Origin of the sequence: Bacillus sp. SRB_8 (assembly GCF_003264205.1) — a bacterium.
Lineage (GTDB): Bacteria > Bacillota > Bacilli > Bacillales > Bacillaceae_G > Bacillus_A > Bacillus_A mycoides.
In genome coordinates, this window is record NZ_NADT01000003.1 from 57,358 (window position 1) to 398,738 (window position 341,381).

Here is a 341,381-nt window from a genome sequence, read left to right on the forward strand (position 1 = left end):
TAGAGTTACAGTACTATGCCCATTCTCGTTTATTAGAAGCAAATATTCAGTTAGACGGTTCCTCCTATAAAGAGTTACTTCAGGAGTTCCAGGAGTACGAAAGAAAATCAATGAACTTTTGGAGAGCAATACATAAACGTTTAGCTGTGCCATGGGCATGGGTACTACGTATTGATGTTGCGAACGGTCCTATATATGTAAGCAATGGGAGTTCGTATTATGAAGAAGTCGATGATGAAGAAGACTATGAATAGATAAGTAAGGAAGCAGCTTTAGTTGCTTCCTTTTTTTATTTACAATAAGTGAATGGCTTCAATGATAGCATCTGGACGATCGTTTTCTATCCCGTGACTAGCATGTTCAGCCAAAATGTATTGGCTGTTTATTGAGAGATTTAATTGTTCACGAATAAGTTCTTGCCACATATCTTCAAGTTGTGTAGCTTCTTCTTTTGGCATACCGCCCTCAATCAATTGAGCAATAGAATATTGAGGATCTCTACCGATAACGATTAATGGTATTTCTAATGTTTTATGTTGTTTTTTTATTGAGCGAGCACAATTTTTCCACTCGGACAGTTCAGAAGCTGTCGCTTTATATAAGGAAGGAGGTGTAGAAAATTTGATATGCTGTTTTGTTGTATTGACGAGCATAGATTTTAGTTCATTATAAAGTACTTCTGCATCCATGTTGGAGTAGGTATGATATTTTTGTAGCCACATATCATCAGAATCAGTTTGATCAGAAAGCGGTAAATGCAGTTCATCTAATCGGTGTAAGTTCATGGAAGTAGAATCAACTAAAAGAAGTGCTTGCGGCCTATCTTCATGTAACATTGCAAAATGTTGTGCACATAACCCTCCATAGGAATGGCCGATTAGAATGATTGGCTCGTGAATATGGAGTTTGTTTAGTAACATATGTAGTTCCTTTGTAACTTGCCTTGCTGTACGTGGAGTATTTCCTAGCTCACTTTTTCCGTAACCTGGGCGATGGTATGAAACAACTGTAAAGTGTTGTGAAAGCTCTTCTATAATAGGGAGCCAATCATAAAATGAGCAAATCATTCCTGTTTGAATGACTACAGTTTGTTTACTGTTACCTCTTATATATACTTCTACAGTTTGTCCAAATATCTCTACTGATCTATTAATAGTAATTCCCCCTAAGCTTGAAATACTTTTTGGCAAGTAAAGACGATACACCAGGCACATATGCCGAAGAGTATAGATGTACTAAGTGAAAAGGAGTTCTTTAAACCGATATAAACAATAAATAATAGTAGTGCGGATGCAGGAAATCCATATAATACACCTAAAGCGAATTGACTTAATTCTTGTTTACTCCCACCTTCGAAAGAAATCCAAAATAGGCTTAGTAAACTAACGAGTGGAAGGGCAGCAATAAAGCCGCCTATCGTACTATAATGTTTAGCGACTTCAGTAATAACGCCGATAATAAGTGCCGAAACGATTACTTTAACGAGGAAATGCATATTTTGCCTCCTTCGCTAATAACGAAAAGGCTTTTTCAATTAATTGTTGTTCTTCTTTTGATAACTGTGATTCTAATATTTTTATCTTTTCTTTATCTAGTAAAGTATGTTTTTCTAATACTTCAATGCCTTCTTTCGTTAAAGTAAGGTTTACAACCCTTTCATCGTGTTTGTTTCTTTCTTTTATAATAAATCCTTTTTGAATAAGGCGCTTTACGTGTTCAGATGCTGTGTTATGAGAGAGACTAAGCTCAGTAGCAACTTTTCCAATTGTTATATCTTTCTCACGAGAAACGATTTGTAAAATACGAATAGCTTGGTGAGAAAGGTTGTCTTCATATTCATAGCGTAAGTGATAGTATATTGTCTCCCAATGTGGATTAATGTCTTTCATATTATAATTCCCCCTAATTTTTATATCGTATCATAAGATATATTCGCTTGATAAGAATTAAAATCCTGTTATTTTCATAATAAATGTTGAAAAAGTTTATTTTTATTGAAATATAAGGTAATCTATGTGTAAAGGTATACATTTAGCAAGAGAGAGGATGATAGCTGTGAATACATTTAAATGGATTAGTCATGAAAAGATGTATGTAGATCAAATACATGTTGAAAAATGTGGTCCTCTTTCAGTCGGCGTATATGGAGGAAATCAAGAGAGTGATGCATATGAAAGAGGAGATGCAGTGCTAGCTTGGTGGGATCCGAAATTAGAATTTGAATTTGTTATGATTTTTGATACACATCATAAAACGAAAAATATACATTATATAATAGAAGCGATTTCAGAAAGAGAAGAAAAACTAAAAGAGTTATTTTCATACCCAATCCATTTAGCTTTTCATCATACACATATGTATTTATTAGCGTTATTTACAGATGAGCTATTTATCGAGAAATGTGACCAAGATGATGAGGAACTTGCATGTTTAATTTGTTTACGAAAAGGCGAGTTCTTATATTGGCTATCAGTTGGTGATTGCTTTGCGTATTTATTCCATTCAGAGCAAACGAAAAATGGAAAAGGTAGGCTAAATAAGCGTAAGAACTATGAGTATATAGGAAGAAAAAATGTTTTTGCAGCGAATACACCTTGTTTTACATCAGGGGTAAGGGGATTAGAAAAAGGTCAGAATCACATTGTAATGGCAACGGATGGTATTTTAGAGTGTGATAAACTAAAGTTTGATGATGATCAATCTTTAGTAGAAATATTACACGACGGATCTTGTTTACAGATTGAGCCTGTATTAACAAATGTACTTCAGTGGAAAGGTAGAGATTGTGCCACTATTATTGGATGGTCCATCGATACTGAAAATAGACAATGTGCCAATTAATAAATGAAAGAGAGTTCAAGGGTTTTTGTCCTTGAACTCTTTTTTGTTAAGCAATATGAATATGATACGTTTTTAACCATTCATTTACTTGTAGCATATACTCCATAGCACTTCTTGCTTCAAAATTGGTAATCTCTTTGTTACTTTGATCAGCAATTGCAAGTAATATGGAATGGTTAATGAGTGAGAAAACAGGATTATTTTTATTGCTGCACATATCAAGCGTTAAATTGCGGATTGTTTGTAAATAGTGTGGATCCTGTGAAGTAGGATAAGCGCTTTTTCTTCTATTTCGCACATCATCAGGTAAAGCCGGTTTCAGTGCTCTACGTAAAATACCTTTTTCAATATTATCAATACTTTTGACGTTAAAAGGTACGTTCCATAAATATTCAACTAATCTATAATCACAAAACGGTACACGAACTTCAAATCCGACAGCCATACTCATACGGTCTTTACGGTCGAGTAAGAACGGAAGGAATCGTGTTAAAAATAAATAAAACATTTGACGCTGTTTCGCTTCTTTTTTGTTTTCGCCTTCAAGAGTAGGTACTTCAAGAGCAGCCTCATGGAATCGTTTATTAATATAATGCTCAGGATTACATTGATTTGTTACTTCGCTTAATAATAGAGAAGATGTGTTTTTCCAGTTTGTTAACCACGGAAACTTATCTACATATAATAGTTCTTCTTGATGAAACCAAGGATATCCCCCGAATACTTCATCAGCAGATTCTCCAGATAAAGCTACGGTTGCATCTTTTTTCATTTCGCAAAATAGTAAATAAAGTGAAGTTTCCATTTCACCAGCACTGGGTAAATCTTTCGCGTGAAGGGGAACGAATAAGTGATTTGCTAACTCTTCAGCATTCACAATAATGTCATGATGCGATGTCCCTACATGTTCAGAAACACGTTTTACCCAAGGAGCATCTAGACCAGTTCGAGCAAATGTCAGCTCGAAATCTTTTGCGCTGTTTACAAAATCAATTGAATACGTGTGAAGTGTTTTGTTTTCCTCTGCAAATTCTTTACCCGCAAGTGCAGTAATACCGCTAGAGTCTAATCCGCCTGATAACATACAGACGAGAGGAACATCGGCAATTAATTGTCTTTTTACTGTATCTTGTAAAATAGATAAAATATGAGAAGATGTGTCTTGGGTAGAGTCTGTATGGATCTTACTTTCTAAATTCCAATACTTCTTAACCACTTTTTTATCACGTGTGAATGTTATAGAATGTCCAGCACGAACTTCTTGAATATGTTTAAAGACGCCACATCCTGGAGTTCGAAATAAGCCTAATCCAAATATTTCATTTATTCCATCCGCATCAATTTCAGCAGGAACAGATGGATGAGCTAATAATGCTTTTATTTCAGATCCGAAAATAATACTGTCATTTCTTTCTGTATAAAAGAGTGGCTTTACGCCTAAATGATCACGTGCTAAAAACAGTTGTTGCTTCTGATCATCCCATAAGGCGAAAGCGAAAATTCCGTTTAAATGTTGTACGCAGTCTTCTTTCCATTCTAAATAAGCATGTAGTAATACTTCTGTATCTGAATGCGTTTCAAATGCATGACCACATTTTCGTAGTTGCTCTCTCAGTTCACGAAAATTATAAATTTCTCCATTATAAGTAAGAGCATACGTATAATCACCAGCACGAAATGTCTTCGGCTGCGTCCCGCCTTCTGGGTCAATAACAATTAAACGTCGGTGTGCAAAAGCTGCATGAGGTGAAAACCAAAATCCTTCAGCATCAGGACCGCGATGCTGAATACTATTCGCCATCTTTTCTAAAATAACATGTTTATTTGAAAGATCTTTCTTCCAATCTACCCAACCTGTAATTCCACACATACAAATTTCATCTCCTAATTTAAAATTATAAAAGTAGATTAATTAAATGAAATGTACACTAGGTTAAAGAGTGTCTGCATAAATAGTGTACTACACTAATTGAATTACAGACTTGAGAAAATTTTCTTCAAGCTTATATTTATATGAGACAATGGCTAAGGAAAAGTATTCCATTACATACAAAAAATAAAAAAAGATGCGAGAAAAAAATTTCCAAAACGTTATATAGGGTGTAAAAGCGTTTATAAAAAAATAAGGGGAATCGCTACATGAAATCAAATGAGAAAAATTTTATAAAAAGATTACAACGGCAAAAAGAAGATGCGCTAGAATTCGTTGTCGATACATACTTACCACTCATAAAAGGAATCACGCACAAAGTTCTTCTTCCAGTTCAAAATGATGGACTCATAGAGGAATGTGTAAACGATATATTTCTTTCCATTTGGAATAACGCAAATAAATTTCATGGAGAGCCAAATGATTTTAAAAAATGGATTGCGGCAATTGCGAAGTTTAAAGCGATTGATTATTACCGGAAAGCGACTAGGAAAGTAGAAATTATTTCAGATGAGTTTCATATTAGTACAGAAAAGTCAGCGGAAGACGAATTAATCGTTATGGAAGATAGGGAAGAATTATTGAAGCTTATTAATCAATTAGAACCGCTAGATCAAAAAGTGTTCATTATGAAATATCTTCTCGGTATGAAGACAGAGGAAATAGGTGACAAATTAGGATTAACCAGGGCAGCGATAGATAATCGTGTGTACCGGGGAAAAAAGAAACTACAACAAAATGCTACGAATATTAGTTTTGGAGGTAGTGCAATATGAAAGACATTTATGAACTATTAAATGATATTGATATAGATGAAAAAGAACTTGAGGAAATTGAGGCTTCTGAAATTGAAAAAGAAAAAGTAAAACGCAATGTAAAACAATCGATACGTACGAAGAAAAAGATGAAAAGTTGGAAAAAAGGTGTTGCTGCAGCATCTATTTTAGTAGGGTTATCAGTTGCAACGCTTGGTATTGGGTTTCCTACATATGCTGGAGGATTGCCAATTGTAGGTGACATATTCCGATTTTTAGATAATGGTAGAACAGGGTTATATGAAAATTATAAAGAGTTTTCGACTGAATTGAATATGACGAGGGAGAGTAATGGGGTTAAGGTTACAATTAATGATGCTGTGTTCGATGGTAGAACAATTACAATCACATATTCTATTGAAAGCGAAAAAGATTTAGGAGAGAAACCGTTCCCATTTGGAAGTCCGCAAGTGATGGGCTTTAATGGTGGAGGAGGTAGTTCGGACGTGACAAAAGTTGGAGAGGGAAAATATGTAGGTATGACTACGATGAGTGGTCATGGTAGTGAAAGGTTAGATGTTGCAAATGTTTGGTGGGATATAGAGGCAATAAATATGTATGAGGAAAAGAAATCTATAAAAGGGAATTGGAATTTTGCCCTTACTGTTAAGGGAATGGATAGTAAAGAAATTAAGCTTCAAGGAATTTCTGAAAAAGAAGGAATAAAAGTAAACATAGATAAAATGGAAGTAACCCCGATGTCCTTTATCGTTTTTTACAATCAGGAAGAATCTAAGGCATTACGAAGTATATGGGATAGCGCTGATGTGGAATTAGAAATAAAAGATGATTTAGGAAATAAATATGCAGGTGAAGGAAATGGCGGAACTAGTACAGTAGCAGAGCCACATAAAAGTAGTTGGAGTGCTACATTCCAAAAGTTAAACGAAAATGCAACAAAGCTTATCGTTACACCTCGTGTGCACTTGCGAGTTCATACACCTGAAAATCATGGTGGAGTGGAGTATGTGAATGGAAAAGAGAAGAAAATTGAAGTGCCGAAAAAAGAAGCGAAGAGTAAAGATATTGTTCTAGATGATATCGTAATTGATTTAAAGAAATAAAAGAGAGACTGCCTAAAGCCATTAGGCAGTCTTTTTTCGTTAAGAACAAGTAACGAGCAATGCATGTGGATGCTGCGTTTTATATTCATCTTTCCACGGAATGTTTAGTTGTTCCCACGTTTCACCGCTATCATTGGATTGAAATACGCCATTGTTATTTAAAGTGTAAAACGTATGTGGTTCTGCTTGGTTTGTCGCAAACATTGAAATGACTGTACCAATTGCAGAGGGTAGACCTTGCTGCACTTGCTCGAACGGAGTATCTTTCGTTTTTCGATAAATATAAGATTCATAAGGAATACGGTGATGAGCAAGGTCGGCACTTGGTGCGGCAGAAACGAGAATTGTATCGCAATCAGCCGGATCGATAGCCATACTGTATAAATAATGATGTTCAAGTCCTTCACTGCATGAGATCCAGCTGTTTCCGCTATTATAACTTTCAAGGTATGCGCGATCAGGTCCGCCCATAAATCCGTCACCGCATGATGCATAAAGGCGATTAGGGGCTTCAGGGTGCATAAGCAGTTGATGAGCATCAATAGGAGCACCGAATTTTTTATCAATCCATGTATGCCCTCTATCATTACTTTGAATAACAGCACCAGCTTCAATTGAAACATGGATTGTATTTGGAGTGTTTGGATCAACTGTAATCCAGCGAACGTGATGGGTGAAAGGTCTAGGCGGAAAAGCCCACGTATAAGAAGATAATAATGATTTCATATTTTTAAGTTCAGTCCACGTTTCACCACCATTTTCTGAACGGAATAAAGCACTAGGTTCTGTACCTACATAAACGACGCCGTAGCCGTTAACTTGTTCATTTGAGCTTATCGTTATAGAAGTAATAGAAGAGTGTAAAATACCATCCTCTTTAGGGAAATCAAAGTAACGATATGAATCTCCAATTGGTCTCCACGAATCCCCGCCATCGTCACTTAGCCATAAACCTCGTCCAAATGTGCCGCAATAAACACGATTTGTTTGGAATGGATCAACCACAATACAGGTAGGTTGCATATTTTGTAAATGATATGTGGTTTCATAGTTACCATATTGTTCTTTTACTACAACAAGTTCACGCTCCATGCAGAGAAATAGTCGTTTCAATTTTGTAACCCCCTTAAAAATTCTTTCATTAGTAAACAATATGAAAATAAAAAAGAAGTAGTCTTGTTTTTAGTTGAGAAAAAGGACTTGTTTGAAAAGTAGCGAAGTTTGTATACAGAGGAAGCGGGATAAAGTGAAACTTTAATCAGTGGGGTATTGTTCATCTTCTACTGATTAGTAGCATTCACTATCGGGCGTTAATGGGGGATAAAGATAGGGAATGTGTTTCATACTAACATACAGATATTGCACTTAAAGGAGCATTTGTATGGGGCACTCACATGATCACGGTCATTCAAAAAATAAAAAAGCGTTATTAATTGCCTTCTTATTAACAACAAGCTTTATGATTGCTGAAGTTATTGGCGGATTTGTAACAAATAGCTTAGCACTATTGTCTGACGCAGGGCATATGTTAAGTGATGCAGTATCCTTAGCTTTAAGTTTACTTGCGTTCAAGCTTGGGGAAAAAACGGCAACGGCCGCGAAAACATATGGGTATAAGCGAGTCGAAATGTTAGCGGCATTATGTAATGGTGTCGTTCTTATTGTCATTTCAGTATATATTTTTATTGAAGCAATTCGTCGTTTTAAGGAACCAGTTGAAATCGCTAGTAATGGAATGCTCATTATTGCTGTGCTTGGTCTGCTTATTAATATTGTATCAGCTTGGATATTAATGAGAGGCGGAGATGTGAAAGGTAATTTAAATTTAAGAAGTGCGTTCTTACATGTACTAGGCGATTTATTAGGTTCAGTTGGAGCGATTATTGCTGCGTTACTTATTAAATTTTTTGGATGGACTGCTGCAGATGCGGTTGCTAGTATTCTTGTGTCTATTTTAGTCATTATAAGTGGATGGCGTGTAACACGTGATACAGTTCATATATTAATGGAAGGTGCACCGCAGCACATAGATGCTGAAGAGGTGAAAAATACATTATTAAATATTACTATTGTAAAAGAAGTTCATGATTTACATATATGGTCTGTAACATCAGATTTTCAAGTATTAACTTGCCATCTTATTATCGAAGGTAATGAAACGCAAAGCGTATTGAAAGAAGCAACGGATGTATTAAAGGGGAAATTTCATGTAGAACATGTCACCATTCAAGTTGAAATAGAAGGTGAATTTAACCATAATGAGACAACTTGCAAAGTATGAAAGAAAAAGGGTATGAAAAAATGTCATAACATTTTTCGCGTGGCATACATATATATAATGTGGCCACAAATACTTTGTAAGGTAAATATTTCATAAGATTACTTTACTTATTAAGAATCATCTTTTATAATCAAAAGTGGTAATTGATAAAGATTATCATTTTCAATGATCGTAGAAAGGAGTTTTTTAAAAGATGAGTAGTCAACTCCGTTTTGCTGTTGAAAATCGTAAGAGACATTTAATTGATGAGTTAATTGGAGCAGGGGTGTTTAAGATTCGCGACCGACAATTATACGAGCTGTCTTTAGAGGAATTGGAAAAAGAGTACGAGCATATTGAAGATTACGCAAATATTCAGGCATAGCACATAGATTATTAAAGAAGGAGCTGGTTACACTTTTGTGTAACCAGCTTTATTATTTCATAGAAATTATTTTTTGTATTTCTTTCATTGGACGGAGCCAGTTTTGAGACATCATTTGTTCCATTCGTTTTTCATCCTGTTTTTGTAGTGCTTGAATTATAGAGTGATGTTCTTTAATAGATTGACTTGCAGGCACGAAGTTTTGGAAAAATAAATATTCAAGGCGTAAAATGTGAAGTTGCATATTTTCTAGAAAAGGTTCAATATATCGGTTTTTAGCAATAGAAGTAATTGTATTGTGAAATCGTATATCTAGTTCTAAAGCTTTTTTTGAATCTTTTTCATGTATAGATTGTTGAAAAGCATCATTTATCTCGGAAAGTAGTTTAATATCAGCGTCTGTAACTTTTTGAAGTGCTTGCTTTCCTATAATTGAGTGAAGACCAGCTATCGTCTCATAAATGATAGATACGTCGTCTAACTTAATAGGCGCGATTTTCGTTTTTTGCCCAGGTACCATTTCAACTAATCCAGAAAGCTCTAAAATTTGTAAAGCTTCTCTAACAGGTGTTCTGCTTACTCCTAGTGCTTCTGCCAATTCCCCATCATTTATTTTCTCATCAGGTCGTAAAACACCTTCTATAATCCAATCTTGCAGTTGATTTAAAACGAGTGACTTTGCTGAAACTCTTCCTGGTTTTTTATAATTTTGAGGGACAGGCATAGTGAATTCAATCCTTTCATTGTATATGTTTCTTTTTCGTATTAACAAGCTTTAATTTTGGTTTTCCTTTATCCGGTTTTTGGCTTAATATGAGCACCATTACAATTACACAAAAAGCACCTAATAACTGAAAAGATTGAAACGGTACGTGCAAAATAAGCACAGAAGAAATAATAGCTGCGAGTGGTTCTGTACAGCCAAATAATGTTGTTTCTTTAGGCGTAAGGTATCTTATGCTATCTAAGTATAAATAAAATGCGATGAGTGTCCCGAAAATGACGACAAATGTAATGAGCGGGAGGGTACTTAGTTTTACATATTTCATAGTTGATAATAAAATGAATTCGTTTGTGGAAATAAAGTGTAAAATCGTTACGCCAATCCCCCCAATGATCATCCCCCATCCAACGATAACGGATGAAGACCACTTTTCTAACAATTCTTTTGAATACAAACTATAAAATGCAAGAGATAGTCCAGATAAAATGCCCCAAATGATAGCAGGTGTAGATACAGCTAAGTTATGAACAGAACCGTTTGTTAATAGGAGAAAAGTCCCTACTAATGAGAGGGTAATTGAAATATAATCAATTTTTGATGGACGAACGCTCCATTTGAAAAGTAAGTATACAGTGATAAATATAGGGGCTAAATATTGTAACAAAGTTGCAACAGCAGCGTTTCCTTCTTTAATAGAAGCGAAGTACGTGTACTGTACAGCAAGCATGCCTAAAAGACCGAACAAAATTATCTTATTTGCATCAGACTTTTGTTTCCAAATTCCAAATATTTCTTTTTTGTTCGCTCCGAATGATGACATAATGAGCAAAATAGCACCGGATATAAGCAAACGGATTGTAACTAACCATTCAGTGGAAACGTTTTCGAATTGAAAAAGTTGTTGCGCAGCTGTTCCGGATAAGCCCCATAAACAAGCACCGATTATGACCATTATAATTCCTTTTAATCGATTTGGATCCATAAAATATATAGTCCTCCTTTCAAAAAAATATATATTAGATACAATATGCAATATATCACTAAATGGAGTATTAATAAACTGAAATTTCTAATTAAAAATAAAATTGTTTAGTAAGAACGATCATCTTTTTTGTGTATAGTAAAATATCGTAGGGGAGAGTTATATGCTAGCAGGATTTTTGGTTTGTTTATTTGTTGGATTACTTATCATTTTTTTAGGCTATCAAATACATGTGAAAAAGAGATTGTTTTTGTTGGCAGGCTATCAGGAAGAAACGTTTGTTGGAGATAAAAATAAATTAGCGAAGCTTTCAGGTGTGTTTTCCTATATAGTCGGAGTTGCTACTATACTATTACCGTTTGGCTTAGAAAAAATAGGTGATGTAGTTGGTATCGTATATGCTATCTTAATTGTTTTAGGTACAATTGTGTTTCTTATTAAAGCAAATATGTTAAATAAGAGTACTACAAAGTGAAAAAGGCTCCATGCTACGGAAGCCTTTTTATTATGAAGTGAAAGTAAAAGCGGGAATAGGATCAACAAATGTATTTCAATCTTGTTTCATTTCTTTTTCTGTTAATAGAACGATTCATATCGATGCCGATAAATACAAGTTCAGTTATTTGATCTCCATATCGTTCATCCAAGTTTTTCAATGCTTCTGGTTCTAAGGAATGCTATTTCCACTTGTGAAAATAAGTAAAGTAGAGAAGATTAAGAAGCCAGCAAATCCATATGTATATGATGCTTTACCCCAATAAGAATGGGTAATTCTTCATCTTTTTATGAAATATAATCATAATCGCGGCGCCAAAAAAATAAAGATAAGAGTAATTTGGTTTGTTAAAAATATGTGTATAAGGAGATACGCGATGAACTGGGTTACTCATAAACCATCGTTTGAATTTGAAAAATTTAGTCCTATTATTCGGTCACAATCTGCGTGGAGTGGGCATTTAGATTTCGCATATGATTTAGTAAGATTTGAAGAACCAGCAACTTTAGTTGAGTTAGGTACGCATTTAGGTGCTTCCTTTTTTAGTTTTTGCCAGGGGGTAAAAGATGGTGGGTTAGCCACAAAATGTTTTGCTGTAGATACTTGGGCTGGAGATGGGCATACAGGTCCATATGGAGAAGGGGTTTTTCAAATAGTAGAAAAAGTGGTGAGGGATAACTACCTGAATATAGGGAATTTAATTCGGTCTACTTTTGATGATGCTCTGGATGAGTTTCAAGATGAAACGATAAATCTTTTGCATATTGATGGCTATCATACGTATGAAGCTGTTTCTCATGATTATAAAACATGGTTACCTAAAGTTGCTAAAAACGGTATTGTATTATTTCATGATATTGAAGTTAAAAACGGTGATTTCGGTGTGTATAAGTTTTGGGATGAGGTCAAGGTGAAATACCCTCATTTTCAGTTTGGGCATTCATATGGACTCGGAGTTTTATTTCCGAAAGGTTGTAGCGATAAGTTTTCGGAAATACTTAAAAATAAAGAAGAGATACAAAATATGTATAAATAAAAGAGGGGCATGCATCGATTAAATGATGTGTGCTCTTTTTTTATGTGGAAATATATTATTACATATGAGGTGAAAGCGGTAGTAAAAAGTTTTGTTGAGGCAAATATTAAAAAGGTTATTATGGGTTAATAATTAGTGGGGATGGATAAAACCCTCATTGATTAAAGTTTTATTTCATTAGGTGTTTTTATCTAAATAAATAAAAATACAACATTTTTTATATTTTTCATTGCGAAAAGCGCAATCTACTTTTACAATAGAAAGGGTTGTGAATATATTATACTGAAAAAATAAATCGAAATAATATGAAAATTTTGTTTTGTCTTCGCTAATTGTATACTACATACACGTAAGACTACATACATCATGTTATCGACTTGTAAGGAGAGAAAAAAATGAAAAGTGTAAGATTACCATCGATGCTAGAAATTATTATTCTTTTATGCCTATTTCTTGCTGTCGTCTTTTCCTTCCAAACGATTTTTGATCTCCCAATTCAATTAGCGCTATTTATTTCATGGTTTTTAGTTATTGCGCTTGGATTAAGATTAGGATTTCGTTATCAAGAATTGCAAGATGCAATTACGAAAGGGATTTCTAATGGATTAGAAGCAATTCTTATTTTAGTTGCAGTTGGGGCTTTAATTGGAACGTGGATTGCTGGTGGGGTTGTACCTACATTAATTTATTATGGATTAGAATTCATTCACCCTAGCATATTCTTATTGGCAACTTTAATTATTTGTTCAATCACTTCTATCGCGACAGGAACATCATGGGGAACAGTTGGAACTGCAGGTATTGCTATGATGGCGATAGGTGAAGGGCTTGGATTACCACTTCCGCTTGTTGCGGGTGCAGTCCTTTCAGGAGCTTATTTCGGAGACAAATTATCACCACTTTCTGATAGCACAGTTCTTGCAGCTTCTATGGCGAAAGTAGATGTTATCGCTCACGTTCGAGCTATGCTCGTATTAGACGTTCCAGCTTATATTATTACCAGCATTATGTTTACTGTTGCTGGATGGATGTATGGCGGGGATAATGTAGATTTAAATAGAGTTGAGTTTTTAAAAGAATCTTTATTAAAGCACTTTGATATTAAAATATGGATGCTTGTTCCAGCGGTAATTGTTATTGTGCTATTGGCGATGAAGAAACCATCTATGCCAACAATTGCTATGGGAGCTTTAATTGGTGCAATTTGGGCAACACTTTTCCAAGGAATGAACTTTGGAGAGGCAATTGGAACAGCATATAACGGATTCTCAATTCAATCTGGTGTCGAGTTTGTCGATAAGTTATTAAACCGTGGTGGAATTAATGGTATGCTTGGTTCAGTAGCTGTTATTATTTTCGGATTAGGTTTTGGTGGATTACTTGAAAAGTTAGGTGTTCTAAAGGTAATCGTATCGAAATTTGAGAAGAAATTAAATTCTGCAGGTAATGTAACATTGTCTACATTAATCGTTGCATTTTTAGCTAACATATTTGGTTGTGCGATGTACGTATCACTTATTTTAACACCAAAAATTATGGAAGATAGCTATGATAAATTAAAAATAGATCGCCGCGTATTAGCACGTAACTCAGAAGTAGGTGGAACTTTGACCTCTGGTATGGTTCCATGGTCTGATAATGGTATTTTTATGGCTGGTATTTTAGGTGTATCAACATTATCATACGTTCCATTTATGTGGCTAAGCTTCGTATCACTCATTTTAGCAGTTATTTATGGATATACAGGCAAGTTCATTTGGTATGTAGATGATGCGGATAAAGGAAAGCAAGCATCATAAAAAAATTACCTTCTGCGGTGGCGGAAGGTAATTTTTTTTATATGTATCAATGAGAATTCTTATCATTTGATGGAAAGTCTGTTAAAATAAAAGATGTAGGTATTTTATTTTCAAGGGGATGAAAAAATGGAGTACAGAATTGAAAGAGATACATTAGGAGAAATGAAAGTTCCAGCTGATAAATTATGGGCAGCACAAACGCAGCGTAGTAAGGAAAATTTTCCGATTGGAACAGAGCATATGCCGCTTGAAATTGTAAAAGCATTTGCGATTTTAAAGAAGAGTGCAGCGCTTAGTAATCAAAAATTAGGAAAGCTATCAGAAGAGAAGACGCAAGCAATTGTGGAAGCTGCTGATGAAGTTATCGCAGAAAAATGGAATGAACATTTTCCACTTGTCGTATGGCAAACGGGTAGTGGTACACAATCGAATATGAATGTAAATGAAGTAATTGCAAACCGCGGTAATCAAATTTTGAAAGAAAAGGGATCTGACGTACATATTCATCCGAATGATGACGTGAACATGTCTCAAAGTTCAAATGATACGTTCCCAACAGCACTTCATGTAGCGTGTGTAATTGCGGTAGAAAACCATGTATTGCCAGCTATTACGAAATTAAAAGAAACATTAGCAGAAAAAGTAACTGCATTTGAACATATTATTAAAATCGGTCGTACGCATTTACAAGATGCAACACCTTTAACGTTAGGACAAGAAATTAGCGGATGGCACCGTATGCTTGAAAAAACAGAGCGTATGATTGCAGATAGCAATACATATATGAAAGAATTAGCAATTGGTGGTACTGCGGTTGGAACTGGAATTAATGCGCACCCTAAATTTGGTGAGATGGTAGCAGAAGAAATTAGTCTGTTTACAGGTAAACAATTTGTTTCTGCACCAAATAAATTCCATGCGTTAACGAGCCATGATGAAGTTGTATTTGCACATGGAGCATTAAAAGCATTAGCTGCTGATTTAATGAAGATAGCTAACGATGTGCGCTGGCTTGCAAGTGGTCCACGAAGTGGTCTTGGGGAAATTATTATCCCTGCAAATGAACCAGGAAGCTCTATTATGCCAGGTAAAGTAAATCCAACGCAAAGTGAAGCATTAACAATGGTTGTAGCACAAGTTATGGGGAATGACACAACAATCGGATTTGCTGCGAGCCAAGGTAATTTTGAGCTAAACGTATTCAAACCAGTTATTGCTTACAACTTCCTGCAATCTGCTCACTTATTAGCTGATGCAACCGTTTCGTTTAATGATAAATGTGCAGTTGGTATTGAAGCAGATGAAGAAGTAATTAATGAAAATGTAAATCGTTCATTAATGCTTGTAACAGCGCTAAACCCACATATCGGGTATGAAAATGCCGCGAAAATTGCAAAGCATGCCCATAAAGAAGGGTTAACTTTAAAAGAAGCAGCATTGCAATCTGGACTACTAACAGAAGAGCAATTTGATGAGATTGTAGATCCGAAAAAAATGATTGCTCCGAAAGAATAATAGAAGAGGCCAAGATTCTTAATTTAGAATCTTGGCTTTTTTATCCCGCTATTTGCCGGGCAGTAAAACTCCTACCTCAAAATTCGGCTGAAGCAAAGAAGTTAGGTGGGAGCCCTGCTGCCCATAAACGCCCGATTGGTGAAGGCTAATAATCAGTGGGGGATGAACAAAACCTCCACTGATTAAAGTTTCACTTTATCGCATATTAATTTTTAATTCCTTGCGGAAAAGTAAATACACATAAAGGGTCATATTTTTTACTGATTTTTCTTAATTTGTTCGCATGTGTCCCGTAATAAGCGTTCATATAATCTTTCAAATCGCTGTATGGGAAATTGATGAATGAGCTTTCTGTTATAGATTCTATATAGTCAAATCGGCTTTCTAACCATTGGGAATTATCCTTTTTAACAATCGGATCTTCCCATATAGTTTGGATTCCTAGAATATAATGTGCATCACGGTAATAAAAAGCGCTCGCATCTTTACCTACATCTTGAATTTTTCCTCCAAGGGGGTAGAGACTTATAGCTGCAAAAATACTGCCGGAAGCTCTATCTTTAATAAGACTAATAATTGTTTCGATTTCTTCCTCGTTATATTGTTTATGAACGAACCGGCCTGTAGATTTAAATTGTTCAGACGGTGGATATGAAGATTCTACAATGGCCATTGCTTCAAGAAAACTGATATATTGTAAATTCATCTTCACCCCGTTTATATTGAGTAAATCTTGTAGAATGAACGCTGCATCTTCTGGGGTACCGTAATATAAACCTCGTCCATATATTGCAAGTCCTTCCACAGCAGAGTTGTATATGCTCGCACCGATTGTCATCTTACTATTTAAATTTACTAGCCAGCTTTGCCATGTGTGAAGAAATTCCTTTTGGATGTCTACTGAAGCGTTAGGCCAATATAGTTCAACGAAAGTAACTTTATCAACTATTGGAGGGAGCTTAAAAGTTAGCGAAACAACGATGCCAAAATTTCCGCCACCTGCCCCGCGACAAGCCCAAAATAAGTCTTTATGGCAAGTTTCATTAGCTGTAATTACTTTACCTTTATAGTCAATTAATTCTAACTCTATTAAATTGTCACAACCAAGGCCGAAATACCTACTAGAATAGCCCCAACCTCCACCTAAAGTGTATCCACTTACTCCAACAGTTGGACAAGTTCCTCCTGGAAATGGATAACCTTTTGAAGAGATAAAGTCATAGACTTGTTTATTTTGAGCACCACCTTGAATGACTAATGTATTTTTATGTTCATTAAGCTGCATACAGTTCATTTTACTTATATCAATTACGAGGACATTGTTTCCGATAGAATATCCTTCGTAATGGTGTCCACCAGAACGAATGCGAATAGCGATTTCATTTTTTCTCGCCCAAATAATCGCATTACTAACACCCCATTTCGTAAAACAATAAATGATAGCTAAAGGAAACTTTTGAATAGCTCGATTCCATTCTTGTCTAGCTTCTTCGTACTCACAATCATATCTTGTAATAATTTCACCTGTTAATCCTTCATAACTTAGCTCATACATAATAAGCACCTTTCATTCATTTTGTGTAGTAGTTTGTTTTTCTAGAAATAGTGTATGTTCGTATCGTTTGTTTGTGATGAAGGCGTAGTATCTTTATGTAATAAAAAATAGACTAACTATTGGAGAGTTAGCCTGAGGGGAGAATAAATATGTAAACGGCGGTTTTACTTGGGGAGGATATTCAATTCTTATATAGTTATCCTAATAGTATTGAACTGTCTCAAACAAAATTATTCATTTGAGGTACTATTGATTATTTTCACATTTGGCCAGTTTTCTTTTAAGAGTGAAATGAATTTCTCCTCTTCTTGTGGTACGAAAGATGTTACTGAGTCGAATAAATTATAATGAATTTCTATTTGTTGTCTTGTCCAATTTTCTGAACGAAGCTTTTTACCAGAGTATTTAATGTGGCGTATATTTTCAAATGGAATTTCAGTACGGAGTATGAAACCATGTTTAACAATAAGGGCAGATTCCGTTATTTTGTAATGAGAAAAATAGAAAGAAGAGAGATTCACGATATTTAAGAGCATCATGAGAGTGAAAAAAATAGAATTCTCATTTTGAAAGAATAGAGAAATGAAAAAAACGACTAAAAACAATGAGATTAAAATGATATGAAATGGATTTTTTTTCGCTTTAAATTTCAAGTAAATCACCTCGGTATACCAGTCATTAAAATAATTAAATCACAATATTGTAATGAAACGTAAAAATATGCAATATTACATATTCTTACGTTTCATTATTCGTGTAAACTTTTTTTGATGGGGTAAATTTGAATGGAGTTTTCAAAAGTGGAGTTGCATAAAATGATTTGCAGAAAAAGTATTAAAGTAATAGTCATAATTAGTTGTATGATGATTAGTGGTTGTTCAAATAGATTCGTTGAGGATGGAAATCGAAAACATGTATTTGTAAAAGCAAGTAAAGTTTTAGTAGAGGTTGTTTATAAAATATATAAAAGGTAAAAGGTGTTTTCGTATATGGAAACACCTTTTTTGTAGTTTAAATTGAATGCTGAAGTTTTGGAATGTGTGAATGCCGGTTCCATGTTGAATTAGGTTTGTAGCACTTAAATATTGAACAGCATATTTCACATCTTAATAATAAGTGGTTTCTAAAAACACATTCGCTGTTTGTTGGGATAAGTCCTTTTTATAACGTATAAATAGATATTTTTATAAAAGTTTGTAAAATAGGTAAACGAAATATTGAATTGTTTGCTTTTGGTATGGTAAGATGATGGAGTGGTAATAAACGGTATCGTAATTTGTTTATGGTTTTAATAAACCTTTTGGAGGAATGTTTAGTATGAGTGATATTTCAGAGAAGTTTTGGGATGCGTCGATAGAGGAATTGAAGAAAGGGTATGTATTTGACGAGGAAGCAGAGGAGTATGTTTGTTTAGCTTGTGGAGAAACGTTTATTAAAGGGGTTATTTATCAAGAAAATCAAGTTTTGTATGAAGCAGAGAAGTTTGTACAGTTGCATATTCAAAATGAGCATACATCTATGTTTGAATATTTATTAAATCTTGATAAAAAGTTTACAGGCTTAACTGATTTGCAAAAGAAAATGGTTCAGTTTTTCCATATGGGACTTAACGATAAAGAGATTGTAAAAGAAATGGATGGCGGGAGCACATCGACGATTCGCAATCATCGATTTACATTGCGCGAGAAAATGAAGCAAGCGAAAGTATTTTTAGCGTTAATGGAATTGTCAGAAGAAAAATCAAAAGTTCAAACTAAATTTGTACCGATTCATAGAACAGCTACGATGGTGGATGATAGATACAATATTACAGAGGAAGAAAATGCTGAAGTTTTAACAGTGCATTTTACAGAAGGTTTGGATGGACCGCTTTCTAAATTTCCGAAAAAGCAAAAGCGTAAATTGATTATATTACGTCATTTAGTGAAGAAATTCGATAGTAATAAAAAGTATACTGAAAAAGAAGTAAATACAGTTTTAGAAAATATATATCCGGATTTTGTAACTTTGAGAAGATATTTAATCGAATATGGTTTTTTAGATAGAACAGCTGATGGAAGCCAATATTGGGTGAAGTTATAAGAATGAAGAGAAGAAAATGAATAGATGCACATAATAAAAACAACTATACAAAGAGATAGAGGATTACAGATACGAAAAATATGTTAAAGTTCTATGATGAATTTGAAAATAGTGAGTGGAAGAGGCAATTACTTTGACGAGCAAACAGTATAGAAATGGTTGGAGTAATTACAACTATTTGAGCACCGATTTAACCGTGCAGATTTTAAATAAAAGGAGAAATGAAATTTGAAACCACCTACAGATAACAATAAAGAAGGTGTAGAGTCACAGAAGTCAGAAACGGAACATAAGCCGATATGGAAATCGATGTCCATGTTTTTAGTGCCGTTACTTTTAAGTAATGTATTACAGTCAGTTGGACAGTTATTTGGAATGGTAGTAGTAGGAAGATGGCTTGGCGTAAATGATCTAGCAGCTATATCGGCATTTTTCCCGTTATTTTTCCTACTCGTTTCATTTGTAATTGGAATTGGTTCTGGTAGTTCAATTTTAATTGGTCAGGCATTTGGTGCTAAAAATGAGGAGCGCTTAAAAGCTATCGTTGGTACGACGCTTACGTTTACTTTTATTATCGGAGTCGTGTTGGCGATAATAGGTAGTATTTTTGCGATGGATATTATGCGTCTTATGGGAACGCCAGAAAATATTATTGAAATAAGTGTGCATTACGCAAGAATTTTATTTATATCTATGCCAGTATTATTCTTATATTTTGCATATACAACATTTATGAGAGGTACAGGAGATTCAAAAACGCCATTTTACTTTTTAATCGTAAGTACAGCGCTAAATATGATTTTATTACCAATTCTTATTTTTGGCTGGTTAGGAGCTCCGAAATTAGATGTTTATGGAGCAGCCTATGCTTCAGTTATATCTACAGTTATTACGTTTATTGTCATGCTAGTGTATTTAAAGAAGAAAAATCATCCACTACAATTAGACGGGACAGTAAGAAAATATCTTCGTATGGACTGGGAGTTATTAAAATTATTGTTACGCCTCGGTATTCCAGCGAGTATTAATATGATATTAGTTTCATTATCAGAGATCGCGGTAATCGCATTTGTAAATCGGTACGGTTCAGATGCAACAGCGGCGTATGGTGTTGTGAACCAAGTTGCAAGTTATGTACAAATGCCAGCGGTTAGCCTCGGCATTACCGTATCAATTTTTGCAGCGCAATCAATTGGTGCGAACCAATTTGATCGATTACAGAAAGTTGTTAAGGCCGGAATTATTATGAATTATATCATTGGTGGTGTATTAATATCTCTTATTTACTTGTTCTCAAGAGATATTTTAGCACTATTTTTAACAAGTCAAAATACAATTGACATTGCTCATAGTCTAATCATGATTACATTATGGAGCTACTTAATTTTCGGTCATGCACAAATTATTAGTGCGACAATGCGAGCAAGTGGTACTGTACTATGGCCAACTGTAATCAGTGTTGTATCAATTTGGCTTGTTGAAGTACCTGTGGCGTATTATCTTTCTTACCATACGAGCCTTGGAATAGAAGGGATATGGATTGGGTATCCAGCTGCATTCATCGTCAGCTTAATATTACAGTATGCATATTATAAGCTTTCATGGCAGAAGAAACGAATTACACGATTAGTGAGTTAAAAGATGAAAATGTCCCTAAGTCATTATACTTAGGGACATTTTTTTATGAATGCTTATAAATAACTTTTTAAAGTTATGTCAAAATGTTGTCTAATGAGTTCTCCATTATTCATATAAAACTCCCAAGCTGTATCTGGCTCACCGATAATTTCAAATGAACCTTCTGTAATATATAAAGCGCAATTATCTTCTAATGCAATACCTTCTATATTACCTTGGTGAGTTTGTAAAAACGTATGGAAGGCATTCATTCTATTTAATTGATTGTAATGGGGACAAAATCTTTTGTTAACAATACCCCAGCCACTACTTTCTATATAACCGGAACCTTCATAATCTGAACGAATGCTAGATGTGAACCAGCACATAGCACCGGCACTATATCCTGCAATAAGTGTTCCACGTTTTAAAGCAAATAGTAACTTTTCATCTAGTTTATGTTCTTTCCATTGTTCAAGCATGTGAACGTAATTTCCACCGCCAAGGTAAATTAAATCGGCAGAATGAATCATCTCATCTATTTCATATTTAGTAGGTGTTTCGGTTGAAATGCGTAAAATTTGAACCTCACAATGTAATTGCTTTTCAAATGTTGCTAAAAATAACTTTATATATCCTTCATCATCACGACTAGCTGTAGGAATGAATAATACTTTTGGGTATTGTTTATTCGTTAATTCTATAAGTCGTTCATTAATATGCAAGTGATTTGGATCTTGTAAATCACCGCCACCAATGACAGCTAATTTCATAGTAAAGCACCACCTAATAATATTTGTTATGTAAAAATTCGATAGTGGGGAGTTACATTCCTTCTGTGATTTAATGAATAAGGGGAAATAAAGTGAACAATATATTGAAATAGCATAAGGAGTCGATAGCTGTGGATAGAAAGGAATTAGAAGCAGTTTATCCCGCTATTTGCGGGCAGTAAACTCCCGCCTCAAAATTCGATTGGAGCAAAGCAGTTAGGTGGGAGCCCTGCTGCCCGTAAACGCCCGATTGGTGTGGGCTAATAATCAATGGGGGATGAACAAAATCCCCATTGATTAAAGTTTCACTTTATTGATATATAATACTGGAAAATATTGTTTCAAAATATGGGGACAATATGTTTAAATGAATATAACGACGTACTAATGAATGTTGTAAGAGTATTTATATTTAAAAAGTACAGGGAATACCAAAAGTTTTACAAAAGTGTTTTTTACTTTTTATAGGAACTTATTTTATAATATAGTTAAATTATATTAATATATTTATTAGCGTAGACTAAAGAGAGGGAGCGTGAAAGAGTGGATTTTCGATTTGAGTTCGCAGCGAAGGTGAAAGAATATTTAGATGATGAAAAAGATGAAAAAATAATAAAAGATGGACACAGAGATATAATTTATAAATATTTATATCCGTTAGAGAGTGAAATTGGAATTTTTAAAAACCCTAACTTTACTTTTTTTGCATCAGGAAGACGTTCACATATAGTATTAGAAAATATTGAATTTAAAACAGAAGTAAACGTAGAAAGTAATATAATTGAAATTACAAAAATAGTGGATAATGTGGTGATTCCATTAGATACTATCGTAGCTAAAGATCGGGAATTATTTGCACTTGGGCGTAATGAGAAATTTAGTGTGCAAATATTAGAATATTATCTCTATGATACATTTGGAGAGAAGTTAGGTTTACAATGAATCGAACGTGGTACAGATAACTAATTAGTGGAGATTAGGATTCATTTAAGTATCAGTTAATATCATTTATGTTTGACCTTCTATATATTTTATACTACAATCTGTAGTGTGAAAGGGGCCATACGATGTTTACTCAAAACTATAAGTTAAATGAGCAAGGGTTAAATCACTTTTTCGGACCGCTTGAAGCGAAAATAATGGAAATTGTTTGGGCTACTGAGGTTATTACCATTAAAGATGTGCAACAGAGATTAAGTGAAGAATCCCCGGTGAATTTTAATACTGTAATGACAGTTATGAACAGATTAGTAGAGAAAGCACATTTAGAAAAGCATATTGTGAAAAGAAGTGGTATGTATCGTACTACACAAACGAAGGAAGAATTTTTATCTAATCAAACGAAGAAAATGACACAGGAATTAATGGGTGAATTTGGAGATCTTGTTGTGAACCATATGATAGATGAGTTAGAACAAGCTGATCCATCTTTAATAAAAAAATTAGAAGAGAAATTAAGTCGGCTAAAAAAAGAGGACCGATAAAATGAAGTGGCAAATGCGTAAAATCGTTTTGTTAGCAGTGACTATTAGTGTGCTTTTTTTAAGCATGTTAGTATACTACGTTACATACCCATTTCTTTTTCAAAATAAAGCATTTTTCCTTTCTCAATTTTGTTTATTTGAATTACAAAAACATATGAGGGAACTATCAATACTTCGTATAATGATAGCCGGATTACTGTTATTTACTGTAATCATTATGAGTAAAAGAATTTGGAAGCAATTTTTTTATAGTAAAAGATTGAAAAGAAATCTCGTGTCTATTACTAGAAAAGGAAAGCAAGTGTACGTATTATCAACGTTACAGATTACGGCATTTACAATTGGATTATTTCGACCGAAAATTGTCATTTCAGAAGGAATGTTTCAGGCATTTTCTGAGGAAGAAATTGATGCGATTGTATTACATGAGGAATATCATCAAAAAAATCGAGATCCATTAAAGTTATTTTTCTTTACATTGTTAGCTGAGGGAATGATGTATATTCCTATATTAAAAGGGATGTTGCAGCGTTATCATGTATATCAAGAGCTATCAGCAGATAAATATGCGATGCAAAAAATGAAATCTTCATTTGAGCTAGGTAGTGCATTATTAAAGTTAATTAAAATAAAGACGATGGAAAATCAATGTATTACAGCGTCGTTTGCGAAAACCGCAATTAATTTACGAATTGAGCAAGTGTTGAATGAGCAAGTTGTTAAGCTGAATATGCCATTACATACGAATTCAGTATATGTAACGTTAGGGCTATTTTGTATGTCGATCGTACTTATTGTCGGAGAGTGCATATAGCCTCTTTTTTTAATAATTAACACTACGCATTGTAGTGTATTTAGGAGGGATAAAATGAATGCGGCGGATTTAACAATTTGGCTAGTAGTAGGGGCTGGGATACTTTCATTTATATCACCATGTTCTTTACCGCTATATCCATCTTATTTATCATATATTACAGGTGTGTCTATTCAAGATTTAAAAGAAAATCGTGGGATTATGCAAAAGTCAGCGATTATACATACAGTATTTTTTATGATCGGTTTCTCGGTTATATTTTATGCGTTAGGTTTATCGGTGAGTTGGATTGGGATTACTTTTTCATCTAATCAAAGATTGATTCAGCAAATTGGTGGGGTTTTTATTGTTTTGATCGGGTTATTTATGACTGGATTGTTTCAGCCTAAGTGGCTTATGGCAGAGAAAAAAGTGCAGTATAGAAGTAAATCGACAGGATATATTCGCTCAGTTTTGGTCGGCATGACATATGCAGCAGGATGGACACCGTGTGTTGGTCCGATATTTTCTGCAGTGCTTATGCTCGGGGCGACCAATCCTGAAAGTGCGCTTCTTTATATTACGGCATATACTCTTGGCTTTGCAGTTCCATTTTTCGTGATGGCATTTTTTATTGGAAAGGTAAAATGGATTGTTACTTATGCCAATGTCATGATGAAAATCGGCGGTGGAATGATGATTTTAACAGGGGTTTTATTATATACAAATCAAATGACGAAAATTACAGCGTTCTTTATTCGTCTATTCGGCGGATTTACGGGATTTTAGAAATGAGGAGGAAGAAAAGTGAAGAAACTAATTGCTATTATACTAGCTGGGGCACTAATTTGGGCAGGAGTTAACTTTTATAATACTAAGAAAGAAGAAAAAGAAAGAAAAGCGAAACAAGCGGAGTTACAAGAGAAGGAAGTATTACCACAAGTGGGATTTAAAGCGCCGAACATAACATTAAAAGGATTAGATGGGAAGCTTTATTCGTTAAATGATGCAAAGGGAAAACCATATGTTATTAATTTTTGGGCATCATGGTGTGGTCCATGTGAAATGGAGGCTCCTGATCTAGTTCGATTGTATGATAAATATAAGGAGGATGTTGAAATCTTTGCGGTAAATGCAACAATCGGGGATCCAGTACAAGAAGCGAGCGCATTTGCAGATCGTCACGGATTTAAATTTCCTGTTTTATTAGATATGGACGGAGTAGCTGGAATAGATTATAAAGTATTTTCTTTACCAACGACATTTTTTGTTAATAAAGATGGAATTATTGTAGATCATGCACGAGGTGTATTACCTCCAGATCAATTAGAAGAGAAGTTTAAGAAAATAATTGAGAATTAAGAGGGGATTTCAAAGTGATGGAGTGGATGGAGAGGTTACAACCCGTTTCTCTTATAATAGGAAGTTTATTTGGATTTACTCTAATGAAACTAAGGATGAAAAAGCAAAATATTAAATATGAAAAAATGATGGATGCAGTAACGAATGGCTTTCTTATCATTGTATTAGTATGGAAATTCGCACCGGCAACTTTAAATCCGGTATGGGCCATTGGGGCGCCAATGCCAGCATTATTAGCTGTAGGAAGTATTCAGCATATTATAGTAGGATGCGTAATTGCGAGTATATATATTGTTTGGAAAAGTAAAAAAGAGCAATTTTCTCTTCGGATTTTACTTGATACATTACCTTTTGGATTTTGCGTGAGTATAATCTTTTATTTTATATTCCATCAAGAAGTAGGTGCACAAACGACACTGCCGTGGGGGATGAAAATATATGAATCAAAATTTTTGTATCATCCTATTTTCATGTATGAGATTATACTCGCACTCGGTATAATTGGCTCGTTATGGATTAAAAATGAAAGATTAGGAAATGGAAAGAATATAAGCTTTTTTCTAATTTGCGAGGGAATTGCTCATATCATTATTTCACTTATTAGTGAACAAAATTCAGTTCTATTTGGTCTTTCAATACAGCAAATACTGAGCTTCTTTGTTATTAGTTTAGGGATTTTGTTAGTACCAAAAAAGTAAAAGTAGCCATGCGCGGAGAGCATGGCTACTTTTGTATCATCATATGAATTAAAAAATCGGCGGAGTAACAGAAAATAAAACAATCGCATTTTTCTCGAATTGATTTACCCATTTATGTTTTAAATAAGCTGGTATTTTTACGCTATCACCAGTTTCTAATGTGTATTCTTCTTCATTTAAGTGCAATGTGATTTTTCCGTCTAATACAAATGCTAATTCTTCACCTTTATGTTCTAGAACATTTTCTGATGAAGCAGTATTTGGTGGGATAGTCATAATTGCTGTTGCTAAATTTCCTGTGAAATCAGGTGATAACAATTCATATGATAAATTATCGATAATCATTTTTTTTCTTTTATGAGAACGTACAATTAAATCGTCTGTATTATTTTCTTCAAGTAAAAAACTAAATGTTGGAACATCAAGAGCTTTTGCAAGTACCTTTAATGTTTGAATAGAAGGGTTAGCAGAACCACGTTCAATTTGACTAAGCATTGATGGTGTGATTTCGGCCATCTTTGCTAATTCTTTACTAGTTAATCCTTTTTCTTTTCTTTGTTTTTCAATCTTTTTACCAATATCTATATTTTCCATAATAAATGCTCCTTAATAATTATTAAATTATATTTAAATAAATTAAATTAAAATTAACTAAAATGAATTATTTATGTTAAACTATATTAAAATTAATTTAATTATAATTTATTATATGGCTATCTACAAGGATATGAGGAGGAAGAGGAATGAAGGAGATAGAGGCATTAAAAGAGCAATATCCACTAGTAAATAACTTAATCGCAACAGAAGAAGTATTTTGGGTAAACCCGAATATGGAAAAGTATGAAACAGCAATAAAAAATTCGCCACTTAATGAAGAACATGTAAAAGACGCGGAAGAGAGATTAAAGCGTTTTGCACCATATATTGCGAAAGTATTTCCTGAAACGAAAGAAACAGGCGGTATTATAGAATCACCTTTAGTGAAAATCTCTTCTATGAAACAATCTTTAGAGAAAAATTACGAGCAGCCTATTTTAGGAGAATTATTATTAAAGTGTGATAGTCATCTTCCGATATCAGGATCAATAAAGGCAAGAGGCGGCATTTATGAAGTGTTGAAACATGCAGAGCAATTAGCATTGCAGCATGGAATGTTAACAGAGAAAGATGATTATTCAATTTTAGATAGTGATAGATTTAGAGGTTTCTTTGCGAAGTATTCAATTGCAGTAGGTTCTACTGGGAATTTAGGGCTTAGCATCGGTATTATGAGTGCGAAATTAGGTTTCAATGTGACAGTCCATATGTCAGCAGACGCAAAACAATGGAAAAAAGATTTATTAAGAAGTAAAGGTGTAAACGTTATTGAATATGAAGCTGATTATAGTAAAGCAGTAGAAGAAGGAAGACTGCAAGCAGATGCAGATCCTAGCTGTTATTTTGTTGATGATGAAAACTCACATGATTTATTTTTAGGATACGCAGTAGCAGCGTCACGTTTACAAAAACAATTAGAAGAGTTAGAAATTGTAGTAGATGAAGAGCACCCTTTATTCGTTTATCTTCCGTGCGGGGTAGGTGGCGGGCCTGGCGGAGTAGCATTTGGTTTAAAGTTATTGTACAAAGACAATGTGCACTGTTTCTTTGCGGAGCCTACGCACTCTCCGTGTATGTTACTCGGTTTAATGACAGGGCTTCACGATAAAATTGCCGTTCAAGATATCGGGATTGACAATGTAACTGATGCGGATGGGCTTGCAGTAGGAAGACCATCTGGATTTGTCGGTAAAACGATGGAACCATTTTTGAGTGGAAATTATACAGTAAGTGATGAAGAGTTATATAGATTATTAAAAGAACTGGCTGATACTGAAAATATTTATTTAGAGCCTTCTGCATTAGCGGGTATGATAGGGCCGTTGAATGTATGTAAAGCTGAAAATGAGTATTTACAAAAACAACAGTTAACAGAGAAGGTGAAGAAAGGTACTCATATTGTGTGGGGAACTGGTGGGAGTATGGTTCCGGAAGACGTGATGAATGGGTATTATAAGAAAGGTTTGGAATTAACGTGTAAATAAAAATGAGGCTATTTACAGCCTCATTTTTTTCATGTACATAAAATTCTTTGTTATTTTCGCACTAGTTCTTTATAGTATAGATATAAAGGATTGCTAATATCGAATAAAAATAACAAAAAGCTTTATTTTACATAATAAGAGGATGTGTATACGATGTCATTACAGACTAAATATATAGCGGGTATTTCGCTTGGGGTTATGGGCGTAGGTTTTGCGGCTTCCATCCCTTTTCAAGGAACGGTAGCTGGGGAGATTATTCAAGGGGGATTTGAAGCTGGGTTAGTTGGTGGACTTGCGGATTGGTTTGCGGTTACAGCTTTATTCCGTCATCCGTTGGGAATTCCAATTCCACATACAGCATTATTACCGAAAAATCGTAAGCGGGTAACAAAGGGTCTCGTTTCTACGTTAGAAAATGAATGGCTGACGAAAGAAAGTATTACAAGTAAAGTAAAAGAAATGCAGCTAGCACAAACGGTACTGCAAATTGCTGAGAAAGAGTTACAGTCTGACGCTGTGAAAAAAGGGATTGTAACAATTGCTGAGAAAGCGATTCTTCAAATAGATACGGAAAAATTAGCAGTTATTATTGAAAAAGAATTAAAAACGTATTTGCATACAATTAATACAAGTAACATATTACAAGTTCTCGTGGATCAATTAGTAGTGCAAGAATATGATGAAAAAACACTTGATTACATATTAGTAAAAGTGAAAGATTGGACAGCTCAAGATGAAGCACGTTATCAGCTCGGAAGCTTAGGCATGAAGGCGATGGAAAACATAAAAGTAGATGGATTCCTACAGTTTACTTTGAGATCGTTTATGAATATTGTTGATGAGGATAAAATCGGCGGCATTTTGCAGAAGTTTATCATTAGCAATATTAACAGCTTACAAGATGCAGATAATAGCACAAGGCAACTTATATTAGCGAAAATTCGTCAAGAGATTATAAATGTAAAAGAAAATGAATCTTTATTACAGGAATTAGAGAAGTGGAAAGAAAAATGGATTGCAAATTGGGATGCTACTGACAAAATAAAAGAGATGCTAGAGCAAGTACAGAGTAGGGCAGTTACTTTTGTGAAGAATGAAGAATTTGCTGATAAATATGTTGTTCCATTCTTACAAACACAAATGAATAAAATAAAAGAAGACGAATTGACTGTTCAAAAAATAGAAGATTGGTTACAAAAACAAGTTGTTACTATTGTTGAAAAGAATCATTCGAAAATTGGAAAGCTTGTGCAAGAAAACCTTGATAAGTTAGATGATAAAACATTAATCGAAATGATTGAAAATAATGTCGGTAAAGATTTGCAGTGGATTCGTGTGAACGGGGCTGTTTGTGGTTTTATGATTGGATTAATTTTAGAAGGAATAAAAGCGATTATATGAGAAAAACCTTCCACAATTGTGGAAGGTTTCTTATTTTTCGATAACGCTCATATTTAAATTATAAGCTTTCTCAATATTTAATTTGTACGTTCCATTTCCTGTTTTTATCGAGTTTTTATACCAATGTTCTTGCCCATTTAATTCTGGATTTTCTTCTGAAGAATTATTTTCTTTTTTCGCTAAATCTTCTACTTGTTCCCAAGGTGTGTTTCCGTGAGTTTCTTTTTGATTTGTTACGGCTGTTAAAGAAACATCACTTTCTTTAGTTAAATGAACAGATACGTTTGAACTGTTTTGTACAAACCAATTATTTTGTAATTGACCTGGATAAAGAGATAGTTCGTTATTCGAAGCGCGGATCTCTACATTTTTATTTTGCGGAAGAACGAGTGTTTGTTTCACCTGTGGTGCGAAGTTAAAAAACGTATGCTGAACCGGTAATGGTTTTAACGTTATATACATCGTTTCTCCAGCCGTTTGAACTGAAAGGAAATCCTCTTGTTTTAAATTAGGTTTTTCATTTGCCTTTGTCGTCATTTCATATGTTCCAAAAAGATGAATTTGATTTGTATTATTTCCCTCTATCGTTAGAGGGTGATGCCCCGCATCCACTACGATTTTTTTGATAGATTCAGGTATATCAAGTTGTCCGTCTGGAATATTACTCGTTTGCCTAGTTGTGTTAATAGAATGACGAACTTCTTCTAGTAATCCAGTTGATAATAAACAGTAAAAAGCAATTCCAACGCTTCCTAAAACTCCAATAAAGAAAATACTAAAAATATCATATTTAATAAATGATTGTTCCTTCTTAGAAAATAGAAGGTATAGTAAAATTTCAGCGCCAAGTATAATAAGTAAAACAGGCCACCATGCTGTTAATGTATCCAATACTTGAGTGCCTTTCATAACTGAAAATAGTAAGAAACAACCTAATGTAATAATGGAAAGCCCCATTGAGAATGTTCCAACGCGCCATGTTCTCATTCGTTTGTACCACCTTTGTTTTCTTTATTTCCAAGTAACAATTTAAAGCCACCACCAATTAAAAGGAGAGCAACGATAGATGTTTGGAAATAGCGATAATATAGTTCGCTAAGATGAATATTAAATATAGTTACAAAATAATCATTCAAAATAGGAAGGACTGTTTGATCTAATAAATAATAACCACCGAGTGTAATTAAACCGATACCGATCCATCTTTGATGATTTATAAAATAGTCGATGATAGGTTCGTCATGTACGCGTTCTTTTCCGTATTTGGCTGTTTGCTGTAATGTGTCAAAAAAGCTATAAAACCAAATGATTGGTACTAAAAATAAAAACGCAGAGAGTCTTAATAAATCGAGTAAATAAATGGATAGTAAAAAGGCTGCCATAAGCTGAAGACCACGGCGTTGTAAGCCTAAATACATATGTCCTGCTCCAGGGAACATCGCTAAAATAGAAGCAAATGTTTTACTTTTCTTTCCTTGTTCTCGGTGCTCTTCAAAGTCTTCAAAAATAGTACGATCAACTAATTGCTCGCCACGTTCTTTTTTCTGTAGTTGCTGAACAACATCGAAGAAATTATAAATCCATAAAACAGGTAACGTAATAAGGAAGATAAGGAAACTTCCTTGAGATGTTAAGAGTGCAACGAATATAATCATACTTCCGATTCCTGTGCAAGCGACTAAAAATGTAAGTCCGCGTTGCATAAGTCCTAATTGAAAATGACCAAGCCCAGGAATGATTGATAGAAGAATGATATAAAATCGTTCGCTTTCTTTAGAGGACTCTGTAAATTCTCCGGCTGCTTGTTTTTTCGATTGATTAATAATAGTGATAACTAAATCTAATAAATTGATCGCCCATAACACGACTAGTAAAAATAGAGAAAGAAAAGCAATATCACGCGCTCCTAATGCTATTGTACAAAATGCTGCAAAGATAAATAGAAATAAAGCCCCTCCGCTATATAAAATAAATCGTCCGAATTTCTTTAAATATAAATGTCCAAGCCCAGGAATTAGCCCTAATACAAGTGCTAAAAAGGGATTTTTATTCATGCTTTGAACCTCCGTCCTTTTTTGATGTGTCTACCGATTTGTTTACAATTTGTTGTGAGATAGAAGACTCGTTATGTTTTGAAGATTTCTCGAAATTTGATGTCGCTGTGAAAATATACTGGAATAAACCACTTACCATAAAAATAATTGTAGCCGCAGTCGCAATTATGTAGTGAATAATTGTGCGCTTTAGTGAGTTTGTTTTTATATTTTCATTAGGCTGTAACGTTTCAAAATTAATTTGCGTCATAAATTCGTTCGTAAATGAATCATCATTTATCATTGGAAGGTTTTCGTGTTGTTCATCAATACTTTCCATATAAAGTGCTAAACAATGATCACATTCATAAAGATGTTCTTCCATAGATTCACGTTCATTGTTTGATATAACATCTAATGTATAATTGCGCCAATCTTCTTTTGAATAATGCATCATAGAAACTCTTCCTCCTTCCAATGTTTTTTAATCCATTTTCTTGCCCGATACAGTTTCATTTCGACTGTTTTCACTTCAATATTTTCTTGCAAAGCAATTTCTTGATAACTTTTTTCTTCTAAGTAATGTGCGAGAACGACGTCACGGTAATTGTCGGGAAGTTCTCGCAGTTTTTGAGCAATGAGTAATTTTTGCTCTTTCGTCAATAATAAAGCCTCGATATTATGAGAGGCTTTATTATTTTCCGCAGTTTCTTTACATAAGGAGAGTTCTTCGTTTTCTCTAGCTTTTTTTCTCTTATAATCAATAGCGTGATTGGTGGCAATACGTGCCATCCACGTTTTTAATCCGCGAAATTGATAATTTTGGAGAGAGGCGTGAATTTTTACGAATACTTCTTGTGTAACATCTTTAGCATCTTCTTCATGTCTTAAAATAGAAAAGATAACTTGAAAAATATAATGACGATATGTTTGTACAAGGATACGAAAAGCATGTTCGCTTCCTTGTTGTGCTTTTTCAACTAATTGTTTTTCCTCAATCGGTCTCTCCCTCCTTTTTGACGCATTCTATTATATAGACGTAAGAAATGATAAGTCACCCTACACATGTTATAAAAAAAGAATAATATATTTTTAGCAGGAGGGCTATATGAAAAAGGTGTGAAAAAATGGTAAAGAGAAGTATATAATGAGCAAAGAGGAAATGCTACATGGAGAAAGGATGTGAATGTTAGTAGGATAAGGTCCATACTAACAAACATGAAAATTAAAATATTAATAGCGGACGATAATTCTTTTATTAGAGAAGGTATGAAAATTATTTTAAATACATACGAAGAGTTTGAAGTGTTAGATACTGTAAATGATGGAAAAGAGGCTGTAGCGTATTGTAAAAAGTATGAAGTTGATATCGCGCTTTTAGATGTTCGTATGCCAAACATGAACGGGGTAGAGGCGACGAAAATAATTTGTGAAGAGACAAAAACGAAGCCTCTCATTTTAACGACGTTTGATGATGATGAATATATTTTGGATGCAGTAAAAAACGGAGCGAAAGGTTATTTGTTAAAAAATAACGATCCAGAGCGTATCCGTGATGCAATAAAAGGAGTATATAACGGTCAAACTGTTATGCAAGATGTAGTGCTTGATAAAATTAAGTCTAATTTAATGGAAAGTAAAGAGGAAGAATCTAAAATTGATAAGAGCCTTTTCACAGAAAGAGAGCTTAGTATTATCGCATTAATTGCGAAAGGTTTCTCAAATAAAGAAATTTCGAAGCAACTTTTCATATCTGAAGGAACGATTGCAAATTATATTACATCAGTTTTAGGGAAAACTGGACTAGAACATCGCACACAAATTGCGATTTATTACTTAACAGGGAAAGTAGATTAATGTTATGGAATTTTGGTTAACTGTAAGTAAACTTATTGTCTTTTTATATATAGTGTTTAGCTACATTCATTTAAATGTTACGAACTTACCGTGGATTATACTTACTTTGCTTTTATATCTTTCTGTCAATGTGTTGATCTCTATATTTAAAAAAGATACGTACAAAAACATATTAACTTGTGTGTCAATTGGCGTAGTTATGTTATTTACATGGAAGGTTCATCCGTTTTTTATTTTGTTTTTACCTTTGAACTTATATGAAATTGCAAATTATTACATAAAAAAGAAATGGTTAATCTTTTTCATTATGATTCTTCCTATTATTTTTATAGGTGAAGGTATTCAAATGACGTATGGACTTATTAGTGCATTTTGTTTTTTTTCCTTAACGATAGCTCATCGCTATATAGCACGATTATTAAAACTAGAAATGCAAAATGATAAAATGAGAAAAGACATACAAAGACTTACGAAAAGCTTAAATGAAAATAAAGATTACATAAGGCAATCTGAATACACATTTAAATTAGAGGAAAGAAATCGACTATCTCAAGAAATTCATGATAAAATCGGTCACTCAATGACAGGTGCACTAATTCAAATGGAAGCAGCAAAGAGATTAATGGAAATAGATAAAGAAAAATCTGCGGAGTTATTACAAAATGCCATTCATATTTCAAAAGATGGAATTGAAAGCATTCGGATTACATTAAAAAATATGAAGCCATCAACTGAGCAAATTGGCATTCATCGTATGAAATTATTCATAGAGGAATTTGCCGGTAAGCATGATATGAATATTCCTTTCGTTTATAAAGGTAACTTAGATATGATTTCTCCCATTCAGTGGAAAATTATCGGTGAAAACGTTACAGAGGCGTTAACAAATGCGATGAAATATGCTGATGCGACAGTCATTTCAATCGATATTCATGTACTGAACAAGATGGTGAAAGTACAAGTGAAGGATAATGGTAAAGGTGCAGCTCTTGTTAAGAAAGGCCTCGGTATTATGGGGATGGAGGAGCGAACAGCATCAGTAAACGGAAAAATTATTGTAGATGGAACAAGTGGTTTTTCAGTAACGATGTTGTTGCCGATATGAGGGATGAATCATCTCATATGAAAAAAGTGAATAATCTCATGTGAAAAGGGTGAACTTCTGCACTGAGCAGGTTCATTCTTTTTGTTTATAATAAAAGCAGAGAAACCGAAATAGGGGTGAAATAATGAACACATTGGAAATTAAAAATTTAACGAAAAAATTTGGTGATTTCATCGCGGTAGATAATATGTCTTTATCTATTAAAGAAGGAGAAATATTTGGCTTTTTAGGTTCGAATGGTGCTGGTAAGAGTACAACGATTAATATGATTGCTGGTTTGTTAAGAAGTAATGAAGGTGAAATTAGCATACTAGGAAAAAATATAAAGAAACATAATCGATTTGCGAAAATGAATATTGGTATCGTTCCGCAAGATATTGCGATTTATGAAGAGTTAACTGCCTATGAAAATGTGAAATTCTTTGCTGGATTGTATGGATTACGAGGAGCCGAGCTAAAAGCGAGAGTAGAGGAAGCACTTCAATTTGTAGGCCTTAGTGATAAACATAAAAGTTATCCGAAAAACTTTTCTGGCGGGATGAAACGAAGACTGAATATCGCTTGTGCAATCGCTCATAGACCGAAGTTAATTATTATGGATGAACCGACAGTTGGAATTGATCCGCAGTCAAGGAACTACATTCTTCAGTCTGTCCGAAAATTAAATGAAATGGGAAGTACGATTATTTATACGAGTCACTACATGGAAGAAGTAGAAGAGATTTGTACGAAAATAGCAATTGTCGATCACGGTAAAGTAATTGCAGAAGGAACGAAAGAACAGTTAAAAGCGATTATTACAGATACGAAAGATATTTGGATTGAAGTAAAGTCAGTAGAAAATTTAGATGTAGAAAATTTAAAAGAGATAAATGGTGTGAAAGCTGTTCAAATTGAAGAGAACGTAATCAAGGTAAACTCGGATGCAGGATTAAATAATTTAAATAAAATTATTCAGCATTTCATTAATCATGACATTGAAATTCGTTCGTTAGAGGAGCAGGCTCCAAACTTAGAAACAGTATTTCTTACGTTAACTGGAAGAAACTTACGAGATAAATAACGGTAAATGAAGAAAAGGTAAAGGGAGGTTCATCAATTGAACATCTTTAACATTGCAGTGATGCACATTAAAAGAGATTTCAGGGACGTAAGAACTTTAGTTTTTATGTTAGCATTTCCAATTGTACTTATGCTTGTGTTAGGAACAGCGTTAACGAATGCATTTAATAGCGATAGTCAATCGTTTAAGGATATACAAGTGCTATATAAAGATGAAGCAAGTAGCACGTTTTCTCAATCATTTGAAGCATTTACAAAAGAAGTTGATAAATCAGGTATTCATTTTAAAAAAGCTTCCGAAGGTATAGATGGGAAAGAAGAAGTGAAGCAAAATAAATATGCTGCTTATGTAGAGTTAAATAAAGATGGTGCAAAATTTTATGGAAGTGACAAAAGTAGTATTGAGGGAAGTATTGTGGAAGGCATGCTTACAACATTTGTTGATAAGTACAACGTAGTGGCCGAAGTTGCAAAAGTAGATCCGAGTAAGGTTAGCGCAGTTATTTCAAACGGAAATCATAATGATTATATTAAAGAAACATCTTTACAAGCTGCTAAAAAACCAGGTTCTATGGATTACTATGCGGTTGTAATGACGACGATGATTGCACTGTACGCTGCAATGGGGGCGAGTTTTTTAATTCGAGGAGAACGAACACGTAAAACAGGAGATCGTTTAATTGCAGCACCTATAAGTAAGGCTGAAATTTTCATTGGGAAAGTGCTCGGTAGTCTTGTAGCGAATGCACTTTGTCTATTACTTGTCGTTTTATTTAGTAAATTTGTTTTTCAAGCGAATTGGGGCGACCATATTGGAATCATATTTATTATTTTACTAACAGAAGTCTTTTTAGCAATTAGCTTCGGTTTAGGAATCGGATATATTACAAAAACAGGTGAGGCATCTAGAGCGATTATTATGGTTGTTGTGCAATTAGCGTCTATTTTTGGTGGTGCGTATTTCGTAGTGGAAGAAAATTCCGTTACGAATTTATCACCATTAACGTGGGCAAACACAGCTATTATGAAAATTATTTATGCAAATGATGTAGGAGCGGCACTGCCGGTAATATCTTTAAATCTTGGGATTTCAGCAATCTTCTTATTAATTGCGATTATTGCATTACGTAGACGGGAGGGGCTATAGTATGAAAGATATTTTATGGCTCATACAAAAAACGTTATCTGTGCTTCTGAAAAATAAAAAGGGGTTACTCATTATTATTAGCTTGCCGATAATAGGAACGCTCATTTCCTTTTCGATATATGGGAATGTAGGGCAAGGAACGTTAAATATTGGGGTTATAAATAAAGAAAATCAACCTATCGCAAATGATACAGTGAAATTTTTAGAAGGACTCAATCATGTAAATGTTAGTAAAATTAAGGAATCTGAAGTGGAAGATAAACTCACTTCAAAAAAACTTGATGGTATTATTACATTACAGTCTGGTTTTTCTGAAAGTGTTCGAGAAGGGAAACCGAGTCATATTGAGATTTCATCGATTAAAGGCGATCAAGTAACAGGATTTATAAAATCGTATTTATATAACTATGTTGATAACATCGCTGCGATTAGTAAAGTGGCAGGGGCCGATCAAAGTACGTTTAATAGTATGTACGCGGGTTATCAAAAAAGTTCATTTAAAGTAAAGTCTGAGACACTTGAAGATACTTCAAAAAATAAAGATATGACAAATCAAACGATGGGTTATCTTATTATGTTTATGTTATTTTCAGCAGTGAACTTATCAGGATTTATTTTAAAAGAAAAAGAGAACAGAACGTATTTTAGATTATTATCAACGCCGATTGACGGAAAGAAATTTATATTATCTAATGTCGCAGTAAATATGATGATATTAACAGTACAAATTGTAATTGCAGTATTCTTTATGACGAATGTTTTTCACACAACTATAAATATGCCTTTCATAGTTATGATTGGTGTGCTTATGATATTCGCTTTAATTGCAATTGGTTTATCATTAGTCATTGTGTCTTTTTCAAAAAGTTCAACTGCTTCAAATGCAATGCAAAATATAGTAATAGTACCAACATGTTTACTTGCTGGATGTTATTTCCCGTACGACATTATGCCGAAAGCAGTACAAAAAGTAGCTGATTTCCTTCCGCAGCGTTGGTTACTAGATACGATTTCAAAACTACAGCAAGGCATTCCATTTTCTGAGTTGTATTTAAATATTTTAATTTTATTCGCTTTCGCGATAGCATTCTTCTTAATTGCTATTTATAAGTTTGGAAGAAATAATGATGCGAGGAACTTTGTTTAATGAAAAAGGGTGTGGCGTAAATGCCACGCCTTTTTTGTTCGTAATTAAAAGTAAGGAATACATTTCGTATGAAAAAGTAATTTAATGAAACACTACGAAATAGTAAGTAATATGATCGGAAGGAAATCCAAATGATTAAAAAGATATTGCGAGTTACTTCTATTATTATTGCTATTTTCGTTGTTATTTTAATTTGGATGCATATTGACGTTACGCTCGGAAGGAAAATGGAAGCCGGGAAAAACATGCCGACAGAGTATGCGCCTCATTATAGTGACTTTCAATTATATGTGGAAGGGAAGTCGTTTTATAAACAGTTATTTACTGATATAAGTGAAGCGAAGCGATCTATTTACACTTATTTTTATATTTTATCGGATGATAAAAGTAGCCATACTTTTTTAAACTTATTAAAGGAGAAGGCGAAAGAAGGAGTAAACGTATATTTATCGGTTGATCGCATTAATGATTTATCATTTGAAAGAAAGATGAAAAATGAATTGCGGGAAAGTGGTGTACATTTTACATATAGTAGAAAACCTGAATTGCCATTCGGATTTTATTCACTTCACCATCGTAATCATCGTCGTATTACGACAATTGATGGGGAGATTGGTTATACGGGTGGCTTTAATATGGGGGATGAGTACTTAGGGAAAGATAAGCGATTTGGATATTGGCGTGACTATCATGTGCGGCTTAGAGGAGAAGGAGCAAAAGATTTAGAAGAGCAATTCGCTTTAGATTGGAAACGAGATACGAAAGAACATATAAAAAGAAGTACGAATAAAGCGAGTAAAGGGAATACATTACATACGATGGTTAGCTACAATGGACATCACGTCGCTGAAAAATATATAAAGTTAATAAAACAAGCGAAGCATTCGATTGTAATTACAACGCCTTATTTTATAGCGAAAAATAAAGAATTAATGAATGCTTTAATTGGGGCGCAAAAGCGTGGTGTTACAGTGAAAATACTTTGGTCATATAAACCAGATATTCCTCTCATTAAAGAGGCGGCGTATCCTTACATACGTCAAGCTGTTAAAAGTGGGATTACTGTATATGGCTATAAAAAAGGGATGTTTCATGGGAAGTTAATGCTGATTGATAATGAATTAACCGTTATTGGTACAACAAACTTTACTGCGCGTAGCTTCTATATAAATGATGAGATGAATTTGTATATTCATGGTGGTCCTATCGTAGCGCAAGTAAATAAGGCGTTAATAGAGGATTTTAATGATTCGAAAGAAATGACGAAAGAGTTTTTTGATAACTTATCTTTTTGGGAGCGTTGTAAGGAGAAGTTGGCGGGATTAGTTGATTTTTATTTATAATAATTAAGGAAGAAAGGGTGTCTATAAAGGACACCCTTTTTTGATGGGAATAACTATTATTCATGCACAAGCATCGAAACATCATCATTAATCAACGTCCCAACATGTTCACCTAAACAAATTCTTTTCATAACGCCAGGCTCATCAAAGTTAAAGACGTGTGCCGGTAAATTATAATCTCGAGCAAGCAATAAAGCTGCTTGATCCATTACTTGTATGTTTTGCCTAACAATATCGTTATAGTTCAGTTTACTGTACATTTTCGCTGATTTATTATGTTTTGGATCACTTGTAAAGACACCGTCTACCCCTTGTTTTGCGACTAAAATGGCGTCGCTATTCATTTCAATGGCTCTTTGTACACTTGGGTAATCTGTTGTAACGAATGGTTGCCCGTTACCACCACCGAATATGACAACATAACCGTTATCTAAATGATGTACTGCACGTAGGCGAATATATGGCTCAGCTACTGCATTAAAAGGGATGGAAGTCATAACGCGTACTTCTCTATCTGTTTTACTTGTTAAAACGCCGCGAAGCATTAAGCTGTTAATAATCGTACCTAGCGTACCGATATTATCAGCTTCTACACGATCAATTCCCCATTCTTCAGCTAGATGACCTCTGAAAATGTTACCGCCGCCGATGACAATGGATACTTCGATATCTAGGTCAATAATGGATATTATTTCGTTTGCGATATGTTCTAATCGTTTGGAGTTAAAGCTATTTCCAGATTGATCAGCAAGTGCGCCGCCACTTAGTTTAATTAAGACGCGTTTATATGGTTTCATAACAATTCCCCCTATATAGATTGCAATAAAAAAGGAACAAAGGCGAATGCCTTTGTTCCTTCGTAAGAAAATGAAATAGAAAAGAAATAGATATGATGAACTTCTTCACGTGATTTTTCATAACATCCACTCCTTTTCATCCCCATTTATTTAGAATACGTATATCTTTTAGATTATACGAAATAATCTGATGTTTTATCAAGGTTATTTTATTTCTTTTTTATAAAAAAGTGTCAATGAATATTATAAGAAAAAAATTTGAATTTTTTGTGACGAACTTGTAGGTTTTTGTATGATTTTGTAGGTTCGCCTATATGATGTGTGAGTAAGCTTTTATAAATACGAAATGAAAGCGTTCGCATAAAGGGGATGAACATAAATGAAAAAATTCGGATTGGCAACACAAATTTTTGTCGCGCTTGTTTTAGGGATTGTAGTAGGGGCAGTCTTTTATGGCAATAAAACGGCGATTTCTTATATCACACCAATTGGGGATATATTTATTCACTTAATTAAGATGATTGTAGTACCAATTGTTATTTCAGCATTAATTGTTGCGGTAGCTGGTGTAGGGGATATGAAAAAGCTTGGGAAACTGGGTGGTAAGACGATTCTTTATTTCGAAATTATTACGACGATTGCTATTTTAATGGGATTACTTGCAGCAAATATATTCCAACCAGGTACTGGCGTTGATATGAGTAATTTACAGCAAAGTGATATTTCTTCTTATAAACAAACAGCAGATGCAACAGAGAAGAAAGGCTTTGCAGAAACGATTGTTCATATTGTACCGAAAAATATATTTGAGTCTATTACACAAGGTGACTTATTACCGATTATATTCTTCTCAGTACTATTCGGTTTAGGAGTTGCAGCAATCGGAGAAAAAGGAAAGCCTGTTTTTAACTTTTTTGAAGGTGTGCTCGAAGCGATGTTCTGGGTTACAAATCAAGTGATGAAATTCGCACCATTTGGTGTATTCGCATTAATTGCTGTTACGGTTGCAAAATTTGGTGTAGCAACACTACTTCCTTTAGGAAAACTAGTGCTAGCTGTATACGTAACTGTTATACTATTCGTTGTGATTGTATTAGGTATTAATGCGCGAATGGTTGGAGTAAATATTTTTACATTAATGAAAATTTTAAAAGAAGAACTTATTCTTTCATTTACGACAGCAAGTTCAGAAGCTGTTTTACCTAATATAATGAGAAAAATGGAAGAGTTCGGTTGTCCAAAGGCAGTTGCCTCTTTCGTAATTCCGACAGGTTATACATTTAACTTGACTGGATCGGCTATTTATCAAGCGTTAGCGGCATTGTTTGTTGCACAAATGTACGGTGTACACATGTCACTGACGGAGCAAATAACGCTATTATTCGTTCTCATGTTAACATCCAAAGGTATGGCGGGAGTTCCGGGTGCATCATTCGTTGTTGTATTAGCGACGTTAGGATCAATGGGCTTACCGCTAGAAGGCATCGCATTAATTGCGGGAATTGACCGCATTTTAGATATGATTCGCTCAGCTGTCAATGTATTAGGAAATGCATTAGCTGCCATTGTTATGTCGAAGTGGGAAGGCGAATTCGATGATGAGAAAGCAAAACAATATGTAGAAACGGTCAAACAAACAAAAGCAGCGTAAGAGATTGTTAAGGAGTGAGTAATCATGGCAACATTAACTGAAGTTAAAAATGGAGTACGAATTGAAAAAGATTTTTTAGGTGAAAAAGAAGTACCAAATTACGCGTACTACGGTGTACAAACAATGCGTGCAGTGGAGAATTTCCCGATTACAGGATACAAAGTCCATGAAGGTTTAATTAAAGCGTTAGCAATTGTAAAAAAAGCGGCAGCACTTGCTAATGCAGATGTAGGAAGATTGGAATTGAAAAAGGGTGGTGCTATCGCAGAAGCATCACAAGAAATCCTTGAGGGGAAATGGCATGATCATTTCATCGTTGATCCAATTCAAGGTGGTGCAGGAACTTCAATGAATATGAACGCAAATGAAGTCATTGCCAATCGTGCCCTTGAATTATTAGGAATGGAAAAGGGAGACTATGATTATATTAGTCCAAACAGTCATGTAAATATGGCACAATCAACAAACGATGCATTCCCAACAGCGATTCATATTGCAACATTAAATGCATTAGAAGGCTTATTACAAACAATGGGTTATATGCATGATGTATTTGAATTAAAAGCAGAACAGTTCGATCATGTTATTAAAATGGGTCGTACACATTTACAAGATGCTGTGCCAATTCGTCTTGGACAAGAATTTAAAGCATACTCCCGTGTACTTGAACGTGACATGAAACGTATCAAGCAATCACGTCAACATTTATATGAAGTAAATATGGGAGCAACTGCAGTTGGTACAGGCTTAAATGCAGATCCAGAATATATTGAAGCAGTTGTAAAACATTTAGCTACAATTAGTGAACTACCACTTGTTGGTGCAGAAGATTTAGTAGATGCAACTCAAAATACGGATGCGTACACTGAAGTATCTGCAGCACTTAAAGTATGTATGATGAACATGTCTAAAATTGCGAACGACCTTCGTCTAATGGCATCAGGTCCACGCGTTGGATTAGCGGAAATTATGCTACCAGCTCGTCAACCAGGTTCATCTATTATGCCAGGGAAAGTAAACCCTGTTATGCCAGAAGTAATTAATCAAATTGCGTTCCAAGTAATTGGTAACGACCATACAATTTGCCTTGCTTCAGAAGCAGGACAATTAGAATTAAATGTTATGGAACCAGTACTTGTTTTCAACTTACTTCAATCTATTAGCATTATGAATAACGGTTTCCGTGCCTTTACAGATAATTGCTTAAAAGGAATTGAAGCGAATGAAGATCGCTTAAAAGAGTACGTTGAGAAGAGTGTAGGAATTATTACAGCCGTGAACCCTCATATCGGCTATGAAGCAGCAGCTCGCGTTGCGAAAGAAGCAATTGCGACAGGGCAATCCGTTCGAGAACTATGTGTGAAAAATGGTGTATTGTCACAAGAAGAATTAGAGTTAATTCTAGATCCATTCGAAATGACACACCCAGGGATTGCAGGAGCAACTCTTTTAAAGAAAAATTAAAAGAAGAGGGGGACAATCCCCTCTTTTTTGTTTACAATATAGAAATGCTATATATGAATAGAGGTAGGGATGTTATGAGTAAGTTTACAGTGGCTTCTAATGGTGCATTAGAAACAACATTAAGAGGAGCAGAAGTATTATCAACACCACTTTTAAATAAAGGGGTAGCTTTCACACAAGAGGAAAGAGAAGAGTTAGGTTTAAAAGGGTTATTACCGCCAGCGGTTTTAACGTTAGAAGAACAAGCACGCCGAGCGTATGAACAATTTAGTTCTCAGCCGGATGATTTATTAAAGAATGTATACTTAACAGCGTTACATGATCGAAATGAAGTGTTATTTTATCGTATTTTAACAGAGCATTTACGTGAAATGTTACCGATTGTATATACACCAACTGTAGGTGTAGCAATTCAAAGATATAGTCATGAATACCGTAAACCACGTGGCATTTATTTATCAATTAACGATCCATCAGGTATTGAAGATGCATTTGCAAATATCGGTGCAACAGCTGAAAACATTGATTTAGTCGTTGTAACGGATGGAGAAGGTATATTAGGAATTGGTGATTGGGGTGTTGGTGGAATTAACATCGCAATCGGGAAATTGGCTGTATATACGGCCGCAGTTGGAATCGATCCTAGCCGTGTATTACCGGTAATTTTAGATGTAGGTACAAATCGTGAGGAATTATTAAACAATCCATTTTATATTGGAAATCGTCACCCTCGTATAACAGGTGAAGCTTACGATGAATTTATTGATACGTTTGTTCAAGCGGTAAATAAACAATTCCCGAAAGCACTTCTACATTGGGAAGACTTCAGTTCTCGAAATGCACGAAAAATTTTAGATAAATATCGTCATGACGTTTGTACATTTAATGATGATATTCAAGGTACAGGGGCAGTTTCACTTGCTGCTGTATTATCGGCAGTAAAAGCTTCTGGTGTACCGTTAAGTGAACACCGTGTAGTTGTGTTTGGTGCTGGTACGGCTGGAATCGGTATCGCAGATCAAGTAAGAGATGCAATGGTTCGTGTCGGCTTATCAGACGAAGAATCACATAATCGTTTCTGGTGTATTGACCGTAATGGGTTGGTTACAGATAATATGGAAGATCTTCTTGATTTCCAAATTCCATATGCAAGAAAAGAAGCTGAAGTAAGTGATTGGAAACAAAATGATGCTATCGGACTTGCTGAAGTTGTGAAACATGTAAAACCGACAATTTTAATTGGTACATCTACTGTTGCAGGCGCATTTAAAGAGGAAATTATTAAAGAAATGGCTTCTCACGTAGAAAGACCAATCATTTTACCAATGTCGAATCCAACGCCACTTGCTGAAGCGAAACCAGCAGATTTAATCGAGTGGACAGAAGGAAAAGCATTAGTTGCAACAGGAAGTCCGTTTGAACCGGTTACATATAACGGTGTAACGTATGTGATTGGACAGTCAAATAACGCACTTATTTTCCCAGGACTAGGTCTTGGTACAATTGTTGTTCGTGCAAGCATCATGACGGATGGAATGTTCGCAGCAGCAGCAGAAGCAGTTGCAAGTATGGTAGATACAAGTCAGCCAGGAGCGCCTATTTTGCCAGAAGTTGAAGAGTTACGTAATATCTCTGAACTGGTTGCGATTGAAGTAGCGAAAGTTGCAGTTGCAGAAGGTGTTGCTAGAGAGAACTTAAGTGATGACGATATTAAGATTGCAGTAAAAGAAGCAATATGGGAACCGGAGTATCGCCAAATAAAAGCGGTAGAAAAGGTTAGAATATAGAAATAAAGCCCGTTTATAATTATAAGCGGGCTTTCACTTTTACAATTGAAAAAAAGCATAGGAAGTGGCACCTTTGAATTGGAATCAATTATGGAAGAAAGATATGTATCTTTTAATTATATTAATGGTTGTTGTTCCGATTGCTGGAGAGCTGAATTTTCATCCTTTTAATGATATGTTTCGTGTTAGTTTCGGGACACCGCTTTTCTTCTTTTTATTACTATTTTTAAGAAGAGTGCCAGCAGCAGCTGCAGGTATTCTTGTAGGTATATCTGTAGTCTTATTTCGTGTATGTCTTGACTGGGTATTGCAAGGTTCATTCCATATGACAGAATCATTTTATTTGCGTTATCCTGTGTTCTTTTATTATTTTATTTATGGAAGTCTTTTTTCGCTTTGTAGGGTGAATAAGTTTCATCAGAAGCCAATTGTGATAGGATGTCTTGGAATTACAATTGAAATTATCGCAAGTATGTCTGAACTTGCGTTTTATCATATGTTAGTGCTGGGGACAACGATAACAGTTTCTGAAGTGAATAAACTAATTATTATTGCTATTTTCCGTAGTTTCTTTGCACTTGGTTTTTTAAATATGATGAACTTATATGAAACGAAGTTAAAAGAATCACAAGTTCGAAAAGAAAATGAAAATATGTTAATGTACCTCTCTAATTTATATGTGGAATCTGTCCATTTGAAAAAAACGTTACAAAATGCTGAGTTAATTACACAAGAAGCATATCAACTATATCGAAACTTCCAAGCGAACGATGATTTAAATAGCAAAACAGCATTAAAAATAGCAGGAGAAGTGCACGAAATCAAAAAGGATAATCAAAGAATTTTTGCAGGACTATCTAAACTGTTATTAGATAAAAATGTGGCTGAGTATGTAGAAGGACATGAATTAGCGGAAATGATTGTAAGAATTAATGAGAAATATGCTGAAATGTTAGAAAAAGATATACGTTTTTCGGAACATATAGAAGGTGAGCATGCAGAATATCATGTGTACACGGTCTTATCCATTTTTAATAACTTAGTTGCAAATGCAGTTGAAGCAATTGAGGGTAGAGGTCTCATTATTATTAAGCTATATAAACGAGATAAACATATATTCTTCGAAGTAATTGACGATGGTCCTGGTATTGCACAGAAGTATAAGAAATTAGTATTTAAGCCAGGATTTACTTCAAAGTATGATCAAACGGGAACACCTTCAACAGGTATTGGACTTTCTTACATAAATGAAATGGTAACAGAGCTAGGTGGAGAAGTGAGATTAGAAGACCGAGAAACTGGCGGAGGGTGTAAGTTTATCGTTTGTTTACCGGAGTGCAGTTTAAAGCGGGAAGGAGAATAAAGTTGTTTTATTATATCGTAGATGATGATGAAGTTTTCCGCTCCATGCTTTCACAAATTATTGAAGATGGCGATCTTGGGGAAGTAATTGGAGAGTCGGAAGATGGAGCTTTTATTGAAGCGGATCAACTAAATTTTAAAAAAGTAGATATTTTATTTATTGATTTATTAATGCCAATGCGAGATGGGATTGAAACAGTTCGCCATATTGCATCCTCTTTTACAGGGAAAATCATTATGATTTCTCAAGTTGAATCGAAACAGCTTATTGGTGAGGCGTATACACTTGGTGTTGAATATTATATTACAAAACCATTAAATAAAATTGAGGTTATGTCTGTTGTACGTAAAGTAATGGAACGTATTCGTTTAGAGCGCTCTATACATGATATTCAAAAATCATTGAATAACGTTTTTAAGTGGGAACAGCCGCAAGTTCGAAATGAGCCAATGCAAGAAGGAAAAAGAATAGCAGATTCAGGGCGCTATTTATTATCAGAACTCGGTATTGCAGGAGAGAATGGAAGTAAAGATTTACTTAGTATGTTGGAATATTTATATGGACAAGAAAAAGCACAAACATTTGAATTTGGATTTCCAGCGTTAAAAGATATCTTTCACCATATAACTATAAGAAAATTAGAGAATATAGCTTCAGATGCAGATATAGATAAGGAGAGAAAAGCATCTGAACAAAGGGTACGTAGAGCGATTTATCAATCGTTAAATCACTTAGCTTCCCTTGGATTAACAGACTTTTCAAATCCGAAATTTGAAAGCTATGCTCCGAAATTTTTTGATTTCACTGTAGTTAGAAAACGGATGACAGAAATGAAAAAAGAAGAAGTAGCAACTTCTGGCCATATACGAATTAATACGAAGAAATTTATTCAAGTGTTGTATTTTGAGGCGAAAAGGTTGATGGAGATAGAGTGAAAAAAGGTGCTTATATACAAGCATCTTTTTTTATTAAATCTACATTTTATATTTTCTCTTGGAGCATGTAAAATGTTAGTTAAGAGAAACTGGTTTTAAAGTAAGGAAGTGTCAAAACAATGGGTTTTACATTAAATAAATCGATTATTAAAGAAGTATGCGGAGAAACCTCATATAAAAGAGGCGAAGCTTATTATAAATCAAATAAAGTAATAATAAATCATTATGATGAAAATAAAGAAATTTGCGAGGCAACGGTAAAAGGGAATGAAGATTTTCATGTTACAGTAGAAAAAGCTAAAAAAGGTGATGTTGTTGCGAAATGTAGTTGTCCTTCGTTAGCGTCTTTTCAAACATACTGTCAACATGTTGCGGCAGTATTGATACAAATAAATTATAATCAGCAAACCGGTGGAATGGTGCCTATTAGTAGCGGGAATATGAGTGGAAATGATCAATTAACAAGCGGGATGTTTCATTTATTTGCAGAAAAACCATTAAGACCAAAAAGTAAACAACACCGTTTTGATACACGTGAAATACTTCATGTTGAATTTATATGTACGCCAGTAGTTACGAAAAATGGTGGGGCACTGCTAGGTATTCAGTTTAAACTCGCCAAGATGTATTTTGTAAATCATATTAGAGAATTTCTTTCCAATGTGGAGAAAAGAGAGTCCTATAATTGTTCGAATGAATTTACATATACACCAGATGTACATAGCTTTAAGCAAGAAACGGATGCGATTATTCAGCAGCTCATTAAAATTTATCATAATGAAAAAATGTATGAGGATACACTGGAAGTACATGCAAAACAAGATGATAGTATGATTTTAATACCGCCAGCTTCATGGAAGGATATGCTTTCTTTACTTTCTAAAGTTGAGTTTGTGGGACTTAATCAAGATGGAAAATCTTTTCACGGTTTACAAATTTCAAAAGGGCTACTTCCTTTACATTTTGAGTTTAATAAAGGGAGTAACGGTGGGTTTACACTTTATATTGACGGCTTACAACAAGTAGAAGTAATGGATACGTATAGTTATGCTCTATTTGGAGGGAAACTGTATCAGTTGAACGCTGAGGATTGTAAGCGGCTTATCGAATTACAAAAAATGATGAATCGTTCTAGTAGTAACCAATTGTATATTCCAGCAGATAAGATGGAGCACTTTGTAGCAAAAGTTGTACCAGGGTTAATGAAGCTAGGAACTGTGCGAATAGATGAGGTAGTATCAGATTGTGTGGAAACGCCTTCGCTAAAAGCAAAATTGTATTTAGATCGAGTGAAAAATCGTTTGTTAGCAGGTCTCGAATTTCATTATGGAAACGTCGTGATTAATCCGTTAGAAGAGGATGGGCAGCCATCTGTTTTTAATCGTGATGAGAAAAAGGAAAAAGAGATTTTAGAAATTATGAGTGAAAGTGCCTTTGCGAAAACGGAAGGCGGTTATTTTATGCATAATGAAGAAGCTGAGTATAACTTTTTATATCATGCTGTTCCAACGTTAAAAGGTTTAGTTGATATTTATGCGACGTCAGCAATCAAATTACGAATTCATAAGGGAGACACAGCTCCTCTTATAAGAGTTAGAAGGAAAGAGAGAATTGATTGGTTATCATTCCGCTTTGATATAAAAGGTATTCCAGAGGCAGAAATTAAAGGGGTATTAGTGGCACTTGAAGAGAAACGAAAATATTATCGTTTAGCAAGTGGTGCTCTACTATCACTTGAGAGTAAAGAGTTTAATGATATTAATGAGTTTATAAAAGAATCTAGTATTCGAAAAGAATTTTTAAAGGGCGAAGAAATAGATGTCCCTCTTATTCGTAGTGTGAAATGGATGAATTCACTGCAAGAAGGAAACGTATTAAGTTTAGATGAGTCTGTTCAAGAATTGGTAGAGAACATTCAAAACCCTAAAAAGCTGAAGTTTGCGGTGCCAAGTGGCTTAGATGCGATAATGAGAGAGTATCAAACATACGGATTCCAGTGGATGAAAACACTTGCCTATTATCGTTTTGGCGGCATTTTAGCTGATGATATGGGACTGGGGAAAACGTTGCAAAGTATTGCTTTTATAGACTCTGTTTTGCCGGAAATTCGAGAGAAGAAACTGCCTATATTAGTTGTTTCTCCGTCGTCCCTCGTTTACAACTGGCTTAGCGAGTTGAAAAAATTCGCTCCACATATTAGAGCAGTTATTGCCGATGGAAATCAAGCAGAGCGCCGAAAAATTTTAAAAGATATAACGAAATTTGATGTTGTCATTACGTCATATCCTCTACTGAGAAGAGATATAAGGTTATATGAGCAGCCATTTCATACGCTATTTCTTGATGAAGCACAAGCGTTTAAAAATCATACGACGCAAACTGCAAGAGCGGTAAAAACAGTGCAGGCGGAGTACCGTTTTGGATTAACAGGAACACCTGTAGAAAATTCATTAGAAGAGCTATGGTCTATCTTCCACGTCGTCTTCCCAGAATTATTACCGGGAAGAAAAGAGTTCGGTGATTTAAGACGTGAAGATATTGCGAAGCGGGTAAAACCTTTCGTGTTAAGAAGGTTAAAGGGTGATGTATTACACGAACTCCCAGAAAAAATTGAGCACTTGCAATCATCAGAACTTTTACCAGATCAAAAGAGGCTTTACGCAGCTTATTTAGCAAAGTTAAGAGAAGAAACTTTAAAACATTTGGATAAAGATACGTTACGTAAAAATAAAATTCGGGTTTTAGCTGGTTTAACGAGACTACGGCAAATTTGTTGTCATCCTGCTTTGTTTGTTGATGACTATAAAGGTAGTTCAGCTAAATTTGATCAGCTGCTAGAAATTTTGGAGGAATGCAGAAGTACAGGGAAGAGAATTCTTATCTTTTCCCAATTTACGAAGATGCTTTCGATAATCGGACGTGAATTAAATCGTCAAGCAGTTCCATACTTTTATTTAGACGGGAGTACACCAGCGCAAGAACGTGTAGAGCTATGCAATCGGTTTAACGAAGGAGAAGGGGATCTATTTCTTATTTCGTTAAAAGCTGGTGGCACAGGACTAAATTTAACAGGTGCAGATACAGTTATATTGTACGACTTGTGGTGGAATCCAGCTGTTGAACAACAAGCTGCGGATAGAGCGTATCGAATGGGACAAAAAAATACAGTGCAAGTGATTAAGTTAGTAGCACATGGAACAATTGAAGAAAAAATGCACGAGTTACAAGAGAGTAAGAAAAATTTAATCGCTGAAATTATCGAGCCGGGAGAAGAGAAGTTATCTTCTATTACGGAGGAAGAAATCCGCGATATTCTTATGATTTAATATGGAAAAAGCTATGCTTTCATAGAGATGAAAGCATAGCTTTTTTGTTGTAATAATTATATTTTGTTTTGTACAAAGTAAAGAGATAAAGTGAAACTTTAAATAGTGGGAGTTGTTCGTCTCCCACTATTTATTTTATTTCTTTGTACCTTTACTTTTGTATGGTTTTGCAGCTTTCTTTTTCGCACTTGATTGCCAACGGTTCCATCCTTTACTTCCTGTACCTTGTCCTACACCTTTTTTCGGTTTTGCTTTCGTTTTACTCATATGATCACTCCGTTATATAAAAAATCTGATTTGATAATAGCCAATGTTTTAGAAAAATACTATCGATAAATGACTATGCTTGCTTTAAATAAAAACAAACTGCTTGAATGCTATAGTATATCATGAAATTGCGAGTAAACTGAAAGGAATTATAAAGAAAATGAAAATAATAAGAAATACTGCGGATTCTATATTTCGAACAATCACACTAGTTGTTGTATATATGTTAGTTTCAATTAGTGAAATGTTTTTTGGATTGAAGAGACAAAGGAAATAAAAATGTTATATTAAGAACAATCGGTAAAGGCATAAAATAAAGAATTGAAAAATATTTTAAAACTTTTTGTTGACTTTATCTATTTTTTGTATAGAATAATCATTAATAAAATGTTTCAGAGATGTGACAATAAAACGACTATGAAAGGACGAGTAGTAGTAGGATGTAGTTTAAGCGAGTCAGGGACGGTGTGAGCCTGATACGAAGCCTATTATGAAGAACCTCCTGGAGTCGCTAACCGAAATCCTTTATAGGAAAGTAGACTTAGCCGGGAACTTCGCCGTTACAAGAAGAACAGTATCGAGATTTTTTAATCTCCGTACTGTATAAGTGAGCAACCTCTGTTGCTAATTTGGGTGGTACCGCGGAACCAAAGTCTTTCGTCCCAGTTTTTTGGGAAAGAAGGGCTTTTTTTGTTGGCTTCTTTTCACAACATCCAAACATTTTAGGAGGAAACCACCATGTATCAATCATTAATGACAGTAAGAGAGACTCAAATCGCAATTAAGGAAGTTAAAACATTTTTCGAGGATCAATTAGCAAAACGTCTTGAACTATTCCGCGTATCTGCACCATTATTCGTAACGAAAAAATCAGGATTAAACGATCACTTAAACGGTGTAGAACGTCCAATTGAATTTGATATGTTACATTCAGGAGAAGAATTAGAAATTGTACATTCACTAGCGAAGTGGAAAAGATTCGCATTACATGAATACGGATATGAAGCTGGTGAAGGTTTATATACAAACATGAACGCGATTCGTCGTGATGAAGAACTTGATGCAACGCATTCCATTTATGTTGACCAATGGGATTGGGAAAAAATCGTTCAAAAAGAATGGCGTACTATCGATTACTTACAAAAAACAGTACAAACAATTTATGGAATATTCAAAGAATTGGAAGATCACTTATTTGAAAAGTATCCGTTCCTTGGAAAGTATTTACCAGAAGAAATTGTTTTCATTACTTCTCAAGAACTGGAAGATAAATATCCAGAATTAACACCGAAAGATCGTGAACATGCAATTGCGAAAGAACACGGTGCAGTCTTTATTATTGGAATTGGTGATGCACTCCGTTCAGGTGAAAAGCACGATGGACGCGCGTCCGATTATGATGATTGGAAATTAAACGGTGACATTTTATTCTGGCACCCAGTACTACAAGCTTCGTTCGAATTATCATCAATGGGAATTCGTGTTGATAGTAAAGCACTTGATGAGCAATTAACGAAAACTGGTGAAGACTTCAAACGTGAGTATGATTTCCATAAAGGTATTTTAGAAGACGTACTACCATTAACAATTGGTGGTGGTATCGGCCAATCAAGAATGTGTATGTACTTCTTACGTAAAGCACATATCGGTGAAGTTCAATCTTCTGTATGGCCTGATGATTTACGTGAAGCTTGTAAGAAAGAAAACATTCATTTGTTTTAATATAAGTGAGAGGGAGAGTGGCTCGAAAATAGAGTTACTCTCCCTTTTTTATTGTGTAAACTGGTGGTTTACAGTGAGTGTTACTAATAGTTTCTTTCTTTTTTATCTCCTTTTATGTAATAATTTGTTAAAGGAGGGGACGTTATGAACTTAGGAGCACAGCTAAAAAAACTACGAGAGTCAAAGGGTTTTTCGCAAGAGGATGTTGCAAAGAAAATCGGTGTAACTAGGCAAGCGGTGTATAAAGTGAAACTTTAATCAGTAAAGCGATTTATCGCACTGATTATTAGTTGAACCAATCGGGCTTTTATAGGCAGTTAATCCCATCTGGCTTCCTTGATGTATTTAAAAGCTATGATGGGATTTAGTGCCTGTTAAAGCGGGGTAAGTGGGAAAATGATAAAAGTTACCCTGACATTGATAATTTAATTTTATTGAGCGAAATGTACAACGTTACGCTCGATGAATTAATAAAAGGGAATCAAAACTTTAAAGAGAAAATACATATTGATGAAGAAGATGAGGATTTTGAGAAAGAGAATGAGTTTGGTTTTTATATTGGATTTGGTTTGCTAATTATGAGTGCTTTCATTGATTACGAAGGAATTCAAGAGATTTTATTAGGGGCTGCGCTATTCATGATGGTCTTTTATTCCGACGTGAAGAAAGTTATTTTGAATGAATTTCGCTCGTTATTTAAAGGGAAAGATATATATGATAAGAAGTGAGAAGAGTCCGTTATATTTCCTAGGAAAAGGTATTGCGAACAATATAATTGTTTTATAACGATTTTTAGATATAGGTAATATGTTAAAAAGCTGTTTGTATAGATTCTTGAAATCTATGTGTAAAATGATAATAAAGTTATTTAATTTTAAAAGCTCAAACGAGTACAGCCCCGTTCTAAAGTTAGGACGGGGCTGAAAATTTAAGTTTTATGGAGTAAGAATGTGCTTCAAATATTTTTAATTCAGTAAAGGCTTTTTATAAAACATCACTTACTTATTTGTTATCGATTTCTTCCGCCAAACCGATTAAAATTCCTTCGGTTCCACGAATGTAGCAGAGTCGATACGAGTTCTCATACTGAACTACTTCTCCAACGAGCTGAGCACCATGCTTAGTAAGTCTGGATACCATTTCGTCAATGTCCTCGACGGTGAACATGACGCGCAGATAACCGAGGGCGTTTACAGGAGCTGTCCGGTGATCTGCTATAGTAGGTGGGGTGAGAAATCGCGAAAGTTCAATTCGGCTGTGACCATCTGGCGTAACCATCATAGCAATCTCTACGCACTGAGAACCGAGTCCAGTTACGCGACCAGCCCATTCACCTTCGACAGTAGCTCGCCCTTCGAGTTTTAATCCAATCTCCTTGAAGAAAGAGATTGCGTTATCAAGAGATTCTACAACGATGCTGACATTGTCCATTCTTAGTAATCTGTTGTTTGCCATAGTCTTTATCTCCTTATGTGTAAAAATTTATCCCGCTATTTGCAGGCAATAAGACTCCCACCTCAAAATTCGGCGAATGCGAGGAAGTTAGGTGGGAGATAACTGCCCGATTGTTGAATAGAATGACTTGCTTCCGTTTTTTAACAATTTTATTGTTCTTCAAACGACTTGATTTTAAACTAAATAACCTTTTTCTCACTTTCCACTATGCAAACAGCTTTCTATTTATATAGGAAGGAAATAGATTCATATAATTTGTTGTAAGTTTTACTGGTGGAAATTAAATCATTTGCACTAAAGGTTCAATTTTCGCCATAAATGATTGATGAAGTGCTTCAACACCCGTTACTAAATGAAGACGGTCAATAACGACAGATACTTTAATTTCTGATGTACTTACCATTTTAATATGAATATCTTCTTCTTTTAAAGTAGTGAACATATTCGCAGCAACTCCTGGGTTAGATACCATACCAGATCCTACAATTGATACTTTTGCTAAATGATTTTCATGTTCTACAGATTCGTAGTGAAGTGCTTCTTGATTTTGTTCCAATACTTCTAATGTTTCTCTTAAATCATTAGAATGGATTGAGAAGGAGAGGTGAACAGTTCCTTCATTTGTAATACTTTGAATAATAATATCTACATTAATATGTGCTGCTGCTAATGTAGAGAAAACTGTTGAAAGTGCACCTTGTTCTAATCCTTTAATTGTGACGCGTGTAATATTATCCTCAAATGCAATACCTTTAACGATTGATTGTTGTTCCATGTTACATTCTCCCCTTACAATTGTTCCGTTTTCTTGTTCCATACTTGAGCGAACTTCTAAAATTACATTATGATTTTTAGCAAATTCAACAGCGCGTGGGTGTAATACGCCAGCACCGAGGTTGGCAAGCTCTAACATTTCGTCATAAGAAATTTCATCTAATTTATAAGCATCTTGTACAACTCGTGGATCAGTCGTATATACGCCGGTCACATCCGTATAAATATCACATTTTTTTGCTTTTAGTGCAGCAGCTAATGCGACAGCAGTCGTATCGGAGCCACCGCGACCAAGTGTGGTAATTTCATTTTCTTCACTTATTCCTTGGAAACCAGCTACTATAACAATCGTGCCTTCAGTAAGGTGAGACTGAATACGAGTGGTGTTAATGTCAGTAATCCGTGCACTACTATGTACAGATTCTGTCGTAATACCAGCTTGCCATCCTGTTAATGAAATTGCGTTATAACCTTTTGTTTGTAGTGCTATTGTTAATAATGAAATAGTTACTTGTTCTCCTGTAGATAGGAGCATATCCATTTCACGTTTACTTGGATTTTCAGTAATAGCGTTAGCAAGTGCTACAAGTTTATCCGTACTTTTTCCCATTGCTGAAACGACAGAGACAATACTATGTCCTCGTTCATATTCTTCAATAATTAAATTTGCTACATGTTGAATGCGTTCGACGCTTCCGACAGAAGTACCGCCAAATTTTTGTACAATCGTTTCCATTACGAATTCCTTCTTTCGTCCATTTTTAAGAATAGGTTAGGACATATACAAATCCCAATATTCCTGTAGTTACCAGAGAGAAAAACAAAAAACACCATCTCAAATAAGTGAGGATGGTGCTGTTACAGGAAAAGGGAAACAGAAAACGGAGCTAATAAAAAAAACGCCAAAAAAGGAATATCATAAAAATGATATCTCTTTTTTGTAGATAGCTCTTCATACGTACACGTCTGTACATATGACAGTTCTGTTTCTATTCGAAAACAGCCCCAATTGATAAATGCAGAGAAATTTATCAATTTCGGCAACACTTCCTTTCCTCTAAAATCATAGACATCTCTGTGTCTCCTTTAGAATACTTATAAGCGTTGCAACCTCTATCTCACGTTTTAGGCGAGAGTGTATGATTTATGAAGTTGTTGGTAACATTTGTTTTATAATAATTTAAATTTTTCAGGGAATCAAGTGTTTTTTGTATTTTTTTGAAATTCTATCTTTTTATTAAATTAGTTTGTGAAAAATGTAGCAAAATCGATTCATTGCATGTACATTGAAAATATAGCGCATGGGAGGTGGAAGGATGGGGAAGAAAAAGCCTATTTATGTAGCCACAGAAATGAACACAACAATGGAGAAACTATGGGCATATACACAAGAGCCTGATATACATACAGAGTGGGATGCTCGTTTTACTGAGATTTCGTATTTAGAAAAAAAAGAGGGAGAACCACAGAAGTTTTTATATAAAACAAAGATCGGATTTGGACTTGAAATAGCCGGAGAAGGGGAATCGATAGGTGAAATAAGAAAAGAAACTGGAGAACGCATTTCCTCTTTAAAATTTTGGACAGACAATCAATTATCACTTATACAAATAGGGCGTGGTTATTGGAAGTATACACCGAATGAAGAACATATTCATTTTGAAACGCAATATGATTATGATACGAGATTTGGTCGTATAGGAAATGTGATAGATTTATATGTTTTTCGTCCACTATTAGGTTGGGCGACAGCATGGAGTTTTGATGTTTTAAAATTATGGTTAGAAAAGGGACTTCATCCTAAGTTGCTAATTAGAAGAACGATGACGTATTGGCTAGTTTGCTTTTTATTTGCTTTCGTATGGTTATATCAAGGGATTGTACCGAAATTGATGTTTACTCATTCAGAAGAAGTAAAGATGCTTTCTGCACTAATCGGATCGAATGAAAGTAGTATTTTTATACTTAAAATAGTTGGATTTTTAGAAATAATATGGGGTGTTATGTGGCTATTGCCACTTCAAAAGCGAAAACTATTTATATTGCATATTATATTGTTGATAGTTTTAACATTAGCGGCAGGATCGACGAATATCGCTAGTTTTACGCAACCGTTTAATCCGATTACATTAAATTTTCTTCTAATAGGGTTATCGATTGTCGGTTATATAAATAGCACTAATTTGCCAAGCGCAAAAAATTGCAAGAGGACGAGAAAGGGATAAGTATATGGTTAATATTTATGAAAGATTATTAGGGGATTCTTATAAAAGGCTTCATCCAAAATTGCAGGAACGATATGCGATAACAAAGGAAAATAGCTTTATTGGCAAAGGGGAAATGGATGAAATTTATGGAGGATCTTTTTTCGTTAAATTAATATTAAAAATTACATCGAAGTTTCGAATGTTTTTCTCTGAGCGAGGGCAAAAAGTTCCGTTTGTGATACATAATACCGCTGAGCGAGATGAACATGGAAATGAGTTTGTACGGTGGAATCGTACTTTTTATTTTCATAATAAGAAAAGATATTTTAACGCTGTTATGCAGTTGGATGAAGAGAATAATGAAATTGTAGATTATTTTGGTGAGCCACATTTACTCGTTTCTACATTGAATTTTTATATTGATGAAAAAGGCGGGATGCATATTTCTTCAAAGAAACAATGGTTTTTTATGTTTGGAAGAAAAATCCCGTTACCAAAATTTTTATATGGAGAGGCAAAAATTGTTGAAAGTTATGATGATGCACTGCAATGTTTTCGAATTCATGTACAAGTACGGAATCCGTTAATTGGTTCGTTATTTTCATATAAGGGAACATTTGTGGAAAGGGAATAAACGATATGAAAAATATACTATTTGGGCTTGCTTGCTATATTATTTTTCTAATATGTGAGTGGTCAAATGTAAACCCAGTTGAAGCAATTATTTTATTATCTATTTTGTTATTTATCCCGATGTCTTTTTGTATTATTGACAAGAAAAAAAGAAATGGATCGTATGTATTATTTTATAAATTTGTATCGTTTTTATATCCAATCGCAGCAATCAGTGCGATGCTAGCTTTCGTAACAAATCACTATTTCTTTGCGCTACTTTGGTTTGCATATACAGGAATCGTTGCGTTATTTGGTGTAAGTAGATTGTTAGAAAGAGGATGGAAACCGATAGAAGAGACGGCTATCGATAGTGCGTTTATTTATTTGTTTTTAGGTGGTTTTTGGTTTTTTGCTTCAGTAGCAAAGGTTTCAATTATGCACTTTAGTTCTGACATTGTTTTACTTACAGCGGCACACTTTCATTACTCGGCATTTCTATTGCCGTTATCAGCTGGTTTACTTGGAAGGAAAAGAGAGCGGGGAAGTAAGTTATATGACGCTATTATGTTTATCATCGTCATTTCTCCAATGACAGTTGCGATAGGAATTACATACTCAAGGATATTTGAATTTTTTGCAGTGTTCATATATTTATGTGCGATTTATGGATATGGGATTTATGTTTGGCGCACGAAATTTAATGCTATCAGTGCAAAGGTTCTCCTGATCATATCGTCTAGCACACTCATGGTAACAATTATGTTTTCACTTATATATTCATATGGGAATTTGAAACATGTAATGACGATTACAATTGCTCAAATGGTTTGGATTCACGGTGTTGTCAATGGAATTGGAGTAGCGTTACCAGCATTTGTCGGCTGGATGATTGAAAAGAGTACTCCGAACTATAAATATTACGGGAAACGAATGAGCGGGTTAAGAGGAAATGCGATAGTTGGTGAAGCATTTTTACATAATAGAAATTTAATAGATAGCAAGGAATACAAAGGTTTAGTTGATAAAATGAATGATTTTCATAGTGAGGCATTTGACGTGACGAAGATTCCTTTAAGTATTACTCGTTTCTATGAAAATACAAAAGAGTATGAGTTACAATCGCATATAAAATGGAATCGTTGGTTCCGCCCGCTTGCATTTTGCTATGAGAAAATGAGTAAGCGTGTAGGACAAATACATTTAGGAATGGGCGGTAAGTGGGAAACGATGCATGGCTCTATCATTGGGGTAATAGATGAGAAGGATGGAGGAGAGAATGTAAGGGCTTGGCTAAGAAAAAATGAAGCAGGAGAGACAATTTTTGTAGCTCTTTATTCAAAGCATACATACAAGAAAGATAAATATATGAATATCGCATTACCGTTACCATATTCAAATATGACTGGTATTTTGAAGTTATGCAATGATGATAATGCTTTAATCATTACAAGTAAGTTAAGAGAGAATGGCAGGGGAGATGAGGGGATTTATTTACATACTCGTTTCTTTACAATACGTTTACCATTAGCAGAGACTTTTATTATTAAAGAGAGCAAGGATCAAATATTAGAAGCTAATCATAGAATGTGGATATTTGGAGTTAAGTTTTTAGAAATTGATTATGAGATTAAGAAAATAGAGGGAAAGTAAGAAAAGCTTGGAGAGATTCCAAGCTTTTTTATGTATGGGTAATTGTCATAGCAACTTGTTTATCCAAGTCTCGGTCCCAAACACGCTGAATTTCAAACGTACCTTTTTCAAAAAATAATGGGAATCTTTCTTTAAACCACTCTTGCATGGGAAGCTGTAACGCAGAGTCAATTGGAACCCATACTAATTCTCCTTCTGGAGGGTGAGGGAGAAGGTTACCTTCAAATGAATTTGTCCAATAATTGAAAACCATATAGCGAACCTGTTCTTTTGGATTTACATATTCGTCTAATCCTTTAAAGATTAAATTAGAAACAAGTAATCCAGTTTCTTCTTTTACTTCTCTTATAGCGGCTTGAACGATACTTTCTGGGAAATCTACTTTTCCGCCCGGAGCGATGTAACCAGGGAAGCCTAGATGATCCGGCCGTTGTATTAGTAATACTTCATTATTATGCTGAATCATACACATTGTATAAATGCGGTGTTCGATACTTTTCCAATGCTTGCTCATACGAATCTCCCCTCTTATAGTTTAACTATAGTTATTTGTTCCAAAAAATACAATAATAAGACAAAATTATACAAAATGCAATTGACTAGTACTAATTTTCAGAACTATAATTACTCTGTTATATAAAAAATTGTACTTGAGAGGGGAATATATTCTATGAAAAATAGAATAATTGCAGCAGGAATAATCGCAGCTAGTATATTATCTTATTCATCTAGTAGTTTCGCACAAATAAAAACGTTTCCAGATGTCCAAGCAGGGCACTGGGCAGAAGATTCTATTAACTACTTAGCAGAAAAAGGCGCAGTTACAGGTAACGAGAAAGGAATGTTCGAGCCTGGAAAAGAGATCACTCGTGCAGAAGCAGCTACAATGATGGCTAAAATCTTAAACTTACCATTCGATAAAGATGCTAAACCATCTTTTGGTGACTCTCAAAACGGATGGTATACCCCATACATCGCAGCTGTAGAAAAAGCTGGTGTTGTTAAAGGGAAAGGCCCAGGCGTATTTGATCCAACTGGGAAAATTGACCGAGTTTCAATGGCCTCTCTTATTGTAGAAGCTTACAAATTAGATTCTAAAGTAAATGGTACTCAAGCAACTAAATTCAGTGATTTAGAAAAAAGCTGGGGTAAAGCAAAAGCTAACATCCTAGTTGAATTAGGGATTTCTGTTGGTACTGGTGATAAATGGGAGCCTGAAAAAATTCTAACTAAAGCAGAGGCAGCTCAATTTATTAAAAAGGCAGATTCTCTTAAAATAGGTAACCCTTTAGTAGAAAAGGTAGTTATTATTGATCCTGGTCATGGAGGATTTGATCCAGGGAATCCAGGGCAAGGTGTAGAGGAAAGTGAAATTGTATTTGATATATCTTTAAGATTACAGCAATTGTTAGAAAAAAATACACCTTTAAAAGCTTTGTTAACACGTGAAGAGAACGGAAATCCAGGAAGTAACAAGAATGAGTCTCTTGTGAATCGAGTGAAATTTGGTCAAGAGAACAATGCAGATATATTTGTAAGCATTCATGCAAACTCTTCTCAAAATCATGATGGTTATGGAACGGAAACATATTATTATAAAAAATCCAAGCGTGGAGAAGAGACACAGATTGAAAAGGATAGCGAAGTATTAGCGAAAAAAATTCAAAAGCGAGTAGTAGAGGCACTACATACAAGAGATAGAGATATAAAAGATGATCATTCATTTTATGTAGTAAATAAAAATACAGTACCAGCAGTTTTAACAGAGCTTGCCTTTATTGATAATAATATAGATAATGGCAAATTAGCTACTGAATCAGGAAGACAAATTGCTGCAGAGGCAGTTTATGCTGGGATTTTAGATTATTATGAGTGGAAAGGTTTCGATGTTTCAAAATATCGTTTAGCTAAATAAAAAATATTAATTGTTAAGTCCATCATCTATATAGAGATGATGGACTTTTTATATGAGTTTATATAATTTTGTATCAAAATAAAAAGATATATCGTATTATGCTGATTACAAATAAAATAATGGTAGATTAGTTTATTTGTATCACGTATACTTTTACTGTTGACTAATTAAGAGTTTGTTAGTTTAATAGGGAAAATTTTATTGAAAAGGGAGGCAAGTTAACACGGGACAAGCATATACATAACGTGTTAAAAAAATATGAAAAAAGTTATTTCTAATGTGTTAGCAGTGACAGTCGCACTTCAAGTAGTGATGGCTCCGGCAACTTCATTTGCAGCTGAAAAGGAATTTCCAGACGTTCCGAAAGATCATTGGTCGTATAAAGCAATTACTAATTTAACATCAAAAGAAATTATTGCAGGATATGATAATGGTAAGTTTGGATTCGGGGATGTTGTAAATCGTGAGCAAGTAGCCGCATTAATATATCGTGCATTAAAACCAGAAGCGAAAAGCGAATATAAAAATCCATACTCTGATATTAGCGAAGGAACGACAATGTTCCAAAATGAAATTTTAACTTTAACAGATATGGGGATTTTCGTAGGTGATGGTAAAGGAACATTTAGACCGAAAGAATCTTTAACTCGTGCTGAAATGGCTGTGATTTTACAGAAAGCCTTTAAACTAAAAGTAAAAGCTAATCATACATTTAATGATGTTCCGAAAGATCATTGGGCAAATGAAGCGATTAGTGCATTAGAGTCTAACGGTGTTGCTGCAGGTAATGGAGCAGGTGCATTTAATCCAACAGGTGTTTTAACACGTGAAGAATATGCACAATTTTTATATAACGCTATGGCATCGTATATCGATTTAGATGTAACATTACCTTCTAATGTAACAGCTCAAGAGATTGATAATTATATTAAAAGATATCATCCCGATAGTCCGCTTGTTGGAGTTGGACAAGACTTTATTAAAGCGCAAAACGAGTATGGCGTGAACTCTTTATATTTAGCAGCACATGCAATCTTAGAGTCTGGATACGGGAAATCAGAAATTGCATATCGTAAACATAATTTATTTGGACTACGAGCGTATGATTGGGACCCATTCGCACATGCAAAATATTTACCATCTTATGGATTAAGTATTTCATACAATGCTGATTATGTGAGAAAGAATTACTTAGAACAAGGTGCTAAGTATTTCAAAGGTTACACATTACCTGCGATGAATGTAATGTATTCAACTGATAAAGAATGGGCTGGCAAAATTGCTAATATTATGGAACGTATTAAGCCTTTCAATAACAAAGATTATCAAAATGTAAACCGATTGCCGAAAAACCCTAATACATTAAATGTAGAGGCATTAGGCGAAACAATTCCATATAAAGATTATGTAAAAGATGCGAAAGCTACTGTTCAAACTGTAGGATCTTACTATCAAGTTCCATTCCCGTTTAACAATCCAATAAAGAGTGTACCAAACGTTACACAAAATGAAGTTGGAAAATTAGAGAATGGTACAAAAGTAAATGTATATCGTGAAGATCCAAATGGCTGGGTAGAATTCTCATTTGAAAATGCTCCAGAAAAATATTGGACATTGAAGAAGAACTTAAAATTATAAATAAAAAAGGTGTTTTCATATATGAAAACACCTTTTTTATTTATATTCAACACGTAATATTTGTAGATTCATTATGATTTTCTTTTTTATATTTCTACCAATAATTTAACAGTTTCATATATAATTAAAGTTATTAAAGATTGAATTTTCTGTGTTTATCTTCGGGTATTAACTTAATTTGAAAAGAGGAGAGAGATATGCAAGGAGAAATACCAACAGAGAAAAATTTAGGTTATGTCGGTAAATTGTTATTGCCAGTTAAAGTGTCACCGCACTTTAAGTTTTTATGGATTGGGCAATTACTTTCGACTTTAGGTAGTTCGATAACGATGGTTATTCTGCCAGTCGTTGTGTATTCATTAACTGGTTCAACAGTTGTAATGGGAATGACTATGGCAATATACATGCTTCCTAATATTCTTGCGTTACCGTTTGCTGGATTAGTCGTGGATCGAATTGACCGGGTGAAATTGATGTTATTTACAGATATAATTCGCTGTATATTAATGCTCTTATTTGCAACACTTATATTTATGGACATTTTAACAATTCCACTTTTATATGTACTTGTTGCATTATATGGACTTATGGAAGGGATATTTCAGCCGGCATATTCAGCTGTAAGAGCGAAAGTATTTGTACCGGAAATTCGAAATGCAGCTAATGCATTAACGCAAATGAGTAATCAAGGAATACGATTAATTGGCCCAGCACTTGGTGGGTTAATAGTATCAGTTACATCTGCAGGGATAGGCTTCGGACTAGATGCAGCAACGTATTTGTTATCATTTTTATGTTTATTATTTTTAAAAGAAATTAAGTTTAAAAAAGTAAAACCCATTGAAAAGAGTAAGATCGATTACAAACAAGAGTTTATGGAAGGTATTTTAGTTTTAAAAAGTCATCCGTGGTTGTGGATTACCATTCTAGTCTTTTCTTTCGTTAATATTTGTTATGCAGGCGTTATCGTTGTATTAATTCCATGGTTGTTTAATGTTCATCATCATTTTGAAGCTTACGTGTATGGCTTAGGTATGGCTGCTTCTGGTGCTGGAGCTGTAATTGCAGCACTAATTTTTGGTGGGAGGCAGCGGTGGCATAAGAGAGGGTTACTTGCGTATGGTGGTGTTTTAATTAGTGGAATGGCGTTATTAATTATGCCTTTCGTTTCTTGGGCACCCGCCTTAATTGGATTAATGGCAATTGAAGGATTCGGTATTATGATATTTGGGCTTATTTGGGAAACAAGTTTACAAGAGCTTGTACCAGAAGAAGCTTTTGGAAGAGTGGCAAGTCTTGATATGTTAGGCTCATTTGCTTTATTACCATTAGGGTATGTGGTGGTAGGCTGGTTAGCTACTGTAATAGGTGGAAAGATAACAATTATAATGCTAGCTATTTTAGTACTCATAACAATTGGAATGGCATTGTCTGTACCAAGTATTCGGCGGTTCGATTGATTATGTAGGCAAAAAGGGGGGATGGTATATGACTATAGAAAACCTACATGATTTAGTAGTACATGAGTTAGGATGTAAATACGTTTTGGGAGAAAAGGTATTTGAAGCAAGGAATTTCACGGTGTATATTGCTACTCCTATAGAAAAAAATGATATATAATCGATTCATCTTAATTAAGCATTTGTCTAATGAAGAGCCTTCAGTACATGTTTGGGACAAAAAAATCTGTGTAGACGCTACAAAAATACATATTGCAAAAGAAGTGACAGAAGCAATTCAATCGGGTTTTGTAAATAAAGAGTAAGCCCTAATCAAATTAGGACTTACTCTTCATTAAACACAAATGTTTGCTTCATTTTTTTACTCTCATGTACTGGATGACCGTTGTAAGAGAAATTCTTTTCTTCCCAAGTAATGACAACTTTAAAATTATGGCTATTAAAGTCTAATGGGAATACCATGTAGTCAAAGCTTGTATGACTTTTTGAAACGTTGTTATTAGATGAAGTAGGATTAAAGGTAGCTTTAGATGTAGGTGTGTTATCAAGTATTTCCACCGATACATTTACAACATCATTACCAATATTTTTTAAGAGTAAACTATACGTATCATATACACCTTGTTTTGGCTGCACGGCTTGCTTGTTTGAGTTATGAGATTTGTCAATTTCGATATACCACTGTTTAGACTTTGACGCAATTGGTAGTGATTGAAATGTGTATGCACTAGCTTGTATTGGTAGTGCTAAGCATATAAGCGTAAAGAGAGTTATTATTTTTCGTTTCATTTTGAAAAACCCCCATTCTTTAACAAAGTTATTTGTTATTATTCGCTCTGTTTGAGAAAATATACCATATAATGTAAGGGGGTAGGGGATGAGTCTCGGCTTAGGAATCATTATAGTATTCGCTACGGTTATATTTGGCACGTTTGCTTAATAGCTGGTATATACGCGATCCATATGCTGGCTGATACACACCAAATTCAGTCAGAGTGAATTGTAAGGGAGAACATTATATTGAAAGTACTAGTGAGCACGGGGAGTAGTATTTTTCTACAATTTTTATTTTTGTATATATTTATTTCGGGTATTTTATTGGAAGTTAACCCTTGGTATGCGGTAGTTTTATATACAAGCATTGCGATGCTAAGTCTATTTCTTGCGATATATTCAATTATTAGCTCTATAAGGAAGAGTTCGACTGCTATCTTTCTTACAATACTGGTTGGAGTTGAAACGTCGTTATTTGCAATATTAATTATCGGCTTTACAGTGTTTGCTTATTTTTTACCGGAAGCCGGTATTCCACCGGTAATTAGTTTGTAGTATAAGTGGATGTGTCAAAAGATAAATGACATTAAAGTGATATATTAAGGGGAATTAGATAAGGAAGCTGTGTAGAGATTTTTCTACACAGCATTTTTTGTGTCTAGCGTTCAATTACATATGTTTGTTGGTATGTATATATCGCCTGTGTATCAATTTATTTGAAGATGGAGAGTTCCACGTATGAATCAAAAGAATGTTAATATGAAAAAATTACCAATAAATATGTTAAAATAACATTGTCATATAACAAGGGGGATTCGTTTGATGGAAAAAGAGCATCTTGCTAAAGTAGATTTAACGAAAAGAATTGAATCAAAATCTAAGTACAATAAGAAACTTGAAAAATATCAAATGCGCTTATTGGCACTACAGCAAATATTAAAAGAAGAGAAAATAGCCGTTATGATGGTTATGGAAGGTTGGGATGCGGCAGGTAAAGGCGGAGCAATTAAGCGAGTGACTGAACATCTTGATCCACGCGGATTCCAAGTAAATCCAATTGGAGCGCCTGCTCCTCATGAAAAACGGTATCATTATTTGCAACGTTTTTGGCGGAAACTGCCTCAGTACGGGCAAATTACTATATTCGACCGTTCATGGTATGGGCGTGTATTAGTTGAACGTGTTGAAGGCTTTGCTACAAACGAAGAGTGGACGAGAGCGTATGATGAAATTAATGATTTCGAAAAACTATTAACAGATGATCATTACATAATAGGAAAGTTTTTCTATCATATTAGTAAAGATGAGCAGTTAAAGAGATTTACAGAAAGAGAGAACAACCCTCTTAAAAGGTGGAAAATTACAGATGAAGACTGGCGAAATCGTGAAAAATGGGATGAGTATGTCGAAGCAATAGAAGACATGTTTGAAAATACAAATAAGCCGAATGCAAAATGGCATATTATCGCGAGTAATGATAAATTATACGCCCGTTTGAAAACATTGAAAGTAATTATTTCATTAATTGAGGATTATTTCTTAGAGCATAATATAGAATTACCTTCTTATTATAATGAAATAAAAGAAGGAAAGAAAAAGAAAATTGAATCTGTGCAAGATGCAGGAGTCAAATAGTAAAAAGGTTTGTATAGGAAATATGAAGGGAAGCTGTCTTGTAATTTGGTAAACCCAAATTACAAGACAGCTTTTTAGTTGGAAGTATTTTATATATTTATATAAAGCGAGTGTACCAATTATTTTAGTTTGTGCTGTAGTAAGTTTGTTGTTTTAGGAAGGGGAAGCTTTAAGAAAGAGTAGTAGGGGAATAGGCTAAATATGAATCGCATTTTAATTATGGAACGTTAGCTGTCAAAAAAATTTATAGAGTTATTTTGGGAACTCCTCGGTAATGGGCGAAACGTAAACCGTGGAGTTCTTTATTTTGTGATTATAGGCATATGTATCACTGTCATTAAGTATTTGCTTTCATTCATTATCCGTCAAGATCAAGTTTTTGAAGTTTAGAAAGGTAAACTGAATAATATTAATAAGTTGTATAATTGTTTTTTACATGTCATGAATGGGCACGTATCAAGTTCAAATAACGGATGCATAATATTATTTTCATAGGATTTTAAATATATTTTTCAAAGGGGTGTTCTTTAAATGTTTATAAAACCTATAAATTTAGCGATTCGATTTTTTCTAGAATTATGTGCTCTTGCATCACTATGTTACTGGGGCTTTCAATTTTGGGAAAGTGTATATGTGAAATTTATTTTTGGCATTGGCTCACCACTACTTTTTGCGACAATATGGGGGATTTTCATTGCACCTAAAGCATCATTAAAGCTGCCAGAACCATATAGGTTTATGTTGGAAATCATATTGTTTGGAGTTACCTCAGTTGCTCTATATGTTGTTGATCAAATAACCTTAGCTATTATTCTTGGGATGGTATTTATAATAAATCGCACTATAATCATTATTTGGAAACAATAATTTTTTTGCTAAGTTTCTTCACGAAAGGAACTTAGCATTATTTAAGGTGTAGGAGTAACGAAATATGGATAAATTTAAGCGCTTTAAATTTTGGGATTTTGTTGTTTTATAGTACATTAACAAGAGATATTAGTTTCATAGGGAGGGTGAGGAAATGATAGATACAGCAGATGCTTTAATAAGTAAGCGTATGTATACAGAAGAAGAGCAACAAAAATTATATAAACGAACGTTAATAATCGTAAGTATTTCACAAATGTTTGGCGGAGCGGGATTAGCTGCTGGAATTACAGTAGGTGCACTTCTTGCACAGCAAATGCTTGGGACGGATGCGTATGCAGGATTACCGGCTGCTATGTTTACAATGGGATCTGCGGTAGCGGCTTTCTTTGTTGGGAAGTTATCGCAAAAATATGGTCGCCGAATAGGACTTGCAACAGGGTTTATAGTAGGGGGACTAGGGGCTATTGGAGTTGTATTGGCTGCGTTAACAAATAGTATTATTCTTTTACTAGTTTCTTTACTCATATACGGTGCAGGTACAGCGACGAATCTACAAGCTCGTTATGCTGGTACCGATTTAGCAGATAAGAAGCAGCGAGCAACTGCTATTAGTATTACGATGGTTATGACGACTTTTGGTGCGGTGGCTGGTCCGAATTTAGTAGGTGTAATGGGGGATTTTGCTGATTCAATTGGAATTCCTAACCTTGCTGGTCCGTTCATATTATCAGCAGCGGCATTTATACTTGCGGGTCTTGTTCTTTTTGTTATGCTTCGTCCAGATCCGTTAATTATTGCTAACATAATAGAAAGATATAAACAGGAACATACATATAAAGGGCAACCAGTAACAGAAGAAATAATAGAGAATAAGCGTGGTGTTACCGTTGGAGCAATCGTTATGATACTTACTCAAATAGTGATGGTTGCGATTATGACGATGACGCCAGTTCATATGGGACACCATGGTCATGGTTTAAGTGCAATAGGGCTTGTAATTGGTTTTCATGTAGGTGCAATGTACCTTCCATCGCTTGTTACAGGAATGTTAATTGATAAAATTGGCCGTACTACGATGAGTATAGCTGGTGGGATGATTTTACTTGCAGCGGGTGTCATAGCTGCGATAGCACCGAGTGATTCTTTATTATTATTAATTGTTGCTCTTTCTTTACTTGGATTAGGATGGAATCTCGGATTGATTTGTGGTACAGCACAAATCGTTGACTCCACAACTCCTTCTACACGTGCTAAAACACAAGGGAAAATAGATGTTTTTATTGCGTTAGCCGGAGCTTCAGGTGGAGCGATGTCAGGAATGGTAGTAGCTAATTCCAGTTATGCGGCATTATCATTAGTGGGAGGGGCTGTAGCCCTACTGCTTATTCCAGTTGTGATATGGTCTCGGATAGGTAAATAAATTTCATGAAATTAAAAAGAGGTTCTAGTTATTCCCTAGAACTTCTTTTTAATGTATTTAACTTAAATCCCATGCCACAATAAGCCCTAAATGCGTAAGCCCACCACCAAATCCGTATAGCAAAAGTGTGTCTCCGTTATTTAATCTTCCTTTTTTTCTAGCTAAATCTAAAGCGAGTGGAATAGAGACGGAAGATGTATTCCCCATATCTTCCACACTCGTTAATGTTTTTTGAATAGATATTTTTGATTTTTCGCAAATAGATTCAATCATTCTTAAGTTAGCACTATGTGGTATGAACCAGTCTATATCATCTATTTGCAAATTTGCAGTATGTAATAGTTCTTTTATGCTGTATGGTACTGTTCGTACAGCCCATTTATATACTTCTCTTCCATTTTGAACAATTTTTTCACTTGTTTGTAGTGGTGTGCCATTCATAGTAGTAGATAAGTTTGTTCTGTATAGATGAATGCCACCGTCACCGTTTGTTCCCATGTGAGCAGCGATAAAGCTTGGTTTGTTTTCATCTCTTTCTAATAAAATAGCTCCAGCGCCATCACCGAACAAAATACAGGACGTTCTATCGGTGTAATCAGTAACTTTAGATAATGTCTCTGTCGCTATGACGAGTACTTTTTGATGTGATCCAGAAGTGATTAAGCTATTACCGACATGCAGTCCGTATGTGAAACCAGCGCAAGTCGCATTTAAATCAAAAGCTAGTGTATGAGGTATGTTGAAGTATTGTTGTATTTGGCAAGCAACACTAGGGAAAACATAGTCAGCAGTAGTTGTAGCGACGATGATACAGTCAATATCCTCTAAGTTTTTCTTATATGTTGTACACAAATTTTCGATTGCTTTAATGGCTAAGTGTGAGGAGTATTCGTCTTCGTTAGCAATTCTTCTTTCTTTCATGCCTGTTCTTTGTACAATCCATTCATCATTCGTATGGACCATCTTTTCTAAATCGTTATTAGACAATACTTGATCTGGAACATAAGTACCAATTGCGGTAATACGAGATTTAGAATTCATAGGAACATCTCCTAACTTATTTTTATAACCTGATACTAATATCAGGTTATAAAAATGTCAATAAAGATTTTCTGTTTAATAAAATTAATATATTTTAATAAATAGAAAGGGATTTGAGGAGTGATGTCCAAATAATATACGGAAAGCTTCTAAAATTGATACTTTGAAGGGGTCTGAGATTCTTGAAAAGAATCATTTATTTGTTGTCTCTTGTTTTAATTTGTAGCTTTACTTTTTTTATTTTGCCAGAGAAATCTTATGCTTGTGACTGTATTAATGTATCACCAGAAGATGCATTTCAAAAAAATGATGTGGTGTTTGAAGGTAAGGTGTTAGAAGTTCAAGAGAAAGGTGAAGGCGGAATTAAAACATTATTTGAAGTGAAGAAAATTTGGAAAGGGACAAGTTCTTCGCGAATTATTATATATACAAGTGTAAGTAGCTGTGCATTTCGTTTTGCAGAGGGAGGAGAGTACTTAGTCTTTTCTTCTTATAGAGGAGAGGAAAAGTTAGAGACATCTATCTGCAGTGGAACGAAGAGATTAGATGAGGCAGAGATTGAGAAAAATGCTTTAAGTCATATTGCAAAAGAGTCTGTTCCGACGAAGAAAGTGGATTTAAAAGATGAAATGGTAAGCGGTTTAAGTTGGTGGCAAGTAACTATCATTTCTATAGGTGTGTTATTGTTAATTGCTGTTGTTATTTTTATTGTGAGAAGAACTCGCAAAAAATGACGATTAAAGTAAAAATATAAAGATTTTCTTTCTGTTTCTATAGGTGGTTTAATCTTGTGAAAGCGAATTACTTATGCTACACTTTATGTAACTTAAAATGAACGGAGGGGCTTCCTTTGATCTTAATCAGATTACGTCTCAATACTTTGTGCCAATAATTGAATAGCGCTCAAAGGCTCTGTCTGTGTACAGAGTGAACGGGATTGGTCTGCCTATTTTAAAGGAACCCTTTATTAAGCTTATATGTGAAAAAGAGGGAGGGACGAATACGCCCTCTTTTTGTTTTGCCTTTATAAATAGAATGGGATAGTATAGGTGAACACTTGTTGGATACGTATACTATCTTGGGACTTTTTGACCATGTATAGGACGAAAGCACTGCTTTCTTCTATTTCTTTGGTGAACCCTTATCCGTTTACGAAAACACAGGCAGTGACCTGTGTTTTTTATTTTGCGTAATCGAAATGGAGGAATAAATATATGGAAGAATTATTACAAAGAGCAATATTAGTTGGAGTGAATTTAGGTAAGGAAGCTGATTTTGCATATTCGATGGAAGAGTTAGCAAATCTTACGGAAGCTTGTGATGTGGAAGTAATCGGTCAAGTGACGCAAAATTTACAACGAGTAAATCCGTCGCATTATATTGGAAAAGGGAAGATTGAAGAAGTAGCAGCGTATGTGAAAGAAGCAGATGCAAATATGGTCATCTTTAATGACGAATTATCTCCTTCACAAATTCGAAATTTAGAAGAGGATTTAGATTGTAAAGTAATTGATCGTACCATTTTAATTTTAGATATCTTTGCGCAACGTGCGAAAACGAAAGAAGCGCAGTTGCAAGTAGAAGTGGCCCATCTTCAGTACATGATGCCTCGTTTAATCGGTCTTCGTGAATCTTTAGGAAGACAAAGCGGGGGAGTAGGCACGAAAAATAAAGGTGTCGGTGAGAAGAAGTTGGAATTAGATCGTCGTAAAATTGAAGAACAAATTGCGGCTCTAAATAAAGAATTAGAAGCACTTGTTGCACAGCGCCAAACGCAGCGTAAACAACGTAAGAAAAATGAAATTCCAGTTGTGTCGTTAGTAGGATATACGAATGCAGGTAAATCAACGATAATGAATACAATGCTTGAAATTTTTAATGGTACTGTAGAGAAACAAGTATTTGAAAAAGATATGTTATTTGCGACGTTAGAGACATCTGTACGAAATATTGATTTGCCGGATAATAAATCATTTTTATTAACGGATACTGTTGGATTTGTAAGTAAGTTACCGCATCATCTTGTGAAAGCATTCCGTTCAACGCTAGAGGAAGTGGCGGAAGCAGATTTACTTATTCACGTTGTAGATTACTCAAATCCCAATTATGAGCAATTAATTGATATTACAAATGAAACGTTAAAGAAAATTGGCGTGGAAAATATCCCGACGATATATGCATATAACAAATCAGATTTGGTAGATGTTGAAATTCCGAAAGTGCAAGAAGATCGCGTTTATCTATCTGCGAAGAAACATGTTGGAATTAAAGAGCTTGTAGAAGTAGTTCGTTCACACATTTATAAAGAGTATACGAAGTGTGAAATGTTAATTCCGTATGATCAAGGGCAGGTAGTTTCGTATTTCAACAATCATGCACACGTTTTATCTACGAGTTATGAAAACGAAGGTACGAAAATGGCACTAGAATGTAAGACGAGTGATTATGAGAAATATAAGCGTTTTTCTATTTAATAAAAAAAGGCGATCCTAATATGTTTTAGGATCGTCTTTTCTTCATAGTTGCAAGCCTTCCTTTCGTCCTGCCTTAGTATAAAAGAAAATACAAAGAGTTCATATAAATAAATCCGACAAAGCAGATAGAAAAAACATATTTTTTTAGAAGTTGAATTTCTGGAAAAAGAAATGAAACCAGTATAGAATAGAAATGTTTCAAAACTCAGAATTTATTCTGATTAAAGTCTAAATTTATTACACTAACTGTAATAAATATATATTTTGTACAGGAAGGAGAAATACACATATGCAGGCAGTTTCACAAAAAAATACAGTAGAAACACCGACAATATATCGAATATTATTTGCGATTAGTTTCGGACATTTTTTGAATGATTCGATGCAAGCGGTTGTGCCCGCGTTGTTTCCTATTTTGGAAAAAACGATGAATTTATCCTATATGCAAGTAGGGTGGATTGCGTTTGCGTTAAATATGACGTCATCGATTATGCAGCCGGTTTTTGGGATGTATTCAGATAAGAAGCCGTCACCATTTTTATTACCGCTCGGTATGTTTTCGAGTATGCTTGGGATGATTGGACTCGCATTTGCACCGAACTTTATAGTTGTTATTATTTCTGTTTTATTTATTGGATTAGGTTCCGCGGTCTTTCATCCAGAGGGCGCTCGTGTTGCTTATATGGCAGCCGGTGCAAAACGAGGTTTAGCGCAAGCGATTTATCAAGTTGGAGGAAATACAGGGAATTCTCTAGCACCTATTTTTACAGCATTAATTTTCGTTCCGCTCGGTCAAATTGGTTCTTTAGGCTTTACAGCCTTTGCAGCAGTAGGAATTGTATTGTTAATTTCTGTGTCTAATTGGTATAAAAATGAATTAGCAACTGGTGCTGTAAGAAGGAAAAAGAGGGCTGCGCTTGAGGCGGAAAATGCAATTGTAAGTACGCACATTAAATTCGTTATTATACTTCTTGTTTTTCTTACTTTTGTACGTTCTTGGTACGGTGCTGGTATCGGGAATTTCTATCAATTTTACTTAATTGAGCATTACGGTTTATCTATAAAAAATGCGCAATATTTTGTATTCGCATTTATGATTGCTGGTGTATTAGGTACTTTCTTTGGTGGTCCGTTAGCAGATAAATTCGGTAAGAAAAAGATTATTGTCTTTTCGACGCTCGGTTCAGCGCCGCTTGCACTATTGTTACCTCACGTTTCTCTTATGTGGGTTGTACCGTTATTTTTATGCATTGGATTTATTAGCTCTAGTAGTTTTAGTGTAATCGTTGTATATGCACAAGAACTTGTTCCAGGGAAAGTTGGAATGGTGTCAGGATTAATTGTCGGTCTTGCGTTTGGTCTTGGAGCATTAGGTGCTGTAGTCCTTGGGAAATTAGCTGATATGTATAGTCTTCAATTTATTATGCTATTATGTAGTGGTTTACCATTAATTGGACTTACTTCATTGTTACTGCCAAATGATAAGAAAACGATAGAATAGGGGATGCGCTATGAAATTATGTGAAAACGTTACAGAATTAATAGGAGATACACCTGTTGTCCGATTATCTAAATTTATTCCAGAGGACGCAGCGGATGTGTATGTAAAACTGGAAATGTTTAATCCGTCACGCAGTGTGAAAGATCGCGCTGCCTATAACTTAATTCATATTGCCGAGGAACATGGTCTCATTAAGCCAGGTGATACAATTATTGAACCGACAAGTGGAAATACAGGAATTGGCTTAGCGATGAATGCAGCTGCTAAAGGGTATAAAGCTATTTTAATTATGCCAGATAATATGTCCAAAGAGCGTATTAATTTATTGAAAGCATACGGCGCAGAAGTAATTTTAACACCAGCAGAACAAAGAATGCCAGGAGCAATTGCGAAGGCGGTAGCGTTACAAAAAGAAATTCCAAATAGTTTTATTCCGCAGCAATTTGAAAACCCAGCAAATCCGAATATTCATCGTTATACGACTGCACTTGAAATTTATGAACAAATGGATGGAGAACTTGATGCATTTGTAGCAACCGCAGGAACAGGTGGAACAATTACAGGGACCGGTGAAACGTTAAAAGAGAAACTACCAAACTTATATATTGCCGTAGTAGAACCGAAAGGATCACCAGTGTTATCTGGTGGTGTTCCAGGCCCTCATAAACTAGTCGGAACAAGCCCAGGGTTTATTCCAAAAAACTTAAATACAGAAGTGTATAACGAAATTATTCAAATTGCGGATGAAGAAGCATTAACTACAATGAGAAACTTAGCAAGACAAGAAGGCTTATTAGTAGGACCATCTTCAGGAGCTTCTGTGTACGCTGCAATTATGATTGCAAAACGCTTAGGTGCTGGTAAAAAGGTTTTATGTATTGCACCTGATACAGGGGAGCGCTATTTAAGTATGGGGCTATTTGAATAAAAGTGATAGAAGCCCTTAATAGTAAGGATGAAAATCCCCTATTAAGGTGTTTCTTTTAGAAAAATAGATAATGGGTGAGTGGGGAGAATGACAATGAAGCTATTGAAACCAACATACGAATATAGCGAACAAATTATGGAGTATAGGCAGGCATTTTTACATTCAGGAGAAGAACCGCACGGTAGTTGTTCTTTACAAAATTTCGATTCTATTGGTGAATGGTTTGAAAAAGTAAGTACACAAGAAGAAGGAAAAAATTTACCATCTAATCGAGTACCATCTAGTCAGTTTGTTAGTGTTGAGAATGGAAAAATAATAGGTTTTGTGAATATTCGACACCGGTTAAATCCAGAGTTATTGTGGGAAAGCGGTCATATCGGTTATAGTGTTCATCCGAATAAACGTCACCAAGGTTATGCAACTGAGCAACTGCAACTTTCATTGGCTGAGGCGCAAAAATTCGGGTTGAAGAAAGTGCTAATAACTTGTGATAAAGCTAATGTTGGTTCGGCTAAAACGATTCAAAAGGTAATATAATGTTTAATATCGAAATAGATAAATGAAAAGTAAGGGGAGTACTGCAGTTTTAGGGGGAAATGCAATGGGATTAAAAGAGAAAGCGATAGAGGTGTCGGAGATTTATAGGCAAAACCAGAAAGTCGAAGCTATTATTTTAGCAGGATCTGTAGCGAGAAAGTTAGAAGATGAACATTCAGATATTGAATTACATATTTTATGGTCAGAACCACCAGAGGATGAAGAGCGTCTAGGTCCAATTAATAATATTGGTGGAACGATTTTGTCATATCATCCTTACGAGGACGAAGAATGGTCGGAAACGTATTTGACGAAAGAAGGAATTAAACTAGAGATTAGTAACTTTTTAACATTGACAGTAGAAAAAATTATTTCAGAAGTTATAGAGCAGTATGATATAAATTATGAGAAACAATGTATTGTATCATCGGTTCATGATGGTGTGAGTTTGTATGGAGAAGTAAAAGTACATGCTCTAAAAGAAAGAGTTGAAGCATTTCCAGAAGAACTGGCGAAAAGGATGATTTCAGAAAACCTTTGGTTAAGCAATCGTTGGCATAATCGAGAGGCGCTTTTAAAACGAAAAGACTGGCTTATGCTTTATGATGTTATTTGTGAAGTACAAAGGGATTTATTCGGTGTTTTATTCGGTTTGAATAGAATGTACGTGCACCATCCTGCATTTAAATGGATGGCTTATAATGTAGAGCGTATGAATATTAAACCTGAAAATCTATATGAGCGTATGGCGGATACGCTGATAGGGGAACCAGAGTATAGTGTACAGGAGTTAGAAGTGTTGATCGAAGAGGTATTACATTTAGTAGAACAATATGCTCCAGAATTAAATATTGCTGAACAACAAAAGCGCATTCAATATGCGAAGTAAAAAAACAAGAGATGTAACAACGCGTTACATCTCTTGTTTTTTTATTTTACTAACTTTCCTAATACAGGTAATCGTCGAATCCTATCACCGAGAATATGCGAAGCAAGTCCACTCGTTAATACGAATAAAAGATAAACAAGTCCTCCTGCTGATGCGCATATAAATACAATAATCAGTGATTCTACATAAGATTGGCCAGGAATAATCCAGCTTATAAATGCTCTTAATACGATCACAACAGCAGACATTGCTGCGGAGTAAATCGTAATAAGAAATACTGTTTTTGCTGTTTCGCCAATTTTAAATTTCGCAAACTTAACGATGCAGTACAACATAATAATATTTGAAACGAGATATCCGAGAATTGTTCCAAGTACAGCACCATGTCCACCGAATAAATGTAAGAGCGGTGTGTTCACCACAATTTTAACGAGAATACCGGCTGAGAATGCAATCATTGTTTTTCTTTGATAATCAATTCCTTGTAATATAGCAGCTGAAACTGTGAAAATTGCACTTAATACAGCAGAAGGTGCAAATGAAATTAAATATTGTGATCCACCAAGTGCAATTTCAGGATTTACATAAACCATGCGGAATGCATCGTAAGCGATACTAGCAAGACCGAATGCGGCTGGGATAGTGAAGAATAATAATACTTGAAATATCTTTGAAATTTGTCCTTGTAATTCATCTAGCTTCCCGCTTGTAAATGATTTCGTTATAGCCGGAATAATTGTTAATGAGAATCCAGTTGCAAGTGAAGCCGGAATCATAATTAACTTTTGGGCATAGTTCGTTATATAAGCGAAAACTGCATTCGCGGTTTCTAAAGGTTCTCCCATTGCTCTAAGGACATCAGCTACGGTATATTGATCTACTAACGTATAGAGCGGGATTGCAATGCCTACAAATACAATTGGAATTGCATAACGTAGTAATTCCATATAAATACTTCTTAACGGAATGTTTGATGATCTCGTTTTCAGCTCACCTTCAGGAGGTTTTAATCCATTATATTTTTTCCAGTACATCATTAAAATAGAGACGCTTGCAAGTGCCCCGATAACAGCACCAAATGTAGCAACTGCAACAGAAGAAGCTACTGAACCTCCTAATAGTTTTGAGACGATAAAACTACCAACTAAAATGAAAACGACACGTGCGATTTGTTCTACGACTTGAGAAACAGCACTTGGTTTCATATGTTGAAAACCTTGGAAATAACCACGTGTAACACTCATAGCTGGTACGATAATAAGCGCGAAGCTTAATGCTCGCATTGTAAGTGTTACGTCTGCGATAAATTGTGGATCTGGTGTTTTCGAGCGAATAATAAATTGTGATATGTACGGTGCTCCAATAAATAAAGTTAAAAATCCTAAAAAGCCCATAAACATCATTAATTTTACGCTCGAGTTATACAATTTTTTACTTGTACTATAATCACCAAGTGCATTATGTTTTGCAACAAATTTTGAGACGGCAATAGGAATACCAGCTGTTGAAAAGCTTAATAAAATACCGTACCAAGAGTATGCGTATCCATATAAAGCGACCCCTTGCGTTCCAACTAATAATTGAAAGGGGAAAAAGTATATAAAACCTAAAATTCGTGAAATCATTGTTGCACCACTTAATAAAGCGGTACCTTTTAAAACTTTTGAAGTAGACAAAATTCTTTCCTCCTACTCGTGCTGTCTTGCATTTATCGTATACTACTATAAACCTGCTAGAGAAGTTAATACAGTATAAACCATAAATGTTCTAATACTATTCATACAAAAGTCATATTTTGAATCTTTAAATAGAATGTAATGCATAAAAATTCAAAATATAAGTTGACACTATTTTTAATATATGATAAAAATGATAGTAATCAATTCGGAAAATAATATTTGGGCAATGAAAGGGTATAGTAGTGAATATCTCCCTATTTCAGAGAGCTGATGGTTGGTGTGAATCAGTATATAGATTATTCATGAAGTTCGTCCTGGAGCATCTTTCATAAATCTCACATTATGAGGAAATGAAAGACGGTAGTTTATACCGTTATCAAATAAAGTGGTGAAGATTGTTTCACAACTAGGGTGGTACCGCGATATTTATCGTCCCTACGTATTTACGTAGGGACGTTTTTTATTTAGGTCCTAATTTTGGTGTGGCTTCATAACTAGGGTGGTACCGCGATATTTTATCGTCCCTACGTATTTGCGTAGGGACGTTTTTTATTTAGGTCCTAACTTTGGTGTATCTTCACAACTAGGGTGGTACCGCGATATTTTTGTCGTCCCTACGTATTTACGTAGGGACGTTTTTTATTAGGGAGGAAGTGAACGTATTAGAAAAGAGTATGGATAGAACAATATAAATACCGGATTGTAAAACAGAAAAAGATAAAGAGAGGAGATTAACAAATGAATTCACAGCAATGGACATCGAAATTAGGTTTCGTATTAGCTGCAGCAGGTTCAGCAATTGGTCTAGGGGCGATTTGGAAGTTCCCGTATATGGCCGGAATTGGAGGGGGCGGCGCGTTCTTCCTTATTTTCATCGGTTTCACATTATTAATTGGTTTACCGCTATTATTAGCTGAATTCGTTATCGGAAGAAGTACACAAAAAGAGGCTGTTGATGCGTATAGCGAAATCGCACCAAAAACACTATGGCCTTGGTTAGGTAAATTAGGGATTGTAACTTGTTTCATACTACTTTCTTTCTACAGTGTTGTAGGGGGATGGATTTTACTCTATTTATGGAATGCAATTACAGGTAGACTATGGGAAGGAAATGGGGCATACGAAGCTACGTTTGGTGAAATCATTTCCAATCCATATTTAGCAGTTGGATCACAGCTATTATTCATCCTTATTACTATTTTTATCGTAAGTAAAGGTGTACAAAATGGTGTTGAAAAAGTAAATAAATATTTCATGCCAGCATTATTCGTATTATTCTTTGTACTAATTGTTCGTGCACTTACTTTAGACGGTGCTGGAGAAGGAGTTCGATTCTTCTTACAACCTGATTTCTCAAACGTAACGTCAGAAATCATTTTATATGCAATGGGGCAATCGTTCTTCTCACTATCTGTTGGTGTAGCCGTTATGGTAACGTATAGCTCGTACTTACCGAAAGAAGAAAGTTTACCGCGTTCAGCATTTTCTATCGTAGCTTTAACGCTTGTGATTACATTACTTGCAGGACTAGCAATTTTCCCAGTTGTATTCGCATTTGGAATGGAACCATCTCAAGGACCGGGGCTATTGTTTATCGTACTGCCAGCTATTTTCAGTAAAATGGCGTTCGGAAAATTATTCTTCATTGTTTTCTTATTACTATTCTTCTTTGCTACTATTACATCAGCAATTTCGATGTTAGAAATTAGTGTTGCGTCTTTAACAACTAAAGGTAAAAGTAAAGGGAAACGTGAAAAAATGGCATTAATTGTTGGCTTGTTAATCTTTGTTGTAGGGGTTCCATCAGCCTTATCGTTTGGTTTGTTAAGTGATGTGAAACCATTTGGGAAAACAATTTTTGATTTAGCAGACTATGCGGTTAGTAACATACTAATGCCACTTGGTGTTTTATTAGTTTCCATCTTTGTCCCTTTAAAAATGAAGAAAGATGTATTAATGAAAGAGCTTGGTGTAAGTAAAAATAAAGGCTATAAACTATTCGTATTATGGTTATTCTTACTTCGCTATATTGCACCAATTGCGATTATTATCGTATTCCTAAATGTGCTTGGAATTATATAAAAGAAAGGTAGCGTATCGAGATATGATACGCTACCTTTTTATTTTGCTTTTTTTTGCAATTCGTTTACTGTCACGAATTGATAGCCCTTTTTAGATAAAGAGTCTAAAATACCTTCAATAGTTTGCAGATTTTCATTAGATTCATCGTACATAGGGTGCAATAAAATGATAGAACCTGGTTTTACATTTTTACTAACATATTCAATTTTATCAGCTGTAGATGTATAAAAAGTATCAGGTTCAAGGTCCCATGTGATTGTTTCGATATTATTTTTATTTAAATAATAGGGCAGACCAATTAGCTTTTTACCGTTAGGTGGTCTAAAATCAATTTCGCCTGTAAATCCTGTTTGGCGGATTAATGAATTCGTTTTTTCTATTTCTTCTTTAATAAAAGAAGGTGTTTTAAAAACCATTCTGTTATGAGAATATGTATGATTTCCAAGTTGGTGTCCAGAGTGTACGATAGCTTCTCCTAACGATAGGTTTTTCTCTAATTCATTTCCGATTAAAAAGAAAGTAGCTTTTGCATTGTATCGATCTAGTAGCGGTAATATTTGTTTAACATTGTTAGTAGGACCATCATCAAAAGTTAAAGCAATCACTTTTTCATTTGTTTCTACTCGGTTTGTTAAACCTCCAAACAATTGAAAACTTCTTGCGTTCATCAATTTGTATGTTCCGAATAATGCTACAGTAATAATGAATAATGTAACGATTGTAATGATTATATTCTTTTTCATAACGCAACCTCACTATACTTTTGGATTGGACTAAAAAGTATTATATCAAACTAAGTAACTTCGTGCTTTAAAAAGGATGTGGATGCAAGGGGAAGAAATTTATCATATAATAAAATGCAAAAGGTATATTAGGAGGTATTGATATGGCGATTACAATTCAATTGCCAGACACTGCAGCGTCTCATGCAAAGCCAAGTATGGAAATGGCGATACTTTGCGTGGGGTAGACAAGTAATATACAATCGCCTAAATGAGCTCGTATCATTTTTTATATTTGGCTTTGCACCTTATTGAAATGAACCATAAAAAATAAGGGGCGAGCAGAAATGAAATATGTTAAAGCTGCGACGGTTTTACCAGAAAGTTTAATTGCTGAAATTCAAAAGTATATACAAGGTGAAACAATTTACATTCCAAAACAAGAAACAAAACATTATAAATGGGGTACACAATCTGGAGGAAGAAAACAACTAGATGAAAGAAACAAAGCTATTAAAGAAGCGTTTAAAAGTGGAATTTCCATTCATCAACTTGCGGAGGAGCATTTTCTTTCCGGAGAAACGATTAAAAAGATTGTGTATTCTAAATGAAAATAAAAGAGTCTAGTTCAATTATTAAATTGAACTAGACTCTTTTTGTTTTGTATCTATTGGATATGAATGGGCAAGATAATAGAAAAAATGTGCCGGCTTTTTACTAAATAGAATATAGAGCATTTGAGTGAAAAGCAGAAAGGTGAGCATATATGAATCATCTAGGACAAATAACGATAGAACTATTTTTTGGTTTTTTTGTGCTATTGATTGCTACTAAAATATTAGGGAAGACACAAATATCTCAGTTAACGCCATTTGATTTTATTTCTGCCATAGTTCTCGGAGAATTAGTAGGAAATACTATATATGATCCGGAAATAAAAGTATGGTCTATTTTATATGCAGTACTTGTATGGGTAGTGTTAATTTATACAATAGAAGTGATAACGCAAAAATTTAGAGGGACGAGAAGTTTTTTTGAAGGCTCTCCGTCAATCATTATCCGTAATGGATATATTGACCGGGAACAACTAAGTTCAAATCATTTGGATATTAATCAACTACAACAAATGCTAAGACAACAAAAAGATATATTTTCAATCCGAGAAGTTGAATATATGATTTTGGAACCTAATGGAAACATAAGTGTTCTGAAGAAAAGCAAATATGAATCTCCTACTATAAATGATTTAAGTTTAAAACATAAACCTGTATACTTACCGATTTCATTAATTAGTGATGGAAAAGTAGTGAAAGATAATTTGAGGGAAGCAGGTTTTGATGAAGGATGGCTTTATAAACAAATAAAGCAAAAAGGGATTACTAAATTTGAAGATGTATTATATGCAGAATGGAAAACAGATGATGGTTTCTTTTGTCAGGAAATGCCTCGGTAGAACATAGTCAGAGTATGTAATGTTCATTTCTAAGTTATCTTTTACATATCAAAAAGCTGAATCATTGTATACAATAAGACTAGATCAACAATTTGTATGGAGTGATAAAGATGGAAGCTTTTATTAGAAGTGATCAATACAATTTTATAAAGTCACAAGCTTATATTTTAGCAAATGGGCATGCAACGGCAAATGATAGAGGTGTAATTCAAGCGTTAAAATCACTTGCGATTGAAAAGATAATACATGTATTTGAGAATTTAACGGATGAACAGAAAGAGTTAATTGATACGGTATTAACAGTTCAAAATAGAGAAGATGCAGAATCGTTTTTAATGAAAATAAATCCGTATGTCATTCCGTTTCAGGAAGTTACAGCACAAACATTAAAAAAATTATTTCCTAAAGCGAAAAAATTAAAACTTCCTGATATGGAAGAACTGGACATGAAAGAATTATCTTATTTAAGCTGGATTGATAAAGGGTCAAGCAAGAAATTTATTATAGCGAAAAATGATAAAAATAAGTTTGTTGGTCTGCAAGGAACGTTCCAAAGTTTAAATAAAAAGAGCATTTGTTCATTATGTCATGGACATGAAGAAGTAGGAATGTTTTTAGTTGAAATTAAAGGTGATATACCAGGAACTTTCGTTAAAAAGGGAAACTATATTTGCAAAGATGGTGTAGCTTGTAATCAGAATATGAAATCACTTGATAAATTACAGGATTTTATTGAGCGATTAAAGAAATAAAGAAAAAACCTCTAGTATTTAAACTGGAGGTTTTTATTTTTTTAAAGAAGTAATAGTAGTCTTTTTCGTAGATGTAGATTTATAAAAAGTCAGATCATTTATAATAAAATTTGATGAAAATATTTATTTTGATATGGTTGCTTATATACAAGGAGGTAAAACATGAATTACATTTCACCGAAAGAAGAGATATTAAAAATGAAACGGTGGCCTAAAGATACGATAGCGGCAGGGCGTGGTCATACTGTTGCTCTAAAATCGGATGGTACGGTGGTAGCAGTGGGGCGAAATAAAGAAGGTGAATGCAATGTAAGCGGCTGGCGTGATATTGAAGCGGTCGCGGTGGGGAATGTTCATATGGCGACGAACACAGGTAATGCTCATACAATAGGTCTTACCACTGACAGTACTGTGGTAGCAGTGGGGTGGAATAAGCATGACCAATGCGATGTAAATGATTGGCGCGATATTGTAGCGATAGCGGCGGGGTGGCGTCGTACCATTGGCCTTAAACCGGATGGCACGGTAATAGCGGTGGGGCGAAATAAAGAAGAAGAATGCAATATAAGCGGCTGGAGAGATATTGTGGCGGCCGCGCTAGGTGACTGGCATACAGTCGGTCTTAAATTGGACGGAACTGTGACGACTGTGGGTAATAATCGATATGGCCAATGCAATGTAAGTGGATGGCGTGGTATGGTGGAGTTGGCGGCAGGTTATCTTCATACTGTTGGTTTGAAATCGGATGGCAAAGTGATGGCAGTGGGTAATAATAAACTTGGTCAATGCGATGTAGGCAGCTGGAAAGATATTATGGCAATAGCAGCTGGTACGAATCATACAATCGGACTTAAATCAGACGGTACCGTGGTGGCAGTCGGGTGGAATGAGTATGGTCAATGTAATGTAAGCGATTGGCGTGATATTGTAGCGATAGCGGCGGGTTGTGCCCATACGGTCGGTCTGAAATTAGATGGCACGGTGGTAGCAGTAGGTGATAATACATACGGTCAATGCGATGTAGGTAGTTGGCGCAGTATCCGATTGCCCGGTAAATAGTTTTTAATAACTATTTGTTGATAGATAATTTACAATAAATCACTAGTAATATTATTCTGTTTTAGGAGTAATTATGGAATAGGATATGTAGATAAGAATCCCTTTTTAAAAGAGGTTCTTATTCTTTTTTCGCAAAATAAGGGTCTAAATGGAATTTTTGAACAAACTTTATTTCAAAGCTACAGTAGAAAGTATAAATTACAAATAAAGCATAGGAGAGCTGAGGAAATGCTTAAAAAGTTTTTGCTTTCTTTACCGGATGTTTTACTTGTATGCATTGTTATCTACATAACATACACAACTACTCTTAGTTTTGTACAGATGTTAGTAATTTCAATTGCAATCGGAATCGTCGGTGGTTTTGTTATAAGAATTTGTAAGGATGTATTCACGTATATAAGGTGGACAATTAAACAGAGGAAATCTTGAATACGTTGTATTGCTATTAGGAGGAGAGGAAATGACTAAGAAAAAGAGTAGAGTGAAAAATGAAATAGCACTTTGGACATTAACAGCGGTTGTTCTCATCATTGTATGGTACTTTTTTCAAAGATAAAAATGCATCGTACTTAAAAGGTACGATGCATTTTTATTATTATTTTTGCCAATTTTCTTTTATAAAGTCTTCACGACCAGATTCTTTTTGCTCGGTAGCATATTTCTCTGGATTCTTTTTATAGAAATGCTGGTGGTATTCCTCTGCTTCATAAAAAGGTGCAGCTGAGCGAATTTCAGTCACAATAGGACCTTTAAACATACCGCTTTCTGCAAGAGCTTGTTTTGATTTTTCAGCAAGCTCTTTTTGCGTTTCGTTATGATAAAAAATTGCTGTGCGGTAAGATGGACCACGATCGAAAAATTGTCCGCCGTCATCAGTTGGATCAATTTGTGGCCAATATAAATCTAGTAATTTTTGATAAGGAAAAATAGAAGGATCGAATGTGATTTGTACAACTTCTAAATGTCCAGATGTTCCAGTCTTTACTTGTTCGTATGTTGGGTTTTCTACATGACCACCTGCATAGCCGGAAAGTACTTTTTGAATACCGGGAAGCTCATCAAATGGTTTTACCATGCACCAAAAACAACCGCCTGCGAAGGTTGCGAGTTCGTATGTTTTTTCAGACATTGCTGTAATCCTCCTAAATATATATGTTTTATACAGTATTATATAAAATGTTTTATTGCGCAATAAAAAAGATTTAGAAGTGAATAAAAATTGAAATATATTTCTTTATAAAGTCTTTAAAATTCCTTCAAAGTTTCTTTTTTTCTGAGTGTTATGATGTAAATCGAAGTGAATATGTGAGGTGATAGGCAATGAATCCACGTATGAAAATTAATAGTTTACAACAAAAAATGAAAGAGAGACTAATATGAAAAAGGAATTTATACAAAGTGATTTAAGAAATATATTGATTGCGGCGTGCTTACTATTAGGGTTAGTTATTTTCGGATATTTTTTAATTAATAATTACCCAGGTACAAATGAAAAAAAGAAGTTAAGAGACGTAACATCTACTTCAGAATCAATTACATCTCTTACGAATTCAAATGCAGAAAATCGGGTTATAAAAACTTTTAATATTACGGCGAAAGTAGCAAGTGTAGATTTGGGAAATGGGAAAAAGGTAGATGCATGGACCTTTGATGGAACATCACCGGGTACTCAAATTCGAGTTAAACAAGGTGAACGTATTGTTGTAAATTTGAAAAATGAATTACCAGAACCGGTTACAATCCATTGGCACGGATTAGATGTTCCTGCGGCGGTAGATGGTGTTCCAGGTGTTACGCAAAATGCTATAAAACCAGGTGAAACATATACATACGCATTTAATGCTGATCAGGTAGGAACATATTGGTATCATTCACATCAAAAAAGTGCAATACAAACGGAACGGGGACTATTTGGAACCATTGTTATTGAACCGAATAAACCAGCTGTAAAATATGAAAAAGATTATACAGTGGCGATCCATGAATGGAAAACAGGAGCCATAAAAACCCGTAAGCATAATGGCGAACAAGATAAAGATTGGGATAGCTATCCTAGTAATCATATTCGAAATGAAAAGGCGCAAACTTTAGAAGGACCGTTAATGATGCCAAGTAATGATCAACTCAAAGATTTATCTGATGGAGATGATTACGATGTATTTACATTAAATGATACAAGTGAGGGACTACGATTGGATGCAAAACCAGGTGAAACAGTACGCCTTCGCTTAATTAATGCTGGGAATAATACGCATTTAATGACATTAGTTGGGGCGCCATTTCAAATTATTGCATTAGATGGTCGTGACATAAAAGGTGGGGACGAGCTAGATAAAGCAATTCTTCCGATGGGAGCTGCACAACGTTATGACCTTGTTTTTAAAATGCCAGAAACAACGAGTGTAAAACTTATTAATGTTGATCCATCTAAGAAAATGAATCGAATGTTAACGACGACTATTGGGAACGGTTCTTTGCCGAAAAAACCTGTTGATATAAAGAGTTATCCATGGTTTGACTTTACGAAATATGGAGAAAAAGAAGTTGGCAAGTTTACGATAGATTCAAAGTTTACAAAAGTCTATAATATGGATTTGGCAGAAGGTGTGAAAGATGTAAATGGACAAGAAAAATGGGTGTATACGATTAATGGAAAGACATCACCTGACATTCCACCAATTAAAGTAGAGAAAGGGGATAAAGTTAAGATTCGATTTAAAAATAAGGGGGAAGAAATTCATCCAATGCATTTGCATGGACATACATTCCAGGTTATTTCTAAAAATGGTAAACCAATGGAGGGAAGTCCGATTTACTTAGATACAGTTAATGTTTTTCCGGGAGAAGAATATGAAATTGCTCTAGAGGCAAATAATAGTGGACTATGGATGGTTCATTGTCATCATCTCGTTCATGCGGAAAAAGGAATGCATACGATGATGAATTATGAGGGGGTAACTACTCCGTTTTCTACAGGAGATCACGCGGGTAATCATCCAGAATAATAATACGGAGGTTTTCATGCTTTATAGAATGATAGTATTTATTGTAATAAGTACAAGTATATTTTTATTTTCTCATAGTAGTGTATTTGCTCATACAAGTGTTGTAGGAGCCACCCCTAAAGAGGGTGAGGTTCTTACAGTACAACCGGAACAGATTATTCTTGAATTTAGTGAACCAGTTGCGGGAAATGTAGTTAATATTGAATTGCTAGATGCAAGTGCAAAGAGAGTGCAAGTATCAAAGGTTGAAATATTAGATAACCCAACAAAATTAAAAGTGAAATTACCAAACTTAAATAATGGTACTTACACAGTAAGGTGGTCTATGATTTCTGCAGACGGACATCCGAGTGAGGGAGGCTATCCCTTTTCAATTGGAGAAGAAGTACAAACTAATGTAGTGGTAGAGGGAAATGCGAGTGGGAGTGGCTCAGTATTTTCAGATGCTATGATAGTAACACTACGCTATATTGTAGAGGGAATGATTTTAATTGGAGCAGGAGTAAAGTGGCTCGATATGTTTGTAAAACGTTATAGCTTACCTCCCATATTGCAAAGAATGAAGAATATGAAAAAGATTTTCTTCTCTATACTTGTAGTAGGATTAATAGCCGAATTAATAGTATATAAGTCAGTTATTCCGAAGGGAAGTTTACTTATTCATTCGCCATTTTCAGTTATTATTATGATTCAACTGCTATTATTAGTTCTTATGTCTTTGCGGCATATGGGGAACGAATGGTATGCGCTAATTTGGGGATTTCTTGTTGCGAGTTTTTCTTTCACAGGTCATGTATGGATTACTAATCCAAATTGGGCAGCAGTTATAATTAGAATGGTCCACGTTATGAGTATTGCAGTGTGGCTAGGAGCACTTATTTATTTAGCTCTTGTTATAGCGTGGACAACATTATACAAAATTACATTTGATCAAAAGAGTTTCCGTAAGCATTTTAGCATTATTGCTGGTATTTCATTTATTCTAGCATTTCTTTCTGGGGAATTAATTGTGTTTTTACAGACAAGGAATTGGGTACTTTTTAATTTTAATTCAATATGGACGAACCTTTTAAATATAAAGATTCTTACTGTATGTATAATTACAATTGTAGCATGGAGACAAACGAAAACATGGGGTAACGATATCGGAACAGTTAATCGCCGTTTATTGCTCTTAGAAATTGTTCTAGCTATACTCGTATTATTAGCTGGTATTTGGATGAGTCAAGTTTCGTTTCCGGTGAATTCTGTAACAAGCTAAAATTATAATGTTCATAGGAGTTCTGTAATGTCAATCCGTATTAGATTGCTGTTGTCGTATGTTGCGATGGTAATTATTCCAATCGTTTTTTGCGGTATAGCAGTTATGTTAATTAGTGTTACTTTATTTGGTGATATTCGTATTGCAAAAGCAATCATTGGTCTTAATCAAAATAGTCATTCTCTCATTGATAAAGAGCAGGAGGGAGCTATTCGTACAAAAGAAGATGAAGATGATATTTTTAGTAGGTTGAAAATTCTTTCATCGTATGCTCCAGATAAATTGGAGGATATAAATTTTTTAAAGGAAACTGATAAAGAATTAAACGATAATCAAGCAGGATTACTAATTCGAAAAAATGATGAGCTTAAATATTCATCCCCATATTTTAAAATCTCTTCGTTTGATAAATACCTACCCGCATTTGAAACGGAAGGACAAAGAAAGGGAATGGATGTGAAAATAGAGGGTAATTCTTTTTACTATAAGCAATTTGATTACTACGATGAAGAGAAGGATAAGGTTAGTATTTTTGTATTTGAGTATGTAAATCCTTTAGAAGAAATGATTAGAGAATTTTTCCCGTATTTCGTATGCTCTTTAATACTTGGGTTAATTATTACGAATGGAATATTAACATATTTTATATCACGGAGTATTATTAAACCATTGCATTCATTAAAGCAGGCAACGGAAAGAATTCAAAAGGGTGATTTAGATTTTCAAGTAAAGCCACTTGCGAAAGATGAAATAGGTGAATTAAGTTTATCGTTTGAAGAGATGCGTGGCAGGTTGAAGGAATCTGTCGAGTTGCAAATGCAATATGAAAAAAATCGTAAAGAGTTGCTTTCAAATATTTCTCATGATTTACGGACGCCAATAACGGCTATTAAAGGTTATGTACAAGGAATTAAAGAAGGTATCGCTCGAACTCCAGAACAATTAGATAAATATTTAACGATTATTTATTATAAAGTGTTTGATATGGATCAATTAATTGACGAGCTTTTTCTCTTTTCAAAACTTGATTTAAAAGAGGAACCGTTTCAATTTGAAGAGGTTGAAATTAATCAATACTTATCTGATTGTATAGAAGAACTACAGCTTGAATTACAAGATAAGGGAATTGCAGTGAGATGGGATGCTCAAAAGGATACTTCTATTTTGGTAAAAGGTGATCGTGAAAAATTACGTCGTGTTATTACAAATATCATTTGGAATAGTGTGAAGTATATGGATAAAGAAGAAGGATATATAGGAATTCGCATGACCGAATCTATTGATTATGTAACGATTTACATAAAAGATAATGGGGTAGGAATAGAAGAGAAGGCGTTGCCTCATATATTTGAAAGGTTTTATCGTGCAGATCATTCTAGAAATTCTAAAACAGGTGGAAGCGGACTTGGTTTGTCAATTGCACATCAGATTATCACACAACATGGTGGTGATATTTGGGTAGAAAGCAAAAAAGGTAAAGGAACGACGCTGGCATTTACATTACAAAAAATCAATTAGAAAAAGGAGAGCATCTTGAAAAGAATTTTAATTATTGAAGATGAAGCTATTATAGCAGAGTTAGAAAAGGATTATTTAGAGGTTGCTGGGTATACAGTAGATATTGATTACTCTGGTGAAAAAGGTTTACAAAGAGTTCTTCTGGAGGATTATGACTTGTTAATTTTAGACATAATGTTACCGGGAATAGATGGATATGAAATTTGTAAACAAGTTCGATTGAAAAAGGACATACCAATACTTATGGTGTCCGCAAAACAAGAGGAAATCGATAAAATTAAAGGGTTAGGTTTTGGAGCAGATGATTATATTATAAAACCATTTAGCCCAAGTGAAATGGTGGCGCGTGTAAACGCTCATCTAGCCCGTTATGATCGTTTAACAGGAAAGCGAGAACAAATAAAAGATGAAATTCGTATTCGAGGATTGCTTATTGATAAATCGGCACGACGTGTATTTATAAATGGAACTGAGGTCATGTTAACAGGAAAAGAATTTGATTTATTAACTTGTATGGCGGAACATCCAAACCAAGTATTTAGTAAAGATCGTCTCTTTGAAACTGTCTGGGGGATGGATGTAATTGGTGATGCAGCAACGGTTGCTGTACATGTGAAAAATATTCGTCAAAAAATTGAACTCGATCCATTTGATAAATCATACATTGAAACAATTTGGGGAGTAGGATATCGTTTTACACACTAATAAAAAAGCCAGCATTTTTGCTGGCTTTTTATTGTAAATGAATTTACAAACAAGATCCTCCGCTAACATCAATCAATTGTCCAGTAACCCAGCGACTATCAGGAGAAGCGAGAAATGCAGCAGTGTCGGCAATGTCTTCTACTTCACCTAATCGATTGAAAGCTGAAATGTTAGTAGCGTACTGTTTCATCATTGGATCGCTCAAGAGTTCCGCATTCATATCTGTTTGAATGAAGCCTGGAAGTATTGCATTTACAGTAATACCTCGTGCGCCAAGTTGTTTTGCTAGAGTGAAAGTCATTGTGTTAATTGCACCTTTCGTCATACTATATGCAACGAAATCAGGTAAAGAAATGCGAGTTGCGGCTGATGAGATATTAACAATCCGGCTATTGTCACGTAAACGCGGTAGAGCTTGTTGGATGATGAAGAATGGTGCTTTTGCATTTACTGAAACGATTCTATCAAAAAATTGTTCAGTCGTTTCTTCAATAAAAGCACCAGGTCCAATTCCAGCGTTGTTTATTAAAATATCAAATTTTGTTCCACCAGTTCGCTTTTGCAATTCAGTATCTAAAGAATTATATAGGTTTTCTACACCGTGTAAAGATTCAAGATTTGCACCGATAGAAAAAGCTGATCCGCCATTTGATTGAATTTCATGAACAGTTTCTTCAGCATCTTCTTTTCGATTACCATAATGAACAGCAACTAATGCACCATCGTTTGCTAAACGTTTTGCGATAGCACGTCCAATTCCTCGGCTTGCGCCAGTAACTAATGCTATTTTACCTTTTAACATAGTTCTCTCATCTCCTCATAAATTTTTTATATGTTTTTAAGTTGTTTTTCTTTATGTAGAAAAGCAACCATACTTAAGTAATATATGAGTACGTGTAAGAAGTTCATTCCGATTTTGTTTTGAGAAAAATAAACAACCTTTTAGTGTATGAATTGAACTTTAAAAATGAATTTTCAAAAAAATGTTGACAATGAAAAGAACAAAGTCCTATAATACGTTTAACAAATAAAAGTCAATTATGAATTTTCAGACTTTATATTATGTATATGCAAAGAAGAGGAAAGTAGATGATTATGATCGTTTCAGAGAGCTACTCCAAGGCTGCGAGAGTAGTAAGCATCGAATCATTGAATATCACCTCGGAGCATCGCTTGCGAAAGGGAAACTGAGTAGAGGGCGGCGGTATCGTCTCCGGTAAAAGGACGGGGGTCTGGTTGGACCTACAAAGCTTATATTTCGTGAGAAGTGTAAGGAAGCTGAGTGGTAACGCGAAACTCTCGCCTCAGCAATCAAAGCTACTATTAAGTAGTAGTTGATTGCTGAGGTGAGAGTTTTTATTTTAAAAATAGATTAAGTAAGAGAAAAAATGTGTAAGAAGGGATTTGACAAGATGAGAAGTGACATGATTAAAAAAGGTTTTGATAAAGCTCCGCATCGTAGTTTATTAAAAGCAACTGGTTTAAAAGATGAAGATTTTGATAAACCATTCATAGCAATTTGTAATTCTTTTATTGAAATTATTCCAGGTCATAAGCACTTAAATGAGTTTGGGAACCTTGTTAAAGAAGCAGTACGTGCAGCAGGCATGGTTCCATTTGAATTTAATACAATTGGAGTAGATGACGGTATTGCGATGGGTCATATCGGTATGCGTTATTCGCTTCCGAGTCGTGAAATCATTGCAGATTCAGTAGAAACGGTTGTAAATGCACACTGGTTTGACGGAATGATTTGTATTCCAAACTGTGACAAAATTACACCAGGTATGATGATGGCTGCACTTCGAATAAACATTCCAACTGTTTTCGTTTCAGGTGGTCCGATGGCAGCGGGGAAAACATCTAAAGGGGAAGTTGTCGATTTAAGTTCTGTTTTTGAAGGGGTAGGAGCCTATCAATCTGGGAAAATTTCAGAAGAAGAATTAAAGGATATTGAAGATCATGGCTGTCCATCTTGTGGTTCTTGTTCCGGTATGTTTACAGCGAACTCTATGAACTGTTTATGTGAAGTGTTAGGTTTAGCTCTTCCTGGTAACGGGAGTATTTTAGCGATTGATCCAAGACGTGAGGAGTTAATTAAACAAGCAGCAGAAAAATTAAAAATTTTAATTGAAAGAGATATTAAACCACGCGACATTGTAACAGAAGAAGCAATTGATGATGCGTTTGCACTTGATATGGCGATGGGTGGATCAACGAATACAGTATTACACACGTTAGCACTCGCACAAGAGGCGGGGTTAGATTACGATATGAACCGCATTGATGCAGTTTCAAGACGTGTACCGCATTTATGTAAAGTAAGTCCAGCTTCTAATTGGCATATGGAAGATATCGATCGCGCAGGCGGGATTAGTGCAATTTTGAAAGAGATGAGCCGAAAAGAAGGGGTACTTCACCTTGATCGTATAACTGCTACTGGGCAAACATTAAGAGAAAATATTGCTCATGCAGAGATTCAAGATAAGGAAGTTATTCATTCTCTAGAAAATCCTCATAGTGAAGAAGGAGGATTACGTATATTAAAAGGAAACCTTGCGAAAGACGGAGCGGTTATTAAAAGCGGAGCAACAGAAGTAAAACGATTTGAAGGACCTTGCGTTATTTTTAATTCACAAGATGAGGCGCTTGCCGGCATTATGCTTGGGAAAGTTAAGAAAGGAGATGTAGTTGTTATTCGCTATGAAGGACCAAGAGGCGGACCTGGTATGCCGGAAATGTTAGCACCAACATCAGCAATTGCTGGTATGGGATTAGGAGCAGATGTTGCACTTTTAACTGATGGTCGCTTCTCTGGTGCTTCACGTGGTATTTCGGTAGGGCATATTTCACCAGAAGCAGCAGCTGGCGGAACGATTGCACTTCTTGAACAAGGAGATATTGTATGTATTGATGTTGAGGAACGCTTGTTAGAAGTGAGAGTTAGTGATGAGGAATTAGAGAAGCGTAAAAAAGGGTGGAAACGACCAGAACCAAAAGTGAAAACTGGGTGGCTTGGACGTTATGCACAAATGGTAACATCGGCGAATACAGGTGCAGTTCTGAAAATCCCGAATTTTGATTGAGCCAATATAAAAAGAGATAAGGATGATATAAAATGGTGCAAAATGTAAAGGAGAGAGTGAAAATTGAAGATATCTTAATGGCTCATAATTGCATGAAAGATATCGTTATTAAAACACCGTTACAACGAGATTCAGTTTTATCTGAGAAATATGAATGTGACGTATATGTTAAGCGAGAAGATTTACAAGTTATTCGTTCTTTCAAAATTCGTGGTGCGTATAATTTAATTCAAAGTTTACCGAAAGAAAAGTTACAAAATGGTGTTGTTTGTGCAAGTGCTGGTAATCATGCACAAGGAGTTGCTTATACGTGTAATTTATTGAAGATTCCGTCAAAAATTTTCATGCCGACAACGACACCTAAGCAAAAAGTATCACAAGTTGAATTTTTCGGTGGTGATTTCGCAGACATTGTATTAGTTGGTGATACATTTGATAGTTCTTTCCAAGAGGCGCAGCGCTATTGTGTAGAAAATAGGATGACATTTGTACATCCGTTTGATGATCCGTATGTCGTTGCTGGTCAAGGAACAGTCGCTGTTGAAATTATGCATGATATGGAGAAACCAGTTGATTATATATTTACAGCAATTGGCGGTGGTGGATTAGCATCTGGTATTGGTACATATGTAAAGGGGGTTAGTCCTACTACAAAGGTAATCGGTGTAGAACCGATGGGAGCTGCATCTATGAAAGAAGCTTTTCTTCAAAATGAAAATGTTGCATTAGAAAAGATTGATAGTTTTGTTGATGGAGCAGCTGTTAAGAAGGTAGGAAAGTTAACTTTTGAAACATGTAAAGATGTAATTGATGATATTGTTTTAGTACCGGAGGGAAAGGTTTGTACAACGATTTTAGAACTGTATAAGAAAAATGCGATTGTAGCAGAGCCAGCTGGTGCGCTTTCTATTGCGGCACTTGATCTATACAGAGATGAAATAAAGGGAAAAACAGTTGTATGCACGTTAAGTGGTGGAAATAATGATATTGATAGAATGCAAGAAATGAAAGAACGATCCCTTATTCATGAAGGATTAAAGCACTATTTCATCATTGAATTTCCGCAACGTTCAGGAGCACTACGAGAGTTTCTTGATAAAGGATTAGGACCGGAAGATGATATTACTCGCTTTGAGTATATTAAGAAACATAATAAAGAAAATGGTCCAGCTTTAGTGGGGGTAGAATTAAAGCATAAGGAAGACTATGAAGCTTTAATTACTCGTTTTCAAGAAAATAACATTCAATTCGTGGAGCTTAATAAAAATCCTGTGCTGTTTGATTTACTTATTTAATAAAAGAAAAGAGTTAACATACAATTCTACTTGAAATAAAAAAGGTAGATACAAGCGGAGGGAAATCCTGCTTGTTCTATCTTTTTTATTCTTTGAAAGTTAAACGAAATACGCTACATATTCAAGAAGGATAAAGCTAGTTAACCAAAAAAGTATTGCAATACGAATGATTACATACATTGTAAATTCAAAGGGAGTAAGTTTTCTCTCTCGCTTTATTTTTCTTAGAAGTCTAACAGAAAAAAATGAACATAAAAGCAGGATCGCTATAGATATTTTATACACGTTTTCTAACAGACTTATATTTTCTAATAAGTTTTTCAGCATATTCATCACCTATCCCGTAATGTATGTTACAGAGAAATGAATCTCGTGCTGTTTAGTTGCGTTTGTTTATTATTTTCCCAGTGTCATCAATTTCTACATCAGTTGAAACCGTTTGTAAATATTGCAGTGCTTTTTTCTTTTCTTCTTCATTTACAGGAGAAACTTGGTTGTTGCGAATGATGTAAGGATTGAATGACATTTGGACATCCTTACCTTTAAAGGTTAAAGTTAATACGCCTGTTTCGGCACTCTTTCCATTTACATAATTCGGGAATAAAAAGTTTCCTAACGAGTATGCGATAGGAACTTTATTGTAATACTCAAATCCTTGTAACCAATGCGGGTGACTTCCAACGATTGCATCAGCACCCGCCTCTACCATTTTCGGAACATATTGTTTCTGGTATTCTATTGGGCGATTAGATTTTTCGACGCCCCAATGCATATAGACGATTACATAATCAGCATCTTTCTTTTGCTCTTGAATCGTTTTTGTTACAAGATCTAGGTCATATCCGTTTGCAACGCCGGGTTTATTGTCACCAGCTACCCAATTAAAGTTGGGCATAAAGCGTACAAAGGAAAGAAATTTAAACTTTTTTCCTTTTACAGTTAGTTCACGAGCAGTATAAGCATCTTCAGCATTTTTTCCGGCTCCAGTGTAAGGTAGTTTTAATTTTTCGACGTGAGAAATGGTGTCTAGTAGTCCATCTTGCCCATAATCAAGCGTATGGTTATTGCCAATGTTCACGATGTCATATCCGGTGTTTTTAATGGCTTGTAGTGTGGATGGATCACTTTTAATCCAAAATTGTTGCCCAGGTACTTTTTTTTCTCTCGTTGTAAATGCTGACTCTAAATTAACAAAAGAAATATCAGCTTTCGTTATTTCTTCTTTTACGTGTTGGAATGGATAATCAGCCCCATTTTTTTCGATTACGGGACGTAATTGCCAATCGAACATTGTATCACCAGAGAAGGTGAGTGTGATTTCAGGGTCTTCGGTTTTCTTTTCGCTTTTTGAAGCTGTTTTACTAGATTTGTTTTGCATATCAGGTTTGTCTTTCGCTTTTGAAATAAAAGAGTAGTTGATTAATAAAACAATTGGTGTAATGAAAAAGGCTATTAACAGAAATCGTTTTAGTAAAGTTTTCATAAATACCTTCCCTTTTGAGTTTATCCCGCAATTAGATTAACAATGAATCTACTAAAGGCAATCGGTCTTTGTATAGTTACAAAAAAATAGCGGGTTATGTAGTGAAAAACGTTTGTTGATATTCACAATATTACGTTAACATATAGGTAACCTGTAAATCAATGTATAAACCAAAATATAGAAATAAAGAATTCGAAGGGTGAAGAATGAGAAATGGTTATATTAGGAGCAGTTGTAAATGGGATTTGTATTATATTTGGTACTTTACTTGGTAAATTATTTAGTGCGATTCCAGAAAGTATGAAGGGAACAATTATGCATGCAATTGGTTTAGCGGTTACTGTACTTGGACTTCAAATGGCATTAAAAAGTGAAAATTTTCTTGTTGTCATACTAAGTTTAGTTATTGGTACGGTAATCGGAGAATGGCTACAATTAGAAGAAAGGTTAAAACTGTTAGGGGATTGGCTAGAAAATAAAGTTGGATCGAAAGGGAAAGGGAGCATATCAGAAGGCTTTGTAACAGCCACGCTTATTTTTGCAATCGGAGCGATGGGGATACTTGGTGCATTGGACAGTGGGATTCGCGGAAATCATGATATTTTATTTACAAAGGCGATTATCGATGGATTCATTTCTATTATATTAACGACAACTCTAGGAATTGGCGTAGTATTTTCAGCGATTCCAGTGATTTTATATGAGGGAGGTATTGCAGTTTTTGCAACACAAATTAATAGTTTTGTTCCAAAAGAATTAATGAATCAATTTATAGTGGAAATGACGGCTACTGGCGGTATTATGATATTCGCAATCGGATTAAACTTACTTGGATTTATTAAAATTAAAGTGGCAAATTTACTTCCAGGCATATTAATGGTTGGAGTAATTGTTTCTATTATATACGGTTATGGTTTGATAATAAGTCATTAGGGGAAGGGATATAGATGATGGAATTCCAATTTACAAAACGTGCATATAAAATATTGGAGATTGCAGCAGAAGAGGCTGAGTGTAGTAAAGGTATTATCCATCCAGTTCATCTATTTATAGGAGCTTGTAAGGAAGGTACTGGAGTTTGCGCGGAGTTACATATGTATTTATTTCACACGGTGGGTATGGATTTTTTAGCAAAGATATCGTTACTCCAACAATATTATGCAAGTGAAATAGAATACATAAATGTTGGGGAGTTTAAAGTTTCAAATAAGACGATAGAAGTTTTAAAAGTAGCGAAGAAACGGATGGAACGTTTTCAGCAAGTATTAATAAATGAAGGGCATGTTTTATATGCACTGTTTCAAGTTGATACAGTTATTGAAAAGGTTATAAGTAAAAACGTGCAAAAAGAGCTGTTGAGTATTACATCTGAGTCAAGAGACTTAACCGTTGATTTAAAAAGATTTAATCCTATTTATAATAATTTTAATTTTAATGTTAGAAGAGCTGTCTTTTCTGATTTTGAAAAGTTGGCACGTTTTGTTAAGGATGAATTTGGTGAACGTTGGTTAAAATCTTTAGATTATGGATTTCGGACATATAAAGAGGAGTTACCTATTTTTATTGCTGAGCAGGAAGGAGCAATCATTGGTTTCGCTTGTTACGATGTTGTGAGAGGAAAAAAAGGGTTGTTTGGCCCGATGGGTACAGCGAAACATAATCGTGTGAACGGTGTTGGGAAGACGTTATTGAATCATTGTTTATATAACATGAAGAAAAGCGGATATGAGTATGCAATTATAGGACAAGCAGGTCCGATTGAGTTTTATGAGAGGTGCTGCAATGCACGTTTAATACCCATAGGAGATAATTAACTCTATCCCTTTGCAAAGAATGCAAAGGGATAGAGTTTTATTATGTATAAATCAAATTACTAAACTTTTTCCAGGAAACGGTGTAGAATGGGTATCTAATGAAAGAAGGTGTGAAAATGGCCAGCTGGAAACGAAATTTAATGATTTGTTGGCTAGGTTGTTTTACCACTGCAGCCGGTATGAGTTTAGTAATTCCTTTTTTATCTTTTTATATTGAGGAATTAGGGGTGACCGGCACTTCTAGTATTGCACAGTGGTCGGGACTTGCATTTGGTGTAACATTTTTAATGGGTGCGATTGTATCACCGATATGGGGAAAGCTCGGTGATATACATGGACGGAAATTGATGCTTATACGTGCTAGCCTTGGTATGGCGATAATTATGACGCTTATGGGGTTTGTGACAGATGTGTATCAATTAGTCGCACTTCGGTTTTTAATGGGATCGGTATCAGGTTTCCTTTCTACAGCGATGACACTTATTGCTGCAGAAACTCCGCAAGAACATTCAGGTTGGGCAATTTCTACAATCTCAACTGGAGGCGTGAGCGGTTCATTACTTGGGCCGATACTCGGAGGTTATTTGTCAGAGTTAATCGGAATGCGCCATGTTTTTCTAGTTACAGGAGCTTTCTTATTCCTGTCCTTTCTTATCGTCTTTTTCTTCTTACATGAGGAGAAACATTCTGCTAAAGAAAAAAAGGCACAGCCGAAAAAAGTATGGACGATGGTCCCTGCAAAACATTTAATAATAAGTTTATTTGTAGCAACGTTTATTATTCAGCTTGCAAATATGTCGATTCAACCTATTATTACGTTGTACGTAAAGTATTTGGCAGGACCAGGAACAGATCATATTGAAATGCTTGCAGGTGCAGTCATGTCTGCGACAGGATTAGCAGTAATTTTAGCAGCTCCTAAGCTAGGAAGATTATCAGATCATATTGGACCTCAAAAAACGTTAGTTGTAGCGTTGTTTGCTGCAGGAATTATTTTTATTCCGCAAGCATTTGTAACCTCAGCTTGGCAACTATTAATTCTTCGCTTTTTATTAGGTATTGCACAAGCAGGACTATTACCTTCCGTACAAACTCTACTAAAACAACATACGCCAACCCATGTAACGGGACGAATATTTGGATATAATCAATCGTTTCAGTTTTTAGGAAATATGATTGGGCCAGTACTTGGTGGACAAATTGCAGCTCATGCAGGCTTCCAATATGTTTTCTTCTCTACATCATCACTATTATTTATTGCGTGCATTTGGGTTTATTTTCATAGTAAGAACGAAGAGGTATCAGAGAAACGACATTTGGAAGTTAGTTAACTATGTGAATGAAAAACAGAAAAAGGATGAAGCAATATTGCTTCATCCTTTTTCATTAAAATTGAAGGCAAAGATAACTTAATGTACCAAGCTCGTAGCTACGGTGAATGACCGTACCGTCGTTCTCACCACTACCCATCGCGATAAATAGAGGAACAAAATGTTCCGCTCTTGGTACAGCTAATTGTGCATGAGGAGCATTTCTTTCCCAGTTAAACAATGCATCTTTATCGCTAGTATGCATATGATTTATAATCCAATCATCAAATTCAATCGCCCATTGTTCCGGAGTTGTTTCATTCCATTTTAATGCTCGTAAATTATGAACAGTAACTCCGCTGCCGATTACTAAAATATCTTCTTGTCCAAGTCCTTTTAGTGCTTCTCCAATTTCAAATTGTTCTTTTGCAGGAAGGAATGGATTTACTGATATTTGTACGACAGGAATATTGGCTTCTGGGTACATACGATGCAGGAGTGTCCATGAACCATGATCTAAACCTCTCGTCATATTATGATGGACTGGAATGCCTTTGTTTTTAAATTTTGTTTCTAGCATAGACGCAATGCTAGAAGAGCCTTTCGCATGATATTTGATTTCGTATAACTCAGGAGGAAAACCTCCAAAGTCATAAATTGTTTCATATACTTCATCTGAAGAGGAGATCGTTAATACTTCACTTTCCCAGTGAGCGGTAAAAATAACAATAGCTTTCGGTTTATATGTTTCTCCAAGTGTCTTTAAAAAGCGTGTATAGTCTGTATCTTGAATAGCAAGCATAGGTGATCCATGTGCTAAAAATAGTGAGGGCATCATGATTAAAACCTCCTAAAAATATATTAATTACTTTATGTAAGTAACTATATAATTTTATTTTAAATTCGTCAAGATAATAGTTTAATATGTAATCGGAAAAATAGATCATTTGTCATAATGAAAGCAATTGCATATAATACATAATAAGAATAATGAATGTTTATTCATTATAAAAAAAGATATACATAATAGATTTGGAGGCTGTCGGAATGAGCATACAGGAAAATTTCGTTACGGCATTGGATAAATCGGAAATTTACTTGCGTAAATGGTTACCAGAAGGAAATCCGCGGGGAATTGTTCAAATTGCACATGGTATGACAGAACATGCAGGTGTTTATACAGAATTTATTGATGCTTTATTAGAAGCAGGATATGGTGTTTATGCTCATGATCATAAAGGGCATGGAAAAACAGTGAAAAGGGAAGAAGACTATGGTCATTTTGAACCAAATGTAGGTTGGAATCAGGCTGTGTCTGATGTTATCTTTGTTTCGGAAATGATAAAAGAAGAGCAGACATGCCCGTTATTTTTACTTGGACATAGTATGGGTTCTTTTTTATCAAGACGTGCTGTACAACTTAAAGGTGAATTATATGATGGATTCCTTATTTCAGGAACTGGTGGAAATCCAGGGCTTTTAGGAAGTATCGGTCATAAAGTAGCGACAATTGAGATGAAACTTCGCGGAAAGAAAAGGAAAAGTCCGATGCTGAACTTCTTATCTTTCGGAAACTTCAACTCACACTTTAAGCCAAATCGTACGAAATTTGATTGGTTATCTTCAGATATTCATCAAGTTGATAATTATATTGCGGATCCGTTATGTGGATTCATTTGCACGACTAGTTTTTACCGAGAATTGTTTCATGGAGTTCTAGAAGTAAATAAAATAGAAGAATACAAGAAGACACCAAAAAATCTTCCAATACATATATTCTCTGGTGATCGTGATCCTGTTGGGGATATGGGGAAAGGTGTAAAAGAAGTATACGAAAACTATAAAAAATGTGGTGTGAAAGATGTAACACTTCGTTTATATGAAAATGGTAGACATGAAATGTTCCATGAAGTGAATAGAGAAGATGTATTTCAAGATTTGATTTCATGGTTAGATGAGCATATTGTATAAGAAGAAACCTCACTTCATGCTGAAGTGAGGTTTTTTGAAAAATTGGAGGATTGATTATGAGTGAATTTGTAAATAAAGAATATGTAGAAATAGATTTTCAAGATGTCTGGATAAAAGAAGAGGAATTGAAAAATTGTACCTTCATAAAATGCCGTTTTAGAGGGATAGATGCATCAGAAGTTTTTACTAAAAATTGTAATTTCATAGAATGTGATTTTACTGGTACTCTTTTTAATGCTTCTATCCATCAAGGAACTACGTTTGCTAATTGTAGGTTTTTTGGTGCGAATTTATTTGTATCTAAGTTTGAAGAATGTAAAATGACTGGTTCGGATTTCGAAGAGGCGAATTTAGACGGAATAACAATTATATCAGGCGATTGGTCATATACGAATTTAAGGTTTGCAAACTTAAGTAAACAAATGTTAAAGGGTATTCGTTTAATTGAAGCTGACCTATATGAATGTAATTTAGAAAAAGCAGATTTGCGTGAAGCGGATTTAACGGGCGCACAATTAGGTAAGGTGAAACTTAGTGGGGCGGATTTAAGAGGAGCTGTAGTTGATAGAGTTGATTTTAAAGCTTTTGATTTAAAAAACGTGAAATTAGATATAGCGCAGGCGGTTGCAGTTGCGAGATGTTATGGAGCAAAGGTGAATTAAATCATTTGTAACACCGTTCAATATATTGAACGGTGTTACAAATAGTAATGATTTTTAAAAATTGCCTTTTACCGCTTTTATAATATGATGTGTGAAATTGCTAATGTCAGGAGATGCTGAATATGGATAGCATAAAGATTAAACAACTATATGAAGCATTAAGAAAATCTTGGTCAATAGAAACGAGTTCTAAGTGGACGAGCGAAAGCCCAGCAAAGGGACAATGTGGTGTAACGGCCCTTATTGTCCAAGAATTGTGCGGGGGAGAGATAATAAAGACGAAGATAGGTGAAGTATGGCATTTCTACAATAAAGTAGATGGGAAAAGGTATGATTTTACTAGGACCCAATTTCATGAAACATTAAACTATATGGACATGAAGTCGAGCCGTGAAGAAGCATTTGCAGATACAAATGAAAAACAATATAGCATTTTGAAGGAAAAGACAACGAAAGAATTAAAATTATCTTTTGACTCTTAATCTTCAATAAGTTACTATAATGGTGGTAACTAATTAAAGGGAACTTCATAGAGTTGAAAGGGGAAATACTTTTGAAAACAACTTATGTAAACGCTACAATTGCAACGATGAATGAACAAAATGAAGTGATAGAAAATGGATATATCATTGTAGAAAATGATCAAATTATAGATGTAAATAGCGGAGAATTCGCTAACGATTTTGAAGTAGATGAAGTAATTGACATGAAAGGAAAGTGGGTTTTACCAGGGCTTGTCAATACACATACACATGTTGTTATGAGCCTTTTGAGAGGTATCGGAGATGATATGTTATTGCAGCCATGGCTTGAGACGAGAATTTGGCCACTTGAAAGTCAGTTTACGCCAGAGCTTGCGGTCGCTAGCACGGAATTAGGATTACTTGAAATGGTGAAAAGTGGTACAACATCATTCTCTGATATGTTTAATCCTATTGGAGTAGACCAAGATGCAATTATGGAAACGGTATCAAGGAGTGGAATGCGTGCTGCTGTTTCAAGAACTTTATTTAGCTTCGGAACGAAAGACGATGAAAAGAAAGCAATTGAAGAAGCTGAGAAATATGTGAAGCGTTACTATAACGAAAGTGGTATGTTAACTACGATGGTTGCACCGCATAGTCCATATACATGTTCCACAGAACTGTTAGAAGAGTGTGCTCGTATTGCAGTAGAAAATCAAACGATGGTTCATATTCATCTTTCTGAAACAGAGCGTGAAGTACGTGATATTGAAGCACAGTATGGGAAGCGTCCAGTAGAATATGCAGCAAGTTGCGGATTGTTTAAACGCCCAACAGTTATTGCGCACGGTGTAGTATTAAATGAAAATGAGCGTGCATTTTTAGCAGAACATGATGTTCGAGTAGCTCATAACCCAAATAGTAATTTAAAACTAGGTTCTGGTATAGCGAATGTAAAAGCGATGCTAGAAGCAGGAATAAAAGTAGGAATTGCAACAGATAGTGTGGCGTCTAACAACAATTTAGATATGTTTGAAGAAATGCGTATAGCGACTTTATTACAAAAAGGTATTCATCAAGATGCAACAGCATTACCAGTTGAAACAGCTCTTTCTCTTGCGACAAAAGGAGCTGCGGAAGTAATTGGTATGAAACAAACGGGATCACTTGAGGTTGGTAAGTGTGCTGATTTTATTACGATTGATCCATCTAATAAGCCACATTTACAACCGGCAGATGAAGTGTTATCACATCTTGTGTATGCAGCTAGTGGAAAAGATATAAGCGATGTAATTATTAATGGTAAACGTGTCGTTTGGAATGGTGAATGTAAAACATTAGATGAAGAGCGTATTATATTTGAAGCAAGTCGTTATAAACGAGGTTTACAAAGATAGGTATTTCAGGCTGTGGAGAAAGTCTTCTCCACAGTCTATTTTTGTGCCTTTCCCTTTTTTTCGTCAGTGTTGACACATAAAAAGAAGTTGTTTCGTGGTTGTAATGAAAATGGGCAAAGAATAGGTATAAGTACCCCCCTTTTTTTATATTACGTGGTAAATTAATCGAAATAAGGTTAATTAAGGAGAATGATGAAATGATGATTTTTGCTCCGATTGGATTGGGTGTATTTGTAGGTGCAATTGTAATATTGTTAACTGTTTTTTTTAGAAAACAGACAGATTCTAGGGTAATAAAAAATGTTCCAGGTATTGTAGGGACATTCGCTGCATTGTATCTGTTTTATAAAGGTTTTTTTGAAGTGAGAGGGTTTGAAGGTGCAGCTTATGGTGTTATCTCCATAACGCTAATTATATTTTCCTTAATTTCAATAACAATAGCGAATAAGGGGAAAGGCGCAGTAAGTTAAATATGAAGATACCTGCCTTTTTATACCATTCAACATCATTTTTGTGGTCAGGAAGATATTCAACATAATAAATAAACATAAGGATGTCCTGTTTTTTTTGTAATTTAGTCGGAATTTCAAAGACAAATTAATATTTTAGTAACGATTTCTTCTGAACTTCTTTTCATGTGTTAACACTGATAAAAAAAGAGAGATTTCTTAGGATGGTGCTTTAAAAATCATTGTGACGAACGTGTATCTGTTTCTGTAGAAGAGTTAGTTCCGAAAGAACATTTCCTTCATACAATTGAGGCAACAATTAGTTTTGATTTTATTAAGGAAAAGCTATCCTTTTTTAAAAGGATAGCTTTTTTTCTTGAACGAATAAATATTCAAAAGAATGTCGCATCTTTCTATTGGTATTTCTGCTGCAATATGGGCTGCATTAGGAGATAGTATTACATCACTAAATTATACAGACATTCCTTATTGGAAAGTGATTAGTAATGCTAATAATATAATTACTATGGTATTTCGGGGTTTCGTATAGCAGTGTGAGAAGGACACGACCGGCCAATGTGTACAAGATATGCAAACATGACCGATGACGCAGATATCATTACTGTTTTCGGAGGTACAAATGATTACGGGAATACGGTTACACTGGGAACAATAAACAGTGTAGATACAGGTGCTTTTTACGGAGCATTGAACGTCCTGTGTGCAGGTTAAAAAGTAAAGTTGGCTTCAAAGGCATCGCCAAAAAGGTGGTGCTTTTTCTTTTGAGTGGAGTGGAAACCCAATTAGGTACAGCACTTGGAGGTAATAGTGCTATTCGTGAAGCGACAATTTTTTATCGGAAATGAGTTGCTTTCACTTTTAGAAAACGCTGGTCGTATGGGAATTCCGCTACCTTCAGCACTAACGAATGCAGTTGAAATTTTAGGTGGCAAGAGCAATAAGACAAGTTCTGAATATGATAATAAGAAAGGAGATGTTGAATAATGACACGTTATAGTTTACACGGAGGGCACAACAGTATTGTACAAGGGGCTAATTCCGGAAATCGAAAAGAGCCATATTATGGACCGTCAGGTGAAAGATGCGGTGGCAGCTAAGTTAAGAGCTTTAGGACACACAGTCTATGATGATACAGACGAAGTAGGAAGCACTCAAGCGCAAAATTTAAATAATATCGTTCGTAATAGTAATTCCCATAATGTGGATTTGGTTGTTTCTTTTCATCTTAATTCAAGTGATGGGAATGGGCAGGGTGTAGAAGTTCTGTATTATGATCAGAAGGAGCTGGCGGCTAAAATCTCAGCTCAACTAGCAAAAGATATTGGATGGCGTGATCGTGGTGCGAAACAACGTACTGATTTAGCCGTATTGAATGGAACTAAAGCACCAGCTATTCTTATCGAATTAGGATTCATCGATAACGAATCCGACATGGCTAAATGGAATGTTGATAAAATCGCAAATTCTATCGTATATGCTCTAACGGGACAAACTGTTGGGGATGGTGGAGGAAACGGCGGTTCTAATGGTGGATATCAATATGTTAAGTCTGGTGAATTCGGGACAAACTATCTAAATGAAGCGATTCAAGCTATGGTTGAACGAGGAACAAAGGGAAAAGTTGTTGTTAATCCATTAACAGGTCTTGCTTATATCCAAACTGAGGTATTGCCTAATTCAGAACTAGATAAAATCACTTGGTGGATGGATACTCGACCAGGTGGTAAGTGGTGGTATGAATATATTAAAGTGAATTAATAATTTTTTAACAAAAGAATAGTTTGGTGACAAAAAATAAAAGCCGTTAATTACGGCTTTTATTTTTATTTTTGAGGAAGAGCTATCTCCATTCTCTTTTATTCTTTTTTCGTGTTCTTTCTTTATTTCATCTGGAATGATGATTTCAATGTTACCCCATATTTTTTTATATTCCTGATGTGAAATTTCGTGACGAAGAAGGGATACTTCATGGAGTCGAAGTAGATCGGTCACAGAAAATGAAAGTGAATGAAGAGAAGTTAAAAAAGTATGAAGAGTTCACACAAATATATAAGCAGAAATATAACGGGAAGATGCCAGTCATTCATTTCTTTACAGTTACCAGCTAAGTATGATGTGTTTGTGAAATTGTATGTAATAGAAGAAATATAAAAAGTGCTAACAAATTTGCAAACGAACTTGCTAACACCTATACGAAATAGACATAAAATATCGCTGATATGTCGCTAAATAAAATGAGAATAATTAACCACTAATAATGAATAATGGTTTATTATAATGGGAGTAACAAAATATAACGTTTTATAATATTTTATACTTAAGGAGAACAACTCATGAAGCGAAAAAAGAGCCATTTAATGGTAATGGCACTTGTTACAACTTTATTATTAACAGCTTGTAATAATAAAGCGAATAAAAGTGACATAGAGGCAAAAAAACAAGTATTAAATGTAACGGTATCAGAAGAAATTCCTTCTCTTGATACTGCGAAAACGATGGATGGTACGTCAGCGCACGTTATGCAAAACATATTTGAAGGGTTGTATGTATTAGATGATCAAGATCAGCCTATTCCAGCGGTAGCAAAATCGTTTAAAAGAAGTGAAGATGGTAAAAAATATACATTTGATTTGCGTAAAGATGCAAAATGGTCAAATGGAGACAGTGTGACAGCAAATGATTTTATGTTTGCATGGAAACGTGCAATTAATTCTGAAACAGCGTCTCAATATGCGTATATGCTCTTTTACGTGAAAAATGCGAAAGAGATAAATAAGGGAACAATGCCTCTTGATGAACTTGGGGTTAAAGTTATAAATGATTATAAGTTAGAAGTGGAACTAGAACAGCCAATTCCTTATTTTTTACAGTTGTTAGCATTACCTATATACTTACCACAGCACGAATCATTTTTAAAAGAACAAGGAAAGAATTATGCATTGGAACCTAGTAATCTTATATATAACGGTCCATTTGTATTAGAGAAGTGGAAGCATGAACAAGAGTTTCAATTAAAGAAGAATGCTACATATTGGGATCAAAAGAAAGTGAAATTAGACGAGATAAACTTTCAAATTGTAAAGGATACAATGACAGTTGTTAACTTATACCAAGCTGGTGATTTGGATCGAGTGCCTATTAATTCTCAATTTGTAGACAAGTATAAAGGGAATAAAGAATTACATATGTCGAGCGATCCTGGGATTGCTATGCTACGTTTTAATGAAAAAAATAATGCGTTAGCAAATAAGAAAGTACGTCAATCTATTTCATTAGCGTTAAATAAGAAGGATTTTGTTGCTCACTTTATTAATAACGGGGCAAAACCTGCAAGTGGACTTGTACCAGTTGGTCATGTAAATGAAGAGACTGGTAAAGATTTTAGAAAAGAAAACGGAGATCTTTCTCCATATGATTTGCAAAATGCGAAAAAGATTTGGGAAGAAGCGAAAAAAGAACTTGGAGTAGAACAAATAAAACTCGAGTTTTTAACGTTTGAACAAGATAACGCAAAACGTATGGCGGAATATATAAAAGGTGACTTAGAGAAGAATTTGCAAGGACTCACGATACAAATTAAACAACAGCCATTTAAGCAAAAATTACAATTAGAACAAACAGGTGATTACGATATATCTATGGTAAATTGGGGACCAGATTATAAAGATCCAATTAGTTATTTAGAACTATTTACGACGGGTAATCCGAATAATAAAATGAATTACTCTAATTCTCGTTACGATGAATTAATAAAGAAAGCGAAAAATGATTTTGTACTAGATCCGGAGAAACGATGGGAAGCGTTGGTAGAAGCTGAGCAGGTCTTATTAGAAGACGCTGCTGTGGCACCGCTGTATCATATTGGCTCAGCTTATGTACAAAAGGATTATGTAAAAGGAATTGAAAAACATCAATTTGGTGGTGTTTATACTTATAAGAATGCTTATATCGCTAATGAATAAATACAAAAAACCTTACTTTTTAAAAGTAAGGTTTTTTTAGAGAGGGCAGGGAAATCCTTTGGTGGTGTTCCCAGCATATAAAGAAGATAAATGCAAAATTGTAGTTACGCATTCATAAGAAGTTGCAAAAAATCAAAAACAAAAACGGAAAGTTTTTTCGATTTGTTTAAAAATTGAATGTAGTTTCTATTCTTTGTAGGGGTGTAATATCGGAAAAAGAAGAATAGAAATATAGCATACATGGAATAAGAGAATGCAGTACAGATCAGCATACAAGCATTCTCTTTCTGTAACTACGTTTATTTTTAATTATATGAAAAAAATATTAGATTATATATTTTGTCCTTGGTATACTTAAAAGGTAATTTGGGGTATTAAGATGAATTGATAGAGGTGTTTGTGTGGAATTATTTGAGTATTATAAAAAAAGGGGACGGTTTAAGTGTTTAATTGGGACAGGGATTTTTCTCTTTGGATTATATTGTCTGTATAATAGTTGGGGTGATGTTAATTGGGGAGAAATAATATTTATGGTTATAGCTTCGTTTGTTTTTGGGGGAATTGGATTTTGGCAATTAAGAAAAGGGAACTTATTAAAAGAGAATATAGCTAAAAATGATTTGAAGTTTTGGGATATTGATACTTATGTTTTACTAGAATTACCTCAAAATAATAAACATTACGGTTTATATACTCCCGATGGGGCCTATATAGTAGGAACAACTATGATTTCAACTGATATAATTTCTTCAAAATTACCTTTTTAAAAAAACAAGCAAGTTATTGGGTTGGAAGCAAGGGATGGGGAAATTCTTGCATATTTTCATAGTGAAGTTGAAAACTATGATTGGGCTATTTATGACTCAAATTATAATTGTGTAGGTATGTTTAAAGAAAATATGATACAAGGATTTGGAATGGTACGTGGTTCTTTAATGAATGAAAAAGAGATAAAACTTTCTGAAGTAGAAGTTGAATTTGATTTTTTCGAAACTTCTTTTCGTACAATGGATAATCGGATATTAATAAACTGTAAAAGAGGATATATGCCTTTGGAATGGAGCGAAAGATTCGGATTAAATGTACCTATTATTAAATTAGGTAATAATGTTTCTAATGCTGAAAAGATATTTGGTTTAGGGGTTCTTTTCTACATTTTAGAAACAATTAAAGTAAGAAAAAGTAGGGTTTTTAATGATTAGGATTAAAAATTTGTGTTATGAAATTTTTTGAATGCGTTATTGGGATAGGGGGATATTCATGGGGAATATACAAGTTAGACCGGAAGAATTGAGGAGAATTGCAAAGAATTTTAAATATGCTAGTAATATAGAATCAGATCGTCATTTGAAAATTCAAGGGGAATTATTAAATCTTCAAATGAGATGGATTGGTGCTTCGAGTTTAAGTTTTTATAATGATCTACCTAGAATGAATAAAGCACATGAATCTTTTCTTAATATTATAAAGCAAATAGAAGATGAATTACTTCGTATAGCAGAGAAATTTGAAAAAGCTGATATGGAATACTCGTCTAAAAACTCTAAAAATGATTCGCTTTTGATGAATTCAAAGTCAGCAGTTGAAGCGGGAGCTGGAGTAGTTGTAAAAGGAATTGGTTATGTAATTAATGGTGAAAAATATGAAAAATCACTTGTAGATGAAAAGGGAACTGGTGGTCTATTTATTAAGGGGCTTACAGTTGAAGCTGAGCCATTTGTAAGTTCTCGTACTTATGATAAATTTGATGTGAAAGATAAAAACAAGAGGGAACAAACTTTTGGACCTATGGCTGGTTTTACGGTAGCTCAAGCTGGAATAGAACTAGAGAATATTAAAGGATCTAATGTGGGAGCTGAAGCTAAAGTAGCACTTGCTACTGCAGAGTTAGGTGCTCATGTAGAAAATGGGAATTTACATATAGGAGCTGAAGCTACTCTAGTAAAATATGAGAGTGCTATAAAAATCCCACTGCCATTTTCTGATAAAAAATTACAAATTGGAGGATCGGCGTCACTTGGGACAGTCGGGGGATCTTTAGAAGCTGGAAAAAGCGGAGTGAAATTCCATGTACCAGTTGGTCCTGGTGTAGGTTTATGGGGATTTGGTGGAGAATTTGCTATTAAAGAATAAAGGGGAAAATTAGTATGAATAAGAAAGTGAAAATTTTAAAATATTTTATGGTTATATTAGCTTGCATTGCAATTTTTGGGACAGTTTTACCTAATGCATTAGATCCAAATGAATCATTAGCAGGGAAAATTTCAATTGCAACTTTCGGTACAATTGGAGCTTGTTTACTATTCTCTATTATGTATTTTATTGTAAAAAAAGCTATTTTAAGAGGTGGGAAATAAGATGGGACAAAATTTAGAGTTAGAATTACTTCCAATAGGTTCTGTTGTAATGTTTAAAGATTGGGAACATCCATTAATGGTTTATGGAAGAAGACAGATGGATTCTGAAACAAAAAAAACATGGGATTATGTATGTTGTTATTTCCCTCATGGTAATATTTCTTCGGAGTATAATTTCTTTTTGAATCATGAAGATATCTCTAGTGTGTTACATCTTGGTTTTATTAATGAAACAGAATTAGAGTTTCAAAAATTATTTAAAAAAGAAATTGAAGAAAAGCAGTGATTCTTTTAAGGTGTTGGTGTTTTTGAAATAGTTAAAGAATGAATCTTAATTCATATACATAAAAAAGGAGGATTTCTATGAAATCATTACGTTTATTTATGATTCTCACTCTTGTCGTATTGTTAAGCGCGTGCAATACAGCAACACAAGTTACAAAGGTTCAAAAAAATGGCGAAACGACTTTAAAAATTGGTTCCCTGCAAGGGTATTACGATGTGCAAACGCTTAAAGCTGAAAAAGGAAATGTGGAAATTCCTTATGAAGCAGCCGTTGAAGAAGGTACGATTTTATTGCAAGTTACAAAAGATGATAAGGTTATTTATGAAGAAGAAGTCACTTCTCAAAAGGAAGGTTTGCTTTCTTTTGAAGCGCCAAAATCCGGATCATATGATTTAATTGTACGCGTGAAGGGTGAAAAAGAGAAAGCAAAAGAAATTCAAATACATACTAAGCTATGAAAAAACGGCAAGTGGAGTGCACCCGCTTGCCGTTTCCATTTTCAGTTGATTCTGTTACAACATATGTTTATGAAGTGATCCGCTGAGTCCTGATGTTTATTCCGCCGAAATTCCTGATGAAGTTAAAATAAGAGATGAACAAAAGAATGTGTTACAAACTTGGCATGTTAGTAACGAAATTGATAACTCTCTTTTACATGATAAAAAGACTGGGTTTGATACATTTGTATTTGAAAGAGATGTAGATGGTAAAAAGCAAGTAGTAGCACTCAGGGGGACATAAGGTGATGATCTTTTTGGAGAAGGTGTTCCAGACCTTACTACAGATATTGATTATATATGGGGGTAAATAAGTTGAAAAACATTGAAGTTCTAAATAAATACATTGAAGGGTTTTCTGATGATCTCCCTACGTGGTTAAAGCATCTAATCGAGGCAGAGGAGATACATCAAAACTATGAGAATGTACAAGTACTTGGTGAATTAAAAACAGATGCGGTGTTGTACTATGTACACCGTACGCTGCAAGTGTTAGATGGATTGTCTTTAGATGAAGAAGCGTATCGCATTATTGAAAAAGTACTAACGTATAGTGAGCTTGCAAAGGTAGGCTCTTTAAAACAGCGAGAGAAATGGAAGAAGAACGGAATCAATCTATTGGTACATAACGAGGGTTCTGCTGATATCTTTAGTGATATTCAGTTTATCGAACATATAGAGACAAACTTAAACTCTACTGAGTATTTGTTTGTTCGAGATTTAATTAGAACACATGGATTAATCGGGCAGTATATCCGCGGAGAGGCTCGTTTGAACTCTCATATTGATTTAATTGACACATATAAAGAAGAATACGGAGACGTTAGGTTAAAGGAGATTCTATACTATCTTAATCAATGTATTATTGAAGGTGTATCAAAATCTTTGTGGAGCGAAGTAAAGAACGATGTGAAGATTACAATTGATGGGCTATTTGATGGTTATGTGGAGCCATTTACTTCTCGTGTACATAGACTCACGCCAAAACATAAGGAGTCAGTATTTGAAAAAGATATAATTATGGGGAGCGAGAAGAGAGACGTTCAAACATTTTTATCTGATAAGGATTTGTGGTATGTAGAACCGTCTATGCATGCCCTTAGCTTCGAGGATATTTGGACAGTTTTTGTTATGTTAAAGAACGAGATAGGCACTAGAAAGGTTCAGCATATCCATTTCGAGAAATTGATGCAGCAGTTGCACTATGATTTCAAAGGCGAGAAGAAGGACAACGTGTATCGTAAGCGGGTTATTGAGAAGTATCTACGGGAGTACCGTGAGAACGAGAAGCCGAATACAACACATGTTTCTTTTGAGGTTAAAGTCGATGAAGATATGAAGACTGCGTATGTGTCGTTTCAGTTTTCTGCTGTAGGTGAAGCGTTAATCATCTTCTGTGTAGAGGCAGAAAAGATAGATATGATGCATGCTCGGGCAAATGTACTGCTCTTTGATTTCTTCGGGTTACGAAAGGATGCATATGATAGATTCCATAACGAAGAAGTGTATTTGGAGCATATGAATAGTTCGGCTGATGATAAACGAATTATTCTTGATTATATAAAGGGAGATACGATTGTAGATGTCGGATCCGGTGGTGGTGTTATGCTAGACATGATTGAAGAAGAGACCGAGGATAAACGAATCTACGGTATCGATATTTCCGAAAATGTGATTGATACGTTGAAAAAGAAGAAACAGGACGAAAGTCGTTCTTGGGACGTCATTAAAGGGGATGCTATCAACTTAGGTAGCTCGTTTGATAAAGAATCGGTTGATACGATTGTGTATTCTTCTATCCTTCATGAGCTGTTCTCTTATATTGAGTATGAAGGTAAGAAATTCAATCATGAAGTAATCAAAAAGGGGTTACAGAGTGCTTACGAGGTGATAAAGCCAGGAGGTCGTATTATCATTCGTGATGGCATCATGACTGAAGATAAAATGTTAATGCGTGTGATTCATTTTAAAGATGCAGGTGGAATGAAGTTCTTAGAGCAGTATGTCCGTGAATTTAAGGGGCGTATAATCCAGTATGAGGTACTTGCAGACAATACAGTCAAAATGCCTGTTAACGATGCGATGGAGTTCTTATATACGTATACATGGGGTGAGGATTCCTTCGTTCACGAGGTGCAAGAGCAGTTTGGAATCTTTACGCCAAACGACTATCAGGATTTCGTAAAGGGTATCTTTGGAGATAAAGTAAACATCGTTCAAGCTATGAACTATTTACAGGATGGATATACACAACATCTTAGCGAGAAAATCGATTTTAAAGATGAGTCTGGGAATGCGGTTGTGCTACCGGATAGTACGTTCTTTATGGTTTTAGAAAAGAGGTAATGATATTGAAAACTTATAAAAAGTTTAGTTTGTGGGTTTCGATATGTTTGTGGAGGATCTTGTTCTAAAGCATATGCAATGACGGGAGATTACATGGAAAGCGAACCTTTCTGTGTATACATTCCAAAAGCATTGCGAAAACAGAAAAAGAACGTAAAAAAGGGACATGAGTAAGAATATGCTCATGCCCTTTGTTTAGATTATATAATTTATTGTACTTCGCATCAGTCGTATGATGATCTAAGAAATGAAAAACGCTCGGTTTCCCATCTTTCGTTAAAAATCCACTATCTTGATTCATTATGCTGAAACGAGTTTTTACGTATAATTTCTATTAAACTCATTTTAATAAAGAATAATAATTCGTATCATATGGGATATCATCTTGATACATATAATTTTTTAGAACGCCTTCTTTTTCAAATCCTAATTTTAATAGCACTTTATTGGAAGCTTCATTTTCAAGAAAGACAATTGCTCCGATACGTTTTAAATGAAGTGTGTGGAAACCGTATGATATAACTTCAGAAACCGCTTCAGTCGCATATCCATTTCCCCAGTGTTCAGGCAAAAAGGCATAACTTATATTTGCTCGTTTATGTTCGGAAGACCAATCATGAAAACCAATTGTTCCAATGAGCCCTTTCTTGTCTTTTAATTCGATTCCCCATTTAATGCCGCTTCTTGCGTTGTACCCCAACTTAAAATTAGTAAGGATTTGTTTTACTTGATCCAAATTTTGCAATGGTTTTTGGCCATAATGGCGCAGGACATCAGTATTAGAAAAGCATTGTAGTATACTCGGTGCATCTTCTTCGGTAAGTTCTCGTAAAATGAGTCGGTTGGTTTTTAATATAGGAAACATATTTTCACTCCATTTCTTCTGAAACTAGAATGTGTTGTTATTATATAATCTAATCTGAAAATAAAGATTATTCAAGGGGTAAGGATGATTTTGAATCTATGGCTGTTAATCATATTGATTTACGACTAGATGAATCGGGGGTATTTTTGTTTCTTGCCCAAGTCGGTAACTCAGGAAGTTCAAGTGAACCACATTTACATATCCATCATCAAAGGCAGGATCCATCCAAGGTGAGTATGTTTTTCACGGAAGGCTTGCCACTTTATTTTCGAACTGAAAAAGGTGCGATAATGCCGGAAAGAGGGACATACATAAGTGGTAAGTAGAAGGAAATGATTTCATACAAAAAGGGTATTCCAAATCAAATTTGGAATACCCTTTTTTATTAACCTACAAATGTTTGATACAGTAAGAAAATATTTAAAACGATAATAAGTGCAGCGATTAACCACGCGATAAATGTTGTAATGCGATGGTTGACGAGTGCGCCCATAACCTTCTTATTACTTGTAAACATAATAAGTGGTACTAATGCAAAGGCAATACCGAAAGATAAGACAACTTGACTCATAACGAGAGCGTAAGTTGGATTTACACCTAAAGCGATAATAACGAGAGGCGGAATCATTGTTATAAATCGGCGTAAGTATAACGGAATATGCATTCGAATGAATCCTTGCATAATAATATCACCAGACATCGTACCAACAGAAGAACTAGATAAACCTGCTGATAAAAGTCCAATCCCAAATAATGCAGCCGATACAGGACCGACTAAATTACTGAACTGGTTAAAAGCAACATCAAGGTCTTCAACGTGCAAGCCGTTTTTAAAGAATAGTGCAGCTGCTACAATTAACATACTTGCATTAATTGCTCCAGCGATAACCATTGCAATAATAATATCGATGAATTCGAAGCGGAAAATCTTTTTCTTTTGTTCATCATTTGTTCCGACTACACGGCGCTGCGTTAAGGCCGAATGTAAATATATCGCGTGTGGCATTACTGTCGCACCTAAAATTCCAGCTGCTAAAAGGATGCTATCTACACCTTGGAATTTTGGAGTGAAAAGTCCGGAGAGTAGAGGGCTTAATTCCGGTTTTGCGTAAAAGACTTGGATACCAAAAGCGATAACAACGATAAAAATCATACCTGTTATGATAGCTTCTAATGGACGAAAGCCTCTGCGTTGAAATTCAAGAATAATAAATGATCCAACTGCTGTAATTAAAGCAGCTGGTAACATCGGAATTCCAAATAGTAAGTATAAGCCAAGTGCTGCCCCGATAAATTCAGCTAAATCTGTAGCCATAATAACGAGTTCCCCTTGTATCCATAAACCGATGGAAACTGGTTTGGGGAAGTTTTCGCGAGCTACTTCAGGAAGATTTCTCCCAGTAGCGATTCCTAATTTAGCTGATAAAGTTTGAATTAATACAGCCATTAAATTAGAAGCGAGTATTACCCAAAGCAATAAATACCCATATTGTGATCCAGCTGCGATATTTGTAGCGAAGTTCCCAGGATCAATATAAGCAACTGATGCGATAAAAGCAGGTCCTAAGAATGGTAACAGTCTTTTAAAGCCTTTTGTTTGTCCACTTAACGCTAAATGGGCTGATTGAACTGTTGTACTTTGAGAAGGGACTTGTTCATTTTTTGTTATATCTTTATTCATAGTAGTATTCCCCTTTGAAATCTTAACTTGATTAAAGTTTCACTTTATTCTTACTCGTTATTTCAATACGTTTAGATATATGATGTGGCAATTTCATTTGAACATAAAAGTTTCCTTAATGCAAATTATATGACTGTGTGCAATGAATGGTGTGACGATGCAAAAATATTTTGGGAGTTTATGGTTGCTGACTAAGGGAGAAGATAATAAATTATAGGGTTGTTTTTGAAATTTATGTGAACATACAGCCTATATTACAGCATATTAATTGATGGAAATGAAATTGTATGATATATAATATATTGGGATTACAACCTAACCGTAGTGTTTTGTTCTGTAATCTTGTTTTTATTTCTGTTAACTTATAGAAAAAATTGTAAATAGAAGAAAATAGGCTAAGTACAACTTAGTATGTATTTTCTTATTATATATGTTTTGATATGAACGTTAACTTATACATGATTTTAAAATTTAGATAGGTGGTAGAAATACATTGGCAACTACAAAACCATATAGAGTATTACTGTATTACATGTACACAACAATTGAAAATCCAGAAGAATTTGCTGAACAGCATTTAGAATTTTGTAAATCACTTGAGTTAAAAGGAAGAATTCTTGTAGCGACAGAAGGAATTAACGGAACTTGTTCTGGAACTGTTGAACAAACAGAAAAATACGTGGAAGCGATGAATAATGATCCACGTTTTGCTGGAATCGTATTTAAAATTGATGAGGCAGATGAACATGCATTCAAGAAAATGCACGTACGTCCTCGTTCAGAGTTAGTTACACTTCGTCTAGAAGACGACATTAACCCGAAAGAAATTACTGGGAAGTATTTAGAACCAAAAGATTTTTATGAGGCAATGAAACAAGAAGATACAGTTATCATTGATGCACGAAATGATTATGAATTTGATTTAGGACACTTCAAAGGTGCGATTAAACCAGATATTGAATCATTCCGTGAATTACCAGATTGGATTAGAGAAAATAAAGAAACACTTGAGGGTAAAAAGATTTTAACGTACTGTACAGGTGGAATTCGTTGTGAGAAATTCTCAGGTTGGTTAGTTCGTGAAGGTTATGAAGATGTAAGCCAGCTTCATGGCGGAATTGTAACGTACGGAAAAGATCCAGAAGTACAAGGTGAACTTTGGGATGGTCAATGTTACGTATTTGATGAGCGTATCGCTGTACCAGTAAACCAAAAAGAACATGTTATCGTTGGTAAAGATCACTTTACAGGTGAACCTTGTGAGCGCTATGTAAACTGTGCAAACCCTGAATGTAACAAGAAAATTTTATGTTCTGAAGAAAGTGAAGCAAAACATTTACGTGCATGTTCTCATGAATGTCGTGTACACCCACGTAATCGTTATATCGTGCAACACGAATTAACAGAAGAGCAAGTAGCTGCTACATTAGAAAAAATCGAAGCAGGTAAGTAAGCATAATAGAAAACAGATGGTAGCATCGTGCTGCCATCTGTTTTTTAGTTACTTTGTACTATCCTTCTCTTTCACAGCAGATAATACAGTTTGTTTTACCCATGCTTTTCTTCTTTTATGTTGTACACTCCATTGGTATAAACTTTGTATACCTAAAATAAGTGAAATGACTATACCGCTAATCGCTATTAATAGAGCGAAAAATTCAAAAGGCGATGATATTTTGTTTGAATCGGTGTTTCTTAAAAGGTCAATCATAGTAAACCCTAACATTTGGCCTACAACAGAATAGAGCGTTAAAATTAATAATAAGAGGCTATCTTTTTTTGAAGCAACATTTTCTTGATATTTAAATAAACTATCGAGATTTTGTTTCGCGTTCGTGTACAGTACTTCAATGTTAAAAAGTTTTCTTAGACGAAAGAAAATATCTTCACTTTGTGATTGGGATACTAATTCTAAAGAAAAATAATTAGCTGTAAACGAATTTATTGAATAAATTAATTTCTCTATCTCATTTGTATCTTGTTCAATATTTAGTTCAGCATAAGCGTTTGCCATCTTTAATAAAACAACTTTATGAAATAAATTTAATAATAAAGCGTAATAAAACTCCCCGTACATTTGACTAGCAAGTTTAGTGACTGCTTGTTCACCTTCATTTGTAATACATGTGAAAATATGTTCTTCCATAATAAAGTAACGGTTAGGAGCCCATCTTTGATAAGAATGTTTTGTTAAATAATCGTGAATATAAGGAACATTATTTGCACTAATATATGGCTTACCATCATCTGATAATCCGGAAAGACTGGAAGTTCGATATACATCGATTATATGAAGGTCTGACTCTTTGTTTATGGATAATAGAGTTTGTACATACATTCGCTGGTCTTCAAAGAAAGGGAATGTTTGAAAATAAGAACTACGCAATCTCTTGTTCTCAAAGAAGTCTGTTAAACCATGAAATAAATCACCGAATATAAGTTTTTCTACTTGTGAATATTTTTTTCCATCACATTCAATACAAATAGTCTCAGTCGTATCACTTTTAGTTTCAAGTACACGGAAGCGAGCCGCGAATTCAATTGCTTCTGATAATGTCATGTTAGGAGCGGTTTTTATTTCTGTCCGAATTGTTAAGAACCCAAGCTCATAAGGACAAAGTGTTACATCAATAGAATGTATCTTGAATGGAACGGAAATAAGGTTAGTTGTTAAATGTCCATTTAAATTAAGGTCTTTAGAATAGCGCTGTAATCCTTTTTGATGTTCTGAATGAGGAAAGAGAATTTTATTTGTAAAGGAAAGATAGTATGCTTCCATATTTTGATGTGAAACTTGAAATTTCCCGTAATATGTATTTTCATCTTCAAGATGATCGAGTCGAAAAGGTCGAAAATCATTTTTTTGTAAGAAAGGGAACATATTTTGTTCATATCCAGTTTTAAACGAAAACGGGAATATAAATTGAAATATAGCTGTTGTTACATCTTTTTCCTCGATTGTTTGTATTGCCTCCATTTACATTGTTTCCTTTCCGTATAAGCTATAGAAACAACATGCCCAATTTTTCTTGAAAATAACCTCTCTTGTTCATTAGATTAAGAATGAAAATTCAGCTTATTTAACAAGGGACATGTATAATGTTATGTATACTAAAATTAGTATAATTGTGTTAGAAAAAGGGGGATGTTGTATGCGTATTTTAGTATTAGGAGCTGGGGGCGTTGGCGGATTTTTCGGTGGCCGATTAGTAGAAAAGGGAGAAGATGTTACATTTCTCGTTCGCAGCAAAAGAAAACAGCAATTAGAAGAAAAAGGTCTTGTTATCCGAAGTATTAACGGCGATTTTTCATTTCAACCGAAATTAATAACGAAAGAAGATATTACCACTCCATTTGATGTGATTTTATTCTCAACAAAAGCGTATCACCTAAACGAGGCAATAACAGATTTGAAACCATTTGTAGGAGAGAATACAGTAATAATTCCAGTGTTAAATGGTATCGCTCATTTAACACTATTACAAAAGGAATTCGGTGAGGAAAAAGTAATTGGCGGTTTATGCTTTATCGAGACGACGTTAAACGATCAAGGAGAAATTGTACAAACTAGTGTTGCCAACAGACTTGTATTTGGGGAAATTAAGCCTCAAGATTCAGAGAGAATAAAGCTTATTTCTAAAACATTTGCAGATACAAAAGCTAGTTTTGTTTTAAGTGAAAATATTGTGCAAGATATGTGGCATAAATATTTATTTATCACTGTAATGTCAGGTGTGACAACATTAATGCGTGCGCCGATAGGACCGATTCGTGAGAGTGATGGAGGCCGAGAATTTATTAGGACCTTATTTGAAGAATCAGTGCAAATCATGAAATCTATGGGGGCTCCAGTTAAGGACAATATCGCCCAGGAACATATGAAAACGATTGATAAAATTTCGTATGATATGAAGTCATCGATGCAACGGGATATGGAAAAAGGTTCGCTCATTGAAGGGAAGCATTTACAAGGATACTTATTGAAATTAGCAGAGGAAATGTCTATAGATGTGCCTTTATTAAGTGTTGTGTATCAAAATTTAAAGGTATATGAAAAAATGATTTTTACTAAAGAAATGGTATGAAAAAGAGTAAAGGATAGCAAAATATAAATGTTGCTATCCTTTTTTTGTTTCTTTTTGACAATTTATTCGTTTCTTTTCGGTTTATCTGTCGTATTTCGTTCTCTTTCACGTTTACCATATAGCTGATTAATTTCATTTGCTACTGCATCTAAATAGGAATCGGAAAAAAGTGGCTTCTTTTCTTTAGACATACGGGTCTCCTTTGTGGATTTTTAGTATTCATTATGTATATTTTTCGGTGGATTATGCGCAATCGTTTTAATTTTTTTCTTTTTTAAAATTTTTGTTTACTTTTTGAAAATAAAGGAGTATTATAATCCACAGTTTCAATTTTCTAAATCGCTGAAGCCGCATGGTGCGGGGGACCCGTTCTTATGGATTAGTACATAATCCAATGGGGTGAATCCTTGAAAAAGGTAGGGCTACTCATAGGCCCGAATCCGACAGCTAACCTCGTAAGCGTTATATTGAGAAGGAAGGTGGAGCTTGTGCGACAAAAAAAATAATGTCTACAAGTCTATTTCGTTATGGCTTGTAGACATTTTTGTTTTCTGAAGAAATAGTTTATCGCTGTAACTAGCAGAATCGTTCGTACAAAATTATTGGAGAGTGGACAGCATTGGTTTCATCTATTAAAAGATTTTTAATTGGAAGACCGTTAAAATCAACTGAGTTAGGAGAGCAAAAGCTTAATAAAACGAAGGCACTAGCCATTTTATCTTCTGACGCATTGTCATCGGTTGCATACGGACCAGAGCAAATATTAATTGCACTAGCAGGTCTTGGAGCAATAGCTTATTGGTATTCCATTCCGATAGCTGTTGGGGTATTAGTATTATTGACAGCTCTTATTTTATCTTATCGACAAATTATTTTTGCTTACCCTCATGGCGGCGGAGCATATGTTGTATCAAAAGAAAATTTAGGGATGAATCCGGGATTAATTGCTGGAGGATCTTTATTAGTCGATTACATTTTAACTGTTGCAGTAAGTGTGTCCGCAGGTACAGATGCGCTCACATCAGCTTTTCCTAGCTTACATGCACATAATGTAATCATTGCGATTATATTTGTCATATTGATTACCATCTTAAATTTAAGAGGCGTAACGGAATCAGCTTCCGTTTTAGCATATCCGGTTTATTTATTCGTTGTAGCATTATTTATATTAATTGGTGTAGGAATATATAATATTTTGACTGGTCACGTTTCACCCACGCTACATTCGCCAATTGGAACACCAGTTGCGGGAATTAGTTTGTTCTTACTGTTACGAGCATTTGCTTCAGGAAGCTCTGCTTTAACGGGTGTTGAGGCGATATCTAACGCAATTCCAAACTTTAAAGATCCTGCACCTAACAATGCAGCGAAAACATTGCTTGCAATGGGTGCATTACTTGCAGTTTTATTTTCTGGAATTGTCTTTTTAGCTTATTATTACGGAATTAATCCAAGTAAGGAAGTAACAGTCGTTTCACAAATTGCTGAACAAACTTTTGGACGTAATTTCATGTACTATTTCATACAAGGTACAACAGCTTTAATATTAATTCTTGCGGCTAACACAGGTTATTCTGCATTTCCACTATTAGCGGTTAATCTTGCAAAAGATAAGTTCATACCGAGAATGTTTACGATTAGAGGAGACCGTCTAGGTTATTCAAACGGTATTATTATACTTGGGATTTCTTCGATTATTTTAATTGTAGCTTTTCAGGGGAAAACAGAACACTTGATTCCGCTATATGCAGTAGGGGTATTTATTCCGTTTACACTTTCTCAAACTGGAATGGTACTAAAATGGCTTCGTGAAAAGCCTGAAGGATGGGCTTTAAGATTAACGGTTAATTTAATTGGTGCAGTCATTAGTTTTATCGTTATGAGCATGTTCTTTTTAACTAAGTTCGCACAAGTTTGGTCAATCCTTATTTTCTTACCTTTCATTATCTTCTTGTTCCATCGAATTAAGAAGCATTATGATGCAGTGGGCGATCAATTAAGTTTAAAAACTTGTGAACCACTTGTTCCGATTGAAGGGAATGTAATTGTCGTTCCTGTAGCTGGTATGACTCATGTAGTAGAAAATTCATTGAACTATGCTAAGGCTCTTTCTGCAGATCAAGTTATCGCTGTATATGTTGCTTTTGACAGAGAAGAGGAAAAGAAATTTGAAGAGAAATGGGAGAAGTGGCAACCTGAAGTAAGGCTTGTTACATTACATTCTCATTATAGAAGCATTATTCAGCCGCTTACAAAATTTATTGACACAGTGCAATATAAAGCGAGTGAATCAAATTACCGAGTTACGGTCGTTATACCACAGTTTATTCCGAAAAAAGGTTGGCATAACATTCTTCATAATCAGTCTAGTTTACTCATTCGTGCGTATTTACTCTATAAAAGAAATGTTGTTATTACGACAGTACCGTATCATTTGAAAAAGTAAGGGGATTTTTTAAGGATAACTTCACGAAAGTGAAGTTATCCTTTTTGTGTATATGCTATGCATAATTGCATATGGATTTAAAAAATATATTAGTATAATTTTAATGGTTATGAATATGTAGTGTTTCCTGTTGTGGTATATAGATAGTTTAATCGAGAAAGTGAATTGAATTTTATTTTGGGATAAGGACATGAGAGCTTGAAAATAAAGGGAATTAAAATACTTCTTTACGTTATATAAATAGCTGTGTTTAAATGACCTTACAGTACAAAACTTACATGAAAACAAAACGAAATTTCATACTTTCACACGTTAATTAGTTTAAAATGAATAATATTTTCATGTAATATATTCACTGTGTGAATGTGGAAATCGCAATAAAATAGAAAATTTATACAGTTTTATTCATACTAAGCACATATGAAAAGTTATGAAGTGTTTTATAACAATAAGTAAGTACTGTAGAAATAAAGTTTGAGAGAGGTGGTTCGTACATGACTCACGGTGAGAACGTTCTCTATTTTTAACCATCTCAAATCATTTGCAAGAAAATAGAATACTAAAATGCGATAGTAATAGTTGCTAATACATAGGAGGAGTTAAAGTGAAAAAGACTTTAATTACAGGGTTATTGGTTACAGCAGTATCTACGAGTTGCTTCGTTCCTGTAAGCGCTTACGCTAAGGAGGGGCAAACAGAAGTGAAAACAGTATATGCGCAAAATGTAATTGCTCCAAATACATTATCCAATTCAATTAGAATGTTAGGATCACAGTCACCGCTTATACAAGCATACGGATTAGTTATTTTGCAACAGCCAGACATTAAGGTAAACGCTATGAGTAGTTTAACGAATCATCAAAAATTTGCAAAAACGAATGTACGAGAGTGGATTGATGAATATAATCCGAAGCTAATCGACTTAAATCAAGAGATGATGAGATACAGCACTAGATTTAATAGCTATTATAGTAAGCTCTATGAACTAGCAGGAAAAGTAAATGAAGATGAACAGGCAAAAGTAGATTTTACAAACGCATATGGAAAATTACAATTGCAGGTCCAAAGCATTCAAGAGAGTATGGAGCAAGATTTATTAGAGTTAAATCGATTTAAAACGGTATTAGACAAAGATAGTAATAACTTATCAATTAAAGCTGATGAAGCAATAAAAACACTGCAAGGATCAAGTGGAGATATTGTGAAATTAAGAGAAGACATAAAAAGAATTCAAGGGGAAATTCAAGCTGAACTAACTACTATTTTGAATAGACCACAAGAAATTATTAAAGGTTCTATTAATATCGGTAAACAAGTATTTACAATCACAAATCAAACTGCACAAACGAAAACAATCGATTTTGTTTCTATCGGTACGTTAAGTAATGAAATTGTAAATGCAGCAGATAGTCAAACGAGGGAAGCAGCTCTTCGTATTCAACAAAAGCAAAAAGAGTTATTACCGCTTATTCAGAAGTTATCACAAACTGAATTAGAGGCGACTCAAATTACATTTGTTGAAGATCAAGTAAGTAGCTTTACAGAACTAATTGATCGCCAAATTACAACTTTAGAAACGTTATTAACGGATTGGAAAGTTTTAAATAATAATATGATCCAAATTCAAACAAATATTGAAGAAGGCACGTATACAGACAGTAGTTTACTTCAAAAACATTTCAATCAACTTAAAAAAGTAAGTGATGAAATGAATAAGCAAACAAATCAATTTGAAGATTACGTTACAAACGTTGAAGTACATTAAACAGAAAAATAATTAGCGATATAGGGAGAGAAGAAAAATGACAAAAAAACCTTATAAAGTAATGGCTCTATCAGCACTTATGGCAGTATTTGCAGCAGGGAATATTATGCCGGCCCATACGTATGCAGCTGAAAGTACAGTGAAACAAGCTCCAGTTCATGCTGTAGCAAAAGCTTATAATGACTACGAAGAATATTCATTAGGACCAGAAGGCTTAAAAGATGCAATGGAAAGAACAGGTTCAAACGCTTTAGTAATGGATCTGTACGCTTTAACAATTATTAAACAAGGTAATGTTAACTTTGGTAATGTATCGTCTGTTGATGCGGCTTTAAAAGGGAAAGTGATTCAGCACCAGGATACAGCTAGAGGAAATGCGAAGCAATGGTTAGATGTATTAAAACCACAGCTTATTTCAACGAATCAAAATATTATTAATTACAATACGAAATTCCAAAACTATTATGATACTTTAGTCGCTGCGGTTGATGCAAAGGATAAAGCGACTCTTACGAAAGGTTTAACTAGATTATCAAGTAGTATTAATGAAAATAAAGCGCAAGTAGATCAGTTAGTAGAAGACTTGAAAAAATTCCGAAACAAAATGACGTCCGATACGCAAAACTTCAAAGGTGATGCAAATCAAATTACATCTATATTAGCTAGTCAAGATGCAGGAATCCCGCTTCTGCAAAATCAAATTACAACGTACAATGAAGCGATTAGTAAATATAATGCAATTATTATCGGTTCATCAGTTGCGACAGCTCTAGGGCCAATTGCAATTATCGGTGGTGCAGTAGTTATTGCTACAGGTGCAGGAACGCCGCTAGGAGTCGCGTTAATTGCAGGTGGTGCAGCAGCTGTAGGTGGTGGAACAGCTGGAATCGTATTAGCGAAGAAAGAACTTGATAATGCACAAGCTGAAATTCAAAAAATAACAGGACAAGTTACAACTGCGCAATTAGAAGTGGCAGGACTAACGAACATTAAAACACAAACTGAATATTTAACAAACACAATTGATACAGCAATTACAGCGTTGCAAAATATTTCAAACCAATGGTATACAATGGGATCGAAATATAATTCATTACTTCAAAATGTAGACTCTATTAGTCCAAACGACCTTGTTTTCATTAAGGAAGACTTGAATATAGCTAAAGATAGCTGGAAAAACATTAAAGACTATGCAGAAAAGATTTATGCTGAAGATATTAAAGTAGTAGATACGAAAAAAGCATAATTGAATAAGAATCGTAAGAGCGTTAAGTATTAATGAATGAGTTGAAGCTCCTGTTCAGTTGTGAGCAGGAGCTTTTGATATCCTTATAAAGAGAATAGGTGAAAAGTATGGAGAAAAGATTTTATAAGAAATGCCTTTTAACGATAATGATTGCTGGAGTGGCAACGAGTAATGCATTTCCTTTACATCCTTTCGCAGCAGAACAAAACATAAAAACATTACAAGAGAGTGCAAAAAATTATTCTCTCGGACCAGCAGGGCTCCAAGATGTAATGGCGCAAACGACATCGAGCATATTCGCAATGGATTCATATGCAAAATTAATTCAAAATCAACAAGAGACTGATTTGAGTAAAATAAGTTCAATTAATGGTAATTTAAGAGGGAATATGATTCAGCATCAAAAAGATGCAAAAATTAATGCGGCGTATTGGTTAAATAATATGAAGCCTCAAATTATGAAAACGGATCAAAATATTATTGATTACAACAATACTTTTCAAGCGTACTATAGTGACATGCTATTAGCGATTGATCAAAAAGATAGCGTAAAGTTAAAAGCAGATTTAGAAAAGTTGTATGCGGACATTTTAAAGAATCAAAATGAGGTAGATGTATTATTAGGGAATTTGAAAGCTTTTCGCGATAGAATGGCGAAAGACACAAATAGTTTTAAAGAGGATACAAATCAATTAACAGCGATTTTGGCAAGTACGAATGCTGGTATTCCAGCATTAGAGCAACAAATAAATACATATAATGATTCGATTAAAAAGAGTAATGATATGGTTATCGCTGGTGGTGTACTTTGCGTAGCGCTAATAACATGTCTTGCTGGCGGACCGATGATTGCGATTGCGAAAAAAGATATTGCAAATGCAGAACGAGAAATAGCCAGTTTAAAGAATAGAATTTCAGGAGCACAAGCAGAAGTGGCAATTTTGACAGATGTGAAAAATAAAACGACTAATATGACAGAAACAATTGATGCAGCAATTACAGCACTGCAAAACATATCAAATCAGTGGTATACGGTAGGTGCGAAATATAATAATTTACTACAAAACGTAAAAGGAATCAGTCCTGAAGAATTTACCTTTATAAAAGAAGATTTAAATACAGCGAAAGATAGCTGGAAGGATGTAAAAGATTATACAGAAAAATTACATGAAGGCGTGGCGAAATAAACAGCGGAGTAGTTCCACTGTTTATTTTTTTATCCCGTTTTTTGTGAGAGCCGATCTTGTAATTTTACCCATAAGTTTGCCGTGCATTTTATCAATGTAACTTTAGGATAATGTTTGGTCAAATTGATACTAATAAACTCGATAAACTCCTGATCACGCTTTTTATATTTAATATTTTAAGTAAAAAAGCTATACTATAGGCAAAACTAAAAATTGGAAAGGAAATACTAGAACATGGAAAATTATTTGTTATTTATCCTTACAGCAATCCTAATCATAATAATGCCTGGTCCCGGTTTTGCCTTAGTTACAAAAAACACTATCTCGCATGGTAAAAATGGTGGGATAAAGACCGTCTTAGGAACGGTATCTGGAATGATGATTCATACAATAATGGCTACACTAGGACTTTCTGCTATCCTAATGAAATTTGCTATGCTATTTACATTAATAAAATATGCTGGGGCTTTTTATTTAATTTACTTAGCTGTAAAGTCAATTAAAAGTGCCTTTTCTAAAAAAGAAGATATGTCAGTTTCAGTGGGAATGAACTCTAAGGATATTGGAACGATTAAAAGTTTTAGACAAGGATTTACCACGGCAATCTTAAATCCAAAAACTGCTGTATTTTTCCTTAGTTTTCTACCCCAATTTATTGTGAACAATCAAAGTCATCTCTTCCAATTTCTTTTGTTAGGACTCACATTTACGACTTTGACAGCAATATGGTATTTACTTTATATCTCACTAATACGTCAATTAAGAACTTTTTTAAGAAAAGAAAAAGTGAACCGTACAATAGAAGGTATTACTGGCGCAGTATTGTTAGTATTTGGAGTTAGGTTATTTTTCCAAAAATAAATATGTATATGAAAAGAGAAATAATCAATGGTGGTTATTTCTCTTATTCACTTATTCTAAAACTATCATTATAGATTTCTAGAGGTGAGATGATTTTTTGTTGGGTATTTATGTTACTATCACTGTAAAAATTGTGAAGAAATGTACTTAAACTAACGGGGCAGGATAGTTGAATAAGAATAAAAATATTTTTATAAGTTAAATTTATTGAATATCATAAAATATAACACATCAAGGTGGATGGAGAGCTACTATCGAAGGAGTGAGAACATCTGCTTCTGTAAGAGGAAAGGGTGTAGGTACTGAACTTATAAAATGGGCAATTCAACGTGCAGAAGAACGTGGTTGTCATTTGGTACAACTGACAACTGATAAAAAAAGACCAGATGCGTTAAGGCTTTATGAACGGTTAGGTTTTAAAGCAACGCACGAAGGTTTAAAGCTAAAGATTTAAAATAATCATAATCAATCTTTTTTATAAAAAACAGTTATTAAAAATAAAAGAAAGCTGTCATTTTGATCAATCTTTATTCAAAACGACAGCTTTTTATATACAGTAAAATCAAGGGTTTCGAGTAATTTATAATCAAACTTTTTTCTAAACCAACACTCGATGGCGATGTGGTGTTACCTCAAATATAATTATTTTATTTGAAGGTCTCATTTTAATTTTTTCAAATCTTTTCATAGGTTGATATACAAAGACGTGTAGTGATAAGCCTATAACTGCAGTAATGTTTAAAATAATACTTATAAGCATTAAAGACCATTCTATAACTGGAGAAAAGTATCCGTTCGTACTTAATGTAGAAGAACTTACATCTAGTATTAAAATAACTATTAGTAAAGGTAAGTTTTTAACCAATTTGAATCTCCTCTTTTAAGTGTAATATCTTTATATTATTATATTGCAAAATAAATTATATAATTAATTATAAGATAGTTATCTATGAGAATTTAACTTGTTTTTTCGTTTTGGGGTGTTAAAAAATTCTTAAGTTGATGGGCATGGGATAGCACAACATGCCTATGAACTTAAGAACAGAAACTTACGCTTGAACATAATATCAAATTTAGATGAGCAAAGCTATTTCAAGTGAATAGAATCCACTCTTTAAGAATACATAAAATATATACATACAAGCTTAGCCTGATCACTACATCATTAGTGAAAGTAGGATTCTATAGATTTTGGAGGAAGAGATATGAAAAAAAAGGTTCTCCTGTTTACAGATTTGGGGATTGATGATGCGTTTGCTATACTGTACACCTTTTTTCGTAAAGACATTCAACTTGTAGGAATTGTAGCCGATTATGGAAATGTATCCAGAGAAAATGTAATAAGAAATATTAACTATTTGAAGTACATTGCGGGAAAAGAAGAGATACCTGTATTCCTTGGTGCTTCTGTACCGCTGACAGGTATATTGATTCAGTATTTCCCTGAGGTACATGGAAAAGTCGGATTAGGACCTATCATTCCCCCTGAAATTTCATATCCAGTGTATCCTTTAAATGATATTTATCAAATTATAGAATCAAATTTAGAAGATCTTACAATTATCAATTTAGGAAGACTTTCTTCGCTAGCTACGACTTTTGTGTTGAATTTAGAAACAATGCGAAACGTAAGAGAATGTATTTGCATGGGGGGAGCTTTTTTCTATCCAGGTAACGTAACTGCTGTGGCTGAAGCTAACTTTTACTCAGACCCTTATGCAGCAAACTTAATTCTGCAGCATGCAAAGAACTTGACAATTATTCCTTTAAATGTGACTCAACATGCGATTGTTACACCCGAAATGGTCCAGCAAATCGATGCATTTCATCGGAATACACAGGATCTTGCAGGACTCATCATCAAACCTATGTTAGACTATTATTATAAATTCTACTCTAAGTCTAATCCTGGTATAAGTGGAAGCCCTATGCATGATTTTGTAACAGTGTGGTATTTGCTGAATCAAGAGGCTGTTGGCCTTTCAAGAGTACCCATTAAAGTAATTCCTGATCAAGGAGAAGGATTTGGTCAAAGTATTGCAGACTTTCGTTTTGCTACTAATCCAGGCTATAAAACGCATAATGTAGCTTTTCAGCTTGATTATAAAAGATTCAAGAAGGATATTATGGAAACGTTTTTAAAGAAGAGAGTGTAACAGACTTTATTAACTTCAGATAATAGGGATTATGTGAATGAAATGCCACTTCACTTAACGTACAGGAATTCGACTTTTTTAGGTTAAAATTCGCTTAGCATATAAAACTTCCAAAATGTTGGCTGTATCCCATCACTATCAAGCTAACAAAACAAAATCCCCCTAAAATGAAAAAATCCGCTGACTTCTCAAAGTAATTAACTGTAGTGAAAGAAAATTTTTATTTTGGGGGTACATTAAAACTTTAGCTTGACGGGCAGGGGGTCTCGTCACATGCCTATCAAGCTAAGAAATTAGTTGTTCTCCAAAACGAAAAAATTAACTAAATCCCCATAAATAACTATAGGAAGATAAAAACACTGTAGCTTTCGAATAAAGTTTGATCAAAATTATGTAGTTGTTTGGTGATAATAAAATTGTTTCATTTATAATAAAATCATTTAAAAATTAATAGAGTTATTCAATTTATTCTGACGGTAATAATAAAGTAATTAAAAAGTGAAAATATTTGTTTGGAAAATACGGTTACTCATTTGCGATATTTACGTACCATGAAACAACTAATTACACTGTCTATAACTGAAATTCTCTTTGATTTCGAATGCTTTACAAACAAAAAAATAGCACGAATGTTCGTATTAAGGTATAATTATAAGTATCTTAAAATCAAAGGAGGTCTTGCCTTATGAGTCAAAGAATTTCCTACTATGATGTTGCACCTGATGGCATGAAAATTATGATGGATATGGAGAAGTACACTAAGAAATCTACAATTAATCGAATTACTAGAGAACTTATAAAGATTAGAGTCTCTCAAATTAACGGTTGTGCTTTCTGCATGGATATGCATACATCAGATGCCCGTAAGATAGGTGAAACCGAACAACGAATTTATTGCTTGAATGCTTGGAATGAATGTGATTTTTATACACCTGAAGAGAAAGTTGCTCTTGAACTATCTGAGCATATTACTCTAATTCCCACTAAAAGAGTTCCTGAAGACCTATATAAGCGAGTACGTGAACACTATGACGAGAAACAATATGTTGACCTTGTTCTGGTAATTAATCAAATCAACAGTTGGAATAGAATTTCTATTGCAATGGGAAATACAGCAACTAAAAAATAATTGCTCTCAACGAACGGTAAATAAGAATAAAATTAAAGATGTTTAAAAATCACAATACAATTGTTTCATTTTTCTTTATTACGCAGTTATCATAAACTGTAACATAACCAAATTTTTGAAATTTATTGGTTCATCCTTTATAGCTTTTATAATAATATTATCTTGAAACACGAAGGGACTGAACTATGCGCAGATATCAATATCTTGACCCCAAAATAAAAACATAATGGAGGTAAAAATATTGATTACAGAACTACAAACCGAAAGATTAGTTTTAAGAAAAATGAAAGTATCAGACTCAGCTAGCATGTTTACAATTTGGGCGGATCCAGAAGTTACAAAATTTATGAATATCAATAGTTTTACTGATGAAAGCCAAGCGGTAGATATGATTGAAATGCTTGATAAGTTATCTCGGGAAAACAGAGCTATTCGTTATTCAATAATTGAATTAGAATCAAATGAAATTATCGGTTCTTGTGGTTATAATTCATTTGATTTCAAAAACGCCAAAGCAGAAATTGGTTACGATATTAGTAAAGCTTTTTGGGGTAAGGGGTATGCGCCAGAAGCCATTCTCTCTTTAATGGATTATGCGTTTAGTACTTTAGAATTCAATAGAATAGAAGCAAAAGTTGAATCTGAAAACATCAATTCAATAAAAGTCTTACAAAAGTTAAACTTTACATTCGAAGGGACAATGAGAAAGTGTGAAAAATCTAATGAAAAGTTTATTGATCTAAGTGTTTATTCAAAATTAATAACAGATTAACTTATATTACTTAGCCTACATTCCTTAAAATGTAGACTATTAAATACCCTCGAAGCATCCTTAATTGCTATTAATTGAAAGTGAGGGCTACGGCTCTCTTTTTTAATTCACAATTTCTAGTACAATTGAAATAATTAAGAAACGTATAGAGTAATCCGTCCGATCTTAACCACTGAAGAAAAATTAACAGAGGAAGAGATCATGAACTTTGCTGTTGAAATGAGGGAAAAGAAATAGAAGGACACAACTATATAATAAGAAAAATCTAGAAGATACGTAATATTTAAAAATGAACCGTCTCATAAAGAACATGTAGTAATTTCTACGTGTTCTTTTTTAATAAAAATGAAAGTAAACTGTTAAATAAAAATTTACTTTCAATGTCATATAAGAAGAACAAAAAATAAGTCGTCTTTTGCTCTTAACAGGGTCTTACCAGCAGCATCCGTTACTTTAGAAACACTCCTATGAGATATAATTATTGATGGTACTTTTTAGGTGATATACTGGAGGTAGATTACTCATCTAATGATGAAGGGAGGTTTACGCGTATGGAAGTAACATTTACAGTAAGTAAATGGGATGAAAAGCCAGTCAATGACACTAGAAAAGATTTCCCTATTAATATTGCCCATGTCGAATATGATATTGACGGTGAATTAAAAGGAAAAGCTTTTGTTGAATATTTATTATATTATTTAGAATCAACTATAGATGATGGTCACTTGGCTACTGCTAAAATTTCTGGATTTTTACATTTCGAAGGAATTTATAAGGGAAAACGAGGGACATTTATAGCTATAGAGCAAGGGATATTTGATAAAGGAAATCTAGATTCCCCTGCAACAATCATCAAAGCTACTGGTGAATTAGAAAGCCTGAAAGGGTCCTATAATTATAAGTTTACAGGTCAAACCAGTAAAATGATTCTAGACTTTGAATTCTAACAAAATATCTTATAATTTAGCAAAAAGGGCATCCACTGTAATACCAGGAATGTCCTTTTTTAAACTAAATTATACCGAAAAACAAGACTCGAAATTTTCAATGGGAGGAAATGATATGAGGATCACGATACAAGAATATGTGGTCAATGAAATAGATTCAGGACCATATGGAATAACCGTAGGAAAAGACGGAGCATTGTGGTTTACGGAACAGAAAGGGAATCGAATTGGTAGAATAAATGCTACTGGTGAAATAAATTCTTTTCCCATTCCGACAGCAAATGCAGGAGCTATGTCAATTATCTCGGACCAGACCGGTGACTTATGGTTTACGGAATATAACTCAAGCAAGATCGGTAAAATGTCGATGAACGGTCTTTTTGAAGAATATGTACTCCCTACAACGAACGCTGCACCTTTTGGCATAACGGAAGGCCCAGATGGAGCAATATGGTTTACAGAAATGAATAATGGTAGGATCGGAAGAATAACAAAGTCAGGGGAAATCACCGAGTTTGAATTGCCTAACTCCAAATCATTTCCCTCTTTTATTACTCTGGGATCAGACGGTGCATTATGGTTTACACAGAATCAGAACAATAGGATTGGGAGAATAACCACTAAAGGTGAGGTCAAAGAATATCCAATCCCAACACCCAACTCCGGGCCAGTTGGAATTGCGAGCGGCCCAGATGGAGCAATATGGTTTGTGCAAATCATAGGCAATAAAATTGGTAGAATTACGTTCGAAGGTGAGATCAAAGAATTTGTTATACCGACGCCGAACGCTCGTCCTCATGCCATAATACCTGGGAAGAACAGAGATCTTTGGTTCACAGAATGGGGAGGTAACCAAATCAGCCGTATTACAGTTGAAGGAGTTATTACGGAATATACGATACCTACAAATAATGCAGAGCCACATGGTATCACGTTTTGTCCGGATGGCGATCTTTGGTTCGCTGAAGAGTGTAATCAAATTGGACGTCTAACAATCATTACGTAATAGGGATATCATCCATCGCTATCAAGCTCAGAAAAGTAAATATTCCATCACCATCAAGTTAAGAATTTGGTTGCTCCCCAAAACGAAAAAATGTGCTTTTTTGTTACAAGTAGCACAAAATTTCGTTCTGGGGGTACTATAAAATTTTAGCTTGATGGCGATGGGGTCTCGCCATCAAAACGTGAATTTCGCACGCTAAGGAATTTCTATGTTAAAAAACTTGGCTTTACCGTACGTTAAGGAAGTTCCATAAACGATATTTAATGTTTGTTATTGTTACTACAGAAAGAACAAAAAGAATGAATTAAATATGAATCGATTTATCCCGCTATTTGCGGGCAGTAAGACTCCCACCTCAAAATTCGGCGAATACGAGGGAGTTAGGTGGGAGTCGGACTGCCCGTAAAAGCCCGATTGGTGAGGGCTAATAATCAGTGGGGGATGAACAAAACCCCCACTGATTAAAGTTTCACTTTATCTGATTGAAGATCATTTGTATCGAGTGTATGAAGCTAAAAAATAAAAGTTTCATTGTAAATCCTAAGTGGAGTAGAAGTTTAGGTTGATAAATAAGGGAGTCGAATTTTTTTGCATAAAGCTGTATAATGCTTGTAACGAAAGGGAAATACAGGAAAGGGTTTGTAATGAGTTACTATGGATAAGGATAAACAACAATTAAGCGTTGAAGTTGCAAGATTATATTATCAATCAGATTATAGTCAGCAAGAAATTGCTAACAAATTAAATATCTCAAGACCGACAATCTCTAGATTATTAAAGTACGCGAAAGAAAAAGGATTTGTTCAAATTAGTATAGCGGATCCATTTGCTGATTTAGATAACGTCGGGAACTTACTTAAAGAAAAGTACAACTTGTTAGAGGCGCATGTTGTATTTTCTCCAGTGCCAGAATATGCAACGATTACGGAGTATATTAGTAAATATGCAGCTGAGTATATGGAAAAGACAGTGAAAACTGGTGATATCGTTGGTGTAAGCTGGGGAATGACGATGTATGAAATCGCTAGAAAAATCGTACCGCAACATGTGAAAGGTGTAGAGGTTGTCCAGTTAAAAGGTGGCATTAGTCACTCAAGTGTAAATACATATGCGAATGAAACGATCGCGTTATTTGCAGATGCTTTTCAAACGACGCCAAGAAATCTACCTCTTCCAGTTATATTTGATAATGCGGTGACAAAAGAATTAGTGGAGCAGGATCGACATATTCATCACATTATTGAAATGGGAAAACAAGCGAATATTGCAATTTTTACTGTCGGAACAGTGCGTGATGAAGCGTTATTATTCCGATTAGGATATTTAGATAAGGATGAAACGAACATTTTGAAAGAACAAGCTGTCGGTGACATTTGTTCACGTTTCTTTGATGGAGACGGAAATATTAGTAGCGAAGAAATTAATAAGCGTACAATTGGAATTGAGTTAGAAGAGTTAAAGTTAAAGAAACGTTCTATTTTAGTTGCAGGTGGTAATAGAAAAATAAAAGCAATTGACGGTGCGTTACGTGGCGGGTATGCAAATGTACTAATTATAGATCAGCATACAGCGAAAGAATTGTTACATTATCAAAAAGGTTAGAAATAAAAGGCTTTCTCAAAATATTAATTTTGAGAAAGCCTTTTATTTTTAGTATGAGTAAATCAATGTGTAGTACCTTGTAAAGTATTTGTAAGGAACGCTCTTTGATTGATCTCCTTTTTCAAAAATTAGTGAGTTAGCCATAATATCTCTATCTACAAAACTCCAGCCATCTTGCTCCATCATATCGATAAAAGGTTCCATTTTTCCGCGCTTTACTAAGTAGGGGTATTGATTATCTATCGGTTCTACTTCCACCATTTCTTTATCTTGAATAACCATCTTAGACATAGCTAAAGCAAATGGAACTGGGTTTCCTTCTTGGAAAATAACATCCCTTTTATAAAAAATAAATATGGATAGTGAGGTGCATACTAGCAATGTGAATATAAAGAATTTTGACTTAAACAAGTGTTTCACATCCTTTATTTACAAGCTTATACTACTTTCAATGTATTACTAGAAATTCCCTTCTAAAAAAGAATGAACAAAAGTTCAAAAGTGTATTTACATTTGTTCAACTAAGGGTTAGAATGAAGTTGTTAAAAGATATGAGGAGTGAAGATAATGAACATTGCAAAGTTAATTGATCATACAATTTTAAAACCAAATTCTACAAAAGAAGATGTTATGAAAGTAATCGAAGAGGCAAAGCAATACAAATTTGCTTCAGTTTGTATTAATCCTACATGGGTAAAGCTAGCTGCTGAAGAATTAGCTGGACATGATGTAGACGTTTGTACTGTAATCGGTTTCCCATTAGGAGCAAGCACTACTGAAACAAAAGCATTCGAAACAAAAGATGCTATCGCAAAAGGTGCAACTGAAGTTGATATGGTAATCAACGTAGGTGCTTTAAAAGATGGCGACAATGAGTTCGTTGAAAAAGACATTTATGAAGTAGTACAAGCAGCAAAAGGAAAAGCTCTTGTAAAAGTAATCATTGAAACTTGCCTTCTAACAGATGAAGAAAAAGTTCGTGCTTGTGAATTATCAGTAAAAGCTGGCGCTGATTTCGTAAAAACTTCAACTGGATTCTCAACTGGCGGAGCAACTGCAGAAGATATCGCATTAATGCGTAAAACAGTTGGACCAAACGTTGGCGTGAAAGCATCTGGCGGCGTTCGTACACGTGAAGATGCAGACAAAATGGTAGAGGCTGGAGCTTCTCGCGTTGGAGCAAGTGCTAGTGTTGCAATCGTATTAAATGATGCAAAAGGTGCTACAGATAATTACTAATTAATAAAGTGTGAAAAGCAATAGATACACGTTTAAAGTAAAGTGTATCTATTGCTTTAACAATTGAAAAGAATGTAAGCGGATACGAATGGGAGGAGACGGCTTATGAAATACTTAATCGGTGTTTTAGGCCTCGTATTGATTTTAGGTATCGCTTGGCTTGCTAGTAATGATAGAAAGAAAGTCAAATATCGCCCAATCATAACGATGGTTATATTACAATTCATTTTGGGGTTTTTATTATTAAATACAAGCGTAGGGAATATATTAATTAGCGGAATAGCAGATGGTTTTGGAGAATTATTAAAATATGCCGCTGATGGTGTGAATTTCGTATTTGGTGGATTAGTAAATCAAAAAGAGTTTTCATTCTTTTTAAGTGTATTAATGCCAATCGTATTTATATCAGCTTTAATAGGTATTTTGCAACACATTAAAGTATTACCTATTATTGTGAAATCTATCGGTCTAGTATTAAGTAAAGTAAATGGGATGGGGAAACTCGAATCATATAACGCGGTAGCTTCTGCGATTTTAGGACAATCTGAAGTGTTTATTTCAGTTAAGAAACAACTAGGATTATTGCCAGAGAAAAGAATGTATACATTATGTGCATCTGCAATGTCTACAGTATCTATGTCTATCGTTGGATCATATATGGTGTTATTAAAACCGCAATATGTTGTAACCGCTTTAGTGCTTAACTTATTCGGTGGCTTCATTATTGCTTCTATCATTAACCCGTATGAAGTTACTGAAGAAGAAGATATGTTAGAAGTACAAGAAGAAGAGAAAAAGACATTCTTTGAAGTATTAGGGGAATACATTATAGATGGATTTAAAGTTGCGATTACAGTGGCAGCTATGTTAATTGGTTTCGTTGCTCTTATCGCATTCATTAATGCAGTATTTAAAGGTGTAATCGGTATCTCATTCCAAGAAATTCTTGGTTATGTATTTGCACCATTTGCATTTATTATGGGTGTTCCATGGCATGAAGCAGTTAACGCAGGGAATATTATGGCGACAAAACTTGTATCAAATGAATTTGTTGCGATGACAGATTTAGCACAAGGAAACTTTAATTTCTCAGATAGAACGACAGCGATTATATCTGTATTCTTAGTTTCATTTGCAAACTTCTCTTCAATCGGGATTATTGCAGGGGCAGTTAAGAGCTTAAATGAAAAACAAGGGAATGTAGTCGCAAGATTCGGTTTGAAATTACTTTTCGGTGCAACATTAGTAAGTTTCTTATCAGCAACAATCGTTGGCTTATTATTTTAACAGATTCATATAATATAAAAAGGAATGGTGATTGTAATGAGAATGGTAGATATTATTGCGAAAAAACGTGATGGAAAAGAATTAACAACTGAAGAAATTAATTTCTTTATTAACGGTTATACAGACGGAAGTATTCCTGACTATCAAGCGAGTGCACTTGCAATGGCAATTTTCTTTAAAGATATGACGGATCGTGAACGTGCAGATTTAACGATGGCAATGGTTGAGTCTGGAGAAACAATTGACTTATCAGCAATTGAAGGCATTAAAGTAGATAAGCATTCAACTGGCGGTGTTGGTGATACAACAACATTAGTATTAGGACCATTAGTCGCTGCTTTAGATGTACCAGTAGCAAAAATGTCTGGTCGTGGTTTAGGACATACGGGCGGGACAATTGATAAATTAGAAGCGGTAGAAGGATTCCACGTTGAAATTACGAAAGAACAGTTCATTGATATTGTAAACCGTGACAAAGTGGCTGTTATCGGACAGACAGGAAACTTAACACCTGCTGATAAAAAGATTTATGCATTACGTGATGTAACAGGAACAGTAAATTCAATTCCTCTAATTGCAAGTTCAATTATGAGTAAAAAAATTGCAGCTGGTGCTGATGCAATCGTACTTGATGTAAAAACAGGTGCTGGTGCATTTATGAAAACCGAAGAAGATGCAAAAGAATTAGCTCATGCAATGGTACGTATCGGAAATAATGTTGGACGTCAAACGATGGCAGTAATTTCAGATATGTCACAACCTCTTGGTTTTGCGATTGGTAACGCTCTAGAAGTGAAGGAAGCAATTGATACTTTAAAAGGCGAAGGTCCAGAAGATTTAACAGAATTAGTACTTGTATTAGGAAGCCAAATGGTCGTACTTGCGAAAAAAGCAAATACATTAGAAGAAGCTCGTGAAATGCTAATTGAAGTGATGAAAAATGGAAAAGCAACTGAGAAATTTAAAGAGTTCTTAAGCAACCAAGGCGGAGACAGCTCGATTGTAGACAATCCAGAAAAAATGCCACAAGCGAAGTATGTAATTGATGTACCTGCAAAAACTTCAGGTGTGATTTCAAACATTGTTGCAGATGAAATCGGTATCGCAGCTATGTTATTAGGTGCAGGTCGTGCGACAAAAGAAGATGAAATCGATTTAGCGGTAGGATTAATGTTACGTAAAAAAGTTGGCGATGCAGTAAAAGAAGGCGAGCCGTTCGTAACGATCTATGCAAATCGCGAAAATGTAGAAGATGTAAAAGCAAAAATCTATGAGAACATTTCTATCGCTGAAACAGCAGTGGCTCCTAAATTAGTTCATACAGTTATTACTGACTAATCATAATTACATTTACTTTGAGGAGGAAATAATATGGATAAGAAAAAATATATCGAAGAAGCAAATAAGATGTTATCGAAAGCGTATATTCCGTATTCTAAATTTCCTGTTGGTGCAGCGCTAGTTACGAAAGAAGGTAAAATTTATACTGGTTGTAATATAGAAAATGCTTCTTACGGTTTATGTAACTGTGCAGAAAGAACAGCGATCTTTAAAGCAGTATCAGAAGGTGAGCGCGATTTTAGTTACTTAGTCATTACAGGCGAAACAGACGGACCGATTTCACCATGTGGTGCATGTAGACAAGTTATTGCTGAATTTTGTGATCCGAAAATGCCTGTATTACTAACGAATGTAAAAGGTGATGAAAAAGAAGTGACTGTGGAACAGTTACTGCCAGGTGCTTTCTCAATTGAAGATTTAAAATAAGTTAAAAGGCCATTCCACAATTAATAGTTGTGGAATGGCCTTTTTTATTTTCAATAATAGAATGTAATAATCTGTTCATATTCCGTTCATAAACTTTGCGTAAAATGATTGCAGTGAATATGGAAAGTGACGATATAAATTGTCGTTCTACAGCAGGAGGAATATGATGAAGAAATTATATAATGCAGCATTCATTTACTTAATTATTGGTTTATTATCAGGTGTATTTGCAAGAGAGTATACGAAAGCGCAAGGCATTAAAGGATCCACTATGTTGCAATTAGTGCATACACACGTATTAGTGCTCGGCTTTGTATTCTTTTTGGTCGCTTTAGCTCTATTTAAAGTATTTAATGTCCGTGAAACAAAAAGTTTTCGTGCGTGGTTTGTTGTTTATAATGTAGGATTAATTTTTACTATTGCTACAATGGTATTTAGAGGTATTCTACAAGTAAATGGAACTGACTTTAATGGTTTAAGCCATATGGCTGGTTTAGGTCATGTCATTATAAGTGTTGGGCTCGTTTGGTTTATGATTTTGCTCAAAAAATCTTTTAAATAGATAGGAGTGGAGAGTATGAGTTTAGCACTTTTATCAAGTATAGTAGCGGTTTGTATGGCCGTTGGAGTTATGTTTCTTCGCTTTAAGTCAGCGAAAAAACCGGTAACGAAAAAGAAAATTATATTACCGCCAATTTTTATGAGCACTGGTGCAATGATGTACTTCTTACCAGAGTTTCGATTAACGTCTTTAGAAATAGTAGAGGCAATTAGCGTAGGACTTATTTTCTCTATATTTCTTATTAAAACATCTAAGTTCGAAATAAGAGGCGAAGACATATATATGAAACCATCAAAAGCGTTCATATTTATTTTAGTTGGTTTATTAGCTATTCGGGTAGCATTGAAATCATATTTAAGTCAGTCGATTGATTTAACCCAATTAAGTGGAATGTTTTTCTTACTCGCTTTTGCGATGATTGTATCGTGGAGAATTGCGATGTATCGCTCGTTTACTAAATTAGAAAAGACAATAAAAAGAGCTGGAATTTCTATATAGGAATTTTAGCTCTTTTTATGTTTTATACGATTGTTTTTTTAGCTTTGATTTCATTTGCTTAATTTTAAACGGATTTGAGCATCTTGTAATGCAACTGGTGTAACGTTAAGACCATTTTGATCAACGATTTTTGTGTTTAATAAAATGGAATCTAAGCTCCCGCGAAATGTTTTTGTATAGTTTTGACGCAACATTTGTTGTTCTTGTTTTTCATCAACTGTTAATCCAGATGTTCTTTCTTTTTTTGATAATTCGTTAATACGGAATAAAATGTTATTCATTTGTTTTCACCTCTAGTTAGATTTAATTACATTAGTTACTTACTAATGTATAGTTATTGTAACGTATCTTTTAATAAGTGTCAATGCCTGTAAACATGCCTTGTTTTGTAAGTGTATGTGGTGATAAAGAATGAAAAAACTACAAATACTTGAAATAGAAAAGATGTTAATATACAATACCTAAGTAGGGTATATAGGGTATTGTTTTACTTTATGAGAGTAATAAGCAAAAAGGAGTATGTAATAATGAATTCAGTAATTTCAAGGAAAGAAACAATCATATCATATAGCATTGCAATTCTATTTATATTAGCGATGGTTACAGCTGGTGTACTATTAGATGATCCAGAAGTAATTTTGCCGGAAATAGCTGCGATGGCAATAGCTTTATGGGTATATCGTGAGCCGGGATGGCTAAGACAACCAGAAAAAATCTTTATTGCGCCGTCAATAACAGCTGTTATTGGTTTTGCAGTGAATCAAATGGATATTTCCTATATAGGAAAAGTTAGCTTAACACTTATATTAATGATGTTGTTTTTACGTGTTATTCAATCCAATTTAGCACCATCTATTGCGACAGGTTTATTACCATTAGTAACAAATGCGACGGAATGGTCATTTGTTATCTCAGTCTTCGTTTTGACATTTATTTTAATGATTGGTGTTCTTATTTTTAAATTGAATAACGGTATTGAGAGAAAAGTTAAAATCCAATATAAATATATGGTTGTATTTCTATTTTTAAATTTTGTATGGATCAGTTTATGTTGGATAACTGGTTATGAACAATTAGCGGTTATTCCGCCAATTCTAGTCGTTGTGTATGAATCACTTCAAAAACCGATGTACAATGAAAAAATGGCATTTAAACAAATACTAGTATTAACTACATCAGCAACTGTTGGAACGTTATTGTACTTTGCGATTGATTCATGGATTGTAGTTACTTTATTAAATATGATATTAATGCTAATTTTATTAAAAATCGTTGGAGTACGTATTCCAGCAGCTTATGCATTTCCATTACTTCCGCTCGTATTTCCTGATGAAATGATAAAAATGTTACCTGTAGGCTCATTCATTGCGGGGGTATTCTTATTTGGGGCAGTACTACTGTATAAAAAGTGGGAGATGAAGAAAAAGGGAACGCAAATGTAGAGAAGAAAATACAATCCCTAGTTAGCATAATAAATAGACACCCGCGGGTGTCTATTTTCATTAAATGAAATTTAGCTTAACTCATTTAAGCAATTCACAAGTTCTGTTGTTTTAGAAAAGAATGGTGAATGATCAGCTTCCAAAGTAATTATTTTTGTGCAAGTAGTTTCTGTATGCATTCGGCGCTGAAAATCAATCGGAATCGCTCTATCTAGAGTTGTTTCGATATAAATACGATTTACAGTTCCAAAGTTCTCTTCTGATATTTTCAGCTCTTTTTGGAACGGTCCTAGTGGTTGAGGACGCATTTGATTAAAAGATGCTCCTTTAATAGAACCGTCTTCTGTAGCATTTAAAAATGTTTGTTCAATCAACTCTGGTATAAGTTCTGCGGTCATGTCATTCTCATTTATAGAGAATTGTGGGCCAGCTTCTCCGTCTAACTTACTACCAAGACTTTCTCCATTTTGTGGCAAGAATGCACAAAGATATACTAATTTATCGATTTTATTTGGTATAAGCTCAGCGGTTTGAGTGATCACAATTCCCCCCATACTATGTCCAACAAGAATAACTTTTTCATTTTGTTGATTTATAATAGTTGTTACTGCATTAACATAGGAATCTAATGTTATATTTTGTGATGGAGTTGTATCTTTCCCACTTCCAGGTAAGTCTAGTGTAATAACTGTATGTCCGAAAGCCTCTAGTTGAGGTTTTACTAAATCCCATGCCCATTCACCTTGCCATGCTCCATGTACTAAAACGTAAGTACTCATTTAATCAACACTCCTCTAATGTTTATATGTTTATTTTTTCGTAATATTGATGATGTATAATTAGTGTATATGAAGTGGGTTGATAAATATAATGAAGCTTATTTATAGATGATATAAATAACTTTTATATAAGGAGAACAGAATGAACGTTTTTGATTTTAAAGTTTTTAAATACGTGGCTCGTTTGAACAGCATTAGTTTAGCAGCTAAGGAGTTACATATGACACAGCCGGCTATAACTCATATCGTAAACAAATTAGAGAAACGATATGCTATAACATTATTTGATCGCTCTAGACAAGGAACTGTTTTAACTGAAAATGGAAAAGAATTTTTAGTTTGTGTAGATCGACTTCTAATGGAGTATGAAAACCTTGAAGAAACAGCTTTACAATTAAAAAATAATAACTTGTATAAGATTGTATTAGCTACATATCCTTCAGTTACTGTATATTGTTTGGCGGAGTGTATCGAACTAGGTAATTTTGATCAAAGTCAGTATGTGCTTGCAGTTCGAGAAGGAAGCTATCAAGAAGTGTTAGATTGGCTGTCTTCTGGAAGTGCAGATTTTTCTATTTCTATAAAAGAAAATTTAATACCAGGATTTCATTATGATGTAATTGGTGAAGATCCGTATGTTGTGGTTTCTTCTAAGTCAGTTCCATCTGGTCTTACAATGAAAGAGTTGAAAAATTATCCTTTTATAATGCCGCTCTCTGGTTGTAAAGAAGTACTTGAACCATATTTGACGAAAAATGAAATAGTAGTTAATAAAGTGATGGAATCAGAGACCATTAGTTCAGCATTAGCACTTGCCTTACAGGTTAACGGTATAACAATTGTTCCAGTATCAGGACTACATAAGCAAATTATTCATGAATTCATTGTGCAACCGATAGAAATTAAAATCGCACGACAACTTATTATGCAATGGTCACCTAAAAAAGAAAATGACTCACTGTTTCTGGCGTTTGTTACGAATTTACTAAGCCAACTACAACAAAAGAAAAAATGAATAAAATGATACAAAAGGTAAGCTCATTTCACTGAAGCTTACCTTTTGTGTGTATTACCAATATAGGACAGTATCATAAAGCCCGATTAATATAAGGAGAACACCGGCTATACGCTGAATGTTTTTTCCTATTTTTCGGCTCTTTTTCAGTAAAGTCCCATTTAATCCAAGGTAGGAGATGATGAACATAAGTACAACGATAGGTAGAGCAGTTTCTATCGAAAAGAATGTCGGAAACAAGTATCCATAATTAGATGAGAAAGATAAAGGGATTAACGTTCCGAAAAATAGAACGAACATAGTCGGACAGAAGGCTAAGGAAAAAAAGAATCCAAGTAAAAATGAGCCAACCTCATTTTGTTTTCGTATAAATTTGATTGAGAAGAAACTTCTTCCTTTTATAATACCTGCCAACATTAGCCCCATTAAAATTAATAAAGGTCCAATTATTTTTCGTAACCATGGGAAATACAAAGTTAATATTTGCTGAATCTCTTTTCCTAAGAACCATACTAATAGTCCAAGTGTCGTAAAAGCTATTATTTTTCCTAAAATGAATAACAATATATGTTTCCATGCATGTCCCTTTTGTAAAGATTGATTGCCATAAAGTGAAACTTTAATCAGTGGGGGTTTTGTTCATCCCCCACTGATTATTAGTTGAACCAATCGGGCATTTACGGGCAGTTGATATCCCACCTAACTTCTTTGTACTATCCGAATTTTGAGGTGGGAGTTTTACTGCCCGTTAATGCGGGATAAAGTGTAATAGCGCTAATGTTTCCTGTTAATTGGCAAGGAGCAAGGGTACCTACAATGCCTAATAAAAACGCAAATAAAAGAGGAATTGATTTCGTAGCATTCGCGATATCCATTAAAGGAGACATGAGTTGATAACTCCACTCGCTAACTGTTGAAAACACGTTATATTCACCTTTCTAACTAGTTATATTGTAATGTTCCATTTTTAGTAATCTGCTTCCACGTTTTACCGTCATCCATAGAAAGAAAGACATTTGCTTTCATTGTAGCAAAAACTATTTCAGCTGAATTTTGAGAATTTTGCGATATGTACATAATTGTATCTTTAGAATCTAAAGATGGAATCTGTAAGTTTGTTTCTTCATTTGTAGCAATTGATTTCTTCGTAATCAGTTGCTCAGTTTGCTTATTAATAGAGGCATAGATAATGTCTTCATTACTTAATGTAACTGCGGTCGATTCAACTGGTTTAGAAAATAGTTCAAATGTATTTCCATAATCTGTAGACAAATATACACCGTCTTTAGCACTTACCGCGACTACACTAGATTGATCTGGATGTGCTGAAAAGGAATGGATTGTACTTGAAAGACCGTTTAATTTACTATTTTTCCAATCTTGTCCGTTGTTCGTACTGAAATAAAAACCTTGTTGTAATTTAGAATTTGGACGCTCATTGTATAAATAAATTGCTTCCGTATTATATCCGACAGCAAGGTTATGAAAATCAGATTCTCCATAAAACGCTAGCTTTTCAAGGGTATTACCGCCATCAGAACTTTTCATTAGCCCTAAAGGATTTTTTAAATTTGCACCTGGTTCAGGATGACCGCTGGCAACGAATCCATTCTTTGTTGCCTGAAATCCCATGTAATCATGTAGCTCAGTCGTAGTTTCAAACCATTTACCATCTTGATAAACTTTTATACCACTGTGAGTTGCGATAGAAACCCCAGGCATATTTCCCGCGTAGCCAATTCCATGAATGTGCTCGATTTTTCCAGAGGTAATTTCTTTATAGAAGTTTTGCGGAATCGTATTTGCTGTTTCTTTATTTTTGGGCTGAGATTGCACCGTTTCTTTTTTAGCTGGTGCTGTTTCAGCATTGCTAGAACATCCTGTAATTATTAATAAAGAAGTAATTGCTAACCCTGTTGCTACATAATGTTTCACTTTTGTAGACTCCTTTCCATATATATGAGATTTTAAGTATATGAAATAAATGTCAATAAATTGTGGAGTGGTATGCATAATTTAGAGTGGAAGGGGCCCTAGTAATGAAGATTTTCTTTTCTCTATGAGCACTATTAATTGACGAAAAATTATAACAATAATAGAATGAATTATATTGGATAATCAGTTTCAAAATTATACATAGAACGCTAGGGGGATTATTATGAAATCAACATTTTTTGCTCAAAATAGAGAACGATTAGTAAACACATTACCGGATGAATCTATTACTATTTTATTTGCTGGGCAAGCACCTCATATGTCAGCCGATGCACATTATAAATTTGTGCCGAATCGAAATTTTTACTATTTAACGGGAATCGATGAGCCAAATGTTATTTTCATGTTGAAAAAGTTTGGAAATAGTGTGGAAGAAACTCTTTTCATTGAAAAATCAGATCCAGTAATGGAAAAATGGGACGGTAAAACAGTTTCTAAAGAAGATGCAGAACAAATTTCAGGCATAAAAAAAGTTGTATATATAGAAAGCTTTGAGAAGACAATGGCAAATACACTTTTCACAGAAAATGTGAAGCATCTGTATTTAGATTTAGAGCGTCGTGAGTGGAAGGGTACTGAGACGAAAACGTTAGCGTTTGCTAAATATGTAAGAGAACAGTATCCACACGTTTTAATTGGTAATGTATATCCGCATATTTGTGAATTACGAGTGTTTAAAACGGAAGAAGAAATTGAAATCATTAAAGAAGCGATTGCTGTAACTAAAGAGGGTATTTATAACGTGCTGAAGCATGCAAAAGCAGATGTGATGGAATATGAATTAGAAGCTCATTTTGATTTTACGCTTAAATCATCTGGAATTAAACATCATGCATTCAATACAATTTTGGCGAGTGGTAAAAATGCTACAGTCCTTCATTATGAAGATAATGATGCACAAATTCAAAATGGTGATTTAGTGCTGCTCGATTTAGGTGCTCAAAAAGATTACTACAACGCTGATATTAGTTACACATTCCCAGCTAGTGGAACATTCTCTAGTCGCCAAAAACAAATATATAATATAGTGTTAAAAGCATTGAAAGAAACAACTGAGCTTATTAAGCCAGGATTAAAGTTTACTGCATTAAATGAGCATACAAAAAAGGTACTGGCAGAAGAGTGTAAAGCAATTGGTTTAATTCAAGAAGATGAAGAGTTATCAAAATACTATTATCATGGCGTCAGCCATTTCCTTGGTTTAGATACTCACGATGTAGGAACATACAAAGATAGAGTGTTAGAAGAAGGTATGGTTATAACAATCGAACCTGGTCTTTATATTGAAGAAGAATCAATTGGAATTCGTATTGAGGATGATATCCTTGTAACAAAAGATGGGTATGAAAACTTGTCAAAAGATATCATTAGAGAAGTTGAAGAGATTGAAGAGTTTATGAGTGAAAATAATGTGAATGTAAAAGAAGATGAAGTTGTTACGAAATAATTATTAGAAGAGGCGCTCAATTTTGGGCGTCTTTTTATTTGGGCCATTTTAAACCTCCATATTTTCTTGAAAATTGTCTTCTATAATAATCTTGAAAAAGAAAAAGGAGGGATTTTCATTGAAGAGATTTATATTAACAGCAGTTACAGTCTCCGTAATATCTTTAATTGCTGCATGTTCCGCGACCACGAATACAACAAATGATCATAAAAATATGGACGATAAAAAAACAACACAGACTGAAACGGCTACAAAACCATTGAAAGTTGTAAAAGGGCCAGAAGTTACTTTAGTAGCGAAAGAAGAAAAGCAAAAGCTAAGTAACGGTGTTATTGTTCCAGTCTGGACATTTAATGGCTCATCCCCAGGTCCAGAAATCAGAGTGAAAAAAGGTGAAAAGGTTAAAGTGACATTAAAAAATGAATTATCTGCACCAGTATCTATTCATTGGCATGGGTATCCTGTCCCAAATAACATGGATGGAATTCCAGGTGTGACGCAAGATGCGGTTGAACCTGGAAAGAGTTTCACCTATGAATTTGAAGCGAACGTACCAGGAACATATTGGTATCATTCGCATCAAGATTCTGTGAATCAACTAGATAGAGGTTTATATGGTGCTCTCATTGTAGAAGATACTAATGAAAAATATGATAAAGATTACACATTAATGTTGGATGAATGGGTTACAGATAAAGAAGAAATTAATAAGCAGTTAAAAGAAATGACAAAAGGGCCAACAGGTAATAAATCTAAGGGTAATGAAAATACGAAAAAGAATGATGATATGAAAGGAATGGACCATGGAAATATGAAGATGGAAGGTCATGATATGAGTATGTATGACTTATTCACAATCAATGGTAAAAGCGGAGATTTAGTAGAGCCATTAAAAGTGAATAAGGGTGATAAAGTTCGTCTTCGACTCGTTAATGCGGGTTATCTATCACATGATATACACGTTCACGGTCATGATTTAAAAGTAATTGCAACAGATGGTCAACCAATTAATGATCCAAAAGTTATAAAAGACAAAGTAATTTCAATCGCACCGGGTGAACGTTATGATATTGAATTTACAGCTAACAATCCTGGGAAATGGTACGTTGAAGACCATTCAGAAAGTAAAGGTGCAAAAGGAATGAAAGCTGTTATTGAATATGATGGCAGCAAAGAGATGAAAGACAAAGCAGATGAAAAAGAAAAATTACCGAAATTAGATATGACGAAATATGGTGCTAAAAAACTAGGTAGTTTCACGTTAAATCAACAATATATTGCCACATATAATATGGACTTGAATACGCAAATGAATGGAAATGAAATGGTATATACAATTAACGGAAAGGTATTCCCAGATATTGACCCAATTTCAGTGAAAAAGGGTGACTTAGTAAAAGTAAAATTAGTAAATCGCTCTAAAGCGGACGATCATCCGATGCATTTACACGGTCATTTCTTCCAGGTGTTAAGTAAAGACGGAAAACCGGTAGAAGGTTCTCCAATTGTTAAAGACACTTTGAACTTAAAACCAGGAGAAGAATATGAAGTAGCCTTTGCAGCAGACAATCCGGGTGAATGGATGTTCCACTGTCATGATTTACACCATGCTTCAGCGGGGATGGTAACAGAAGTGAAATATACAGATTATAAATCTGATTATGTTCCAAACCCTAACATTCCTAATAAGCCAGAATAATATGAAGCAGTTATCCTATGGATAGCTGCTTATTTATTTTCGTTGCAAGTGTTAATGCATATGTTGATCGTGCCCGGATGAAGATGGGGGAGTATGATCGGGGAATGTCACGAACACGGCAACGATAATTACCACACTAATTGAAAGTAATAATAAAAAACGCCGTTGGATAAAAGTAGAAAAGGTTTCTGATAAAAGTTGAATTATACATGACATAGTTATTGTTATAGTAAGTAAAAGACTAATGAACAGTATACTGTGGGCTTGTTGAGCGTTTAACATTTCTGTAATCATAGCTCCCATCATACTTGCCATTAATCCAGAGAACAGTCCTTCTAAAGCAGTATATAGGTGAAAACGTAGACCGACTAAAAAACCGATAAACCCACTAATCAAAATAGCAAGCAAAGTAGAATATAGTAATTCTCCTTTGAAGAGAATCCCTAAATAAAAACCTATACTTAAACCGATACACATACTAAAAGACATAATAAATACCATATACTCCATTAGGGTACCCTTACGTTTAGAAATATATGATGTAATAATAATCGAGATACAACAAAGTGTTAAGGCAGTTAACGTATAAGCGAACATCATGATACCTCCCTGTCCTATTATTCACTTCATCATATGTTCAAATGGAGAGTACTTATGCTAATATATATCTGCAAATTATCTGCACAATTTAAAAAAGGTAAGTTCAATATAATTTTCAAATAATGATGGTTCTCTTAGTGGACGATGCTTCATAAAGAATTGTTGTATTTTTATTTTGAAAGAATATATGTAAGCAAGTAGTAGTGAATGGAAAAGATGTTCGATTTTTGAGCGTCTTTTTTGTCTATAAGCATGAGAAAGAAAGTGTTATATAATGAGTTTCTATTGTGAAGCTATAAAGAATAAGCGTATAATATTATAGGTCTCCCATTTGTGAGGCAAACCGCGAATGATAAATAAGATGGTTGTTTTATCATCGCTTCTAAACAGATAGACAATGAAAGTAACACTGGAATACAGATAGGGAGTTAGAAGATGAAATTAATTATTGCCGAGAAACCAGATCAAGGTTTGGCTCTTGTTTCACAGTTTAAATATCGCCGGAAAGATGGGTATTTAGAAGTAGAAGCAAATGAGTTATTTCCAAATGGAGCGTACTGTACATGGGCAATTGGTCATTTGACGCAGTTATGTAATCCAGAACATTATCACGCTGAGTGGAAGAAATGGTCACTTAATACATTGCCGATGATTCCAGAGCGTTTTCAATTTGAGGTAACAAAGTCAAAGTATAAGCAATTTAACGTTGTGAAACAGCAGTTACATAATCCACAGGTAACAGAAATTATTCACGCGGGCGATGCTGGGCGTGAAGGGGAACTGATTGTAAGAAATATTATTAATCTTTGCAACGTGCAAAAGCCAATGAAGCGTCTTTGGATTTCATCTTTAACGAAGCAAGCTATTTATCAAGGATTTAAAAACTTACTAGATGAAGCAGATACGATTAATACGTATTACGAAGCATATACAAGATCTTGCGCTGACTGGGTCGTTGGTATGAATGCATCGCGTGTCTTTAGTATTTTGCTAAAGAAAAAAGGAATGAATGATGTGTTTTCCGCTGGTCGTGTACAAACACCAACATTAGCACTCATTGTAAAGCGTGAAAAAGAAATAGAGAACTTTAAGTCAGAGCCGTTTTGGGAAGTGTTCGCAACCTTTAATATAGAAGGAAAGAAATATGAGGGGAAATGGGAGAAAGATAATGAGTCCCGCTTAAATGACCCTGATTTGGCAAATAAAATTGCAGCGTTTTGTCAAAACAAACCGGCTGTAGTAAAAGAAATGAAAACGGAGCGTAAAGAGTTTCAGCCGCCGTTTTTATTTAATTTATCAGCACTGCAAGCGACAGCGAATAAAGCCTTTAAATTTTCACCAAAAAAGACACTTGATATAACGCAAGCACTATATCAAAAAGGGATTGTCTCTTACCCTCGTTCGGATTCTAACTATGTTACACAAGGAGAGGCAGCGACGTTCCCTGATATTTTACAGAAGTTAAGTCAGTTTGATGAATATAAAGGTTTATTGCCAGCACCAATTGAATCGATTATGAATAATAAGCGTTATGTGAATGAAAAGAAAGTTACAGATCACTACGCAATTATACCGACAGAGCAAGTTACAAATCCAAGCAAACTATCAGGTGATGAAAAGAAAATTTACGATATGATCGTAAGAAGGCTGATTGCGGCGCATTATGAAGTAGCAATCTTTGATTACACAACGATTACAACTCTTGTAGACGAACGTGCTGCGTTCATTTCGAAAGGAAAACAGCAAATTCAAGAAGGTTGGCGTAAAGTTATTTTCCAAGACGATAAAGATGACGAAACGATTCTTCCAATTGTAGCTGAAGGTGAACAAGGAAAAGTTGTAAAGGTGAAAGTGAAAGAAGGAAAAACACAGCCACCGAAACGTTATACAGAAGGACAACTCATTACGTTAATGAAAACGGCCGGTAAGTATTTAGAAAATGAAGAGCTTGAGAAAGTATTGAAGAAAACAGAAGGTTTAGGTACTGAGGCCACTCGTGCTGGTATTATTACAATGCTGAAAGACCGTAAATATATAGATGTACAGAAAAACCAAGTGTACGCAACCGATAAAGGGAAAGTATTAATTACAGCAATCGGTGATAAAATACTAGCTTCACCAGAAATGACAGCAAAATGGGAGCAACGCCTTGCGGAAATTGGAGAAGGTACAGCTTCACCAGCGACATTTATGGAGCAAACGAAAAAGCTATCAGCTAAAATTATTGAAGATGCGGTAGAAATGTCGGAGAAATGGGATTTCACCGGATTACATGTTGAATCGATTGAACGAAAAGGATCGAAATTTACAACAGGTAAAAAGGTCGGGAACTGTAAAAAATGCGATGGCGATGTTATTGATAAGTCGACGTTTTACGGTTGTTCTAACTACAATACAACACAATGTGACTTTACCATCTCGAAGAAGATTTTAAGCAAAGCTATTTCGCAAAAAAACATGACGAAACTATTAAAAGGTGAGAAGACCGATTTAATTAAAGGCTTTAAAAAAGGCGAGAAAACGTTTGATGCGAAGTTAGAGTGGAAAGATAATAAGATTAATTTTGTGTTTGAGAATTAAGTGGTTTCAACAAATGAAAAAGCTCTTTCTCGAGTAAAATGTGCTGTATTAGGTTTGAAAATATAGATAGAAAAGAAAAAGCATGACAATTTTATGTCATGCTTTTTTATTTTATAATTACAGAGTTTTGTATACTAGCACTAAAATTTATTTGAAATAATTGTTTGAAAAGATGGTATGAAATAGTGTTAAGTAGCAATAAAGTCTTTTAAAATATAAAAAAGTTGTTTAAAGATCCTTCTTTAACTAAACGGCAGGTTAGTTTTAATACAATATTTGTTTTATCATTTAACCAAAGTGATAGAAGGTCAAAGAAAAGGCAGTAATAAAGAAGGGCCATTCCTAATGTGGACTGGCACTTGGTAAGGTGTAAAATTCATTATTTGATTTCGGCTGAGGAATTTGATTCATCTATTTTTCCTGTACTTTATTATGATTCCTTAGACAGCCTTTTCTGTTTTAAATACCCATTGTTGGAGAGGTGGTTGATAATACGGTATCATCCACCCTAAAATTTTGCCGATAAAATAGGCGGCAATTAGTGTGCCGATTCCGATTGAGCCTAATGATTGAATGAAAACTATACAGATTGCACCAGCCACACAAATGTTTATTAAATCGCTCAAAATTTTTGCTTTACCGAATTTTAAATTAAATTTTTCACTAATTGCATAAGTTAACGCATCATACGGCATTAATGGCAGTTTCGCTGTTGTATAGCCCATTAAACCGACCGCTATAACAAATAAACTAACAATCAAATATACACTTCGAGCAAGGAGAGTTTCAGGTGCAGGGAAAAGTTGTACAAGGAAGAGCGTTGCATCCATGAAAAAACCAAATAAAAACGAAATAATGAATTGACTCACAAATTCATTTAACTCCATTCGTTTACTTAATATCACTTGAATAATAATGTATAAAACATTTGCAAGCGCCATTGTCACACCAACCGATAAACCAATCGTTAGCGTACTTGCATATGCTAATGATGACACAGGCGATACACCAAATCCTGCTTGAATCGACATGCTAATGCCAATCGACATAAAAAATAACCCGAGCACGTATAAGATGATGCGCTTCAAGGTTCTACTCCAATGATTCATAGTATCTCTCACTTTCTAGTTAATATTATCAATATAAAGACTATAGCTATAGAATTAAATATAACGCTAAATTCGACATATGAAAAATATATATATGATAAACTAATTATATCAAAAAACATATGACGGAGAGATACAATGGATTTCAGGCAATTATATTACTTTAAAGAAATTGTGAAACAAGGAAGCATTTCTAAGGCAGCAGAAGTGCTCCATATCGCGCAGCCCCCACTTAGCCAATTATTAAAAAAGCTTGAAACTGATCTTGGCACAACTTTAATTCATCGATATCGTCAAAAATGGGAGCTTACAGCAACAGGTGAAATACTATACCAATATGCCAATCAAATGTTAATGCAAATTCAAGATGTAAAGCAGCAAATTCAAGAAATTGAACAAGGTATAGGCGGAACAGTAAGTATCGGTGTATCGTCTACATGTTCGAATATGCTCATTGACTATGTTAGTACGTTTAGAACACAATACCCTAATGTCAAAATAAAAATAGTAACTGGAAATTCAGAAGAATTATTAAAAAGACTAGAACAAAGAGAAATTGATGTTGCCTTACTTTTACGATTGGGCAATAGTGAACAATATGAGATGAAAATATTAAAAAAACAACCAACCGCTGTGATTATTCCATCAAGTTGGGCAACATCGTTTTCATCACAGCATGTGACGATTGAACAGATTGCCCAGTTTCCATTCATTATGCTAGGAGCAATGGAAGGACTCTCCTTCAATGAAGACCTTTTCAAAGTATTTGATGAACATCAAGTCAAGCCAAATATCATTATCGAGTGTAAAGATATAAGGATGGTTGTAGCACTTGTTAGTAGAGGACTAGGATTATCCGTTATTCCAAGAATGGATTACACATCATCATTTTTAGAACATACAACGCTTTTTGAATTGAAACAATTTGATTTTCAGTTAGAGCCTGTAATAGTAAAATTAAAAGACCAAAGAATTTCCAAAGTAGCATCTCAATTTTGGGAAATGGTTGATTAGGAGATATGAACAAAGCAAAAATAGCCTTCAATTAAGTAATAAAGACATCTTACGAAAAATTGAGCCGGGATAAAAAGTTCTTTACTTGAGGAAGTTTAAAAACGGACTGTAGCTATATAAATAAAAGGTAAAAAGTTCTTTACTAATTTGAAAAACGCAGTAATTAGATTACTTATTAGTAAAGAACTTTTTATACAAGGACATAAGTGGTTTCAACAAATGAAAAAGCTCTTTCCCGAGTAAAATGTGCTGTATTAGGTTTGAAAATATAGATAGAAAAGAAAAAGCATGACAATTTTATGTCATGCTTTTTTATTTTATAATTACAGAGTTTTGTATACTAGCACTAAAATTTATTTGAAATAATTGTTTGGAAAGGTGTTATTAAATTGGGCGTTTATATCATTTTGATCATTTCTTTTATATAAAGGAAAAATAAGGAATTAGAAAATAAAAACAAGCAATGAAGAGAACAGCTGAAAGTAGCTTACACCGATGTTTATAAAAAGTTATAGAGCATTTCTTTGAATGAGGAATGCTTTTTGTTTTTGCTTGGAATAAAAATATACAACAAAAATACTATCTAAAATAATAAAAATTTATTGCGAAACGATAAAATTTATATTAAAATCAAAATCAGAATAAATAAGTGTGGTGCTTTTTATGGAAAAGGTAACAACGTTATTTTTAAAATTAGAGGAGGTATAAATATGGAGGTTAACAATGTGATAATTGAAAATATGGATAACCCTCATGAGTTGGAGAGAATGTATAGAAAAGACCCGAAAGCTTTTAAAAAGTCATTCTCACAAGCATGGGATGAAAACCCTGATTCTCAGGTTCTTGGTGCTTGGTATGAAAGATTGCATTTCAAGGAGACGGCAAATACAGAAAAACCTTCATTGTTTCAAAAAGGTTTCTTATTCATGGGCATTTTAGCTATTCTGGCAGGGCTAAGCACCAGGGTAATCTTCCATTTTGTCGAGCAGGAAGCAATTGCTCCAATTAACTTGGCTTTTGGTGTAATTCCCTTTATTGCTGCTTATTTTATTTACAATAATACTCCGAAAAAAAGTATTATTTATTTCCTTGCAGCATTGTTCCTAATTGCCGGGGTGTATCTTAATATGTTGCCATTAAATTATAAAGACAGCAGTATCCTTGCGTATTTACATCTTCCTATATTCTTATGGGTCTTAGTAGGGCTTGCGTTTACAGGAAATGAATATTCAAAAGGAAGTACGAGATTAGCTTATATTAAATTTAATTTGGAATATTGTATTCTCTACGCCAGCATGGCAGTGAGCGGAATGGTACTAGCAGCATTAACCATGCAGTTATTTAGGTTTGTTGACTTGAATATAGAAGACTTCTATTTTAGTAATGTTATTTTATTTGGTGCTGCCGCTCTCGCTATTGTGGCTGCATACTTGGCATCAATGAATCTTAAACTTGCTAAGAATATTACACCATACATATCTAAAATTTTTAGTCCTCTCGTCTTGATCACATTGTTGATTTATCTTATAACGGTTATATGGGTCGGGAAAAATCCGTTCTTGGACCGCAATTTCCTAATGGCCTTCAACGGAATACTCCTTGGTGTATTGGCTGTTACCATATTTTCCATTGTTGAGAGTGAATCAGACGAGAAAAAGAACATTTCAGATTATATCAATTTTGCCTTAATTGTTCTTGCGCTTATTATTGACACTGTAGCTTTGTCAGCCATCGTATTCAGACTTTCTTCTTACGGGATTACACCTAATAGACTTGCTGTCTTAGGAGTAAACATACTGATCTGGGCAAATCTAATTTGGATTATGTTTTCCTATATGCGTTTTCTACAAAACAAATCAGGACCGACAGCTATCCAAGATGCCGTTACGAAGTATTTGCCAATTTACGGACTTTGGGCAGCTTTCGTTATATTTACTTTCCCTATAATTTTTAATTAGAAAGACTTTGTTAACGTAACGACAAGCTAATTTTCTATAACGTATAAAATCCTTAGAGCCGATAAGTATCGTTACTTCTATACTTTCTCGACAATAAAAAAACGTCCCAAAGTAGGACGTTTTTTTTATGTGTATTGCTGTTTTTTCTTAATAAGTAATAACACTTGTGACACACACGCTAGTACTGGTAGTTCTATTAACGGTCCAATCACTAATGCAAGCGGGATAAGAGGCTCGTCTGGAAAAGCAGTCACAGCAATTGCGAGTGCAACAGGCGAGTTTCTCGCTAATGTTGTTAAGCTTAGGCTTACAGTGTCTTCATAGGATAAATGCATCATACGTCCTACAAACTGTCCTAGTATAAAGTTAATTATGAAGAACAGTAATACTGGTATAAGTAACAATAAAACAACATTCATATTTTGTAATAAGTACTTACCTTGTGAGGCAAACATCGCTACTATTGCTAAACTTAAAAATACAATTTGAGCAGAGCTGAAAAACGGAATGAGTTTATTCTCAAGTGTTTCAGCTTTTTTCATTTTATGCATAATGAATTTTGTAGCGTGCGCAAGTAAAAATGGTAAGACGATTACGATAACAATACTTTCTACTAAAATAGAAACCGCTACAGTCTTCATTACACCAGCAAATAAAAATAAATAAATTGGAAGAAGTAGTACTTGCAAAATTAAATTTACAGGCAAAATTGCAGTAGAAAGTGCTACATTTCCTTTCGCTATTTCAGTAAAGATTAAGTACCAATCTGTACACGGAGTAACCATTAACATAATAAAGCCGACCCAAAGTGCTGGGTGATCTGAAAGAAATAACGCGCCTAATCCCCAAGCAAGAAAAGGTGTCCATATAAAGTTAATACCTAGGCTTGTTCCAGCGAATTTTAAGTTACGGAAGCCATTTTTTATATCATTTAATGGGATGCTGAGGAATAATCCGTAAAGCATTAAAAATAAGAAGGGGACAATAAATTTTTCTGAATGCATATGTATCATATTAAATTGTCCTAATATAACCCCGAATATAACAGCTGCAAGAATGATAAAGGTTTGAATCTTTTCTAAAGTACTCATTAATAAATCCTCTCTATAGATGAATTTCTCTCTCTAGTTGTATTATACAAGGGATTTCACTTATGTGTTTTCGAATTTATCATTTCGAATGAGGAAATATATTTCTTTGTTATTTTTAATCCGAGACATTTTTCTTTTTGAGAAGTTACTTGACTAAAGTAAGTAGGTGTATTACAATCACTTACATAAGGTAATTAAATAACAAAAAGTTTTGATTTACTTAGGTTAAGGTATCAATTGGAACTTTTTATTAGAATAAGAATTTTTATGATGATGAATAATGAATATGATAAGAAAGTTTAGGTGAAGAAAATGGGATTATTTAGCTCATTGTTTGGTAAAAAAGAAGAAAATACAAAAGTAGAGGGGAATAAAACAATGTCAAAAGTATTATTTGTAAAAGCAAACGATCGTCCAGCGGAGCAAGCAATTAGTTCAAAAATGTATGAAACATTTGTAAGTGCTTATAAGGAAGCAAATCCGAATACAGAAATTACGGAGTTAGATTTATTCGCATTAGATCTTCCGTATTACGGAAATATTGCTATTTCAGGTGGATATAAACGTAGTCAAGGAATGGAGATAACAGCTGAAGAAGAGAAGGCAGTTGCTACAGTGGATAAGTACTTAAACCAGTTTTTAGAAGCTGAAAAAGTAGTATTTGCATTCCCATTATGGAACTTTACAGTACCAGCACCATTAATCACGTATATTTCATATCTTTCTCAAGCGGGAAAAACGTTTAAATATACAGCGAACGGTCCAGAAGGTTTAGTTGGTGATAAGAAAGTAGTTGTTTTAGGTGCTCGTGGTTCAGATTACTCTTCTGAACAAATGGCTCCTATGGAAATGGCTGTTAATTACGTTACAAACGTACTTGGGTTCTGGGGAATTGCAAATCCAGAGACAGTTGTAATTGAAGGACACAATCAATATCCAGATCGTTCACAGCAAATTGTTGAAGAAGGTTTAGATAACGTTAAGAAAGTAGCGGCGAAATTTTAATTAATGATAGTAAATGTAAAACCAACATGGATGACCATGTTGGTTTTTTAGTCTAATTTCCATGTTAAAAAATGTATATTCATAAAATGAATGAAAAGTTTGAAAATAGTATTGCAAAATATTATATAACAAACTATAATGAGTTCAAGAATAGTTGATACTTAAATTAAATATTCAGAAAATTCAATTAGTTAAAATTGGAAAATGAAATAAGGAAATTTGAATGGGGGTTATATTATGGCGAATAAAGTACCGTTTTCGTTCATAGTAGTTATCGGATTAATGTTATTTGCACTATTTTTTGGAGCAGGAAATTTAATATTCCCAGCGATGCTTGGTCAATCGGCAGGAGAGAATGTATGGATTGCTAACGCTGGATTTTTAGTAACAGGAGTAGGTTTACCATTACTAGGTGTATTAGCATTTGGTTTTTCAGGTAAAGATGATTTACAGTCATTAGCAAGTCGTGCTCACCCAGTGTTTGGGATTGTATTTACAACAGTTTTATACTTAGCAATCGGTCCGTTATTTGCAATACCAAGAACGGGAAATGTTTCTTATGAAATTGGTCTTAAGCCGTTTATGCCAGAGGGATTAGGTTCTACACCGTTAATTCTTTTTACAATTATATTCTTTAGTATTACTTGTTTTTTTTCGCTAAATCCTGCGAAAATTGTCGATATTGTTGGAAAAATCTTAACCCCAATTAAATTAACATTCATCGGTATTTTAGTAATTGTTGCTTTTATTCATCCGATTGGAGAAATGCAAGCACCAGTTGAAGGGTATACATCACATGCATTTTTCAAAGGATTCCAAGAAGGATACTTAACAATGGACACGCTTGCATCGTTCGTATTTGGGATCATCATTATTAATGCAATTAAAGAAAAAGGTGCGAAAACGAAAACACAAATTATGGTTGTTTGTGCAAAAGCAACACTGATTGCTGCATCTATTTTAGCAATTATTTATACAGCTCTTTCTTATATGGGAGCTTCAAGCGTTGCGAAGCTTGGACATTTAGAAAACGGCGGAGAAGTATTAGCAAAAGTTTCTAACTACTATTTCGGATCATATGGCGGGGTATTATTAGGGTTAATGATTACAGTTGCTTGTTTAACAACAAGTGTGGGACTTGTATCAGCGTGTTCTTCATTTTTCCATAAGTTATTCCCAAATGTTCCTTACAAAGCAATCGCAATCACGCTATGTGTATTTAGTGCAATTGTTGCAAATGTTGGATTAACGCAATTAATTGCAGTTTCTGTGCCAGTATTAACAGCAATTTATCCACTAGCAATCGTGCTGATTTTCTTAACATTCTTCCACTCGTTATTCAAAGGTAGAGCTGAAGTTTATCAAGTGAGCTTAATCGTAACATTTATCATCAGCTTATTCGATGGATTAAGTGCAGCTGGAGTTAACATTGAAGTAGTAAGCCAAGTGTTCACTAAATTCCTTCCGATGCAGGAAGTAGGATTAGGCTGGATCTTCCCAGCGATTATCGGTGGATTTATCGGCTATGGTATTAGCGTTGTAAAAACGAAAAATGGAGTTCGCCCAGCAGCTAGTGCGAATAAGAAAATAAGTTAAATGAAAAAAGTTATAGAATTTGATTCTATAACTTTTTTTGTTACTATTGATAAGAATAGAAAAAATAAAGTAATAGGGGAAATAAAATGAAAAAAACAATTGACCATATCGGGATCGCAGTTCGTGATATAGATAGTACGATACAGTTTTATGAAAAGGTTTTATCAGGAACTTTAATAGATCGATACGTAAGTGAAGCACCTGGTGTTGAAAGCGAAGTAGCTATTCTTGAAGTTGATGGTGATAGAATCGAATTACTTGCGCCAACGAATAATACGACTTCTCCAATAGCACGATTTATAAAGCAAAAAGGGAAAGGTGTCCATCATGTTGCGTATCGTGTAGACGATTTAGATGTAGCTTTAGAAGAATTAAAGGAACAAGGGATTCGAACGTTAGAACATACGCTTCGAATTAATAAACATGGTAGACGATTAATTTATCTTAACCCAGCGGATACAGAGGGAACAATCATTGAGTACTGTGATTATCCGGAAGAGAAGTAAAGGAAGTTTATCCTTGAGAAAAGGTGTTACGTAATAACGTAACACCTTTATAATGTGAGCTTTTAATTTTTAGTTTTTTAATCATCCCCTTTGTAGAGGAAGAGTGCAGCAGCGAAAAGATCCGCCAGATTTTATAATTTCTCCAAAGTCGATTTCAATAACCTCATAACCTCTAAGTCTCAGCTCTTTATTTGTTGTAGTATTAATGGGTAAACTAATCATCTTTTTATTGCCTAAAGATAATACATTGGTGGCTAAAGTAAATTGCTCTTTTTTAGATACTTCTATTAAATTATAACGATCTGATAACATTTTTAATGTACTATTACTAAATGCATGTGGATATATTAAGGCTTCTTCCTTTGAAATGATATTAAAAACACAATCTAAATGTAAAAAATCTTTGGAAAAAGGAACAGGAATTATTTTATAGTGTGTGAGAAACTGTTGAAGTTTTTTTACAGAGTTAAATAACGTTCGATTGCTCACGCCAATATATACAATATCTTGATCGATAATGACGTCACCACCTTCTATATGACTATTAATACAATCTATATAAGCAATATCTTGTTCTGACAATATTTTTTTGAAAATTCGCTCTTCCCCTTTACGAACTTCATTTTTCATGTTAGAAATAAAAACTGTTTCTCCTATGGTAAAGCCGACATCCCTTGTGAAAACTTGTTCGGGAAAGCGGACTTTAGGAGGTAGCATTAGAGTGTGTATTCTATTTTCTTTAAGTATATCAATAAATTTTGAATATTGTTCTCTTGCCAGATTTACATTAAAGCCTAAATTGATAAAATATTTTTGGGTCTTGTTTATACCACTAGAAATATTCATATATAATGGTTCACATAGTATAACTTTTTTTAACGTACTATATTCACTTGAGCAATATGACTTTAATATACTCATTCTTATAATCCTCCAATATAGGTGATTTTTAAATTGTTATACAATGATTGAAGCTTAAAATATTTTTGAATGCAGAAGATAAAACGTAATAATATAGGAACTTAAAAAAGATTGAGTTTATAATAATTACAGTGATTATTTTCTGTTTTTTCAGTCATTTTAAATGTTGGATGTATTTTTTCTCTAAAAAACGTAAAATAATTATAGGAACTCAGAACAGTCTAGTATCTTTATAGACGAATTGTTTATCTGTTCCCAATCTGTATAACAAACCGCGATAGTGTAATTTTGCTCTAACCGATTTAGGCAGAAATAGAATTGACTAAAATCGGAATTAGTGTTCCGTAAGGTTATTTTATTTTGGGACCAATCGTCCATATTGAAGCCAAAACTATCTAATGGATATAGAAGTCCTTTTCCAATTGCTTTAACAAATGATTCTTTTAGAGTCCAAATATCAAAGAAAAACGATAACTGTCTATCGTGAGGAATATACTGAAAATAGTCAATTTCTTCTTGAGTAAAGCATAGTTCGGTTACGGAAAGATCTATAGGTTGAATTTTTTCAATGTCTACACCAATTCGTCCAGTTGAAGCAAGTCCACATATAATCCATTCTTCAGAATGAGATAAATTAAAATCCCCCTTCCAACCATGATATTTATTTAAAAAAGGGCGGCCTGTTCGATCTCTTTTAATAGAGATAGTATCTGCAGGTATGAGCAATAATCTTTGCAAACGTTTTCTGATGCATAGATGAGCTAATAATGTTCTTTGTTGATCTTCTAATTTATGAAATCTTAAAATTCTTTCCCTTTCATTTTTAGGTAATTCTGTGAGTTTCAGCTCTATGTCTTTGTAGGGTAGTAAAATTCCTAATTTAACTGCAATAATTTCTAAGTAACTATCAATTTTTTTCATAATGACCTCACTAACAATATAAATAATAGTCTCAAGAGAATTTAAATGTATAATTAATTTTATTATTTATCAACTACCATTAAGTTATAGAGAGCGATATAAGATTTATTGAGAAATCATGTGAATTATATTAAGTGTTATTGTATAGCTATTTTGAAGAAATGAACAAACTTATGTTTTATTTTTTTTTTGAAGTCAATTCAATTATTAAAAAAGTTTCTCAAGTTTTGTTATGTATTTTAGATTGCTTTGAAAATTAAATGAAGTTACAATTAACCCTGTTTAATAGTTGGAAAAATCAGAAAAATAAAAGGGGATTGGGTAAGTGATAATTTCTGGAGAAATAAAAGAATTTATAAAGAATTATGATGATAAATTACCATTCTCAGGTGCGATTTTAATTCAAAATAAAAAAAAGATCTTTGAAGATGGATTTGGATATGCGAATAGAAGTGAACAAATTTTTAATACATCACGTACTCGGTTTGGTATGGCTTCTGGGTGTAAAATTTTTACTGCAGTTGCAATATGTCAATTAGTTGAAAAGGGTGTTTTAACTTTTGATACTTGTTTGAAAGAGTGTTTAGAAGACTCATTCCCAAATTTTTATGAAGGTATTACAATTCATCATTTATTAACTCATACTTCGGGCATACCAGATTATTTTGATGAAGAAGAAATGGATGATTTTGAAGATTTATGGAAGGATACCCCAATGTATTCTATTAAATCTCCTGCAGATTTTCTGCCTATGTTTCAAAATTATCATATGAAGTTTAATCCTGGAAGTAAATTTTCTTATAGTAATGCAGGTTATATTTTACTTGGGTTGATTGTAGAAAAATTGACAGGGATGAAGTTTGCAGAATATGTAAAAGAGAATATATTTCAGGTTTGCGGCATGTCAGATTCAGGATATTTCCGGATGGATCAACTGCCGGAACGAACTGCACTTGGATATATAGATAATAAAGATGATAACACTTGGAGAACTAATATCTATTCGGTCCCTATAGTTGGTGGGCCAGATGGAGGGGCTTTTACAACAGTTTTAGATTTAGGAGAATTTTGGAATGGATTATTTAATGGGAAACTCCTAAATAAAGAGTACACTAATCAGTTGTTAACTCCTTATGTGAAAAATAATAGTTTACATTATGGATATGGTGTTTGGATTTCAATGGAAAATGATGAGATTCTCAAATATTTTGTATTTGGATTTGATCCAGGTGTGAGGGTTCATTCATCTGTAAATGCAAAGTCTAAGATGCAATTCCATATTATGTCTAATGTGGAACGAAATGTAGTTCCTATTAAAAGTGGGATTGATAAATTAATTTCTGAAAAAAAGATTTAGTTTTTGAGATTCATGGATGTTTTTTGATACCTACAAAATAAAAAAGGATATGAATATTTAACTAAGAGTTAATATGCTTATAAAAACTGTTGGATTGTTCGCTTTAAATGATTAATTAGAGTATAAATTTTGAGAGCCTAAGGGTGTTTGTTAAGGATTTAAATGAAGGATTCCTGATATAAATCAACAGCATTAATTTCTATATAAAGGAGTTAATAATATGATTAGAGGAACTACCGATTTAGGGGAAAGTCAAAAGAAAGAGTTAGAGAAGCATCGTTTTTCGAAAGAAATCAACTTGGAAATTCGCGAATTACAAAAAACCAACAATTGGTATAATTTTTTTGCCATAGGATTGGATTGGGGTATTGTGTCCTTAGTAATTGCATTGAATTATTTTATCCCTACTATGTGGATGTATTTGATTAGTATTGTTATCATTGGTAGCCGTATGCGTGGCCTTGATATTATGATGCATGAGTCAAGTCATCGTATGCTTTTTAAAAATCGTAAATTAAATAAGTGGGTTGCATGTTTCTTTGCTGCTTATCCGATAATGATTTCTTATAAAGCATATTGTAAGAGTCACATGAATCACCACAGGTATTTATGGAGTGAGATAGACCCTGATAAGCAAAGGTATCAAATTGTTGGGTTAGATAAACCGACTAAAAATAAAATGAAATTTTTTATTCAGCATTGCTTAAAGCCTTTGTTCTTAGTACATGTGCCGAATTATTTGATTGGAATGATCAAAGTAACAGCATATGCAAAAGAGGAACCTAGATTTGATCAAATAATCAGGACTCTATATTGGGGCGCTATCATTATTTGTTCGATTGTTTTCGGTTTCTGGCAAGAGTTGATTTTATTTTGGGTAGTTCCGTTTTTAACAACTTTTCAAATGTTAAAATATTGGGCTGAAATGGCCGAACATGCAGGACTAGAATCGGAAAATGAGATATTTGCATCAAGAAATTCTTTTGGGAATTGGTTTGAGCGCTTTCTCATTCATCCTCATAGAAACTCATACCATTTGGTACATCACTTGTTCCCTGCTGTTCCACACTTTAACATAAAGAAGGCTCATCTTATTTTAATGAAAGATGAAGAATATCAAAAAGCGCATCATTGTACAGGGTTCTTTTTTTCCACTGCACCAGGATTCTCTTCTGTAATAGATGATATACAAGGACGGATACCATTTTGGAATAAAGTGAAAGGGAAATAGATCATTATACGTGTTGTGCTACATAGGCTGTATGGAAATTTAATGGTTTACCAAAGATAATTCCTGATTGCACCCTAAAATATAAATGGGAGCTAGATTAATAAAAAAATTGGGAGATGTTAGGTGGCTAATTAAGTTCTATAGAGCCTTTTAAAATTTAGTAAATAATTTTGATTCATAGGAAAGGAGAGTATATGAATAACACGATGCTTTTTTGTTTTCCTTATGCTGGTGGATCCGGTTCGATATATAGTAAGTGGAAAAATTACTTACATCCTAGTATTGAATTGAAACCAATTCAATACGCAGGAAGGGGTAAAAGATTTCAAGAAGATTGTTATGATGATATGAATCACGCGGTTAATGATATATTCGAATGTATATATAGAGTTGTAGGTAATTGCGATTACGCGTTTTTTGGTCACAGTATGGGCGGGCTTATCGCTTATGAACTTTGTAAGGAAATAGAAAGTAGAAATCTTAATGCTCCTGTGCATATTTTTCTATCAGGTGTAAAGCCCCCAAATTTTATTAGAGAACAAAAAGTGTCTAACTTACCAGAAAAAGAATTTAAAGATGTGATATTAAATTTAAATGGTACTCCAAAAGAAATTCTTAATAATCAGCAGTTAATGGATATATTTATCCCAATTTTAAGATCTGACTTTAAATTGATAGAAGAATATAAATTCAGTAATGAATTGTACAAGTTAAATACGTGTATTACTGCAATGTACGGTAAGCTGGATGATGTTACTGAGGAATACATGAAAAAATGGTGTGAGTTTACTTCGAGAGATACTGTTGTTTATGGCTATCCAGGAGATCACTTTTTTATTAATGAAAATTACATTGATATTATAAATCTTATTAATTCAACATTGGTTGGGAGAGGAGATTATTATGAGCAATGATGTTTATAATGCAGATTTGTTAACTAAAGAGGAGAAGTTTTGGTTGGATCAACTATCAACGGATTTAGAAATGAGTAGTTTTGTAAATTTTAATAAAAAAGTTGGTGTGAAAAATCAGGAAGAAAAAATATTTACATATAGATTATCAGAAAACATATCACATAAAATTAGTGAAATAAGTAATCATTCTGAATATGGAATGTTTATCATTTTGATTGCTAGTGTGAAATATTTGCTCTCAATATACACGGATAGTAAAGATATTTCTATTGGAACGCCAGTAATTCAATCAAAATCTGGCACAGCATATTATGATCATCTTTTGATTATAAGAAGTAATGTCCATAGTAATATGACATTTAAAGAGCTTCTATTAAAAGTACAACAAAACATTACAGAGGCAAATAAAAATCAGAAAGTATCGCATAAGCGATTAGCAAAACTTTTAGGAGATGAGAATGCAAATTCTAATAAACTGAATCCTCGTACAGTCATACAGTTTGAAAATATTCAACATAATATTTCTAATCATTATACAAATGCAGATACCGTCTTTAATTTTAAATGGCATGGAGATAAAATAGAGTGTTGTATCACTTGTAAAGAAAGTGTAGGAGACTTGATTGAAAGAGTTATAAATCAATTGACTCATTTGTTAAAAGCAGTAGTAGCTAATCCGAGTATAAGGCTCTCTGAAATTGATATTTTATCCAATGAGAGAAATCGTATTCTAAATGAGTTTAACAACACAAAAACAGGTTTTCCTAAGGATCAATCTGTGGTTGACTTGTTTGAATTTCAAGTAGCTAAAAGTCCCCATAAGCTAGCAGTCTTTTACCAAAATCAAAATTTAACTTACGAGGAATTAAATATAAGAGCAAATCATATAGCACATAAATTAGTTGAATTAGGAGCTAAAAAAGATTCTGTAATAGGGATTATGTTAGATAGATCGCTCGAACTTCCAATTGGTATATTAGGTGTTTTAAAGGCAGGAGCTGCATATTTACCCATTGATCCAAACTATCCAAATGAACGAATTAATTATCTCTTAAGTAATTCTAATGTAGATATCATTTTGAAGTGCAGCAATAATGAATTTAATTTTATAATTGAAAACACTAGATTTGTTGATATAGATACAACTTTGGGAGACGGTACACCTATAGAAATGAGTGGTAATTTAGAATTGAAAATTCCATTAGAGAGCTTAATGTATGTTCTTTATACATCTGGGAGCACTGGTGACCCTAAAGGAGTTATGGTGAAAAGAAATTCATTTATGAATTTGCTCAACTGGTATACCAATGAATTTGATATGAATCCAACCGATAATGTATTATTAATTGCCCCAATTAGTTTCGATACAGCGCATAAAAATTTATTTGCTCCATTGATAAAAGGGGGGCGATTGCACCTTTTTGAGTCAGGTATGTATGATTACAATAAAATGTCTGATTATATAAATATTCATAAAATCACGAGCATTAATTGTACCCCAAGTGGTTTTTATCCATTGGTTGATTATAATGAGAGAACTAATTTTAGTAGGTTAATCACGTTGAAGCGTATTTTTTTAGGTGGTGAATCGATAAATTGTAAAAAACTCAAACCTTTAGTTAAATCAATAAATTTCAAGAGCGAAATTATAAATACGTATGGTCCCACGGAATGCACGGATTTAGCCTCTTTCTATAGAATTAGTAATCAAGAGATAGAAGAATTGAAGGTGATTCCAATCGGAAAGCCTCTTAATAATGTCGAAATATACATTGTTGATCAAGAGATGAATCTTGTACCTATTGGTATAACAGGAGAACTGTGTATTGCTGGGGTTGGATTGGCACGTGGGTATTATAATGCTCCAGATTTAACGAGAGAAAAATTTGTAGAGTTTCCGAAAATTACCGAAAAAAAAGTTTATAAAACAGGAGATATGGCAAGGTGGATGCCTGATGGGAATATTGAATTTATTGGAAGGAAAGATAATCTTACGAAAATAAGGGGGTTTCGGGTAGAAGTTGGGGAGATAGAGACTGGTCTTATGAAGCATCCAGATGTAGATGAGGTTGTTGTTGTTGCAATCGAAGATACTTTCGGTACGAAAGTATTAAGTGCTTATTTTGTTGCCAATGTGAATATAACAAACTCAGAATTAAGAAATTTCCTTATTAAAAGTTTGCCGAATTTCATGGTGCCAACCTACTTCACTCAACTGAAAAAAATGCCACTCAATCAAAACGGGAAAATTGATCGTAAAGCATTGCCAGTGTCCAACTTGGATCCAGTATCAGACTTCGACTATGTTGCACCAGAAGGCGAATTGGAAAAAAAGGTTGCACATATATGGAGAGATGTTCTTAATATTCAAAAGATAGGAGTGTATGATAATTTTTTTGAGTTAGGTGGGCATTCTTTAAATGCTGCTTCGATTATATTGAAAGTTAACCAAGAATTTGACGTGAATATACACTTAAGTGAAATGTTTAAAAAGCCAACTATAAAAGAATTTACAACTCTAATACTGGATGGGGAACAACATAAAAGTTCAATTATATTACCTGTTGAAGCAAGAGAATACTATCCTGTTTCATCACAGCAAAAAAGGCTATTTATTATGTGGCAACTTAATCGTGATTCAGTAGCTTATAATTTACCGTCGGGGACAATCATAGAGGGTGATCTCGAATATGATATGTTGGTGAGAGCTTTCCAACATCTTGTTGATCGTCATGAATCTTTACGTACATCGTTTTCATTCATCAATGGACAAGTGGTGCAGTATGTACATCCTAAATTAAAGGTTATTGTTGATATCGTTGAAGCATCGGAAGAAGAATTAATGGAGTATGTACATGGGTTTGCTACACCTTTTAATCTGGGACAACCTCCTCTATTTAGAATCAAAGTTATTAAAATCAGAGAAAATAAGCATTTGCTGTTAACTGATGCTCACCATATTGTCTTTGATGGTATATCGATGGACATAATTATGGAGGAATTTTATGATAGTTATTTAAATAAAGATTTGCCTCCGATTAAATTACAATATAGAGACTATGCAGTATGGCAGGCAGAATTTTTTCAGACTGATGATTTTAAGAGTAAAGAAAAGTATTGGCTAAACATATTTAAAGATGAACCTCCATTACTGGAGTTAAATACAGATTATCCACGACACCCGGTGCAACTTTATGATAGTGATTATGTACCAATTATGGCGGGATACGATTTGACAAAGCGTTTGAAAAAGATAGCGAAGGAGAATGGGACAACCCTATATACGGTGCTACTTGCTGCTTTAAATGTATTGTTTTTAAAATATACGGGTCAAGAAGATATTACGATTGGTACCCCTACAGCTGGCCGATCTCGTCCAGGTTTGGAACGGACTATTGGTATGTTTGTGAATACGGTAGTAATAAGAAATTTCCCATGTCGCAAAAAAACATTTCTGAATTTTCTGGATGAAGTGAAGGATAATACAATAAAAGCCATTGATCATGAGGAATATCCGTTTGAATTGTTAGTAAATCAAGTAGATGCTTATCGAAATACAGGGAGAAATCCAATATTTGATATTATGTTTTCTTTGGATAATGATGAGTATTTCTTTAAGGATAAAGGGGAATTAACTTTCCGAAAATTCCCATTTGAAAGTAGTATGACTCAATTTGATATGTTCATTCATGTATTAGAAATTAATGAAGATATGCATTTTAAGTGGAAGTATCGTAAGGATATATTCAAGAAGGATACAGTACAAAGATTAGCAGAACATTTTATTTATCTACTTGATGAGATTACCGAAAAGATGGATATACCATTACAAGATATCCAGATGATGTCTGAATCAGAGATGAAAACCGTTCTTTATGAATTTAATAATACGACGGATGAATATTTGTATCAAATGACGGTGCATGAGATATTTGAGCAGAAAGTGAAAGAAGGTCCATCAGAAAATGCCATCGTATATAAAGAAATGACACTAACGTACTCTGAGCTGGATGCAAGGGCAAATCAACTGGCCCGCACTTTAAGAAAAAAGGGAGTGCAAAGAAATAGCGTTGTTGGACTTATTGCAGAGCCTTCCTTAGAAATGGTCATAGGAGTTCTCAGTGTGCTAAAAGCAGGAGGGGCATTTTTACCGATTGATCCCACTCTTCCAATAAGCAGGATAAAATATTTTTTGAGAGACAGTGATTGTCAGTTGGTTCTGGCCCGAAATAATATGAAGGAACGCTTTACTTTTGAACAGGAAGTAATTAGGTTGGATGATGAAATAAACTGTAAAGAAGATGGTTGTTATCTTGAAAACATAAACCAGCCCGACGATTTGGCATATGTAATTTATACCTCTGGAACAACCGGTAACCCTAAAGGGGTTATGGTCGAACACAAGAATATTGTGAATCAGTTGATAGGACTCATTCGGAAATTAAAATTTAATCAAGAAATGAATCATTTATTGCTAGCAAAAATCACATTCGATGTTTCTGTTCAACAAATCCTTCTCCCGATTCTCTCTGGGGGTAGGTTATATATTCCTGAGGAAGAGCTAATCGCTGAGCCAAGAAATATGTGGAACTTTATTGAGAAAAACAAAATTAATGTCTTGGGCGCTGTACCTACCCATTTGAAAGTTTTAATAGATAATATTGTCATAAGTCAACCTCTTAACTATGTTCTTGTAGCCGGTGAGGTCTTTACAAAGAGTCTTTATGATCAATTAAAGAGTACTGTTAATGCTGAGATGATTATTAATCTGTATGGTCCAACCGAGACGACGATTTTTTCAACATACTATATTTGTCGTGAAAATGAAGAGGGTTCGAGCATACCAATAGGTAAGCCTCTAAGTAACTATAGGGCATATATTTTAAATCAAGATTATTATCCTGTACCTATTGGTGTGACTGGGGAGTTATATATTGCTGGGGCAGGTGTAGGAAGGGGATATATCAATAAGTCAGATTTGACAGATGAAAAATTTATGTCCAATCCATTTATTCCAGGTGAGAAAATGTATAAAACGGGAGACCTTACAAGGTGGCTCCCTAATGGGGACATTGAGTATCTTGGAAGGATTGACCATCAGGTAAAGGTTAAGGGAGTCCGAGTAGAGCCAGATGAAATAAAAAACCACATTTTAAATCATAAATATATTGATAATGCAATTGTTGTTGCGAAACAAAATCAAAGTAATGAAAGCTATTTGTGTGCGTATCTAATTACAAACCAAGAGGTTACCAGTACAGAATTAAGGGAGTATTTGAGGAATAAGTTACCTGAATATATGATTCCGTCACATTTTGTGCAATTAGAGAGTATGCCTGTAACGAATAACGACAAAGTCGACGTAAGAGCCTTGCAAGAAAGGGATGATGAGAATTATATATCGTTAGGTACTACTTATATAGCACCTGGAACGAATCTAGAAAAAATGATAGCGGAGATCTGGAAACAGGTACTTGGGGTAAATCAGGTCGGTATTTATGATCATTTCTTCGAACTTGGTGGGAATTCACTGAATATTATTCAAATAAATGAACGGTTGAAAAATGATTTGAACATCGACATAACTGTAATGATGCTATTTAGATATCCTACAATTTATTCTCTATCCCAGCAATTAAAGATGACTGCTGAGAGCAGGGTACAGGAAAAAATGAATTCAAATAGAGTTCAGGTAATAAAGGAATCGAAAAATAGGTTAAAACAAAGACGTCAAAGAAAGAGGGATTCGAATGAATGATAGTGCACAGGAACCGATAAGAAATGGTATAGAGATTGCTATTATTGGAATGTCTTGCAGATTTCCTGGTGGAGATACTATAAATGAATTCTGGGAAAATTTGAAGAATGGTGTAGAATCGGTAACTTTCTTCACAGATAAGGAGTTACAGAAAGGAGGAATTGATCTAGAAACGATCCAGAATCCCAATTATATAAAGGCTGGTGGGGCTATTACAGGAACAGAATGGTTCGACAATAAATTATTTAATTACTCACCTAGGGAATTAGAGGTAATGGATCCACAGCTGAAAATTTTGCACGAGTGTGCTTGGGAAGCATTAGAGAGTAGTGCTTACTTTTCGGATACCTTTAATGGTTTAATTGGTACTTATATTGGAGCATCTACAAACTTATATTGGTTAGAAGCGGTATATGATGGAGCGAAAGATTTTATAAAAGAAGCAGAATTTTTAAATGGTTCTCAATTTTTCGGCACCAGATTATCACATAAATTAAATTTGAAAGGTCCTAGTTATACAGTTCAAACTGCATGTTCCTCTTCATTGGTTGCTGTGCACTTGGCATGTCAAGCTCTATTAAGTGGAGATTGTGACATTGCTTTGGCTGGAGGGGTTTCACTTACATTACCTGAGAAAAGAGGGTATTTATACAAGGATGGCATGATTCTTTCACCAGATGGACACTGTAGACCTTTTGATGATAATGCTAGGGGAACGGTCAATGGAAATGGAGCGGGAATTGTTGTTTTGAAGCGTATGGAGGATGCGATTGCTGATGGAGATTTCATCCATGCTGTTGTGAAAGGATCCGCAATAAATAATGATGGCGCTGATAAGGTTAGTTTTAATGCGCCAAGTGTAGAAGGACAAGCTGCTGTTATTAGAGCAGCTCATCACATGGCCGAGGTAGAATCTGAAAGTATATCATATGTAGAGGCTCATGGTACTGGAACAATGCTAGGTGACCCGATTGAGGTTGAAGCCTTGAAGTTGGCATTTAATACAGAGAAGAATAATTTTTGTGGTATTGGATCGGTTAAAGGGAATATTGGTCATCTTGATAACGCTGCAGGTATAGCAGGTTTGATAAAAACTGTAGTTGCTTTGGAGAATCGCATGATTCCACCAAGCATTAACTACGAGAAAGCAAATGAAAAAATTAATTTTGGTAATAGTCCATTTTATGTACAGGATACATTGGCAGAATGGAAGAACCAAGAGTTTCCTTTAAGAGCAGGAGTAAGTTCATTTGGTATGGGAGGAACAAATGCCCATGTTGTACTTGAGGAACCTCCCCAAAGAGAAGCTTCTGAGCGGAGTAGGAGATATCAATTACTTTCTTTTTCTGCACAAACGAAAAAATCTCTTGAAGAGCAAACTAAAAAGTTAGCTGAATATTTAAATCATAACAATAATGTGAATTTGGCTGATGTAGCTTATACACTTTTAAATGGAAGGAAAAATTTAAAATATCGAAGAGCATTAGTGGTTTCGGATATAGAGGAAGCGAAGCGAGAATTTTTTATTCAAAATTCTGGTAAGGTTCAAACTAACATTTGTGATGGCGGTAGTAAGCAAATAATTTTCATGTTTCCCGGGCAGGGTGCGCAATATGTAAATATGGGATTGGATTTATATAAAGAAGAGAAGAGATTTCGAGATGAAGTGAATCTTTGTTGTGAGATTTTAGAAGAGATTAGTGGGATTGATTGGAAGGAAGTCTTATATCCAAAGGACCTGGAAGCTAGAATGAGAGATGATATAAATCAAACATCTAATACACAGCCTGCAATATTTATTTTTGAATATTCATTAGCAAAAACATTAATGGAATGGGGCGTCTATCCGGACGGCATGATTGGACATAGTATAGGGGAATATGTGGCGGCTTGTTTGGCGGGAGTGTTCTCATTAAAGCAAGCGCTACAGTTGGTGTATGAGCGGGCGACCTTAATGCAGCAATTACCTAAAGGAAGCATGATAAGTGTAATGGCTTCGAAAAATGAAATTTTACCACTAATGAATCAAGATGTATCTATTGCCGCGGTGAATAGTCCAATATCATGCGTAATCTCAGGTTCTGATGAGGCAATCTATACTTTTGAGGGGGAATTGATTAGGAAAGGTTTTCAGTTTAAAAAACTTACAACTTCCCATGCCTTTCATTCATCCATGATGGACTCAATTTTAGATACCTATGGAAAGAGGTTAAAAGAAATTAATTTCCAGGATATTAAAATACCATTTGTATCCAATTTGACAGGAGAATGGATTACGGAAGAACAAGCAAAAAGTGCAGATTATTGGGTGAATCATCTGCGACATGTAGTGGAATTTTCTGAGGGCATTAAGCATCTACTATCGGGTACGGAAAGTATTTTTGTGGAGGTTGGACCAGGTAGAACATTAAGTAGTTTTGTTAGACAACATACTCAAGGAGAATCAAAATGCCCAATTATTAATACTGTAAGGCATCCTAAAGAAAAAATTTTTGATGACAATTACTTGCTTCAAAATATTGGTAAGTTGCATATTCATGGCGTGAAGATTAACTGGTCCAAGTATTTTTCGCAAGAAAGAAGATATCGTGTTCCACTCCCTACGTATCCTTTTGAACGGCAGTTCTTTAGCCTTTCTAAGGATATTGAAATGGAAGAGAGTTCCCCTTTATCGCAAAGTGACTATGTAGAAGAGCTAAAGAGGAATGTTGTTCCGAAAGATGATAAACAGCGGAAAATTATAGAATCATATAAGAGAGTTACGGGAGTAAAACAAGTTAGTATCCATGATGATTTCTTTGAATTAGGAGGTAGCTCACTAACGGCTATCAATGTTGTTTCGAGCTTACAGAAGGATTTTGATATTTCTATTAATCATTTATTTGAATACCCTAGAGTCTCTGATCTAGCGCAGCATATGACATATAAAAAGGAGAAGACCATTCCAGATGCATTAGCAACTTATCTGATTGCTAGAGGAGAAAGGCATCGGTTGATGGAGGAGAAGATAAGAGGAGACATAGCGATACGAAGTTTATATGATGATAGAAACAAAAAGTATTACGAAATCAACCTTTCTTGCCAAACCGGTTATAAGGAAGTTCTATTGACAGGAAGCACGGGATATTTGGGCGTTTACTTATTACATGATTTATTAACTGAATTAGATTGCAATGTACATTTGATTGTAAGAAGTGACAATTGTATAAAAGCAGAAAATCGCATTAAAGAAAAAGTTTGCTCTTATTTTGGAACATCTTTTTATGATAAGTATAAGAAAAGAATTTTTGTATATAGTGGCGACCTGACAAAAAAATATATGGGCTTAGATTTGCCGAACTATCAATATTTGAGTGAAACAATCCAATGTATTATACATTCAGCAGGCAGTGTTAGTCATTATGGGAAATATGAAAAATCCTATGAAGCAAACGTTCTAGCTACGAGAAATGTAATTGATTTTTCGCTTAAGGGAGTAAAGAAAGATGTGAATCATATTTCTACATTGGCTGTAGCTTCTGGTGTAGTAAAGAATAACGAAGATATATTGTATACGGAGTATGATAATGATTTAGGGCAAATTATTGAAAATCCTTATCCAAAGACAAAGTTAGAAGCTGAAAAGATTGTACTGGAAACGAGGGATAAGGGAATAAATGTAAATGTTTTTCGAGTGGGAAACATTGGTTTTGATTCTAAAACAGGAAGGTTTCAAGAAAACATAGAGCAGAATGCATTATACTCAATGATGAAATCATATATAAGAATTGGATTGGTTCCAGAAATGGAAAGAGATATAGATTTTGCATGTGTGAATGATGTTAGTCAGGCAATTATTAAGTTGTTTAATAAAAAAGAATTAATGAATGAGACTCATCACATTTTCAATCCTAACTATGTAAGCTTATCAGCTCTTTTAACAACGTATGGATTAGACATAGATGTAAAAGAAACTTCAATTGATAAATTTATAGATTATATCTTTGATGAAAAGCAATTTAATCAATATGCATCAGATATATATAATTTACAGCTGCATTGTATAGGAGATGAATTGAAAACATTTAATGATGTCGAACAAACATTGTTCCATATAATGGGAGATAAAACGAATATGCTGTTAAGAAAAACGGGTTTTGTATGGAATAATATTACGGATGAAATGACGAAAAAAATGATTAGATATGGTCAAAAAGTTAATTATTTCGAAAAACATTAAATATAAAGTGGTGATAATTTGAAGTATAGAGAATATTTTTCACTAACTCATCCTCAACAAAGGATTTGGTATATGGAGAAAATTAATCCTCATCAGCCATTGCATAATATTGGGGGAACAGTAAAGATACAAGGAGAAGTGGATTTTGATTGTCTTGAGAAAGCAATTAATTATTTTATAAAAAAAAATGATGGAATCAGGCATCGATTTGTAGAATCGGATGAGAAGGTTCATCAATATGTGGAGAAATATCATAAATATCAAGTTCGATATACTATTTTTAATAGTCAGAAGGATTTAGATGCCTGGGTTCAGCAGGAAGCTTCAAAACCTTTCGATATCAATGAACAAGACTTATTTGATTTTGCTTTGTTCAAGTTACAAGATACTAAAGAAGGGGGATATTTCGTTAAGGTCCATCATATAATTTCTGATGGTTGGTCTATGAATCTTTTAACTGAACAGATTTGTAATGCATACACTCAAATTTTGAAAGGTGAAAAAATAACAGATCAGCTTAATAGTACCTATATGTATTGCCTTGAGAAGGAAGAATCCTATTTAACTTCAAAAAGATTTATGAAGGATAAAAATTTTTGGAATGAGAAGTTTAGTAAGCTCCCAATTGTGAAGCGGAAGAACGAAGTAGATTGTGCAAAGGCAAATAGAAAAACATATTCTTTAACAAATAATCAATCGGATGAAATTAAACAATTTGCTACTGACATAAATGTTTCTGTGTACGCATTCTTTGTTGCCCTATATTATATTTACTTAAATAAAGTAAATGGGCAGGATGATTTAATTATTGGAATGCCTGTACTTAATCGAGCGGGGAAAAATGAAAAAAATATTGTGGGGATGTTAACAAGTACTATGCCATTTCGTCATACTGTTGATAGTGAAATGACAGTCTTAGATTTTATAAAAGGCATTAATCGTGAATTGGTTCGCTGTTATTATCATCAAAAATATCCATATGATGTATTGGTGAAAGATTTGGAATTAAAGAAAAAGGGATACGGTGATTTATTTGATACATGTATTAACTATTACAATACAAAACTTCCTACTGAAATTAATGGTACACCAATAGAAAATGAAGAATTTTACAATAGGAATCAGATTTATTCAATTCAATTGATTATTCGAGAATGGTCTAGATTAGGAGGATTTAATCTAGATATAGATTATAAGGATCATATGTATACAGAAAAGCAAATTGAACAAATGTATCTTGGAATCAGTCATTTACTGAATCAGATGTTGGAGTCGCCTAATAAAAAGTTGATGGAATTAGAAATTTTACCAGAAGATATGTGGAATAAATTGATATATGAATTTAATGCAACGAATAGGGAGTATCCAAAGGACAAGACAATCCATCAGCTTTTTGAAGAACAAGTAGAAAGGACACCAGATAGAGTTGCGATTTGCCTGGAAGATAAGGAACTTACGTATCGTGAATTGAATGATAGATCTAATCAATTAGCGAGGTATATATTAAAGAAAAATGTAACAAAAGGTACAGTAATAGGAATATCAACTACGCATTCTCTAGAAACAATTATTGGAATTTTAGGAATTTTAAAAGCAGGAGCGGTATATTTACCTATTGATCCACAATATCCATCTGAACGGGTCAATTATATGCTGCAAGATTCAGATATCAATATTCTGTTCACTAATTTTGATATTTCGCATCAATGGGATCTTTCTTTGTATGCGGTTGAGGTTATCCATATAAATGCAGCTCATATTTATATGGGAGATACTTCTAATATTAAAAATAGAAGTGAGCCGACTGACCTTGCTTACATCATATATACATCGGGTTCTACGGGAAACCCTAAAGGTACAATGATTGAACAGAAAGGATTGGTTAATTATATTTCCTGGGCAAATCAAGTATATGTAGGCGCAAGTGAAAATGAAGTTTTCCCATTGTATTCATCTCTTGCTTTTGATCTTACTGTTACAACTTTATTTACCCCATTAATTAGTGGTAATCAGATTATTATTTATCCTGCTGATGCAAACGAATATGTATTATATAGGATATTTAAAGAAAAAAAAGCAAGTATTATTAAATTAACTCCATCTCACCTGTTTTTATTGAAAGATTCAGACTTTGCTGGGTGTTCAATTAAAAAAATTATTGTTGGTGGAGAAAATTTAACAGTAGACCTTGCCGCAAACATACAGAAAAAATTAGGTAGAGAAACAAAAATATATAATGAATATGGGCCCACAGAAACAGTTGTAGGATGTATGATTCATCAATTCGATATTGAAAAAGATAAAGGGGTATCTGTTCCTATTGGTGTACCTGCACAAAATATGAAAATATATGTGTTGGACTCCGATCTTCGCCCAGTACCAATGGGAGTTGTTGGAGAAATTTATATTTCTGGGGAAGGTGTTGCAAGAGGATATTTTAACAATCAGGATTTAACAAGAGAGAGATTTATTGTAAATCCATATTCGGAAAAAGAGCAGATGTATAAATCGGGTGATTTAGCTAGATTTATTGAAGGAGATAAGATTGAGTATTTGGGAAGGAAAGATGATCAAGTAAAAGTTCGTGGGTTCCGCATAGAACTAAAAGAAATCGAAATAAACTTGCAAAAATATCCGAGCATTAAGGAAGTGGTAGTGATTGATCAAGAGGATTATGATGGAAACCGCTATCTTTGTGCCTACTATACTGAGAATGCTAAGGTGAAGACATCCGAACTATTTAGATTCTTAAAAGAGATCTTACCAGTTTATATGATTCCTTCGTATTTTATTGTGTTGAAAGAAATACCGTTGACGTTTAACGGAAAGCTGGATAGAGAGGCCTTGCCGAAACCTGAAGTTAAAATAGAGAAAAAAACTGAAGGTGAGATAGAAAGTGATTTAGTAGGTATTATACGTGAAGTATTAAATGTTGAAAAAGTAAGTATAAGAGACAACTTCTATCATCTAGGCGGGGATTCCATTAAAGCAATTCAAATTTCTTCTAAGATACGTGAGAAAGGGATTAAAATAAAAACAAAGGATATTTTGGCTAATCCAGTTATTGAAGATATGATTTTATATTTAGAAATGACTAGCACAAAAGAGCAGAAGAGTAATCAACAATGTGTTGGTAGTATTGAAACGATACCATCTATCTCATGGTTTTTTTCGCAAGATTTGAACAATATAAACCATTATACACAGTCAGTGTTAGTCAAAGTAAAGGATGACGTTGAGGTTGGGATACTTGAATCGGCATTTAGCTCATTAGTTTGTCATCACGACGCTTTTCGCTTGAATTACCGGATGGAAACGAAGGAATTATTTTATAATCAAAATAATTACAATAAAAAAATAAAAATAGAATCATTAGATTTATCTGAATTATCAAAAACAGAGCAAAGTATTCGTATTGCTAGTATTGGAGAAATATTGAAATCGAGCTTTAATATTGAAAATGAAATTCTTCTTAAAGTTTGTATATTTGATTTGGGCGATTTTGGTAAAAGACTATTAATGACAGCTCATCATTTAGCTGTTGATGGTATATCTTGGCGAATTATTTTTGAAGATATAAATCAATTATATAAACAGATAGAAAATAAGCAGAAAACTTCTTTGCCGCCAAAAGATAATTCGGTACAGGATTGGGCAATTGAGTTAAAGAGAATGAGTAAAAAAATTCCAGAATCAGAAAAGCGATACTGGGAGCATGTATATCAATATGAAGAGAATTCATTTAATGATTTTGATTTAGGATTGGATCGTATGGAATTTTGCGAGAAAATGATTAAGAAGTTAACAGAAGAAGAAACTATGCAGCTGTTACAAAAAGCAAATGAAGCTTATCGAACAAAAGGTAATGAACTAATGATTATAGCGCTATCATTGGTAATGGCTAAGTATATTAAAACAAATGATGTGATTATTGAAATTGAAGGGCATGGGCGTGAAGAATTAAATGATGAAATTGATGTATCGCGAACTATTGGATGGTTTACGAGCCTATTTCCAATTCGGTTACAATTTGAGGATGTAGATATATCACAACAAATTAAACAATTAAAAGAGCAATTGCGTAGCGTTCCAAGTAAAGGTCTAAATTATGGAGTTTTAAAGTATATTTCGAAGGAATTAAGTTCCGAATCTCGAAAGTATGTTCGTTTTAACTATTTAGGTGATTTTAATGCTACATTTTCCAATGGAATTTTTGAATTTGCGTATGAAAATTCCGGTCAAGATAACAGCAATAAAAATGAGATGGATTGTTTGCTAGATATCGTTGCGTATACAGTAGATAAAAAGTTGAATTTGTCGATTACGTATAGCAAAAACAAATTTAAACAAGAAACAATATCGCAATTTTTCATGGAGTATATGAATCAATTGAGAGATTTGATTCAACATTGTTGTCAGAGAAAACATGCTGAATTCACCCCATCTGATTTTGAAACGGCAAACCTCTCGAGTGAAGATCTTGAAAATATATTTAATATATGATATTAGAGAGGAGTCATTCAATCATGATGAGAGTAAAAATTGTTTTGATTACCCTTGTAATATTATTAAATGTACAGATGCTATTTGGGATTCAAATAGCAAATGCAGAGAATGATAGAATGTTTACGGAAAACGATAAAGAACAACTAGACTCGCTTATAAAAAAACAAATGCAAGAAGCCAAAATTCCTGGAATGTCAGTGATAGTAGTCAAAGGTGATCAAGCTGTATATAAAAAAAGTTTTGGCTATTCAAATCTTGAGACAAAGCAACGTGTAACGGAAAAAACATTATTTGAAATCGGTTCGAATAGTAAGGCGTTTACAGCTCTCGCAATATATCAACTTGTTCAAAAGGGGTTAATTGATTTAAAGGACCCTGTTAGCAAATATTTGCAGTGGTTTCAAATGATATATGAAGGTAATTATAAAGGACAACAACTTAATAAAAATGTTGAAATAACTCTTGAACAGCTTTTATATCATACGAGTGGGATCCCTTTTCATACCATTGGGGACATACCTATCTCAAATGACAATGATGCGTTGGAAAATACAGTTAGAGAAATATTAAATCAAAAATTGGAGACATATCCAGGAGAGCAATTCAATTATGCCAGTATTAACTACGATATTCTAGGATTAGTTATACAAAAAGTTACCAATCAATCTTTTGAACAATACGTTCAGAATAATATATTAAACCAATTTAATATGGGTAATACTTTTTTGTTTAGAAAAGATGTCGCTAAATATGATATGTCAAAGGGATATAAAATAGGTTTTTTAAAGCCTATAGAGTTTAATGCACCTATTTATCGAGGAAATACACCCGCAGGTTATTTTATCTCAAATAATGAAGACATGGAAAAGTGGCTTCGTATGCAGCTTGGGATATATGGACTAAGTGATGATCACCAAAAGGCAATTTATAGTACACATATACCAAACAGATCAGTTCCACCATCTGAGGATGGCTCTTCTTATGCCGGAGGGTGGCAAGTTTTTCAAAATGGTCCTGGTGAAATATCACATGCAGGAAGTAATCCGAATTTCTCCTCTTTCGTTGTATTTCATCCTCAAGAGAAGTTAGGAGTTGCGGTGATGGCTAACATGAACTCCGATTACACTCAAAATATTGGCCAGGCTATTATGGACACACTTGTGGGGGAGAGTGTGGTGACAAACGGTAAAGATACGTATAAGAGTATTGATGCCTTTTCTGTTACTGTACTTTTGTTTATGGTTCCTTTTTCAATTATTACTCTATACTTCATTTTCATAGTTATGATTCAGGTGTATAAGAAAAAAAGGAAGTTGGAAAAAAATAAATTTAAAAGTATTTGTATTCCCTTTATAACGTTTCTGTTTGCGTTCTTAGCTGGGTATGCCCTTTATAAAATTCCATTTGTATTTTTCGGGAGACTTTCTTGGGATTTTGTTAATGTTTGGTTACCTATCAGTATGAGTTTTGCGGTATGGGCTACTTTAATTAGTATTGTACTGTTCTGCCTATATTTATCTTTAATAACTGTTTTTCCTTTGCATAATAAGAAAAATTTTTTTCCGATTTTTGTGTTGAGTGTAACCAGTGGTTTTGGAAATGCGATGATTATTTTTATTATTAATGAAGCTTTAACTAGAAGTAATTATTCAAGCAACAATAGTTTGTTTTTATATTTTTTGCTAGGAATTATTACTTATGTATTAGCGCAAAAATTGGTACGGACGCAGTTGATTACCATTACGAATAATCTGATTTATGAAAAAAGGATCCAGTTAATTAACGATATATTAAAAAATCCTTATGAAAAAATTGAAAAAATAGAGTCAGAAAGAATTCAAACCACCTTAAATAATGATACAGAAGCTATCAGTAATTATGCTGCCACCATAATTACTGGTTTGACTGATTCAATTACACTTTTATGTTGTTTGGTTTATTTGGGAGTAATTAATGTTTATGGACTGCTTGTTTCTATTGCAGTTATTTTGGTTGCAGCAGGTATGTATTATGTAGCTGGAAAATCAGCTAATAATCTTTGGGAACAAACAAGAAACATCCAAAACACTTTTTTTAGATATATAAACGATCTCATTGGCGGTTATAAAGAGTTAAGCATAGGAAAGTCAAAACGAGAAGAGTTTGGACAAGGGATGCAAGAGAGCTGTGAGGATTATAAGGATAAGCGGATTCAAGGTGGTCTTAAGTTTGCTAATGTTTTTATTATTGGTGAATTGCTGTTTGTTATGGTAATTGGGGCTGTTACATTTTTATTTCCGCTTTTATTTAAAGGGGTACAGAGTGAGTTTTTAAGAAGCTATGTTTTTGTTTTTCTTTATATGACAGGACCTCTACATAGTATACTCAATACTATCCCTAATGCGATTCAAATGAAAATTAGTTGGAAGAGAATAAATGATTTTTCAAGGTATTTAAAAACCGAAACTAATAAGACAGACGTAAACAGTACTTTGATACCTCAAAGTAAAATAAACATGGAGATTAAAGAGGTAGTATATCAATACGAAAGTGAACATGGAGAACCTTTTCAAGTTGGGCCAATTAATTTTGAACTTAAATCAGGAGAGGTTGTATTTATAACCGGTGGCAATGGTAGTGGTAAATCAACTCTTGCTAAACTAATTACAGGTTTGTATTCTGCAAATAGCGGAAACATATTTGTTAACAATCAAGAAATAAATCAGGAACAGTTAAGAGAGCTATATTCCGCAATATTTAGTGATTTTTATTTGTTTACAAAAGTCTATGGTATTGACTATAGCTCAAAGGAAGAAGAAATAAAAAAATATTTGAAAATATTACGTATCGATGAAAAAGTACAAATTCAAAATGGAGAATTTAGTACAACTAAACTTTCAACAGGACAACGAAAAAGACTAGCACTATTAATTAGCTATTTAGAGGATAAATCTATTTATCTATTTGATGAATGGGCGGCAGATCAAGACCCTGAATTTAGACATTTTTTCTATACAGAACTATTGGCTGAATTAAAGGAAAAAGGAAAAGCTATCATTGCTATTACTCATGATGATAGGTACTTTCATATCGCGGATAAAGTTATCAAGATGGAAAGAGGAGAAATTATAGAAAATATGAAGAAGCATAATTATTTAGATTCATTTGATTGTCTCAAGGAGGAGCTCAATGATGATAAAATTGGATAAACAAAATTTGGAAGATATTCTTGGTTTAACACCAATACAGGAAGGGTTGTTATTTCACTACTTAAAAAATCCTCAAAGTGATGAGTATTTTGAACAGATATGTTTGGGGATTTTAGGTAGAGTTGATGCAGGATTGTTTACGAAAGCTTGGGACGCGGTTGTCCAAACAAATGAGCAGTTACGTACACTATTTCGTTGGGAAAAAGTGAAAACTCCTGTTCAAATAGTATTGAAAGAACATACCCCTCATATTAAAATAATTGATCTTACACACAAGAGTCAAAGTGAAAAAAATATTTTACTAGAAGAGATAAAAGTTAAAGATCGTGAAAAAAAGTTTAATCTTCGAGAAATACCATTCAGGGTTACTTTGTGCATATTAGCAGAAGAAAGACATGAAATGATTATAAGTAATCATCATATTATATATGATGGCTGGAGTAATGGAATTATTTTAAAAGAATTCCTAAACGCATATCGATGCCTTAGTGAATCAGAAACTTACAATCTGCCTACTAAAAAAAAATATAAAGATTTTATTAAATATATTCAAAAACAGGATAAAGAAGGGCAGAAAGTATTTTGGCAAGAGTATTTAAAAGGATTTAACTCGCAAAATAGATTGGAAGTAACAAAAAAGAAACATAAATCAATTCGAAAAGATCATCAGTATCGTATTCAATTTTCAAGGGATAAGTTGGAAGGATTTGCGAAGGGAAATGAAGTTACTCTTGCCGCCCTTGTTTATAGTTTATGGGGAATTGTGCTACAAAAGAATCATAATATCGATGACATTATTTTTGGCGCAACTATTTCGGGTAGAGCAGGAACATTTAATGGGATTGAAGAAATGGTAGGCCTATTTATAAATACAGTTCCATTAAGAGTTAAAAAGGATTCTGGCGAAACATCTATAGAACTTATCAAAAAGTTAAATAAGACATTGCAGGATTGGGAATTGTATGGGACATCATCTTTAGTAGATATAAAAAAATATAGTGAATTGGATACGGAAATCGACCTTTTTGATACTATTGTTGTTTTTGAAAACTACCCTTTAGATCAGACGATACTGACAAACAAAAATAGAATCGCTTTGAACTCATATTCCACCTTTGAAATGACTAATTATGGCTTATCTATTAGTATAAGTTTGCACAAAGATATTGAGATATGTTTCAGTTACAACGAACAATTATATGAATCATCTAAAATTGAGCGTTTAGCTCAGCATTTTACTATAATTGCAGAAGCAATCATAAAAAATCCTCATAAAAAAATAGAAGAGATTGATATCGTATCTATTGAAGAGAAAAAACAAATCCTTTTGGAATTTAATAATACTCGTAAAACATATTCACATCAGTTGACGATTAGTCAGTTGTTTGAGCAACAAGCGATGAAAACCCCGGATAATGTTGCGATTGTATATAAAAATAGGACTATGACTTATGAAGAATTAAATGACATATCCAATAACTTATCAAATGAACTGCTTAGAAAAGGAGTGAAAAAGGGTGAGATTATTGGAATCATGACGGATCCATCAATTGAAATGCTAATAGGGATAATTGCTATTTTAAAAGTCGGAGCTGCATACTTGCCAATTGATCCAGAATATCCAGAGTCAAGGAAAATGTATATGATACAGGATAGTCAAACAAAGTTCATATTGACCAGTAAGGATGTAATTAATAAAAACGACTATGTAATTGGAAAATTCAACAATGATTGTATTTTTATATTGGATAATAGTAGAAAAATTTCGGGTGAGACTCTTCTACCAAAAGTAAACCTTAGTCCGAATGATTTATTTACGGTTTTGTATACTTCAGGTACTACAGGAAAACCTAAAGGTGTAATGATAGAAAATCGAAATGTTGTTAATCTTGTTCAGTGGTTTGGAAAAACATTTAATATAACGGAAAAAACAAATCTATTACAACTAACAAATTATGTGTTTGATCCGAGTATTGAGGATTTTTTCGGTACATTACTTTATGGAGCGACATTACATATAGCCGAAAAGAATTTAATTTTAAATAAGGAGCATTTTTGTGATTATGTTGATCAACATGAAATTCATATTATTAATTTCATACCGACTGTATTAAAAGAATTATTATGTCATGATCGCAAATTGCAGAGTTTACACACAGTTATTTCAGGTGGAGAAAGACTAGAAGAATCATTAAAAGATGCACTGATTGATAGAGGATATAAATTATATAATAATTATGGTCCAGCAGAAACGACAGTGGATGCTTTAAGTGTTGAATGTTCAGAAAATACCGTCTCTTTAGGACGGCCGATTTCAAATGTTAGATGTTATATATTAGATAAAGATAAAAATATTAGTCCAATAGGTGTTCCTGGTGAGTTGTATATTGCTGGAGACGGTGTAGGAAGAGGGTATTTGAATCTACCAGAATTTACAAATGAAAAGTTTATGAATGATCCCTTTAATCCAAATGATCGTATGTATAAAACAGGGGACTTAGGAAGATGGCTTCCAAACGGAGAAATCGAGTTTCTTGGAAGAGAGGATCATCAGGTGAAAATCAGAGGGTATCGGATTGAACTTTCAGAAATTCATAATTTAATATTAAAAAGGAACTACATTGAAGATGTTGCTGTAATTGATTGGGAAATTAATAATGGGAAAAAAGTTATCTGTGCATATATCGTTTCCCATGTTCAGGTTAACATGGAGGAACTTAAGGGATTTTTAGCAAAAGAATTACCAGATTATATGCTTCCGTCATACTATATTCAGCTAGAGAGTCTGCCCTTAACTTCCATAGGAAAGCTTGATCGAAGGAACTTACCGGCTCCTCAAATTCATACTTATAAAGGTTACGTTGCTCCAAAAAATAAAGTTCAAGAAGAACTAGTAGAGGTATGGTCTGCAGTATTGGGTCTACATCAGGGGGAGATTGGTATACATGATAACTTCTTCGAGTTGGGAGGAGACTCAATTTTAAGTATTCAAATAGTAGGTAAAGCGCTTCAAAAGGGTATAGAGATTACCGTGAGTCAGATGTTTGAGAACCAAACGATAGCAGAACTGGCGGATTGTATTGCAGATATTAAAGAAAGCTATAGTGAAGATCAAATAGAAGAACCTGAGACTGGAGAAGTGCTTCTTACACCGATTCAAAAGTGGTTTTTTGAGCAAGATTTGGAAAATTATCATCATTGGAATCAATCTGTGCTATTGGAAACACGAGCAGGTATAAATCCGAATTTGTTGCATGAAAGTTTTCGTATACTTACAAATTATCATGATAGTTTTAGGCTCCGTTATTATCAAAGGGCTGGAGAATGGATTCAAGTTTATTCAGAGTCCGATGAGAATGTGTTATTTGAATTACATGATTTTAATAATAGTCATATGCATGAAATTTTATCAAAATTGCAGTATGAATTAAACATTACAGATGGGCCATTAATTAAAGTTGCATATTTTGATTCTGGGGATCAGGAAAAAGGAAGGTTGTTTATAACAGTACATCATCTTGTAATAGACGGATATTCATGGCGACTTATGCTGGACACTCTACAGATGATATATGAACAGCTTACAAATAGTGGCTCTGTTCAACTTCCAGTGAAAGGCCTCTCTTTTAAAAAATGGTCTGAGCATCTCTATGAATATGCTTATTCCAATCAATTAAAAGATGAACTTGCTTTTTGGAAGAACAATGTCCCTTCTTCTGTAAATACTATACCTATTGACATGGAAGGGGGGAGAAATGATGAAAACTCTGCTCGTACACTTTCTTTTATGTTGACGGAGAAAGAAACAAAGTATTTACTGCATGACACGTATCAATTATTTAAAATGAGAATTGATGATATTCTGCTTTCCGCACTTTCTAGTACATTAGCAAATTGGAGTGGTGAAACACTAGTTGATTTGGAGGGCCATGGTAGGAATCCTTTGTTAAAAGAGTACGACACTTCAAGAACTGTAGGATGGTTTACTTGTGTATATCCTATTGTTATGGGCGACATTGAAAAAGAGAAGGGCATAGCAGAAATATTGAAGCAAGTAAAAGAGCGGTATCGTGCTATACCAAATGGTGGAATTGGTTATGAAATTTTATATTACTTAGCAGAGAAAGAGATGCGAGGGCAAATTTCGTCTAGGAAAAGGGGACAAATAAGCTTTAATTATTTAGGACAGTTCGAACAAGCAATTAAAAAACAGCAGTTATTTAATATATCGGATGTGAATACAGGACCAACCCGTGATTTGAATGGAATTAGAAGTCACTTGCTTGAAATTGAATGTATGATCGTTGATAAAAAATTATGTGTAGAATGGAAATATAGTGCGAATAGTCATTTGGTTGAAACCATTCAAGGCTTGGTAAAGGACTTTGTCAACAATTTGAAGAATATAATTGACCACTGTCAAACAAAAGAAGGTACATATTTGACGCCTTCAGATTTCCCACTTGTCTCCATAGATCAAAAGAAAATTGATGAATGGATTGAGGTATATAAAAATATAGAAGATATATACATGCTTTCACCTGTACAACAAAGTATGGTTTTTCATCATATCTATTCACCAAAATCGTCAGTAACTGTGGAGCAAACAATATTTTCAATAAAATCAAAACTAGATATTGAGATATTTGAAAAGGCTTGGCAAAAACTTTTAGATAGACATGAAAGTTTAAGAACATCATATCATTGGGAAGGGCTAGAAGAACCTGTACAGATTGTTCATAAATATCTAAAAATTCCTTTTCAAGTTTTAGATTGGACAAATTTTTCGAAATCTGAAGGATTGCAAAAGTTAGAACAACTTATTGAGGAAGATCGTAAGAAGGGATTCGACCTTTCAAAACCACCACTTATGAGAATTTTGGTCATTAAGCAAGAAGAGTATGCCTATGATGTAGTATGGACGCATCATCACCTTCAGTTAGATGGTTGGTGTAATAGCATCCTCTTTAAGGAACTGGGTCAGTGTTATGAAGCATTATGTGTTGACGAAAAGATAACATTTGGACATGTATATTCATTTAAAGATTATATCGACTGGTTACGTAGGCAAGACAAGAAGAAAGCGGAACAATTTTGGAGAACCGAGTTAGATGGATTTAAAACACCTATACGATTCAATAATATTTTTCCTGCAAAAAATTCAAATCAGTTATCTGCTTTTGGAGATGTAGTATACGAAGTATCTGAAGACAAACAGCAGATAATTCAAGACTTTACTAGAAAGAATCGGATTACACTAAATACTATGATTCAGGGGGCTTGGGCAATTCTTTTAAATCGCTACTCCCAAGAAACAGATATTATTTTTGGGGTAACTTCATCAGGGCGTCCGGCTGAGTTAGAAGGTTCGGATTCAATAATTGGTTGCTTTATGAATACTCTTCCTTTTAGGGTAAAGATAAATAAAAATGTAAATTTGATTAAATGGCTTAAAGATGTACAACTGAAGCAGGTTGAAATGCGTCAATATGAATATACCTCACTCGTTGATATAAGAAGTTGGATTGATATGCCAAGAAGCTCTGCCTTATATGATTTGTATGAGAGTATTGTAATTGTTGAAAACTATCCATTCGATGTGAAATTGAAAGACGGAATTGGTTCATTACAAGTGAAATCAGTACGTATAGATGAACAAATGGATTATCCTTTGGTTGTTTATTGTAATCTACAACCAAAGCTTCAATTGAAGCTACTATTCAATAGTTCCTTTTTAAATGAAACAGAAGCAAATCAGATACTTTCACATTTAATCAATATTTTGTGGGAAATGCTTGTTAGCGAAGATGGTAAGTTAGAGAATATCTCAATGATTTCCGAAAAAGAACTTACACATATTTTAAGTGATAATAATTCTACTTCATTGGATTATCCTAAGAATCAATGTTTTCAGGATTTATTTACTGATCAAGTAAAATTAAATTTAAACAAACCTGCTGTTATACAGGGGAATGAAAGTTTATCTTACACAGAATTAGATATACTTTCAAACCAGTTAGCGCATAAGCTCATTAAATTAGGGGTAGGGCCTGAAATACCTGTGGGAGTGTATGTTGAACGTTCACCTAAAATGATTGTAGGAATTTTAGCTGTTTTAAAAGCTGGTGGAGCTTTTCTACCTATAGATATGGATTATCCTGGCGAAAGAATAAATTTGATGTTGAAAGATGCCCAAGTACCTATATTACTCACCCAAAATAATTTACAGTCGAAGATTAGAGATTATCAGGGGCATACCGTTTGTCTTGATATAGAATGGGATTCAGTGCTCGAAGAACCAAAAAACCAACCGAGTGTTAGAATTGAACCCCAGAATTTGGCATATATCATCTATACTTCGGGTTCTACTGGTCGACCAAAAGGTGTAATGATGTCTCATGAAGCAGTTGTAAGCCACTCCATTGATATTTGCAAACGTTATGAGCTGACACCGGAGGATCGTGTTCTTCAGTTTTCTTCGATAAGTTTTGATATTTCACTTGAACAGATTTTTACAACACTAGCTGCAGGAAGTTCTCTTGTTTTGCGTGATAAGAATATATGGACTCCTTATCAGTTTTCTCAGAAATGTGTTGAACTTGGACTCTCAGTTGTTAATCTGCCTACAAATTATTGGGGCGAAATTGTACAAGAATGGTATACAAGACCAGAAATAATTCCAGATAGTAACCTCAGACTCGTCATAGTTGGTGGGGAACAAATGCCAGCGGAGAAAGTAGGGATGTGGGAACAGTTACCTTTAGAAGATATTATTTTGTTAAATGCATATGGACCTGCTGAAACGGCGATGACAAGTACTTTATATGAAGTGTCTGGAAAAAGAACTAAAAGTGCCGACTTAAAAGTTATTCCCGTGGGAAAACCACTTGCTAACAGGCGCATTTATATCCTTGATGAGAACATGCACCCTTTGCCGATTGGAGTGAAGGGGGAAATATTCATAGGTGGCATACCTTTAGCTAGAGGTTATATTAACAATTCTAAGTTGACGAAGGATAAGTTTATTCGAGATCCGTATTATCATAATTATGGAAAAATGCTTTATAAAACAGGAGATATGGGGAAATTACTTTGCGATGGTAACATTGAGGTTCTGGGGCGGAAGGATGACCAAACAAAAATACGAGGGCATCGAATTGATATAGGAGAAATTGAAGTTGTTTTAAACAAATGTGATAACATAAAAAACTCTATAGTTGCCGTGAAGAATGGAGTAGCAAATGATAAGTATCTTGTTGCATTCTATGATTCCCCCTCACATGGTACAAATAATCAATGCAGTATAAGGGGTTTTTTGCGGAAGAAACTTCCTGAATATATGATTCCTTCTTATTTTATTCAACTAGGAAGCCTTCCGCTCAGTCCGAATGGAAAAATTGATCGGAAGTCCCTAGAAAATATGGAGATTAAAGTAGAGTTTGATGAAGAGTATCAAAAACCTTATAATACGATACAACAAAAACTTGTAAGTATTTGGAGAAAGATACTGGGAACTGATGGTGTAGGCATTAATCATCATTTCTTTGAAATTGGGGGACAATCATTAAAAGCAATAACACTTGTTTCTGAAATTCATAGGGAATTTGAAGTTGAACTTCCACTAGGAAATATATTTACATTTCCTACTATTAAGGAATTGGCTGTAATCATTGAAGAAATGATGGGGAAAAAAGAAACATATGAAGCGATTCGTCTAGCACCACCACAGGAGTATTATGAAGTCTCTCCAGCACAAAAAAGTATGTATATTGTTAGTCAATTGAATGGTGCATCTACAAACTATAATATTACCGGAGCAGTATTTCTTGAAGGGGAAGTTAATATAGTACAGATAGAAAAGGCATTGCAAGCTTTAATTAATCGCCATGAAAGCTTGCGAACATCATTTAAACAAGTACAAGGGAAAATAGTTCAAAAAATCCAACAGAATCCTGAATGGAATCTGCAACACTTGTATGCAGATGAACAAAATTTTGAGAGTGTTGTTGAAACATTTATTAGACCATTTGATTTAGAGAAAGGGCCCTTGTTCAGAGCAGCAATTGTGGAGGTGCTACCATCATCGAAATATTTGCTTGTTTATGATATGCACCATATTATATCCGATGGTTTATCAATGGGAATTTTAATTAGAGAGTTTGCATCTCTTTATCAAAAAAATAATTTGCCAGACGTAAGAATTCAATACAAAGATTTTTCAAACTGGCAAAACAAAATGATAGAATCCGGGAACTGGAAACTAAAAGAACTGTACTGGCTTGAAATATTTTCAAAAGAAATACCATTACTCAATTTACCAACTGATTATCCAAGATTAGATGAGCCAATGTTTGAAGGTGATGTAGTTCAATTTAATTTGGATGCATATTATACATCTAAATTAAATGAAATCTCAAGCCAAAAAGGAGCTACTCTGTACTCATTATTACTTTCGGCATTCAATATACTATTGTTTAAATATAGCGGACAAGAAGACATTATAATTGGAAGCCCGGTAGCAGGAAGACTGAATTCTGAATTAGAAAATGTGGTAGGTATGTTTGTTAATACACTTGCGCTCAGAAATTATCCTACTTCAGAGAAACGGTTTGAGGATTTTTTGAAAGAAGTTGCAAGCCACACACTTCAAGCTCTCGAACATCAGGAATATTCATTTGAGATGCTCGTTGATAAGCTACAATTGCGAAAAAATGTGAATCGTCATCCTCTGTTTGATGTGATGTTTGCTTTTGAAAATGTTGATGCAGTAAGGGCGGAAATAGGTGATTTTGAAATTAAACCGTACGAGTATACGAATCGTACATCTAAATTTGATTTAGAGCTGAAAGTAACTGAGCAGGATGGACAACTTCGTTTTATATTTGAATATAGTACAGGTTTGTTCCGTAAAGAGACGATAGAACGAATGGTGGAACATTTCGTTAAAATTATTGATACTATCATAGAGGACATTACTATTCCAATTGAGGAAATTGATCTAGTAACCATGAAAGAAAAAAATAGAATAGGTGTTTTTAATAATACTGATACTTTGTATCCAGAAGAAAAAACGATTAAACGTATATTTGAAGAACTGGTGGAAAAACATCCGAATCGTACTGCTGTAGTGTTTGGACAGAGAACAATAACTTATAAGGAATTAAATGATAAAGCAAATCAATTAGCTAAACACTTGATTAAGAAGGGGGCAGGAAGTGATACAGTAATCGCTTTATTAGCTGAGCCTTCTATTGAAATGATCATTGGACTATGGAGTATTATTAAAAGCGGGGCAATTTATTTACCTCTTGATCCGGAGTTTCCATTAGAACGAATAAATAGCATGATTGAAGACAGTGATACAATTCTTCTTTTGACCCAGTCTCACTTAGTAACTTCTAATGATTTTACTTGTGAGGTTATGGAATTGGAAGATAAGAGCTTATTTTTTGAATGTCCTTCAAATATAGAGGAAAGAAGTACAGTTGATAATCCAATATATATTATTTATACATCTGGTACCACTGGGCTCCCAAAAGGGGTACCGATTAAGAATCAAAGCTTGGTAAATTATATTTCATGGTTCACACGAGAAGCAAGTATAACGTATAGGGATAAAACACTACTATTATCTTCCTTTGCATTTGATTTAGGATATACAAGTTTGTATACAGCTTTATTAAATGGGGGTGAGTTACATTTAGTTCCAAAAGAACATTATATGCTCCCAGAAACCCTTATCACATATTTGAAAGAGAAAAAGATAAGTTATATAAAACTGACTCCTTCACTATTTAATTATTTAGTTAACCATCGTATGGTTGAAGATTATGAGAATTGCATGGCGCTAAGGTTAATCGTATTGGGCGGTGAAGAAGTGAAGTCAGCTGATATTAGTAAGTTTAATAGGGTGTATCCGCAAACTGTAATTATGAATCACTATGGACCTACAGAAACTACTATTGGCGCTCTATTTCACAAATTTAATGCTACTGATTTTGACCTTGTATCCAAGGGAACGGTTATTGGAAAACCAGTAGATAACACGAAAATATTCATTTTGGATAGAGGTCAAAAACTTGTTCCACTTGGAATGGCTGGTGAAATTTGTATTGGGGGAGTAGGAGTGACAGAAGGTTATTTGAATCAAATTGATTTAAATAGCGAAAAGTTTATTACGGTTTCACCTTTGGGACATGAAAAAATCAAACTCTATAGAACGGGAGACTTAGGGAGGCTCACATGCCATCAAGAAGTAGAATTTCTCGGAAGAATTGACAATCAATTAAAAATTCGAGGATATAGAGTGGAGTTAGAAGAAATAAATTCAGTACTGTTGCAACACGATATGATACTTGATGCAATCGTTGTTCCAAAAAAAGATAAAGAAAATAATAATATACTATGTGCTTATATTGTGTTGAAAGAGAATGAGAATGGGTGGGGAATAAGGGAATACCTTTCAAGTAAGATTCCTTACTACATGATGCCCTCTATCTTTATTAAGTTAGATAGAATTCCTTTGACTCCAAATGGTAAGCTAAATGTTAAAGCACTCCCAGAAATTAAGGATGAATTATTGATAAAAACTAATTATGAACTGCCTGAGGATCCAATTGAAAAAACTGTTGCACAAATGTGGGAAGAAACTCTTAATGTTAAGCAAATTAGTATGAATGACTCGTTTTTTGAAATGGGTGGAAACTCATTGTCGTTAATGCTTTTAATGGCAGAAATTCACAAAAAGTTTAGTGTAGATATATCGTTAAGAGAAGCGTTTAAAGCACCAACAGTAAGAGGTATAAGTAAGCATATAAAGAAAAGATCTGAAAGTAAGTATGTGTCATTACAACCTGTGGAAAAGTGCGAATATTACGACCTTTCTTCAGCTCAGAAAAGGATATATACACTACAACAGATGGAAGGGATTGGAACTAGTTACAATATGCCAAGAGCAACCTTACTAGAAGGTGAAATCAATCTGGATAAATTGGAAAAAGCTTTTTGTGAGATTGTAAAGAGACATGAGGCATTTCAAACATCTATTGAAGTAGTAGATGGTGTGCCCAAACAACGAATTCAGGGAGAAGTGGATATAGAAATTAGTTATTCTGTTTTAGATGAACATTTATGTTCTAATCCATCAAGTAAGCTGAATGTCGAACTGGAAAATATAATTGATGAATTTATTGAACCTTTTGACTTAAGTAAAGCCCCTTTAGTAAGAGTTAAGATCATTCGCTTAAGTAGCCATAAACATGTGCTCTTAACAGATATGCACCATTTGATTTCAGATGGATATTCAGTCAATATTTTACTGCAGGAGTTATCAGAATTATATCAAGGAAAACTGTTACAGGAAAACCCTATTCAATATAAAGAATTCGTTTATTGGCAGAATGAGTTTTTAAAGACAAGTGCTGCAAGTATACAAGAAAAATATTGGTTAGATGTACTTTCAGGGGATCTTCCAGTATTAGATATGCCTACGGATTTTCCTAGAGCAATTATACAAAGCTTTGAAGGAAATAGTTTTATTTTTGAAGGAGGAAATGAATTAAAGCAACGTTTAGACAATTTATGTTTAGAAACAGATACGACATTGTACATGATTTTGTCTGCAGCTTATAGTATTTTGTTATCAAAATGTTCCTCGCAGCACGATATAATTGTAGGAATGCCTATTTTAGGGCGGACACATTCTGATTTGAAAAATATCATTGGTATGTTTGCAAATACTATTGCAATTAGAAGTTTCCCTATTGAGAAAAAAAACTTTACGGAATTTTTGTCAGAGATTAAAGAACAGTTAATTAAAGCGTATGATAATCAAGATTACCAGTTTGATATGATTATTGATAAGTTAAAAATTAAGAGAGACTTAGGGAGAAACCCTATATTTTCTACAATGTTAGCTTTTCAAGAATCTCAAATCAATGAAAGTATAATGGGGAATTTGAAAATGACGCCTGTTCAATATAGAAATAAAATTTCGAAATTTGATTTAACCTTATTTGTAGAAAAAGGAAAAAAAGAGTTGTTTTTTGAATTTGAATATGCAAGTAGTTTGTATAGAATGGAAACTATAAAAAAATTAGCGGAGAATTTTTTAGGTATCTTAGACACGATTAGTTCAAATAAAGAAATAAAATTAGAAAATATTGAGATTGAAGGGTTAGTAATCGAGAATACAGAAATTGAAAATGTCAAATTTAATTTTTAAGATAGATAAGATATTGGTTATTGAGGCTATTCCTAATATGATACTTTAGGAATAGCCGTTTCATATAAATGCATTCTTTAAATATCTATAAAAAATAAAAGGATATATTGTATAGAAAAGGTTAGCTTTTAATTATAATTAAAACGATGATATAGAAGTGGCGATATAAAGGGAGTTCTCTATCATGGAGAGACTTAAAGAAGTGTTTCATTTTGTTTAGGATAGCGGTATCGTAGTTCATGATCTAGATAGTTATACGTTTTTACGAAAAGGTTTGGTAAGGAACAGTAATAGAGCGTTACGTAAGTGAGGTGCTAGGTGTGGAAGGAGAAGCAGCCATTCTTGAAGTGGATGGTGATAGAATTGAATTACTTACACCAACGAATACTATAACTTCTCCAATGGCACGATTTATAAATAAAAAGGTGTTACGTAATAACGTAACACCTTTTTATTTATGTATTTCACATTTTCTTCACAAATGATTCACGAGAACTTTTCTTCTTAGGAAACTTACATAAATATATTTTATGATATAATAACAATCGACTTTAAAAATGTAAGTTGTTTTAATTAAAGTAGCTGCTATTATATTAGAAGTTTAAAGGTGGGGAGAAAGAAAGCGTCATGTTGTATAAAAAAATACTTAATCAGGTTAATATTTCGTCAGGAAATCAAACTAGGAAGTATAAAGTAATGAAAGTGTAGCGAGAAAGAAGAAAGAAGAAAGAAGAAAGAAGAAAGAAGTGAAATGATTGTGAAAGTAATACGAAGGTTAGGGGCATGGCTATTAATAGCGTGCGTGTTTATCATATTGATACCAAAAAGCGCATCTGCTCATGCGTATGTTGTGAAATCAAATCCTGCTGAAAATGAAACGTTAAAGAAAGCACCATCTGTTGTGAAAATTGAATTCGATGAGGACATACAAGTTTCAAGTTTTAATACATTGTTCGTAAGAGACACCTCAGGTAAAAGAGTAGATTTAAAAGATGCACATATTGATAAGAAAAACAAAAAAATATTAGAGGCTGGGTTAAAAGAGAATCTCAAAAATGGTCTTTACTCTATTCAGTGGAAAGCTATTTCAGCTGATGGACATCCGATTCAAGGAGTTATTCCATTCCGTATTGGATTAGCAGAAGCGGGAACAGATGATATACAAGTAGAAGAGATGGGCTATGTTCCCCAAATCGATATGATTATGGAACGCGGAATTTTATATACAAGTTTTTCTCTATTTATCGGTGTTCTATTATTTAATCTTATCCTTTATAAAGGAAGTGCAAGTCAAGTTCAGTCGAGGAGTAAGAAAATAATATGGATATCATTATTTGGGATATTCATTAGTTTACTTTTCAATTTACCGTTGCAAGCGAAAATAAATGCTGATGTTTCATGGCTAGAAGCATTCGATCCTTTATTATTAAAAGAAACATTACAGCTATCTGTTTTTGGTTATGTATGGATCACTCAAATGGCTCTTATTAGTACACTTATGATTGTTACATATTTTGCAGTGAAGAGTGAGAGGGTTTCGTCGTTTAAAGTATGGAGCATTCCAATTGTATTATTTATGGGGTTACTGGTTATGAAAGCCTTCAATAGTCATGCATATGGATTAAAGTTTAAAGAAATTGCTGTCGTTATGGACTTTCTACATTTATTCGCAGCTTCGTTATGGATTGGGGGGCTATCATCGATTGTTCTTCTTTTACGTAAAGAGGATGACAAGTGGACTATGTATTGGGATGCGATTAAGCGTTTTTCACCATGGGCAACAGGTACTGTCATAGTGATTTTATTAACGGGTCTTTTTAACAGTACATTTTTTATTCCCACAATCCATTCCCTATTTGATACGAAGTATGGATTGGCCTTATTAGCAAAGATACTTTTATTCGTGTGTATGGGGATATTGGGAATTATTCATTATGTGAAAGGGAGAATGCGAGCGCAGCAAAGGTTAGGAGCTACGGTGAAAGTAGAGTTTATCATTGGAATTATCGTTTTCGTAATCGTAGCGTTTATGACAAATGTACAAACGCCGCCGATGCCTCCTACGGGACCTTTTACAGAGAGTAAACAATTAGATAATGGATATGAACTTACTTTACATGTAAGTCCTAATAAGGTAGGACAGAATACATTTCATATTACTTTGAAGGATGAGAATGGACAGCCTGTTACTGATATGGAACAAATTGTATTGACGACTCAATCTTTAGATATGAATATGGGCAAAGGTTCATTTAAAGTTTCGGCAGTGTCACCGGGAGAATATGAAGCGGAAGGTATGTATATTAACATGATAGGAAACTGGAATATACAAGTTCACGGATTAACAAAATCTCTTGATAGTTTCGATGCGGATTATAAATTTATTGTAGGTGGCAGATAAAAAAGACGTTATAAATGAAAAGGAGTTTATAGAAAATGAAACGTATAAAAAAATTAGGAACAACAATGATCGCAACAATAATTGCAATGGGGATTTTTTCGTTACCTGTTAGTGCTCACGTAACTGTGAAACCAGCAACTTCTGACGTTGGCTCTTGGGAGACTTATACAATAAAGGTACCTGTTGAAAAGAATATGGCAACAACAAAAGTCACACTGAAAATACCGTCTGGATTCGAGTTTCAACAGTACGAGCCAGTGCCAGGGTGGAAAGTGGAAGAACAAAAAGATGCAGCTGGAAAAGTTAAAACTGTAATATGGGAAGCAACAGGAGAAGGGATTTTACCTGGTCAGTTCCAACGATTTACTTTCGTTGCTAAAAATCCAGATAAAGAGCAACAAATAGCTTGGAATGCATATCAACAATATAAAGATGGAGAAATTGTTGAATGGACAGGCGATGAGAAAGCTGAGAAGCCCCATTCACTTACTACGATTGCAAAAGGTACATCATTAACAGGAGAACATGGTGAAGTATCTAGTGTGGAAAAAAATGAAGGTACAAGTAATATGCAAACAATAGCAATTGTTTTATCAGTTTTAGCGATTGTATCTTCCGTAGGTACGTGTGTTTTTGTAATACGTCGTAAAAAGTAGGTAACATTGAAAGGTCTCATTGAAAGTAATGAGACCTTTGTTAATAAAATTTTGAGATTAAGCAGCTTCGAGGGGGATTAGAGCTACAAATACAACATGGTTTATTAAGATAAGGAACTCAATTGACTGTCATTACTTCTTCTGGTAGTTTATCATGCTTAAGCCAGTTTTCAATTAAAGTATTAAATAGTTTGGGATTTGCTAAAGGGATTCCATGACCGATTTTAGGAATGATAATACCTGTGCAATTAGGATTGCTTTCAAGGATTGCAGTCATCGAGTCTTTCATGATTCTTTTTTCGTTTTCTCCAACAGTCACTAATATATTGCTACTAGCATTCTCGAAACCTTTTGGTATTGTAAACGACATATTTTCTTCTAATATCCTCACAAATGTATTTTTACTTATTTGACAACTTTCATGATAATAGTTATCAAATTGTGTTTCATCTATGCACATTGATTTTGCTTGTATTTTGGAAAACGTCTTACTCTTTATAAGTGGATAGGTAAGCCAAGGGATCTTATTAATGTTTTAGCGAAAGGAATTAGTTTAACTAATGCGCTATTTATCATAGCGTATTGAATTAAGTTTGGTTTCATGCTGAGCATTGCAATTAATATTTGAGCACCTAACGAAAAACCGATTACTATAACAGTTTTACCTTGTCCTTTTTCTTCAATTAGTTCAATGATTTTTTTAGAACAAAAGTGTATTGAGAAATGATCCTTACTTCTGTTCTTCCCTTGCTCGGGTAAATCAGGAACAAGGCAGTGAAAGTTAGTGAAATGTTTAATTTGTTTGTCCCACATCCATCCACTGACTCCGCCCCCATGAATAAAAACCATAAGTGGAGAGCTTGAATCTCCAAATTCTTTATACTGTAAAACCATATAATTCCCCCTTATGATTAGAATTGTTAGTCCATACATATGTATTAGAGATAATATTTTCTACTTAATTATCATCATACAATAAAAAAGAAAAATTTTCCTTTTGCTAAGATGTTAAGTGACTGTACTGATAAAATGGTAAAAAAGAAAGAGCCTACAAGTGGTAGACTCTTTCTCATATCTATTTATTTCACTTCAACTTGCTGCCTTACAGCAAGTGCTTTCGGCTTTATATTTACAAAACAAATGCTTACGATAATAAATAAAAGTCCGATGAATAAGCTAATTGTAATGGCCTCATGTAAGAAAATTGAACTTACAATAATAGCGATCAGTGGGATAAGGAACGTATAAGCCCCAACTTTACTTGCCTCACCAGCTCCTACAAGTGTAAAGTAAGCGAGCCATCCCATTGCAATAACAAAGAACGAGATGAATAGTAGTACACTTACAAATGGTATACTCCAAGCGATGTTAGACCAGCTCTCAAATTCTGAACCAAATCCGATTAAGCAAAGTCCGCCAATAATAAGCTGAAGTGTTACCATCCAAATGGCATTAACGCGGTGTCCAGTTTTCTTAATAAATACTGTGCCGAGTGCCCAGCCGATAGCGCACCCTAAAGCAAGTAGTACACCGATAATAGAAATATGTCCAGTTAAACTACTAGAGCTAATAACCCCAACACCAATAAATCCAAGAATAAGTCCGAAAATTTTCAAGCCGTACATAGATTCTTCAAGCCAAATCCATGAGAAAATGCCGAGTAAGACAGGTTGGAGAAATACGATTGCGGAGAAGAGTCCGGCGGGCATATACTGAAGTCCGACAGTTTGTAGTCCGTAAAACAAAATAATATTGAGTAAAGATGAAATAAAGTATAAATGCCAAGTTTCCTTTAAATTTAATTGTTTGTATTTCGGTAATGCGAAAGTAAGTAAGATAAATCCTCCTATTAATGTTCTAATCCCTGCAAAGAGTACGGGTGGTGTGTAATGCAGAGCGAATTTTGATAACGGCCAATTAATTCCCCACATAATAACGAGAAATGTAAGGATTATGGCAGTCTTAGTTCGAGAAAGCTGTGTCACTGTAATCCCTCCTTGTTGTATTCCATTTCACTATGATATGATATCGACTATGATAAATAAAATGAATCTTTTTTATAAGGAGTATAAGTGATTAGTTATGACCATTACACAACTTCAAGTTTTAATTAAAACGGTTGAATTAGGGAGTTTTACGAAGGCTGCCGGGATGTTAAATATGACACAGCCAGCTGTAAGTCATGCGATTTCAAGCATTGAGTCAGAGTTAGGAGTTACCATTCTTATACGCGATAAACGAAAAGGGCTAATCGTTACGGATGTTGGAAATAGAATTCTTGTACATATTAGAGAAATCTTAAACGGCGTTGAGAAGATTGAACAAGAAGTAGCGATGGAGAAAGGGCACGAAGTTGGGACGATTCGAATTGGGAGTTTTCCGAGTGCTTCTGCACATTTCTTACCCAAAATGATAAATCTTTTTAAGGAGAAGTATCCGAACTTAGAAGTCGTTCTTTGTGAAGGCACGATTAAAGAAGTTGAAGATTGGTTAGTATCGAGGGTTGTTGATATAGGAATTGTTATTTTGCCTAATAAAGATATGGAGATCGTGCCCTTAACGAAGGGGAAAATGGTTGTTGTCTTAAGAGAGGATCATCCTCTTTGTAAGAACGATTCTATTACAATAGGTGATTTAGAGAATGAACCGATCATATTATGTAAGGGTGGGTACGAACCACCCATTATCGATATGTTTAAACAAGCGAACGTACCACTTCGGGCTGAATATATAATTTCCACAGTTACAACAGCTTTAAATATGATTCAAGAAGGATTAGGAATCGCAATTTTGGCTGAGTTATCTTTAACGAGTTTACCAAAGAATATACAAACGAGAGAATTGGAACCACAAGTATGGAGAGAAATTGCTTTAGCTGTTCCTTCATTAAAGGATTCTTCAATCGCTGTGCAGCTATTTATTGAAGAATTTCAAGACTTGTTTGCAGAATAAGAAGAGGTGTCTCATATATTGTAATGGGGCACTTTTTTATTTGCTTTAAAAAATTTGTAAAAAGGATTGACTTATATTCCGGTTGTAACTATAATGATTACATCGAGGTGGTGATCACGATGAAAATTAGTAGCCGCTTTTCTATAGCTGTTCATATTTTATCTATTTTGAAAAACAATCCATCTTCAGTTTGCACTTCAGACTATATGGCCGAGAGTGTAAATATAAATCCGGTAGTCATTCGTAAAATAATGTCTTACTTGAAACAATCTGGATTTGTTTACGTAAATCGCGGACCAGGTGGCGCGGGATTATTAAAGGATTTACATGAAATCACATTATTAGATGTGTATCATGCAGTGAATGTAGTGGAAGAAGACAAACTATTTCACATTCATGAAAGACCGAATCCAGACTGTCCAATTGGGGCGAATATTCAAGCTGTTTTAGAGGTTATTTTAGTTCAGGCGCAATCTGCGATGGAAGAAGTGTTGAGAAATATTACGATGGGGCAGTTATTTGAATCTTTACAACAAAAAATGAAAGCATAATATGATAATTGCAAGTCTCTAAAAGAGAATGCATATTTTTTTCTTAAAATTGTAACCGTTTTGGTTACATCTAAAAATAAAAAGAAGGTAAGGTGTAAAAGATATGACTGTAAAAATGAAAGTATACTCAGATTTTATATGCCCGTTTTGCTTTTTAGCAAAAGGCCCATTAGATGAAGTAGCGAAAGAGAAAGATGTGGAAATCGAATGGATGCCATTTGAATTGCGTCCAAGTCCATATTCTAAAATAGATCCTTGGAACGAGCCAGATAAGTTAGGTTCATGGGATTCTTTCATTCTTCCTACTGCAAAAAAATTAGGGGTTGAACTGCGTCTGCCACGCGTTTCTCCGCATCCATATACACATTTAGCTTTTGAAGGGTGCCAATTCGCGAAAGAGCGTGGACTTGGAAATGAGTATCATCACCGAGTATTTACTGCGTTTTTCCAAGAAGAGCAAAACATTGAAGATATTGATGTATTAACGAAATTAGCGGTAGAAGTAGGGCTTCCTGAAGCTGAATTTAAAGATGCTTTAGTAAATCGTAAATATAAAGAAAAACATCAAGAAGCAATTCAGCATGCATATGATGAAGCAAATATTATGGCTGTTCCAACTGTCATGATTGGAGATGAAGTCATTCAAGGACTTGCTAGTAAAGAAACGTTACAAAGAGTAATTGATAAAGAAATCGAAAAGGATAAAACAAATTCATTTGAAGGTATGCAATGTAAGACGGATGGATATTGCTAATTCGTCTTGCATGAAAGAATCAAGTTGATTTGTTTAAATAAAAATAATAAAACATATATTTGGAGGAATTAAAATGTCAGCAACTACAACAAATTTAAAAGAAGCAATCGTGAACCGTCGTTCAATTCGTAAAGTAACAAAAAGTGCTACAATAACAAAAGAAAGAATTGAAGAAGTTTTAAAAACAGCTTTACACGCACCAACTTCTTTCAATATGCAAAGTGGCCGTATGGTCGTATTAATGGATGGAGAGCATGAAAAGTTTTGGGATATCGTAAAAGAAACACTTAGATCACGCGTGCCAGCAGAAAATTTTGAAGCAACAGTAGAAAGACTAAAAGGCTTCCATGCAGGTGTAGGAACAGTTCTATTCTTTGAAGATCAAGCAACAGTAGAAAAAATGCAAGCAAATGCACCATTGTATAAAGATCAGTTCCCATTCTGGTCTCATCAAGGAAATGCAATGCTACAACATACTGTATGGATGCTATTATCGGCTGAAGGAATTGGAGCGTCCTTACAACATTACAATCCAATCGTAGATGCTGAAGTGAAAGCAACTTGGAACATTCCAGCAGAGTGGAGCTTAGTAGGACAAATGCCATTTGGTGAACCAAATGAAGAGCCAGGAGAAAGAACATTCTTACCTACTGAAGATATAGTGAAATTTTATTAAAAAATACAATTCAAAATCAAAATTAAAAAAGGTTAGATAAATGAAAGGACAGTACATATTAGTCATATATGTACTGTCCTTTCCTATGTAATGTTTAAACTCGATTGTGGAAAATGTTACTGCGAGAACAATTTCCTCCATATGAATCGATGTCTTTCCTTACAATCAATAATCTATATGTTTATTTTTTTGAAATGACAGTAAACATCCCCGTCATGTTTGGTGAGTAATCCTTAAAATCATATTTTTCATAGAACGATTCTTTACCTTGTGATGCAAATAAACCGACAAACGCCTTATCAGGTGCATTCTCATTTAAGTATGCAACCAAAAGATGCATTATTTCTTTCCCAATACCGTGTTTCTGATAATCTGGATGAACTACTATATCTTGAATATAGAAATAGATAGATCCATCACCAACAATTCTCCCCATGCCCACAATTTTTTCATTATCTTTGACCGTGATGCAGTGAATAGAATTCTTCAGTGAAGTTTCCACCACTTCAAAATTCATATAATTAGTCCATCCCACAGACTCGCACAAATATTTGTACTCTTCCAATGTTGGAATGTTATTTTTAAACTCATATTTTTTCAAAGTGTATCCTCCAAGTCCTCAAATTCAACAATTATAATAAATTCGACATTTTTCTATCTATTCCTCTTACGCAACTAAACTTCCGTTAGCTATTGAACATAGTCTATTTAATTTAGTACAGCTTATGTGTGTTAATTTATCCTTTTCGGCAAGAAGACTCCATCTGATTTGTGTTACGGGTGAAACCCAACAATTCAGGTGGAGATGAATTGCCGTCAGAAGGTAGGCTGAACTCTTTTGTTTCGTTCATAACAATTTTTTAAAGAGCGAATATTTGTTTCTTTTGCGTCTTGCGATATAATTAGTCGTAGATAAGGAGACAATATATATGACAACGAAATTAGATAATAATAATCATTCAGTGTTCTTACTCTACTATCATTTAGTTTTGGTTATTAAATACCGTAAAAAAGTGATGAACGATGAAATTTCAGATTATCTGAAAGAGCACTTCATTCGGTTGCTTGAGCCAAAAGGAATTACTGTAGAAGAATGGAATCACGATGAAGACCATGTTCACGTTTTGTTCCGTTCAGTTCCAAACATTGATTTGTCAAAAGCGATTAACAGTTACAAAAGTGTTAGTTCTCGTTTCGTGAAACGAGATTTTCCTAAGATAAAACATGATCTATGGAAAGAAATGTTTTGGTCTCGAAGTTATTGTCTTTTAACAACGGGCGGTGCACCTATAGGTTCTATCCGTAAGTACATTGAATCACAAGGAATGAAATGATTTTAATGAACCCCCTGAGAAAGGTGGTGAAAACAATGGGTAGAAAGAAAGCAGTGAAAGTATTACGTAAACAAAAGAAAAGAGAAAACATGCAACGCTTCACACAGAAACAGAATATCGGACGAGCTTGCCTTACTGCGAAAGAATTTCGTTTACTGCAACGCATGTCACATAGTTCAAAAGCGTTGCGAAATGTTGGATTGTACACGATTAAACAAAGTTATCTGAATAATAACAAGATGGCTACTGTAAAAGAAGTGGACACTGCCATGCAAGCCGATATGAACTACTCGGGCGTCCAATCAAACTCTGTTCAAGCGATTCGTAGAGCCTTATTTACAGAAGTAAAAAGCTTTTTTAAAGCATGGGAACAGTGGAAGAAAAAACCGGAAACATTCACAGGCCGTCCTAGGTTTCCGAATTATTCTGGTTCAACGGACAAACGAATCATTGAAATCTATCAAGTTCCAAAAGTGGATGATAACGGGTATTGGATGATTCCGATGAATGTGGCATTCAGAAAAAAATTCGGTTCCATTAAAATACGTATGCCTAAAAACGTAAGAAATAAAAAAATCTCCTACATTGAGATTGTACCGAAGCAAAAAGGTCGGTTCTTTGAGGTGCATTACACATATGAAATGCACGTTTCTCAAATGAAGAAGCAATCCACGACTACTAGTAACGCTTTGAGTTGCGATTTAGGTGTAGACAGATTAGTAAGTTGCGTAACAAATACAGGTGACACATTTTTAATTGATGGAAAAAAACTTAAATCCATTAACCAGTACTTCAACAAAATGATACGTAATCTGCAACTGAAAAATGTGGAAAATGGACTTTCAAAACGAGTTGTAACGAACAAAATGGCTGCACTTTGGCATAAACGAGAAAGACAAATAAATGGTTACATTTCACAAACTGTAGGTTTTTTGTTCAAAAAAGTGAAAGCATTCAGTATAGATACGGTTGTCGTAGGGTATAACACTGGTTGGAAACAAAAATCTGATATGGGAAAAAAGAATAACCAAAAATTTGTTCAAATCCCATTTCATAAACTGATTGCAGCAATTGAGAATAAATGTGTAAAAGAAGGCATCCGATTTTTGAAACAAGAAGAAAGCTATACTTCAAAAGCTAGTTTTCTTGACAAAGATAGGGTTCCAGTTTGGTCTAAGGAAGACAGGACGCATTATCGCTTTAGTGGCAAACGAATCACTCGTGGAATGTATCAAAGTAAATCAGGAAAATGTATTCACGCTGATATTAATGGTGCGTTGAATACATTGCAAAAATCAAAAGTTGTAGAATTGGATGACAATCTCAAAGTAAAAACGCCGATTCTATTAAAAGTGCAAAAACGTAAGGCTGTTGCTTTGTGCATAGCTTAGTGGGTGCGTCAACCATCCATGTGTACTCGACTTGTCGGGGCTTGTAGCACACGCCGGATTCATCTGAGTGGTGGCTTCTTCTATAAGGAAGAACTGCTCTTTTTCGAAAGGGTGGTGCAAGTGGGGAAACGATTGTTCGTTTCTAGTACCAACCAAAAACATACTTGGGGTGTTACTGTAAGGTGGCATGAATTCTAGAGCGTCAAACTGTCTAGCGATAGAAGAAAAGACCTAGCGTTCTAACTCAAGCCCCCACTGAAACGCTTCATCTCAGTGGGGGTAGTTGACAAGAGTTTAGGGAAGAAATATAAGAAATGATCTGGTGAAAAAGGAAGTGGAAATATGAGTGATGAGAAAAAATATACAGTGGTAGGTACTGATGTCGAGGAAGTAAAGCGTTTAAACAAAAATTCAGGGTTAACGTATAACCAAGTGAAGGAATTGTTAGCGAAGCAAATGCAAAAAAGAAATAATTAAGCTTTTCATTTAGCATTTTTCTAGAGAGAGTTAAGTAATAGATAACTCTCTTTTTTCGATATGAAAAATCTACTAAGGAGCAACAATCTAAAAATAGAAGATCTCCTAAAATATAGAGTTGATAAAGTAGTTTTTAGAAAAGTATTAGATAAAAAAATCCGACAATAAAAAAGAAAAAAAGGATTCTTTCCAATTAGTAAGAAAGATTGTCTATAGAAGTTCATAAAATGTAATATATCCGATTTCCATCCATTGAAGGGAGAGGTTAATTCTTAATGAATGAAGTGAAAAATTTCTTTCGAAGCAGAGGGTTTCAACGGTTTCTCGTTTTAATAATATTAGTGCTTGTATTGTATGGATTAAAAAGTATGATTAATTTAATATTAATTACGTTTATTCTCACGTTTTTGATGGATCGATTTCAAAAGTTTATTTCAAAAAAATTGAAAGTAAATAGGAAAGTGGTTATTGCTGGTTTATATATTGTGTTAGTGACGTTTATTGTAACTACACTATATAAATATTTGCCTGTATTAACGATACAAATTTCACAATTAATTTATCAATTTAAATTGTTTTTTCAAAACCCACCTGATAACGAGATAATTAAATATGCACTTTCGACAATTAATGGAATGGAAGTATCGAAATATATCGAACAAGGTGTAGATGTCATTTATCAATCGATAGCAAACATAGGAAAAGTCAGTTTACAAATACTACTTTCTCTTATTTTAAGCTTATTTTTCCTATTAGAAAAAGAACGCATTATAGCATTTACTTCGAAATTTAAAGATAGTAAGCTGAAAATTTTTTATGAGGAGATTGCATATTTCGGTGAAAGGTTTGCAAGATCGTTCGGAAAAGTGATTGAAGCACAGTTTTTAATTGCGGTTGTAAATTGTGTACTCACTGTAATTGCACTTGTCATTTTAGGATTTCCACAGCTTCTTGTATTGGCTGTCATGGTCTTTCTACTCGGTTTGATTCCGGTTGCTGGTGTTATTATTTCCTTGTTTCCACTTTGTATCATTGCCTATAACGTCGGCGGGGTTGTGTATGTTGTTTACATACTAGTGTTCATTACAGTAATCCACGCTCTTGAAAGTTATTTATTAAATCCAAAATTTATGTCTGCAAAAACGAATTTACCTGTTTTTTATACATTTATGATTCTTATCTTTTCAGAGCATTTCCTCGGAATATGGGGGCTTATTATTGGGATTCCAATCTTTATCTTTTTATTAGATGTACTTGATGTAAATAATGATGAACCGATTAAAGATAATAAGTGATAGAAAATGACCGATGTTTTCTCTTGATGAAAACATCGGTCATTTATTATTTTTTCTTTGGAGGAGGTAGTTTAATGAAGGTATTTGCAATTAAAGCTATAATAGCTGCAGCAAAAATAAAGACTGCGATTACACTAACTCCCATACCTGCCCATCCTCCTACAAGGAAGATACTTATCGGTATTGCTAACAAGCTTAAAATAATTAGAATCAATCCGAGATTCTTATCATATTTTTTAGTTGGAAATAGCGTTCTGATGATTAAGAAGAGGAAAAGTATTAAGGATGCTACAGCTAGCAAGAGGATTGCAATCGTCAAAGAATCATTCATGAAATCACCCCTTTTTATAGATAATATTACCGTTTAAATTGAGGGGGAACTATAAAAATATAAAAAAGCAATCCAATATAAATCGGATTGCTTTTTTGATTGAAAAATATGATTAAAGAACAGGAGCCATTGTTTCTTTCAACACTTGAACAGAGTGATCGAATTTTAATTCTTCCTCTTCACTTAGTTCAACTTCTAAAATTTCACGAACACCGCCGCGGTTTAAAACAGCAGGTACGCCGATATAAACATCTTGTTGGCCGTATTGACCTTCAAGATATGCTGATACAGTTAATACGCTGTTTTCATTGCTTAAGATTGCTTTCGTAACACGTAAAAGTGACATGCCGATGCCGTAGTATGTAGCACCTTTTCGTTCAATAATGTGATAAGCTGCATCACGAACGTTTACGAAAATATCATCTAAATCTTTTTGGTTATATGTGTTGTCTTTTTCAAGAAGCGTTTGTAGTTTTTGAATACCAATTGATACGTGACTCCACACAGGAAGTTCTGTATCACCATGCTCTCCGATAATATAAGCGTGAATGTTATGAGGTCCAATATCGAAGTACTCACCTAACATATAGCGGAAACGAGCTGAGTCAAGAGTTGTACCAGAACCGATTACGCGTTCTTTCGGTAAACCAGATTCTTTCCAAGTTACGTAAGTTAAAATATCTACAGGGTTCGTTGCGATTAAGAAGATGCCATCAAAGCCGCTATCCATAATGCTACGAACAATTTGCTTGAAAATTTTAGCGTTTTTCTCAACTAAATCTAAGCGTGTTTCACCTGGCTTTTGTGGCAATCCAGCTGTAATTACAACAAGATCTGCGTCTTTACAATCTTCATAACTACCTTTCCAAACTTTTGTTGGAGCTGGTGCGAAAGGAACGGCATGGCTTAAGTCCATTGCTTCTCCTTCAGCTTTTGCTTCATTTACATCCACTAAAACAAATTCTTCAGCTACAGCTTGGTTAATCATGCAGTAAGCATAACTACACCCAACTGCTCCTGTTCCTACTAATACAACACGGTTAATACCTTTTTTCATTTCAAAATTCCTCGCAATTTCATTAATTTTATTATGTAAGATAATACGTCTTACTTCTATAGTTTCATATCTATTTTATTACATTTTATAAAAGATATTCAAGTAATTGAAAATGTATCCGCTCAATTACTTTAATGAAACATAGGAATCCTGTTAAACGAATATAATTCATTAAAATCCTTCATAAAAGGGGAATTGGCATGGGGAATCCATTATCGATGGAAGAAATGCTTCAAATTATTCATGAAGGGCTTGCCAAAACAAATAACCCCAAACGGATTACAATTGCCGGTGCAGGGATGTCTGGATTAGTTGCAGCATCTTTATTAAAAGAGGCTGGACACGAGGTAACGATTATAGAAGCGAATAACAGAATAGGTGGCAGGGTGTATACGATTCGTGAACCATTTAGCGCAGGGTTATATTTTAACGCAGGCCCTATGCGTATTCCGGATACTCATGATTTAACTTTAGCCTACATTCATAAATTTAAACTACCGTTAAACCTTTTTATTAATAAAACTTCTTCAGATATAATTTATACGAATAACAAAAGAACGAGATTGGATGTGTTTGAAAAGGATCCAAGTGTACTTGGATATCCAGTTTTAGATAAAGAAAGAGGGAAAACAGCAGAAGGGTTAATGTTAGAGGTATTGGAACCGATACTTAATTATATTAAGAAAACTCCTAATAAAAACTGGATTATTGTTGAAAAAAAGTATAAAACATATTCGCTCGGTTCATTTTTAACCGAGTATTATTCAGATGGGGCAATAGATATGATCGGAGTACTTCTTGATATGGAAGCATACATGGGAATGTCATTAATTGAAGTATTACGCGAAATGATCTTTTTCACTTCAACGACGAAATATTATGAGATAACGGGCGGAATGGATAAATTACCAAATTCATTTTTACCAGAGCTAAAGGATAATATTTTTATGTCGTATAAAGTAGAAAAAATTATACAGGAAGATAATAAAGTAATGATGCAAGTAACACATGAACAAACGTTAAATTCATTTATAGTAACTGGTGACATCGCTATTGTCACAATTCCATTTTCAGCTTTGCGATTTGTAGAAGTTCAGCCATATCATTTATTCTCTTATTATAAAAGGCGGGCAATTCGTGAATTAAATTATATTGCTTCAACTAAAATTGCGATAGAGTTTAAAAGTAGATTTTGGGAAAGAGCAGGACAATATGGTGGTAAGTCAATTACAGATTTACCTATCCGCTTTACATATTATCCGAGCTACGGCATTCATACACCAGGGGCGGCTATCGTTTTAGTGAGTTATACGTGGGCAGATGAGGCGTTAACGTGGGATAGTCTCTCGAATAGAGAACGTATTCGTTATGCGTTGAAAAATTTAGCGCAAATATATGGAAATGTGGTTTATAGTGAGTATGTTGCGGGAGAATCTTTTAGCTGGAGTCAAAATCCGTATTCTTGCGGAGCATTTACAGCTTTTGAACCAGGGCAAGAGCTTGAATTGTTTCCATATATTACGCCGCCAGCGGGTAGAGTGCACTTTGCAGGAGAACATACGACATTAACACATGGATGGATGCAAGGGGCAATCGAGTCTGGAATTAGAGTTGCTCATGAAGTGAATGGAAATGAAACGATAATCTAGCAGTTTTGTTTACAAATAGGTATTCTTTTAATAAAATGATAAATATAAATCGTAATAATTACGCTTTGAAGAAATTTGAAGTAGAGAAATGGATGGTCGGTCGAATGAGTAAAGTAGAAATTCATATATTAGGTGGTTTTTTAGGTAGCGGAAAATCAACATTGCTGCAAAATTTATTATTAGCAGAAAAGAAGAAAAATCGAAAAGTTGCAGTTTTGATGAATGAAATCGGTGAATACTCGGTAGATACAGATATTATTGGAAAAGAGAATGTGTTAAGGGAACTTCTGAAAGGATGTATTTGTTGTACGTTAAAAGAAGAGCTTGAAATTCAATTACATTCTTTATATCAACAAGAAAGACCAGATGTAATTTATATAGAAACAACAGGTGTCGCACATCCAATTGAAGTGTTAGATGCATGTGTATCACCAATTTTAGCTCCTTTCCTTGAAGTGAAATCAATTGTCGTCGTTTTAGATGCAGTAAGATGGTTAAACCGAAGTATATTAAGTGCAAATGTACAACAGCTATTACATGAGCAAATGAAATATGGAAGTCATATTCTTATTAATAAATCAGATTTATTAACAGATTCGGATAAGAACAAAGTACTTGAAGACGTGAAAGCAATAAATAATCATGCGAAATTGTTTGAAACAAAATATTGTAATATATCTTTAGAAGACATAGAAGAAGCTGAATTTACGAATGATGGGGAACATGAGACACTACATGTCAAACAGCATTTACATATACAAACGATGACGTATCAATTTACGAAATCGATTGATCAAGATAAATTATACGAATGGCTTTCGAATTTACCAGATAGTATTTATCGTGTAAAAGGATTTGTGAAATTCCATGGAGATAAATACCCTCACTTATTCCAATATTCATTTGGCGTACCAACTTTACTGGAACAAGACTTCGGTTTCCCGACAAACTTGGTAGTAATAGGGGAAGGATTAGATAAGAAGCAATTGGTTGAGGGGTTAGAGAAAGTAGAACTTAATTCTAATTAAGATTAAAGGACTAACTTCAAAATAAGTTAGTCCTTTTTTGTATGTAGAAAAACGCTTGCCGATTTTGTCTGATAAAAATAATTGAAAAATTCAGAAATATATTTATAATCAAATCTAAGAGGTGATTCAGGTGTCAGAAAAAATAATAATGGATGTAAAAAACCTAACAACAAAAGGGTTAGAAACGAGAGAGAAATTATTGTGTGCTGCAGAAGAGGTATTTGGTAATAAAGGATATTACGAAGCTTCTATCGTGAATATTACACAAGAAGCAACGGTAGCGCACGGAACTTTCTATAATTACTTTCCATCTAAAAAAGATATATTTGATGAATTGATTCGCAGATTGAACCGTGAGTTACGCTTAATTATTAAAGAAGAAATGAAGGGGATATCAAGTTATGAAGAGGCACAAAGAAGAGGTTTTCAGGCCTTTTTTCGATGGGTGAAAGATCGTCCTAATCTATATAACATTGTACAACAGGCGGTAGTTGTTGATGATAATTTATATAGATGGTATTATGCAAAGCTAGCAAATGGATTTTTAAAAAGTTTATCGGCTGGCATGGAAGCGGGAGAATTTAAACAACTTGATAAAGAAACAATTGCGTATTGTCTTATGTCAATTGGTCAATTTTTAGGAATGCGATGGGGCTATTGGGAAGAGAAAGATGTTCCGGAAGATGTATTTGAAGCAGCGATGTCATTAATATTTGAAGGATTGAGAAAGAGATAAGGGAGTGGGGAAAATATGCAAGGCATTGCTTATTGGATTGAAAAACGGGCCTATTTACATCCAGATCGCATTGCCATTATTACAGAAGAGGAGGAAATGACATATAAACAGTTACATGAGTATGTAAGTAAAGTAGCAGCATATTTAATTTACGACTTAAATGTGCAAAAAGGAGAGAGGATAGCTATTTTATCACAAAATAGCTTGGAATATATTGTACTTTTATTTGCTATAGCAAAGGTAGAATGTATTGCTGTTCCACTGAATATACGGTTAACAGAAAATGAACTTATATTTCAGTTAAAAGATAGTGGAGCTACAGTTTTATTTGTAGAGGAAACATTTCAAAATATGGCACTGTCAATGCAGAATGTAACATATGTACAAAGAGTTATTTCGATTAAAAGTTTAAAAGAAATAGAAGATAGAAAAATTGACAACTTTGAAGAGATAAATGAAAGCGCATCCTTTATTATATGTTATACCTCGGGGACAACAGGACAACCGAAAGGAGCTGTACTTACACAAGAGAATATGTTTTGGAATGCGCTTAATAATACATTTGCGATTGACCTAACTGTTCATGACCGCTCCATTGTGTTATTGCCTTTATTTCATATTGGTGGGATTGGTTTATTCGCATTTCCAACTTTATTTGCAGGTGGAATAATCATTGTTCCGAGAAAATTTGAGCCAACCATAGCTCTTTCTATGATAGAAAAATATAAAGTGACTGTTGTAATGGGAGTACCTACAATTCACCAAGCATTAATTAATTGCGCAAAGTTTGAAACTACAAATTTACAATCAGTTCGCTGGTTTTATAACGGTGGTGCACCATGTCCAGAAGAGTTGATGAGAGAATTTATAGATAGAGGATTTTTATTTGGTCAAGGCTTTGGTATGACTGAAACATCACCAACCGTATTTATGCTTTCAGAAGAAGATGCAAGACGTAAAGTAGGCTCAATTGGAAAACCTGTTCTGTTTTGTTTTGTGATTATGTACTTATTGATGAAAACAAAAATAAAGTTGAGATTGGTGAAGTTGGAGAGTTACTAATAAGAGGACCAAATGTAATGAAAGGGTATTGGAATCGGCCAGATGCAACAGAAGAAATGATTCAAGATGGTTGGTTATATACGGGAGATTTAGCTAAAGTTGATGAAGAGGGTTTTGTATACATTGTCGGTAGAAAAAAAGAAATGATAATTTCCGGTGGTGAAAATATTTATCCCCTTGAAGTAGAGCAAGTTATTAATAAACTATCAGAAGTATGTGAGGTAGCAGTAATTGGTACACAACATGTAAAGTGGGGAGAGATTCCAATCGCCTTTATTGTGAAAAAGAGTTGCAGTGTATTAACTGAAAAGGAAGTCATTGATCATTGTCGTTTATTTCTAGCCAAATATAAAGTTCCAAAAGAAATTGTGTTTCTAGAGGAATTGCCTAAAAATGCAACTGGTAAAATTCAAAAAGCACAGTTAGCAAATCAACTGAAAAGTAGGTGAAGGGATGATTATGTATAGTTCCGGTCAACAGGCATCATGTAGTAAAACAATAACAGAAACGGATTTTGTATTATTTGCGGGTTTGAGCGGGGATTTTAATCCAATTCATATTGATCATGAGTATGCAAAACAAACTAGATTTAATCAAAGAATCGCACATGGTTTATTAACTTCTAGTTTATTATCACAATTGTTAGGCGTTCATTTACCAGGAAAGGGTTCCGTTTATATGGAACAAACTATTAAATTTACAGCGCCAGTTTTTATAGGAGATACGATTACAGCTACGGCAACAGTACAAGAATTTATGATAGAAAAGAGAGTTTTGAAATTGTTAACTGAGTGTCATAACCAAAAAGGAGATTTAGTGTTAACGGGTGTAGCGACTATGATGGTGCCAAAAAAAGGAGGAATTGTCTAATGAGAATTGGGATTGAAGCAACTGGTGTTTTCTTCCCAAAAGACGTAGAGACGGCCGCAGATTTATCTAAAAAAACAGGTATTCCTGAGAATATTATTATAGAAAAGTTTGGGTTATATGAAAAACATGTCGCAGACGAAACGATGCATGCATCAGATTTAGCTATTGCTGCTGCAAAGCCAATATTATTACAAGTAGATCCTCAATCTATTGATGTAGTCATTTATTTTGGCAGTCCACATAAAGATTACCACGTATGGTCTAGTGCCCCAAAAATTCAGCATGAACTTGGATTGAAAAATGCTTATGCTTTTGAAATTATGAATGTTAGTTCTTGCTTTGCAATCGCTCTCAAAGTCGCAAAGGATATGCTCTACTCTGATAAATCAATTGAAAATATATTATTAGTAGGTGGATGTAAAGAATCTCAAATTGTAGATTATGATAATCCACGCTCACGTTTTATGTTTAATTTTGCTGATGGCGGAAGTGCAGCTTTAGTAAAAAAGGGAGCTAGCAACGGTGAAATATTAGGCAGTGCGATTATAACGGATGGTTCATTTCATGACGATGTTCGTATTCCAGCTGGTGGATCGAAGCAGGTTGCGAGCTATGATACAGTTGAGAATCGACAACATTATATTGATGTAATAGATCCTATTAGTATGAAAGAACGTTTAGATCCAATTTCAACCCCTAATTTTGATAAGGTTATTCGGGAGGCGTTAAGAAAAAGTGGATTTACTCCTAAAGATATTAAAGTATTGTTACCACTGCATACAAAACGCTCTATGCTAATAGAATTGTTACAGGGACTGGGCTTAGTAGAAGAGCAAGTTGTATATTTAGATCATTATGGGCATATGTCAGCACTTGACCCATGTATAGGTCTTCATTTTGCAAATGAGCAAGGGAAATTACAGCCTGGAGATATTGCAGTAGTGGTTAGTGCAGGTACTGGGTATACTTGGGCAGCTACTGTGATTAGATGGTAGTAAGCATGGATTTTATCAAAAAAATTATATGTTGTTTTTTCATTGTTATTGTGAGTCTAGGGATGTTTGCTTCTGTAGGAAGTGCCTCTGCTGTAAAATATGTGAAATCATGGGGGAGTGAGCTAGATACTTCTAAGTTACTAAGGACACCAGTGGCGATGGCAAGGGATGCAAAAGGATTTTTGTATGTTGTTGATATGGGGAATAATAGGATTTTGAAAATAGATAAGAATGGAGAAGTTGTTGATGCTATAGGATCTTTAGGTGAAGGTCCGGGACAGTTTAATATGCCATTTGGTATTGCTGTTGATAAAGAAGGTAACATTTTAGTTGCGGATACAGCGAATTATCGTATTCAAAAATTTAATGAGGAGTTTCAATTTATTAAAAGTTGGGGCACAAAAGGTAAAGGAAGTGAGCAGTTCTCGTTTCCTAGGGAAATTGCAGTAGATAGCGATAACAATTACTATATTACGGATGAATACAATCATCGTATTCAAAAATATAGCCCGGATGGACAGTATATTCAAACAATAGGGAGTTATGGAAAGGCGAATGGAGAAGTGGCTTTACCACAAGGAATTGCGATAAATAAACAAGACGAGGTCTATATTGCAGACACATATAACAATCGTATTCAAGTGTTTGATAAAAAAGGGGAGTTTCAGCGAGTAATCGGAACAGGAATTGCAGGTTTAGGCCCATATCAATTCTACCATCCAAGAGGAATAAATTTTGACTCAACATCTGGATCGCTATATGTAGCAGATACATATAACAATCGGATAATGAAATTTACAAATAAAGATCAATTTTTATATACAGTAGGTAACTTTTTTCAGTTTGTTTATCCTAATCAAGTTTTTCCGGATGGTAAAGGGAATATCTATATAACAGATACGGGAAATAATCGTGTACTTTTATATAATGAGGTAGGCCTAACAGCGGTAATGAAGAAAACCATAGGTAATGAAAGGAATGGAAATACACAATATGCAGGACCTTATGATGTCGAAAGAGACACGAATGGAAATGTTTTTGTATCTGATTCTTTTAATCATCGAATTTTGAAATATGATATATCTGGGAAGATTGTTGCTAAGTGGGGAAGTTTATTTGGTACTGGTGGGCCACTTGGGTTCGGAAGTCTTCCAGGACAGTTTTTTGTTCCAAGACAGATTGCAACGGATCGTTACAATAATGTGTATGTATCTGATTCTGTAAATCATCGTATCCAAAAATTCACCAATTCAGGGATAGCGCTTGCTTCATATGGTTCATTTGGAGTATTACCAGGTTTTTTTCAATTTCCATCTGGAATAGCTATTGATAGTAAAGGAAACATATTTATAGCTGATTCAGAAAATCATCGTATTCAAAAATTTAATCCATTCTTTGTATATATGAAAGAATGGGGGAGAAAAGGAAGTAGAGAGGGAGAGTTTTTTCAACCTATGCAATTAGCAATTGATTCAAAAGATAATGTTTATGTTGTTGATCGGATTAATAATAGGGTTCAAAAATTTGATAATGAGGGTAATTTTCTTACAAAATGGGGTACAAATCATGGAGCTGGAAACTTAGATCCACTAGAAAATTGGAGAGAGGGTCCAGGAGATCTTTTTTTGCCAATAGGAATTGAAATCGATATAAATAATACGGTATATGTCACAGATACTTCTAATAATCGTGTGAATATTTACAATGAAAATGGGAATTTTTTAGAGTCTTTTGGAAGTTTTAATGGTATGTCAGGGCAGTTTTTCTCACCACAAGGAATAGATGTGGATAGTCAAGGGAATATCATTATTACAGATGGTTTACTCCAAAGAATTCAATTTTTTAAGAAAGCTAATTAATATTGGAGACTCAAAATGCTTGTTAGAAAGGATAGAAGTTTAATAGTTTGGGAATGCGGTATAGGTAGGAATAAAATATTTATATGAAATTGTAAAGGTGTTTAATGGAAATCGGAGAAGATACATGTATACTAACAATCTCGTTTATATTATTCAAAGGAAAAGTCATAATTACGGATGGGTAACTTTGGCGTGTTTGACTCTATCAGAAAGTAAAGTATGGGGAGGATCACAATGTCGATGAAAAAACGTAAATGGCTAAAAATGGTGGCTGCTGGTTGTGTTTTAGGTTCGTTATTAATAACGGCAGCTTGTTCAGGAAAGAAAACAAGTACAGAGGATGAAAAGACGATTAAGGTAGGGGTTCTTGCTTCATTAACAGGTCCATTAGAATCATATGGAAAACAAACAGTGAACGGATTTGAATTAGGGTTAGACTATGCAACTGGTGGAACTGGGAAAGTGGAAGGGAAGAAGATTAAGTTTGTTGTAGAAGATACGGAAACGAAAGCTGATGTAGCGGTTAAAAAAGCTACGAAGTTATTAGAAGAAGAGAAAGTCGATTTTTTAGTCGGATCGTCTAGTTCAAGTGATACATTAGCGGTTTTACCACTTGCAGAGGAATATGAAAAAATAATGGTTGTAGAACCAGCAGTAGCTGATAGTATTACCGGGAAGAACTGGAATAAATATATTTTTAGAACAGGTAGAAATTCATCTCAAGATGCAGTCGCTGGTGCTGCGGCAATTGCTAAAAAAGATGTAAAAATAGCAACGTTAGCACAAGATAATGCTTACGGCCGTGAGGGAATTGCGGCATTTAAAGCTGGAGCGAAGAAATTAGGTGCGAATATTGTAAACGAGCAATATGCTGATACAAATTCGACTGACTTCACTGCAAATATTCAAAATATTATTAGCTCAAAACCAGATTATTTATTTATCGTTTGGGCAGGTGCGAATTCACCTTGGAAACAGTTAAAAGATATGAATGTGGAAGCGCAGGGTATTAAAATTTCTACCGGTGCACCAGATATACCGGCATTAAAAACGATGGATGCGTTAGTAGGAATGCAAGGTTTTTCTGTTTATTATCACACACTTCCGAAAAATAAGGTGAATGATTGGTTAGTTGAAGAACATAAAAAACGATTTAATGGTGCGGTGCCAGATTTATTTACAGCAGGAGGAATGTCAGCGGCAATTTCAATTGTAGAAGCTTTAAAGAAAACAAAAGGTGATACAGATGTAGATACATTGATTAAGAAAATGGAAGGAATGGAATTTGATACACCGAAAGGAAAGATGAAATTTAGAGAGAAGGATCATCAAGCGATGCAGACACTTTATTCTATCACATTGAAAAAGCAAGATGGTGTTGATTATCCGGTGCCAGTATTAGAGCGAGAATTAACGATGAAAGAGACAGAACCCCAAGTTCAAAGTAAATAGATTGAATTTTCTGTTGTTTTTGTATAAAGAGGGAGTACACCCTCTTTATACGTATTTCTTTCATACTTAAAGCTTTAAAGGGAGGGATTTCGTGACACATTTGCTAGAAACGAAAAATCTTTGCGTATCTTTTGGCGAGCATCATGTTATTAAGGATGTGAATTTAACAGTACAAAAAGGAAAGCTCATTTCAATTATTGGACCAAATGGTGCAGGAAAGACAACGCTATTCAATTTACTAAGTGGACAAATTTCTCCAACAAAGGGTGAAGTATATTTTAAAGGACAAGAGATTACAAATTTATCAATTTCGGATCGTACTCGATTAGGAATTGGTCGTTCTTTTCAACTTACAAATATATTCCCAGAGTTAACGGTACTTGAAAATGTTCGTTTAAGTGTTCAATCATTTGTGCAAGATTACTATAGTTTTTTTCCGAGTTCGGCAAAATTTAAGCAACAAGTTGGAGAGGCGAGACGTTTCTTAAAAACAGTATTACTTCACGAGAAAGAACATGTATTAGCGAAAGATCTAGCGCATGGGGAAAAACGAAAGTTAGAGCTTGCGATGTTATTAGCTTTAAAAACGGATGTGTTACTACTTGATGAGCCGACGGCAGGTATATCAGTTGAGGAGGTACCGGCTATTTTACAAGTGATTGAAAATATTAAGAAACATCCAGAGAGTACAATTGTACTTATTGAACACAAAATGGATATGGTACTAGGTTTGTCAGACCATCTTATCGTTTTATTCCATGGAGAGTTATTGGCTGAAGGTTTGCCCGAAGAAATGATGAAAGATGAGCGTGTACAAAGTGCTTATTTAGGGGGATTATATAGTGGCACTATTACAAGTGAATAATATAGAGACGTATTTAGATCAGTTTCATATTTTACAAGGGGTATCTCTTACTGTTGAGAAAGGAACGATTACTGTACTGTTTGGAAGAAATGGGGCAGGGAAGACTACGACATTACGTTCGGTTATGGGATTTCACCATATCGCACATGGTGAAATTTATTATGATAGTACACAAGTAAATGGATTATCTACACATTTAATTTCAAGGAAAGGAATAGGGTATGTACCAGAAAATCAAGGTATTTTTCACGACCTGACAGTAGAAGAAACATTCGCTCTTGCTAGGGGGAAGGGAGAAGAAGCGGAAGAAAAAATAGACTGGATGCTTGAATTATTTCCAGATTTAAAGCAATTTTGGCACAAAAAAAGCGGACTCTTAAGCGGAGGGCAAAAGCAAATGCTAGCAATTTCAAGAGCATTTATTAATAGTGATGGTTTATTACTTATTGATGAGCCGAGTAAAGGCTTGTCGCCCATTATGATAGAAAAATTAATGATAGCCATTTTGAAAATGAAAGAGAAAACAACAGTTTTACTCGTTGAACAAAACTTTATGATGGCTAGTCAAATTGGTGATTACTTTTATATTATGGATAACGGAAGAATTGTTCATAACGGTTTTATGCATGAATTAAAAGAGGATAAGGAAATGTGTCACAAATATTTAGGAATCTCTTAACATGAATCCGGGGTGAGAAGGATGGATGTGTTAATCAATTTATTTGTAAATGGGATTTCAACAGGGATGCTCATTTTTTTATTAGCGTCAGGTCTTTCACTTATTTTCGGTTTAATGAGCGTTCTAAACTTCGCACATGGTGGGTTATTTGCATGGGGAGCTTTTACAGGTGTATGGATATTTAATACAACTGGAAGCTATTTACTCGCTTTAATTGGAGCAATTGCTATGGGGATGTTTCTTGGATTCATTTTAGAAAGATTCCTTATTAGACCGGTATATGGAAATCATGTTCGCCAGCTTCTTGTGACGCTTGGAGGAATGCTTGTACTTAGTGAATGTATTAAAGTATTTTGGGGGCCAAATCCAATTGGTGCTAAATTACCGTTATGGTTACAAGGTAGTTATACATTTGAAGGCGTTATATTAATTAAATATCGTCTATTCGTTATTTTAATTGGGATCATCATTTACATTGCCTTACTATTATTGCTCAAAAAAACAAAGATAGGACTTATGATTCGCGCTGGTGTAATGGATAAAGAGATGGTTCAAGCGCTCGGTATTAATGTAAAAGCGATATTTTCTTTCGTCTTTTTATTAGGAGCAGGGATGGCGGCTTTGGGAGGCTTCTTATTAGCACCGTATTCAGGTGTTATTTTCGCCGAGATGGGTATGCAGTATGCGATTTTAGCTTTTATAGTAGTGATAATTGGAGGATTAGGAAGCGTACAAGGTTCAGCAATCGCTTCTTTAATTGTTGGATTAGCTGGTGCTTTTACAGCATATTTTATACCGGATTTATCACTTGCAATTAATATGTTAATGTTACTATTTTTCTTAATAGTGAAGCCAACGGGACTTGTTGGTGAAAAGGGGTGAAATGGTGAACAGCACATCGAATCGAATTAAAGTATACTTCGGAGTATTTATGCTCATTTGTTTAAGTGTATTTCCATTCGTAAATGATTCACGGAGCTTGTTAATTTTGTTCACTCAAATCTTCATCTTTGCTATTTTCGCTATGAGTTTTGATGTTCTCCTTGGATATACAGGTATTGTTTCATTCGGTCATTGTATGTTCTTTGGTATAGGGGCGTATGGGGTAGCACTTTTATTTGATCGACAAGGGGTGTCTATCACAAACTTTTTTATAGGAATAGCAGCCGCAATTATTGTATCAGCCATCGTTAGTTATATAATCGGTTTGCTTTCTTTACGGCTGAAAAGTCATTTTTATGCAATGTTAACGCTCGCTATTTCCCAGCTGTTTTTTGTACTTGCTGAAAAATGGCGTTCACTGACTCATGGAGGAGATGGATTTACATTTCGTGTACCAGATATATTCCGTGATCGTTTTACATTTTATTATATAACATTTATATGTCTAATCAGTATTTTCATTTTGTTACGTCTTTTCACAAAATCTTCAATTGGGAAAGTGTTAAAGGCGATTTCACAAAATGAACAACGAGTTGAAGCACTTGGCTATAAAGTTCTTCATTATAAAATTATTGCTAGTGTTGTTGCAGGAGTAGTTGCAGCGATTAGCGGTGGTTTATTTGTTATCACTTTACGCTTTGTTAATACAACTGTATTTTCAATTGAAATGACATTAAATGCATTATTGATGACAATGATTGGGGGAGTTGGAACTTTAATCGGAGCAATCGCTGGAGCTGGGATTATTGAATCATTGAAATATTATTTATCCGAATTAGCGACGGAATATCCGATTTTTGAACGATGGACGATCATTCTTGGTTTATTATACATTATCGTGCTACTAGTTTTTCCGAAAGGGTTAGTTGGAACAGTTAAGAAGTTGAAGAATTTTAAAAGAAGTAAGAAGGAGAAGAGTACAGGGGTGGAGCAGAACGTGTGAAATAAGTCTTCAAGATGGAAAGGGATGTCCTAGTAGTTAAACATATTAACTAGGTAACATCCCTTTTTATTTTATTAGGCCGTACGATAGTATATGAAGTTATATTAGCGATTCGACAAGGGATATCTATTTACCCGTAAAATACGACAAGTGTAGCCTCTTTATTAATTAAATAGTTCACCTGGAATCACTTTATCTAAGTCTCGAGTTGTAAAGAAGTTAATAGGTAGTTTTTCAACCGCGACATTTTCAACTGGAACTAATTTATCATTTCTAATCGGTAAAAAAGCTATCCCATTTCCCTCAACAATAAACTCTTCAATAAGCGAATAAGAATCTAACTGTTGAAGTTGATGCTGAGATAGATTGTTTTCTTTTAGAAATTGTATTGTCATATTTCTAAAAGGGCACTTTTTATCGTTACTAACAAAGAAAAGTTCTTTTGAAAAGTCAATGTTACACTGTTCTTTCGCTTTTAATAAACCTACAGAAATTGAAGTGGTGAATACTTTTTTAAACGCTGCGTCGGGATAATCCTCATAAGTTATGACCATATCAACTTTTTGTTGCTGTAGTAGTTTTTGTAAATGGCTACTACTTTCTATATATATTTGATAATTCCTGAAATTTTCTTTAATACGCATACTTAAATAATTAGTCAAAATAGATTGTGACGTCGCTATTACATAAGAAGATGCACTTGTTTTAATTTCATCTTTGGCTTCTTCTAAAAGAGCTAATATTTTATTCGTGTAGTCTAATAAAATGTCACCAGAAGGTAACAGGGAGACACCTTTGTTATCTCTATGTAGTAAAGGCGTTTCTAATTCTTGTTCTAATTTTTTGATTCGCTCAGTTACATTTGGTTGTACATAGCCTAGCTCTTTAGCGGCTTTACTAATAGATCCTTCGTTAGCTACAGTTTTAAATATGATAAGATCATTTATTTCCATTCATTTCAGCCCCTTATACGGTATCATTATAAATGATATCAAACATAATTTATACCTATTTTACGTCAGCCGATCATCGGTTTATCATTATATATATAAGATCGAAAGTGAGTGATAAACATGATTGGTATGCAATATAAGGTCATTTTGCCAAAAGATTATGATATGGGGACTATTAGAGAAAGGGTGAAAAAGAATGGTTATAAAACGGATGGTTTTCAAGGGTTGAATTTTAAGGCTTATTTAATTGCTGAGGCAGGTAAGGATGGGGGTTTCCATAATTGTTATGCACCTTTATATATTTGGAATGGTCATGAAGGGATGAATAAATTTATCTTTGAAGGGTATTACGATAATATTTTGCAATCGTTTGGGTGGCAACAAATAAATATAGGTGTTCCATTAGTTGTTAATTTAAGTAATGATTTTAGAAAAAGTAGATATGCTGTTGAATATGCAGGGAGTATTTCTCAAAGTAAATCGCTGATTGGGACGCAATTAAATAAAGTAAATGAAAATGTGCAAAACATAGAAAAATGTTTAGGGAATGTAATAGTTTATAATCCGGATAAGTGGGGATATAGTCAATTCAGTTTTTATAAGGAAAAGCCTGAAATAGATGTAATGGACGATGTTACTATTTATGAGATTTTACATATTTCACGAGGATATGTTGTTGAATGCTAAATTAAGAAAAAGGAATGAAAATCTATGCCTTTTGTGAACGTTTATTATCATGAAGATATATTAAATAAAGAAGAGTTGAAAAAGATAGGTGAATGTATCCATCTTTCATTAATTGAACATTTCGACATCCCTGAAAATGATTATTTTCAAATATTTTTACCTTATCAACAAAATCAATTTTTGTATAATCCATATTATTTGTTGGAAAGAGGAGAAATGAGAACTGAGAATATGATTCATGTTTCTATTACATGTGGACCTGGAAGAACAGTGCAACAGAAAAAAGGTTTGTATCAATCTATATCCTTTGAAATTTCAGCATGTTCTAATGTGAAAGTTACTGACATTTTTATTACATTACATGAGATAGCTGCTGAAAACTGGTCATTTGGTCAAGGGATGGCACAATTGGTAAAAATGAAGGGAGCAAAATGATGAATGAACCAATTGAATTCTATATTCCAAAGAAAATGAGAGAAGTAGCACCTGTATTTTCTCATTATAGTGAAGAGATATTATTTGAGGAAGTGTGGCGGGATGCCGCTTTAACATTAAGAGAAAGAAGCTTATGTACATTGTCGGCACTAATCAGTCTTGGTAATACAGAACAATTACCATTTCATCTGAAGCTAGCTAAACAAAATGGGATAATGGAGAATGAATTAGTTGCATTAATAACACATATGGCTTTTTACGTTGGTTGGCCAAAAGCTGTGGCAGCTTTAAATATAGCAATGAATGAAATGGAAAGTTAAGAATAATGATTTTGGGAGGTATTTTTAACATATTTCTACTTGCATTACTATCACTTGAGTGGTAAAGTGATAGTAAGATCAACGCTAGGAAGTGATGAAACATGCGTGAAAATACGATAGGATCGTTAATATGGCTACGTTTAATACGATTTACGAACCAAAGTAATCAAATGTCAAATGAGTTTTTAAAACGTTTTGATTTAACAACAGCCCAATTTGATGTGCTTTTGCAAATACGGACTTATCAGCCATTAACACAAATGGAGTTAGCAGAAAAGGTTACCGTTACACAAGGCGGTATTTCTCGAATGTTAACACGTCTTGAAAAAGAAGGATATATTATACGAAAACAAGATTGGAAAACGAAAACAATTAGTCTTACAGAGCAAGGGGAAGCGGCTTTAGAAAGAGCATTGCCAGAGCAACTTGCATTTCAATCATCATTTTTTGATGATGTATTAAATGAAGAAGAGCAGAAAATACTATACGAGTTGATGTCAAAAGTTCATAAGCATAGTGAAAAAAAAGAATTACCGAATGAGTAATTTTTTTTACTCAATCAATTGACTAATCAAGTGATAAAGAGGAGGAAGTTTTATGTATACAATTCCAGGACATCACCACATTTCTATGGTGACTAAAAATGCGAAAACGAATAATAATTTTTATCGAGATGTTTTAGGATTACGCCGGGTGAAAAAGACAGTCAATCAAGATAATCCATTTATGTATCATTTGTTTTATGGTGATTTAACAGGGAGTGCCGGAACTGAATTATCATTTTTTGAAATGCCGAATGTAGGTAGAACAATCCGTGGTACAAATGCAATAACACAAATAGGCTTGCTCGTACCTTCAATAGAAAGTCTTACATTTTGGAAGAGACGTTTTGAGTCACTCCAGGTGGCGCATGGGGAAATTACAACTTACGCCGGAAGAGACGCACTGCACTTTGAAGATCCAGATGGTCTACGGTTAGTGCTGTTAAATAATAAAGATGAAGAGGTGCCTGAATATTGGACTGCATGGGATGAATCTTCTGTAGAGCAGAATCATCGTATTTTAGGCATGGGAACAGTTGAAATGACAGTGCGCAGTTTAAATAAATTATCAAAAACATTAACAGGTTTGTTTAGTTATAAAGAAGTATCTCGTTCAGACGATGAGGGGATTTATCAATCTATCGATGGTCAATCTTTTGGAGAAATTTTGGTGAAACAGCAAGATGGAGAGAGTGAAAGACCAGGAAAAGGAAGTATTCATCATTTAGCTATTCGTGTGAAAAATGATGAAGAACTGAGTTATTGGAATGAAGCGGTGAAAGATAAAGGGTTCCAATCAACAGGGATTATCGATCGCTTTTATTTTAAAAGTTTATATTTCCGTGAGTCAAATGGCATTTTATTTGAGATTGCGACGGATGGACCAGGATTTATAGTAGATTCAACAGTTGAAGAATTAGGAAAAGAGCTGGATTTACCACCATTTTTAGAAGAGAGAAGAAAAGAGATTGAAGAGAAATTAATACCGCTTTATTAAAAGGGAGAGAGCAACTATGGAAAAATACCGTATTGATACAAGTAAGGGAATTGAATTTGGATTATATTCAATTGGAGATCATATTTTAAATCCGCATGATGGTTCGAAAATAAGTGCAGAAAAAAGAATTCATGAACTAATTGAAACAGCTAAGTTAGCAGATGAAGCTGGAATTGATGTGTTTGCTGTCGGTGAAAGTCATCAAGCGCATTTTACAACGCAAGCTCATACAGTTATTTTAGGAGCTATTGCACAAGCTACGAAAAACATTAAAATCGCGAGTTCTGCAACAGTATTAAGCACGTCAGATCCGGTTCGTGTATATGAGGATTTTGCCACAATTGATTTAATTTCTAATGGTCGTGCTGAAATCGTTGCTGGTCGTGGATCTCGTATTGGGGGATATAGTTTACTTGGTTACGATGTAAATTATTATGAAGAACTATTTGAAGAGAAGATGGATCTTTTATTAAAAATAAATAAAGAAGAAAGTGTAACATGGAAAGGGCAGTTTAGAACGCCACTTGAACATGCGGCAATTATACCGAGAGCTAAAAATAACAATATGCCAATTTGGCGTGCTGTTGGAGGGCCACCTGCTAGTGCAATTAAGGCAGGACGCGCAGGTGTACCAATGATGCTTACGACACTTGGTGGCCCAGCTGTTAATTTTAAAGTTTCGGTTGATGCATATCGTGAAGCAGCTGAGCAAAGTGGTTTTGATCCAGCAACATTACCAATTGCGACAACAAGTTTATTTTATACAGCAGAAAATTCACAAGATGCACTTAGTGAATTTTATCCTCATATTAATGCTGGTATGCTTGCGCTACGCGGTGGTGGGTATCCAAAACAACAATTTACTAACGCAGTAGATCACCGTGATGCGTTAATGATTGGTAGCCCGCAACAAATTATTGAAAAAATGCTTTATCAATATGAATTATTTGGACAGCAACGTTTTATGGCACAGATTGATTTTGGCGGTGTACCATTTGATAAGATTGAGAAAAACATTGAATTAATTGCTACTGAAATTATGCCGGCTGTTAGAAAATATACAACGAAATAATGAAAAAAGTACCGGGAATATAATCTATTCTCGGTACTTTTTTATTTAGTCAGTTTGAAAAATGACAAAAAAACGAATTTTATGTCTAGAGAAAGGGGAGTTTTTTTCTATTTGTGAATAACAATATTGTTGATTTGAATTTTGGAAATACATTTTTCTCTTGACAAAAATCTAACGTGTTTTCAGGTTTGGTTCAAGGACATTTTTCAAAGGGAAAGTCAAGCGTATGAAGAGAAAAACATAATAACAATTGATATAAGAGTGTGTTGTATGTTTGAAAAGTACGTTTTTAAAATGTGAGAAATCTAATTCAAAAAAATTACAAAAGACATATTTCAGACAAAATCCTGTCAATAATACGTCAAAAATCACCTGAATTTATTATGTAAGTATATTATACAATTCGATTAACGAATAAAACACTACTGAAATAGTGAAAAGGTAAATCGTATGAAGAAAGTTCTTTTGTAATTATCTAAAAAACTGACAATCTATATTTTCAGAAAGTACATAAACGAATTTATCTTTTTGTATTTCCAAATGATTGAATTGTTCGTTATGAAGTGAATTCATACAATTCAATCGATATTACGATATAAAAAAATATGGAGGAAGTGACTTTAGCATGGAAACGCTCGAATTGGCACGAATACAATTTGCATCAACAACGATTTTTCATTACTTTTTCGTTCCGCTGTCTATAGGTTTAGCTTTTATCATTGCGTTAATGCAAACGTTGTATGTGGTAAAGGGACAAGAAATTTATAAAAAGATGACAAAGTTTTGGACACAAATATTCCTTGTTAACTTCGCGGTAGGTGTTGTAACAGGTATTTTACAAGAATTTCAGTTTGGTATGAACTGGTCAACGTATTCACGTTTTGTTGGTGATGTTTTCGGACCATCACTTGCAATTGAAGGTTTATTAGCATTTTTCATTGAGTCTACATTCCTAGGTTTATGGGTATTCGGTGAGGATAAACTTCCGAAGCGAGTTCACCTTTTATGTATTTGGCTCCTCTCAATAGGAACAATGTTATCAGCATTTTGGATTTTAACTGCAAGTGCATTTATGCATGCCCCAGTAGGATATGAAATGGCAGCAGATGGACGTGCACAGATGAATGATTTTTGGGCGATTATTCAAAATCCACAATTATGGGTGCAATTCCCACATACAATCACAGCGGCAATTGCAACTGGTGCATTCTTTATTGCAGGTGTAAGTGCATGGAAAATATCAAAAGGTCAAGAAACTGCGGTGTTTAAAAAATCGTTCCGAGTTTCTATCGTTGTTGGAACAATTACAACTGCATTGGTATTATTTTTCGGTCATGCACAAGCACAAAATTTAATTAAGACACATCCGATGAAAATGGCAGCAGCTGAAGCATTATGGAATACGAGTGAGGATCCAGCGCCATTTACAGTATTTGCAAAAATTGATACAGAGAAGAAAGAAAATTCGTTTGAAATTCAAATCCCTTATATGCTAAGTCTATTGTCATACGATAAATTTAGCGGTCAAGTTGAAGGGATGAACCAAATTCAAAAACAATATGAAGAAAAATATGGACCTGGAGATTATATTCCGCCAGTACATACTATGTTCTGGAGTTTTAGAGCGATGGTAATGAGTGGAACATTCATGCTTCTTTTAGGAATGTACGGCTGGTTCTTATCAAGAAAAGATCGCTTAACTGAAAACCCTTGGTATTTAAAAATAATGGTATATGCAATTGCACTACCGTTTATCGGTAATACAGTAGGTTGGATTATGACTGAAATGGGACGTCAGCCTTGGGTTGTCTTCGGTGTTATGAAAACAGAAGATGCTGTATCTCCAAACGTTTCATTTGGAGAAGTATTATTCTCTCTTGTTTCATTCACATCACTATATTTAATTGTTGGAGGAATTACTGTTTACTTATTCGTTCGTATCATTAAAGGACATGCGAATAAGAAAACGAAAAAGGATTATCAAAGCCATGATCCATTTGATAAGGAGGAAGAGTATGTTATCTCTTAATGAGTTGTGGTTTCTAATTATCTCAACCTTATTCGTTGGCTTCTTTGTACTTGAAGGTTTCGATTTTGGTGTAGGAATCGTTTCAAGGTTTTTAGGGAAAAACGATTTGGAAAAACGTATATATTTAAATACAATTGGGCCGTTTTGGCACGCAAATGAAGTATGGCTTGTTTGTGCTGGTGGCGCTATGTTTGCGGCATTCCCGCACTGGTATGCAACTTTATTTAGTGGGTTTTATATTCCATTTGTGTTTATGCTTCTTGCATTAATTATAAGAGGTGTTTCCTTTAAATTCCGTGCGAAAATAGAAAATCATAAATGGAAGAGTTTCTGGGATTGGGGCATGTTTATTGGAAGTTTGCTACCTCCTATACTTTGGGGAGTTGCAATCGCGAACTTTATGACAGGTGTACCAATTGATGGAAGTAAAAATATGGTAGGCGGATTTATGAAATTACTTCACCCATTTGCGTTACTTGGGGGAGTTATGTTTCTTCTTCTATGTATTGTTCATGGTTTGCAATTCCTTACTATACGTACAACAGGAAAATTACGAGAACGCGCACGTATTGCCGCGACAAAGATTGCACCTTTTGCATTAATAACACTTCTTGTTTTTGCAGCTGTAGGGTTATGGAAAACAGATATTTTCACCGCACATGGTTCAGAGTGGCTAATGGTTCCAATTGGAGCTTTTGTAGCGCTATTTGTTTCTACTTTATTAAATAAAAGAAGAAGAGATGGTTGGGCTTTCTTTATGACGAGTTTAACAATCATTTTGTTAAGTGCAAGTGTGTTCATCGGTATGTTCCCGCGTGTCATGATTAGCTCATTAGGAGCGGTAAATGATTTGACAATTTATAATGCGGCATCAGGACCTTATGCATTAAAACTGATGAGCTATTTTTCTCTTGCTATTTTACCGTTTGTTATCGGTAGTCAAATATGGAGTTTCTATGTATTTAGACAACCTGTTAAGTCAGACAAAGATTTGGAGTACTAATGAAAAGAAAAAGAGGACTTCCGTCGTATCCTGGTAGCCGAGTTTTATATGTAACTTTAAGTCTTATTAGCATTTTAGAGGCGTGTAGCATCATTGCGCAGACAGTATTTTTAGCACGAGCAATCACATTTTTATTTCATGGAGAAACAGTGCAAGCTGTGCTAAATGAAACTGTTTATTTTGGGATCACGTTTGCAGCACGCCAAATGTTAGTGCGAACATCGCAAATATTGGTTGAGCGTTTCGCTGAAAAAACAGGATTTGCATTACGTAAACAGTTAATAGAAGCATATTTTACGTTAGGGCCGAGATTTGTCCAAACGAATGGGACTGGTCATCTGGTTACTTTATCGATAGAAGGTATTGAGAAATTTAAAACATATATTGAATTGACAATTCCTAAAATGATTAGAAGTAGTATCGTTCCAGGGCTAATTGTTCTATATGTTTTTACACTGGACATTAAGTCTGGAATCATTTTAGTTGTAACGATTCCAATTGTGATCATATTTATGATCCTTCTAGGATTAGCAGCGCAGAAAATGGCGGATAGCCAATATGAGACATATCGTGTACTTTCTAATCATTTTGTAGATACGTTAAAAGGATTAGAAACATTAAAGTATTTAGGGAAAAGTAAACAGCACGAAGGAAAGATTGAAAAAGTAAGTAAACGATATAGAAAAGCAACGATGCGTACTTTGCGAGTTGCTTTTCTTTCTTCTTTTGCATTAGATTTCTTTACGAGTTTATCAATTGCATTTGTAGCAGTTGGATTAGGGATACGGTTAATAGATGGGACAATTATACTGTTGCCAGCTCTTACGATTTTAATTTTAGCGCCGGAATATTTTCTGCCGATTAAGCAAGTTGGAGCGAATTATCATGCTACATTAGATGGACAACTTGCAATGGAGCAAATAGAAGAAATTTTACAGAAACAAAAAGAAATAGAAAAGAAAGATTCAAATGTAGATATAGTATGGAATTCTTCTAGTAGTTTGAAATTACAAGATGTAAAAGTAAATAATGATGAATCTGAAAAGGCTATATTAGAGGGAATTGATTTTACTTGGCAAGGTAACGGTGCTATAGGCATTATTGGTGAAAGTGGGGCAGGGAAATCAACGTTAATCGATGTGTTAGCAGGATTTCTACCGCCTTCGGGTGGGAAGATGTTAGTAAATGGTGTGGAAATTGGTGAATCTACTCGAGAAGATTGGCAAAAAAATATTGCTTATATTCCGCAGCAACCTTATATTTTTCCGCTTTCATTAAAAGATAATATTTGTTTCTACGAAACGAATACAATTGATGAAGAAGTTGAGAGAGTTATTAATGAAATTGGTCTTCGTTCGCTCGTTGCATCATTACCACATGGGATGTACGAAAGAATTGGAGAAGGTGGACGTATGCTTAGTGGCGGACAAGAACAACGTGTCGCTATGGCACGTGCACTTTTAAGTAAAAAGCCAATCATTTTATTAGATGAACCTACAGCACATCTTGATATTGAAACTGAATTTGAAATAAAGCAATCGATGTTACGTCTGTTTGAAGGTAAGTTAGTATTTCTTGCAACGCATCGTCTGCATTGGATGAAGAAAATGGATCATATTCTTATTTTAAATAAAGGGGAAATTAAAGAAAGTGGAACATATGAAGAACTTTTAAAGAATGAGACATTACATTTTCATAGGGAAGAGAGGGGAGAGCGATGAGTAATTGGATTAAACCTTATATACAGCAAAATAAAGGTAGAATGACGTTGACTATTTTCCTCGGGCTTCTTGGAGTTAGTTCAGGTGCGATGCTACTTTTCATTTCAGGTTATTTAATTTCTAAATCTGCTCTCAGACCAGAAAATGTAATGGCTGTATATGTTCCTATAGTTGCAACGCGTGCGTTTAGTATAGGGCAAGCTGTCTTTCATTATTTAGAGCGTTTAGTAGGGCATGACGTCGTTCTACGAATTTTAGAAAAAATGAGAACAAAACTATATAGAATTGTAGAACCACAGGCGTTATTTTTACGCTCTCGATTTCAAACTGGTGATGTACTAGGTGTATTGTCTGATGATATAGAACATTTACAGAATCTATATTTACGTACAATATTCCCTAGTATATTAGCGTTAGTTGTATATAGCATTTTCGTAATTGTTATAGGTGCATTTGACTTAGTATTTGCACTTATCGCAGCTTGTATGTTAGCTGTTATTGTTTTTCTTCTCCCATTCGTATCACTACTTTTGATGAAACGACATCATGTTGCTTTGAAGCGAGGAAGAAATCGTTTGTATCAACAATTGACAGATGCTGTATTTGGGTTATCTGATTGGCAGGCGAGTGGTAGAAAAGATGAATTTATTAATGAGTATGTAGCGCAAAATGTCCAGTTGTTAAAGACAGAAAAGAGAGTGAAACGCTGGTACCATATTCGAGACAGTCTCATTCACTTAACAGTAGGTATTGTAGTCATTTCAATGATTATATGGACTGGAAATGCAGCGGCAAGTGAACAGATTGCACCTACAGTTATCGCAGCTTTCGTATTAATGACATTATCTGTGACAAATGCGCTTATCCCTATATCAGATGCTATCGATCGAATTCCATCTTATGTAGAATCTGCTCATCGGCTTAATGGCGTAGAAAGTGAGAGCACTTTGGATGGTGGTAAGGAGTTACCTGTAAATAAGGAATACGTTGTATCAAAACATGTAGATATTGAACTGAGTAATGTGTCGTATAATTACCCGGATAGTAATGAACCTGTATTAAAAGATGTATCATTGCAAATAAAGGCAGGAAAGAAAATTGCTATTTTAGGTAGAAGTGGAACAGGAAAATCTACTTTACTAAAACTGTTAACTGGTGCGCTACGTCCGGTGAGTGGGCAAGTTATATTGAATGGTGAACAAGCTCATACGGATTTTTTGTCAAAATATATTTCTGTATTAAACCAAAAACCACATTTATTCGATACGACAATTGGAAATAATGTGCGGATCGGTAAACCAGAGGCTAATGATGAAGAGATATGGAAAGCTTTAGAGAAAGCACAGCTAGCGCCGCACATTGCTTCTCTTCCTGATGGATTACAAACAAAAATGCATGAAATGGGAAAGAGGTTTTCTGGCGGAGAAAGGCAAAGGGTAGCATTTGCAAGAACTCTTATGCAAGAAGCATCGATTATTGTGCTTGATGAACCAACTATCGGTTTAGACCCTAAAACGGAATTAGCCTTAATAGAAACAATGTTTTCTGCAACAGAAGAAAAGACTGTTATTTGGATTACACATCATCTTGTAGGAATTGAACATGTAGATGAAGTTATTTTCCTTGATAGTGGCCAAATCGCTATGCAAGGTAGTCACGAACAGCTACTGAAAGAAAATGAGAAATATCGTAGGTTATATGAGCTTGATAAAGGTATATAGGAATGAAATGCAAAAAAACACAAATTCTTGGTAGTTCAAGGTTTGTGTTTTTTTATATTTGTGGTGAAATCATATAAGCCGTATAAGCTATTTGATCATGAAATGGTTATATATTGTTAGAAAGGGTGTTTAAAACCTATCCTTTCAAGGCAATACTTGAGCCATAGTGAATGGATTGTTGGAAGGCGTGATTATATGTTTGAAGAGGATGGCATTGTTTTAATACTGGAGCCTGCTGATGAGCGGAATATGAGGAAATTTATTTTTACAGTACCGAAGTCAGTTTATGAAAAAAAAGAAATTTTATTACATTACGGAACACCTTTAGGTCAAGGATATACGGACATTATAGAAGATATTATTAGTGTACATATAGACATAGATATTATAACAGTAATAGGGCATGTGAGAGGATAAAGAGAAACTTTAATTAGTGAGAGTTATACGTACCTGGAAAACAGACGTACTTAAAATAAGTATGTCTGTTTTTATATTTAAATGAAGATAGTTTCGAGGTACATGTTGAACAGGATAATAATGATTTTTCTAGAATGTATAAGAGGAAGATTAAAAAAAATAAGATACGATGTGATAAAGTGTATAAGAAGAAAATAAAGTGTTTATAAATGAATAAAAGTATGGCAATTATTTAGGAGGTAAAAATGAAGTTTACAAAAACAATGTTACTTTCAATTGTAGTTTCAATTGGTTTGATGGGATGTTCGCTAGTAGAGGAAGGGAAGAACTCCATAGATTACGCTCAAAAAGCGACAGACTATGTAAATGAAATAAGTGCATTTGCAAATGAAGCGCCAGCATTAGCAGAAAAGGCCGTTAATGATGGGGAAGCCCGGAAAGAACTAGAAACGAAACTTACTGAAATTAAACAAGATATACCAGCTTTTAATGAATTAACACCACCAGATGTAGCGAAGGATCTTCACCAGCAAATCGTCGGGTATAATGAAAAGTTAAATACATTAATTGATACATCTATGACAAAGATAGAGGAAGGGAAAATGAATGTAGAGCAGTTTAAAAACTCTGAGCTTATGCAGACGATAGAACAAGTTCGTGATTTGAAAGATAAGGTTCAAAATTTAGGGCAATAACAAAAAGATCCGTTTATCATAAACGGATCTTTTTGTTATTGTATACAATAGATGATTACACCAATGATAATAATAATGTTGCCAATGATTTTTCGTTTCGTGATTTTCTCCCCTAGGAAGTACCAACTGAAAATTAAAATGATGATATAACTTAATGATTCTAATGCAGATGCTTGCTTTAATGCCATGCCCTTTAAGGCGATCACATTTAATCCGGCATTAATTACAAATAAAAAGTAGCCGATGATAACATAAGGATTCACATATTCTTTTATTCTAGAATCGTATTGTTGTAAAGTAGCCTTTTTTAATAATATTTGTGAGTAATTGGCTAAAATTATCCCAAATATCAATAATAACATATAACTATTCATCTTTTGTCACCACCACAATTCCGACGATAATAATAGCTGCGCCAAGTATGTGATTCCACTGTATCGTATCTCCAAACAGGAATACTGACCAAAGCATTGACCATAGTATGATAATCCCACGGTGTGAATATGCTCTAGAAATTTCAAAGTTCTTAATGACTTGTTGCCATAGAATTGCATATCCGAATAAAAGTACAACAAGTCCGAAGTAAGCAATAAAAAATGAAATTGATGCAATAGGGAATTGAGATGCCCATTTCATGTAAACCATAATGATAGAATATATCAAGAAGGCCACATGTAGAAATACATAGTTTTTAATAGTTGGTTTCATATATTCACTCTCTTTTACTTTATATACACGTATGTAAACTCGATGTATATAATCAATAGCTTCTTATTATATATAAAAGGCATATTGAAATGATTTTTGTTTATTTCTTCACATTCCAAAATATATAGTATCATGTCTTCTAATGTAAAACAATAGAAGGCAATGCGTAGCTTTAGAGCTGAAAATAATAGAGCTAGTAGAGTTAGATTTTCCACTGTTCTATAATTTGTATCGTTTTATTTGTTGCATCCATCTCTACTTGAATACCTATTGGCAAAGTAATCATTGGATGAGTATGACAACAGTCAAAATCGGCTAGAAAAGGAAGTTTTTGATTTTGTAATACTTCTAATAATATTTCGTAAGGTTTTCTATTTGTACCACAAGCATCAAATTGCTCATGTTTTCCAAGGATGATACCTGAAACTTTATCAAAAACGCCGTTAATTTTAAGTAATGAAAAACTTCTTTCGATAGTAGCTGCATCTTTTGAGCTATCTTCAATAAAGAGAATGTCACCATCTTGAATAAGTGGCATATAGGGGCTACCCCAAATACCTTGTATAGTATTTAAATGCCCACCAATAATACGTCCAGTAGCTTTCCCACCAATTACTGAAATCCAATTGTTCGGTCGAAGATCTTTTTCTTTCGTTTTTTCTTCCCAATTAATAAATTCATCTGACCAAAATAACGGCTGGTTTATGTTGTAAGGAAGGTGTTGATCAGTTAATAAAGTATCCGCAAAATATTTGTACGTGCAATCTACGAAAGGCTCAAATTCACCAAAAGAAGGAACAAGTGCTGGACCATAAAATGTAGGAATTCCTGTTTTTGCATAAATTCCTAGTAATAATGCTGTTGTGTCTGAATAGCCAATCATTATTTTAGGATTCTTTTGAAAAGTCTCATAATCAATATAAGGTAATAATGAATTTGAATTCATTCCCCCAATTGTCGACATGATACAAGAGACGTTAGGGTTTCTAATCAAGTCATTTAATTCCTCAGCACGCTCTTTAATGCTCCCGGAACGATAATAATCATATTGACCTGTTAGTGAACCTTCTAATATATGAAATCCTTTCTTTTGTAAGTATAATTTTGCGCGCTCAAATCTCTTTGGAGAAGTATAGGTTACTGGTGAAGAGGGAGAGTAGATGCCAATGGTATCGCCATATTTTAATGCTTTTGGAAGTATCATTTGTATAAATCCTTTCTATTATATAGTGTTTTTGTGTTTAAATGTAATTGAATATTCTTATATTTCGTTGTTTTTAGTGTAACACATATGAAAAAGAGAACGAGGTTGAAATTATAATTGTTATAGATGAATAAATATGCTTTTTACCTTGACGATATAAAGTAATTGTTGTTATGGTTAAACATGAGTGTATAAAAGGTTTGTTAAAGGAGTTTTAGAATGAAGCGGTTAAAATGGGGAAGATTAACAATCCTGTTAGTAGTAATTCTGGGTATATGTTGGTTCTTTTTCCAAGGAGTTCAAAAGAGTGAAACAAATGTAGATACTCAGCCTTTACAAGTGGCAGAGCTACCTAAAACAGGGCTATCTGAAAAAGTAGTTCCACCAAAATATATACCACCAGAAATTGATGCAAAAGCAGCTATTATTATCGATGCGAGTAATGGAGAAGTTATTTATCAAAATAATGAAAATGAAGCTGTTGCCCCTGCTAGTATGTCAAAAATGATGACAGCATATCTCGTTTTAGAGAGTATACATAATGGGAAAGTCCACTGGGAAGATCCAGTGAAAATAAGTGCAAAGTCGGCACAAACAGAGGGTGCAAAAATCCCGATGCAAGCAAATGATACATTAACTGTTAAGGACTTATATCATGCGTTAATGATTGAATCGGCTAATAATTCGGCTGTCGCTTTAGCGGAACATGTAGCTAAGACAGAAAAAAACTTTGTTCAACTTATGAATGAAAAAGCAAAGCAGTTAGAAATGTCAGATAAAGCTAAATTCGCGAATGCTTCCGGATTGCAGGAGCCCGACGGAAGTGAAACGAAAATGACAGCAGCTGACGTATCGAAATTAGCGTACCATCTTATAAAAGATTACCCAGAGATATTAGAAGTGACTCACTTACGTCAAAGTCAGTTAGCATTTAATAATATTAATGTTACAAACACAAATGAGATGTTAAACAAAAATAATAAAGCTTTATATATAGAAGGAATAGACGGTTTAAAAACAGGGTTTACAGATAGCGCAGGGTATTGTTTTACAGGTACTGCAAAACAAGGCGATAATCGTGTTATTACAGTTGTTATGGGGACAAAAAGTAAAACAAAACGTTTTACAGAAACAAATAAATTAATGTCCTATGCATTTCAATTGCTTAATTAGGTGAAGAAAGAAGTAATTTAGATTGTTATAAAAATAAGACAGACAGTTTATTGAACCTTGATTTTGGTGACAATAAACTGTTTTTTTATTTTTTGACGTATAGGAAGTGGAAACTCAAGTGATATCATTTGAGTTTGTTTTTGTTTGTTGATATTATTAAGTTAAGAACTTATTAATAATAAGTTCGAGAGGCATTATATGCTTCGTACATATGATACTGCCTCAAATGAAAATTGGAGGGAATTGTAATGGCAAAAGATTTTTACTCAGCAATTGAAGACAGAAGATCTATTTACGCGATTAGTAAAGAGCAAGTAGTTTCTGATGAAAGAATTCAAGAAGTGATTTATCATGCTGTGAAACATACACCTTCGGCTTTTAATTCTCAAAGTGCAAGAGTGGTTGTATTACTAGGTGAACAACACGACAAATTATGGAATGTTACGAAAGAAACGTTACGAAAAATTGTGCCTGAAAATAATTTTGCACCTACTGAAGAGAAAATGAATGCATTTAAAAGTGGCTATGGAACAGTTTTGTATTTCGAAGATAGTAAAGTAGTAGAAAGTTTGCAAGAGAACTTTGCACTATATAAAGATAATTTTCCTACATGGTCTCAGCAATCTTCTGGAATGTTGCAATTTGCGATTTGGACAGCATTAGAGATTGAAGGTTTTGGTGCTACACTACAGCATTATAATCCGTTGATTGATGAGGAAGTAAAAAAAGAATGGGATGTACCTGAAAACTGGAAGTTAACTGCGCAAATGCCATTTGGTAAACCGGTAGTTTCGGCAGGAGATAAAGAATATCAGCCATTAGAAACTCGTGTGAAAATTTACAAATAAAATAAAAAATAAAAGGTGAACAGAGATATAATCTGTTCACCTTTTATAAGTAGTAAGGATTTTTTTTGTAGGAATTTTTCATCTGATTTTTTAATTTGTTTTTACGTGTTTCAATAGTTGATACTTTTTGTAATGTTATAATTGAAACGAATTGAAAAAAAGCATAGCACAGTTCTATATTTTTATTTATAGGATCATCTATTATGTTTTTCATAAATATATCTCCTTTTTTTATCTCACTATTTGCGGGCAGTAAGGCTTCCATATCAAAATTCAATGATACGTATAGAATACCGACCTGTAAAAGTTCGATTGGTTTCAGTGTGGGGTGAATAAAATTTGTATGGATTAAAATCCTACTTTATATATGATAATATAAATATCCTGAAAATTCCATGGATAGTGAAAAATAGATAGTGGAATGTGTATTTTCGTCAAATTAGAACAGAATTTTTGGAGTTAAATCTTACAAATCGTCAAATCTTTTAAAAACGATGGATAATATCAAAAAAAGTTTTCTGAAAATATTATACTATTGATAAAAAAAGCATTTTTTGTCATGATAAGAGTATGCTTCATGGAAGGGACTTTACTAGAAAATACATTCTTTGCATTGTATTAGATTAATAGAGTTTTTTAAAGTGGATAGCAAAAGAAAAATATATATTAAGATAATGAATGGAATGTCGAATTTTCAATGAAATACATAAGAAATTTGAAAAAAGCATTGCAAAAACACACTGTTTAATGATAAAGTTCACATGAAGTTCACACTAAATTCACTTCAATCGTTTAAAATAAACGATGTGTGAAAAATAAAACTCTTGCTAAAAAATGGAACTGGATGAATATTTTACTTTGATAATATTGTAAAGTACTAAGTTTATAGTTTTCTCAAGAGGATAGTAGGGAAAGGAAGTAAAGACAACTTATGAAAAAAGTAATCGCAGGTTTAGCAGCAGCATCTGTAGTAGGTGTAGCAGTTCCTGGAATGGATTCTGCTCATGCACAAGTTTCAAATGATGCGCTAAAAGAAATTAATGGACAAACTCAAACTCAAACGACTGTAACTGAAACAAAAACGGTAGAAACAACTTCTGAATTAAAATACACAGTAACAGCTGATGTATTAAATGTACGTTCAGGTGCTGGTACAGGACATAACGTTATTTCTAAAGTGAAATCAGGTCAAGTACTTCAAGTAATTGGACAAGAAAACGGTTGGTTCAAAGTTAGTGTAAACGGTCAAACAGGTTATGTAAGTGGGGACTTCGTAACAACTGGTGGCAACAAAGGAACTACTACTACTGTTCAGCAAGGAACAGGTACTTACACAGTAAACGTTTCTTCATTAAACGTACGTACAGGCCCAAGTGCATCTCATACTGTTTTAGGTTCTGTAAATAAAGGAAAAACAGTTCAAGTTGTAGGTGAAGTTCAAGATTGGTTTAAAATTAACTTCAATGGTGGAACTGGATACGTAAGTAAAGACTTCGTAACAAAAGGTGGTTCAGCTGTATCTAACGAAACTCAGCAACCAACTACAAACAACAACAACAATACTACTACAGTTCAAACTGGTGGATCTTATGTTGTTAACACAGGTGCTTTAAAAGTACGTACAGGTCCAGCTACATATAACCCTGTAATTGGTGGGGTAACAAATGGTACAGTATTAAACGTTACTGGCGCTGAAAATGGTTGGTATAAAATTAACCATAATGGCCGCACTGGTTACGTAAGTGCAGACTTTGTTAAGTTTGTAAAAGGCGGAGTGAACAATGTAGTTACTGGTGGTAACCAAGGTACGAACCAAGGTACGAACCAAGTACAAAAACCAACAGCACCAACAGGTGGAGATACATCTTCAATCGCTGGATTCGCTAAATCTTTAAATGGTTCACCATACAGAACTGCTGGTACAACACCTGCTGGTTTTGACTGCAGTGGATTCATTCACTACGTATTAAATCAAACTGGTCATAAAGGCGCTCGTCAAACAGTTGCTGGATACTGGAGCTCTAAAACAAAGACTAACAGTCCACAACCAGGTGATTTAGTATACTTCCAAAATACTTATAAATCAGGTCCTTCTCACATGGGCGTTTACTTAGGTAATGGACAGTTCATCAGTGCAGAAACTGACGCAACTGGCGTACGCATTAGCTCTGTAAGCAACTCTTACTGGAGTAAGCACCTATTAGGTTACACAAAAGCATACTAAGAAAAAGTATTTTATATACTTTTCGTATAGAGAAAAGGCTTTCCAGGGAAACTTGGGAAGCCTTTTTCATAGTTGGATAAACTAACAGTATAGTAGTATTTATCCTGCTATTTGCGGGATAATAATCAGCGGGGGATGGACAAATCCCCGCTGATTAAAGTTTCACTTTATGTCAATTTTCCATGCAAAAACTTAGCATATAAATCATGAAAATAGTTTGGACGGAATAAGTTTGCTGCATGACCTGCTAATGGAATTTCTTTATATAAAACGTTCGGAAGAATGGACTTCAAATCAAAGAGACAAGATTTATAGAGATGATCATGTTCTCCCATCACCCATAATATAGGATGGGGAAGTGCTTTTAATTTAGATTTTAAGTCGAATTCTAAGCGGTGTCGTAATGACTCAGCAATAATGGACGAGTGTAATTGTAATCCGAAACGGTAATAAATATTTCGTGAAATAACAGCGAATGGATTTGCCCTTAGTATTCCACTTGGAAAAATAGTACTAGCATACTGAGAAAGCCAAGATGAATATTCATCACCACGTTTTTCCCAAAAATTCTGAAAAACATTATATAAACGGGAAGGGTTATTATAATGTCCACCAATATGACAAATACTCAATACTTTTTCTGGATGCATTTGTGCAAATGTCGTAGAGATATAACAGCCATAGCTTAGAGCACAAATATGAGCCTTTTTAATTCCCTCTTTTTCATACAAGTTCAATAATTGATCTACGAGGCGCTGTATTGAAAAGTCGATAGCTTCTCCTTTATCGTCGCCGTGACCTAATAAATCATAAGTTATAATGTTGTAGGAGGCAGAAAATCGTTTATGCTCTTTTTTGAAGGCGCGGCGATTTCCAACTAATCCATGAATAAAAATGATTGTTTCCTTTTCGGAATGTTTATTTGTTTGCAAAAAGGATACTCCTTTCAATGCTGGAGATTTATATAGTGTTTTAAATTAGCTAATTGATAAAATTAGTTATATATTTTCTATGCGTAGTCTATAATTTACATAGAATAATAATAAGTACCAGGTAATAATATCAGATATTTATACTTGTTGTAAAGATGAGTTTATATGTATATTTTGTAAAATTAGAAAAAAGTGTGTTTACATTCAGTTTACATTTATAGCGTATTCTAGTTTTAGAAAGAATAGTTTTGTTTATAACGAGGAGATGAACGACAATGGAAGTTAGGAATACAGAAAAGAAAAAAGGGAATTGGAGGCAGTTTTTACGTCTCATTCAAGATACAAATCCACCGAAAGGCATTCTTATTTTTGCATTAATAATGAGCTTACTTTCTACTGGAGCGAGTTTGTTTATTCCAATGCTGACAAAAGGTTTAGTTGATAATTTTTCACTTTCTTCAATTAGTACGGGACAAATTGTTGGATTAATTGCATTCTTTATTATTCAAACAATTGCTGCAGGATTGTCAATTTATTTACTGAATTATATTGGACAAAAAATTGTAGCTGGACTTAGAGAACGATTGTGGAAAAAGGTACTTATTTTACCAGTGTCTTATTATGATCAAAACAGAACGGGAGATACAATTAGTCGTATGACGAATGATACAGGTGTTGTTAAAACATTAATTTCTGAGCATTTGTCAAACTTATTAACAGGCGGTATCTCAATTATTGGGTCATTAATTGTATTATTTGTTTTAGACTGGAAAATGACAATTTTACTTTTAACGGTTATTCCATTATCGGTACTAATTTTAGTTCCACTTGGACGGAAAATGTATAAGATTTCAAAAGCACTTCAAGATGAAACGGCTTCTTTTACTAGTGTATTAACACAAGTACTATCAGAAATTCGTTTAGTAAAATCTTCAAATACGGAAAAAAAAGAATATGAAACAGGTAGTACAGGTATCCAAAAATTATTGCAATTTGGTTTGAAAGAAGGAAAAGTGCAAGCATTAATTTCACCTGTTATGTCGTTTGTTTTAATGGCATTGCTTGTTATTATCGTAGGGTATGGTGGAATGCGAGTTTCTAGTGGTGCATTAACAACAGGTGAACTTGTAGCATTTATTTTGTATTTGGTTCAAATTATTATGCCAATGAGTCAGTTATCAATGTTCTTTACTCAGTTCCAAAAAGCAATTGGTGCAACCGAAAGAATTAATACGATTTTAGAATATGAAGTAGAAGATCATGAAACAGGTATGAATGTTACAAATGCGAAGCAGCCAATCGTTATTGAAAATGTACATTTTGAGTATAACGAAGAAGAGAAAATCTTGAAAAATATCGACTTCACGATTGAATCTGGAAAAGTAACGGCGATTGTAGGACCAAGTGGTAGCGGAAAAACAACTTTATTCTCGCTGTTAGAACGTTTTTATGAGCCAACTAGTGGTTTCATAAAATTAGGGAAAGAACCAATTACAGCATATTCATTACAATCATGGCGACGTCAAATTGGTTACGTTTCACAAGATAGTCCGTTAATTGATGGAACGATTCGTGATAATATTTGCTACGGTGTTGAGGGTGAAGTGACGGATGAAGAAATTGAAAAAGTAGCAGCGATGGCGTATGTTGATGCGTTTATTCATGATTTACCAAGTGGATACGCAACAGAAGTTGGAGAGCGTGGTGTGAAGCTTTCTGGAGGGCAAAGACAAAGAATTGCGATTGCTCGAGCGTTACTACGAAACCCGCAAATCCTTATGTTAGATGAAGCGACGTCAAGTCTTGATAGTAAATCGGAATCGGTTGTTCAGAAGGCGTTAAATAACTTAATGAAAGGTAGAACAACTTTAGTTATTGCGCATAGACTTTCTACTGTTGTAGATGCAGATAAAATTATCTTTATTGAAAAAGGGAATCTTACAGGAAGTGGCTCACATGATGAGTTATTACGGACACATGACATGTACCGTGAATTTGCAATGCAACAATTGAAAATTAAAGAAGGAGCATTATAGAATGAAAACAATCAGTGAAGGGGCACTTCACTGATTGTTGATTTTAGAGTGCTAAAAAGTATGTTAAGCAGAAAGGATATGATTCCTTGATACCCAAAATTTTAATTGTAGATGATGATCCGCACATTAGAGAACTTGTTTCTGTATTTTTGGAACGAGAAGGTTTTCAAACATATGAGGCCGTTGATGGATTAGATGCTCTTCGAAAAATAGAAGAAGTGAGAGTCGAAATGGCGATTATTGATATTATGATGCCAAATATGGATGGGTTTGATTTATGTTATGAATTAAGAAAATACTATGATATCCCAATTCTTATGCTGACTGCTAAAGGTGAAACATCTCAAAAAGTAAAAGGATTTCACCTCGGAACAGATGATTATCTTGTAAAACCATTTGATCCTTTAGAATTAGTTGTGAGAGTGAAGGCATTATTGAAACGTTACCAAATTACAGTATCGCAATCTATTCAAGTTGGCAATGTACTGTTAAATCGTAAAACATTTGAAGTTAACGTTGGAGAACAAACGGTGACGCTGCCGCTAAAAGAATTTGAGTTGCTCTTTACATTAGGATCTAAAGCGGGGAGAACTTGTTCAAGAGAGCAATTAATAGAAGACGTATGGGGATATGATTTTGAAGGGAATGAACGCACGCTAGACGTTCATATTAATCGGTTGCGTGAAAAGTTTCAAGAAGAGTTATCGAAGTTTAGTATAAGGACGATAAGGGGCTTAGGGTATCGCTTAGAGGTAAGTAAATGAGAAAAAGAGAAAGAATGAGTAAGATGAAGATGTTAAAAGTAATGGGGGCGATAGTAGCGCTCTTTACTTTTCTTACTATAATTTGGTCAATAGCCTTTTTTGTATCGTCTAGTGTAATGAAAGCTTTTGAAATAAACGTATCGCCTTTTATTACTTTTCTAATTAGTGATATGGTCGGCTTTGTTTTTATCGTTCTTATTTGGACATTAATCGGAATTTTAATGAGACCGAAGCGAGAGGCGATGATTTGGACGATCATTGAACCGATACAAAAAATTGCAAAAGGGGACTTCTCTGTAAAAATACGGAATGAAGAAAAGTATGATGGCGAAATTGGTGTGCTTGTAAAAAGTATTAACGATATGACGGATGAACTTAATGCAATGGAGAAAATGAGACAAGAATTTGTATCGAATGTTTCTCATGAAATACAGTCGCCATTAACATCTATTAAGGGATTTGCTCGAGCGCTACAAGATGATAATCTACCAGTTGAAAAAAGAAAACATTATCTTACTATTATTGAAACTGAAACAACGCGATTATCTAAATTGAGTCAAAATTTATTGAAGCTAACACTTTTAGAGTCAGAGGAGTATTCACCAGAAAGAGCTACTTATCGATTAGATCAACAGTTGAAACAAATTGTGTTAAATAGTGAGCCTCTTTGGGATGAAAAAGGACTTGAGCTAGATCTTGATATGGATAAAGTGTGTGTTACTGCAGACAAAGAAAGTATGAGCCAAGTATGGATTAATTTAATTCATAACAGTATTAAATTCACACCAAATGGTGGCACGATTACAATTCATTTAAAAGAACATAAGGAATTCCTGGAAGTAAGTATTCATGATACGGGAATTGGTATATCCGAAGAACAGAAACAACATATTTTTGAACGTTTTTATAAAGCGGATTCTTCACGAAACCGTGCTTATGGAGGAAGTGGATTAGGTCTAGCAATTGTAAAAAAAGTACTCGACCTTCATCAAGGAAAAATAAAAGTTGAGAGTGTAGAAGGAAATGGTACAGAATTTATTGTGCGTATTCCAAATCATGAAGAAAAATAGTGTTAGAAGGAGGCCTTCTAACACTATTTTTCTTTAAAAATGCATTTACCATTACTATAGTTACCTATAAGTAACCTACGCACATAAAAGTGCATCATTGCCTTTTTGCATAAACATAGATACACTTTTAATATAATAAACAACTGAGATGATTAAGGAGTGTTATACTTGGCAGAATTATTACAAGGAAAAAATGCTTTAATTACAGGAGCAGGTAGAGGGATTGGTCGTGCTGTAGCGATTGCGTTAGCGAAAGAAGGCGTAAATGTAGGTCTTTTAGCTCGTTCAGAAGAAAACTTAAAAGCTGTAGCGAAAGAAGTGGAAGCAGAAGGTGTAAAAGCTGTTATTGCGACTGCTGACGTATCTTCATATGAAGAAGTAACGACTGCAATTGAAACATTAAAAAATGGTTTAGGATCTATCGATATTTTAATTAATAACGCTGGTATTTCTAAATTCGGTAAGTTTTTAGAATTAGACGTTGCTGATTGGGAAAAAATCATTCAAGTAAACTTAATGGGTGTATACTATGCAACTCGTGCAGCTTTACCAAGTATGATTGAACAACAATCTGGTGATATTATTAATATTTCATCTACAGCAGGACAAAAAGGTGCACCTGTAACAAGTGCATATAGTGCTTCTAAATTTGGTGTTCTTGGTTTAACAGAATCGTTAGCGATGGAAGTTCGTAAACATAATATCCGTGTAACAGCTTTAACACCAAGTACAGTAGCAACTGACATGGCTGTAGACTTAGGATTAACTGATGGAAATCCTGATAAAGTAATGCAAGCGGAAGATATTGCAGAGTTTATCGTAGCGCAGCTGAAATTAAATAAACGTACATTTATTAAATCAGCAGGACTTTGGTCTACTAATCCGTAAGGGATAAATATAAAATACAAAGAAGGGACATCTATTCTGTAATGGAGTGGGTGTCCCTTCTTTATTTTTTGTGTATGAAACGGAATTTTCGGTATAATTAAATTTGAATGGTAGATAAGTATTAAAAACTTGAAGGGGATGGTATTTCCATGAGTACGATTGAGAAATGGACGGCTGTTGATCAATATATGAGTGATGTATTAATACCGAAAGACTCTACATTAGAAGAAGTTCTTCAAGCAAACGCTGCAGCTAATTTACCGGCACATGATGTATCGCCAACTCAAGGGAAGTTTTTACAACTATTAGTACAAATTCAAGGAGCGCGTAACATTTTAGAGATTGGCACTCTAGGCGGATATAGTACAATATGGCTTGCAAGAGCATTGCCATCTAGAGGGCGAATTGTTACATTAGAAGCAAGTGAAAAGCATGCTGAAATTGCACGGAGCAATATTGAGCGTGCCAATTTGAATGATAAAATTGAAATACGATTAGGATTAGCGTTAGATTCTTTAAAACAAATAGAAAATGAGAAGTATGAACCATTTGATTTTATTTTCATAGATGCGGATAAACAAAATAATCCTGCTTATTTTGAATGGGCACTGAAACTATCACGCCCTGGTACTGTAATTATTGGGGATAACGTAGTACGTGAAGGTGAAGTTATTGATAATACTAGTAGCGATCCTCGTGTACAAGGGATACGCCATTTCTATGAGCTAATAGCTGCTGAGCCGCGTGTAAGTGCTACTGCGCTTCAAACTGTAGGAAGTAAAGGGTACGATGGGTTTGTAATGGCAGTCGTAACAGAGTAATGTAAGGAGGAAAAAGGGATGAAAAAGAAGTTTCAAAAATTATAACGTGTATCTTGTACAACGAATTTAGCTCGTGGACCTCCAATTTACATAGCTTTATATTATATATTAAAAACTTGGAGGCTATAAGAAGATGAGAACTGAAAAAGAAATGTTAGACTTAATTATAAATACAGCAAAAGAGGATGAAAGAATTCGAGCTGTCATCATGAATGGGTCACGTGTGAATCCAAATGTGAAAAAAGATTGTTTTCAAGACTATGATATTATTTATGTTGTAAAAGATATACAATCTTTTACGTGTAATCATAGTTGGATTAATAGATTTGGAGAAATAATGATTGTGCAAATGCCGGAAGAAATGTCGTTAATTCCAGCTGATAAAGACGGGAAATTTCCGTATTTAATGCAGTTCATGGATGGGAATCGAATTGATTTAATGCTAGTTCCAGTTGATTTAATAAATAAATTTATTGGACAGGATAGTTTAAGTAAATTACTACTGGATAAAGACAAATGTATTGGAGAATTTCCGCCAGCAAGTGATAAAGATTACGTTATAAAAAATCCTACAGAAAAAGAGTTTTTGGATTGCTGTAATGAATTTTGGTGGTGCAGTACAAATGTAGGAAAAGGATTGTGGCGCGAGGAACTTTCTTATGCGAAAGGAATGCTTGAAGGCCCAATGCGTGATATGTTAATCGTAATGCTAGAATGGCATATTGGTATGAAAACAAATTTTACAGTGAATACCGGAAAGTTTGGTAAGCATTTCGAGCAATATGTTGAAAAAGATACGTGGGAGCAATTTAGAAAGACATTTTCAAATGCAGAATATGAAAATATATGGCAGTCATTTTTTGTAATGGGAGATCTGTTTAGGGAAGTTGCGAACGAAATTGCGAACGCTTATGAATATCAATACCCGCAAGATGATGATGACAAAGTGACAAGCTATTTAAAACATGTGAAAGTTTTGCCGAAAGATAGTACATCGATTTATCCCGCATAAACGGGCAGTAAAACCCCCACTGATTAAAGTTTCACTTTATTAATTGTATAAAGCAGTAAGACTGTCCTAATTACGGACAGTCTTATTTTTGTTCATGAATAAGAATTTCTCTAACAAAGTACAGATGAATCACATATGAAATTTTAGGGAGGTTTTTATCATGTATTATTTTTACGCACCAGAAATGTTCGTTCCATTTCATTGGGGACTAGAACGAAATGTTTCGTATGCTTATATGCCATATCATTCATTTTATTATGGAAACTATATAGACGCAGTGCCGTATGTATTAAATGTTCCGCAAAATGATCAAGTCAAAGTGAAGGAAGAGAATCGGGGGTCATGGACACCTTTTTCATGGGTTGAAAAATATGCGTATGCATTTTCAGGACCATACAATAAAGCGGAAGTAGCTCTTACATTTGATGATGGACCAGATTTAGTATTTACGCCAAAAATTTTAGATAAGTTAAAACAATATAATGTAAAAGCTACTTTTTTCTTACTTGGTGAAAATGCAGAAAAGTTTCCGAATGTAGTAAAGCGTATCGCGAATGAAGGGCATGTAATTGGTAACCATACGTATAATCATCCGAATTTAGCGAAAGTAAATGAGGCTGAATACCGTAATCAAATTATAAAAACGGAAGAAATATTAAATCATTTAGCTGGTTATGCACCGAAGTTTATACGTCCACCATACGGTGAAATACTTGAAAATCAATTGAAGTGGGCGACAGAGCAAAATTTTATGATTGTACAGTGGAGTGTTGATACAGTTGATTGGAAAGGGGTAAGTGCTGATACGATTACAAATAATGTGCTAGGGAATTCATTTCCAGGAAGTGTCATACTTCAACATTCGACTCCAGGTGGACATTTGCAAGGATCTGTCGATGCACTAGACAAAATCATTCCGCAGTTAAAAACGAAAGGGGCACGTTTTGTAACACTTCCAAGTATGTTCCAGACATCTAAAGAGAGAAAATAAAAATGTTAATAATTGGGATTTTAAGAGTTGTATAGTATAATGAAGGTGTAAGTTAGGGGGGATATAATTGATGGATGCACTAGTAAACATAGGAATGAGCATATTGATTGGTATTATATTTATACTTGCGGCACGTATTCTTCAAAAAAATCCACCGACGGATATTAACGCAGCATATGGTTACCGTACGAAACGGTCTATGAAAAATAAGGAATTATGGGATGCAGGTAACAAGTATAGTGCAGAAGTGATGAAACAAAATGGATTCATTATGATGTTAATTGGAAGTGTTATTAGTATACTGTTTAGATATCCACATACAATGATAGCGATTATGATTGTTATGCTGTTGTTAATTATACGATTATTTATACGAGTAGAGAAAAAATTAAAGATACTTGAGCAATAAAAAAATAAGACTCCCGAATAAAGTAAGCTGGGAGTCCTATTTTTTTATAAACTATTTTTGTTTAGCAATTCTTGTCCTTGCACTATAACAAATTCATAGTATTCAAGAGCATAAGGATAAATATCTTCAAATGTTATCGTTATCGGATTACTGTTTAAAACAGAATTAGTCGTTAAAGATGAAATCTCTCTTCTTAATAGTTGTAGAAAAGAAGTTGCATGTACTTTCATCACATCGTCTACTTCTTCACCTGGTGCAAATGGAAGTGGTTTTATTACATTGTGGAAATACATATGACAAAACTCACGATCAGTAAGGCTTGAAATTTCATAATCTATTTTATAGATTCCTTTGTATGTTAAATCATTCGTTTGGAAGGAAAGACCCAGTTCTTCCTCAATTTCACGTAGACCGCCAATTAGTACATCTTCATCATGCATAATATGTCCGGCGGATGTAATATCCCATATACCCGGAGCTTCTTTTTTATTATTAGAGCGTAATTGGAAATATAAGAACATATCCTCAGCATCTTTTTCTACAAACCAGCAATGAAATGTTTCGTGCCAATCACCGTCACGATGCACGTCATCACGTAATTTCTTTCCAAGTGTATTTCTTTCAGGATCAAATATTGTTAACCACTCTGTCATTTTAATTCCCCTTTCTGCAAATTTTATTATACAATATTTGTATTGAATTTTGGGAAAATAAAGAAAAAGGAGTGATTATTAGTGAAGATAGAGAATAAGGAAATAAAATCAATAATTTCAACTGAGGAAGAATTACGACAAATATTGGGGCAACCAAGTGAACGGGCTTTGAAAAAAGTTATTTCATCACTTGATCACCATTGTGTAGATTTCCTGTCTAAATCGCCTTTTCTAGTATTATCTACTGCAAATAAATTCGGAGAGTGTGATGCTTCGCCGAGGGGAGACGCACCTGGATTTGTATATGTATTAAATGAAAATAAAATTATCATCCCAGAAAGACCGGGTAATCGTCGTATAGACTCTATTTTAAATATAATTTCAAATTCGCACGTAGGGTTAATCTTTTTTATTCCGGGTCTTGGGGAAACACTCCGAATAAACGGTAAAGCATATATTACGAACGATGAAGAAATTTTGAAAGAAATGCAGGCGAATGGACGCAATCCGTTACTTGGAATTGTTGTTGAAATAGAAGAATGCTATATTCATTGTGCCAAAGCTTTTATTCGTTCAAAAATGTGGGATCCAGAGTCATGGTTAAATAAAACAGAGCTACCTTCAGCACCGAAAATGTTAATGGAGCATGCGAAAGTGAATGCTTCAGAAGAGGAAGTTGCACGTTCTTTAGAAGAAAGTTATAGGGAAAGATTGTATTAAAAATTATTTTTTAAATATAGTGTTGAAGTATGAAACTCTAAACGTTTTAGAGTGAGACTTTAACTATGAATATTGTTAATTTGTATGTGATGAATATATGTGCAAGAGAATAAATCTGTATTAGATGATTTGTTATTTTAAAATATAATTATTCATATTCTTAAAAATTGTGAAGAAAAATAGGCTTGCTTTTTGAAAAGTTGATAACTATAATAAGTTAACAAATAGACATGAACGAAAAAGTAACGATAAGGACATGAGATGATTTTTACGGTTTACAGAGAGGGAAGACAAGGCTGTGAGCTTCCTAACACGAAAAATGATTTTACCACCTTTGAACTTCAATAGTGAACGAGTAATCTAGTAATTATTGACGGTATCAGCCGTTATCTGAACTTGAGCAATCTAGAAGAAAGTAAGTCTAGGTTGGAACAAGGGTGGAACCACGAAAACACATTCGTCCCTTTCCTAGGGATGAGTGTGTTTTTTTTATAGTTTTTAAGATTGAAAATTTTAAATAATTAAAAAATATTATTGATTTTGTTTTTTATGCGAGTATAATGAGTTAACAAATAAACATGAGCGAAAAAGTAACGATAAGGACATGAGAACATTTTTACGGTTTACAGAGAGGGAGGCCAAGGCTGTGAGCTTCCTAACACGAGAAATGATCTTACCACCTTTGAACTTCAATAGTGAACGAGCAATCTAGTAATTATTGACGGTATCAGCCGTTATCTGAACTTGAGCAATCTAGAAGAAAGTAAGTCTAGGTTGGAACAAGGGTGGAACCACGAAAACACATTCGTCCCTTTCCTAGGGATGAGTGTGTTTTTTTATTACTTTGAAAGGAGGTGCGGTAACATGAAACGATTAGTACGTACGGAAATAACCACCACCTGCATGATTAAAAAGCAGAGTAAGGTGATTCATAGGTGTAACAATTAAACTATTTAGGAGGAGATTAGAAAATGAATAACGTTATTAATGTTGGGGTATTAGGATTAGGTACTGTCGGAAGTGGTGTTGTCCATATTTTGAAAGAACATTATCGAAAAATCACTCTTGATACAGGATATAAAGTAAAGGTAAAGACAGTTGTTGTACGTGATTTGGAAAAGGAACGTGATGTTTGCATTGATGGAATCGTAGTAACAAGTAATGTCGATGAAGTTCTAAATGATTCAAATATTGATATTGTAGTAGAGGTAATGGGCGGAATTGAAGAAGCGAAAGAGCATATTGTGAAGGCTTTGCAAAGTAAGAAATATGTCGTAACAGCAAATAAAGATTTAATGGCTGTATATGGTGCGGAGCTTCTGCAACTGGCAAATAAAAATGAATGTGACCTATGTTACGAAGCGAGTGTAGCCGGTGGGATTCCAATATTAAGAGGATTATCAGACGGGCTAGCTTCAGATCAAATTGAAAAAATAATGGGAATCGTAAATGGAACAACAAATTATATGTTAACAAAGATGAGTCAAAATGGATGGTCGTATGAAGAGGCTTTACAGGAAGCGCAAAAATTAGGGTTTGCAGAATCAGATCCGACAGCGGATGTAGATGGACTAGACGCTGCGAGAAAGGTAGCAATTCTTGCAAACTTAGGTTTTTCGATGAATGTTTCTTTAGATGATGTTCAAGTTAGAGGTATTCGAAAGGTTGAAAAAGAAGATTTAGAGATGGCCGAAAAATTAGGATTTACAATGAAATTAATTGGTAAAGCAGAGAAACAAGGATCAGCCATTCATTTAAGTGTAGAACCGACTTTATTACCAAGGCATCATCCGTTATCGAATGTAAATAATGAATTCAATGCGGTGTATGTTCACGGTCAAGCAGTAGGGGAAGTGATGTTTTACGGACCTGGAGCTGGGAAGTTACCAACTGGTTCTGCTGTAGTAAGTGATATTATTTCAATCGTTAAAAATATGAATCAAGTTCCGAAAAATAAAAGTGCGTTAAAAGAACCAGAGCCGTATGAATTACAAGGAGATGAAGAAGTAGTTTCGAAATATTTCTTACGTATTTCATTACGAGATGAGCCAGGGATGTTGCGAAAAGTAACGGAATGTTTCGTTAATTATTCTGTAAGTTTAAAAGAAGTTATTCAATTACCTTTAAATCGCGAACTTGCAGAAGTCGTTGTTGTGACGCATCGAACTTCAAAATATCAATTCGAACAAGTTTTAGGGGCGATAGAAGATGTCGCAAGTGAAATAAACAGTTACTACATTATTGAGGAGGAAAAACAATATGTATAAAGGACTATTAAAACAGTATGCTTCTTATTTACCAGTGAATGAAAACACACCTGATGTCAGCTTAATGGAAGGGAATACACCTCTGATTCCATTATTAAATATATCAAAGCAATTAGGAATTCAGTTATACGGGAAATATGAAGGAGCGAATCCAACAGGTTCTTTTAAAGACCGTGGCATGGTAATGGCAGTTGCAAAGGCGAAAGAAGAAGGGGCAGAGGCAATTATTTGTGCATCTACAGGTAATACATCGGCATCAGCTGCCGCATATGCGGCACGCCTCGGAATGAAATGTATTATCGTAATACCAGAAGGAAAGATTGCGCATGGGAAATTAGCGCAAGCAGTTGCTTATGGAGCGGAGATCATTTCAATAGAAGGGAATTTCGATGATGCACTTAAGGCTGTAAGAAATATTGCTGCAGAAGAGCCGATTACATTAGTAAACTCAGTAAATCCTTACCGAATTGAAGGGCAAAAAACAGCGGCATTTGAAATTTGTGACCAGTTGCAAAACGCACCAGATGTTCTAGCTATCCCTGTTGGAAATGCTGGGAATATTACAGCATATTGGAAAGGGTTCTGTGAATACGAGAAAGAAAAAGGCTATAAGAAGCCCAGAATTCACGGCTTTGAAGCGGAAGGAGCGGCGGCAATTGTAAAAGGACATGTCATTGAGGCACCTGAAACGATTGCAACAGCGATTCGTATTGGTAACCCAGCGAGTTGGTCGTATGCAGTAGAGGCTGCCGAGCAGTCTCATGGTGAAATAGATATGGTGTCAGATGAAGAAATATTACATGCGTATAGATTGTTAGCAAAAACTGAAGGAGTTTTTGCAGAGCCAGGATCAAATGCTTCATTAGCGGGCGTCATTAAACATGTGCAATCTGGAAAAATCAAAAAGGGAGAAACGGTTGTTGTAGTTTTAACTGGAAACGGTTTGAAAGATCCTGATATCGCAATTTCTTCTAATAAATTTGATATTGCAAGTGTGTCAAATGATATAGAGCAAATTAAAGATCATATTAAAGGGGTGATTATGTCGTGATACCATTGAGAGTACGTGTCCCTGCTAGTACAGCGAATGTCGGACCTGGATTTGATTCAGTAGGAATAGCATTGTCATTATATTTAGATGTGGTGGTAAAGGCGGAAGCAGATAAATGGCAAGTAATCCATTCCTTTGAAGATTCAATTCCAACAGACGATAAAAATTTAATTGTTAGCACGGCATGTAAAGTGTTTCCTTCTTTATCACCCTATATAATAAAAGTTACTAGTAATATTCCGCTGACAAGAGGTCTAGGAAGTAGTGCATCAGCAATTGTAGCAGGAATAGAGCTTGCGAATCAGCTTGGAAATTTGAACTTAACAACTGATCAGAAAGTTCAAATTGCTACAAATTTTGAAGGACATCCAGATAATGTTGCTGCTTCTATTTTAGGTGGAACTGTAATCGGAGCGCTGGATGGAAAGAATGTTTCGGTTGTAAGGATTGAAAGTAAGGAATTAGGAGTAATTTCTCTTATTCCAAATGAAGAGCTAAATACGGAGGAAAGTCGATCTATATTACCAGAGGTGTTTCCGTTTCATGAAGCGGTTAAGGCTAGTGCGATAAGTAACGTATTAGTAGCTGCATTATGTCAAAAGAAGTGGGAAGTTGTAGGTGAAATGATGGAACGAGATCATTTCCACGAGCCATATCGTTTAGAACTTGTACCGTTATTACCATCAATTCGTAAATGTGCAAAAGAATTCGGAGCATATGGCACAGCGCTTAGTGGTGCGGGACCATCCATTTTTATTTTAACTCCTTACGAGAAGCGTAAAGAAATAGCTGACCAATTAGCGAGAGTATTTGCAGCTATGAAAGTATGTGAGCTTGAAATTGATCATAAAGGGATTACTGTAAATAAGGAAGAACATATTGGATTATAAAGAAAGCTAGCATCGCTAGCTTTCTTTACGTTATGGAGAATCTATTTTAAAGGGGATTTTTCGGAATGAACATTAATTTTAGAGGTGATTATATGAGTTCAAAAGAGTCACCAGAAGAAAAAAGAGAACGCATGAGACAAAGTGAATTGAAAAATAATCCTACCGGTTCTTTGAATGATGGACTCAACAGGGCGGAATCAGGTAGCCCCGCTGATATGACAGGTGGTATGAATTGGAAAGGTACAGGGATATTAATTTTAGTGCTAGTTTTAGGATATATTATATATAGTTACTTTTTCAGTTAAGGAAAGCTTGATGGAATTTAGATTTGCTTGATCTAATTATTAGTGAGAATAAAAAAACAAGGATTAAAGTCCCACTGTATTACATATTTTCTTTAAACAGATTACAGTAATACGTAAATTTTTTTTGCTCATAATAGAGCTAGCATTATGCTAGCTCTATTATTTTTTTGCCATATTCCTGTAACAAACCTCCTGTATATTCATTGGTGGAGGTGCAGAAGATGAAAAAAATGATAGCGATATGTCTTCTTACAACATTGTCACTTTCGACTTTAGTCGGGTGTGATGTAAAAGGTAATGATGCTTTACAAGAGTCTAAAATAAAGAAAGCGACGTATAAAGATTTTACTTACGATGTAAATCCTGAGACTTTTACGTTAACTGTAGAACATGATGGTGTAAAAGAACAGGCATCACAACCGTTACCAAAAATGAAGGTATCTAATTTGAAAAAAGACAAGGATCATACATCATGGGAATATCCGGATCAAAAAGTAAAAGTAAATTTAGAAAAGAAAAAAGACCACTTAAATATTGAAGTGGAATCGACTGGTGCAGAAAGTTTTACATGGCCAAAAGTGCAAGCTGAAAATTATACACTTCCGTTATGGGAAGGTAAGCAAATTCCGAGTAATGATGAGAATTGGAAGAAGTTTTTAAAGGATGATGCATATTCATTTGCTGAATCATTTTCTATGAAGTTTTTTGCATTAAATGGTTCTAAATATTCGATCGTATATATTGCGAACAATATGTTTAATAATGAATTGAAATTTCATTCAGATCCGAAAATAGGGTTTGATTTTACACATGAATTCCCGAGTATAAATAAAAATAAAACATATGGATTTCAATTATATGTGACAAATAATGATGCAGTAAGTATCGCTAAACTGTATAAGGATAATATTGCTCAAAAAGGTGAATTTAAAACATTACAAGAAAAGGCTAGAAAAAATAAAGAGATTGAAAAACTTTATGGTGCGGCTCATTTTTATTTTTGGAATCAAAATGGTTTGTCTGACAGTAACATAAATTGGCCGAAGATAAGAGAGCAAATAAATAGTCCTGTGTTTAGTCATATAAAAGGGCTTATTCAAAAGAATAGTTCGGAGCCTGGAGAACTGAGTGTGTTTGAGCAAGTAAGTAAACAAGATTTCATTGATAAGTACCAAAAAAATGTTATTTTACGCTATACAAACGAAGTATTATCTATGAAGGAATTGTATAAAGAGGATATTTTCCCGAAAGTTAATCAGGAAGCTAGTGTGTTATTAAAGAAAGGTGTAGATCACTTATCGAAGACAGAGCTGTATAGCTTAAATAAACATTTATTAAAGTCAGTACTCGGTGATGCAGTTGAAGAAGTAAGTAAATGGGGTAAGGCAGATGGAACGGATATTATAAAGGAAATGAAAGCGGCAGGAATAGACAATGCATGGATTGGGCTACCGAATTGGGAACAAGGGTATATGCAGCCTGATTTCGTGACAGAAGCTAAGAAAATAGGATATTTAGTTGGTCCGTATGATTCTTATCATTCTATTCACGAAAAAGCTGATAAAAATTGGAATACAGCTTCTTTTCAGGATCCATCGCTATATGAAGAGGCAACTGTGACGAAGAAAAATGGAGAAAAAGTGCAAGGATTTTTAGGTAGAGGGCGAAAGTTAAATCCAACTTTATCTCTTCCTAGTGTAAAAGAGCGAATGAACGAGATATTACAAAATGGACCTAAATATAATTCATGGTTTATTGATTGTGATGCAACAGGTGAAATTTATGATGATTATTCGGCCAAACATTTAACGACACAAGAACAAGATTTAAAAGCAAGGTTGCAACGAATGGATTATATTGCGCAAGAAAAAGGTATGGTAGTTGGCTCAGAAGGCGGAAATGACTTTGCAAGTAGCACGATTGCATTTGCTCACGGCATTGAAACGCCTGTTATTAAATGGGACGATGAAGATATGAGGAAAAATAAAACAAGTCCGTATTATGTGGGCGGATATTGGTCACCGAATCAAAATGTTCCAGAAAAATATGCAAAACAAGTACCGTTAAAAGAAGAATATAAACAAGTATATTTAAATCCAGTATATTCGGTACCATTATATAAACTAGTATACAATGATTCGGTTATTACAACGCACCACTGGGAATGGGGAAGTTTGAAAGTAAAAGATGAGGTAGGAAACCGAATGTTATATGAGTTATTGTATAATGTGCCTCCGTTGTACCATTTAGATGAAGTAGAGTGGAATAAGCATAAACAAGAAATTACGCAGCATCTGAAAGTTTGGAATGAAGTTCATGAAAAGGCAGTAAAAGAAGAAATGACGAACTTTGCATATTTGTCAGAAGATAAATTAGTCCAATCTGCTTCATATGGAAAAGATATTAAAATTATTGTGAATTTCTCTAATGATGATGTGGAAATAGAAAAAACGAAAATAAAAGCAAAATCAGCTTTAATTTATAATAATGGGAAGCAAATGATATACACACCAAATGAGAAATAATAAAGTGAAATTTTAATCAGTGGGGGGTTTATCCCTCACTGATTATTAGTCATCACCAATCAAAATTTCACGGCCAAAACTTGACTCTTTTATTCCTGCTAAATTATGAGATGAAAGTCTTACTACCTGCAAATAACAGAATGATAAATCTGTAAATTTGAATGTTTTGAAGTGTTAAATTTTTGAAGTTGATAAATAGTGACTTGCCAAAAATAAGCACGAGAGTATAATGTGAAATGGAATACATATTGGATTCATGATGTAACCTTACAAAAATGTAAGGTGATTGAAAGGAAATTCGATATGAAGATTACTAGACATACATTATACTAGGAAAAGAGAAAGAGAGGAGAATGAACATGAGCTCTGAATTAGAACAAGATACGAGAAGCAGTAAAAAACGTTCTAAAAGAAAATCAATAAAATGGTTCATTTTAATTCCATTTTTCCTACTTGTTTTTGGAGGAGTAGGATATGGATCGTTTATATATAACAAAGCAAAAGCTGTTGTAAGTGATGCATATGCACAAATTGATAAGTCATCAAAAAGGGACAAAGAAGTGGAACCTTTAAAGGATAATATTTCGATTTTAATCATGGGTGTCGATGGAAGCGAAATGAGAAAAAGCCAATATGGTGAAGCGGTTCGAACAGATGCACTTTTATTAGCGACAATTAATAAAGATGATAAATCCGTTAAATTAGTAAGTATTCCTCGTGATTCACGTGTTTATATTCCATCTAGAAAGAAATTAGATAAAATTACACACGCACACGTATTTGGTGGTGTTGAAAGTACAAGAGATACAGTGGAAAGATTTTTAAATGTACCAGTTGATTATTATGTGAAGTTTAACTTTGAGTCATTTGTACAAATTGTAGATTCAATTGGTGGTATTGATATTGATGTACCTGTTACTTTCACAGAACAAGATAGTAAAGACCAAGCAGGTATGATCCATTTAGAAAAAGGTTACCAACATTTAAATGGTGAACAAGCCCTTGCACTTGCTAGAACGCGTAAAATTGACAGTGACGCAATGCGTGGTCAAAGGCAACAACTTGTAATTGAAGCAATTGCGAAAAAAGCAATGTCTGTTCAATCAATTAGTAAAATGGGCTCTTTACTTGATGCAGTTGATAAAAATATGAAAACAAACTTAACGTTTGATGATATGCTTGCTATTACGAAAAATATGGCAGGATCAGATTTGCAAATGGAAAAGATGCAAATAGAAGGAACGGATAAACGTATTGGTGGTATTTATTATTACATTCCAAACGAAAAAAATGTGAAAGATATTTCGACTAAGTTAAATGAGCATTTAGGTGTTACACCAAAACCAACTCGAAATGAATAAGTATAAAAAAAGGTTGGCCTCAGCCAATCTTTTTTTATGGAAATGGATTGCTTCATTTATTTTTAGTAGAAGGGCTACTAGTTTTTTCACGTCTACAGTTAAATCATTTTAATTTATATAAACAAAAGGTGCAATTGTACGATATACTAGAGGAAAGAATTTGGTAATTAACTCCTAAAATAGAGAAAATAAATTCATCTCATTGCAAGTTGAAAGCGAATTGAATTGATAGAAGATGAAGATCAAACAGGTTAAAACAAATCTTCTTGAAAGTTGTACATAGTGCAATCAAGAATTGGTATGAAAAGAATAAAGAGTTTGTTGAGGCAGGAACAACAATTTTGATAAAACTCCCATTATAATTCATATTTTAGATTGTTTATATAGTGTAATAAAATAAATAGATGTATAATTATATTGGGTGATTTATATATAAGATTAATAGGGAGAGGAATTCGATAGAATGGAAAAGGCTTTTAAAATTAAACGAGTTGCAGTTGTTTTAATAGCGATTGCAATAGTAGCTATTGGGTATTTCATGTTTCAATCTATTACTTCACCAGCAAAAGCTGTAGCGAAACAAGAAAATGTAGTGCAGCTTGCAAGTGAACAATCGAAAGTTGAAATGAATAAAACGGCACCAAGTCGTTTTAACGGAGTGGAAAGAAAAGTTGCGTATCTTACATTTGATGATGGGCCAGGAAAATATACGGCTGAATTATTAAATATGTTAAAACAGCATGATGCGAAGGCGACATTCTTTTTAATAGGAGCGAATGTAAAAGCGTTTCCTGATTTAGTAAAACGTCAAAATGCAGAGGGTCATTATGTTGGAATGCATAGCATGACACACAATTTTGCGAAGTTATATAAAAATGGCGAATATGTTAATGAAATGAAAGAAGATCAAAGCTTGATCGCAAATATTATTGGGAAATCACCTCAATTAACACGTCCACCATACGGGTCGAAGCCTGGTTTAAATGAAGACCTTCGAAACAAAGTAGTAGAGGGTGGTCTTAAAGTATGGGACTGGACAATTGATTCTTTAGACTGGAAATACAACAAAGTACCAGTCGATGCAGCGGCAGCACAAATCGCTCAAAATGTATTAGCTGGTGCAACAAATCCTCAAGAAGTCATTTTAATGCATGATATTCATCCGCAATCAGTCGCAGCTGTGCCAGCAATATTAAAGGGTCTAAAAGAAAAGGGTTATGAGTTTGAAGCATATCATGAAGAGAATCACTTCCCCGTGAACCTCTGGCATGATAACCGTATGTAATGGAGGAATTGAAGTTGAAATATGGAAAAGTAGCAGTAGTTGGAGCATTATCAGTAGGATTATTATCAGGTTGTTTCGGTGAAAAGCCAGAAGAAAATTTATTTGCGGCTTTTGAAGCAGCATCTACACAAGAAAAATCTTTAGCAGATGACACAAAAAAATTAGAGAAGTTAGAAAAGCAAGGACAAGAACTTTATTCTCAAATTTTACAAGAAGGTAAAGAGCATAATGAAGCAGTTTCAAAGAAAATAGAGCAAGCTACTGCAAATGTAGACGAGCGTGAAAAAGTATTGAAAAACGAGAAGGAACAGTTAGAAAAAGCGCAGAAAGAAACGACATCCGTTCAAAATAATATTGAAAAACTCGAAGATAAGAAATTACAAAAACAAGCAAAAACAGTAGAAGAATCGTATAAAAATCGTTATGATGCCTTCCAAAAGATGAATGAGAATTACACGAAGGCGTTAGCGACTGAAAAAGAACTGTATGAAAAATTAAAAGTAAAAGAAACGAAGTTAAAAGAAATTGGTGAAAAAGTTAAAACTGTTAATGAGTTAAATGTGGAAGCGCAAAAGGCGAAAGAACAATTTAATAAACATACAAAAGAGTATAATGATAATAAATTAGCATTTTATAAAGAGGCACAAATTAAAATTAAAGAACAAAAATAAAGAAAGATCTTAATTATAATAAAAAGCCGGGGAAACATTGTCAAAAATGTTTTTTCGGTTTTTTACTTTAAATGAAAAGAAAAGACTGGAATTGATATCATAAAAGAGTTATAGTGAAATATTCGAAGGGAAACATTGTAAAGTAAGGAGAAGGAATTATGTCATATGAATTTTTATTCAAATTAGGTTTAGCACTCTTTTTAGGATTATTCATCGGAATAGATAGGCAGCTAAAGAATAAACCGCTTGGTGTGAAAACAAGTATGGTTATTTCCGTAGCGAGTTGTTTAATTACAATGGTTTCAATTGAATCAGTGAATGTTTATTCTGTACCGGGTCATACAAACATGGATCCAATGCGTCTCGCCGCTCAAATTGTTAGTGGGATTGGTTTTCTTGGAGCAGGGGTAATTTTACGAAGAAATAATGACGTTATTTCAGGATTAACGACAGCCTCTATGGTATGGGCCGCTTCAGCACTAGGTATTGCGATTGGTGCAGGTTTTTATATACAAGCGACGGTTGCTATGATTTTAATTATATTAGCGATTAACGTACTTCCGCAAATTGTGAAAAATGCAGGCCCTTATTCATTAAGACAAAAGGACTTATCTATAAAAATTACCGTAAACAAACATCGAGAGTTAGACGGGATTTTTAAGCAAATTAAAAATTTAAATATGCAAGTGAAACGAGTGAAAATTAAAGATATTGATAATGGGGCATCTCAGCAATTGGAAATGGTCATTTTAGCTCCAGAAGATTTATATACAACTGAATTATATAGTTCTTTAAAAGAAATCGATCATGTTGTTTCAGTAGAAGTTGAAAGTAGATAAAAAGAGTGATGAAAATTCACTCTTTTTTTAATGCATACAAAACATTTTGCTATAATTATTTTCTAAGGGGGATGAGTATGGTGGAGATACATATTAGAAGGGCAATAAAAGATGATATTTCGGCAATTGCAAAAGTGCATGTGGATAGTTGGAAAACAACGTATAAGGGGATATTCTCTAATGGAATTTTAGACAATATAACGTATGACCAACGAGAAAAGCTATGGGAAAGTATATTTCAAAAAGAAGACGGGCATCAATTTAGGTTTGTAGCAGAAACGTTAAATGGTAAAATAATTGGATTTATCGATGGGGGAGTTGAAAGAACAGGTACATATAATTGTGATGGGGAATTATATGCAATATACATTTTACAAAAATATCAAGGAATGAAGATAGGACAAAGATTATTTCAAGCATTGCTATCGGAATGTAAAAAAGATAATATGCAATCTCTGTTAGTTTGGGTTGTTGCTAATAACCCTTCTAAAAAGTTTTATGAAAAATATAATCCGGAAAAAATTGACACGAAACTTTTAGAAAGACTAAATGTAGAAGAAATAGCATATGCTTGGCGAGATATGGATTGTTTATACAAATCACTATCAATCTAGAAAACGATAATCTTATTATGTAAACTTAATTTGCGAGAATGAAAAAATACATCAATTATTATATTGGTGTATTTTTTTGTTGACGGATTGAATGTTTTGAAAAGGTGAAAAGTTTAGCTAGATAAAAAAATTCTGAAATATATCTTGAAATGATTATCATTATCAATTAAAATCATAGTTGATAATAAAATTCAACTGTCAGAAGTTTCACAAAAAAATGATAGTGTTCGTCTAAAAGAGGAGGAGCAGTATGCAGCATGCGAAACAAATCGCGGAACATGCAACAATACAAAGCTTTTTAAATTGTTATTTAAGAGAAACAGGAAGTGGAGAATGGATTACGGAGGATAAAAGGATAGAAAATATTTTCTGCCATTCATTTCAAAGAGACGCTACCCCCACTTATTTATGCTGTCGGTTATCGGCACAAAACGTTACTTTGTATGGGGAAGTTATATATAGATCGTCAACGGACCGTCATCTATTTGGAGAACAATTTTATTACCAAATTGGCGAAAATAAAAATGTTATTAAAGCAGATTATATTACGGTTATTATGTTTTTAATAAAGGAAATGTCTATTAACTATGGAGAAGGTACGAATCCTGATGAACTTATGCTTCGAGTTATCTGTAGTTGTCAAAATATTGAGAAGTTTATACAAGGAAGGGAGCAGGATGCAGCTGAATTATATGGTTTTCATACGACTTTTATAGAGGCGGAGCAATCTTTATTATTTGGACATTTAACTCATCCTACACCAAAGAGTAGACAAGGTATATTGGATTGGAAAAGTTCAATGTATTCTCCTGAATTAAAAGGGGAGTGCCAACTTCACTATTTTCGGGCACATAAAAGTATAGTAAGTGAAAAGTCATTGTTACAAGATTCTACAACGGCGATGATAAAAAAGGAATTAAAGAACGATGAAAAGGTAGGTCAAGAATTTATTGAAGAGTACTGTCAAGAAGATGAATATTCATTAATTCCAATCCATCCGCTACAAGCAGAATGGCTATTACATCAATCTTATGTGCAAAATTGGATGAATCAAGGTGTACTTGAATATATCGGTCCAGTAGGTAAGTGTTATATGGCGACATCATCACTTAGAACGCTATATCATCCTCATTCGAAGTATATGTTCAAGTTTTCATTCCCTGTAAAGGTCACGAATTCAATGCGTATTAATAAATTGAAGGAACTTGAGAGTGGACTTGAAGGTAAGGAAATATTGAATACTAAAATTGGAGAGGTGCTAGAAAAGTTTCCAGGATTTGATTTTATATGCGATCCGGCCTTTATTACTTTAAAATACGGGGCACAAGAGTCTGGATTTGAAGTGATTATTCGAGAAAACACATTTTATAGTGAAAATGAAAATGATGCAACGCTTATCGCTGGATTAGTACAAGATGCAATTCCGGGTGAAAGAACTCGTTTAGCAAATATTATCCACCGCTTAGCGGATTTAGAAGGTAGAAGCTGTGAAGAAGTAAGTTTAGAGTGGTTTAGACGATATATGAATATCTCTTTAAAGCCGATGGTATGGATGTATTTACGTTATGGCGTTGCATTAGAAGCGCATCAACAAAATAGTGTTATTCAATTGAAAGATGGTTATCCAGTTAAGTTTTACTTCCGTGATAATCAAGGTTTTTATTTCTGCAATTCAATGAAGTCAGTGCTAGATAATGAACTAGCGGGTATTGGCGAACGTACTGGGAATTTATATGACGATTACATTGTAGATGAAAGATTTCGTTACTATTTAATTTTTAATCATATGTTTGGACTAATTAACGGTTTTGGTACAGCAGGATTAATAAAGGAGGAAATTCTTCTTTCGGAATTAAGGTCTGTACTTGAAGCTTTCCTTCCATATAACCGCGAACCTTCTACATTTTTAAGTGAATTGTTGGAAGAAAATAAATTGGCATGTAAAGCAAATTTGCTAACGAGATTTTTCGATGTTGATGAACTGACAAATCCTTTAGAGCAAGCAATTTATGTACAAGTAGATAATCCACTCGTTAGAGAAGTGGCTGTTCGTTCATAAGTAGTGCTAAAATTTCACGTAATACAAATAATGGAATTTGATATTCCGTATTATAGCGGAGGGATTTATGAAAGAAGAAGTTTATCACATAAAAATATTGAAGGCACTCCAATCAAAAGAGTACATTTCAGTAAGAAGAAGAGTATTCCGGCAATTAGTAGAATCGTTAATTTATGAAGAAATCATTATGCCGATTCGTATACAAAGGGGAGAGCAAATACTTTTTATTATACAAGGTCTTGATGAAAAGGATCAAAATGTAATGTACCAATGCTATGGGCAAGAACGTATGACATTTGGGCGTATTTGTTTACATGACTCATTAATAATGAGAGTTCAAGATGAGGAAGAAGAAATACAATCAGTTTCACAATTTTTACAGGAGATTTTTCGGATTGTTCAAGTGGATCGAACGAAATTGGATTCTTTTATTCAAGAATTAGAACAAACAATCTTTAAAGATACGATTGCACAATATGAGAGAAGTTGTGAAGAAGACTATCTTGCAAAATCTTATGATGAGCTTGAAAGTCATTTAATAGATGGACACCCGTATCATCCTAGTTATAAAGCACGCATTGGGTTTCAATATCGTGATAATTTTCAATATGGATTTGAATTTATGCAACCAATGAAAATTATATGGATTGCAGTTCATGAGAAATATACGACTGTAGGATATGAAAGTGAAGAGAGTTATAACTGTACCTTTAAAGAAGAAATTGGTGAAAAGAAAATCGAAGAGTATATGGATCGTATTCGAACAATGGACTGTGATTCGAAGAAGTACATGTTTATACCTGTTCATCCTTGGCAGTGGGAGAACTTTATTATTCCGAATTATACTGACCATATACAGGGTAAATATATTATTTATTTAGGGAAATCAGAAGATGATTATTGCGCGCAGCAGTCGATGCGGACATTAAGAAATGTTACGAATCGAGAGAAACCATATGTAAAGTTATCAATGAATTTACTCAATACTTCAACTATCCGTACATTAAAACCACATTCGGTTGTGAGTGCACCTGCTATATCGAATTGGTTAAAAGATATAGTAAATCATGACCCTTATTTAAGGGATGAATCGCGTTTAATTTTGTTAAATGAATTTTCGAGTGTTACTTACGATGCGAATAAAAAAGCTACGTATGGCTCATTAGGATGTATTTGGCGCGAAAGCGTTCACAAATATTTAGATAAGAAAGAAGAGGCAATCCCATTTAACGGTTTATATGCCAAGGGAAAAAATGGGACACCAACTATTGATTTGTGGTTAAAGAGATATGGAGTAGAAAGCTGGTTACAATTGCTTATTCAAAAAGCAATTATCCCAGTTGTACACCTCGTTGTAGAGCATGGAGTCGCATTAGAATCACATGGACAAAACATGATTTTAGTTCATGAAGAGGGAATACCAGTCCGTATTGCACTAAAAGATTTTCATGAAGGACTGGAGTTTTATCGTCCATTTTTGAAAGAACTCGAAAAATGTCCTGACTTTACTAAAATGCATAAAACATATGCGAATGGTCAAATGAATGATTTCTTTGAAATGGACCGTATTGAATGTTTACAAGAAATGGTTTTAGATGCGCTTTTCCTATTCAATCTAGGTGAACTGGCTTTCGTGCTGGCAGATGAGTATCAGTTGAAAGAGGAACAATTTTGGATCATTCTTGTTGAAGAAATAGAAGATCATTTTGAAAGATTTTCGCATTTGAAAGAACGTTTTGAAGCATTACAATTATATGCACCTACATTTCATGCAGAGCAATTAACGAAGCGTCGTTTATATATGGATGTGGAATCGCTTGTTCATGAAGTTCCAAATCCATTGTATAGAGCAAAGCAACTTACAATACAAAAATCAGTTGTTACAGGGGGAAATCATGCTAATCGTTAATAAACAAGAATTTAGCAAATATGATTTTGAATTGAGATTACAAGGTTACGAGAGAGTGGAACAATTTCAAGAAGCAGAAGGAAATAGATTTGCACTTTGTCTGAAAGATCCATTCGATATTATTACGCTTGTGTTTTTCCTAAAAGAAAAAAGAGCATCTGTACTACTTATTCATGAAGATACGCCAAAGGATACAGCTATTGAAATGGCAAAGCGCGCAAAGTGTACTGCACTTTTATACGGAGAAAGTAACGACTTTACAAAATTAGGAGTTCCAAATCTATTACAAGAAGAATCGTCTTTATTGCAGTATAGTTCAGGTACAACAGGAGAGCCAAAACTGATTCGTAGAGCATGGACGGAAATTGAAACAGAAATTGCTGCTTACAATGAAGCTTTAAAATGTGAAGAAGACGAAGTGCCAATTGTAATGGCTCCAGTTTCACATTCATACGGATTAATTTGTGGCACGTTATCAGCAATTACGAGAGGTAGTAAGCCTATAATCATTACAAATAAAAACCCTAAATTCGCGTTAAATATAGTTCGTAATACCGAAAAACATATCATATACGCAGTACCACTTATGTTACATATTATGGGGAGTTTTCCACAAGGGACTTTTCAGTTTCATAAAATTATGACATCAGGATCACCTTTGCCAGAAACGCTATTTTATAAGTTAAAGGGCATGACGAAATACATGATGCAGCAGTACGGCTGTTCTGAAGCTGGTTGCATTAGTATATGTCATGCTATGGAAACACATTTGGATTTAGGAAAACCACTTCCTCATGTAAGTATTAACATAGGTTCAAATGAAGATGAACCTGAAGAAATCGTAGTGAAAATTGCTGAAAAGGAGATTTATACAAAAGATTTAGGTTATAGATCTGAGCAAGGCATTCATTTCATGGGGCGAATAGATGATGTTATTAATGTGTCCGGTCTAAAGGTATTTCCTATAGAAGTGGAAGAAACGATGCTTCGATTAGAAGGTATTCAGGAGGCGATTGTATACCGGGGCAAGCATCCTGTGATGGGAGAAATAGTAAAAGCGAAAGTAGTCTCTCGTATTGAACCAGTACAAATACGAGAATGGTGCATACAGCATTTACCGTCTTATAAAGTGCCACATGAAATTGAAAATGTAGCAGAGATTCCGAAAAATAAAACAGGGAAAGTAAGTCGGAAGTTATTAGAGATGGGAGAGATAACAACATGAGTCGTGAAATGTTAAAAGAAGCAGTTTTAAGTATTATGAGAGAAAAAATGGAACTGAAAAATGTAACGCATTTAGAAGAAACGATGCGTTTAAATCAAGATTTATATATAGATTCGGTAATGATGTTACAGCTTATAGTATACATAGAAATGGATTTAAAGCTATGCGTTCCAGAGGATGAGATAGACCCAAAGGCGTTTCTTACTGTAGGATCTTTGCTTGACTTTATGGAAGAGTTACAGCCGTTACACGAAATAAATGTGAATAACTAACCTTTTAGGAAAGTGGATGAGAGTATGACTTCAATTAAAGTTCACTGTTTAGTGAGTTGTTTTTGTGAAATTATAAAAAGGCGTAGCGATATAGATTTCCGTCCATTTTATTTCGGATTATGGGATGGAGATTTTGATATAACAGAAGGCGGGATTATTTCTTATCATTCCGAAAACATTAATCATGATAACTACTTACTTTGGTATGAAAAATTGTATGGCATTAAAGTGAACGAATGGTACGATCATTCAAAAGATAAAAGTAGCAATGTAGAAACATTTTTAGAATTAGTAGAAAATAAGCCAGAAAATCGTTACGTAATTGTAATGGTTGATATGTCTTTATTGCCTGAGAGAGAAAATAAGTTTCATCAAAAACCGTTTCCGCATTACTTAATGATATCGAAGACAGAGAAAGAAGATGAATGGTTCATGCTTGATCCTGATTTTCGCTGGGAAGGGAATATGGAAAGAGAAAAAGTGCTCCATTCTGTTAAAGACAACCCATTTGGTGGAGGCTATTTCATTGATATAGAAGGAATTCAGGAGCCAACACAAGAGATGGTAGAAAGTTATTTCATGGAAACATTCAAAAAAGATGATAATGAACTAACAATGGAATTAAAAAAATTAATAATAAAAATGGTAAATGAAGAGGATGGGTATTCACTTTCCGGGCTCGTAACGGCAGTAAAGCAAATACCCGTATTGGCAATACGTAAATATAGCTATGAACATGCCTTTGCATACTTCCGTGAAACTTTACAATATTCGGAGCAAGAATTTGATTATTGGTGTGATCGAGTGGAAGACATTGTACAAGGATTTACAAATGTACAGTACCGTGCTATTAAAATGGCAATGACAAATAATAAAGATATGTTATTACCAATTGTTGAGAAACTTGATGAAATGAATACAATTGAACTGCAAATTAAGGATGAACTAGAGAAACAGTTTCTGTTATGGAAAGAAATGATAACAAATCAGTCTTTCTTAACTAATACAAGTTCATTGAATTTAAGATAAGGGAGTTCAAACCAATGAAATATTCGCTATGTACAATTTCATTTCGCCATCAACTAATTTCATTTACTGATATTGTTCAATTTGCATACGAAAACGGTTTTGAAGGAATTGAGTTGTGGGGGACCCATGCACAAAATTTATATATGCAAGAGCGTGAAACGACAGAACGAGAAATAGATTATTTAAAGGATAAAAATTTAGAAGTTACGATGATAAGTGATTACTTGGACATATCATTATTAGCGGATTTTCAAAAAACGATGGAAAAATGTGAACAGCTGGTAACACTAGCTAATTGGTTTAATACAAATAAAATTCGTACGTTTGCCGGGCAAAAAGGTAGTGAGGATTTCTCGGAACAAGAGAGAAAAGAGTATGTGGAGCGAATTCGCATGATTTGTGATCTATTTGCTCCGCATAATATGTATATACTATTAGAAACACATCCAAATACGTTAACGGATACTTTGCCGTCTACTTTGAAATTGTTAGAAGAAGTAAATCATCCATATTTAAAAATAAACCTTGATTTTCTTCATATATGGGAGTCTGGTGCAGACCCTGTAGATAGTTTTCATCGATTAAAGCCGTGGATACAACATTACCATTTTAAGAATATATCATCAGCGGAGTATTTACACGTGTTTGAACCAAATAATGTATATGCCGCTGCTGGAAGTCGTATAGGAATGGTTCCATTATTTGAAGGTATTGTAAACTATGATGAAATCATCCGGGAAGTGAGAGATACTGATCATTTTGCTTCGCTTGAATGGTTTGGGCATAATGCGAAAGATATATTGAAAGAAGAAATGAAAGCATTAACGAATAGAAAATTAGAAGTAGTAAGTTCATAAGGTGAAATGATGAAAGAGTCTCGTTTAGGAGACTCTTTTTTTATTTTATCAATAACCAAAAATTACCATGTATTTAATTTCGGATTTGATACAGTTTAATATATATAAGGAGGTGATCGGTAATGGCTAGAAATCGTAACGCTAATCAATTAGCATCACATGGAGCACAAGCAGCTCTAGATCAAATGAAATATGAAATTGCACAAGAGTTTGGTGTACAGCTTGGAGCTGATACTTCTTCACGTGCAAACGGTTCTGTAGGCGGTGAAATTACAAAACGCCTTGTAGCAATGGCAGAACAACAGCTTGGTGGCGGATATACTCGCTAAATGTAGAAGGTTATAGGAGAAAGGAAGGATTCTTCCTTTCTTTTTTATTTTCAATTAATTGGTATGGATATATTGTGAACAGGATTCAAAGAATAGGAGTAATGCTATATTTTACCCAATTTCTTTTGTTGTAAATGGAAAGTAGTAAAGATGAAATAGCCCTGGTGGAATGTAAACATAATTTCCAGCAGGGCTATTATATGGTAAGAAATATATGATGAAAGGTTCCGAAATCAACATGTTAAAAAAAGAAAACTGTTGTTTAATTGCACTTGCATCAGTTCCACTTGTTATGACGCTAGGTAATTCAATGCTTATTCCAATCCTGCCAACCATTGAAAAGAAATTACATATTTCATCTTTCCAAGTATCCATGATAATTACAATTTATTCTATCATTGCAATTATACTTATACCGATTGCTGGTTATTTATCAGATAGATGGGGACGAAAGATGGTAATGGTTCCAAGTTTATTAATTGCAGCTATTGGAGGAGCGATAACGGGATGGGTATCATGGAAAGTTGATAACCCTTATGTTTGGATTCTTATCGGAAGAGCAATTCAAGGGATAGGTGCTGCTGGTGCTATGCCAGTTGTCATACCATGTGTCGGTGATTTATACAAAGATGAAAAACAGGTTAGTGCAGGTTTAGGAATCATTGAGACGTCAAATACATTTGGAAAAGTATTGAGTCCCATATTAGGATCAGCTCTTGCAGCTATTGTATGGTTCTTACCATTTTGGGCGATTCCAGTTTTATGTGTAATATCGATTGTTTTACTACTGGTACTAGTAAAGGCGAAGAAACAAGAAGAAGAAGTCCCACCACTTAAAGAATTTATTCAATCTATTATCTCTACGTTTCGAGAAAAGGGAAGATGGTTAATTGCCATTTTTATACTAGGTGCAATTATTATGCTTATTTTATTCGGAATACTTTTTTATCTGTCAACTATACTGGAGTCGAAGTACGATATTCATGGTATATGGAAAGGGTGTGTACTCGCTATTCCTTTACTTGTACTATCACTTAGCTCATATATGGCTGGTAAAAAAATTGGAGATAAACAAGATATTATGAAAAAGTGTATCTATATTGGATTTTTACTGGCTGCTGCATCTGTCTTCTTACCTTTATTTCTAAAAGGAATCTATTTGCTACTTCTTTGTCTCGTTATTATGGGGGGAGGAATTGGTATGGCGTTACCATGTCTAGATGCTCTTATTACACAAGGGATTGAAAAAGAGCAGAGGGGGACAGTTACGTCATTTTATAGTTCAATGCGATTTATCGGTGTAGCAGCTGGACCACCCCTGTATTCTTTTTTTATGAAAGGGGCAGACCATGAAGTGTTTTATTTAACAAGCATCTTCGCTGCTATTGGTGCTGTCATAGCAATTATTTGGATTAAACCAGCAAAAGATGAAATGATGTTAAAACAGAAACCGGAACCAACTTCATAATGCGAAAGAGAATTGCATGCCAATTACATAACATGCAATTCTCTTTAATTAGTTAGGAAAAACAACTTGTTTTAACATATAAAGTGCGACTCCCCATATGAGTAGCCCTGAAATTTTATTTAATACTATAATCGTTTTTCCTGTTGAGTCAAATCCTTTTAGAAATTTTCCAGCAAAAGCTAAACTAATAAACCAGATCCAAGAAACTATAATTGTTGCAAAAGTGAAAGCCCATTTCTCACTTCCTATGTACTGTATAGAGTTTGTTCCGATTACACCAATTGTGTCTAAAATTGCGTGTGGATTTAGTAATGAAACTGATGCGGCGAAAATAATTTGATTTTTTAAAGGCATGCTTTTTTCTTGTTTTACATCATTTGAAGAATCGCTTCTCCAAATAACCCAGCCCATATACATAAGAAAGAAAAATCCAATCATATACAAGGTGGTTGTTAACCAAGAGAAAGTTAAGAGGACAAGGGAGACACCTTGTACAGCAATTAATATTAATAATGTATCACATATAGATGCAGTCAAGACTACAGGAGCAGCTCGCCAAATATTTGGTTGACTAGCGCCTTGGTTAAAGACGAAAACATTTTGGACACCTAATGGAATGATAAGACCAAATGCAAGGATGATACCGTGAATAATTGCTTCACTCATCAGATTACCTCCTACTTAATTTGATTAATTATGATAGTCTATATTGTATAGAAGAAATGAAAATTTGTATCCATCCATATGGTTGGATAGGTTACCAACCATAAAATATGTGAGGTGATATAATGGAAAGGCTCGTTTGGAAACCTAATATGTCTTCATCTATTCCTTTGTATAAACAAATAGAATCTTATATAAAAGAGAGAATTGTTAATGGGGAATGGACAATTGGAACTAAATTACCTTCACAAAGAGCTTTGGCGCATGCGTTTGAAGTGAACCGAAGTACAATTGTAATGGCTTTCGATGAGTTAATAGCAAAAGGGTATATTGAGGGGAATGGACGGAAGGGAACAATTGTTATAAAAAATAGTGAGAATACTTCAACATATGCCCCGCCTCCAAACTGGCAGTCTTACGTAGAAACAGGACTTCATTATCCGAATCTTCCTGCTGTACAAGAGATTAATCAAGCTGAATTTACTCCCAATGTAATTCGATTAGGAACAGGTGAACTTTCACCGAGTCTCTTGCCTGAGAAAAAGATGAAGGGTATTATTAATAAAATTTTACAATCAAATGTTCCACTTGGGTATGAGGAACCGAAAGGGAATCTCCATTTAAGAGAAAAAATTGCGGAATATTTAAAAGGGCATGGGGTATATGTATCTCCTGACTCTATTTTAATTGTTTCAGGGGCAATTCAAGCATTGCAGCTTATTTCTATGGGGCTTCTTCCGAAAGGAGCGTCAATTTTATTAGAAAAACCATCATATTTATATTCGCTTAATGTATTTCAATCAGCAGGAATGCGCTTGATTGGAATACCAATGAATGAGAATGGTATAAATACTTCATACATTACAAGATATAAGAAACAATTTAACGCATCTATTTTATATACAATCCCATCTTTTCATAATCCGACCAATTTTAGTATGAACGCTAAGAAGAGGGAAGAAGTGATGGAGATATGTAATGAAATTGGATTACCTATTATTGAGGACGCGGTATATCAAGATTTATGGTTCGATGCACCAGTTTCAAAACCTTTAAAGGCATATGATAAAAATGGGATCGTGCTACATATTGGAAGTATGTCCAAAGTCATTAGTCCTGGTTTAAGAATTGGGTGGGTTGTTGGATCAGAATCCGTTATTCAAAGATTAGCAGATATAAAAATGCAAACTGATTATGGTTCAAGTTCTATATCCCAGCAGATTGCAGCGGAGTGGTTCGAAAATGGATTGTATGATGAACATTTACAGTTTGTAAGAAGTGAATTGAAAAAACGTAGAGATTTTATGATAAGTATGTTAGAAAAGTATTGTAGTGGCATTGCAACTTGGCATGAGCCAGTAGGAAGCTTTTACATTTGGCTACATATAAATCTACCAATCTCGAATCGTAGTTTATTTGACAAAGCTTTACAAGAAAAGATTTTATTAAACCCAGGCACTTTGTATGATAGAAGTGCTAACCAATTTTTACGTCTTTCTTATTCCTATGCAACTGTAGAAGAAATTGAAGTTGGAATAAAAAAGATCGCGCAATTAATTAAAGGGTAAAAGGAGAAAAACATGAAACAATATGTGATTTGCCAAATGATTGATGGAGATAAGTATTTAGCTGCTTATGCGGAAACAAAACAGGATGCAATTGAAAAAGCAGAACTGTTAGGATTAAGAACCGGAAACCGTTACATAGTAATTACCGCGGAAGAAGCTGAAGGGTTAACTTATCCTTAAGTAATGTGTGTGGTACGTAGGAGATAAATAAGCCTAGTAATATATGAAATTACTAGGCTTATTTACTATTAAAGCGTCAAGTCTTCTCGTATGAAAATAAAAGTATTATGAGTCAAGTTGACGGAAAAATCGATTGGTTTTGCGATCTTGATTTCCATTTCTATATTCATCAACATATTGTCTGAAGTTCCAAGATTGTAAAAATTTATTTGCGGAGTTATAACCAGAATTGTACAGCCATTCTTTTTCTTCTTTCGTTAACTCAAAATTTGTACTTGTAATCGTCCCTGTTGGAATTGTAATAGTTCTAGCCTTTGATTCTTTATCTAAATGCCGTAAATCATGAGCTTGCATCATCGTTTTAAATAATCCTTTGAACATGGAAATAGGTTCGTCATAGTGGGCGGGATCAGCTTGAATCTCATCTTTTACAAAATGAAATCCAAAGGTAGGCCAGCGAGGAGAAGTCGGTGAATCGAAAATCCAAATTGGGTAATTACTTAAAATACCGCCGTCAACCATATAACAAGGCTGCTTCCATTTTGGTGTTCTCCATTTTACTGGCTCAAAGAAGAAAGGGATTGTACTACTCATTCTTACTGCTTTAGCGATAGAGAAGCGATAATTTAAAAATCCGTAGTTTGGTAAGTCATCGGGAAAAATAACCATTTTACCATTGCTTATATCTGAAGCAATAATTTTGAGTTTATTCAAATCGGGTAAGTCTGTAAACAAATGAATTCCTTTTTTTCTAAGCAGGTCTTCTAGCCATTCTTCGAGAAATACATTTGAATAAATACCTAGAGTAGACCAAGCGCTTAATCCTTTACCAATAAAGGGGATTCTATCAAGAAAAGTTTTTTTAGTGAATTTTTCATAATCAATGTCTGTTACAATCGTTTTTAATTCGGAACAAGAATATCCTGCTGCTAGAAGAGCTGCAATAATAGCGCCGGCTGATGTTCCAGCTACGCGCTCCCATTCATATCCTTTTTCGGCTAACGCGCAAATTGCCCCCACATGCGCAATTCCGCGTACACCGCCTCCTTCAAAAACACCATCAATTTTCATTGAACATACTTCCTTTCTAAAAAATGAAAATGGAAAAAAAGCACGTATTGTACGTGCTTTTTTACAATAGTTTTTAAGTTTACTAGCAGCCTACAAAGCCGCCCCAACAGCTAGCGCCGATGATGATTAGAAGGATAAATAAAACGATTAATAAAGCGAAACCTCCATAACCACATCCACCACAACTACCGCCGTAACCGTAACCACCGCCGTAGCCGCCGCAACTATATCCGTAACCCATGTGGAATTCCTCCTTAAATTAAAAATAAAAATGAACGAGGGGAAAATGTACTGGAAGAAATAAAGAACTATCGTGTTTGTAGGAACAATGTATACTATGCTTTTTTAAACTTGTTCGCGTACGAGGGATAAGCCCGTTTTTTGGAGGGCTTGTTGATTTTACAATGAATGGAGTATAATCTTTGTGCTATGATACAAATAAGTATGTAAATGTAAGGAGAATTTATGGAAAAGAAAATTGAAATATTAATTGATAAATATGAACTAACACATTTGAAACAGGAACTTATTAATACTGTATTTCCTTGTGTAAAAGTTGTGCCAAAACAACAGGAAATAATTACGATAGGCAGTTCGAAAATGGGCGGAGTTCCTGATTTGCCAAATACATTTGAATATCCAACATACAAAGAGAATCCGTTACGTTTTATCGCACAATTTAATTTAAGTGATTTACAAAACGTTGGTATGGATCACAATCTTCCTAAGACAGGGATGTTATATTTCTTTAGTATTGAAAATTACTTTGAAGAAGATGTGGATCCAACCGAAGCTGGACGTGTACTTTATTATAATATCCCTGTAGAGCAATTACGTAGAGCAGATGAAATACAAGCGAAATATAACCAGTGTGCAATTACTTTTGAACTGACGTATAAATTACCGGAGCTTTTCATTGAAGATGAGGCGGATTCAGATCGTTTCTTGCAATTACTTGAAGAGCTAATCCCAGACAACTATGATAATCATCAAATGTTTGGAGAACCATTCTCTGTACAAGATGAGGTATTGTACGAGACTGGACAATATATGGGGATAGATCCACAGCATATGACGCTCTTATTCCAAATTGATTCAGATACTAAAAATTGTAATATGATGTGGGGAGATTTAGGGATGCTTTATTTCTGTATTGGAAATGAAGACTTGAAAAATCGCCATTTTGAAAATACATGCTGTGTGTTACAAACTTGCTGAAAAAAGGGTTGTTCTTTTTCTAAAAGAACAACCCTTTTAAAAATGTTAAATATGCATAATCTCATATGACCTATTTTGAAAAGTATTGTATACTCTGAAACTATACGATATTTTTTTGTATAGTTATAGAATGTAAGGAGTGACAAGATGGGAAAGACAAGTAAGTATGTGACAGCTGCCGCACTTTGTTCAACTATAGTAATGGGAGGCTTACAGGCGTCAGCTGTATCTTATGCGGCTACGAATCCGACTACAGTGACAACACAATCAGATGCAAAGTTGTTAAATGATTTCAGAAAAGAATTAAAAAAACAGATTGATAATAGAGAAGAAAATATTACAATCACATATAAAACAAAAGATAGAAATGCTAGAAATATTATGGACCAATTGTATGGCGAGTTTAATAAAATTGTAGATGCTGATGAGTATGTAAAATATAATGTAGCGTCTACTAAATATTCTATAAAAGGGATGCCAGGGAATTATACATTTACATTACAAGTGAAGTATCGTGAATCAAAAGAGCAAACACAGTATGTAAAGTCTCAGGCGAAAGCAATTGTAAATTCTATCATTAAACAAGGCATGGATGAACATGAAAAAGTGAAAGGTATTCATGATTATGTTGTGAAAGAAGTATCATATGATACTTCTTATCAAGCATATACAGCGTATGAAGCGTTAGCGAATCGTTCTGCCGTTTGCCAAGGATATACATTGTTAACATATCAATTACTAAAAGAAGCAGGTATTCAAAATCATATTGTAACAGGTACAGGGAATGGGCAAGCTCACGCATGGAATTTAGTGAACATTGATAACAAGTGGTACCACCTTGATACTACATTCGATGATCCAGTTCCTGATAAAGCTGGGCGCGTAACATATTCATATTTTAATATGTCTGATGAACAATTAAGCAAAGACCATGAATGGGATCGTAGTGAATATCCAGCGGCAACTACAAGCTACTTCAACGAATTAACAAGCAAAATAAAAGCCGGTAGTTCAAAAACTGCTGTATATGAACAAATGTTAAAAGAAACAAATTTAAAGTATTTATCTGCACAATACGGAGCGGAAAATTACAATGAGTTTAAGAAAAAATTACAGCAACAATTTGCTTCCAAGCCAGAAAAAGTAGAAGTACGATATAAGCAGTCCATGGATGGAACGATGCAAGATATAAAGAAAGTATTAAATGAAATAACTTGGCCAAAAGGTGCAAAGCGTGTATCTTATCAAGTTGCGCCATATAGTGCAATGACAGGTTATTCATTAGCGACAATTACATTTACGTATTAATGAAAAAGAGCATCTTTAAAAGGTGCTCTTTTTACGTTTGAGTATAATTCTAGTGACTATTTAGAATTATGTGATAAAATAATTAAAAATAGAGGATGTGATAGCTGAATGAATTTGTTCGAAAATAATATATTTGCATTGATATATTTTTGTCTAGTAATCGGACTTATCGTTTTGTTTTTTGTATCATTTACTCTGTTCATTAAAAGGTTATTGCAAAACAACACTATGAAAAAACAACATGTGATTAATATGAATCAGAAGTTAGATCGGATTATTGAATTGCTTGAAAAAGATAAAAAAGAATAATGGAAGATGGATAAAAAGGAGAAGCAGATGGCGAATTATATAAAGGAATTACGTGAAAAAATAGGGCATGATTATGTTATTTTGAATTTTGCAGGAGGTTGTGTATTTAATGAATTTGGTGAAGTGCTTCTGCAAAAAAGAGGAGACTTTAATGCTTGGGGATTTCCAGGCGGTGCAATGGAAATCGGGGAATCTGCGGCAGAAACTGCGATTCGAGAAATAAAAGAAGAAACAGGATATGATGTGAAAATTGATGAGCTCATTGGTGTGTATACGAAATATTTTCAAGCATATCCGAATGGAGATCAGGCACAGGCAATTGTAATATTCTTTAAGTTTTCAATCGTTGGAGGGAATACAAAAATAGACGGTGATGAAACGTTAGATTTGCAGTTTTTCCCTTTAGACAAAATGCCGCCATTGTTTAATAAACAACATGAAGATTGCTTGCAGGATTTATTAGAGAAAAGAGTAGGGGTATATCGTTAACGTATAAAAAAGAAGCTAAATGAGATTAGCTTCTTTTTTATGTTCTATTTCCACCAATCATCAAACATTGACGCTGGTACTTGTCTTTTATGTTCACTCACTTTGTAACGCTTCTCGATCTTTTCAGCAACGTCAGCTGGAACGGATTTACCTTCTAAATAGTCATCTAATTGATCGTAAGTAATGCCTAGCTCTGTTTCATCAGCTTGACCTGGTTTTTCATCTAATAAATCAGCTGTTGGCATTTTTAAGTAAAGTCGCTCGTCTGCACCTAATTCTTGTAATAAATCACGTCCTTGGCGTTTCGTTAATCCCGTTAATGGTAATAAATCTGCACCGCCATCTCCGAATTTTGTGAAGAAACCTGTTACAGCTTCAGCAGCATGATCAGTTCCGATAACGAGTAGCCCTTGTTGTCCGCCGATTGCGTATTGTGTAACCATACGGATACGCGCTTTAACGTTCCCTTTATTGAAATCTGTTAATGATTCGTCTAATAAGTTTTCGTATTGATTTGAGAAAGCATCAACTGTTGAAGCGATATCGAAAGCAACAGACTGATCAGCTTGAATAAATTGTAATGCTAATTGTGCATCATCTTCATCTTTTTGTACTTTGTATGGAAGACGTACGGAGATAAACGTTGCGTTACCACCTTCATTACGAACTTCTTCGACTGCAAGCTGTGCTAAACGTCCTGCCAGTGTAGAGTCTTGTCCGCCGCTAATTCCAAGTACAAATCCTTTTGCACCTGTAGTTTTTAAATAATCTTTTAAGAAATCAATTCGTTTACGAATTTCTACTTTCGGATCAATTACAGGCTGAACATGTAATGCTTTCATAATTTGTTCTTGTAATGTCATTATGTTTTCCTCCTATTCATATTAAAGCGGTAAATAAGTTTATATGTATATTGGTACATACTTCTATCCTTTATTATTTCGCAAAACTAACGAATATACAATAGGATGCGTGTATGAATGTAGTCATTATAATGAAACTGTTTTATATAAGCAATTGTTTAAAACCTTTCAATAATGTAAGGTTTTTGTCATTTGAATCGATGGAAGGTATTTCCGAACTTTACTAATATAAAAGTATAGTTAGTAGAAGGGCGGAGAAGTAGTATGAACATTAGAGAACTCGCATTTCGAAATGTAACGCGAAATAGACGAACATACTCAGCTTATTTTTTGAGTAGTGCATTTGCAATTATGGCCTTTTTCGTGTATTCATTTTTTGCGTTTCATCCGGCATTAAGTGCTGGAGAATTAGGACAGTACGTATTCGTAAGTATGTCTTTTGCGCAGTCTATTATTTACTTATTTACATTCTTCTTTATTTTATATTCAATGGGAATGTTTTTAAAAACGAGAAAGCGTGAACTAGGAATTTTAATGATGCTAGGTATGACGAAATATCAATTAAAGCGTCTTATCTTCTTTGAAAATATAATGATTGGAATAGGGGCAATAATTTTTGGGATTCTTTCAGGTATGTTGTTTTCAGGAATATTAATATTTGTAGCTCCGATGATATTAAAACTAGATATCTCTTTATCCTATTACATACCGATGAAAGCGATTGTTGTAACGAGTATTATGTTTTTCGTATTATTTATGATCATTTCATTGTTTAGTGCAGGAATGGTTCGTAAAAATAAAATTATGAAATTGTTTAGAGGATCAGCAGAGGCGAAGCCAGAACCGAAGGCATCTATAATTTCTTCTATATTAGCAGTAGTATTGCTTAGTGCTGGTTATGCAGGAGCTCTTATGTCACATGGTGCAATGGTATTTATAATGATGATTCCTGTTACAACGGTAGTCATTATTGGTACGTATTTGCTGTACAAGCAGTTGAGTGTCTTTATTATTCGATTATGTAAAAAAAGTAAACGTTTCTATTGGACACAGACAAATATTATTACTTTGTCAGATTTAGCATACCGTATGAGAGATAATGCAAGGATGTTCTTTATTGTAACGATTATTTCAACTGTAGCATTTTCAGCAATAGGTACATTGGTTGGGTTTGCTTCGATGACGAAAGAAATTATGGACAGACCAATTGCGTTTCACTATCAGTCTAAGCAAGGTAATAGCAATGAGTCACAGCATCTGAAAATCATTGACGAAGGATTAAAGAAACATAATATAGCAGCTTCAAAAATAAATATTTCATCGAAGAAAACGGAGGAGCAGTCGTTAAGAAGCGCCATTTTTATAAAAGAATCAGATTATAAGGAATATGCAAAGTTAACAGGAGAACCATTTAATAGTGTATCAAATAAAGAGGCTTTATTTTTGTCAGTCGAAATACCCGGACCACCGATGAAAGAAAGAAAAGAAATTACTTTACCAAATATGAATGAACCTTTAAATGTGAAAAAAGTTAATACTTCTTCATTAAGTAAAATACTAAGAGGTAATGTGTATGTAATCTCTAAAAATCAATATGATTCATTACAAGATGGATTTAAAGAAGAAAAAGATTATATGTATAAAACACAATCCGCGAAAGATGAAATTGAGGTCGGTAAGGAACTTACGCTTCAGATGAAGCCTTATGAAGAACATTCAACGTTTAGTGCAGAAGAATACGATCAAAATCAAAGTCTACAAATCGCAGGACCCATTTTATTTGTAGGTTTCTTTATTGGTATTGTATTTTTCGTTTGTGCAGGAAGCTTCCTTTACTTCCGTTTATTTTCAGATTTGGAGGACGATACTCGTTTATTTGAAATGATTCGAAAAGTTGGATTGACGAGAGGGGAATTATCGAAAGTAGTCACAATCCGCTTAGCGCTTTTATTCTTCGTTCCAGTTGGAGTTGCAACATTACACGGGGCAGTAGCATTAACTGCGTTAGGACAAATGTTTGAGTACTCACTGTTTAAAGAAAATACAATTGTATTAAGTATTTTCGTAGGTATTCAAGTTGTATACTTCTTAATTATAAGATCGCGTTATTTAAAACAATTGAAAGAAAGATTGAATATTCGTTAAATGTGTTTTTTTAACTTTTGTACTATATTTTCTAAAAAGAGTAAGGCATTACCAAATATATAGTGATAAAATGAAAATAGCGAGGTGAAAAAAATAATAGAGAGTAAGGGGGGAGTAACATGAAAGCAACAGGAATTATTCGAAAAGTAGATGAATTGGGACGGATAGTTATTCCTAAAGAATTACGAGATGTATTAGGAATACAAATCAAATCACCACTTGAAATTTTTGTAGAAGAAGACAAAGTCATTTTACAAAAATATCAACCTTACAATGCTTGTCAAATAACAGGTGATGTTTCAGACCAAAATATTTCATTAGCAAATGGAAACATTACTGTTAGTATAGAAGGCGCAAAACATGTAATAAAAGAAATTGAGCAGTTTTTGAACAAGAGTAAGATTTAGTCTTAATTTATCCAGCTATTTGTGGGCAGTAAAACTCCCACCTCAAAACTCGGCTGAAGAAAAGAAGTTGGGTGGGAGATCAACTGCCCGTAAACGCCCGATTGGTGAGGGCTAATAATCAGTGGGGGATGAACACCCCCCCACTGATTATAGTTTCACTTTATATTATTCTTTTGAAAAACTGAAAAAGAAAAGGACCATAATGGGTCCTTTTCTTTTGTTTATTGAGAAATATTTGAGAGGAAGGGAAATGGAACGAATAAAACGAATGTTAAATCTAAACGCATTCAATAGTGGTCTGAAATGAAAATAATATATTTTCAGGAGGGATTACAATGAATAGTAGTACAGCGAATAAACAAAAAGGCATTAAATTAATTCCGTTTATTGTAAATAAAGTGGTTGAACAAGTAAATGAAATTCCACCAGGTGTACAATTGATTCATGCTCCGCAAGTATGGGAAAAGAGCGCGAAAGGAAAAGACATTGTCGTTGCTGTTTTAGATACAGGTTGTGATGTAAATCATGTAGATTTAAAAGATCGTATTATTGGTGGGAGAAATTTCACAAAAGATTATGAAGGAAATCCCAATATTTATCTTGATAATAATGGGCATGGTACTCATGTAGCGGGGACAATTGCAGCGACTGAAAATGGAGTAGGTGTACTAGGAGTCGCACCACTTTCTAAAATGTTAGTTTTAAAAGTATTAGCTGGAGATGGTTCTGGAAGTTATGAGCAAATTATTGAGGCCATTCATTATGCTGTAAATTGGAGAGGACCGAATAAAGAGAAAGTGAGAATTATTTCAATGTCACTTGGTGGTCCGCAAGATGTACCAGAGTTACATGAAGCTATTCAAAATGCGGTAAAACAAGACGTACTTGTCGTGTGCGCTGCAGGAAATGATGGAGATTGTAACGATGATACTGAAGAATTAGATTTTCCAGGTGCTTATTCTGAAGTAATTGAAGTAGGTGCTGTTAATTTAGAGCGGAAAATTTCATGCTTTAGTAATTCAAATCAAGAAATTGATTTAGTAGCGCCGGGTGATGAAATACTGTCTACGTATCCAGAGGGGAAATATGCGGTATTAAGTGGCACTTCAATGGCGACGCCGCATGTCGCTGGGGCGCTAGCACTTCTCATAAAGCAGTGTGAGAGAGAGTATGGTAGAAAATTATCAGAGCCGGAAATATATGCGCAACTTATAAAAAGGACTGTACCTTTAGGGTATGAACGTACATCTGAAGGGAATGGATTAATAGATTTATTAAAAGAATAGTAATTACTAAAAAACATCTCATATTTAAATGAGATGTTTTTTAGTATGGTTCTGTCGCATGTACTACAACATCTAATAAACCAGGGAATCTAGCATTTAAGTCTTCTTCTCGAATTGAGATAAAACGTTGTGTACCTTCAAGACGTGTGTACATCACACCAGATTCACGTAAAACTTTGAAATGGTGAGATAAAGTTGATTTCGCAATTGGAATGTTTAACGCGCCACAAGATTGTTCATTTTTCTCTAGTAGCATAGTTAAAATTTGTAAACGAATTTGATCACTAAGTGCGTATAAGACAGAAGAGAATTGAATTTCTTCTCGATTTGGATGATAAAGAGTGCGCATTTTTTCACCTGCTTGTATAAGTTAATATATTTGCACTATAACATATAAAGTGGTATATTTCTATTATTCGAATATATTCGAACAATAGAAATATAGGGGGAGAAAAAATGAAGTATACAAAATTGCAAAAGGCAGGACTAAATATTTCAAAGTTAGGGTTAGGAACAAACGCTGTAGGGGGACATAATTTATATGCTGATGTGAATGAGGAAGAAGGAAAACGATTAATAGAAGAAGCTATTCAGCAAGGGATTACATTTTTTGATACAGCAGATTCATACGGTTTCGGTAGATCAGAGGAATTGGTAGGGGAAGTATTGAAAGGAAAACGCCACGAAGTTGTACTTGCTACAAAAGGTGGAATACAGCCGTTATTAAATGGAGAGGTTTATATTAATAATGAACCAAGCTATTTAAGAAATGCTGTGGAAAATAGCTTAAGAAGATTACAAACTGATTATATTGATTTATATTATTTACATTTTACAAATCCTGAAACAAGTTACATAGATTCAATTGGAGAACTTACTCGCCTAAAAGAAGAGGGGAAAATTCGTTCAATTGGAATATCTAACGTAAATGTAGAGCAATTAAAAGAAGCGAATCAGCACGGACATATAGATGTTGTACAATCACCGTATAATATGTTGGATCGTGCTGCTGGGGAAGAACTTTTGCCATATTGTATAGAATCAGGTATTTCATTTATACCGTACGGGCCTCTTGCTTTTGGGATACTAGGCGGGAAATATACAGAAGATTTTAAATTAAACGAAGGCGATTGGCGTCAAAGTGTAAATCTATTTGAAGAAAATACATATAAAAATAACTTTAAAAAAGTTGAGATGTTAAAAGATTTAGCTAAAGAAATGAATCTTGAAGTATCACATTTAGCTTTAGCGTGGCTATTAAATAAAAAAGGAATTGATACTGTTATTCCTGGTGGGAAACGAGCGGAGCAAATAAGAGAAAGTGTAAGAGCAGTGGATGTTTCATTGAATGAAAAAGTTATGAAAGAGATTGAATCTATTTTAGAAGATTAGTTGAAAAGAGGGAACTATCCCTCTTTTTATATAAAAAGAGAAGAAATACATGAAGGAGCTTTTGAGTGCAGGGGGTAAAAAAAGTAGACAAATAATAGAAATGTATTGTAATAAAATTATGGGGAATCCAAAAATAAAAATCCCTAAAGAGATAGGGATTTATATATCGGCATATAGTTCCTTGGAAAAGGATATACTTAGTTTAACATATAGGAATACTTATATTTGTGAAATAGATGTGAAAGTAATGTGAAAAATGCCGTAATAAAAAGCACTGTTTTAGCTAAAACAGTGCTTTTCGTTTAGATTGAACTGTTGCCGCATTTTCATCATGTATTCCTGCTTCTTCAATAATTCGTTTTTTTACTTTATTTAATAGATGGTCTACTGCCTCACCAAAATAGTTAGCTTCGCTTTTTGTGCGGGCTTCTCGTAAACATTTATAGTTTTCTAGCAGTTCCTCTTTTTCGGTGTTTGTTAAGAAATCTTCTATTTTCTTTTTTGTCATACGAAACACCCTTTCTTCTGACAAACGACGCAATAGAAAATATTTATTTTTTATTATAACAATAATTTTTAGAGAAAGTATAGACTAACGTCGTAATAGTTTGTCAATTTCTTGGATTTTCTCATCAGCTTTCCCAATTTGCGTATTTTTAGCCTGTTCACCACCAAGAGCTTGGTGAAGTAAAAACGTTTGACCGGAAATAGCGGTCACAATGGAGACTTTTATAATTTCTTTTATTAAGGTGACATCGAATAAAACGAGTCCAAGAAGTGCGGCGAGGCTACCTGTAAAAATATCAGTTAAAAATCCAAAATGAAAAAAAGTTTTTAAACGGCGTGGAAGCAATAACTTGCCTTGGTTATTGATTAGATGGGAAACGAAGCCAGTAATGCCACCAACGAGAACTGCGGTTAGCCATTGATACATTTCCATCGAATCCACTCCTTTTAGTGAATAAGATTCGATAATTTTATATTGATTCCTTTTAATATTTCATATAAGCATATTGAGAAAGTTTGTTTAGGTTTATTCCGTATTCAATTTAAATATAACAGAAAAATCTGATATATTTCAGTCTATTATATGAAGCGGTTATTCCTTAATATGAATGTAGAAAGGGGTGCGTGATATGAATATAGATTATCGAATAAGAAGTGTAGATGGTTATACAAAAAATATAGGGGATTAGTAAGCATGCTGGAACATACGAGGGCTGTAACATTACAGGAAATAAACGAGCTATCAGTTGAGCAATTAGATTTAATTATGCCGAGTGGAGGGAATTCCATCGGAGCGTTACTAAAGCATATAGCAGCTATTGAAAAAGCACATCAGCTTATTTCATTTCAAAAGCGTGACTTTACAAAAGAAGAATTAGAAATATGGGAAGATGCACCGTATTTAGGGGAAGCAGGGAAATCTATTCGTGGCTATGACATACCGTATTATGTACAACTTTTGCAAAAAGTGAGAGAAGAAACACTAAAGTGTTTGAGTGAACAGGATGACGAATGGCTAATGTCAGAAAGAAAGTGGCCTAATGGCGTAGCGTATAATCAGCACTACCTTTGGTTTCATGTGCTAGAAGATGAAATTAGTCATCGCGGACAAATTAAAATGCTAAAAAATAAGTTATTTGAAAATTACGTTAAATAAGGTAGCTTTTTAATGGGATATTCCATATAATGAGAGTAATTAAAATTAGAACGGGGTGATGTATTATGGCGAAATTAACTTATATGAATAATAAACCAAATACAAAGGTGGACGGAAAGGGCGATACTCTATAAGTGAGCGCACAATCCTTCCACTAAGTTCAAACTAGGGAGGATATCAATTTGGATCAAAATATTTTAGAATCTTTCGGATGGGATTCTTTTTTTGAAGAACAAGCTGTAGAGAACTATGAAGTAGGGCGTATTTTACTTGAGCATAAGCATATATATCGGATTATTTGTAATGATGGTGAATATGTAGCGGAACTGTCTGGGAAGTTTCGTCATGAAGCGTTAACGAAGGGAGATTATCCGGCAGTTGGGGATTGGGTATATATAAAGAAAATAGAAAATGAGAAAAAGGCAATTATTCACCGTATTTTTCCGAGAAGAAGTTCTTTTTCAAGACAAGAAGCTGGTAACAGAACTGAAGAACAAATTATCGCAACAAATGTAGATTATCTATTTTTAGTGAATGCACTTAACCATGATTTTAACGTAAGAAGGTTGGAGCGTTATTTACTATTAGCGTATGAAAGTGGTGCAATGCCTGTTATTGTTTTAACAAAAAGTAGTTTATGTGAAGATGTGGAACAAAAAATTGTAGAAACGGAAGCTGTTGCAATTGGTGTTCCGGTCTTCGTCGTCGATAGTTTAGAGCATAGAGGTATTGACTCATTACAACAATTTGTTGCTTCAGGAAAAACAATTGCTTTAGTCGGCTCATCAGGGGTTGGAAAATCTACTTTGTTAAATGCACTCGTAGGAATTGAGATAGCGAAAACGGGAGATATACGTGAGGAAGATAGTAAAGGGCGGCATACGACAACTCATCGTGAGCTGTTCCAACTACCGAGTGGGGGCTTAGTCATTGATACTCCTGGCATGAGGGAGTTACAACTTTGGGAAGGAAGCGATGCAATCCAAACAACATTTTCTGATATTGAAGAATTTGCAAAAACATGCCGCTTTCGAGATTGTAAACATGAGAATGAACCAGGATGCGCAGTGCATAAAGCAATTGATAACGGGCTAATGACGATAAATCGTTTGCAAAGCTATAAAAAGTTGCAAAGAGAATTGGCGTATTTTATGAGAAAACAAGATGCTATTCTCGCAAGAGCTGAGCGTGATAAGTGGAAGAAGATTTCTAAACAACATAAAAAAATGTAAAAAACCAAAGGACTATTCCTTTGGTTTTTTGTATTTGTAAATTTTATAATAATATTATTCATATATATAGACAAAAGGGGGATATTTGTTTAAACTTTACAAGGTGTTTATCAAAAACGAATTGTAAAAATAGAGGATAGGGAATGGGATATATTCATAATTGGTTATTTATATTTAAAACTTAATATTTAAATGTAGGAGGTTTATAATGAATAAACTGTTAAGGTGGTTTCGAGATATAAAAGTAGCAAAAAAGCTATTAATTTCATTTTTGATAATTTTAATTGCGGCTGTCTCTATTATTGGAGGAATGTCTTATCAAACGGCTAAAAAGAATTTTGAATCACAAATTACGAGTAGTGCTCACGATAATATAAAAATATTAGATAATTTAATCAATCAAATGATTGAGGCGAAATTTAACGAAGTAAATAACTTTGCACGAGTGATTCATAGTGATATGTATCAAGGAGATAATCAAGATGAATTAAGAAAGGTATTATCTCAATATATTAATTTAAATAAAGATATTGAACAAGTATATGTTGCCGGCAATGATAAGAAGTTTGTGCAAGAACCAAATATACAAATGGCAGCAGATTATGATCCAACAACTCGTTCTTGGTATAAAGATGCAGTGAGTAAACAAGGTGGAATCGTGGTCACTGAACCGTATAAGGCGAAAGGAAATGGACATATTGTCGTAACGATTGCGAAACAAACAGAAGATAAAAATGGTGTTGTTGCGGTAGATTTAAGTTTAGAGAATTTATTGAAAACAACAAAATTAATCAATATTGGTAAAAAAGGATATACTTTCATTTTAGATGGAAAACAAAAAATAATTGCGCATCCTCAAGAAAAACCAGGAGATAAAGCAGCTGATTCTTGGGCAAAGAGAATTTACGAAGATAATCAAGGCACTTTTTCATACACGTATGATGGTAGTGAAAAGAAAATGGTATTTGCTACAAACTTAAAAACAGGTTGGAAAATCGGTGGAACGATGTACTCAAATGAAGTAATTGAAGCTGCTCAGCCTGTATTTTATAATATGTTAATTGTTATGCTTATTTCATTAGTTGTAGGAGGGGCACTTATTTATTTCGTAACTCTTTCTATTACAAAACCTTTAAAGAGATTAGTTGCCACTTCTAAAGAAATAAGTGAAGGAGATTTAACGCAAACAATTGAAATTAATTCAAACGATGAAATCGGTCAACTTGCAAAAGGTTTTAATGAAATGACAGATTCACTAAGAACGTTAATTGGAAGAATTAATACTTCAGCAGGGCATGTTGCAGCTGCATCTGAAGAGTTAACAGCAAGTGTGAGACAAGCGAGTGAAGCGACTGAACAAATTACATCAGCAATGGATGAAATATCAAGTGGTGCAACGACGCAAACAGCAAGCGTAGAAAATGGTGCTATGTTACTGTTTGATGTAACAGAAGGGATTCAGCATGTAGCAAATAGCTCATCATCTATTAACACTGCTTCTGCTCACACTCGCGAAAAAGCAGAAGATGGTGGAAAGCTAGTTGGAAAAACAGTAAATCAAATGCAATCTATTGCGGAATCTGTTTCACAGTCAGATGCTGTTATTCAGTTGTTGAATAACAAATCAAAGCAAATTGGTGATATTTTAGAAGTTATTCAAAATATTGCAGATCAGACAAATCTTCTAGCTTTAAATGCAGCAATTGAGGCTGCAAGAGCTGGTGAGCATGGAAGAGGCTTTGCAATTGTTGCTGATGAAGTACGAAAATTAGCAGAACAATCTAGTGTATCATCAAGTGAAATTAGTAAATTAATTTGTGAAATACAAGATGATATGAGTAAGACAGTAAAATCTATGAATAATGTAAATGAAGAAGTTCAATCTGGACTTGTTATTGCAAATGAAACAAAACAAAATTTCACTGAAATTTTACAATCTACAAATGAAATTGCTGACCAAATTAAAACGATGGTTGAAACAGCTAATGGGATGTCAAAAGGTGCAAATGAAGTATCTATTTCTGTTGGTCAAATTGCTATGACGGCACAAAATAATGCGACGAGTACACAAAGTGTTGCAGCGTCAGCTGAGGAGCAGCTAGCTTCCATGGAGGAAATTGGTTCTGCAGCTGGTACACTATCTCAAATGGCTGAAGAGTTACAAGTATTAATTGAAAGATTTAAAGTATAAAAAGGGGAGGCTGTCTCAAAATAGCATTAGTGCTATTAGAGACAGTCTTTTAGCTGATAAACGGATTAGAGGTTCAATGTATTTAATGTTTGTCGAAAAATAGAGGAATTTGTTAAGCGGGTGTATAATTAATATAATATAGACTACGTTTAAAGGAGATCAGTATGGGAGTGTATTGGGGAACGAAAAGACATTCTTGGCTTAGCTATGTCTCGTTTTGGTTAAGCATTTTATTCTTTGTTGCTTTTTTAATTGAAGTGTTTGTATTTAAAACACTTTCAAATAGCTCATTACAAATCGTTAAATACTTTTATTTTATATTTGTTCCATTAAATATCATTCTTAGTTTAAGGTTATTATTTAAGAAGAATGAAAAGAAAATATTACCGATTTTTAGTTTAATTGTATCACTATTATTTGCAAGTTTAATTATAGTGTTAGCATTAGCAGCTACAGGAAAAGTCTTATGAGGAGAGTGATATAAATTACTCTTCTTTTTTGTGGTTTTTTAAGAGTTATAAGTAGTGTGTAGGAAATAAGGAAAGTGATAAGTTATCAGTAAGAGGACGTATTAGTGAATAGAGAGTGAACTGAAAATACTATATGTTTTGTATGTGTTTATAAAGCAAATGAATGCAGTAAGATTCGTGATATATGGTACAATAAACATGGATAGTGATAGAGATAAAGGGTATATAAAATACTCATCGTTTTTTAGTAAGAGAGGGGTTATCTTATGCTATACGAGGATTTGATGACATTATTCCAAGCTGCTCCGATAAAATTAGATAGAGGCGGCTGGAAATATATAATCCAGGAACAAAATGATAATTATGAAATTGTTGATGAAATGTTAAAAAAGCAAATGAATGTTGAATTGTATTTTAATGAGTATGATGAGGTGAAAATCACTTTATATAAAGATGGAAGCCCTATTACTACTATGCAAAGAATTGCTATTTCAAAAGTTGAGTTGGATGAAGAGGAAGACGGCATTCAATTCGTATTGGAACGCATGCCAAGTCGAATGATTCGTTTGCAATTAAAGCCATATCTTGCAGTAGAAATGGGGCCGTACTGGGAAGTATGTGAAGACTGTGAATGAAGATGAAAAACATCCGTATACACGGATGTTTTTTTATGTTTTTTGAAGTTGTTTAAAGGCAATAATCGGTAGTAAAATGATGCTCACCCAACCGATAATAGGGTATAGAATATGAAGTAATTCACTATATCCAATGAAACTAAAGCAATAACTAATTAGTAATATGAAGTAAATAATGTTATTACTTTTCCATCCGGTAATGGATTGCATTTGTTTTGTCATTCCGAATATATTCCCAACTAATGTGGTGAATACTTCACCAAAAATGATAAGAACAAAGAAAAAATGGAAAGTTGCATTAAACCTTCTTACAACTTCAGCCATTGGGATGTTATATTGATAAAATTGTTCAACTGATAATATTGCTAGATGGCTACATAATAAAATAAAGCAAAGCCCCGCGCCGCCTAAAATACCACCCCATAAAATAGCTTTTCGATCTTTTACTTCACTGGCCAATGGGACGAGAACACTTTGGGCGAGAGACAGATTTAATGCAACATATGTAATAGGGCTAGTAATCCATTTCATATTCCAACTTTCTGTAGGAACGGTGTCAATAATAGGAGTTGTACCATGAATAAAGGTTGTAATAGCAAGTCCGATAATAAAAATCATCATAATAGGTACGACAAGTGTATTCACTTCAAAAACACCTTGTAATCCCCGGCTCCCAATAATGAGGCAGGCGATGACTGTGATGAAAATACCAAGTTGTCTCGGGAGACGAAGTTGTTCTTCAAATACTGCCCCGGCTCCTGATAACATAACGCTAGTTACGCCAAATAATACGAGTAATAATAAAGTATTTACGACATTTCCAAATACATCCCCAAATAAATATTTATTAAATTCTTGCGCTGAAAATGCCCCGATTTGTGATGAAAGTAACATCATTTTTGTACCGAGCCAAATAAAAAAAAATCCACTTATACATATGCCAATGGTTCCGTACAATCCGTTAACTGTAAAAAATTCGACAATTTCTCGCCCAGTAGCAAATCCAGCTCCAACGACCGTTCCGATATAAGTAGCAGCGACTTTCTTTGCTACTTGCCATTGTTGATTGTCCATGTTATCCCTCTTTCTTCTATGATGAGCTTGACTTACTATTATGCATATGTGTGAGCTTGGACAATTAGACATATGAAGTAGTTGAAAGGATACATGAATTATATGATATTAGGGAAATATTAAGGTTGTTAAAACTTTGTTACATATAAGCTGTTCATTCAAAAGAATAGGGAATGTATGGTAAAATGAAGTTAGGTCATTAAAAGATAGTAACATGATAAGAGGAGTGGATTGTATGAGTACGAAAACGAATGTTGTTGAAGTATTAAACAAGCAGGTAGCAAACTGGAATGTATTATATGTCAAACTGCATAATTATCATTGGTATGTGACAGGACCGCACTTCTTTACATTACATGAGAAATTTGAAGAGTTTTATAATGAAGCAGGAACATACATTGATGAGTTAGCAGAGCGTATTTTAGCGTTAGAAGGAAAACCGTTAGCGACAATGAAAGAGTATTTAGCAACTTCAACTGTAATCGAAGGGACAAGCAAAGAGTCTGCAGAAGAAATGGTGCGAATTTTAGTAAACGATTTTTCTGCACTTATTCAAGAATTAAAAGAAGGTATGGAAGTAGCTGATGAAGCTGATGATGAAACATCGGCTGATATGCTATTAGCAATTCATACGACATTAGAACAACATGTATGGATGTTAAGTGCATTCTTAAAATAAACATAAATGGATTAAAGAAAAACTCTATTGAAAAATTCTTTCAATGGAGTTTTTTGTGATTTTTCAGTTTTCTTTTATGCTATAATATAGTAAAAAGGAGGCGATACAATGTTTCGCTTTTTCAGAACTGGAAAAGAAGATAGGGAAATTACGAAAGATGAATTAGAACAAGCGATGGCGAAGTTTCTAGAAACGAATGCTAATATCGTTTATACAGTTTTAGTAAATGATGATTACACAGTAAATTATGAGTTGTTAAAGCCCTATTTACCTGCATTTCCAACAAATTTTTTTCTGATAACGAAGGAAACGCTTGAAGTATTTGAACATACAGAAGAAAATTTAAACCTAGTTAAAGAAATTGATATCGTACAAAAGGCCGTAGATCAATATGTAACAGAAAAAGAAATGTTCCCAATTGTTGAAGATAGCGAAGATCGCCTCATATGCGGAGTGAAGCTAGGACCATATTTAAATCGTATATTAAAAAGAAACTTATATATTTCAGAAAAGCATTATTTAGTTTCAAGTAAACCAGATAAGAAAAAAAAGAATAGTGGGCAGATGTTATGAGAACAACAATAATATTATTGTTGTCTTTTTTTATTAAAATATTGATTTTTCAGTTTATTCAACTTTATACTACAACTAGTGGATAGGAAGGAGTGGTGTATTATGCGTATACATGCATTAACTATTAAATATCATTCTGAGAATCAGGTATTGTTAAGTTGAATTGTAGAATTTAACTACTTATACCGTGATCCTAGAATGATAGGAAGATTGGAGAAGCAATTATTATAAAAGGTTACGGGGGAATTCCTATATGGAAAATAATATGACTTATATTAAGTTATTAAATGAAACGTTACATTGTTATGCAAATAAAGGAAGTTTTGAAGCGTATTCTTATATAATGAATAATGCTAAAGATGTAATGGGTAATGAAGCGCAAATATATAATTTTAAATATGCATTAGCAAGTGCAGCAGGACTTGAAGAAGAAGCGTTGCATTTAATGAAGAAAGCAATTATAGAAAATGGATTTTGGTACGGAAGTGAGTATTTAATTTCCGATGATGATTTAAAACCACTACATAAATTTGAAGAGTTTCATAGAATGGTTCAATTATGTAAAGAAAGAGAAGAATTAGCAAAGAAATCGGAACAAGCAGACGTGAAATATAAATACAGCAAACAAAATGAAAATCTACTAATAACACTGCATGGGGATCAAGAAAATATACAAATAATAGAACCATATTGGAACTCTGTAATGGAACAAGGTTTTATGCTAGCATTGCCTCAATCTTCCCAAATTCAATTTTCAGATGGATATGTTTGGGATAATATCGAAAGAGGAAGAGAAGAGTTAAAAGGACATTACAATAAGATTAAAGTGAATAAAACATTTGGGAATATTATTATTGGTGGCTTTTCTGCTGGGGCAAGAGTAGCGTTACATTCCATGTTACAAGGTGAAATAGAAGTGAACGGTTTTATTTTTGTGGCACCGTGGCTTCCGGAAATGGAAGAATGGGAAGAGATGATTGGAATATTGCATGATAAAAGCATAAAAGGATATATAATATGTGGGGATCAAGATGAAGATTGTTTTGAAGGTACACAGCAATTTGTAACGTTATTAAAGGATAAAAATATAGAACATAAGTATAAAGTTGTGCCTAACTTAAATCATGATTATCCTCATAATTTTGATGAGTTATTAAAAGAAGCTATTGAATATATAGGAAGCAAAAACAATTGATTGGTAGTAAGAAAAGGAGATGCATCATATGTGATGCATCTCCTTGTCGTTATTATAAATTAAAAGCATCTGCCAATAGGCGATAAGAGTTTAATTTATGTTCAAATTGATGAGTAATCGTGACAATCATAAATTCGTCAGTATTATACGCTTTGCTTAAGTTTAATATTTTTTCTTTCACAGAAGACGGATCACCGACAATCATACGTTGACGATTTTCTTTTATGCGGAATAGATCATAAGCACTATACGAATAATTTTGAGCAGTTTCAATAGAAGGAGTACCAGTAGTCCGTTTTCCTTGTTCTAATAGTAAAATCGATAAATCAAGGCTTGATGCAATCTTCTCCGCTTCTTCATTTGTTTCTCCGCAAATAACAAAAATAGATACGATTGATTTTGGTTTATCACCTAAATAGGAAGGTTGGAATTGTTCTTGGTAAGCCTTCATTACTTCAGGGCCACCGTATCCGTTAATGAACTGTGCAAATGCAAAAGAAGCGCCTTGCTTTGCGGCAATCATTGCACTTTCTCCGCTAGAACCGAGCATCCACATTTCAGGAGATGTTGGGATAACTGGAGTAGCCTTTAAGTTTGCATAATGATGGTTTTCTGGTACTTGATCATGTAAGTACATAGCAACATCTGCAATTTGTTCTGGATATTGATCAAGTGAGACCATTTTACCTTCTTGAAGTGCGCGAGTTGCTATCGGCATACCACCAGGCGCTCTCCCGACACCAAGGTCGATGCGGCCCTTATAAAGTGCTTCTAAAACGCGGAAATTCTCGGCAACTTTATATGGACTATAATGTGGCAGCATAACACCACCAGAACCAACTCTAATACGGTCAGTTTTCGCGGCAATATGTGAAATGAGTATTTCTGGACTTGAACCAGCTAAGCTAACTGAATTATGGTGCTCGGATACCCAAAAACGTGTGAATCCGAGTTTCTCAACTTCTTGTGCAAGCGTAACTGTATGCGAAATAGCTTGGGCTGCTGTGCTACCATCTGAAATAGGTGATTGGTCTAATACACTTAATTTGATCATAGAATATACCTCTCAATCTTAATGTACATCCTATTATATATTTACTTACGAAAAATGCGTAATGAAATGCTCAAAAGGAAAAGTGAATAATTTTTTATCCGCTTTTAATGAGAAAACCCTCGTTCATAATGATTCATTTCGACTAAGTTTAATATATATTCGTAGTTATCAATTTCTAGATGTATTTGCTTGCGTTCTTCTTCAGTTAGTTTAACGCTAGTGAGTTTTTTACATAGCTGCTGTTTCTTTAATTCTAAATGTTTTTTTGTAGCCTGATAATCGTAAGTACGTTTCATGTGTCTCCACCCTTTCCATACAGTTACTATCTGTATGTTTATAATATGAAGCATGTGGAAGGGGGAGAGCTCCATCTTATGTATTTTTAGTGAATTTTCAAATTGTGGTGGTGTTATGTTTAAGTGAATTTATGAATAAAATGCACTAAACCACTAATTTGTATTTCATGAAGTAAGGGGTGGGATTGTGCAGAAAGATATAATGTATAACACTGAGATGGATGAAACATTAAAAGTTATAAATAAGGGATTAAAGAAGACGACACGTCCGAAACAAATCATTGTAGTAGGGGCTGGTATGGCTGGATTAGTTTCGGCATCTTTATTAAAGGCTGCGGGACATGAAGTGAAGATTTTTGAAGCAAACAACCGGGTAGGTGGCCGTATAGAGACAGTTAGAATGGAAGATACTGGATTATATTTAGATGTTGGAGCAATGAGAATTCCGTATTCGCATACATTAACGATGGCATATATAAGAAAGTTTGGGCTACAGGTGAGCCCTTTTATTAATAGGAATGAGACAGATATTATCTACGTAAATGGTCGGAAAACGACATTAAAACAATACGAAAAAGATCCAAGTATTTTAAGATATCCTGTGGAAATGAATGAAGTTGGGAAAACGTCTGAGGAACTATTAATGTTAGCGGTACAGCCCATTATAAATTTTATAAAAAAGAACCCAGAGAAAAATTGGGATATTGTAGTAAAGGATTTTGGGAGATATTCTACAGGTCAATTTTTAAAATATCATCCTTATCAATATAATACGTATTTTTCGCCAGTAACGATTGAGATGATAGGTGTTCTATTAGATTTAGAAGGTTTTTTAGAAAGGTCATTCGTTGAGACGTTACGTTTTTTATATATTATGCAAGAGGAGAGCGGATTTTGCGAAATAATAGGTGGGAATGATAGATTACCAAAGTCTTTTTTACCACAATTAGAAGAAAATATTATATATAATCAAAAATTAATGAAGCTTCATCAACAAGCCAATAGTGTAACAGCCTATTACCGGAACGAGGAAACTTTTGAATATAGTAGTATTACAGGGGATTTAGTTATTGTTACAATTCCTTTTTCAACAATGCGATTTGTAGAAGTAGATCCATTTGATTCGATATCTCATGCGAAGTGGAAAACAATTCGCGAATTGCATTATATGCCAGCTACAAAAATAGGAATTCAATTTAAAAGTCGTTTTTGGGAGGAACAAGGGCAATTAGGTGGGAGAATTATAACAGATCTTCCTATACGTTATGCGTATTATCCAAACCATGGAATCGGAGAGAAAGGGCCTGCTATGATGTTAGGAAGCTATACATGGTCTTATGATGCGTTGTTATGGGGTGGGTTATCAAAGGGGGATCGTATCTATTATACACTACAAAATTTAGCAACAATATTAGGTGGTCAAGTATATGACGAGTTCATGTCTGGAATATCAAAGAGTTGGACATTAGATCCATATGCGCTTGGAGGGTTTGCGCTATTTCAAGCTGGCCAAGAATCAGAATTACAGCCAGTCATTGTAAAACCTGAGGGGAGAATATACTTTGCCGGAGATCATACAACGCTGTATCACGGATGGATTCAAGGTGCGATTGAATCTGGAGTTCGTGTAGCAATGGAAGTGAATGATTAAAAAGTTTAAAATTCAGAAATTTCTTTACTGTATAACTTGAGATGGATATTATTATATATAAAAGAATTATAGGGAGTGTTTACAGTGAATCCGTTATTATTCGATTTTCCTTCTGAATTTTATACTGACAGGCTTTTTATTCGAATGCCAAAACCAGGTGATGGTAAAGTTGTATATGACGCAATTCAAGCTTCAATACAAGAATTAAAACCTTGGATGGTCTTTGCACAAAAAGAGCAAACAGAGGAAGAAATAGAAGAGAGTATTAGAAAATCGCATATTCAATTTTTGCAGCGTGAAGATTTGAGATTACTAGTTTTTTCGAACGAAACAGGTGAATTTATTGCATCTGCCGGATTACATCGTATTAATTGGGATATACCTCAATTTGAAATCGGGTATTGGATTGATTCAAGGTTTAGTGGAAAGGGCTATATGGTAGAGGCTGCAAAAGGTATAACAGATTATGCTTTCACTGAATTGAAAGCAAACCGCGTAGAAATTCGTTGTGATTCTCTAAATAAGAAGAGTAGAGCGATACCAGAGAAATTAGGCTTTAAATTAGAGGGTACTTTAGAAAGCGCGAGTGTTGCGGTGGATGGAAATGGATTAAGGGATATGTGTGTATTTGCAATGACGAGAAATACATATGAAAAAGAAGAGCTGTAAAGAAACAGCTCTTCTTTTTGTTTATTATGGTACAGGATGTCCATTAGAGCTTTCGAAAATTGTAAACCATTGTTGGCGGTCTAAGTTAACTTTTGTAGCAAGAGCGGCTGTTTTCACACGATCTAATTTACCAGATCCAACGATTGGCATCATGTTAGCTGGATGAGCGAGTAACCATGCATACATAACAGTATCGATGCTAGTAACACCTAGTTCAGTAGCAACTTTTTGTAAAGTTTCACGTACACGTATGGCACGTTCTGATTGACCAGTAAAGATTTCACCACCAGCAAGAGGTGACCAAATCATTGGATTGATTCGTTTTTCTTGGCATAAATCAATCGTACCTTTTTCAAAATGCTCGATTTGCATCGCAGATACTTCAATTTGATTTGTAATGAGTGGGAAATCTAAATACGAACTTAACATATTAAATTGTGAAGGTAAAAAGTTAGATACACCGAAGTGGCGAACTTTGCCTTCTTGCTTTAAGCGTGAGAACGCTTCTGCCACTTCAGTTGGATCCATAAATGGATCTGGACGATGGATGAGCAATACATCAATATAATCTGTATGTAAGTTTTGTAATGAATCTTCCGCGCTTTTTATTATATGTTCAGCACTCGTATTGTAGTGAGCAACATATCGCTCTGGAAATTTAGGTGATGGGGGAGCGATTCCGCATTTAGTGATGATTTGCATATTTTCGCGTAAGGAAGGCTTTAATTGTAACGCTTCTCCAAATAATCCTTCACACGTATACCCACCATAAATATCAGCGTGATCGAAAGTAGTAATCCCCAAATCCATACAGTCTTCAATAAAAGAAAGTAACTCTTGCTTTGGCATATTCCATTCTGCTAAACGCCAAAAACCTTGAATAATACGAGAAAATTCTAGCGTTTCGGCCATTTGAACTCGTTCCACTATAAGTACCCCCTATATGAATGAATAATATTTTTGAAAAGGCTTTCTTACTACGTATTATTATATAGTTACAGGGTCGTACATACAATAAATATGTTTTGCTACAAAAACGATTTTTTCTATATGCTATAATGTAGAAACATAGAGATATAAGGAGATGTAAGGGATGATTCCAGTAACAATATTAACTGGTTTTCTTGGATCAGGGAAAACGACTTTATTAAATCGTATTTTATCAGAAAATCACGGTAAGAAATTAGCGGTGATTGTAAATGAAATCGGGCAAATTGGTATTGATAATCAATTGATTATGAATGTTGAAGAAGAAATTATGGAAATGACAAACGGTTGTTTATGCTGTACTGTGCGTGAAGATTTACTTGTTGCTTTAAAACAATTACTGGATGTGAAAGCAGAAGGGAAAATGGACTTTGATGGATTAGTAATTGAAACAACAGGTCTTGCAAATCCAGGTCCGATTATTCAAACTTTCTTTTTAGATCCAGTTATTCAATCTGCATACCAAATTAACGGTGTTGTAACAGTTGTAGATAGCTATCATATACATAAACATTTTGAAAAGGGACTAGAAGCAAAAGAACAAATTGCCTTTGCTGATGTTGTGTTAGTTAATAAATTAGATTTAATTGAAGAAAATGAGAAAGAAAATCTCTTGCATGAACTTCAAGGAATTAACCCGACTGCAAAGTTAATCGAGGCGACTAACTGTGAGGTAGATATTCCATCGTTATTACAAATTCAAACGTTTAAAACGAAAGATACGCTGCAAATTTACCCTCATACAGAACATAACCATCTAGAAGGTGTAAAATCGTTTGTACTACGTGAAGAACGTCCGTTAGATTTACAAAAATTGAATGAGTGGATGTCAGCTGTCGTTCAAGAACTAGGGGAGCATTTATATCGCTACAAAGGAATTTTATCTATTGACGGAGTAGATAAAAGAATTGTTTTCCAAGGTGTACATACATTGTTTGCTGCTTCGTACGATAGAGAGTGGCAAGAGGGCGAAGAGCGAGTAAGCGAAGTAGTGTTCATCGGAAAAGATATTAATAAAGAATGGTTCCAAGAACATTTCCAAGAGTGTGTGAAATAAGTCTGCGTAAATCGCAGGCTTATTTTTGTTTTTTTTTTTGTTTACTAAAATTGGAATTTGTATTAAAATAATCTGAAAATACTAAACGTTTAGTATTTTGTTAGGGGTAGGGGGAGAAAAGGTGCGTTTAATGATTCTTGGATTGCTTACTAAAAGGGAGTCGCTATCTGGTTATGAAATACAGCAGGCGCTAAATATGGTGCAAAGTAAAAAATGGGCGGAAGTTTTCCCAGCTTCTATTTATCACGCATTAAAAAAAATGGAAAATGAAAATTTCATTCAAGTTAAAGCAATTGAAATGACCGGAAAACGGTCGAAAACGATATATTGTATTACAGAAAAGGGAAGTCAAGAATTTAAAAGGTTATTAAAGGAGTCGTTTCAAAAAACTTCAGTTATGTTTCCGAAACATCTATATACAGCGTTAACATTTCTGTCAGAAGAAGAGAGTATGAGAGAGGAGGTTTTAGAAGCTCTAGAAGAGCAGAAAAGTGAAATACGATCTACTTATGAAGAGATGAGGGAAGGAGAAAGACTAAAAGATAACGCGCCAGCGTATGTGAAACTAATTTTCGAAAATATGTATGAACAATGTGAGATGCAACTTCGATTTATTCATAGGTTAGAGAAACTATTAAAAAACTAAAAATGTGGTGGGAAGAATATGAAAATCGATCATCTTGTTATAAATGTAAATAAAGAAATACAAGAAAATAAGGAAACGATTAAAAATGTACATTCTATCGGGCTTCCATATGTTCCGAAATGTGGAAAGGGAACGAAAGGGTTTAAAGTATCTAACATATGGATTAGAAAAGAATATTTAGAATTAGTAAGAGTAAAAACAAAAGATGGGGGTGGTTGGGTACAAGAGTGGGTTCAGAAATATTGTGATGGCCATAGGGGACTCATCGGACTGGCAATTGATGTTGAAAATATAGATAAAGTGTATGGGAAAATGATAGAAGGTGGAATTGAAATTACAAAACCAGAACCATTACACTACAAGTGGTTTTTTAATTTATTTAAGAAAACTATGCCGTGGAAAAATGCATACATACAGCCGATGAAGGGGATGCCGTTTCAATTCTTTCTACAACAAATGGACGATCAAAAGAGCAGAGAATATATGGAGAAATATATGTATCCAAATAGTTTGGAACAGGGAATTACAGGGATAAATACGGTGAAATTATATGGAGAAATAACAAATGAAGATAGAGACATTATTAGTTGTCTATTTTCAGATGTTACAAATGAGGAAGAAGAAATAGTAATACGTTTAAGCAATCAAATGATTCATCTAATTCAATCGAATGAGCATTTTACGGAGATAATACTAGATTGCAAAAGCGAAGCACATAGGGAGAAAAAATTAAATATAGAAAATGTGACATTAATAAATAAATAATAAAAAGCCTGTTTTCACAGGCTTGTATTTTCATCTATTAGTAATTCCATTACAACACCTACAACTGGGCCTTCGTCATCAATATCACCATTTAAACGGAAGCCAAATGATTCATATAGTCCCATTGCGAGTTTGTTGTCAGGATGTAAACTTAAATAAATTATTTTACATTCAAATTTTTCTTGTAAGAATTGAATGAGTATGCGAAGGAAACGTTTTGCGTATCCTTTTCCTTGATATTGTTGATCAATCATAAAGCGATCTAACCAGACACTTTTACGTTTTTCCCAATACCATCCATACATTGCATACCCTACAAGTGTTTCTCCATCATATAAACCTACTGACGTTCCGTTTCCTTCAAATAATGATTCTGCTAAAGAAAACGCATTGCTTTCAATAAATTGCTGCTGGTCTTTTGCGACGTTTAAAGCAGCTACTGAACGCCAATTTTTTGCTGTTACTTCACTAATGTGAAGAGTCATAATTCCAACTCACCTTCTAGATTAATATAGCTTAAAAGCTAATATGGATAATTTTACTTGTTATTTTGGTCAAGTCAAGGATAAATACATAAAAAGGCAGCTGAATGACATATTCAGCTGCCTAGAAAATATAGTTGATTAGTTTGTTGCTTCTTTTAAAGTATTTACGTTTTCTTCCATTAATGTGAAGTAATCTTTATTGTTCTTTGCATCATCCTCAGAAATAGTAGCAAGGTGATTTAAGCGTAAAATTTTTGTACCTGTTTCTTTTTGAATAACTGATGCTACTTTTGGAGTAGAGAATGTTTCAAATAAAATATATTGTAGACCGTGCTCTTTTACTGTTTTTGTAATGTCAGCAAGCTGTTTTTGAGATGGTTCATCAGATGCTGAAATTCCAGCGATTGGAATTTGTTTCAAACCGTATCGTTGTTCCCAGTAGCCGTAAGCTGCGTGTGAAACTAATATTTCTTTCGTTTTTGCATTTGCAACAACTGCTTTAAATTGATCATCTAAATCAGTGAATTTTGTTTGTAGTGCTGCAAAGTTTTTTTCGAACTCTTTTTTATGTTCAGGCTGTAATTCTACAAGTGCATTTTTAATTTTTTCTGCTTGTTTCATCGCAAGAGTAGGATCTATCCAAACGTGTGGGTCTTTATCGTGATGATGTTCATCTTCTTTATGACCGTCTCCATGATCGTGCTGCTCTTCTTCAGATGAAGCACGAAGTTCGATATCTTTAGATGCATTTACAATTTTTACGTTTTCTTTTTGTAATGATTTTTCCATTTTTTCGGCAAATGGTTCTAATTCTGCGCCGTTATAAACAAATAAATCGGCTTTCGCCACTTGTACAGTCTGCTTTTGACTTGGTTCAAATGTATGAGAATCCCCACCAGGTGGGTAAATTGTTTCTACATTTACATAATCACCACCGATTTTTTTTGCAAAGTCAGCGAGTGGGAAAATGGTTGTATAAACAGAAAGTTTCCCATCTTTTTTCGCTGCACCTTCTTTGTTGTTAGAACATCCAGCAAAGATGAGTGTGAAAATAAGTATAAATGAAAATAGAGCTAATTTTTTAGGCATATAATTCTCCTCTTTTCTTTTTTACAATTATATTTTCTCCAAATATAAGAAGAAAATATCGTTTTGATACAAAACGGAATAATTACGTTTTAGTTTGCGAACCTAGTATAATACATCTTTATGAAAGTTGCAATAAATAATAATCATTACGATTTGATTTTGTAATAAATCTGTCAAAAAGAAAGGTATTAATTTTTATGATTGGTGCATATGTGACAATGTTACTTTCATATATTGGGAGGGAGCAGAAAAAAGGGGATGAGCGCTTGGGTTACTTCATGGAAGCTATCTTATTAATACTTGCGGTTGTTTTGCCATTATCTTTTGTTTTAATTTTTTTAAGAAGACTAATAAGTAATTTAGGGGATGCTACAACAATTACAAAATTGCCAGCGGAAGAAAAAGAAGAGAAAAAAGAGTAAGTAAAGCACTATGCATACGCATAGTGCTTTACTTATGGTAAAATGGGAGAACGGAAACTCCTGTTAGCGACGATTAGCTATAGGAGAGAATAGTAAATAAAGAGGTATACACATATATGAATAAGCGAACAGCGTTAGTACTTGGCGCAAGTGGGTTAGTTGGACAAGAAATAACGCGACTATTACTTGACTCAGATTACTACGATTCGGTTACTATTTTTGTAAGGGAACCATTACAATTACAGCATGAGAAATTGCAACAGAAACAGGTGGATTTTTCAGTATTAGAGGAATACAAAGAATTTTTTGCAGTAGATGATGTTTTTAGTTGCTTAGGAACAACGATAAAAAAAGCGAAGTCGAAGTCGAATTTTAAAAAAGTAGATTATGAATATACATTACGAGCTGCCTGCTTAGCTGAAAAACAAGGCGTGCAAAATTTTCTTGTTATTTCATCAATGGGAGCAAAACCTAAATCATTTTTCTTTTACTCGCAAGTGAAGGGGAAAATGGAAGAGGAGCTGAAAAAGCTAGTTATTGGTGGCATACATATTTTCAGGCCGTCATTATTAGTTGGAAATCGACAAGAATATCGTTTTGGGGAAAGAATGGCTGAGAAATTATCTCGTATTCTTCCGTTTATTTTTAAAGGGGCTTTTAAAAAGTATAAACCAATTTCAGCTAAAGATGTGGCGAAAGGAATGTATATAACAGCGCTACGTGAAGAATCTGGTATTCATATTTATAGTTCAAACGATATTATAGAAATAAAATAAATAAAACCGAGAAGAATAATTTCTCGGTTTTATTTATTAGTTTTAATTTTCCCGGGTGCTCGTCGGTACTGATATGGTTCTTTTAATTCAAAGCCAAGTTCATTGGCAGCTATTCTTGGGAAGTATGGATTACGAAGTAACTCGCGTCCGATAAAAATTAAATCTGCTTCGCTATTATTTAAAATTTGCTCCGCTTGTAATCCAGTCGTAATTAATCCAACTGCACCTGTTGCAATGTTAGCATTCTCTTTAATGTGTTTGGCATATTGCACTTGATAACCTGGATATACATCAATATGAGCTGGGACAACTGCACCAGAGCTACAATCGATTAAATCTACCCCTTGTTCTTTCATCCATCCTGTATACTGCACATAATCTTGAACTGTTAACCCGTCAGGATGATAATCATTTGCTGAAATACGAACAAATAACGGTCCGTTCCAAACTTCATTTACAGAGTCAATGATTTCGCGTAAGAAACGATAGCGATTTTCAGGTGAACCCCCGTATTCATCAGTCCGCTTATTTGAAAGCGGAGAAAGAAATTCATTAATAAGATAACCGTGAGCACCATGTAATTCAATAACGTCAAATCCCGCTTGTTTTGAACGTAACGCAGCTTTTTGAAAAGCTAATACGGTGTCTTTAATTTGTTGCTTACTCATTTCCACGGGTATTTTCATTCCATCGTTAAACGGAATTGCTGAAGGAGCTAAAGCGTCCGTTTCTAATTCAGCCTTTCTTCCGGCATGAGCGAGTTGAATGGCAGCTTTTGCGCCGTTATCATGTATAAATGCTGTCGTCTTATGTAAGCCTTCAATTAGATTATCACCCCAAATGCCTAAGTCTTTGTTAGAAATACGTCCTTCAGGTAACACAGCTGTTGCTTCAATCATAACTAAGCCTACTTGGCCAGCAGCCCTGGTTCCATAATGAATGAGATGAAAATTGGTTACTCGGCCATCCTCATTCCCTGATGAATACATACACATAGGCGACATAACGATACGGTTTTTTAGCGTAACGTCCTTAATTGTATAAGGTGAAAAAAGTTGAAGCTCCATCAAATATCCCCCTTGATTGAATTTTCTTACATTGTATCATCCTCTTTTTTGTTTCCCTAATAAAACGCTTATACGAAAAATTTCGTCTATTCGTGTTACAATGGCTAATATGAATTGAATTGGAGGATGACATATGTATCAGGCTTATTATGAAAGTGAATTAGGTTTGCTGGAAATTACAGCGAATACGAAAGGGATTACGTCTGTTATATTTGTTGAAGAAAGAAAAGAAGAACATAAAAATGAACTTGTTGAACAATGTATAAATGAATTAGATGAATACTTTGAAGGAAAAAGAAAAGAGTTTACAGTTCCATTGTCTGCTGAAGGAACACCATTCCAAAAGAATGTATGGGATGCACTTTACACTGTTCCGTATGGCGTAAGTGCTTCATATTTAGATATTGCGGAGAAGGTTGGGAATACGAAAGCTGTACGAGCGATAGGAGGGGCAAATAGCCGGAATCCAATTTCAATTATCGTTCCATGCCATCGTGTAATAGGAAAGAGTGGAAAACTTGTTGGGTATGCGGGTGGTTTATGGAGGAAAGAGTGGTTATTGAAGCATGAAGGCATATTAAAATGAAGTATGGATGGAAAGAGGGATTGTTTTGAAATGTATAAATTGTGGGCGACCTTGTATTAATGATCAGTTGAATTGTGCAAATTGTCAACGGAACTTGCATAATAAACAAGGTGAAGAAAGCTCGCTAATAGACAAAGAATTAGAAGTATATGTAGGGAGACAATATCCATATTACAAAAGAAAATGGGAGCTTGAGAATAAGCGAATTGCTAGGTGGAGCTGGAATGGTTTGGCTGCTATTTTCAATGTAGGTTGGCTTGGATATCGTAAGTATTATTTACCTGCTGCTTTATTTATACTGTTATTAGTAGCATGTGATGCATTTTCTTATTATATGGGGTTCAACGTAGCGTTGCCAATCATTAATATGGTGCCTCTTACGTTTTTATTACTCATTTTCATTCTATTTGGGATGGGGATTTTTGCAAATGGATTATATTATCAATTTGCAGAAAGGCGTATATATCGAATAAAAGCACGGGGAATTAAAGATGAATCGGTTGAAAATTATCTGATCCATGATAGTGGTGGAACGAGTGAAATGGGAGCAACAATCGTTACTATTTTAGCAGTTGCTAGTATTTTTTTCAGTCATTTCTTTTTTCCGACTGATCGGGATATTATTCAAAAAGTTCGTACAAGCTCGCTTTATGAATATCCAGTCTTTTCAATTGGTGAATCGTTCGAAAATTATTTTCAAAATTCAGGATGGATATACTATCGGGGAACGGAAGGATTAGAATTAGTAGAATTTCAGGGGGAGAGTCCTGAGATGCCAAGGAAAAAGGTGATAATTCAATTTATTGTTGATTATAAATTGGGAGAAGTGGAACCATATTCACTTACGATTAACGGTGAATCTAAAAATGAAGAAGAGTTTTTGAAGATAATGGAGGAAATATTTAAAGTTCAAAATCCATTTGATATAGAGGATGGCTTACAAGTAAATGCTATTCAACAAAGCGGAGGGAAAGCAATTTCTGACCGCTTTTTTTCTTTTTATGAAAATAAATATTTAAAATAATCAGAATTTTTTGTATAATAAAATATATTATACAAGTTTTAACTTATACATATAGATTGGGGGAAGGAAGAATGAAGAGAAAGACAACAACAATTGCTGCACTTGTGTTATCGACTAGTGTACTGGTTGCGGGATGTGGGAATGGGGAGAAGGCTTCGACAACGAAGAAAGAATCAAGTAAGGGAATGGCAGATAAACAAGTTTTAAATTTGCTAGAAACAGCTGAAATTCCGTCAATGGATACATCTAAATCAACAGATTCTGTATCTTTCCGTGTATTTGTAAATGCAATGGAAGGATTATATCGTCTAGATAAAGATAATAAACCAACTCCAGGTATGGCCAAAGACGTGAAGATTAGTGAAGATAAAAAGACATATACATTTGAATTACGTGATGCAAAATGGTCAAATGGTGATCCAGTTCGAGCACAAGATTTTGTATATGCATGGCAACGTACATTAGATAAAGCAATAGCAGCAGAATATGCATTTATTTTATTTGATGTGAAAAATGCACAGAAAGTAAATAAAGGAGAAGTACCGTCGGATCAATTAGGTGTTAAAGCGAAGGATGATAAAACGTTGGTAGTAGAATTAGAGCAACCAGCACCTTATTTCCTTGAGCTTACTTCGTTCCCTACATTCTTCCCATTAAATGAAAAGTATGTAAAAGGACAAGGGGATAAATACGGATTAGAAGCAGATAAATTATTGTACAATGGACCATTTACAATGAGTGAATGGAAACATGAACAAAGTTACCAGTTAAAGAAAAACCCAAATTATTGGGATAAAGATGCTGTAAAATTACAAGAAATTAATGTGGGTATAGTAAAAGAGACAAGTACTGGGGTAAATTTATATGATAGTGATCAAGCAGACCGTGTCATTTTAAGTTCTGAGTTTGTAGACAAATATAAAAAGAATAAACCAGATGAATTTAAAACGAAGTTAGATCCACGTATGTATTTCCTACGTTTTAATCAAAAAAATGCAACGTTTAAAAATCAAAAGGTTCGTGAGGCGATTGATTTAGCGTACGATAAAAAAGGAATTGCGGATGTAATTTTGAATGATGGATCATTGCCAGCGTATTTCTTAGTACCTGAAAAGTTTACGACAGGACCAGATGGAAAAGACTTCCGTACTGTAAATAAAAATTTCCGTGACAGTAAAGATAATGCTGCGAAAGCAAAAAAACTGTGGGAAGAAGCGAAGAAAGAACTTGGTCAAGATACAATTACAGTAGAATTACTAAATGATGATAACGGTAGTCGTAAAAAAGTGGGCGACTTTATTAAAGAAGAATTAGAGAAAAACTTACCTGGTATTAAAGTGAATTTGAAGCAACAACCATATAAGCAGAAGTTAGATTTAGAAAAGAAATTTGAATATGAATTCTCATTATCTGCATGGAGTCCAGATTATCCAGACCCAATGACATATATTGATATGTTCGTTACTGGAAGCTCATTTAATGAAATGGATTATTCAAATCCGAAGTACGATGATTTAGTAGCAAAATCAAAAGGAGAACTACTAAAAGATGACGCAGCACGCTGGAAAGCACTTGCAGAAGCTGAAAAAATCTTAATTGGTCAAGATGCTGCAATCTCTCCTACGTACCAACAAAGTACGGCTTATTTAGAGAAGACATATGTAAAAGGTATCGCTAACCATACGTTTGGTGGAGACTTCAGTTATAAATGGGCATATATTACAAAGAAATAGTATAATAAAAGATGAGCGAATTTTCGCTCATCTTTTATTTGTATAGGAGGAATTAGAGTTGTTAAAGGGAATCAATCATCTTTGTTTTTCAGTGTCCAATTTAGAAAACTCTATTACATTTTACGAGAAAGTATTGGAAGGAGAATTATTAGTCAAGGGGAGAAAACTTGCATATTTTAATATATGTGGAGTATGGATAGCGCTTAATGAAGAAACACATATTCCGAGAAAGGAGATTCATCAATCTTATACGCACCTCGCATTTTCTGTTGAACAAAAAGATTTTGAACGCCTGTTACATCGGTTAGAAGAAAATAATGTTCATATTTTACAAGGAAGAGAACGTAATGTGAGAGATTGTAGGTCTGTATATTTTGTTGATCCTGACGGTCACAAGTTCGAGTTTCATTCAGGGACACTGCAAGACCGTCTAAATTATTATAGGGAAGAAAAACCTCATATGACATTTTACTAAGGGGGGAAGAAGTTGCATGCACTTGTAATTGGTGGAACAGGAATGTTAAAGAAAGTTTCTATGTGGCTTTGTGATCAAGGATTTCGTGTGTCTGTTATTGGACGAGATGAAGTGAAATTAGAAAATGTTAAGCAAGCTAGTTCGGCACCAGAAAATATTACATGTCTTCCTTTAGATTATCAAAATGACGATGGTCTAAAGCGATCTATTACAAATACAATTGAACAGAATGGTCCAATTACATTAGTAGTTGCATGGGTACATTCGAGTGCTAAGCATGCATTACGACTCATTTGTAATGAAGTTGAATTGTCATCGGAAAAGTATAGTTTATTTCATATATTAGGTAGTAGTGCATCGCGTACGAAGTCACAAAAAATAGGTGGGACATTATGTAGTTATTATAGAATTATATTAGGGTTTATTTTAGAAGATACATATGCAAGATGGCTTACTCATGAAGAGATTGCTGACGGAGTTATAAAAGGAATTGAAAGTAAATGCACAGAATGGATTGTAGGGAGAGTAGAGCCGTGGGAATCGCGGCCAAAATGGTAAGGGGGCATGTGAAATGAAGACAACGGTATATGTAACAAGGCACGGTGAAACACAATGTAATGTAGCAGGGCGGATGCAAGGACGGAAAAATTCAGCATTAACAGAGAATGGTATGATACAAGCGAAACAATTAGGGGAGCGTATGAAGGATTTACCACTCCATGCCATATATAGTAGTCCAAGCGAAAGAACGCTTCATACTGCTGAATTGATTAAAGGGGAACGCGATCTTCCAATTATAGAAGATGAACGTTTCTATGAAATAAACATGGGGATATGGGAAGGGCAAACAATTGCTGACTTGGAAATGCAATATCCAGAAGAAGTACATTTATTTTGGAATGAACCACATCTTTTTCAGTCAACATCAGGGGAAAACTTTGCGGCCGTTCATAAAAGAGTAATTGAAGGGATACACTTTCTTTTAGAAAAGCATAAAGGAGAAAATATTTTAATAGTTACTCATGCTGCAGCAGCGAAATTACTCGTAGGGCATTTTGCAGGTTTTGAAATTGAACATGTATGGGAAGAGCCATTTATGCATAGCGCGAGTCTTAGTGTGATTGAATTTGATGAAAACCGTGGTAAAGTAAAACAATTTGCAGATATAAGTCATTTTCAGTAAACGTAAAAAAGGTCGCAAAGCGACCTTTTTTGGTGGACATAAAAAACTAGCAATTACGTTTTTTATACCAGAAGTGATCGAATTTCTTATTTTTGCAAGATGGGAATTTATGTCCGCCTTTGCAATCATTCCATTTGTGCCCGTCATCGTGACAGTCTTTACCATGATCACAATCATCATCGCAAGAGCTACCGTGTCCGTGAGGGAAGAATTCGCATTTTTTACAGAAACTTCGTTTTGTCCAGAAAAATTTCTTTTCAAAGCGTATGCATTTTGTAACGAACGTACAATGTTTTCTGCGAGTACGTTTTGTAACTAAAACGCATTCTTTTCTACGAGTAACTTTTGTAACGAACGTCCATTTTTGAACGCGCACACGAGTGCATTTCGTAACAAACGTCCATTTTTTAACATGAGTACATTTTGTAACGAAAGTACAATGTTTTACGCGAGTACATCTTGTTCTTGGACATTTACGCCCTGTTGTACATTTACGCCCTGTTGTACATTTACACCCTGTTGTACATTTATGATGAGAGAATTTATCATCATCGCACTCAAAAGTACTTGGATCTTGGTGTAAGAAATCCTCCATACCAGCACTTTTGATTTCTTCAACAGCTTTTCTAATATCACGTTTCATAGAAATCCTCCTTATCGAGTGTTAAATTGAAAAGGTATTCTTTTTCCTTAACATGATATGAGATTCGACTTCTTTCTGAACAGGACAAGAGTGTAATTTTATATAAATAGATGATAGCGGATGTATGGACAAGACAAGGCGCATACATTGAATGAAGAGAACTGAGAAGGGATGAGAAAATATGCTGCCTTCATATGATTTTTTTGTTCATCCAATGTACTTAGTGGAATTGAAAAAGGACATTTGGTCAGATAGTCCAGTGCCAGCAAAATTAACTTATGGAAAAAAGAAGTATGACATTGATATCGTATACCGAGGGGCTCATATTCGCGAATTTGAGAAAAAATCTTATCATGTTATGTTTTATAAACCGAAAAAATTTCAAGGCGCGAAAGAGTTTCATTTGAATTCTGAGTTTATGGATCCGTCTCTCATACGAAATAAATTATCTTTAGATTTTTTTCATGATATTGGTGTACTTTCGCCAAAATCACAACATGTATTTATAAAAATTAATGGTCAAATTCAAGGTGTGTATTTACAGTTAGAATCAGTTGATGAAAACTTTTTGAAAAATAGAGGGCTACCGAGTGGTTCTATTTATTATGCGATAGATGATGATGCGAATTTTTCGTTAATGAGTGAGCGAGATAAAGATGTTAAGACAGAGCTCTTTGCGGGTTATGAATTTAAATATTCGAATAAAAATAGTGAAGAACAACTGAGTGAATTTGTATTTCAAGCGAATACTTTGTCGAGGGAAGATTATGAAAAAGAAATCGGGAAGTTTCTACATGTAGATAAATATTTACGATGGTTAGCTGGAGTTATTTTTACGCAAAACTTTGATGGCTTCGTTCATAACTATGCACTATATCATAACGATGAGACAAATTTATTTGAAGTGATACCGTGGGATTATGATGCGACTTGGGGGCGAGATGTACAAGGGAGAACACTTAATCATGAATATATTCGTATTCAAGGTTATAATACGTTAAGTGCAAGATTGTTAGATATACCTGTATTTAGAAAACAATACCGAAGTATTTTAGAAGAAATATTAGAAGAACAATTTACCGTTTCGTTTATGATGCCGAAAGTAGAAGGTTTGTGTGAATCGATTCGTCCATATTTACTACAAGATCCATATATGAAAGGAAAATTAGAAACATTTGATCAAGAAGCTGATATGATTGATGAATATATAAATAAAAGAAGGAAGTATATACAAGACCACTTACATGAATTGGATTAATTTTGAAAGAGATTGGAACATTATCAATCTCTTTTTTTGTATAATAAAGATGTATCGATTGAATTGACGTAATATTTACTTAATAAAGAATGGAGATGTGGAAACATGACGGTCAAGTGGATTGATTGGGTAAAACAAATACAATCTATAGCTCAAGCGGGTTTAACGTATTCTAAGGATGTATATGATATAGAGCGTTTCCAACAATTACGGGACATTTCAGTTTCAATGATGTCACATTACACAAAGACAGATTGGGAAGTAGTAGAGAATTTATTTGCAAGTGAGACAGGCTATCAAACACCTAAAGTTGATATACGGGCAGTTATTTTTCAAAATGAAAAACTATTATTTGTGAAAGAAAAAAGTGATAGGAAATGGGCATTGCCAGGTGGATGGGCTGATGTTGGTTATACGCCAACAGAAGTAGCAGCAAAAGAAGTTTTAGAGGAGACGGGCTATGAAGTAGATGATTTTAAGCTACTCGCTATATTTGATAAAGAAAAACATCAACCATCGCCTTCAGCAACACATGTATATAAAATTTTTATTGGCTGTAAGATTATTGGTGGCGAAAAGAAAACTAGTATTGAAACAGAAGATGTGGAGTTTTTTGATGAGAATGAATTGCCTAATTTATCGATTGCTAGAAATACAGAAGAGCAAATTAAAGAAATGTTTGCCTACATGAAAGAACCTCAAAAAGAAATATTAATAGATTAATAATGCTTATGCCGATGATATTGTTGAAATGAAGATATTGGCAGAATGCAACCTTTATGTAATAATGGGATGGTATGTGAAGAAAAAAGGAGATAGAAAAGAAAATGTTAGCAAACATAATAGATCAGTTATTGCAATTCTTTGCAAGTCTAGGTTACTTTGGAGTAGCACTAGCTTTAATGATTGAAATTATCCCGAGTGAAATTGTACTTTCGTATGCTGGCTTTTTAGTCGCAGATGGTAAAATTAGCTTTGTCGGTGCAGTTATTGCTGGAACAATCGGTGGTACTTTAGCGCAAATCTTTTTATATTGGCTTGGATACTATGGAGGACGTCCAGTTGTAGAGAAATATGGAAAATATCTACTTATTAATAAACACCATTTAGACATAGCAGAAAATTGGTTTAAGCGTTACGGAGCTGGAGTAATATTTTCGGCACGTTTTATCCCAATTGTACGTCATGCAATCTCTATTCCGGCAGGACTAGCTAAGATGCCATTAAAACTTTTCACACTGTATACAGTTGTAGCGATTATTCCATGGTCAATACTATTTATATACTTAGGTGAAAAGCTTGGTGGAAATTGGCGACATATTAAAGAGTATGCATCTGATTACACACATTACATAATTATAGGGGCTGTTCTCTTTGTTGCTCTATACTTCGGTTTAAAGTATTTAAAAAAGAAAAAAGCAGCGCGTTAAAGTCAATGATTTTTCATTGGCTTTTTTTATTGTTTCAGTTCTAAAAAAAAGGAGTTGTCCATAATGTGTAATAATAAAGCGTAGCGGGGGAATGTGATGAAAGGATCACCGTTTTTACGTGGAACGATATTTTTAACGATGGCAACGATGATATCTAAAATGTTAGGGTTTATATATGTTATACCATTTACAGCAATGGTGGGTACGAGTGGGTACGTATTATATACGTATGCATACCGTCCTTATACAATTATGCTTAGTATTGCAACGATGGGATTGCCACTTGCCGTTTCAAAAATGGTTTCAAAATATGATCAACTCAATGATTATCACACTGTTAAGAGAGTGCTAAAGAGTGGTATCGTTTTTATGGTCATTATGGGCGTTATTTCTTGTTTAGCATTATATATGTTAGCACCACATTTAGCTAAACTTGTGATTGATGGAAATGATCAGTCGGGTAATAGTGTGGTAGCTGTCACACACAATATTCAAATTGTAAGTTTTGCGTTAATACTCGTTCCTGTAATGAGCTTGTTACGTGGTTTCTTTCAAGGTTTTCAATCTATGGGACCTTCTGCACTCAGTGTAGTTGTAGAGCAATTTTTTCGGGTCTTAACTATTTTGATAGGAAGCTTTGTCGTTTTATATGTTATAAAAGCTTCTGTTTCGTTGGCAGTTGGTATTTCAACGTTTGGAGCATTTATGGGAGCACTAGGTGGATTAAGTGTTTTAAGTGCGTATTATATAAGAAGGAGAAAACATTTAAAGAAAAAAGAGATTGCCAGTATACCACAAACGACGAAAACTTTTTTTTCGTTGTATAGAGAACTGTTTACATATTCTATTCCTTTCGTTGTAGTTGGATTAGCGATTCCGTTATATCAGACGATTGATACATTTACAATTAATAAGCTACTTATACAAGTAGGATATATGCAAGGAGAAGCAGAAAAGATTAATGCGATTATTGGCCTTGTTCAGATGGTTGTACTTATCCCGGTTTCTGTTGCAACAGCTTTTAGTATGTCCCTTGTACCTGAGATGACGAAAGCTTATACAGCGGGAAATGAGAAGCTACTGTATAAACACTTTACAAGGACAAATTTATTAGTGGTAGGAATTACCGTACCGGCGGCGATTGGAATGATGATTTTAGCAAAACCAGTGTATACTCTTTTATTTGGTGCTGGAAATGATCCGGAGATGGGCAGTATTATTTTGCAGTACTATGCTCCTGCTTGTATACTATTCTCACTATTTACAGTAACCGCTGCCATGTTACAAGGAATTAATCAACAACAGAAAACAGTGCTAGGATTAGTAATCGGAATAACTGTGAAGATAGTTTTAAATATTGTATTGCTACCGTATTTTGATTATGTAAGTTTTATCATTTCAACATACGCTGGCTATACGATTTCAGTCGGCTTTAACTTGTGGATGCTTTCTAAATATGTTATAAAGGCAACATAAGCTTTTTTAAAGGCAGAGAACACTCTGTCTTTTTCTATGTTTACAAGATTTTTCTTAAAAAAACGTTTTCAAAATAATTTTTCTATTGAAATTTAATCGTTTGTTTCATATGCTGAAAATAGCGGTTCAAAAACTGTTGTTTAAGTGAGGTAGATTCCCACATGTAAAAAGAATCGGGGTGATAGTATGTTAAATATTTATTTAACAGACCGAAACGGAAAACTACAAGAGATTGAGGAAATGCAAAAGGGCTGCTGGATTAATGTACTTCATCCAACAGAAGAAGAAATTCAGTATCTAGTACAAACTTTAAATGTAGACTTAGATTTCATTAAAGACCCTTTGGATGATGAAGAACGCTCTCGTATTGAAAAGGAAGACAATAATACTTTAATTATCGTGGATATTCCGACAGTCAGACATGATGAAGAAGGAAATTCAATTTATGACACGATTCCAATAGGTATGATTGTAATGCCAGATTGTTTTGTTACTATTTGCTTAGAAGAAAATCCAATTTTTGAACGCTTTATTAATCAACGTATTAAAGAATTTTATACGTTTAAAAAGACGCGCTTCGCACTTCAGCTCTTATATACAATTTCTACTTATTATTTAAGATACTTAAAGCAAATTAATCGAAAAACAATCGATTTAGAGCACCAATTAAATAAGTCGATGAAAAATAAAGAAATTTTCACATTGCTCGGCCTTGAAAAAAGTTTAGTTTATTTTACAACATCATTAAAGGCAAATAAAATTGTAATTCAAAAATTAATGCGAAACAGTACATTTTTGAAAATGTATGAAGACGATCAAGATTTACTAGAAGATGTATTAATTGAAAATAAGCAGGCTATTGAAATGGCGGAAATATATAGTCACATTTTAAGTGGAATGATGAATACATTTAGTTCGGTTATTTCTAACAATTTAAATAGTGTTATGAAACTGTTGACTTCTATTACAATCATTTTATCATTACCAACGATGGTTTCTAGTTTCTTTGGAATGAATGTAAAGGTTCCGTTTGAAGGGGAAGCACATGGTTTTGTAATTGTACTTATAATATGTGTAACATTATCTTTCACTTTAGCATTTGTTTTTTGGAAGAAACGTTACTTTTAATGATAGGAAAGCTGCGCTAGCATAGTTATAAAACTGTGCTAGCGCAGCTTTTTTTGCTATGAAATCTCAATTTTGGAACAGAATATAACTTGTGAAATGTAATGTGTATGAAGGTTATGAATTCCATATAACTCTTGTTCAAATAATGAAATGGGGTTAAAATTACATATTGTTAATGAAAAGTTGGAGGAAATACATCATGGAATTGTTTCAATTACCGAAAGCATTCCTGCAAATGAATACAATCTTTATCTCAATATTAATCGAAGCACTTCCTTTTGTGCTAATTGGTGTATTTATTTCAGGATTCATTCAAATGTTTGTGACAGAAGATATGGTGGCAAAATGGATGCCTAAAAACCGATTTCTGTCTGTTTTATTAGCTACTTTTTTAGGTATGATGTTTCCTGGATGTGAATGTGGAATTGTTCCGATTGTAAGACGATTAATCGGAAAAGGGGTTCCACCCTATGCAGGAATTGCATTTATGTTAACTGGACCGATTATTAATCCAGTTGTATTATTTGCAACATATGTTGCTTTTGGAAGTAGTATGCACATGGTATGGTATCGTTCTATTGTAGCGATTATCGTAGCAATTATCGTTGGAATTATATTATCATTTATGTTTAAAGAACATCAATTAAGAGATGATCACTTCCCAGAAGTGAACCATAAGCGTCCGTTACGTACAAAAATGTGGGATGTATGTACACATGCTGTTGAGGAATTTTTCTCAATGGGGAAATATTTAGTGTTAGGAGCGTTAATTGCTGCTGCAGTTCAAACGTTTGTACAAACTTCAACATTGCTTGCTATTGGACAAGGTCCGTTTTCTTCATCAGCTGTAATGATGGGACTTGCTTTCATTTTATCACTTTGTTCAGAGGCGGATGCATTTATTGCTTCTTCGTTCCAAAGTACATTTTCAACAGCGTCACTTGTCGCGTTTCTCGTATATGGACCGATGGTGGATATTAAAAATATGTTTATGATGCTTGCGACATTTAAAACAAAATTTGTAATTGTTGTGACGGTTACAGTTACACTTGTTGTTTATGCAAGCTCACTACTCATTTATGCGATGGGGTGGTAGGTTATGTTTCGAGCATATATATTATTAGGCTTTACAATTTTAATTGGACAGCTTCATATTTCCGGTAACATTACGAAGTATATAAATATGAAGTACGCCTATTTATCAAAAACTGCTGCTATTATTTTAGGTTTCTTAACGATTGTACAAATTATTATCGTTTTCCAAAAAGAGCACCAAAAGGAAAAAGAGAAACATGATTGTAGTTGTGATCATAGTCATTGTGGGCATGATCATTCGAAAGATGAGAATACATGGTGGAAAAAAGTGTTTTCTTACACGTTATTCTGTTTTCCAATCATTACAGGATTGTTTTTCCCAATTGCAACATTAGATTCCGATATTGTTAAGGCGAAGGGATTCCATTTTCCAGTAGCGCAAGCAGAAAGTAAAGATCCATTTATGACAAGGCAATTTCTAAGACCTGACACGAGCATTTATTACGGGAAAGAAGGATACCGTGGTGTAATGGAAAAAGGGAAGAAAGAGTTTGTAACGAAAGACAATATCACTTTAAAAGATGAAGATTTCTTAAAGGGTATGGAGACAATTTATAATTATCCTGGTGAATTTACTGGTAAAACTCTGTCTTATAAAGGATTTGTTTTCCGAGATGATTCTTCTAAAAAGGAACAATATTTCTTATTCCGTTTCGGTATTATACATTGTGTAGCGGATTCGGGTGTATATGGTATGTTAGTAAAAAAACCGGAAGGTGTAGAGTGGAAAAATGATGATTGGATTCAGGTAGAGGGAGAAATTTCAACTGAATTTTATCAGCCGTTTCATGCGAATATTCCAGTGTTAGAAGTAACGAAATGGAATAAAGTTGAACAGCCGAAAGAACAATATGTATTTAGAGGAGCCGATTGATAAAATCGGTTCTTTTTTATGGACTAAAAGTTCTAAAAATTGTTAATATTAAACGTGTAGTTCATGAGGTGTAGTGTATATTGGGATATTAGGGATAAATAATTAAAGGGGTGATAACAATGACTGAAGTAAAGGGTAAAACAGCTAATGAATCAAGGGTGTTTAAAACGAGTCGAGTATTTCCAACGGATTTAAATGATCATAACACGCTATTTGGTGGAAAGATATTGGCGGAGATGGATATGGTTGCTTCAATTTCAGCAACGAGACACTCGAGAATGGAATGTGTCACAGCGTCTATGGATTGGGTAGATTTCTTACATCCAGTACGTTCTTCAGATTGTGTTAGTTATGAATCTTTCGTAATTTGGACGGGAAGAACTTCTATGGAGATATTTGTGAAAGTAGTAGCAGAAGATTTAATTTCAGGTAAAAAACGTGTAGCAGCAACTTCATTCGTTACTTTTGTTGCGCTTAGTAAGGAGAATAATCCAGTTCCTGTACCGCGTGTTATCCCTGAGACAGAAGAGGAGAAAGAATTGCATCGAATTGCTGTGTTACGTGCAGAACAGCGCCATATTCGTAAGGCAGAGAGTAAGAAGGTAGCTACACTGCTAACTTTTTGATGTAAAATACTTTCCTAGTGGTACTATTTTGTAATAGGTTAGGAGATTTTTGAAATGAAAAGCGGACACCTAAAAATAGGTGTCCGCTTTTATAGTTTTTTCATCCCCATATCGTACTACAATAACTGCTTAGCAGAAGCAAGCAGCACCGACGATAATTAAGAGGATAAATAATACGACTAGTAGCGCAAATCCATTACCATGTGCGAAGCCCATTGTTATTTCCTCCTTTTATTTTAAGATACAACATACAATATGCAGATGAGCTCCTGTTTGATATGGACGTATATCATGCAATGACATATTTTTTGTATGATAATGTTTTAAAAAAGGAAAGATATAGGAATAACAGTAGTTAGAGAAAGGAACGTATCCATGAAGCGCTTTTTAATTGTAATAATTTGTTTTATAGGTGTATTCATATGGATGAACGTTGATGTGGAAATGGGGAAGAAAATGGCTAGTGGATATGAATTAGAAAAAATCCGATCAGGGGATTTTCAAGTATATACGAACGGTGATGAGTTATATAAAAGTTTATTTGAGGATATAAATCGTGCAGAAAAGAATGTGTATGTTCATTTTTATATTGTAGGAAAAGATGAAGTAAGCCAAAAGTTTTTACAGTTATTAGAGAAAAAAGCATCTAGCGGAGTAGATGTGAAATTGTCAGTAGACCGCATTGGCGGATATAAGGTTAAGAAAAAGATAATTAATCAATTAAAAGAAAAAGGCGTGAAGTTTACATTTAGTAAAAAACCTAAATTAAAAAACTTATTTTATTCTTTGCATCAACGTAATCATAGACGCATTGTTACTATAGATGGGAAAGTTTCTTACATTGGTGGCTTCAATATCGGAAAGGAATATCTTGGACAGGATCCTAAATTTGGTCCGTGGCGTGATTATCATGTACGCATCGAAGGGAATGGAGCTACTGATATGGAACGGAAGTTTGCGGAAGACTGGCAAGAAGATACGGGAGAAAAGTTTCCTATACACCAAGAGTTACCTGTACAAGGAAATGTAAAATATCAATACGTATTTTCGAATGGAAAAGGTTTATGGAAGGAGTATGGAGCGTTTTTAAAGAAGGCAAAACATTCTTTAATTATCGCTACACCATATTTTGTACCGAGTAAAGAAATGGTGAAGGGGCTGAAAGATGCATTAAATCGTGGTGTCCATGTAAAAATCCTCGTCCCATTTAAAAGTGATGCAGTATTGCTAAAACAGGCTGCCTATCCTTATTTGAAAGACATGTTAGATGCTGGAGCGGAGATTTATCAATATCGAAATGGATTTTTTCATGGGAAAGTAACAATCATCGATGAGGAAATGGTTGATATTGGTACAGCAAATTTTGATAATAGAAGTTTTTACTTAAATAACGAATCTAACTGTTTCATATATGATAAGACAGTCGTTGCTGACGTATGGAATCGATTAAAAGAAGACTTTCATAAATCAAAACGATTTTCTGAAGAAGATTTTGAGAAAATTAGTAGATGGGATTGGTTTCTAGCAAGAATATCAAATGTTATCGCATCATATTTATAGTATAGAGATGAAATAGGAAGGGAGGCGCTTTAATGGATTGTATGAAAGAATTGATGACATATAGTTACACACTTATATATAAAGTTGGAGAATACACGAGCAAGGTTCGAGATGAAGAATTAAAGGATATATTACAGCATCATTTGCCGTATATGTTACAAGCATATAATGAACAAGTGAATTTTCAAGAAGGAGAAAATATACAACATATAACTTGTAAACAAATGTGGCCGGAATTTACTGAAATGGATAGGGAAACAGATAATGAGTATACAGGGGATATTGGGATTGCTATTTGTTATATTTCACATTTGAAACGATTAGCATTAAAGTTTGCTCAAGTTGCAGTGGAAGTTGCGAACCCAGAGTTTCGTTCTTTCTTGGAAAATTGTTTTGTGAAAATGAATCGTTATGCTTATAGTGTTTGGCAATATGTTGTGAAGAAGGAATATAAAATTAAACATTTATATGAAAATGAAAGTGAGAAGTTTGCGTGAAAAACTAAGACGGAATGAAAGGCGTCTTAGTTTTTTTATGTCTAATGAAAGGCTCAATTAGAAGAATTGAGAAAAACCAGTTGTGTTATCGGAATATTTACAAAAGTTTACAATATCTTTACTGTTTTTAAATCTTCCCTTTAAAAAAAAAGAGTAATATGGGATTGTACATATTCTATCAAAGGGAGGAAACGCAAATGAACAAATGGGTTAAGTCATTAACTGCTATGGCACTTGCAAGTTCTTTATTAATGGTAGGTTGTAGTAAAGATGAGGATAAAAAGAAAGAGGATGACACAACTTCGCAGCAAGATGAAAAGAAAGATAAAGAAACAAGTGGAACAGAAAAATCTTCTGATTCGAAAGAAAAGAAATAAAGTGAAACTTTAATCAGTGGGGATTTTGTCCATCCCCACTGATTATTAGCCCACACCAATCGGGCATTTACGGGCAGTTATCTCCCACCTAATTTCCTCGCATTCGCCGAATTTACTGCCCGTTAATGCGGGACAAATGGATAACAGAGCTTCCTCACATATACGAGGGAGCTTTTTTGTTGTATATTTGTAAGTTTTGCGGAAAAATAGAGAGAAAGAATGGAAGAGGGGATAATATATGAAAGTATGCATATTAGGAGCGACAGGTAGAGTAGGATCACACATTATGAAATTGGCATTACAAGATTCATATGAAGTAACGGTATTAGTTCGTGATTTGAGTAGAGTGGAAACAGAGCATGAAAGGTTGCAAGTTATTAAGGGAAATGTATTAAGCGGAGATGATATAAAGGAAGCGATTAAAGGATGTGATATTGTAATTAGTGCTCTTGGAACTGATCGGAATGGGACGTTAGAGAAGAGTGTACCGATTATTATAAAGCAAATGGAAGAAGAGGGCATAAAGAAAATTGTTACAATAGGAACTGCTGGTATTTTACAAGCGCGAACAAACCCAAGTATATATCGTTTCCAATCAAAAGAATCGAAAAGAAAAATGACAACAGCTGCGGAAGATCATTTAGCTGCTTATGAAGCGCTGAATAATAGTAAACTATGTTGGACTGTTGTTTGTCCGACGCATTTAATAGATGGTGATGTAACCGGTGTATATCGAACTGAACAAGATATGTTGCCAACAGATGGATCGAAAATCACAGTTGGTGATACAGCTCAGTTTACATGGAGTTTACGTAATAAAAGCTTATACGAGAAAAGCCGAGTAGGTATTTCATATTAAAAAACCATCCCAAAATAGGGATGGCTAAAAAATGATATAGCATACAAAGATGATAATCATAATGATTTGGAGAATGGCTTTGGCTACTGTACTACTTAAAAAACCGACAACAGTTGCAATTCCGACTAAAAGGGCGTCTTTTGGCGCCTTTTTATGCATTAGTTCCGTAATAAATACAGATAAGAACGGTATGATAATAAGCCCGAATGGTGGGAAGAAGAACGATCCGACAATGATAGAAACCATACCAACACGTTCGCCCGATTTTGTACTTCCGTATTTTTTTAGGAAGTATCCATTTGCAATAAAGTCAGCAACGAAAATGAAGAGTGTAAAAATGACTTGAATAATCCAAAAAGATGTCGTTAACTCTCCGCCGTTTATTCCAAAATGATAAATGAAATAGCCAGCCCATACGGCAAGGATGCCAGGGATAATGGGGTATATAAAGGCAAGAAATGAAACAATGAAACAAGCAATGATACAAATTGTTAGTAAAACAGTCACTTTATAGCTCCTTTGTAGTATCTAATTTATGTACAGCAATCTTTTTAATTTGATGCCCATCAAGTTCTAATGCTTTAAATTGAAAACCATCATATTCAACTGAATAGCCAGCCTCAATATTTAAATCAATTGATTGAGAGAGAAGCCAACCACCAATTGTATCTAAATCACTTTCATCGATATGTAGGCCAAACATATCATTTACTTCAGAAATGAGTACTTTCCCATCTAAAACAGTAAGCCTAGGAGTACGCTTTTCAATCATTGGTGATTCGTCTGCGTCAAATTCATCTTGAATTTCTCCGATAATTTCTTCAAGAATATCCTCCATCGTTAAAAGGCCAGCAGTTCCGCCGTATTCATCCATAACAATCGCCATTTGTACGCGGTTCTTTTGGAGGTGTATTAACGTTTTACGAATGGGAACTGTTTCAAATACAGTTAAAACAGGATGTATGTAGGCATCAAGTGGTTTGTAAATGCCTTTTGTTTGATTATGAAAAATCTCTTTCGTATTTATCATTCCGATAATATCATCTTTATCCTTTTCAATAATAGGATAACGTGTATACTTTTCAGTTGCAACGATTTTCATATTTTCTTCTAACGTATTTTCAGTAGATAAACAAACCATTTCAGTTCTAGGTACCATAATTTCTTTAGCAACACGATCATCAAATTCAAAAATATTATTTACATATTTATATTCGGTTTGATTAATTTCGCCGCTTTTATAGCTTTCACCTAAAATGAGTCGTAGTTCTTCTTCGGAATGGGCAAGTTCATTTTCTTTCGCAGGCTCTAAACCGAGTAATTTTGTGAAAAATATAGCTGCACTATTGAGAAGCCAAATGAACGGATACATAATTTTATCAAATAAAATAAGTGGTTTTGCAAATTTTAATGTGATTGCTTCAGCTTTTTGGATTGCGAAAGACTTAGGAACTAACTCGCCTAATACAACATGGAAAAAAGTAATCACACTAAAAGCAATAATAAAGGATAACGTGTTAGCCATTGTTCCAGTAATATTGATTTTTTCAAATAGTGGTCGCAGTAAATGTTCCACAGTTGGTTCACCAAGCCAACCAAGTCCTAAAGAGGTGATAGTAATGCCAAGCTGACAAGCGGATAAATAAACGTCTAAGTTAGATAAAACGCTTCTTGCAGCTAATGCTTGTTTATTACCTTCATTAGCAAGCTGGTCAATTCGACTTTTTCGTACTTTTACGACAGCGAATTCTGAAGCAACGAAAAAACCAGAAATAAGGATAAGTATAAAGATGAGAAAAATATTTAATATGTCCAAGTGTGTTCTTTATTCCTAATTTGGAATAAAGATGTCACCTCCTGTAATTATGTTATACTTTTATAATAAATCCAAATGAAAAGATTAGTCAAAGAAAATGGGTAAATAATGGTAGGTTTCTATAGTAGTTTTTTAATTTGCTGTTATTTTGTCCTCTATATAATAGGAATAACCGTCTACTTTTAATTTAAGTAGACGGTTATTCTATGTTATGGTTTCGAAATACTTCTAGTTAAAGTATACGTGTTTTGTTTAGAGTGGTTTGTTGTCCATAAAGCTTGGAGAAACGATAAGATGCTATATGGAATATAAAGTAGTAATAAACCAATTGTGACAACTATAGGTGCATTTCTACCAAATTGGACGATAAATTGTAATAGTCCGTTTGTATGAAAAATACATTCCATAAAAACGAATGAAAGAATAATGGAACTCAAAATAGATTTATGATTGGAAGTAAGCGCAATAAATAACGTATCAACAAGGAAAGATGAATTTTTTATTTCGTATTCATTAGTAGTATTTAAGAACGGTAGCCATTTTTTAATTGCTTGCATAACGATTATCATCGAAGTGCTACATACGATGATAAAAGAAGAGAAGAAAGGAAACTTTATGAATTTAGATATGTAGAGAAGTGATAATAGGACTGAACATTGTAATATCACAGTGCCAAAAGAATATGGTATCCAGCGAAATAAAGAACTACACTTTTTTAATGAGTTTGGTGCTTTTAAAAATAGATGGCCAATTCCTAGACTTATAAAGAAACCGATTACAAGAGTGAATGTGAAACGAACGATTGATAAAAAATATATTTCCCATATGTAGGGGAACAGTGGTGACGAATGGTTAGAGATATGTAGTATATTTTGTGTATGTACAAGCTGATTTGCTGAGAAAAGGATAGGCTCATGCATCCAATCAATTGTTGGAATTGAAATGGAAGAAGGCTGTGCTAAATTATGAAAAATGCTTACAAATCCAGTTAAGTAGGAGTAATTATGTGTAATGAATAATGCTGGAAGGGGACTTATGACAAAAATAATCAAAACACCGGCTATAAATTTACATATATGTGAGCGCAATAAGGACATACAACCACCTACTCTTTGAATATTCAGAAAATTCTTATTCTTATTTTAGCTTTTTTCGGATAAAGTTACAACATATTTTTCTCGAAGTAAGTTAGAGAGATTATCCCGCTTTAACGGGCAGTAAGACTCTACCTCAAAATGCGGCGAATGCGTAGAAGTTAGGTGGGTATATCGACTGCCAGTAAAAGCCCGATTGGTGAAGGCTAATAATAAGTGGGGGGAAATCCCCACTTATTAAAGTTTCAATTTAAATAAGTGTATGATTAATGAATAAATTATGACGGAAAAATGAATAATTTTCAGAAAAATAAAATAATATATTTATTTTTTTCTGAAAATATAATATAGTTATGGCACAGAAAGTATTTTAGCATAAGGAGGCTTTTTTATGAGGATTAAAGGGAATTATGTGCCAAAAAGGGAAGTTTTGTTTTGCTCAAGTTCAATTACGATAGGGGAAACGCTGGAACATTTAAATAAAACGGGGTATCGTTGTGTACCAGTTTTAGATGAAAAAAAAGAGAAGTTTTTAGGGAATGTATACAAAGTAGATATTTTAGAATATAAAGGTTCACTTGAAGATAATGTATTACAATTATTGAACGATAAAAATGGGTACGTGAGAGAAGACTCTTCCTTCTTTAAAGTATTTTTTACAATTAAAAAACTACCGTATTTATCAGTAGTTGATGAAAAAGGGGTCTTCCTTGGTATTTTAACTCATAAAAAAGTTTTTGAACTATTAGAAGATGCATGGGGAGTCCATTCTAGTAAATATTCTGTCATGATTGGAACACAAGATTATAATGGGGCCATTCAAAAATTATCGACAGTGCTAAAGAAATACACTGGTATTCAAAGCTTAATGACTTTTGATAATGATGCTTTATTAGTACGTAGAATAATGTTTACATTGGGAGAAGAGTTTGAAGATAGTGAATTAGAAACATTGCTAAAGGATTTAGAAGATCATGGATTTAGAGTTGTGTATGTTGAAGAGATGAAAAATCCACGTGAAGTTGAAACGATAGACTAACAAGTAAAGCCATCTTATTTTTGATGGCTTTTACTTTCTTTCACATAAAGATATCTAAATATAATAAAATATATGAATCGTAAATTTAAAAAAATATTTGTGTAATAGAATGAATAAAGGAAGTATATGTAGATAATTTTGATTTTCAAAAAAATCAAATTGAAAATATGTTTTTATTTTTCAACTAAATATGTTACTATATGTGTGATAAAAACAAAGAGGTCTGACAACTAAACTCCACGTTATACCACTCTAATGAGTTAAATTTTCGAAAAAATCAAAAATTAATAATTAGAGTAAGAATAAGGGGAATGGAGAAATTATGGAGAAAGACACTGCTTTGTAAGGGGCATATTTTATCATCTTGAGCAGAGAGGAGGATGCATAGCATATTGTGAAAAGAGATATAAACAATGAAAAAGTGCTATGCAAATGAAAAGCATGAAGGGACGTTTAAGGCCAGGTGATACGGTAGCGATTGGTTTAATGTTATTTGCACTATTTTTAGGAGCAGGAAATTTAATTTTCCCGCCAGTTTTAGGTCAACAAGCAGGAGAAAATGTTTGGATTGCTACAATTGGATTCCTTGTAACGGGAGTCGGATTACCCCTATTAGCTGTAACAGCTGTCGCGTTTGTAGAGGGGGACTTGAAAGCGCTATCTTCTAGAGTTCACCCTATATTTGCGTTTATTTTCCCATTGATTAGTTATTTAGCGATTGGACCATTTTTTGCGATTCCGCGTACTGGAGCTGTTTCATTTGAAATGGGTATGAAGCCATTTCTATCAGAGACAATGGTTTCTGAGTGGTACATGCTATTTCTTTTCACTATAGTTTTCTTCGGAATAACGTGGTATTTATCATTAAATCCATCTAAATTAGTGGATTGGTTCGGGAAATTTCTTACACCATTGTTAGTATTGATTGTTGCTGTTATTGTCGGAAAGGCAATTATTGATCCGATTGGAGAACCAGCTGCGCCGCTAGCGGCATACAAAGAAAATGCTTTCTTTGGTGGATTTATTCAAGGATATTTAACGATGGATGCAATTAGCGCGCTCGTATTTGGAATTGTCGTTGTACAAGTTATCCGCTCTAAAGGGATAAAAGAGAGTAGTCAAATTGCAAAAATAACAGTTGTATCAGGTATTATTGCTGTACTTGGTTTAACGTTAATCTATTTATCACTTGCTTATCTTGGTTCAACAAGTACATCACTTGGTGTCTCAGAGAATGGTGGACTTATTTTAACGAATGTTGTAAATGAGTTATATGGAACAAGTGGTAAAATTTTATTAGGACTTGTTATTATACTCGCTTGTTTAACAACTTCTGTTGGATTAACATCAGCTTGTGCTGGCTTCTTTACAAACTTATTCCCAAAACTTTCGCATAAAACGATTGTAACAATGGTATGTGTGTTTAGTTTAATTGTATCTAACCTAGGTTTAACACAATTAATCGCAGTCACTTTACCAGTGTTAATGATTATTTATCCAGTTGCAATCGTATTAATCGTACTTTCATATTTCCATAAATGGATTGGAAAGCGAAATACAATTTATATTGGTGCAATATTAGGTGCATTGTCAATTAGTTTATTTAATGGCTTAGAAAGTGCGAACATAAAAATTGACACAATTTCAAATGTACTACAAATGTTACCATTATATAAAGAAGGAATAGGATGGTTAATCCCAGCATGTATTGGCGGGGTTCTCGGTTTCTTCTTCTATAAATCAAATGAATCAAGTGAGTTACAAAAGAAAGGTGCCTAGGCGCCTTTCTTTTTTTGAAGGGGATTTTTATGTTTTGTCTAAGTAATAATTGGGAGGATTGATAAAATGGCTAGTTTTGAAGATTTTTTGACTTTGGATTTACGAATTGGAACTGTAACACATGCAGAGGAATTTAAAGAAGCAAGGGTTCCTGCAATACAGTTAGAAATTGATTTTGGAGAGCTAGGGGTTAAGCAGTCCAGTGCTCAAATTACGAAAAGATACAGCCCAGAATATTTAATCGGTCAACAAGTCGTTGCTATAGTGAATTTCCCGCCAAAGCGTGTGGCAGGATTTAAATCGGAAGTGCTTGTATTGGGTGGTGTTCCTGAAGCTGGTGATGTTGTGTTGCTTCAGCCTAATATGGAATTGCCAAATGGAACGAAAATTAGTTAGTGTGAAGGTAGGGGTAAACATGGATATCGGACGAGAATATTTACAATGTGCCATTTCGAATTTCAAGGCAACACAAAAACAAGGAGAACGTGTACTTTCTCAATTATCTTATGAACAGATAATGTGGTCTGCTCAGGAAGAGACAAATAGTATCGCGATTATTATTAAACATTTACATGGTAATATGCGTTCAAGATGGACGGAATTTTTAACGTCTGATGGCGAAAAAATAGATCGTAACCGAGATGGTGAATTTGAAGGTGGCTACAATTCAAAACAAGAAGCGCTTGCTGCGTGGCAAGAAGGGTGGGAGTATGTCTTTAAAACGATGGATACTTTAACAGCAGAGCAGATTTTGCAGAAAGTATACATTCGCGGAGAAGAACACACTGTCATGCAAGCGATCGAAAGGCAAATTTCTCATTATGCTTTACATATTGGACAAATCATTTACATTGGTAAAATGTTAAAAGAAAATGAATGGGAGTGTTTAAGCATTCCTAGAGGTCAATCTACTAGTTATTTACAGAAAAAACGTTCAACGTAATAATATGAAAGAAACCGATATAAAATAGGAAGCAAAAAAATAAGCCAATTGATAGAGGGCTCCGTGAACATTAGAATGCTGCCAGCAATAAGCCCATATGTAATAAGAAAGAAACCAAAGAGTGTATTTATAGGAATAAAACGTGAGACAAATAATTGCTGATTTTTGAAACAAGTGTTGTGAAACAAATAAAAGCGGAAATGCCGTGTAGAGGTAATAAGATCTTTCTTTCGCGCAATTCTTTTTTTGCATGTATGACAGATGAACGGTGGTTGCATTTCATTACGCTCCATTTTTTATATTTGTAATAATGTAAGACAAAAGTAAGTATAAAGTGTATGTTCCTATATACGCTCCTGCAATAAGGAAAAATGGATTCAGTAAAATTCCATGAATGCTTGTCATGAAAACTAAATTTTGTATTAAAACATCATATATATTAATAGAAATAATTGTCCCGAGTACATACAGTGCTAAGTATGCGGAAATATGTAGCACAATACGAATTTTAGGATGTAAAGCAAACAAATAAAAAATAAATGATAAGACGATTGGTAATGTTCCTATTAGTAGCTTCAATTCATTTCACCTCATTAACAATATAGCCGGAATTTAAGCGGTCTATTCTCTAGAGCTTGTACATAACTTGAAATAGAGAGGGTGATAGTATGAATCGAGGCTTTTTTTACGTGAAGTTCACAAGTGTACGTAAGTTAGTTTTATTTATTATTACTACAGTACTGGCGACTTTTTTTCTTATTAGTATGATGGTAACCTCTATGAAAGAGACAAAGTCAACGTATTTATATAATTGGTTAAATGAGTTATCGATGAATGGCTACATGTACGTTATTGGGAAAGAGAATCATTATTTTACACAGGAGTACCGGAATTTGAATCAAGACTTTTCTATTTCTTCATTCCTCTTTTCGATGGCTACGAATATTCGTTTTGATGATGTACGTAGTTTTGTCGGGAAAGAGCTTCCTGGCTTTGGTAAGTACGATACAGAAATCGTTATCGCAGGTGAGGGAACAAATTATTCTAACTTACCGATAGAGTCGAGTGTTCCTCTTGAAGAAGTAGTGAAAGAAAGGACTGGAGAAGGTGGACAAGCGCCAAAGCCTGATACGAATAAAGAGAAAAAACAACCAGCTCAAACGACTGGAAAAAGACAAGTTGCATTTATATATCATTCACATAGCTGGGAATCTTATTTGCCGTTACTTAACTTAACAAATGATCCTAATCCAAATAAAGCAACGAGTTCTGTAACGAATATTTCAATAGTTGGAGATCGCTTTCGTGAACAACTGGCAAGTGAAGGGATAGGTGCTACTAACGATAAGACTAATGTCGGTCAAAAGTTAATAAGTAAAGGATTGAATGATACTAGTTCTTATAAAATGTCACGGGAAATTGTACAAGAAGCGATGGCTGGTAATAAAGAATTACAATACTTCTTCGATTTACACCGTGATAGTGCACGGAAAAATGTAACAACAAAAACAATTGGAGATAAATCATACGCTAAGCTTGCTTTTGTAATTGGGAAAGGTAACAAAAACTATGAAAAAAACTTACAATTAGCAACTGCGTTACATGAGACGATTAGTAAGAAATATCCGGGAATGAGCCGTGGTGTAATTCAAAAAGGATTCCAAACAGGAAATGGAGTCTACAATCAAGACCTATCAGGACAAGCGATATTAATTGAAGTTGGCGGGGTAGATAATACAGAGGAAGAATTAAATCGATCAATTGATGCACTTGCTAAAGCATTTGGTGAATATTTTTGGCAAGCAGAAAAAGTGAATGGATAAAGTGAAATTTGAATTAGTGGTAGGCATTGCCGATGGTTATCAGCCTACATCAATTGGGGGAAAACGTAAGTGTACAGCTTACGTTTTTTGTTTGTTATGAAATGAGGATGATAAGATGTCACATTATAGACATAATTTGTAATTGCTATAGTAATATCGAAATTTGTCTATTTATAATAGGAGAATTAGAAAGGGATTTTCGCAAAAATAGAGAAAATCTTTTTACAAGGAAAATTTTTAACTAACAGAATGGGTAGGGGATCAAGGTGATACGAGAGATTAGAGTAGAAGATGCAACATCGTTTTTGCAATTAAATAAGCAATTGGACGAAGAAACGAAATTTATGTTATACGAACTAGGAGAAAGAAAAACTACAGTAGAGCAACAAGAAAAGATGGTCCACCGTTTTATTGAAAATGAATATGCGACAATATTTGTAGCAGTTGAAGAAGAGAGAATAGTAGGGTTTATTTTAGTTAATGGAAATAATATTCAAAGAAAGAGACATGTGGCAGGCATTGTAATTGGTATTTTGCAAGAGTATAGTGGCCGAGGTATTGGAACGAGTTTGTTTAAAGAAGTGGAGAAGTGGGCAAGATTACATGATGTATGGCGTTTAGAATTAACGGTAATGGCCCACAATACAAGAGCTCAGGCACTATATAGAAAAATTGGATTTGAACAAGAAGGTGTCAAAAAATCTGCTCTTATCATCGATGGAAAAGGTATCGATGAGTATGAAATGGCCAAATTATTAAAATAAGAGGTCGTTATATGAAAAAAAGATGGGCACTACTTGGTATCGTAGCAATGATACTGATCATTGGAGTAGCAGGAATAAATTATAAGATGTACAAGGAGCAAGAGGCGAAGGAAGTAAATGTAAACAATATATTTCCGAAAGCTAAAGAAACGATTGCTAATATGGATGGGGATATCGCAGTCATTAGTAATCCAAGTTCGATGCTTGTACTTGTGAATAAAAATAGGCGTTTACCAGATGGGTATAGACCGCCAGATTTAGTTGTTCCGAAAGTACGTTACTCTAGTGAAGGTGATCAAGAGAAGAAAAAGATGAGGAAAGAGGCAGCGGTGGCACTTGAGGAAATGTTTCAGCAAGCCAATAATGAGCGGATTTTCCTTTTTGCAGTCTCTGGATTTAGATCTTTTGATCGACAAAAAGCATTAAATACAATGTATAAAAGACAAGATGGAGAAGCAAAGACAGCGATGTCTAGTGCAGTCCCTGGTACGAGTGAACATCAAACAGGACTAGCTATGGATATTACATCTCAATCTGCTAAATTTCAGCTAGAAACTGTTTTTGGGGAGACGAAAGAAGGAAAGTGGCTTTCTGAAAATGCCCATAAGTTTGGTTTTGTTATTAGATATACGAAAGAGAAAGAAGGGATTACCGGTTATCGTTATGAACCGTGGCATGTACGGTATGTTGGGAATCCGCAAGCTACATATTTATATGAAAACCAACTGACGATTGAAGAAGTAACGCAGTAATGAATTGAGGGGAGAGGGCTAAGATGACGATGTTATATAAGAAAAAGGTACATGCATATATTACGAGAGAAAAAGAAGGGGCTATGCAACTACTCGTTTTTAAACATCGTGATATACGAGAGGCTGGTATCCAAGTGCCAGGCGGGACGGTAGATGAAGGCGAAACGTTAGAGGCAGCAATTTTACGTGAAGTACAAGAAGAGTCAGGACTACGCCATTTTTGTATCGAGCGCTTCCTTTCGGATTACATTATTTTTGTGAAAGAAAAAAAGGAATATCAAAAACGTCATTTTTTCCACATTTCATTATTAACAGATGTGAAAGATACGTGGGAACATATAGTAAGTGCTGGTGAGGAAGACAAAGGTTTAGTATTTTGTTATGAGTGGGTTGATATTAACAAATCCCCTGAATTAGCAGGTAAACAAGGCGAGTTTTTACATTTGTTAGAAGAGGTATATGTAAAATAATAAAAAGAGTCTGAGGCGATATTGTATTCGTTTCAGACTCTTTTTATTTCTCTGGAAATTAAAGGTTTTTAAACTGGTGAGTTGAATTTCTTTAAAGGGATTGTAGCTGTTTATGCGAGGAGCGGAGAAAATGAAAAAGTAATAGATACACGTCATATATATAAGGGTTTATAAAAGGAGAATGAAAATGGAAATTCAGTTTAATACATTATTGCAAAAAGAATTAACAATTCATGATATTCAAAAGGAAATGGAAGCTGGGAAGTTAACTTCAAAAGAACTAGTCATGTATTATCTTCATAGAATCGCAAAGTATGACCAAGATGGTCCGAAAATCAATTCTATTTTAGAAATCAATCCGGATGCTATCTTTATTGCAGAAGCGCTAGATCATGAAAGAAAGACAAAAGGTGTAAGAGGCCTATTACATGGTATACCTGTTTTACTTAAGGATAATATTGAAACGAATGACTCAATGCATACAAGTGCAGGTACGATTGCCCTGGAACAAAATATAAGTAGTGAAGATGCATTTCTTGTTAAAAAGCTCCGAGAAGCAGGTGCGATTATACTAGGGAAAGCAAATATGACAGAGTTAGCAAACGGAATGTCTTTTGAAATGTGGGCTGGATATAGCGCTAGAGGCGGTCAAACGATTAATCCTTACGGTACAGGAAAGGATGATATGTTTGTTGGTGGATCGAGTACAGGATCTGCCGTTGCAGTTGCTGCTAACTTTACTGTATTATCCGTTGGAACAGAGACAGATGCTTCTATTTTAAGTCCAGCTGTTCAAAACTCGGTTGTAGGTATTAAGCCGACAGTTGGTTTAATTAGCCGTAGTGGAATTATTCCGTTCACATATTCTCAAGATACAGCCGGTCCGTTTGCTAGAACGGTAACAGATGCTGCTATTTTACTAGGGAGTCTAACTGGGGTGGATGAAAAAGATGTAGCTACTCATAAAAGTGAAGGCATGGCATATCAAGATTATACATCTTATCTTGATGCTAATGGTTTAAAGGGAGCGAAGATTGGTGTTTATAGCAATGCGCCAAAAGATTATTACGAAAATGGTGAGTACGATGAAAAATTGTTTGAGGAAACGATCCAAGTATTACGTAGTGAGGGAGCGACAGTAGTAGAAGATATTGATATTCCGTCTTTTCATAGGGAATGGAGTTGGGGAGTTCCACTTTATGAGCTGAAGCACAGCTTGGATAACTATCTTTCTAAATTACCTTCTACTATTCCAGTACATTCTATTTCGGAGTTAATGGAGTTTAATAAAAACATAGCAGAAAGAGCTTTGAAATATGGACAAACTAAGTTAGAAAGAAGAAAAGATTTTCCTAATACGTTAAGAAATCCAGAATATTTAAACGCAAGATTAGAAGATATATATTTTTCGCAAAAACAAGGTATTGATTTTGCGTTGGAAAAATATAATCTGGATGCGATACTGTTCCCTTCTTATATAGGATCTACTATATGTGCGAAAGCAGGTTATCCATCTATAGCAATGCCTGCGGGATATATGGATAATGGGAGGCCTTTTGGAATTACTCTTGCAAGTGCTGCTTTTAGTGAAGGGGCATTAATTAAACTAGCATATGCTTTTGAACAAGCGACAAAACATAGAAAAATGCCAAACTTATCGTAAATAGAAACGAGAGAAGGTTGCCTGAAATGGATTTATGGAGGCCAGCCTTCTCTTATTAATAGCTAAAAGTATTGTCGATTTCTTTTGATGAATCGATATCTCATATCGAATCGTTGATATATTGTAAGTTGTAATAGATATAATTGAAAAATCGTTGATATAAATTCATTGGACTATTTAGTTGGAAGTCTTATATAAGAAATAAATCACTTAGATACAATATGTTAAATAGAAATCTCTTTCTTTTGCAATCTCTGATGCTTTAATAAACGAAAAGACAAACAAGTAGAACATAAAATAAGAAAAGAAGCGATAATATAAATAGTACGAACACCGAAAATATCGGTAATTGTAGCTGATTTAGTTGTATACAATGTCAGCGAGGATAATACACATTTTGGAGCCTAAGTAGTAAGCTAGTGAACGTTTCGGCAATAAGAAGCCCATCTTCAAATCAATAATATTTTTCAAATTATAATCAGAAAAATATATTTTTGAAAGAATTAAATTTTTTGTCATTTTTTGAAAGGGGTTTTCGTGTATAATGAAGAATATATTAATATAGCATTATATTAATGCTTGTTGTAACAGCGAATACATATAATAGCTTGTAGCAAACGCCCCCTCTATGAGAAAGGGCGGATAAACCATTCTTTTCTTCATATACATATAGAAAATGAGAAAGAAAGTGAGGGTTGCATATGGCTGGATGGGTGATTTGGTTTATAATAGCGGGTATTTTATTTATTGCAGAAATGTTGTCGATTACGTTTTACATGCTTTGGCTTGGAATTGGAGCTGTTGTCGGAGGTCTTATTGCTTTGTTTGCTCCTGATGCACTATTTTTACAAGTTGTTGTTGGGGCAATTGTAAGTTTAACATTGACTTTCTTTACGAAAAGAATTTCTAAAAACTTTCGAGAAGCAAAAGGTTTTACTGATACAGTAGATAAACTTGTTGGTAAAAAGGGAATTGTTATGCAAACGATTACAAGCGAAGTGAACGGTATTGTGAAAGTGGATGGAGATACTTGGACAGCTATTTCGGATACTCCTATTGATGCTGGAGAAAAAGTCGTTGTTATACAGAGGCATAGTACTATTTTACAAGTGAAAAAGGAGAGTGAATAAATATGGCAGTAGCATTAACGTTAACGATTATTTTCGCATTGATTGTCGTTGTATTTATTGCATTGACAATTAAAATTATTTCTCAGCAAAAAGTTGGGGTCGTTGAAAGGTTTGGTAAATTTCAACGGATTATGCACCCAGGATTAAATATTCTAATCCCAATTGTAGACCGCGTTCGTGTATATCACGATTTACGTATTCAACAAACGAATGTACCACCACAAAAGGTAATAACGAAAGATAATGTACAAGTAGAAATTGATACAATTATTTTCTATCAAATTGTTGAACCAGAGCTTGCGACATATGGTATTTCAAACTATGAATATGGTGTTCGTAATATTACATCTGCAACAATGCGTCAAATTATTGGTAAAATGGAGCTTGATGAAACATTATCAGGTCGTGAAAAAATTTCAACAGAAATTCGTTTAGCGCTTGATGAAGCGACAGAAAAATGGGGCGTTCGTATTGAGCGTGTCGAAATAGTCGATATTAATCCACCAAAAGATGTGCAAGTATCAATGGAAAAACAAATGAAAGCAGAACGTAATAAACGTGCGATCATTTTAGAAGCTGAAGCAGCGAAACAAGATAAAGTCCTTCGGGCTGAAGGGGAAAAACAAAGTAAAATTTTAATGGCTGAAGGGGATAAAGAAGCGCGTATTCGAGAAGCTGAAGGTTTAAAAGAAGCAAAAGAATTAGAAGCGCAAGGGGAAGCAAGAGCGATTGAGGAAATCGCAAAAGCAGAACAAAACCGAATTGAATTACTTCGCGCAGCAGATTTAGATGAACGCGTACTTGCTTATAAATCGTTTGAATCATTAATTGAGGTTGCAAAAGGACCAGCGAATAAAGTCTTTATTCCGTCTAATGCAATTGAAACACTTGGTACTCTTGGTGCAATTGGGGAAATCTTCAAAGAAAAACAAGCGAAGAAATTACCTTCGTCAGATACAGAAAAAGAATAATAAGAGTGAGAAAGAGAAATGGGATGCCATTTCTCTTTTTTTTTTGCGTATATTACGAAAAGCTTGTACATATCCATGTATAAAGAAGGTGATACATTGAAAAAGTATGCAACCCGTATACATGGGAAGAAACTAATCTCGTTACTCTTTCTATATGCACTAGTCATAATTATTATTGCGTCGATTTTGACGTCGCTTTTACATACAATGAAATCGAATTACGTGAATCAATGGTTTGGAAAAGTATCGATGCAAGGTTTTGTTCAAATGATAGAAAGTGAGAATCGCTATTACGGATTTGATTATTTTAAGCAGAATAAAAGGGAGTCATTTGGAAATTTAATGTTCTCGATTGCGACGGATTTGAAAATTAAAGATTTAAGAACGTTTGTCGGTAAAGAAGTGCCTGGTATGTCAAAGTATTACTCTAACATTATCGTAGCTGGGGAAGGGACAAACTTTACGAATATCCCAAATGAATCTAGTGTACCGATTGAAGAAGTAACGAAAGAGCGAGAAGTAGCAAAAGATAAAGTTACAGAAGCTGAAAAGAATAATCCGGTTCAGAAAAAGAACGGAGCGAAAAAAGGTGAAAGTGCAGTATATATTTATCATACACATAGCTGGGAATCTTTCTTTCCGTTATTACCAGGGGCTACCGATCCATCAAGTCCAGATGTAAATGTGTCCTTACTAGGGAAACGTATGAAAGAACAACTTGAAGGACAAGGAATTCCGGTAGTTCATGATAAAACGAATATGGGGGATTTATTAGCGAGTAAAAAATGGAAATGGCCGCAATCATATAAAGCGTCTCATGAATATGTAAAAGAAACATTAGCACAAAATAATAAAATTGCGTTTCCGATTGATATACACCGTGATGATCAGCGGAAGAAGGTAACAACAAAAGTAATTAACGGGAAATCGTATGCAAGATTATATTTTATAATTGGGATGGAAAATGAAGGGCGTGCTGAAAATGAAAAAATTGCAAGAGCAATCAATAGTTATTTAGATGAAAACTATTACGGATTAAGCAGAGGAATCTTTCCAAAGTATAAAAAAGATGGAAATGGCGTTTATAATCAAGATTTATCTAAAAATGCGATGTTAATTGAAGTTGGTGGTGTTGATAATACATTAGATGAATTATATAACACAATTGATGTGTTGACGGAAGCGTTTAGTAAGTATTATTGGAATGATGCAGAGAAAGTGAATGGATGAGGGGCGGGAAACCGTTCCTTTTTTGTTATATAAAGTTAAGAATGTGATATAATGGAGTTTTGTGAATATTAAACAAGGGAGCGGAAGAAACATGCAAATACTACTAATACGCCACGGTGAATCAGAAGCAGATATTTTAAATGTACATGAAGGTCGAGCTGACTTTGAATTAACAGAAAAGGGAAGACAGCAAGTACAAAGACTTGTACAGAAAGTGAAAGCAGATTTCCCGCCAGATTTCATTTGGGCAAGCACATTAAAACGTGCTCGCGAAACTGGTGAAACATTAGCAGAAGGAATTGGGTGCCCAATTCAACTAGAAGAAGAATTAATGGAGTTTAATAATGGGGTACAAGCAGGGTTATCATTTGAAGAAGCGAAAAAATATCCAGAGCCAAAATTTCTTCATGATCGTTTTGAAAACGGGGAATCATTTATTGAATTTAGAATGAGAATAGAAGGAATTTTTTCTAAAATCGTGACAGAGAATACATATGACCGAATTGCAATTGTTGCACACGGTGGTGTAATAAATAGTCTTTTACGAGCGTTTTTCCAAATGCCAATTAGCATGGACTATTATTTTAAAATGGGAGATACGGGAATTAGTTTGATTGAACTTACGGATAAACAGAAAACTATTCATTTTATAAATGATACAAATCATTTAGAGGGAATGTAAGAGGATATGTACAAAGTTGTATTTTTTGATGTGGATGGTACTCTTTTAAGTGAGATTGATAGAAGTATGCATGAAAGCACAAAAGAAGCGATACAAAGGTTAATAGATAAAGAAATTCACGTAGTTGTTACAACAGGGAGACCATATAGTTTATGCTCACAATTTAAAGAGCTGGGCATAAATACGTTTATTTCTGCAAATGGTGCACATATAAAATGTGCTGATGAAGTTATACATAAATCGGTACTTTCAAGTGGAATTGTTCATGATATTTCAAATTTCGCTGAATTACATGGTCACAGTGTTTCTTATTTTACAGAGGAATTTGTAATGAATGGTATTGCCTCAAAAGACGAACGTGTAATACTAGCATTAAATGAAACGTTAAATTTAGAGCGGTATCCTGACAAAGTTAGAAACTTATCAGAAGAGATTTATTGTGTATGTCTGTATGCTGATGAAACAGAAGCTCAAAAATTCTTTGAAAGATATCCAGCACTTACGTTTGAACGTTTTCATGGTTACGTTATGAATGTGTTGGAAGATAGTAAAGTATCGAAGCTAACTGCAATTCAAAAGGTATTGGAACATCTGGAAATTTGTAAATCAGAAGCAATTGCTTTTGGTGACGGTGGAAATGATGTTGAGATGTTACAGTATGTAGGACTAGGAATTGCGATGGGGAATGGCGGAGAAGAGTTAAAAACAAGAGCAGATTTCGTTACAAAGAAATCAAGTGAAGGTGGCATTTCTTTTGCTTTAAAAGAGTTTGGGATTATTTAGAAATATTAGTTAGTCAGTGTGAAAAATCCTGTTTTAAAAACAGGATTTTTTTGTCTAACAATATTCTTGCAATAGAAGGAAGAAAATGAGTATAATGAAAAGTAGTTAGGTAAGCTAATTAAATAAAAGGAAGGAGAGTGAAAATGAATGGATTCAAAAAAAGGTGCTCTTCCTTTAGGGATTGAGCCTTATGCAGAGTTAATAAAAAAGACAGCATCAGCGGATACGGATCCAATCGCAGCAAAACTTGGTTTGTTAATGTTATGGACGTCTGATAATGTTCTAGATGCAGTTGACGTAGATTTAGCTCCGCTTGGTATTTCAGAAAGTAAATTAGATTTTTTACTGTTGTTTATTTTGCGTGAAATGGAATCGAATGGGGGAGAAGTGAACATGAGCCCTTCGGATATTGCGAGCCGATTAGGGATTACACGTGCTTCTGTCACTGGCGTATTAGATTGGATGGAGAAACGAGAGTTAATCGTAAGATTCAATCATTCTGAAGATCGAAGAAGATTAAAGGTGAAAATTACTCCGAAAGGAAAAGAACTAGTTGCGCATTCTTTACCGACTTTTTGGTTATCTTGCGCGTCGTTAGTTGATGACTTTAGTCAAGAAGAGCGTCAAACTTTAGAGAAGCTATTAAATAAAATGCAAGTAACTATGCAGAAGAAATTAGGAGAAGGCAGATAAAGAAGTTGATTGTGTGAGTCAACTTTTTTATTTAGACATATAATTAGGTTACCTTATTATATGTCTAGCTAATTTGATGAAAGACCAACTATGAAATGTCA

General features: G+C 34.2%; 312 protein-coding genes, 19 pseudogenes, 2 riboswitches and 4 other annotated features (1 of these 337 running past the window's edge). Of the genes and pseudogenes, 252 read left to right on the plus strand and 79 right to left on the minus strand.

Annotated elements, in window-relative coordinates:
• A protein-coding gene (locus B5P40_RS00535) for a hypothetical protein (RefSeq protein ID WP_000461762.1) crosses the window boundary here: on the plus strand, positions 1–254 show its 3' portion. The gene continues 118 nt to the left of window position 1, outside the view; 254 of the gene's 372 nt are visible here — the last part of the coding sequence; its start codon lies beyond the left edge, outside the window; the stop codon is at positions 252–254.
• 39 nt (positions 255–293) lie between these two features.
• On the opposite strand, the gene B5P40_RS00540 is transcribed toward B5P40_RS00535, so the two are convergent.
• From B5P40_RS00540 to B5P40_RS00550, 3 genes are read right to left on the minus strand one after another with little or no spacing between them, the layout of a single operon-like run.
• The gene (locus tag B5P40_RS00540) at positions 294–1,214 is read right to left on the minus strand and encodes an alpha/beta fold hydrolase (protein WP_113708676.1); all 921 of its coding nucleotides are present in this window, start codon (positions 1,212–1,214) and stop codon (positions 294–296) included.
• Positions 1,166–1,495 (minus strand): DUF3147 family protein, encoded by a 330-nt coding sequence (locus B5P40_RS00545; protein WP_002086410.1) that lies wholly within the window; start codon positions 1,493–1,495, stop codon positions 1,166–1,168. The genes B5P40_RS00540 and B5P40_RS00545 overlap by 49 nt, the downstream gene beginning before the upstream one ends.
• Complete coding sequence (locus tag B5P40_RS00550) at positions 1,479–1,889, minus strand: MarR family winged helix-turn-helix transcriptional regulator (RefSeq protein WP_002189102.1); 411 nt, start codon at positions 1,887–1,889, stop codon at positions 1,479–1,481. Before B5P40_RS00550 ends, B5P40_RS00545 begins: the two co-directional genes overlap by 17 nt.
• Before the next feature lie 124 nt (positions 1,890–2,013).
• Here B5P40_RS00550 and B5P40_RS00555 point away from each other — a divergent pair, with 124 nt between their 5' ends.
• Positions 2,014–2,841 carry a PP2C family serine/threonine-protein phosphatase gene (locus B5P40_RS00555; protein WP_002012083.1) on the plus strand — a complete coding sequence of 276 codons (828 nt, stop codon included), beginning with the start codon at positions 2,014–2,016 and terminating at the stop codon, positions 2,839–2,841.
• Positions 2,842–2,887: 46 nt separating this feature from the next.
• Here the strand turns inward: B5P40_RS00555 and asnB are convergent, their stop codons facing one another.
• The gene (gene asnB, locus B5P40_RS00560) at positions 2,888–4,711 is read right to left on the minus strand and encodes an asparagine synthase (glutamine-hydrolyzing) (protein ID WP_113708677.1); all 1,824 of its coding nucleotides are present in this window, start codon (positions 4,709–4,711) and stop codon (positions 2,888–2,890) included.
• 269 nt (positions 4,712–4,980) lie between these two features.
• Here asnB and B5P40_RS00565 point away from each other — a divergent pair, with 269 nt between their 5' ends.
• Together B5P40_RS00565 and B5P40_RS00570 are read left to right on the plus strand one after the other, a co-directional pair.
• A complete protein-coding gene (locus B5P40_RS00565) occupies positions 4,981–5,547 on the plus strand; it encodes a sigma-70 family RNA polymerase sigma factor (RefSeq protein WP_002189106.1) in 567 nt (188 codons plus the stop codon).
• The gene (locus B5P40_RS00570; RefSeq protein ID WP_078175710.1) at positions 5,544–6,650 is read left to right on the plus strand and encodes a DUF4179 domain-containing protein; all 1,107 of its coding nucleotides are present in this window, start codon (positions 5,544–5,546) and stop codon (positions 6,648–6,650) included. The genes B5P40_RS00565 and B5P40_RS00570 overlap by 4 nt, the downstream gene beginning before the upstream one ends.
• A gap of 39 nt (positions 6,651–6,689) precedes the next feature.
• On the opposite strand, the gene B5P40_RS00575 is transcribed toward B5P40_RS00570, so the two are convergent.
• Positions 6,690–7,763, minus strand: a complete 1,074-nt coding sequence (locus tag B5P40_RS00575) for a beta propeller repeat protein (RefSeq protein WP_002189109.1) — start codon at positions 7,761–7,763, stop codon at positions 6,690–6,692.
• A 268-nt stretch (positions 7,764–8,031) separates the two neighbouring features.
• On the opposite strand from B5P40_RS00575, the gene B5P40_RS00580 reads away from it, so the two are divergent.
• Together B5P40_RS00580 and fbpA are read left to right on the plus strand one after the other, a co-directional pair.
• Positions 8,032–8,931 (plus strand): cation diffusion facilitator family transporter, encoded by a 900-nt coding sequence (locus tag B5P40_RS00580; RefSeq protein WP_002012090.1) that lies wholly within the window; start codon positions 8,032–8,034, stop codon positions 8,929–8,931.
• 193 nt (positions 8,932–9,124) lie between these two features.
• Positions 9,125–9,295, plus strand: a complete 171-nt coding sequence (gene fbpA / locus B5P40_RS00585) for a Fur-regulated basic protein FbpA (protein WP_002012091.1) — start codon at positions 9,125–9,127, stop codon at positions 9,293–9,295.
• Between the two features lie 52 nt (positions 9,296–9,347).
• On the opposite strand, the gene B5P40_RS00590 is transcribed toward fbpA, so the two are convergent.
• A complete protein-coding gene (locus B5P40_RS00590; protein ID WP_002030983.1) occupies positions 9,348–10,019 on the minus strand; it encodes a GntR family transcriptional regulator in 672 nt (223 codons plus the stop codon).
• A 16-nt stretch (positions 10,020–10,035) separates the two neighbouring features.
• Positions 10,036–11,001, minus strand: a complete 966-nt coding sequence (locus B5P40_RS00595) for a DMT family transporter (protein WP_002168697.1) — start codon at positions 10,999–11,001, stop codon at positions 10,036–10,038.
• Positions 11,002–11,164: 163 nt separating this feature from the next.
• Here B5P40_RS00595 and B5P40_RS00600 point away from each other — a divergent pair, with 163 nt between their 5' ends.
• Positions 11,165–11,476, plus strand: coding sequence for a DUF3784 domain-containing protein (locus B5P40_RS00600; protein WP_002064702.1), 312 nt, complete (start codon positions 11,165–11,167; stop codon positions 11,474–11,476).
• 75 nt (positions 11,477–11,551) lie between these two features.
• Here B5P40_RS00600 and B5P40_RS33250 read toward each other — a convergent pair.
• Positions 11,552–11,669 (minus strand): annotated as a pseudogene (locus B5P40_RS33250) (cobalamin biosynthesis protein); the annotation flags it as partial.
• A 3-nt stretch (positions 11,670–11,672) separates the two neighbouring features.
• Here B5P40_RS33250 and B5P40_RS33980 point away from each other — a divergent pair.
• The 4 genes and pseudogenes from B5P40_RS33980 to fumC all read left to right on the plus strand — a co-directional run.
• Positions 11,673–11,762: pseudogene (locus tag B5P40_RS33980) on the plus strand (TIGR03943 family putative permease subunit); the annotation flags it as partial.
• Positions 11,763–11,873: 111 nt separating this feature from the next.
• On the plus strand, positions 11,874–12,533 hold the full coding sequence (locus B5P40_RS00610; RefSeq protein ID WP_002168696.1) for a class I SAM-dependent methyltransferase: 660 nt from the start codon (positions 11,874–11,876) through the stop codon (positions 12,531–12,533).
• Positions 12,534–12,928: 395 nt separating this feature from the next.
• Positions 12,929–14,332: a Na+/H+ antiporter NhaC gene (gene nhaC / locus B5P40_RS00615; protein ID WP_002126686.1), complete on the plus strand. Its 1,404-nt coding sequence runs from the start codon at positions 12,929–12,931 to the stop codon at positions 14,330–14,332.
• A gap of 126 nt (positions 14,333–14,458) precedes the next feature.
• A complete protein-coding gene (fumC, locus tag B5P40_RS00620; protein ID WP_002035171.1) occupies positions 14,459–15,847 on the plus strand; it encodes a class II fumarate hydratase in 1,389 nt (462 codons plus the stop codon).
• Positions 15,848–16,052: 205 nt separating this feature from the next.
• Here the strand turns inward: fumC and B5P40_RS00625 are convergent, their stop codons facing one another.
• Positions 16,053–17,402 carry an FAD-binding oxidoreductase gene (locus B5P40_RS00625; protein ID WP_113708678.1) on the minus strand — a complete coding sequence of 450 codons (1,350 nt, stop codon included), beginning with the start codon at positions 17,400–17,402 and terminating at the stop codon, positions 16,053–16,055.
• Positions 17,403–17,632: 230 nt separating this feature from the next.
• Complete coding sequence (locus tag B5P40_RS00630) at positions 17,633–18,055, minus strand: PH domain-containing protein (protein ID WP_033708974.1); 423 nt, start codon at positions 18,053–18,055, stop codon at positions 17,633–17,635.
• Positions 18,056–18,187: 132 nt separating this feature from the next.
• On the opposite strand from B5P40_RS00630, the gene B5P40_RS00635 reads away from it, so the two are divergent.
• The 3 genes from B5P40_RS00635 (at position 18,188) to B5P40_RS00645 (ending at position 21,122) form a co-directional block, all read left to right on the plus strand.
• Entirely contained in the window at positions 18,188–18,376 is a 189-nt protein-coding gene (locus B5P40_RS00635) for a hypothetical protein (protein WP_012260704.1), read from the plus strand.
• 343 nt (positions 18,377–18,719) lie between these two features.
• On the plus strand, positions 18,720–19,484 hold the full coding sequence (locus B5P40_RS00640) for a DUF2087 domain-containing protein (protein WP_002126691.1): 765 nt from the start codon (positions 18,720–18,722) through the stop codon (positions 19,482–19,484).
• A 228-nt stretch (positions 19,485–19,712) separates the two neighbouring features.
• Positions 19,713–21,122, plus strand: a complete 1,410-nt coding sequence (locus tag B5P40_RS00645) for an MATE family efflux transporter (RefSeq protein ID WP_002086395.1) — start codon at positions 19,713–19,715, stop codon at positions 21,120–21,122.
• Positions 21,123–21,175: 53 nt separating this feature from the next.
• Here B5P40_RS00645 and B5P40_RS00650 read toward each other — a convergent pair whose 3' ends face one another.
• Entirely contained in the window at positions 21,176–21,874 is a 699-nt protein-coding gene (locus B5P40_RS00650; protein ID WP_002031081.1) for a peptidase E, read from the minus strand.
• A gap of 543 nt (positions 21,875–22,417) precedes the next feature.
• Here B5P40_RS00650 and B5P40_RS00655 point away from each other — a divergent pair.
• The 6 genes from B5P40_RS00655 to B5P40_RS00680 all read left to right on the plus strand — a co-directional run bounded on the left by B5P40_RS00655 (position 22,418) and on the right by B5P40_RS00680 (position 26,211).
• Positions 22,418–22,816: a DUF3942 family protein gene (locus tag B5P40_RS00655; protein WP_002031084.1), complete on the plus strand. Its 399-nt coding sequence runs from the start codon at positions 22,418–22,420 to the stop codon at positions 22,814–22,816.
• A 125-nt stretch (positions 22,817–22,941) separates the two neighbouring features.
• Positions 22,942–23,358: a BlaI/MecI/CopY family transcriptional regulator gene (locus B5P40_RS00660; protein ID WP_113708679.1), complete on the plus strand. Its 417-nt coding sequence runs from the start codon at positions 22,942–22,944 to the stop codon at positions 23,356–23,358.
• 1 nt (position 23,359) lies between these two features.
• Entirely contained in the window at positions 23,360–24,172 is an 813-nt protein-coding gene (locus B5P40_RS00665) for a M56 family metallopeptidase (protein WP_113708680.1), read from the plus strand.
• Between the two features lie 54 nt (positions 24,173–24,226).
• Positions 24,227–24,940 carry a cytochrome c-type biogenesis protein CcdA gene (ccdA, locus tag B5P40_RS00670; protein WP_113708681.1) on the plus strand — a complete coding sequence of 238 codons (714 nt, stop codon included), beginning with the start codon at positions 24,227–24,229 and terminating at the stop codon, positions 24,938–24,940.
• Between the two features lie 18 nt (positions 24,941–24,958).
• Positions 24,959–25,513: a TlpA family protein disulfide reductase gene (locus B5P40_RS00675; RefSeq protein WP_002031090.1), complete on the plus strand. Its 555-nt coding sequence runs from the start codon at positions 24,959–24,961 to the stop codon at positions 25,511–25,513.
• Between the two features lie 17 nt (positions 25,514–25,530).
• Positions 25,531–26,211: a prolipoprotein diacylglyceryl transferase family protein gene (locus tag B5P40_RS00680; protein ID WP_012260705.1), complete on the plus strand. Its 681-nt coding sequence runs from the start codon at positions 25,531–25,533 to the stop codon at positions 26,209–26,211.
• A gap of 48 nt (positions 26,212–26,259) precedes the next feature.
• Here the strand turns inward: B5P40_RS00680 and B5P40_RS00685 are convergent, their stop codons facing one another.
• Positions 26,260–26,805 (minus strand): helix-turn-helix domain-containing protein, encoded by a 546-nt coding sequence (locus B5P40_RS00685; protein WP_002012259.1) that lies wholly within the window; start codon positions 26,803–26,805, stop codon positions 26,260–26,262.
• A gap of 149 nt (positions 26,806–26,954) precedes the next feature.
• Between B5P40_RS00685 and B5P40_RS00690 the strand changes: the two genes are divergently transcribed.
• Both B5P40_RS00690 and B5P40_RS00695 read left to right on the plus strand, forming a co-directional pair.
• The gene (locus tag B5P40_RS00690) at positions 26,955–28,292 is read left to right on the plus strand and encodes a D-serine ammonia-lyase (protein ID WP_002031095.1); all 1,338 of its coding nucleotides are present in this window, start codon (positions 26,955–26,957) and stop codon (positions 28,290–28,292) included.
• Between the two features lie 153 nt (positions 28,293–28,445).
• The gene (locus tag B5P40_RS00695; protein WP_113708682.1) at positions 28,446–29,693 is read left to right on the plus strand and encodes a DUF445 domain-containing protein; all 1,248 of its coding nucleotides are present in this window, start codon (positions 28,446–28,448) and stop codon (positions 29,691–29,693) included.
• A 30-nt stretch (positions 29,694–29,723) separates the two neighbouring features.
• Here B5P40_RS00695 and exsE read toward each other — a convergent pair whose 3' ends face one another.
• The 4 genes from exsE to B5P40_RS00715 are packed head-to-tail and all read right to left on the minus strand — an operon-like array spanning position 29,724 to position 32,725.
• Positions 29,724–30,680 (minus strand): exosporium protein ExsE, encoded by a 957-nt coding sequence (exsE, locus tag B5P40_RS00700; RefSeq protein WP_002126702.1) that lies wholly within the window; start codon positions 30,678–30,680, stop codon positions 29,724–29,726.
• Complete coding sequence (locus tag B5P40_RS00705) at positions 30,677–31,747, minus strand: hypothetical protein (protein WP_002126704.1); 1,071 nt, start codon at positions 31,745–31,747, stop codon at positions 30,677–30,679. Before B5P40_RS00705 ends, exsE begins: the two co-directional genes overlap by 4 nt.
• Positions 31,740–32,183, minus strand: a complete 444-nt coding sequence (locus tag B5P40_RS00710; RefSeq protein WP_113708683.1) for a hypothetical protein — start codon at positions 32,181–32,183, stop codon at positions 31,740–31,742. Before B5P40_RS00710 ends, B5P40_RS00705 begins: the two co-directional genes overlap by 8 nt.
• On the minus strand, positions 32,180–32,725 hold the full coding sequence (locus B5P40_RS00715; protein WP_309252096.1) for an RNA polymerase sigma factor: 546 nt from the start codon (positions 32,723–32,725) through the stop codon (positions 32,180–32,182). Before B5P40_RS00715 ends, B5P40_RS00710 begins: the two co-directional genes overlap by 4 nt.
• Before the next feature lie 219 nt (positions 32,726–32,944).
• On the opposite strand from B5P40_RS00715, the gene B5P40_RS00725 reads away from it, so the two are divergent.
• The 6 genes from B5P40_RS00725 to cls (B5P40_RS00750) all read left to right on the plus strand — a co-directional run bounded on the left by B5P40_RS00725 (position 32,945) and on the right by cls (B5P40_RS00750) (position 39,387).
• Positions 32,945–33,583: a response regulator transcription factor gene (locus B5P40_RS00725; protein WP_000694090.1), complete on the plus strand. Its 639-nt coding sequence runs from the start codon at positions 32,945–32,947 to the stop codon at positions 33,581–33,583.
• A 4-nt stretch (positions 33,584–33,587) separates the two neighbouring features.
• The gene (locus B5P40_RS00730) at positions 33,588–34,688 is read left to right on the plus strand and encodes a sensor histidine kinase (RefSeq protein WP_002126710.1); all 1,101 of its coding nucleotides are present in this window, start codon (positions 33,588–33,590) and stop codon (positions 34,686–34,688) included.
• 124 nt (positions 34,689–34,812) lie between these two features.
• Entirely contained in the window at positions 34,813–35,751 is a 939-nt protein-coding gene (locus B5P40_RS00735) for an ABC transporter ATP-binding protein (RefSeq protein WP_002086377.1), read from the plus strand.
• Positions 35,752–35,787: 36 nt separating this feature from the next.
• Positions 35,788–36,897, plus strand: a complete 1,110-nt coding sequence (locus B5P40_RS00740) for an ABC transporter permease (RefSeq protein ID WP_113708685.1) — start codon at positions 35,788–35,790, stop codon at positions 36,895–36,897.
• Between the two features lies 1 nt (position 36,898).
• A complete protein-coding gene (locus tag B5P40_RS00745) occupies positions 36,899–38,044 on the plus strand; it encodes an ABC transporter permease (protein ID WP_078175920.1) in 1,146 nt (381 codons plus the stop codon).
• 131 nt (positions 38,045–38,175) lie between these two features.
• Positions 38,176–39,387 carry a cardiolipin synthase gene (gene cls, locus B5P40_RS00750; RefSeq protein ID WP_002168683.1) on the plus strand — a complete coding sequence of 404 codons (1,212 nt, stop codon included), beginning with the start codon at positions 38,176–38,178 and terminating at the stop codon, positions 39,385–39,387.
• Between the two features lie 56 nt (positions 39,388–39,443).
• Here cls (B5P40_RS00750) and pyrH read toward each other — a convergent pair whose 3' ends face one another.
• On the minus strand, positions 39,444–40,184 hold the full coding sequence (pyrH, locus tag B5P40_RS00755) for a UMP kinase (protein ID WP_002168682.1): 741 nt from the start codon (positions 40,182–40,184) through the stop codon (positions 39,444–39,446).
• A gap of 379 nt (positions 40,185–40,563) precedes the next feature.
• Here pyrH and B5P40_RS00760 point away from each other — a divergent pair, with 379 nt between their 5' ends.
• The 6 genes from B5P40_RS00760 (at position 40,564) to B5P40_RS00785 (ending at position 50,710) form a co-directional block, all read left to right on the plus strand.
• Positions 40,564–41,835 carry a cation:dicarboxylate symporter family transporter gene (locus tag B5P40_RS00760; protein WP_002086365.1) on the plus strand — a complete coding sequence of 424 codons (1,272 nt, stop codon included), beginning with the start codon at positions 40,564–40,566 and terminating at the stop codon, positions 41,833–41,835.
• Positions 41,836–41,859: 24 nt separating this feature from the next.
• Positions 41,860–43,299 (plus strand): aspartate ammonia-lyase, encoded by a 1,440-nt coding sequence (aspA, locus tag B5P40_RS00765; protein ID WP_002012229.1) that lies wholly within the window; start codon positions 41,860–41,862, stop codon positions 43,297–43,299.
• 74 nt (positions 43,300–43,373) lie between these two features.
• Positions 43,374–45,086, plus strand: a complete 1,713-nt coding sequence (malS, locus tag B5P40_RS00770) for an oxaloacetate-decarboxylating malate dehydrogenase (protein ID WP_113708777.1) — start codon at positions 43,374–43,376, stop codon at positions 45,084–45,086.
• Positions 45,087–45,150: 64 nt separating this feature from the next.
• Complete coding sequence (locus tag B5P40_RS00775) at positions 45,151–46,449, plus strand: sensor histidine kinase (protein ID WP_142936352.1); 1,299 nt, start codon at positions 45,151–45,153, stop codon at positions 46,447–46,449.
• A gap of 2 nt (positions 46,450–46,451) precedes the next feature.
• On the plus strand, positions 46,452–47,384 hold the full coding sequence (locus B5P40_RS00780) for a response regulator (protein WP_113708687.1): 933 nt from the start codon (positions 46,452–46,454) through the stop codon (positions 47,382–47,384).
• Between the two features lie 119 nt (positions 47,385–47,503).
• Entirely contained in the window at positions 47,504–50,710 is a 3,207-nt protein-coding gene (locus B5P40_RS00785; protein ID WP_113708688.1) for a DEAD/DEAH box helicase, read from the plus strand.
• A 135-nt stretch (positions 50,711–50,845) separates the two neighbouring features.
• On the opposite strand, the gene B5P40_RS00790 is transcribed toward B5P40_RS00785, so the two are convergent.
• Positions 50,846–50,977: a DUF3934 family protein gene (locus tag B5P40_RS00790; RefSeq protein WP_000047589.1), complete on the minus strand. Its 132-nt coding sequence runs from the start codon at positions 50,975–50,977 to the stop codon at positions 50,846–50,848.
• A 408-nt stretch (positions 50,978–51,385) separates the two neighbouring features.
• Positions 51,386–51,645, plus strand: a binding site (T-box leader).
• A 70-nt stretch (positions 51,646–51,715) separates the two neighbouring features.
• Between B5P40_RS00790 and asnA the strand changes: the two genes are divergently transcribed.
• From asnA to B5P40_RS00810, 3 genes and pseudogenes are all read left to right on the plus strand, one after another.
• Positions 51,716–52,699 carry an aspartate--ammonia ligase gene (gene asnA / locus B5P40_RS00800; RefSeq protein WP_002126735.1) on the plus strand — a complete coding sequence of 328 codons (984 nt, stop codon included), beginning with the start codon at positions 51,716–51,718 and terminating at the stop codon, positions 52,697–52,699.
• Positions 52,700–52,843: 144 nt separating this feature from the next.
• Positions 52,844–52,957, plus strand: a complete 114-nt coding sequence (locus tag B5P40_RS00805; RefSeq protein ID WP_002064746.1) for a helix-turn-helix transcriptional regulator — start codon at positions 52,844–52,846, stop codon at positions 52,955–52,957.
• 128 nt (positions 52,958–53,085) lie between these two features.
• A pseudogene (locus B5P40_RS00810) lies at positions 53,086–53,427 on the plus strand (helix-turn-helix domain-containing protein); the annotation flags it as partial.
• Between the two features lie 274 nt (positions 53,428–53,701).
• Here B5P40_RS00810 and B5P40_RS00815 read toward each other — a convergent pair.
• Positions 53,702–54,154 (minus strand): VOC family protein, encoded by a 453-nt coding sequence (locus B5P40_RS00815; RefSeq protein ID WP_113708689.1) that lies wholly within the window; start codon positions 54,152–54,154, stop codon positions 53,702–53,704.
• 280 nt (positions 54,155–54,434) lie between these two features.
• Positions 54,435–55,664, minus strand: coding sequence for an aspartate kinase (locus B5P40_RS00820; protein WP_002031134.1), 1,230 nt, complete (start codon positions 55,662–55,664; stop codon positions 54,435–54,437).
• 201 nt (positions 55,665–55,865) lie between these two features.
• Positions 55,866–56,052, minus strand: a riboswitch (Lysine riboswitch).
• 192 nt (positions 56,053–56,244) lie between these two features.
• Here B5P40_RS00820 and B5P40_RS00830 point away from each other — a divergent pair.
• Genes B5P40_RS00830 through B5P40_RS00840 form a run of 3 tightly spaced genes read left to right on the plus strand, consistent with a single transcriptional unit; the run spans position 56,245 to position 59,400 of the window.
• Positions 56,245–57,153 carry a DoxX-like family protein gene (locus B5P40_RS00830; RefSeq protein ID WP_113708691.1) on the plus strand — a complete coding sequence of 303 codons (909 nt, stop codon included), beginning with the start codon at positions 56,245–56,247 and terminating at the stop codon, positions 57,151–57,153.
• A gap of 4 nt (positions 57,154–57,157) precedes the next feature.
• Complete coding sequence (locus B5P40_RS00835; RefSeq protein WP_113708692.1) at positions 57,158–57,769, plus strand: DUF4166 domain-containing protein; 612 nt, start codon at positions 57,158–57,160, stop codon at positions 57,767–57,769.
• Between the two features lie 5 nt (positions 57,770–57,774).
• Positions 57,775–59,400 (plus strand): YndJ family protein, encoded by a 1,626-nt coding sequence (locus B5P40_RS00840; protein WP_113708693.1) that lies wholly within the window; start codon positions 57,775–57,777, stop codon positions 59,398–59,400.
• A gap of 28 nt (positions 59,401–59,428) precedes the next feature.
• Here B5P40_RS00840 and B5P40_RS00845 read toward each other — a convergent pair whose 3' ends face one another.
• The gene (locus B5P40_RS00845) at positions 59,429–59,914 is read right to left on the minus strand and encodes an 8-oxo-dGTP diphosphatase (protein WP_113708694.1); all 486 of its coding nucleotides are present in this window, start codon (positions 59,912–59,914) and stop codon (positions 59,429–59,431) included.
• 156 nt (positions 59,915–60,070) lie between these two features.
• Here B5P40_RS00845 and B5P40_RS00850 point away from each other — a divergent pair, with 156 nt between their 5' ends.
• The 4 genes and pseudogenes from B5P40_RS00850 (at position 60,071) to B5P40_RS00865 (ending at position 64,718) form a co-directional block, all read left to right on the plus strand.
• Positions 60,071–61,315 carry an N-acetylmuramoyl-L-alanine amidase gene (locus tag B5P40_RS00850; RefSeq protein WP_113708695.1) on the plus strand — a complete coding sequence of 415 codons (1,245 nt, stop codon included), beginning with the start codon at positions 60,071–60,073 and terminating at the stop codon, positions 61,313–61,315.
• 258 nt (positions 61,316–61,573) lie between these two features.
• Entirely contained in the window at positions 61,574–62,953 is a 1,380-nt protein-coding gene (locus B5P40_RS00855) for an S-layer homology domain-containing protein (RefSeq protein ID WP_113708696.1), read from the plus strand.
• A gap of 197 nt (positions 62,954–63,150) precedes the next feature.
• Positions 63,151–64,413: an MFS transporter gene (locus B5P40_RS00860; RefSeq protein ID WP_002193108.1), complete on the plus strand. Its 1,263-nt coding sequence runs from the start codon at positions 63,151–63,153 to the stop codon at positions 64,411–64,413.
• Positions 64,414–64,441: 28 nt separating this feature from the next.
• Positions 64,442–64,718, plus strand: a pseudogene (locus B5P40_RS00865) (hypothetical protein).
• A gap of 19 nt (positions 64,719–64,737) precedes the next feature.
• Here the strand turns inward: B5P40_RS00865 and B5P40_RS00870 are convergent.
• Positions 64,738–65,202, minus strand: a complete 465-nt coding sequence (locus tag B5P40_RS00870) for a hypothetical protein (RefSeq protein WP_002126753.1) — start codon at positions 65,200–65,202, stop codon at positions 64,738–64,740.
• Between the two features lie 231 nt (positions 65,203–65,433).
• Here B5P40_RS00870 and B5P40_RS00875 point away from each other — a divergent pair, with 231 nt between their 5' ends.
• From B5P40_RS00875 to B5P40_RS00890, 4 genes are all read left to right on the plus strand, one after another.
• The gene (locus B5P40_RS00875; protein ID WP_002126754.1) at positions 65,434–65,742 is read left to right on the plus strand and encodes a hypothetical protein; all 309 of its coding nucleotides are present in this window, start codon (positions 65,434–65,436) and stop codon (positions 65,740–65,742) included.
• A 267-nt stretch (positions 65,743–66,009) separates the two neighbouring features.
• Positions 66,010–66,822, plus strand: a complete 813-nt coding sequence (locus tag B5P40_RS00880; RefSeq protein ID WP_002126756.1) for a polyphosphate kinase 2 family protein — start codon at positions 66,010–66,012, stop codon at positions 66,820–66,822.
• A 531-nt stretch (positions 66,823–67,353) separates the two neighbouring features.
• Positions 67,354–67,689, plus strand: a complete 336-nt coding sequence (locus tag B5P40_RS00885) for a YrdB family protein (protein ID WP_113708697.1) — start codon at positions 67,354–67,356, stop codon at positions 67,687–67,689.
• Between the two features lie 154 nt (positions 67,690–67,843).
• Positions 67,844–69,112, plus strand: a complete 1,269-nt coding sequence (locus B5P40_RS00890; RefSeq protein WP_113708698.1) for an MFS transporter — start codon at positions 67,844–67,846, stop codon at positions 69,110–69,112.
• Positions 69,113–69,169: 57 nt separating this feature from the next.
• On the opposite strand, the gene B5P40_RS00895 is transcribed toward B5P40_RS00890, so the two are convergent.
• A complete protein-coding gene (locus B5P40_RS00895) occupies positions 69,170–70,153 on the minus strand; it encodes a ketoacyl-ACP synthase III (protein WP_113708699.1) in 984 nt (327 codons plus the stop codon).
• A 182-nt stretch (positions 70,154–70,335) separates the two neighbouring features.
• On the opposite strand from B5P40_RS00895, the gene B5P40_RS00900 reads away from it, so the two are divergent.
• From B5P40_RS00900 to B5P40_RS00925, 6 genes and pseudogenes are all read left to right on the plus strand, one after another.
• On the plus strand, positions 70,336–70,887 hold the full coding sequence (locus B5P40_RS00900) for a hypothetical protein (protein ID WP_016126767.1): 552 nt from the start codon (positions 70,336–70,338) through the stop codon (positions 70,885–70,887).
• Between the two features lie 480 nt (positions 70,888–71,367).
• Positions 71,368–72,627: a GTPase HflX gene (gene hflX / locus B5P40_RS00905; RefSeq protein WP_002126761.1), complete on the plus strand. Its 1,260-nt coding sequence runs from the start codon at positions 71,368–71,370 to the stop codon at positions 72,625–72,627.
• Between the two features lie 289 nt (positions 72,628–72,916).
• On the plus strand, positions 72,917–74,128 hold the full coding sequence (locus B5P40_RS00910) for an MFS transporter (RefSeq protein ID WP_113708700.1): 1,212 nt from the start codon (positions 72,917–72,919) through the stop codon (positions 74,126–74,128).
• A 10-nt stretch (positions 74,129–74,138) separates the two neighbouring features.
• Positions 74,139–75,056 (plus strand): cysteine synthase A, encoded by a 918-nt coding sequence (cysK, locus tag B5P40_RS00915; RefSeq protein ID WP_113708701.1) that lies wholly within the window; start codon positions 74,139–74,141, stop codon positions 75,054–75,056.
• A gap of 93 nt (positions 75,057–75,149) precedes the next feature.
• Positions 75,150–75,587, plus strand: a pseudogene (locus B5P40_RS00920) (GNAT family N-acetyltransferase); the annotation flags it as partial.
• A gap of 70 nt (positions 75,588–75,657) precedes the next feature.
• Positions 75,658–76,482 carry a DUF4037 domain-containing protein gene (locus B5P40_RS00925; RefSeq protein WP_003188604.1) on the plus strand — a complete coding sequence of 275 codons (825 nt, stop codon included), beginning with the start codon at positions 75,658–75,660 and terminating at the stop codon, positions 76,480–76,482.
• Between the two features lie 41 nt (positions 76,483–76,523).
• On the opposite strand, the gene B5P40_RS00930 is transcribed toward B5P40_RS00925, so the two are convergent.
• Entirely contained in the window at positions 76,524–78,158 is a 1,635-nt protein-coding gene (locus B5P40_RS00930) for a putative polysaccharide biosynthesis protein (RefSeq protein WP_002168662.1), read from the minus strand.
• Between the two features lie 220 nt (positions 78,159–78,378).
• Positions 78,379–78,601 (plus strand) — a binding site (T-box leader).
• A 298-nt stretch (positions 78,602–78,899) separates the two neighbouring features.
• Here B5P40_RS00930 and B5P40_RS00935 point away from each other — a divergent pair.
• On the plus strand, positions 78,900–80,243 hold the full coding sequence (locus B5P40_RS00935) for a sodium-dependent transporter (protein ID WP_002126767.1): 1,344 nt from the start codon (positions 78,900–78,902) through the stop codon (positions 80,241–80,243).
• Between the two features lie 38 nt (positions 80,244–80,281).
• Here the strand turns inward: B5P40_RS00935 and B5P40_RS00940 are convergent, their stop codons facing one another.
• Complete coding sequence (locus B5P40_RS00940; protein WP_002126769.1) at positions 80,282–80,986, minus strand: polysaccharide deacetylase family protein; 705 nt, start codon at positions 80,984–80,986, stop codon at positions 80,282–80,284.
• A 326-nt stretch (positions 80,987–81,312) separates the two neighbouring features.
• On the opposite strand from B5P40_RS00940, the gene B5P40_RS00945 reads away from it, so the two are divergent.
• The 5 genes from B5P40_RS00945 (at position 81,313) to B5P40_RS00965 (ending at position 84,658) form a co-directional block, all read left to right on the plus strand.
• Complete coding sequence (locus B5P40_RS00945) at positions 81,313–81,576, plus strand: CD3324 family protein (protein ID WP_002012161.1); 264 nt, start codon at positions 81,313–81,315, stop codon at positions 81,574–81,576.
• 155 nt (positions 81,577–81,731) lie between these two features.
• Positions 81,732–82,418, plus strand: a complete 687-nt coding sequence (locus B5P40_RS00950) for a DUF421 domain-containing protein (protein ID WP_002126773.1) — start codon at positions 81,732–81,734, stop codon at positions 82,416–82,418.
• Between the two features lie 110 nt (positions 82,419–82,528).
• Entirely contained in the window at positions 82,529–83,170 is a 642-nt protein-coding gene (locus B5P40_RS00955; RefSeq protein ID WP_113708702.1) for a FusB/FusC family EF-G-binding protein, read from the plus strand.
• A 162-nt stretch (positions 83,171–83,332) separates the two neighbouring features.
• Positions 83,333–84,229 (plus strand): RCC1 domain-containing protein, encoded by an 897-nt coding sequence (locus B5P40_RS00960; RefSeq protein ID WP_113708703.1) that lies wholly within the window; start codon positions 83,333–83,335, stop codon positions 84,227–84,229.
• 228 nt (positions 84,230–84,457) lie between these two features.
• Positions 84,458–84,658, plus strand: a complete 201-nt coding sequence (locus B5P40_RS00965; RefSeq protein ID WP_002141267.1) for a hypothetical protein — start codon at positions 84,458–84,460, stop codon at positions 84,656–84,658.
• Positions 84,659–84,824: 166 nt separating this feature from the next.
• On the opposite strand, the gene msrA is transcribed toward B5P40_RS00965, so the two are convergent.
• Positions 84,825–85,358: a peptide-methionine (S)-S-oxide reductase MsrA gene (msrA, locus tag B5P40_RS00970; RefSeq protein WP_113708704.1), complete on the minus strand. Its 534-nt coding sequence runs from the start codon at positions 85,356–85,358 to the stop codon at positions 84,825–84,827.
• A gap of 247 nt (positions 85,359–85,605) precedes the next feature.
• Here msrA and B5P40_RS00975 point away from each other — a divergent pair, with 247 nt between their 5' ends.
• From B5P40_RS00975 to B5P40_RS00990, 4 genes are read left to right on the plus strand one after another with little or no spacing between them, the layout of a single operon-like run.
• Positions 85,606–87,234, plus strand: a complete 1,629-nt coding sequence (locus B5P40_RS00975; protein ID WP_113708705.1) for a multicopper oxidase family protein — start codon at positions 85,606–85,608, stop codon at positions 87,232–87,234.
• A 16-nt stretch (positions 87,235–87,250) separates the two neighbouring features.
• Positions 87,251–88,495, plus strand: coding sequence for a copper resistance CopC/CopD family protein (locus B5P40_RS00980; protein WP_113708706.1), 1,245 nt, complete (start codon positions 87,251–87,253; stop codon positions 88,493–88,495).
• Positions 88,496–88,522: 27 nt separating this feature from the next.
• Positions 88,523–90,013, plus strand: coding sequence for a sensor histidine kinase (locus B5P40_RS00985; RefSeq protein WP_033708987.1), 1,491 nt, complete (start codon positions 88,523–88,525; stop codon positions 90,011–90,013).
• Between the two features lie 15 nt (positions 90,014–90,028).
• Complete coding sequence (locus tag B5P40_RS00990) at positions 90,029–90,718, plus strand: response regulator transcription factor (protein WP_002031197.1); 690 nt, start codon at positions 90,029–90,031, stop codon at positions 90,716–90,718.
• A gap of 43 nt (positions 90,719–90,761) precedes the next feature.
• Here the strand turns inward: B5P40_RS00990 and B5P40_RS00995 are convergent, their stop codons facing one another.
• Positions 90,762–91,520 (minus strand): SDR family oxidoreductase, encoded by a 759-nt coding sequence (locus B5P40_RS00995; protein WP_113708707.1) that lies wholly within the window; start codon positions 91,518–91,520, stop codon positions 90,762–90,764.
• A 610-nt stretch (positions 91,521–92,130) separates the two neighbouring features.
• Between B5P40_RS00995 and ilvD the strand changes: the two genes are divergently transcribed.
• Together ilvD and ilvA are read left to right on the plus strand one after the other, a co-directional pair.
• A complete protein-coding gene (gene ilvD, locus B5P40_RS01000; RefSeq protein WP_113708708.1) occupies positions 92,131–93,804 on the plus strand; it encodes a dihydroxy-acid dehydratase in 1,674 nt (557 codons plus the stop codon).
• A gap of 32 nt (positions 93,805–93,836) precedes the next feature.
• Positions 93,837–95,099, plus strand: a complete 1,263-nt coding sequence (gene ilvA / locus B5P40_RS01005) for a threonine ammonia-lyase IlvA (protein ID WP_002012149.1) — start codon at positions 93,837–93,839, stop codon at positions 95,097–95,099.
• Between the two features lie 99 nt (positions 95,100–95,198).
• Here ilvA and B5P40_RS01010 read toward each other — a convergent pair whose 3' ends face one another.
• Together B5P40_RS01010 and B5P40_RS01015 are read right to left on the minus strand one after the other, a co-directional pair.
• On the minus strand, positions 95,199–95,426 hold the full coding sequence (locus B5P40_RS01010; RefSeq protein WP_113708709.1) for a hypothetical protein: 228 nt from the start codon (positions 95,424–95,426) through the stop codon (positions 95,199–95,201).
• Positions 95,427–95,478: 52 nt separating this feature from the next.
• Entirely contained in the window at positions 95,479–96,582 is a 1,104-nt protein-coding gene (locus tag B5P40_RS01015; protein ID WP_002126792.1) for a CapA family protein, read from the minus strand.
• A gap of 213 nt (positions 96,583–96,795) precedes the next feature.
• Between B5P40_RS01015 and B5P40_RS01020 the strand changes: the two genes are divergently transcribed.
• The 3 genes from B5P40_RS01020 (at position 96,796) to B5P40_RS01030 (ending at position 99,727) form a co-directional block, all read left to right on the plus strand.
• A complete protein-coding gene (locus tag B5P40_RS01020) occupies positions 96,796–97,515 on the plus strand; it encodes a DUF554 domain-containing protein (RefSeq protein ID WP_000236011.1) in 720 nt (239 codons plus the stop codon).
• A gap of 14 nt (positions 97,516–97,529) precedes the next feature.
• A complete protein-coding gene (locus tag B5P40_RS01025; protein ID WP_113708710.1) occupies positions 97,530–98,396 on the plus strand; it encodes a GNAT family N-acetyltransferase in 867 nt (288 codons plus the stop codon).
• A 116-nt stretch (positions 98,397–98,512) separates the two neighbouring features.
• The gene (locus B5P40_RS01030; protein WP_113708711.1) at positions 98,513–99,727 is read left to right on the plus strand and encodes a multidrug efflux MFS transporter; all 1,215 of its coding nucleotides are present in this window, start codon (positions 98,513–98,515) and stop codon (positions 99,725–99,727) included.
• Positions 99,728–99,782: 55 nt separating this feature from the next.
• Here the strand turns inward: B5P40_RS01030 and B5P40_RS01035 are convergent, their stop codons facing one another.
• Complete coding sequence (locus B5P40_RS01035) at positions 99,783–100,544, minus strand: DODA-type extradiol aromatic ring-opening family dioxygenase (RefSeq protein ID WP_002012144.1); 762 nt, start codon at positions 100,542–100,544, stop codon at positions 99,783–99,785.
• Positions 100,545–100,753: 209 nt separating this feature from the next.
• Here B5P40_RS01035 and B5P40_RS01040 point away from each other — a divergent pair, with 209 nt between their 5' ends.
• From B5P40_RS01040 to B5P40_RS01115, 19 genes and pseudogenes are all read left to right on the plus strand, one after another.
• Positions 100,754–101,677: an alpha/beta fold hydrolase gene (locus B5P40_RS01040; protein ID WP_113708712.1), complete on the plus strand. Its 924-nt coding sequence runs from the start codon at positions 100,754–100,756 to the stop codon at positions 101,675–101,677.
• A 56-nt stretch (positions 101,678–101,733) separates the two neighbouring features.
• The gene (locus B5P40_RS01045) at positions 101,734–102,339 is read left to right on the plus strand and encodes a pentapeptide repeat-containing protein (RefSeq protein WP_002189192.1); all 606 of its coding nucleotides are present in this window, start codon (positions 101,734–101,736) and stop codon (positions 102,337–102,339) included.
• A gap of 122 nt (positions 102,340–102,461) precedes the next feature.
• Complete coding sequence (locus B5P40_RS01050) at positions 102,462–102,821, plus strand: YunG family protein (protein ID WP_002086281.1); 360 nt, start codon at positions 102,462–102,464, stop codon at positions 102,819–102,821.
• Positions 102,822–102,874: 53 nt separating this feature from the next.
• Entirely contained in the window at positions 102,875–104,200 is a 1,326-nt protein-coding gene (locus tag B5P40_RS01055; protein WP_012260737.1) for a bifunctional S-methyl-5'-thioadenosine deaminase/S-adenosylhomocysteine deaminase, read from the plus strand.
• Between the two features lie 197 nt (positions 104,201–104,397).
• Entirely contained in the window at positions 104,398–104,670 is a 273-nt protein-coding gene (locus B5P40_RS01060) for a hypothetical protein (RefSeq protein ID WP_113708713.1), read from the plus strand.
• Between the two features lie 576 nt (positions 104,671–105,246).
• Positions 105,247–105,381, plus strand: coding sequence for a hypothetical protein (locus B5P40_RS33255; RefSeq protein WP_255256129.1), 135 nt, complete (start codon positions 105,247–105,249; stop codon positions 105,379–105,381).
• Positions 105,378–105,654 (plus strand): annotated as a pseudogene (locus B5P40_RS01065) (phage holin family protein); the annotation flags it as partial. The gene B5P40_RS33255 and the pseudogene B5P40_RS01065, both read left to right, overlap by 4 nt.
• Positions 105,654–106,164: pseudogene (locus B5P40_RS01070) on the plus strand (N-acetylmuramoyl-L-alanine amidase); the annotation flags it as partial. The pseudogenes B5P40_RS01065 and B5P40_RS01070, both read left to right, overlap by 1 nt.
• A gap of 99 nt (positions 106,165–106,263) precedes the next feature.
• Positions 106,264–106,428 (plus strand): N-acetylmuramoyl-L-alanine amidase C-terminal domain-containing protein, encoded by a 165-nt coding sequence (locus B5P40_RS34295; protein ID WP_369811979.1) that lies wholly within the window; start codon positions 106,264–106,266, stop codon positions 106,426–106,428.
• A 170-nt stretch (positions 106,429–106,598) separates the two neighbouring features.
• Positions 106,599–106,821 (plus strand): annotated as a pseudogene (locus B5P40_RS01075) (replication-relaxation family protein); the annotation flags it as partial.
• Positions 106,822–107,003: 182 nt separating this feature from the next.
• Positions 107,004–108,632 carry a peptide ABC transporter substrate-binding protein gene (locus tag B5P40_RS01080; protein ID WP_113708714.1) on the plus strand — a complete coding sequence of 543 codons (1,629 nt, stop codon included), beginning with the start codon at positions 107,004–107,006 and terminating at the stop codon, positions 108,630–108,632.
• A 401-nt stretch (positions 108,633–109,033) separates the two neighbouring features.
• A pseudogene (locus tag B5P40_RS01085) lies at positions 109,034–109,834 on the plus strand (ABC transporter ATP-binding protein).
• A gap of 58 nt (positions 109,835–109,892) precedes the next feature.
• Positions 109,893–110,765 carry a WXG100 family type VII secretion target gene (locus tag B5P40_RS01090; RefSeq protein ID WP_002158349.1) on the plus strand — a complete coding sequence of 291 codons (873 nt, stop codon included), beginning with the start codon at positions 109,893–109,895 and terminating at the stop codon, positions 110,763–110,765.
• 14 nt (positions 110,766–110,779) lie between these two features.
• Positions 110,780–110,989 carry a hypothetical protein gene (locus B5P40_RS01095; RefSeq protein ID WP_001036914.1) on the plus strand — a complete coding sequence of 70 codons (210 nt, stop codon included), beginning with the start codon at positions 110,780–110,782 and terminating at the stop codon, positions 110,987–110,989.
• 1 nt (position 110,990) lies between these two features.
• Complete coding sequence (locus tag B5P40_RS01100) at positions 110,991–111,275, plus strand: DUF4176 domain-containing protein (RefSeq protein WP_000531358.1); 285 nt, start codon at positions 110,991–110,993, stop codon at positions 111,273–111,275.
• A 77-nt stretch (positions 111,276–111,352) separates the two neighbouring features.
• Complete coding sequence (locus tag B5P40_RS01105) at positions 111,353–111,733, plus strand: BA_1872 family lipoprotein (RefSeq protein WP_002031172.1); 381 nt, start codon at positions 111,353–111,355, stop codon at positions 111,731–111,733.
• Positions 111,734–111,881: 148 nt separating this feature from the next.
• On the plus strand, positions 111,882–112,016 hold the full coding sequence (locus tag B5P40_RS33260) for a hypothetical protein (protein WP_012260740.1): 135 nt from the start codon (positions 111,882–111,884) through the stop codon (positions 112,014–112,016).
• 56 nt (positions 112,017–112,072) lie between these two features.
• Entirely contained in the window at positions 112,073–114,118 is a 2,046-nt protein-coding gene (locus B5P40_RS01110) for a class I SAM-dependent methyltransferase (RefSeq protein ID WP_088032484.1), read from the plus strand.
• Between the two features lie 27 nt (positions 114,119–114,145).
• Positions 114,146–114,292 (plus strand): annotated as a pseudogene (locus tag B5P40_RS01115) (radical SAM/SPASM domain-containing protein); the annotation flags it as partial.
• A gap of 166 nt (positions 114,293–114,458) precedes the next feature.
• Here B5P40_RS01115 and B5P40_RS01120 read toward each other — a convergent pair.
• Entirely contained in the window at positions 114,459–114,983 is a 525-nt protein-coding gene (locus B5P40_RS01120) for a GNAT family N-acetyltransferase (RefSeq protein ID WP_002031168.1), read from the minus strand.
• A 53-nt stretch (positions 114,984–115,036) separates the two neighbouring features.
• Here B5P40_RS01120 and B5P40_RS01125 point away from each other — a divergent pair.
• Positions 115,037–115,309, plus strand: a pseudogene (locus B5P40_RS01125) (M23 family peptidase); the annotation flags it as partial.
• Positions 115,310–115,368: 59 nt separating this feature from the next.
• On the opposite strand, the gene B5P40_RS01130 reads toward B5P40_RS01125, so the two are convergent.
• A complete protein-coding gene (locus B5P40_RS01130; protein ID WP_113708715.1) occupies positions 115,369–116,664 on the minus strand; it encodes an Nramp family divalent metal transporter in 1,296 nt (431 codons plus the stop codon).
• A 493-nt stretch (positions 116,665–117,157) separates the two neighbouring features.
• Here B5P40_RS01130 and trhO point away from each other — a divergent pair, with 493 nt between their 5' ends.
• Complete coding sequence (gene trhO, locus B5P40_RS01135; protein ID WP_002086277.1) at positions 117,158–118,117, plus strand: oxygen-dependent tRNA uridine(34) hydroxylase TrhO; 960 nt, start codon at positions 117,158–117,160, stop codon at positions 118,115–118,117.
• 48 nt (positions 118,118–118,165) lie between these two features.
• On the opposite strand, the gene B5P40_RS01140 is transcribed toward trhO, so the two are convergent.
• Positions 118,166–119,641, minus strand: coding sequence for a hypothetical protein (locus B5P40_RS01140; RefSeq protein WP_016103142.1), 1,476 nt, complete (start codon positions 119,639–119,641; stop codon positions 118,166–118,168).
• A gap of 175 nt (positions 119,642–119,816) precedes the next feature.
• Between B5P40_RS01140 and panE the strand changes: the two genes are divergently transcribed.
• Complete coding sequence (panE, locus tag B5P40_RS01145; protein ID WP_113708716.1) at positions 119,817–120,749, plus strand: 2-dehydropantoate 2-reductase; 933 nt, start codon at positions 119,817–119,819, stop codon at positions 120,747–120,749.
• A 62-nt stretch (positions 120,750–120,811) separates the two neighbouring features.
• Here the strand turns inward: panE and B5P40_RS33265 are convergent, their stop codons facing one another.
• Positions 120,812–120,940, minus strand: a complete 129-nt coding sequence (locus B5P40_RS33265) for a hypothetical protein (RefSeq protein WP_002086273.1) — start codon at positions 120,938–120,940, stop codon at positions 120,812–120,814.
• Positions 120,941–121,079: 139 nt separating this feature from the next.
• Positions 121,080–121,226, plus strand: a riboswitch (cyclic di-AMP (ydaO/yuaA leader).
• Between the two features lie 142 nt (positions 121,227–121,368).
• On the opposite strand from B5P40_RS33265, the gene B5P40_RS01150 reads away from it, so the two are divergent.
• The 6 genes and pseudogenes from B5P40_RS01150 to B5P40_RS01175 form a co-directional block, all read left to right on the plus strand.
• Positions 121,369–123,195 carry an APC family permease gene (locus B5P40_RS01150; RefSeq protein ID WP_002126816.1) on the plus strand — a complete coding sequence of 609 codons (1,827 nt, stop codon included), beginning with the start codon at positions 121,369–121,371 and terminating at the stop codon, positions 123,193–123,195.
• Positions 123,196–123,799: 604 nt separating this feature from the next.
• Complete coding sequence (nheA, locus tag B5P40_RS01155) at positions 123,800–124,960, plus strand: non-hemolytic enterotoxin NHE subunit A (protein ID WP_113708717.1); 1,161 nt, start codon at positions 123,800–123,802, stop codon at positions 124,958–124,960.
• 37 nt (positions 124,961–124,997) lie between these two features.
• Positions 124,998–126,206, plus strand: a complete 1,209-nt coding sequence (gene nheB / locus B5P40_RS01160) for a non-hemolytic enterotoxin NHE subunit B (RefSeq protein WP_000162968.1) — start codon at positions 124,998–125,000, stop codon at positions 126,204–126,206.
• Positions 126,207–126,313: 107 nt separating this feature from the next.
• Entirely contained in the window at positions 126,314–127,393 is a 1,080-nt protein-coding gene (nheC, locus tag B5P40_RS01165) for a non-hemolytic enterotoxin subunit C (RefSeq protein ID WP_002189203.1), read from the plus strand.
• Between the two features lie 234 nt (positions 127,394–127,627).
• Complete coding sequence (locus B5P40_RS01170; RefSeq protein WP_113708718.1) at positions 127,628–128,254, plus strand: LysE family translocator; 627 nt, start codon at positions 127,628–127,630, stop codon at positions 128,252–128,254.
• A gap of 223 nt (positions 128,255–128,477) precedes the next feature.
• Positions 128,478–128,708: pseudogene (locus B5P40_RS01175) on the plus strand (GNAT family N-acetyltransferase); the annotation flags it as partial.
• A gap of 144 nt (positions 128,709–128,852) precedes the next feature.
• Here the strand turns inward: B5P40_RS01175 and B5P40_RS01180 are convergent.
• On the minus strand, positions 128,853–129,119 hold the full coding sequence (locus B5P40_RS01180; protein ID WP_002189205.1) for a hypothetical protein: 267 nt from the start codon (positions 129,117–129,119) through the stop codon (positions 128,853–128,855).
• Positions 129,120–129,459: 340 nt separating this feature from the next.
• Between B5P40_RS01180 and B5P40_RS01185 the strand changes: the two genes are divergently transcribed.
• The 6 genes from B5P40_RS01185 (at position 129,460) to B5P40_RS01210 (ending at position 135,866) form a co-directional block, all read left to right on the plus strand.
• Positions 129,460–130,410: a nucleoside hydrolase gene (locus B5P40_RS01185; RefSeq protein ID WP_002189206.1), complete on the plus strand. Its 951-nt coding sequence runs from the start codon at positions 129,460–129,462 to the stop codon at positions 130,408–130,410.
• A gap of 685 nt (positions 130,411–131,095) precedes the next feature.
• Positions 131,096–131,539 carry a carboxymuconolactone decarboxylase family protein gene (locus B5P40_RS01190; protein WP_000083030.1) on the plus strand — a complete coding sequence of 148 codons (444 nt, stop codon included), beginning with the start codon at positions 131,096–131,098 and terminating at the stop codon, positions 131,537–131,539.
• 241 nt (positions 131,540–131,780) lie between these two features.
• Positions 131,781–132,311, plus strand: a complete 531-nt coding sequence (locus tag B5P40_RS01195) for a GNAT family N-acetyltransferase (RefSeq protein ID WP_113708720.1) — start codon at positions 131,781–131,783, stop codon at positions 132,309–132,311.
• Positions 132,312–132,862: 551 nt separating this feature from the next.
• Positions 132,863–133,258 (plus strand): DUF3224 domain-containing protein, encoded by a 396-nt coding sequence (locus B5P40_RS01200; protein ID WP_002141295.1) that lies wholly within the window; start codon positions 132,863–132,865, stop codon positions 133,256–133,258.
• A gap of 115 nt (positions 133,259–133,373) precedes the next feature.
• Positions 133,374–134,264: a Vgb family protein gene (locus B5P40_RS01205; RefSeq protein ID WP_001223216.1), complete on the plus strand. Its 891-nt coding sequence runs from the start codon at positions 133,374–133,376 to the stop codon at positions 134,262–134,264.
• Positions 134,265–134,918: 654 nt separating this feature from the next.
• Entirely contained in the window at positions 134,919–135,866 is a 948-nt protein-coding gene (locus B5P40_RS01210; RefSeq protein ID WP_000356572.1) for a DNA-binding transcriptional repressor DeoR, read from the plus strand.
• A gap of 48 nt (positions 135,867–135,914) precedes the next feature.
• Here B5P40_RS01210 and B5P40_RS01215 read toward each other — a convergent pair whose 3' ends face one another.
• The gene (locus tag B5P40_RS01215; protein WP_002086260.1) at positions 135,915–136,277 is read right to left on the minus strand and encodes a hypothetical protein; all 363 of its coding nucleotides are present in this window, start codon (positions 136,275–136,277) and stop codon (positions 135,915–135,917) included.
• A gap of 156 nt (positions 136,278–136,433) precedes the next feature.
• Between B5P40_RS01215 and deoC the strand changes: the two genes are divergently transcribed.
• The 6 genes from deoC (at position 136,434) to B5P40_RS01245 (ending at position 141,219) form a co-directional block, all read left to right on the plus strand.
• On the plus strand, positions 136,434–137,105 hold the full coding sequence (gene deoC / locus B5P40_RS01220; RefSeq protein ID WP_002012110.1) for a deoxyribose-phosphate aldolase: 672 nt from the start codon (positions 136,434–136,436) through the stop codon (positions 137,103–137,105).
• 105 nt (positions 137,106–137,210) lie between these two features.
• Entirely contained in the window at positions 137,211–138,392 is a 1,182-nt protein-coding gene (locus B5P40_RS01225; RefSeq protein WP_002035026.1) for a NupC/NupG family nucleoside CNT transporter, read from the plus strand.
• A 36-nt stretch (positions 138,393–138,428) separates the two neighbouring features.
• The gene (locus tag B5P40_RS01230; RefSeq protein ID WP_002165965.1) at positions 138,429–139,730 is read left to right on the plus strand and encodes a pyrimidine-nucleoside phosphorylase; all 1,302 of its coding nucleotides are present in this window, start codon (positions 138,429–138,431) and stop codon (positions 139,728–139,730) included.
• A gap of 33 nt (positions 139,731–139,763) precedes the next feature.
• Entirely contained in the window at positions 139,764–140,159 is a 396-nt protein-coding gene (locus B5P40_RS01235; protein ID WP_000358532.1) for a cytidine deaminase, read from the plus strand.
• 166 nt (positions 140,160–140,325) lie between these two features.
• A complete protein-coding gene (locus B5P40_RS01240; protein ID WP_000737878.1) occupies positions 140,326–140,721 on the plus strand; it encodes a DUF2871 domain-containing protein in 396 nt (131 codons plus the stop codon).
• Between the two features lie 15 nt (positions 140,722–140,736).
• Positions 140,737–141,219, plus strand: coding sequence for a CcdC family protein (locus B5P40_RS01245; protein ID WP_002189212.1), 483 nt, complete (start codon positions 140,737–140,739; stop codon positions 141,217–141,219).
• A 50-nt stretch (positions 141,220–141,269) separates the two neighbouring features.
• On the opposite strand, the gene B5P40_RS01250 is transcribed toward B5P40_RS01245, so the two are convergent.
• The gene (locus tag B5P40_RS01250) at positions 141,270–141,500 is read right to left on the minus strand and encodes a DUF896 domain-containing protein (protein ID WP_113708721.1); all 231 of its coding nucleotides are present in this window, start codon (positions 141,498–141,500) and stop codon (positions 141,270–141,272) included.
• Between the two features lie 246 nt (positions 141,501–141,746).
• On the opposite strand from B5P40_RS01250, the gene B5P40_RS01255 reads away from it, so the two are divergent.
• Positions 141,747–142,661, plus strand: a complete 915-nt coding sequence (locus B5P40_RS01255; protein ID WP_113708722.1) for an HPP family protein — start codon at positions 141,747–141,749, stop codon at positions 142,659–142,661.
• A 71-nt stretch (positions 142,662–142,732) separates the two neighbouring features.
• Here B5P40_RS01255 and B5P40_RS01260 read toward each other — a convergent pair whose 3' ends face one another.
• Entirely contained in the window at positions 142,733–143,440 is a 708-nt protein-coding gene (locus B5P40_RS01260) for an alpha/beta fold hydrolase (RefSeq protein WP_002189214.1), read from the minus strand.
• A 142-nt stretch (positions 143,441–143,582) separates the two neighbouring features.
• On the opposite strand from B5P40_RS01260, the gene B5P40_RS01265 reads away from it, so the two are divergent.
• Positions 143,583–144,455, plus strand: coding sequence for a LysR family transcriptional regulator (locus tag B5P40_RS01265; protein WP_113708723.1), 873 nt, complete (start codon positions 143,583–143,585; stop codon positions 144,453–144,455).
• Positions 144,456–144,509: 54 nt separating this feature from the next.
• Here the strand turns inward: B5P40_RS01265 and B5P40_RS01270 are convergent.
• Together B5P40_RS01270 and B5P40_RS01280 are read right to left on the minus strand one after the other, a co-directional pair.
• A pseudogene (locus B5P40_RS01270) lies at positions 144,510–145,378 on the minus strand (urease accessory protein UreH domain-containing protein).
• Between the two features lie 19 nt (positions 145,379–145,397).
• Positions 145,398–146,390 carry a F510_1955 family glycosylhydrolase gene (locus tag B5P40_RS01280; RefSeq protein WP_002189218.1) on the minus strand — a complete coding sequence of 331 codons (993 nt, stop codon included), beginning with the start codon at positions 146,388–146,390 and terminating at the stop codon, positions 145,398–145,400.
• A gap of 223 nt (positions 146,391–146,613) precedes the next feature.
• Between B5P40_RS01280 and B5P40_RS01285 the strand changes: the two genes are divergently transcribed.
• Together B5P40_RS01285 and B5P40_RS01290 are read left to right on the plus strand one after the other, a co-directional pair.
• On the plus strand, positions 146,614–147,897 hold the full coding sequence (locus B5P40_RS01285; RefSeq protein WP_002012280.1) for an aminopeptidase P family protein: 1,284 nt from the start codon (positions 146,614–146,616) through the stop codon (positions 147,895–147,897).
• A gap of 118 nt (positions 147,898–148,015) precedes the next feature.
• Positions 148,016–149,596: a multicopper oxidase family protein gene (locus tag B5P40_RS01290; protein WP_113708725.1), complete on the plus strand. Its 1,581-nt coding sequence runs from the start codon at positions 148,016–148,018 to the stop codon at positions 149,594–149,596.
• A gap of 51 nt (positions 149,597–149,647) precedes the next feature.
• Here the strand turns inward: B5P40_RS01290 and B5P40_RS01295 are convergent, their stop codons facing one another.
• On the minus strand, positions 149,648–150,193 hold the full coding sequence (locus B5P40_RS01295) for a hypothetical protein (protein WP_002141309.1): 546 nt from the start codon (positions 150,191–150,193) through the stop codon (positions 149,648–149,650).
• A 438-nt stretch (positions 150,194–150,631) separates the two neighbouring features.
• Here B5P40_RS01295 and topB point away from each other — a divergent pair, with 438 nt between their 5' ends.
• A complete protein-coding gene (gene topB / locus B5P40_RS01305) occupies positions 150,632–152,776 on the plus strand; it encodes a DNA topoisomerase III (protein WP_113708726.1) in 2,145 nt (714 codons plus the stop codon).
• Positions 152,777–153,216: 440 nt separating this feature from the next.
• On the opposite strand, the gene B5P40_RS01310 is transcribed toward topB, so the two are convergent.
• Positions 153,217–153,885 carry a YczE/YyaS/YitT family protein gene (locus tag B5P40_RS01310; RefSeq protein ID WP_033708127.1) on the minus strand — a complete coding sequence of 223 codons (669 nt, stop codon included), beginning with the start codon at positions 153,883–153,885 and terminating at the stop codon, positions 153,217–153,219.
• A gap of 138 nt (positions 153,886–154,023) precedes the next feature.
• On the opposite strand from B5P40_RS01310, the gene B5P40_RS01315 reads away from it, so the two are divergent.
• Positions 154,024–154,899: a LysR family transcriptional regulator gene (locus B5P40_RS01315; RefSeq protein ID WP_000347551.1), complete on the plus strand. Its 876-nt coding sequence runs from the start codon at positions 154,024–154,026 to the stop codon at positions 154,897–154,899.
• Between the two features lie 710 nt (positions 154,900–155,609).
• The gene (locus tag B5P40_RS01320) at positions 155,610–156,857 is read left to right on the plus strand and encodes a DUF4153 domain-containing protein (protein ID WP_002126853.1); all 1,248 of its coding nucleotides are present in this window, start codon (positions 155,610–155,612) and stop codon (positions 156,855–156,857) included.
• Between the two features lie 125 nt (positions 156,858–156,982).
• Here the strand turns inward: B5P40_RS01320 and B5P40_RS01325 are convergent, their stop codons facing one another.
• Positions 156,983–157,948: an arsenic resistance protein gene (locus B5P40_RS01325; protein WP_002189223.1), complete on the minus strand. Its 966-nt coding sequence runs from the start codon at positions 157,946–157,948 to the stop codon at positions 156,983–156,985.
• Between the two features lie 312 nt (positions 157,949–158,260).
• On the opposite strand from B5P40_RS01325, the gene B5P40_RS01330 reads away from it, so the two are divergent.
• From B5P40_RS01330 to B5P40_RS01340, 3 genes are all read left to right on the plus strand, one after another.
• The gene (locus tag B5P40_RS01330; protein WP_002165961.1) at positions 158,261–158,953 is read left to right on the plus strand and encodes an FMN-dependent NADH-azoreductase; all 693 of its coding nucleotides are present in this window, start codon (positions 158,261–158,263) and stop codon (positions 158,951–158,953) included.
• Positions 158,954–159,190: 237 nt separating this feature from the next.
• On the plus strand, positions 159,191–160,549 hold the full coding sequence (gene brnQ, locus B5P40_RS01335; protein WP_002189226.1) for a branched-chain amino acid transport system II carrier protein: 1,359 nt from the start codon (positions 159,191–159,193) through the stop codon (positions 160,547–160,549).
• A gap of 86 nt (positions 160,550–160,635) precedes the next feature.
• A complete protein-coding gene (locus B5P40_RS01340) occupies positions 160,636–161,055 on the plus strand; it encodes a VOC family protein (protein WP_002126861.1) in 420 nt (139 codons plus the stop codon).
• An 81-nt stretch (positions 161,056–161,136) separates the two neighbouring features.
• Here the strand turns inward: B5P40_RS01340 and B5P40_RS01345 are convergent, their stop codons facing one another.
• Complete coding sequence (locus B5P40_RS01345; protein ID WP_002189227.1) at positions 161,137–161,976, minus strand: dimethylarginine dimethylaminohydrolase family protein; 840 nt, start codon at positions 161,974–161,976, stop codon at positions 161,137–161,139.
• 201 nt (positions 161,977–162,177) lie between these two features.
• Entirely contained in the window at positions 162,178–162,897 is a 720-nt protein-coding gene (locus tag B5P40_RS01350) for a 4'-phosphopantetheinyl transferase family protein (protein ID WP_002193101.1), read from the minus strand.
• A 325-nt stretch (positions 162,898–163,222) separates the two neighbouring features.
• Between B5P40_RS01350 and B5P40_RS01355 the strand changes: the two genes are divergently transcribed.
• The 11 genes and pseudogenes from B5P40_RS01355 (at position 163,223) to B5P40_RS01405 (ending at position 199,350) form a co-directional block, all read left to right on the plus strand.
• Positions 163,223–164,254, plus strand: coding sequence for a serine hydrolase domain-containing protein (locus B5P40_RS01355; RefSeq protein WP_002189229.1), 1,032 nt, complete (start codon positions 163,223–163,225; stop codon positions 164,252–164,254).
• Between the two features lie 220 nt (positions 164,255–164,474).
• Positions 164,475–165,485: a fatty acid desaturase family protein gene (locus tag B5P40_RS01360; protein WP_002189230.1), complete on the plus strand. Its 1,011-nt coding sequence runs from the start codon at positions 164,475–164,477 to the stop codon at positions 165,483–165,485.
• A 194-nt stretch (positions 165,486–165,679) separates the two neighbouring features.
• Positions 165,680–166,399 (plus strand): thioesterase II family protein, encoded by a 720-nt coding sequence (locus B5P40_RS01365; protein WP_002193100.1) that lies wholly within the window; start codon positions 165,680–165,682, stop codon positions 166,397–166,399.
• Positions 166,389–172,157 (plus strand): non-ribosomal peptide synthetase, encoded by a 5,769-nt coding sequence (locus B5P40_RS01370; protein ID WP_113708727.1) that lies wholly within the window; start codon positions 166,389–166,391, stop codon positions 172,155–172,157. Before B5P40_RS01365 ends, B5P40_RS01370 begins: the two co-directional genes overlap by 11 nt.
• Complete coding sequence (locus B5P40_RS01375; protein WP_113708728.1) at positions 172,150–176,376, plus strand: type I polyketide synthase; 4,227 nt, start codon at positions 172,150–172,152, stop codon at positions 176,374–176,376. The genes B5P40_RS01370 and B5P40_RS01375 overlap by 8 nt, the downstream gene beginning before the upstream one ends.
• Before the next feature lie 18 nt (positions 176,377–176,394).
• Positions 176,395–180,879: a non-ribosomal peptide synthetase gene (locus B5P40_RS01380; RefSeq protein ID WP_113708729.1), complete on the plus strand. Its 4,485-nt coding sequence runs from the start codon at positions 176,395–176,397 to the stop codon at positions 180,877–180,879.
• A gap of 23 nt (positions 180,880–180,902) precedes the next feature.
• The gene (locus B5P40_RS01385) at positions 180,903–184,070 is read left to right on the plus strand and encodes a cyclic peptide export ABC transporter (protein ID WP_002189238.1); all 3,168 of its coding nucleotides are present in this window, start codon (positions 180,903–180,905) and stop codon (positions 184,068–184,070) included.
• The gene (locus B5P40_RS01390) at positions 184,054–196,293 is read left to right on the plus strand and encodes a non-ribosomal peptide synthetase (RefSeq protein WP_113708778.1); all 12,240 of its coding nucleotides are present in this window, start codon (positions 184,054–184,056) and stop codon (positions 196,291–196,293) included. Before B5P40_RS01385 ends, B5P40_RS01390 begins: the two co-directional genes overlap by 17 nt.
• A 229-nt stretch (positions 196,294–196,522) precedes the next feature.
• Positions 196,523–196,718 (plus strand): annotated as a pseudogene (locus B5P40_RS33270) (VOC family protein); the annotation flags it as partial.
• 326 nt (positions 196,719–197,044) lie between these two features.
• Positions 197,045–198,694: a copper resistance CopC/CopD family protein gene (locus B5P40_RS01400; protein ID WP_002189244.1), complete on the plus strand. Its 1,650-nt coding sequence runs from the start codon at positions 197,045–197,047 to the stop codon at positions 198,692–198,694.
• 35 nt (positions 198,695–198,729) lie between these two features.
• Entirely contained in the window at positions 198,730–199,350 is a 621-nt protein-coding gene (locus B5P40_RS01405) for a YcnI family copper-binding membrane protein (protein ID WP_113708730.1), read from the plus strand.
• A gap of 118 nt (positions 199,351–199,468) precedes the next feature.
• Here B5P40_RS01405 and B5P40_RS01410 read toward each other — a convergent pair.
• Together B5P40_RS01410 and B5P40_RS01415 are read right to left on the minus strand one after the other, a co-directional pair.
• Positions 199,469–200,244, minus strand: a pseudogene (locus B5P40_RS01410) (alpha/beta fold hydrolase).
• Between the two features lie 185 nt (positions 200,245–200,429).
• On the minus strand, positions 200,430–201,335 hold the full coding sequence (locus B5P40_RS01415) for a DMT family transporter (protein ID WP_002086216.1): 906 nt from the start codon (positions 201,333–201,335) through the stop codon (positions 200,430–200,432).
• 97 nt (positions 201,336–201,432) lie between these two features.
• Between B5P40_RS01415 and B5P40_RS01420 the strand changes: the two genes are divergently transcribed.
• From B5P40_RS01420 to B5P40_RS01435, 4 genes are all read left to right on the plus strand, one after another.
• Positions 201,433–202,302 (plus strand): LysR family transcriptional regulator, encoded by an 870-nt coding sequence (locus tag B5P40_RS01420; protein WP_002012297.1) that lies wholly within the window; start codon positions 201,433–201,435, stop codon positions 202,300–202,302.
• A 119-nt stretch (positions 202,303–202,421) separates the two neighbouring features.
• The gene (locus B5P40_RS01425) at positions 202,422–202,853 is read left to right on the plus strand and encodes an Rrf2 family transcriptional regulator (RefSeq protein WP_113708731.1); all 432 of its coding nucleotides are present in this window, start codon (positions 202,422–202,424) and stop codon (positions 202,851–202,853) included.
• 103 nt (positions 202,854–202,956) lie between these two features.
• A complete protein-coding gene (locus tag B5P40_RS01430) occupies positions 202,957–203,607 on the plus strand; it encodes a DsbA family oxidoreductase (protein WP_113708732.1) in 651 nt (216 codons plus the stop codon).
• Between the two features lie 73 nt (positions 203,608–203,680).
• Positions 203,681–204,283, plus strand: a complete 603-nt coding sequence (locus B5P40_RS01435) for a nitroreductase family protein (protein WP_002189256.1) — start codon at positions 203,681–203,683, stop codon at positions 204,281–204,283.
• A gap of 181 nt (positions 204,284–204,464) precedes the next feature.
• Here B5P40_RS01435 and B5P40_RS01440 read toward each other — a convergent pair whose 3' ends face one another.
• Positions 204,465–204,884 (minus strand): GNAT family N-acetyltransferase, encoded by a 420-nt coding sequence (locus tag B5P40_RS01440; protein ID WP_002189257.1) that lies wholly within the window; start codon positions 204,882–204,884, stop codon positions 204,465–204,467.
• A 328-nt stretch (positions 204,885–205,212) separates the two neighbouring features.
• Between B5P40_RS01440 and tnpA the strand changes: the two genes are divergently transcribed.
• From tnpA to B5P40_RS01460, 4 genes are all read left to right on the plus strand, one after another.
• Positions 205,213–205,617 (plus strand): IS200/IS605 family transposase, encoded by a 405-nt coding sequence (gene tnpA, locus B5P40_RS01445; RefSeq protein WP_002031793.1) that lies wholly within the window; start codon positions 205,213–205,215, stop codon positions 205,615–205,617.
• Positions 205,618–205,652: 35 nt separating this feature from the next.
• Positions 205,653–207,008 (plus strand): RNA-guided endonuclease TnpB family protein, encoded by a 1,356-nt coding sequence (locus B5P40_RS01450; protein WP_113708733.1) that lies wholly within the window; start codon positions 205,653–205,655, stop codon positions 207,006–207,008.
• A gap of 342 nt (positions 207,009–207,350) precedes the next feature.
• Positions 207,351–207,485 carry a hypothetical protein gene (locus B5P40_RS33275; protein ID WP_002086208.1) on the plus strand — a complete coding sequence of 45 codons (135 nt, stop codon included), beginning with the start codon at positions 207,351–207,353 and terminating at the stop codon, positions 207,483–207,485.
• 275 nt (positions 207,486–207,760) lie between these two features.
• Complete coding sequence (locus B5P40_RS01460; protein WP_002031308.1) at positions 207,761–208,780, plus strand: AI-2E family transporter; 1,020 nt, start codon at positions 207,761–207,763, stop codon at positions 208,778–208,780.
• Positions 208,781–208,826: 46 nt separating this feature from the next.
• Here B5P40_RS01460 and B5P40_RS01465 read toward each other — a convergent pair whose 3' ends face one another.
• Both B5P40_RS01465 and B5P40_RS01470 read right to left on the minus strand, forming a co-directional pair.
• Complete coding sequence (locus tag B5P40_RS01465; protein WP_002189262.1) at positions 208,827–209,111, minus strand: YesK family protein; 285 nt, start codon at positions 209,109–209,111, stop codon at positions 208,827–208,829.
• Between the two features lie 112 nt (positions 209,112–209,223).
• Positions 209,224–210,168 (minus strand): L-lactate dehydrogenase, encoded by a 945-nt coding sequence (locus tag B5P40_RS01470; RefSeq protein ID WP_002012312.1) that lies wholly within the window; start codon positions 210,166–210,168, stop codon positions 209,224–209,226.
• A 200-nt stretch (positions 210,169–210,368) separates the two neighbouring features.
• Between B5P40_RS01470 and B5P40_RS01475 the strand changes: the two genes are divergently transcribed.
• The 12 genes and pseudogenes from B5P40_RS01475 (at position 210,369) to B5P40_RS01530 (ending at position 223,248) form a co-directional block, all read left to right on the plus strand.
• Positions 210,369–211,817 carry a flavin monoamine oxidase family protein gene (locus B5P40_RS01475; protein WP_002189263.1) on the plus strand — a complete coding sequence of 483 codons (1,449 nt, stop codon included), beginning with the start codon at positions 210,369–210,371 and terminating at the stop codon, positions 211,815–211,817.
• Between the two features lie 104 nt (positions 211,818–211,921).
• On the plus strand, positions 211,922–212,845 hold the full coding sequence (locus tag B5P40_RS01480; RefSeq protein ID WP_181150763.1) for a CobW family GTP-binding protein: 924 nt from the start codon (positions 211,922–211,924) through the stop codon (positions 212,843–212,845).
• Positions 212,846–212,975: 130 nt separating this feature from the next.
• On the plus strand, positions 212,976–213,581 hold the full coding sequence (locus B5P40_RS01485) for a TetR/AcrR family transcriptional regulator (protein WP_001290796.1): 606 nt from the start codon (positions 212,976–212,978) through the stop codon (positions 213,579–213,581).
• Between the two features lie 15 nt (positions 213,582–213,596).
• Positions 213,597–215,092, plus strand: a pseudogene (locus tag B5P40_RS01490) (o-succinylbenzoate--CoA ligase).
• Between the two features lie 4 nt (positions 215,093–215,096).
• Positions 215,097–215,513, plus strand: a complete 417-nt coding sequence (locus tag B5P40_RS01495) for a MaoC family dehydratase (protein ID WP_000606188.1) — start codon at positions 215,097–215,099, stop codon at positions 215,511–215,513.
• The gene (locus B5P40_RS01500) at positions 215,513–216,508 is read left to right on the plus strand and encodes a 3-oxoacyl-ACP synthase (RefSeq protein ID WP_113708734.1); all 996 of its coding nucleotides are present in this window, start codon (positions 215,513–215,515) and stop codon (positions 216,506–216,508) included. The genes B5P40_RS01495 and B5P40_RS01500 overlap by 1 nt, the downstream gene beginning before the upstream one ends.
• A gap of 62 nt (positions 216,509–216,570) precedes the next feature.
• Positions 216,571–218,367: a 6-bladed beta-propeller gene (locus B5P40_RS01505; protein WP_113708779.1), complete on the plus strand. Its 1,797-nt coding sequence runs from the start codon at positions 216,571–216,573 to the stop codon at positions 218,365–218,367.
• Between the two features lie 234 nt (positions 218,368–218,601).
• Complete coding sequence (locus B5P40_RS01510) at positions 218,602–219,819, plus strand: substrate-binding domain-containing protein (protein ID WP_113708735.1); 1,218 nt, start codon at positions 218,602–218,604, stop codon at positions 219,817–219,819.
• A gap of 91 nt (positions 219,820–219,910) precedes the next feature.
• Entirely contained in the window at positions 219,911–220,684 is a 774-nt protein-coding gene (locus B5P40_RS01515; protein WP_000149306.1) for an ABC transporter ATP-binding protein, read from the plus strand.
• Positions 220,662–221,363: a branched-chain amino acid ABC transporter ATP-binding protein gene (locus B5P40_RS01520; RefSeq protein ID WP_001196706.1), complete on the plus strand. Its 702-nt coding sequence runs from the start codon at positions 220,662–220,664 to the stop codon at positions 221,361–221,363. Before B5P40_RS01515 ends, B5P40_RS01520 begins: the two co-directional genes overlap by 23 nt.
• Positions 221,364–221,384: 21 nt before the next feature.
• Entirely contained in the window at positions 221,385–222,245 is an 861-nt protein-coding gene (locus B5P40_RS01525) for a branched-chain amino acid ABC transporter permease (RefSeq protein ID WP_000382784.1), read from the plus strand.
• Positions 222,246–222,294: 49 nt separating this feature from the next.
• On the plus strand, positions 222,295–223,248 hold the full coding sequence (locus B5P40_RS01530; protein ID WP_002126891.1) for a branched-chain amino acid ABC transporter permease: 954 nt from the start codon (positions 222,295–222,297) through the stop codon (positions 223,246–223,248).
• Positions 223,249–223,412: 164 nt separating this feature from the next.
• Here the strand turns inward: B5P40_RS01530 and B5P40_RS01535 are convergent, their stop codons facing one another.
• On the minus strand, positions 223,413–224,201 hold the full coding sequence (locus B5P40_RS01535) for a LysR family transcriptional regulator (protein WP_002031321.1): 789 nt from the start codon (positions 224,199–224,201) through the stop codon (positions 223,413–223,415).
• A 120-nt stretch (positions 224,202–224,321) separates the two neighbouring features.
• On the opposite strand from B5P40_RS01535, the gene B5P40_RS01540 reads away from it, so the two are divergent.
• The 12 genes from B5P40_RS01540 (at position 224,322) to B5P40_RS01595 (ending at position 235,840) form a co-directional block, all read left to right on the plus strand.
• A complete protein-coding gene (locus tag B5P40_RS01540) occupies positions 224,322–224,888 on the plus strand; it encodes a DUF4865 family protein (protein WP_002012326.1) in 567 nt (188 codons plus the stop codon).
• 24 nt (positions 224,889–224,912) lie between these two features.
• Complete coding sequence (locus tag B5P40_RS01545) at positions 224,913–225,323, plus strand: tautomerase family protein (RefSeq protein ID WP_002031325.1); 411 nt, start codon at positions 224,913–224,915, stop codon at positions 225,321–225,323.
• The gene (locus B5P40_RS01550) at positions 225,320–225,643 is read left to right on the plus strand and encodes a carboxymuconolactone decarboxylase family protein (protein WP_033709001.1); all 324 of its coding nucleotides are present in this window, start codon (positions 225,320–225,322) and stop codon (positions 225,641–225,643) included. The genes B5P40_RS01545 and B5P40_RS01550 overlap by 4 nt, the downstream gene beginning before the upstream one ends.
• A 101-nt stretch (positions 225,644–225,744) precedes the next feature.
• Positions 225,745–226,188 (plus strand): MarR family winged helix-turn-helix transcriptional regulator, encoded by a 444-nt coding sequence (locus B5P40_RS01555; protein WP_002012331.1) that lies wholly within the window; start codon positions 225,745–225,747, stop codon positions 226,186–226,188.
• A 52-nt stretch (positions 226,189–226,240) separates the two neighbouring features.
• On the plus strand, positions 226,241–227,182 hold the full coding sequence (locus B5P40_RS01560) for a ring-cleaving dioxygenase (RefSeq protein ID WP_002189274.1): 942 nt from the start codon (positions 226,241–226,243) through the stop codon (positions 227,180–227,182).
• Between the two features lie 16 nt (positions 227,183–227,198).
• On the plus strand, positions 227,199–228,254 hold the full coding sequence (locus B5P40_RS01565) for an LLM class flavin-dependent oxidoreductase (RefSeq protein WP_002189275.1): 1,056 nt from the start codon (positions 227,199–227,201) through the stop codon (positions 228,252–228,254).
• Between the two features lie 625 nt (positions 228,255–228,879).
• Positions 228,880–230,283: a cytochrome ubiquinol oxidase subunit I gene (cydA, locus tag B5P40_RS01570; RefSeq protein WP_002012335.1), complete on the plus strand. Its 1,404-nt coding sequence runs from the start codon at positions 228,880–228,882 to the stop codon at positions 230,281–230,283.
• Positions 230,270–231,286: a cytochrome d ubiquinol oxidase subunit II gene (gene cydB / locus B5P40_RS01575; RefSeq protein WP_002141342.1), complete on the plus strand. Its 1,017-nt coding sequence runs from the start codon at positions 230,270–230,272 to the stop codon at positions 231,284–231,286. Before cydA ends, cydB begins: the two co-directional genes overlap by 14 nt.
• Positions 231,286–233,007 (plus strand): thiol reductant ABC exporter subunit CydD, encoded by a 1,722-nt coding sequence (gene cydD, locus B5P40_RS01580; protein WP_113708736.1) that lies wholly within the window; start codon positions 231,286–231,288, stop codon positions 233,005–233,007. Before cydB ends, cydD begins: the two co-directional genes overlap by 1 nt.
• Entirely contained in the window at positions 233,004–234,728 is a 1,725-nt protein-coding gene (gene cydC / locus B5P40_RS01585; RefSeq protein WP_113708737.1) for a thiol reductant ABC exporter subunit CydC, read from the plus strand. Before cydD ends, cydC begins: the two co-directional genes overlap by 4 nt.
• 195 nt (positions 234,729–234,923) lie before the next feature.
• Positions 234,924–235,145: a hypothetical protein gene (locus B5P40_RS01590; RefSeq protein ID WP_002031341.1), complete on the plus strand. Its 222-nt coding sequence runs from the start codon at positions 234,924–234,926 to the stop codon at positions 235,143–235,145.
• 245 nt (positions 235,146–235,390) lie between these two features.
• Positions 235,391–235,840, plus strand: coding sequence for a DUF6376 family protein (locus B5P40_RS01595; protein WP_002012340.1), 450 nt, complete (start codon positions 235,391–235,393; stop codon positions 235,838–235,840).
• Positions 235,841–235,875: 35 nt separating this feature from the next.
• Here the strand turns inward: B5P40_RS01595 and B5P40_RS01600 are convergent, their stop codons facing one another.
• From B5P40_RS01600 to B5P40_RS01610, 3 genes are all read right to left on the minus strand, one after another.
• The gene (locus tag B5P40_RS01600) at positions 235,876–236,214 is read right to left on the minus strand and encodes an EamA family transporter (protein WP_085310507.1); all 339 of its coding nucleotides are present in this window, start codon (positions 236,212–236,214) and stop codon (positions 235,876–235,878) included.
• Positions 236,207–236,548: an EamA family transporter gene (locus B5P40_RS01605; RefSeq protein WP_002086172.1), complete on the minus strand. Its 342-nt coding sequence runs from the start codon at positions 236,546–236,548 to the stop codon at positions 236,207–236,209. Before B5P40_RS01605 ends, B5P40_RS01600 begins: the two co-directional genes overlap by 8 nt.
• A gap of 202 nt (positions 236,549–236,750) precedes the next feature.
• The gene (locus tag B5P40_RS01610) at positions 236,751–237,752 is read right to left on the minus strand and encodes a S66 family peptidase (RefSeq protein ID WP_113708738.1); all 1,002 of its coding nucleotides are present in this window, start codon (positions 237,750–237,752) and stop codon (positions 236,751–236,753) included.
• Positions 237,753–237,971: 219 nt separating this feature from the next.
• Between B5P40_RS01610 and B5P40_RS01615 the strand changes: the two genes are divergently transcribed.
• Both B5P40_RS01615 and B5P40_RS01620 read left to right on the plus strand, forming a co-directional pair.
• The gene (locus tag B5P40_RS01615; RefSeq protein WP_002031349.1) at positions 237,972–238,925 is read left to right on the plus strand and encodes a D-alanyl-D-alanine carboxypeptidase family protein; all 954 of its coding nucleotides are present in this window, start codon (positions 237,972–237,974) and stop codon (positions 238,923–238,925) included.
• A 248-nt stretch (positions 238,926–239,173) separates the two neighbouring features.
• Positions 239,174–239,773 carry a nitroreductase family protein gene (locus tag B5P40_RS01620; protein WP_002141347.1) on the plus strand — a complete coding sequence of 200 codons (600 nt, stop codon included), beginning with the start codon at positions 239,174–239,176 and terminating at the stop codon, positions 239,771–239,773.
• 43 nt (positions 239,774–239,816) lie between these two features.
• Here the strand turns inward: B5P40_RS01620 and B5P40_RS01625 are convergent, their stop codons facing one another.
• Entirely contained in the window at positions 239,817–239,987 is a 171-nt protein-coding gene (locus B5P40_RS01625) for a DNA mismatch repair protein MutT (RefSeq protein ID WP_113708739.1), read from the minus strand.
• A 717-nt stretch (positions 239,988–240,704) separates the two neighbouring features.
• Between B5P40_RS01625 and entFM the strand changes: the two genes are divergently transcribed.
• Complete coding sequence (gene entFM / locus B5P40_RS01630; RefSeq protein WP_113708740.1) at positions 240,705–241,997, plus strand: enterotoxin EntFM; 1,293 nt, start codon at positions 240,705–240,707, stop codon at positions 241,995–241,997.
• A gap of 167 nt (positions 241,998–242,164) precedes the next feature.
• Here the strand turns inward: entFM and B5P40_RS01635 are convergent, their stop codons facing one another.
• Entirely contained in the window at positions 242,165–242,929 is a 765-nt protein-coding gene (locus B5P40_RS01635) for an alpha/beta fold hydrolase (RefSeq protein WP_002135756.1), read from the minus strand.
• Positions 242,930–243,204: 275 nt separating this feature from the next.
• On the opposite strand from B5P40_RS01635, the gene B5P40_RS01640 reads away from it, so the two are divergent.
• The 8 genes from B5P40_RS01640 to B5P40_RS01675 all read left to right on the plus strand — a co-directional run bounded on the left by B5P40_RS01640 (position 243,205) and on the right by B5P40_RS01675 (position 250,920).
• Entirely contained in the window at positions 243,205–244,965 is a 1,761-nt protein-coding gene (locus tag B5P40_RS01640) for an ABC transporter ATP-binding protein (protein ID WP_113708741.1), read from the plus strand.
• Between the two features lie 86 nt (positions 244,966–245,051).
• Positions 245,052–245,729 carry an envelope stress response regulator transcription factor HitR gene (gene hitR, locus B5P40_RS01645; protein ID WP_002126920.1) on the plus strand — a complete coding sequence of 226 codons (678 nt, stop codon included), beginning with the start codon at positions 245,052–245,054 and terminating at the stop codon, positions 245,727–245,729.
• On the plus strand, positions 245,726–246,799 hold the full coding sequence (gene hitS, locus B5P40_RS01650; protein ID WP_002086159.1) for an envelope stress sensor histidine kinase HitS: 1,074 nt from the start codon (positions 245,726–245,728) through the stop codon (positions 246,797–246,799). The genes hitR and hitS overlap by 4 nt, the downstream gene beginning before the upstream one ends.
• Before the next feature lie 168 nt (positions 246,800–246,967).
• Positions 246,968–247,687 carry a 3-ketoacyl-ACP reductase gene (locus B5P40_RS01655; RefSeq protein ID WP_000818985.1) on the plus strand — a complete coding sequence of 240 codons (720 nt, stop codon included), beginning with the start codon at positions 246,968–246,970 and terminating at the stop codon, positions 247,685–247,687.
• A 149-nt stretch (positions 247,688–247,836) separates the two neighbouring features.
• Positions 247,837–248,508 (plus strand): O-methyltransferase, encoded by a 672-nt coding sequence (locus B5P40_RS01660; protein ID WP_113708742.1) that lies wholly within the window; start codon positions 247,837–247,839, stop codon positions 248,506–248,508.
• A gap of 133 nt (positions 248,509–248,641) precedes the next feature.
• Positions 248,642–249,520, plus strand: coding sequence for an aminoglycoside 6-adenylyltransferase (locus B5P40_RS01665; RefSeq protein WP_113708743.1), 879 nt, complete (start codon positions 248,642–248,644; stop codon positions 249,518–249,520).
• A 160-nt stretch (positions 249,521–249,680) separates the two neighbouring features.
• On the plus strand, positions 249,681–250,511 hold the full coding sequence (locus B5P40_RS01670) for a peptidoglycan-N-acetylglucosamine deacetylase (protein ID WP_002031366.1): 831 nt from the start codon (positions 249,681–249,683) through the stop codon (positions 250,509–250,511).
• Positions 250,512–250,581: 70 nt separating this feature from the next.
• Positions 250,582–250,920 (plus strand): SdpI family protein, encoded by a 339-nt coding sequence (locus B5P40_RS01675; RefSeq protein ID WP_061674174.1) that lies wholly within the window; start codon positions 250,582–250,584, stop codon positions 250,918–250,920.
• Between the two features lie 44 nt (positions 250,921–250,964).
• Here B5P40_RS01675 and B5P40_RS01680 read toward each other — a convergent pair whose 3' ends face one another.
• Positions 250,965–251,573: an NUDIX hydrolase gene (locus B5P40_RS01680; RefSeq protein ID WP_002168603.1), complete on the minus strand. Its 609-nt coding sequence runs from the start codon at positions 251,571–251,573 to the stop codon at positions 250,965–250,967.
• Between the two features lie 81 nt (positions 251,574–251,654).
• Here B5P40_RS01680 and B5P40_RS01685 point away from each other — a divergent pair, with 81 nt between their 5' ends.
• The 20 genes and pseudogenes from B5P40_RS01685 (at position 251,655) to bcbE (ending at position 273,249) form a co-directional block, all read left to right on the plus strand.
• Complete coding sequence (locus B5P40_RS01685) at positions 251,655–252,293, plus strand: pyridoxamine 5'-phosphate oxidase family protein (protein WP_002012360.1); 639 nt, start codon at positions 251,655–251,657, stop codon at positions 252,291–252,293.
• Between the two features lie 236 nt (positions 252,294–252,529).
• Positions 252,530–252,761: a binding site (T-box leader), on the plus strand.
• Between the two features lie 116 nt (positions 252,762–252,877).
• Positions 252,878–253,109, plus strand: a binding site (T-box leader).
• Positions 253,110–253,264: 155 nt separating this feature from the next.
• The gene (locus B5P40_RS01690; RefSeq protein ID WP_113708744.1) at positions 253,265–254,560 is read left to right on the plus strand and encodes a homoserine dehydrogenase; all 1,296 of its coding nucleotides are present in this window, start codon (positions 253,265–253,267) and stop codon (positions 254,558–254,560) included.
• Positions 254,553–255,611, plus strand: coding sequence for a threonine synthase (gene thrC / locus B5P40_RS01695; RefSeq protein WP_113708745.1), 1,059 nt, complete (start codon positions 254,553–254,555; stop codon positions 255,609–255,611). The genes B5P40_RS01690 and thrC overlap by 8 nt, the downstream gene beginning before the upstream one ends.
• Complete coding sequence (thrB, locus tag B5P40_RS01700; RefSeq protein WP_113708746.1) at positions 255,608–256,501, plus strand: homoserine kinase; 894 nt, start codon at positions 255,608–255,610, stop codon at positions 256,499–256,501. The genes thrC and thrB overlap by 4 nt, the downstream gene beginning before the upstream one ends.
• 92 nt (positions 256,502–256,593) lie before the next feature.
• Complete coding sequence (locus B5P40_RS01705; protein WP_002031378.1) at positions 256,594–256,806, plus strand: DUF6366 family protein; 213 nt, start codon at positions 256,594–256,596, stop codon at positions 256,804–256,806.
• 221 nt (positions 256,807–257,027) lie between these two features.
• Positions 257,028–259,331: a glycoside hydrolase gene (locus B5P40_RS01710; protein WP_113708747.1), complete on the plus strand. Its 2,304-nt coding sequence runs from the start codon at positions 257,028–257,030 to the stop codon at positions 259,329–259,331.
• Between the two features lie 359 nt (positions 259,332–259,690).
• Positions 259,691–260,692, plus strand: coding sequence for an LCP family protein (locus tag B5P40_RS01715; RefSeq protein ID WP_002126935.1), 1,002 nt, complete (start codon positions 259,691–259,693; stop codon positions 260,690–260,692).
• A gap of 62 nt (positions 260,693–260,754) precedes the next feature.
• Positions 260,755–261,021 (plus strand): annotated as a pseudogene (locus B5P40_RS34300) (sensor histidine kinase); the annotation flags it as partial.
• Positions 261,022–261,155: 134 nt separating this feature from the next.
• On the plus strand, positions 261,156–261,977 hold the full coding sequence (locus B5P40_RS01720; protein WP_113708748.1) for a peptidoglycan-N-acetylglucosamine deacetylase: 822 nt from the start codon (positions 261,156–261,158) through the stop codon (positions 261,975–261,977).
• A 14-nt stretch (positions 261,978–261,991) separates the two neighbouring features.
• On the plus strand, positions 261,992–262,648 hold the full coding sequence (locus B5P40_RS01725) for a YkyA family protein (RefSeq protein WP_113708749.1): 657 nt from the start codon (positions 261,992–261,994) through the stop codon (positions 262,646–262,648).
• 158 nt (positions 262,649–262,806) lie between these two features.
• Positions 262,807–263,487 (plus strand): MgtC/SapB family protein, encoded by a 681-nt coding sequence (locus B5P40_RS01730; protein ID WP_113708750.1) that lies wholly within the window; start codon positions 262,807–262,809, stop codon positions 263,485–263,487.
• 77 nt (positions 263,488–263,564) lie between these two features.
• Complete coding sequence (locus B5P40_RS01735; protein WP_088032589.1) at positions 263,565–264,101, plus strand: GNAT family N-acetyltransferase; 537 nt, start codon at positions 263,565–263,567, stop codon at positions 264,099–264,101.
• 250 nt (positions 264,102–264,351) lie between these two features.
• The gene (locus B5P40_RS01740) at positions 264,352–266,160 is read left to right on the plus strand and encodes an IucA/IucC family protein (RefSeq protein WP_113708751.1); all 1,809 of its coding nucleotides are present in this window, start codon (positions 264,352–264,354) and stop codon (positions 266,158–266,160) included.
• A gap of 67 nt (positions 266,161–266,227) precedes the next feature.
• On the plus strand, positions 266,228–268,069 hold the full coding sequence (locus B5P40_RS01745; protein ID WP_113708752.1) for an IucA/IucC family protein: 1,842 nt from the start codon (positions 266,228–266,230) through the stop codon (positions 268,067–268,069).
• Complete coding sequence (locus tag B5P40_RS01750) at positions 268,056–269,294, plus strand: AMP-binding protein (RefSeq protein ID WP_113708753.1); 1,239 nt, start codon at positions 268,056–268,058, stop codon at positions 269,292–269,294. Before B5P40_RS01745 ends, B5P40_RS01750 begins: the two co-directional genes overlap by 14 nt.
• On the plus strand, positions 269,291–269,566 hold the full coding sequence (gene asbD, locus B5P40_RS01755; RefSeq protein ID WP_002064932.1) for a petrobactin biosynthesis protein AsbD: 276 nt from the start codon (positions 269,291–269,293) through the stop codon (positions 269,564–269,566). Before B5P40_RS01750 ends, asbD begins: the two co-directional genes overlap by 4 nt.
• 24 nt (positions 269,567–269,590) lie before the next feature.
• Positions 269,591–270,595 carry a DUF6005 family protein gene (locus tag B5P40_RS01760; protein ID WP_002126945.1) on the plus strand — a complete coding sequence of 335 codons (1,005 nt, stop codon included), beginning with the start codon at positions 269,591–269,593 and terminating at the stop codon, positions 270,593–270,595.
• Positions 270,596–270,609: 14 nt separating this feature from the next.
• Positions 270,610–271,452 carry a sugar phosphate isomerase/epimerase family protein gene (locus tag B5P40_RS01765; protein WP_002126948.1) on the plus strand — a complete coding sequence of 281 codons (843 nt, stop codon included), beginning with the start codon at positions 270,610–270,612 and terminating at the stop codon, positions 271,450–271,452.
• A gap of 122 nt (positions 271,453–271,574) precedes the next feature.
• Entirely contained in the window at positions 271,575–271,781 is a 207-nt protein-coding gene (locus tag B5P40_RS01770; protein WP_000113539.1) for an alpha/beta-type small acid-soluble spore protein, read from the plus strand.
• Positions 271,782–271,998: 217 nt separating this feature from the next.
• Positions 271,999–273,249, plus strand: coding sequence for a bacillibactin exporter BcbE (bcbE, locus tag B5P40_RS01775; RefSeq protein WP_078422299.1), 1,251 nt, complete (start codon positions 271,999–272,001; stop codon positions 273,247–273,249).
• 48 nt (positions 273,250–273,297) lie between these two features.
• On the opposite strand, the gene B5P40_RS01780 is transcribed toward bcbE, so the two are convergent.
• Positions 273,298–273,915: a LysE/ArgO family amino acid transporter gene (locus B5P40_RS01780; RefSeq protein ID WP_002126952.1), complete on the minus strand. Its 618-nt coding sequence runs from the start codon at positions 273,913–273,915 to the stop codon at positions 273,298–273,300.
• Positions 273,916–274,037: 122 nt separating this feature from the next.
• Between B5P40_RS01780 and B5P40_RS01785 the strand changes: the two genes are divergently transcribed.
• Positions 274,038–275,480, plus strand: a complete 1,443-nt coding sequence (locus B5P40_RS01785) for an aminotransferase-like domain-containing protein (protein WP_002126954.1) — start codon at positions 274,038–274,040, stop codon at positions 275,478–275,480.
• A 12-nt stretch (positions 275,481–275,492) separates the two neighbouring features.
• Positions 275,493–275,660 carry a DUF3933 family protein gene (locus B5P40_RS01790; RefSeq protein ID WP_000816387.1) on the plus strand — a complete coding sequence of 56 codons (168 nt, stop codon included), beginning with the start codon at positions 275,493–275,495 and terminating at the stop codon, positions 275,658–275,660.
• A 105-nt stretch (positions 275,661–275,765) separates the two neighbouring features.
• On the opposite strand, the gene B5P40_RS01795 is transcribed toward B5P40_RS01790, so the two are convergent.
• Both B5P40_RS01795 and B5P40_RS01800 read right to left on the minus strand, forming a co-directional pair.
• The gene (locus B5P40_RS01795; protein WP_002126956.1) at positions 275,766–276,731 is read right to left on the minus strand and encodes a patatin-like phospholipase family protein; all 966 of its coding nucleotides are present in this window, start codon (positions 276,729–276,731) and stop codon (positions 275,766–275,768) included.
• Positions 276,732–276,813: 82 nt separating this feature from the next.
• A complete protein-coding gene (locus B5P40_RS01800; protein ID WP_000540422.1) occupies positions 276,814–276,972 on the minus strand; it encodes a YjcZ family sporulation protein in 159 nt (52 codons plus the stop codon).
• Positions 276,973–277,196: 224 nt separating this feature from the next.
• On the opposite strand from B5P40_RS01800, the gene B5P40_RS01805 reads away from it, so the two are divergent.
• The 4 genes from B5P40_RS01805 (at position 277,197) to B5P40_RS01820 (ending at position 280,055) form a co-directional block, all read left to right on the plus strand.
• Complete coding sequence (locus tag B5P40_RS01805) at positions 277,197–277,949, plus strand: YwqG family protein (RefSeq protein WP_113708754.1); 753 nt, start codon at positions 277,197–277,199, stop codon at positions 277,947–277,949.
• A gap of 147 nt (positions 277,950–278,096) precedes the next feature.
• The gene (locus B5P40_RS01810) at positions 278,097–279,257 is read left to right on the plus strand and encodes a transglutaminase domain-containing protein (RefSeq protein WP_113708755.1); all 1,161 of its coding nucleotides are present in this window, start codon (positions 278,097–278,099) and stop codon (positions 279,255–279,257) included.
• A 108-nt stretch (positions 279,258–279,365) separates the two neighbouring features.
• Entirely contained in the window at positions 279,366–279,566 is a 201-nt protein-coding gene (locus B5P40_RS01815; protein WP_002141377.1) for a DUF4083 domain-containing protein, read from the plus strand.
• A gap of 27 nt (positions 279,567–279,593) precedes the next feature.
• Positions 279,594–280,055, plus strand: a complete 462-nt coding sequence (locus B5P40_RS01820) for an NUDIX hydrolase (RefSeq protein ID WP_002141378.1) — start codon at positions 279,594–279,596, stop codon at positions 280,053–280,055.
• A gap of 44 nt (positions 280,056–280,099) precedes the next feature.
• Here B5P40_RS01820 and nadE read toward each other — a convergent pair whose 3' ends face one another.
• Positions 280,100–280,918, minus strand: a complete 819-nt coding sequence (gene nadE / locus B5P40_RS01825; protein ID WP_002031433.1) for an ammonia-dependent NAD(+) synthetase — start codon at positions 280,916–280,918, stop codon at positions 280,100–280,102.
• Positions 280,919–281,182: 264 nt separating this feature from the next.
• Here nadE and B5P40_RS01830 point away from each other — a divergent pair, with 264 nt between their 5' ends.
• The 3 genes from B5P40_RS01830 (at position 281,183) to B5P40_RS01840 (ending at position 284,756) form a co-directional block, all read left to right on the plus strand.
• Positions 281,183–283,063, plus strand: coding sequence for an FtsX-like permease family protein (locus B5P40_RS01830; protein ID WP_113708756.1), 1,881 nt, complete (start codon positions 281,183–281,185; stop codon positions 283,061–283,063).
• Between the two features lie 119 nt (positions 283,064–283,182).
• A complete protein-coding gene (locus tag B5P40_RS01835; RefSeq protein ID WP_002012401.1) occupies positions 283,183–283,470 on the plus strand; it encodes an AbrB/MazE/SpoVT family DNA-binding domain-containing protein in 288 nt (95 codons plus the stop codon).
• 335 nt (positions 283,471–283,805) lie between these two features.
• Positions 283,806–284,756 (plus strand): serine protease, encoded by a 951-nt coding sequence (locus tag B5P40_RS01840; protein WP_113708757.1) that lies wholly within the window; start codon positions 283,806–283,808, stop codon positions 284,754–284,756.
• A gap of 40 nt (positions 284,757–284,796) precedes the next feature.
• On the opposite strand, the gene B5P40_RS01845 is transcribed toward B5P40_RS01840, so the two are convergent.
• On the minus strand, positions 284,797–285,105 hold the full coding sequence (locus tag B5P40_RS01845) for an ArsR/SmtB family transcription factor (protein ID WP_113708758.1): 309 nt from the start codon (positions 285,103–285,105) through the stop codon (positions 284,797–284,799).
• A 107-nt stretch (positions 285,106–285,212) separates the two neighbouring features.
• Between B5P40_RS01845 and B5P40_RS01850 the strand changes: the two genes are divergently transcribed.
• Together B5P40_RS01850 and B5P40_RS01855 are read left to right on the plus strand one after the other, a co-directional pair.
• Positions 285,213–286,148, plus strand: a complete 936-nt coding sequence (locus B5P40_RS01850; RefSeq protein WP_113708759.1) for an aldo/keto reductase — start codon at positions 285,213–285,215, stop codon at positions 286,146–286,148.
• 49 nt (positions 286,149–286,197) lie between these two features.
• Entirely contained in the window at positions 286,198–286,401 is a 204-nt protein-coding gene (locus B5P40_RS01855) for a hypothetical protein (protein WP_002012406.1), read from the plus strand.
• Between the two features lie 30 nt (positions 286,402–286,431).
• Here the strand turns inward: B5P40_RS01855 and B5P40_RS01860 are convergent, their stop codons facing one another.
• Both B5P40_RS01860 and B5P40_RS01865 read right to left on the minus strand, forming a co-directional pair.
• Entirely contained in the window at positions 286,432–286,656 is a 225-nt protein-coding gene (locus B5P40_RS01860; RefSeq protein ID WP_002012407.1) for a hypothetical protein, read from the minus strand.
• Between the two features lie 84 nt (positions 286,657–286,740).
• Positions 286,741–287,088 (minus strand): DUF4257 domain-containing protein, encoded by a 348-nt coding sequence (locus tag B5P40_RS01865; RefSeq protein ID WP_000426320.1) that lies wholly within the window; start codon positions 287,086–287,088, stop codon positions 286,741–286,743.
• Positions 287,089–287,284: 196 nt separating this feature from the next.
• Between B5P40_RS01865 and B5P40_RS01870 the strand changes: the two are divergent.
• From B5P40_RS01870 to B5P40_RS01890, 5 genes and pseudogenes are all read left to right on the plus strand, one after another.
• Positions 287,285–287,811: pseudogene (locus tag B5P40_RS01870) on the plus strand (DinB family protein).
• A 182-nt stretch (positions 287,812–287,993) separates the two neighbouring features.
• A complete protein-coding gene (gene rsgA, locus B5P40_RS01875) occupies positions 287,994–289,043 on the plus strand; it encodes a ribosome small subunit-dependent GTPase A (protein WP_113708760.1) in 1,050 nt (349 codons plus the stop codon).
• A 208-nt stretch (positions 289,044–289,251) separates the two neighbouring features.
• A complete protein-coding gene (locus B5P40_RS01880; RefSeq protein ID WP_002168591.1) occupies positions 289,252–291,234 on the plus strand; it encodes a methyl-accepting chemotaxis protein in 1,983 nt (660 codons plus the stop codon).
• A gap of 164 nt (positions 291,235–291,398) precedes the next feature.
• Positions 291,399–291,704, plus strand: coding sequence for a hypothetical protein (locus tag B5P40_RS01885; protein WP_002012413.1), 306 nt, complete (start codon positions 291,399–291,401; stop codon positions 291,702–291,704).
• Positions 291,705–291,970: 266 nt separating this feature from the next.
• Positions 291,971–292,339 carry a DUF3979 family protein gene (locus tag B5P40_RS01890; RefSeq protein ID WP_002126974.1) on the plus strand — a complete coding sequence of 123 codons (369 nt, stop codon included), beginning with the start codon at positions 291,971–291,973 and terminating at the stop codon, positions 292,337–292,339.
• Between the two features lie 33 nt (positions 292,340–292,372).
• Here B5P40_RS01890 and B5P40_RS01895 read toward each other — a convergent pair whose 3' ends face one another.
• The gene (locus B5P40_RS01895; protein WP_002031445.1) at positions 292,373–293,413 is read right to left on the minus strand and encodes a YkvI family membrane protein; all 1,041 of its coding nucleotides are present in this window, start codon (positions 293,411–293,413) and stop codon (positions 292,373–292,375) included.
• Between the two features lie 235 nt (positions 293,414–293,648).
• Between B5P40_RS01895 and B5P40_RS01900 the strand changes: the two genes are divergently transcribed.
• From B5P40_RS01900 to B5P40_RS01910, 3 genes are all read left to right on the plus strand, one after another.
• On the plus strand, positions 293,649–294,092 hold the full coding sequence (locus B5P40_RS01900) for a Dps family protein (RefSeq protein ID WP_002189346.1): 444 nt from the start codon (positions 293,649–293,651) through the stop codon (positions 294,090–294,092).
• Between the two features lie 108 nt (positions 294,093–294,200).
• A complete protein-coding gene (locus B5P40_RS01905; protein ID WP_113708761.1) occupies positions 294,201–294,665 on the plus strand; it encodes a DUF3939 domain-containing protein in 465 nt (154 codons plus the stop codon).
• A 253-nt stretch (positions 294,666–294,918) separates the two neighbouring features.
• Positions 294,919–295,860: an alpha/beta hydrolase gene (locus B5P40_RS01910; RefSeq protein WP_002189348.1), complete on the plus strand. Its 942-nt coding sequence runs from the start codon at positions 294,919–294,921 to the stop codon at positions 295,858–295,860.
• 52 nt (positions 295,861–295,912) lie between these two features.
• Here B5P40_RS01910 and B5P40_RS01915 read toward each other — a convergent pair whose 3' ends face one another.
• Together B5P40_RS01915 and B5P40_RS01920 are read right to left on the minus strand one after the other, a co-directional pair.
• The gene (locus tag B5P40_RS01915) at positions 295,913–296,914 is read right to left on the minus strand and encodes an LLM class flavin-dependent oxidoreductase (RefSeq protein WP_002012419.1); all 1,002 of its coding nucleotides are present in this window, start codon (positions 296,912–296,914) and stop codon (positions 295,913–295,915) included.
• Between the two features lie 104 nt (positions 296,915–297,018).
• Entirely contained in the window at positions 297,019–297,210 is a 192-nt protein-coding gene (locus tag B5P40_RS01920; protein WP_002012420.1) for a DUF3896 family protein, read from the minus strand.
• 187 nt (positions 297,211–297,397) lie between these two features.
• Here B5P40_RS01920 and B5P40_RS01925 point away from each other — a divergent pair, with 187 nt between their 5' ends.
• Entirely contained in the window at positions 297,398–298,861 is a 1,464-nt protein-coding gene (locus B5P40_RS01925; RefSeq protein WP_113708762.1) for a flavin monoamine oxidase family protein, read from the plus strand.
• An 84-nt stretch (positions 298,862–298,945) separates the two neighbouring features.
• The gene (locus B5P40_RS01930; protein WP_002126982.1) at positions 298,946–299,530 is read left to right on the plus strand and encodes a GNAT family N-acetyltransferase; all 585 of its coding nucleotides are present in this window, start codon (positions 298,946–298,948) and stop codon (positions 299,528–299,530) included.
• Positions 299,531–299,554: 24 nt separating this feature from the next.
• Here B5P40_RS01930 and B5P40_RS01935 read toward each other — a convergent pair whose 3' ends face one another.
• Positions 299,555–300,457 carry an aldo/keto reductase gene (locus B5P40_RS01935; protein WP_002031452.1) on the minus strand — a complete coding sequence of 301 codons (903 nt, stop codon included), beginning with the start codon at positions 300,455–300,457 and terminating at the stop codon, positions 299,555–299,557.
• A gap of 166 nt (positions 300,458–300,623) precedes the next feature.
• Between B5P40_RS01935 and B5P40_RS01940 the strand changes: the two genes are divergently transcribed.
• The 3 genes from B5P40_RS01940 to B5P40_RS01950 all read left to right on the plus strand — a co-directional run bounded on the left by B5P40_RS01940 (position 300,624) and on the right by B5P40_RS01950 (position 302,985).
• The gene (locus tag B5P40_RS01940) at positions 300,624–301,574 is read left to right on the plus strand and encodes a CobW family GTP-binding protein (protein ID WP_002031454.1); all 951 of its coding nucleotides are present in this window, start codon (positions 300,624–300,626) and stop codon (positions 301,572–301,574) included.
• Between the two features lie 121 nt (positions 301,575–301,695).
• Entirely contained in the window at positions 301,696–302,220 is a 525-nt protein-coding gene (locus B5P40_RS01945; protein ID WP_002189354.1) for a PadR family transcriptional regulator, read from the plus strand.
• A gap of 18 nt (positions 302,221–302,238) precedes the next feature.
• Complete coding sequence (locus B5P40_RS01950; RefSeq protein WP_113708763.1) at positions 302,239–302,985, plus strand: VOC family protein; 747 nt, start codon at positions 302,239–302,241, stop codon at positions 302,983–302,985.
• 14 nt (positions 302,986–302,999) lie between these two features.
• Here the strand turns inward: B5P40_RS01950 and B5P40_RS01955 are convergent, their stop codons facing one another.
• Together B5P40_RS01955 and B5P40_RS01960 are read right to left on the minus strand one after the other, a co-directional pair.
• On the minus strand, positions 303,000–303,470 hold the full coding sequence (locus B5P40_RS01955) for a GNAT family N-acetyltransferase (RefSeq protein ID WP_002031458.1): 471 nt from the start codon (positions 303,468–303,470) through the stop codon (positions 303,000–303,002).
• A gap of 138 nt (positions 303,471–303,608) precedes the next feature.
• Complete coding sequence (locus tag B5P40_RS01960; RefSeq protein WP_113708764.1) at positions 303,609–304,559, minus strand: metal ABC transporter substrate-binding protein; 951 nt, start codon at positions 304,557–304,559, stop codon at positions 303,609–303,611.
• A 197-nt stretch (positions 304,560–304,756) separates the two neighbouring features.
• Here B5P40_RS01960 and B5P40_RS01965 point away from each other — a divergent pair, with 197 nt between their 5' ends.
• Together B5P40_RS01965 and B5P40_RS01970 are read left to right on the plus strand one after the other, a co-directional pair.
• Complete coding sequence (locus tag B5P40_RS01965) at positions 304,757–304,981, plus strand: hypothetical protein (RefSeq protein WP_002012427.1); 225 nt, start codon at positions 304,757–304,759, stop codon at positions 304,979–304,981.
• 116 nt (positions 304,982–305,097) lie between these two features.
• A complete protein-coding gene (locus tag B5P40_RS01970) occupies positions 305,098–305,757 on the plus strand; it encodes an oxidoreductase (protein WP_002031464.1) in 660 nt (219 codons plus the stop codon).
• A gap of 29 nt (positions 305,758–305,786) precedes the next feature.
• Here B5P40_RS01970 and namA read toward each other — a convergent pair whose 3' ends face one another.
• Positions 305,787–306,824: an NADPH dehydrogenase NamA gene (gene namA, locus B5P40_RS01975; protein ID WP_113708765.1), complete on the minus strand. Its 1,038-nt coding sequence runs from the start codon at positions 306,822–306,824 to the stop codon at positions 305,787–305,789.
• A gap of 133 nt (positions 306,825–306,957) precedes the next feature.
• On the opposite strand from namA, the gene B5P40_RS01980 reads away from it, so the two are divergent.
• The 6 genes from B5P40_RS01980 (at position 306,958) to B5P40_RS02005 (ending at position 311,825) form a co-directional block, all read left to right on the plus strand.
• Positions 306,958–307,410, plus strand: a complete 453-nt coding sequence (locus B5P40_RS01980) for a methylated-DNA--[protein]-cysteine S-methyltransferase (protein WP_113708766.1) — start codon at positions 306,958–306,960, stop codon at positions 307,408–307,410.
• A gap of 25 nt (positions 307,411–307,435) precedes the next feature.
• On the plus strand, positions 307,436–308,434 hold the full coding sequence (locus B5P40_RS01985; protein WP_113708767.1) for a DUF2628 domain-containing protein: 999 nt from the start codon (positions 307,436–307,438) through the stop codon (positions 308,432–308,434).
• Between the two features lie 71 nt (positions 308,435–308,505).
• Positions 308,506–310,167, plus strand: coding sequence for a peptide ABC transporter substrate-binding protein (locus B5P40_RS01990; RefSeq protein ID WP_113708768.1), 1,662 nt, complete (start codon positions 308,506–308,508; stop codon positions 310,165–310,167).
• A 58-nt stretch (positions 310,168–310,225) separates the two neighbouring features.
• Positions 310,226–310,642: a FosBx1 family fosfomycin resistance bacillithiol transferase gene (gene fosB, locus B5P40_RS01995; RefSeq protein ID WP_113708769.1), complete on the plus strand. Its 417-nt coding sequence runs from the start codon at positions 310,226–310,228 to the stop codon at positions 310,640–310,642.
• 12 nt (positions 310,643–310,654) lie between these two features.
• A complete protein-coding gene (locus B5P40_RS02000) occupies positions 310,655–311,200 on the plus strand; it encodes a short-chain dehydrogenase (protein ID WP_002031473.1) in 546 nt (181 codons plus the stop codon).
• Between the two features lie 13 nt (positions 311,201–311,213).
• Positions 311,214–311,825 carry a phosphoserine phosphatase 1 gene (locus B5P40_RS02005; protein ID WP_113708770.1) on the plus strand — a complete coding sequence of 204 codons (612 nt, stop codon included), beginning with the start codon at positions 311,214–311,216 and terminating at the stop codon, positions 311,823–311,825.
• Between the two features lie 46 nt (positions 311,826–311,871).
• Here B5P40_RS02005 and exsB read toward each other — a convergent pair whose 3' ends face one another.
• A complete protein-coding gene (exsB, locus tag B5P40_RS02010; protein ID WP_003188802.1) occupies positions 311,872–312,468 on the minus strand; it encodes an exosporium protein ExsB in 597 nt (198 codons plus the stop codon).
• 181 nt (positions 312,469–312,649) lie between these two features.
• Between exsB and cotH the strand changes: the two genes are divergently transcribed.
• From cotH to B5P40_RS02050, 8 genes are all read left to right on the plus strand, one after another.
• The gene (gene cotH / locus B5P40_RS02015; protein WP_113708771.1) at positions 312,650–313,726 is read left to right on the plus strand and encodes a spore coat protein CotH; all 1,077 of its coding nucleotides are present in this window, start codon (positions 312,650–312,652) and stop codon (positions 313,724–313,726) included.
• Between the two features lie 105 nt (positions 313,727–313,831).
• Positions 313,832–314,449 carry an NUDIX hydrolase N-terminal domain-containing protein gene (locus B5P40_RS02020; protein ID WP_002031477.1) on the plus strand — a complete coding sequence of 206 codons (618 nt, stop codon included), beginning with the start codon at positions 313,832–313,834 and terminating at the stop codon, positions 314,447–314,449.
• A 104-nt stretch (positions 314,450–314,553) separates the two neighbouring features.
• Positions 314,554–315,156: an undecaprenyl phosphate transporter UptA gene (gene uptA, locus B5P40_RS02025; RefSeq protein WP_002031481.1), complete on the plus strand. Its 603-nt coding sequence runs from the start codon at positions 314,554–314,556 to the stop codon at positions 315,154–315,156.
• 96 nt (positions 315,157–315,252) lie between these two features.
• The gene (locus B5P40_RS02030; RefSeq protein ID WP_002031482.1) at positions 315,253–316,632 is read left to right on the plus strand and encodes a putative polysaccharide biosynthesis protein; all 1,380 of its coding nucleotides are present in this window, start codon (positions 315,253–315,255) and stop codon (positions 316,630–316,632) included.
• 186 nt (positions 316,633–316,818) lie between these two features.
• Positions 316,819–317,760, plus strand: a complete 942-nt coding sequence (locus B5P40_RS02035) for a magnesium transporter CorA family protein (protein ID WP_000932386.1) — start codon at positions 316,819–316,821, stop codon at positions 317,758–317,760.
• Between the two features lie 199 nt (positions 317,761–317,959).
• Positions 317,960–318,856 (plus strand): permease, encoded by an 897-nt coding sequence (locus tag B5P40_RS02040; protein ID WP_000418719.1) that lies wholly within the window; start codon positions 317,960–317,962, stop codon positions 318,854–318,856.
• A 3-nt stretch (positions 318,857–318,859) separates the two neighbouring features.
• Entirely contained in the window at positions 318,860–319,729 is an 870-nt protein-coding gene (locus tag B5P40_RS02045; RefSeq protein ID WP_044444221.1) for a TIGR03943 family putative permease subunit, read from the plus strand.
• A gap of 119 nt (positions 319,730–319,848) precedes the next feature.
• Entirely contained in the window at positions 319,849–320,355 is a 507-nt protein-coding gene (locus B5P40_RS02050) for an acyl-CoA thioesterase (RefSeq protein WP_002012448.1), read from the plus strand.
• A 129-nt stretch (positions 320,356–320,484) separates the two neighbouring features.
• Here B5P40_RS02050 and B5P40_RS02055 read toward each other — a convergent pair whose 3' ends face one another.
• Positions 320,485–320,571 (minus strand): YjcZ family sporulation protein, encoded by an 87-nt coding sequence (locus tag B5P40_RS02055; RefSeq protein ID WP_000505094.1) that lies wholly within the window; start codon positions 320,569–320,571, stop codon positions 320,485–320,487.
• A gap of 159 nt (positions 320,572–320,730) precedes the next feature.
• Between B5P40_RS02055 and cls (B5P40_RS02060) the strand changes: the two genes are divergently transcribed.
• The 4 genes from cls (B5P40_RS02060) to B5P40_RS02080 all read left to right on the plus strand — a co-directional run bounded on the left by cls (B5P40_RS02060) (position 320,731) and on the right by B5P40_RS02080 (position 323,648).
• Positions 320,731–321,915, plus strand: a complete 1,185-nt coding sequence (cls, locus tag B5P40_RS02060; protein WP_113708772.1) for a cardiolipin synthase — start codon at positions 320,731–320,733, stop codon at positions 321,913–321,915.
• 32 nt (positions 321,916–321,947) lie between these two features.
• Positions 321,948–322,412 carry a spore coat protein gene (locus B5P40_RS02065; RefSeq protein ID WP_002012450.1) on the plus strand — a complete coding sequence of 155 codons (465 nt, stop codon included), beginning with the start codon at positions 321,948–321,950 and terminating at the stop codon, positions 322,410–322,412.
• Between the two features lie 197 nt (positions 322,413–322,609).
• Positions 322,610–322,789 carry a hypothetical protein gene (locus B5P40_RS02070; RefSeq protein ID WP_002086048.1) on the plus strand — a complete coding sequence of 60 codons (180 nt, stop codon included), beginning with the start codon at positions 322,610–322,612 and terminating at the stop codon, positions 322,787–322,789.
• Positions 322,790–323,027: 238 nt separating this feature from the next.
• Positions 323,028–323,648, plus strand: coding sequence for an NAD(P)-dependent oxidoreductase (locus B5P40_RS02080; RefSeq protein WP_002086047.1), 621 nt, complete (start codon positions 323,028–323,030; stop codon positions 323,646–323,648).
• 24 nt (positions 323,649–323,672) lie between these two features.
• On the opposite strand, the gene B5P40_RS02085 is transcribed toward B5P40_RS02080, so the two are convergent.
• The 3 genes from B5P40_RS02085 to B5P40_RS02095 form a co-directional block, all read right to left on the minus strand.
• The gene (locus tag B5P40_RS02085; RefSeq protein ID WP_000217328.1) at positions 323,673–324,155 is read right to left on the minus strand and encodes a DUF456 domain-containing protein; all 483 of its coding nucleotides are present in this window, start codon (positions 324,153–324,155) and stop codon (positions 323,673–323,675) included.
• A 1-nt stretch (position 324,156) separates the two neighbouring features.
• Positions 324,157–325,464, minus strand: coding sequence for a hemolysin family protein (locus B5P40_RS02090; RefSeq protein WP_002086044.1), 1,308 nt, complete (start codon positions 325,462–325,464; stop codon positions 324,157–324,159).
• A 209-nt stretch (positions 325,465–325,673) separates the two neighbouring features.
• The gene (locus tag B5P40_RS02095; RefSeq protein ID WP_002189374.1) at positions 325,674–326,561 is read right to left on the minus strand and encodes a hypothetical protein; all 888 of its coding nucleotides are present in this window, start codon (positions 326,559–326,561) and stop codon (positions 325,674–325,676) included.
• Positions 326,562–326,949: 388 nt separating this feature from the next.
• Here B5P40_RS02095 and cbpA point away from each other — a divergent pair, with 388 nt between their 5' ends.
• From cbpA to B5P40_RS02115, 4 genes are all read left to right on the plus strand, one after another.
• Entirely contained in the window at positions 326,950–327,597 is a 648-nt protein-coding gene (gene cbpA, locus B5P40_RS02100) for a cyclic di-AMP binding protein CbpA (protein WP_002141406.1), read from the plus strand.
• A gap of 441 nt (positions 327,598–328,038) precedes the next feature.
• Complete coding sequence (brnQ4, locus tag B5P40_RS02105) at positions 328,039–329,376, plus strand: branched-chain amino acid transport system II carrier protein BrnQ4 (protein WP_412675376.1); 1,338 nt, start codon at positions 328,039–328,041, stop codon at positions 329,374–329,376.
• Positions 329,377–329,442: 66 nt separating this feature from the next.
• The gene (csaA, locus tag B5P40_RS02110) at positions 329,443–329,772 is read left to right on the plus strand and encodes a chaperone CsaA (protein WP_113708773.1); all 330 of its coding nucleotides are present in this window, start codon (positions 329,443–329,445) and stop codon (positions 329,770–329,772) included.
• On the plus strand, positions 329,753–330,319 hold the full coding sequence (locus tag B5P40_RS02115; protein WP_002193071.1) for a DUF1572 domain-containing protein: 567 nt from the start codon (positions 329,753–329,755) through the stop codon (positions 330,317–330,319). The genes csaA and B5P40_RS02115 overlap by 20 nt, the downstream gene beginning before the upstream one ends.
• Here B5P40_RS02115 and B5P40_RS33280 read toward each other — a convergent pair.
• Together B5P40_RS33280 and B5P40_RS02125 are read right to left on the minus strand one after the other, a co-directional pair.
• Positions 330,292–330,597 carry a permease gene (locus B5P40_RS33280; protein WP_080466632.1) on the minus strand — a complete coding sequence of 102 codons (306 nt, stop codon included), beginning with the start codon at positions 330,595–330,597 and terminating at the stop codon, positions 330,292–330,294. The genes B5P40_RS02115 and B5P40_RS33280 overlap by 28 nt on opposite strands.
• Before the next feature lie 4 nt (positions 330,598–330,601).
• The gene (locus B5P40_RS02125) at positions 330,602–330,898 is read right to left on the minus strand and encodes a hypothetical protein (RefSeq protein ID WP_002012463.1); all 297 of its coding nucleotides are present in this window, start codon (positions 330,896–330,898) and stop codon (positions 330,602–330,604) included.
• A gap of 89 nt (positions 330,899–330,987) precedes the next feature.
• Between B5P40_RS02125 and spoIIP (B5P40_RS02130) the strand changes: the two genes are divergently transcribed.
• The 5 genes from spoIIP (B5P40_RS02130) (at position 330,988) to B5P40_RS02155 (ending at position 335,791) form a co-directional block, all read left to right on the plus strand.
• Positions 330,988–332,142: a stage II sporulation protein SpoIIP gene (gene spoIIP / locus B5P40_RS02130; protein ID WP_002141409.1), complete on the plus strand. Its 1,155-nt coding sequence runs from the start codon at positions 330,988–330,990 to the stop codon at positions 332,140–332,142.
• Positions 332,143–332,408: 266 nt separating this feature from the next.
• Positions 332,409–332,906: a GNAT family N-acetyltransferase gene (locus tag B5P40_RS02140; protein WP_016120077.1), complete on the plus strand. Its 498-nt coding sequence runs from the start codon at positions 332,409–332,411 to the stop codon at positions 332,904–332,906.
• An 11-nt stretch (positions 332,907–332,917) separates the two neighbouring features.
• Entirely contained in the window at positions 332,918–333,658 is a 741-nt protein-coding gene (locus B5P40_RS02145; protein WP_002031537.1) for a M15 family metallopeptidase, read from the plus strand.
• 23 nt (positions 333,659–333,681) lie between these two features.
• Positions 333,682–334,128, plus strand: a complete 447-nt coding sequence (locus B5P40_RS02150; RefSeq protein ID WP_016120078.1) for an NUDIX hydrolase — start codon at positions 333,682–333,684, stop codon at positions 334,126–334,128.
• A 187-nt stretch (positions 334,129–334,315) separates the two neighbouring features.
• On the plus strand, positions 334,316–335,791 hold the full coding sequence (locus B5P40_RS02155) for an amidase family protein (RefSeq protein ID WP_002141413.1): 1,476 nt from the start codon (positions 334,316–334,318) through the stop codon (positions 335,789–335,791).
• Between the two features lie 224 nt (positions 335,792–336,015).
• Here the strand turns inward: B5P40_RS02155 and B5P40_RS33285 are convergent.
• Positions 336,016–336,141 (minus strand): annotated as a pseudogene (locus B5P40_RS33285) (MFS transporter); the annotation flags it as partial.
• A 351-nt stretch (positions 336,142–336,492) separates the two neighbouring features.
• On the opposite strand from B5P40_RS33285, the gene B5P40_RS02165 reads away from it, so the two are divergent.
• From B5P40_RS02165 to B5P40_RS02190, 6 genes are all read left to right on the plus strand, one after another.
• Positions 336,493–336,921 (plus strand): NfeD family protein, encoded by a 429-nt coding sequence (locus tag B5P40_RS02165; protein WP_002012470.1) that lies wholly within the window; start codon positions 336,493–336,495, stop codon positions 336,919–336,921.
• A gap of 2 nt (positions 336,922–336,923) precedes the next feature.
• Positions 336,924–337,892 (plus strand): SPFH domain-containing protein, encoded by a 969-nt coding sequence (locus B5P40_RS02170; RefSeq protein ID WP_002031527.1) that lies wholly within the window; start codon positions 336,924–336,926, stop codon positions 337,890–337,892.
• A gap of 18 nt (positions 337,893–337,910) precedes the next feature.
• Positions 337,911–339,122, plus strand: a complete 1,212-nt coding sequence (spoIIP, locus tag B5P40_RS02175) for a stage II sporulation protein P (protein WP_002086026.1) — start codon at positions 337,911–337,913, stop codon at positions 339,120–339,122.
• A gap of 91 nt (positions 339,123–339,213) precedes the next feature.
• Entirely contained in the window at positions 339,214–339,804 is a 591-nt protein-coding gene (locus B5P40_RS02180; protein ID WP_016120081.1) for a histidine phosphatase family protein, read from the plus strand.
• Between the two features lie 6 nt (positions 339,805–339,810).
• Positions 339,811–340,587, plus strand: coding sequence for a Cof-type HAD-IIB family hydrolase (locus B5P40_RS02185; protein WP_113708775.1), 777 nt, complete (start codon positions 339,811–339,813; stop codon positions 340,585–340,587).
• A gap of 147 nt (positions 340,588–340,734) precedes the next feature.
• The gene (locus B5P40_RS02190) at positions 340,735–341,280 is read left to right on the plus strand and encodes a MarR family winged helix-turn-helix transcriptional regulator (RefSeq protein ID WP_113708776.1); all 546 of its coding nucleotides are present in this window, start codon (positions 340,735–340,737) and stop codon (positions 341,278–341,280) included.
• Positions 341,281–341,381 lie beyond the last annotated feature (101 nt).

Coding starts and splice junctions, on each gene's coding strand:
- B5P40_RS00540 (WP_113708676.1), bottom strand. CDS start 1,214: ATGTGCCTGGTGTATCGTCTTTACTTGCCAAAAAGTATTTCAAGCTTA.
- B5P40_RS00545 (WP_002086410.1), bottom strand. CDS start 1,495: ATGCATTTCCTCGTTAAAGTAATCGTTTCGGCACTTATTATCGGCGTT.
- B5P40_RS00550 (WP_002189102.1), bottom strand. CDS start 1,889: ATGAAAGACATTAATCCACATTGGGAGACAATATACTATCACTTACGC.
- B5P40_RS00555 (WP_002012083.1), top strand. CDS start 2,014: ATGTGTAAAGGTATACATTTAGCAAGAGAGAGGATGATAGCTGTGAAT.
- asnB (WP_113708677.1), bottom strand. CDS start 4,711: ATGTGTGGAATTACAGGTTGGGTAGATTGGAAGAAAGATCTTTCAAAT.
- B5P40_RS00565 (WP_002189106.1), top strand. CDS start 4,981: ATGAAATCAAATGAGAAAAATTTTATAAAAAGATTACAACGGCAAAAA.
- B5P40_RS00570 (WP_078175710.1), top strand. CDS start 5,544: ATGAAAGACATTTATGAACTATTAAATGATATTGATATAGATGAAAAA.
- B5P40_RS00580 (WP_002012090.1), top strand. CDS start 8,032: ATGGGGCACTCACATGATCACGGTCATTCAAAAAATAAAAAAGCGTTA.
- fbpA (WP_002012091.1), top strand. CDS start 9,125: ATGAGTAGTCAACTCCGTTTTGCTGTTGAAAATCGTAAGAGACATTTA.
- B5P40_RS00590 (WP_002030983.1), bottom strand. CDS start 10,019: ATGCCTGTCCCTCAAAATTATAAAAAACCAGGAAGAGTTTCAGCAAAG.
- B5P40_RS00595 (WP_002168697.1), bottom strand. CDS start 11,001: ATGGATCCAAATCGATTAAAAGGAATTATAATGGTCATAATCGGTGCT.
- B5P40_RS00600 (WP_002064702.1), top strand. CDS start 11,165: ATGCTAGCAGGATTTTTGGTTTGTTTATTTGTTGGATTACTTATCATT.
- B5P40_RS00610 (WP_002168696.1), top strand. CDS start 11,874: ATGAACTGGGTTACTCATAAACCATCGTTTGAATTTGAAAAATTTAGT.
- nhaC (WP_002126686.1), top strand. CDS start 12,929: ATGAAAAGTGTAAGATTACCATCGATGCTAGAAATTATTATTCTTTTA.
- fumC (WP_002035171.1), top strand. CDS start 14,459: ATGGAGTACAGAATTGAAAGAGATACATTAGGAGAAATGAAAGTTCCA.
- B5P40_RS00625 (WP_113708678.1), bottom strand. CDS start 17,402: ATGTATGAGCTAAGTTATGAAGGATTAACAGGTGAAATTATTACAAGA.
- B5P40_RS00635 (WP_012260704.1), top strand. CDS start 18,188: ATGGAGTTTTCAAAAGTGGAGTTGCATAAAATGATTTGCAGAAAAAGT.
- B5P40_RS00640 (WP_002126691.1), top strand. CDS start 18,720: ATGAGTGATATTTCAGAGAAGTTTTGGGATGCGTCGATAGAGGAATTG.
- B5P40_RS00650 (WP_002031081.1), bottom strand. CDS start 21,874: ATGAAATTAGCTGTCATTGGTGGCGGTGATTTACAAGATCCAAATCAC.
- B5P40_RS00660 (WP_113708679.1), top strand. CDS start 22,942: ATGTTTACTCAAAACTATAAGTTAAATGAGCAAGGGTTAAATCACTTT.
- B5P40_RS00665 (WP_113708680.1), top strand. CDS start 23,360: ATGAAGTGGCAAATGCGTAAAATCGTTTTGTTAGCAGTGACTATTAGT.
- ccdA (WP_113708681.1), top strand. CDS start 24,227: ATGAATGCGGCGGATTTAACAATTTGGCTAGTAGTAGGGGCTGGGATA.
- B5P40_RS00680 (WP_012260705.1), top strand. CDS start 25,531: ATGGAGTGGATGGAGAGGTTACAACCCGTTTCTCTTATAATAGGAAGT.
- B5P40_RS00685 (WP_002012259.1), bottom strand. CDS start 26,805: ATGGAAAATATAGATATTGGTAAAAAGATTGAAAAACAAAGAAAAGAA.
- B5P40_RS00690 (WP_002031095.1), top strand. CDS start 26,955: ATGAAGGAGATAGAGGCATTAAAAGAGCAATATCCACTAGTAAATAAC.
- B5P40_RS00695 (WP_113708682.1), top strand. CDS start 28,446: ATGTCATTACAGACTAAATATATAGCGGGTATTTCGCTTGGGGTTATG.
- exsE (WP_002126702.1), bottom strand. CDS start 30,680: ATGAGAACATGGCGCGTTGGAACATTCTCAATGGGGCTTTCCATTATT.
- B5P40_RS00705 (WP_002126704.1), bottom strand. CDS start 31,747: ATGAATAAAAATCCCTTTTTAGCACTTGTATTAGGGCTAATTCCTGGG.
- B5P40_RS00710 (WP_113708683.1), bottom strand. CDS start 32,183: ATGATGCATTATTCAAAAGAAGATTGGCGCAATTATACATTAGATGTT.
- B5P40_RS00725 (WP_000694090.1), top strand. CDS start 32,945: ATGAAAATTAAAATATTAATAGCGGACGATAATTCTTTTATTAGAGAA.
- B5P40_RS00730 (WP_002126710.1), top strand. CDS start 33,588: ATGGAATTTTGGTTAACTGTAAGTAAACTTATTGTCTTTTTATATATA.
- B5P40_RS00735 (WP_002086377.1), top strand. CDS start 34,813: ATGAACACATTGGAAATTAAAAATTTAACGAAAAAATTTGGTGATTTC.
- B5P40_RS00745 (WP_078175920.1), top strand. CDS start 36,899: ATGAAAGATATTTTATGGCTCATACAAAAAACGTTATCTGTGCTTCTG.
- cls (WP_002168683.1), top strand. CDS start 38,176: ATGATTAAAAAGATATTGCGAGTTACTTCTATTATTATTGCTATTTTC.
- pyrH (WP_002168682.1), bottom strand. CDS start 40,184: ATGAAACCATATAAACGCGTCTTAATTAAACTAAGTGGCGGCGCACTT.
- B5P40_RS00760 (WP_002086365.1), top strand. CDS start 40,564: ATGAAAAAATTCGGATTGGCAACACAAATTTTTGTCGCGCTTGTTTTA.
- aspA (WP_002012229.1), top strand. CDS start 41,860: ATGGCAACATTAACTGAAGTTAAAAATGGAGTACGAATTGAAAAAGAT.
- malS (WP_113708777.1), top strand. CDS start 43,374: ATGAGTAAGTTTACAGTGGCTTCTAATGGTGCATTAGAAACAACATTA.
- B5P40_RS00785 (WP_113708688.1), top strand. CDS start 47,504: ATGGGTTTTACATTAAATAAATCGATTATTAAAGAAGTATGCGGAGAA.
- B5P40_RS00790 (WP_000047589.1), bottom strand. CDS start 50,977: ATGAGTAAAACGAAAGCAAAACCGAAAAAAGGTGTAGGACAAGGTACA.
- asnA (WP_002126735.1), top strand. CDS start 51,716: ATGTATCAATCATTAATGACAGTAAGAGAGACTCAAATCGCAATTAAG.
- B5P40_RS00805 (WP_002064746.1), top strand. CDS start 52,844: ATGAACTTAGGAGCACAGCTAAAAAAACTACGAGAGTCAAAGGGTTTT.
- B5P40_RS00815 (WP_113708689.1), bottom strand. CDS start 54,154: ATGGCAAACAACAGATTACTAAGAATGGACAATGTCAGCATCGTTGTA.
- B5P40_RS00820 (WP_002031134.1), bottom strand. CDS start 55,664: ATGGAAACGATTGTACAAAAATTTGGCGGTACTTCTGTCGGAAGCGTC.
- B5P40_RS00830 (WP_113708691.1), top strand. CDS start 56,245: ATGGGGAAGAAAAAGCCTATTTATGTAGCCACAGAAATGAACACAACA.
- B5P40_RS00835 (WP_113708692.1), top strand. CDS start 57,158: ATGGTTAATATTTATGAAAGATTATTAGGGGATTCTTATAAAAGGCTT.
- B5P40_RS00840 (WP_113708693.1), top strand. CDS start 57,775: ATGAAAAATATACTATTTGGGCTTGCTTGCTATATTATTTTTCTAATA.
- B5P40_RS00845 (WP_113708694.1), bottom strand. CDS start 59,914: ATGAGCAAGCATTGGAAAAGTATCGAACACCGCATTTATACAATGTGT.
- B5P40_RS00850 (WP_113708695.1), top strand. CDS start 60,071: ATGAAAAATAGAATAATTGCAGCAGGAATAATCGCAGCTAGTATATTA.
- B5P40_RS00855 (WP_113708696.1), top strand. CDS start 61,574: ATGAAAAAAGTTATTTCTAATGTGTTAGCAGTGACAGTCGCACTTCAA.
- B5P40_RS00860 (WP_002193108.1), top strand. CDS start 63,151: ATGCAAGGAGAAATACCAACAGAGAAAAATTTAGGTTATGTCGGTAAA.
- B5P40_RS00870 (WP_002126753.1), bottom strand. CDS start 65,202: ATGAAACGAAAAATAATAACTCTCTTTACGCTTATATGCTTAGCACTA.
- B5P40_RS00880 (WP_002126756.1), top strand. CDS start 66,010: ATGGAAAAAGAGCATCTTGCTAAAGTAGATTTAACGAAAAGAATTGAA.
- B5P40_RS00885 (WP_113708697.1), top strand. CDS start 67,354: ATGTTTATAAAACCTATAAATTTAGCGATTCGATTTTTTCTAGAATTA.
- B5P40_RS00890 (WP_113708698.1), top strand. CDS start 67,844: ATGATAGATACAGCAGATGCTTTAATAAGTAAGCGTATGTATACAGAA.
- B5P40_RS00895 (WP_113708699.1), bottom strand. CDS start 70,153: ATGAATTCTAAATCTCGTATTACCGCAATTGGTACTTATGTTCCAGAT.
- hflX (WP_002126761.1), top strand. CDS start 71,368: ATGGAAGAATTATTACAAAGAGCAATATTAGTTGGAGTGAATTTAGGT.
- B5P40_RS00910 (WP_113708700.1), top strand. CDS start 72,917: ATGCAGGCAGTTTCACAAAAAAATACAGTAGAAACACCGACAATATAT.
- cysK (WP_113708701.1), top strand. CDS start 74,139: ATGAAATTATGTGAAAACGTTACAGAATTAATAGGAGATACACCTGTT.
- B5P40_RS00925 (WP_003188604.1), top strand. CDS start 75,658: ATGGGATTAAAAGAGAAAGCGATAGAGGTGTCGGAGATTTATAGGCAA.
- B5P40_RS00935 (WP_002126767.1), top strand. CDS start 78,900: ATGAATTCACAGCAATGGACATCGAAATTAGGTTTCGTATTAGCTGCA.
- B5P40_RS00940 (WP_002126769.1), bottom strand. CDS start 80,986: ATGAAAAAGAATATAATCATTACAATCGTTACATTATTCATTATTACT.
- B5P40_RS00945 (WP_002012161.1), top strand. CDS start 81,313: ATGAAATATGTTAAAGCTGCGACGGTTTTACCAGAAAGTTTAATTGCT.
- B5P40_RS00950 (WP_002126773.1), top strand. CDS start 81,732: ATGAATCATCTAGGACAAATAACGATAGAACTATTTTTTGGTTTTTTT.
- B5P40_RS00955 (WP_113708702.1), top strand. CDS start 82,529: ATGGAAGCTTTTATTAGAAGTGATCAATACAATTTTATAAAGTCACAA.
- B5P40_RS00960 (WP_113708703.1), top strand. CDS start 83,333: ATGAATTACATTTCACCGAAAGAAGAGATATTAAAAATGAAACGGTGG.
- B5P40_RS00965 (WP_002141267.1), top strand. CDS start 84,458: ATGCTTAAAAAGTTTTTGCTTTCTTTACCGGATGTTTTACTTGTATGC.
- msrA (WP_113708704.1), bottom strand. CDS start 85,358: ATGTCTGAAAAAACATACGAACTCGCAACCTTCGCAGGCGGTTGTTTT.
- B5P40_RS00975 (WP_113708705.1), top strand. CDS start 85,606: ATGAAAAAGGAATTTATACAAAGTGATTTAAGAAATATATTGATTGCG.
- B5P40_RS00980 (WP_113708706.1), top strand. CDS start 87,251: ATGCTTTATAGAATGATAGTATTTATTGTAATAAGTACAAGTATATTT.
- B5P40_RS00985 (WP_033708987.1), top strand. CDS start 88,523: ATGTCAATCCGTATTAGATTGCTGTTGTCGTATGTTGCGATGGTAATT.
- B5P40_RS00995 (WP_113708707.1), bottom strand. CDS start 91,520: ATGTTAAAAGGTAAAATAGCATTAGTTACTGGCGCAAGCCGAGGAATT.
- ilvD (WP_113708708.1), top strand. CDS start 92,131: ATGAGAAGTGACATGATTAAAAAAGGTTTTGATAAAGCTCCGCATCGT.
- ilvA (WP_002012149.1), top strand. CDS start 93,837: ATGGTGCAAAATGTAAAGGAGAGAGTGAAAATTGAAGATATCTTAATG.
- B5P40_RS01010 (WP_113708709.1), bottom strand. CDS start 95,426: ATGCTGAAAAACTTATTAGAAAATATAAGTCTGTTAGAAAACGTGTAT.
- B5P40_RS01015 (WP_002126792.1), bottom strand. CDS start 96,582: ATGAAAACTTTACTAAAACGATTTCTGTTAATAGCCTTTTTCATTACA.
- B5P40_RS01020 (WP_000236011.1), top strand. CDS start 96,796: ATGGTTATATTAGGAGCAGTTGTAAATGGGATTTGTATTATATTTGGT.
- B5P40_RS01025 (WP_113708710.1), top strand. CDS start 97,530: ATGATGGAATTCCAATTTACAAAACGTGCATATAAAATATTGGAGATT.
- B5P40_RS01030 (WP_113708711.1), top strand. CDS start 98,513: ATGGCCAGCTGGAAACGAAATTTAATGATTTGTTGGCTAGGTTGTTTT.
- B5P40_RS01035 (WP_002012144.1), bottom strand. CDS start 100,544: ATGATGCCCTCACTATTTTTAGCACATGGATCACCTATGCTTGCTATT.
- B5P40_RS01040 (WP_113708712.1), top strand. CDS start 100,754: ATGAGCATACAGGAAAATTTCGTTACGGCATTGGATAAATCGGAAATT.
- B5P40_RS01045 (WP_002189192.1), top strand. CDS start 101,734: ATGAGTGAATTTGTAAATAAAGAATATGTAGAAATAGATTTTCAAGAT.
- B5P40_RS01050 (WP_002086281.1), top strand. CDS start 102,462: ATGGATAGCATAAAGATTAAACAACTATATGAAGCATTAAGAAAATCT.
- B5P40_RS01060 (WP_113708713.1), top strand. CDS start 104,398: ATGATGATTTTTGCTCCGATTGGATTGGGTGTATTTGTAGGTGCAATT.
- B5P40_RS33255 (WP_255256129.1), top strand. CDS start 105,247: ATGACCGATGACGCAGATATCATTACTGTTTTCGGAGGTACAAATGAT.
- B5P40_RS34295 (WP_369811979.1), top strand. CDS start 106,264: ATGGTTGAACGAGGAACAAAGGGAAAAGTTGTTGTTAATCCATTAACA.
- B5P40_RS01080 (WP_113708714.1), top strand. CDS start 107,004: ATGAAGCGAAAAAAGAGCCATTTAATGGTAATGGCACTTGTTACAACT.
- B5P40_RS01090 (WP_002158349.1), top strand. CDS start 109,893: ATGGGGAATATACAAGTTAGACCGGAAGAATTGAGGAGAATTGCAAAG.
- B5P40_RS01095 (WP_001036914.1), top strand. CDS start 110,780: ATGAATAAGAAAGTGAAAATTTTAAAATATTTTATGGTTATATTAGCT.
- B5P40_RS01100 (WP_000531358.1), top strand. CDS start 110,991: ATGGGACAAAATTTAGAGTTAGAATTACTTCCAATAGGTTCTGTTGTA.
- B5P40_RS01105 (WP_002031172.1), top strand. CDS start 111,353: ATGAAATCATTACGTTTATTTATGATTCTCACTCTTGTCGTATTGTTA.
- B5P40_RS01110 (WP_088032484.1), top strand. CDS start 112,073: ATGGGGGTAAATAAGTTGAAAAACATTGAAGTTCTAAATAAATACATT.
- B5P40_RS01120 (WP_002031168.1), bottom strand. CDS start 114,983: ATGTTTCCTATATTAAAAACCAACCGACTCATTTTACGAGAACTTACC.
- B5P40_RS01130 (WP_113708715.1), bottom strand. CDS start 116,664: ATGAATAAAGATATAACAAAAAATGAACAAGTCCCTTCTCAAAGTACA.
- B5P40_RS01140 (WP_016103142.1), bottom strand. CDS start 119,641: ATGGAGGCAATACAAACAATCGAGGAAAAAGATGTAACAACAGCTATA.
- panE (WP_113708716.1), top strand. CDS start 119,817: ATGCGTATTTTAGTATTAGGAGCTGGGGGCGTTGGCGGATTTTTCGGT.
- B5P40_RS33265 (WP_002086273.1), bottom strand. CDS start 120,940: ATGTCTAAAGAAAAGAAGCCACTTTTTTCCGATTCCTATTTAGATGCA.
- nheB (WP_000162968.1), top strand. CDS start 124,998: ATGACAAAAAAACCTTATAAAGTAATGGCTCTATCAGCACTTATGGCA.
- nheC (WP_002189203.1), top strand. CDS start 126,314: ATGGAGAAAAGATTTTATAAGAAATGCCTTTTAACGATAATGATTGCT.
- B5P40_RS01170 (WP_113708718.1), top strand. CDS start 127,628: ATGGAAAATTATTTGTTATTTATCCTTACAGCAATCCTAATCATAATA.
- B5P40_RS01185 (WP_002189206.1), top strand. CDS start 129,460: ATGAAAAAAAAGGTTCTCCTGTTTACAGATTTGGGGATTGATGATGCG.
- B5P40_RS01190 (WP_000083030.1), top strand. CDS start 131,096: ATGAGTCAAAGAATTTCCTACTATGATGTTGCACCTGATGGCATGAAA.
- B5P40_RS01200 (WP_002141295.1), top strand. CDS start 132,863: ATGGAAGTAACATTTACAGTAAGTAAATGGGATGAAAAGCCAGTCAAT.
- B5P40_RS01205 (WP_001223216.1), top strand. CDS start 133,374: ATGAGGATCACGATACAAGAATATGTGGTCAATGAAATAGATTCAGGA.
- B5P40_RS01210 (WP_000356572.1), top strand. CDS start 134,919: ATGGATAAGGATAAACAACAATTAAGCGTTGAAGTTGCAAGATTATAT.
- deoC (WP_002012110.1), top strand. CDS start 136,434: ATGAACATTGCAAAGTTAATTGATCATACAATTTTAAAACCAAATTCT.
- B5P40_RS01225 (WP_002035026.1), top strand. CDS start 137,211: ATGAAATACTTAATCGGTGTTTTAGGCCTCGTATTGATTTTAGGTATC.
- B5P40_RS01230 (WP_002165965.1), top strand. CDS start 138,429: ATGAGAATGGTAGATATTATTGCGAAAAAACGTGATGGAAAAGAATTA.
- B5P40_RS01235 (WP_000358532.1), top strand. CDS start 139,764: ATGGATAAGAAAAAATATATCGAAGAAGCAAATAAGATGTTATCGAAA.
- B5P40_RS01240 (WP_000737878.1), top strand. CDS start 140,326: ATGAAGAAATTATATAATGCAGCATTCATTTACTTAATTATTGGTTTA.
- B5P40_RS01245 (WP_002189212.1), top strand. CDS start 140,737: ATGAGTTTAGCACTTTTATCAAGTATAGTAGCGGTTTGTATGGCCGTT.
- B5P40_RS01250 (WP_113708721.1), bottom strand. CDS start 141,500: ATGAATAACATTTTATTCCGTATTAACGAATTATCAAAAAAAGAAAGA.
- B5P40_RS01255 (WP_113708722.1), top strand. CDS start 141,747: ATGAATTCAGTAATTTCAAGGAAAGAAACAATCATATCATATAGCATT.
- B5P40_RS01260 (WP_002189214.1), bottom strand. CDS start 143,440: ATGAGTACTTACGTTTTAGTACATGGAGCATGGCAAGGTGAATGGGCA.
- B5P40_RS01265 (WP_113708723.1), top strand. CDS start 143,583: ATGAACGTTTTTGATTTTAAAGTTTTTAAATACGTGGCTCGTTTGAAC.
- B5P40_RS01285 (WP_002012280.1), top strand. CDS start 146,614: ATGAAATCAACATTTTTTGCTCAAAATAGAGAACGATTAGTAAACACA.
- B5P40_RS01295 (WP_002141309.1), bottom strand. CDS start 150,193: ATGTTCGCTTATACGTTAACTGCCTTAACACTTTGTTGTATCTCGATT.
- topB (WP_113708726.1), top strand. CDS start 150,632: ATGAAATTAATTATTGCCGAGAAACCAGATCAAGGTTTGGCTCTTGTT.
- B5P40_RS01310 (WP_033708127.1), bottom strand. CDS start 153,885: ATGAATCATTGGAGTAGAACCTTGAAGCGCATCATCTTATACGTGCTC.
- B5P40_RS01315 (WP_000347551.1), top strand. CDS start 154,024: ATGGATTTCAGGCAATTATATTACTTTAAAGAAATTGTGAAACAAGGA.
- B5P40_RS01320 (WP_002126853.1), top strand. CDS start 155,610: ATGGAGGTTAACAATGTGATAATTGAAAATATGGATAACCCTCATGAG.
- B5P40_RS01325 (WP_002189223.1), bottom strand. CDS start 157,948: ATGAGTACTTTAGAAAAGATTCAAACCTTTATCATTCTTGCAGCTGTT.
- B5P40_RS01330 (WP_002165961.1), top strand. CDS start 158,261: ATGGGATTATTTAGCTCATTGTTTGGTAAAAAAGAAGAAAATACAAAA.
- brnQ (WP_002189226.1), top strand. CDS start 159,191: ATGGCGAATAAAGTACCGTTTTCGTTCATAGTAGTTATCGGATTAATG.
- B5P40_RS01340 (WP_002126861.1), top strand. CDS start 160,636: ATGAAAAAAACAATTGACCATATCGGGATCGCAGTTCGTGATATAGAT.
- B5P40_RS01345 (WP_002189227.1), bottom strand. CDS start 161,976: ATGAGTATATTAAAGTCATATTGCTCAAGTGAATATAGTACGTTAAAA.
- B5P40_RS01350 (WP_002193101.1), bottom strand. CDS start 162,897: ATGAAAAAAATTGATAGTTACTTAGAAATTATTGCAGTTAAATTAGGA.
- B5P40_RS01360 (WP_002189230.1), top strand. CDS start 164,475: ATGATTAGAGGAACTACCGATTTAGGGGAAAGTCAAAAGAAAGAGTTA.
- B5P40_RS01365 (WP_002193100.1), top strand. CDS start 165,680: ATGAATAACACGATGCTTTTTTGTTTTCCTTATGCTGGTGGATCCGGT.
- B5P40_RS01370 (WP_113708727.1), top strand. CDS start 166,389: ATGAGCAATGATGTTTATAATGCAGATTTGTTAACTAAAGAGGAGAAG.
- B5P40_RS01375 (WP_113708728.1), top strand. CDS start 172,150: ATGAATGATAGTGCACAGGAACCGATAAGAAATGGTATAGAGATTGCT.
- B5P40_RS01385 (WP_002189238.1), top strand. CDS start 180,903: ATGATGAGAGTAAAAATTGTTTTGATTACCCTTGTAATATTATTAAAT.
- B5P40_RS01390 (WP_113708778.1), top strand. CDS start 184,054: ATGATAAAATTGGATAAACAAAATTTGGAAGATATTCTTGGTTTAACA.
- B5P40_RS01400 (WP_002189244.1), top strand. CDS start 197,045: ATGATTGTGAAAGTAATACGAAGGTTAGGGGCATGGCTATTAATAGCG.
- B5P40_RS01405 (WP_113708730.1), top strand. CDS start 198,730: ATGAAACGTATAAAAAAATTAGGAACAACAATGATCGCAACAATAATT.
- B5P40_RS01420 (WP_002012297.1), top strand. CDS start 201,433: ATGACCATTACACAACTTCAAGTTTTAATTAAAACGGTTGAATTAGGG.
- B5P40_RS01425 (WP_113708731.1), top strand. CDS start 202,422: ATGAAAATTAGTAGCCGCTTTTCTATAGCTGTTCATATTTTATCTATT.
- B5P40_RS01430 (WP_113708732.1), top strand. CDS start 202,957: ATGACTGTAAAAATGAAAGTATACTCAGATTTTATATGCCCGTTTTGC.
- B5P40_RS01435 (WP_002189256.1), top strand. CDS start 203,681: ATGTCAGCAACTACAACAAATTTAAAAGAAGCAATCGTGAACCGTCGT.
- tnpA (WP_002031793.1), top strand. CDS start 205,213: ATGACAACGAAATTAGATAATAATAATCATTCAGTGTTCTTACTCTAC.
- B5P40_RS01450 (WP_113708733.1), top strand. CDS start 205,653: ATGGGTAGAAAGAAAGCAGTGAAAGTATTACGTAAACAAAAGAAAAGA.
- B5P40_RS33275 (WP_002086208.1), top strand. CDS start 207,351: ATGAGTGATGAGAAAAAATATACAGTGGTAGGTACTGATGTCGAGGAA.
- B5P40_RS01460 (WP_002031308.1), top strand. CDS start 207,761: ATGAATGAAGTGAAAAATTTCTTTCGAAGCAGAGGGTTTCAACGGTTT.
- B5P40_RS01465 (WP_002189262.1), bottom strand. CDS start 209,111: ATGAATGATTCTTTGACGATTGCAATCCTCTTGCTAGCTGTAGCATCC.
- B5P40_RS01470 (WP_002012312.1), bottom strand. CDS start 210,168: ATGAAAAAAGGTATTAACCGTGTTGTATTAGTAGGAACAGGAGCAGTT.
- B5P40_RS01475 (WP_002189263.1), top strand. CDS start 210,369: ATGGGGAATCCATTATCGATGGAAGAAATGCTTCAAATTATTCATGAA.
- B5P40_RS01480 (WP_181150763.1), top strand. CDS start 211,922: ATGAGTAAAGTAGAAATTCATATATTAGGTGGTTTTTTAGGTAGCGGA.
- B5P40_RS01495 (WP_000606188.1), top strand. CDS start 215,097: ATGATTATGTATAGTTCCGGTCAACAGGCATCATGTAGTAAAACAATA.
- B5P40_RS01500 (WP_113708734.1), top strand. CDS start 215,513: ATGAGAATTGGGATTGAAGCAACTGGTGTTTTCTTCCCAAAAGACGTA.
- B5P40_RS01505 (WP_113708779.1), top strand. CDS start 216,571: ATGTTTGCTTCTGTAGGAAGTGCCTCTGCTGTAAAATATGTGAAATCA.
- B5P40_RS01510 (WP_113708735.1), top strand. CDS start 218,602: ATGTCGATGAAAAAACGTAAATGGCTAAAAATGGTGGCTGCTGGTTGT.
- B5P40_RS01525 (WP_000382784.1), top strand. CDS start 221,385: ATGGATGTGTTAATCAATTTATTTGTAAATGGGATTTCAACAGGGATG.
- B5P40_RS01530 (WP_002126891.1), top strand. CDS start 222,295: ATGCTCATTTGTTTAAGTGTATTTCCATTCGTAAATGATTCACGGAGC.
- B5P40_RS01535 (WP_002031321.1), bottom strand. CDS start 224,201: ATGGAAATAAATGATCTTATCATATTTAAAACTGTAGCTAACGAAGGA.
- B5P40_RS01540 (WP_002012326.1), top strand. CDS start 224,322: ATGATTGGTATGCAATATAAGGTCATTTTGCCAAAAGATTATGATATG.
- B5P40_RS01545 (WP_002031325.1), top strand. CDS start 224,913: ATGCCTTTTGTGAACGTTTATTATCATGAAGATATATTAAATAAAGAA.
- B5P40_RS01550 (WP_033709001.1), top strand. CDS start 225,320: ATGATGAATGAACCAATTGAATTCTATATTCCAAAGAAAATGAGAGAA.
- B5P40_RS01555 (WP_002012331.1), top strand. CDS start 225,745: ATGCGTGAAAATACGATAGGATCGTTAATATGGCTACGTTTAATACGA.
- B5P40_RS01560 (WP_002189274.1), top strand. CDS start 226,241: ATGTATACAATTCCAGGACATCACCACATTTCTATGGTGACTAAAAAT.
- B5P40_RS01565 (WP_002189275.1), top strand. CDS start 227,199: ATGGAAAAATACCGTATTGATACAAGTAAGGGAATTGAATTTGGATTA.
- cydA (WP_002012335.1), top strand. CDS start 228,880: ATGGAAACGCTCGAATTGGCACGAATACAATTTGCATCAACAACGATT.
- cydB (WP_002141342.1), top strand. CDS start 230,270: ATGTTATCTCTTAATGAGTTGTGGTTTCTAATTATCTCAACCTTATTC.
- cydD (WP_113708736.1), top strand. CDS start 231,286: ATGAAAAGAAAAAGAGGACTTCCGTCGTATCCTGGTAGCCGAGTTTTA.
- cydC (WP_113708737.1), top strand. CDS start 233,004: ATGAGTAATTGGATTAAACCTTATATACAGCAAAATAAAGGTAGAATG.
- B5P40_RS01590 (WP_002031341.1), top strand. CDS start 234,924: ATGTTTGAAGAGGATGGCATTGTTTTAATACTGGAGCCTGCTGATGAG.
- B5P40_RS01595 (WP_002012340.1), top strand. CDS start 235,391: ATGAAGTTTACAAAAACAATGTTACTTTCAATTGTAGTTTCAATTGGT.
- B5P40_RS01600 (WP_085310507.1), bottom strand. CDS start 236,214: ATGAATAGTTATATGTTATTATTGATATTTGGGATAATTTTAGCCAAT.
- B5P40_RS01605 (WP_002086172.1), bottom strand. CDS start 236,548: ATGAAACCAACTATTAAAAACTATGTATTTCTACATGTGGCCTTCTTG.
- B5P40_RS01610 (WP_113708738.1), bottom strand. CDS start 237,752: ATGATACTTCCAAAAGCATTAAAATATGGCGATACCATTGGCATCTAC.
- B5P40_RS01615 (WP_002031349.1), top strand. CDS start 237,972: ATGAAGCGGTTAAAATGGGGAAGATTAACAATCCTGTTAGTAGTAATT.
- B5P40_RS01620 (WP_002141347.1), top strand. CDS start 239,174: ATGGCAAAAGATTTTTACTCAGCAATTGAAGACAGAAGATCTATTTAC.
- B5P40_RS01625 (WP_113708739.1), bottom strand. CDS start 239,987: ATGAAAAACATAATAGATGATCCTATAAATAAAAATATAGAACTGTGC.
- entFM (WP_113708740.1), top strand. CDS start 240,705: ATGAAAAAAGTAATCGCAGGTTTAGCAGCAGCATCTGTAGTAGGTGTA.
- B5P40_RS01640 (WP_113708741.1), top strand. CDS start 243,205: ATGGAAGTTAGGAATACAGAAAAGAAAAAAGGGAATTGGAGGCAGTTT.
- hitS (WP_002086159.1), top strand. CDS start 245,726: ATGAGAAAAAGAGAAAGAATGAGTAAGATGAAGATGTTAAAAGTAATG.
- B5P40_RS01660 (WP_113708742.1), top strand. CDS start 247,837: ATGAGTACGATTGAGAAATGGACGGCTGTTGATCAATATATGAGTGAT.
- B5P40_RS01665 (WP_113708743.1), top strand. CDS start 248,642: ATGAGAACTGAAAAAGAAATGTTAGACTTAATTATAAATACAGCAAAA.
- B5P40_RS01670 (WP_002031366.1), top strand. CDS start 249,681: ATGTATTATTTTTACGCACCAGAAATGTTCGTTCCATTTCATTGGGGA.
- B5P40_RS01675 (WP_061674174.1), top strand. CDS start 250,582: ATGGATGCACTAGTAAACATAGGAATGAGCATATTGATTGGTATTATA.
- B5P40_RS01680 (WP_002168603.1), bottom strand. CDS start 251,573: ATGACAGAGTGGTTAACAATATTTGATCCTGAAAGAAATACACTTGGA.
- B5P40_RS01690 (WP_113708744.1), top strand. CDS start 253,265: ATGAATAACGTTATTAATGTTGGGGTATTAGGATTAGGTACTGTCGGA.
- thrC (WP_113708745.1), top strand. CDS start 254,553: ATGTATAAAGGACTATTAAAACAGTATGCTTCTTATTTACCAGTGAAT.
- B5P40_RS01705 (WP_002031378.1), top strand. CDS start 256,594: ATGAGTTCAAAAGAGTCACCAGAAGAAAAAAGAGAACGCATGAGACAA.
- B5P40_RS01710 (WP_113708747.1), top strand. CDS start 257,028: ATGAAAAAAATGATAGCGATATGTCTTCTTACAACATTGTCACTTTCG.
- B5P40_RS01715 (WP_002126935.1), top strand. CDS start 259,691: ATGAGCTCTGAATTAGAACAAGATACGAGAAGCAGTAAAAAACGTTCT.
- B5P40_RS01720 (WP_113708748.1), top strand. CDS start 261,156: ATGGAAAAGGCTTTTAAAATTAAACGAGTTGCAGTTGTTTTAATAGCG.
- B5P40_RS01730 (WP_113708750.1), top strand. CDS start 262,807: ATGTCATATGAATTTTTATTCAAATTAGGTTTAGCACTCTTTTTAGGA.
- B5P40_RS01735 (WP_088032589.1), top strand. CDS start 263,565: ATGGTGGAGATACATATTAGAAGGGCAATAAAAGATGATATTTCGGCA.
- B5P40_RS01740 (WP_113708751.1), top strand. CDS start 264,352: ATGCAGCATGCGAAACAAATCGCGGAACATGCAACAATACAAAGCTTT.
- B5P40_RS01745 (WP_113708752.1), top strand. CDS start 266,228: ATGAAAGAAGAAGTTTATCACATAAAAATATTGAAGGCACTCCAATCA.
- B5P40_RS01750 (WP_113708753.1), top strand. CDS start 268,056: ATGCTAATCGTTAATAAACAAGAATTTAGCAAATATGATTTTGAATTG.
- asbD (WP_002064932.1), top strand. CDS start 269,291: ATGAGTCGTGAAATGTTAAAAGAAGCAGTTTTAAGTATTATGAGAGAA.
- B5P40_RS01760 (WP_002126945.1), top strand. CDS start 269,591: ATGACTTCAATTAAAGTTCACTGTTTAGTGAGTTGTTTTTGTGAAATT.
- B5P40_RS01765 (WP_002126948.1), top strand. CDS start 270,610: ATGAAATATTCGCTATGTACAATTTCATTTCGCCATCAACTAATTTCA.
- B5P40_RS01770 (WP_000113539.1), top strand. CDS start 271,575: ATGGCTAGAAATCGTAACGCTAATCAATTAGCATCACATGGAGCACAA.
- bcbE (WP_078422299.1), top strand. CDS start 271,999: ATGAAAGGTTCCGAAATCAACATGTTAAAAAAAGAAAACTGTTGTTTA.
- B5P40_RS01780 (WP_002126952.1), bottom strand. CDS start 273,915: ATGAGTGAAGCAATTATTCACGGTATCATCCTTGCATTTGGTCTTATC.
- B5P40_RS01785 (WP_002126954.1), top strand. CDS start 274,038: ATGGAAAGGCTCGTTTGGAAACCTAATATGTCTTCATCTATTCCTTTG.
- B5P40_RS01790 (WP_000816387.1), top strand. CDS start 275,493: ATGAAACAATATGTGATTTGCCAAATGATTGATGGAGATAAGTATTTA.
- B5P40_RS01795 (WP_002126956.1), bottom strand. CDS start 276,731: ATGAAAATTGATGGTGTTTTTGAAGGAGGCGGTGTACGCGGAATTGCG.
- B5P40_RS01800 (WP_000540422.1), bottom strand. CDS start 276,972: ATGGGTTACGGATATAGTTGCGGCGGCTACGGCGGTGGTTACGGTTAC.
- B5P40_RS01805 (WP_113708754.1), top strand. CDS start 277,197: ATGGAAAAGAAAATTGAAATATTAATTGATAAATATGAACTAACACAT.
- B5P40_RS01810 (WP_113708755.1), top strand. CDS start 278,097: ATGGGAAAGACAAGTAAGTATGTGACAGCTGCCGCACTTTGTTCAACT.
- B5P40_RS01815 (WP_002141377.1), top strand. CDS start 279,366: ATGAATTTGTTCGAAAATAATATATTTGCATTGATATATTTTTGTCTA.
- B5P40_RS01820 (WP_002141378.1), top strand. CDS start 279,594: ATGGCGAATTATATAAAGGAATTACGTGAAAAAATAGGGCATGATTAT.
- nadE (WP_002031433.1), bottom strand. CDS start 280,918: ATGACATTACAAGAACAAATTATGAAAGCATTACATGTTCAGCCTGTA.
- B5P40_RS01830 (WP_113708756.1), top strand. CDS start 281,183: ATGAACATTAGAGAACTCGCATTTCGAAATGTAACGCGAAATAGACGA.
- B5P40_RS01835 (WP_002012401.1), top strand. CDS start 283,183: ATGAAAGCAACAGGAATTATTCGAAAAGTAGATGAATTGGGACGGATA.
- B5P40_RS01840 (WP_113708757.1), top strand. CDS start 283,806: ATGAATAGTAGTACAGCGAATAAACAAAAAGGCATTAAATTAATTCCG.
- B5P40_RS01845 (WP_113708758.1), bottom strand. CDS start 285,105: ATGCGCACTCTTTATCATCCAAATCGAGAAGAAATTCAATTCTCTTCT.
- B5P40_RS01850 (WP_113708759.1), top strand. CDS start 285,213: ATGAAGTATACAAAATTGCAAAAGGCAGGACTAAATATTTCAAAGTTA.
- B5P40_RS01855 (WP_002012406.1), top strand. CDS start 286,198: ATGAAGGAGCTTTTGAGTGCAGGGGGTAAAAAAAGTAGACAAATAATA.
- B5P40_RS01860 (WP_002012407.1), bottom strand. CDS start 286,656: ATGACAAAAAAGAAAATAGAAGATTTCTTAACAAACACCGAAAAAGAG.
- B5P40_RS01865 (WP_000426320.1), bottom strand. CDS start 287,088: ATGGAAATGTATCAATGGCTAACCGCAGTTCTCGTTGGTGGCATTACT.
- B5P40_RS01880 (WP_002168591.1), top strand. CDS start 289,252: ATGAATAAACTGTTAAGGTGGTTTCGAGATATAAAAGTAGCAAAAAAG.
- B5P40_RS01885 (WP_002012413.1), top strand. CDS start 291,399: ATGGGAGTGTATTGGGGAACGAAAAGACATTCTTGGCTTAGCTATGTC.
- B5P40_RS01890 (WP_002126974.1), top strand. CDS start 291,971: ATGCTATACGAGGATTTGATGACATTATTCCAAGCTGCTCCGATAAAA.
- B5P40_RS01895 (WP_002031445.1), bottom strand. CDS start 293,413: ATGGACAATCAACAATGGCAAGTAGCAAAGAAAGTCGCTGCTACTTAT.
- B5P40_RS01900 (WP_002189346.1), top strand. CDS start 293,649: ATGAGTACGAAAACGAATGTTGTTGAAGTATTAAACAAGCAGGTAGCA.
- B5P40_RS01905 (WP_113708761.1), top strand. CDS start 294,201: ATGTTTCGCTTTTTCAGAACTGGAAAAGAAGATAGGGAAATTACGAAA.
- B5P40_RS01910 (WP_002189348.1), top strand. CDS start 294,919: ATGGAAAATAATATGACTTATATTAAGTTATTAAATGAAACGTTACAT.
- B5P40_RS01915 (WP_002012419.1), bottom strand. CDS start 296,914: ATGATCAAATTAAGTGTATTAGACCAATCACCTATTTCAGATGGTAGC.
- B5P40_RS01920 (WP_002012420.1), bottom strand. CDS start 297,210: ATGAAACGTACTTACGATTATCAGGCTACAAAAAAACATTTAGAATTA.
- B5P40_RS01940 (WP_002031454.1), top strand. CDS start 300,624: ATGATTCCAGTAACAATATTAACTGGTTTTCTTGGATCAGGGAAAACG.
- B5P40_RS01950 (WP_113708763.1), top strand. CDS start 302,239: ATGAAAATCGATCATCTTGTTATAAATGTAAATAAAGAAATACAAGAA.
- B5P40_RS01955 (WP_002031458.1), bottom strand. CDS start 303,470: ATGACTCTTCACATTAGTGAAGTAACAGCAAAAAATTGGCGTTCAGTA.
- B5P40_RS01960 (WP_113708764.1), bottom strand. CDS start 304,559: ATGCCTAAAAAATTAGCTCTATTTTCATTTATACTTATTTTCACACTC.
- B5P40_RS01965 (WP_002012427.1), top strand. CDS start 304,757: ATGATTGGTGCATATGTGACAATGTTACTTTCATATATTGGGAGGGAG.
- B5P40_RS01970 (WP_002031464.1), top strand. CDS start 305,098: ATGAATAAGCGAACAGCGTTAGTACTTGGCGCAAGTGGGTTAGTTGGA.
- namA (WP_113708765.1), bottom strand. CDS start 306,824: ATGGAGCTTCAACTTTTTTCACCTTATACAATTAAGGACGTTACGCTA.
- B5P40_RS01980 (WP_113708766.1), top strand. CDS start 306,958: ATGTATCAGGCTTATTATGAAAGTGAATTAGGTTTGCTGGAAATTACA.
- B5P40_RS01990 (WP_113708768.1), top strand. CDS start 308,506: ATGAAGAGAAAGACAACAACAATTGCTGCACTTGTGTTATCGACTAGT.
- B5P40_RS02005 (WP_113708770.1), top strand. CDS start 311,214: ATGAAGACAACGGTATATGTAACAAGGCACGGTGAAACACAATGTAAT.
- exsB (WP_003188802.1), bottom strand. CDS start 312,468: ATGAAACGTGATATTAGAAAAGCTGTTGAAGAAATCAAAAGTGCTGGT.
- cotH (WP_113708771.1), top strand. CDS start 312,650: ATGCTGCCTTCATATGATTTTTTTGTTCATCCAATGTACTTAGTGGAA.
- B5P40_RS02020 (WP_002031477.1), top strand. CDS start 313,832: ATGACGGTCAAGTGGATTGATTGGGTAAAACAAATACAATCTATAGCT.
- uptA (WP_002031481.1), top strand. CDS start 314,554: ATGTTAGCAAACATAATAGATCAGTTATTGCAATTCTTTGCAAGTCTA.
- B5P40_RS02030 (WP_002031482.1), top strand. CDS start 315,253: ATGAAAGGATCACCGTTTTTACGTGGAACGATATTTTTAACGATGGCA.
- B5P40_RS02035 (WP_000932386.1), top strand. CDS start 316,819: ATGTTAAATATTTATTTAACAGACCGAAACGGAAAACTACAAGAGATT.
- B5P40_RS02040 (WP_000418719.1), top strand. CDS start 317,960: ATGGAATTGTTTCAATTACCGAAAGCATTCCTGCAAATGAATACAATC.
- B5P40_RS02045 (WP_044444221.1), top strand. CDS start 318,860: ATGTTTCGAGCATATATATTATTAGGCTTTACAATTTTAATTGGACAG.
- B5P40_RS02050 (WP_002012448.1), top strand. CDS start 319,849: ATGACTGAAGTAAAGGGTAAAACAGCTAATGAATCAAGGGTGTTTAAA.
- B5P40_RS02055 (WP_000505094.1), bottom strand. CDS start 320,571: ATGGGCTTCGCACATGGTAATGGATTTGCGCTACTAGTCGTATTATTT.
- cls (WP_113708772.1), top strand. CDS start 320,731: ATGAAGCGCTTTTTAATTGTAATAATTTGTTTTATAGGTGTATTCATA.
- B5P40_RS02065 (WP_002012450.1), top strand. CDS start 321,948: ATGGATTGTATGAAAGAATTGATGACATATAGTTACACACTTATATAT.
- B5P40_RS02070 (WP_002086048.1), top strand. CDS start 322,610: ATGAACAAATGGGTTAAGTCATTAACTGCTATGGCACTTGCAAGTTCT.
- B5P40_RS02080 (WP_002086047.1), top strand. CDS start 323,028: ATGAAAGTATGCATATTAGGAGCGACAGGTAGAGTAGGATCACACATT.
- B5P40_RS02095 (WP_002189374.1), bottom strand. CDS start 326,561: ATGTCCTTATTGCGCTCACATATATGTAAATTTATAGCCGGTGTTTTG.
- cbpA (WP_002141406.1), top strand. CDS start 326,950: ATGAGGATTAAAGGGAATTATGTGCCAAAAAGGGAAGTTTTGTTTTGC.
- brnQ4 (WP_412675376.1), top strand. CDS start 328,039: ATGAAGGGACGTTTAAGGCCAGGTGATACGGTAGCGATTGGTTTAATG.
- csaA (WP_113708773.1), top strand. CDS start 329,443: ATGGCTAGTTTTGAAGATTTTTTGACTTTGGATTTACGAATTGGAACT.
- B5P40_RS02115 (WP_002193071.1), top strand. CDS start 329,753: ATGGAACGAAAATTAGTTAGTGTGAAGGTAGGGGTAAACATGGATATC.
- B5P40_RS33280 (WP_080466632.1), bottom strand. CDS start 330,597: ATGCAACCACCGTTCATCTGTCATACATGCAAAAAAAGAATTGCGCGA.
- spoIIP (WP_002141409.1), top strand. CDS start 330,988: ATGAATCGAGGCTTTTTTTACGTGAAGTTCACAAGTGTACGTAAGTTA.
- B5P40_RS02145 (WP_002031537.1), top strand. CDS start 332,918: ATGAAAAAAAGATGGGCACTACTTGGTATCGTAGCAATGATACTGATC.
- B5P40_RS02150 (WP_016120078.1), top strand. CDS start 333,682: ATGACGATGTTATATAAGAAAAAGGTACATGCATATATTACGAGAGAA.
- B5P40_RS02155 (WP_002141413.1), top strand. CDS start 334,316: ATGGAAATTCAGTTTAATACATTATTGCAAAAAGAATTAACAATTCAT.
- B5P40_RS02165 (WP_002012470.1), top strand. CDS start 336,493: ATGGCTGGATGGGTGATTTGGTTTATAATAGCGGGTATTTTATTTATT.
- B5P40_RS02170 (WP_002031527.1), top strand. CDS start 336,924: ATGGCAGTAGCATTAACGTTAACGATTATTTTCGCATTGATTGTCGTT.
- spoIIP (WP_002086026.1), top strand. CDS start 337,911: ATGGGATGCCATTTCTCTTTTTTTTTTGCGTATATTACGAAAAGCTTG.
- B5P40_RS02180 (WP_016120081.1), top strand. CDS start 339,214: ATGCAAATACTACTAATACGCCACGGTGAATCAGAAGCAGATATTTTA.
- B5P40_RS02185 (WP_113708775.1), top strand. CDS start 339,811: ATGTACAAAGTTGTATTTTTTGATGTGGATGGTACTCTTTTAAGTGAG.
- B5P40_RS02190 (WP_113708776.1), top strand. CDS start 340,735: ATGGATTCAAAAAAAGGTGCTCTTCCTTTAGGGATTGAGCCTTATGCA.